The 449,564-nt window shown below is 68.0% G+C and carries 413 protein-coding genes, 5 tRNA genes, 1 other RNA gene and 4 pseudogenes (2 of these 423 running past the window's edge); 196 read left to right on the plus strand and 227 right to left on the minus strand.

Annotated elements, in window-relative coordinates; genetic code table 11:
• The 5 genes in view from E3U26_RS20180 to E3U26_RS20200 are tightly spaced (at most 60 nt apart) and all read left to right on the plus strand, a layout consistent with a single transcriptional unit that may run on beyond the window.
• On the plus strand, positions 1-1,042 hold the 3' portion of the coding sequence (locus E3U26_RS20180) for an SPOR domain-containing protein (RefSeq protein WP_499107432.1). The gene continues 125 nt to the left of window position 1, outside the view; the window shows 1,042 of its 1,167 coding nt (coding positions 126-1,167); its start codon lies beyond the left edge, outside the window; its stop codon occupies positions 1,040-1,042.
• 9 nt (positions 1,043-1,051) lie between these two features.
• On the plus strand, positions 1,052-2,038 hold the full coding sequence (gene nagZ, locus E3U26_RS20185) for a beta-N-acetylhexosaminidase (RefSeq protein ID WP_243784027.1): 987 nt from the start codon (positions 1,052-1,054) through the stop codon (positions 2,036-2,038).
• A 60-nt stretch (positions 2,039-2,098) separates the two neighbouring features.
• Positions 2,099-2,920 (plus strand): segregation and condensation protein A, encoded by an 822-nt coding sequence (locus E3U26_RS20190; protein ID WP_499107433.1) that lies wholly within the window; start codon positions 2,099-2,101, stop codon positions 2,918-2,920.
• On the plus strand, positions 2,917-3,579 hold the full coding sequence (gene scpB / locus E3U26_RS20195; protein WP_499107435.1) for an SMC-Scp complex subunit ScpB: 663 nt from the start codon (positions 2,917-2,919) through the stop codon (positions 3,577-3,579). Before E3U26_RS20190 ends, scpB begins: the two co-directional genes overlap by 4 nt.
• Positions 3,580-3,597: 18 nt before the next feature.
• Positions 3,598-3,789: a hypothetical protein gene (locus E3U26_RS20200; RefSeq protein ID WP_499107436.1), complete on the plus strand. Its 192-nt coding sequence runs from the start codon at positions 3,598-3,600 to the stop codon at positions 3,787-3,789.
• Between the two features lie 81 nt (positions 3,790-3,870).
• Here E3U26_RS20200 and E3U26_RS20205 read toward each other — a convergent pair whose 3' ends face one another.
• The 4 genes from E3U26_RS20205 to ihfA form a co-directional block, all read right to left on the minus strand.
• A complete protein-coding gene (locus E3U26_RS20205; RefSeq protein ID WP_499107438.1) occupies positions 3,871-4,938 on the minus strand; it encodes a 2'-deoxycytidine 5'-triphosphate deaminase in 1,068 nt (355 codons plus the stop codon).
• 60 nt (positions 4,939-4,998) lie between these two features.
• Positions 4,999-5,076 (minus strand) — tRNA-Pro (locus E3U26_RS20210).
• 124 nt (positions 5,077-5,200) lie between these two features.
• Positions 5,201-5,785 (minus strand): MerR family transcriptional regulator, encoded by a 585-nt coding sequence (locus E3U26_RS20215; protein ID WP_072460762.1) that lies wholly within the window; start codon positions 5,783-5,785, stop codon positions 5,201-5,203.
• Positions 5,785-6,093 carry an integration host factor subunit alpha gene (gene ihfA / locus E3U26_RS20220; RefSeq protein ID WP_011748157.1) on the minus strand — a complete coding sequence of 103 codons (309 nt, stop codon included), beginning with the start codon at positions 6,091-6,093 and terminating at the stop codon, positions 5,785-5,787. The genes E3U26_RS20215 and ihfA overlap by 1 nt, the downstream gene beginning before the upstream one ends.
• A gap of 212 nt (positions 6,094-6,305) precedes the next feature.
• Here ihfA and E3U26_RS20225 point away from each other — a divergent pair, with 212 nt between their 5' ends.
• Positions 6,306-6,581 (plus strand): DksA/TraR family C4-type zinc finger protein, encoded by a 276-nt coding sequence (locus E3U26_RS20225; protein ID WP_072460761.1) that lies wholly within the window; start codon positions 6,306-6,308, stop codon positions 6,579-6,581.
• A 4-nt stretch (positions 6,582-6,585) separates the two neighbouring features.
• On the opposite strand, the gene E3U26_RS20230 is transcribed toward E3U26_RS20225, so the two are convergent.
• From E3U26_RS20230 to E3U26_RS20245, 4 genes are all read right to left on the minus strand, one after another.
• Positions 6,586-7,557 carry a beta-ketoacyl-ACP synthase III gene (locus E3U26_RS20230; protein WP_072460760.1) on the minus strand — a complete coding sequence of 324 codons (972 nt, stop codon included), beginning with the start codon at positions 7,555-7,557 and terminating at the stop codon, positions 6,586-6,588.
• Positions 7,557-8,669 (minus strand): phosphate acyltransferase, encoded by a 1,113-nt coding sequence (gene plsX / locus E3U26_RS20235; RefSeq protein WP_499107441.1) that lies wholly within the window; start codon positions 8,667-8,669, stop codon positions 7,557-7,559. Before plsX ends, E3U26_RS20230 begins: the two co-directional genes overlap by 1 nt.
• A 17-nt stretch (positions 8,670-8,686) precedes the next feature.
• Complete coding sequence (gene rpmF / locus E3U26_RS20240; protein ID WP_010392407.1) at positions 8,687-8,893, minus strand: 50S ribosomal protein L32; 207 nt, start codon at positions 8,891-8,893, stop codon at positions 8,687-8,689.
• Positions 8,894-9,184: 291 nt separating this feature from the next.
• Positions 9,185-10,003: a sulfotransferase family protein gene (locus tag E3U26_RS20245; RefSeq protein WP_499107444.1), complete on the minus strand. Its 819-nt coding sequence runs from the start codon at positions 10,001-10,003 to the stop codon at positions 9,185-9,187.
• A 157-nt stretch (positions 10,004-10,160) separates the two neighbouring features.
• Here E3U26_RS20245 and E3U26_RS20250 point away from each other — a divergent pair.
• Positions 10,161-10,898 (plus strand): annotated as a pseudogene (locus E3U26_RS20250) (beta-1,6-N-acetylglucosaminyltransferase); the annotation flags it as partial.
• 4 nt (positions 10,899-10,902) lie between these two features.
• Here the strand turns inward: E3U26_RS20250 and E3U26_RS20255 are convergent.
• Positions 10,903-11,690, minus strand: a protein-coding gene (locus tag E3U26_RS20255) for an IS5-like element ISPme2 family transposase (RefSeq protein ID WP_088238952.1) whose coding sequence is annotated in 2 segments (ribosomal slippage) — positions 10,903-11,354 and positions 11,354-11,690 — 789 coding nt in all. Because the reading frame shifts where the segments join, the coding sequence is not laid out codon by codon here.
• A 73-nt stretch (positions 11,691-11,763) separates the two neighbouring features.
• Here E3U26_RS20255 and E3U26_RS20260 point away from each other — a divergent pair.
• Positions 11,764-12,591, plus strand: a complete 828-nt coding sequence (locus E3U26_RS20260; protein WP_499107445.1) for a DUF5928 domain-containing protein — start codon at positions 11,764-11,766, stop codon at positions 12,589-12,591.
• Between the two features lie 10 nt (positions 12,592-12,601).
• Positions 12,602-12,976 carry an HIT domain-containing protein gene (locus E3U26_RS20265; protein ID WP_072460758.1) on the plus strand — a complete coding sequence of 125 codons (375 nt, stop codon included), beginning with the start codon at positions 12,602-12,604 and terminating at the stop codon, positions 12,974-12,976.
• On the opposite strand, the gene E3U26_RS20270 is transcribed toward E3U26_RS20265, so the two are convergent.
• Entirely contained in the window at positions 12,964-13,923 is a 960-nt protein-coding gene (locus E3U26_RS20270; RefSeq protein WP_499107447.1) for an ABC transporter ATP-binding protein, read from the minus strand. The two genes, E3U26_RS20265 and E3U26_RS20270, sit on opposite strands and share 13 nt — an antisense overlap.
• 69 nt (positions 13,924-13,992) lie before the next feature.
• Here E3U26_RS20270 and E3U26_RS20275 point away from each other — a divergent pair, with 69 nt between their 5' ends.
• From E3U26_RS20275 to E3U26_RS20285, 3 genes are all read left to right on the plus strand, one after another.
• Positions 13,993-14,181 carry a zinc-finger domain-containing protein gene (locus E3U26_RS20275; RefSeq protein ID WP_036749567.1) on the plus strand — a complete coding sequence of 63 codons (189 nt, stop codon included), beginning with the start codon at positions 13,993-13,995 and terminating at the stop codon, positions 14,179-14,181.
• A gap of 209 nt (positions 14,182-14,390) precedes the next feature.
• A complete protein-coding gene (polA, locus tag E3U26_RS20280; RefSeq protein WP_499107448.1) occupies positions 14,391-17,222 on the plus strand; it encodes a DNA polymerase I in 2,832 nt (943 codons plus the stop codon).
• Between the two features lie 73 nt (positions 17,223-17,295).
• Complete coding sequence (locus tag E3U26_RS20285; protein ID WP_243784019.1) at positions 17,296-18,231, plus strand: cation diffusion facilitator family transporter; 936 nt, start codon at positions 17,296-17,298, stop codon at positions 18,229-18,231.
• Here the strand turns inward: E3U26_RS20285 and hemN are convergent.
• Entirely contained in the window at positions 18,228-19,583 is a 1,356-nt protein-coding gene (hemN, locus tag E3U26_RS20290; protein ID WP_499107449.1) for an oxygen-independent coproporphyrinogen III oxidase, read from the minus strand. The two genes, E3U26_RS20285 and hemN, sit on opposite strands and share 4 nt — an antisense overlap.
• A 49-nt stretch (positions 19,584-19,632) precedes the next feature.
• On the opposite strand from hemN, the gene fnrL reads away from it, so the two are divergent.
• Positions 19,633-20,382: a transcriptional regulator FnrL gene (fnrL, locus tag E3U26_RS20295; RefSeq protein WP_036749576.1), complete on the plus strand. Its 750-nt coding sequence runs from the start codon at positions 19,633-19,635 to the stop codon at positions 20,380-20,382.
• A 72-nt stretch (positions 20,383-20,454) separates the two neighbouring features.
• Here the strand turns inward: fnrL and E3U26_RS20300 are convergent, their stop codons facing one another.
• Positions 20,455-21,288 carry a universal stress protein gene (locus tag E3U26_RS20300; RefSeq protein ID WP_072460754.1) on the minus strand — a complete coding sequence of 278 codons (834 nt, stop codon included), beginning with the start codon at positions 21,286-21,288 and terminating at the stop codon, positions 20,455-20,457.
• Between the two features lie 250 nt (positions 21,289-21,538).
• Between E3U26_RS20300 and ccoN the strand changes: the two genes are divergently transcribed.
• The 12 genes from ccoN to E3U26_RS20360 all read left to right on the plus strand — a co-directional run bounded on the left by ccoN (position 21,539) and on the right by E3U26_RS20360 (position 32,889).
• Positions 21,539-23,158: a cbb3-type cytochrome c oxidase subunit I gene (gene ccoN / locus E3U26_RS20305; RefSeq protein WP_499107450.1), complete on the plus strand. Its 1,620-nt coding sequence runs from the start codon at positions 21,539-21,541 to the stop codon at positions 23,156-23,158.
• A 9-nt stretch (positions 23,159-23,167) separates the two neighbouring features.
• Positions 23,168-23,893: a cytochrome-c oxidase, cbb3-type subunit II gene (gene ccoO / locus E3U26_RS20310; protein WP_072460753.1), complete on the plus strand. Its 726-nt coding sequence runs from the start codon at positions 23,168-23,170 to the stop codon at positions 23,891-23,893.
• Positions 23,894-23,901: 8 nt separating this feature from the next.
• Positions 23,902-24,090 (plus strand): CcoQ/FixQ family Cbb3-type cytochrome c oxidase assembly chaperone, encoded by a 189-nt coding sequence (locus tag E3U26_RS20315; protein ID WP_036749587.1) that lies wholly within the window; start codon positions 23,902-23,904, stop codon positions 24,088-24,090.
• Positions 24,090-25,136: a cytochrome-c oxidase, cbb3-type subunit III gene (gene ccoP / locus E3U26_RS20320; RefSeq protein WP_175562291.1), complete on the plus strand. Its 1,047-nt coding sequence runs from the start codon at positions 24,090-24,092 to the stop codon at positions 25,134-25,136. The genes E3U26_RS20315 and ccoP overlap by 1 nt, the downstream gene beginning before the upstream one ends.
• A gap of 273 nt (positions 25,137-25,409) precedes the next feature.
• A complete protein-coding gene (ccoG, locus tag E3U26_RS20325; RefSeq protein ID WP_036749590.1) occupies positions 25,410-26,867 on the plus strand; it encodes a cytochrome c oxidase accessory protein CcoG in 1,458 nt (485 codons plus the stop codon).
• Complete coding sequence (locus E3U26_RS20330) at positions 26,868-27,332, plus strand: FixH family protein (protein WP_036749592.1); 465 nt, start codon at positions 26,868-26,870, stop codon at positions 27,330-27,332.
• A gap of 1 nt (position 27,333) precedes the next feature.
• Positions 27,334-29,544 carry a heavy metal translocating P-type ATPase gene (locus E3U26_RS20335; RefSeq protein WP_499107454.1) on the plus strand — a complete coding sequence of 737 codons (2,211 nt, stop codon included), beginning with the start codon at positions 27,334-27,336 and terminating at the stop codon, positions 29,542-29,544.
• 9 nt (positions 29,545-29,553) lie between these two features.
• A complete protein-coding gene (gene ccoS, locus E3U26_RS20340) occupies positions 29,554-29,712 on the plus strand; it encodes a cbb3-type cytochrome oxidase assembly protein CcoS (protein ID WP_036749596.1) in 159 nt (52 codons plus the stop codon).
• Positions 29,713-29,797: 85 nt separating this feature from the next.
• On the plus strand, positions 29,798-31,099 hold the full coding sequence (locus E3U26_RS20345) for a lipoprotein-releasing ABC transporter permease subunit (protein ID WP_214273930.1): 1,302 nt from the start codon (positions 29,798-29,800) through the stop codon (positions 31,097-31,099).
• Positions 31,092-31,766, plus strand: coding sequence for an ABC transporter ATP-binding protein (locus E3U26_RS20350; protein ID WP_072460749.1), 675 nt, complete (start codon positions 31,092-31,094; stop codon positions 31,764-31,766). Before E3U26_RS20345 ends, E3U26_RS20350 begins: the two co-directional genes overlap by 8 nt.
• Positions 31,763-32,386, plus strand: a complete 624-nt coding sequence (locus tag E3U26_RS20355; RefSeq protein WP_499107457.1) for a phosphatase PAP2 family protein — start codon at positions 31,763-31,765, stop codon at positions 32,384-32,386. Before E3U26_RS20350 ends, E3U26_RS20355 begins: the two co-directional genes overlap by 4 nt.
• 101 nt (positions 32,387-32,487) lie before the next feature.
• Positions 32,488-32,889: a hypothetical protein gene (locus tag E3U26_RS20360; RefSeq protein ID WP_116171010.1), complete on the plus strand. Its 402-nt coding sequence runs from the start codon at positions 32,488-32,490 to the stop codon at positions 32,887-32,889.
• 31 nt (positions 32,890-32,920) lie between these two features.
• Here the strand turns inward: E3U26_RS20360 and E3U26_RS20365 are convergent, their stop codons facing one another.
• Positions 32,921-33,256 (minus strand): YnfA family protein, encoded by a 336-nt coding sequence (locus tag E3U26_RS20365; RefSeq protein WP_114534968.1) that lies wholly within the window; start codon positions 33,254-33,256, stop codon positions 32,921-32,923.
• Entirely contained in the window at positions 33,253-35,223 is a 1,971-nt protein-coding gene (gene parE, locus E3U26_RS20370) for a DNA gyrase/topoisomerase IV subunit B (protein WP_499107460.1), read from the minus strand. Before parE ends, E3U26_RS20365 begins: the two co-directional genes overlap by 4 nt.
• 265 nt (positions 35,224-35,488) lie before the next feature.
• Here parE and ppk2 point away from each other — a divergent pair, with 265 nt between their 5' ends.
• The gene (gene ppk2, locus E3U26_RS20375) at positions 35,489-36,484 is read left to right on the plus strand and encodes a polyphosphate kinase 2 (protein ID WP_244294952.1); all 996 of its coding nucleotides are present in this window, start codon (positions 35,489-35,491) and stop codon (positions 36,482-36,484) included.
• 584 nt (positions 36,485-37,068) lie between these two features.
• On the opposite strand, the gene E3U26_RS20380 is transcribed toward ppk2, so the two are convergent.
• From E3U26_RS20380 to E3U26_RS20400, 5 genes are all read right to left on the minus strand, one after another.
• The gene (locus E3U26_RS20380; RefSeq protein ID WP_036749614.1) at positions 37,069-37,728 is read right to left on the minus strand and encodes a glutathione S-transferase family protein; all 660 of its coding nucleotides are present in this window, start codon (positions 37,726-37,728) and stop codon (positions 37,069-37,071) included.
• A 36-nt stretch (positions 37,729-37,764) separates the two neighbouring features.
• Positions 37,765-38,946 carry a dipeptidase gene (locus tag E3U26_RS20385; RefSeq protein ID WP_499107461.1) on the minus strand — a complete coding sequence of 394 codons (1,182 nt, stop codon included), beginning with the start codon at positions 38,944-38,946 and terminating at the stop codon, positions 37,765-37,767.
• A gap of 226 nt (positions 38,947-39,172) precedes the next feature.
• Complete coding sequence (locus E3U26_RS20390; RefSeq protein WP_499107462.1) at positions 39,173-41,029, minus strand: M3 family oligoendopeptidase; 1,857 nt, start codon at positions 41,027-41,029, stop codon at positions 39,173-39,175.
• Positions 41,030-41,118: 89 nt separating this feature from the next.
• Positions 41,119-42,063 carry an alpha/beta fold hydrolase gene (locus E3U26_RS20395; RefSeq protein ID WP_036749618.1) on the minus strand — a complete coding sequence of 315 codons (945 nt, stop codon included), beginning with the start codon at positions 42,061-42,063 and terminating at the stop codon, positions 41,119-41,121.
• A gap of 4 nt (positions 42,064-42,067) precedes the next feature.
• Positions 42,068-42,352 carry an SCP2 sterol-binding domain-containing protein gene (locus tag E3U26_RS20400; protein ID WP_036749621.1) on the minus strand — a complete coding sequence of 95 codons (285 nt, stop codon included), beginning with the start codon at positions 42,350-42,352 and terminating at the stop codon, positions 42,068-42,070.
• A gap of 50 nt (positions 42,353-42,402) precedes the next feature.
• On the opposite strand from E3U26_RS20400, the gene E3U26_RS20405 reads away from it, so the two are divergent.
• From E3U26_RS20405 to E3U26_RS20425, 5 genes are all read left to right on the plus strand, one after another.
• Positions 42,403-43,149 carry a tetratricopeptide repeat protein gene (locus E3U26_RS20405; protein ID WP_499107464.1) on the plus strand — a complete coding sequence of 249 codons (747 nt, stop codon included), beginning with the start codon at positions 42,403-42,405 and terminating at the stop codon, positions 43,147-43,149.
• A complete protein-coding gene (locus E3U26_RS20410) occupies positions 43,149-46,076 on the plus strand; it encodes a DEAD/DEAH box-containing ATP-dependent helicase (RefSeq protein WP_499107466.1) in 2,928 nt (975 codons plus the stop codon). The genes E3U26_RS20405 and E3U26_RS20410 overlap by 1 nt, the downstream gene beginning before the upstream one ends.
• The gene (locus E3U26_RS20415) at positions 46,073-46,342 is read left to right on the plus strand and encodes an RNA-binding S4 domain-containing protein (protein WP_036749632.1); all 270 of its coding nucleotides are present in this window, start codon (positions 46,073-46,075) and stop codon (positions 46,340-46,342) included. Before E3U26_RS20410 ends, E3U26_RS20415 begins: the two co-directional genes overlap by 4 nt.
• A 180-nt stretch (positions 46,343-46,522) precedes the next feature.
• Positions 46,523-46,861, plus strand: coding sequence for a ferredoxin FdxA (gene fdxA / locus E3U26_RS20420; RefSeq protein WP_024845187.1), 339 nt, complete (start codon positions 46,523-46,525; stop codon positions 46,859-46,861).
• Between the two features lie 452 nt (positions 46,862-47,313).
• Positions 47,314-47,823, plus strand: coding sequence for a CarD family transcriptional regulator (locus E3U26_RS20425; RefSeq protein ID WP_036749634.1), 510 nt, complete (start codon positions 47,314-47,316; stop codon positions 47,821-47,823).
• A gap of 150 nt (positions 47,824-47,973) precedes the next feature.
• Here E3U26_RS20425 and E3U26_RS20430 read toward each other — a convergent pair whose 3' ends face one another.
• A complete protein-coding gene (locus E3U26_RS20430) occupies positions 47,974-48,549 on the minus strand; it encodes a LysE family translocator (RefSeq protein WP_072460741.1) in 576 nt (191 codons plus the stop codon).
• A gap of 163 nt (positions 48,550-48,712) precedes the next feature.
• The gene (locus tag E3U26_RS20435) at positions 48,713-50,098 is read right to left on the minus strand and encodes a dipeptidase (RefSeq protein WP_072460740.1); all 1,386 of its coding nucleotides are present in this window, start codon (positions 50,096-50,098) and stop codon (positions 48,713-48,715) included.
• A 169-nt stretch (positions 50,099-50,267) separates the two neighbouring features.
• On the opposite strand from E3U26_RS20435, the gene hemA reads away from it, so the two are divergent.
• The 3 genes from hemA to ispG all read left to right on the plus strand — a co-directional run bounded on the left by hemA (position 50,268) and on the right by ispG (position 54,075).
• Positions 50,268-51,497 carry a 5-aminolevulinate synthase gene (gene hemA, locus E3U26_RS20440; protein ID WP_036749768.1) on the plus strand — a complete coding sequence of 410 codons (1,230 nt, stop codon included), beginning with the start codon at positions 50,268-50,270 and terminating at the stop codon, positions 51,495-51,497.
• 108 nt (positions 51,498-51,605) lie between these two features.
• A complete protein-coding gene (locus E3U26_RS20445; RefSeq protein ID WP_499107468.1) occupies positions 51,606-52,826 on the plus strand; it encodes a helix-turn-helix domain-containing protein in 1,221 nt (406 codons plus the stop codon).
• Positions 52,827-52,950: 124 nt separating this feature from the next.
• Positions 52,951-54,075, plus strand: coding sequence for a flavodoxin-dependent (E)-4-hydroxy-3-methylbut-2-enyl-diphosphate synthase (gene ispG, locus E3U26_RS20450; RefSeq protein ID WP_036749646.1), 1,125 nt, complete (start codon positions 52,951-52,953; stop codon positions 54,073-54,075).
• Positions 54,076-54,336: 261 nt separating this feature from the next.
• On the opposite strand, the gene E3U26_RS20455 is transcribed toward ispG, so the two are convergent.
• Positions 54,337-55,089, minus strand: coding sequence for a DsbA family protein (locus E3U26_RS20455; RefSeq protein WP_072460739.1), 753 nt, complete (start codon positions 55,087-55,089; stop codon positions 54,337-54,339).
• 135 nt (positions 55,090-55,224) lie between these two features.
• On the opposite strand from E3U26_RS20455, the gene E3U26_RS20460 reads away from it, so the two are divergent.
• From E3U26_RS20460 to E3U26_RS20480, 5 genes are all read left to right on the plus strand, one after another.
• Positions 55,225-56,361, plus strand: coding sequence for a pyridoxal phosphate-dependent aminotransferase (locus E3U26_RS20460; protein WP_499107471.1), 1,137 nt, complete (start codon positions 55,225-55,227; stop codon positions 56,359-56,361).
• A complete protein-coding gene (locus tag E3U26_RS20465) occupies positions 56,358-57,593 on the plus strand; it encodes an N-acetylmuramoyl-L-alanine amidase (RefSeq protein ID WP_499107472.1) in 1,236 nt (411 codons plus the stop codon). Before E3U26_RS20460 ends, E3U26_RS20465 begins: the two co-directional genes overlap by 4 nt.
• A 70-nt stretch (positions 57,594-57,663) precedes the next feature.
• Positions 57,664-60,201 (plus strand): penicillin-binding protein 1A, encoded by a 2,538-nt coding sequence (locus E3U26_RS20470; protein WP_499107474.1) that lies wholly within the window; start codon positions 57,664-57,666, stop codon positions 60,199-60,201.
• Positions 60,202-60,277: 76 nt separating this feature from the next.
• Positions 60,278-61,405: a peptide chain release factor 2 gene (gene prfB / locus E3U26_RS20475; protein ID WP_036749659.1), complete on the plus strand. Its 1,128-nt coding sequence runs from the start codon at positions 60,278-60,280 to the stop codon at positions 61,403-61,405.
• A 244-nt stretch (positions 61,406-61,649) separates the two neighbouring features.
• Positions 61,650-62,705, plus strand: coding sequence for a patatin-like phospholipase family protein (locus E3U26_RS20480; protein ID WP_036749771.1), 1,056 nt, complete (start codon positions 61,650-61,652; stop codon positions 62,703-62,705).
• A gap of 59 nt (positions 62,706-62,764) precedes the next feature.
• On the opposite strand, the gene ffs is transcribed toward E3U26_RS20480, so the two are convergent.
• Together ffs and E3U26_RS20490 are read right to left on the minus strand one after the other, a co-directional pair.
• Positions 62,765-62,861, minus strand: an RNA gene (gene ffs / locus E3U26_RS20485) — signal recognition particle sRNA small type.
• Between the two features lie 48 nt (positions 62,862-62,909).
• Positions 62,910-64,721 (minus strand): bifunctional 2',3'-cyclic-nucleotide 2'-phosphodiesterase/3'-nucleotidase, encoded by a 1,812-nt coding sequence (locus E3U26_RS20490; RefSeq protein WP_499107475.1) that lies wholly within the window; start codon positions 64,719-64,721, stop codon positions 62,910-62,912.
• A gap of 204 nt (positions 64,722-64,925) precedes the next feature.
• Here E3U26_RS20490 and E3U26_RS20495 point away from each other — a divergent pair, with 204 nt between their 5' ends.
• Entirely contained in the window at positions 64,926-65,390 is a 465-nt protein-coding gene (locus E3U26_RS20495) for a hypothetical protein (protein ID WP_114534955.1), read from the plus strand.
• A 12-nt stretch (positions 65,391-65,402) separates the two neighbouring features.
• Here the strand turns inward: E3U26_RS20495 and E3U26_RS20500 are convergent, their stop codons facing one another.
• Positions 65,403-66,293 (minus strand): prephenate dehydratase, encoded by an 891-nt coding sequence (locus tag E3U26_RS20500; RefSeq protein ID WP_036749667.1) that lies wholly within the window; start codon positions 66,291-66,293, stop codon positions 65,403-65,405.
• 163 nt (positions 66,294-66,456) lie between these two features.
• Here E3U26_RS20500 and E3U26_RS20505 point away from each other — a divergent pair, with 163 nt between their 5' ends.
• From E3U26_RS20505 to E3U26_RS20530, 6 genes are all read left to right on the plus strand, one after another.
• Positions 66,457-66,987, plus strand: a complete 531-nt coding sequence (locus E3U26_RS20505; RefSeq protein ID WP_499107476.1) for a c-type cytochrome — start codon at positions 66,457-66,459, stop codon at positions 66,985-66,987.
• Positions 66,988-67,170: 183 nt separating this feature from the next.
• Positions 67,171-69,033, plus strand: a complete 1,863-nt coding sequence (locus E3U26_RS20510) for an extracellular solute-binding protein (protein WP_036749673.1) — start codon at positions 67,171-67,173, stop codon at positions 69,031-69,033.
• A 43-nt stretch (positions 69,034-69,076) separates the two neighbouring features.
• A complete protein-coding gene (locus tag E3U26_RS20515) occupies positions 69,077-70,216 on the plus strand; it encodes a microcin C ABC transporter permease YejB (RefSeq protein ID WP_036749676.1) in 1,140 nt (379 codons plus the stop codon).
• Complete coding sequence (locus E3U26_RS20520; RefSeq protein WP_499107477.1) at positions 70,216-71,322, plus strand: ABC transporter permease; 1,107 nt, start codon at positions 70,216-70,218, stop codon at positions 71,320-71,322. The genes E3U26_RS20515 and E3U26_RS20520 overlap by 1 nt, the downstream gene beginning before the upstream one ends.
• Positions 71,319-72,935 (plus strand): ABC transporter ATP-binding protein, encoded by a 1,617-nt coding sequence (locus E3U26_RS20525; RefSeq protein ID WP_072460731.1) that lies wholly within the window; start codon positions 71,319-71,321, stop codon positions 72,933-72,935. The genes E3U26_RS20520 and E3U26_RS20525 overlap by 4 nt, the downstream gene beginning before the upstream one ends.
• A complete protein-coding gene (locus E3U26_RS20530) occupies positions 72,932-74,149 on the plus strand; it encodes a glycosyltransferase (protein WP_114534951.1) in 1,218 nt (405 codons plus the stop codon). The genes E3U26_RS20525 and E3U26_RS20530 overlap by 4 nt, the downstream gene beginning before the upstream one ends.
• Here E3U26_RS20530 and E3U26_RS20535 read toward each other — a convergent pair.
• From E3U26_RS20535 to E3U26_RS20550, 4 genes are all read right to left on the minus strand, one after another.
• Entirely contained in the window at positions 74,146-74,631 is a 486-nt protein-coding gene (locus E3U26_RS20535; RefSeq protein WP_114534950.1) for a hypothetical protein, read from the minus strand. The two genes, E3U26_RS20530 and E3U26_RS20535, sit on opposite strands and share 4 nt — an antisense overlap.
• 78 nt (positions 74,632-74,709) lie before the next feature.
• Complete coding sequence (locus E3U26_RS20540) at positions 74,710-75,765, minus strand: lysine-2,3-aminomutase-like protein (RefSeq protein ID WP_449043404.1); 1,056 nt, start codon at positions 75,763-75,765, stop codon at positions 74,710-74,712.
• Between the two features lie 64 nt (positions 75,766-75,829).
• Entirely contained in the window at positions 75,830-76,300 is a 471-nt protein-coding gene (locus E3U26_RS20545; protein WP_449043405.1) for a VOC family protein, read from the minus strand.
• A 17-nt stretch (positions 76,301-76,317) separates the two neighbouring features.
• Complete coding sequence (locus tag E3U26_RS20550) at positions 76,318-76,788, minus strand: Lrp/AsnC family transcriptional regulator (protein WP_036749696.1); 471 nt, start codon at positions 76,786-76,788, stop codon at positions 76,318-76,320.
• Between the two features lie 122 nt (positions 76,789-76,910).
• Here E3U26_RS20550 and hppD point away from each other — a divergent pair, with 122 nt between their 5' ends.
• A complete protein-coding gene (gene hppD, locus E3U26_RS20555; RefSeq protein ID WP_499107480.1) occupies positions 76,911-78,023 on the plus strand; it encodes a 4-hydroxyphenylpyruvate dioxygenase family protein in 1,113 nt (370 codons plus the stop codon).
• A gap of 156 nt (positions 78,024-78,179) precedes the next feature.
• Here the strand turns inward: hppD and E3U26_RS20560 are convergent, their stop codons facing one another.
• Complete coding sequence (locus tag E3U26_RS20560) at positions 78,180-78,896, minus strand: calcium-binding protein (protein WP_449043407.1); 717 nt, start codon at positions 78,894-78,896, stop codon at positions 78,180-78,182.
• A 238-nt stretch (positions 78,897-79,134) separates the two neighbouring features.
• Between E3U26_RS20560 and E3U26_RS20565 the strand changes: the two genes are divergently transcribed.
• Genes E3U26_RS20565 through E3U26_RS20575 form a run of 3 tightly spaced genes read left to right on the plus strand, consistent with a single transcriptional unit; the run spans position 79,135 to position 81,517 of the window.
• Entirely contained in the window at positions 79,135-79,449 is a 315-nt protein-coding gene (locus E3U26_RS20565) for a PepSY domain-containing protein (RefSeq protein ID WP_116221043.1), read from the plus strand.
• The gene (locus E3U26_RS20570) at positions 79,449-80,138 is read left to right on the plus strand and encodes a response regulator transcription factor (RefSeq protein WP_036749703.1); all 690 of its coding nucleotides are present in this window, start codon (positions 79,449-79,451) and stop codon (positions 80,136-80,138) included. The genes E3U26_RS20565 and E3U26_RS20570 overlap by 1 nt, the downstream gene beginning before the upstream one ends.
• Positions 80,135-81,517: a sensor histidine kinase gene (locus tag E3U26_RS20575; protein ID WP_499107482.1), complete on the plus strand. Its 1,383-nt coding sequence runs from the start codon at positions 80,135-80,137 to the stop codon at positions 81,515-81,517. The genes E3U26_RS20570 and E3U26_RS20575 overlap by 4 nt, the downstream gene beginning before the upstream one ends.
• A 42-nt stretch (positions 81,518-81,559) precedes the next feature.
• Here the strand turns inward: E3U26_RS20575 and panC are convergent, their stop codons facing one another.
• Positions 81,560-82,408 (minus strand): pantoate--beta-alanine ligase, encoded by an 849-nt coding sequence (gene panC / locus E3U26_RS20580; protein WP_036749709.1) that lies wholly within the window; start codon positions 82,406-82,408, stop codon positions 81,560-81,562.
• On the minus strand, positions 82,405-83,235 hold the full coding sequence (gene panB / locus E3U26_RS20585) for a 3-methyl-2-oxobutanoate hydroxymethyltransferase (RefSeq protein WP_499107483.1): 831 nt from the start codon (positions 83,233-83,235) through the stop codon (positions 82,405-82,407). The genes panC and panB overlap by 4 nt, the downstream gene beginning before the upstream one ends.
• Positions 83,236-83,786: 551 nt before the next feature.
• On the opposite strand from panB, the gene argC reads away from it, so the two are divergent.
• Entirely contained in the window at positions 83,787-84,815 is a 1,029-nt protein-coding gene (gene argC, locus E3U26_RS20590; protein ID WP_499107485.1) for an N-acetyl-gamma-glutamyl-phosphate reductase, read from the plus strand.
• A gap of 77 nt (positions 84,816-84,892) precedes the next feature.
• On the plus strand, positions 84,893-85,060 hold the full coding sequence (locus tag E3U26_RS20595; RefSeq protein WP_166435403.1) for a hypothetical protein: 168 nt from the start codon (positions 84,893-84,895) through the stop codon (positions 85,058-85,060).
• Positions 85,061-85,153: 93 nt separating this feature from the next.
• Here E3U26_RS20595 and efp read toward each other — a convergent pair whose 3' ends face one another.
• Positions 85,154-85,720: an elongation factor P gene (efp, locus tag E3U26_RS20600; protein WP_036753836.1), complete on the minus strand. Its 567-nt coding sequence runs from the start codon at positions 85,718-85,720 to the stop codon at positions 85,154-85,156.
• A 132-nt stretch (positions 85,721-85,852) separates the two neighbouring features.
• Between efp and epmA the strand changes: the two genes are divergently transcribed.
• Positions 85,853-86,902: an EF-P lysine aminoacylase GenX gene (gene epmA / locus E3U26_RS20605; RefSeq protein ID WP_499107488.1), complete on the plus strand. Its 1,050-nt coding sequence runs from the start codon at positions 85,853-85,855 to the stop codon at positions 86,900-86,902.
• 119 nt (positions 86,903-87,021) lie between these two features.
• A complete protein-coding gene (locus E3U26_RS20610) occupies positions 87,022-88,296 on the plus strand; it encodes a lytic murein transglycosylase (protein ID WP_114534940.1) in 1,275 nt (424 codons plus the stop codon).
• 427 nt (positions 88,297-88,723) lie between these two features.
• Here E3U26_RS20610 and E3U26_RS20615 read toward each other — a convergent pair.
• The 14 genes from E3U26_RS20615 to E3U26_RS20680 all read right to left on the minus strand — a co-directional run bounded on the left by E3U26_RS20615 (position 88,724) and on the right by E3U26_RS20680 (position 104,152).
• Positions 88,724-88,799, minus strand: a tRNA-Phe gene (locus E3U26_RS20615).
• Positions 88,800-88,874: 75 nt separating this feature from the next.
• Positions 88,875-89,024, minus strand: coding sequence for a DNA gyrase inhibitor YacG (locus tag E3U26_RS20620; RefSeq protein ID WP_036753846.1), 150 nt, complete (start codon positions 89,022-89,024; stop codon positions 88,875-88,877).
• Positions 89,021-90,082, minus strand: a complete 1,062-nt coding sequence (locus E3U26_RS20625; RefSeq protein WP_499107489.1) for a ribonuclease E/G — start codon at positions 90,080-90,082, stop codon at positions 89,021-89,023. The genes E3U26_RS20620 and E3U26_RS20625 overlap by 4 nt, the downstream gene beginning before the upstream one ends.
• A complete protein-coding gene (locus tag E3U26_RS20630) occupies positions 90,079-90,711 on the minus strand; it encodes a Maf family protein (protein ID WP_499107491.1) in 633 nt (210 codons plus the stop codon). Before E3U26_RS20630 ends, E3U26_RS20625 begins: the two co-directional genes overlap by 4 nt.
• A gap of 26 nt (positions 90,712-90,737) precedes the next feature.
• Positions 90,738-90,956, minus strand: coding sequence for a translation initiation factor IF-1 (gene infA, locus E3U26_RS20635; RefSeq protein ID WP_010397442.1), 219 nt, complete (start codon positions 90,954-90,956; stop codon positions 90,738-90,740).
• 584 nt (positions 90,957-91,540) lie between these two features.
• Entirely contained in the window at positions 91,541-92,713 is a 1,173-nt protein-coding gene (locus tag E3U26_RS20640) for a FliM/FliN family flagellar motor C-terminal domain-containing protein (RefSeq protein ID WP_499107496.1), read from the minus strand.
• A 59-nt stretch (positions 92,714-92,772) separates the two neighbouring features.
• On the minus strand, positions 92,773-95,430 hold the full coding sequence (locus tag E3U26_RS20645) for an ATP-binding protein (RefSeq protein ID WP_499107498.1): 2,658 nt from the start codon (positions 95,428-95,430) through the stop codon (positions 92,773-92,775).
• A complete protein-coding gene (locus E3U26_RS20650; protein ID WP_036753854.1) occupies positions 95,420-95,662 on the minus strand; it encodes a hypothetical protein in 243 nt (80 codons plus the stop codon). Before E3U26_RS20650 ends, E3U26_RS20645 begins: the two co-directional genes overlap by 11 nt.
• Before the next feature lie 8 nt (positions 95,663-95,670).
• Positions 95,671-96,033: a response regulator transcription factor gene (locus E3U26_RS20655; RefSeq protein ID WP_036753857.1), complete on the minus strand. Its 363-nt coding sequence runs from the start codon at positions 96,031-96,033 to the stop codon at positions 95,671-95,673.
• 75 nt (positions 96,034-96,108) lie between these two features.
• Positions 96,109-97,395: a helix-turn-helix transcriptional regulator gene (locus E3U26_RS20660; protein ID WP_499107500.1), complete on the minus strand. Its 1,287-nt coding sequence runs from the start codon at positions 97,393-97,395 to the stop codon at positions 96,109-96,111.
• A 6-nt stretch (positions 97,396-97,401) separates the two neighbouring features.
• Positions 97,402-98,076 carry a response regulator transcription factor gene (locus E3U26_RS20665; protein WP_036753863.1) on the minus strand — a complete coding sequence of 225 codons (675 nt, stop codon included), beginning with the start codon at positions 98,074-98,076 and terminating at the stop codon, positions 97,402-97,404.
• Positions 98,073-99,491, minus strand: coding sequence for a LapD/MoxY N-terminal periplasmic domain-containing protein (locus tag E3U26_RS20670; protein WP_499107502.1), 1,419 nt, complete (start codon positions 99,489-99,491; stop codon positions 98,073-98,075). The genes E3U26_RS20665 and E3U26_RS20670 overlap by 4 nt, the downstream gene beginning before the upstream one ends.
• Before the next feature lie 146 nt (positions 99,492-99,637).
• Positions 99,638-102,760 carry an efflux RND transporter permease subunit gene (locus tag E3U26_RS20675; protein ID WP_243784217.1) on the minus strand — a complete coding sequence of 1,041 codons (3,123 nt, stop codon included), beginning with the start codon at positions 102,758-102,760 and terminating at the stop codon, positions 99,638-99,640.
• Positions 102,761-102,796: 36 nt separating this feature from the next.
• Positions 102,797-104,152: an efflux RND transporter periplasmic adaptor subunit gene (locus E3U26_RS20680; protein WP_114535448.1), complete on the minus strand. Its 1,356-nt coding sequence runs from the start codon at positions 104,150-104,152 to the stop codon at positions 102,797-102,799.
• A 243-nt stretch (positions 104,153-104,395) separates the two neighbouring features.
• Here E3U26_RS20680 and E3U26_RS20685 point away from each other — a divergent pair.
• The 8 genes from E3U26_RS20685 (at position 104,396) to istB (ending at position 112,059) form a co-directional block, all read left to right on the plus strand.
• Positions 104,396-104,469: transfer RNA gene (locus E3U26_RS20685), tRNA-Gly, on the plus strand.
• Between the two features lie 89 nt (positions 104,470-104,558).
• Positions 104,559-106,235 (plus strand): tyrosine-type recombinase/integrase, encoded by a 1,677-nt coding sequence (locus E3U26_RS20690; RefSeq protein WP_499107504.1) that lies wholly within the window; start codon positions 104,559-104,561, stop codon positions 106,233-106,235.
• A gap of 80 nt (positions 106,236-106,315) precedes the next feature.
• Positions 106,316-107,527 carry a phage portal protein gene (locus E3U26_RS20695; protein WP_499106377.1) on the plus strand — a complete coding sequence of 404 codons (1,212 nt, stop codon included), beginning with the start codon at positions 106,316-106,318 and terminating at the stop codon, positions 107,525-107,527.
• Positions 107,520-107,660 carry a hypothetical protein gene (locus tag E3U26_RS20700; protein WP_499106378.1) on the plus strand — a complete coding sequence of 47 codons (141 nt, stop codon included), beginning with the start codon at positions 107,520-107,522 and terminating at the stop codon, positions 107,658-107,660. Before E3U26_RS20695 ends, E3U26_RS20700 begins: the two co-directional genes overlap by 8 nt.
• The gene (locus E3U26_RS20705) at positions 107,657-107,977 is read left to right on the plus strand and encodes a gene transfer agent family protein (protein ID WP_499106379.1); all 321 of its coding nucleotides are present in this window, start codon (positions 107,657-107,659) and stop codon (positions 107,975-107,977) included. Before E3U26_RS20700 ends, E3U26_RS20705 begins: the two co-directional genes overlap by 4 nt.
• On the plus strand, positions 107,970-109,517 hold the full coding sequence (locus E3U26_RS20710) for a phage major capsid protein (RefSeq protein WP_499106380.1): 1,548 nt from the start codon (positions 107,970-107,972) through the stop codon (positions 109,515-109,517). Before E3U26_RS20705 ends, E3U26_RS20710 begins: the two co-directional genes overlap by 8 nt.
• Before the next feature lie 315 nt (positions 109,518-109,832).
• Positions 109,833-111,401, plus strand: coding sequence for an IS21 family transposase (gene istA / locus E3U26_RS20715; protein ID WP_028717560.1), 1,569 nt, complete (start codon positions 109,833-109,835; stop codon positions 111,399-111,401).
• Positions 111,331-112,059, plus strand: a complete 729-nt coding sequence (gene istB, locus E3U26_RS20720) for an IS21-like element ISPkr1 family helper ATPase IstB (RefSeq protein WP_024843951.1) — start codon at positions 111,331-111,333, stop codon at positions 112,057-112,059. The genes istA and istB overlap by 71 nt, the downstream gene beginning before the upstream one ends.
• A gap of 425 nt (positions 112,060-112,484) precedes the next feature.
• On the opposite strand, the gene E3U26_RS20725 is transcribed toward istB, so the two are convergent.
• From E3U26_RS20725 to E3U26_RS20755, 7 genes are all read right to left on the minus strand, one after another.
• The gene (locus tag E3U26_RS20725) at positions 112,485-113,825 is read right to left on the minus strand and encodes a DUF7986 domain-containing protein (RefSeq protein ID WP_499106382.1); all 1,341 of its coding nucleotides are present in this window, start codon (positions 113,823-113,825) and stop codon (positions 112,485-112,487) included.
• Positions 113,826-114,082: 257 nt separating this feature from the next.
• Entirely contained in the window at positions 114,083-114,448 is a 366-nt protein-coding gene (locus E3U26_RS20730; protein ID WP_499106383.1) for a hypothetical protein, read from the minus strand.
• Between the two features lie 14 nt (positions 114,449-114,462).
• The gene (locus tag E3U26_RS20735) at positions 114,463-115,215 is read right to left on the minus strand and encodes a M48 family metallopeptidase (protein ID WP_499106384.1); all 753 of its coding nucleotides are present in this window, start codon (positions 115,213-115,215) and stop codon (positions 114,463-114,465) included.
• A complete protein-coding gene (locus tag E3U26_RS20740) occupies positions 115,205-116,911 on the minus strand; it encodes a type I restriction enzyme subunit R domain-containing protein (protein WP_499106385.1) in 1,707 nt (568 codons plus the stop codon). Before E3U26_RS20740 ends, E3U26_RS20735 begins: the two co-directional genes overlap by 11 nt.
• Before the next feature lie 45 nt (positions 116,912-116,956).
• Positions 116,957-118,276: an HsdR family type I site-specific deoxyribonuclease gene (locus E3U26_RS20745; protein WP_499106387.1), complete on the minus strand. Its 1,320-nt coding sequence runs from the start codon at positions 118,274-118,276 to the stop codon at positions 116,957-116,959.
• 39 nt (positions 118,277-118,315) lie between these two features.
• Positions 118,316-119,530, minus strand: coding sequence for a restriction endonuclease subunit S (locus tag E3U26_RS20750; protein WP_499106389.1), 1,215 nt, complete (start codon positions 119,528-119,530; stop codon positions 118,316-118,318).
• Positions 119,448-120,601, minus strand: a protein-coding gene (locus E3U26_RS20755; RefSeq protein WP_114537220.1) for an IS3-like element ISPfe1 family transposase whose coding sequence is annotated in 2 segments (ribosomal slippage) — positions 119,448-120,355 and positions 120,355-120,601 — 1,155 coding nt in all. Because the reading frame shifts where the segments join, the coding sequence is not laid out codon by codon here. The genes E3U26_RS20750 and E3U26_RS20755 overlap by 83 nt, the downstream gene beginning before the upstream one ends.
• 74 nt (positions 120,602-120,675) lie before the next feature.
• On the opposite strand from E3U26_RS20755, the gene E3U26_RS20760 reads away from it, so the two are divergent.
• Positions 120,676-121,608, plus strand: a complete 933-nt coding sequence (locus E3U26_RS20760; protein ID WP_179921185.1) for an IS5 family transposase — start codon at positions 120,676-120,678, stop codon at positions 121,606-121,608.
• Positions 121,609-122,113: 505 nt separating this feature from the next.
• Here the strand turns inward: E3U26_RS20760 and E3U26_RS20765 are convergent.
• The 7 genes from E3U26_RS20765 to E3U26_RS20795 all read right to left on the minus strand — a co-directional run bounded on the left by E3U26_RS20765 (position 122,114) and on the right by E3U26_RS20795 (position 129,569).
• Complete coding sequence (locus tag E3U26_RS20765; RefSeq protein WP_499106390.1) at positions 122,114-123,163, minus strand: phosphoesterase; 1,050 nt, start codon at positions 123,161-123,163, stop codon at positions 122,114-122,116.
• On the minus strand, positions 123,164-123,637 hold the full coding sequence (locus E3U26_RS20770) for a DUF6634 family protein (RefSeq protein WP_499106391.1): 474 nt from the start codon (positions 123,635-123,637) through the stop codon (positions 123,164-123,166).
• A 38-nt stretch (positions 123,638-123,675) separates the two neighbouring features.
• Positions 123,676-124,764 (minus strand): P-loop NTPase family protein, encoded by a 1,089-nt coding sequence (locus E3U26_RS20775; protein ID WP_499106393.1) that lies wholly within the window; start codon positions 124,762-124,764, stop codon positions 123,676-123,678.
• Positions 124,765-124,880: 116 nt separating this feature from the next.
• Positions 124,881-125,291 (minus strand): DUF6634 family protein, encoded by a 411-nt coding sequence (locus tag E3U26_RS20780; RefSeq protein ID WP_499106395.1) that lies wholly within the window; start codon positions 125,289-125,291, stop codon positions 124,881-124,883.
• Between the two features lie 407 nt (positions 125,292-125,698).
• Entirely contained in the window at positions 125,699-126,679 is a 981-nt protein-coding gene (locus E3U26_RS20785) for an ATP-binding protein (protein WP_499106396.1), read from the minus strand.
• A complete protein-coding gene (locus E3U26_RS20790) occupies positions 126,676-128,859 on the minus strand; it encodes a TnsB C-terminal domain-containing protein (RefSeq protein WP_499106398.1) in 2,184 nt (727 codons plus the stop codon). Before E3U26_RS20790 ends, E3U26_RS20785 begins: the two co-directional genes overlap by 4 nt.
• A complete protein-coding gene (locus E3U26_RS20795) occupies positions 128,832-129,569 on the minus strand; it encodes a hypothetical protein (protein WP_499106400.1) in 738 nt (245 codons plus the stop codon). The genes E3U26_RS20790 and E3U26_RS20795 overlap by 28 nt, the downstream gene beginning before the upstream one ends.
• Before the next feature lie 356 nt (positions 129,570-129,925).
• Between E3U26_RS20795 and E3U26_RS20800 the strand changes: the two genes are divergently transcribed.
• Positions 129,926-131,797, plus strand: coding sequence for a TniQ family protein (locus E3U26_RS20800; protein ID WP_499106401.1), 1,872 nt, complete (start codon positions 129,926-129,928; stop codon positions 131,795-131,797).
• Between the two features lie 134 nt (positions 131,798-131,931).
• Here the strand turns inward: E3U26_RS20800 and E3U26_RS20805 are convergent, their stop codons facing one another.
• Complete coding sequence (locus E3U26_RS20805) at positions 131,932-133,398, minus strand: P-loop ATPase, Sll1717 family (protein WP_499106403.1); 1,467 nt, start codon at positions 133,396-133,398, stop codon at positions 131,932-131,934.
• A 257-nt stretch (positions 133,399-133,655) separates the two neighbouring features.
• Here E3U26_RS20805 and E3U26_RS20810 point away from each other — a divergent pair, with 257 nt between their 5' ends.
• Entirely contained in the window at positions 133,656-135,362 is a 1,707-nt protein-coding gene (locus E3U26_RS20810; protein ID WP_499106405.1) for a TniQ family protein, read from the plus strand.
• Positions 135,363-135,460: 98 nt separating this feature from the next.
• On the opposite strand, the gene guaD is transcribed toward E3U26_RS20810, so the two are convergent.
• The 4 genes from guaD to xdhA are packed head-to-tail and all read right to left on the minus strand — an operon-like array spanning position 135,461 to position 141,220.
• Positions 135,461-136,738 (minus strand): guanine deaminase, encoded by a 1,278-nt coding sequence (gene guaD, locus E3U26_RS20815; RefSeq protein ID WP_072460715.1) that lies wholly within the window; start codon positions 136,736-136,738, stop codon positions 135,461-135,463.
• Positions 136,726-137,469, minus strand: a complete 744-nt coding sequence (gene xdhC / locus E3U26_RS20820) for a xanthine dehydrogenase accessory protein XdhC (RefSeq protein WP_499106407.1) — start codon at positions 137,467-137,469, stop codon at positions 136,726-136,728. Before xdhC ends, guaD begins: the two co-directional genes overlap by 13 nt.
• A complete protein-coding gene (xdhB, locus tag E3U26_RS20825) occupies positions 137,466-139,778 on the minus strand; it encodes a xanthine dehydrogenase molybdopterin binding subunit (RefSeq protein ID WP_499106409.1) in 2,313 nt (770 codons plus the stop codon). Before xdhB ends, xdhC begins: the two co-directional genes overlap by 4 nt.
• Positions 139,775-141,220, minus strand: a complete 1,446-nt coding sequence (gene xdhA, locus E3U26_RS20830; RefSeq protein WP_499106410.1) for a xanthine dehydrogenase small subunit — start codon at positions 141,218-141,220, stop codon at positions 139,775-139,777. The genes xdhB and xdhA overlap by 4 nt, the downstream gene beginning before the upstream one ends.
• A gap of 117 nt (positions 141,221-141,337) precedes the next feature.
• Between xdhA and E3U26_RS20835 the strand changes: the two genes are divergently transcribed.
• Entirely contained in the window at positions 141,338-142,234 is an 897-nt protein-coding gene (locus E3U26_RS20835) for a LysR family transcriptional regulator (protein ID WP_072460712.1), read from the plus strand.
• A gap of 3 nt (positions 142,235-142,237) precedes the next feature.
• Here E3U26_RS20835 and E3U26_RS20840 read toward each other — a convergent pair whose 3' ends face one another.
• The 9 genes from E3U26_RS20840 to bhcA form a co-directional block, all read right to left on the minus strand.
• Positions 142,238-142,936 carry a class I SAM-dependent methyltransferase gene (locus tag E3U26_RS20840; protein WP_499106411.1) on the minus strand — a complete coding sequence of 233 codons (699 nt, stop codon included), beginning with the start codon at positions 142,934-142,936 and terminating at the stop codon, positions 142,238-142,240.
• A 64-nt stretch (positions 142,937-143,000) separates the two neighbouring features.
• Positions 143,001-144,248: a urate hydroxylase PuuD gene (locus E3U26_RS20845; RefSeq protein ID WP_036753889.1), complete on the minus strand. Its 1,248-nt coding sequence runs from the start codon at positions 144,246-144,248 to the stop codon at positions 143,001-143,003.
• A gap of 204 nt (positions 144,249-144,452) precedes the next feature.
• The gene (gene uraH, locus E3U26_RS20850) at positions 144,453-144,803 is read right to left on the minus strand and encodes a hydroxyisourate hydrolase (protein WP_036753894.1); all 351 of its coding nucleotides are present in this window, start codon (positions 144,801-144,803) and stop codon (positions 144,453-144,455) included.
• A 17-nt stretch (positions 144,804-144,820) separates the two neighbouring features.
• Positions 144,821-146,164, minus strand: coding sequence for an amidohydrolase family protein (locus E3U26_RS20855; RefSeq protein ID WP_499106413.1), 1,344 nt, complete (start codon positions 146,162-146,164; stop codon positions 144,821-144,823).
• Complete coding sequence (locus E3U26_RS20860; RefSeq protein WP_036753900.1) at positions 146,164-147,645, minus strand: nucleobase:cation symporter-2 family protein; 1,482 nt, start codon at positions 147,643-147,645, stop codon at positions 146,164-146,166. Before E3U26_RS20860 ends, E3U26_RS20855 begins: the two co-directional genes overlap by 1 nt.
• A gap of 39 nt (positions 147,646-147,684) precedes the next feature.
• Positions 147,685-148,647, minus strand: a complete 963-nt coding sequence (gene bhcD / locus E3U26_RS20865) for an ornithine cyclodeaminase family protein (protein WP_499106415.1) — start codon at positions 148,645-148,647, stop codon at positions 147,685-147,687.
• Positions 148,647-149,810: a 3-hydroxy-D-aspartate aldolase BhcC gene (bhcC, locus tag E3U26_RS20870; protein WP_036753904.1), complete on the minus strand. Its 1,164-nt coding sequence runs from the start codon at positions 149,808-149,810 to the stop codon at positions 148,647-148,649. The genes bhcD and bhcC overlap by 1 nt, the downstream gene beginning before the upstream one ends.
• Positions 149,811-149,831: 21 nt before the next feature.
• Positions 149,832-150,794, minus strand: coding sequence for a PALP domain-containing protein (gene bhcB / locus E3U26_RS20875; protein ID WP_499107517.1), 963 nt, complete (start codon positions 150,792-150,794; stop codon positions 149,832-149,834).
• Positions 150,794-151,984, minus strand: coding sequence for an L-aspartate--glyoxylate aminotransferase BhcA (bhcA, locus tag E3U26_RS20880; RefSeq protein ID WP_036753911.1), 1,191 nt, complete (start codon positions 151,982-151,984; stop codon positions 150,794-150,796). The genes bhcB and bhcA overlap by 1 nt, the downstream gene beginning before the upstream one ends.
• 184 nt (positions 151,985-152,168) lie before the next feature.
• Between bhcA and bhcR the strand changes: the two genes are divergently transcribed.
• From bhcR to E3U26_RS20895, 3 genes are all read left to right on the plus strand, one after another.
• Positions 152,169-153,008 (plus strand): HTH-type transcriptional regulator BhcR, encoded by an 840-nt coding sequence (gene bhcR / locus E3U26_RS20885; RefSeq protein ID WP_036753914.1) that lies wholly within the window; start codon positions 152,169-152,171, stop codon positions 153,006-153,008.
• A gap of 298 nt (positions 153,009-153,306) precedes the next feature.
• Complete coding sequence (locus E3U26_RS20890; protein ID WP_499106418.1) at positions 153,307-154,872, plus strand: DUF6345 domain-containing protein; 1,566 nt, start codon at positions 153,307-153,309, stop codon at positions 154,870-154,872.
• 88 nt (positions 154,873-154,960) lie between these two features.
• A complete protein-coding gene (locus E3U26_RS20895; RefSeq protein WP_036753920.1) occupies positions 154,961-155,677 on the plus strand; it encodes a pentapeptide repeat-containing protein in 717 nt (238 codons plus the stop codon).
• A gap of 11 nt (positions 155,678-155,688) precedes the next feature.
• On the opposite strand, the gene E3U26_RS20900 is transcribed toward E3U26_RS20895, so the two are convergent.
• Positions 155,689-157,260, minus strand: a complete 1,572-nt coding sequence (locus E3U26_RS20900) for an SARP family transcriptional regulator (RefSeq protein ID WP_240540446.1) — start codon at positions 157,258-157,260, stop codon at positions 155,689-155,691.
• Between the two features lie 210 nt (positions 157,261-157,470).
• On the opposite strand from E3U26_RS20900, the gene purM reads away from it, so the two are divergent.
• Both purM and purN read left to right on the plus strand, forming a co-directional pair.
• Positions 157,471-158,520, plus strand: coding sequence for a phosphoribosylformylglycinamidine cyclo-ligase (gene purM / locus E3U26_RS20905; protein WP_499106420.1), 1,050 nt, complete (start codon positions 157,471-157,473; stop codon positions 158,518-158,520).
• Complete coding sequence (gene purN / locus E3U26_RS20910) at positions 158,517-159,113, plus strand: phosphoribosylglycinamide formyltransferase (protein WP_072460704.1); 597 nt, start codon at positions 158,517-158,519, stop codon at positions 159,111-159,113. Before purM ends, purN begins: the two co-directional genes overlap by 4 nt.
• A gap of 81 nt (positions 159,114-159,194) precedes the next feature.
• On the opposite strand, the gene E3U26_RS20915 is transcribed toward purN, so the two are convergent.
• The 6 genes from E3U26_RS20915 to E3U26_RS20940 all read right to left on the minus strand — a co-directional run bounded on the left by E3U26_RS20915 (position 159,195) and on the right by E3U26_RS20940 (position 165,557).
• Positions 159,195-160,535 carry a branched-chain amino acid ABC transporter permease gene (locus E3U26_RS20915; RefSeq protein WP_499106422.1) on the minus strand — a complete coding sequence of 447 codons (1,341 nt, stop codon included), beginning with the start codon at positions 160,533-160,535 and terminating at the stop codon, positions 159,195-159,197.
• A 15-nt stretch (positions 160,536-160,550) separates the two neighbouring features.
• Positions 160,551-161,552 carry a branched-chain amino acid ABC transporter permease gene (locus E3U26_RS20920; protein WP_036753934.1) on the minus strand — a complete coding sequence of 334 codons (1,002 nt, stop codon included), beginning with the start codon at positions 161,550-161,552 and terminating at the stop codon, positions 160,551-160,553.
• 2 nt (positions 161,553-161,554) lie between these two features.
• Complete coding sequence (locus tag E3U26_RS20925) at positions 161,555-162,265, minus strand: ABC transporter ATP-binding protein (protein ID WP_036753937.1); 711 nt, start codon at positions 162,263-162,265, stop codon at positions 161,555-161,557.
• A complete protein-coding gene (locus tag E3U26_RS20930) occupies positions 162,265-163,143 on the minus strand; it encodes an ABC transporter ATP-binding protein (RefSeq protein WP_036753939.1) in 879 nt (292 codons plus the stop codon). Before E3U26_RS20930 ends, E3U26_RS20925 begins: the two co-directional genes overlap by 1 nt.
• Positions 163,144-163,247: 104 nt before the next feature.
• Positions 163,248-164,432 carry an ABC transporter substrate-binding protein gene (locus E3U26_RS20935; RefSeq protein ID WP_449043428.1) on the minus strand — a complete coding sequence of 395 codons (1,185 nt, stop codon included), beginning with the start codon at positions 164,430-164,432 and terminating at the stop codon, positions 163,248-163,250.
• A gap of 123 nt (positions 164,433-164,555) precedes the next feature.
• Positions 164,556-165,557: a GlxA family transcriptional regulator gene (locus tag E3U26_RS20940; RefSeq protein WP_072460702.1), complete on the minus strand. Its 1,002-nt coding sequence runs from the start codon at positions 165,555-165,557 to the stop codon at positions 164,556-164,558.
• A 118-nt stretch (positions 165,558-165,675) separates the two neighbouring features.
• Between E3U26_RS20940 and E3U26_RS20945 the strand changes: the two genes are divergently transcribed.
• Positions 165,676-167,085, plus strand: a complete 1,410-nt coding sequence (locus E3U26_RS20945; RefSeq protein WP_036754062.1) for a class II 3-deoxy-7-phosphoheptulonate synthase — start codon at positions 165,676-165,678, stop codon at positions 167,083-167,085.
• Positions 167,086-167,498: 413 nt separating this feature from the next.
• On the opposite strand, the gene E3U26_RS20950 is transcribed toward E3U26_RS20945, so the two are convergent.
• Positions 167,499-168,275, minus strand: coding sequence for a PAS domain-containing protein (locus E3U26_RS20950; RefSeq protein WP_499106425.1), 777 nt, complete (start codon positions 168,273-168,275; stop codon positions 167,499-167,501).
• Between the two features lie 185 nt (positions 168,276-168,460).
• Between E3U26_RS20950 and gmk the strand changes: the two genes are divergently transcribed.
• The 3 genes from gmk to E3U26_RS20965 are packed head-to-tail and all read left to right on the plus strand — an operon-like array spanning position 168,461 to position 170,666.
• Positions 168,461-169,093, plus strand: a complete 633-nt coding sequence (gmk, locus tag E3U26_RS20955) for a guanylate kinase (RefSeq protein WP_499106426.1) — start codon at positions 168,461-168,463, stop codon at positions 169,091-169,093.
• Complete coding sequence (locus tag E3U26_RS20960) at positions 169,090-169,617, plus strand: gamma carbonic anhydrase family protein (protein ID WP_499106427.1); 528 nt, start codon at positions 169,090-169,092, stop codon at positions 169,615-169,617. The genes gmk and E3U26_RS20960 overlap by 4 nt, the downstream gene beginning before the upstream one ends.
• Positions 169,614-170,666, plus strand: a complete 1,053-nt coding sequence (locus E3U26_RS20965; RefSeq protein WP_036753955.1) for an ATP-binding protein — start codon at positions 169,614-169,616, stop codon at positions 170,664-170,666. Before E3U26_RS20960 ends, E3U26_RS20965 begins: the two co-directional genes overlap by 4 nt.
• 39 nt (positions 170,667-170,705) lie before the next feature.
• On the opposite strand, the gene E3U26_RS20970 is transcribed toward E3U26_RS20965, so the two are convergent.
• From E3U26_RS20970 to E3U26_RS20980, 3 genes are all read right to left on the minus strand, one after another.
• A complete protein-coding gene (locus E3U26_RS20970) occupies positions 170,706-170,975 on the minus strand; it encodes a hypothetical protein (protein WP_036753958.1) in 270 nt (89 codons plus the stop codon).
• Between the two features lie 149 nt (positions 170,976-171,124).
• Positions 171,125-171,355, minus strand: a complete 231-nt coding sequence (locus E3U26_RS20975) for a hypothetical protein (protein WP_499106428.1) — start codon at positions 171,353-171,355, stop codon at positions 171,125-171,127.
• A 250-nt stretch (positions 171,356-171,605) separates the two neighbouring features.
• The gene (locus tag E3U26_RS20980; protein WP_072460892.1) at positions 171,606-172,115 is read right to left on the minus strand and encodes a L,D-transpeptidase family protein; all 510 of its coding nucleotides are present in this window, start codon (positions 172,113-172,115) and stop codon (positions 171,606-171,608) included.
• Between the two features lie 181 nt (positions 172,116-172,296).
• On the opposite strand from E3U26_RS20980, the gene E3U26_RS20985 reads away from it, so the two are divergent.
• Together E3U26_RS20985 and E3U26_RS20990 are read left to right on the plus strand one after the other, a co-directional pair.
• Complete coding sequence (locus E3U26_RS20985; protein ID WP_072460698.1) at positions 172,297-173,592, plus strand: DUF3422 family protein; 1,296 nt, start codon at positions 172,297-172,299, stop codon at positions 173,590-173,592.
• A gap of 83 nt (positions 173,593-173,675) precedes the next feature.
• Positions 173,676-174,020 (plus strand): arsenate reductase family protein, encoded by a 345-nt coding sequence (locus E3U26_RS20990; RefSeq protein ID WP_499106430.1) that lies wholly within the window; start codon positions 173,676-173,678, stop codon positions 174,018-174,020.
• Between the two features lie 171 nt (positions 174,021-174,191).
• Here the strand turns inward: E3U26_RS20990 and E3U26_RS20995 are convergent, their stop codons facing one another.
• The 9 genes from E3U26_RS20995 to E3U26_RS21035 all read right to left on the minus strand — a co-directional run bounded on the left by E3U26_RS20995 (position 174,192) and on the right by E3U26_RS21035 (position 184,019).
• A complete protein-coding gene (locus E3U26_RS20995) occupies positions 174,192-174,800 on the minus strand; it encodes a YitT family protein (RefSeq protein WP_036753965.1) in 609 nt (202 codons plus the stop codon).
• A gap of 49 nt (positions 174,801-174,849) precedes the next feature.
• Complete coding sequence (locus tag E3U26_RS21000) at positions 174,850-175,866, minus strand: ABC transporter substrate-binding protein (protein ID WP_240540444.1); 1,017 nt, start codon at positions 175,864-175,866, stop codon at positions 174,850-174,852.
• Between the two features lie 78 nt (positions 175,867-175,944).
• Positions 175,945-177,366 (minus strand): glycosyltransferase family protein, encoded by a 1,422-nt coding sequence (locus tag E3U26_RS21005; RefSeq protein WP_499106433.1) that lies wholly within the window; start codon positions 177,364-177,366, stop codon positions 175,945-175,947.
• A 122-nt stretch (positions 177,367-177,488) separates the two neighbouring features.
• Positions 177,489-178,433 (minus strand): 2-hydroxyacid dehydrogenase, encoded by a 945-nt coding sequence (locus E3U26_RS21010; protein ID WP_499106435.1) that lies wholly within the window; start codon positions 178,431-178,433, stop codon positions 177,489-177,491.
• The gene (gene rodA, locus E3U26_RS21015; protein WP_036753972.1) at positions 178,411-179,553 is read right to left on the minus strand and encodes a rod shape-determining protein RodA; all 1,143 of its coding nucleotides are present in this window, start codon (positions 179,551-179,553) and stop codon (positions 178,411-178,413) included. Before rodA ends, E3U26_RS21010 begins: the two co-directional genes overlap by 23 nt.
• Positions 179,554-179,556: 3 nt before the next feature.
• Entirely contained in the window at positions 179,557-181,500 is a 1,944-nt protein-coding gene (gene mrdA, locus E3U26_RS21020) for a penicillin-binding protein 2 (protein ID WP_036753974.1), read from the minus strand.
• 3 nt (positions 181,501-181,503) lie between these two features.
• On the minus strand, positions 181,504-182,034 hold the full coding sequence (locus tag E3U26_RS21025; RefSeq protein ID WP_114535424.1) for a rod shape-determining protein MreD: 531 nt from the start codon (positions 182,032-182,034) through the stop codon (positions 181,504-181,506).
• Positions 182,027-182,971: a rod shape-determining protein MreC gene (mreC, locus tag E3U26_RS21030; protein WP_036753980.1), complete on the minus strand. Its 945-nt coding sequence runs from the start codon at positions 182,969-182,971 to the stop codon at positions 182,027-182,029. Before mreC ends, E3U26_RS21025 begins: the two co-directional genes overlap by 8 nt.
• A 13-nt stretch (positions 182,972-182,984) precedes the next feature.
• A complete protein-coding gene (locus tag E3U26_RS21035; protein WP_036753983.1) occupies positions 182,985-184,019 on the minus strand; it encodes a rod shape-determining protein in 1,035 nt (344 codons plus the stop codon).
• 272 nt (positions 184,020-184,291) lie between these two features.
• Between E3U26_RS21035 and E3U26_RS21040 the strand changes: the two genes are divergently transcribed.
• Positions 184,292-185,116 carry a putative rhamnosyl transferase gene (locus tag E3U26_RS21040; RefSeq protein ID WP_258551847.1) on the plus strand — a complete coding sequence of 275 codons (825 nt, stop codon included), beginning with the start codon at positions 184,292-184,294 and terminating at the stop codon, positions 185,114-185,116.
• A 24-nt stretch (positions 185,117-185,140) separates the two neighbouring features.
• Here the strand turns inward: E3U26_RS21040 and E3U26_RS21045 are convergent, their stop codons facing one another.
• Together E3U26_RS21045 and purD are read right to left on the minus strand one after the other, a co-directional pair.
• A complete protein-coding gene (locus E3U26_RS21045; protein ID WP_499106439.1) occupies positions 185,141-186,703 on the minus strand; it encodes a 2-isopropylmalate synthase in 1,563 nt (520 codons plus the stop codon).
• 337 nt (positions 186,704-187,040) lie between these two features.
• Complete coding sequence (gene purD, locus E3U26_RS21050) at positions 187,041-188,303, minus strand: phosphoribosylamine--glycine ligase (RefSeq protein ID WP_499106441.1); 1,263 nt, start codon at positions 188,301-188,303, stop codon at positions 187,041-187,043.
• Positions 188,304-188,413: 110 nt separating this feature from the next.
• On the opposite strand from purD, the gene xseA reads away from it, so the two are divergent.
• Positions 188,414-189,973 carry an exodeoxyribonuclease VII large subunit gene (gene xseA / locus E3U26_RS21055; RefSeq protein WP_499106443.1) on the plus strand — a complete coding sequence of 520 codons (1,560 nt, stop codon included), beginning with the start codon at positions 188,414-188,416 and terminating at the stop codon, positions 189,971-189,973.
• 123 nt (positions 189,974-190,096) lie between these two features.
• Entirely contained in the window at positions 190,097-190,420 is a 324-nt protein-coding gene (locus tag E3U26_RS21060) for a 2Fe-2S iron-sulfur cluster-binding protein (RefSeq protein WP_024844753.1), read from the plus strand.
• Between the two features lie 17 nt (positions 190,421-190,437).
• Here E3U26_RS21060 and E3U26_RS21065 read toward each other — a convergent pair whose 3' ends face one another.
• The 6 genes from E3U26_RS21065 to E3U26_RS21090 all read right to left on the minus strand — a co-directional run bounded on the left by E3U26_RS21065 (position 190,438) and on the right by E3U26_RS21090 (position 195,021).
• Complete coding sequence (locus tag E3U26_RS21065) at positions 190,438-191,085, minus strand: TetR/AcrR family transcriptional regulator (RefSeq protein ID WP_036754071.1); 648 nt, start codon at positions 191,083-191,085, stop codon at positions 190,438-190,440.
• Between the two features lie 84 nt (positions 191,086-191,169).
• Positions 191,170-192,990 carry a translational GTPase TypA gene (typA, locus tag E3U26_RS21070; RefSeq protein WP_036753998.1) on the minus strand — a complete coding sequence of 607 codons (1,821 nt, stop codon included), beginning with the start codon at positions 192,988-192,990 and terminating at the stop codon, positions 191,170-191,172.
• 77 nt (positions 192,991-193,067) lie between these two features.
• Positions 193,068-193,202 (minus strand): hypothetical protein, encoded by a 135-nt coding sequence (locus E3U26_RS21075; RefSeq protein ID WP_499106446.1) that lies wholly within the window; start codon positions 193,200-193,202, stop codon positions 193,068-193,070.
• 42 nt (positions 193,203-193,244) lie between these two features.
• Positions 193,245-193,673, minus strand: a complete 429-nt coding sequence (locus E3U26_RS21080; protein ID WP_036754001.1) for a protein tyrosine phosphatase family protein — start codon at positions 193,671-193,673, stop codon at positions 193,245-193,247.
• Positions 193,674-193,785: 112 nt separating this feature from the next.
• Positions 193,786-194,469, minus strand: coding sequence for a phosphoglycolate phosphatase (gene gph, locus E3U26_RS21085; RefSeq protein ID WP_036754003.1), 684 nt, complete (start codon positions 194,467-194,469; stop codon positions 193,786-193,788).
• Entirely contained in the window at positions 194,470-195,021 is a 552-nt protein-coding gene (locus E3U26_RS21090; protein ID WP_036754006.1) for a thioredoxin family protein, read from the minus strand. It abuts the gene before it with no gap.
• 870 nt (positions 195,022-195,891) lie between these two features.
• Between E3U26_RS21090 and E3U26_RS21095 the strand changes: the two genes are divergently transcribed.
• The 3 genes from E3U26_RS21095 to E3U26_RS21105 are packed head-to-tail and all read left to right on the plus strand — an operon-like array spanning position 195,892 to position 197,491.
• Positions 195,892-196,389, plus strand: coding sequence for a hypothetical protein (locus E3U26_RS21095; protein ID WP_499106450.1), 498 nt, complete (start codon positions 195,892-195,894; stop codon positions 196,387-196,389).
• Entirely contained in the window at positions 196,386-196,931 is a 546-nt protein-coding gene (locus E3U26_RS21100) for a hypothetical protein (protein WP_072464197.1), read from the plus strand. Before E3U26_RS21095 ends, E3U26_RS21100 begins: the two co-directional genes overlap by 4 nt.
• 8 nt (positions 196,932-196,939) lie before the next feature.
• On the plus strand, positions 196,940-197,491 hold the full coding sequence (locus E3U26_RS21105) for a hypothetical protein (RefSeq protein WP_499106452.1): 552 nt from the start codon (positions 196,940-196,942) through the stop codon (positions 197,489-197,491).
• Here the strand turns inward: E3U26_RS21105 and E3U26_RS21110 are convergent.
• The 9 genes from E3U26_RS21110 to iolD all read right to left on the minus strand — a co-directional run bounded on the left by E3U26_RS21110 (position 197,463) and on the right by iolD (position 207,698).
• The gene (locus E3U26_RS21110) at positions 197,463-198,785 is read right to left on the minus strand and encodes a hypothetical protein (protein ID WP_499106454.1); all 1,323 of its coding nucleotides are present in this window, start codon (positions 198,783-198,785) and stop codon (positions 197,463-197,465) included. The two genes, E3U26_RS21105 and E3U26_RS21110, sit on opposite strands and share 29 nt — an antisense overlap.
• 145 nt (positions 198,786-198,930) lie before the next feature.
• A complete protein-coding gene (gene iolB, locus E3U26_RS21115; protein ID WP_499106458.1) occupies positions 198,931-199,725 on the minus strand; it encodes a 5-deoxy-glucuronate isomerase in 795 nt (264 codons plus the stop codon).
• Positions 199,722-199,913, minus strand: coding sequence for a DUF3329 domain-containing protein (locus E3U26_RS21120; protein ID WP_499106460.1), 192 nt, complete (start codon positions 199,911-199,913; stop codon positions 199,722-199,724). The genes iolB and E3U26_RS21120 overlap by 4 nt, the downstream gene beginning before the upstream one ends.
• Before the next feature lie 26 nt (positions 199,914-199,939).
• Entirely contained in the window at positions 199,940-201,850 is a 1,911-nt protein-coding gene (locus E3U26_RS21125) for a 5-dehydro-2-deoxygluconokinase (RefSeq protein ID WP_499106462.1), read from the minus strand.
• A 61-nt stretch (positions 201,851-201,911) separates the two neighbouring features.
• Positions 201,912-203,045, minus strand: coding sequence for a Gfo/Idh/MocA family protein (locus E3U26_RS21130; protein WP_499107519.1), 1,134 nt, complete (start codon positions 203,043-203,045; stop codon positions 201,912-201,914).
• Positions 203,046-203,062: 17 nt separating this feature from the next.
• Positions 203,063-204,121: a sugar phosphate isomerase/epimerase family protein gene (locus tag E3U26_RS21135; RefSeq protein ID WP_499106466.1), complete on the minus strand. Its 1,059-nt coding sequence runs from the start codon at positions 204,119-204,121 to the stop codon at positions 203,063-203,065.
• Between the two features lie 2 nt (positions 204,122-204,123).
• On the minus strand, positions 204,124-204,936 hold the full coding sequence (locus E3U26_RS21140) for an SDR family oxidoreductase (RefSeq protein ID WP_499106468.1): 813 nt from the start codon (positions 204,934-204,936) through the stop codon (positions 204,124-204,126).
• Positions 204,933-205,826 (minus strand): IolE/MocC family protein, encoded by an 894-nt coding sequence (gene iolE / locus E3U26_RS21145; RefSeq protein ID WP_499106470.1) that lies wholly within the window; start codon positions 205,824-205,826, stop codon positions 204,933-204,935. The genes E3U26_RS21140 and iolE overlap by 4 nt, the downstream gene beginning before the upstream one ends.
• Complete coding sequence (gene iolD, locus E3U26_RS21150; protein WP_499106473.1) at positions 205,827-207,698, minus strand: 3D-(3,5/4)-trihydroxycyclohexane-1,2-dione acylhydrolase (decyclizing); 1,872 nt, start codon at positions 207,696-207,698, stop codon at positions 205,827-205,829.
• A gap of 104 nt (positions 207,699-207,802) precedes the next feature.
• On the opposite strand from iolD, the gene iolG reads away from it, so the two are divergent.
• The 7 genes from iolG to E3U26_RS21185 all read left to right on the plus strand — a co-directional run bounded on the left by iolG (position 207,803) and on the right by E3U26_RS21185 (position 217,880).
• Complete coding sequence (iolG, locus tag E3U26_RS21155; protein WP_499106475.1) at positions 207,803-208,810, plus strand: inositol 2-dehydrogenase; 1,008 nt, start codon at positions 207,803-207,805, stop codon at positions 208,808-208,810.
• A 3-nt stretch (positions 208,811-208,813) separates the two neighbouring features.
• Positions 208,814-210,244 carry an NAD-dependent succinate-semialdehyde dehydrogenase gene (locus tag E3U26_RS21160; RefSeq protein ID WP_499106478.1) on the plus strand — a complete coding sequence of 477 codons (1,431 nt, stop codon included), beginning with the start codon at positions 208,814-208,816 and terminating at the stop codon, positions 210,242-210,244.
• Positions 210,245-210,258: 14 nt separating this feature from the next.
• On the plus strand, positions 210,259-211,065 hold the full coding sequence (locus E3U26_RS21165; protein WP_418025390.1) for an HpcH/HpaI aldolase family protein: 807 nt from the start codon (positions 210,259-210,261) through the stop codon (positions 211,063-211,065).
• Entirely contained in the window at positions 211,065-212,033 is a 969-nt protein-coding gene (locus E3U26_RS21170; RefSeq protein WP_499106483.1) for a hydroxyacid dehydrogenase, read from the plus strand. Before E3U26_RS21165 ends, E3U26_RS21170 begins: the two co-directional genes overlap by 1 nt.
• Positions 212,034-212,269: 236 nt before the next feature.
• Positions 212,270-213,394: a Gfo/Idh/MocA family protein gene (locus tag E3U26_RS21175; protein WP_418025386.1), complete on the plus strand. Its 1,125-nt coding sequence runs from the start codon at positions 212,270-212,272 to the stop codon at positions 213,392-213,394.
• A gap of 106 nt (positions 213,395-213,500) precedes the next feature.
• Positions 213,501-216,947 (plus strand): pyruvate carboxylase, encoded by a 3,447-nt coding sequence (locus E3U26_RS21180; protein ID WP_499106485.1) that lies wholly within the window; start codon positions 213,501-213,503, stop codon positions 216,945-216,947.
• Between the two features lie 60 nt (positions 216,948-217,007).
• On the plus strand, positions 217,008-217,880 hold the full coding sequence (locus E3U26_RS21185; protein WP_499106487.1) for a MurR/RpiR family transcriptional regulator: 873 nt from the start codon (positions 217,008-217,010) through the stop codon (positions 217,878-217,880).
• Here E3U26_RS21185 and E3U26_RS21190 read toward each other — a convergent pair.
• The 7 genes from E3U26_RS21190 to E3U26_RS21220 all read right to left on the minus strand — a co-directional run bounded on the left by E3U26_RS21190 (position 217,877) and on the right by E3U26_RS21220 (position 225,755).
• Positions 217,877-218,638, minus strand: coding sequence for a sulfite exporter TauE/SafE family protein (locus tag E3U26_RS21190; protein ID WP_499106490.1), 762 nt, complete (start codon positions 218,636-218,638; stop codon positions 217,877-217,879). The two genes, E3U26_RS21185 and E3U26_RS21190, sit on opposite strands and share 4 nt — an antisense overlap.
• Positions 218,639-218,698: 60 nt before the next feature.
• A complete protein-coding gene (locus E3U26_RS21195) occupies positions 218,699-219,712 on the minus strand; it encodes an ABC transporter permease (RefSeq protein ID WP_062563351.1) in 1,014 nt (337 codons plus the stop codon).
• A gap of 39 nt (positions 219,713-219,751) precedes the next feature.
• On the minus strand, positions 219,752-221,287 hold the full coding sequence (locus E3U26_RS21200) for a sugar ABC transporter ATP-binding protein (RefSeq protein WP_499106492.1): 1,536 nt from the start codon (positions 221,285-221,287) through the stop codon (positions 219,752-219,754).
• Between the two features lie 82 nt (positions 221,288-221,369).
• The gene (locus E3U26_RS21205) at positions 221,370-222,296 is read right to left on the minus strand and encodes a sugar ABC transporter substrate-binding protein (protein ID WP_036757959.1); all 927 of its coding nucleotides are present in this window, start codon (positions 222,294-222,296) and stop codon (positions 221,370-221,372) included.
• Between the two features lie 306 nt (positions 222,297-222,602).
• A complete protein-coding gene (locus E3U26_RS21210) occupies positions 222,603-223,559 on the minus strand; it encodes a Gfo/Idh/MocA family protein (RefSeq protein ID WP_499106494.1) in 957 nt (318 codons plus the stop codon).
• Positions 223,560-223,592: 33 nt separating this feature from the next.
• Complete coding sequence (locus tag E3U26_RS21215; RefSeq protein ID WP_499106495.1) at positions 223,593-224,531, minus strand: sugar ABC transporter substrate-binding protein; 939 nt, start codon at positions 224,529-224,531, stop codon at positions 223,593-223,595.
• A gap of 27 nt (positions 224,532-224,558) precedes the next feature.
• Complete coding sequence (locus tag E3U26_RS21220) at positions 224,559-225,755, minus strand: Gfo/Idh/MocA family protein (RefSeq protein WP_499106498.1); 1,197 nt, start codon at positions 225,753-225,755, stop codon at positions 224,559-224,561.
• 123 nt (positions 225,756-225,878) lie between these two features.
• Between E3U26_RS21220 and E3U26_RS21225 the strand changes: the two genes are divergently transcribed.
• A complete protein-coding gene (locus E3U26_RS21225; RefSeq protein WP_499106501.1) occupies positions 225,879-226,295 on the plus strand; it encodes a substrate-binding domain-containing protein in 417 nt (138 codons plus the stop codon).
• A gap of 23 nt (positions 226,296-226,318) precedes the next feature.
• Positions 226,319-226,552, plus strand: coding sequence for a type 1 periplasmic-binding domain-containing protein (locus E3U26_RS21230; protein ID WP_499106503.1), 234 nt, complete (start codon positions 226,319-226,321; stop codon positions 226,550-226,552).
• 70 nt (positions 226,553-226,622) lie between these two features.
• On the opposite strand, the gene E3U26_RS21235 is transcribed toward E3U26_RS21230, so the two are convergent.
• On the minus strand, positions 226,623-228,107 hold the full coding sequence (locus E3U26_RS21235; RefSeq protein ID WP_499106505.1) for a TonB-dependent siderophore receptor: 1,485 nt from the start codon (positions 228,105-228,107) through the stop codon (positions 226,623-226,625).
• A gap of 287 nt (positions 228,108-228,394) precedes the next feature.
• Positions 228,395-228,967 carry a TonB-dependent receptor domain-containing protein gene (locus tag E3U26_RS21240; protein ID WP_499106506.1) on the minus strand — a complete coding sequence of 191 codons (573 nt, stop codon included), beginning with the start codon at positions 228,965-228,967 and terminating at the stop codon, positions 228,395-228,397.
• A gap of 115 nt (positions 228,968-229,082) precedes the next feature.
• On the opposite strand from E3U26_RS21240, the gene E3U26_RS21245 reads away from it, so the two are divergent.
• Entirely contained in the window at positions 229,083-230,246 is a 1,164-nt protein-coding gene (locus E3U26_RS21245) for an NnrS family protein (protein ID WP_499106508.1), read from the plus strand.
• 26 nt (positions 230,247-230,272) lie between these two features.
• On the opposite strand, the gene E3U26_RS21250 is transcribed toward E3U26_RS21245, so the two are convergent.
• Positions 230,273-230,584 (minus strand): ETC complex I subunit, encoded by a 312-nt coding sequence (locus tag E3U26_RS21250; protein WP_072462415.1) that lies wholly within the window; start codon positions 230,582-230,584, stop codon positions 230,273-230,275.
• A gap of 187 nt (positions 230,585-230,771) precedes the next feature.
• On the opposite strand from E3U26_RS21250, the gene uvrB reads away from it, so the two are divergent.
• Positions 230,772-232,958: an excinuclease ABC subunit UvrB gene (uvrB, locus tag E3U26_RS21255; protein ID WP_072462416.1), complete on the plus strand. Its 2,187-nt coding sequence runs from the start codon at positions 230,772-230,774 to the stop codon at positions 232,956-232,958.
• A gap of 48 nt (positions 232,959-233,006) precedes the next feature.
• Here the strand turns inward: uvrB and E3U26_RS21260 are convergent, their stop codons facing one another.
• The 4 genes from E3U26_RS21260 to E3U26_RS21275 form a co-directional block, all read right to left on the minus strand.
• Positions 233,007-233,294, minus strand: coding sequence for a hypothetical protein (locus tag E3U26_RS21260; protein WP_036757909.1), 288 nt, complete (start codon positions 233,292-233,294; stop codon positions 233,007-233,009).
• Positions 233,295-233,537: 243 nt separating this feature from the next.
• A complete protein-coding gene (parA, locus tag E3U26_RS21265) occupies positions 233,538-234,173 on the minus strand; it encodes a ParA family partition ATPase (protein WP_243784534.1) in 636 nt (211 codons plus the stop codon).
• A 102-nt stretch (positions 234,174-234,275) separates the two neighbouring features.
• Complete coding sequence (locus E3U26_RS21270; protein WP_036757913.1) at positions 234,276-234,599, minus strand: antibiotic biosynthesis monooxygenase family protein; 324 nt, start codon at positions 234,597-234,599, stop codon at positions 234,276-234,278.
• A 34-nt stretch (positions 234,600-234,633) separates the two neighbouring features.
• Positions 234,634-235,389, minus strand: coding sequence for a hypothetical protein (locus tag E3U26_RS21275; RefSeq protein ID WP_499106512.1), 756 nt, complete (start codon positions 235,387-235,389; stop codon positions 234,634-234,636).
• A gap of 300 nt (positions 235,390-235,689) precedes the next feature.
• Here E3U26_RS21275 and E3U26_RS21280 point away from each other — a divergent pair, with 300 nt between their 5' ends.
• Positions 235,690-236,739, plus strand: coding sequence for a dipeptidase (locus E3U26_RS21280; RefSeq protein WP_499107521.1), 1,050 nt, complete (start codon positions 235,690-235,692; stop codon positions 236,737-236,739).
• A gap of 163 nt (positions 236,740-236,902) precedes the next feature.
• Here the strand turns inward: E3U26_RS21280 and E3U26_RS21285 are convergent, their stop codons facing one another.
• From E3U26_RS21285 to E3U26_RS21300, 4 genes are all read right to left on the minus strand, one after another.
• Positions 236,903-238,444, minus strand: coding sequence for a Ppx/GppA family phosphatase (locus E3U26_RS21285; RefSeq protein WP_036757915.1), 1,542 nt, complete (start codon positions 238,442-238,444; stop codon positions 236,903-236,905).
• A gap of 66 nt (positions 238,445-238,510) precedes the next feature.
• Positions 238,511-240,676, minus strand: coding sequence for an RNA degradosome polyphosphate kinase (locus tag E3U26_RS21290; protein WP_036757916.1), 2,166 nt, complete (start codon positions 240,674-240,676; stop codon positions 238,511-238,513).
• A 31-nt stretch (positions 240,677-240,707) separates the two neighbouring features.
• Positions 240,708-241,397, minus strand: a complete 690-nt coding sequence (locus E3U26_RS21295; RefSeq protein WP_083539127.1) for a P-loop NTPase family protein — start codon at positions 241,395-241,397, stop codon at positions 240,708-240,710.
• Positions 241,398-241,400: 3 nt separating this feature from the next.
• On the minus strand, positions 241,401-242,693 hold the full coding sequence (locus tag E3U26_RS21300) for an AI-2E family transporter (RefSeq protein WP_499106517.1): 1,293 nt from the start codon (positions 242,691-242,693) through the stop codon (positions 241,401-241,403).
• A gap of 140 nt (positions 242,694-242,833) precedes the next feature.
• Between E3U26_RS21300 and proS the strand changes: the two genes are divergently transcribed.
• From proS to mnhG, 16 genes are all read left to right on the plus strand, one after another.
• Positions 242,834-244,186: a proline--tRNA ligase gene (proS, locus tag E3U26_RS21305; protein WP_499106521.1), complete on the plus strand. Its 1,353-nt coding sequence runs from the start codon at positions 242,834-242,836 to the stop codon at positions 244,184-244,186.
• Positions 244,187-244,412: 226 nt separating this feature from the next.
• Positions 244,413-245,537 (plus strand): GDP-mannose 4,6-dehydratase, encoded by a 1,125-nt coding sequence (gene gmd, locus E3U26_RS21310; RefSeq protein ID WP_499106523.1) that lies wholly within the window; start codon positions 244,413-244,415, stop codon positions 245,535-245,537.
• Positions 245,538-246,461, plus strand: a complete 924-nt coding sequence (locus E3U26_RS21315) for a GDP-L-fucose synthase family protein (RefSeq protein WP_499106525.1) — start codon at positions 245,538-245,540, stop codon at positions 246,459-246,461.
• The gene (locus tag E3U26_RS21320) at positions 246,458-247,627 is read left to right on the plus strand and encodes a DegT/DnrJ/EryC1/StrS family aminotransferase (protein WP_499106527.1); all 1,170 of its coding nucleotides are present in this window, start codon (positions 246,458-246,460) and stop codon (positions 247,625-247,627) included. The genes E3U26_RS21315 and E3U26_RS21320 overlap by 4 nt, the downstream gene beginning before the upstream one ends.
• A 68-nt stretch (positions 247,628-247,695) precedes the next feature.
• Complete coding sequence (locus E3U26_RS21325; RefSeq protein WP_499106529.1) at positions 247,696-248,862, plus strand: SGNH/GDSL hydrolase family protein; 1,167 nt, start codon at positions 247,696-247,698, stop codon at positions 248,860-248,862.
• A gap of 73 nt (positions 248,863-248,935) precedes the next feature.
• Entirely contained in the window at positions 248,936-249,988 is a 1,053-nt protein-coding gene (locus E3U26_RS21330; protein WP_499106531.1) for a glycosyltransferase family 61 protein, read from the plus strand.
• Between the two features lie 94 nt (positions 249,989-250,082).
• A complete protein-coding gene (locus E3U26_RS21335; protein WP_036757928.1) occupies positions 250,083-250,625 on the plus strand; it encodes a serine O-acetyltransferase in 543 nt (180 codons plus the stop codon).
• Positions 250,618-252,189: an AMP-binding protein gene (locus E3U26_RS21340; protein ID WP_499106534.1), complete on the plus strand. Its 1,572-nt coding sequence runs from the start codon at positions 250,618-250,620 to the stop codon at positions 252,187-252,189. The genes E3U26_RS21335 and E3U26_RS21340 overlap by 8 nt, the downstream gene beginning before the upstream one ends.
• 19 nt (positions 252,190-252,208) lie before the next feature.
• On the plus strand, positions 252,209-252,445 hold the full coding sequence (locus E3U26_RS21345) for an acyl carrier protein (protein WP_036757930.1): 237 nt from the start codon (positions 252,209-252,211) through the stop codon (positions 252,443-252,445).
• On the plus strand, positions 252,426-253,664 hold the full coding sequence (locus tag E3U26_RS21350) for a type III PLP-dependent enzyme (protein ID WP_499106539.1): 1,239 nt from the start codon (positions 252,426-252,428) through the stop codon (positions 253,662-253,664). The genes E3U26_RS21345 and E3U26_RS21350 overlap by 20 nt, the downstream gene beginning before the upstream one ends.
• 146 nt (positions 253,665-253,810) lie before the next feature.
• Positions 253,811-256,690 carry a monovalent cation/H+ antiporter subunit A gene (locus tag E3U26_RS21355; RefSeq protein ID WP_116220952.1) on the plus strand — a complete coding sequence of 960 codons (2,880 nt, stop codon included), beginning with the start codon at positions 253,811-253,813 and terminating at the stop codon, positions 256,688-256,690.
• Positions 256,690-257,034, plus strand: coding sequence for a Na+/H+ antiporter subunit C (locus E3U26_RS21360; protein WP_036757935.1), 345 nt, complete (start codon positions 256,690-256,692; stop codon positions 257,032-257,034). The genes E3U26_RS21355 and E3U26_RS21360 overlap by 1 nt, the downstream gene beginning before the upstream one ends.
• The gene (locus E3U26_RS21365; RefSeq protein ID WP_052096111.1) at positions 257,034-258,779 is read left to right on the plus strand and encodes a monovalent cation/H+ antiporter subunit D; all 1,746 of its coding nucleotides are present in this window, start codon (positions 257,034-257,036) and stop codon (positions 258,777-258,779) included. Before E3U26_RS21360 ends, E3U26_RS21365 begins: the two co-directional genes overlap by 1 nt.
• Positions 258,776-259,264 carry a Na+/H+ antiporter subunit E gene (locus E3U26_RS21370; RefSeq protein ID WP_036757937.1) on the plus strand — a complete coding sequence of 163 codons (489 nt, stop codon included), beginning with the start codon at positions 258,776-258,778 and terminating at the stop codon, positions 259,262-259,264. The genes E3U26_RS21365 and E3U26_RS21370 overlap by 4 nt, the downstream gene beginning before the upstream one ends.
• On the plus strand, positions 259,261-259,542 hold the full coding sequence (locus tag E3U26_RS21375) for a K+/H+ antiporter subunit F (protein WP_036757939.1): 282 nt from the start codon (positions 259,261-259,263) through the stop codon (positions 259,540-259,542). The genes E3U26_RS21370 and E3U26_RS21375 overlap by 4 nt, the downstream gene beginning before the upstream one ends.
• A complete protein-coding gene (gene mnhG, locus E3U26_RS21380) occupies positions 259,539-259,952 on the plus strand; it encodes a monovalent cation/H(+) antiporter subunit G (RefSeq protein ID WP_036757941.1) in 414 nt (137 codons plus the stop codon). Before E3U26_RS21375 ends, mnhG begins: the two co-directional genes overlap by 4 nt.
• Here the strand turns inward: mnhG and aroB are convergent.
• A complete protein-coding gene (gene aroB / locus E3U26_RS21385; protein WP_499106543.1) occupies positions 259,949-261,052 on the minus strand; it encodes a 3-dehydroquinate synthase family protein in 1,104 nt (367 codons plus the stop codon). The genes mnhG and aroB overlap by 4 nt on opposite strands.
• Positions 261,049-261,585, minus strand: coding sequence for a shikimate kinase (locus E3U26_RS21390; protein ID WP_036757944.1), 537 nt, complete (start codon positions 261,583-261,585; stop codon positions 261,049-261,051). The genes aroB and E3U26_RS21390 overlap by 4 nt, the downstream gene beginning before the upstream one ends.
• Positions 261,586-261,710: 125 nt before the next feature.
• On the opposite strand from E3U26_RS21390, the gene E3U26_RS21395 reads away from it, so the two are divergent.
• From E3U26_RS21395 to E3U26_RS21410, 4 genes and pseudogenes are all read left to right on the plus strand, one after another.
• Positions 261,711-261,998, plus strand: a complete 288-nt coding sequence (locus E3U26_RS21395) for a hypothetical protein (RefSeq protein ID WP_499106546.1) — start codon at positions 261,711-261,713, stop codon at positions 261,996-261,998.
• Positions 261,985-263,607, plus strand: a complete 1,623-nt coding sequence (locus E3U26_RS21400) for an amino acid adenylation domain-containing protein (RefSeq protein ID WP_036757948.1) — start codon at positions 261,985-261,987, stop codon at positions 263,605-263,607. Before E3U26_RS21395 ends, E3U26_RS21400 begins: the two co-directional genes overlap by 14 nt.
• Positions 263,604-264,575 (plus strand): site-specific integrase, encoded by a 972-nt coding sequence (locus E3U26_RS21405; protein ID WP_499106550.1) that lies wholly within the window; start codon positions 263,604-263,606, stop codon positions 264,573-264,575. Before E3U26_RS21400 ends, E3U26_RS21405 begins: the two co-directional genes overlap by 4 nt.
• A pseudogene (locus tag E3U26_RS21410) lies at positions 264,572-265,926 on the plus strand (HlyC/CorC family transporter). Before E3U26_RS21405 ends, E3U26_RS21410 begins: the two are co-directional and overlap by 4 nt.
• Here E3U26_RS21410 and E3U26_RS21415 read toward each other — a convergent pair.
• Together E3U26_RS21415 and E3U26_RS21420 are read right to left on the minus strand one after the other, a co-directional pair.
• On the minus strand, positions 265,920-267,410 hold the full coding sequence (locus E3U26_RS21415) for a nucleobase:cation symporter-2 family protein (RefSeq protein ID WP_499106553.1): 1,491 nt from the start codon (positions 267,408-267,410) through the stop codon (positions 265,920-265,922). The pseudogene E3U26_RS21410 and the gene E3U26_RS21415 sit on opposite strands and share 7 nt — an antisense overlap.
• Positions 267,411-267,501: 91 nt before the next feature.
• Positions 267,502-269,466, minus strand: coding sequence for a hypothetical protein (locus E3U26_RS21420; RefSeq protein ID WP_499106554.1), 1,965 nt, complete (start codon positions 269,464-269,466; stop codon positions 267,502-267,504).
• Positions 269,467-269,559: 93 nt separating this feature from the next.
• On the opposite strand from E3U26_RS21420, the gene tkt reads away from it, so the two are divergent.
• The 6 genes from tkt (at position 269,560) to aat (ending at position 276,262) form a co-directional block, all read left to right on the plus strand.
• Positions 269,560-271,581 (plus strand): transketolase, encoded by a 2,022-nt coding sequence (tkt, locus tag E3U26_RS21425; RefSeq protein ID WP_114535964.1) that lies wholly within the window; start codon positions 269,560-269,562, stop codon positions 271,579-271,581.
• A gap of 187 nt (positions 271,582-271,768) precedes the next feature.
• On the plus strand, positions 271,769-272,710 hold the full coding sequence (locus E3U26_RS21430; protein ID WP_499106556.1) for a DMT family transporter: 942 nt from the start codon (positions 271,769-271,771) through the stop codon (positions 272,708-272,710).
• Entirely contained in the window at positions 272,707-273,603 is an 897-nt protein-coding gene (locus E3U26_RS21435; protein ID WP_072462437.1) for a lysophospholipid acyltransferase family protein, read from the plus strand. Before E3U26_RS21430 ends, E3U26_RS21435 begins: the two co-directional genes overlap by 4 nt.
• Positions 273,604-273,706: 103 nt before the next feature.
• Complete coding sequence (gene accB, locus E3U26_RS21440) at positions 273,707-274,225, plus strand: acetyl-CoA carboxylase biotin carboxyl carrier protein (RefSeq protein ID WP_499106557.1); 519 nt, start codon at positions 273,707-273,709, stop codon at positions 274,223-274,225.
• Between the two features lie 7 nt (positions 274,226-274,232).
• Positions 274,233-275,585, plus strand: a complete 1,353-nt coding sequence (gene accC / locus E3U26_RS21445; protein ID WP_072462439.1) for an acetyl-CoA carboxylase biotin carboxylase subunit — start codon at positions 274,233-274,235, stop codon at positions 275,583-275,585.
• A gap of 35 nt (positions 275,586-275,620) precedes the next feature.
• The gene (gene aat / locus E3U26_RS21450) at positions 275,621-276,262 is read left to right on the plus strand and encodes a leucyl/phenylalanyl-tRNA--protein transferase (RefSeq protein WP_072462440.1); all 642 of its coding nucleotides are present in this window, start codon (positions 275,621-275,623) and stop codon (positions 276,260-276,262) included.
• Here the strand turns inward: aat and E3U26_RS21455 are convergent.
• The 3 genes from E3U26_RS21455 to E3U26_RS21465 are packed head-to-tail and all read right to left on the minus strand — an operon-like array spanning position 276,226 to position 277,563.
• Positions 276,226-276,720, minus strand: a complete 495-nt coding sequence (locus tag E3U26_RS21455) for a DUF2155 domain-containing protein (protein WP_083539128.1) — start codon at positions 276,718-276,720, stop codon at positions 276,226-276,228. The two genes, aat and E3U26_RS21455, sit on opposite strands and share 37 nt — an antisense overlap.
• Positions 276,717-277,184, minus strand: coding sequence for an outer membrane lipid asymmetry maintenance protein MlaD (gene mlaD, locus E3U26_RS21460; protein ID WP_072462441.1), 468 nt, complete (start codon positions 277,182-277,184; stop codon positions 276,717-276,719). The genes E3U26_RS21455 and mlaD overlap by 4 nt, the downstream gene beginning before the upstream one ends.
• 4 nt (positions 277,185-277,188) lie before the next feature.
• Positions 277,189-277,563 carry an NADH:ubiquinone oxidoreductase subunit NDUFA12 gene (locus E3U26_RS21465; protein WP_058096017.1) on the minus strand — a complete coding sequence of 125 codons (375 nt, stop codon included), beginning with the start codon at positions 277,561-277,563 and terminating at the stop codon, positions 277,189-277,191.
• Between E3U26_RS21465 and E3U26_RS21470 the strand changes: the two genes are divergently transcribed.
• Positions 277,562-277,861, plus strand: a complete 300-nt coding sequence (locus E3U26_RS21470; protein ID WP_449044295.1) for a hypothetical protein — start codon at positions 277,562-277,564, stop codon at positions 277,859-277,861. The two genes, E3U26_RS21465 and E3U26_RS21470, sit on opposite strands and share 2 nt — an antisense overlap.
• A 545-nt stretch (positions 277,862-278,406) precedes the next feature.
• On the opposite strand, the gene clpX is transcribed toward E3U26_RS21470, so the two are convergent.
• Positions 278,407-279,672 carry an ATP-dependent Clp protease ATP-binding subunit ClpX gene (gene clpX / locus E3U26_RS21475; protein ID WP_036759847.1) on the minus strand — a complete coding sequence of 422 codons (1,266 nt, stop codon included), beginning with the start codon at positions 279,670-279,672 and terminating at the stop codon, positions 278,407-278,409.
• A gap of 162 nt (positions 279,673-279,834) precedes the next feature.
• Positions 279,835-280,464 carry an ATP-dependent Clp protease proteolytic subunit gene (locus tag E3U26_RS21480; RefSeq protein ID WP_036759845.1) on the minus strand — a complete coding sequence of 210 codons (630 nt, stop codon included), beginning with the start codon at positions 280,462-280,464 and terminating at the stop codon, positions 279,835-279,837.
• 196 nt (positions 280,465-280,660) lie between these two features.
• On the opposite strand from E3U26_RS21480, the gene pth reads away from it, so the two are divergent.
• The 3 genes from pth to E3U26_RS21495 are packed head-to-tail and all read left to right on the plus strand — an operon-like array spanning position 280,661 to position 282,787.
• On the plus strand, positions 280,661-281,368 hold the full coding sequence (pth, locus tag E3U26_RS21485; protein ID WP_499106559.1) for an aminoacyl-tRNA hydrolase: 708 nt from the start codon (positions 280,661-280,663) through the stop codon (positions 281,366-281,368).
• Entirely contained in the window at positions 281,365-282,411 is a 1,047-nt protein-coding gene (locus E3U26_RS21490; protein WP_499106560.1) for a DUF2332 domain-containing protein, read from the plus strand. The genes pth and E3U26_RS21490 overlap by 4 nt, the downstream gene beginning before the upstream one ends.
• Position 282,412: 1 nt before the next feature.
• The gene (locus E3U26_RS21495; protein ID WP_072462444.1) at positions 282,413-282,787 is read left to right on the plus strand and encodes a DUF2237 family protein; all 375 of its coding nucleotides are present in this window, start codon (positions 282,413-282,415) and stop codon (positions 282,785-282,787) included.
• Here the strand turns inward: E3U26_RS21495 and E3U26_RS21500 are convergent.
• Positions 282,784-283,143, minus strand: a complete 360-nt coding sequence (locus E3U26_RS21500; protein ID WP_499106563.1) for a YigZ family protein — start codon at positions 283,141-283,143, stop codon at positions 282,784-282,786. The genes E3U26_RS21495 and E3U26_RS21500 overlap by 4 nt on opposite strands.
• Positions 283,140-283,562 (minus strand): Fur family transcriptional regulator, encoded by a 423-nt coding sequence (locus E3U26_RS21505; RefSeq protein WP_072462445.1) that lies wholly within the window; start codon positions 283,560-283,562, stop codon positions 283,140-283,142. Before E3U26_RS21505 ends, E3U26_RS21500 begins: the two co-directional genes overlap by 4 nt.
• Positions 283,563-283,669: 107 nt before the next feature.
• Here E3U26_RS21505 and E3U26_RS21510 point away from each other — a divergent pair, with 107 nt between their 5' ends.
• The 4 genes from E3U26_RS21510 to E3U26_RS21525 are packed head-to-tail and all read left to right on the plus strand — an operon-like array spanning position 283,670 to position 287,124.
• Positions 283,670-284,575 carry a metal ABC transporter substrate-binding protein gene (locus E3U26_RS21510; protein ID WP_499106566.1) on the plus strand — a complete coding sequence of 302 codons (906 nt, stop codon included), beginning with the start codon at positions 283,670-283,672 and terminating at the stop codon, positions 284,573-284,575.
• Complete coding sequence (locus E3U26_RS21515) at positions 284,568-285,434, plus strand: ATP-binding cassette domain-containing protein (RefSeq protein WP_499106567.1); 867 nt, start codon at positions 284,568-284,570, stop codon at positions 285,432-285,434. The genes E3U26_RS21510 and E3U26_RS21515 overlap by 8 nt, the downstream gene beginning before the upstream one ends.
• Entirely contained in the window at positions 285,431-286,291 is an 861-nt protein-coding gene (locus E3U26_RS21520; RefSeq protein WP_036759834.1) for a metal ABC transporter permease, read from the plus strand. The genes E3U26_RS21515 and E3U26_RS21520 overlap by 4 nt, the downstream gene beginning before the upstream one ends.
• The gene (locus E3U26_RS21525; RefSeq protein WP_499106569.1) at positions 286,291-287,124 is read left to right on the plus strand and encodes a metal ABC transporter permease; all 834 of its coding nucleotides are present in this window, start codon (positions 286,291-286,293) and stop codon (positions 287,122-287,124) included. Before E3U26_RS21520 ends, E3U26_RS21525 begins: the two co-directional genes overlap by 1 nt.
• Here the strand turns inward: E3U26_RS21525 and E3U26_RS21530 are convergent.
• Entirely contained in the window at positions 287,121-287,864 is a 744-nt protein-coding gene (locus E3U26_RS21530; protein ID WP_499106571.1) for an SDR family oxidoreductase, read from the minus strand. The genes E3U26_RS21525 and E3U26_RS21530 overlap by 4 nt on opposite strands.
• A 15-nt stretch (positions 287,865-287,879) precedes the next feature.
• Positions 287,880-289,325, minus strand: coding sequence for an aldehyde dehydrogenase family protein (locus tag E3U26_RS21535; protein ID WP_499106573.1), 1,446 nt, complete (start codon positions 289,323-289,325; stop codon positions 287,880-287,882).
• Positions 289,326-289,446: 121 nt separating this feature from the next.
• Here E3U26_RS21535 and E3U26_RS21540 point away from each other — a divergent pair, with 121 nt between their 5' ends.
• Together E3U26_RS21540 and E3U26_RS21545 are read left to right on the plus strand one after the other, a co-directional pair.
• On the plus strand, positions 289,447-290,154 hold the full coding sequence (locus E3U26_RS21540; protein WP_499106575.1) for a VIT1/CCC1 transporter family protein: 708 nt from the start codon (positions 289,447-289,449) through the stop codon (positions 290,152-290,154).
• Between the two features lie 84 nt (positions 290,155-290,238).
• Positions 290,239-291,535 (plus strand): annotated as a pseudogene (locus E3U26_RS21545) (IS701 family transposase).
• 42 nt (positions 291,536-291,577) lie between these two features.
• Here the strand turns inward: E3U26_RS21545 and E3U26_RS21550 are convergent.
• From E3U26_RS21550 to E3U26_RS21570, 5 genes are all read right to left on the minus strand, one after another.
• Positions 291,578-292,333 (minus strand): ABC transporter ATP-binding protein, encoded by a 756-nt coding sequence (locus tag E3U26_RS21550; RefSeq protein WP_499106577.1) that lies wholly within the window; start codon positions 292,331-292,333, stop codon positions 291,578-291,580.
• Positions 292,334-292,379: 46 nt separating this feature from the next.
• Positions 292,380-293,234 carry an ABC transporter ATP-binding protein gene (locus E3U26_RS21555; RefSeq protein WP_499106578.1) on the minus strand — a complete coding sequence of 285 codons (855 nt, stop codon included), beginning with the start codon at positions 293,232-293,234 and terminating at the stop codon, positions 292,380-292,382.
• A complete protein-coding gene (gene nikC, locus E3U26_RS21560; protein WP_116220934.1) occupies positions 293,231-294,136 on the minus strand; it encodes a nickel transporter permease in 906 nt (301 codons plus the stop codon). Before nikC ends, E3U26_RS21555 begins: the two co-directional genes overlap by 4 nt.
• Positions 294,133-295,143, minus strand: coding sequence for an ABC transporter permease (locus E3U26_RS21565; protein ID WP_072462472.1), 1,011 nt, complete (start codon positions 295,141-295,143; stop codon positions 294,133-294,135). The genes nikC and E3U26_RS21565 overlap by 4 nt, the downstream gene beginning before the upstream one ends.
• A gap of 81 nt (positions 295,144-295,224) precedes the next feature.
• A complete protein-coding gene (locus E3U26_RS21570) occupies positions 295,225-296,823 on the minus strand; it encodes an ABC transporter substrate-binding protein (RefSeq protein ID WP_114535976.1) in 1,599 nt (532 codons plus the stop codon).
• 212 nt (positions 296,824-297,035) lie between these two features.
• On the opposite strand from E3U26_RS21570, the gene E3U26_RS21575 reads away from it, so the two are divergent.
• The 4 genes from E3U26_RS21575 to E3U26_RS21590 all read left to right on the plus strand — a co-directional run bounded on the left by E3U26_RS21575 (position 297,036) and on the right by E3U26_RS21590 (position 300,948).
• Positions 297,036-298,259 (plus strand): glutathionylspermidine synthase family protein, encoded by a 1,224-nt coding sequence (locus E3U26_RS21575; RefSeq protein ID WP_499106580.1) that lies wholly within the window; start codon positions 297,036-297,038, stop codon positions 298,257-298,259.
• A 2-nt stretch (positions 298,260-298,261) separates the two neighbouring features.
• Entirely contained in the window at positions 298,262-298,882 is a 621-nt protein-coding gene (locus E3U26_RS21580; RefSeq protein ID WP_116220932.1) for a DUF1190 domain-containing protein, read from the plus strand.
• Positions 298,883-299,075: 193 nt separating this feature from the next.
• Positions 299,076-299,714: a bifunctional 4-hydroxy-2-oxoglutarate aldolase/2-dehydro-3-deoxy-phosphogluconate aldolase gene (gene eda, locus E3U26_RS21585; RefSeq protein WP_114535978.1), complete on the plus strand. Its 639-nt coding sequence runs from the start codon at positions 299,076-299,078 to the stop codon at positions 299,712-299,714.
• Between the two features lie 13 nt (positions 299,715-299,727).
• Positions 299,728-300,948: an MFS transporter gene (locus tag E3U26_RS21590; RefSeq protein WP_499107522.1), complete on the plus strand. Its 1,221-nt coding sequence runs from the start codon at positions 299,728-299,730 to the stop codon at positions 300,946-300,948.
• Between the two features lie 46 nt (positions 300,949-300,994).
• Here the strand turns inward: E3U26_RS21590 and E3U26_RS21595 are convergent, their stop codons facing one another.
• The 4 genes from E3U26_RS21595 to E3U26_RS21610 form a co-directional block, all read right to left on the minus strand.
• Complete coding sequence (locus E3U26_RS21595; protein WP_449044327.1) at positions 300,995-302,203, minus strand: beta-ketoacyl-[acyl-carrier-protein] synthase family protein; 1,209 nt, start codon at positions 302,201-302,203, stop codon at positions 300,995-300,997.
• A 137-nt stretch (positions 302,204-302,340) separates the two neighbouring features.
• Positions 302,341-302,601 (minus strand): acyl carrier protein, encoded by a 261-nt coding sequence (locus tag E3U26_RS21600; protein WP_036760635.1) that lies wholly within the window; start codon positions 302,599-302,601, stop codon positions 302,341-302,343.
• A gap of 47 nt (positions 302,602-302,648) precedes the next feature.
• Complete coding sequence (locus E3U26_RS21605) at positions 302,649-303,743, minus strand: UDP-3-O-(3-hydroxymyristoyl)glucosamine N-acyltransferase (protein WP_214273801.1); 1,095 nt, start codon at positions 303,741-303,743, stop codon at positions 302,649-302,651.
• A gap of 26 nt (positions 303,744-303,769) precedes the next feature.
• On the minus strand, positions 303,770-305,374 hold the full coding sequence (locus E3U26_RS21610) for a L,D-transpeptidase family protein (RefSeq protein WP_499107524.1): 1,605 nt from the start codon (positions 305,372-305,374) through the stop codon (positions 303,770-303,772).
• A 333-nt stretch (positions 305,375-305,707) separates the two neighbouring features.
• Between E3U26_RS21610 and mepK the strand changes: the two genes are divergently transcribed.
• A complete protein-coding gene (mepK, locus tag E3U26_RS21615) occupies positions 305,708-306,268 on the plus strand; it encodes a peptidoglycan L,D-endopeptidase MepK (RefSeq protein WP_036760631.1) in 561 nt (186 codons plus the stop codon).
• 68 nt (positions 306,269-306,336) lie between these two features.
• On the opposite strand, the gene E3U26_RS21620 is transcribed toward mepK, so the two are convergent.
• Entirely contained in the window at positions 306,337-307,089 is a 753-nt protein-coding gene (locus E3U26_RS21620; RefSeq protein ID WP_499106582.1) for an SseB family protein, read from the minus strand.
• Positions 307,073-307,681, minus strand: a complete 609-nt coding sequence (locus tag E3U26_RS21625; RefSeq protein WP_036760628.1) for a uracil-DNA glycosylase family protein — start codon at positions 307,679-307,681, stop codon at positions 307,073-307,075. The genes E3U26_RS21620 and E3U26_RS21625 overlap by 17 nt, the downstream gene beginning before the upstream one ends.
• A 203-nt stretch (positions 307,682-307,884) precedes the next feature.
• Between E3U26_RS21625 and E3U26_RS21630 the strand changes: the two genes are divergently transcribed.
• From E3U26_RS21630 to kdsA, 3 genes are all read left to right on the plus strand, one after another.
• Positions 307,885-308,538, plus strand: a complete 654-nt coding sequence (locus E3U26_RS21630; RefSeq protein WP_072462460.1) for an ABC transporter ATP-binding protein — start codon at positions 307,885-307,887, stop codon at positions 308,536-308,538.
• A 650-nt stretch (positions 308,539-309,188) separates the two neighbouring features.
• Complete coding sequence (locus E3U26_RS21635; protein WP_499106584.1) at positions 309,189-310,271, plus strand: KpsE/RkpR family capsule polysaccharide export protein; 1,083 nt, start codon at positions 309,189-309,191, stop codon at positions 310,269-310,271.
• Positions 310,268-311,101: a 3-deoxy-8-phosphooctulonate synthase gene (gene kdsA, locus E3U26_RS21640; protein ID WP_499106585.1), complete on the plus strand. Its 834-nt coding sequence runs from the start codon at positions 310,268-310,270 to the stop codon at positions 311,099-311,101. The genes E3U26_RS21635 and kdsA overlap by 4 nt, the downstream gene beginning before the upstream one ends.
• Here kdsA and E3U26_RS21645 read toward each other — a convergent pair whose 3' ends face one another.
• Entirely contained in the window at positions 311,102-312,310 is a 1,209-nt protein-coding gene (locus E3U26_RS21645; RefSeq protein WP_499107525.1) for a BaiN/RdsA family NAD(P)/FAD-dependent oxidoreductase, read from the minus strand.
• Positions 312,311-312,406: 96 nt separating this feature from the next.
• Here E3U26_RS21645 and E3U26_RS21650 point away from each other — a divergent pair.
• The 3 genes and pseudogenes from E3U26_RS21650 (at position 312,407) to E3U26_RS21660 (ending at position 315,284) form a co-directional block, all read left to right on the plus strand.
• Positions 312,407-312,481, plus strand: a tRNA-Gln gene (locus E3U26_RS21650).
• Positions 312,482-312,686: 205 nt separating this feature from the next.
• A pseudogene (locus E3U26_RS21655) lies at positions 312,687-313,949 on the plus strand (IS3 family transposase).
• Positions 313,950-314,351: 402 nt separating this feature from the next.
• Positions 314,352-315,284, plus strand: coding sequence for an IS5 family transposase (locus E3U26_RS21660; protein ID WP_179921185.1), 933 nt, complete (start codon positions 314,352-314,354; stop codon positions 315,282-315,284).
• 207 nt (positions 315,285-315,491) lie between these two features.
• On the opposite strand, the gene E3U26_RS21665 is transcribed toward E3U26_RS21660, so the two are convergent.
• Together E3U26_RS21665 and rsmI are read right to left on the minus strand one after the other, a co-directional pair.
• A complete protein-coding gene (locus tag E3U26_RS21665; RefSeq protein ID WP_499106587.1) occupies positions 315,492-315,905 on the minus strand; it encodes a PDDEXK family nuclease in 414 nt (137 codons plus the stop codon).
• Positions 315,902-316,810 carry a 16S rRNA (cytidine(1402)-2'-O)-methyltransferase gene (gene rsmI, locus E3U26_RS21670; protein ID WP_499106588.1) on the minus strand — a complete coding sequence of 303 codons (909 nt, stop codon included), beginning with the start codon at positions 316,808-316,810 and terminating at the stop codon, positions 315,902-315,904. The genes E3U26_RS21665 and rsmI overlap by 4 nt, the downstream gene beginning before the upstream one ends.
• 102 nt (positions 316,811-316,912) lie before the next feature.
• Here rsmI and E3U26_RS21675 point away from each other — a divergent pair, with 102 nt between their 5' ends.
• Genes E3U26_RS21675 through murJ form a run of 3 tightly spaced genes read left to right on the plus strand, consistent with a single transcriptional unit; the run spans position 316,913 to position 322,483 of the window.
• A complete protein-coding gene (locus tag E3U26_RS21675) occupies positions 316,913-318,115 on the plus strand; it encodes a penicillin-binding protein activator (protein ID WP_499106589.1) in 1,203 nt (400 codons plus the stop codon).
• A 2-nt stretch (positions 318,116-318,117) separates the two neighbouring features.
• Positions 318,118-320,928, plus strand: coding sequence for a [protein-PII] uridylyltransferase (locus tag E3U26_RS21680; protein ID WP_036759657.1), 2,811 nt, complete (start codon positions 318,118-318,120; stop codon positions 320,926-320,928).
• A gap of 10 nt (positions 320,929-320,938) precedes the next feature.
• On the plus strand, positions 320,939-322,483 hold the full coding sequence (gene murJ, locus E3U26_RS21685; RefSeq protein ID WP_276243018.1) for a murein biosynthesis integral membrane protein MurJ: 1,545 nt from the start codon (positions 320,939-320,941) through the stop codon (positions 322,481-322,483).
• Here the strand turns inward: murJ and E3U26_RS21690 are convergent.
• Positions 322,474-323,190 carry a rhomboid family intramembrane serine protease gene (locus E3U26_RS21690; RefSeq protein ID WP_243700307.1) on the minus strand — a complete coding sequence of 239 codons (717 nt, stop codon included), beginning with the start codon at positions 323,188-323,190 and terminating at the stop codon, positions 322,474-322,476. The two genes, murJ and E3U26_RS21690, sit on opposite strands and share 10 nt — an antisense overlap.
• A gap of 80 nt (positions 323,191-323,270) precedes the next feature.
• Between E3U26_RS21690 and trpS the strand changes: the two genes are divergently transcribed.
• Together trpS and bmt are read left to right on the plus strand one after the other, a co-directional pair.
• Positions 323,271-324,290, plus strand: a complete 1,020-nt coding sequence (gene trpS, locus E3U26_RS21695) for a tryptophan--tRNA ligase (protein ID WP_114536423.1) — start codon at positions 323,271-323,273, stop codon at positions 324,288-324,290.
• A gap of 86 nt (positions 324,291-324,376) precedes the next feature.
• Positions 324,377-325,336 carry a betaine--homocysteine S-methyltransferase gene (gene bmt, locus E3U26_RS21700; protein WP_072464084.1) on the plus strand — a complete coding sequence of 320 codons (960 nt, stop codon included), beginning with the start codon at positions 324,377-324,379 and terminating at the stop codon, positions 325,334-325,336.
• On the opposite strand, the gene E3U26_RS21705 is transcribed toward bmt, so the two are convergent.
• A complete protein-coding gene (locus E3U26_RS21705; RefSeq protein ID WP_036759661.1) occupies positions 325,337-326,419 on the minus strand; it encodes a PA0069 family radical SAM protein in 1,083 nt (360 codons plus the stop codon).
• Positions 326,420-326,563: 144 nt separating this feature from the next.
• On the opposite strand from E3U26_RS21705, the gene E3U26_RS21710 reads away from it, so the two are divergent.
• Complete coding sequence (locus E3U26_RS21710; RefSeq protein ID WP_166435398.1) at positions 326,564-326,728, plus strand: hypothetical protein; 165 nt, start codon at positions 326,564-326,566, stop codon at positions 326,726-326,728.
• Between the two features lie 73 nt (positions 326,729-326,801).
• On the opposite strand, the gene E3U26_RS21715 is transcribed toward E3U26_RS21710, so the two are convergent.
• The 4 genes from E3U26_RS21715 to E3U26_RS21730 form a co-directional block, all read right to left on the minus strand.
• Positions 326,802-327,077 (minus strand): hypothetical protein, encoded by a 276-nt coding sequence (locus tag E3U26_RS21715; protein WP_240540434.1) that lies wholly within the window; start codon positions 327,075-327,077, stop codon positions 326,802-326,804.
• A gap of 177 nt (positions 327,078-327,254) precedes the next feature.
• Positions 327,255-328,012 (minus strand): IS5 family transposase gene (locus E3U26_RS21720; RefSeq protein ID WP_089852160.1). Its coding sequence is split into 2 segments (ribosomal slippage): positions 327,255-327,676 and positions 327,676-328,012, totalling 759 coding nucleotides; the frame shifts between segments, so codons are not numbered across the junction.
• A gap of 63 nt (positions 328,013-328,075) precedes the next feature.
• The gene (locus tag E3U26_RS21725) at positions 328,076-328,672 is read right to left on the minus strand and encodes an HNH endonuclease (RefSeq protein WP_114536421.1); all 597 of its coding nucleotides are present in this window, start codon (positions 328,670-328,672) and stop codon (positions 328,076-328,078) included.
• 164 nt (positions 328,673-328,836) lie between these two features.
• A complete protein-coding gene (locus E3U26_RS21730) occupies positions 328,837-329,157 on the minus strand; it encodes a DMT family transporter (protein WP_072464083.1) in 321 nt (106 codons plus the stop codon).
• Positions 329,158-329,254: 97 nt separating this feature from the next.
• On the opposite strand from E3U26_RS21730, the gene E3U26_RS21735 reads away from it, so the two are divergent.
• Positions 329,255-329,686: a VOC family protein gene (locus tag E3U26_RS21735; protein WP_499106591.1), complete on the plus strand. Its 432-nt coding sequence runs from the start codon at positions 329,255-329,257 to the stop codon at positions 329,684-329,686.
• Between the two features lie 204 nt (positions 329,687-329,890).
• On the opposite strand, the gene E3U26_RS21740 is transcribed toward E3U26_RS21735, so the two are convergent.
• Genes E3U26_RS21740 through E3U26_RS21750 form a run of 3 tightly spaced genes read right to left on the minus strand, consistent with a single transcriptional unit; the run spans position 329,891 to position 331,820 of the window.
• Entirely contained in the window at positions 329,891-330,550 is a 660-nt protein-coding gene (locus E3U26_RS21740) for an alpha/beta hydrolase (RefSeq protein WP_072464081.1), read from the minus strand.
• A gap of 11 nt (positions 330,551-330,561) precedes the next feature.
• On the minus strand, positions 330,562-331,185 hold the full coding sequence (locus E3U26_RS21745; protein WP_499106592.1) for a DNA-3-methyladenine glycosylase family protein: 624 nt from the start codon (positions 331,183-331,185) through the stop codon (positions 330,562-330,564).
• Positions 331,185-331,820, minus strand: coding sequence for a GntR family transcriptional regulator (locus tag E3U26_RS21750; protein WP_036759669.1), 636 nt, complete (start codon positions 331,818-331,820; stop codon positions 331,185-331,187). The genes E3U26_RS21745 and E3U26_RS21750 overlap by 1 nt, the downstream gene beginning before the upstream one ends.
• 65 nt (positions 331,821-331,885) lie before the next feature.
• Here E3U26_RS21750 and E3U26_RS21755 point away from each other — a divergent pair, with 65 nt between their 5' ends.
• The 6 genes from E3U26_RS21755 to purF all read left to right on the plus strand — a co-directional run bounded on the left by E3U26_RS21755 (position 331,886) and on the right by purF (position 337,845).
• Positions 331,886-332,572, plus strand: coding sequence for a pyrimidine 5'-nucleotidase (locus E3U26_RS21755; RefSeq protein ID WP_499106593.1), 687 nt, complete (start codon positions 331,886-331,888; stop codon positions 332,570-332,572).
• A gap of 41 nt (positions 332,573-332,613) precedes the next feature.
• Positions 332,614-332,811: a hypothetical protein gene (locus E3U26_RS21760; RefSeq protein ID WP_499106594.1), complete on the plus strand. Its 198-nt coding sequence runs from the start codon at positions 332,614-332,616 to the stop codon at positions 332,809-332,811.
• Positions 332,812-332,853: 42 nt separating this feature from the next.
• The gene (locus E3U26_RS21765) at positions 332,854-334,044 is read left to right on the plus strand and encodes a UbiH/UbiF family hydroxylase (RefSeq protein WP_116220912.1); all 1,191 of its coding nucleotides are present in this window, start codon (positions 332,854-332,856) and stop codon (positions 334,042-334,044) included.
• Between the two features lie 149 nt (positions 334,045-334,193).
• Positions 334,194-335,558 (plus strand): DNA repair protein RadA, encoded by a 1,365-nt coding sequence (gene radA, locus E3U26_RS21770; protein ID WP_036759673.1) that lies wholly within the window; start codon positions 334,194-334,196, stop codon positions 335,556-335,558.
• 43 nt (positions 335,559-335,601) lie between these two features.
• Positions 335,602-336,213, plus strand: a complete 612-nt coding sequence (locus E3U26_RS21775; protein WP_036759674.1) for a CvpA family protein — start codon at positions 335,602-335,604, stop codon at positions 336,211-336,213.
• A gap of 135 nt (positions 336,214-336,348) precedes the next feature.
• Positions 336,349-337,845 carry an amidophosphoribosyltransferase gene (gene purF, locus E3U26_RS21780; protein ID WP_116171294.1) on the plus strand — a complete coding sequence of 499 codons (1,497 nt, stop codon included), beginning with the start codon at positions 336,349-336,351 and terminating at the stop codon, positions 337,843-337,845.
• 983 nt (positions 337,846-338,828) lie between these two features.
• Here the strand turns inward: purF and E3U26_RS21785 are convergent.
• The 6 genes from E3U26_RS21785 to E3U26_RS21810 all read right to left on the minus strand — a co-directional run bounded on the left by E3U26_RS21785 (position 338,829) and on the right by E3U26_RS21810 (position 346,098).
• Positions 338,829-340,268: an NAD(P)(+) transhydrogenase (Re/Si-specific) subunit beta gene (locus tag E3U26_RS21785; RefSeq protein WP_116220911.1), complete on the minus strand. Its 1,440-nt coding sequence runs from the start codon at positions 340,266-340,268 to the stop codon at positions 338,829-338,831.
• A gap of 13 nt (positions 340,269-340,281) precedes the next feature.
• Positions 340,282-341,856 (minus strand): NAD(P) transhydrogenase subunit alpha, encoded by a 1,575-nt coding sequence (locus E3U26_RS21790; protein ID WP_499106314.1) that lies wholly within the window; start codon positions 341,854-341,856, stop codon positions 340,282-340,284.
• A 126-nt stretch (positions 341,857-341,982) separates the two neighbouring features.
• A complete protein-coding gene (locus tag E3U26_RS21795) occupies positions 341,983-342,648 on the minus strand; it encodes a D-lyxose/D-mannose family sugar isomerase (RefSeq protein WP_499106595.1) in 666 nt (221 codons plus the stop codon).
• Positions 342,649-342,658: 10 nt separating this feature from the next.
• Positions 342,659-343,105 carry a methyltransferase family protein gene (locus tag E3U26_RS21800; protein WP_036754563.1) on the minus strand — a complete coding sequence of 149 codons (447 nt, stop codon included), beginning with the start codon at positions 343,103-343,105 and terminating at the stop codon, positions 342,659-342,661.
• Positions 343,102-345,249 (minus strand): malate synthase G, encoded by a 2,148-nt coding sequence (locus E3U26_RS21805; protein ID WP_499106596.1) that lies wholly within the window; start codon positions 345,247-345,249, stop codon positions 343,102-343,104. The genes E3U26_RS21800 and E3U26_RS21805 overlap by 4 nt, the downstream gene beginning before the upstream one ends.
• 171 nt (positions 345,250-345,420) lie before the next feature.
• Positions 345,421-346,098 carry a hypothetical protein gene (locus E3U26_RS21810; protein ID WP_499106597.1) on the minus strand — a complete coding sequence of 226 codons (678 nt, stop codon included), beginning with the start codon at positions 346,096-346,098 and terminating at the stop codon, positions 345,421-345,423.
• Between the two features lie 149 nt (positions 346,099-346,247).
• Between E3U26_RS21810 and pepN the strand changes: the two genes are divergently transcribed.
• Both pepN and E3U26_RS21820 read left to right on the plus strand, forming a co-directional pair.
• Complete coding sequence (gene pepN, locus E3U26_RS21815; RefSeq protein ID WP_499106599.1) at positions 346,248-348,791, plus strand: M1 family metallopeptidase; 2,544 nt, start codon at positions 346,248-346,250, stop codon at positions 348,789-348,791.
• Positions 348,792-348,862: 71 nt separating this feature from the next.
• A complete protein-coding gene (locus E3U26_RS21820; protein WP_499106600.1) occupies positions 348,863-349,750 on the plus strand; it encodes a 1-acyl-sn-glycerol-3-phosphate acyltransferase in 888 nt (295 codons plus the stop codon).
• 152 nt (positions 349,751-349,902) lie between these two features.
• Here the strand turns inward: E3U26_RS21820 and proB are convergent, their stop codons facing one another.
• Complete coding sequence (gene proB, locus E3U26_RS21825; protein ID WP_036754570.1) at positions 349,903-351,015, minus strand: glutamate 5-kinase; 1,113 nt, start codon at positions 351,013-351,015, stop codon at positions 349,903-349,905.
• Positions 351,003-352,034, minus strand: coding sequence for a GTPase ObgE (gene obgE / locus E3U26_RS21830; RefSeq protein WP_072463523.1), 1,032 nt, complete (start codon positions 352,032-352,034; stop codon positions 351,003-351,005). Before obgE ends, proB begins: the two co-directional genes overlap by 13 nt.
• Positions 352,035-352,157: 123 nt before the next feature.
• Between obgE and E3U26_RS21835 the strand changes: the two genes are divergently transcribed.
• The 4 genes from E3U26_RS21835 to eno all read left to right on the plus strand — a co-directional run bounded on the left by E3U26_RS21835 (position 352,158) and on the right by eno (position 356,135).
• A complete protein-coding gene (locus E3U26_RS21835; RefSeq protein ID WP_072463524.1) occupies positions 352,158-352,496 on the plus strand; it encodes a DMT family transporter in 339 nt (112 codons plus the stop codon).
• A 63-nt stretch (positions 352,497-352,559) separates the two neighbouring features.
• Positions 352,560-353,975 (plus strand): protein adenylyltransferase SelO, encoded by a 1,416-nt coding sequence (locus E3U26_RS21840; RefSeq protein ID WP_499106604.1) that lies wholly within the window; start codon positions 352,560-352,562, stop codon positions 353,973-353,975.
• An 18-nt stretch (positions 353,976-353,993) separates the two neighbouring features.
• Positions 353,994-354,791, plus strand: a complete 798-nt coding sequence (locus tag E3U26_RS21845) for an endonuclease/exonuclease/phosphatase family protein (protein WP_036754585.1) — start codon at positions 353,994-353,996, stop codon at positions 354,789-354,791.
• A 66-nt stretch (positions 354,792-354,857) separates the two neighbouring features.
• Positions 354,858-356,135: a phosphopyruvate hydratase gene (gene eno, locus E3U26_RS21850; protein ID WP_036754596.1), complete on the plus strand. Its 1,278-nt coding sequence runs from the start codon at positions 354,858-354,860 to the stop codon at positions 356,133-356,135.
• Between the two features lie 50 nt (positions 356,136-356,185).
• On the opposite strand, the gene E3U26_RS21855 is transcribed toward eno, so the two are convergent.
• From E3U26_RS21855 to cysS, 3 genes are read right to left on the minus strand one after another with little or no spacing between them, the layout of a single operon-like run.
• A complete protein-coding gene (locus E3U26_RS21855; protein WP_499106607.1) occupies positions 356,186-357,004 on the minus strand; it encodes a squalene/phytoene synthase family protein in 819 nt (272 codons plus the stop codon).
• Positions 357,001-358,623 (minus strand): (R)-citramalate synthase, encoded by a 1,623-nt coding sequence (cimA, locus tag E3U26_RS21860; RefSeq protein ID WP_499106609.1) that lies wholly within the window; start codon positions 358,621-358,623, stop codon positions 357,001-357,003. The genes E3U26_RS21855 and cimA overlap by 4 nt, the downstream gene beginning before the upstream one ends.
• 32 nt (positions 358,624-358,655) lie before the next feature.
• A complete protein-coding gene (gene cysS, locus E3U26_RS21865; RefSeq protein WP_499106611.1) occupies positions 358,656-360,044 on the minus strand; it encodes a cysteine--tRNA ligase in 1,389 nt (462 codons plus the stop codon).
• A 155-nt stretch (positions 360,045-360,199) separates the two neighbouring features.
• On the opposite strand from cysS, the gene E3U26_RS21870 reads away from it, so the two are divergent.
• On the plus strand, positions 360,200-360,541 hold the full coding sequence (locus tag E3U26_RS21870; RefSeq protein ID WP_036754610.1) for an MmcQ/YjbR family DNA-binding protein: 342 nt from the start codon (positions 360,200-360,202) through the stop codon (positions 360,539-360,541).
• Between the two features lie 97 nt (positions 360,542-360,638).
• Here the strand turns inward: E3U26_RS21870 and E3U26_RS21875 are convergent, their stop codons facing one another.
• The 7 genes from E3U26_RS21875 to E3U26_RS21905 form a co-directional block, all read right to left on the minus strand.
• Positions 360,639-361,085 (minus strand): pore-forming ESAT-6 family protein, encoded by a 447-nt coding sequence (locus E3U26_RS21875; protein WP_036754774.1) that lies wholly within the window; start codon positions 361,083-361,085, stop codon positions 360,639-360,641.
• A gap of 96 nt (positions 361,086-361,181) precedes the next feature.
• A complete protein-coding gene (locus tag E3U26_RS21880) occupies positions 361,182-362,279 on the minus strand; it encodes an ABC transporter ATP-binding protein (protein WP_114535344.1) in 1,098 nt (365 codons plus the stop codon).
• Between the two features lie 65 nt (positions 362,280-362,344).
• The gene (locus E3U26_RS21885; RefSeq protein ID WP_036754613.1) at positions 362,345-363,151 is read right to left on the minus strand and encodes an ABC transporter permease; all 807 of its coding nucleotides are present in this window, start codon (positions 363,149-363,151) and stop codon (positions 362,345-362,347) included.
• A complete protein-coding gene (locus E3U26_RS21890; protein ID WP_499106613.1) occupies positions 363,148-364,017 on the minus strand; it encodes an ABC transporter permease in 870 nt (289 codons plus the stop codon). Before E3U26_RS21890 ends, E3U26_RS21885 begins: the two co-directional genes overlap by 4 nt.
• Before the next feature lie 93 nt (positions 364,018-364,110).
• Complete coding sequence (locus tag E3U26_RS21895) at positions 364,111-364,533, minus strand: YjbQ family protein (RefSeq protein ID WP_499106615.1); 423 nt, start codon at positions 364,531-364,533, stop codon at positions 364,111-364,113.
• A complete protein-coding gene (locus tag E3U26_RS21900; RefSeq protein ID WP_243785767.1) occupies positions 364,530-364,832 on the minus strand; it encodes a hypothetical protein in 303 nt (100 codons plus the stop codon). The genes E3U26_RS21895 and E3U26_RS21900 overlap by 4 nt, the downstream gene beginning before the upstream one ends.
• 160 nt (positions 364,833-364,992) lie before the next feature.
• Positions 364,993-366,432, minus strand: coding sequence for a DNA recombination protein RmuC (locus tag E3U26_RS21905; RefSeq protein ID WP_499106616.1), 1,440 nt, complete (start codon positions 366,430-366,432; stop codon positions 364,993-364,995).
• A gap of 167 nt (positions 366,433-366,599) precedes the next feature.
• Here E3U26_RS21905 and E3U26_RS21910 point away from each other — a divergent pair, with 167 nt between their 5' ends.
• Positions 366,600-367,148 carry an NADPH-dependent FMN reductase gene (locus E3U26_RS21910; RefSeq protein WP_036754628.1) on the plus strand — a complete coding sequence of 183 codons (549 nt, stop codon included), beginning with the start codon at positions 366,600-366,602 and terminating at the stop codon, positions 367,146-367,148.
• A 57-nt stretch (positions 367,149-367,205) separates the two neighbouring features.
• On the opposite strand, the gene rpoD is transcribed toward E3U26_RS21910, so the two are convergent.
• From rpoD to E3U26_RS21925, 3 genes are all read right to left on the minus strand, one after another.
• Positions 367,206-369,188, minus strand: coding sequence for an RNA polymerase sigma factor RpoD (gene rpoD / locus E3U26_RS21915; protein WP_499106617.1), 1,983 nt, complete (start codon positions 369,186-369,188; stop codon positions 367,206-367,208).
• A gap of 141 nt (positions 369,189-369,329) precedes the next feature.
• Positions 369,330-371,273, minus strand: coding sequence for a DNA primase (gene dnaG, locus E3U26_RS21920; protein WP_499106618.1), 1,944 nt, complete (start codon positions 371,271-371,273; stop codon positions 369,330-369,332).
• A gap of 39 nt (positions 371,274-371,312) precedes the next feature.
• Complete coding sequence (locus tag E3U26_RS21925) at positions 371,313-371,897, minus strand: TetR/AcrR family transcriptional regulator (protein WP_036754636.1); 585 nt, start codon at positions 371,895-371,897, stop codon at positions 371,313-371,315.
• Between the two features lie 101 nt (positions 371,898-371,998).
• Between E3U26_RS21925 and E3U26_RS21930 the strand changes: the two genes are divergently transcribed.
• Positions 371,999-372,328: a hypothetical protein gene (locus tag E3U26_RS21930; protein WP_499106620.1), complete on the plus strand. Its 330-nt coding sequence runs from the start codon at positions 371,999-372,001 to the stop codon at positions 372,326-372,328.
• 10 nt (positions 372,329-372,338) lie between these two features.
• The gene (locus tag E3U26_RS21935; protein ID WP_499106621.1) at positions 372,339-373,502 is read left to right on the plus strand and encodes an alpha-hydroxy acid oxidase; all 1,164 of its coding nucleotides are present in this window, start codon (positions 372,339-372,341) and stop codon (positions 373,500-373,502) included.
• Between the two features lie 35 nt (positions 373,503-373,537).
• On the opposite strand, the gene E3U26_RS21940 is transcribed toward E3U26_RS21935, so the two are convergent.
• The gene (locus E3U26_RS21940; RefSeq protein ID WP_499106622.1) at positions 373,538-374,539 is read right to left on the minus strand and encodes an acyltransferase family protein; all 1,002 of its coding nucleotides are present in this window, start codon (positions 374,537-374,539) and stop codon (positions 373,538-373,540) included.
• 183 nt (positions 374,540-374,722) lie between these two features.
• Here E3U26_RS21940 and E3U26_RS21945 point away from each other — a divergent pair, with 183 nt between their 5' ends.
• From E3U26_RS21945 to gluQRS, 3 genes are all read left to right on the plus strand, one after another.
• A complete protein-coding gene (locus E3U26_RS21945) occupies positions 374,723-375,352 on the plus strand; it encodes a 50S ribosomal protein L25/general stress protein Ctc (protein WP_036754782.1) in 630 nt (209 codons plus the stop codon).
• Between the two features lie 117 nt (positions 375,353-375,469).
• Positions 375,470-376,810, plus strand: a complete 1,341-nt coding sequence (gene trmFO, locus E3U26_RS21950) for a methylenetetrahydrofolate--tRNA-(uracil(54)-C(5))-methyltransferase (FADH(2)-oxidizing) TrmFO (RefSeq protein WP_499106624.1) — start codon at positions 375,470-375,472, stop codon at positions 376,808-376,810.
• The gene (gene gluQRS / locus E3U26_RS21955; protein ID WP_036754647.1) at positions 376,789-377,652 is read left to right on the plus strand and encodes a tRNA glutamyl-Q(34) synthetase GluQRS; all 864 of its coding nucleotides are present in this window, start codon (positions 376,789-376,791) and stop codon (positions 377,650-377,652) included. The genes trmFO and gluQRS overlap by 22 nt, the downstream gene beginning before the upstream one ends.
• Here the strand turns inward: gluQRS and hisI are convergent.
• Positions 377,641-378,000, minus strand: a complete 360-nt coding sequence (gene hisI / locus E3U26_RS21960) for a phosphoribosyl-AMP cyclohydrolase (protein WP_072463542.1) — start codon at positions 377,998-378,000, stop codon at positions 377,641-377,643. The genes gluQRS and hisI overlap by 12 nt on opposite strands.
• A gap of 60 nt (positions 378,001-378,060) precedes the next feature.
• On the opposite strand from hisI, the gene E3U26_RS21965 reads away from it, so the two are divergent.
• The gene (locus tag E3U26_RS21965) at positions 378,061-378,495 is read left to right on the plus strand and encodes an iron-sulfur cluster assembly scaffold protein (protein ID WP_116220890.1); all 435 of its coding nucleotides are present in this window, start codon (positions 378,061-378,063) and stop codon (positions 378,493-378,495) included.
• 372 nt (positions 378,496-378,867) lie between these two features.
• On the opposite strand, the gene recG is transcribed toward E3U26_RS21965, so the two are convergent.
• The 4 genes from recG to sciP all read right to left on the minus strand — a co-directional run bounded on the left by recG (position 378,868) and on the right by sciP (position 384,460).
• Entirely contained in the window at positions 378,868-380,979 is a 2,112-nt protein-coding gene (gene recG, locus E3U26_RS21970; RefSeq protein ID WP_449045405.1) for an ATP-dependent DNA helicase RecG, read from the minus strand.
• Positions 380,955-383,252 carry an NAD-dependent DNA ligase LigA gene (gene ligA, locus E3U26_RS21975; RefSeq protein ID WP_499106625.1) on the minus strand — a complete coding sequence of 766 codons (2,298 nt, stop codon included), beginning with the start codon at positions 383,250-383,252 and terminating at the stop codon, positions 380,955-380,957. Before ligA ends, recG begins: the two co-directional genes overlap by 25 nt.
• 123 nt (positions 383,253-383,375) lie before the next feature.
• Entirely contained in the window at positions 383,376-384,092 is a 717-nt protein-coding gene (ctrA, locus tag E3U26_RS21980) for a response regulator transcription factor (protein ID WP_499106627.1), read from the minus strand.
• A 92-nt stretch (positions 384,093-384,184) separates the two neighbouring features.
• Positions 384,185-384,460: a CtrA inhibitor SciP gene (gene sciP, locus E3U26_RS21985; protein ID WP_036754658.1), complete on the minus strand. Its 276-nt coding sequence runs from the start codon at positions 384,458-384,460 to the stop codon at positions 384,185-384,187.
• Positions 384,461-384,623: 163 nt separating this feature from the next.
• Here sciP and mnmA point away from each other — a divergent pair, with 163 nt between their 5' ends.
• Positions 384,624-385,793, plus strand: a complete 1,170-nt coding sequence (gene mnmA / locus E3U26_RS21990; RefSeq protein WP_036754660.1) for a tRNA 2-thiouridine(34) synthase MnmA — start codon at positions 384,624-384,626, stop codon at positions 385,791-385,793.
• 2 nt (positions 385,794-385,795) lie between these two features.
• Here the strand turns inward: mnmA and E3U26_RS21995 are convergent, their stop codons facing one another.
• A complete protein-coding gene (locus E3U26_RS21995) occupies positions 385,796-386,203 on the minus strand; it encodes a SufE family protein (protein ID WP_072463547.1) in 408 nt (135 codons plus the stop codon).
• A gap of 128 nt (positions 386,204-386,331) precedes the next feature.
• Here E3U26_RS21995 and E3U26_RS22000 point away from each other — a divergent pair, with 128 nt between their 5' ends.
• Complete coding sequence (locus tag E3U26_RS22000; RefSeq protein ID WP_116220833.1) at positions 386,332-386,847, plus strand: hypothetical protein; 516 nt, start codon at positions 386,332-386,334, stop codon at positions 386,845-386,847.
• Between the two features lie 301 nt (positions 386,848-387,148).
• On the opposite strand, the gene E3U26_RS22005 is transcribed toward E3U26_RS22000, so the two are convergent.
• From E3U26_RS22005 to E3U26_RS22030, 6 genes are all read right to left on the minus strand, one after another.
• Positions 387,149-387,694 (minus strand): GNAT family N-acetyltransferase, encoded by a 546-nt coding sequence (locus tag E3U26_RS22005; RefSeq protein ID WP_036754676.1) that lies wholly within the window; start codon positions 387,692-387,694, stop codon positions 387,149-387,151.
• 110 nt (positions 387,695-387,804) lie between these two features.
• Positions 387,805-388,077 carry a 50S ribosomal protein L27 gene (gene rpmA / locus E3U26_RS22010; RefSeq protein ID WP_114535471.1) on the minus strand — a complete coding sequence of 91 codons (273 nt, stop codon included), beginning with the start codon at positions 388,075-388,077 and terminating at the stop codon, positions 387,805-387,807.
• 19 nt (positions 388,078-388,096) lie between these two features.
• Complete coding sequence (gene rplU, locus E3U26_RS22015) at positions 388,097-388,519, minus strand: 50S ribosomal protein L21 (RefSeq protein WP_114535472.1); 423 nt, start codon at positions 388,517-388,519, stop codon at positions 388,097-388,099.
• 191 nt (positions 388,520-388,710) lie between these two features.
• Entirely contained in the window at positions 388,711-389,772 is a 1,062-nt protein-coding gene (locus E3U26_RS22020; protein WP_449045403.1) for a CaiB/BaiF CoA transferase family protein, read from the minus strand.
• A gap of 18 nt (positions 389,773-389,790) precedes the next feature.
• Positions 389,791-389,866 (minus strand) — tRNA-Val (locus tag E3U26_RS22025).
• Positions 389,867-389,914: 48 nt separating this feature from the next.
• Positions 389,915-390,781: an NAD(P)-dependent oxidoreductase gene (locus E3U26_RS22030; RefSeq protein ID WP_449045401.1), complete on the minus strand. Its 867-nt coding sequence runs from the start codon at positions 390,779-390,781 to the stop codon at positions 389,915-389,917.
• Between the two features lie 129 nt (positions 390,782-390,910).
• Between E3U26_RS22030 and E3U26_RS22035 the strand changes: the two genes are divergently transcribed.
• The gene (locus tag E3U26_RS22035; protein ID WP_499106629.1) at positions 390,911-393,367 is read left to right on the plus strand and encodes a penicillin acylase family protein; all 2,457 of its coding nucleotides are present in this window, start codon (positions 390,911-390,913) and stop codon (positions 393,365-393,367) included.
• A gap of 63 nt (positions 393,368-393,430) precedes the next feature.
• The gene (locus tag E3U26_RS22040) at positions 393,431-394,378 is read left to right on the plus strand and encodes a nucleoside hydrolase (RefSeq protein WP_449045400.1); all 948 of its coding nucleotides are present in this window, start codon (positions 393,431-393,433) and stop codon (positions 394,376-394,378) included.
• Positions 394,379-394,408: 30 nt separating this feature from the next.
• On the opposite strand, the gene E3U26_RS22045 is transcribed toward E3U26_RS22040, so the two are convergent.
• The 8 genes from E3U26_RS22045 to pyrH form a co-directional block, all read right to left on the minus strand.
• Positions 394,409-395,386 carry an OmpH/Skp family outer membrane protein gene (locus tag E3U26_RS22045; RefSeq protein ID WP_499106631.1) on the minus strand — a complete coding sequence of 326 codons (978 nt, stop codon included), beginning with the start codon at positions 395,384-395,386 and terminating at the stop codon, positions 394,409-394,411.
• On the minus strand, positions 395,386-397,719 hold the full coding sequence (gene bamA / locus E3U26_RS22050; RefSeq protein ID WP_499106632.1) for an outer membrane protein assembly factor BamA: 2,334 nt from the start codon (positions 397,717-397,719) through the stop codon (positions 395,386-395,388). The genes E3U26_RS22045 and bamA overlap by 1 nt, the downstream gene beginning before the upstream one ends.
• 103 nt (positions 397,720-397,822) lie before the next feature.
• Entirely contained in the window at positions 397,823-399,148 is a 1,326-nt protein-coding gene (gene rseP / locus E3U26_RS22055; RefSeq protein WP_499106634.1) for an RIP metalloprotease, read from the minus strand.
• The gene (gene dxr, locus E3U26_RS22060; RefSeq protein WP_499106636.1) at positions 399,145-400,317 is read right to left on the minus strand and encodes a 1-deoxy-D-xylulose-5-phosphate reductoisomerase; all 1,173 of its coding nucleotides are present in this window, start codon (positions 400,315-400,317) and stop codon (positions 399,145-399,147) included. Before dxr ends, rseP begins: the two co-directional genes overlap by 4 nt.
• Positions 400,318-400,321: 4 nt before the next feature.
• Positions 400,322-401,176 carry a phosphatidate cytidylyltransferase gene (locus E3U26_RS22065; RefSeq protein ID WP_116220780.1) on the minus strand — a complete coding sequence of 285 codons (855 nt, stop codon included), beginning with the start codon at positions 401,174-401,176 and terminating at the stop codon, positions 400,322-400,324.
• Positions 401,173-401,907: a polyprenyl diphosphate synthase gene (uppS, locus tag E3U26_RS22070; RefSeq protein WP_072462786.1), complete on the minus strand. Its 735-nt coding sequence runs from the start codon at positions 401,905-401,907 to the stop codon at positions 401,173-401,175. Before uppS ends, E3U26_RS22065 begins: the two co-directional genes overlap by 4 nt.
• Positions 401,908-401,910: 3 nt before the next feature.
• On the minus strand, positions 401,911-402,474 hold the full coding sequence (gene frr, locus E3U26_RS22075) for a ribosome recycling factor (RefSeq protein WP_072462785.1): 564 nt from the start codon (positions 402,472-402,474) through the stop codon (positions 401,911-401,913).
• Positions 402,475-402,554: 80 nt separating this feature from the next.
• Positions 402,555-403,289 (minus strand): UMP kinase, encoded by a 735-nt coding sequence (gene pyrH, locus E3U26_RS22080; RefSeq protein ID WP_024844453.1) that lies wholly within the window; start codon positions 403,287-403,289, stop codon positions 402,555-402,557.
• Between the two features lie 85 nt (positions 403,290-403,374).
• Here pyrH and miaA point away from each other — a divergent pair, with 85 nt between their 5' ends.
• Positions 403,375-404,265, plus strand: coding sequence for a tRNA (adenosine(37)-N6)-dimethylallyltransferase (gene miaA, locus E3U26_RS22085; protein WP_499106639.1), 891 nt, complete (start codon positions 403,375-403,377; stop codon positions 404,263-404,265).
• A 186-nt stretch (positions 404,266-404,451) separates the two neighbouring features.
• Entirely contained in the window at positions 404,452-405,528 is a 1,077-nt protein-coding gene (locus tag E3U26_RS22090; RefSeq protein ID WP_499106640.1) for a helix-turn-helix transcriptional regulator, read from the plus strand.
• Between the two features lie 321 nt (positions 405,529-405,849).
• On the opposite strand, the gene hflX is transcribed toward E3U26_RS22090, so the two are convergent.
• The 9 genes from hflX to dusB all read right to left on the minus strand — a co-directional run bounded on the left by hflX (position 405,850) and on the right by dusB (position 418,199).
• Positions 405,850-407,157 carry a GTPase HflX gene (gene hflX, locus E3U26_RS22095; protein WP_116220777.1) on the minus strand — a complete coding sequence of 436 codons (1,308 nt, stop codon included), beginning with the start codon at positions 407,155-407,157 and terminating at the stop codon, positions 405,850-405,852.
• Complete coding sequence (gene hfq, locus E3U26_RS22100; protein WP_010394165.1) at positions 407,158-407,391, minus strand: RNA chaperone Hfq; 234 nt, start codon at positions 407,389-407,391, stop codon at positions 407,158-407,160.
• 76 nt (positions 407,392-407,467) lie between these two features.
• A complete protein-coding gene (locus E3U26_RS22105; RefSeq protein ID WP_036754716.1) occupies positions 407,468-409,087 on the minus strand; it encodes a potassium transporter TrkG in 1,620 nt (539 codons plus the stop codon).
• Between the two features lie 8 nt (positions 409,088-409,095).
• A complete protein-coding gene (gene trkA, locus E3U26_RS22110) occupies positions 409,096-410,472 on the minus strand; it encodes a Trk system potassium transport protein TrkA (protein ID WP_499106642.1) in 1,377 nt (458 codons plus the stop codon).
• Positions 410,473-410,814: 342 nt separating this feature from the next.
• A complete protein-coding gene (gene ntrX / locus E3U26_RS22115; protein WP_499106643.1) occupies positions 410,815-412,203 on the minus strand; it encodes a sigma-54-dependent transcriptional regulator in 1,389 nt (462 codons plus the stop codon).
• Positions 412,200-414,458 (minus strand): sensor histidine kinase NtrY-like, encoded by a 2,259-nt coding sequence (locus E3U26_RS22120; RefSeq protein WP_114535482.1) that lies wholly within the window; start codon positions 414,456-414,458, stop codon positions 412,200-412,202. Before E3U26_RS22120 ends, ntrX begins: the two co-directional genes overlap by 4 nt.
• Positions 414,459-414,543: 85 nt before the next feature.
• Positions 414,544-415,992, minus strand: a complete 1,449-nt coding sequence (locus tag E3U26_RS22125) for a nitrogen regulation protein NR(I) (RefSeq protein WP_499106644.1) — start codon at positions 415,990-415,992, stop codon at positions 414,544-414,546.
• Positions 415,993-416,001: 9 nt separating this feature from the next.
• Positions 416,002-417,159 carry a two-component system sensor histidine kinase NtrB gene (locus E3U26_RS22130; RefSeq protein WP_036754731.1) on the minus strand — a complete coding sequence of 386 codons (1,158 nt, stop codon included), beginning with the start codon at positions 417,157-417,159 and terminating at the stop codon, positions 416,002-416,004.
• The gene (dusB, locus tag E3U26_RS22135; RefSeq protein ID WP_499106645.1) at positions 417,156-418,199 is read right to left on the minus strand and encodes a tRNA dihydrouridine synthase; all 1,044 of its coding nucleotides are present in this window, start codon (positions 418,197-418,199) and stop codon (positions 417,156-417,158) included. The genes E3U26_RS22130 and dusB overlap by 4 nt, the downstream gene beginning before the upstream one ends.
• Before the next feature lie 227 nt (positions 418,200-418,426).
• Here dusB and E3U26_RS22140 point away from each other — a divergent pair, with 227 nt between their 5' ends.
• The 4 genes from E3U26_RS22140 to E3U26_RS22155 all read left to right on the plus strand — a co-directional run bounded on the left by E3U26_RS22140 (position 418,427) and on the right by E3U26_RS22155 (position 423,812).
• Positions 418,427-419,809: an L-serine ammonia-lyase gene (locus tag E3U26_RS22140; protein WP_072462779.1), complete on the plus strand. Its 1,383-nt coding sequence runs from the start codon at positions 418,427-418,429 to the stop codon at positions 419,807-419,809.
• 127 nt (positions 419,810-419,936) lie between these two features.
• Positions 419,937-420,848, plus strand: coding sequence for a hypothetical protein (locus E3U26_RS22145; RefSeq protein WP_499106646.1), 912 nt, complete (start codon positions 419,937-419,939; stop codon positions 420,846-420,848).
• 88 nt (positions 420,849-420,936) lie between these two features.
• Positions 420,937-423,150: a YjbH domain-containing protein gene (locus tag E3U26_RS22150; RefSeq protein WP_036754741.1), complete on the plus strand. Its 2,214-nt coding sequence runs from the start codon at positions 420,937-420,939 to the stop codon at positions 423,148-423,150.
• Complete coding sequence (locus E3U26_RS22155; protein WP_499106647.1) at positions 423,147-423,812, plus strand: YjbF family lipoprotein; 666 nt, start codon at positions 423,147-423,149, stop codon at positions 423,810-423,812. The genes E3U26_RS22150 and E3U26_RS22155 overlap by 4 nt, the downstream gene beginning before the upstream one ends.
• Positions 423,813-423,961: 149 nt before the next feature.
• On the opposite strand, the gene E3U26_RS22160 is transcribed toward E3U26_RS22155, so the two are convergent.
• From E3U26_RS22160 to E3U26_RS22175, 4 genes are all read right to left on the minus strand, one after another.
• Positions 423,962-424,165 (minus strand): hypothetical protein, encoded by a 204-nt coding sequence (locus E3U26_RS22160; RefSeq protein ID WP_370362691.1) that lies wholly within the window; start codon positions 424,163-424,165, stop codon positions 423,962-423,964.
• A 214-nt stretch (positions 424,166-424,379) separates the two neighbouring features.
• Positions 424,380-425,162, minus strand: a complete 783-nt coding sequence (locus E3U26_RS22165) for a metal ABC transporter permease (RefSeq protein ID WP_036754754.1) — start codon at positions 425,160-425,162, stop codon at positions 424,380-424,382.
• Positions 425,163-425,168: 6 nt separating this feature from the next.
• Complete coding sequence (locus E3U26_RS22170; protein ID WP_499106649.1) at positions 425,169-425,933, minus strand: metal ABC transporter ATP-binding protein; 765 nt, start codon at positions 425,931-425,933, stop codon at positions 425,169-425,171.
• Positions 425,930-426,424, minus strand: coding sequence for a Fur family transcriptional regulator (locus E3U26_RS22175; protein WP_036754760.1), 495 nt, complete (start codon positions 426,422-426,424; stop codon positions 425,930-425,932). The genes E3U26_RS22170 and E3U26_RS22175 overlap by 4 nt, the downstream gene beginning before the upstream one ends.
• An 80-nt stretch (positions 426,425-426,504) precedes the next feature.
• Here E3U26_RS22175 and E3U26_RS22180 point away from each other — a divergent pair, with 80 nt between their 5' ends.
• Together E3U26_RS22180 and hemP are read left to right on the plus strand one after the other, a co-directional pair.
• Positions 426,505-427,461, plus strand: coding sequence for a zinc ABC transporter substrate-binding protein (locus E3U26_RS22180; RefSeq protein ID WP_499106651.1), 957 nt, complete (start codon positions 426,505-426,507; stop codon positions 427,459-427,461).
• A gap of 168 nt (positions 427,462-427,629) precedes the next feature.
• Positions 427,630-427,806, plus strand: a complete 177-nt coding sequence (gene hemP, locus E3U26_RS22185; RefSeq protein ID WP_010394206.1) for a hemin uptake protein HemP — start codon at positions 427,630-427,632, stop codon at positions 427,804-427,806.
• A gap of 147 nt (positions 427,807-427,953) precedes the next feature.
• On the opposite strand, the gene E3U26_RS22190 is transcribed toward hemP, so the two are convergent.
• Positions 427,954-429,531, minus strand: a complete 1,578-nt coding sequence (locus E3U26_RS22190) for a pseudouridine synthase (RefSeq protein WP_499106653.1) — start codon at positions 429,529-429,531, stop codon at positions 427,954-427,956.
• A 108-nt stretch (positions 429,532-429,639) separates the two neighbouring features.
• Between E3U26_RS22190 and E3U26_RS22195 the strand changes: the two genes are divergently transcribed.
• Complete coding sequence (locus E3U26_RS22195) at positions 429,640-430,089, plus strand: nucleoside deaminase (RefSeq protein ID WP_114535491.1); 450 nt, start codon at positions 429,640-429,642, stop codon at positions 430,087-430,089.
• A 95-nt stretch (positions 430,090-430,184) separates the two neighbouring features.
• Entirely contained in the window at positions 430,185-433,631 is a 3,447-nt protein-coding gene (locus tag E3U26_RS22200; RefSeq protein ID WP_499106485.1) for a pyruvate carboxylase, read from the plus strand.
• A 428-nt stretch (positions 433,632-434,059) separates the two neighbouring features.
• Here the strand turns inward: E3U26_RS22200 and E3U26_RS22205 are convergent, their stop codons facing one another.
• The 3 genes from E3U26_RS22205 to E3U26_RS22215 all read right to left on the minus strand — a co-directional run bounded on the left by E3U26_RS22205 (position 434,060) and on the right by E3U26_RS22215 (position 435,985).
• The gene (locus E3U26_RS22205; RefSeq protein ID WP_499106655.1) at positions 434,060-435,109 is read right to left on the minus strand and encodes a YeeE/YedE family protein; all 1,050 of its coding nucleotides are present in this window, start codon (positions 435,107-435,109) and stop codon (positions 434,060-434,062) included.
• Positions 435,110-435,179: 70 nt separating this feature from the next.
• Positions 435,180-435,503, minus strand: a complete 324-nt coding sequence (locus E3U26_RS22210) for an ArsR/SmtB family transcription factor (protein WP_243700249.1) — start codon at positions 435,501-435,503, stop codon at positions 435,180-435,182.
• Between the two features lie 98 nt (positions 435,504-435,601).
• Positions 435,602-435,985, minus strand: a complete 384-nt coding sequence (locus E3U26_RS22215) for a thioredoxin family protein (RefSeq protein WP_243700248.1) — start codon at positions 435,983-435,985, stop codon at positions 435,602-435,604.
• Positions 435,986-436,087: 102 nt separating this feature from the next.
• On the opposite strand from E3U26_RS22215, the gene E3U26_RS22220 reads away from it, so the two are divergent.
• From E3U26_RS22220 to E3U26_RS22280, 13 genes are all read left to right on the plus strand, one after another.
• The gene (locus E3U26_RS22220; RefSeq protein WP_499106656.1) at positions 436,088-436,825 is read left to right on the plus strand and encodes a cytochrome c biogenesis CcdA family protein; all 738 of its coding nucleotides are present in this window, start codon (positions 436,088-436,090) and stop codon (positions 436,823-436,825) included.
• A 13-nt stretch (positions 436,826-436,838) separates the two neighbouring features.
• A complete protein-coding gene (locus tag E3U26_RS22225; protein ID WP_072464283.1) occupies positions 436,839-437,399 on the plus strand; it encodes a SoxW family protein in 561 nt (186 codons plus the stop codon).
• A 114-nt stretch (positions 437,400-437,513) separates the two neighbouring features.
• Positions 437,514-437,987 (plus strand): sulfur oxidation c-type cytochrome SoxX, encoded by a 474-nt coding sequence (gene soxX / locus E3U26_RS22230; protein WP_036757787.1) that lies wholly within the window; start codon positions 437,514-437,516, stop codon positions 437,985-437,987.
• Between the two features lie 39 nt (positions 437,988-438,026).
• Positions 438,027-438,449, plus strand: coding sequence for a thiosulfate oxidation carrier protein SoxY (gene soxY, locus E3U26_RS22235; protein WP_036757785.1), 423 nt, complete (start codon positions 438,027-438,029; stop codon positions 438,447-438,449).
• 22 nt (positions 438,450-438,471) lie between these two features.
• A complete protein-coding gene (soxZ, locus tag E3U26_RS22240; protein ID WP_036757783.1) occupies positions 438,472-438,801 on the plus strand; it encodes a thiosulfate oxidation carrier complex protein SoxZ in 330 nt (109 codons plus the stop codon).
• Positions 438,802-438,836: 35 nt separating this feature from the next.
• The gene (gene soxA / locus E3U26_RS22245; RefSeq protein ID WP_499106657.1) at positions 438,837-439,709 is read left to right on the plus strand and encodes a sulfur oxidation c-type cytochrome SoxA; all 873 of its coding nucleotides are present in this window, start codon (positions 438,837-438,839) and stop codon (positions 439,707-439,709) included.
• A 120-nt stretch (positions 439,710-439,829) separates the two neighbouring features.
• A complete protein-coding gene (soxB, locus tag E3U26_RS22250) occupies positions 439,830-441,524 on the plus strand; it encodes a thiosulfohydrolase SoxB (protein WP_072464279.1) in 1,695 nt (564 codons plus the stop codon).
• Between the two features lie 23 nt (positions 441,525-441,547).
• Positions 441,548-442,840, plus strand: coding sequence for a sulfite dehydrogenase (gene soxC, locus E3U26_RS22255; protein WP_036757778.1), 1,293 nt, complete (start codon positions 441,548-441,550; stop codon positions 442,838-442,840).
• Positions 442,824-443,975, plus strand: coding sequence for a c-type cytochrome (locus tag E3U26_RS22260; RefSeq protein WP_499106659.1), 1,152 nt, complete (start codon positions 442,824-442,826; stop codon positions 443,973-443,975). Before soxC ends, E3U26_RS22260 begins: the two co-directional genes overlap by 17 nt.
• A 3-nt stretch (positions 443,976-443,978) precedes the next feature.
• The gene (locus tag E3U26_RS22265) at positions 443,979-444,689 is read left to right on the plus strand and encodes a c-type cytochrome (protein WP_036757774.1); all 711 of its coding nucleotides are present in this window, start codon (positions 443,979-443,981) and stop codon (positions 444,687-444,689) included.
• A 54-nt stretch (positions 444,690-444,743) separates the two neighbouring features.
• Complete coding sequence (locus E3U26_RS22270) at positions 444,744-446,006, plus strand: NAD(P)/FAD-dependent oxidoreductase (protein WP_072464276.1); 1,263 nt, start codon at positions 444,744-444,746, stop codon at positions 446,004-446,006.
• Between the two features lie 17 nt (positions 446,007-446,023).
• Positions 446,024-446,935 (plus strand): MBL fold metallo-hydrolase, encoded by a 912-nt coding sequence (locus tag E3U26_RS22275; protein ID WP_499106661.1) that lies wholly within the window; start codon positions 446,024-446,026, stop codon positions 446,933-446,935.
• Positions 446,935-447,873, plus strand: a complete 939-nt coding sequence (locus E3U26_RS22280) for an MBL fold metallo-hydrolase (protein ID WP_036757768.1) — start codon at positions 446,935-446,937, stop codon at positions 447,871-447,873. Before E3U26_RS22275 ends, E3U26_RS22280 begins: the two co-directional genes overlap by 1 nt.
• A gap of 51 nt (positions 447,874-447,924) precedes the next feature.
• On the opposite strand, the gene E3U26_RS22285 is transcribed toward E3U26_RS22280, so the two are convergent.
• Together E3U26_RS22285 and E3U26_RS22290 are read right to left on the minus strand one after the other, a co-directional pair.
• Complete coding sequence (locus tag E3U26_RS22285) at positions 447,925-448,509, minus strand: rhodanese-like domain-containing protein (RefSeq protein ID WP_072464274.1); 585 nt, start codon at positions 448,507-448,509, stop codon at positions 447,925-447,927.
• A gap of 121 nt (positions 448,510-448,630) precedes the next feature.
• A protein-coding gene (locus E3U26_RS22290) for a YeeE/YedE family protein (protein WP_114535903.1) crosses the window boundary here: on the minus strand, positions 448,631-449,564 show its 3' portion. 128 nt of this gene lie beyond the right edge of the window; 934 of the gene's 1,062 nt are visible here — the last part of the coding sequence; its start codon lies beyond the right edge, outside the window; it ends in the stop codon at positions 448,631-448,633.

Genomic DNA, 449,564 nt, shown 5'->3' on the forward strand with positions numbered 1-449,564 from the left:
GCAGGACGGCGGCTGGGACGAACAGCACCCCTACGCCCATGCCGAATCGCTGGCCGAATCGCCTTCGCTCCTGGGGCGGATCACGCGGCTGACGCATTACCTTGGGGCGCTGGTCTCGGTCGGGCTGATCGTGATCCTGGCGGTCTGGGGCTACAAGCTGGTGGTGCGCGACGTCTCGGGCGTGCCGGTGATCCGCGCCATCGAGGGTGAGGCCCGCACCGCGCCCGACAATCCGGGCGGCGAGCTGACCCAGCGCACCGGCTTGGCGGTGAACACGGTCGCTGCCGGCGCCGAAACCGCGGCGGTGGACCGCGTGGCCATCGCGCCCGCCGCGACGCCGCTTGACAGCCAGGACGTGCCCATGGGCGAGCTGGGCGCGACGGCGCAAGAGCCCTCGCACCCGATCGAGGCGCCGCTGATCGACGAAACCGCCCGCGTCATCGCCCGCCCCGACGGCGAGACCCTGGCCCAGCCCGATGCGGCCGCGGAAAGCGTCGCCAGCGCAGTGATCTCGGACGCGCCCGCCGCCGATGCGCCGGTGAACGAGGCCGTGACCGACCTGGCCGGCAACGAGACGCGCGACATGGCCATCACCACAGCGCTGGCCGAGGCCGGGGCCCAGCCGGTGCCGGGTGCCATCGCGCAATCGCCGCGTCCCGCGCCCCGTCCGCGCCGCGTGGCCGCCGCCGCCCCGGCGGTCGCCAGCGATGCTGCGCCCGCGCGTGCCGCGGCCGAAAGCCGCCCCGCCGCCGCGCCCGAAACCCCGGCACCGGCACCGGCGCAGGTCGCCTCGGGTGCGCCGCTGGTGCAGATCGGCGCCTTCGACAGCGATGCGCTGGCACGGGGCGAATGGAACCGCGTCTCGGGCAAGTTCGGCGCGCTTTTCGCCGGCAAGGGCATGGTGGTCCAGGAGCACAAGGCCAATGGCCGCAGCTTCTGGCGCCTGCGCGCTGCCGGCTTCGAATCGCGCGACGAGGCGCGGCGCTTCTGCGCGGCGCTGATCGCCGAGGGCGTGGACTGCATCCCCGCCATGGCGAAATGAGCCTCTGAGATGGCCGGCGCCACCATCCTCGGCGGCATCGCCGGCCCGGAGCTGAGCCGGGCCGAGCGCGACTTCTTTCGCGCCGCCGATCCCTGGGGCTTCATCCTGTTTGCGCGCAACGTCGATACGCCGGACCGCCTGCGCCGGCTGACGGCCGAGCTGCGCGAGGCGGTGGGCCGCGACGCCCCGGTGCTGGTGGACCAGGAGGGCGGGCGGGTCCAGCGCATGCGCGCGCCGCATTGGACCGACTGGCCGGCGCCCCTGGACCAGGCGGGTCGGGGCGAGCGCGCCGTCTGGCTGCACCATCACCTGCTGGCGCAGGAATTGCGCGCCGTCGGCATCGACGCCGATTGCGCCCCGGTCCTGGACATGGCCCGCGACGAGACCCATCCCTTCCTGAAGAATCGCTGCCTCGGCTCGGATGCCGAAACGGTGATCCGCCTGGGCCGGGCCGCGGCGCAGGCCATGCTGGCCGCCGGGGTGCTGCCGGTCGTCAAGCACATGCCGGGCCATGGCCGGGCGCGGGTGGACAGCCACAAGGACCTGCCGGTGGTCGAGGCTTCGCTGGACGAGCTGCGCGCCACCGATTTCGCCCCGTTCCGCGCGCTTGCCGACCTGCCCATGGCGATGACCGCGCATATCCGCTTTGCCGCCATCGACGATGCGCCCGCCACCGCCTCGGCCGCCGTGATCGACCTGATCCGGCGCGAGATCGGCTTCGACGGGCTGCTCATGTCCGACGACATCGGCATGCAGGCGCTGTCCGGCAGCCCGGCCGAGCGCGCCGCCGCCACCATCGCCGCCGGCTGCGACCTGGTGCTGTCCTGCAACGAGACCCCGGCGCAGATGGAAGAGATCGTCGCCGCCGCCGGCGCCATGGCGCCCCGCGCCGTCGCGCGGGCCGAGGCGGCGCTGGCGCTGCGCCGCGCGCCGGTGCAGCAGGATATTGCTTCGTTGCGGGCGGAACTGGCGGCGCTTGGCGGGCTGGCGGCCTGATCGGTTGACTAGCCCCGGTCTATCGCGGATTCTGCGCAGGTTCCCTAGCCTGGACGCGACATGACCAAGGTGCCCTACCTGACCCCCGTGCCCGACCCCGCGCCGCATCTGCCGGGGCTCGGGCCGCAGGCCGTGGCCGAGCGCCGCGCCGAGGAGGTGCTGGTCGTCGATGTCTCGGGCTTCGAGGGGCCGCTGGACCTGCTGCTCACGCTGTCGCGCACGCAGAAGGTCGACCTGATGCAGGTCTCGGTGCTGGAGCTTGCCGACCAGTATCTGGCCTTCGTCGACGAGGCCCGCGCGCTGCGCATCGAGCTTGCCGCCGATTACCTGGTCATGGCCGCCTGGCTGGCCTATCTGAAATCCCGCCTGCTTCTGCCACCCGACCCCGAGGCCGAGGGCCCGTCGGCCGAGGAGATGGCGGCGCATCTGGCCTTCCAGCTGGAACGGCTGAACGCCATGCGCGAGGCGGCGGCGCGGCTGATGGCGCGCGACCGGCTGGGGCAGGACCGTTTCGCCCGCGGAGCGCCCGAAACCGTCGCCCGTCAGCGCCAGGTCGCCTGGCAGGCCGGGCTGATCGACCTGATGCGCGCCTATGCCAGGCTGCGCACCCGCGACGAGTTCCGGCCCTATGCCTTCGACCGCCGCGACGTGCTGACCATGGAGCAGGCGCTGGACCGGGTGCGCGGTCTGATCGGCTATGCCGGCGACTGGACCGCGCTTTCCGCCTTCCTGCCCGAGGGCTGGGAGGCCGACCCGCAGCGCCGCCGCTCGGCCACCGCGGCGACCTTTGCCGCGACGCTGGAACTGGCCCGGCAGGGCGCGGTCGAAATCAGCCAGGCCGGCACCTTCGCCCCGATCACCATCCGCAGGCGCCCAGAATGAGCCAGGACGACACCGCCCCCGACCCGCAGCACTTTCCGCCGCCGCCCCTGCCCGAGCAGGAGCGCATGGTCGAGGCGATCCTGTTCGCCTCGGCCGAGCCGATGAGCCAGCGCGAGATCGCCGCCCGCCTGCCGGTCGGCTGCGACCCGGCCGAGGCGCTGCGCGCCTTGCGCGCCCGCTACGAGGGGCGGGGGGTGCAGCTGGCGCGGGTGGGCGATGCCTGGGCCTTTCGCTCCGCCGCCGACCTGGGCTTCCTGATGCAGGAAAGCGTGGTCGAAAGCCGCCGCCTGTCGCGCGCCGCGACCGAGACCCTGGCGATCATCGCCTATCACCAGCCCGTCACCCGCGCCGAGATCGAGGAGATCCGCGGCGTCGCCGTCAGCCGCGGCACGCTGGACCAGCTGATCGAGCTGGACTGGGTCCGCATCGGCCGCCGCCGCCAGACCCCCGGCCGGCCGGTGACGTTCGTCGTGACCGAGGCCTTCCTGGATCATTTCGGCCTGGAGAGCGCCCGCGACCTGCCGGGATTGGCCGAGCTGCGTGCGGCGGGCCTGCTGGAATCGCGCCCGCCGGGCGAGGGGCTGGCGCCCGGCCTGTTCGGCGAGGCGGACGGCGAGGACGCCGGGGCCATGGCTGAGGATCTGTTCGAAGATGAATGAAGAATTGGCTGTAACGCCATGAATGTTAATCGGTTAATTTCCGTTCTGACGCGTAAGGTCGCGAACCGGCTGCTGAACTGGGGCATCCGGCGGATGAATGCGCCCAAGCCGGGCGCACGTCGGACCCCTCAGCAGCGAAGCCGCGAAAAGGCCATGCGCGAGGCGGTCAAGCACGCCCGTCAGGCGGCGCGCATCACCCGGCGGATGTGATAGGGGGCTCTGCCCCCGTCGCGCTGGCGCGCGACTCCCCCGGGATATTGGGACACGGAAGAATGCAGGGCGGGCGGCTGTTCAGGCGAATTGCTTGGCGAGCTTGAGGCCCTGGCCCTGGTAGTTCGAGGCGATGCCGCTGCCGTAGAGCCGTTCGGGGCGCGCGGCCATGCGCTCGTAGACCAGGCGGCCGACGACCTGGCCGTGTTCCAGCGCGAAGGGGGCCTCGTGGCAGCGCACCTCGAGCACGCCGCGCGCGCCCCGGCCGGCGGCGCCATGGCCGAAGCCCGGATCGAAGAAGCCGGCGTAATGCACGCGGAACTCGCCCACCATCGCCAGGTAGGGTGCCATTTCCGCGGCGTAGTCGGGCGGGATCGCCACCGCCTCGCGGCTGACCAGGATATAGAAGGCGCCGGGGTCGAGGATCAGCTGGCCGTCGGTGCTGCGCAGCTCGTCCCAGAAGTCGCGGGCCCGGTAGGCGCCGATCCGGTCGAGGTCGATGACCCCGCTATGCGGCCGGGCGCGGTAGCCGACCAGGTCGCCCGCCTCGGGGCGCAGGTCGACCGAGAAGCCCAGGCCGTCGTCGATCAGCGCCTCGCCCGTCACCAGCGGCTCCTGCGCGTGCAGCTTGTGCAGCTCGGCATCCGACAGCACCGCCTGGCCCTGGCGCAGCCGCAGCTGGTTCAGCCGCATGCCGGGCCGCACCAGGACCGAGAAGCTGCGCGGGCAGATCTCGGCATAGATCGGGCCGTCGTAGCCCTGGGGCAGGCGGTCGAACTCGGTGCCCTCGTCGGTGACGAGCCGCGTCAGCAGGTCGAGCCGCCCGGTCGAGCTTTTGGCATTGGCGACCGCGTCGAGGCCCTGGGGCAGGGACAGCCGCTCCATCAGCGGCACCAGGTAGACGCAGCCCTTTTCCAGCACGGCGCCGCCGGCAAGGTCCATGCGGTGCATCTCGAAATCCTTGAGCCGGTCGCCGACCCGGCGCCCGCGTCCGGCCAGGAACGAGGCGCGCAGCCGCCATGCCGTCGCGCCCAGGCGCAGGTCGAGGCTGGCGGGCTGGACCTGTTCGGGCAGGATCGGCTGGTCGGCCGAGATCGCACCGCTTGCGATCAGCTGGCGCAGGGACGTATCGGGAAGCACACCGTTCACGCGAAACCCTTTCGGCAAAAGGAAACGCCCACCCCCGGACGGGGATGGGCGTTTTCGGAATGGTCGGGCCGGCGAGATTCGAACTCGCGGCCTTCCGCCCCCCAGACGGACGCGCTAACCAGGCTGCGCCACGGCCCGACGAGGGGCATATAGAGCGAAGCGGGCCGCCAGCACAAGGGGCCTGGGGCGGAAATTTCGGCAAGAATCTCGATTGCTGTGGATAGTCCGCCGGCGCGGGCCGGAAAGCGGGCGGCCATGCGCGTCAGCGCGCGCCGGCCAGCGCGTCGCGCAGGGTTTTCGCCTGCGCGGGCAGGGGCTTGCCCTGCAATTCGTGCTGGCGCAGCGCCAGGGCGGTGGCCACCAGCCGGCCGAGCCAGTCGGCTGCGGGTTCCCGGCCCGGATCGAGCGCGGCGAAGAGCGGCAGCGATTCGGCCTGCCGGGCCGGAGGGTTCGGCCGGGCCGGCCGGGGTGCGGCCTTTGCCGCCGTCGGCGCGGCCTCCCGCTCGGGCAGGGCCAGGCGCACGGCGGGGCCGGGGTGGTCCGCCGCGCCGGCCTCGCCCAGGGTCTCGCCCAGGCGGGCGGCGCCGATCTCGCGCAGGGCGGCGCCGCGGTCGGCGGCGATCAGCCGCTTGGCGCCGCGGATGCTGAGCCCTTCCTCGCGCATGACCTGGCAGAGGCCGGCGGCCAGCCGCACGTCCTCGGGCCGGTAATAGCGGCGGCCGTCGGCGCGTTTCACCGGCGCAAGCTGCGTGAATTGCGATTCCCAGTAGCGCAGCACATGCGGCGCGACGCCCACGAGGCGCGAGACCTCGCCGATGGATCTGAAGGCGTCGGGGGACTTGCTCATCAGCCCTTGCGCCTGTTCCCCGCCGCCACCCGATCCTTCATCAGATGCGACGGCCGGAAGGACAGCACCCGGCGCGGCGTGATCGGCACCTCTTCCCCGGTCTTGGGGTTGCGGCCGATGCGTTCGTTCTTGTCGCGGACCGAAAACGTGCCGAAGGACGAGATCTTGACCTGCTCGCCGCGCACCAGCGCATCGGAGATATGGCCAAGCACGCTTTCGACAAGCTGGGCCGATTCGTGGCGGGACAGACCCACCTCACGGAACACGGCCTCGGCCAGGTCCATGCGGGTCAGGGTAGAGTCGCTCATCTCGGAAACCTCTTGAATGGTGCGAAGGATGATTTCTTTACGGCGCCGAGTCAACAACCCCGGCCCGATTCCGTTCCCTCATCGGCCGATTTTGTTCCGCATTATTCGCGCCTTACCCGCAAGACCCCGCGCATGGCCGCCTGCGGGCTGCTTGGAATGGCGGCAATCCGCGCCTATCTTGGAAGGGAAAGGGCAAGCGGGACGGAGCTGACATGGCCGGCGGTTGGGCGCGCGACGATGCGGTGAACGAGCAGATCGAGGTTTCCACGCAGGAGGCGATCGAGCGGATGCGGCTGCGCAATGCGCAGCGCGTGGCGCAGGAAAGCGCCCTCATCTGCGAGGAATGCGACGAGCCGATCCCAGAGGCGCGGCGGCAGGCGATTCCGGGCGTCCGGCTGTGCGTGGACTGTCAATCCGGCCGCGACAAGGCCTGGCGGCCGGCGGCCGGCATCAACCGGCGCGGATCGAAGGATTCGCAGCTGAAATAGCGGCTTACCAGCGCAGCACGACCGAGCCCCAGGCGAGACCGCCGCCGATGGCCTCGGCCACCAGCACGTCGCCGGGCTTGAAGCGGCCCTCGGCATTGGCCACCGACAGCGCCAGCGGGATCGAGGCGGCCGAGGTATTGCCGTGGTCGGCCACCGTCAGCACCACTTTTTCCATCGGCAGGCGCATGCGCTTGGCCGTGGCCTCGATGATGCGCAGGTTGGCCTGATGCGGCACCAGCCAGTCCACCTGCTCGGGCGTCAGCCCGGCGCGGTCCAGCGCGCGATGGGCGGTGTCGGCCAGCTTTTCGACGGCGTGGCGGAAGACCAGGTTGCCCTGCATGCGCAGATGCCCGGCGGTGCCGGTGCTGGCCACGCCGCCGTCCACATAAAGCAGGTCGCGATATTGCCCGTCGCTGTTCAGGTCGGTCGCGAGGATTCCGCGGTCGGCGGAGGTGCCCTGGCCCTCGGCCGCCTCCAGCACCACGGCGCCGGCGCCGTCGCCGAACAGCACGCAAGTGCCGCGGTCGGTCCAGTCCATGATTCGGCTGAAGGTTTCGGCCCCGATCAGCAGCACGCGATCGGCAAGCCCGGCGCGGATCATCGCATCGGCATTGGCCAGCGCATAGACGAAGCCGGCGCAGACCGCCTGCAGGTCATAGGCGAAGCCCCGGCGCATGCCCAGCCCGGCCTGCACCATGGTCGCGACCGAGGGAAAGGTCAGGTCGGGGGTCGAGGTGGCCACGATCACCGCGTCGATCTGTCCGGCCTCGAGCCCGGCATCGGCCAGCGCCGCCTGCGCGGCCAGGATGCCCAGGTCGCTGGTGCGCTGGTCCTCGGCGGCGAAATGGCGCCGCTCGATGCCGGTGCGGGCGCGGATCCATTCGTCGCTGGTGTCCAGCTTGTCCTCGAACCAGCTGTTCTCGACCACGCGCTCGGGCAGGTAATGGCCGGTTCCCCGGACGATCGCACGCCGCATCAGGACGCCTCGCTTTCCTTGCTGCCGTTGATTTGGCCGGCCGCCGCGACGGATTGCGCCACGCGCGCCGCCAGCCGGTCCTGAAAGCCGGATTGCGCCAGCCGGAAGGCCAGCTTGATCGCCGCCGAGACGCCGGTGGCATCGGCCGAGCCGTGCGATTTCACCACCGTCCCGTTCAGGCCCAGGAAGACGCCGCCGTTGACGCGGCGCGGGTCGATGCGCTTTTGCAGCCGCCGGAGCGAGCCCATGGCCAGCAGCGCCGCGAATTTCGACAGCACGGACTTGCCGAAGGCTTCCTTGAGCAGCTCGCCCACCAGCTTCGCCGTGCCCTCGCCGGTCTTCAGGGCGACATTGCCGGTGAAGCCGTCGGTCACGATCACGTCGACGCGGGCCGAGGGCAGGTCGCCGCCCTCGACGAAACCGACATAGTCGAAATTCGCCGCCTGCGCCGTGGTGGGGATCAACTCATGCGCCTGTTTCAGCTCGGGCCGGCCCTTGTGGTCCTCGGTCCCGACGTTCAGCAGGCCGACGCGCGGCCGCTCGAGCCCGAAGCCGTTGCGGGCATAGGAGGCGCCCATCAGCGCATAGGTCAGCAAGTCCTGCGCATCGGCGCGGATGTCGGCGCCGACGTCGAGCATGACGTTGAAGCCCTGCGGGTTGCGCGAGGGCCAGAGGCAGGCGATGGCGGGGCGGTTCACGCCGGGCAGCTTGCGCAGCCGCAGCATCGAAAGCGCCATCAGCGCGCCGGTATTGCCGCAGGAGACGGCGGCCGTCGCCTCGCCCCGGCGCACCGATTCGAGGGCGGACCACATCGAGGTGCCCTCGCCCTTGCGCAGCACCTGGCTGGGCTTGTCGCCCATGGTGACGACGCCGGCGGCTTCGCGGATGTCGCAACGCCGGGCCAGATCGCCGCGGCGGGCGATCAGCCGTTCCAGCTCGGCCCGCGGGCCGTGGACGATGAAGCGGATGTCGGGGTTCTTGCTGGCGCTTTCGGCCATGCCGGCGACCACCGTCGCCGGGCCGCGGTCGCCGCCCATCGCGTCAACGGAGATCACCACGCCGCCCTCGTCGCCAGGGACGCGAGGCAGAGTGCTGGAATCTGCCGAAGCCATATCCGCGGTCGGTCCGCTCAGGCCGCGTCTTCGTCCAGGTCGACCTCATTGGCCTGCGCCACGACCTCGCGGTCGGCATAATGGCCGCAGGAGGGGCAGACGTGATGCGGGCGCTTCAGCTCGCCGCAGTTGGGGCATTCGTTCGGGTTGCCGGCGACGAGCGCATCATGCGAACGGCGCATGTTGCGGCGGGAGCGGGTAACTCGGTTCTGAGGGACGGCCATGTCTCAACCTCAAGGGGTTCGGGGGGCAACCAGCCTGGGCGGCCCCGGATTTGGTGTTCTTGTCTGGGGCGGGCATAGGCCACTGGAGCGTTGGCCGCAAGTCACGAAAACTGCTCGCAAAGCGGGGGCCGCGGTCCGGGATTCCCCCGCCGGTCGAATGAAGGCGGCAAAATAGCGGGATTTTCGCATTGCGCAAGGGAAAACTGCAAGGGAAGCGGCGCATGCGCGCCGCTGCCTCCGGCGGGGATATTTAAGCAGGAAGAAGCCGGGCGCCCGTGGGGCGGGCCGGGTTCAGCGGCCGAGCTTGGCGTGGACTTCCTCGAGGTCGATCTCGTTTCTGGGCAGCTTGTTGTCCGGGTCGTCGAAGTCGTATTTGAAGAGTTGGAAGTCCTTCTTGTAGATTTCCCAGACCAGGTGGCGCGACAGGTCGTCGAAATAGGCGCTGACCTTGTGGGCGCGCTTGGGGCCGTGGCCTTCGGATTCGTTGAACCTGGGCACGTCCTTCACCTTCAGCCGCACCGGGGTCGGCGCGGCGTCCAGCACCTTCTGCATGCCCTCGTCGAATTTCTCGGTGAAGAGGATCTGGTCGTAGCGCCCGCCGTTGACGATGAAGGTGGCGACATGGCCCGAGACGGCCGACCAGTGGATGTCCGGCTCCATCGGCCGGCGCCAGCGGATGGTGTCGCGCGCAAACAGCAGGAAGCGGCGGAAGCTGGCGACCTGGTCGAATTCGAAGCCGTTCTCGGGGCTGCCGACGTCGACGCCGTAGCGTTGCATCAGTTCCGGCACCAGGTTGCCGCGGTAGCGCTTGCCGTTCCGCTGGATGCCCGCGATCTTGTCGAAGAACGAGGACAGGATGCGCGCATAGGGGTTGCGCACGCAGGTGAAGGTCAGCGCCTTGTGCGTCGCCACGTTCGCCTCGATCAGCGGCTGGCTTTCGGGCTGGTTCCACTTGTGCAACCCGCTGGTGGCGTCGTGGATGTCGCCGTCGAAATAGCGGCCGTGGTCGGAATAGAACATGATCTGCCCGATCGAGGAGCAGGCGCATTTCGGGACGACGCGATAGACCATGCTTTCGCTTTCCGTCATCCACGTTCCTGGAAAACCCATAACTCTCATTCCCTTTACAAAGACTGCGCCGGCCGCGGCGGATGTGCCGGCGGGTTGCCCCTTCGGCCAAAATCGGTAAGGACACAATGCAAATCACCGGCAGAGTTTCAACCAGTGTGAGCATTGCCCGCGTGAAGCGGACAAGATGGGTAACGAGATGGCGCGTATTGCCTTTATTCTGCTGTGCCACAAGGATCCCGAGGGCGTGGTGGCGCAGGCCCGCAGGCTGACCGCCTCGGGCGATTACGTGGCGATCCATTTCGACGGCCGCGCCAATCCGCGCGACTACGAGCTGATCCGGGCGGCGCTGGCCGACAACGCCTCGGTGGTCTTTGCGCAGCGGCGCTGGAAATGCGGCTGGGGCGAATGGTCGCTGGTCGGCGCCACGCTGGAGGCGGTGCGCGCCGCCGTCGCCGCCTTTCCGCGGGCCACGCATTTCTACATGCTCTCGGGCGATTGCATGCCGATCAAGTCGGCCGAATATGCCCATGGCCTGCTGGACGGCGAGGATTGCGACTATATCGAGAGCTTCGATTTCTTCGAATCGGACTGGATCAAGACCGGCTTCAAGGAAGAGCGGCTGGTCTACCGGCACTGGTTCAACGAGCGCACGCAGAAATGGCTGTTCTATGCCAGCTACGATTTGCAGAAGCGATTCGGCCTGCGGCGCCGGGTGCCGGCCGACATCCAGGTCATGATCGGGTCGCAATGGTGGTGCCTGCGCCGCCTGACCGTCGAGAAGGTGCTGGATTTCTGCGCCAGCCGGCCGGACGTGATGCGCTTCTTCTCGACCACCTGGATCCCGGACGAGACCTTCTTCCAGACCGTCGTACCCCATGTCGTGCCGTGGCGCGAGATCCGCACCCGCACGCTGACCTATCTGATCTTCACCGACTAGGTCATGTTGACAAATGGCGGAGCCAGAGGCGGATCGACGTGATGTCGATGAAGCCCAGGAAGCTTTCGGCGGTCTTGTCGTAGCGGGTGGCGACGCGACGGGCATTCTTGAGCTTGTTGAAGCACCGCTCAACGAGATTGCGCAGGCGGTAGAGCCTGCGGTCAACGGCGACCCGTAGCTTCCGGGTTTTGCGCATGGGGATGACCGGCACCACGTCGCGCACCTCCATGGTCTTGCGGATGTTGTCGGAGTCGTAGCCGCGGTCTGCGAGCAGAACGCTTGGCTCGGGCAGGTTGTCAGCCATGACCAGATCGAAGCCGAGGTAGTCCGATGTCTGCCCGGCCGTGATCTCGGTTCTCATGGGCAGGCCTGCCGCATTGACCCGCAGATGGATCTTGGTCGTGAAGCCACCTCGCGAGCGGCCGAAACCTTGGCGCGGAGTCCCCCTTTTGCGCCCGCTGCCTGATGATGAGCGCGAACCACGGTGCTGTCGATCATCTGCAGCGCATCCGGCACGATCCGGCTCTCGTTCAGCGCCTCCAGGATCTGTTCCCACAGCCCCGCCAACGTCCAGCGCCGGAACTGCCGATAGACAGACGACCATTTGCCGAACTCTTCCGGCAGGTCGCGCCAGGGCGACCCCGTTCGGGCGATCCAGAAAATCCCATCCAGAACAAGCCGATGGTTCGTGGGCTTGCGGCCGTTCGGAGAACGGACAGCCAGGATGAAGCGTTCAAAGAACGCCCACTCGTCGTTCGACATCAGGTTTCGTGCCACGCTGGTCTCCATTGCAGATACCAGCTTGAATCACGATCACCGCGCCCGGTGAATCCCTTTTGTCAACACACCCTACGGCATGCCGGTGACTTTCTACAACGATCATTACGACCTGCTGATGGGGCAGAACTCCCTGTTCGCCCGCAAGATCAGCCCCGAGGCGATCCGGCTGCGCGAGCGGCTGGGCGCGCTTTGGGCGGCCAGCGGCGTGCATTTCCCGATCTCGAACGAGGCGACGGGGCTGCTTCGCTTCCTGACCGGGCGGGGCCGGGTCGGGCGGCGCTTCGGCCAGCGGTTCTGGGAGGCCGAGGGCAGCCTGGGCCGCGACAACACGCTGCTGCTGGTGGTGGCCAAGAAATGGCATGTCGCCAAGCGGCTGACCGCGGCGATCCGGGCGCATACGCCGATTCCGGCGGTGGACTACCTGTTCAACGAGCCCGAGGCGCATCTGCCCGACCTGGGCGGGGTCGAGACCACGGTCGAGAAGCGCGACCGGCACCGGCGCGCGCTGATCCGGCTGCTGTTCCAGCATTTCGAATCGAACCGGCTGGTCTTGTGCCTGGACCCCTCGGCGCTGTATCTGATCCAGGATCTGACCTCGGACAAGGCCGATACCCGCATCCTGCTGGTGGATTCCGAATTCGACGACGATTACCTGCGCGGCCATATCGCCCGCGTGGGGCTGGCCGGGAGCGAGACCGCCCCCGAGGTGATCGAACGGCTGCTGCCCATGGTGCGCGCCGACCTGGAACACGAGGCCGAGCGGCTGCGCGACATGGATTTCCCCGGCTTCCATTCCATCGCGCCCTGGCGGCCGGTCGCCGAGAATACCGCGCAACTGGCGCGTTTCCTGGATCTGCCGGCCGAGACCGCGCTGGCGCTTGCCCGGACCGACCACCTGTTCAGCGACTGAGGAGAGAGCCATGCCCGCCTATGACGACAGCAATATCTTCGCCCGCATCCTGCGCGGCGAGATCCCCAACGACACCGTGCTGGAGACCGAGCATACGCTGGTCTTCCGCGACATCCGGCCGCAGGCGCCGGTGCATGTGCTGGCGATCCCCAAGGGGGCCTATGTCAGCTACGACGATTTCGCCGCCAATGCCTCGGATGCCGAGATCGTGGATTTCCACCGCGCCCTGGCCAGGGTGGCGCGCGAGCTGGGCGTGGCGCTGGATGGCGGGCTGGGCTTCCGCGCCATCACCAATGCCGGCGAGCATGGCGTGCAGGAGGTGCCGCATTTCCACATGCACATCCTGGGCGGCCGGCCGATGGGCCGCATGGTTCAGCCGGGCTGAGGCGCCGGGCGCGAGGTCAGCTGGACGAAGACGTCCTCGAGGTCCGGCGCCTCGACCGCGAGGTCGCGGATCGGCAGGCCCGCGGCGCGCAGCGCGTCGATCAGCCCGTCCGTCGGGATGCGCGAGGGCGCATAGCTGAGCGCGAGCCGGCCGTCCCCGCGCCGTTCGGCCCGCACGCCCTCGGGCAGGGCGGGCAGGGCGCGGGCCTCGCCGGTATCGACGACCAGCGTCTTGGAATCGGCGCGGCCGAGCAGGGCGGCGGTATCCTCGCACAGGATCAGCTCGCCATGGTCGATGATGGCGATGCGGTCGCACATCTCCTCGGCCTCTTCCAGGTAATGCGTGGTCAGGATGATGGTCATGCCCTGGTCGTTCAGCCGGCGCACGTTGCGCCACAGCATCTCGCGCAGCTGGATGTCGACGCCGGCGGTGGGTTCGTCGAGGACCAGGATCTGCGGCCGATGCACCAGCGCCTTGGCCAGGAGCAGCCGCCGCTTCATGCCGCCCGAGAGATGGCGCGAATAGCTTTCCGCCTGTTCGGTCAGCCCGACGAGTTCGAGCAGTTCGTCGGTCCAGCGCTCGCGCTTGGGGACGCCGTAGAGGCCGGCCTGCACCTCGAGGCTGGCGCGGGGGGTCAGGAAGGGGTCGATGTTGAGTTCCTGCGGCATGACGCCGATGGCGGCGCGGGACTGGCGCGGGTTCACGTCCTGGTCGAAGCCCCAGATCATCACCTTGCCGGCGGACTTGCGCACCAGCCCGGCCAGGATGTTGATCGTGGTCGACTTGCCGGCGCCGTTGGGCCCGAGCAGGCCGAAGATCGAGCCGGCGGGGATCGCGAGGTCCAGCCCCTTGACCGCCTGTTTCGCCGGCGCCTGGCCGGCGGCGGCATAGGTCTTGGTCAGGCCGCTGATTTCGATGGCCTTCGGGCTTTGCTGGGGGGCTGGCATCGGCTCTTCGTGTTCATTATGATCGCCGCCGGTTTAACCCCGTTTGTCGTCAGAGCTCAAGGAACCGCCATGACCATTCCGGCCCCCGAGATCCAGACCGTCACCTCCTGGAAGGTCGCCTGCGACGGCGACGAGAAGCGGGGCCTCGGTCATCCGCGCGTCTGGCTGGCCATTCCGCGCGATACCGGCTGGGTCGAATGCGGCTATTGCGACAAGCGCTTCGTCATCGACCGCGAACACGCGCACGACGACCACTGAAGCGCAGCTGCTGCCTGGGCCTGCCCGCCGCGGCGGCTTTCCCAGGTGGCCCCAGGCGGCCCCAGGCGGCAACGCCCCGCCGGCCGGGGCGTTGCGACGCCTCCGGCGGGGGTATTTTCAAACGGAGAAAGCCGGGCCGCGCGGCCTTGGCCCCAGGGCCGCTTCGTGGCATCAAGGCGGGCGAATGCAAGAGCAGGGGGCGCGCACATATGACGGACGGATTCGGCAAGGGCCATCACCTCCACCTGATCGACGGCTCGGCCTTCATCTTTCGCGCCTATCACGCGCTGCCGCCGCTGACCCGGCGCTCGGACGGGCTTCCCATCGGGGCGGTGGCGGGTTTTTGCAACATGGTCTGGAAATACCTGCAGGACGGCAAGGGCTCGGACCAGCCGACCCATGCCGCGGTGATCTTCGACCATTCGGCGCGCACCTTCCGCAACGACATCTATCCGCTCTACAAGGCCAACCGGCCCGAGCCGCCCGAAGACCTGCGGCCGCAGTTCCCGCTGACCCGCGAGGCGACGCGGGCCTTCAACATCGCCTGCATCGAGACCGAGGGTTTCGAGGCCGACGACATCATCGCGAGCCTTGCCTGCCAGGCGCGGGACGCGGGCGGTCGGGTGACGATCATCAGCAGCGACAAGGACCTGATGCAGCTGGTCGGCGGCGGGGTCGAGATGATGGACCCGATCAAGGGCAAGCCCATCGGCCCCGACGAGGTGCGCGAGAAATTCGGCGTCGGCCCCGAGCGGGTGGTGGATGTGCAGGCCCTGGCCGGCGATTCCATCGACAACGTGCCGGGCGCGCCGGGAATCGGCATCAAGACCGCCGCGCAACTGATTGACGAATACGGCGACCTGGAGAGCCTGCTGGCGCGGGCGGAGGAGATCAGGCAGCCCAAGCGGCGCCAGACGCTGATCGACCATGCCGAGCAGATCCGCATCTCGAAGCGGCTGGTCGAGCTGGATTGCCGCATGGCGCTGGACTTCACCCTGGAGAGCCTGGAGATCCGCGAGCCCGATCCCGAGGTGCTGCTGGATTTCCTGGTTCGGATGGAGCTGCGCACCCTGACCAAGCGCGTGGCCGAGCGGTTCGGCGCCGAGCCGCCGAGCATGGCCGAGGCAGCGCCGGTGCCGGCCGCCGTGGCCGGGAGCGGGGCCGGGACGGGGGCCGCGCCGGCGGCCGAACTGCCGGCGATCGACCGCAGCCTTTATGTCACCATCCGCGACGAGGCGGTGCTGGCCGAATGGCTGGCCGAGATCGCCGAAAAGGGCGTGGTCGCCATCGACACCGAGACCACCGGGCTCGACGAGATGCAGGCCGATCTGGTCGGGGTCTCGCTGTGCACCGGGCCGGGGCGGGCGGCCTATCTGCCGCTGGGCCATGTCGACGGCGCGGCGGACCTGTTCGGCTCGGGCGCGCGGGTCGAGGGGCAGATGGACCGGGAGCGGGCGCTGGCCATGCTCAAGCCGGTGCTTGAGGATCCCTCGGTGCTGAAGATCGGCCAGAACGTCAAGTATGACTGGAAGCTTCTGGCCCGCCACGGCATCCGCATGGCGCCGCTGGACGACACCATGCTGCTGTCCTATGCGCTGAATGCCGGGGCGCACAACCACGGCATGGACGAGCTGGCGGACCTGTACCTGGGCCATCGCTGCCTGCCGATCAAGGATCTGATCGGCTCGGGCAAGGCGCAGATCAATTTCTCGCAGGTGACGATCGACAAGGCCAGCGAATATGCCGCCGAGGATGCCGAAGTGACCTGGCGGCTCTGGCATCACCTGCGCCCGAAGCTGGCGCCGAACCATGTCACCACCGCCTATGAGCGGCTGGAGCGGCCGATGATCGCGGTGCTGGCCGATATGGAGATGGCGGGCATCCGCATCGATTCCGAGCATCTCAAGCGCATGTCCAACGCCTTTGCCCAGAAGATGGCGGGGCTGGAGGCCGAGATCCACGAGCTGGCCGGCGGGCCCTTCAACGTGGGCAGCCCCAAGCAGCTGGGCGAGATCCTGTTCCAGCGCATGGGCCTGGCCGGGGGCAAGCAGGGCAAGACCGGCGCCTTTTCCACCGGGGCCGAGGTGCTGGAGGACCTGGCCGCCGAGGGGCACGAGTTGCCGGCGCGGGTGCTGGACTGGCGGGCGATCTCGAAGCTGAAATCGACCTATACCGATGCGCTGCCCCTGCATGTGAACCCCGAGACCGGGCGGGTCCATACCTGCTATTCCATCGCCGGGGCGCAGACCGGCCGGCTGGCCTCGACCGATCCGAACCTGCAGAACATCCCGGTCAGGACCGACGAGGGGCGGCGCATCCGCGAAGCCTTCGTCGCCGGGCCGGGGATGCGGATCGTCAGCCTGGACTACAGCCAGATCGAGCTGCGGATTCTTGCGCATGTGGCGCAGATCCCGGCGTTGAAGCAGGCGTTCCGTGACGGCATCGACATCCATGCCATGACCGCGAGCCAGATGTTTGGCGTGCCGGTCGAGGGCATGGACCCGATGATCCGCCGCCGCGCCAAGGCGATCAACTTCGGGGTGATCTATGGCATCTCGGGCTTTGGCCTGGCGCGCAACCTGCGCATTCCGCGGGCCGAGGCGCAGGCCTTCATCGACACCTATTTCGAGCGCTTCCCCGAGATCCGCGCCTATATGGACCGCACCGTCGCCGGGGCCAAGCAGGACGGTTTCGTGCGCACCCTGTTCGGGCGGCGGATCATGACGCCGGGCATCAACCAGTCCGGGCCGGCGGCCGGCGGGGCGCGGCGGGCGGCGATCAACGCGCCGATCCAGGGCGCGGCCGCCGACATCATCCGCCGCGCCATGATCCGCATGCCGGAGGCGATCGGCCACCTGCCGGCGCGGATGCTGCTGCAGGTGCATGACGAACTGGTCTTCGAGGTCGAGGAATCTGCCGTGCCCGAGCTGGTCGCGGCGGCGCGCGGCGTCATGCAGGGCGCGGCCGATCCCGCGGTCCGGCTGGACGTGCCGCTGATCGTCGATGCCGGGCAGGGGGCGAACTGGGCCGAGGCGCATTGAGCGGCGGCGGTCGCGTGGGTGGCGCGGCCGCAGGGGTATTTGGGGAACGAAGAAGCCGGCGAAGGAGGGCGGGATGGGCCATTCGCATTCGCATGACGGCGGGCACGGGCATTCGCACCTGCCGGGCGGGGTGGGCGACGGCGCCATCCTGATTGCGGTGGTGGTCAATCTGGCGCTGACGGGGGCACAGATCCTGGGCGGCTATGTCGCCGATTCCACGGCGCTGATCGCGGATGGGGTGCATAATCTCTCGGATGCGCTGGCGCTGGTGCTGGCCTTTGGCGCCCGGCGGCTGGCGCGGCGGCCCGCCAGCCCCGAGATGAGCTATGGCTGGGGCCGGGCCGAGATCGTCGCGGCCTTCGTCAATTACATCGCGCTGATCGCCATCTCGGTCTGGCTGGGGATCGAGGCGCTGGGGCGGCTCGCCCATCCGCCGCAGGTCGCGGGCGGGCTGGTCATGGCGCTGGCGGGTTTCGCGCTGGTGGTGGATGCGCTGACCGCGGCGCTGGTCTGGCGGGCGTCGCGCGAGAGCGTGAACATCCGCGCGGCCTTCCTGCACAACCTGGCCGATGCGGCGGTCTCGGTCGCGGTGCTCCTGGGCGGGGCGCTGATCTGGGCTTTCGGCTGGCAGATCGCCGATCCGATCCTGACGCTGCTGATCTCGGCGGTGATCCTGTGGCATATCGGGCGGGAGATCGGGCCGGTGATGCGCATGCTGATGCTGGCCGCGCCCGCCGGGGTCGATCATGCGGCGCTGGCCCGCGCCATGGCCGCGGTCGAGGGCGTGGCGGGCGCCCATCACCTGCACCTGTGGCAGATCGACGAGCGGCGCAACGCGCTATCGGCGCATCTGGTGCTGCGCGCGGGGGCCGATCCGGCGCAGGCGGTGCGCCGGGTCAAGGCCTTGCTGCGGCGCGACTTCGGCATCGGCCATGCCACCATCGAGACCGAGCGCGAGGGCGAGCCCTGCGGCGACCGGGATGACGGCCACGGCCATCATCCGCATTAGATCGCGGCGGAATGGCCCGATGCCGCCATGTCGTAGCCGTCGAACATGCGGGCGATCATCCGGGTCAGCGGCCGCCCCTTGGGCGTGATGCGCAGGCCCGCGGCATCGGCCTCGACCATCTCGCCGAAATGCGCGGCGACGGGGGCGAAGACCTGGGCCAGGCGGTCGGCGTCGAAGCCGTGGTCGCGGATGAATTCCTCGGCCCGGATCTCGAAATCGCACATCAGCGCCTCGATCATGCGCGAGCGCCAGCGGTCCTCGGCGGTGAAGGCATGGCCGCGCGTGGTCGAGAAGCGCCCGTCGCGGATCCTGGCCAGATGGGCGCCGGTGGCCGGGGCGTTCTGCGCATAGCCCTGCGGGAAGCGCGAGATCGACGAGGCGCCCAGCCCCACCAGCACCTCGGCCCGGTCGTCGGTATAGCCCTGGAAGTTGCGCCGCAGGAGCCCGGCCTTTTGCGCGCGGGCCAGCCCGTCGCCGGGGCGGGCGAAATGGTCGATGCCGATCTCGTCATAGCCGTCGGCCAGGAACAGCTCGCGCGCGGTTTCGAACAGCCGCAGCCGGCCATAGGGGTCGGGCAGGGCCTCGGAGGGGATCATCACCTGCCGCTTGGCCATCCAGGGCACATGGGCATAGCCGTAAAGCGCCACCCGGTCGGGCGAGAGCGCCAGGAGCTTCTGCACCGATTCGGCGATCTTGCGCGGGTTCTGGTTGGGCAGGCCATAGAGGATGTCCGCGTTCAGGCTGGCGATGCCGCGGTCGCGGATCATGTCCACGGCGCGTTTCGTCACCTCGAAGCTTTGTTCGCGGCCGATGATCTTCTGGATCTCGGGGTCGAAATCCTGCACCCCGATCGAGGCGCGGGTCAGCCCGGCCTCGGCCAGCGCGTCCATGCGGGCCTCGTCGATCTCGTTCGGGTCGATCTCGACCGAGAACTCGGCGCCCTCGGCCAGCGGGAAGGCACCGAGGACCGCGCCGGCGACCAGCCGCATTATCTCGGCCGGCATCAGCGTGGGGGTGCCGCCGCCCCAATGCAGGCGCGACAGCCTGACGCCGGGGGCGAGCGCGGATTTCAGCATGTCCAGTTCCGCCAGCAGCGCCTTGGCATAGGCGCGCACCGGCTCGTCGGATTGCGTGCCCTGGGTGCGGCAGGCGCAGAACCAGCACAGCCGCCGGCAGAACGGCACATGCATGTAGAGCGAGATCGCCGCGCCGGCGGGGATTGCCGCGACCCAGTCGCGGAAGACCGGCTCGCCCACGGCGGGGGTGAAATGCGGCGCGGTGGGGTAGCTGGTATAGCGCGGCACGCGCGCGTCAAACAGTCCGAGCCGCTCAAGTTGCGATTGTTGTTCCATGTTGCTATATCTAGCGTTGAACACGCGCCGGAACCTTGACCCAAATCAAATGCCACATGACGCCGCCCTCTGCGCGACGCAGCAGCCCTGCGAAATCTGCCCCATTCGGTATCGGGCCGTCTGCGCGCATTGCGAAGGCGACGAACTGGCCGAACTGGAGGGCATGAAGTTCTATCGCCGCTACGAGGCGGGACAGGTCGTGGTCTGGGCCGGCGACCGGATGGACTTCGTCGCCTCGGTGGTCGCCGGCATGGCCGGGCTGACCCAGCAGCTCGAGGACGGGCGCACGCAGATGGTCGGCCTGCTTCTGCCCAGCGACTTCCTGGGCCGGCCGGGGCGCGAGATGGCGACCTATACCGTCACCGCGACCAGCAACCTGGTGCTGTGCTGTTTCCGCCGCAAACCCTTTGAAAAGCTGTTGATCGACAATCCCCGCATCGCCAGCCGGCTTCTGGAGATGACGCTGGACGAGCTGGACGCCGCCCGCGACTGGCTGCTGCTCTTGGGCCGCAAATCCGCGCGCGAGAAGATCGCCTCGCTTCTGGTGATCCTGGCCCGGCGCGAGGCGGCGCTGATCAAGCGCCGGCCCGAAGGCCGCATCGCCATCGAACTGCCGCTGACGCGCGAGGCGATGGCGGATTACCTGGGCCTGACGCTGGAGACGGTGAGCCGGCAGATGAGCGCGCTGAAGCGCGAAGGGGTGATCGAGCTGGACGGCAAGCGGCGGGTGATCGTGCCCTCCTTCGTCCGGCTGGTCACGGAAAGCGGCGATGATTCGGACGGCGGGCCGCTGAGCTAGCGCGCCGCCCGCCAAGGTGCCCCGGACGGCGTGTCCGGGGCGTTGGGCCGCCAGTTGGCGGGGACTGGCCGGTCAGCGCGCCATCAGCACCGGCACCTGCGCCTTTTCCAGCATGTTGCGCGTCGCGCCGCCCAGGATCGCCTCGCGGAAGCGGGAATGGCCATAGGCGCCCATCACCAGCATGTCGGCGCCGATCTCGGTCGCGCGGCGGTTCAGGATGTCGCTGACCAGCGGCTGGGTGCGGGCCAGAACCGCGATCTCGGCCCGGACGCCGTGGCGCGTCAGCATCTGGCACAGCGCCCCGCCGGGATCCGAGCGTTCGGGACCGCTGGGCGAGGGGTCGATCACCGTGATCTCGACGCTGTCGGCGGCGATCAGCAACGGCAGGGCGCGGCGCACGGCGGCCAGCGCCTCGTTCGACTGGTTCCAGGCGATCATGACCTTCCTGCCGAAGGGCTCCTTCAGCGCGCCGGGCACGATCAGCACCGGGGCCGAGCCCTCGAACAGCGCCGCCTCGGTCACGGCCTCGGCATCGGTGGGCGCGCCCTCGCCATAGGGGCGGCTCAGCACCACGAGGTCGGAATAGCGCGCGCGCATGCCCACCAGCGTCGAAAGTCCGCCCACCTGCGCCACCGCGGAATCGACGGACCAGCGGATGTCCTCGGGGTCGAGCCGGTCGCGGACCCGCTCCTCCAGCTCGCCTGCCGCCGCCACGGCCTTGTCGATGGATTCCTGGAACACATAGGCCGAGGCGCCTGCATAGTAGTAGCCGCTTTGGGTGTGATCCACGCCCATGCAGAACACGTCGAGATGCGCATCCTCGCGCCGGGTCATGGCAATGGCCGAATCCAGCTGCTTTTGCTGGTCGGCATCGGTCAGAACGGTCAGGATGGTCTTGTAGCCCATGGGCCCTCTCCTTTCGGGGTTCAGAGGCGAGTTTCACCTGCATCCGGCAGGATCGCAATCGCCGTTGGCGGCCGGCTGCGACATCCTGTCCGGATATTTGGGAATTTTACGCCTATCCAGAACGGACGGATTGACGCAGATCAAAGTCTCACGAAACCGTGTGACGTTAGAAGAAGCTGTCGAAGCCGCGAACCCGCCGCATCCAATGCGAATCGGCCGCCTTCGGCGCAGGATGAAGGACAGGAACTTAATGTTGGATACCATCAAGCTGATCGCGCTTGGCACGATTGCGGTCCTGGCCGCGATCGCCGCCAATTACGCGCGACCCGATGATCCCGCCTATCTCGTGAATGCCCTGATCGTCATGCTGGCGGCGGGCGTCATGTTTCTGCGGGTGCTGCGCCAGATGGGCAACGAGCAACCTTCGCTCGAGCCGCATCCCGAGACGCAATACATGGACGACGTGGTCCGGGCCGGCGTGATCGCCACCGCCCTGTGGGGCGTGGTCGGCTTCCTGGTCGGGGTGATCATCGCCTTTCAGCTGGCCTTCCCGGCGCTGAACCTCAGCGACGTCACCATGGGCTATACCAACTTCGGCAAGCTCAGGCCGCTGCACACCTCGGCGGTGATCTTCGCCTTCGGCGGCAACGCGCTGATCGCGACCTCGTTCTACGTGGTGCAGCGCACCTCGGCGGCGCGGCTCTGGGGCGGCAACGCGGCCTGGTTCGTGTTCTGGGGCTACCAGCTCTTCATCCTGCTGGCGGCGACCGGCTATATCCTGGGCGCCACCCAGTCCAAGGAATATGCCGAGCCCGAATGGTATGCCGACTGGTGGCTGACCGTGGTCTGGGTCGTCTACCTGGCGGTGTTCCTGGGCACGATCCTGAAGCGGAAAGAGCCGCATATCTACGTGGCGAACTGGTTCTACCTGTCCTTCATCGTCACCATCGCCATGCTGCATATCGTCAACAACCTGACGATCCCGGTCAGCCCCTTCGGCTCGAAGTCGGTGCAGCTCTTCTCGGGCGTGCAGGACGCGATGACGCAATGGTGGTATGGCCACAATGCGGTGGGCTTCTTCCTGACGGCGGGCTTCCTGGGCATGATGTATTACTTCATCCCCAAGCAGGCCGAGCGCCCGGTCTACAGCTACAAGCTGTCGATCATCCACTTCTGGGCGCTGATCTTCCTGTATATCTGGGCCGGTCCGCACCACCTGCACTATACCGCGCTGCCCGACTGGGCCTCGACGCTGGGCATGGTGTTCTCGATCATCCTGTGGATGCCCAGCTGGGGCGGCATGATCAACGGCCTGATGACGCTTTCGGGCGCCTGGGACAAGCTGCGCACCGATCCGGTGATCCGCATGATGGTGGTGGCCGTCGGCTTCTACGGCATGGCGACCTTCGAGGGGCCGATGATGTCGATCAAGGCGGTGAACTCGCTGAGCCACTACACCGACTGGACCATCGGCCACGTGCATTCCGGCGCGCTCGGCTGGAACGGCATGATCACCTTTGGCGCGCTCTACTACCTGGTGCCGCGTCTTTGGGGGCGTGAGCGGCTTTACTCGACGGGCCTGGTCAGCTGGCACTTCTGGCTCGCCACCATCGGGCTGGTGCTCTACGCGGCCTCGATGTGGGTCTCGGGCATCATGGAGGGGCTGATGTGGCGCGAGGTCGACGCCCAGGGCTTCCTGGTCAACGCATTCGCCGACACGGTGGCCGCGAAATTCCCGATGAACGTGGTGCGGGGAACGGGCGGCGTGCTTTACCTGACCGGCGCGCTGATCATGTGCTACAACCTGTGGGCCACCGTCGCCAAGCAACCCAAGACCCATGCGACCACGGTCGCGGTCCCGGCAGAATGAGGACGGATCATGGCCATTCTTGAAAAGCACAAGGTCCTGGAAAAGAACGCCACGCTGCTGCTGGTCTTTTCCTTCCTCGTCGTGACCATCGGCGGCATCGTCGAGATCGCGCCGCTGTTCTACCTGCAGAACACCATCGAGAAGGTGCAGGGCATGCGACCCTATACGCCGCTGGAGCTGAAGGGCCGCGACATCTACGTCCGCGAGGGCTGCTATGTCTGCCACAGCCAGATGATCCGCCCGATGCGCGACGAGGTCGAGCGCTATGGCCATTACAGCCTGGCGGCCGAGTCGATGTACGACCATCCGTTCCAGTGGGGCTCCAAGCGGACCGGGCCGGACCTGGCCCGCGTGGGCGGCCGCTATTCGGACGAATGGCATATCGACCATCTGGTCAATCCCCAGGCGGTGGTGCCGGAATCGATCATGCCCAAATACGGCTTCCTGCTGGACCGCCCCATCGACTCCTCGAACATGGCGCAACGGCTGCGGACCGATGCGATGGTCGGCGTGCCCTATGACGACCAGATGATCGCCGCGGCGGTCAGCGACTTTGCCGCCCAGGCCGATCCCGATGCCGATGCCTCGGGGCTGGAGGAACGCTATCCGGGTGCGCAGCAGCGCAATTTCGACCGCCGTCCCGGCGTGTCCGAGATGGACGCCCTGATCGCCTATCTCCAGGTCCTGGGCACGATGGTCGATTTCTCGACCTTCGAACCCGATCCGAACCGCTGAGGCCCGCCATGGACAGGTATTCCTTCCTGCGCGAACTGGCCGACAGCTGGGTGCTGCTGCTGCTGGTGCTGTTCTTCCTGGGAGCGATCGTCTTCGCCCTCAGGCCGGGCTCGCGGCCGCTGCATCGCGACGCGGCCGAAAGCATCTTCCGCAACGAGACGAAACCCGCACCGGCGGGCGAGAAGGAGGTCGAGTGATGGCCGATAGCGACGACGAGCACACCAGCCCGCAAAATCCCGACAACCGGATCGAGCTGGAACGCCAGGCCGCCGACGAGGCCCACAAGGCCAAGATCCTGGCCCATCCGCCCGAGGGGCCCGAGGGACCGCTGCATCCCCCGGTCACGCCGCGGCCGGGTGCCACCCGCGTCGTGCGCGACCGCAAGGGCGGGCGCAGGGTGGTCGAGGTGCCCTCGACCGGGCACAGCTGGGACGGGATCGAGGAATATGACAACCCGCTGCCGCGCTGGTGGCTGTGGACCTTCTATGCCACCATCGTCTGGGGGGTGTTTTACTTCATCGCCTATCCGGCCATCCCGCTGGTGAACGGGGCGACGCGCGGCCTTCTGGGCCAAAGCTACCGCTCCGACGTGGCGGCCGAGATCCAGCGCTTCAACGACGCCAACGCCCCGATCCAGGCCAAGCTGGTCGAGACCCCGCTGGAAGAGATCGCCGCCGACCCGGAACTGGCGAACTATACCGCCAATGCCGGCGCCGCGATCTTCCGCACCTGGTGCGCGCAGTGCCACGGCTCGGGCGCGGGCGGGGCCACGGGCTATCCCTCGCTGCTGGACAACGACTGGCTCTGGGGCGGCACGCTGGAAGAGATCCACACCACGGTCATGCATGGCATCCGCGATCCCAAGGACGGCGACACCCGCTATTCCGAGATGCCGCGCTTCGGCACCGACGAATTGCTGGACAACACCCAGATCCGCCAGGTCGTGAACCATGTGCTGGAACTGGGCGGCCTGCCGCATGACGCGGCGCTGGCGGCCGAGGGCGTGGAGTTGTTCGCCGACAACTGCTCGTCCTGCCATGCCGAGGACGGCACCGGCGACCGTGCCCAGGGTGCGCCGGACTTGACCGATGCCGTGTGGCTTTACGGTTCGGACCCGGAAACGATCACCCGCATCGTGCGCGACGGTCCCTTCGGCGTCATGCCGGCCTGGACCGGGCGCCTGTCCGACGCCGACATCGTCGCCGTCGCCGCCTATGTCCACAGCCTTGGCGGCGGCGAATAACTGATCCCAGATCCGTGGCCGGGAAACCGGCCACGGTGGCACCGGCCCCCCGTCCTGTTCGCGCGTTTCCAAGGGGGGCCGGTGTTCTTATCAAACGCAGGGCCTGGTCCTGGCGCAAGCCGGCCGGGCCGGTTTCTTATGCGGATGCGACAATTCGGCCTATGTTCCCCGCATCCCCTCTCGCTATGCTCGGCCAGCCCGCGCTTGACGCAGATCAATGCGTCACCGCTGCCAGGCTCTATATATCCGAGCCACGCGCTACAGGAGCCAATCATGTCGAATTCCGACATCGACCCGCCACGCCTTTATGCTGCCCGAGAGCCGATCTTTCCCCGCCGGGTCCATGGCTGGTTTCGCAACCTGAAATGGATCATCATGGCGGTGACGCTGGCGATCTATTACGTCACCCCCTGGATCCGCTGGGACCGCGGTCCCGCCATGCCCGACCAGGCGGTGCTGATCGACCTGGCCAACCGCCGCTTCTATTTCTTCTGGATCGAGATCTGGCCGCATGAATTCTATTTCGTCGCCGGGCTGCTGGTCATGGCGGGCTTGGGGCTTTTCCTCTTCACCTCGGCCCTGGGGCGGGTCTGGTGCGGCTATGCTTGCCCGCAGACGGTCTGGACCGATCTTTTCCTGCTGACCGAACGCTGGGTCGAGGGCGACCGCAACGCCCGGCTGCGGCTGTGGAACGCCTCCTGGGACTTGCGCAAGCTGCGGCTGCGGCTGACGAAATGGACGATCTGGCTGCTCATCGCGCTGGCGACCGGCGGCGCCTGGATCTTCTATTTCACCGATGCGCCGACGCTGCTGGGCAATCTGCTGATAGGCCAGGCCCATCCCGTCGCCTATATCACCATGGGCATCCTGACCGCGACCACCTTCGTCTTCGGCGGCTTCGCGCGCGAGCAGATCTGCGTCTATGCCTGCCCCTGGCCGCGCATCCAGGCCGCGATGATGGACGAGGACACGCTGACCGTCGCCTATCGCGAATGGCGCGGCGAGCCGCGCGGCAAGCTGCACAAGGGCGAGCCCACGAAATCCGACGGCGGCGCCAAGGGCGATTGCATCGACTGCATGGCCTGCGTCAACGTCTGCCCCATGGGCATCGACATCCGCGACGGCCAGCAGCTGGAATGCATCACCTGCGCGCTGTGCATCGACGCCTGCGACGAGGTGATGGACAAGATCGGCAAGCCGCGCGGGCTGATCGACTACATGGCGCTGAAGGACGAGGCCGCCGAGCGCGCGGGCGAGACGCCGAAGCCGGTGCTCAAGCATATCCTGCGCCCGCGCACGATGCTGTATTTCACGCTCTGGGCGGGGATCGGCGTTGCGCTGGTGGTGGCGCTGTTCCTGCGCTCGCCCTTCGACCTGAACGTGACGCCGGTCAGGAACCCGCTTTACGTCACCATGGCCGATGGCGCGATCCGCAACACCTATGCGCTGCGGCTGCGCAACAAGCAGGGATCCGAGCGCGACTTCACCGTCTCGGTCGCCGGGCCCGACGGCACCGCGCCGGCCGGCGTCGGCCTGACGCTGGAGGGGCTGCCGGCCGCCGATCTTCACGTCGCGGCGGACAGCACCCATACCCAGCGCGTCTATATCACCGCCGAAAAGGGCTCGGCGCTGGCCGAGGGGGCACAGAGCGAGTTGACGCTTTGGGTCGAGGATGCCACCGATGGGAGGAAGTCCCGTATCGACACCGTCTTCCACGGAAGGAGCGAATAGATGCCCCGCGAACTGACCGGCCGCCATGTGCTGATCATCACCCTGGGCGCCTTTGGCACCATCATCGCCGTCAACCTGTTCATGGCCTTCAAGGCCGTGGGCACCTTCCCAGGGCTCGAGGTCAAGAACAGCTATGTCGCCTCGCAGAGCTTCGACCGCGACCGCGACGCGCAGGCGGCGCTGAACTGGACGGTGACGCCGGAGTATGACGGCCGTGAGCTGGTGCTGGCGATCCGGGACGGGCAGGGCCTTCCGGCGCCGGTGCAGGGGCTCGAGGTGACGGTCGGCCGGCCGACCCATGTGCGCGACGACCAGCGCCCCGAGTTCACCTATTCCGGCGGGCTGTTCCGCGCGCCCCTGGTGCTGGCGCCGGGGACGTGGAACATCCACCTGGCCGCGACCGCCCCCGACGGCACGGTGTTCCGCCAGCGCATCGACCATTACCACGGCAACCGGGTGAACTGAGATGTCCGACGCCACGCTGCACGACCACGACGCCCGGCTCTCGGCCTGTCCGGCCTGCGACGCGGCGCCGCTGGCGCAGCGTATCGCCGCGGGCGGGGGCGGGCAGGAGGACATCGTCCTGTCCCTGCCGACGATCCATTGCGCGACCTGCATCACCGATGTCGAGCGGGTGCTGAACCGCCATCCCGGCGTCAGGGACGCGCGGGTCAACCTGACGCTGCGCCGCGTCACCGTGGACGCGCCCGGCATGAGTGCCGAGGAACTGATCCCGGTGGTCGAGGGCATCGGCTACGAGGCGCATGAGCTTGACCCGGCCGCGCTCTCCGCCAGCGCCGCCGACCGGCAGGGCCGCGACATCCTGATGCGCATCGGCGTCGCGGGCTTCGCGATGATGAACATCATGATCCTGTCGGTCGCGGTCTGGTCGGGGGCCGAGGACGCGACGCGCGACATGTTCCACTGGATTTCCGGCGCCATCGCCCTGCCGACGGTCGCCTTTGCCGGCCAGCCCTTCTTCGCCAGCGCCTGGCGGGCGCTCAGGCACGGGCGGCTCGGCATGGACGTGCCGATCTCGCTGGCGCTGGTCCTGGCCAGCGCGATTTCGGTCTATGAGACGGTGCAATCCGGCCATCACGCCTATTTCGACGCGGCGGTGATGCTGTGCTTCTTCCTGCTGATCGGGCGCTACCTGGACTATCGCACCCGCGCCGTCGCCCGCTCGGCCGCCGAGGAACTGACCGCGCTGGAGGTGCCGCGCGCCTTCCGCGTCACCACCGCGGGCGACGAGCCGGTGCCGGTGGTCGAGCTGGTTCCGGGCGACCTGATCCGCATCCGCCCCGGCGCCCGCATCCCCGCCGATGGCGAGATCGCCGAGGGCAGCAGCGAGATCGACCGCTCGCTGCTGACCGGCGAAAGCATCCCGGTTCCCGCCCGTCCGGGCGTCGCGCTTTCGGCGGGCGAGGTGAACCTGACCGGCCCGCTGGTCATGCGGGTGACGGCAGCCGGGCGCGACAGCTCGCTGGCGCGGCTGACGGCGCTGGTCGCGGCGGCGGAATCGGCGCGCGGCCATTACACCGGGCTCGCCGACCGCGCCTCGCGGCTTTATTCGCCGCTGGTGCATCTTCTGGCCTTCTGCAGCTTCCTCGGCTGGTATTTCGCGACGCATGACCTGCGGCTGGCGGTGAACGTGGCCGCTGCGGTGCTGATCATCACCTGCCCCTGCGCCCTGGGCCTGGCGGTGCCGGCGGTGGTGACGGCCGCCTCGGGGCGGCTGTTCCGGCGCGGCATGCTGATCAAGGACGGCACCGCGCTGGAGCGCCTGGCCGAGGTCGATGCCGTGGTCTTCGACAAGACCGGCACCCTGACCATGGGCGTGCCGCAGTTGGTCTCGCTGGACCCCATCCCGGCCGAGGCGCGGCCGGTGGCGCTGGCCCTGTCGCAGGGATCGGGCCATCCGCTGTCGCAGGCACTCGCCCAGGCGCTGCGCGAGGCCGGCACCGAACCCGCCCGGCTCAGCGATCTGCGCGAGGTACCGGGCTATGGCATCGCCGGGATCTGGCAGGGGCGCGAGGTGCGGCTGGGCCGCGCCGACTGGCTGGGCGCCCGGCATGGCGAGGCGACGCTTTCGGCAAGCTGGCTGTCGCTGGGTGATGAGGGGGGGCAGGACGCACCGATCCGGCTGGAGTTCTCGGACCGGCTGCGGCCGGGGGCCGAGGCCTGCGTGGCGCGCATCCTTGGCTCGGGCCGGCGGGTGATGCTGCTGTCGGGCGATGCGGCGCCGGTGGTCCAGGATCTGGCGCAGCGGCTGGGCATCGCGGAATGGCGCGCCGGCGTCACCCCGGTCGAAAAGGCCGAGGCCCTGCGCGATCTGCGCCAGCAGGGGCTGCATCCGCTGATGGTCGGCGACGGGCTGAATGACACCGCCGCCCTGACCGAGGCGCATGTCTCGATCTCGCCCGCCTCGGCGCTGGATGCGGCGCGCACCGCCTCGGACATGGTGCTGATGGGCAGCGACCTTGCCCCGGTGGCCGAGGGGCTGGAGCTGGCGCGCAGCGCCCGCGCCCGGATCAAGGAGAATTTCGCCATCTCGCTGGTCTACAACATCGTCGCGGTGCCCATCGCCATCGCCGGATTCGCGACGCCGCTGATGGCGGCGCTGGCCATGTCGCTGAGTTCGATCAGCGTGACGCTGAACGCGCTGCGGCTGCGGTAAGGAGGAAGCATGGAAATCCTGGGCCTTCTGATTCCGGTTTCCCTGGGCCTTGGCGGGCTTGGCCTGGTGGCCTTCATCTGGTCGCTGCGCGGCCGGCAATACGAGGATCCGAAAGGCGATGCCGAGCGGATCCTCAGCTCGGAATGGGACGACCGCCCCAAGCCGTGACGGCCGCGCCGCGGTTACGGCCTTGTTGGCTTGCATTGCCGGCGGCGAAAGGCCAATCAGGCGCCACCCAACAGACAGGTGAGCGATGGCCAGCCCCGCCCCGTTTTCGCGTTTCGAATTCATGATCGCCTGGCGCTACCTGCGCGCCCGCCGGGCCGAGGGCGGGGTCAGCGTGATGACCTGGATCAGCCTGCTTGGCATCACCCTGGGGGTGATGGCGCTGATCGCCACCCTGGCGGTGCGCGCGGGCTTCCGGGCCGAGTTCGTCGATACGATCCTGGGCGCCAACGCCCATAGCACGGTCTATTACGCCCCCACCCAGATCTATAACGAGCTGACCGAGGAAACCTATGTCACCCCCGGCCGGGTCGAGGATTACGATGCGGTCGCTGCCCGGATCGCGCAGATCCCCGGCGTGATCCGCACCGTTCCGGCCGTGCGCGCGCAGGTCATGGCGCGGCAGGGCGACGCCGCATCGCTGGGCGATGTCCATGGCATCACGCTCGACGCGCTCAAGGAAATGTCGGGCATCGCGGATCCACAGAGCGCGCTGGGGAATCTCGACGATTTCGACCGCGGCATCGCCATCGGCATCGGCATGGCGCGCGACCTGGGCCTGGGCGTGGGCGACCGGCTGCAACTGGTCGCGCCCGAGGGCGCCAAGACCCCCTTCGGCACCACGCCCAGGGTCGAATCCTTCGAGGTGGTCTATATCTTCTCGGCCGGGCGCTACGACGTGGACAAGGCGCGCATCTACATGCCCATGGCCGAGGCGCAGAGCTTCTTCAACCGCGAGGGGCAGGTCGACGAGATCGGGGTCTATGTCGCCGACCCCGAGCGGATCGACGACTGGACCATGCCGCTCTTGCAGGCGGCGGGCGAGCGGGCGCAGGTCTGGACCTGGCGCGACGCCTCGGGTTCGTTCCTCGCCGCGCTCGACATGGAGGACGACGTGATGTTCATCATCCTGTCGATCCTGGTGCTGATCGCCTCGATGAACATCACCTCGGGGCTGATCATGCTGGTCAAGAACAAGGGCCGCGACATCGGCATCCTGCGCACCATGGGCCTGACCGAGGGCTCGGTCCTGCGGGTCTTCTTCCTCTGCGGCGCCTTTACCGGGGTGATCGGCACCATCGCCGGCGTGGCTCTGGGGGTGGCGCTGTCGCTGAACGTCGATCACATCATGGCGGCGCTGAACGCGCTGACCGGCGGCAATGCCTGGCAGCCCGAGGTGCGCGGCATCTATCACCTGACGGCGGAGCTGCGGGCCTGGGACATCTTCCGCGCGGCGGCGCTGTCGCTGGCGCTGTCCTTCGTCGTCACCATCTTTCCCGCGCGCCGCGCCGCGCGCATGAACCCGGTCGAGGCGCTGCGCTATGAATGACATCCTGGTTCTGGAAGGGATTTCCAAGACTTACGGCATCGGCGGACCCGCCCCGGTGCCGGTTCTGGACGGGCTGTCCCTGCGCATCGCCCGCGGCGAGGTGGTGGCGCTGGTTGCCCCCTCGGGCGCCGGGAAATCGACGCTGCTGCATATCGCCGGGCTTCTCGACAGCGCCGATTCGGGGCGGGTGCTGCTGAACGGGCGCGACATGGCCGGGCAAAGCGACCGGGCCCGGACCGAGGCGCGGCGCGAGGAGCTGGGCTTCGTCTATCAATTCCACCACCTGCTGCCCGAGTTCTCGGCGGCCGAGAACATCGTCCTGCCGCAGCTTGCCAATGGGGTTTCGCAGGCGGCGGCGCGGGCGCGGGCGCTGGACCTGCTGGGCCGCGTGGGGCTGTCGCACCGCGCCGACCACCGCCCGGCGCAACTGTCGGGGGGCGAGCAGCAGCGCGTCGCCTTCTGCCGGGCGCTGGCGAACCAGCCCTCGCTGCTGCTGGCGGACGAGCCGACGGGGAACCTGGACCCGGCGACTTCGGACAAGGTCTTCGACGTGCTGATGGCGCTGGTGCGCGAGACCGGGCTCGCGGCGCTGATCGCCACCCATAACATGGATCTGGCGGCACGGATGGACCGGGTGATCCGGCTGGGCGAGGGCGGTGCGGCATGAGCGCGGATGCCGGCCGGCGGTGCATGGCCGGTGGATGCGCGGTGCATGGCCGCAGCACGGCGACCACGGCGCCAGGCCCGGCTGGGCCTGCGAGCCCCAAGTCCTCGCGCCGCGCGCGCAGGCGTAGCGCAGCCCTGCTCGGGCTGCTCTGCCTGCTGCCCGCCCAGGCTTATGCCGACCCGTTCGAGCAATTCGGCACGGCGATGAAATACGGCCTGCCGCTGGCGGCGGCGGTCTGCGCCGCCGACCAGGACCGGCTGGAGGATTTCGCGGTGCGCGGCGTTTTGCAGGCGGCGCTGGCCTGGGGAATGAAGGAGTTCTTCGACGGCGCCCCGATCTCGCGCCGCCCCTCGGGCGGGGGCAAGGGCTTCCCCTCGGGCCATACGGCGGCGGCCTTCTTCGGCGCCTCGGACCTGGCCGGAAAATGCTTCGACGACCGCCCCGAGGCCGGCGCCCTGGCCTATGGCGCGGCCGGGCTGACGGGCTGGAGCCGGGTCCATGCCGGCGAACACACCCCGGCGCAGGTGTTCAGCGGCGCGCTGCTGGGGGTTTCGTTCGGCGCCGCGAGCTTCGGCATTGGCAGCGAGGGGGTAAGCTTTTCGCTGGGGATGCGGTTTTGATTAACCAATTGTGAAAGCTTGTATTTTAGGAACATCGCGATTGATGTTCGGGAAATGTTCTGCATACTCCGAACGACGGTTCATCCAAGCGAGGTTCCCGGATGCGTATTCCTGCCCTGCCAGCGGCGCTGGCGCTTTTGCCGGTCCTTGCGGCCTGCGCCCAGACCCAGATCCAGCCCATGACCAGGGACACGTTCAAGGTCGCGACCCATGCGGCACCGGCCTGCGGCCCGTCGGGCGCCCGCAACGTGGCCTTCAAATCGGCGGCGATCGAGGTGATCCGCAAGGGCGGCGACCGATTCGTGATCCTGGGCGATCACAGCGACAGCGGGCTGCAGGGCGATTTCCTTCGCGGCTTCCAGCAGAACTACTCGCAGGGCATGGTGGTGAAGATGGTTCCCGAAGGCTCGCCGGAGGCGAGGAATGCGCTGTCGGCGCGCGAAACGCTGGGCGCCGACTGGCACGCGATCGTCGCGAAGGGCACACCCACGACCTGCGGCTAGGAAGGTCGCGACGCCGCGTGCGCGGCGGGGGCTATCCCGTGCGCGACCCGGCCAGGATCACCATCGCCCCCAGCACGCAAAGCCCGCCGCCGAGCAGATCCCAGCGCGTCGGCACCTGGCCTTCGGTCAGCCAAAGCCAGCCCAGCGAGGCCGTGACATAGATCCCGCCATAGGCCGCATAGGCGCGGCCGGCGAAATCGGCATCCACCCGCGTCAGGAGCCAGGCGAAAACCGCCAGGGACAGCATCCCCGGAACCAGCCAGAGCGGCGATTTGCCAAGCCGCAGCCAGGCCCAGAAGGCAAAGCAGCCGGCAATCTCGGCCAGCGCCGCCAGGACATAGATCGCAAGCGGAGCGGCCAGGATCACACGTCCAGTTCCTCGGCATCGGCGAACTGGGCATTCTCCTGGATGAACTGGAAGCGCAGTTCGGGCTTCTTGCCCATCAGCCGCTCGACCAGGTCTCCGGTCTCGCCGCCCTCTTCCTCGTCGATCGAGACGCGGATCAGCTTGCGCGTCCGGGGGTTCATCGTGGTGTCCTTCAGGTCCTTGGCGTCCATCTCGCCCAGGCCCTTGAAGCGCTGCACGTCGATCTTGCCCTTGCCGCCCAGGCCCTTGGCCAGCCACGCCTCTTTCTCGGCGTCGTCGGCGACATAGATGCGATGCGGCCCTTGCGTCAGCCGGTAAAGCGGCGGGCAGGCCAGGTAGAGATGCCCCTTGTCGATCAGCGGCCGCATCTGGGTGAAGAAGAAGGTCATCAGCAGGCTGGCGATATGGGCGCCGTCCACATCGGCATCCGTCATGATGATGACCTTGTCATAGCGCAGGTCGTCGACGTTGAAGCGCGAGCCCATGCCGACCCCCAGCGCCTGGCAGAGATCGGCGATCTCCTGGTTCGAGCCCAGCTTGGACGAGGCCGCGCCCAGCACGTTCAGGATCTTGCCGCGCAAGGGCAGCAGCGCCTGGGTGGTGCGTTCGCGCGCCATCTTGGCGCTGCCGCCCGCCGAATCGCCCTCGACGATGAAAAGCTCGGTGCCCTCGCGGTTGGTGGCCGAGCAATCGACCAGCTTGCCGGGCAGGCGCAGCTTTTTCGTGGCCGACTTGCGGGCGGTTTCCTTTTCCTGCCGGCGCCGCAGCCGCTCCTCGGCGCGCAGCACCAGGAAGTCCAGGATGGCGCCGGCCGATTTGGTATCCGCCGCCAGCCAGTTGTCGAAATGGTCGCGCACCGCGCCCTCGACCAGGCGCTGCGCCTCGGTGGTGGCCAGCCGGTCCTTGGTCTGGCCGACGAATTCCGGCTCGCGGATGAAGCAGGAAACCAGCGCGCAGCCGCCCGCCAGCAGGTCGTCGCGGGTGATCTGCGCCGCCTTCTTGTTGCTCACCCGCTCGCCATAGGCGCGGATGCCGCGCAGGATCGCCGACCAGAAGCCGGCCTCATGGGTGCCGCCCTCGGGCGTGGGCACGGTGTTGCAATAGGACTGGATGAAGCCGTCGCGCGACGGCGTCCAGTTGATCGCCCAGTCCACCTTGCCCGGCGTGTTGAACTTTTCCTTGAAATCGACGCTGCCGGCAAAGGGGCGGTCGGCATAGGTCGAGGCATTGCCCAGCACCTCGCCCAGGTAATCGGCAAGCCCGCCCGGAAAGTGGAACGTGGCCTCCAGCGGCGTTTCGCCGTCGTCGATCTCGGACTTCCAGCGGATCTCGACGCCCGAGAACAGATAGGCCTTGGACTTGACCATGCGCAGCAGCCGCGCCGGCTTGAAGCGGTGATGGCCGAAGATCTGGTCGTCGGCGTGGAAGGTGACGGTGGTGCCGCGCCGGTTCGGGGCGGCGCCGACCTTCTCGACCGGGCCCAGCGGCAGGCCGCGCGAGAAGCGCTGCTCGTAAAGCTCGCGGTTGCGGGCGACCTGCACCACCATGCTGTCGGAAAGCGCGTTGACCACCGAGGCGCCGACGCCGTGCAGCCCGCCCGAGGTCTGATAGGCGTCGCCCGAGAATTTGCCGCCGGCGTGCAGCGTGCAGAGGATCACCTCCAGCGCCGACTTGCCGGGGAATTTCGGATGCGGGTCGATGGGGATGCCGCGGCCGTTGTCGCGGATCACCACGCTGAAATCGGCCAGCAGCTCGACCTCGATGCGGCTGGCATGGCCCGCCACCGCCTCGTCCATCGAGTTGTCGAGGATCTCGGCGACCAGGTGATGCAGCGCGCGCTCGTCGGTGCCGCCGATATACATGCCGGGTCGCTTGCGCACCGGCTCCAGCCCCTCCAGCACCTCGATCGAGGATGCCGAATAGCTGTCGGAAGCCTTATCCGCGGCGGGGAAGAGATCGTCGGCCATGGCACCTGCTCGTCTTGTTCTTCTGGGGCGGGGTTATCTCATGCCCGGCGGGCCGGGGGCAAGGGAAAGTGGATCGCCCGCCGCCGACCGCAAGGGATGGGAGGGGGATCATGACGAATTTGCGTCGCTTTCACGACTCGGACCGGGTTTTGTTGACCAGGATCAAAGTGTGCCGCCGCGCGCCGTGCCATATCCTGCGCAGTATCGAGTTGCAGTATGGTCAGGGCATATGGAAGGTCATCCGGTTTCGAGTGAGTCCCTGGTCATGCCGCCGGTTAGCGAGTGCGCCGGGACCGGGGCGGGGACGGCAGAGCCATCGGCCACCCCCGCCATCGTGCCTTCGGCCGATGCGGAGCCCAGGGGGCCGAAAAGCTTTCCCAGCCTCGACCCGGATGCGATCCGGCTGGCCTTCGAAACCGGACGCTATCCCTATCCGCGCCGCATGGGGCGCGTCGCCTATGAGCGGGAAAAGGCCCGGCTGCAGGCAGAGTTGCTGAAGGCGCAGATCTGGGCGCAGGAGACGGGGCAGAAATTCGTCATCCTGTTCGAGGGCCGCGACGCCGCCGGCAAGGGCGGCACGATCAAGCGCTTCATGGAACACCTGAACCCGCGTTTTGCGCGGGTGGTGGCGCTGAACAAGCCCTCCGAGATCGAGCGCGGGCAATGGTTCTTCCAACGCTACATCCGCCACCTGCCGACCGCGGGCGAGATGGTGTTCTACGACCGCAGCTGGTACAACCGCGCCGGGGTCGAGCGGGTCATGGGCTTCTGCTCGCCGGTGGAATACCTGGAATTCATGCGCCAGGCCCCGGAATTCGAGCGCATGCTGGTCCGCTCGGGCATTCGGCTTTACAAATACTGGTTCTCGGTCACCCGCGACGAGCAGCGGGCGCGTTTCGAGGCGCGCGAGACCGATCCGCTGAAGCGCTGGAAGCTTTCGCCCATCGACCTGGCCAGCCTCGACAAATGGGAGGATTACACCGAGGCGAAGGAGGCGATGTTCTTCTATACCGACACCGCCGACGCGCCCTGGACCATCGTCAAGTCGAACGACAAGAAGCGGGCGCGGCTGAACTGCATGCGGCATTTCCTGTCGACGCTGGACTATCCCGACAAGGATGCGGCCATCGCGGCGCCGCCCGATCCGCTGATCGTCGGCCATGCCAGCCATGTGATCCATTCGGCCGAGCATATCCTGGGCGCATCGCTGCACCCCGACCAACGGCGGACGCCGCCGGTGGCGGGCCCGCCCCTGGGGTGATCGCCCGCGCGGCCGTGCCGGCCGCGGGCATTTCCTGAAACCGGCATGGCCGCGAACGGGCGAGATCCTCTGCTTCGCCGGCCCTCGTGTTGAACAGGCAGGCGAGGGAACCCGGCGGGCGGTCCTCTTGCGAGAATCAAGCGCCGGAACCCGACCAGTTCCGGCCTTCTGGCTGTCAGGGACCCAGGCCGCAGGCCGGGAAAACCCCGGCGGCTGGTGCGGTGTCGCAGCGCGCCTGCAGCAAGCTGGAGCGGACGAGACGGCCGTTCCGCCTAACAGGCCGCTGAAAAAGGATTTTGAGAGGGCGACGCAGCGGAAATCGTTCTGGATCCAGCTAATATCGGCCCGAAAATGGGGTGTTTTCGGCAAATTTGAAGCGGATTTTCCGGTGCCCTGCCCGCGCTGTCCTGTCGCAAGGACTTTTTCAGCAGCCTGCTAAAGGCCAAGGAGCGCAAGGGCTTGCGATGCCCAAGGGGGCCGTTCTTTGCCAGACGGGACAGGCGCGGGGCCGAGGTCAGAACAGGTCCGCCGGCTTTGTCCCAAGGTAGTCGCCGAAAGCCCGCGCCTGCCGGATCGCGCCCCGTCTACTCTGGTTCCGCCAGCCGTTCCTGCCACATCTTGCGAAAGGCAGGACGGGCCTGGCAATCGTCAAGCCAGGCGGTGACGGCCGGGAATTGCTCCATCAGCTCGCCATAGCCCTGGGCATAGCGCAGGATCTCGGCCAGGTTCAGGTCGGCCACGGTGAAGCGGCCGCCGACCAGGTGGCCATGCCGGGCAAGGTGATCCTCCAGCACGCGCAGGGGGCGGACCAGCCGCTCGGCGGCATGCGCCACGGTGGCCTGGGCCGCGCCGGGCTGGGCCTGGCCCTTGCCGTGGTTGAACAGGATGACCAGCGCGTCCTGTTCGATGGCGGTGGCGGCGTAGAAGCTCCATTGCAGCATCAGCGCATCCTCGATGGCGTCGGCGGGACCGAAGGGCTGGCCGTATTTGCGCGCCAGGTGCAGGGTGCAGGCCAGCGATTCCGACAGCACCAGGTCGCCGTCCTGGATCACCGGGATGGCGCCTGCGGGCGAGAGCTTCAGGAAATCCGGCGAATGCGTGTTCAGCGGCGCGTCGGATGCATCGGGATCGGGCAGGCGATAGGCCTGGATCACCGGCACCTGCTTGAAGGGCAGGCCCAATTCATGACACAGCCAGATGATGCGCGATGCGCGCGAGCGGGTGACGCCATAGACGGTCAGCATGGGCCTCTCCTTGATGCGGTGGCAGCTTAGGCGGGTTCAGAGCATCTGGGCAAGATAGCGCATCATGTTGCCGCCCATGACCTTGGCGATCTGCTGGTCGCTCAGCCCGGCATCCAGCAATGCCTGGGTCAGCGCGGCCAGATGCGAGGCATCGAAGGGTGCATCGACCGAACCGTCGTAATCCGAGCCGAGCGAGACGTGATCCTCGCCCACCAGCGCGATGGCGGCCTGGATGCCGGCGGCGATGTCGGCCGGGGTCTTGCCGCAGACGACATCGGCCCAATAGCCGATGCCGATCAGCCCGCCCTTGCCGGCGATGGCCTGCAGCAGCGCGTCGTCGAGGTTGCGCGGACTGGGGCAATGGCCGTGGATGCCGGTATGGGACAGGATCGGCCGGGTGCCGGGAATGGCCAGAACGTCGCGCACCATCTGCGGGCTGGCATGGGCCAGGTCGATGATCATGCGCTTGGCCATCATCTCCTCGACCACCTGCCGGCCGAAGGGGCTGAGCTCGGCGCCGCTGCCGCCTTCGCCATGCAGGCTGCCGCCAAGCTCGTTGTCGAAGAAATGCGTCAGGCCCAGCAGGCGGAAACCGGCGCCGTAAAGCACCTGGAGGTTGCCGATCTGCCCCTCCAGCGGATGCGCCCCTTCCGAGCCCAGGATGGCGCCGACCGTCTTCGCGCCGTTCTGCCGCGCCTCCAGCAGGGTCTGCAGATCCTCGGCCGAGCGGATCAGCATGAGCTGGTCGGGCGCGCGCTCGGCGGCGCGGCGCAGGGCGGCGGCCTGGACCAGCGCGCGCTCCTTGAGGCTGAACCAGCTCGGCAGCGGGCGCAGCTGGCCGATGAAGAGCGGGGTGATGTTGTCCGGCGCCTCGGCCGAGTTGCGACCATAGTTCTGGCCGCGCGGGCTCTTGGTGACGGTGGTGAAGACCTGCACCGCGACATTGCCCTCGGCCAGCCGCGGAATGTCGGTATGGCCGCGCTCGGCGCGTCCCAGCAGGTCGCGGTCCCAGAGCAGCGCATCCGAATGCCAGTCGCCGATCACCAGCCGTTGGTGCAGCGCCTCGGCCTGGGGCGAGACCGGCCAGCCCTCGGCGGGCCCGGAAACCGGGTTCAGGCGGCGCTCGACGAATCCCGGCCCCCAGATCGCCACCACGACGGCGGCCAGGGCCGCCAGGCCCAGAAGCCAAAGGATGGTGCGTCGGATCATGCGGATCATGCCGTCCCCTTTTTCGGTTTCCCGGCAGCATAGGACGGGCCCATGCCGCAGGCGACGAAAAACTGCCCCGGCAACGGCTGGGGGAAGAGGGGGCTCTGCCCCCATCCCTTCGGGATTCCCCCGGGATATTTCGACACGGAAGAACGGCGGAAGAGGCCCTGCCGTTCTTTCGTGTCCAAATATCCTCTGGGGGTCCGGGGGGCGAAGCGCCCCCGGCGGCGTGGGTTCAGTCCTCCATGGCCTCGAGTTCCTCGATGAAGCCCTCGATCATCGACAGGCCCTTGTCCCAGAAGGCCGGGTCTGAGGCGTCGAGGCCGAAAGGCGCCAGCAATTCCTTGTGATGGCGCGAGCCGCCCGCCGCCAGCATGTCGAAATATTTCGCCTGGAACTCGGGCAGCCCGTCCTCGTAGGCGGCGTAAAGCGCGTTCACCAGCCCGTCGCCGAAGGCATAGGCATAGACGTAGAAGGGCGAATGCACGAAATGCGGCACATAGGTCCAGAAGGTCTCGTAGCCCGGCATGAATTCGAAGGCATCGCCCAGGCTTTCCGCCTGCACCGACATCCACAGCGCGTTGATGTCGTCCGGCGTCAGCTCGCCCCGCGCGCGGGCGGCGTGCAGCTTGCATTCGAAGTCGTAGAAGGCGATCTGGCGCACCACCGTGTTGATCATGTCCTCGACCTTGCCGGCCAGCAGCGCCTTGCGCTGCGCCTTGTCCGCAGTCCGGGCCAGGAGCGCGCGGAAGGTCAGCATTTCGCCGAAGACGCTGGCCGTTTCGGCCAGGGTCAGCGGGGTCGCGGCCAGCAGTTCCCCCTGCGCTGCCGCCAGCCGCTGGTGGACGCCGTGGCCCAGTTCATGCGCCAGGGTCATCACGTCGCGCGGCTTGCCCAGATAGTTCAGCAGCACATAGGGATGGACGGTGGTCACGGTCGGATGGGCGAAGGCGCCCGGCGCCTTGCCGGGTTTCACCGCCGCGTCGATCCAGCCCTGCTCGAAGAAGGGCTGCGCCAGTTCCGCCAGCCTCGGCGAGAAGCCGGCATAGGCGTCCAGCACCGTCGCCTGCGCCTCGGCCCAGGGGATCAGGCGCGGGCTTTCGCTGGGCAGCGGCGCGTTGCGGTCCCAGACCTGGAGCTTGTCGAGCCCCAGCCAGCGCGCCTTGAGCCGGTAGTAGCGATGCGACAGGCGCGGATAGGCGGCGGTGACGGCGTTCTTCAGCGCCTCGACCACCTCGGGCTCGACATGGTTCGACAGGTGCCGCGCCGTCTGCGGCGTCGGCATCTTGCGCCACTTGTCCTCGATGGCCTTTTCCTTGGCGAGCGTGTTGTGGATGCGGGCGATGAGCTTGACGTTCCTGCCGAAGACCTCGGCCAGGGCGCGGGCGCCGGCCTCGCGCCGGGCGCGGTCGTGGTCGGTCAGCAGGTTCAGCGTCGCCTCCAGCCCCAGTTCCTCGTCCTCGCCCTCGACGGCGAAGGTCAGGCCGGCCGTGGTCTCGTCGAAGAGCCGGTTCCAGGCGGCGGCGCCGACCACGGAATTGTCGTGCAGGAAGCGTTCCAGCTCGTTCGAGAGCTGATAGGGGCGCATCGCGCGCATGCGGTCGAAGACCGGCTTGTAGCGGGCGGGACCGTTCGGCGCGGCGAAGATTTCCTCGTAGCGCGCATCGGGGATGCGGTTGAACTCCAGGCTGAAGAACACGAGCTTGGTCGTTGCCGCGGTGATGCGGTCCTGAAGGTCGCCCATCTGCTTGGCGCGGGCCGAATCGGTGGTGTTCTGGTAATAGCGCAGCCCGGCATAGGACATGACCCGCCCGGCCAGGATGTCGATCTCCTGGTAGCGCTCGATGCATTCCAGCATCTTGCCGGCGTCGAGCGAGACCAGCTTGCCGTCGTAGTCGCGGGCGAAGATGCAGCAGGCCCGCTCGACCGCCTCGACGTCGCGGGCCAGTTCCGGCGAATCGGGCGCGGGATAGAGATCGCCCAGGTCCCATTCCGGCAGCGCGCCCAGATCGGGGGTTTTGGCCGGGACAGGCAAGGCATTCTCGTCTCGCGGCAGGACGCGGTCCAGGGGGCTGCGGGCAGAAATCGTCATGATCGCTCCTTTCGTATGGTCAACATGTGACCTCTGAACCGCCGGGCTGCAAGCCATGCGATGTGCAGGGCGGGGGCGCGGGATGCGGTTCAGGATGCGGCGGCGGCGCCGAAATGGGCGATGGCGGCGTCCAGGAAGCGGCTGCGGACGGGGTCGCGTTCCATCATCGGCTCGTGCCGGCAATCGGCCAGGTCCAGCAGCCGGGCGCCGGGCCAGGCGGCGGCGCGGCTGCGGATGGCCTGGGGCGAGACGACCCGCTCGCGATCCCCCAGCGCGATCAGCGCCGGCAGCGCGGGCGGGGGCAGGGCGGCCAGGCGCCGGCATTCCAGAAGCGCCGCGCGCAGCCAGTCGTTGCTGGCGCCGCCGACCGAGATGTCGGGCCAGGCCGCGGCCTCGGCCACCAGCCGGCCCCAGCGCCGGCCGTCATGGGTCAGCAGGTTGTCGTGGAACGGGTCCATCAGCACGAAGCTGTTCTCGCCCCCCGTGCGCGGCGCGGGGTGGCCGCCGCGGCCCAGCCGGCCCAGCGTGGTGGCAAACGCCAGCGCCAGCGCCTCGGGCACGCCGCGCAGGTTGATGCCCCACATCGGCGCCGAGAACGCCGCGCCTTGCACCGGCAGGCCCGAGTCGAGCGCGGCAAGGCCGATGGTGCCGCCCATGGAATGCGCCAGCAGGTGCCAGGGCCGCGGCAGGTCCAGTTCCTGCGCCGCGACCACCAGTTCGACCACGTCGCGCTGGTAATCGGCGAAATCGCCGATATGGCCGGGCCGGACATTGTCCTGCAGGCGGTCGGACATGCCCTGTCCGCGCCAGTCCAGCGCCAGCACGTCCAGCCCGGCGGCGTTCAGGTCGGCCGCGACCTCGGCGTATTTCTCCAGGTATTCGGTGCGGCCCGGAAACAGCAGCACCGTGCCCGAGGCGCCGCCCGCGGCCCAATGCGCCGCCCGCAGGCGCACCCCGTCCTCGGCCCGCAGCCAGAAGGCGCGGGCCAGGGGCAGGGGGTCGCCGGGCAGCGTGTTGAAGGGCGCGGGCTTCATCGCTTCAGGACAGCAGCGCGCCCAGCTTCATCGCCGTGCCCATCGAGCCGTCGACCCGCAGCTTGCCGGTCATGAAGGCAGTGGTCGGGTTCACGTCGCCCGACAGCAGGCCCTCGAAGGTCTCGCGGCTGGCGGTCAGCGTCACCTCGGCCTCGTCGTCGGCGGCACGGGCACCGTCGGCGTCGATATAGACCGCCCCCTCGCCCTCGATGACGAATTTGGCGGTGCCGTCGAAGCCCTTGGCCTTTTCGTCCAGCGCGGCCACGGCTGCCTCGATGACTTTGCTCATTCTGGGATCTCCTGTTCTCGTGTCTGGAATTAGACGATGGGGAAAGTTACATGGGGAATATGCTTTTGCCAGTCCCCCATTTCCATCTTGCCGTTGCGGCAGCGCTTTTCCTGGGGCTGGCGGCGGCCGGCCCCGGCCATGCGCGGCAGGACGGGGGCCCCTTGCCCCATGCGATGCCGGTGCAGGACGCACCGCCGCAGGACGATATTCCCGAGGACGAGGAGGGTCCGCCCGAAGACGAAGGCGAGGCGCTGCCCGAAAGCCCGCTTTCCGAACCCGCGGCCCCCTCCGAGCCGACCGCCGAGGCGCGGCTGCGCGAGCGCGAGGACCTGGACCTGCTGTTTGCCGAACTGGCCCAGCCGGGCGGCGAGACCTGGGCGCGGGCCGAGACCGACATCCTGCGCATCTGGTCGCGCTCCGGCTCGGCGGCGATGGACCTGCTCTACAAGCGGGGCGAGGCGGCGCTGGACACGGGCGACACCGTCACCGCCATCGGCCACCTGACCGCGCTGACCGACCATGCGCCGGATTTCGCGGCGGGCTGGTATCTGCGCTCGGTCGCCTTCTATCTGGAGGGGGATTTCGGCCCGGCCATCGCCGATCTGGGGCAGGTGCTGCGGCTCGAGCCGCGCCATTTCGGCGCCCTGACCCAGCTGGGCACCATCCTCGAGGAACTGGGCGACGACCGGGACGCGCTGGAGGCCTTTCGCCAGAGCCTGAAGATCCACCCCCATCAACAGGAGGCGCAGGATGCCGTCCAGCGCCTCGAACGCAAATTGCAGGGCACCGACGCCTGATGAGTGACAGATCGCGGGTCACGGCCGTCCTTGGCCCGACCAATACCGGCAAGACGCATTATGCCATCGACCGGATGCTGGCGCATCACACCGGGGTCATCGGCCTGCCGCTGCGCCTGCTGGCGCGCGAGGTCTATGACCGCATCGTCAAGGCGCGCGGCCCCTCGGTCGTGGCGCTGGTCACGGGCGAGGAGCGGATCGTGCCCGAGCGCGTGCAATACTGGGTCGCCACCACCGAGGCCATGCCCGAGGTCGGCGCCGATTTCGTCGCCATCGACGAGATCCAGCTTTGCGCCGACCCCGAGCGCGGCCATGTCTTCACCGACCGGCTGCTCAACATGCGCGGGCTGCATGAAACCCTGCTGCTGGGCAGCGACACCATGCGCCCGGCCATCGCCGCGCTGGTGCCGCAGGCGCAGTTCATGCGGCGCGAGCGGTTCTCGGCCCTGTCATGGGCCGGCTCGAAAAAGATCAGCCGGATGCCGGCGCGCTCGGCCATCGTCTGCTTCTCGGTCGAGGAGGTCTATGCCACGGCCGAGCTGATCCGCCGCCAGAAGGGCGGCTGCGCCGTGGTCATGGGGGCGCTGAGCCCGCGCACCCGCAACGCGCAGGTCGCCATGTATCAGGCGGGCGAGGTCGATTACCTGGTCGCCACCGATGCCATCGGCATGGGGCTGAACCTCGACATCCGCCACATCGCCTTTTCCGCCACCGAGAAATTCGACGGCCGCCGCTATCGCCCGCTGTTCCCGCATGAGCTGGGCCAGATCGCCGGCCGGGCGGGGCGGCATACCGAGCCGGGCAGCTTCGGCGTCACCGGCGATGCCGCGCCGCTGGACGAGGGGCTGATCGAGGCGATCGAGAACCACCGCTTCCAGCCGATCGGCCGGCTGATGTGGCGCAATGCCGCGCTGGAATTCGGCACGGTCGAGCGGCTCTTGCAAAGCCTCGAGACGCAGCCGCAATCGGAATGGCTGGTGCGCGGGCGCGAGGCGGACGACATCCGCGCGCTCAAGGCGCTGTCGGCGATGCCCGAGATCCGCGACCAGGTGACGCATCCGCGCGAGGTGCGGCTGCTCTGGGACGTCTGCCGGATCCCGGATTTCCGCTCGATCTCGGCGGCCGAGCATTCGACGCTGCTGGCGCGGATCTTCGGCTTTCTGCGCGAGGGCAAGGTGCCCGGCGACTGGCTGGAGGGGCAGATCCGCCGCATTGACCGGATTCAGGGCGACATCGACACATTGTCGAAACGATTGGCATATATACGCACCTGGACCTATGTTGCCCAACGATCCGGCTGGGTGTCGGACGAAAGTCATTGGCGTGCCGAGACGCGCGCGGTAGAAGATCGGTTGTCGGACGCGTTGCACGCGGCTCTGACGCAAAGATTCGTGGACCGGCGCACTTCCGTGCTGCTGCGCCGGCTCAAACAGAAGGAGAGCCTTTTGGCCGAGGTGAATGACAAGGGCGAAGTGACGGTCGAGGGCGAATTCGCCGGCCGTCTGGAAGGCTTCCGCTTCCACGCCGATCCGAGCGCAACCGGGGACGAGGCGCGGATGCTGCAACGCGCCGCCTATGAGGCGCTGCGCCCCGAGTTCCATCTGCGCGCCGACCGCTTCTACAACGCGCCGGATACCGAGTTGGACTTCACCGAGCAGGGCGGCCTGATGTGGGGCAGCTCGGCGGTGGGCAAGCTGGTCAAGGGCGCCGAGGCGCTGAAACCCGGCGTCGAGGCCTTCGTCGACGAGGAGGCGGGCCCCGAGATCGCCGAGAAGGTGCGCCGCCGCCTGCAGCATTTCATCGACCGCAAGATCGCCACCCTGTTCGAGCCGCTGCTGGCGCTCAGGAACGACGAGACGCTGGCCGGGCTGGCCCGCGGCTTCGCCTTCCGCCTGGTCGAGGCGCTGGGTGTGCTGCCGCGCGAGGGCGTGGCGACCGAGGTCAAGGAACTTGACCAGGACGCGCGCGGCCTTCTGCGCAAGCATGGCGTGCGCTTCGGCCAGTTCACCATCTTCCAGCCGGCGCTGCTGAAGCCGGCGCCGACCCGGCTCCGGCTGGTGCTTTGGGGGCTGGACCAGGGCCTGTCGGAATTCCCCGAAAGCCCGCCGCCCGGCCTGGTGACGATCCCCAACCTGCCCGACGTGCCCAAGGGCTATTACACGCTGTCGGGCTATCACCCGGCGGGCGAGCGGGCGATTCGCATCGACATGCTCGAGCGGCTGGCCGACATGCTGCGCGGCCAGGACAGCCGCGGCGGCTTCGAGGCGACGCCCGACATGCTGTCGATCACCGGCATGACGCTGGAGCAGTTCGCCGGGCTGATGCAGGGCCTGGGCTATCGCGCCGAGCGGGGCGAGCGCCCCAAGGCCCGCGCCGAGGCGGCGCCCGCCGCCGAGCCCGCGCCGCAAGAGGCCGACCACGAGCATCCGCTGACCGAGGAGGAAAGCGTGCTTGCCGCCGAGACCCGCGCCAAATGGGAGGCCGAGCAGGCCGCCCGCAAGGCCGCCGAGGCGGAGGCCGAGGTCGTTGCGGCCGGAGCCGGCGCCGAACCTGGCGAAGCGGCGCCCGAGACCGAGGTGTTCTACAGCTTCACCTGGGCTCCGCGTCCCCGCGGCGGCCATCGCCGGCCCGAGCGCCAAGGTCAGGGCCAAGGCCAAGGGCAGGGTCAGGGCCGCCCGCAGGGCGAGCGCGGCCCGCGCCGCGAACGCGAGGCGGGGCAGGAGAATCGGCGCGACGGCAAGCCCTTCGAAGGCAAGCCGCGCGGCGAACGCGGCGACCGGCCCGACCGCGGCCCGAAGGGCAAGCCCAAGGGCAAGCCGCGCCATGACGGTCCCAAGAGCTTCGAGGCCCGCCCGCCGCGCGCCGAGAAACAGGCCGACCCGGACAGCCCCTTCGCCGTTCTCGCCGCGCTCAAGAACAAGACGTGAGAGGGGAAGGCGGCGAAAGCATCAGGCTCGACCGCTGGCTGCATCACGCGCGGCTGTTCAAGACCCGCACCCTGGCCGCCGATGCGATCGGCGCCGGGGGCATCCGGCTGAACGGCCAGCCCTGCAGCAAGCCGGCGCAGGCGGTGCGGGGCGGCGATACCGTCACCGTTTCGGCCCATGGCCGGGTCAGGGTGCTGCGGATCGTGCTTCTGGGCGAACGCCGCGGCCCGGCCACCGAGGCGGCCACGCTTTACGAGGAACTCTAGGCTGGCGAAGGACTCCGGTCAGCCGGACAAGGAACCGGGTTCCTGCCCGCGCCCCTGCGACAGAACGCCATCCCATCCCGGCCGGGGCTCGGCCCTATCCTCGTCTTTTCGCCGGCGGTGGCCTTGATTGATGGCTGCGGCGGGCGTAACTAGCCGATCAGGAAACAGGAATATCTCGCCATGACCTATGTCGTCACCGAAAACTGCATCATGTGCAAATACACCGACTGCGTCGAGGTGTGCCCCGTGGACTGTTTTTATGAAGGCGAGAACACGCTGGTCATCCATCCCGACGAATGCATCGACTGCGGCGTCTGCGAACCGGAATGCCCGGCCGATGCGATTCGCCCCGATACCGAGCCCGACATGGAAACATGGGTCGAGTTCAACCGCAAATATGCCGAATCCTGGCCAGTGATCACCCGCAAGAAGGATCCGATGCCCGGCTATCAGGAGATGGACGGCATGCCCGGCAAGCTGGAGAAATATTTCTCGGAAGCGCCCGGCGAGGGGGATTGAGACCTCCGGTCCCGTTCGTGGGGCCGATTTCGTTTGAAATGCTAACGACTGTGCCGATCCTGCATCATATGTCGGATTTGACTGTCGTATCGCTTGGCGGGACGGGGCCGCAACCGCTAGATCGCATCCGTGGCGAGGGCGTCGATTCGCCCTGGCCATGCATCGGCTCTGTTCGGTGAAGCGTTCCCTGGTATTGAGTCTGAACGATTTTCTTTCGTCAAACGGGGCCGGTGCCGCTTTTCAGGGAACCTTTGAACCGGCGCGATTTTTGTGCTATGGTGCAGCCATCTCGCGCCGGTCGGGCTGCTTTTGTGGCCTGGCCGGCGCTGCTGCCTGTCCTGATCGACTGCCCGGTCAGAAGTGCAAGAACAACAATGTTGGCCCGTAAGGGGGGATTGTCCCGCCTTGGGGGTTTTTGTGCCGCGTGGCGGTGCAACTGCGAAGGATGCCCAATGTCGAAAGCCAAGAAGACCGAATTCCGCCCCGATGACTTTGTCGTCTATCCCACCCATGGCGTGGGTCGCATCGTTTCGATCGAAGAGCAGGAGGTGGCGGGACTGCGCCTCGAAATGTTCGTGATCTCGTTCGAAAAGGACAAGATGACCCTGCGCGTGCCCACCGCCCGCGCGACCGAGATCGGCATGCGCGGCCTCTCGACCCCGGACCTGGTCGAGCGGGCGCTGGACACGCTGAAGGGCAAGGCCCGCGTCAAGCGCGCGATGTGGTCGCGCCGCGCCCAGGAATATGAGCAAAAGATCAACTCGGGCGACCTGATGTCGATCGCCGAGGTGGTGCGCGACCTGCATCGCAACGACGACCAGCGCGAGCAGTCCTATTCCGAGCGCCAGCTCTACGAGGCCGCGCTGGACCGCCTGACCCGCGAGGTCGCCGCCGTGTCCGGCATGGACGAAGCCGGCGCGCAGAAGAAGGTCGAAACCGTGCTGACCGCCCGCGCCGCCTGAGGGCAGGCCGTCGGGATGATCGGGGCGCCCGCAGGGGCGCCCTTTTTCATGCCGAGAGGCGGGAAAGCCGCGCCCGAGGCGGCAAAACCCCGTTGGGAAAAGTTGCCCGCGTCGGGCGCGCATCAGGCCAGTCGGGTAAAGTTGCCGGCGTCAGGCGCGCATCAGGCCGAAGACCAGCGAGATCGAAACCAGTGCCAGCCAGACCGAGGCGAGCCGCTGGACGCCTTGCAGCCGCTTTCCGCCGCCGTTTCCCGCCTGCGTCAAGGCCCCGGCGCAGCCCCAGGCCAGGGCCGCGCCCATCACCATCAGGCAGAACATCCCCAGCCGTGTCGCGAAGGCCGGATCCTGCGGCGCGGGAAGCAGGACCAGGCCGAAGATCAGCGCCTTGGGGTTCAGGACGGTGGTCACGTAGATCCGCCGCGCGCCGACCCCGCGGCTTTCGCCCTCATCGCCGGGCGCACGCCACAGCGCCGTCGCCAGGACCATGATCCAGGCGGCCGCCGCCAGTTTCAGCCCGACGGCCAGGGCCGGCACCTGTTCCAGCAGCCCCGCGCCCAGGAAGGCCAGCGGCAGGACGGTCGTCAGATAGCCCGCCAGTTCCGCGGGCAGCAGGCGCGCGACGCTGGCCAGCCCGCGCCGCGCCCCGGCGATCCCCATCAGCGTATTCGTCGGCCCCGGCGCCAGCAGCAGCGCCAGAACCGCCGAAACGAATGCCGTCATGGTCATCGGTCGCGTCCCTTCTCAATCCTGCCTGCGCGCTATCATGGCCTTCCCCTGGATGAATTGATCTGGGTCAGGGGCGCAAGGCAAGGGCCCGGTCACGGCCGCTTTTCGCCGCTGCCGCTACGTGCGAAAGGGGGCGACCCGGCCGGGCCGCCCCCCGCGGCTTTCAGCCCAGGGCGGCCAGGATGCGCGCCCAGCTGCGCGCGCCCCTGGCAAAGCTGTCGAGATCGTATTTCTCGTTCGGGGAATGGATGCGGTCGTCGTCGCGGGCAAAGCCGATCAGCATGGAATCCATGCCCAGGATCTCCTTGAAATCCCCGGCGATGGGGATCGAGCCGCCGGCGCCGATATAGGCCGCCTCGCGCCCCCATTCCTGCGTCAGCGCCGCCTTGGCCGCGGCGAAGGCCGGGTCCGAGATGTCCATGCGGCTGGCCGGGCTGGCGCCATGGCCGTGGAACTCGACCGTGCAATCCTCGGGGACATGGGCGCGGACATGGGCGCGGAAGGTCTCGCGGATGCGGTCGGGATCCTGGGTGCCGGTCAGGCGGAAGCTGACCTTGGCGCGGGCCTCGGCCGGCAGGACGGTCTTGAAGCCCTCGCCGGTATAGCCGCCGGTGATGCCGTTGATCTCGAAGGTGGGGCGGTTCCAGACCATTTCCAGCCCGGTGCGGCCCGTCTCGCCCACCGGATGCTTCAGCCCGACGCGCCCCAGGAACTCGGCTGGGTCGAAGCCGAGCGCGGCCCAGTCGGCGCGCAGTTCCGGGGACAGCTCCTCGACGCCGTCATAGAAGCCGGGCAGGGCGACGCGGCCGCCGGCGTCCTTGACCGTCGCCAGCGCGTTGACGAGGATCTGGACCGGGTTCGCCGCCAGCCCGCCGAAGCTGCCCGAATGCAGGTCGCGGTCGGCGGCGCGGATCACGATCTCCTCGCCGCAAAGCCCGCGCAGCTGGGTGGTGATGGCCGGGCGGCCGTCGGCATAAAGCCCGGTGTCGCAGATCATGGCGATGCCGGCGCGCAATTCCTCGGCATTCTCGCGCAGGAAGGGGCGCAGGCTGGGCGAGCCGGATTCCTCCTCGCCCTCGAACAGCAGCACCAGGTCCGAGGGCAGGCTGCCATGCACCGCCTTCCAGGCGCGGAACGCCTCGACGAAGGTCATCAACTGGCCCTTGTCGTCCGAGGCGCCGCGGCCGCGGATCACCTTGCCCTGCGGCGTGTCCTCGATATGCGGCTCGAAGGGCGGGCGCTCCCACAGTTCCAGCGGATCGACGGGCTGCACGTCGTAATGGCCATAGAACAGCAGCGGCCGCCGCGTCCCCTTCGGCGAATGCGCGACCACCATCGGATGGCCGGGCGTGTCGCGCAGCTCGGCCCGGAAGCCCAGCGAGACCAGTTCGGCGCAAAGCCATTCCGCGGCACGCCGCACCTCGGCCGCATAGGCCGGGTCGGTCGAGACCGAGGGAATGCGAAGAAATTCCATCAGCCGGTCGAGCGCCTGGGGCAGCCCCGCGTCCAGCGTTGAAAGTACTTCGCCGATTCTGGAATTGTCCGTCATCCTTCGCCTTTCCTGATTGATTTTATCAGAGAAAATGCCTGTCCCCTTGGTATGGGTGCGACATTTTAACGCTGTATTTCCTCTGGCTTGATGCGTATCAAGGTATGACCCGCGGGATCGCAGCATGATCCCCCAAGCAAGCAAGTTCAAGCAAGGCAAGGGATCCGTGATGGACTATTCAGCCGCCCTCGATCAGGCCATCGGCAAGCTGCACGAAGAGGGTCGTTACCGCACCTTCATCGACATCGAGCGTCGCAAGGGGGCCTATCCGCAGGCGGTCTGGACCCGTCCCGACGGGACCGAGACCGAGATCACCGTATGGTGCGGCAACGACTACTTGGGCATGGGCCAGCACCCGGTGGTGCTGGCGGCGATGCACGAGGCGCTGGATGCCACCGGGGCGGGCTCCGGCGGCACGCGCAACATCTCGGGCACCACGGTCTATCACAAGCGGCTCGAGGCGGAACTGGCCGACCTGCACGGGAAAGAGGCCGCGCTGGTCTTTTCCAGCGCCTACACCGCCAATGACGCCACGCTCTCGACCCTGCGCAAGCTGTTTCCCGGCCTCATCATCTATTCCGACGAGCTGAACCATGCCTCGATGATCGAGGGGATCAAGCGGTTCGACGGCGCCAAGCGGATCTTCCGCCACAACGACGTCGCGCATCTGCGCGAGTTGCTGGAGGCCGACGATCCCGAAGCGCCCAAGCTGATCGCCTTCGAATCGATCTATTCCATGGATGGCGATTTCGGCCCCCTCGCGGCGCTCTGCGACCTGGCCGAGGAATTCAACGCCCTGACCTATCTGGACGAGGTCCATGCCGTCGGCATGTATGGCCCCCGCGGCGGCGGCGTGGCCGAGCGCGACGGGCTCAGCCACCGCATCGACATCTTCAACGGCACGCTGGGCAAGGCGTTCGGCGTCTTCGGCGGCTATATCGCCGCCTCGGCCAAGATGGTGGACGCGATCCGCTCCTATGCGCCGGGCTTCATCTTCACCACCTCGCTGCCGCCGGCGGTGGCGGCCGGGGCCGCGGCCTCGATCGCCTTCCTCAAGACGGCCGAGGGGCAGTTGCTGCGCGACCAGCAACAACTGAACGCCCGCATCCTGAAGATGCGGCTGCGCGGGCTCGGCATGCCGATCATGGACCATGGCAGCCATATCGTGCCGGTGCATGTCGGCAACCCGGTGCATTGCAAGGCGCTGTCGGACATGCTGCTGGCCGATTTCGGCATCTATGTGCAGCCGATCAACTTCCCGACCGTGCCACGCGGCACCGAACGGCTGCGCTTCACGCCCTCGCCGGTGCATGATCCCAAGCAGATCGACCAGCTGGTGAAGGCCATGGACAACCTCTGGTCGCAGTGCAAACTGAACCGTTCAACTTCAGCTGCCTGAGACGGTTTCGGGGTGAAGACCTCTCGCGCCCGTGATAACCTTGCTTTAATCAAGTTGTGAGAGTCTTCCGATTCGCGGGGACGAGCAGCAAAGAATGGGGCAGGCGCAATGATCGGGCTAAGGGGTAATCCCCCGTCCAATGGCCATGAGGAGCCGGCGGCCTTGCCGCCCGGTTTCGACGATCCTGACATTCGTCTCGGTGATCTGATGCGGGGCGAACGGGCCACGCTGGGCAAGTCGCTGCTGGATGTCCAGCGCGAATTGCGCATTCGCGCCTCCTATGTCGCCGCCATCGAGAATTGCGACATTTCCGCCTTCGACACGCCCAGCTTCATCGCGGGCTATGTCCGCTCCTATGCCCGCTATCTCGGCATGGACGCCGACTGGACCTTCCGCCGCTTCTGCCAGGAATCGGGCTTCCAGCCGACGCATGGCATGGCCCCTGCCGCCGCCGGGCCAAAGCCGCAGCGCCGGCCCTCGGACCCGGCCGAGGCGCTGGCCAATCCGCATCCGATCTTCCTGCCTCGGCAGGAAAGCATCTGGAGCTCGATCGAGCCGCGGGCCATCGGCTCGCTGCTGGTCATGGTCGTGCTGGCCTGCGGGCTGGGCTATGGCGGCTGGGCCGTGCTGCAAGAGGTGCAGAAGGTCAACCTGACCCCCGGCGAGCAGGCCCCCGGCGTCATCGCCGCGCTGGACCCGGTGCAGGAGGCGGCCGAGCCCGAGACCGTGGAATCGGCCCAGGTCAATTTGCCGCGCCCCGAGGGGCTGGACCGCACCTATCGCCCGCAGGCGCTGGAGCTGCCGGTGCTGGTCGCCCGCGACGGGCCCATCGCCGCCATCGACCCGCGGCTGGACGTGCCGGCGGCCAAGCCGGAAGGCGCCGCGCCCGCAACCCGCACCGCCGCGGTCCAGGACCGGGTCTATGGCCCGCAGATGCCGCCCGAACAGGCGGCGGTGCGCACCGTCGCCCCCGATGCGCCCGAGATCGAGATCCTGACCGCCCGTCCCGCCTGGGTGCGCGTCACCTCGGCCGACGGCACGGTGCTGCTGGAAAAGACCATGGACGCGGGCGAGCGTTTTGCCCTGCCTAAGCTGGAAGCGCCGCCGGTGCTGCGCGCGGGCAATTCCGGCGCGGTCTATTTCGCGGTCAACGGCCGCACCTATGGCCCGGCGGCGCCAGGCGCCAGGGTGGTCAAGAATGTCGAGCTGTCGCCCACGGCGCTGACGGCGCAATATGCCTTTGCCGATCTCAGCAAGGATCCGCAGCTGGCCGAGATGGTCGCGCTGGCATCGGCCGAGCAGCCGGACCAGGCCCCCGGGCAGGATTGACCGGCCGCGGGGTCACGGATGCGGCATCGCGCGCCCGACCGGGGTCGGATGGCTTGCCCGTCCCGCCGCATCGGCCTATTTCTGACGGGTGAATCCGCTTCCGGCGCAGGAAAAGGCCCCAGCCATGTCGCATAATCCGATCCGCCCCTGGCGCAATATCGACCGGCGCAAGTCGCGCCGGATCATGGTCGGCAACGTGCCGGTCGGGGGCGACGCGCCGATCAGCGTGCAGACCATGACCAATACCGACACCTCGGACGTGCGCGCGACGCTGGACCAGATCATCCGCGCCGCCGACGTGGGCGCCGACATCGTCCGCGTCTCGACCCCCGACGAGGCATCGACCCGCGCCCTGCGCGAGATCTGTCGCGAAAGCCCGGTGCCGATCGTGGCCGACATCCATTTCCACTACCGCCGCGCCATCGAGGCCGCCGAGGCCGGCGCCGCCTGCCTGCGCATCAACCCCGGCAATATCGGCGACGCCGCCCGCGTGCGCGAGGTGATCAAGGCCGCCCGCGACCACGGCTGCTCGATCCGCATCGGCGTGAATGCCGGCAGCCTGGAAAAGCACCTGCTGGAGAAATACGGCGAGCCATGCCCGGATGCGATGGTGGAATCCGGCCTCGACCATATCCGCATCCTGCAGGACAATGATTTCCACGAATTCAAGATCAGCGTGAAGGCATCGGACGTCTTCCTTGCCGCTGCCGCCTATCAGCAGCTGGCCGAGGCGACGGATGCGCCGATCCACCTGGGCATCACCGAGGCCGGCGGGCTGGTCTCCGGCACGGTGAAATCCGCCATCGGCCTGGGCAACCTGTTGTGGATGGGCATCGGCGACACGATCCGGGTCAGCCTGTCCGCCGATCCGGTCGAGGAGGTCAAGGTCGGCTTCGAGGTCCTGAAATCGCTTGGCCTGCGCACCCGCGGCGTGCAGATCATCTCCTGCCCCAGCTGCGCGCGCCAGGGCTTCGACGTCATCAAGACGGTCGAGACCCTGGAAAAGCGCCTCGAACATATCAAGACCCCGATGAGCCTGTCGATCATCGGCTGCGTGGTGAACGGGCCGGGCGAGGCGCTGATGACCGACATCGGCTTCACCGGCGGCGGCGCCGGCTCGGGCATGGTCTATCTGGCCGGCAAGCAGAACCACAAGATGACCAACGCCCAGATGGTCGATCATATCGTCGAGCTGGTCGAGAAACGCGCCGCCGAGATCGAGGCCGCGCAATCCGCCGCCGCCGAATAGCGAAAGGGCGGCCCCATGCGCCGCCCCATGCTTCTTCGTTCCAGAAATACCCATGCCGCCCGCGCAACCCGCCCAGGCGGCGCAGCCTCAGCCCTCGGCCTTGGCCTCGCGCGCACGGGCAATCGCGCCCTCCAGCCCCTCGGTGGGCATGCTGTGCAATCCGCTGCCGAATAGCGAAAGGGCGGCCCCATGCGCCGCCCCATGCTTCTTCGTTCCAGAAATACCCATGCCGCCCGCGCAACCCGCCCAGGCGGCGCAGCCTCAGCCCTCGGCCTTGGCCTCGCGCGCACGGGCAATCGCGCCCTCCAGCCCTTCGGTGGGCATGCCGCGCAGCATCTCGCCGCCGATGATGAAGGTGGGGGTGCCCATGATCCGCATCTGCTCGGCCAGCTGGTGGTTCTTGCGCAGCACGGCCGAGACCTCTTCGGTGTTCATCCGGTTCAGCACCGCCTGGCTGTCCAGCTCCAGGTCTCCGGCCAGCTTGGCCAGGCTTTCCAGGTTCACCGGCCCGCGCGATTCCATCAGCGCGTCATGCGCCTTCTTGTAGGCGTCGGGCCCGGCTTCCTGCTGCACCGCGACGGCAAAGCGCGCGGCCATGTCGCTTTCCTGGGTCAGGATCGGGAATTCCTTGACGATCCAGCGGATATTGCCATCGGCCGAGATCAGCTTCTCCACGTCCGGGCTGACCCGCTTGCAGACGCCGCAGCGGTAGTCGACGAACTCGACCAGGGTCACGTCGCCCTCGGGATTGCCGCCGACCCAGCTGTGGCCGTCCTGGAAGATCGCCTCGCGGTTGTTCTCGACCAGCAGCTCGTCGTTGCGGGCCTCGTCGGCAAGCCGGCGTTCCTCCAGCACGTTGATCGATTCGATCAGCACGTCGGGATTGGCCATCAGGTAGTCGCGCACCGCCTCGCCGAAGGCGGCCTTCTCGGCCTCGGTCATGTTCGCGGGGTCGAAGGCCGCGGCGGGCAGGGCGGTGGCAGCCAGCAGCGCTGCGGTCACAAGGGCTTTCATCGGGCAATCCTCTCCAGTTCCCGGCAACTTGACCGCTTGCGCGGGGCGTTGCAAGCGCCCGGCCGGGGCATCACGCGGGCTTGACCGGGCCGGCCGCAGGGCGGATACCCGGCCAAAACCATGAGGCTGGCTGACATGAGACAATCCCGCCGCGGGCAGGTCGATCCCTTCATCGTCATGGATGTGATGGAGGCCGCCCGCAAGGCCGAGGCCCAGGGCCGCCGCATCATCCACATGGAGGTCGGCCAGCCCTCGACCCCGGCGCCCCAAGGCGCGCGCCGGGCGCTGGCGGCGGCGCTGGACCGGCCCTTGGGCTATACGGTCGCGCTTGGCCTGCCGGAACTGCGCCAGGGCATCGCCGGGCTTTACAAGCGCTGGTATGGGCTCGACCTCGACCCGGCGCGGGTGGTGGTGACGCCGGGTTCCTCGGGCGCCTTCATCCTGGCCTTCTCGGCGCTTTTCGACGCGGGCGCGCGGGTGGCGCTTGGCGAGCCGGGCTATCCCAGCTATCGCCAGATCCTGCGCGCCATGTCGCTGGAGCCGGTGGGCATCCCGACGCGGGCCGAGGATCGCTATCAGCCGCGCCCGGGCGACCTGCCGGCGGATGCGCAGGGGCTGATCCTGGCCTCGCCCGGCAACCCGTCGGGCACGGTGCTGCGGCGCGAGGAGCTGGCGGGGCTGACCGCGCGCGCGGCAGAGCTGGGCATGAACGTGATCTCGGACGAGATCTATCACGGGCTGGACTATGGCGCGGGCTTCCATTCCGCGCTGGAGGTGACGGACGAGGTCTTCGTCATCAACAGCTTCTCGAAATATTTCAGCATGACCGGCTGGCGCGTGGGCTGGATGGTGGTGCCCGACGGCATGATCCGCACCGTCGAGCGGATCGCGCAGAACATGTTCATCTGCCCGCCCCATGCCAGCCAGGTCGCGGCGTTGGCGGCGCTGGATTGCGTCGATGAGGCCGAGGCGAACCTGGCCGTCTATGCCGAGAACCGCCGGCTGATGCTGGAGCGGCTGCCCAAGATCGGATTTTCGCGCATCGCGCCGCCCGAAGGCGCCTTCTACATCTATGCCGACGTGTCGGAGCTGACGACGGACAGCCTGGCCTTCGCCGCGGAAATCCTGGAAAGGGCCGGGGTGGCGGTGACGCCGGGCCTGGACTTCGACCCCCATCGCGGCGCACAGACCCTGCGCTTCAGCTATGCGGCGGGGGCAGCCGAGATCGCCGAGGGGCTCGACCGTCTGGCGGCCTTCATGGCGGCACGATGAGATGGCTTTGCGCCATCCTGCTGGTCTGGCTTGCCTGGCCTGCGCTGGCCGATGACGGCGCGCGCCCGGCCGTGGCGAGGGTCGATCTGGCGCAATCCTCGCTGGTGGCCGAGGGGCGCGACCGCGGCAAGCCGCGGCCGATGGAGCTGCGGCTGACGATCAGCCGGCCGGTGCCCTATCGGGTCTATTTCCTGGACGGGCCGCCGCGGCTGGTGGTGGATTTCCGCGAGATCGACTTTTCCGGCGCCGATGCCGAGGCGCTACCGGGGCGCGAACTGGTGCCGGCGCTGCGCTGGGGGCGCTTTCGCCCCGGCTGGTCGCGACTGGTGATGGAACTGCCCGGCCCCTATGCGCTGCGGCTGGCGGTGCAAAGCCCGGCCGCGGGCGGCGCCCAGGGGGCGCTGGTCAAGCTGCGCATGGAGCCGGTGAAGCCCGAGGATTTCGTCACCCGCGGCAATGCGCTTTCGGCGCTGTGGGACTTGCCGCAGCCGGCGGCCGTGGCGCCGCTGCCGCCGCGCCGCGCCGGCACCCGGCCCCTGCGCGTGGCGCTGGACCCCGGCCATGGCGGCCACGACCCCGGCGCCCAGGTCGGCGCGATCAGCGAGGCGGCGCTGATGCTGGGCTTTGCCCGCGAACTGACCGAGATCCTGAACCGCGCCGGTTTCGAGGTCATCGCCACCCGCAAGGACGACAGCTTCATCCCGCTGGAGCGGCGCATGACCATTGCCCGCGCCGAGCAGGCGGACCTGTTCATCTCGCTCCATGCCGATGCGCTGCCGGCGGGCGAGGCGGCGGGGCTGTCGATCTATGTCTGGAACCCGCAGGCCGACGACCGCGCCACGCGCGAACTGGCCATGCGCCACGACCGCGCCGACCTGCTGGCCGGGCTGGACCTGTCGGGGACCGACGACCACCTGGCCGACGTGCTGATGGACCTGGCGCGGACCGAGACGCATCCGCGCTCGGAAGCCTTCGCCAAGTTCGCGGTGTCCGAGCTGAACCGGGCGGGCATCGCCATGCACCGCAGGCCGGTGCGCGGCGCGGCGTTTTCGGTGCTGAAATCGCCCGACATCCCCTCGGTCCTGGTCGAGCTGGGCTTCCTGACCGATCCGGGCGACCGCGCCAACCTGTTCGACCCCGAGTGGCGCGCGCAGACCGCGCAGGCGCTGGCCCAGGCCATCGGGCTTTGGGCGCAGGACGATGCCGCCCGCGCCGCCCTGCTGCGCAAGTAGCGCAAGGTTGCTTTGACGGGCGCGGCCTCGCTGTCTATAGAGGCGCAGGTTATCCCCAGAGGCTTGCCCATTGCTGCGCTTCCTGCTGTCCTTCATCGGTGCGATCTTTTCCTGGCTCGTGACCGCGGTCTTCTTCATCGCCCTGACCGTGGGCGCGGTGTTCTGGATGTATTCGCGCGACCTGCCCAGCCATGAGCAGCTGGCGCAATACGCGCCCAAGACCATCAGCCGGATCTATTCCGCAGAAGGGCGGCTGATCGACGAATTCGCCGAGGAACGCCGCATCTTCGTGCCCATCGACGAGATCCCGCCGCTGGTGAAGCAGGCCTTCATCAGCGCCGAGGACAAGCATTTCTACAGCCATCACGGCTTCGACCCGATGGGCATGGGCAAGGCGGCGCTGGATGCGATCAGCTCGGGCGGGCGCAACCTGCGCGGCGCCTCGACCATCACCCAGCAGGTGATGAAGAACTTCCTGCTGTCCAGCGACCGCAGCGTCGAGCGCAAGATCAAGGAGCTGATCCTGGCCACCCGGCTGGAATCGACCCTCAGCAAGGACCAGATCCTCGAGCTTTACCTGAACGAGATCTTCCTGGGACAGAACAGCTTCGGCGTGGCCGCGGCGGCGCAAAGCTATTTCAACAAGCCGCTGACCGAGCTTGCGCCGCATGAGGCGGCGACGCTGGCCGCCATGCCCAAGGCGCCGGGCCGCTATCACCCCGTCCGCGCCCGCGAGGCGCTGACCGAACGGCGCGACTATGTCCTGCGCGAGATGTGGCAGAACGGCTATATCGACCAGGCCACCTACGAGGCCGAGGCCAGGCAGCCGCTGCGCTCGGTCCAGAACGGCGATTTCCCCGCCTTCCAGCAGCAATTGCCGCCGCGCGACTATTTCACCGACGAGATCCGCCGCCAGCTTTCGGCGCAATTCGGCGCCGAGGAGTTCTTCGGCGGCGGGCTGGCGATCCGGGCGACCATCGACCCCAAGCTGCAACAGGTCGCCGCCCATGCGCTGCAGCAGGCGCTCGAGAAATACGACCGCGGCCGCGGCGTCTGGCGCGGCACCCGCGTCAAGATCCCGGCCGAGCAGCTGGGCGACGAGCAGGCATGGCGCGCGGCGCTGTCCGATGCCGATGTGCCCCGCGACATCGAGGGCTGGTTTCCGGCCGTGGTGCTGGCGCTGGGGGACAGCGAGGCCACCATCGGCATCGAGGGGATCGAGGGCACCGCCCAGATCCCGGCCAAGGACGTGCAATGGGCAAGGAAGCGGCTGGCCGACGGCACGCTGGCGCCCAAGGCCAAGGTGGCTTCGGACCTGCTGGATGTGGGCGACGTGGTGCTGGTGCGGCGCATGACCAGCGACAGCGACGGCAGCTTCATCCGCTGGACCCTGCGCCAGGTGCCCGAGGTGCAGGGCGGCTTCATGGCCATGGACGTGAACACCGGCCGCGTCATCGCCATGCAGGGCGGCTTTTCCTATCAAAGCTCGGTCTTCAACCGCGCCACCCAGGCGCAGCGCCAGCCGGGCTCCAGCTTCAAGCCCTTCGTCTATGCGGCGGCGCTGGATTCGGGCTTCAACCCCGCGACCATCGTCGTGGACGAGCCGATCACCGTGAACACGCCGCAGGGGCTGTGGACGCCCAAGAACGCCAGCGGCAAGTTCTATGGCCCGACGCCGATGCGCACCGGGATCGAGCAGTCCAGGAACCTGATGACCATCCGCATCGCCCAGGGCATCGGCATGGACACGGTGGCGAAATATGCCGAGAAATTCGGGGTCTACGACCATCTCGGCCATTTCCTCGCCAATTCGCTGGGCGCGCAGGAAACGACGCTGTTCAAGATGGTCGCCGCCTATGCCATGTTCGCCAATGGCGGCGAGCGGGTGGAACCCACGCTGGTCGACCGCGTGCAGGACCGCCGCGGCCGCACCATCTATCGCCACGACCGCCGCGACTGCGTGACCTGCGGCCAGCCGACCCTGCCCGCCGGCGCCGCGCCCGAGATCCGCTCGAACCGCGAACGGGTGATGGACGCGATCACCGCCTACCAGCTGACCTCGATGCTCGAGGGCGTGGTCAAGCGCGGCTCGGGGCGCGGGGTCAGCCTGCCGGTGCCCGTGGCCGGCAAGACCGGCACCACCAACGATGCCAAGGACGTGTGGTTCATCGGCTTCACCTCGAACATCGTCGCCGGCTGCTATCTGGGCTACGACCAGCCGCGCACGCTGGGCGCCAACGCCTATGGCGGGACGCTTTGCGTGCCGGTCTTCAACGAATTCATGCAAGAGGCGGTCAAGGAATTCGGCGGCACCGCCTTCAAGGTTCCGCCGGGCGGGCATTTCGTCAACATCGACCGCTTCAGCGGCGCGATCCTCGGCCCGGATGCCAAGGGCGACAACGTCATCGCCGAATATTTCCGCGACGGCCAGGATCTGACCGGGCTGATGCTGGTCGACGGCGGCTTCGGCCGTGCCGATCCGGGCACCTTGCCCTTGTTCACCGAGGCGCGCGACGGCGGGCAGGCGGTGACGACCTCGACCGGCAAGAAGAAGGTGATCCCGAAGAAGGCCGATTTCGGCACCCTGTCCTCGGGCGGGCTGTATTGAGGGCTGGCGCTTGCCGCCGCCCGCCGCCCGCGTTATTTGTCCTGCCCTGACCGAAATCCGAACCCAGAGAGTGCCCATGCGCGCCGAAACCCAAGCCACCATCGAGGCGATTCGCAAATCGCTGAAACTGCTCGGCCAGCGCATGGACTGGGAAACCGCGCCGCACCGGCTGGAAGAGCTGAACGCCATGATCGAGGCCGGCGACATCTGGTCCGACCCGGCCCGTGCCCAGAAGCTGATGCGCGACCGGCAGATGCTCTCGGATGCGGTCGAGACCTATCGCCGCATCGACACCGAGCTCAAGGACAATGCCGAGCTGATCGAGCTTGGCGAGGCCGAGGGCGATGCCGAGATCGTCGCCGATGCCGAGGGCGCGCTGAAATCCCTGGCGGAACTGGCCGCGCAGAAGGAGCTGGAGGCGCTTCTGAACGGCGAGGCCGACGGCAACGACACCTTCCTCGAGATCAATGCCGGCGCCGGCGGCACGGAAAGCGCCGACTGGGCCAGCATGCTCGCGCGGATGTATGTCCGCTGGGCCGAGAAGAAAGGCTACAATGTCGAGCTTCTGTCCGAGACGCCGGGCGAAGAGGCGGGGATCCGTTCCGCCGCCTACAAGATTTCCGGGCCGAACGCCTATGGCTGGCTGAAGTCGGAATCGGGCGTGCATCGGCTGGTGCGCATCTCGCCCTATGATTCGGCGGCGCGGCGGCATACCTCGTTTTCCTCGGTCTGGGTCTATCCGGTGGTGGATGACAATATCGAGATCACCATCCCCGACAACGAGATCAGGATCGACACCTACCGCTCGTCGGGCGCGGGCGGGCAGCATGTCAACACCACCGATTCGGCGGTGCGCATCACCCACCTGCCGACGGGCATCGTTGTGACCAGCTCGGAAAAGTCGCAGCACCAGAACCGCGCCAACGCCATGGCGGCACTGAAGGCGCGGCTTTATCAGCTGGAGCTGGACAAGCGCAACGCCGCGATCAACGCCCAGCACGAGGCCAAGGGCGATGCCGGCTGGGGCAACCAGATCCGCTCATACGTGCTGCATCCCTACCAGATGGTGAAGGATCTGCGCACCGGGCACGAGACCTCGGATACGCAAGGGGTGCTGGACGGGGCGCTCGATGCATTCATGGCCGCAACGCTGGCACTGGACGTGGCCGGCAAGTCGCGGGCCGAGGCGCAGGCCGAGGACTGATCCGCCGCGCCCGTGGCGCGGTCGCGTGGGTATTCGGGAAACGGTGAAGCAGGCGCGGCGCGGGCGCGGGGCATTGCGCGAGTGTTTTCTCTGTTCCTCAAATACCCATGCATGGGCGACGTTGGCACGGCGGCATGGGTATTTGAGGAACGAAGAAGCGTGCAGGCCGGGCGTGGGTTCCGGGGTTTTGTGTCGCGCGGCACTGGGTTAGCCTGCGACGCGGATGGCAGCGGACGGGGGCGGCATGGCGGTCAAGCGGATCAACCTGGCCTTGCAGGGCGGCGGCGCGCATGGCGCCTTTGCCTGGGGGGTGCTGGACCGGCTGCTGGACGAGCCGGACATCGAGATTCGCGGCATCAGCGGCACCTCGGCCGGGGCGCTCAACGGGGCGGCGCTGGCGGCCGGCCTGTCCTGCGGGCCGGGCCGGCGCGGGCGCGAGGCGGCGCGGCAGAACCTGGCGCATATCTGGTCGCAGGTCGGGCAGGTCAGCGACAATTCCGTGGTGCGCTGGCTGCATTCCATGTTCCCGGTGCCGCGCGCCTGGCAGCGGCTGACCGAGCTGTTTTCCCCCGTGGCCTGGCTGGGATCGCTGACGCGGGTGTTCAGCCCCTATGATTCGGGTCCGTTCTATACCAACCCGCTGGCCGCCATCCTGCGCGAGATGCCGCATCCCCGGCTGGGCCGCGAAGAGGGGCCGGTGCTTTTCGTCACCGCGACCAATGTGCGCACCGGGCTGGTGCGGATCTTTGGCGGGGCCGAGGTGACGGTCGATACGGTGCTGGCCTCGGCCTGCCTGCCCGAGCTGTTCCGCGCCGTCGAGATCGACGATCCGCTGACCGGCCGGCGCGAGGCCTATTGGGACGGCGGCTATTCCGGCAATCCGGCGCTGTTCCCGCTGTATCGCCCGGACCTGCCCCGCGACATCGTCATCGTCAACATCAACCCGATGCTGCGCGAGGCGATCCCCAAGACCCCGGCCGCGATCCAGGACCGGGTGAACGAGATCAGCTTCAACGCGGCGCTCTTGGCCGAACTGCGCGCGATCAATTTCGTCAAGCGGCTGCATGCCGAGGAGCGGCTGACCGGCCGGCCGATGAAGAACGTGCTGCTGCATGCGATCATGGACGAGGATCTGATGAATTCGCTGAGCGCGCGGACCAAGCTGCTGCCGAATCCCGGCCTGTTGCAGCGCATGCATGATGCCGGGGTCGAGGCGGCCGAGCGATTCCTGGAGAAGGATGCCGGCAATATCGGCGAGCGCGATTCCTACGACCTGTCCCAGCTTTTCGGCCGCAGATAGCTTGGGCCCTGTTCGGCCGCATCCCGGCAGGAGCCTTGGCGATCCGGGGGGAGGAGCTGGGTGAGAGGCTGGACAGCGACCCAAGCGGGGCTCGTTACGGCTGCTTCCTTCCGGACCTGACCGGGTTGGCGAGGCGCCTGCCCGCGCCAACCTCTCGCCGCCTAGATAGGCGCGCGCGCGGCGGGATGCAAGCGGCTTGGCCGCTTACAGATGCAGGCGCAGGCGCAGGAAGCCGTCGGGGGCGATTCCGGCCGGCTCGACCGGCGTGGAAAGCCCGTCCAGGTGCCCCGCGGCGGCCGGCCCGGTCTTGAACAGGACCGAGGTGCCGGGCAGGGGGCGAAAGCTCCAGCCCGCGCGGGGATTGGGGGCCAGCACCCGGCGCTGCGCCACATAGCGGCGCAGCACCTCGCGGGTGGGGGAGGAGCCGTCCAGCAGCACCGGTCGCCCCGCCGCCACCGAGGCGAAGAGCCCGCTGTCCGACAGCCGGTAGCTGTTCGTCACCAGGATGAAGGGCTGGTCCGGCGCGACCGGGCGCATGCGGTGGCTCAGCGCGCAGATGCGGTGCGAATCGGGATGGGCCAGCCGTCCGTCGGGCGCGTAGCGCGGCGGGCGGCTCAGGTCGATCTGCCAGCCCAGCCCGTCGATGATGTCGAAATTGTAGCTGGGAAACTCGGGGTCGATCAGCGGCTGGTCCGGCTTGCCCGGCTCGATGCGCAGGAACATGCTGGCCGAGCGCTCCAGCCATTCGCGCAGCTCGGCCCCGGTCAGGCGGATGGCGCAGATCCGGTTCGGGAACAGGTAGAGATCGGCGATGTTGCGCAGCGTCAGCCGCCCGGCCGGGACGTCGGTGTAATGCTGCGGCCCGCCGCGGCCGCCGGCGCGGAACGGCGCGACCGCCGACAGGATCGGCAGGTCCTGCCAGCGCGTGCCGCGCAGGGCGCGCCGCACGTGCCAGCGCTGCGCCATGGCCACCAGCCGCAGGCCGGGATCCTCGCCGATCAGCGAGAAATAGCTGCTCAGCGGCCGTTCGGTGCGGCCGATGCGGCGGCTGAAATGCCGCAGGGTCTGGCGATGGGCGGAAAGGGCGGGGCCGGTGACGGCGGGATGGTCCTCTTCGGCGCCGACCGGCTCGGCGCGGCAGGTGAAGTCGGCGATGCGCCAGCCCTGGGCCAGGGGTTCCAGCCGCAGGTCGATCACCCCCAGGTGCGAGCCCCAGAAGCCAGGCATGACCGCGGGCTTGCCGGCCAGCGTGCCGCGGCGGGCGTCGATTCCCGGCCCCTGCGGATGGTCGCCCGAGGGGAACACCCGATGCGTATGGCCCGCGATCACCACGTCGATGCCGGGCAGGGCGGCCAGCGCGGTGGCCGCGTTCTCCATCATCGGCGCCGGGGCGAGCGCGCCGATGCCGCTATGGGCCAGCGCCACGATCAGGTCCGCGCCCTGTTCGCGCAGGGTCGCGATGCCGGTGCGGGCGGCCAGCAGGATGTCCTGGACCGCGATCTCGGCTTTCAGCCCGCGTTCCCATTCCACGGTCTGCGGCGGCAGAAAGCCCAGCACGCCGATGCGCAGCGCATGCGGCCGGCCCTGGTCGTCGCGGAACTGCCGCGTCAGCAGGACATGGGTCTGCACCGGCAGCGGGCGCAGCGGGCGCAGGTTGGTCGAGACCACGGGAAACTCGGCGCCCTCGAGCGTGCGGCGCAGAAAGCCCAGGCCAAAGCTGAAGTCATGGTTGCCGATGGTCGCCGCGTCATAGCCAAGCGCGTTCATCGCCGCGATGGCCGGATGCGGCTGGCGGGTGCCGATGTCGTCCATCTCGGCCAGGTAGTCGCCCATCGGGCTGCCCTGCAGCCCGTCGCCATTGTCGAACAGCAGGCAATTGCGCGCCGTCCGGCGTGCGCGGGCGATCAGCGCCGCCGCCCGCGACAGCCCCAGCCGACCCGAGGGGCGGTCGGCGAAATAGTCATAACCCAGCATATGCATGTGCAGGTCGGTCGTCGCCAAGACGCGAACTGCCATGGACTTGGCGCCAAAATGCGGCTTGGTGATGGGGCCTATGCGAGTCATGCCGCATGAATGCAGACTATTCGCGCATAATGCAACTGCAGATTGCATTTCACGCCTGCGGCTGATCAGCGCTCGCAGGCTGCGGCTTGCATGCCCCGGCGCAACATGGGATGAACCGCGGCGGCGCGTTGTTTCTTTGATTTGACTGGATCAGCCATGAAGTTTTCGACCCGAAGGGACGTCGATCTGGCCGCGGAGGCCTTGTTCCGTGCAGCCAGCAATTTTCACGCCATCGAGCGGATGCTGGTGCGGCGCGGCGCCACGGTGCGCCGTCTGGACGACCTGGCCGCCCCTGGGGTCGGGATGCGCTGGCTGATCGGCTTCGACTGGCGCGGGCGCCATCGCGAAGTGACGGCCGAGGTGGCGCGGCTGGACGCGCCCGAGGCGATGGTCATCAACGCCACCTCCGACCAGCTTGACCTGGTCATCCGCATGACCGTGGTCGCGCTGACCCGGACGAAATCGCGGCTGATCTTCGAGACCGAGGCGCGCCCGCGCAGCATGAAGGCGCGGCTGATGCTGCAGACCGCCAAGCTGGGCAAGGCGCAGCTGGACCGCAAGTTCGCCCGACGGATCGGCGAGTTCATCGCCGACCTGGCCGCGGGCGCGCAGGCTGCCTGACGGCCGGCCCGCCTATCGGGCGGCGGCCGCCGCCTGCGATTGCGCGGCGCGCAGCGGATCGGCGGGATAGACGCCCAGGATGTTCAGGCTGGAGGTGAAATAATCCAGCTCTTCCAGCGCGCGGGCGACATGCGGATCCTCGGGGTGGCCCTCGATGTCTGCATAGAATTGCGTGGCGGTGAAGACGCCGTCCACCATGTAGCTTTCCAGCTTGGTCATGTTGACGCCGTTGGTGGCAAAGCCGCCAAGCGCCTTGTAGAGCGCGGCCGGGATGTTGCGCACCCGGAACACGAAGCTGGTCATCATCGTCGTGCCGCCCTGGGCATTGGTGCGGCGGCTGAAATCGGGCTGGCGCGCCATGACCAGGAACCGGGTGGTGTTGTTCTGCCGGTCCTCGATCCCCGAGGCGAGCTCCTCGAGCCCGTAGATCTCGCCCGCCAGGGGCGCGGCCAGCGCGGCAAGCGACGGCTCGCCCCGGCGCGCGACCTCGAGCGCCGAGCCGGCGGTGTCGGCGCCGACCATGCCGCGGATGGCGTGGCGGCGCAGGAAGCCGCGGCACTGGCCCAGCAGCACCGGGTGGCTCATCGCGTCGCTGACCTGCGACAGCTTGGTGCCGGGCACGGCCAGCAGGCTGATGCGCACCCGCACGAAGCCCTCGTCGATGATGTGCAGCCCGGTTTCGGGCAGCAGGTGGTGGATGTCGGCGACCCGGCCATAGGTCGAGTTCTCGACCGGCAGCATCGCCAGTTCGGCCTTGCCGCCGCGCACCGCCTCGATCGTGTCCTCGAAGGTGCGGCAGGGCAGCGCCTCCATCTGCGGGCGATAGAAGCGGCAGGCCTGATGGCTGTAGGCGCCGGGCTCGCCCTGGAATGCGATCACGTTCTGGGTGGGGGCGTCGGTCATGGATCACACCTTGGCTTGGGGTGGCGGCCTGGGCCATGCCCCCGTGGCGGGCCGGCCTCGTGGTCGGTTTTGTGCTTTGCCAGCGACAACTACACCTTGAACCGGTGGAACAAAAGCGGGTAGATACGGCCAAATCCACGGACAGCCCAGGGGATCCGCAGACATGTTCGATACCATGACCGTCACCAAGGCAGCCGGTGCGCTGATCGGCTCGCTTCTGTTCCTGCTGTTGATGAGCTGGGCGGCATCGGGCGTCTTTCATGTCGGCGTCTCGGGCCATGGCGCCGAGGGCGAGGAACATGCCCAGGCCTATACCATCCCGGTCGAGGATGCCGGCGGCGCCGATGACGAGGCCGCCGAGGAGGGGCCTGATTTCGCCACCGTGCTGGCCTCGGCCGATGCCGCCGCGGGCGAAAAAGTGTTTGGCAAGTGCAAGGCCTGCCACAAGCTGGACGGCAACGACGGCGTCGGCCCGCATCTGAACGGCGTCATGGGCCGCGCGGTGGCCAGCGTCGGCGGCTTCAACTATTCCGAGCCGATGAAGGCGCATGGCGGCGACTGGACGCCCGAGGCGCTGGAAGAATTCCTCGCCAACCCCAAGGCCGTGGTCAAGGGCACCAAGATGACCTTCGCCGGCCTGCCCAAGGTCGAGGATCGCGCCAACCTGATCGCCTATCTGCAAGGCCAGCAGTAAGCGGCCCGGCCCGCGCGGCAGGCATGGGGCGTCCCTTGGGGCGCCCTTTTTCGTTGCCGCGGCAAGGCCCCCGCGCGGCGGATCACGCATTTGCATGTTGAACCGGGCCCGCGGGCTGCTAGCCTTGCCGCCGGCGGCCCGCCGCCGCCCGAGCAAGACCAGAACAAGGATCGACAAGACCCGATGACGATGCGTTTCCTGCGACATGCCCCGATGGTTGCATTCATGGCGCTTCTGCCCGGCTGGGCCCTGGCGCAGGAGCAGCAGGAACCCCGGACCATCGTGTCCCATGGCATCTCGGTCTTCGGCGAGCCCGAGCTGCCCGCGGATTTCCCGCATCTGCGCTATGTGAACCCCGATGCGCCCAAGGGTGGCGAGATTTCGGAATGGTTCAGCGGCGGGTTCGACAGCTACAACCCCTATACCCACCGCGGCCGCGCGGCCCTGCTTTCCAACGCCATGCTGGAGCCGCTGATGGAAAGCGTCGCCGACGAGATCGGCACCGCCTATTGCCTGCTCTGCGAGACCATCGAATATCCCGAAAGCCGCGACTGGGTGATCTTCCACCTGCGCCCCGAGGCGAAATTTTCGGACGGCACGCCGCTGACCGCGCATGACGTGCTGTTTTCCTTTGAACTCCTGCGCGACAAGGGCCTGTCCTCATACCGTACGATCATTTCCAAGATCGTTGCCAAGGCCGAGGTGATCGACGACCGCACCATCAAGTTCATCTTCCGGCCGGACTATCCGCGCCGCGACGTGATCCAGTCGGTGGGCGGCCAGATCGTCTTCTCGCGCGAGGATTTCCGCAAGAACAAGCGCGACATCGAGCAGTCGAGCAACATCCCCTTCGTCGGCTCGGGGCCTTACATGTTCGATCGGGCCGATGCGGGCCGCTCGATCACCCTGCGGCGCAATCCCGACTATTGGGGCAAGGATCTGCCGATCAACATCGGCCGGCACAATTTCGACCGCATCCGTGTCGAGTATTTCGGCGATTACGACAGCGCCTTCGAGGCGTTCAAGGCCGGCGTCTATACCTTCCGCAACGAGGCCAGCTCGATCCACTGGGCGACGCGCTATGATTTCCCCGCCGTGCAATCCGGCGCGGTGAAAAAGGAGGCGCTGCCCGACGGCAGCATCGCCTCGGGGCAGGGCTGGGTCTTCAACCTGCGCCGGCCCAAGTTCCAGGACATCCGCGTGCGCGAGGCCATCGGGCTGATGTTCAACTTCGAATGGTCGAACGAGACGCTGTTCTATGGGCTTTACGCGCGGGTGAACTCGCCCTGGGAAAACAGCCCGCTGATGGCCGAGGGCAAGCCCACGCCGGCCGAGCTGGCGCTGCTCGAGCCCCTGGCCAAGGATCTGCCGCCGGGCGTGCTGACCGAGGATGCGGTGCTGCAGCCCGTCTCGGGCAAGACCCAGCTCGACCGGCGCAACATGCGCCGCGCGGCGCAGCTTCTGGACGAGGCGGGCTGGAAGCCGGGCGCCGACGGCATGCGCCGCAACGCCAAGGGCGAGGTGCTGCGGGTCGAGTTCCTGAACGACAGCGCCACCTTCGACCGCGTCATCAACCCCTTCGTGCAGAACCTGCGCGCGGTGGGCATCGACGCGGTGAACCTGCGGGTGGACGATGCGCAGCTGACCGCGCGGACCCGCAGCCACGACTTCGACATCGTGACCGATCAGCTGCTCCAGGGCTATTTCCTGACCGGCGATACCGAGCAGACCTTCGGCTCGGAAAACGTGGGCGACGTGTTCAACGCCATGGGCATGGCCAATCCGGCCGTGGACCGGCTGATCCAGCTGGGCATCGAGGCCAGGAGCGAGGATGAGATGATCACCGTGGCCCATGCGCTGGACCGCAGCCTGCGCGCGCAGCACTTCTGGGTGCCGCAATGGTTCAAGGCCGAGCATACCGTCGCCTATTACGACATCTTCGCCCATCCCGAGACCTTGCCGCCCTATGCGCTGGGTGAGCTTGATTTCTGGTGGTATGACGCGGATAAGGCGGCAAAGCTGAAACAATCCGGCGCGCTGCGCTAGGGCCCAGGGGGCCGGCGCGGATCAAGGCGGAGCAAGGGGACGGATGGCAGCCTATATCCTGCGGCGCTTGCTGCTGATCATACCCACGCTGATCGGCATCATGCTGGTCAACTTCACGCTGACGCAATTCGTCCCCGGCGGCCCGATCGAGCAGATCATCGCCCGCGTCCAGGGCGAGGGCGATGCGCTGCGCAACATCACCGGCGGGGCGGGCGAGTCGCCGCAGAACACCGAATATGCCGGCGCCCGCGGCATCCCGCCCGAGCTGCTGGACCAGCTCGAGGTGCAGATGGGCTTTGCCCGCATCGCCTGCACGCCCGACCACCAGGGCGAGCCGGACCTGAAATCCCCCGATTGCAGCAAGGAAAAGATCGGCGCGGCCGAGCGTTTCCTGGTCATGCTGGGCAATTACGTCCGCTTCGATTTCGGCACCAGCTTCTTCCGCTCGATCTCGGTCATCGACCTGGTGCTGGAAAAGATGCCGGTCTCGATCACGCTGGGGCTGTGGTCGACGCTGATCGCCTATCTGATCTCGATCCCGCTGGGCATCCGCAAGGCGGTCAGGAACGGCACGCCCTTCGACACCTGGACCTCGGGCGCGATCATCGTGGGCTATGCCATCCCCGCCTTCCTGTTCGCGGTCCTGCTGATGGTGCTGTTCGCGGGCGGCAGCTATTGGCAGATCTTTCCCTTGCGCGGGCTGACCTCGGACAATTGGGCCGACCTGAGCCTTTGGGGCAAGGTCAAGGACTACCTGTGGCACATCACCCTGCCGGTCCTGGCCACCACCATCTCCAGCTTCGCCACGCTGACGCTGCTGACCAAGAACAGTTTCCTGGACGAGATCAACAAGCAATATGTCATCACCGCCCGCGCCAAGGGCCTGACCGAGCGCCGGGTGCTTTACGCCCATGTCTTTCGTAATGCCATGCTGATCGTGATCGCCGGGTTCCCATCGATGTTCCTGGGCGTGTTCTTCGGCTCGTCGATCCTGATCGAGACCATCTTCTCGCTCGACGGGCTGGGCCGGCTGGGCTTCGAGGCGGCGGTGCAGCGCGACTATCCGGTGATCTTCGGCACGCTTTACGTCTTTGGCCTGCTGGGCCTGCTGGTCGGCATCCTGTCGGACCTGATGTATGTGCTGGTCGATCCCCGCATCGACTTCGAGCGGAGGGCTGGCTGATGGCGATGACCGAGCTGAACCGCCGCCGGCTGCGCAATTTCCGCCGCAACAAGCGCGCCTTCTGGTCACTGGTGGTCTTTACCATCCTGTTCGTGGCCTCGCTGTTTGCGGAACTGATCGCCAATGACAAGCCGATCCTGGTCAGCTATCGGGGCGAGCTGCATTTCCCGGTCTATCGCTTCTACCCCGAGACCGCCTTCGGCGGCGATTTCGGCACCGAGGCGATCTATACCGATCCCGGCGTGCAATGCCTGATCCGCACCGGCGGGCGGCCCGAATGCTGGGACGACCCCGAGGCGACCGAGCGCGCGGCGCGAGAGACCGGCCAGGTCGCGGGCGAGGCGGTCGAGCGCGGCTGGATGCTGTGGCCGCCGATCCCCTATCACTACCGCAGCATCAACAATGTCGGCACCGCCCCCAGCCCGCCCGATGCGGCGCATTGGCTGGGCACCGACGACACCGCGCGCGACGTGCTGGCGCGGGTGATCTACGGCTTTCGCCTGTCGATCCTGTTCACGCTGATCGTGACCGTGGTCGCCTCGGTTCTGGGCATCGCGGCGGGGGCGGTGCAGGGCTATTTCGGCGGCCGCACCGACCTGGTGTTCCAGAGATTGCTTGAGATATGGGGATCAACCCCTTCGCTTTACGTGATTATCATTCTGTTCGCGATCCTGGGGCGAAGTTTCTGGCTGCTGGTTTTCGTCTCGATCCTGTTCGGCTGGCCGGCGCTGGTCGGCGTGGTGCGGGCCGAGTTCCTGCGCGCGCGCAACTTCGAATATGTCCGCGCCGCCCGCGCGCTTGGGGTCAGTGACCGCATTATCATGTTCCGCCATATCCTGCCCAACGCCATGGTGGCGACGCTGACCATGCTGCCCTTTGTCGTGACCGGCACCATCTCGTCGCTGGCCGCGCTGGATTATCTGGGCTACGGCCTGCCCAGTTCGGCCCCCTCGCTGGGCGAGCTGGCCTTGCAGGCCAAGCAGAACCTGCAGGCGCCCTGGCTGGGCTTCACCGCCTTCTTCAGCTTCGCCATCATGCTGTCCTTGCTGGTGTTCATCTTCGAGGGCGTGCGCGACGCCTTCGACCCAAGAAAGACCTTCCGATGACCCCGGTTCTGGAAGTCAGCGACCTGCGGGTGGGGTTCCGGCAGGACGGGCGACTGGTGCCCGCCGTCAAGGGCGTCAGCTTCACCGTGGGCAAGGGCGAGACGGTGGCGCTGGTCGGCGAATCCGGCTCGGGCAAGTCGGTCACGGCGCTGTCGACCGTGCGGCTTCTGGGCGAGGCGGCCGAGGTCGCGGGCTCGGTCCGCTACGGCGGGCGCGAATTGCTGGGCGCCTCCGAGGCGGAGTTGCGCCGGGTGCGCGGCAACGACATCAGCTTCATCTTCCAGGAGCCGATGACCTCGCTGAACCCCCTGCACACGCTGGAGCGGCAGCTTGCCGAAAGCCTGGCGCTGCACCAGGGGCTGCGCGGCGCGGCGGCGCGGGCGCGGATCATCGAGCTTTTGACCCGCGTCGGCATCCGCGACCCGGAAACGCGGCTGGCCGATTACCCGCACCAGCTGTCGGGCGGCCAGCGCCAGCGGGTGATGATCGCCATGGCGCTGGCGAACGGGCCGGAGCTGCTGATCGCCGACGAGCCGACGACGGCGCTGGACGTGACCATCCAGGCGCAGATCATGGAGCTGCTGGCGGAGCTGAAGGCGGCCGAGGGGCTGTCGATGCTGTTCATCAGCCACGACCTGGGCCTGGTGCGCCGCATCGCCGACCGGGTCTGCGTGATGAAGGGCGGCGAGATCGTCGAGCAGGGGCCAGTCGAGCAGATCTTCGCCCATCCGCAGCACGAATATACCCGGATGCTGCTGGCGGCCGAGCCCAAGGGCAGGGCCGATCCCATCCCCGCCGATGCGCCGCAGGTCGTGGCGACGCAGGATCTGCGGGTCTGGTTCCCGATCCAGCGCGGCTTCCTGCGCCGCACCGTCGGCCATGTGAAGGCGGTGAACGGCGCCACCATCTCGGTCCGCGCCGGCGAGACGCTGGGCATCGTCGGCGAATCCGGTTCCGGCAAGACCACGCTGGCGCTGGCGATCATGCGGCTGATCGACAGCGACGGGCCGATCCTCTACATGGGCCGCGACATCTCCCGCGTGCCGGGCCGGGCGCTGCGCGGCTTGCGCCGCGACATGCAGATCGTGTTCCAGGACCCCTATGGCAGCCTGTCCCCGCGCATGACGGTCGAGCAGATCATCGCCGAGGGCCTGGGCGTGCATGGCATCGAGCCGGGCCGCAACCGCCGCGAGATGGTCGATGCGATCATGCGCGAGGTCGGGCTGGACCCCGCCACCATGCACCGTTACCCGCACGAGTTCAGCGGCGGCCAGCGCCAGCGCATCGCCATCGCCCGCGCCATGATCCTGAACCCCAAGCTGGTGGTGCTGGACGAGCCGACCAGCGCGCTGGACATGACCGTTCAGGTGCAGATCGTCGAGCTTTTGCGGCGCTTGCAGCGCAAGCACGGCCTGGCCTTCCTGTTCATCAGCCACGACCTGCGCGTCGTGCGCGCCATGTCGCACCAGATCATGGTCATGCGCGCCGGCGAGGTGGTCGAGCAGGGCTCGACCGACGCGGTTTTCGAACGGCCTGAAAGCGATTATACCCGCCAGCTGATCGCGGCGGCATTTCTTGCGGTAACAAGTGAAGACCTTAAGGTAACAAGTTGAAGATCCTGTTCGTTCACCAGAATTTTCCCGGCCAGTTCCTGCATCTGGCGCCGGCCCTGGCCGCGCGCGGCCATCACGTGACGGCGCTGACGGATGAAAAGAACCAGCGTGCCTCGCCGGTCCGCGTGCTGCGCTACAAGACGCCGGACGAGCTGAAGCTGCCGCCCTCGCTGGGCCGGACCTACAGCGAGATGGCCGAGCGGGGCTGGGTCGCGGCCCGCGGCTGCCGCGCCCTGCGCGACCGGCACGGCTATGCGCCCGACCTGATCTTCGGCCATAGCGGCTGGGGCGAGACGCTGTTTCTGCGCGAAATCTGGCCCGAAGCGAAGCTGCTGGTCTATGCCGAGCTGATGTATCGCACCCGCGGCCATGACGTCGGCTTCGACCCCGAGATCACCCCCGGCAGCGACGAGGGGCGGATCGGCACCGTCGCGCGCTCGGCGCATCTGATCCAGGGGCTGGTGCAGGCCGATGCCGGGCTGTCGCCGACGCAATACCAGGCGAACTCCTTTTCGCCGGAATTGCGCCGGAAGCTGACGGTGATCCACGACGGCATCGACACGCAGAAGGTCCGTCCCGACCCGGCGGCCGAGCTTGCGCTGCCCGACGGCCGCACGCTGCGGGCGGGGGACGAGGTGCTAACCTATGTCTCGCGCTCGCTGGAGCCCTATCGCGGCTTTCACCGCTTCATGCGCGCGCTGCCCGAGGTGCTGCGGGCGCGGCCCGAGGCGCAGGTGGTGCTGGTGGGCGCCGACGGGGCCAGCTATGGCGGCCTGCCCAAGGACGCGCCGAACTGGCGGGAAAAGCTGCTGGCCGAACTCGACGGCCGGCTGGACCTTGGGCGCATCCATTTCCTGGGCCGGGTGCCCTATCCGCAATATCTGGCGCTGTTGCAGGTCAGCCGGGTGCATTGCTACCTGACCTATCCCTTCGTCCTCAGCTGGTCGCTGACCGAGGCGATGGCGGCCGGCTGCTATGTCGTCGGTTCCGACACCGAGCCGGTGCGCGAACTGGTCCGCGACGGCGAGAACGGACGGCTGGTGCCCTTTTTCGACCAGCCCGCGCTGGAATCGGCGCTGATCCGCGGCCTTGCCGGCGACCCCGAGGCGCCGCGCCTGCAGGCGGCGGCGCGCCAGACCATCCTGCAGGGCTATGACCTGCACGGGCATTGCCTGCCGCGGCTGATCGACTGGGTGGAAAGCTTCGCGCCCTAAAGCTCGATCTCGCTTTCGGGGTCGCGTTCGGGCAGCGGCGGCGTCGCTTCCGGCGGCGGGGCTAGGCGGGGGTCGTCCTCGGGCGCAGGGCGCAGCATGTCGCGCAGCGCATCGCCCACCGGCGGGGGCGGCGGCGCGTCCGCGCGGCGGCGGATCAGGATGTCGCCGTTCTCCAGCCGCTCGGGCGCCTGGTAGTTGCGCACGTCGTCCATCAGCTTGCCGATGTCCTGCAGCACCGGCGCGACCGCGCCCAGCGTATCGCCCAGGTCGCGGCCCAGCCGGTCCAGATGCGGCTCGGCCTGTTGCAGCAGGTTGCGCATGAAGTTTTCCAGCCCGCGTTCCAGCGGGTCGGGCTCTTCCGGCGGGGGCAGGCCCTCCGAGGGCGGCGGCTCGTCGGCCAGCGGGGGCTCGTAATCCTGGGCCATGGCTGCGGGGGGCATCAGCGCGGCGCAGAGGATCAGGGAAAGAAGCGGGTTGCGCATGGGCCGGTCCTTCGGCTGTTCGCAGGGGAAACATGCGCGAGGCCGGCCGGGTTCCCTTGCGCCGCGGCCGCCCCGCGGTCAATCGGCAGGGCCGGCACCTTCCGGGTCGCGATATTCGTGCAGCCGCCCCCGCCAGTCGCGGATCGCATAGCGGCCGGGCGCGGTCGGCTGGACATGGTCCGGCCCCAGCGGCACCTTGCCGTGCCCGCCCGGCAGGTCCAGCACATAGGTCGGAAGGCATGTCCCCGACAGCCGCCCGCGCAGGGCCGCCATGATCGCCTGCCCCTCGGCGATGGAGGTGCGGAAATGGCCGGTGCCGCGCGCCAGGTCGCAATGATGCAGGTAATAGGGCTTGACCCGGTTGCGGATCAGCGCCCGGAACAGCTCGGCCAGGATGTCGGGATCGGCATTCACCCCCCGGAGCAGCACGGTCTGCGACAACAGCGGAACGCCCGCATCGGCCAGCCGCGCCAGCGCGGCGCGGGCGGCCTCGGTCAGTTCCTGCGCGTGATTGGTATGGATCACCACCCAGACCGCCAGCCGCGCCGGCCGCAGCGCCGCCAGCATTGCCGCGTCGATGCGGCCGGGGGCGACCACCGGCACGCGGGTATGGAAGCGGACGACGTCGACATGGGCGATCGCCTCCAGCCGCGCCATCAGCGCCGAGATGCGGCGCGCCGACAGCACCATCGGGTCGCCGCCGGTCAGGATCACCTCGCGGATCGCGGGGGTGCGGGCGACATAGTCCAGCGCGGCGGCCAGGTCGGGCTCGGGCAGGCTGCCTTCCTCGCCCACCACCTCGCGGCGAAAGCAGAAGCGGCAATAGACCTCGCAGGTCTTGGTGACATGCAGGATCACCCGGTCGGGATAGCGATGGGTCAGGCCGGGGGTCGGGCTGAAGCAGGCGTCGCCGATGGGGTCGGCCAGCTCTTCGGGGCGGATCTGCAATTCGCGCGCATCGGGCAGGAATTGCGCGGCGACGCCGTCGCCGGGCGCGCGCATGGCCTGGCGCATGGCGGCGGGGATGCGGATGCGGAACTCGGCCGCGACCGCGTCCAGCGCCTCGGCCAGCGCGGCATCGGCCAGGCCGGCCTCGACCAGGGCGGGAACGGTGGTGATCGGGCGCTGGGACAAGGCGGCCTCTTGCGGCGAAAGGGAAGGGCGGTTTATCGACCCGCCGGCCGGTCTTGGCAAGGGCTCAGCCCCGTGCCGCCGCCTCCAGCGCGGCGATGTCGAGCTTGACCATCGTCAGCATGGCCGCGGTGACGCGGCGGCCGACCTGGGGGTCGGGGTCCGCCATCAACTCGCCCAGCCGTTTCGGGACGACCTGCCAGCACAGGCCCCAGCGGTCGCGCAGCCAGCCGCATTGCTCGGCCGTGCCGCCTTCCAGCAGCGCGTCCCACAGCCGGTCGATCCCAGCCTGGTCGTCGCATTCGACCATGACCGAGAAGCTGTGGTTGAACGGGTCGAGCGGCCCGGCCTCGATCGCCATGTAGCGCTGGTCGCCCAGGGTAAAGCCCGCCAGCCCGACGCTGCCCTCGGGCCCCGAGGGCGTGTCGCCCGGAACGGTCGAGAGCCAGTCCAGCGACGAGCCGGGGATCAGCGCACAGTAAAAGCGCACCGCCGCCTCCATGTCGCGTTCGAACCAGAGATGCTGGGTGACTTTCATCGCGGTTCCCCCTTATTTCAGGGCAGCACCAAGCTGCGGTCGTCCTTGAGCGTCTTCAGCACGATCTCGGAACGCACCTGGGCCACCTGCGGTTGCGGCAGCAGGTGGCGGTGGATGAAATCCGAGAATGCCTCCAGATCGCGCAGCCGCACGTCCAGGATGTAATCGGCATCGCCCGAGACCGAAAAGGCCGAGCGGATCTGCGGATGCGCGGCGACGAAACGGGCGAAATCGTCCTCCTTCCCCTGGCCGTGGCTGCGCAGGTTCACGCGGATGATGGCGCGCAGCCCGAAGCCCAGCTTCTGCGGGTTCAGCCGGGCGGCATAGCCCTCGATCACCCCGGCCTCTTCCAGCGCCGCACGCCTGCGCGAGCATTGCGAGGGCGACAGGTTCACCAGCTCGGCCAGCGCCGCATTGGTCATCGCCCCGTCGCGCTGCAGGGCGTCGAGAATGGCGATGTCGAATCCATCCATGCGCATTTCTTGCATCGATCCGCCCCATCATGCGCGCTTCATGCCTTTGCGCCCCGATCATGGCACAGTTTGCGCCCGGCTTGCATTGCATTCGCGCGATCATGGTTTCAGGACACGCGAACAGAGGAGGAGACGCCATGGGACCGTTCCCGCATGACGCCCCGAAAGCCACCATCAGCGCCGAAAACCCCGCCGGCACCGACGGGTTCGAGTTCGTCGAATTCGCCCATCCGCAGCCCGAGACCCTGGACCGCATCTTTCGCCAGATGGGCTTCGTCCCGGTGGCGCGGCACAGGCGCAAGGACATCACGCTGTATCGCCAGGGCGACATCAACTACCTGCTGAACGCCGAGCCCGACAGCCATGCCGCGGGCTTCGTGCGCCAGCACGGCCCCTGCGCCCCGGCCATGGCCTGGCGCGTGGTCGATGCGCAGCACGCGCTGCGGCGCGCGCTGGAGCTGGGCGCCAGGGAATATGCCGGTGGCGGCAAATCCATCGACGCGCCGGCGGTCCATGGCATCGGCGGCTCGCTGCTGTATTTCATCGACCGCTACGGCGATGCCGGCAGCGCCTATGCCGCCGAATACGACTGGCTGGCCGAACCCGATCCGCGCCCGGAGGGCTTCGGCTTCTATTACCTCGACCACCTGACGCATAACGTGGTGCGCGGGAACATGGACAGCTGGTACAAGTTCTATCACGACACGTTCAATTTTCGCGAAATCCGGTTCTTCGACATCAAGGGCAAGCAGACCGGGCTGGTCAGCCGGGCGCTGACCTCGCCCGACGGCAAGATCCGCATCCCGATCAACGAATCGACCGACGATCACAGCCAGATCGAGGAATACCTGCGCGCCTACAAGGGCGAGGGCATCCAGCACATCGCCATCGCCACCGAGGACATCTATGCCGCCACCGACCGCATCGCCGAGGCCGGGATGAAGTTCATGCCCGGCCCGCCCGACACCTATTACGAAATGTCGCACAACCGGGTGAAGGGCCACCAGGAGCCGGTCGAGCGCATGAAGCGGCACGGCATCCTGATCGACGGCGAAGGCGTCGTCGGCGGCGGCATGACGCGGGTGCTGCTGCAGGTCTTCTCGAGAACCGTGATCGGGCCGATCTTCTTCGAGTTCATTCAGCGCAAGGGCGATGACGGCTTCGGCGAGGGCAATTTCCGCGCCCTGTTCGAATCGATCGAAGAGGATCAGATCCGCCGCGGCGTGCTGAAGATCGACGCGGCCGAGTGACGGGCCGGCGCGCCGCCCTGCATGGCGGGGTTGTCGCCGGCGCCGCAGATTGCTGGTGCGGGACCAGGACGCCGCCGCCAGCGGATGCGGCGGCGTCCTGCCGGATTGCGCCCCGGCCGATCGGGAAGTGCTGGCCGACCGGAAGGGGCTGGCCGATCAGAAGGTGAAGTCACCCAGGTCGAGCTGCGCCTTCTGCATGTCCTGGATGGTGACGATGGTATCGGCGGACAGCCGCAGCACCAGGTCGTCGCCGACCTGCTGGGCGTTGCTGATGACCGCCTGCACCTGCGCCCGGCTGAAATCGTCGAAGTCGAGCCGGTCCATGCCGTTCTGGAAATCGGTGATGGTGTCGCGGCCGTCGCCGCGCTCGAACTCGAAGACATCGGCGCCGGCGCCGCCGGTCAGGATGTCGTTGCCGCGCCCGCCCTCCAGCCGGTCGCGGCCCTCGCCGCCGTCCAGCCGGTCGTTGCCCGAACCGCCGTCCAACTCGTCATTGCCCAGCCCGCCGAACAGCAGGTCGTTGCCGGCCCCGCCCTCGACCTCGTCATGGCCTGAGCCGGCATAAAGCGTATCGGCACCGGCGCCGCCTTCCAGCTCGTCGTTGCCGCTGCCGCCATGCAGGACGTCGTTGCCGTTGCCGCCCTCCAACTCGTCGTTGCCGTTGCCGCCGTGCAGGACGTCATTGCCATTGCCGCCCTCCAGCTCGTCATGGCCCTCGCCGCCGTTCAGCGTGTCGTTGCCGTCGCCGCCGTGCAGCTTGTCGTTGCCGCCAAAGCCGAACAGCCGGTCATGGCCGCCCATTCCCGACAGCCAGTCTCCGAATGGCGTGCCGTTCAGCGTTTCGGCGAAGCTCGTCCCGTTCTTGCGCAGCATCTCTTGGTCCTTTCATGGTAAGGCGGCGGTTGCCCGTCCGCGGGATAACGCGCCCGCAATGCCACAGGCTTGCTGACAGCCCTCTGATCCCGCCTGTCAGGCTGTTGTCAGAAAACCCCCGCCTGGGCGGAAAGCCGCCGGGCCGGGCTGTTGCCGTTTCGGCACGCCGCGCACGGCGGCAGGGCCCGCGCCGATTTTGTCAGCCGCCTGTCAGTTCCCGGACGCTAATAGGGGCGGCATGAGACTGCTTGCCCTTCTTGTCCTTCTGTCGCTGCTGCCGCCGTTGCTCGCCGCGGGACAGGACATCGCCGAGCCGGATTTCGAACAGGCGCGCGAGGCCGTCGAACGCGGCCGGATCCTGCCCCTTGCCGAGGTGCTGGCGCGGCTGCACGAATCCCAGCCCGGACGGGTGATCGAGGTGGACCTGGACGAGGAGGACGGCATGATGATCTATGAGGTCGAGCTGGCAACCCCGGACGGCCGCCTGATCGAGGTCGAGATCGACGCGGCCTCGGGACGGATCCTGGCCCTGGACGAGGATGACGAGGACTGATGCGCGCCCTGATCGTCGAGGATGAGCCCCGGATCGCCGCCGATCTGGAACGGGCGCTGAAGGCGGCGGGCTTTCTGGTCGAGACGGTCGGCGACGGCGAGACCGCCTGGTTCCGCGGCGGCACCGAGCAATACGACCTGATCGTGCTGGACCTGAACCTGCCGCGGCTGGACGGGCTGACCGTGCTGAAGCGCTGGCGCGCCGAGGGCTGCGAAAGCCCGGTGCTGATCCTGACCGCGCGCGGCGCCTGGACCGAGCGGGTCGAGGGCATCGACGCCGGCGCCGACGACTACCTGCCCAAGCCCTTTCGCATGGAGGAATTGATCGCCCGCGCCCGCGCGCTGGTGCGCCGTGCCGGCGGGCGGGGCAATGCGACGCAGCAGGTCGGGCGGCTGACCGTGGACCTCAATCGCATGACCGCCGCCATCGACGGCATCCCGATGCCGCTCACGCCGCTGGAGTTCCGCCTGGTCGCCTATCTGGCGCTGAACCGCGACCGCATCGTGGCGCCGACCGAATTGCTGGAGCATCTTTATGGCGACGACGATTCGCGCGAGCTGAACGCCGTCGAGGCCATCGTCACCCGCCTGCGCCGCAAGCTGGGGCCGGGCGTGATCGGCACCCGCCGCGGCTTCGGCTATCACCTGGAGGCCGGCCCCCCGGCCGGCCCGGCCCAGGTCGGGGCGTGATCCGCTCGATCCGCTGGCGGCTGGTGCTGGCCGGGGGGCTGGCCATCGCGCTGGCGCTGGCGCTGTCGGGCATGGGGCTGGCGGTGCTGTTCGAACGCCATGTCGAGCGCGTCGCCGTGGCCGATCTGCAGGCCCGCGCCCTGGCGCTGGCCGCCATGGTGCAGCCCGAGGCCGAGACCGGCGCCCGCCTGCGCGCGCCCCCCGACGACCCGCTTTATGACCAGCCCTTTTCCGGCCATTACTGGCAGGTGATGCTGGGCAGCGAGCTGCGCCGCTCGCGCTCGCTCTGGGACTACACCCTGCCCAGCGACCAGCCGGCGCCGGCGCCGGGCGAAACCGCGGTGCGCACGCTTCCAGGCCCGCGCGGCGAGCCGCTGCTGGCGGTCGAGCAAAGCCTGGTGGCCGGCCGGGAAGCGGTGCCGCTGCGCATCATCCTGGCCTCGGATCGCGACGAGCTGGCCCTGGCGCGGCGCGGCTTCCTGGGTGATCTCTTGCCCTATCTCGGCCTGCTGGGCGCCATGCTGCTGCTGGCCAGCTGGGTGCAGATCACCGTCGGCCTGCGTCCGCTGCGCCAGGTGGGCGCCAGGGTGGCGGCGCTGGTCTCGGGCGGCAGGCCGCGCATCGGCCAGGATCTGCCGACCGAGGTGATCCCGCTGGCCACCCAGATCGACGAGCTGCTGGACGCGCGCGACCGGGAACTCGGCCGGGCCCGCCATCGCGCGGCCAACCTGGCGCATGGGCTCAAGACCCCGCTCCAGGCGCTGCTGGGCGATGCCGCCGAGCTTGAAGCCAGGGGCGAGGTCGAGATCGCCCGCAATATCGAAACCGTCGCCCAGCAGATGCGCCGCCATGTCGATCGCGAACTGGCCCGCGCCCGCCTGCAGTCCGGCCGCGATGCGCAAAGCGCCGAGCCCGGCCGGATCGCCACCCGGCTGATCGGCGTGCTGCGTCGCACGCCGCTGGGCGCCGGCATCGACTGGCGGCTTTCGGCGCCCCCCGGCCTCGCGGCCCGCATCGATCCCGACGAACTGACCGAGGCCCTCGGCGCGCTGCTGGAAAACGCCATGCGCCATGCGCGGGGCATGGTCCGCATCTCGGCTCGCCGCAAGGACGGCCGCATCCTCATCGCCATCCTGGACGACGGTCCCGGCGTTCCCGAGGCCGAACTGGAGCGGCTTACCCAGCGCGGCCTCAGCCTCGATCCCAGCGGCGAGGGGCAGGGTATCGGCCTGGCCGTGGTCGCCGACATCGTCGATGCGGCGCAGGGGGAATTGCGGCTGCGCAACGCCCATCCCGGTTTCCTGGCCGAATTGCATCTCGAGGCAGCGCCGCCCGCTTTCCAGGGCGCGGCGCCTTCACCGTTTCCCAAATCCCCATGAGGCAAGCGCGCCCGCGGCGCTGATCTTGCCGGGTGGATGCGTTCAGGGCAGCGTGACCGCCAGGTTGTCGATCAGCCGCACCCCGTCGAGCCAGGCCGCGACCAGCAGCCGCGCCGGCCGGCCCGGCTGCGGTTCGCCCAGGGTTTCGCCGTCGCGCAGCGCCAGATATTCCACGGGCGCGAAACCCGCCGCCTCCAGCCCGGCCTGCGCCGCGGCCAGCGTGGCCTCCGCAGGCTCGCCGGCCTCGATCCGGGCGACCGCCTCGAACAGCGCCTGCGGCAGGGTCGCGGCACGCGCCCGGCCTTCGGCCGTCAGGCGCTGGTTGCGCGAGGACAGCGCCAGCCCGTCCCCGGCCCGCACGCAGGGGCAGGGCACGATCTCGACCGGCAGTTTCAGGTCCTGCACCAGCCGGCGCACCAGCTGCAGCTGCTGCCAGTCCTTTTCCCCGAAAAACGCCCGGTCGGCCTGGGTCATGTTGAGCAGAAGCGTCACCACCGTGGCCACGCCGTCGAAATGGCCCGGACGATGCGCTCCTTCCAGCGGCGCCGTCACCCCCGAGACCGAGATCACCGTGGCATGGTCCGGCGGATAGACCTCGTCGCCATCGGGCACGAAAAGCGCATCCACCCCCAGGGGGCCCAGCAGCTCGGCATCGGCATGTTCGGTGCGGGGATAGCGGGCGAAATCCTCGGCATTGTTGAACTGGCGCGGGTTGACGAACAGGGTCACGATCACCCGGTCGCAACTGGCCTTGGCGGCGCGGACCAGGCTCAGGTGCCCCTCGTGCAGCGCGCCCATGGTCGGTACCACGCCGATGCTTTCGCCGCGGGATTTCCAGCCGCGCACCAGCGCGCGCAATTCGGCCAGCGGCCGGACGATGGGCGCGCTCATGCGGGCTTGCCCTCGGCAAAGCCATGTTCGGGGCCGGGAAAGCGGCGGGCGCGGACCTCGGCGGCATAGGCGGCGATGGCGGCATCGGCATCCTGGCCCAGCTCGGCATAGCGCTTGACGAATTTCGGCCGGAAATCGGAAAACAGCCCCAGCATGTCGTCGACCACCAGCACCTGCCCGTCGCAATCCAGGCCCGCGCCGATGCCGATGGTGGGCACGGCGATTTCTTGCGTGATGCGCGCCCCCAGCGCCGCGGGCAGCTTTTCCAGCACCACGGCAAAGGCGCCGGCGTCCGTCAGCGCCGCGGCATCCAGGGCGATGCGGTCGGCCTCGTCCCGGCCGCGGCCCTGCACCTTGTAGCCGCCCAGCACATTAACCGATTGCGGCGTCAGCCCGACATGGCCCATCACCGGGATGCCGCGCGCGACCAGGAAGGCCACCGTCTCGGCCATGTGGCGCCCGCCTTCCAGCTTGACCGCCTGGCAGCCGGTCTCGGCCATCAGCCGCGCGGCGTTGCGGAAGGCTTGCTCGGGCCCTTCCTCATAGCTGCCGAAGGGCATGTCCACCACCAGGCAGGCGCGCGAGCAACCCCGCGCCACCGCCTTGCCGTGCAGGATCATCATCTCCATGCTGACGCCGATGGTCGAGGGCAGGCCGTGCAGCACCATGCCCAGGCTGTCGCCGACCAGGGCGATGTCGCAATGCGCATCGACCAGCCGGGCCATCGGCGTGGTATAGGCGGTCAGGCAGACCACCGGCTCGCCGCCCTTGCGGGCGCGGATGTCTCCGGGGCCAAGCTGGCTCTTGCGATCGGGGGTCGCGCTCATCTCTCTCTCCCTTGTCCAGGGCCTTGGCGGCCGCTGCCCGAATATTGGATTCGCGCCGCCATGTCTCGCAATAAAATGATGCAGATGCAGCATTCCCGCGCAGGAAAAGAAGCCGGCCGGTGGCGGCGACAGACCGCCCCTGGAATTTCAAAAGCAAATACAACATGTTGAAATTCACCCCGCCCCAAGGGCCGCCCCGCGGCCGACAAGGCCGTGGCCGCCCCCTGCGCGCGTCCGGCGCCTTCCAGGCCCTGCCTGACTGATGCCGGGCGGCTGCCGCTCCCGCGCGCGCGGGCTTCCCGTCGCGCTCGAGCATGAAATGCACCGGCACCCTGCACCCCGCGCGCGCCCCCCGGCTTCTTCGTTCCCCAAATACTCATGCGGCCGCGCCATTCTCGGCAAGGCCTGCCCGCATGGGCCCGGCCGGCCCGATCCGCCCCGGCCTGCGGCTTGACATGCCGGGGGCCGGGGCCTAGTGCCGGACTTGGCTCCCTGCGGGGCCTGACCAACCAGCGCCGCGCCGAATGCGGCCGTTTCCTCGGGATCGAGACATGACGCTGAACGCTGCCATCCTTGGGGCCTCGGGCTATACGGGTGCCGAACTCGTCCGCATCCTCGCCACCCATCCCCGGATCGAGGTCGCCGCGCTGTCTGCCGACCGCAAGGCGGGGCAGGGCTATGACGAGGTCTTCCCGCATCTGCGCCACCTGAAGCTGCCGGCGCTGGTCAGGATGGAAGAGATCGACTTCTCGGCCATCGACCTGGTGTTCTGCGCGCTGCCGCACGGCCTCAGCCAGCCGCTGGTCGCAACATTGCCGCAGAACGTGAAGATCGTCGACCTGGGCGCCGATTTCCGGCTGCGCGACCCGGAGGATTACAAGAAATGGTATGGGCTCGACCATGCCGCGCCCGAGATCCAGCCCGAGGCGGTCTATGGGCTGACCGAGTTCTATCGCGACCAGATCCGCGACGCGCGGCTGGTCGCCGGCACCGGCTGCAACGCCGCCACCGTGCAATTCTCGCTGCGGCCGCTGATCGGCTCGGGGCTGATCGACCTCGACGATATCATCTGCGACCTCAAGAACGGGATTTCCGGGGCGGGCCGCTCGCTCAAGGAAAACATGCTCTTCGCCGAACGCTCCGAGGATGTGGCGGGCTATTCCCAGGGCGGCAAGCACCGCCACCTGGGCGAGTTCGACCAGGAGTTCTCGGCCCTGGCCGGGCGTCCGGTGCGCATCCAGTTCACCCCGCACCTGGTGCCGGTGAACCGCGGCATCCTGGCCTCCTGCTATCTCAAGGGCGAGCCGCAGGCGGTCCATGCCGCGCTGGCCGAGGCCTATGCCGACGAGCCCTTCATCGTCGTGCTGCCCTATGGGCAACTGCCGGCGATGGCGCATGTGCAGGGCTCGAACTTCTGCCATATCGGGGTGACGGGCGACCGGATTTCGGGGCGGACGCTGGTCGTCTCGACGCTGGACAACCTGTGCAAGGGCTCCTCTGGGCAGGCGGTGCAGAACGCCAACCTGATGCTGGGCCTGCCGGAAACCGAAGGGCTGATGCTGGCGCCGATCTTCCCCTGACCGGAACCGCAAGGCGGGGCTGCGCGTCTTGTCTGGGATAGGGGCGGCGTTTCGCCGCCCTGAAGGAGGAAAGCAAGATGCGTAGCCTGATTGCGACCGCCGTTTCCGCCATGCTGCTTGCGCTGGCCGGCTGCGGCGACAATCCCACCGAACGCGCCGCCACGGGCGGTCTGGGCGGGGCGGTCATCGCCGGTCCCGCGGGGGCGGTGGTGGGCGGAACCATCGGGGCCGCGACTGCCGATTGACTCGCGGCAGCGCCCGGTGAAATGCCTTTTGAAAGGCCCTGTGAAAGGCAAGGTGCGGGGCGGCGGAGCGCGCGCCCCGCACCGGATCAGGAATCAGCTCTTGGCGCGCTCGACATAGGTCAGGTCGGCGGTGTTGATGACGACCTTGGTGCCCACGCCGATATGCGGCGGCACCATGATGCGCACGCCGTTATGCGCCATCGCCGGCTTGTAGCTGGACGAGGCGGTCTGGCCCTTGACCACCGGCTCGGTCTCGACCACCTCGACCGTCACCTTCTGCGGCAGCTCGATGGCGATGGCGACGCCGTTATGGACCTGCAGGAAGACGCTGATGCCGTCTTCCAGGAACACCTTGTCGTCGCCGACCACGTCGGGCGAGACCACGACCTGCTCATAGCTTTCCGGCTCCATGAAGTGGAAGCCCTCGCCGTCCTCGTAGAGGAAATTATAGGCGCGTTCGTCGACATGGGCGCGCTCGACCTGTTCGGTGGTCTTCCAGCGCTCCGAGACCTTGTTGCCGTCCGAGATGCGGCGCAGCTCGACCTGGGTCGTTGGCGTGCCCTTGCCGGGGTGGAAGTTGGTCGCGGTCAGGACGACATGGAGCTTGCCGTCGATCTCGACGACATTGCCTTTGCGAAGGCTGGAGGCGATGACTTTCAAGGCGGTTCCCTTGCCTGCTTTTCAAATTCCGGGATGCCGGATACCAAGTCCGGCAGATGACATCCCATAGCGTTTTTCCCAGCTTTGCGCCAGCCGCAAGCGGAAAACGACACAGATGCAAGAGGTGCGCGCATGAAACCCGCCGACGAAAGCCCCTGGTGGGACCAGGGCCGCCATGCCGGGCGCCGGCCGCTGCTGCTGGCGCGAAACCGCATCCAGGCCGCGATCCGCGACTGGCTGGGCGCGCAGGATTTCGTCGAGGTCGATCCGCTGGCCCTGGCCGTCAGTCCGGGTAACGAGGCGCATCTGCATGCCTTCGCCACCGACCAGATCGGCAACGACGGCGTGCCGCGGCGGATGTATCTGCATACCAGCCCGGAATTCGCGATGAAAAAGCTGCTGGCCGCGGGCGAGGCGCGCATCTTCGCTTTCAGCCATGTCTGGCGCAACCGCGAGCGCGGGCCGCTGCACAGCCCCGAGTTCTGCATGCTGGAATGGTATCGCGCGGGCGAGGATTATCGCGTGCTTTTCGACGATTGCGCGCAATACCTGCGCCATGCCGCCGAGGTTGCGGGCGCCGAGATGCTGCGTTTTCGCGGCGCCGAATGCGATCCCTATGCCACGCCCGAGGTGATGACGGTGGCGCAGGCCTTCCGCGAATTTGCCGGCATCGACCTGCTGGCGACCTGCGACGGGGCCGAGACCGACGTGGCCGCCCTGCGCGCCCAGGCCGAGGTGCAGGGGGTGCACCTGGCTGCGGACGACGGCTGGTCCGACATCCTGTCGCGCGTGCTGGTGGAACGGGTCGAGCCGCATCTGGGCCATGGCCGGCCGCTGATCCTCGACCGCTACCCGGCGGCCGAGGCGGCGCTGGCGCGACCTGCCGCGGACGAGCCGCGCGAGGCCGAGCGGTTCGAGCTTTACGCCTGCGGCGTCGAGCTGGCCAACGGCTTCGGCGAGTTGACTGACCCCGCCGAACAGCGCCGCCGCTTCCAGTTGGAGATGGCGGAGAAGGCCCGCATCTATGGCGAGCGTTACCCGCTGGACGAGGATTTCCTGGCCGCGCTGGCCTTCATGCCGCCGGCCGCGGGCTGCGCGCTGGGGTTCGACCGGCTGGTGATGCTGGCCACCGGCGCGCCGCGGATCGACGAGGTGATCTGGACCCCGCTGCGGGCCGAATAAGGCCCTGGTGCCGCCCGAGCCTGCCGAAAGGCGGCCTCTTGCCGCCGCGGGTTTTCCGGCTTTCGGCGCGGGAAAACGGACGCTAGGCTAGGACAAAAGGCTCGACCAAGGGGACAGGAATGCGGCTTTCATTGCGACTTTCGGCAACGCTCACGGCCATGGCTCTGCTGCTTGGCGGCTGCGCCGGCCAATATCCCGGCGCGGGCGTTCCCCAGCAAAGCCAGGAGATCAAATGGGGCCGCTACCAGAACCCGCCGGCCGAAAAGGTCGCCGGGCTGCGCAACTGGGTCGAAGGCTTCAAGGCCAGCGCCCGCGGCCAGGGCATCAGCGACAGCACGCTGGAGTTCGCCTTCCGCGACGTGACCTACAACCCCGAGGCGCTGCGCCGTTCGCAGAACCAGGCCGAGTTCAAGAAATCCCTGTGGGAATACCTGGAGAACGCGGTTTCGGAAAAGCGCCAGACCAACGGCCGGGCGGCGCTGGCGCAATATGGCGGCGTGCTGAGCCGGATCGAGGCGACCTATGGCGTCGACAAGGAGGTCGTCGCGGCGGTCTGGGGCATGGAATCGACCTATGGCGAGCGGCGCGGCGACCTGCCCCTGATCGAAAGCCTGGCCACCCTGGGCTATGAGGGCTATCGCGGCGCCTTCTTCCGCAGCCAGCTGATGGCGGCGCTGAAGATCCTGCAATCGGGCGACATCGACCCCGGCCACATGACCGGCAGCTGGGCCGGCGCCATGGGCCACACCCAGTTCATCCCGACCACCTATCTCAGCTTCGCGGTCGATTTCACCGGCGATGGCCGGCGCGACATCTGGTCGAACGACCCGTCCGACGCGCTGGCCTCGGCCGCGAACTACCTGGCGAAATCGGGCTGGCAGCGCGGCCTGCCGGCGGCGGTCGAGGTCACTCTGCCGCCCGGCTTCAACACCGCGCTGGCCGGCAAGGGCAAGCGGCGCAGCGTCGCGGAATGGCAGTCTCTGGGCGTGCGCCAGGCCAACCAGCGGCCGCTGCCGCCCGCAGGCACCTCGACCGAGCTGATCGTTCCCGGCGGTGCCTCGGGCGCGGCCTTCCTGATCACCCGCAACTTCCACGCCATCCTGCGCTACAACAATGCCGACAGCTATGCGCTGGCGGTGTCGCATCTGGCGGACCGGCTCAAGGGCTATCCGGGGTTGGCCAATCCCTGGCCGGCCGACCATCCCGGCCTGCGCATCGAGCAGCGCAAGGAGATGCAGCGCCTGCTGACGGCCCGCGGCTTCGACACGCAGGGGGTGGACGGCAACGTCGGCTCGAACACGACCAGCGCCATCCGGGCCTATCAGGCCTCGCGCGGGCTGCCGGTGACGGGCGAGCCCTCGGCCGCATTGCTCGAGCAGTTGCGCCGCGGCTGACGAATGCCGGAAACGGCCGGGCCGGCGCCACCCTGCGCTTGCCCGGATCGGCTTCCGCTTGCCGCCGAGCTCCTAGGAAAGCGGTCGGCGCCCCTGTTCGCAGGTCTCGGCCGGGACTTCCCCCTTCCGCCGGCGTGGTCCCCGAGGTCGGGGTCTGCGATGTCAGGTTGGGGGCCGGCGCCAGGCTCGTGCGGCCTCGGGCCAGCGTCGGATCGCCGAGTTTATCGGCCGTCCCGATTACCTTGCATGACTCGCTGCACGGCCGTTCAGGACGGCTTCTGCTGGTGTCACGCGGCCTTGTTGGGTCTATCCGCCGTCTTCCGCGTCCTGCAGATCTTCGTGTCAAACGACAGCAGATGAGGGGCTTTGTGTCACTCTTGCGCCAAGAAACGCCTTGAAACTATCATTATGCTTTCAAGGAGTTAAATGGTGCCCGGAGGCGGATTCGAACCACCGACACGCGGATTTTCAATCCGCTGCTCTACCAACTGAGCTATCCGGGCGCCGAGCGTCTTGCTTCGGACTGGCGCGTTGTTATGGCAGGGCCGCTCCGCTGTCCAGAGCCAAAAACAAAATTTTCACTCTTCCCTGTCATTATCCGGCACCCGCTCGCCGGGAATGCGGTAGTCGCCGCGCAGCCAATGCGCCAGGTCCACATCCGCGCAACGGCGCGAGCAGAAGGGGCGATAACGCTCGGCGGCGGGCTTGCCGCAGATCGGGCATTTCATGCCATGTCCTCCGGCCGGGCAAGGCGCGCCAGCGGCACGCGGTCGCGCTTGCGGCTGATCTCGTAAAGCCCCATCGCGGTCCAGCCGATCAGCACCGTCTCGGCCGGGTCGGGGCGGAAGGCGGCGCGCAGCACCTGGTCCAGCGTGCCGCGATCGCGCTTGGGCATGGGCGCGAAATCCACGACGATCTGGCCGCCAAGACCGCGCAGCCGCAATTGCCGCGACAGGTCGCGCGCCAGGGCAATATTCGCCTTGAGCCCCGCCGCCGGCGAATGGTCGCTGCCGGTGTTGACGTCGATGGCGACCAGCGCGCGCAGCGCCTCGATCTCGGCCCAGGCGCCGCCGCCCAGGTCCAGCCGCGGGTGCAGCAGTTGGAGCGCCGCCGCCTCGGCCCCGGTCGCCTCGAAGGCATCGGGCCCGTCCTCGACGGCGTCGGGCGCCGGGTCGGCCCAATCCTGCCAGGCCTGTTGGGCGGGCTCGGGCGCGTCGAGCAGCAGCTCGGGTGCCCCTTCGCAATCGGCCGTGACGGCTTGCGCCAGCTCAAGCAGTTGCCCAAGCTCGGCCGCGATCTCGTCCTCCTGGGCCGTGGCCGCGACGGAGCGAAAGACGATGCCGGGCGCATCCTCATGGCCGTCCAGGGCGGACGAGCCAAGGCGCACCAGCCCCTCGCGCAGCGCGGCGTCGCGAATCCGGCGCGAGACGTTCACGCCCGGCGCGCCGGGCGTCACGATGACGTGCCGGCCGCGGAAATTCAGCCGGGCCGAGACCGGGACCGCCTTGCCGTCCTCGGCGCAGCCGCTGACCTGGACCAGCAGCGACTGGCCCTCGCGCAGCCCCGAGCGGTCGCGCAGGAAGCCGCGGGCGCCGTTCGGCAGGCGCAGGAAGACGCCGCCCTGGCCCTTGACCAGCCGGTCCACCCTGGCGCGGCAGATCGCGCCGGGGGCAAGCGGGGTCGCGCCCGCCGGATCGACGATCAGATCCTCCAGCCGGCCGTCCTGCATCAGCGCCGCCGCATCGCGGCCGAAGATCCGTCCCAGGACGATCTGGCGTCCCTTCATGTCGTTTTTCCTTGGATTCCGATGGCGGCCAGAAGGGCCGCGGTTTCGGCCAGCGGCAGCCCGACGACGCCGCTGTAGGAGCCCTGCATCCAGATGGCAAAGGCCGAGGCATGGCCCTGGATGGCATAGGCGCCGGCCTTGCCCTGCCATTCGCCGGTGGCGAGATAGGCTTCGATCTGCGTGGCGGTAAGGGGGCGGAAGCGGATCGCGGTGTCCACCAGCCGTTCGCGCAGCCGGCCGCCATGGGTCAGCGCGACCGAGGTCAGCACCCGGTGCCGGCGACCCGAGAGCAGCTGCAGGAAGCGCCGCGCCTCGGCGGCATCGGCGGGCTTGCCCAGGATCCGGCGCCCCGCCACGACGGCGGTGTCGGCGCAAAGGACGGCGTCCTCGGCCAGGCCGGCAAGCGCCGCGGCCTTTTCGCGCGCCATGCGCCGGACATAGTCGCGCGGGTTTTCGCCGCGATGCGGGGATTCGTCGATTTCCGCCGGCAGGATCCTGTCCGGCACAATGCCGATCTGGGCCAGCAGTTCCAGCCGGCGCGGACTGGCCGAGCCGAGGATCAGCGCCGGCGCGGCGGCGCTTTGCGGCGGGGACTGGGCAGCGCCCCGCAGGTCTTGCGGCGCCGTCATCCTAGGCTCCCGGACGGTCGGCGGGCTTACTTGAAGCGGTAATTGATCCGCCCCTTGGTCAGGTCGTAGGTGTTCATTTCCACCTGGACCTTGTCGCCGGCGAGGACGCGGATGCGGTTCTTGCGCATCTTTCCTGCCATATGCGCGATGATCTCATGGCCGTTCTCTAGCTCGACCCGGAATGTCGCGTTGGGCAGGAGTTCCTTCACGACACCGGGAAATTCGAGCATTTCTTCCTTGGCCATGTTCTCTCCTGTAGGATGACCCGCGCCTTGGGCGGGCGCAAGCTACATGCGTCCAGACGGGCGGTTTTTCAAGGGGAATCTGGACCTGGGCGGGCTTTCCTGGGCCGGATGGCCTGTCAGCGCGGCTATTTCGCGGAAAAGTTGCGTGATTGCGGCTATAGGGGCGAGGCTGCGTCGGATGGGTCGACCGGCCTTGATCATGGCCGACATCGGCTTGGCGGTGCGAAGGGGGATCGGGTGGCCGGGATTCACGAGCAGTAGTCGGGCGGAGCTGCGCGCCAGGATTATCCCCCTGACCAACGGCGGCTGCGGCTCGGCAGCGCGGAATGCGCCGGGCGGCCAAGATCCGCGAGCGGCCATGGGGCAGGGCTGTGCGACGACAGGTCATCCAGGCTTGACCATGGTGGGCAGCGGCTGGGCGGTGCGGGGGTTATCATGTGGTCAAGATCCGCGAGTGGCAATCGGCCGGGGTCGTGCGCCAGGATCATCTCCCTGACCAATGGCGGTTCTGGCTCGGGGGTGTGGAATGCGCCGGATGGCCAAGATCCCTGAACGGCAATTGAGCAGGGTTATGTGTCGGTGGTTCATCCGGTGCTGACCATGGGCGGCAGCGGCTCGGCGGGGCGGAAGGCATCGGGGTGGTCGAGATCCGCGAGCGGCAATTCGGCCTGGTCGGCGGGCGTCATCCCCTCGGGCGGCGGTCCGAAGCCTTCCGCCCGCCAGCCGTCCTGCGCGGGCGAAGGGGTGGCGGGCGCCGCGTCCTGGCTGATGTCGCGCAGGCGGATGGCGTGGAACCCGTCCTTTTCGCCCAGCCGTCCGCGGGCCAGCAGCTGGCCGCGCGCGGTTTCCACCCTGGCTTCGTCCAGCACGTTCTGCGGCAGGGGCAACAGCGATCCGGGTGTCAGGCCGCGCAGTTGGTGCAGGCTCAGACTGCGGCGGCAGAGAATGCCGGCCAGCCGCACCGGCGCCTGCTGCACCGGCCCGGCCAGCGTTGCCGGCACGGGCGGGGCCCCGGCCGGGGCGGGCAGTTGCGCCCGGTTCCCGGCGCCGGGCGAAGGCGGATCGGCCAGCGTCCCCGGCTCGACCGGCAGGGCGATCATCAGCCGGCCGTCGCGCTGCCCGCCGCTGCCCAGGCGGAAGCGGAAGTCCAGCCGCGCCATCTCGCCCTCTTCCAGCATCAGCAACAGCGGGCGGGGATCGTCCAGATAGGTCGCATAGCGGAAGGCGCCGAAATCCGGGCAGCCCGGCTGCGCCGCGCATTCCCGGCCCAGTTCGGCCAGAAGCGCATTCACGAAATCCGCCGAGATCGCGGCATCCGTTCGCGTCGGCTTGCGCGGCGGCGCGGGGCGCGAGGTCACGCGGCCGATCGCCTGCATCTCGATCAGCGCGGCCAGCAGGTCGGGGCAGACTGCGACCACGCCAAGCGCGTCGCGCCGCCCCCCGATCACGGCCAGCAAGGCGCGCTCGGGCAGGAGTTCGGGCAGTTCGGCCGGCACCATGCCCGAGCGTTCCACCTTTTCGACAAAGACCGGCAGGCGCAGCTGCTTCTCGGCCGCGCGGGCCAGGGCGGTGGCGGCGGCACGCTCCAGCCGGAATTCGGCGACCTGCCGGGCCGAGGGGCCGGCCGCCGCGCGGGCCCGGTCGCGTTCGGCGATCAGGCGGCGCAGCACCTGGCCGGGGGCCGGGGCGGCGGACCCGTCCCGATCCGCCCCGGCCTGTCCGGGGTCGTCCGACTGTTGCCTTGCTACGCTTTCCATTGCGGCCCGAATCGATGCTGCCTTTGGCGCAAGATGGCACGGACTGGTTGCCGAAAGGTTTAACCCGTCGCATTTTCGCCATTTTCCGCCCGGCGCGGCGGGCGGGGCGGCAGCGCGATGCGAAAGCAGGCGCCGCCCTGGCCCGGCAGATAGCTGATCGAGCCGCCAAGGAACCCCATGATTTCCTTGCAGATCGCCAGCCCCAGCCCGGCGCCGCCTGCGCGCGAGGGATCGTCCAGCCGGGCGAATTTCTCGAAGATCAGCGCGCGGTTCTCGGGGCCGATGCCCGAGCCGTTGTCGTGGATGTCGATCTCGGTCCCGCCCTGGGGGCTGCGGCGGGTGTCGATGCGGATCGCCGGATCGCCGGCGTCGCAATATTTCCGCGCGTTCGAGATCACGTTGATCAGCACCTGCAACAGCCGGTCGGGGTCGGTGATGACCGGCAGATGCTCGGCCAGGGGGTTGCGGCGGATGGCGAAGTCGCGCCCCGCGGCGCTTGCCCCGCCCGCGGCCAGCGCGCGCTCGATCAGGTCGTGCAGGTTGACGACGCCGGGCTTCAGCTGCGCCCGGCCCGATTCCAGCACCGAGATGTCCAGCAGGTCGTCCAGCAGCCGGGTCATGCGGGCGGCCTCGTCCTGGATGATCCCGGCAAAGCGGCTGCGGTCGGCGGCGGGCAGGTCCGGCTCCATCAGGATCTCGGAAAAGGCGCGGATCGAGGTCATGGGCGTGCGCAATTCATGGCTGATCTGGCCCAGGAAGGCGTCCTTCTGCGCCGAAAGCACGGTCAGTTTCTCGTTGCTTTCCCGCAGCATGGCGGCAGTCCTGGCCAGTTCGGCCGAGGTCAGCTCCAGCCGGCGGTTGTCCTCGCGCGCGCGGCTGGCCTCGCCCGCGACCTCCATCAGCTCGGCCACGGTGACGGAGCCGCGCCCGCCGACCCGCGCCATCAGCGCCGAGGCGGTGGCCGCGCCCACCGTCCCGGCCAGATGGCGTTCGAAATCCGCCAGGAAGCGCGGGGTCAGGTCGGGAAGATAGCCGGATTTTCCCTGGCCCTCGGCGGCCTTGCGGAACACCTCGAGCGCGTGGTCGTTGCCCCAGATCCGCCCGGCCAGCGTCAGCAGCGCCTCGGCCTGCACCGCGGGGGCGGTTTCGCTGGCGGCGGCATCGGGGGCGATGGCATGGACGAAGGACAGCGCCTGCAGCCGCTCGGTCGGGTCGGGGAAATCCACCAGCGAGATCAGCACCAGAAGCAGCAGGTTCACCGCCAGCGCCAGCAGCACCGCGCCGGCGAAGGCGTCGATCCCTGCCGGAAAGGCCGGCGGCGCAGCGAGGCCCAGCGAGGGCAGGAAGATCGCCCCGCCCCAGATCAGCGCGCCGGCGACGATGCCGGCGATGGCCCCGCGCCGGGTCGCGCCGCGCCAGACCAGCCCGGCGACCATGGCCGGCAGCACCTGCGCCATGCCGGAAAAGGCGACCGTGCCCATGGCGGCCAGCGCCGTGGTGCCGCCGGTGGTGCGGTGGTAAAGCCAGCCCGCGCCGATCACCGCGACGATGGCCAGCCGCCGCGCATTCAGCATCAGCGTGCCCAGATCCTCGCGCGCCTGCGCCGGTTCGGACAGCGCGGTCTGGCGCAGCCAGAGCCACAAGGGCACCAGCCAATGGTTCGCCATCATCGTCGACAGCGCGATGGCGCTGACCACCACCATCGACATGGCCGAGGAAAAGCCGCCCAGGAACACCAGCGCCGCCAGCGTGTCGCGGCCCTGCGACAAGGGCAGCGCCAGGACGTAGAGGTCGGGGTTCGAGCCCCTGGGCAGCAGGTCCATGCCGACCACGGCGATGGGCAGGACCAGGAAGGACATGGCGGCCAGATAGGCGGGAAAGGCCCAGCCTGCCTGGCGCAGGCGGTTCTCGTCGCTGGCCTCGACCACCAGGACGTGGAACATGCGCGGCAGCACCATGACCGCGGCGCCCGACAGCGCGATCAGCGTGAACCAGCGCTCGGGCCGGATCTGCCAGCCCTCGCCCCCGGCCGAGACGGCCATGCGGTCGATGCGCGCCAGCACGTCGGCCGGCCCGTCGGCGATGCCCCACAGCACGAAGGCGCCGACGGCGAGAAAGGCGGCGAGCTTGACCACCGCCTCGACCGCGATGGCGATGACGACGCCGTGGTGGCGCTCGTTCGCGGCCAGGTTGCGGGTGCCGAACAGGATGGCAAAGGCGGCCAGCCCGACCGCCACCCACAGCGCGATATTGCCGGGCAGCGGATGGCCGCTGGTGGCGAAGGCCGACAGCGCCATCGAGACCGATTGCAATTGCAGCGCGATATAGGGGGTCGAGGCCAGCACGCCGATCAGCGTCACCAGCGCGGCCAGGGCGGCGGATTTGCCGAATCGGCTGGAGATCAGGTCGGCGATCGAGGTCACGCGATGCAGCCGCGCCACCCGCACCAGCCGCCTGAGCCCCCACCAGGCGCCGGCAAAGACGATGCCGGGGCCAAGATAGATGGTCAGGAACTCCAGCCCCGAGCGGGTGGCGTAGCCGACGGCGCCGTAGAAGGTCCAGGCCGAGCAATAGACCGACAGCGACAGGGTATAGATCACCGGCCGGTCCATCCAGCGCCAGCGGCCGGCCGCGGCGGCGCGGTCGGCGGCATGGGCCAGCAGGAACATCAGCGCGACATAGACCACCGAGGCGGCGCCCAGGGTTTCAGGCGTCATCCTCGTCCTCCGGCTTTGCGCGGCCGATGGCGCGATGCAGGACGGCGGTGGCGGCGATGGTCAGCGCCCAGCTTGCTGCCAGCCAGACCGCGCCGCGCGCATAGCTGAAATATTGCGGCAGCCAGACCGGCGGCAGCACCGCCAGCACCGCAAACAGCACCGGCAGGACGCGGATCGCGTCGCCCAGCCGGCGCTGGCGATAGGCGTCGCGGCCAAGGAACAGGCGGCGCATGCGCGACCTCAGCCCGCGTCCAGAAGCTCGCGCACCATGGCGCGCAGGTCGGCATTGGCAAAGGGCTTGGCCAGCGTCCGGTCGGCGCCCTGCGGCAGGTTGGCCATGCCGCGGGCGCTGAGCAGCAGCACCGGCAGCGCCTGCAGATCGGGATCGGCGCGCAGGTCGGCCAGCACCTCGGCGCCGCTGCGGCCGGGCAGCATCACGTCGAGGATGACCAGCCGCGGCGCCAGCGCGCGGATGCGCTGAAGCGCGTCGCTGCCCTCGGGCCATTGCTCGCATTGCCAGCCCTCGCGCGACAGGATGAAGCGCACCGCCTCGGCGATGCTCGGCTCGTCCTCGATCAGCAGCACATCGACACCTGTGGTCACGGGCGGCCCTCCTGGGGTTTTGCGGCGATCATGCGGGCGGGCGGGGGCGTTGTCAAAATCACGGGGCGCCCCAGATCACACGGGGCCCAGGATCGAGGGCTCGTGCCGCGCGGTGCAGGCGGGGCGCGGGCAGATGCGGCAGGCCGGTCCCACCCCCAGCACCGGCCGGGCGTCGCGGCCGGCGGCGGGGTGGATCAGCATCTGCGCCCGGCTGAGCGCGGGGCCGTCGAAGCCCATGGGCAGCAGCCGCTCGGCCACGGCCCAGGCGGCGAAGCGGTTGCCGTTCGCGGTCTCGATCAGCCGCGCCACCGGCAGCTGCGGCTGGGCCAGCGCCTCGAACAGCGGCCAGAGCGCGCAGCCCTCGCCGGGGCGCGGCAGCTCGAAGCCGGGCGCGGCCAGGCGGAACAGCGTCGCGCCCGAGCCGTCGCAGACCACCAGCCCGGCCTGCGCCCAGGGGCCGGGGCGCAGCATGCCCAGCCGGCGCAGCACCAGGTCCAGCGGCCGTCCCAGCCGCGCGGCGATCAGCGCCGGGTCGTCGGCTGCCTCGCCCGCCCCGTCTACCGCCGCCGCCAGCGCCGCGTCGGGCAGGGCGGCGCGGTCGCGCGCCTGCGCCGCCAGCAGATCCTGCGCCATGGCCCGCGCCGCGTCCGAGGCGAGTTCCGCCGCCTCGGAGGGCTCGGGCTGGCCGGCGGCGATCCAGGCCTCGACCTCTTCCTGCGGCGACATCGGCACCGCCTCGTCCTCGAAACTGTCCAGATAGGCCACCAGCGACTGCGCCGTGCGCGACAGGCGCTGGCTGTCGCTGTCCAGGTTGGCATGGAAGCGGTCGCGCCATTCCGGCTCGATCTCGGGCGTTTCGGCCAGGATCGAGGCGGTCGAGCGCAATGCCGTCACGGCCGACTGCACCTCGTGCAGCGTGGCCAGCAGATAGGGGTCGCGGGTCATGCGGTCCGACAGCGCGACCAGCCGCCGCTCCAGCGCATCGGCGCGGCGCGCCGTCCCGGCCAGCGCCGAGGCCCAGCCGGGAAAGCGGGCGGCGAATTCGGCGATCTGGTCCAGCTCGACCGGGGCGCCGGGCTGGTCGGCGGCGCGGGCCGCCGCCTCGCGCAGGGCGCCGACCAGCGCCTCCTCGCGGTCCGAGGCCAGTTCGGTCGCGTCGATCTCCAGCGCCTGGGCCAGTCGCGACAGCAGCTCCTCGCCCACCGGGCGGCGGTTATGCTCGATCAGGTTCAGATAGGCGGCCGAGATCTCGGCCCGCCGCGCCACCTCGGTCTGGCGCCGGCCAAGCGACAGGCGGCGCTCGCGGATGCGGGTGCCGATCAGGGGGCGGGCGACGGGATGGCGGGGCAAGGAACGTGGCATGATGGCTCAGATCCCGTCGCGGGTCTCCTCCAGGTGGCGGATCGCCTTGACGACCAGGTCGGCAAAGCTTTGCGCCGACAGCTTGTCCTTGAGCGTCTGGCTGACGTTCGAGACGGTCTTGTAGCTGATGTTGGCCCGCTCGGCGATCTCGCGGTAGCTCAGCCCCTCGGCGATGGCGCGCAGGATGTCCAGCTCGCGCGGGGTCAGGCGCGGGCGGGGCGGGGTGGCGCCGGGCCGTTCCAGCAGGGCGATGCGGCGCGCCAGGTCGGCCGGGACGTAATCGCCGCCGCCCGCCACCGCGCGCAGCGCCTCGCAGATCTCGTCCGAGGGCGAATCCTTCATGATGATGCCGTTGCAGCCGGCCTGCAGCGCGCGCCGGGCGACCAGCGGGCTGCGATGCATGGTGAAGACCAGGATCGGCTGGGTTGCGCCCGCGGCGCGCAGCCGCTCGATCAGCCGGGCGCCGGCCAGCTTGGCCTCGCCCATGGTCAGGTCCACGACGATCACGTCCGGCGCCTGCCGACGCCAGGCCCGCCAGCCCTGCGAGGGGGTGGCGGCGGCGATCACCTGGCAATCCAGGCGGCCGCGGGTGATCCATTCCCAGCCCTCGGCCACGACCGGGTGGTCGTCCACGATCAGCACGCGCAGGGGCTTGGGCGGGGCAAGGGCGGTTGCGTTCATCGGGCTGGTCCTTGGTCGGTCGGGCAGGGCAGGTGGCATTCGGTCAGGGTCCAGCCGCCCTCGCGCCGGGGCGGCCGGTAGCGCCCGCCAAGCGCGCCGGCGCGGTCGCGCATCCCGGTCTGGCCCAGCCCTGCCTGGCCCAGCCGGGCGCGGTCCTGCGCCGGCGGGCCGCCGCCGTCGTCGGCGACCTGGGCGGTGATCCCCTGGCCCTCGCGCGCCAGCCGGACCCGCACCCTGGCCGGCGCGGCATGGCGCAGCGCGTTCAGCACGCTTTCGCGCACGAAGCGGTAAAGCGCGATCCGCCCGGCCTCGCCCGGTTCGGGCAGGTCCGGCGGGCAGTCGAGCGTGATGGCGGTATCGGGCGCGATCTCGGAAAATTCGATCAGCAGCTCTTGCAGCATCTCGGCCAGGCTCGCGCCCTCGGCCGGGGCCAGGCGCAGGTCGTCGATGGCGGCGCGGGCACTTTGCCGGATCGCCTGGGCGTGGCGCGAGACGGCGGCCAGCGCCTCGGCCAGCGCCGGGTCGCGGGCGGTTTCGGCGGCGCGGCCGGCCTGGCCCACGGCCGCCTGCAGCGCGAAGAGCTGCGGGCCGATGCCGTCGTGCAGGTCGCTGGCGATGCGGGCGCGCTCGGCCTCGGCCAGGGTCAGCATCCGGCCTTGCAGGCGGCGGTTCTCGGCCCGCTCGGCGGCCAGGTGGGCGGCCAGCGCGTTGACCCCCTCGGTCAGCGTCGCCAGTTCCGCCAGCCCGGTCTGCGGCGCGGGATGGTCCAGGTCGCCCGCCCGCATCCGGTCGAGCGCCGCACCCAGCAGCCCCAGCCGCCGCAGCACCAGCCCGGTGATCGCCATGGTCACGCCGATCGCCGCCAGCGCCATGGCGGCCAGCAGCGGCAGGATCAGCCGGAAATCGGCCCAGGCCTCGGCGATCTCGTCGCGGGGATCGCTGCGGATCTCCAGCACGCCGAGCACATTGGGATATTGCGCGATGGCGATCAGCTCGCGCTGCGGCTCGGGGCGGATCAGCGCGGCGAACCATTCCGGCACCCGCTCGGGCGGCAGGCGCGGCGGCAAGGCCAGCGCGACCGGCTGGCCGGACGCATCGCGCAGCTCGGCCGACAGGTGGCGCTGCGCCTCGATCTCGGCGGCGATGCGGGCAGCCTGCTCCATCATGTCGCGCCGCTCGAACGAGGTGGGCAGGTGCAGCGTGGCAAAGGCATTGGCGAGGCGAAAGGCCGAGCCGGTCTCGTCGCTGACCGAGCCGCGGGCATTGAGGATCAGCACCGAGGCGACGATGGCGCACATCGCGAGCCAAGCCAAGGCCGAGCCGCCAAGCGCCAGAAGCCGCAACGCCACGCCATGCGGCCGCCCGCGCCGGGCAGGCGCGTCATCGGCAGCCGCGATGTGGCTGGTTGCGTCCATCTTTCTCCCTGCCGCCGGCGGCGGCTCCTCGGGGAAAGACTAGGATGCGGATCGGGGCGGGGCAAGCGGGCTGCGGGGGCAAAGCGAAAGGGCCGGGGCGCACGCGTGCTGGCCCCGGCCCCCCTGGCGTTTCCCGCGGCCCCGGCTCAGGCGCGCGAGCCGGCGGGCTCGGTCGGTTCGGGGCGGCCGAGCGCGCGGCGCACCAGCACGAAGAACAGCGGCACGAACAGCACCCCCAGCACCGTGGCCGAGACGGTGCCGCCCAGCACCGTGGCGCCGATGGTGTTGCGGCCGTTCGCGCCGGCGCCGGCGGAGAGCACCAGCGGCAGCACGCCCAGCGAGAAGGCGACCGAGGTCATGATGATCGGCCGGAAGCGCTGGCGCGCCGCCTCGACCACTGCCTCATAGAGCGGCTTGCCCTGCTCGGCCTGCTCGCGGGCGAACTCGACGATCAGGATGGCGTTCTTGCCGGTCAGGCCGATCACCGTCAGCAGGCCGACCTGGAAGAACACGCCGTTGTCGAAGCCGCCCAGCCAGGCCCCGACCAGCGCGCCCAACACGCCGATGGGCATGGCCAGCATCACCGCGAAGGGGATCGACCAGCTTTCGTAAAGCGCGGCCAGGCACAGGAACACCACCGCCAGCGACAGGCCGTAAAGCAGCATGGTCTGGTTGCCGGCCTGCTGCTCTTCCAGCGAAAGCCCGGTCCAGGCCACGTCGAATCCGGCCGGAAGCTGCCCGGCCAGTTCCTCGATCGCGGCCATGGCCTGGCCGCTGGATACGCCCGGCGCCGGGCTGCCCTGGATCTGCATGGACGGCACGCCGTTATAGCGGTCCAGGCCCTGCGGCCCATAGCTCCAGCGCCCCTCGGCGAAGTTGGAAAACGGCACCAGCCCGCCCGAGTTGTTCCTGACCCGCCACTTGTCGATGTCGGTCGGCAGCGCGCGCGATTCGGATTCGCCCTGCACATAGACCCGCTTGATGCGGCCGCGGTCGATGAAGTCGTTCACATAGCGCCCCGCCCAGGCCACCGAGAGCAGGCTGCCCACGTCGGTCGCCGTGACCCCCATGGCGCCCGCCTTGCGCCAGTCGATGTCGAGGTTGTATTGCGCCGCGTCCTCCAGCCCGTTCGGCCGGGCCGAGGCGATGCGCCCGTCCTGGGCCGACATGCCCAGCAGCTGGTTGCGCGCGTCCAGCAATTGCTCATGCGCCTGTCCGGCGCGGGCCTGCAGGTAGAAGTCGAAGCCCGAGACGTTGCCAAGCTCGATCACCGAGGGCGGCACGATGGGAAAGACCATGGCGTCGCGGATGCCCATCAGCGCCGGGAAGGCGCGCCCGGCGATGGCCTGCACCGATTGCCCGGCGCCCGGCCGCTCGTCCCAGTCCTTCAGCCGCAGGAAGGCGATGCCCATGTTCTGCCCCGAGCCGGCGAAGCTGAAGCCCGAGACGCCGAAGAAGGATTCGACATTGTCGGATTCGTTTTCCGCGAAATAGCGCTGGATCTGGTCGATCACCGCATCGGTGCGCTCGGAGGTGGCGCCGGTCGGGCCCTGGACCAGGACGAACATGATGCCCTGGTCCTCGTCGGGCAGAAAGCCGGTGGGGGTGCGCAGGAACAGGAACACCATGGCCGCGCCGATGCACAGATAGATCAGCATCATCCGCAGCGGCCGGCGGACCAGCCAGTTCACCGAATTGCCATAGCCCTGCATGGTGCGGTCGAAGCCGCGGTTGAACAGGCCGAAGAAGCCGCGGGTCTTGTGGCCGTGTTCATTGCGCAGCAGCGTGGCGCAAAGCGCCGGGGTCAGCGTCAGTGCCACCAGCACCGACAGGCCCATGGCCGAGGCGATGGTGATGGCGAACTGCTTGTAGATCACCCCGGTCGAGCCGCCGAAGAAGGCCATGGGCACGAAGACCGCCGACAGAACCAGCGCGATGCCGATCAGCGCCCCGGTGATCTGGCCCATGGACTTGCGGGTGGCCTCGCGCGGCTCGAGCCCTTCCTCCTCCATGATGCGCTCGACGTTCTCGACCACGACGATGGCGTCGTCCACCAGAAGGCCGATGGCCAGCACCATGGCCAGCATGGTCAGCGTGTTGATGGTAAAGCCAAGCGCCGCCAGCACGCCGAAGGTGCCCAAGAGCACCACCGGCACCGCCAGCGTCGGGATCAGCGTCGCGCGCCAGTTCTGCAGGAACAGCAGCATGACGAAGAACACCAGCACGATGGCCTCGACCAGCGTCTTGACCACCTCTTCGATCGAGATCAGCACGAAGGGCGTGGTGTCGAAGGGGATCACGTAATCCATGCCCTCGGGGAAGAAGCGGGCGAATTCCTCCATCCGCGCCTTGACCCGCTCGGCCGTGTCCAGCGCGTTCGCGCCCGAGGCCAGGCTGATCGCCATGCCCGAGGCCGGCTGGCCGTTGTAGCGGGCATTGGTCATGTAGTCCTGGGCGCCGATCTCGACGCGGGCCACGTCCTTCAGCAGGATCAGGCCGCCGTCCTGTTCCGCGCGCAGCACGATCTGCTCGAAATCCCCGGGGGTGGAGAGCAGCGATTGCGCGGTGATGGTGGCGTTCAGCATCTGCCCCTGGGGCGCCGGCTGGCTGCCGAAGGAGCCGGCCGAGATCTGCGCGTTTTCCGACGAGACCGCCGCCACCACGTCCGAGGGCGTCAGCTCATAGGCGGCCAGCTTGGACGGATCCAACCAGATCCGCATGGCATATTGCGCGCCGAAGACCTGGACCGAGCCCACGCCCTCGACCCGGCTGAGGTCGTTGACCAGGTTCGAGATCAGGTAGTCGGCCAGGTCCACCTGTTCATAGCGGTCGTCCGACGAGGTCAGGCCGACGACCATCAGGAAGCCCGAGGCGGATTTCTCGACCGTGATGCCCTGGCGCTGCACCGGCTCGGGCAGGAGCGCGGTGGCCTGCGCCAGCTTGTTCTGCACCTGCACCTGGGCGATGTCGGGATCGGTGCCGGTCTCGAAGGTCAGCGTCGTCGTCGAGGTTCCGGCCGAGGTCGAGCTGGACGAGAAATAGCGCAGCCCGTCCAGCCCGGTCATCTGCTGCTCGATGATCTGGGTGACGGTATTGGCGACCGTATCGGCCGAAGCGCCGGGATAGGTGGCGCGGATCGTCACCGAGGGCGGCGCGATCTGCGGATATTGCGCCACCGGCAGCGAGACGATCGACAAGAGCCCCAGACCCATGATCAGGATCGAGATCACCCAGGCGAAGACCGGACGGTCGATGAAAAAGCGGGCCATGTGCGGTTCCTGTGCTGTTCCCTCGCGGCGTCCGGGTCAGTTCGCCGGCTGTCCGGCGCCGGTCTCGGTTGCGGTCTCTGCACCCGCGCCTTCGGCGGCGGGCTGGTCTGCGGGTTGCTCTGCGGATTCCTCTGCGGGCTGTTCCGCGTTCCCGGCTTCGGGCGCAGGCTGTTCGCCGGCGCTTGCCGGGGCATCGGCGCCCGTCCCGGCTTCGGGCGCAGCGCCCTCGGCGGCCCCGTCTTGCGCGGCTTCGGCTGCGGCGGCCTGGCGTTCCTCGGGGGTCACGGTCATGCCGGGGCCGATCTTCTGCAGGCCCTCGACCACGATGCGGTCGCCGTCATGCAGCCCCTCGCTGACGATCCAGCTGTTGCCCATGTCCTGCAGGATGGTCAGCTGGCGCTGCTCGACGGCGTTGTCGGCATTGACCACCAGCGCGATGGGCTGGCCGCGGCGGTCGCGGCTGACGCCTTCCTGCGGGGCAAGGATCACGTTCTGCGCCGTGGCCTGCTGCACGACTGCCTGGACATACATGCCGGGCAGCAGGGTGCGGTCGGGATTGGCGAAGGCCAGGCGCAGCGTCACCACGCCCGTCGTCTCGTTCACATAGGGCTCGGCGGCGGTCAGCCGGCCTTCCTGGTCGTATTCGGTGCCGTCGGCCAGGCGCAGCGTCACCTTGCGGTCCGACTGGCTCTCGGCGGATTGCGCCGCCATCTCGCGGCGGAAGCGGATCAGCTCGGCCGCCGATTGCGTCACGTCCACATGCACCGGGTCGAGCTTGCGGATCACGGCCAGCGGCGTCGGCTGGCTGGCCGTCACCAGCACGCCCTGGCTGGTCTGGGCCAGGCCGATCTCGCCGTCCAGCTCGGCGCGGATGGTGGTGCGCTCCAGCTCGATCCGGGCGGTCTGCAGTTGCGCCTCGGCGACCTTGACCGCGGCCTCGGCGGAATCGCGGGCGGCGATGGCATTGTCGGTCGTGCTTTCGCTGGCGACGCGGCGGTCGCGCAGGGCGCCCACGCGCTCGGCCTCGCGGCGCGCCGCCTCGGCCTGGGCGCGGGCCTGGGCCACGGCGGCTTCGGCCTGGGCGACGGCGGCCTGGTAGGTGGTGGCGTCGATGCGAAACAGCGGATCGCCGACCTTCACATGGCTGCCCTCGTCGAACAGCCGTTCGGTGACGATGCCGTTGACCTGCGGCCGCACCTCGGCCTCGGCCGAGGCGGTGACGCGGCCGGGCAGCGTGGTGGTCAGGGCCACGTCCTGGGCGTGAAGCGTCACCACGGTGACGGGCGGCGGCGGCATCTGCGAGGGATCCTGCGCCAGGGCGGCCATGGGGGCAAGCCCCGCCGCAAGCGGAAGGATCACGGAAATCGCCATGCGGCGCGATAGCGCGAACATCGTTTTGCTCCGGCTATTTGCTGACGGTTGCATAACGAACAGTTTCGCACGGGATGATCAATCCCAAAACCGTTTCGGACCGCGACGTTGCGCCACCGGCGAAACCCGGCCGCAGGCTTGGGGGGCAGGGGGCCTGCCCGCCGCCCGGCTGCGCTGCCGATGGAGTATGTGGGGAACGAAGAAGCGCCGGGCGCAGATTGGTCTTGCGGCGGCCAGCGCGAGACAGTAAGCAATCCGGGCCTCGCGGGTGTAGCTCAATGGTAGAGCCGCAGCTTCCCAAGCTGAAGACGAGGGTTCGATTCCCTTCACCCGCTCCACGGCTTCCCCAGCAATTGCTAGAAATCCGTTGTTTTGCTGGGGTTGGGACGTTCTACTGTCACAAATTCTGTTACAAAATGGGTCTGTGATGGCTGGCGCGCAACGATACCTTTTGAACCGTGACGGCAGATTCTTCGCTCGGCTGGTGGTGCCCAAAGAACTGCGCACCATCGTCGGCAAGACTGAACTGCGGGCACCCCTCGGGCCGGATCGCAGGGCCGCTATGAAGCTGCTGCCGACCGCTGTTGCGGCGATGCAGGCCGAGATTGCCAAGGCCAAGCGGCTGGCGCACCCTGACCGGATCGACCATAGAGACCCGATTACAACGCAAGACTTTGGGCGGGCGGTCTGGCAACGCTACACGGCTGCGCTGGCCGAGGATGATGCCGCCCGCGCCGCTTATCCGCTGCAAGAGGTAATCGACGCCGAGCGGGCAAAGCTGATGGCGCGTCTAAACAGCGGTGCGGTGCCGGCCGATCCGCTGGCCGTGCTTGATGCATCGCTTGACCTCATGCACCTGCGGGAAGCCGCCGCGCTGGCTCAGTCCGCGCGGCGGGCTAGGCTGGATGCCCTGCGCGCCGACCTGACCGGGAACCGGACGCATCTGGTTGAGCATGAAATAGATGCTTACCTTGACCAGCATAGCCTAACTGCCCGGCCCGGATCAGGTGAGCGCATCGCTCTGGCAAAGCAGATCATGCGGGCCGAGATAGAGGCGCTACAGCGCACCCTAGAGCGTGACCAAGGCGACTATGGCGGCAAGCCTGCCGACCCCATCGTGAAGCCGCCAGCGGGCGGCGCAGAGGCGCTAAAGCCCGTCAAAATCACTGCGCTCTGGTCTGATTACGTCAAGAGCCGCGTTTCCGCCGGCTTCATGAAGGATGGCGGTATCAGGCAACGCCCGGTGATTGAGAACCTGCGGAAGTTTCTCGGGCACAATGACGCGCGGCAGATCACCCGCCGCAATCTGCTGGACTGGCGCGACGAACTTATTAAGACGTTGAGCGCCAAGACAACAAACGATGTTTATCTTTCAACTGTTCGATCCATGCTGAAATGGGCGCATGACGAGGAACGGTTGCCCGAGAACGTCGCGGCGACCGTTCGTCAGCCGAAACCGAAAAAGCAACGTGCCCGCGATCCCGGCTATTCCGACAAGGAAGCGCTGGCGATCTTGAAGGCGTCCCGAGCCTATGAGGCAAAGCCCGATGCTTTCGGGGTGGTCCGCGAGAAAGAGCAATCCGTGGCGGCGAAAAGATGGGTTCCGCTCTTGTGCGCGTTCACGGGCGCGCGTGTTGGTGAGATGCTGCAACTTCGTAAGCAGGACGTTCTACAAGAGGATGGGCGCTGGTTTGTCAGGGTTTCCCCCGAGGCTGGCACGATGAAGGCCGGGCATTTCCGCGATGTTCCGCTGCACCGGCAGGTGATCGAGATGGGCTTTCTTGACTATGTGCGATCTGCCAAGGCTGGTCCGCTGTTTCATGGTTCCGCCGACCCGGCAAAGGCTGTTTCTGCGGCGCGGGCGCAGTCGAACAAAATCGCGGCTTGGTTGCATGAGGTGGAACTGGTCCCGGATGGGCTGCAACCCAGTCACGCATGGCGGCATCGTCTCAAAGGCCAAGCCCGCAACCTTGGGCTTGATATGCGGATAATCGACGCGATCCAAGGTCATGCCGGAAAGTCCGCAGCCGACGATTACGGCGATGTTTCCCTGATCGCCAAGGCCCGCGTGATCGACGCCTTGCCCAGCTACAAACTTGAATGAAATTCATAACAACATGAGCACTTGTAATAACTGATCTTTGCGTTACATTGTAACACATAGGAAGTTTTGCGAGTGTCACGTTGTCGAGTATCACCCAGCGCCTTGCCCGGTTGTTCGGGCAAGGCGTCACCGAACAAAAAGCCTTCACCCTGACCAGCCCCGAGGCGTTCGGCCTATTCGGTGGCCTACCTGTCCGGTCTGGCGTTACCGTCACCAGCGCCACCGCCCTGCGCGTCCCTGCCGTTGCTGCTGCTGTCGGCCTTATCTCGGAAGCCTGCGGCAACTTGCCGTTCAAGTTGCACGCCCGCGACACCCGCGAGGCGCAGAAGGATCATCCGGCCTATGAACTGATCCATGGCGAGGCAAGTCCTTGGACCAGCGCCGAGGAACTGCGCGAACACCTGACCCGCGATGCGCTTCTAACCGGCCATGGCTTTGCGCAGGTGGTGCGCAACGGCATCGGCCAGCCCCTCGAACTGCACCGGATCGAACCCGGCGCGGTATCGGTCGAAACCGACGATTACGGCGAACCGTCCTATCGTATCCGCCTGAAAGGTGGCGGTGATATTGTGCTGCCCTATACTGAGGTGCTGCATATCTCGACGCTGGACGGCGTTTCCCCGATCACCCATGCCAAGGAAGCCATTGGCCTTGCGTTGGCAGCGGAACAGCATCTTGCAAATTGGTTTGGTCGTGATGGCCGACCTTCCGGTTATCTTTCAAACGAAGATAATATCGACGCGAAAGAGTTAGAAAAGATCACAACCGGATGGGCCAAAGTTAAATCTGGCGGCACCGCCCTACTTGACAAGGGGACGAAATACAACAGTATTTCAACCAGCAACACGGATGCGGAATTTTACAATAACCGGATTGAGCAAATCCGCGAGATCGCCCGCGCCTTCCGCATCCCGCCGACGATGCTTTTTGAACTGTCGCGCGGAACTTGGTCCAATACGGAACAGATGGGCCGGCAATTCCTGACCCTGACCCTTCGCCCGTGGCTGAAACGCTGGCAGGCCGCTTATGCGCGGGTCTTGCTTTCGCCCGAGGATCGCAAAGCCTTCTATATCGAGGCGGAAACCAAAGACCTGATGGCGCTAGACTTCGCTGTTCAGGCCACCGCGTTTAGCCAATTCGTCGCCATGCGCGCCATGACCCCGAACGAGGTCCGGGCCGCGCTGAATAAACCGCCGCTGCCCGGTGGCGACGAGCTTGCGAATCCCTTCACCACCTCGGGCGGCACGACCGCACCGGCATCGAAACCCCAAGAGGAAAACCCCGATGAATGACACCACGCAAAGCCCGCTGGAAATGCTGGCGGCGCTGGAAATCGCCCTGGCACTCGTCAATGCCGGTATCCTGACCGCCGACGAACTGCGCGCCATGATCGGCCTGCCCGTCCCCGTCCGGGTTTACGCATGATCGGCATCAACGCCTTTTTCGGGGATCGCGAGCGCCCTTTCACCCTGTCCGACGACATGGTGACGGAACTGGAAGCCAAGACCGAAACCGGCATTGGCACCCTGTTTCAGCGCCTGACCGCCCATGCCTTCAAGCTGGCCGATCTGGCCGAGGTTATCCGCCTTGGCCTGATCGGCGGCGGCACCAGCCCCGAGGAAGCCGACCGGCTGGTCAACAGCTACGCCCGCAATCGCCCCATTGCCGAGGTGCTGCCGCTGGCAACTGCGATCCTTGCCGCCCGTTGGCTGGGCGCGGATGAGGTGCAGGCCGATGGATGATCTTGAAACCCTCGACCGGATCGAAACCAAGGCACAGCTTACCGTTTCAGAAGCTGGTGAAATCACAGGGTTGGCATGGCTTTTCTCTGGCCCGGATGTTGAGGGCGATCTGATCGAACCGGGCGCGTTCATTATCCCGTCGCAACTGCCGATTTGCCTTGAGCATGACAAGTCCAAGGCTATCGGTGTTTGGGAAACCATCGCTGAAACCGATAAAGGTCTGGAAGTTAAAGGCCGACTATTCCTTGAAGGGATCACCGCTGCTAAATCTGCACACCGCTATCTTAAAAACGGCGTCATTAAGGGGCTATCTATCAGCTTCAACAATGGCAGGTTTGAGAAAATGCAGAATGGTAAGCGGCTGTTTACATCGGTTTCGCTTACAGAAATTTCCCTTTGCCGGGAACCCACCCATCCCGAGGCGCGGATTAGCGCCGTAAAATCGCAATCCACGAACACGGAGTTTAATGTGGAAAACAAAGAACTGACCAAGGAAGAAAACAAGTCGCAACCCAATCCCGATGTGGCGGCGCTACTGTCGCGCATTGATGCGCTGGAAGCGAAAGAGCAGCGCCTGAAGGTGCAAGTGGACAAATCCACTTCCGCCGAAAACAAAGCTTATTTTGAGGCTCTGAATCAAGCTGGCTTCAGCGTGGGTATGATTGACAAAGCCCTGACCATTGCGGGCGATGCGCCCGGCTATGTCATGGTGCCGGAACAGATCACGCGTGAGTTTCTGCATAACCTGCTGGACTATTCGCCGGTTCGCGCCATTGCCGATGTGCGGCAGGCCGCTTCCCATACCGTGAAAATTCCGATCCGCACTGGCGTTACCAATGCGCAATGGGTTGGTGAAACCGCAGCCCGCACTGGCAGCGAGCCGACCTTTGATCAGATGGATATTTCCATCAAGGAAATCGCCACTCATGTCGATATTTCGCTGCAAGCGATGCAGGATTCCGACATTGCCGCCACCGAGATCGCCCAGGCACTTGCGGAAGATTTTGGCGAGAAAGAAGCCCGTGCCTTTGTCATTGGCGGCGCTGGTGCCGCCGCTGCGATTGAGCCGCAAGGCGTTCTGACCAATGCCGACATTGCGGCTTTCAACAACGGCCACGCCTCGAACCTGTCGGCGGATGCGCTGATTTACATGACGCATACCCTGCGCGGGCGCTACCGTAACAAGGGCGTCTGGCTGATGAACAGCACCACGCTGGGTATTCTGCGCACCCTGAAAGACGGCGACGGCCGCTATCTGTGGCAGCCGAGCTATCAGGCCGGCCAGCCCGAAACCATCCTCGGGCGGCCGGTGGTTGAGGCCGATCACATGCCGGACGTTGCTGCGAATGCCACGCCGATTATCTTTGGCGACTTCAAGGCCGGGTATCGCATCTATGACCGCCTCGACCTTGATACGCTGGGCGATCCCTACACCCAGCGCACCTCGGGTATGTATCGCATCCACGCCCGCCGCCGCGTGGGCGCTGGCGTAGTCCGCTCCGACGCCTTTGTGAAACTACGCATGGCAACCGGCGCATAACGCCATGGCCTTGCAGCCCGCATATGAAACGACCCTGCGCCACGGCACCCATGCCGTGACGCTGCGGGCGTCCCTGCGGGCTGCTGTCGCCTTGGACAACCTGCCGGGCGGCATCCCCGGCGCATGGGATTCGGTCATGCGCCAAACCTATACCGGAATCCGTGCGGTGATACTCGCCACCGCCACGGATAGGGCCGCAGCCTGTGAACCGGCGTGCAAAATTGACCCCGTAACGGGGTAATCGGCTTCCAAAAATGACCCCCCTTACGCTGATGGTCATGATGCCTCCGAGGCTATCGGGGGGCACAGTGTGGGATGCTGGTTGTGGAGACGATTGCGAAGATCCGCCGGGCGTATTTCCAGGACAAGAAGTCGATCAAGCATATCTGCCGAGAGCTGCGGGTATCGCGGAACACGGTTCGGAAGGTGATCCGGTCCGGCGCAACGGAGATGACTTACGAGCGAACCGTCCAACCGCAGCCGAAGATCGGTCCCTGGAAAGGCAAGCTCGACGAGATGCTGGCGGCGAATGCGCGCAAGCCGAAGCGCGAGCGGCTGACCCGCATCCGGATTTTCGAAGAGCTCAGGGCCCTCGGATATGACGGCGGCTACGACGCGGTCCGACGCTATGCGGCTTCGTGGTCGCAGGCGGAGCAGGAAGCGTCAGCCGCCGCCTATGTGCCACTGAGCTTCGATCCGGGTGAAGCCTACCAGTTCGACTGGAGTCACGAGGTCGTTCTGATCGACGGCGTGACCACCACGGTGAAGGTGGCTCACGTCCGGCTTTGTCATAGCCGGATGCTGTTCGTCCGGGCCTACCCGCGAGAGACGCAGGAAATGGTGTTCGATGCCCATGACAAGGCCTTTGCCTTCTTCGGCGGCGCCTGTGCGCGTGGGATCTACGACAACATGAAGACGGCGGTGGACACGATCTTCGTCGGCCGCGACCGCGCGTATAATCGCCGGTTCCAGCAGATGTGCGGACACTACCTTGTCGATCCCGTCGCCTGCACCCCCGCGTCCGGCTGGGAGAAGGGACAAGTAGAGAACCAGGTTGGCGTTGTCCGGCGGCGGTTCTTCGTGCCGCGGCCGCGCTTCAAGAGCTACGCGGAACTCAACGCCTGGCTTCAGGATCGCTGTATTGCCTGGGCCAAGGCCCATCCGCACCAGGAATTGCGTGATCGGACAATCTGGGACGTGTTCCAGGATGAGCGGGCGAGCCTGGTGCCCTACGTCGGCCCTTTCGACGGATTCCATGCCGTGCCGGCCTCGGTGTCCAAGACCTGCCTCGTTAGGTTCGACAAGAACCGCTACTCGGTCGATGGTCGCGCCGTCGGCCGTCCGGTCGAGATCCGCGCCTATGCCGAGCGGGTCGAGGTCTGGCAGGACGGCAAGATCGTCGGCCGGCACGACCGCGCCTTCGGGCGCGACAAGGCCATCTATGACCCGCTGCACTACATCCCGGTGCTGGCCCGCAAGCCCGGCGCCCTTCGAAACGGCGCTCCCTTCAAGGAATGGGAACTGCCGCCGGCGATACGACGCGTCCAGCGTAAGCTGGGGCGCGTGCCGAACGGTGACCGTCAGATGGTCCAGATCCTGAGCATGATCCCAACGGATGGACTGGAAGCCGTCGAGGCTGCCTGCGTCGAGGCCCTGACCGAAGGCGCCCCGGCGGCATCGGTCGTTCTGAACATCCTGGCCCGACATCGCGAGCCACCACCTCCGTTGACCATCGCCACGCCGGACGCGTTGCGCCTGACCTGCGAGCCCGTGGCCGACTGCAAACGCTACGACAGCCTCAGGAGACCCCGCCATGGAAAGATCACAGGTGCTGGACGCGATGGGCCAGTTGAAGCTCTACGGCATGAAGGCCGCCTACGATGAGATCATCGCCACGGCGGTGAAGCGACAGCACGAACCGCAGCAAATCGTGGGCGACCTGCTGAACGCCGAGATCAGCGAGAAACAAGCTCGCTCGATCAAATACCAGATGACCATCGCCAAGCTGCCCTTGGCCAAGGAAGTCGACGAGTTCAGCTTCGAAGACACGCCCGTAAACGAAACGCTGGTGCGCGATCTGGCCTCCGGAGAGTTCCTCGAGCATCAGCGTAACGTCGTCCTCATCGGCGGCACCGGGACCGGCAAATCCCACCTTGCCGTCAGCATCGCCCGGGCCTGCATCCGCCGTGGCAAGCGCGGCCGCTTCTTCAACGTCGTGGACCTGGTGAACAAGCTGGACGCCGAAGCCCGCGCCGACCGACAGGGACGCACTGCGGATCTCCTGTGCCGCCTCGACTTCCTGATCCTCGACGAGTTGGGATATCTGCCGTTCGCCCAGACGGGTGGCCAGCTCCTGTTCCACCTCATCAGTCGCCTTTACGAACGCACCTCGATCATCGTGACGACGAACCTCGACTTCGGCGAATGGCCGACCGTCTTCGGAGACGCGAAGATGACAACGGCGCTCCTCGACCGACTGACCCATCACTGTGACATCGTCGAGACCGGCAACGAGAGCTGGCGCTTCAAGACGCGGGAATGACCGAGACGCCGCTGGCCCGATCCGGTTGCGCTGTATGGAGGCTACACCGCATCGGGCCAGCTACCCGTGCTGACCAAGCGGGGTCATTATTGGGCGCCGAAAGGGGGTCAAAGTTGCGTGCCGATTGACATTCGGCGGTCGAATCGGCAAAAAGTGCCAAGGAAAGGAAAAGCATGCGCAAAAGGCGTTTGAACCCCGATTCGCCGAATCGAAAAACTATTTCGATTCAAGCCTTTCTCCTGTGCGTCGTTCGCCGATGAAAGCAAAAGGGTGCGCAAGAAACCAAAAGCCTGCGCAGACTTAACCACATGATCTATATGCGAGAAAGGGCGTCTCTTCGCGCTGAGGGTGCCCTCCGGGCATGGATTGTCGTAGGGTGACGAAAAAAGCCCGAAATGCACGGCGCAGATCCCGGCTACCGGGTATCATTTCCGATGATCCTGAAGCCCAAGCTCGACCCACATCCAGCCAAAATCATATTCGGCAATCGAGCCCTCGCCATTCGCGGCGCTGCGGTTCTCCAGCATCTTCAGCCAGTCGATCACCTTCTCGCGGCCCGCGGCCGTGCGCGCCGCCTGCCGCGGCGACTTGCCTCCCAGTGCCGGGATGGGCGCGTCCAGCGTTTCACGGTAGTGCTTGTCTAGGTGATCCTGCATCAGCTGGCGTGCAATGTCGGGGGGGATTTTATCAGTGCCTTCGCGCGGCTCGTCACTCCGTTGGTCGGCCCGCATCTGATCCACCGTCCGGATCGTGGTCAGCGGCGATTTCAACAGATCGCCAACGGCCGAGCGGATCAACGCCTCGACCTTGGCCGCGCGCTTGGCCGAATTGACGGTCACGTGCAGCGTCTTCCCCTTCAGATCCAAAGAGCCCAGGACGGTGGCCCCCTCCATCTGCGAGTCCAGCATGATGCCGCCACTCGCTTTGCTGCCCTGTTTCTTCCTCGCTGCCAGCCAGTTCCAGAACTTCGGTCCCTCGGGCAGGAAACTCCTCACCCGGTCCAGCTGCTCCGCCACCGCCTTCTGCGTTACGCCGTTGGCGAGCGGGAAACGCATGTCGTGGAACAAGACATCGTCGCCGTCCGAATTGATGAACTGTGGCTCGATTGGGGTAAGGGCGCGGTCGATCTCGACGAACAGCCACGCGGCGGTGAAGATGGGCGCGCAGCCCATCAGCTGCTCGCGATTGAGCCGCAGCGCATCGCGCTTCTTCAGTTTCAGGGCATCGCGCAATCCTGTGAACAGGAACTCCACTGCCTCGGCACGGAAGGGCAACAGTGCCCCGGATATGATGTGATGATCGCGTTCGGGGACCACTCGCACGGCTATGCGGTCCCATTGCTTCAGCGTGCGCGTAGCGGATTTCTCTCGCACCGTGACTGGCGGGGCATCAGTCAGCAGATCGCGCAACACCATGGAGGTGCCTGGCCGGACATCACTGACCTCATAGAGGCTGACCGGGGCATCCCGCAGCGCGGCGAAATATTCCCGATTGAGGGCGGTCTCCTTCCAGCCGCGCCGCTTCAGGTAAAGATCTACGATGTTGCCGTCATCATAGCGCTGGCCAAGAAAGTCCTCGAACCCGCATCCCCACAGGACGCCCGACCACTGCTCGCCCAGCAAGTCGGAGAGTGCATCGTGGTCGATCTCGAATTCCTCGAGCGCAGGCAGCAGGTGTTCTGCGACTACATCCTGCAGCCGTTCCCGCCAGTCGCCTTCGCGGCCAATGAAGGCCAGAAGGTCCGATATGTCGTTACGTTCGGTCACAATCGTTCCCCGTCTTCTATGCAAGTTTTCTAGCTGCGGAGCTTCGGTTTCGACAAGGGTCCTGCGGCCAAGCTTGGCGCTTACACACGATGGCTCTGGAGTGGAGGGAACCGAGCGGCGGAGTGGGCTTGGTCTGTCCCATGAAAACACTGCCGAAAAATCATCCTGCCATAAACGGCATATATTTTTGATCGAACCATATACGAATATTAATGCGTTCTGGTTAGACGCGGTTCAAAGAGCTGGCCGCGCATGTATCATGCCGACTGCTCGTTGGCGCTGTTAACCAGGGCCATATAGTAATCATGGAGTTCTGCGGATAGCGCTTCAGCGACCGGGATTTCGCGCTTCCCAATATGGACATCAAATAAAGAAATATTATCTCCACCCCTAAGAGAAGTGTGCTTTTCTACTATAGTGGAAACGGCGTTCAATATCTCTTTGGATCTTGCTTCGTAGGGGCTTAGACTGAAGCTGTCCGATAGATCAAACATCACATCGACGTCAGCATATTTGGTGTATCGCTTGCAGACTACGCTCGGATACCCTGATTTGGTGCAGGAAAAAATATAATCATTCAAACGATTGGAAGCATCGCTATTTTTGATGGAAAGGTGGGGCATTGGCGTCCTTTTAATTATTTGGATTTGAGACATGTCTGTGTTGGCGACTGTGTGTCCCAGGCCGCCAGAGGGAACAGGTTTAAGTCGGTCCGAATGGTTCGCCATTGCGGCATATGTTGATCGAGAAGCGCAACAAACTGGTCATCGTGACGGTCCGAGATCAAATGCGCAAGTTCATGCAGGATAACATAATCGATGGCGATTACAGGCTTGGCTGAAAGCTCGACGTTGAGCCAGATGATACCCTTGGCGGCGTTGCAACTGCCCCATTTTGTGCGCATGTCGCGGATGCCCCAGTTTGACGGCTTCACGTCAAGGACCGCGGACCATTTCTGGACCTTGGGGGCAGAAATCATCCGTAATTCGGCCCGTCGCCAGGCGGCCATCCATCTGGCCCGCTGATCGCTGCTACTGTTCGAAGGGATGCTCATCGACAGGCGATCATTCCCTAGAACCGCGATCTTATGGTTCCGCCTGTCCCATTCGACGATTTCCAAGCGCAGCGGGCGCCCCCAGACATAGTGAGTTTCGCCGGACTGATAGAGGCGCGGTGATTGCCTCTCTTGGGCCAAGAACCGCGCTTGCTGCCGCCGCACCCATGCCATCCGCAGCAGCACTGCACGCCTGATAGCGTCCAGGCTTACGGCCGTCGGGGCTGCAACGCGCACGCGGCCATCAGGTGGGTAGACGCCAACATGAAGGTTCTTGATGCTTTTCCAATGCACCTCAACATCAATGCCGCCAAACGTATGGTGCTCAGTATTCACTATGGTTCTTCAAAATTGCCATGATGTTGTCGACGAGGGTTTCGTCTCCTGGCAGTTCAGCCTCCACCGCACGCCGGACTTTCTTTTCCTTCATCATGTGGCCGCGCCAGCCATCCGGTGCGACATCGCGCACCGCCTGATCGACGCGCAGTGCAAGTTCCTCATCGTTATTCAGGTTGTCGAACAGCGCTTTCTGGCCCGCGGACTTGATGCTCGCGGGGTAGTCCAACCCATGGCCAGATTTGGCCTGCTTTACGAGCTCGGCGATGCGCTTCAGGTATTCGGCGTATTCGATAGCATCGTTGCGGCGCTGCGTGACAAGGTCCGTTAACAGCTGAGACATTTGCTCGTAGAAGCGCGGGTTAACCGGGCTTTCGTCAATAATGAGGCGGCGGACGTTGTTCTCGATGGCCTCTGCGACGTTGTTACGATTTCGGTTGGCACCGGCAGGCAGCCCGTTGACGGCATCCACGCCCTTGCTCAGGACCAAGTCGATCAGGCTGATATCGTCCAGGTGAGAGATTGTCGTGGAATCGTCTGCACGGATATAGGTATCGATGAGGTGCCGCATCGCAGGTTCATAAAGCTTCAGATCAACGGCATCGCCACTATGCAGACGCACCTCGTTTCGAATGTTGATTGCGCGCTCCACCTCTTTGCGCATTTCAGCCATTTCCAATTCGTTGAAGCCGGAGGCATCAGGCTCGGATGCGACGTTGGCATAGGTGCGGGCATATTGTCCGGCTAGGCGATAAAGGGTCTGGCGCCGGCGGCCCTTCTCTTCGGCATCGGGATCGTTCTCGATCCCTTGGGGGCTAGAAAAATAGGTGAATATTTCGTCATCACCTTTGGGCTGTTCGACTGCGTCCAGGAGGCCAAGCCACGCCTCGCGGGCAGTCCGCAGGTCATCGTCCGCCTGTTCTGCCCGATCAGTGATCAGGCCCTCAACATCTTCCTTATCGAACTGATCGAAGGCTTCCGACGTATAGTCTTCGACGGCATTCTCGATGTTCCGGAACAAATCCTTGTAGTCGACGATATAGCCGAAATCCTTGTCTTCGCCATCCAGCCGGTTCACCCGGCAGATCGCCTGGAAGAGGCCGTGGTCTCGCATCTGCTTGTCGATATAGATGTAGGTCGCAGTTGGCGCGTCGAATCCCGTCAAAAGACGGCTCACCACGATCAGCAGCTTCATCTGACCCGGCTGGTTCTTGAAGAGGCGCAGCGCCTCTTCCTCGTAATCCTCTTCGCTCTTGTCCCCCAGCAGGTCGTCATAAACCCGATGCACATACTGCTTTTCGGTTTCGCCCATCCCGGTTTCTTCGCCGGTCAGTTCCGGCGCGGCACGCTTATAGGACGTCACGATGGCGCATTTGCTGGCGAGGGTGGAGCCGGACCTGCTGAAGATCTCGAAGAACCTGCATGCTTCGGGGATTGACCCGGCGACCAGCATGGCGTTGCCCCGACCGGCCTTCAGGCGAGGTTTCAACTCCATATCCATGATAATGTCGCTTGCGATCTGCTCGAGGCGATCCTTGCTCGACAGGACGCGCTGCAGCGTGCCCCAGCGTTGCTTAAGGGTCGCCTTCGCGATTGGCGTCAGGTTCTTGGTCTTTGCCTCGAACCAGGCGTCGATCTTGTCGGGCGAGGTAATACGCTGATCAATGTCCCTCGCCTCATAACGCAGGTCCAGCACGACGCCGTCCTCAACGGCTTCGTCGAACCGGTAGGGCTTGCCGATTTAGGGCCCAAAGGTCTCAAGCGAGGTCCCTTTGTCCGACCGGAGCAACGGCGTGCCGGTGAAGCCGACGAACATGGCATCCGGCATGATCTGGCGCATGGCTTTCGCCAGCTTGCCGGACTGGGTGCGATGGGCCTCATCGATGAAGACGAAGAACTCGCCGACGGGCGCGCCGATATTGGCGTTCTGGATGTCGGCCACCAGCCCCTCCATCTCGCCTTGCTCACGCTTGCCGAATTTATGGACCAGCGAGCAGATGATGCGATCGGTGGGGTCTGCCAGCGCGGCCATCAAATCGTTGCCGGTGCGGGCACGGCGCACCTTGTCGCCGGTATTGCCAAAGACATCCTCGATCTGCCGGTCCAGTTCCTTGCGGTCCGTGACGATCAGGATGCGGCCATCTGGATAGTTCTCGCGAATCCAGCGCGCCAGCATCACCATGATCAGGCTTTTGCCGGAGCCTTGGGTCTGCCAGATGATGCCGCCTTCCTTTGCGCGCACCCGGTCCTGGGCGGCCTTCACAGCAAAATACTGGTTCGGGCGGGCCAGCTTCTTATATCCGCCATCGAACAGCGTGAAATCGTGGATCAATTCCAGAAACCGCGCCGGCGCCATCATCTGGGTCACGTCACGATCAAGGCGGGCCGTGATGTCGCTTTCTTCCTTCCATGCCAACCAATAGGGCTCGGGCGTCTGGATGGGCGCATAGCGCAGGCCTTCGCTGCCGTTGCCTGCGAAGGTGATCTGCACCGTGGTGAAGAAATGCCTGATGAACTCCGGGCGCTGGTTGTCCAAGGTCTGGCGAATGCCTTCGCCGACGCTGATGGCTGATTTCTTCAGCTCGATGACGCCAAGAGCGATGCCGTTGACATAAAGCACCAGGTCGGGCCGCTTGTTATACGCCTTAGCGTCCTTACCTTTGATCGCGACCTCTTCGGCCACACCAAGGTCATTTGCGGCGGGGTTTTCCCAGTCGATGAAGCGGACGGTAACCGGGGCCTCGCCCGGGCCGGGGGTAACGGCAATTCCGAAGCGCAGCGCGTCATAAAACGCACGGTTGGCGTCGAAGAGTTTCGCCCCCTCCATCCGTGCTGCGCGTTTCAGGTGGGTGATGGCCTGGTCGGCCACCTCGGGCGTATAGCCGCGAGACAGCAGCCACGGGCGCAGATATTCGGGTTCGATATTGGCGTTGTCCGGGCGTTTCTTCCAGTCGCCAAGGTAACGCCAGCCAAGGCCACCGGCTGCCTCCGAGCGGCGGGCGGTCAGCAAGTCGATGATCCTGTTCTGCGCTTTGCGCTCCGCTTCGCCGATCATGCTCATGCCGCTGTTCCCGCCTTTCACATCACTTACTAAGAATTGTCAGACCAGTCGTATCCGGCCCGTCAAAAGGTTTTGCATCATACCCTCCTTCACCTGCCGCGCCTTGTCGAGGCGGGTTGCGAGAGCTTGGATTTCGGTGTCCATGTCCCGCAGGAGACTGGAAATCGCGGCCTGTTCATCGAGCGGCGGAACCAAAATCTGAAGCTTCCGACCCTCTCTGTTACTAATCGCCGGATAGTTCGAACCAGCAATCAGTTCTTCGATTTGTCTGCCTATGAAGTTGCTCATGATTAGCTCGAAAAGATATCGCGACGAGCACACGTCTGGGCGCACTCTAAGGACAGCAAAGCCTGTCGATCCGATCCAGTCATCTCCTGATTGCTTAAAGAGATAGTGTGATTGCAAATTCGGCCTGACAGTTCCGAGTAATACGTCACCTTCACGCAAGACACGCCTTGCTCGCGAAGGCGCGTTACCGAACGTCGTTTCGGTCCATCCAGTTAGTGCCCCTCGGTTTACGTCCTCCAATGAGATATATCTGATCGCACGGTCTTTAGATGTGCTGGCCCCGAGCGCCTCCGGGTCGACAATCGCAGCGTCTTGAATAGTGCTCTCCGCCCACTCCCCTGAGAACCCCGGAAGGCGGCGCTTGGCGGTCAGGAGGTCCTGCATCGCGCCCTGCTTGATGAGCCGCTTCTTCGCGATCAGCCGCTCCAGCCCCTCGATCAACGCATCCGCATCCGAAAGCGCCTCGGCGATGGCTTCCTGCTCCTTGACGGTTGGCGGGCAAGGGACTTCGAGCTTGTTCAGGTCTTTTAGGTTTACGACCATTTGCGCTGAGCCGGCACCAGGACGAAGGAATTCCGAGCGGCCCATAGACGAATTCAGAAAGTGGACGAGGTAGTCCGGTCTCAATCCGCCTGAAAGGCGCAAAAGGCCAACCGCCCGCGAAATATTGGCGCTCGCGAGCCGTGGTGGGACTATAGCACTCTCGCCAGGATAGCCGACCAATGCGACCACCACGTCGTCTGCCTCTAGGCGTGTCCGCGCATACTCGGCATCTTTCTCATGGGTAATCAGGGGCACATCAGTAGAGATGCGACCGGCCTTTATGTCGCCGCCACGCAACATCGGCACACCAGAGGTGACCTGCCCCCCGGTCGTCCCTCGTTCATAACGAGAGTCCTTGGGGTTGATATTGGTTGGTTTCGGGTGTGGCAAGCGCGCCGGGCGCGGAGCCCTCAGATTGCTCAAGCGCTCGGCGCGCGTCGGACGGGGTCTTGTTGCCCAGCGAGGAATGGGGCCTGACGTTGTTGTAGTCGTAGCGCCAGAGGGCCAGTTTGCGGCGGGCATCAGCCAGGCTGTCGAAGATTTCCTCGTTCAGGCATTCGTCGCGCAGGCTGCCGTTGAAGCTTTCGATGTAGCCATTCTGCTGCGGCTTGCCCGGGTCGATGTAGTGCCATTCGACGCCGTTCGCGTTGGCCCATTTCAGGATGGCCTTGCTGGTGAACTCGGTTCCGTTGTCGCTGACGATGCAAGCGGGCTTGCCGTAAATCCTGACCAGCGCATCCAGTTCCCGTGCCACCCGAGCCCCAGAGATGCTCGTGTCAGCGATCAACGCCAGGTTCTCGCGGCAGCAATCGTCGTTCACAGCCAGAATGCGGAACTTGCGGCAGGCCCCGAACGTGTCGGACAGGAAGTCTAACGACCACCGCTGGTTTGGCCTCAACGGCGCTGGTATTGGCGTCCGGCTACCTCGTGCCCTCTTGCGGCCACGCCTGCGGCGCACCGACAGGCCCTCTTCCCGGTAGATGCGATAGAGCTTCTTCTCGTTCATGATCATGCCCTTGCGCTCCAGCAGGATGCCCACGCGCCGGTAGCCGAACCGCCGGCGCTTCTCGGCAATCTTGTGCATCTCCTCACGGATTTCCGGGTTGTCGGGTGGCCTGTCACGCCGCACCGTCTTCGGATCGACACCGATCAGGACACAGGCCCGACGCTGAGAGATCGGATGATCCTTCATCGCCCGCAGCACCGCGTCCCGCCGTTGCACCGGTGTCGTCAGGGCTTTCCCAAGAGATCCTTCAGAACCACGTTGTCCAGCATGGCATCGGCCAGAAGGCGCTTCAGCTTCGCGTTCTCGTCCTCGAGCTGCTTCAGCCGCTTGGCGTCCGACAGGTCCATCCCGCCATACTTCGCCTTGAGCTTGTAGAACGTCGCGGGGCTCAACCCGTGCTTCCGGCAAAGCTCGGAAGTCGGCAAACCCGCCTCCTGCTCCTTGATCATCCCGATAATCTGCGCCTCGGTGAACCGGCTTTTCCTCATGTCGTCTGCTCCTTCTCAGGTTGGGCAGACTCTACATCACAGCGAGGGAACTTCCGGGGGGCAGGTCATGATGTATGAGCAGACCCACACCGCCAACCTACAGGACCAGAAACTGGCCAGCCTACAATGAAGCGCTCAAGCGCCGGGGCTCGCTGACGATCTGGTTCGACCCCGAGATGAGCTGGGATGCCGTGCCGACGGGGAGGCGTGGCCGCCAGCAGACCTACAGCGATACTGCCATTCAGAGCTGCCTGACGATGAAGGTGCTATTCGGCATGGCGCTCCGGCAGACGACCGGGTTCGTCGAGAGCCTGCTGCGTCTGGTTGGCCTCGACTGGACGGTGCCTGACTTCAGCACACTGTCCCGCCGCCAGAAGACCTTGGCTGTGAACATCCCGTATCGCGGCTCCAAAGGGCCGCTGCACCTGCTGATCGACAGCACAGGAATCAAGGTCGAGGGCGAAGGCGAGTGGCACGCTCGCAAGCATGGTGGCCCCAAACGGCGGGTCTGGCGCAAGATCCACCTTGGGATCGACGAGGAAACGCTAGAGATCCGGGCTGTCGAGATCACCGGGAGCAACGTCGGCGATGCGCCGATCCTACCTGACCTTCTCGACCAGATCCCGGAGGACCAGGAAATCGGTAGCGTCACGGCAGATGGCGCCTACGACACGCGCAAGTGCCACGATGCGATTGCAGATCGCGGAGCCCATGCCGTCATCCCACCGCGCAGGAACGCGAAGACCTGGAAGACCATCACCGCTGGAGCCGTCGCGCGCAACGAGGCCCTCCGGGCGTCCAGGTATCTCGGCCGCACCCTGTGGCGACGATGGAGTGGATACCACCGCCGGAGCCGCATCGAGACGAAGATGCATTGTGTCAAACTGCTGGGCCAGCGGCTCATGGCAAGGGACTTCGACCGTCAGGTCGCCGAGTTCCAGATCCGCATCGCCGTCCTGAACGGCTACACCGCGCTCGGCATCCCGGTCACGGAAGCTGTAGGATAAGTCTGTCCGGGGAGGGGGTAACCGCGCCCATCACCTGAGTTATGCAACAGAGCCGTGAGGATGTAATCCTTGTAAAGCGAGGCGTCCATGCCGCCGCGAAGCTGGTCGCAGCTGTCCCACAGGGATCGGTAGATGTCGCTTTTCTTGATTGCCATGCTGCCCTCGTCATCTGGGCAATCGAAGAATGTCGCCCTTGTTGTCGTGCTTACCACAACCCTGTGTGCGAGGAAAATTCAAGGCGATACCGGCGCACCTTGCCGGGACTGACGGCCCCCATGCCGGACGGTTCCGCACCGGGCGATGCCGTCGTTCTTCGGCAAAAGGTGATCATCCGTGATAATGCGGCTCGATGTATCGCCTGAACGCGGCCAGAATTGCTATGTCATCACGACCAAACCGATGCACCGGCGCGCAGCCGAAATCCACATGGGCCCGGGTCAGCCAGTAGCAGAGCCTCAGGTTGCTGACACGGGCTGGCCTAAAGCACAGGATCTCGCGGACGACATCAAAGACAAGGCCGTTTGCCGCATCGAACTGGAACAGCGGCAACATTGTTTTGCCGTTTTGCACCAGGGTGATGACCGCACCATCGCGAGCTATAGCGTGCATGATGCTTCCCGGATCGTGCGTTTCTATGCGTAGTAGCGCACAGGCCCGCGAGGCGTCGATCAGATTGATGGTGGCGAGCAGGCGTTCCTCGGGACTCGGTTTGTTCGTAGGGATTTCCGCTGGCATCATATTCCTCCTTCGGAACCGCCCGGTTCGCCATCTCATCGAAGGTGAAACCGGCGGGCGGCGCGGCTCCCATGATGGACAGGTAACCGCCGATACATTCGGGACAGACATGCCGCCCCTCAGGCAATCGTTTGCACAAAGCGTCGTTCATAACGACGATTGTCTCGTTCGCATCGGCCACGACGATTTGCCCGTTGCGCACCACTGCGTGCCCGGCGACCAAGGCTGGATCGAGGATACGGCCGCAGCTCGCGCACAGCACCGTGGGATTGGCGCGGCCCGGTTCGACCTGATCCCAATGTGCGTTGGCTGGTAGGCCCGCGGCCCGGGCTTCGATCTCGCCTAAGTTGACCGGTCGAAAATTCCAGACATCAACGCCAACATTGACCGAGTTCCGCCTGCCCCACCAATTGTTGTGAACATGCCCGAACAGCTGCAACCCCCGATGCCGTGCCCCGGGCCAGGTGATCATCGGATAATGGCAGAGGACCAGTCGCCGCTTGTCCACGACGATGTCGGCCGTTTCCGCAACGCTGTCCCAAGGCAGGGCGCAAACCCAGTCAGGATCGTAATTGCCCCAGATCAGGTGCTTGCGCCCGGGCAAGGCGAGGAAGATGTGCTGCACCTCATCCCTTTGCGCGGAGGTCGCCTTTCCTGCCGTAAGGTCCCCCAGAATCAAAAGGTCATCATCAGGCCCGACGCTAGCGCGGCATTCGGCCAGCAGGTAGGCATTCATCGCGTCTGTGTCCGGAAAGGGGCGGTCACAGAAACGGATGACCTTGCCATGTGAGTAGTGCGGATTGGCCGTGAACCAAAGCATTCAGACCTCCCGTCTGGAAGCTGAGCGGTCTGCCGCATCAAATTCACGCACCCAGGCGATGTAGCTGGCCAGAAGCTCAGGCAGCTGATCCGGCCTTTCGAGCGGAAGATACCCGGGCAGCGAAAACTGGATGAAGTCGACCGCTGGCCATTCGACGCCTATGCTTTCGGCAAGCTCGGCTTCCAGCGCCGCAAAGGGTCGACCGAGATTATACCATCGCGACTTCGTCCTTGCCCATCCCGCCTCCACGTCGATCGCCAGGAGCGGGCTTGTCGTCGTGGTGTCGCGACCGAGCAGCGGGTGCCCCGAGACATAGCCCCAGAGCACGATTGTGCGGGAACCTGATCGCAGGGGACGCCAATGATCGATGACCGGGGCGTCGGTCAGATCCGCTTCTGTCGGACCTGCTTCGGCCTCGGCGATGGCTTTGAGCGCCCTATCCAAGCCGGCGCGATGTTGAGGAGAAAGTGCCATGATATGATCCGTTCTGTTGGCATCGCAGGGGCGCTGGCTCAGTGTAGCGTTGGGCGGTTTTCGAGGTCCTCTGCGAGATCGAGCATGCGCAGCACCACGCGGAGATCGGGCTGGTAGCCCTGTTTCATGGCCCGGGTCAGCGCCTCGCCGATGGCCTCGATCGACGTATCTGACAGATCGCGGCGCTGCCCTTCACGACCGGCGAACCGGACGAGGTGATCTCGGGTAGGATACGGGACATGGATAGGGGGGCACCGGCTCAGAAGCGGCGCGGACAATGATCTATGGTCATTGACGGTGATGATCCAGTTGATCCAGCTCAGGTTGAACGGCAACTTGAAATACGGGCAAGTCCACCGGGCCGCGCTCATCGGTTCGAGAAGGGGCAGCAGCGAGGCCGCGAGGTCGAACACCTGGCCTTTGCTGGACATGACCGAGCCGGCCTTTTCCAGTTCGTCGACGACCACAACCAGATTAGCCACCCGCTCCGTCAGCAACATGTCGATCAACTGGCCCGGTTCTGCGTTGGACCAGCCTTTTTGGGATCCGACCAAGCCAAACGAAGCGCCTTGGCTGGTGGATTCATAAATCAGGCTGGGCACCCCGATCTTTTCTCCGAGCGTGGCACCTAAATGCGTTTTTGCGATCCCGGGCGGGCCGGAGAGCACCATGGGCGGCATCCGGAACGCGGGATCGCCGCGCCGCACAGATCGCCGCATGGCATGCAAGATTTTGTCATTCACCGCACCCATCCAAGGATATTCGTCCTGAAGAGCGGCTGCGATCTCATCAGCCCGATGTTCACTGGGTATACTAACACCCTCGATCCCCGCTTTGATCGGAGTGAGGCGTTGCTGGTCTTCGGATCGCAGCCTGGAAAAAGGTGACCGATTGGCATAGCAGGCAGCAATATCCGCAGCGCGTTGACGAATGCGGCGTGTTTTGGCCAGAGGCAAATCGAGTTCAGACCATTCCTTGGGTGGCTGACCAGATGGGTTGAACCGATAGTCGTCTTTCTCTTTTGCCATGAGGATCTGAAGCAGATGTTGGCGCAGTCGTTCCTCAATGGGCCCAGCTTTGAAGGCCGGGTTGGGGAAGGAAAAGCGGGCAAAGGGAATGAGCGGCATGACGTATCCTCAATGAATGGGGGATCAGTTGCAGGCCGCAGCGACCTTGCAGTCGCGTTGGCCTGGTATTTGCCGGAGGGATCGAACGGCGGGCGGCCCGGCCAAAACACCGCGTGTCATTGCCTTCGAATGCGAGCCAGGAGGTCGCGAAGCATGCCATTCTCCGCAGCCAGAACGGCGCGGATTTCATCCGGGCCGGATAGCGTGTGGAGTGTCGGGAGCTTGAATGCGTCGTTTCCGCGCCCTGGATAGGGTGTGCCCAGCGAATACCATCGATTATAGGTGCGTGCCCATTTCCCAGTGGCATCAAGACCGAAGACTTGGGAGGTGTGGATGTCGCGGTTACCAAGGCGCGGGTGATCGGTGACGCGTCCAAAGAGCATTACACGACCGATGCGGTCTTGCATCGCGACCCAGCGATCGAGCATGGGCGCCTGCGCAAGATCGGCAGCGGTGGGCCCGGCCTCGACAAGATCGTAGAGTGCGGCCTGAGCAAAAAGGTCCTCAAGTCGAAGATCTGGTGGCATTGCGGTTACTCCGTTCTGGCAAGCAGCGTTCGACAGGGCCGGGGCAGCACAAGCCCCGGCGGACTGGATGGAAGACAAGGGATCGACTACCGGCTTCAGGTCAGCCGGAGGTGCTCGATGACATCTGGGTGAAGCTGAGCAACGGCAACCAGCTCAATATGGATCCTGCCACACTGAGTGGGGTCGTCAACGATTCTTTTCAATTATAACATATACTTACGTTGACTTTTCGCATTCGACCCAGGAATTGATTCACACGAATTCATCCAATGAAAAGCCGTTATGGGAGCGCTCGGAGGCACATTTCCGTTTGATGAGGCGTCGGAAGCGGTCCTGACGCCCCCCTTTTCAGGTCGGGCCCTATGCGAAAAACGATCGCCGGGTTGACGGCCGCCCCACTTGGTGTCTCAGGCCGTCTCCTCACCAATGCGCTGCTTCCAGAACAGCCGGTCATTAGGGAATGCCGAAACGTAGTGCTTATTGAGAAACGGCGATGCCACGGGGGTCATTCCGGTCTTGCTCGACCAGCCCTGCACGAAATGATCGACCGAAAGGACATCTCCGCCGGCAAGGTGGCACGCCTCGATGGCGCGGCTGGTGATCATGATCGCGAGGCCCCAACGGAACCCAGCGCCGGTGGCCAGACGGTGGTAGAAATCCTCCGTCGCAAGCGCCGGCGCAGGGTTGAGCCCGGCGTCCAGCGCCATATTCGAAACAAGCTCGTGCAGGATGTCGAAGTCTTCCGGAAGCTCGATGTCTTTCAGTTCCACCTCGGTCAAAAGGCGGAACAGCTGCTCTTCCTGGTAAAGGTAGCCATGGAGTTCAGGAACGCCGGAAAAAATCAGGATGAGGGGCCATTCCTCCGATTTCATCAGGGTTTTCAGCGAATCCAGAATGGCGAGTTGTTCACGTTCGGACTTGCCGCGGAAAATATGCTGCGCTTCGTCGTAGTAGATACCGACGACGCCTTGCGCCTTCGCCTGCTGGATGACCTTGCGCCAGATCTGGATCTGGGTGTTTCGGGCGCTGTCGGCTAAGCGATAGCCCAAGGCCGCGAGCGTCATGCTGCCGAGACCTTTCCAGCCGCCCTTTGCATCCAGCATGCACGAGACGATCCGGGCGGCTTTCCCATCGGGAAGCGCGGGGGCGCTTGCGTTAAAGCCGCTGATCACGTGATGGACTTCGCGCGTTTTTCCGGCCCCGGAGTTGCCGGTGACCAAAAGACCCTCGGTTTCGAACCTGCTGCCGCTGCGCAGACCGCCCAGATGGCGACTGAAAATCTGTGCCACCGATTGCTGGATCTTGGCACCGCGTTCAAAAGGATAGTGCCACACGGCATGTTTGCTGGCGGTTTCGGCAATTTCTTCGATGACGAAGGGATTGGTCACGACGGGTTTCTTTCGATTTTGCGGAACACCCGGCCTCTGGGCGTTTCCTGGGGGGCGGATTTGGGTTCGGCAGACGGTGCCGACAGCGACGAAGGAGCGACGGGGATCGCGATGCTCGACGGGCCACGCTCCATCAGGTTCGGTCTGGGCGAAAGGGGACCCGGCGGGACAATTTCGACAGAAAGCAGCTGCTCGGCCTGGCGCTCGAGGCGTTCGAGCAGGGTCCAGCTTTCAGGAAGATTGGCCGGTGTGAAGAAGCCTGATTCCATGGTCCTGCGTGCCCGGGCGTCTTTCAGGTGCTGGTTCTCGATCCGGCGCTGGTCCGGCCGACGTTGAATGGCATCCGTGATCACTTCGAGCATTTCGTTCAGCGTCAGATCGGCCAGGGCCGTCATCGTCAGATGGGCATCGATGACCTCGGAGCTGCCTTCGACCGTGATGCTAACTTGGCGCGGGAAATCCGGGTCGATATGAACATTGACCTTTTTGTCAGGTGATTTGTCGGCCCAACGCTGAAGCGCAGTCGAATTGTAGGGAATGCCATATGGCTTGACCCCTTCGGACGTGACGGTGAGTTGTTTCTTCAGCCCCAGATGCAGGCGGCGTTCTGACGGGCTGGGCGGAGTCAGCGTCGGATAGTCGCGCAAAACCTCCTCGAGCTTTTGCTTGGGCGTGACCCCGAACATTCCAGTGCCCCTATGCGGCTGGAACGGATATTCGTCGATCAGGTATCTAGTGATAATACCGTAGACCATGTCGGGCGTGAGTGAGGCCGCCCTCTTCGGATCGTAGCCCGGCAATTCTCCGGGGCGGCTCCCGACATATCCAGGAAGGAAGTTCAGGACCTCCCACTGCAGCCGGCCGAAAAACCGCTCGACATATGGCTTGTCAGTCGCGTGGTAGGTTCTGGTATCGATGACGGTGGAGCCGGTGCCAAGTTGCGCCGCGCGGACGGTGCCGTTCCGCAATGCCATACCGTTGTCTGCGATCGCTGTCATGATGCGCACGGCTGGCGCCGGCATGTGCTTACAGCCATATCGAGCAGCCTCACGGGTTTTGTCCCGCATCGCCATGCGCAGCAGCGCGAGCGTATGGTCGGCGTTCGGCGTCTCGCACATCACCCAGGCCAGCGGCATGTGGCTGGCGACATCAAGCATCAGCGGAACCCAGCAGCGGAAGATTTCGTTGTCATCCGGTTTATTATTTGCTTCCTTTTTGGGGATCATTTTGACGGTCAACCCGCCCTTGGCGTTGCTCATAATCGACAACAGCACCTCGTCGCCCTCGACACGTTCGCCGAATATGAAGGCGCGAATGTCCGTCGCTCCGGTCCCCATCAGATTGGTCGCCTGTCGGATGCCATCGCGACCAATGCATTTCTGCGTCGCAGACATCGCCTTGATGCGGGTGCGGATGGTCGTGATCGATGGGTAGCAGCTGAGTTGCTGCCAACCTTCCGCAGTCTGCTCGTATGCCTCCTTGGCCATGCGTAGGAGGGAAGCGACCTTGACTTTGACGGGTTTCAAGAAGTGCTCGAGGACATACCGAATGAAGCGCTCTTGGAAGGCGTCCAGCTTTTTTCGTGCCTCTCCCTGGGGACCCTTCATATGATGGCGGTCCATCAACGCAACCGGATTGCCATCAAAGCGCTGATAAAGCCGGAAGTCTTCCTGCAAGGTGCGACCGCGCATGACCTTCAGATCCGCCACACGCCGCCGCGCCCGCTCAGGGCTATAGCCGTGTTCATCTTCCAAAATGCGGCGAGCGAGGCGGCGGATTTCGGCGACCGTATCCCGGTGATCGAGATAGCGTTGCGTCAACTTCCGACCGCTTTCCTCGAGATGGGTCAGGGCGCGCATCACCAATTGGCGGTCGCGCACAAGCGCCTGCTGATCCGTGGTCAGTTGATCAAGCCTATCGAAACCGCCGGTATAATCCAGCAGCGCCTTGCGCTTTTCGGCATCGGCGGGCGTCACCACCTCACAGCGCGCGGCAAGGATTGCCTCCTCGATACGGTCACGGGTCAGACTGCTCTGCGTGCCGTCTTCGGCTTCCACGTCGATATCATCACGCGCGACGCCCACCACTTTCCAGCGATGGCCGTCGAGGATCAGCTCGGATCCGCGCGGAATGTTATAGACGGGTCGGGTTGTCATTTTGTCGGCCAGACCCGCGAGCATTGATTGATGGTCGCATCCCAGTTGGCGGTAAGAAGATTCTTACCAATCAGGCGATAGATGGAATGCATGGCGTCATATCTGGGAAGGTCATGGCACGCGCTCACCAGATCCTTTGCCAAGCTGTAGGTGTGGGACTGTGCCACCTCGAGGACATACAGGTCCGCGTCGAGATCAATATCCTGGCTCAGATCCCAGATCCTGCGGAGGTTATCCCGGCGGGCACGACTGTAGTGCTCACCGCTCGCCACCACAAAGCTGTCGCCTAAATGCGCCGGAATAGCGGGGTAGATGGCGGCGATTTCGTCCGCAGTGGTCTGGTGCCGCAAGCTCTCTGCGTTACGGACGAAAAACAGGCGCCGATGGCCGTCTCTGAAAGTTACACGAAGATCGAAGTAATGTCGCGGGGGCCGCTTTAGATGCGTGTTGTAAAAGAACGGAGGAAGCTGAACCTCAAGGTGATAAAAGCCAGGCGACAGCATTGCCTCGAGCGCGACGACGCTTTCGAGCTCGCTTTCGAACAGGAAGACCTGCTGCACCCCATTCAGATGCGGCGTGGAAAACGTCATCGAGACACGGCGGGCGGTGTTGCTGCGAGTCAAAGGATTGCGGCTGCCCGTGAAGGGCAGCACGCTGTGGATCGGGTGGATTTCCAGCGGCGGCTGCTCCGGCAGCTTGTGCGGCGTCGGATCCCAGTGTTCGCGATTGAACATAACTTCTCCTGTCCCGGACAGGCAGATGCCGACCGGGTGTAATTTCGATTTCAGGATCGAAAGCCGTTCTTGCCAGAGCCGTTTTCGGCTTCTACGGTGGCAATACACATCGGGCGGCTTTCGCCCCAACTCTGGGCGCACCTTCGGGTGCGCTTCCTCTTTTCGGGTGTGGATCCTCTGCTGGTTCTCTTCTGAGGAGGAGACTCCGCTGAACCCGTGAAAATCCAAAGCAGAAAATGATCCCTCATCTTTGATGCAGCGACCGATTCGAGTCAACCACCTGACAACAAACATGAATTTGCGAAAAATGAAGTTGCAGATGCAGGTCAAAAACCTGTTTGAGCCGGCGAGTTCTTATGGTTATCGAAGGACAGCAGCAGAAATTCTGGACCGGGATGACCGCCTTACCCTTAACCGTTGAGCATCGCCCGGGCGAACCCGCCTTCAGTCTTGTGTCGAGGCTGGCCGAGCGCAACTTTTGCGCGACCGAAGAATTCTGCAACGATATGGGCATCGACTGGGCCGCGGTTCTGGCAGGTGAGCCAGAGAGCGTTGCACAGGTTGCGGATCTTTCCGGAACATATACCGAGATCCTGATGGCAACCACGCCATGTCATCTCGACGCGCGCAGAACGATGCTGCACGGGATGGTCATGAACCGTGCGCGCCTGTCCGAGCATGAAATGCGTTGCTGCTTGGCCTGCCTCGCTGAAGATGTCGCCGATCAAGGTGGCCAAGCAACGAACCTTCCATCAATCCGCGCAGAATGGTTGCACGACCTGAACTTTGTCTGCCCGCGACATGGGACATGGCTAACCACCTTATGGACGGAGGGCGATTCTCGTCGCCGATTGGATACCGCCGCCCGGTTCTCTGACGCTGACTGGCGCCGTGCGACGGAAATAGAGTATCGCACTGCGCCCTTCGATCTGTGGATCGCCGCTCGATTGCGGGGGCAGCTGGGGTCGACCTGGCTGGATCGGTTCGATTTTCAGGCCGCAACCGATGTGTGCGATCTGCTGGGACGTAGCCTTTTGCGCGATAGGTTTCCGCAGCTGCGCGATATGACCGACGTTGATCGGCACGCGGCCATCTGCGCTGCCTTCGACATATTGTCCAAAGGAGAAGATGCCTTCCGTGCGGTTCTATCCGAGATGCAGCGCGGCGGTGGTTCCCCAAATGACGGTCCGTCGCGTCGTTTCGGCGTCCTTTACGCCAATCTGGACCGTTATCTCACAGGCTCGGCCTACGAGCCGTTTCGTGCAATCCTGCGCGACCATATCTTCCAGACGTGGCCGATTGCGTCGGGGCAAGCCGTCCTTGGAGAAATCCTACCGGCGCGGCGCCTGCATTCTGTGGTGACTGCATCCAAGGAAACGGGAGTCCCTCGCGACAGGCTGCGCGCGATGCTGGCTGCGAACGGCTACGTGACACCGCGTGGTCAGGGCACCTTTGCGGCCTGGGAGCTGTTCGACGCCAATAAGGCCAATGACTTTCTGGCACGCGCAGCAAAGGCGGTCACGCTGAAGGATATTCTGACGCTCTTGAACATGTCCAAGTCGCAAGTCGACACCCTGCGCGCGGCGGGATTCCTGCAGCCCAGTTTCGAGGGCGAGGGCCTGGCGCCGCTCTGGGATCCGGACGAGGCAAAGGCGTTTTTATCCGGCTTTTTGGATGATGCGGTTCAGGTATCGGACGGCGACCCGGAATGGGAGCAGGTAAGCGCCGCGGGATTGCGGCTCCGTGTGCCTCCTGGTGAAATCCTTCAGATGCGCCTCGATGGACGTCTTTCGCGCCTCGGCCGGCTACAGGGCGCTACCGGATATCGAAGCCTCATGGTGAATACAAACGAGCTGATTGCCGCGCGCAGTAGCACCGAAGACCTTTTGAATATGGAAACTTTCGCGAAAGCCATTGGACTGCGCTGGCCAGCAGCCCGTCGGCTGGTCATGCTGGGACTGACACCATCGACGGAGTTCCGTAACCCGGCCTCGGGGGCAATGCAGCGATACGTCACGCCGGCGGACCTTTGTATTTTCCACCAGCGATATGCGACACTGCTGACCCTCTCCGCCGAACTGGGCCAAGCATGGCAGGGGGTTAGCCATCTGTTGAAAGTCAAGCGGGTGCCCCGGGTCCAAGTCGACGGGAGGGACTTCGGCCAGCTGTATGCCCGCGAGGACTTGGGGGATGTGTTGCAGGCGGCAACGCTGTCCCCGCCGCCATAGACGCGAAAGCCCCATAGCCGTCGTTCGGGTATCTAGGAAAGGCACTCTCAGCAACCTTCAGAAAGCCCTCTGGAGACGCTCACTAGGCGTTCCTGCATTAAAAAAAGAAGAATGTCGAATAATAGAGCCTATTCCTACTGAAGGTCTAGCTCAGCAATGATATCCTGCAACTTCCGAGGATTCAAAGCCCACCTGTAAGCAGGGTGCACTTCCCATTGCATCCCAAAGTCGGCTTTTGCAGATTGTAATTTTGAATGATCGTCATAGAAAAATCGTTCTATTTTTCCATCAAGGTCCCTGCGCGCAATAACGAAGTCCACTTTGAAAAGAAACTCCGCTAGACTTACTCCAGTTGCACGCCGGCCGTTCTTGAAGTGAATAGAAGATCGCGATGCAATTTTATTCAGAATCCCAACTAACTCATCGTTTTTCAGAAGATAATCTTTTGATCGGCTTCTTGCAGTTTTTGCTGAAGGTTTTAGAGCGTATACGACCATTTCGATTTCTGGGAGTTCACTTCGGAATTCAGAAACTATATCAGATATCCTACCTTTGGAATATTCAGGAAAACTGTCGGTGAGGTCACGCGTAGATATCACCGACCGTCCATGCTTATCGGCGTTTTGCGCGGCTCCAGATAAGAGCTTTATTAGGTCGCGGGGGCGTCGACGTGTCAAAGACAAAAGGACCTTATGGATTGGTGCGTTATTCCAGTGGCCGCTGCCCTCAAAATGAGCGGTAATGATAGGATGCAAAAATCGAGAGATTTCTCTCTGACCACCAGATTCGCGGCTCAGGTAGAAGTTTTCATCGAAATCCACTTCAAAGTATCTTGAAATTCGCTTCGCCATCATCACCAGAATTTCATGGTTCGACCATGTCAAAGGGATGCGGTAGGGTTCGAATTTATCTCCAGACTCATCATGTTCGCGAACAAGATTATATGCATCAGTTCTAATTCCAATTTTGAATTGCAGCGCACTATCAGTGTCTTGATTTGTGATATCTCGAGTTGCATTTATGAGAGCCGAGATACTTTCAATATCGCTGCGGGTAGCGGCCCATCCGCGGTCAATGTCGTCGATATAAACTTTAATCTGCGACTTCTTTCTGAACTCGCTAATAACTTGTGCTTCTATTGAAGCGCCTTCCGGATTCCTAATTTCTTTGGTCAATATCCTCAGAAGTGCCCGCGCGGAATTCATGCCTGGAATACTCGAAACTGGCTTGCCGTAAATTTCCAGCTCTTCGAAAGATTTTTCTGCTATGATTGTTAATATATTCTTTTTGATGCCCTCGACTTTTTCTACGAAATTACCATCAACAGTCCAAGCTCGTGAAATATCATTAGGTTGCAGCCATATTGAAAGGATGCCTTTCGACACGTCCTCCAAATGAAGCATTTTTAAAAGGGCGCTTTTACCCACACCTTTATGGCCAACAACTATCCTAAGGGGAATATTAGCAGACGCCCGTTCATAGGCTTTGTTCCTGATGAAATATGATCGCAATTGCTCAGGGCGATCATCCTCTGCTGCTTGCGCACCAAAAAGCTTTAGAATTGTTTCATCATCAAAGCTTTTTATGGAGATATCCGACATGAGGAATGTTCCGTTAATTGAGGGAGGTCACAGCACATCAAAGGTTAGTTCTGGTCGCTGAGCGACCAGAAGAATCGCACTTTGATCATGTTATGTCGACGTAGCGGATCATGCTAGCTTGTTACGCACCAGTGTCGGCTTCGTCCCATCAGCGCTCGTCTTGCGATGCCTGCGGTCCATCGTGTGGTGCAGGGTAGACCCAGCTTGCAACATGATGAGAGGTGGCGGGCGGGCGTAGGAATGGCTATCCGGGATGGATGGCCCGACTTCCTCTTTCTGTTCATCTCATACCTGGCGAAACTGCGACTTCCTTGGCTTCCCGCTTGGCGCAGGTAAACCACGTTCCCTTGCGCGAGTTCCTGCGCGACATGGGTATCGGGATACGCGGCCTGATTGCTGGTGAAGGAGCAGTCCTCACACGATTGGCGGAGCTTTCCGGTGTGCCGGTCGCCGCGCTTCGTCAGGGCACTCCCAGGACCAGCGATGGGGAAACATGGTTCGCGGGTCATCGCTTTCCGTCTGCCGGCCTCGGCGGCAGGGAGGTGCGCGGTTGTCCCGACTGCCTGGAGGCCCAGCCGGGACTGAGAGGAATATGGTTGCTGCCGTTCGTGACGATCTGCGCCGAGCATAATCGCCCGCTGATGACGTTGTGGACGGTGCAGGACAAGCTTGATCGACATGACGTAACCAGCCGATTGCCGGAACTTGATCTGGCCCCCGAGGCACGCCCTGATCAGCGCGATCCTTCCCAGTTCGAGATATGGTTGCTCGATAGGCTTGAGGGCAACACAGCCCCGGACTATTGGCTTGACCAATTCGATCTTTATGCATCTTCGCAATTCTGTTTCGAGTTGGGCCGAGCGGCAATTGCGACCAAGCTGCCGAAGTGGCGCTCGCTTCGCGACGACCAGCAATGGTGGCCGACGGATGTCGGATTCCGGCTTTGTTCAGGCGGCGAGGAGCCGTTTCGCGCTGCGCTGATCGATCTGCAGCATCTGTTGGGCAAGCCCGAGGAAGGGCCGCGCAAGATTTTCGGCGGTCTTCATGACCTGCTTGCCATGGATTCATGCCCTGAGGAATTGCAGCCGTTCAGGGACATCTTGCAGCGGCATATTCTCGAAACCTGGCCACTTGGGCCCGGCGACGAGGTGCTGGGCGAGCCGGTGCTGCGATGCGGGCGCATGTCGCTGCGGGCAGTGACGCGACTGACGCAGATGCCGGAGGTCGATGTTCAGGCAGCGACCAAGGCCGATGAGCGCTGTCCTCCGGAGTGGACACTGATCGATCGCGCCGAGGCGCGGGCAGTGTTCCCGGAGGGGCTGACCGAACCTGACTTCCTGCAGGCCATGTCGTTAACGCTGCACCAGTTTGCACAGGCGCGGGATGCCGGGATGTTCGAGCGCACTGATGATCTTCGTTGGAGCGCCTGGGCTGCGCAGGACCTGATCGACGACCTACTGCTCGGTGCCGAGCCGATCTATGTGGCCATGCATGATTGGTGCAGTCTGGGCGAAGCGTCGGTCAGATTGCGAATGACTTTGCCCGAGACCATCGAAAGCATTCGCTCAGGGCGGTTGGCGCGGGTGGGCAAGTATTTGCAGCGGTCGGGCTTTGCTTCGGTTCTGGTGAATCTCGGGCATGTGGGACAGAACGGTGAGGCGATTTCGCTGGATGCCTTTGCCTATTCACAAGGGCTGAGGCCCAGCGAGCTCCTGACCTTTGTTCGCCGGAATGGCCTGTCGTGCCAGCGGGTGCGTGGGCCGCGAGGCGGGGCGCAGCTGCGGATGACCTCTACCGACCGTGAGGCATTCCACGAACGGTTCATCAGCTTTCGCACTCTGGGCGTTGCGGCCAGTCTGGGGTGGAGCGAGCTTCAAGCGCGGCTTGATGCCAGCGGGATACGGCCGACAGGCGGCAGCACGAGGGTCTATTCCCGCGCTGAGGTCGGCCATCTGCTTACCTAAATCAACGATCTGCGTAGATTTCGCTTGACGCCCTTGCGCACGCTATTGCTTTCGTTTGCGCATGCTTCCCCTTTTTTTGGCAAAAAGTTGCGCCGGGGTCAGCCGAGCATGGGTTTTCCCGCGACATAGGTCTGGGCGATGGCGCGGTCGTCGCCGAGAATCTGCAGGATGAACAGCTCTTCGGCCAGGGTCTCGGCCCGCTCCATGCGCAGCGCCATCGCCGGCGTCGCGCGGCTGTCCAGCACCACCAGGTCGGCGTCAGAGCCAGGCTCCAGCGTGCCGATGCGGTCGGCCATGCCGAGCGCCAGCGCATTGCCGCGGGTAATCCAGTGGAAGGCGGCGAGGGGATGCAGCTTCTGGCCGCGCAGTTGGAGGATCTTGTAGCCCTCGGCCAGGGTTTGCAGCATGGAATAGCTGGTGCCGCCGCCGACATCGGTGGCGATGCCGCTGGTCACGCCCGCGGCGCGCAGGCCCGCCTCGTCGAAGAGGCCCGAGCCGAGGAACAGGTTCGAGGTCGGGCAGAACACCGCCCGGCTGCCGGTCTCGGCCATGCGGGCGATCTCGCGCGGCTCGAGATGGATGGAATGGCCGAGCAGCAGCTTGTCCGAGAGCAGCCCGTAGCTTTCGTAGATGTCGAGATAGTCGCGCGCCTGGGGATAGAGCTCCAGGGTGAAGGCGATCTCGTCGCGGTTTTCCGACAGATGCGTCTGGATGTGGCAGTCGGGATGTTCGCGCACCAGCTGCCCGGCCATCGCCATCTGCTCGGGCGTCGAGGTGATGGCGAAGCGCGGGGTGATGGCATAGCGCTGGCGGCCGCGGCCGTGCCATTTCTCGATCAGCCGCTTGCTGTCGTCATAGCCCTGCTGCGGCGTGTCGAGCACCGCCTCGGGGGCGTTGCGGTCCATCATCACCTTGCCGGCGATCATCGCCATGTCGCGCGCCTCGGCGGCCGCGAACAGCGCCTCGGCCGATTGCGGATGCACCGAGCAGAAGGCGACGGCGGTGGTGGTGCCGTGCGAAAGCAGCAGGTCGAGGAACTTCCCGGCCATGAGCGGGGCGTGGCCTTGCTGGGCAAAGCGCGATTCCTCGGGGAAGGTATAGGTGTTGAGCCAGTCGAGCAGCTGCGCCCCCCAGCTGGCGATCACCTGCACCTGCGGGAAATGGATATGCGGGTCGATGAAGCCCGGCAGGATCAGGTTCGGGCGGTGGTCGATTTCCGGCAGGCCGGGTTCGCGCAGGGCGGCGTAATCGCCCATGGCGACGATCTTGCCGGCTTCGGTGACGATGGCGCCGTCCTCGTGATAGGCGAAGGCGTCCTCGGTTTCGGCGGGGTCGGCGTGGAAGGAGAGCGTGCGCCCCCGGATCAGCTGTCGCATGGGTATTTTTTCAACGAAGAAGCGGTTTCGATGAGGCGGCCGATGAGCTCGGCGGCGGTGAAGGCGGCGATGATCTCGGGGCGCTTGTCGCGCGAATAGCCCGCGCCGATGGGGCAGGTCAGGCGGTCGGTGTCCAGCCCCTGGGCACGGGCGAAGCGGCGGAACTGCGCCAGTTTCGTCCGGCTGCCGATCATGCCGATATAGGGCGCGTCCATGCGGCGCAGCGCCTCGGCCGCCAGCAGGAAGTCCAGCGCGTGGTCATGGGTGACGATGATGTGGCTGGTGCCGAAGGGGGCGTTGCGGATCTCGGCCTCGGGCAGGGGGGTCAGGCGGGTTTCGCCCGTGGCCTGCCCGAGTTCCCCCATGCGCTGGTCGATCAGGATCGGGCGCAGCGGCAGCAGCGCCAGGGCCTTGGCGAGCGCGCGGCCGACATGGCCGGCGCCGAAGATCAGCACCTGCGGATATTCGGGCCCGGCCGGGGCCTCGGCCACGCGGGTCAGCGAGAGTTCGACCCGGCCGCCGCAGCATTGGCCGATCTCGGGGCCCAGCGGCACGTCCATCACGGCCTGCGCCTCGTCGCGCGCCAGCATTTGCCGGGCGCGGTCGATGGCCATGTATTCCAGCTGGCCGCCGCCGATGGTGCCGCTGAGGCCCTGGGGGGTGACGAACATCGCCGCCCCCTTCTCGCGCGGGGACGAGCCGCGGGTGCGGGTGATCTCGACCCGGATCATGGCCGCAGCCGCTCGATGGCCATCAGCACGCGCTCGGGGGTGGCGGGCGCGTCGATGCGCGGGTTCTCGGCATAGCCGTTGAACGAGGCCACCGCCATGTTCAGCGCCTGAAAGACCGAGATGCCCAGCATGAACGGCGGCTCGCCCACCGCCTTCGAGCGCTTGATCGTCGCCTCGCGGTTCACCGACCAGTCGGCCAGCTGCACGTTGAAGACCTTGGGCCGGTCCGAGGCCAGCGGGATCTTGTAGGTCGAGGGCGCATGGGTGCGCAGCCGGCCCTTCTGGTCCCACCACAGCTCTTCGCTGGTCAGCCAGCCGGTGCCCTGCACGAAGGCGCCTTCGACCTGGCCCTTGTCGAGCGCCGGGTTCAGGCTGCGGCCCACGTCATGGAGCACATCGGCACGCTCGATCACGTATTCGCCGGTCAGCGTGTCGACCGAGACCTCGGAGCAGGCGGCGCCATAGGCGAAGTAGTAGAACGGGCGGCCCTGCCCGGTGTCGCGGTTCCAGTGGATCTTGGGCGTCTTGTAGAAGCCCGCGGCCGACAGCTGGACCCGCGCCAGATAGGCGGTGTTGACGAAATCCTGGAAGGGCATTTCCTCGGTGCCGATCTGCACCGTCTCGCCGATGCTGACCAGTTCCGGCGGCACGCCCTTGGCCTCTGCGGCGAAGGCGGTCAGCCGCTCGATTAGCTGGCGGCAGGCGTCCAGCGCCGCCATGCCGTTCAGGTCCGAGCCCGAGGACGCCGCGGTGGCCGAGGTGTTCGGCACCTTCTCGGTCGTGGTCTTGGTGATGCGGATGCGGTCGATGCTGACCCCCAGCGCCTCGGCCACCACCTGCGCGACCTTGGTGTTCAGGCCCTGGCCCATCTCGGTGCCGCCGTGGTTCAGGTGGATCGAGCCGTCCGAGTAGATGTGGATCAGCGCGCCGGCCTGGTTGTACCAGGTCGCGGTGAAGCTGATGCCGAACTTGACCGGGGTCAGGGCGATGCCCTTGCGGATCGCGCCGCCCTGTTCCTGGGCGCGGGCGTTCCAGTCCAGCACCGCCTGGCGGCGGGCATGGTAGTCGCTGCTGGCCTCGAGTTCCTCGAAGATGCGCGGCAGGATCTGGTCCTCGACCTCCTGGTGATAGGGGGTGAGCTGGCCGTTCTCGTAGAGGTTCAGCTTGCGGATCTCCAGGGGGTCGCGGCCGAGGGCATAGGCGATGTCCTCGACGATGCGTTCGGCCATGACCACGCCCTGCGGGCCGCCGAAGCCGCGAAAGGCGGTGTTCGAGCAGGTGTTGGTCTTCATCGGATGGCTGCGCAGTTCCACCGCCGGGTAGTAATAGGCGTTGTCGGCGTGGAACAGCGCCCGGTCCGTCACGGGGCCCGACAGGTCCGAGGACCAGCCGCAGCGGGCGTAGAAATCGGCGTCCACGGCGTGGATCCTGCCGGTCTCGTCATAGCCCACCTGATAGTCGATGACGAAATCGTGCCGCTTGCCGGTGATCGAGAAATCGTCGTCGCGGTCGGGGCGCAGCTTGACCGCGCGCCCGAGCTTCTTGGCCGCCAGCGCCGAGATGCAGGCAAAGGGGTTCATCTGCGATTCCTTGCCGCCGAAGCCGCCGCCCATGCGGCGCACGTTCACCACCACGGCGTTCGAGGGCACGCCCAGCACATGGGCGACCATGTGCTGCACCTCGCTGGGATGCTGGGTCGAGACGTTGACCACGACCTCGTCGTCCTCGCCGGGGATCGAGAAGGCGATCTGGCTTTCCAGGTAGAAATGCTCCTGCCCGCCGACGGTCAGCCGGCCTTCGATGCGCCGGGGCGCGCGGTCCATTTCGGCCATGTCGCCGCGCTTGAGCTTCAGGGGCTTGGTCACATAGCCCAGCCCGGCGTCGCGGGCGCTGATCGCGTCGATGGCAAAGGGCAGTTCCTCGTATTCCACGCGGGCCAGCTGGCAGGCGCGGCGGGCCTGGTCGCGGGTCTCGGCCACCACGGCGAAGATCGGCTGGCCGTGGAACTGCACCTCGTCCCCGGCCAGCAGCGGCTCGTCGTGCAGGCCGGTGGGCGAGATGTCGTTATGGCCGGGAATGTCCGCGGCGGTCAGCACCAGATGCACGCCGGGGGCCTTGCGCACCGCATCGAGGTCCATCGAGACGATGCGGCCATGCGCCACGGTCGAAAGCCCCAGATAGGCGTGCAGCGTGCCCACCGGCTCCATCAGGTCGTCGGTATAGTCGGCCCGGCCGGTGACGTGCTTTGCGGCGGAATCGTGGATGATGGGCGTATGGGCGGCGCCCTTGACGAAGACGTCCTGTTTCATTCGACCCTCCTCAGGCGGTGGTCTGCGCCCTGCTGTTCAAGCCAGAAGCGGCGGAAGAAGTTGGCGGCGAGTTGCTGGCGATATTCCTTGCTGGCCCGCCAGTCGCTGAGCGGCTGGAAGTCATTGGCGACCGCGCGCGCGGCGGCCTCGAAGGTCTCGGCGGTGAAGGGCTGGCCCTTCAGCGCCGCCTCGGCCTGGGTGGCGCGCTTGGGCGTGCCGGCCATGCCGCCGAAGGCCACGCGCGCGTCGATGATCGTCGCCCCGTCGGTTTCCACCCGGAAGGCGGCGGCCGAGGCGGTGATGTCGGCGTGGTGGCGCTTGGAGACCTTGTAGGCGGCGATCCTGGCCTCGCCCTTCAGGGGCACGGTGATCGCCTCGACGAATTCGCCGGGGCGGCGGTCCTGCTTGCCGTATTCGATGAAGTAATCCTCGACGGGCAATTCGCGGGTGCCCTCGGCGCTGCGCAGCCGCAGGGTCGCGCCAAGCGCGATCAGCAAGGGCGGTGTCTCGCCAATGGGCGAGCCGTTGGCGACATTGCCGCCGATGGTGCCGGCATTGCGGACCTGCCAGCCGCCGATGCGCAGCCAGTAATCCACCGCCTCGGGGAAATGCTGGCGCAGGAAGGGCTCGAACTCGGAATAGGTCACGCCGGCGCCGATGGTGACATGGCCGGGGGCGATCTCGATCCGCTTGAGATCCTGAAGATGGCCGATGAACACCGCCGGAGAGATGTCGCGCAGGAATTTCGTCACCCACAGGCCCACGTCGGTGGCGCCGGCGACGATGGTGGCCTTGGGGTTCTGGGCCAGAACCTGCGCCAGGTCGGCGGCGTCGGCCGGCAGGATGGCGCGATCCTCGCCGCGCGCCACCTCGACGCGGCCGCGGGGGATCGCGGCCAGCGCGGCGGTGATGCGGTCGCGGTCGACATTCAGCGCGTCCATGTGCTGCCCGCCGGCCTCGGAAGCCGCGAAGGCCGCCTTCACGATCGGCTCGTAGCCGGTGCAGCGGCACAGGTTGCCTTGCAGCGCGGTTTCTATCGCCAGCATGTCGGGGCGCGGCTTGGACATCCACAGCCCGTAAAGCGCCATGACGAAGCCCGGCGTGCAAAAGCCGCATTGGCTGCCGTGATGCTCGACCATGGCGGCCTGGACCGGGTGCAAGCCCCCGTCCGCGCCGCGCAGATGCTCGACGGTGACGACATGGCAGCCGTGGCACGAGGCCAGGAAGCGGATGCAGGCATTGATCGGTTCGTAATGCAGCCGGCCTTCGTGCAGCCGGCCGACCAGGACGGTGCAGGCGCCGCAATCGCCTTCGGCGCAGCCCTCCTTGGTGCCGGTCAGGCGGCGGTTGAGCCGCAGGAAGTCCAGAAGTGTGTCGCGCGATCCAGCCTCGGTCAGGCGGATCTCGGCGTCGTTCAGAAGAAAGCGCAATTCGTGGCCCATTCGGTCCTCGCTCGCATGGCTGGGTATGGGAAAAGCCTAGATGCGAATTGCTCTTTGCGAAATCTCGGATTGAGCATAAGACTTTCAGCGATTCCTTGAAAGAGGCGGGTTGAGACCATGCCATATCTTGAAAGTCTGCGGGTCTTCGTCCGCGTGGTCGAACTGGGCTCGATCACCGCGGGCGGGCGCGACCTGCGCATGTCGCCGGCCGTCGCCTCGAACCGGATCAAGGATCTGGAAACGCGCTACGGGGTGCGGCTTCTGAACCGCACAACCCGCAAGCTGGTGCCGACCGAGGTGGGGCGGGCCTTCTACGACAATGCCCGCCGGGTGATCGAGACGCTGGACGAGGCCGAGGCGGTGGTCTCGGGCTTTTCCGGCATGCCGCATGGCGCCTTGCGGGTGACGGCGCCCCTGGGCCTGGGGCGGCGGCTGATCGCGCCCCTGGTGCCGAAATTCTGCGACGAATATCCCGGCGTCGAGGTGCGGCTGCGGCTGTCGGACCGCAACGTCGACATCATCGCCGACGGGATCGACCTGGCCTTCTTCCTGGGCGAGCCGCAGGATTCGGCGCTGAAATGGCGGCGGATCGCGGAATGCCGGCGCGCGCTGGTGGCGACCCCCGACTATCTGGAGCAGCATGGCCATCCCCAGCGCCCCGAGGATCTGGCCGCGCATAATTGCCTGCTGCTGCGCTATCCGAGGAGCCCGGAATACTACTGGGTGCTGGAAAGCCCCGAGGGGCCGCAGAAGCTGCTGGTGAACGGCAAGTTCGACGCCGACGATGGCGATGTGCTGAGCGGCTGGGCGTTGGCGGGCAGGGGCATCGTCAACCGTCCCCGCTACGAGGTGGCCGAGCATCTGGCCGCCGGCCGGCTGGTCGAGGTGCTGCCGGACCATCCGCCGATCCCCTCGCAATTCGGCGTGCTGACGCCGCATCGCCGCCTGCAGGATCCCAAGGTGCGGCTGTTCGCCGATTTCATCGCGCGCGAGGTGCGGGGGGTGTTTGCCTGAGCCCTAGTCCCGCACCCATTCCATGAGGTGCAGATAGGGTGCGCGGCGATAGCGCGCGACGCGCTCGGGATCGCCGCCCTGCGGGGCGGGCTCGTCGAAATGCACCAGCCGCAGCCCCTGCGCCAGCAGCGCCTGCATGTAGGCATGGAAGGGGCGATGCCAGTTGCGGATCAGGATGCCGCGCCAGCTGACCCATTCCGCGCGCTCGTCCAGGTAGTTGTCGATCAGGTAGCCGGTGCCGGGATCGCCGTTCCAGCCGCCCGCCGTGCTGAATGAGTTCAGGTTGGCGACAAGCAGGCTGCCGCCGGGACGCAGGACGCGCCCCATCTCGGCGATGGCGGCGCGGATGTCGTCGATGTCGATGAGCGTCAGGTAGCTGACCACCAGGTCGAAGCCGGCATCGGGCAGGGGCAGGGCCTCGGCGCGGGCCTGCACGTAGCGGCCCTTGTCGTCGCGGCTGCGCGCGGCCTCGATCAGCTTCGGCGTGGGATCGATGCCGGTCGCGGCGATGCCTTCGGCGGCAAGCATCCGGCAGAAACGCCCCTCGCCGCAGCCGACATCCAGGGCGTTGCGAAAGCCGCGGCCGCGGATGCGGGCCAGCATCGGGGCGTCGAGCACGTGGCGGCGCGAGAAATCGCCTTCCTCGCCCATGTCGGCGATCCAGGCCTCGGCGGAATCGTCCCAGCCATTCCCGCGCTCCATGCCTGCCTCCCTCGATGCTGCCGAACGGTGCAGCTAGCCGATCCGGCGGGCAGAGGCAAACAGGTCAGTTCCAGGCGAAGGTCTTGGGCAGGCCGCGATACCAGTCGATGATCGCCTGGCGTTCCTGCGGCTCCATGAAGCTGACATTGGCGGGCGGCATGGCATCGGTCACGCCGGCCTGGATGAAGATCTCGCGCGCGGCGCGGGTGATGTCGTCGGGGGTTTCCAGCAGCACGCCCTTGGGCGCGGTGTGGATGCCCTCGTAGGAGGGCTCCCTGGCATGGCACATCGAGCAGCGGCCCATGACCGCGTTATAGGCGTCGTCCCAACCCGGCGCGTCGAGCATCGCCTGTTGCGAGGGGGTCAGGACGCGGGCCTCGGCCTCCTCGAGCGTCTGGCGGAACATGGGCGCGGTCGAGAGCCACATGACGATGATGAACAGGATCGTGGTCGCGGCCCAGGTCCACCACTTCATGCCGCCGCCGGCGTGCATGGTGTTGAAGAAATGCCGGATGGTCACGCCCATCAGGAAGATCAGCCCGGCGATCACCCAGTTGTATTCGGTGGCGAAGGCCAGCGGATAGTGGTTCGACAGCATCAGGAAGACGACCGGCAGCGTCAGGTAGTTGTTATGAGTCGAGCGCAGCTTGGCGATCTTGCCGTATTTCGGATCGGCGGGACGCCCGGCCTTGAGGTCGGCGACGACGATGCGCTGGTTCGGCATGATGATGAAGAACACGTTCGCCGTCATGATCGTGGCGGTGAAGGCGCCCAGGTGCAGCATGACCGCGCGGCCGGTGAAGACCTGGTTGTAGGCCCAGCCCATGACCATCAGCAGCGCGAAGAGGATCAGCATCAGCAGGGTCGGGGTCTCGCCCAGCCTGGACTTGCACAGGTTGGTATAGATCAGCCAGCCGATCGAGAGCGAGCCGGCCGAGATCAGGATCGCCTGCCAGGGCGCCAGCTCCATCTTGGCGGGGTCGATCAGGAACAGCTCGGAGCCGACCCAATAGGTGACCATCAGGAGCGCCGCCCCCGAGATCCAGGTCATGTAGCTTTCCCATTTGAACCAGATCAGATGCTCGGGCATGCGCTCGGGCGCGACCAGGTATTTCTGGATGTGGTAGAAGCCGCCGCCATGGACCTGCCATTCCTCGCCATGCGCGCCGGGGGGCAGGCCCGGCACCTTGCGCAGCCCGAGGTCGAGGGCGACGAAATAGAAGGACGAGCCGATCCAGCAGATGGCGGTGACGACATGCGTCCAGCGGATGGCAAAGGCGAGCCAATCCCAGATGACGGCGAAATCGGACATACTTTGTCTCCTGTCTAGCTGGGGAAAGACTAGCCGCTTCGCGGGGTTGCGAGTATTCACGCATTTCCCCTTGCTGTCTTAACGATGCGTTGAAAATCTTTCGCGGGGTGCTGCGGAAATGAAAAAGAGGGGGCTTTGCCCCCTCAGGCCCGTGCCGGGCCTTTCACCCCCAGGGTATTTGGAAAACGGAGAAAGCCTGGGGGCTCAGCTGCCGCGATAGGTCGAAAAGCCGTAGGGCGAGATCAGCAGCGGCACGTGGTAATGGTCCTGTTCGGACATGCCGAAGCGCAGGGGCACCTGGTCGAGGAAGCGGGGCTTGGCCGCCTGGTGTCCCTGGGCGTCGAGCCAGGCGCCGACATGGAAGACCAGTTCGTATTCGCCGGTCTGGAACTCCGCCTCGGGCAGGATGTGCTTGTCGGTGCGGCCGTCGTGGTTGGTGACGGTCTGCGCGATCAGCCGGCGCTCGGGGTCGAGGCGGTAAAGCTCGATCCGCATGCCTTGCGCGGGCGTGCCGTTGGCGGTGTCGAGCACATGGGTGGTCAGATAGCCGGGCATTGTCTTCCTTTCCTTAGTCAATCGGCGAGCCGGGCGATGGCGGCGCGGGCCTGTTCGTTCAGGCGATTCGTGTCTGCGGTCAGCAGGTGGTGATCCTGCACCACGGCGCGGCCTTCCACATAGACCGCGCGCGGGCGGATCGGCGCGCAAAAGACCAGCGCCGCCACCGGATCCCATTGGCCGGCGGCGGGCAGTTCCGAGACGTCCCAGAGCACCAGGTCGGCGCGCTTGCCGGGTTCCAGCGCGCCGATGTCGCTGCGGCCCAGCACGCGGGCGCCGTCGAGCGTGGCGATCTCCAGCGCCTCGCGCGCGCCCATGGCGGCCGAGCCGTCCTTGAGGCGGGCGACCAGCATGGCCTGGCGCGCCTCGAGGCCCAGATGGCTGCAATCGTTGCTGGCCGATCCGTCGACGCCCAGGCCCACCGGCACGCCCGCGTCGCGCATCCGCCGCACCGGGGCGATGCCCGAGGCGAGGCGCGCGTTCGAGCAGGGGCAATGCGCGACCCCGGTGCCGCTGCGGGCGAAGAGGTCGATTTCCTTGTCCGACAGTTTCACGCAATGCGCGTGCCAGACATCCTCGCCGGTCCAGCCCAGGCTTTCGGCGTAATCGCCGGGCAGCATGCCGAAGTTTTGCAGCGAATAGGCGATATCCTCGTCGTTTTCGGCCAGGTGGGTATGCAGCCGCACGCCCTTGTCGCGGGCGAGGATCGCCGCGTCGCGCATCAGTTCCCGGCTGACCGAGAAGGGCGAGCAGGGGGCGAGGCCGACCTGCACCATGGCGCCGGGCCTGGGGTCGTGGAAGGCGGCGACCAGGCGTTCGCTGTCCTTGAGGATCGCGGCCTCGTCCTCGACCAGGGCGTCGGGGGGCAGGCCGCCCTTGGACTCGCCGATCGACATGGCGCCGCGGGTGGCGGTGAAGCGGATGCCGATCTCGGCCGCCGCCTCGATGCTGTCGTCGAGCCGGGCGCCGTTCGGGAACAGGTAGAGATGGTCCGAGGAACAGGTGCAGCCCGAGAGCGCCAGTTCGGCAAGGCCGATCCGGGTCGACAGGCGGATGTCCTCGGGGCCCATGCGGCCCCAGATCGGATAAAGCGTCCTGAGCCAGCCGAACAGCGCCGCGTCCTGGGCCGCGGGCACGGCGCGGGTCAGGGTCTGGAACAGGTGGTGATGGGTGTTGACGAGGCCGGGGGTGACGACGCAGCCCCGCGCCTCGACCACCTCGGCGCCTTCGGCCGAGAGGCCGGGGCCGACGGCGGAGATCACCCCGCCCTCGACCAGCACGTCCCCGCCGGCGATCTCGCGCCGGGCGCCGTCCATGGTCACGACCACTTCGGCGCCCCTGATGAGCAGGCGTTTCGTCATCAATGCGCCTCGGCTGCGTGGGCGGCGGCGGCGATTTCCTCGTCGCTGGTGTGCGGCGCGCCGTTGAAGAACCAGTTCAGCAGCACCGCGGCCACGGCGGCCAGAAGGATGCCGGAATGGATCAGCGTGTGCATGGAATGCGGCAGCCACTGGTTGAAGTCGGGCGCGATCATCGGCACCATGCCCAGCCCCAGCGAGACGGCGACGATGAACAGGTTGTGCTTGTTGCCCTTGAAATCCACCGTCGAGAGGATGCGGATGCCGGTCGCGGCGACCATGCCGAACATCACCAGCCCCGCGCCGCCCAGCACCGTGGTCGGCAGCGATTCGACCAGCGCGCCCATCTTGGGGATCAGGCCCAGCACGATCATGATCGCGCCGCCCGCCACGCAGACGAAGCGCGAGCGCACGCCGGTCACGCCCACCAGCCCGACGTTCTGGCTGAAGGAGGTATAGGGGAAGGTGTTGAAGAGCCCGCCGATCGCGGTGCCCAGGCCGTCGACGCGCAGCCCGGCCGAAAGCGCCTTGGGCGTCATGCGGCGGCCGCAGATGTCGGAAAGCGCCAGGAACATGCCGGTCGATTCGATCATGGTCACGAACATGACCAGCAGCATGGTCAGGATCATCACCGGGTCGAAGATCGGCATGCCGAAATGCAGGGGCTTGATCGGGGCGAACCAGGCGGCCTCGGCGATGCCCTCGAAATGCATCATGCCGAGCGCGGCGGCCAGCAGCCCGCCGATGACGATCCCCAGGAGCACCGCGATATTGGCGACGAAGCCGCGGGCGTAGCGGGCGATCAGCAGGATCGCGGCCAGCACGGTGATGCCGATCAGGATGCGCGGCAGCGAGGCATATTCGGGATTGGCGACGGTCGGCATCAGCTTGACGCTGTCGGGGACGTCGCCGGCGGCGCGGGCGGCCTCCAGCCAGGCCTGGGCGGCGGGATCGACCAGTTGCGGCGCGGTCGGGCCGACCGGCAGGCCGAAGATCCAGTTGATGCCCACCGGCATCAGGCTGACGCCGATCACCAGGATCACCGTGCCGGTGACGACGCTGGGGAAAAAGCGCAACAGCCGGCTGACCAGCGGCGCGAAGAAGATCGAGATGAGCCCGGCGGCCATGATGGCGCCGAACATCATCCGCGCCCCCTCCTGCCCCGGATTGGACGAGGCGATGGCGACCATCGGCCCGACGGCGGCGAAGGTCACGCCCATCATCACCGGCAGGCGGATGCCGAACCATTGCGTGGCGCCGAAGGACTGGATGATGGTGACGATGCCGCAGACGAAGAGGTCGGCGGAAATCAGGAAGGCCACGTCCTGCGGCGAAAGCTGCAGGGCGCGGCCGACGATCAGCGGCACCGCGATGGCGCCGGCATACATGACCAGAACATGCTGGAAGCCCAGGGCGAGCAGCCGAGGCGCGACGATGCGCTCCTCGACCGGATCAAAGCCGGGGCTGGTATCGATTGCTTGCATTCGTCCTATACCTCCCTAGTTTCAGGACGTTATGTCTCTTTAGATCTCGACTTCTTGCGCCAGTCCCTTTTCCTTTGCGATTTCAAGGACTTTCTGCGCAACCGCCAGATCCTGCAGCCCGACGCCGGTGCCGTCGAACAGCGTCACCTCGGCGTCGGTGCGTCCCGGATGGTCGCCCGCGACCACGGCGCCGAGTTCGCTGATCTGATCCTCGCGGATCAGGCCCGATGCGATGGCGTGCTGGCATTCGCCGATGCTGACCGACTGCGCGACCTCGTCGGTGAAGATCCGGGCGCGCGCGACCAGCGCCGGATCCAGCTCCTGCTTGCCTTTCGTATCGGTGCCCATGGCGGCGATATGCGTCGGGCCCTTTACATGCTGGTCCATCAGCAGGGGCGAGAAGGACGAGGTGATCGAGATGATCACGTCGGCCTCGGTGCCCAGCCGGTCCAGCTCGACCGCCTCGAAGGGCAGGCCCAGTTCCGCCGCGGTATCGGCAAGGCGCGACAGCATCTCGGGATGCGGGTTCCAGCCGATGACCTTCTCGAACGGATGCACATTGACCGCCGCCCGCATCTGGAAGGCGGACTGGTGGCCGGCGCCGACCATGCCCAGCACCTTGGCCCCCTTGGGCGCCAGATACTTGATCGACACCGCCGAGGCTGCCGCGGTGCGCAGCGCCGTCAGCAGGTTGCCGCCCACCGCGGCAGTCGCCCGGCCGGTGTCCGGGTCGAACAGGAAGACGGTGGACTGGTGGTTGATCAGGTTGTGCTTCTGGTTCAACGGCCAGTAGCCGCCGGCCTTCAGCCCCAGCACCAGCGCCGAGGCGTCGAAGCCGCCCTTGAAGCCGTAAAGCGCGTCCTCGTGGCCGATGGCCTCGCGCACCACCGGGAAGTTATAGGCCTTGCGACGGGCCATCGAGGCGAAGATCGCCTCGATGGCCTCGAAGGCCGCCTCGGGGGTCATCAGACCCGCGATTTCCTTTTCGGCGACGACGAGCATCAGTAGCCCTTTCCGCGCGCCGAAACCGGCCAGACCGTCTCGACCTTGCCGTTCCGAACGCCGACATACCAGTCGTGGACGTTGCAGGTCGGATCGCAATGGCCGGGCACCAGCCGCAGCTTGTCGTTGACTTTCAGCACGCCGTCCTTGTCCTCGACCACGCCATGCTCGTCGCTGCACTTGATGTATTTCACGTCGTCGCGGCCATAGACGAAGGGCAGGCCGCTATCGACCGACTGCGCCTTGAGGCCGGCATCGACCACCGCCAGGTGCGGCTTGGCATGGCTCATGACCGAGGTCAGGATGAACAGCGCGTTCTCCCATTCGCCCTGGTCGATGCGCTTGCCCTCGGCATCGTGGATGCGGCCGTAATCGGCATCCATGAAGGCGTAGCTGCCGCATTGCAATTCGTTGTAAACGCCCGAATTGCTTTCGAAGTAATACGACCCCGTGCCGCCGCCCGAGACGAATTCGGGGGGCAAGCCCTCGGCTTCCAGCGCCGCGACGGCTTCCTTGACCTGGGCGATGGCGGCGTCCAGCTTGGCCTTGCGGTCCTCGTAGCTGTCCATGTGCTGCATGGCGCCCTGATAGGCCTGGATGCCCCTGAAGACCAGGTTCGGGGCGGCGTCGGCCGCCTTGGCGATCTCGACCACGGCTTCCTTGGTGGTCACGCCGCAGCGCCCGGCGCCGCAGTCGATTTCCACGAAGATGCCCAGTTCGGTGCCGTGCTTTTGCGCCGCCGCCGACAGGTCGGCGATGTTGGACACGTCGTCGACGCAGACCGTGACCGTCGCGCCGGTCTTGGGCAGCCGGGCCAGCCGGTCGATCTTGGCCGGCTCGCGCACCTCGTTCGTGACCAGCACGTCCCCGATGCCGCCGCGGGCAAAGACCTCGGCCTCGCTGACCTTCTGGCAGCAGACGCCGACCGAGCCGCCCAGCGACTCCTGCAGCTTCTGCACGTCCACCGACTTGTGCATCTTGCCGTGGCTGCGGTGGCGCATGCCATGCGCCTTGGCATAGTCGCCCATCTTCCTGATGTTGCGCTCCAGCGCGTCCAGGTCGAGGATCAGGCAGGGCGTCTGGATCTCGGCCTCGTCCATGCCCGGCAGGGCGGGGATGTCATAGCCGACCTCGTAGCCGGCGAAATCCGTTTTCGCGTTCATGGGGCTCTCCTCAATTCGGGTTCAGTTCCAGGGCAGCTTGTCGAGATCGACATTGCCGCCGGTGACGATGACGCCGACGCGCTTGCCGGCAAAGGCATCCGGGTTCTTCAGGATGGTGGCCAGCGGCACGGCGCTGGAGGGCTCCATCACGATGCGCAGGTGCTTCCAGATCAGCTTCATCGCATCCACGATCTCGGCGTCCGAGGCGGTATAGATCTCGCTGACGTGGTTCTTGACGAAATGCCAGGTCAGATCCTTGAGCGGCACCAGCAGGCCGTCGGCGACGGTCTTGGGCGCGTCGTCGGCGATGATGTAGCCGGCCTTGAAGCTGCGATAGGCGTCGTCGGCCTGCTCGGGCTCGGCCGCGATCACCTTCACCTCGGGCGCCAGCGTCGACAGCGTCAGGCAGGTGCCCGAGATCATGCCGCCGCCGCCGATGGGGGCCACCACGGCGTCGAGCCCGTCGGTCTGCTCCATGAATTCCTTGGCGCAGGTGCCCTGGCCCGCGATCACCCGCGGGTCGTTGTAGGGGTGGACGAAATCGCCGCCGGTCTCGGCCTGCACCTTGGCGAAGGTCTCTTCCCGCGACGAGGTCGAGGGCTCGCATTCGGTGATCTTGCCGCCATAGCGGCGCACCGTGTCCTTCTTGGCCTGCGGCGCGGTGCGCGGCATGACCACGTTGCAGGGGATGCCCCGCAGCATCGCGGCGTAGCTCAGGCACGAGGCATGGTTGCCCGAGCTATGCGTGGCGACGCCCCTGGCCGCCTGCGCCTCGTCAAGGCCGAAGACCGCATTGGTGGCGCCGCGGACCTTGAAGGCCCCCGGCTCCTGGAAGTTTTCGCATTTGAAGAACAGCTGCGCGCCGGCAAGCTCGTTCAGATAGTCCGACGTGCGGATCGGCGTGCGGCGGATATGCGGCTTGATCCGCTCATGCGCGGCCAGCATGTCCTCGTAGGTCGGGATATACATCTCGCTGTCCTTCATCACGCGGCTTTCTTCTGCGCGGCGGCGGTGGTCTGGCGGTAATGTTCCTGCGCGGCAGCGACGCCCGAGCCCAGCTTGATCGGCAGGCCCAGATCGGCCATCACCATCTCGGCCGTGGCGATGCCGGACAGCGCCATGGCATCGGTCAGGCTGCCCAGGTGGCCGATGCGGAACACCTTGCCCGCGACCTGGCCCAGGCCGGTGCCGAAGGCCATGTCATAGGTCTCCAGCGCATGGCTGACGATCAGGTTGGCGTCGAAGCCCTCGGGGACGCGGATGGCGCTGACGCTGTCGGAATAAAGCTCGGGGCGGGCGGCGCAGAGCTTCAGCCCCCAGGCCTCGACCGCGGCGCGCACGCCGCCGGCGATGCGGTGGTGGCGGGCAAAGACGTTCTCCAGCCCCTCGGCCAGGATGCGCTCGCAGCTGGCGTTCAGCCCGTTGATCAGGCCGACCGGCGGCGTATAGGGATAGCCGTTGCGGGCATAGCCGGTCGCCATGTCGCGGATGTCGAAGAAGGTGCGCGGCAGGCGCGCGCTTTCGACCGCCGCCATGGCCTTGGGCGAGAAGCCGACGATGGCCAGCCCCGGCGGCAGCATGAAGCCTTTTTGCGAGCCGGTGACGGCGATGTCGACGCCCCATTCGTCCATGCGGAAATCCATCGAGCCGATCGAGGAAACGCCGTCGACGAACAGCATGGCCGGGTGCTTGGCGGCGTCCAGCGCGCGGCGGACGGCGGCGATGTCGGATTTCACCCCGGTCGCGGTCTCGTTATGCGTGGCCAGCACGACGCGGATCTCGTGGCCCTTGTCGGCGGCCAGGATCTCTTCGAAACGGTCGGCGGGGATGCCCTCGCCCCAGGGGGTCTCGACGAAGGTCACGTCCAGCCCGTGGCGCTGGCACATGTCGATCCAGCGGTGGCTGAACATGCCGTTGCGGGCCGCCAGCACCTTGTCGCCGGGCGACAGCGTGTTGGTGATCGCGGTTTCCCAGCCGCCGGTGCCGGTCGAGGGGAACAGGAACACCTGCGCCTGCGTGGTCTTGAGGACTTTCTTCACCCCCTCCAGCGCCGGATGCAGCATCCGGCCGAACACCGGCGAGCGGTGGTCGATGGTGGGCATGTCCACGGCCTTGCGCATCTCCTCGGGGATGTTGGTGGGGCCGGGGATGAAGATCGGGTTCTGACTGGTCATGGCAATTCCTCCTGCGCTTGTGGACCAAGCTACGTTTTGCTGTCCATTGATGCAATTTTTCTGAAAAATATTTCGCAATCGCGGAAAAATGGCCTAAAGTGACGTGGAATCAGCCGGTTGGTCTTTTCCAAAGCCAAGCCGTGATTTTCAAGAAAATGAAAAAGTTGTCGAAAGGAAAAATTGAATGTCGGTTCAGATCCGCAAAAGGGGCCGTCCCAGGGGCCGCGCCGGCGGCCTTGGCGCCGAGGATTCGGGCGGCATCCGGGCGCTGGACCGGGCGCTCGACATCCTCGACCTGATCGCGGTCTCCAGCGGGCTGACGCTGACCGAGATCGCGCAGCGCCTGGAGATGGCGCCCTCGACCGTGCATCGGGTGCTGGTGACGCTGGCGGCGCGCGGCGTGGCGGAAAGCGACAGCCAGACCCAGGCCTGGCATGTCGGGCCGACGGCCTTTCGCCACGGCTCGGCCTTCATGCGCCGCTCGGGCCTGGTCGAGCGGGCGCGGCCGCTGCTGCGCCGGCTGATGGAGGTGACGGGCGAGACGGCGAACCTGGGCATCCTGAACGGCGATGCCGTGCTGTTCCTGAGCCAGGCCGAGACGCATGAGACGATCCGCGCCTTCTTTCCGCCCGGCACGCGCTCGGCGCTGCATGCCTCGGGGATCGGCAAGGCGCTTCTGGCCCATGCCCGGCCGGCGGACCTGAAGCGGATGATCCGCGAGATGCGGCTGGAGCGGTTCACCGAGATGACGCTGACCGACCCCCAGGCGCTCCTGGACGATCTGGCCCGCATCCGCGCCCGCGGCTATGCCCTGGACAACGAAGAGCGCACGCCCGGCATGCGTTGCATCGCCGCGCCGATCTTCGACCTGGCGGGCGAGGCGGCGGCGGGGATCTCGGTCTCGGGGCCGAGCCTGCGCATGTCGGACGCGCGGCTCGAGGCCATGTCCGAGGCGGTGATCGAGGCCGCGCGCGAGCTTTCCCTGGGCATGGCGCCGCATGCAGGGGCGGGCGAGGAGCGCTGATTCGTCTAATTGCGCCCGGACCGGACCTTTGCTTTCCGGGCTGATGCGGGGATTTCCCGGCCATTTGTGCATTAACCGTCGATTCACGTTCAGTTCACGCCGCCCGGCCTAGCTTCGACGCAACCTGTGACCGCGTCCGCCTGCCGGGTCCGAAGGATCCGGCGCGTGTCCTGCAAGGAGCTTCGGCATGGAAGACTTCGTTTCCCGATCCGGTCCCGGATTCGATGGGATGCAGCAATTGCACCCCCGGCCGGGTTGGGAAACGGAGGCGGCGGCGGATCCTGCGGAAGCCGCGGACATGCCCGGCCCCGCCAGCCGGCTTTACGGCGCCTGCAGCGTCGAGACCTATCGCGCCGCCGGTGCGCTGCATGCCGCCCATCGCGATGCGGGCGGGTTTCTGGATGCGGTGGACCGCTTCGCCACGCCGGATTTCTGGCGCCGGGACGCGGCGGTGAAGTCCTGGATCTACGACCGGCAGGCGATGGAACATGCGCCGGGCCGGGACATGGATTCGGTGCGGGTGTTCTATCACGCCGGCCATGGCCGAATGGGCGACGACGGGGTGTTCCACCTGCCGATGGGGGCGCTCTGGACCGGGACGGACGCCTGCCTGACCGCCGAACGGATGCGGCTTGGCACCGACGGCCTGCGCTATCTGTTCTGGTCCACCAGCCAGTCGCTGCGCGTCGGGCGGGGCTTCAGCCCGCTTTACAGCTGGGCGCGGGCCAATGCCGGTCTGCGGATGCTGTTCGGCTTCGATTCGATCTGCTGGGATTCCGGCCGCTATGGCGCGAATTTCTGGCGCCACTGGCAGATGGGCAAGCCCTTTGCCCAGGCCTGGCTGGACGGGGCCTGGGACGTGGCCCCCGACCAAAGCCCGGTCGCCTGCGCCTGCGCGCCCGACCGCGATGCGGCGCTGGCCATGCTGTTCGGCGAGCGGCGCTTTGCGGCGCAGCGCGGCGCGGCGCAATGCTGGGCCTGGCGCTGGCACGCGCCCCAGGCGCTTTACCAGCGCGAGGCGGCACTGACCGAGCCCCCGGCCGAGTTCGGCGCCGTGCGGCTGGTCCCGGTGTCCGAGGATCGCGCCCTGGCCCGCTCGGTGCTGTCGCGGCTGGGGCTGGACCCGGCCCTGGCCGCCCTCGATGCGCAGGGCGCGCTTTCGGTGGGCCAGGGGGCGCTGCGCTTCCAGCGCCGGCCGGACGGGCACATCCTGCTGGAGTTGGAGCCCGCCGCACCGGGGCGCGGCCTGCGCGAGATGCCGCCGCGCCGCGCCCTGGTCAGCCGCGCCCGGTCCGTGCTGCGGTCATACGGCTTTCTGCCGGCGGGGATCGAACTGGTCTTCGACCGCGTCTCGCTGGCGCTTTCGGCGACGGCCAGCCTGCGCCGGCTGGACGAGCCCCCGGCGGAAAGCCTGGACGAGATCATCGTGCAATTCCGCCAGGCGATCGACGGCATCCCGGTGCTGACCCCGGATGCCGGCACGCTGCGGCTGGCGATGCGGCCGGACGGCACCGTGCTGCGCATCGAATCGACCCTGCGCCGGGTGGCCGAGCGGATGCCGGTGCGCGCCCATCGCCACGGCCTGCCCGACGACCCGCCGCCGCGCGTGCGGCCCGAGGGCCTGCCCGAGCCCGAGCCGCAGTCGATCACCCGCATCCTGGCGCAGCATTCGGCGCGGCTGATGCGCGACCTGGCCGCGCGCGGCGCGGCGCCGCTGAGCCTGCGCACCCTGCCGGGCACCACGGAAATCGGATACGGAATCCGCAGCAACACCGCCCGTCTCGTCGCCCGCCAGGGCATCGAGATCGAATGCGTGCGCGGCTTTCGCAAGCGTTACTGGATCCAGTCTGACCTGGGTGACTGACGATCCGGTAGCCCGGAGGCGGAGGCAGCCGCCTCCGGGCACTTGACTGGCCGCACACTCTTGGCGAGGACTGTCCGAGAGAGGGAGCATGGCGGAATACACCCGCGCCGAGATCGTCCGGCGCATCGCGACGATGGGCCGTCTGCACCTGGCCGGGTCCGACCTGGCCGGGCTGGACCTGTCGGGCATGACGCTGGTGGGTGCCGACCTGTCCTATGCGGATCTGACCGAGGCCGACCTGACAGACGCGCAGCTGTCGGATGCAAGCCTGTGGTCGGCCCGCGCGCCGCGGGCGCGGTTTCGCAACGCCAACCTGTCGCGGGCCAGCCTGGGGCTGGCGGACCTGTCCGATGCCGACCTGCGCGGCGCGGTGCTGGAGCGCGCCGACCTGACCGGCGCGCGGCTGGACCGGGCGGACCTGACGGCTGCGCGGCTGCGCGGCGCCTGGCTCGACAGCATGCAGCGGGCGATGGCGACGGGCGCGCCGCCGCTGCGCTATCCGCCGCGGCACCGGCCCATGACCTGCGTGCTGCACGAGGACCACATCTCGGGCCCCGTGGCCCTGCGCTGCGGCGACCGGCTGGAGGTGCATCTGAACAGCCTGTCCGAGGCCGCGGCCCGCGACCCCCGCCTGGCCCGGCTGCAGGGCGCACCGATCCTTGCCGGCCCCGAACTGCCCCGGCTGGATGCCGGCCCGCCCCTTGTCCTGGCCTTTGTCGCCGTCGCCCCCGGCCGCGCCCGGCTGGTGCTGGAGCCGGGCCGGGGCGGGGCGCCCATCGTGCTGGAGGTGCTGGTCTCGCCCTGACCGCCGCGGCCTCAAAGCCCCGAGCGGGTGATCCCCATCAGCCGGGCCATGCGCAGCGGCGCGACCGGATAATCCGGCTCGGCCATCAGCTCGAGCGAGAAATCCGGCTCGATCCGGCGCAGGTGGCGCAGGGCGTCGGCGGCGCCGGCCACGTCGCCGCGATGATAGCGCAGCGCCGCCAGGAAACGCAGCGAGGGCCGGTTGTCCGGGGCAAAGGCAAAGGCGGCCGCGGCCGAGTTCTCGGCATCGCCCAGCCGGCCCAGCCGCAGCTGCACCACGGCGCGGCGCATCAGCCACGAGGCCGGGCCCAGCTCGGCCAGGGCGCCGCGGGCGCCGCGCTCGGTCGCCTCCAGCGCCTCGAGGTCGCGGCCGACATCGGTCAGCGCCTGGGACAGCGCATGGCAGGCCAGCTCGTTGTCGGGATCGTTGCGGCAGGCGGCCTGCGCCAGCTCCAGCGCCCCTACCGCATCCCGCCGCCACGAGGCGGAAAGCGAGGCCACCGCCAGCACCGAGGGGTTGGCGGGCGCCAGGTCGCGCGCCTGCCGCGCAAAGGCCTCGGCCTCGTCCGAGCAGCGCGCCGGATCCTCGGTCAGCCGCTCGCTGATCAGCGTGTTGCGCAGATAGGAGCGCAGCGCCAGCGCCACGCCGCTCTGCCGTTCCCGCGGCATCGCGGCAAGGATGCGGTCGGCCGATTCCAGCCGGTCGCGGGAATAGCTGAACACGTCCCAGACCGGGAAGGTCAGCCCCTGCGCCGGCGGGGCGGTCCGCCGCGCCCGGTCAAGCAGCGCCACCGCGATCTGCGCCACCGCATGGCGCATGGTCGCGGTCTCGTCGGCGGCGCGGATGGTGAAGCGCCGCGTCCAGCCGCGCGCGCCGGTGGCCAGGTCGCGCATCACCACCATCAGCGAGCAGTCGGTCCCCGCCGCATAGCAGATGGCGCCGATCTGGATGCCGGCCTGCGGCGCCCCGGCCGAGTGCCGGTCGGCCAGCACCGCCGGGATCATCTCGCAGGCGCGGGCGGCGGCCTCGTTCAGGATCATCTCGCCGATGACATGGGCGCGGGCGTCGTTGCTTTCGACCGGCTGCAAGGCCACGACGTAATCGCCGGGGGCGGGCTCGCCCGCGCACCAGGGCTCGGGCAGGGGCGGGGGCGGCAGGGGCCGTTGCAGGATGCTGGGACCGTCGCAATCCGGCGTCAGCCGCAGGCGCATGTCGCGCAACCAGGTCTCGAACTCGGGGTCGGGCACGTCGATGTCGGCGGCGAACTCGATCGGCGCGCCGCCGGCGTCATAGACCGGGGTCAGGTCGATGCGCAGCCGCTCGGCGTCCAGCCCCACCCAGCCCACGCCGGTCAGCAGGATGCCCTTTTCGGCACCCAGCGCGGCGCGCAGCTCGCGCAGCATCTGCCGCAGGCTGTCGGAACCGCGCTGCCGGCCCCGCTCGCTCCACAGCAGGTCTTGCAGCCGGGCGCGGCTGAGCCGCAGGTCCGGCGCCGTGCCCAGCAATGCCAGCGCGCCACGAGCCTTCTGGCTGCGGGGGGTGAGATCCGCCCCGCCGGCGCCGCGCAGGCGCACGGATCCCATCAGACTCAGCGTGGCAGGCATTTGATTCGCCGCATGGCTTCGTTATGGTCGCATATTGATCTTAATGCCCGGCGGCGGGGGCCGACAACAGCCGCCGCGCCGGATCGCGGCAGGGGCGCCGGGGCCAAATCCGCGCCCGGCCGCAGCGGGCACATTGCCTGCGCGGCCCGCCTGCGCTATCGGGGCGTCAAAGCAAAGGGGATCCCGAAGATGACCGAGCAGCGCAAGAGCGGCCTGTCCTATGCCGAGGCCGGAGTGGATATCGACGCGGGCAATGCGCTGGTCGAGCGGATCAAGCCCGCCGCCGCCGCCACCCGCCGCCCCGGCGTGATGGAAGGGCTGGGCGGCTTCGGCGCGCTCTTCGACCCGCGCGCGGCCGGCTATGACGACCCGGTTCTGGTGGCCGCGACCGACGGGGTCGGCACCAAGCTACGCATCGGCATCGACACGGGCGAGCTTGACGGGCTGGGCATCGACCTGGTGGCGATGTGCGTGAACGACCTGGTCTGCCAGGGTGCCGAGCCGCTGTTCTTCCTGGATTATTTCGCCACCGGCAAGTTGTCGGTCGATGAGGCGGCGCGGGTCATCAACGGCATCGCCGAGGGCTGCCGCCGGTCCGGCTGCGCGCTGATCGGCGGCGAGACGGCCGAGATGCCGGGCATGTATGCGCGCGGCGATTTCGACCTCGCGGGCTTCGCCGTCGGCGCGATGGAGCGGGGCACGGCCCTGCCGGCGGGCGTCACGGATGGCGACGTGCTGCTGGGCCTTGCCTCGGACGGGGTGCATTCCAACGGCTTCTCGCTGGTGCGCCGGGTGGCCGACCACGCCGGGCTCGACTGGTCGGCGCCCGCGCCCTTTGCCGCGGGCACGCTGGGCCAGGCGCTGCTGGTGCCGACGCGGCTCTACGTGCGCCCGCTCCTGGCGGCGATCCGCGCCGGTGGCGTGCATGCGGCGGCCCATATCACCGGCGGCGGCATCACCGAGAACCTGCCGCGCGTCCTGCCCCAGGGCCTCGGGGCCGAGGTGGACCTCGACAGCTTCAGCCTGCCGCCGGTCTTCGACTGGCTGGCCGGGGCCGGCGACATCGCTGATGCCGAGATGCTCAAGACCTTCAATTGCGGCATCGGCATGATCCTGGCCGTGGCCGCCGAGCGTGCCGCCGAACTCGAGGCGCTGCTGAAGGCGCAGGGCGAAACGGTGGTCCGCCTGGGCCATGTCCGCCCCGGCGCGGGCGTGCGCTACTCCGGCCGGCTGCGGTGAAACGCGTCGCCATCCTGATCTCGGGCGGCGGCTCGAACATGGTCAAGCTGGTCGAATCGATGACCGGCAGCCACCCGGCCCGCCCGGTGATCGTCGGCTCGAACGACCCGCAGGCGGCGGGGCTGGCCAGGGCGCAGGCCCTGGGCGTGCCGAGCTTCGCGGTGGACCACCGCGCCTATCCCGGCGACCGCGCCGGTTTCGAGGCGGCGCTGCTGGAACCGCTGCTGGCGGCGGAACCGGACATCCTCTGCCTGGCCGGCTTCATGCGCATCCTGACCCCGGATTTCGTGCAGCGCTTCCAGGGCCGGATGCTGAACATCCACCCCTCGCTCCTGCCGAAATATCCCGGCCTGCACACCCATGGCCGCGCCATCGAGGCCGGCGATGCCGAGGCCGGGGCCACCGTCCACCTGGTCACGCCCGAACTCGACGCCGGCCCGATCCTCGGCCAGGCGCGGGTGCCGGTCCTGCCCGGCGACACGGCCGAGACGCTGGCCGCCCGCGTCCTGGTCCAGGAACACCGGCTCTATCCCGCGGTGCTGCGCCGCTTCGCCCAGGGCGACCGGACGCCGATCACCCTCACCGCAGCGTGAGAAAAGGCGCGGGTCTGCGCCTTTCTCCGTTTTCCAAATACCCTGGGGGTGCGGGGGCAAAGCCCCCGCGACGTCCTCCCATCACTTCTCCGGCACCAGCCCCCGTGGCGCAAAGCGCAGCACCAGCAGCAGCACCACCCCCAGCGCGATGAAGCGCATATGCGGCGCGCTGCCCAGCAGGTGATCGCGCAATGCGCCCGCGGGCAGCGGCCCGGTGACCAGCCGCATCAGCTCGGGGCCCCAGACCTCGGCCTTGATCCACAGGAACCAGACCAGGATCGCCCCCAGCGCCGCGCCCCAGTTGTTGCCCGAGCCGCCGACGATCACCATCACCCAGATCAGGAAGGTATAGCGCAGCGGGTTGAAGCTGTTGGGCGACAAAAGCCCGTCCAGCGTGACCATCATCGCGCCGGCCAGGCCGATCACCGCGCTGCCGATGACGAAGATCTGCAGATGCCGGCGGGTCACGTCCTTGCCCATGGCCTCGGCGGCGGTCTCGTTGTCGCGGATCGCGCGCATCATCCGGCCCCAGGGCGATTTCAGCGCCAGTTCCGCCAGCAGGATCAGCGCCAGCAGCACCGCCCCGAACAGGCCCGCGTAAAGCAGCTTGACCCAGACGCCCGAGGCGACGGCCGGGCTCATCCCCCATTCGGCGGCGCGGGCCACGAAATCGGCATTGCCCTGCAGGTCCAGCTCATAGGGCACCGGGCGCGGGATGCCCGAGACGTTCTTGACCCCGCGCGACAGCCATTCCTCGTTGCGCATCACCGCGACGATGATCTCGCCGATGCCCAGCGTGGCGATGGCCAGGTAGTCCGAGCGCAGCCCCAGCGCCACCTTGCCGACGCCCCAGGCGGCCGCGGCGGCGAACAGCGCGCCCACCGGCCAGGACAACAGCACCGGCCAGCCCAGCCCGCCGATATTGCCGGCGCGGGCGGAATTGTTCGCCTCGATCGCCATTACCGCCGGATCGAACAGCCAGCGATAGGCCACGAAGCCCGCCACCAGCACCGCGACCAGCGCCGGGACGCGCCAGGCCCCGGAGATGCGCCGCCAGACCTGCGCCGCCAGCACCAGCGTGCCGAGCCCCACCAGAAGCGCCAGGATCAGCCGCGGCCCGCCGGCGGCCCAGGCGCCCTGCACCGGCGCGGTCGAGACCAGCACCGGCGCCAGCCCGCCAAGCGCCAAAAAGCCCACGACGCCGGCGTTGAACAGCCCGGCATAGCCCCATTGCATGTTGACGCCCAGGGCCATGACGGCCGAGATCAGCCCCATGTTTAGGATGGCCAACGCCGTGTTCCAGCTGCCCGAGAACAGCGCGTTGCGAAAGCTGCCCTCGGCCAGGAACAGCGCGGCTAGGATCAGGAACAGCACCGGCGCGCGCCAGAGGCTGACCGCTTCGGCTTGACGTGTATTCGACATGGATAAACGCCCTCCTCAGACGGATTTGCCGCGGAACAGGCCGGTCGGCCGGAACAGCAGGACCACGATCAGGATCACGAAGCTGACCGCGAACTTGTATTCGGTGGACAGAAGCTGCAGCAGCCCCTGGGGCTCGAATCCCAGGTAGGTCGCGATCTTGCGCCAGGGATAGGTCACGGCCACCTCGGAGAAGGCGACGATGAAGCCGCCCGCCACCGCGCCCAGCGGATTGCCGAGGCCGCCGACGATGGCGGCGGCAAAGATCGGCAGCAGGATCTGGAAATAGTTGAAGACCTTGAAGGACTTGTCCAGCCCGTAAAGCGTGCCCGCCGTCACCGCCAGCGCGGTGGCGATCAGCCAGGTCAGGCGCACCACCCGCTCGGGGTCGATGCCCGACAGCAGCGCCAGGTCCTCGTTGTCGGAATAGGCCCGCATCGCCTTGCCGGCGCGCGAGCGGTTCAGGAAGCGGAACAGCGCCCAGCAGGCCAGCGCCGTCACCACCAGCGTCAGCGCCTGGCTGACGCGCAGCGACAGCCCCTCGGACAGCCCGGTCCAGGCGCGGAACTGCTGCACGCTGACCAGGAAGCGCGCGCCGTCGTCGAAGCGGATCTCGTCGACGCCGATGATCAGCCGCGTCAGCCCGTTCATGATGAACATGACCCCGACCGAGGCCATGACCAGGATGATCGGCGCCGAGCGCTTGCTGCGATAGAAGCGATAGACCACGCGGTCGGTGCCCAGGATGAAGACCGCGGTCAGCGCGATGCCGAAGGGCAGGGCCAGCAGCGCCGTGGGCAGCGGGCCCAGGCCGATGCCGATGGCCTGCAGCCCCCAGGTGATCAGGATCACCAGCGCGGCGCCGAAGGCCATGGTGTCGCCATGGGCGAAGTTGGAAAAGCGCAGGATGCCGTAGATCAGCGTCACCCCCAGCGCCCCAAGCGCCAGCTGCGCGCCATAGGAGGCGGCGGGGATCACCACGAAGTTCAGGATGGCCACGAGGGCGTTCAGCATGTCCATCTTCAGCCCCCCAGGAAGGTGCGGCGGACCTCGGGATCGGCCAGCAACGCCTGCCCGCTGTCGGTGTAACGGTTGGCGCCCTGCACCAGCACATAGCCGATGTCGGCGATCTCCAGCGCCTGGCGGGCGTTCTGTTCCACCATCAGGATCGAGATGCCGGTGCGGGCGACCTCGATGATGCGGTCGAACAGCTCGTCCATGACGATGGGGCTGACGCCAGCGGTCGGCTCGTCCAGCATCAGCAGGCTGGGCCGGGTCATCAGCGCCCGGCCGACGGCGACCTGCTGGCGCTGGCCGCCCGACAATTCGCCGGCATTCTGCCTGCGCTTGTCGGCCACGGCCGGGAACAGCTCATAGACCTGGGCCATGGTGTCGCGGTAATCGTCCTCGCGGATGAAGGCGCCCATTTCCAGGTTTTCCTCGACCGTCATGGTCGGGAAGATGTTGTGGGTCTGCGGCACGAAGCCCATGCCCTTGCGCACCCGCTCCTGCGGGGTCAGCCGGGTGATGTCCTCGCCGGCCAGCGCGACCTTGCCCTCGCGCAGGGCCAGCATGCCGAAGACGGCCTTCATCGCCGTCGACTTGCCGGCGCCGTTCGGGCCGACGATCACGGCGATCTGGCCACGTTCGACCGTCAGGGTGCAGCCGTTCAGGATGTCGGCCTTGCCATAGCCGCCGCGCATGTCGGTGGCGGAAAGATAGGGCTCTGCCATCACAGCTCTCCCGCTGGCTTGCCGTCGCCGCCACGGCCGGCCTCGGCCCCCAGGCCGGGCTGGGCGCCGTGGCTTTCGCCGAAGGCGGCCTCCTCGGCCACCTCGGCCGCGACCTTGTTCTTCAGGCCGGTGCCCAGATAGGCCTCGATCACCGCCTCGTTCTTCATGATGCTGTCGGCAGAGCCCTGGGCCAGAACCTTTCCCGCCGCCATGACGATCACCGGGTCGCAAAGCCGGCCGATGAAATCCATGTCATGCTCGATCACGCAGAAGGTATAGCCGCGCTCCTTGTTCAGCCGCACGATGGCATCGCCGATGGTGCCCAGCAGCGTGCGGTTCACCCCGGCGCCGACCTCGTCCAGAAAGACGATCTTCGCATCCACCATCATGGTGCGGCCCAGTTCCAGCAGCTTCTTCTGCCCGCCGGACAGGTTGCCGGCCTTTTCGTCGGCGACATGAGAAATTGTCAGGAATTCAAGCACTTCGTCGGCCTTCTTGCGAAGCGCGCGCTCCTCCTCGCGGATGCGGCCGCGGCGGAGCCAGGTGTTCAGCAGCGTCTCGCCGCATTGGCCGCCGGGCACCATCATCAGGTTCTCGCGCACCGTCATCGAGGAAAACTCGTGCGCCAGCTGGAAGGTGCGCAACAGCCCCTTGTGGAACAGCTCGTGCGGCGGCAGGCCGGTGATGTCCTCGCCGGCCATGGTCACGCGGCCGGCCGTCGGTTTCAGAACGCCGGCGATGACGTTGAAAAGCGTGGATTTCCCGGCGCCGTTCGGGCCGATCAATCCGGTGATCGAGCCCGTCTCGATCGTCAGGCTGGCACCATCGACGGCGCGGAAGCCTCCGAAATGCTTGTGCAGGTCGTGGACCTGGATCATAGTGCTCCCCAGCTTCATGCGTTGCATGAAGAATTTCCCTTACGGGATTGTTCTTGATTGTGAAAAGGGCCCGGAGACCGGACCCTCTCCGCGACCTGCGGGCCTTAGCGGTAGCCTATGACGTTCAGCTTGCCGCCCTTGAAATCGACCTCGCGATAGACGCCGGCGCTTTCGCCCGGCTCGATCAGCTCGACCGAGGTGGCGCCGACATAGTCGATGTCCTGGCCCGCCGCGAGCAGCTCCAGCCCCTTGGCCAGCTCGCCCGGATAGATCTTTTCGCCGGGCTCGTTGGCGACTTCCATCACCTTGTCCTTGTAGACCGTGGGGTCCGAGGACTTGGCGGCCTGCATGGCCAGCAGCATCAGCGCGGCGGCGTCGTAGGATTCGCCGGCATAGGCCGAGGTGCCGTCGAAGCCGGCGTCCTTGGCGAGCGCGTCGAACTTGTCATGCCCCTCGCCCTCGGCCGAGGGGTTCTGGCCGAACGAGTTCTCCAGCTGGGTGCCGAACTTCTCGACCAGCACGTTGTTGACCATGCCGTCGGGCAGCACGAAGACCTCGAAGGCGCCGGTGTCGAGCGAGCCCTGGATGACGCCCGAGCCGCCCTGGTCGGCATAGCCCGCCACGACCAGCGCATCGCCGCCCGCGGCCGCAAGCGCCGCGACCTCGGCCGAATAGTCGGCCTTGCCGTCGTCATGGGCCGAAACCACGGTGACGGTGCCGCCCTTGGCCTTGTAGGCGTCGGCGAAGCTGTCGGCCAGGCCCTTGCCGTAGTCGTTGTTGGTATAGGTCACCGCGACGCTGTTGATGCCGCGTTCCAGCACGATGTCGGCCATGACTTCGCCCTGGCGCGCGTCCGAGGGCGAGGTGCGGAAGAAGAAGCCCTTGTCGTCGATGGTCGAAAGCGCGGGCGAGGTCGCCGAGGGCGAGATCATCACCACGCCCTGCGGCACGCCGACCTGTTCGAGCGAGGCGATGGTTTCGCCCGAACACATGCCGCCCATGACGCCCTTGACGCCTTCGGCGGTCACCAGCCGGGTGACGGCGGCAACCGAGGCGGCCGCGTCGATGCAGGTGTTGTCCGCGACCACCGGGGTCACGGTCGAGCCGTCCAGCAGCTTGCCGCTGTCCGAGACCTCCTTCATCGCCAGTTCCGCGCCTTTCTGCATTGCCGGCGAGATCGATTCCAAGGGGCCGGTCAGGCCCAGCGAAATGCCCATCTTGATTTCCTCGGCGCCGGCGGCACCGGCAAGCAAGGCTCCGGCGGCGCTGGCCAGAAGAAGCTTTTTCATCAGTCGTCTCCCTGAGTGGAACATTGTCCTGTCTGACAGGTTATAAGCGCGCGAATGAAAAGAAAAGCGTGTTGGCGACCGCGGAAGGCGCGCGATCGGGCACTTGCCGCAGCGGAAGTTCCGCTAATGCGCCCCGGCCGCGCCGCGTTCGCGATAGGGCGTGCAACCATAGGTCGCGCGATAGCATTTCGAGAAATGCACGGCCGAGGCGAAGCCGCAGGCCAGGGCGATCTCCATCACGCTCATCGGGGTCTGCAGCAGCAGGTGGCGCGCCCGTTCCAGCCGCAGCTCCATGTAATAGCGCTTGGGCGAGCGGCCCAGGTGGCGGGCGAACAGCCGTTCCAGCTGGCGCGGCGACAGGCCCGCCTCGGCGGCCAGCCGCGCGGGGCTGACCGGATCCTCGATATTGGCCTCCATCCGGGCCAGAACCTGCGCCAGCCGGGGATGGTGCGCGCCGATCCGGCCGGGGCTGGACAGGCGCTGCTGGTCCTCTTCCGAGCGGATGGCGGTGTGGATCATCTGGTCGGCCACGCGGCTCGCCAGTTCCGCGCCGTGGTCGCGGGCGATCTGGCGCAGCATCAGGTCGATGGCGGCGGTCCCGCCGGCGGCGGTCAGCCGGTTGCCGTCCTCGACGAATACGGTGCGGATCAGGGTGACATCGGGGAATTTCTCGGCAAAGCCGTCCTGGTTTTCCCAGTGGATGGTGGCGCGGCGGCCGTCCAGCAGCCCGGCCTCGGCCAGCACCCAGGCGCCGGTGCAAAGCGCGCCGATGCGGGTGCCGCGCCGGGCCTCGCGCCGCAGCCAGGCCAGCACCGGCCGCGTGGCCGCCCGCGCCACGTCCAGCCCGCCGCAGACCAGCACCGTGTCGCCGCGCCGGGTCTCGGCCAGCGGGCCGTCCAGCAGGATGCGCGCCCCGTTCGAGCAAAGCGCGGTCTCGCCCTGTTCGCCGATCAGCCGCCATTCGTAAAGCTCGCGCCCGGAAAGCCGGTTGGCCAGCCGCAGGGGCTCGATCGCGGCGGCGAAGGAGACCATGGTGAAGCGGTCCAGCAACAAAAACACATAGCGCAGCGCGGGGGCCGGATTCGGCCCCGGAGCGGGGAGGACTGCTGGATCGTGGTCTGGCATGTCGGTCGCGCGTCAGGAATTCGCGGCAGATCAGCAGGCAATCGCGGCGCGTGCAAGGCTTTTCCTTTGGTCCTGCACCCTCTATATGGCAGGCACCGCTTGCATGAAGGATAGGATCATGGCACCGACGAATTCCAGTTCCGCGACCCCGGCACAGGCATGGGACAAGCGTGGCTGGCGCGCCTATCCGCGCGTCCAGATGCCCGACTATCCCGACCAGGACGCCGTCGCCGCCGTCGAGGCGCTGCTGGCCAAATACCCGCCGCTGGTCTTTGCCGGCGAGGCGCGCCGGCTGAGAGCCTCGCTGGGCGAGGTCGCGGCGGGCCGCGCCTTCCTGCTGCAGGGCGGCGACTGCGCCGAAAGCTTTGCCGAATTCTCGGCCGACAACATCCGCGACACCTTCAAGGTCATGCTGCAGATGGCCGTCGTGCTGACCTGGGGCGCGCAGCTGCCGGTGGTCAAGGTCGGCCGGATGGCGGGCCAGTTCGCCAAGCCGCGCTCGGCCCCGATGGAGAAGATCGGCGAGCAGGAGCTGCCCAGCTATCGCGGCGACATCATCAACGGTTTCGACTTCACCGCCGAGGCGCGCATCCCCGACCCGCAGCGCATGCTGGCGGCCTATACCCAGGCCGCAGCCTCGCTGAACCTGCTGCGCGCCTTCTCGACCGGCGGCTATGCCGACATCCACCGGGTGCAAAGCTGGATCAGCGACTTCACCGGCGGAGAGGAGGCGGCGCGCTATCGCGACATCGCCGACCGGATCAGCGACGCCATGGCCTTCATGGCGGCGGCGGGCGTGACCTCGGAAACCGCGCATGGGCTGGGGACGGTGGATTTCTACACCAGCCACGAGGCCCTGCTGCTGGAATACGAAGAGGCGCTGGCGCGGATCGATTCGACCACCGGCCTGCCCGTCGCGGGTTCGGGGCACATGATCTGGATCGGCGACCGCACCCGCCAGGTCGACGGCGCCCATGTCGAGTTCTGCCGCGGCGTGCAGAACCCGATCGGGCTGAAATGCGGCCCCTCGATCAGCGAGGGCGACCTCAAGGCGCTGATCGCTCGGCTGAACCCGGAAAACGAGCCGGGCCGGCTGACGCTGATCGCCCGCTTCGGCGCCGGCTCGGTCGGCGACCACCTGCCGCGGCTGATCAAGGCGGTGCGCGAAGAGGGGGCGAATGTCGTCTGGTCCTGCGACCCGATGCACGGCAACACCATCAAGTCGGCCTCGGGCTACAAGACCCGTCCCTTCGATTCGGTGCTGCGCGAGGTGCGCGAGTTCTTTGCCGTCCATCGCGCCGAAGGCACCATCCCCGGCGGCGTGCATTTCGAGATGACCGGGCAGGACGTGACCGAATGCATCGGCGGCGTGCGCGCGGTCACGGACGAGGATCTGTCGAACCGCTATCACACCGCCTGCGATCCGCGGCTGAACGCCAGCCAGTCGCTGGAACTGGCCTTCCTGGTGGCCGAGGAACTGCGCAGCCGCCGCGTCAACGGCGCAAGCCGGCAGGCCAAGGCCGGCTGAACCCGGCGCGACGGGAAATGACAGGGGCGGCGGGCCTTGGCCCTGCCGCCCTTTTTCATGCGCGCCAGTCCATGCGCGCCGGCAGAGGCCGGTTCCGAGATCAGGGGCGAGTGCCGGGCGGCTTTGGCGACCTGTCGTTGCGGGCCAGGCGGAACCGCGCCCGGCGTTCCTCGGGCCTGGCATCGCGGGCAGGATGCGGCGGCATTATCAGGCTGCGCGCCGGTTCATGCGCGCCGGCCGAGAGGCTCGTTCCAGGATCAGGGACGGGTGCCAGGCGGCTTTGGCGACCTGTCGTTGCGGATCAGGTGGAAACGCACGCGGTGCCCGTCGGGGCTGGCATCGCGGGGCAGGGCGCGGCGGCATTGTCAGGCGGCGCACCGGTCCATGGGCGCCGACAGAGGCCCGTTCCGCGATCAGGGACGGGAGCCGGGCGGTTTTGGCGGCTTGTCGTTGCGGACCAGGCGGAAATGTGCGCGGCGCTCCTCGGGGTTGGCGTCGCGGGGCAGGGGCGCGGCGGCGTCGGCCGGCGGCGCGCCCTTCCAGCGCTGCGGTGGCTCGGCAAAGCCCTGCCGCGAGGGCGAGGGCTCCAGCACCCTGGCGCCGGGAATGACCGGCGAGACAATGTCCGAAAGCAGGTCGAAGCGGCGCGGCGCCTCGCCGATCCGGCCCTCGGCGACCAGGCAGCCAAGCGCCCGCGTCACGTCCCCCAGGTCCGAGCGCAGCGGCAGGAGCAGCATCCGCCCCTCCAGCGCCGGACGGCCGTAGCCGGCGGGAGAGGCCAGCGCGATCTCGGCGATCTGGGGCGCGCGGAACACGCTTTCCAGCACGTCCGACAGCCGGCCGCGCGAACTGGTGTTCAGAAGGGCGCAAAGCGGCATGCCCCGCACCTCCATCCCCATCAGGTCGATGAGATGGCGCCCGGCCAGGCGAAACCGGGCTGCACCCGGCGCGATGCGTTCCAGGATGAAGGCATAGTCCAGCGACCGGCGGATGCCGCGCGGCTCGACATCGGCGCGGTCGGGAATGGCGCGGCCATGGCGCAGCCCTTCCCAATAGCCGCGCAATTCGCCCAGGGTGCGCTCGACCTGGACGGGTTCATAATCGGCCAGGTGCAGCAGCTTGCCGGGCCGGCCCCGAGGCGAATCGGCCCCGTGCGGGGAATCCCCGTCCTGTCCGTGGTCGTTCGACATTCGTCCGGCCTTACCCTGCCACCCGTGAAACCAGCCCCTGCCGCAAATCTAGCCCCTTCGCCCCCGGCTGCCGAGCGATTTCTTTGCCGGTGGTTAAAAACCTGCGCCCCCGCGCGGGGCTTGACCCCGCTGGCGGGCGGGGTCATTCAGGCGGCGCTGGAACGCGGGGAACAAGGCAGAGAAGCATGGAGCGCAGCGGACTTCTGGTGATCCTGTCGTCGCCCTCGGGGGCGGGGAAATCGACGCTGGCGCGGCGGCTGATGGACTGGGATCCGGGCCTGAGCTTTTCGGTCTCGGCCACGACCCGCAAGCCGCGCCCCGGCGAGGTCGAGGGCGAGCACTACTATTTCCGCAGCCCCGAGCAGTTCCGCGCCATGGTCGGCGCCGGCGAGATGCTGGAACATGCCGAGGTCTTCGGCAATTTCTACGGCACCCCCCGCGGCCCGGTCGAAGAGGCGATGCGCGCCGGGCGCGACACGCTGTTCGACGTGGACTGGCAGGGCGGCCAGCAGATCCGCGCCTCGTCGCTGGGCGGGCATGTCATCTCGATCTTCGTGCTGCCGCCTAGCCTGCGCGAACTGGAGCGGCGGCTGGTCGGGCGCCAGCAGGACGCGCCCGAGGTCATCGCCGCCCGCATGCGCAAGAGCCGCGACGAGATCAGCCATTGGGCGGAATACGACTATGTCATCGTCAACGACGACCTGGACCGCAGCGCCGAGGCGCTGAAGACCATCCTGCGGGCCGAACGGATGCGCCGCGCCCGGCAGGTGGGGCTGGGCCCCTTCGTCCGCGCGCTCATGGAGGAGGAAAGCGCATGATCTGGGAACTGGACGGCATCGCGCCGCAAATCGCCGACGACGCCTGGGTGGCGCCGGATGCGCAGCTGATGGGCCGGATCGTGCTGGAGCCGGGCGCCAGCGTCTGGTTCGGCGCCGTGCTGCGCGGCGACAACGAAGAGATCTGCGTCGGCCGCAACTCGAACGTGCAGGACCTGACGGTCTGCCATACCGACATCGGCTATCCGCTGAGCATCGGTGCGAATTGCACCATCGGCCACCGCGCCATCCTGCACGGCTGCACCATCGAGGACGGGGCGCTGATCGGCATGGGCGCGATCATCCTGAACGGGGCGCGGATCGGCGCCGGTTCGCTGATCGGCGCCGGGGCGCTGGTCGCCGAGAACAAGGTGATCCCGCCCGGCTCTCTGGTCATGGGCGCGCCGGGCAAGGTGGTGCGCGAGCTGGACGAGGCGGCGCGCGAGCGGCTGCTGAAATCGGCCGAGGGCTATCACCGCAACGCCGCCCGCTTCCGCCAGGGGCTGGCGCAGGTCGCCCGCGGATGATCGAAGAGCGGCTGCACGCGCTGCTGCGCGGCGTGCCGGTGGCCATGCTGGCGGTGGACGGCCATGCGCGCATCATCGGCGCGAACGAGGCGGCCGAGGCGCTTTTGGGCGCGGTGCCGGGCGGGCGGCCCTTTGTCACCGTGCTGCGCCACCCCGAGGTGAATGCCGCGCTGGACGCCGTGCTGGCCGGGCAGGAGCGGGCGCGGCTGGCCGTCACCCTGGGCGCGGCCGACCGGCGGGTGTTCTGCGAGGTGACGGTCACGGCCCTGCGGGCGCCGGGGCTGGTCGGCGCGGCGGTGGCGATCGAGGACCGCTCGCGCGACGAGGAGACCGAGCAGATGCGCCGCGATTTCGTCGCCAATGTCAGCCACGAGCTGCGCACGCCCCTGACGGCGCTGATGGGCTTCATCGAGACCTTGCGCGGCCCGGCCCGCAACGATCCGGCCGCGCGCGACCGTTTCCTCGACATCATGGAGCGCGAGGCGGGGCGGATGAACCGGCTGGTCGCCGACCTTCTGTCGCTGAGCCGGGTCGAGCAGGACGAGCGCCGCCGCCCGGCGCAGAACCTGGACCTGGCCGGGCTCTTGCGCAGCGTGGTGGCGACGCTGGCGCCCGCGGCCACGGCTGCCGGGGTGCGGCTGGAGTTGCAGGCGCCGGCCGGCAAGGTGCCGGTGCCGGGCGACGCCGACCAGCTGGTGCAGGTGTTTCACAACCTGATCGAGAATGCGGTGAAATACGGCGGCGCCGGCGGGGTGGCCACGGTGACGCTGGAGCGGCTGGCGCATGAGCCGGTGCTGCGCGGCCCGGCCTGGTCGGTCTGCGTCGCCGACCAGGGCGAGGGGATCGACCCCCAGCACCTGCCGCGCCTGACCGAGCGCTTCTATCGCGTCGATACCCATCGCTCGCGCGAGCAGGGCGGCACCGGGCTGGGCCTGGCCATCGTCAAGCATATCGTGAACCGGCATCGCGGCCGGCTGCGCATCGAAAGCGAACGCGGGCAGGGCAGCCGCTTCACCGTCATCCTGCCCGAGCAGATCGGCCGCATCTGAAGCCGGCGCGGCCCTGCCGGCTGCCGGATCAGATCGCGTTCAGATCGCGTTCAGCATCGACTTTATCACATCGGCCGGCAGCGAGGGATGCACCGCCAGCTTGAGCGTGCGCTTGCCCTTGCGCGGGATCAGCAGCGCGCAGCGCGTGGCCAGGGCCTGCGAGCGCTTGGTCGAACAGGCGGCGATCACCCCCGCACACCAGCGGGAATGCGGGCCGAAGCGCATGACGCTTTCGATGGCGCCGGGCACATAGCCCTCGGTCTCGGCTGAATCGATCAGCGCGTCATGGATGATGGGAGGCAGGTACATGAAGGGATGGAACTTGGAGTTAACATTTTAATGTAAATTGTTAATCCTTGGCGCCGCCGATGAGTATATGCCCTTTTGAACAGGTCTGCCATACAAGCTCTGCGCGTATGGCGGCCACCCCGCTCGACCCCCGGCCGAAAGAGGCCGGATTACGCGGCGAAACGCCCATCCCGAGAAACCGGCTCAACCGTCCCGATAGGCAGAATCGCCCCCTGCAGCGGCCGGTCAGGGCGCAGCCAGGATCTGCGTTCCGTCACGTCATGATAGACGTCCTCGACCTTGGCATCGGTGACGGCGATGCAGCGGGCGGTCCGGTCCAGCTTTTGCCGGGAAAGAGGGCAACCCTCGGGGCCCTGGCCGAGATCAAGCAGCGAGGCCACGGTCTCCAGGAATCGGCACGGCCGCCCCGTAGCGGCCGGTCAGGGCGCAGCTAGGATCGGCGTTGCGTCGCGTCATGATAGACGTCCTCGACCTTGGCATCGGTGACGGCAATGGAGCGGGCAGGCCAGTCCAGCTTTGCCTGTAAAGGGGACAACCTTCGGGCCCTGGCCGAGATCAGGCAGCGATGCCACGGTCCCCAGGAACCGGCACCGCCGCCCCGATGGGGCGAATCGCCCCCGCGGCGGCCGGTCAGGGCGTGATCAGGATCGGCGTGCCGTCGCGGACCATGGCATAGACGTCCTCGACCTCGGCATCGGTGACGGCGATGCAGCCGGCGGTCCAGTCCAGTTTCTGCCGGGAAAGAACGCGGCCCTCGGGGCCCTGGCCGTGGATGAAGATGTCGCTGCCCGCGCTGCGGCCCAGTTCGGCCGCCTGCACCGAGTCATGCGGGTTGGGATAGGAGATGCCGATGGACAGGTGATAGCGGCTGTCGGGGTTGCGGCGGTCGATGTAGTAAAGCCCCTCGGGCGTGCGGCCGTCGCCCTCGAACTGCTTGTGGCCAAGGGGCTCGTTGCCCAGCCCGATGCGATAGGCCTTCAGCACCCTGTTGCCGTTCAAAAGCAGCATCTGCCGCGCGCCCTTGTTGACCACGACCTGGGTCACGGGCGGGCCGGAATAGGTCTTGAACTTGCTGGGGCCGCAGGCCGCCAGCCCAAGCACAAGCACCAATGCGACGATACGTCCCAGCCAGCCCGTCATCATGTCCCGCCCCCGGATCCGGTGTTTTGTCCCATTTTGCCCCGCTGCGGCCTGCCCGGCAATGCGGCGGGGCTTCACGAAATCCTGATGCGGCGCGGCTTGCCGTGGCAGATTTGCCAGCGCCGCGGAATCGCTGGGTTTTCCTGTTGCGGGAAATGCGCCTGCGGCTAATCATGCGGCCATGAACGACGAAGACGAACACCCCCAGCGCTATGCCCTGGTGAACGAATTGCACGCCCGGCCCTCGCCGCGGCTCAAGGCGCCCTGCACGGCGGTCTATCTGGCGATCAAGGAGCCGCGCGACGCCGCCAACCGCGACCGGGGCAGGGATGTCGCGCATCTGGCGCAGCTTTGTGCCCGCCACGGCGCGCCGCGCCCCGACACCAGCGCGGGCCATTACACGGCGCAGCTTGGCCGCCACCAGCTGCGCTGGGAAAGCCATACCGAGTTCGTCACCTATGCCGCCTTTGCGCCGGGGCTGCCGCCGCGGCCCTTCGACCCTTCGGCCGGGGCGATCTTTCCCGAGGACTGGCAGCACCAGGCGCCGGGCAAGCGAATCGCCGCAGCGATGATCCAGGTCGATTTCCTGCCCGACGACCCGGCCGAGATCCTGCCGCGGCTGTCGGAATGGTTCGCGGCCGACAGCATGGCCTCGGTCTGGGTGCTGGAGGAGGCGGCGGTGGTCGCCGGCGATTTCCGCATCGACCCGGCCGGCTGGATGCGCTTTGCGCTTTTCGTCCGGCCCGACACCCAGCCCGGCCGGATCGGCCGCATCGTCCAGCGGCTTCTGGACCTCGAGACCTATCGCGCCATGTCCATGCTGGGCCTGGGCCGCGCCCGCGACCTGACCCGGCAGCTGAATGCGCTGGACCCGCAGCTCAGCGACATCGTCCAGGGCATGAGCGACGATGCCCGCCCCGCCGATGCGGTGCTGCAGGATCTGCTGTCGGTCTCGACCCGGCTGGAAAGCGCCGCGACCCAGCATGCCTTCCGCTTCGGCGCCAATGCGGCCTATGAGGCCATCGTCATGGACCGCGTCGCCTCGCTGCGCGAGACCCGCTTCATGGGCGGGCAGATGCTGACCGAGTTCATGGCCCGCCGCTATCTGCCCGCCATGCGCACCGCGAAATCGGCCGAGAAGCGGCTTTCGGCGATGCTGGATCGCAGCGAACGCGCCGGCGAATTGCTGCGCACCCGCGTCGATGTCCAGCGCAGCGCCCAGAACCAGGAGCTGATGCAACGCATGGACCGGCGCGCCGACCTGCAATTGCGGCTGCAACACACGGTCGAGGGGCTGTCGGTGGTGGCGATCAGCTATTACGCGGTGGGCCTTTTGGGCTATGCGCTTTACCCGCTGGCCCAGGCGCTGCATATCGACAAGGCGGTGCTGGTCGCGGCCCTGACCCCCGTTGCCGTGCTGGGCGTCTGGCTGGGGATGCGGCGCATCCGCGCCCGGCTGCATGACGCCGGCCACTAGCCCGTCCACCCCCCAAGAAGGAGCGAAGAACGCATGACCCAGGCACCTTTCCTTTCCCACCCGCTTGCCCAGGGCCGTTCGTGATGGCGGGGCGGCTTCAGATGTATGGCCTCGCCCATTGCTCGACCTGCCAGAAGGCGCAGGCCGAGTTGCAGGCGGCGGGCTGGCAGGTGGAGTTCCGCGACGTCTCCAAGACGCCGCTGGATGGCGACGAATGGCAGCGCATGATCGCCGATTTCGGCGAGAAGCTGGTCAACCGGGCCAGCCTGACCTGGCGTGGCATGTCCGATGAGGAACGCGCGGGCACCCCCCTGCAGATGCTTTCGGCCAAGCCCTCGCTGATGAAGCGGCCGGCGATCGTCGAGGGCGACCAGCGGTTGCTGGGCTGGACCGCGAATGTCAAGCGCGCGCTGGGGGTGGCGGCCTGAGCCGCCCCCTAGCAGGCTGCTGAAAAAGGATCTTGAGAGGGCGACGCAGCGGAAATCGTTCTGGAGCCAGCTGATATCGGCCCGAAAATGGAGTGTTTTTGGCAAATTTGAGGCGGATTTCCCGGTTCGCCGCCCGCGCCGTCCTGTCGCAAGGACTTTTTCAGCAGCCTGCTAGACGACATAGCGGTCGCGGCGGTGGTTGATCGCGATCACCAGGTTCAGCACCAGCGCGCCCAGGAATGACCAGGCGACCAGCTGCCAGTCGCGCAGCATCAGCGCGCAGGCAAAGAGGCAGGCGTCGAAGATCAGCTGCGTCCAGCCGGCGCGAAAGCCGGTGGCATCCTGCAGATACAGCGCGACGATGCCCACCCCGCCCAGCGAGGCGCCGTGCCGGAACAGCGCCAGCAGCGCCGAGCCGGTCAGGAACCCCACCAGCAGCGCCCCGACCGCCGGGTGGACATGGCCGAATTGCAGCCCCGCTGGCAGGATGGCGACCAGCGTCGACATCGCCGCCACGGCGATGAAGGATTTCAGCATGAAGCCCAGCCCCAGCCGGCGATAACCCAGCCAGTAGAACGGCAGGTTCACCACGAAGAAGACCGGCGCGAAACCCCAGCCCGTCGCATAGGAGATCAGGATCGCCAGCCCCGCCGTCTGGCCGGTGACGAAGCCCAGATGCGTCAGCAGCAGCACGCCGACCGCGGCCATGAAACTGCCATAGGCCAGGCCCTGGGCATCTTCGATGGGGCTGTGGCGTGGGGAAGGGGTGTCGTCGCTCATGCGCCCCCTCTTGCCCGCGCCCGGCGGGACCGGCAAGGGGGCATCGCGATCAGCGCAGCGGCGCGGCGTCGCGGTCTGGGGCGGCGGCTGCGGGTGGCGCGGCGCGGTCGCTGACGGCGGCGGTGAAGGCGCCCTGCGGGTCGCGGCGCAGCACCGCGCGGTCGCCGCCGCTGCGCAGGGTCTGGACCGTGCGGCGATAGTCGGCCTCGTCCAGCGCGCCGGTGGCTGACAGCAGCCCGGCGATGCCGCGCAGCATTCCCGCCTGCCGCTGCAAGGCGCCCGGATCGGGGTCGGGGCCAAGGATCAGCCGGGCGCTGTCCTCGGGTGCGGCGACCGCCTCGCGCCAGCCTTTCATGCTGGCGCGCAGGAACCGGGCCAGCCGCGCCTCGGCCTCGGGCCCGGCGAGGGTGCCGGGCAGGACATAGAGCCCGTCCTCCAGCACCGCGGCGCCTTGCTCCTGCGGGTCGAGTTCGACCAGCCCCTCGCCCGTCGCCGGGTCGTGGCTGAGCGTGCTGATGCAGGCGGCCTGTTTCTGGCGCAGCATCTCGGCCCCCGGCCATTGCGCCAGCAGGGTGACGCCGGACAGGCTGCCATCGGCCACCAGCCCCAGCCGGTTCAGCCAGGCTTGCAGCGGATATTCCGTGCCGCCGAACCAGCTGCCGATGGTCTTGCCGCGCAGATCGGCGGCACCCGTCACCCCCGTCTCGCGCAGGCAGGTCAGGCGCAGCGCCGGGCGGGCAAAGACCTGGGCGATATTGACCACGGGCAGGCCGTTTTCGCGGGCGACCAGCGCAATGGGCATCCAGGCCACCGCCAGGTCGGCCTCGCCCCGCGCCAGCGTCTCGAAGGGCGGGGCCGCCTCGTCCGCGGGCAGCAGCCGCACGGTCAGCCCTTCCTCGGCGTAATAGCCGCGCGCCTGGGCGACCAGGAAGCCGGCGGATTCGGCCGGGGTCCGGCCGCGCAACTGCACCGCCAGTTCCTCGGCCCGCGCGGTCGGCGCGGCAAGGACCAGGGCCGAGATCAAGGCCAGGACCAGGGCCAGGGCCGGAAACAGGGGTTTCGTCATCCGTCTCATCGCCGGCCATGGTTAGACGGCCGGCCCCGGCCCTGCAAGCCGGCGCGCCCCACGATGCCGCGAGCGGGGTCAGCCGCGGGAATAGACATCCTCGTAGCGCACGATGTCGTCCTCGCCCAGATAGGCGCCGGTCTGCACCTCGATCAGCACCATCGCCACCTTGCCGGGGTTTTCCAGGCGGTGGACGGCGCCCAGCGGCACATAGATCGACTGGTTTTCCGTCAGCAGCGTCACGGTTTCGTCCACCGTCACCCGCGCGGTGCCGGAAACCACGATCCAATGTTCCGAGCGGTGGAAATGCGATTGCAGCGACAGCGCCGCGCCGGGATTGACCACGATGCGCTTGACCTGGAAGCGGTCGGCCAGCGCCAGCGTCTCGAACCAGCCCCAGGGGCGGTGGTCGCGCAGGAAATGCTCGGCCTGGCGCGCGCCCTTGGCCTTGAGCGCGCCGACCGCCTCGCGCACCTCTTGCGCGCGGTCCATGCCGGCGACCAGAACGGCATCGTCGGTGGCCACGACCATCACGTCGCGCAACCCGATGCCCACCACCTCGATCCCCTCGTCCTGCGAGCGCAGCAGCACGTTGTCGCAGTCGATCGCGGTCGAGCGGGTGTCGGTGACGGCGCCGCGCTCGGCCGGCTCGCCGTCCTGGATCTCGCGCCAGACCGCGTCCCAGCCGCCAAGGTCCGACCAATGGCCGGAATAGCGCACCACCGACAGGTTCCGGGCCTTTTCCAGCACCGCATAATCCACCGACAGGTCGGGCAGCCGGTCCCAGGGCTCGGGCGCAAGCCGCAGGAAGCCCAGGTCCAGCCGCGCCTCGGTCAGCGCCGCCTGGACGGGGACAAGATAGTCGGGCGCATGGGTCTTGAAAGCCTCGATCATGGTGCGGGCGGCGAAAAGGAAGATGCCGGCGTTCCACAGGAAATTGCCCTGCGCGATCATGCGCGCCGCGTTCTCCGCGTCGGGCTTTTCGACGAAGCGCTTCAGCACCAGCGGGCCTTCGCCCTCGCCCTCGGCCTCCATGTAGCCATAGCCGGTCTCGGGCCGGCTGGGGGTGATGCCGAAGGTGACGATGCGGCCGGCCTGCGCAGCCGCGAGGCCCAGGTCCACGGCGCGGCCGAAAGCCTCGGTATCGGGGACGACGTGATCCGAGGGCGCGACCAGCAGCAGCGCATCGGCATTCTTTTCGGCGGCGGCCAGCGCGGCGGCCAGGATCGCCGGGGCGGTGTTGCGGCCGGCGGGCTCGATCAGGATGGCCGCGGGGGCAATGCCGATCTGGTCCAGCTGTTCGGCGACGATGAAGCGGAAATCCGCGTTCGTCATCACCAGCGGCGCGGCGTAGCGCGGTCCCGACAGGCGGCGGGCCGAGGCCTGGAACAGGCTTTCCTCGCCCACCAGCGGGGCGAATTGCTTGGGGAAGCTCTTGCGCGAGACGGGCCAGAGACGGGTGCCGGAGCCGCCGGCCAGCAGAACAGGGGTGATCGTCATGAAAATCGCTCCATCGGCCTGGGGCCGTTACCATCCGTCCCGTTATCCGCCGGGTTCCTTTCGCGTGCAAGTTGCGCAAAACGGCAGGATTCCGGGGGGGGGGGATGCCCGGAAACGGCCGGTCAATAGCCGCGCGCCCGGTCCACCAGATGCAAAAGCGGCGCACCCCGCATGGCGCGGCGCAGGTTCTCGGCCACGACATGGGCGGCGCTCTCGGGCCGGGTCTCGGCCGAGACATGCGGCGTCACCGTCACCTGCGGATGCGTCCAGAACGGGTGCTCGGGCGGCAGCGGCTCCTGCCGGAACACGTCCAGCACCGCATGGCCCAGGCCCTGATCCAGCGCCGCCAGCAAGGCCGCCTCGTCGATCAGGCTGCCGCGGCCGGCGTTGATGATCGTGGCGCCCGGCGGCAGCAGGGACAGCCGCGCGGCGTCCAGCAGATTGCGCGTCCCGGCCGTGTCGGGCAGCAGGCAGACCAGGATCTCGGCCCGGTTCAGGGCCTGGGGCAGGGCGTCGCCCGCCAGCACCTCGATCCCCGGCACCGGGCGGCCCGATTGCGACCAGCCGGCGACGCGAAAGCCCAGGCCCGCCAGCGCCAAGGCCACCGCCCGACCCAGCTCGCCCATGCCCAGCACGGTCACGCCGCGCCGCTGCGCCAGGGGTGGGGTCAGCTGGTTGCGCCAGACGCCGTCCTGGGCAAAGCGGTCCATGCCCAGATGCGCCCGCAGCGCCCAGCCGGTGCAATATTCCACCATGCCCTGCGCCAGTCCCGGATCGACCATGCGGCAGAGCGGCTGGGTCAGCGTGGGGTTGGTCACGATGCGCTCGACCCCGGCCCAGAGGCTTTGCACCACGCGGGCGCGGGTGAAGGGGGTGAAGTCCAGCACCCTGCCGTCCTCGGGGTAGCCGGGCGCATAGATCAGCGCGTCGAAGCACGCGGGATCGCCCTGCCGGCACAGCTCCATCTCGGGGCAGGCCGCGCGCAGGGCGGGGGACCAGGCATCCCACAGCCGCGCGGGGGCGGCGAACAGCACCCGCATCCCGTCAGCCCCTAGGCCGATGGACATGGGCCGATTGCACGATGCCGAAGGCCATCAGCAGGATCATCAGCGAGGTTCCTCCGTAACTGACCAGCGGCAGGGGCGAGCCCTTGGCCGGCAACATGCCCATCACCGTCGCCATGTTGATGGAAAAGTAAAGGAAGAACGTCCCGGCGATGCCGATGGTCAGCAGGCTGGCGAAGCGGTCGCGGTTGGTCAGCGCCGAATACATGCAAAACCCCAGGATCAGCACATAGAGGATCAGCAGCGAGCCCGCGCCGACGAAGCCGAATTCCTCGGCCAGCGAGGTGAAGATGAAGTCGGTGTGCTTCTCGGGCAGGAAGTTCAGCCGCGACTGCGTGCCCTGCATGAAGCCGCGCCCCGACCAGCCGCCCGATCCCAGCGCGATCTGCGCCTGCGCGATGTTGTAGCCCGCGCCCAAGGGGTCCGAGCCGGGGTCGAGGAAGGTGTCGATGCGGCGGAACTGGTAGTCGTGCAGCAATTGCCAGTCGGTGCCGCGGCTTTCCATGACCGCGGTGATGCCGGCGACGACGATGGCGATGACGGCGGCGAAATACCACAGGCTGACGCCGGCCGCGAACATCACGATGCCGCCCCCCGCGATCAGCATGATCGAGGTGCCCAGGTCGGGCTGCATCAGCACCAGCGCCGTCGGCAGCAGGATCAGCACCACCGGCACCAGCACCCAGAACGGGCGCGAGACCTTTTCCACCGGCAGCCAGTCGTAATAGGCCGCCAGCGTCAGCACGAAGGCGACCTTGGTCAGCTCGGACGGCTGGATGCGGATCGGTCCCAGCACCAGCCAGCGCTGCGCGCCCATGCCGACATGGCCCATCACCTCGACCAGCACCAGAAGGCCGACGCAGATCACGTAGGATGCGACCGAGATCGAGCGCCAGAACCAGATCGGCACGAAGGCCAGCGCGAACATCAGCACCATGCCGACGGCGAAGCGCTCCATCTGCGGGCCGGCCCATTTGTCGATGTCGCCGCCCGAGACGGAATAGAGCATCAGGAAGCCGATGCAGCTGACCGCCGTGACCAGGAAGACCAGCGGCCAGTTCAGATACAGGATCTTGCGCCAGCCCGTCGGCACCTGCGCGACGTGATAGTCGAGATAGCTCATGGCTCAGGCCCTTGCGCGGCCCTCGCCCTTGCGGGCCGAGGGGGTCAGGTTCATGCGCGACCACATCTCCTGCACCTTGGCGCGCTCGGCCTCGGGATAGGCCGAAAGCGGCGGCAGGCCGTCCGCCAGCGCATAAAGCAGGATGTCGCGGGCGATGGGGGCCGCGACCGCGCCGCCGCCGCCGCCATGCTCGACCACGACCGAGACCGCATAGCGCGGCATGTCATAGGGCGCGAAGCAGACGAACAGCGCATGGTCGCGCCGGTTCCAGGGCAACTGCTCGTTCGAGATCACGCCGCGGGCGCGTTCGGCGGCGGTGATGTTGCGCACCTGGCTGGTGCCGGTCTTGCCGGCCATCTGCCATTCCGGCGCCAGGATGCGCGAGCGGCGCGCGGTGCCGCGGGGCGCGTTCATCACCGCGTCCATCCCCGCCCGCGCCGTGCGCAGGTTCAGCGGGTTGATGTCCAGTTCCGGCCATTCCGGCACCGGCTCGGCCTGGCCGTCGATGGCGCGCACCAGGCGCGGCGCGACCGCGCGCCCCGTCGCCACCCGCGCCGTCATTACCGCCAGCTGCAGCGGCGAGGCCAGCACATAGCCCTGGCCAATCGAGGCGTTGAGCGAATCGCCCACCTGCCATTCCTGGTCGTAGCGCGCCTTCTTCCAGGCGCGATCCGGGGCGATGCCCTCGGCGATGGCGGACATCGGCAGCTCGTGGCGAACGCCGATGCCCAGCTTGCGCGCCATGGCGGCGATGCGGTCGATGCCGACGCGCTGCGCCAGCTCGTAGTAATAGACGTCGCAGGAGTGCTCGAGGCTGCGCAGCGCATCGACCATGCCGTGGCCGCCCCGGCTCCAGCAATGGAAGCGGCGCCCGGCGACCTGGGTATAGCCGGGGCAATAGAAGCGCGAGCCGGCGTTGATGACCCCAGCCTCGAGCCCGGCCAGCAGCGTCACCATCTTGAAGGTCGAGCCGGGCGGATAGACGCCCTGCACCGTCTTGTCGGCCAGCGGGCGGTGGTCGTGTTCCATCAGCGCGCGGTAATCCGGCCCCGAGATGCCGCGCACGAACTTGTTCGGGTCGAACACCGGCGAGGAGGAGATCGCCAGGATGTCGCCGTTGGTCACGTCGATCACCACCGCGGCGGCGCTCTCGCTGCCCAGCCGCTGGGTGGAGAAATTCTGCAATCCCGCGTCTAGCGTGGTCTGCACCGTGGCGCCCTGCTGCCCCTCTTGCCGCGACAGCTCGCGCATCTCGCGCCCGGCGCTGTTCACCTCGACCCGGCGCGAGCCGGCCTTGCCACGCAGCGCCTCTTCCAGCTTGGATTCCATGCCGACCTTGCCCAGCTGGAACTCGGGCAGGCGCAGCACCGGGTCGGGATCCTCGATCTTGGACAGGTCGTAGTCCGAGACCGGGCCGACATAGCCCAGCACATGCGCGAAATCGCCCGCCCGCGGATAGCTGCGCGACAGCCCCGCCTCGGGCGTCACGCCGGGCAGGGCGGGGGCGTTGAGCGCGATCGAGGAAAACTCGTCCCAGGTCAGCCGGTCGGCGACCAGCACCGGGGTCACGGCGCTGCGCTTGTGGATCTCTGCCAGGATCTCGGCGGCCTGGCGGTCGCTCATCGGGATGATGTGGCGCAGCCGCGCGATCACGGCCGAGACGTCGCCCGCCTCCTCGCGGGTCAGGGTGACGCGGTAGTTCTGTTCGTTGCCGGCGATGATGGTGCCGTTGCGGTCCAGGATCAGCCCGCGCGCCGGCGGCAGCAGGCGGATCTTGATCGAGTTGCCGTCCGACAGCATGCGGTATTCGTCGGCATGTTCGACCTGCATCGAGCGCAGCTTCAGCCCCAAGACCGACACCACCGCCGCCTGGATCACCCCCAGCATCAGCACCCGGCGGGTGATGAGCCGGCTGCTTTCGACGATTTCGCGTTCCGACTTGCGCATGGCTCAGCGATGCCTCGTGTCTCGTTCGGCGCGGCCGCGCGGCAGGCCGAGCGCCCAGCCGGCAAGGCCCGCGACCAGCGGATAGGCGGCGACCGTGGCGATGAATTGCAAGATCACCTGCCCGAACGGAGGAAGGGGCAGGAAGAACACCGCCAGCAATATGCGGTTCGCCACCATCATCAGCGCCAGAAGCGTCGCGACCCGCAGCCATTCAACCATGAAAGGCAGTTCGCGCCAATGCGGCTCGCGCTTTCTTGCAGCCTCGGTCACGATGACGGCCAGGGCGGCGCCCAGGCCGATGGGGCGCATCAGCAGGATGTCCTCGATCAGGAACAGGGCGGCGATGGTCGCGACCGGCACCTGTTCGGGGCGGCGCAGCACCCAGACCAGCACCAGGCACAGCGCCAGGTCCGGCCCCGGCCAGCCGATGCGGCCCGGCGCCAGCGGCAGAAGCCGCCAGAACAGGATCGCCAGGAACAGCGCCACGAACAGCGCCTGCCCCAGGAACCGGCGCCGGCGGGCGGGATCAATCATCCCCGGCCCCGGCTTGGGCCCCTGAATCCTCGCCGGCCGCCTGCATGTCGGCCAGCGGCGGCAGGGGCGGGCCGATGAAATCCGCCGCCGGCGGCGGGATCAGCAGCCCGGTATCGGAAAGCTGCTCGGCCGGGTGGCTGCGCAGCACGCGCAGGAACTCCAGCCGGCCGTAATCCGCGGCCAACCGCACCCGCAGCCGGCCGTCGCTGGCCAGCGCCACCTGGCCCACCGGCAGGCCCGGCGGGAACACGCCCCCATCGCCCGAGCTGACCACCCGGTCGCCGGGGCGCAGGTTTTCCGGGCTTTCGATGAAATCCAGCGCCGGCAGGGCGGTATTGTCCCCGGTCAGCAGCGCGTGCTGGCCCGAGGGCAGGATCGTCACCGGGATGCGGCTGGAGGGATCGGTCAGCAGCATGACCCGGCTGGTGGTCTGCCCCACGCCCGAGATGCGCCCGACCAGCCCCAGCCCGTCCATCGTCGCCCAGCCGTCCAGGATGCCGTCGCGCGCGCCCACGTTCAGCAGCACCGACTGGCGAAAGGCCGTGCCGCTGTCGGTCAGCACCACGCCCGAGACCGAGGTCAGGGCCGGGTCGATCCTGACGTTGTTCTGCGCCAGCAGCTTGGCGTTTTCCTGTTCCAGCTGCACCGCCGCCTCTTTCCAGGCCGCCATCTTCTGCAATTCGCGGCGCAATTCCTGGTTCTGCTCGTAGAGCCGGGCATAGGACTGGAAACCCGAGACCATGCGCGACAGCTTCGTCACCGGCGCCATCACCCAGTCGAAGCTGGGCACGAAGCGGTCGATGAAGGCCGCCCGCATCCGCTCGGCGCGCGGGCTGTCGATCTGCCAGAACAGGAACACCGCCAGCAGCACCAGCACCAGCAGCGAAACCAGGATGCGGCGGACCGGAGCCGCGTAATCAGGGCCCTTGCGCGCCATGGGCCGAACCCGCTCAGCTGTCGTAGTCGATCACGTGGCGCAGTTGCTTTTCGAACTCCAGCGCCTTGCCGGTGCCCAGCGCCACGCAGCTCATCGGCTGATCGGCCAGGCTGATCATCAGCCCGGTCTGCTCGCGCAGCGCCAGGTCCAGCTCGCCCAGCATGGCGCCGCCGCCGGTCAGCATGACGCCGCGGTCCACGATATCGGCGGCCAGGTCCGGCGGCGTCGCCTCCAGCGCCACCATCACCGATTCGCAGATCTGCTGCACCGGCTCGGACAGCGCCTCGGCGACCATGGCCTGGGTGATCTCCATCTCTTTCGGGATGCCGTTCAGCAGGTCGCGGCCGCGCACCATGATCGCGGCGCCGCGCCCGTCGTCGGGCATGCGCGCGGTGCCGATTTGGGTCTTGATGCGCTCGGCCGTCGATTCGCCGATCAGCAGGTTGTGGTTGCGGCGCAGATAGTTGATCAGCGCATCGTCCATCCGGTCGCCGCCGATGCGGACCGAGCGCGCATAGACCACGTCGCCCAGGGACAGAACCGCGACCTCGGTGGTGCCGCCGCCGATGTCGACGACCATGCTGCCGGTCGGCTCGGTGATGGGCATGCCGGCGCCGATGGCGGCCGCGATCGGCTCGGCGATCAGCCCGGCGCGGCGTGCGCCGGCCGAAAGCACCGACTGGCGGATGGCGCGTTTCTCGACCGGGGTGGCGCCATGGGGCACGCAGATGATGACCTTGGGCTTCGAGAAGGTGGTGCGCCGGAACACCTTCTTGATGAAATGCTTGATCATTTCCTCGGCGCTGTCGAAATCGGCGATGACGCCCTCGCGCATCGGCCGGATCGCCTCGATGCTGCCCGGCGTGCGGCCCAGCATCAGCTTGGCGTCCTCGCCCACCGCCAGCACCTGCTTCTTGCCGTCCTTGACGTGATAGGCGACGACCGAAGGCTCGTTCAGGATGATGCCCTTGCCCTTGACGTAGATCAGCGTATTCGCGGTCCCCAGGTCGATCGCGATATCGGTGGAAAACAACCCGCCAAAGGCCATGTGAACTACCCCTTCCGCCGTCCCTGCCAAGACGGCATTCCTGCCGCCCTTTTTCGCGCGGCCATTGCCCGATTGCCCCGGCGAGTCGCCCCGCCGAAGGTGCTGGACATATAGGCCGAGCCTCGGCTCGGGGAAACCGGAAAATGATGCGCCGCCCGGTCGCGCCGATGTTTCGCGGGCAGGCGCCGCGCACGCTTGACCGGGCGGCGCGGGCTGCTAGGCTGCCGCCGGTTCGGGTCACGAGGAAAGGGCAGGGTTTGCAGGATGTTATCGTGGGGATCTGCCGCTTTTCCTTCCTGGGCCGGTGCGACTGGGCCGGGACCGCGGGGCAGGGGGCCGGCGCGCCCGAGCTTCTGGCGCAGCGCGGCGCCCTGCTTTATGCGCCCGAGCGCCTGGAGCGCCGCTTCGCCGCCTTCGAGACGCTGTGCCTGCCCTCGGTCAAGGCCCAGACCGACGGGGATTTCCGCTTCTGGCTGCTGACCTCGCCCGAGATGCCGCGCCCCTGGCTGGAGCGGCTGCGCGACCTGTGCGCCGGCGTGCCGCAGATCCGGCTGATCGTCTCGGACAAACGCGAGACGGTGAACGCGCTGCGCGAGCCCCTGCGCGAGGCGGCCGAGGCGGCGGGCCGGCCGGTGATCCAGTTCCGCGTCGATGACGACGACGCCTTCAGCCGCCATCACGTCGCCCGCATCCGCCGCCACGCCCGGCGCTTTGCCGACCTGCCGGCCTTTGCCATCAGCTATCCGCAGGGGCTGGTCATGGGCAGCTACCAGGGCGAGCCGATCAGCTACTGGCGGGCGCACCAGCCCTTCCTGGGCGCGGGGGCGGCGGTGCGCATGCGCGGGCCGGGGCGCTGCATCTATGCCTACAACCATTTCCAGCTGCCCAAGCATTTCCCGGCCTTCACCGACGTCGGGGGCCTGGGCTACGTCCAGACCCGCTGGGACGAGGGCGATTCCGTCGCCACCATCGTCGCCAGGTTCCCGAAATGGTTCCAGCAGCTCGACCCGGCCGAGTTCCAGCGCGAACTGGCCGAGGATTTTCCCTTCCTGCAAGGCATCGACCTGGGTTTCGTCGAACGCAAGGGGGCGGCCTGACCGCCCCCCGCCTTGCCGCGGCGGTCAGTGCGAATACATGCTGACCTGCTTGGCGTCGGCGCCTTCGCCGACCATGTCGCGGCGCACCTTCAGCCGGTTCAGCGCGCCCACATAGGCCTTGACGCTGGCCAGGATGGTGTCGGTGTCCGAGGCCTGGCCGGTGGCGATGCGCCCCTCTTCCTCCATGCGCACGCTGACGGTGGCCTGGGCATCGGTGCCTTCGGTCACGGCATGGACCTGGTAGAGCTGCAGATGCGCCCGGTGCGGCCAGATCGACTTGACGGCGTTGAAGCAGGCATCGACCGGGCCGTCGCCGGTGGCATGGACGGCCTTTTCCTCGCCGCCGACCAGCAGGACCAGGTCGGCCGATTGCCCGTCGCTGCCGCAGACCACGCGCAGGTGCTTGACTTGCAGGTGGTCGTCCTCGGTATTGGCCGCCGCATCCTGGACCAGCGCGACCAGGTCGTCGTCGTAGACCTCCTTCTTGCGGTCGGCCAGGGCCTTGAAGCGGACGAAGACGTCCTTCAACTGGTTGTCGCCCAGCTCATAGCCCAGGTCCTTCAGCTTGGCGCGCAGCGCGGCGCGGCCGGAATGCTTGCCCATGGCAATATTGGCCTCGTTCAGGCCGATGTCGGCGGGCTTCATGATCTCGAAGGTCTCGACGTTCTTCAGCACCCCGTCCTGGTGGATGCCGGATTCGTGCAGGAAGGCGTTCTTGCCCACCACCGCCTTGTTGGGCTGCACCAGAAAGCCGGAAGCCTGCGACACCCGCCGCGACAGCGCCATGATCCTGGTGGTGTCGATGCCGGTGGCATAGGGCATGATGTCGTGGCGCACCTTCAAGGCCATCACCACCTCTTCCAGCGCAGTATTGCCGGCGCGTTCGCCCAAACCGTTGATGGTGCATTCGACCTGGCGCGCCCCCGCCTCGACCGCGGCCAGGCTGTTTGCGGTCGCCATGCCCAGGTCGTTGTGGCAATGCGTGGCGAAGACCACCGTATCGGCCCCCGGCACCCGCTCCAGCAGCATGCGGATCAGCGCGGCGGATTCGCGCGGCGCGGTATAGCCGACGGTATCGGGGATGTTGATGGTGGTGGCGCCGCATCTGATCGCGATCTCGACCACCCGGCACAGGTAGTCGTGCTCGGTCCGGGTCGCGTCCATGGCCGACCATTGCACGTTGTCGCACAGGTTGCGGGCATGGGTCACGGTGTCGTGGATGCGCTCGGCCATCTGGTCCATGTTCAGGTTCGGGATGGCGCGATGCAGGGGCGAGGTGCCGATGAAGGTGTGGATGCGCGGGTGCCTGGCGTGCTTCACCGCCTCCCAGCAGCGGTCGATGTCGGGGATCTGCGCCCGCGCCAGGCCGCAGATCACCGCGTTCTTCGCGCGCTTGGCGATTTCGGAAACGGCGGCGAAATCGCCCTCCGAGGCGATGGGGAAACCGGCCTCGATGATGTCGACGCCCATCTCGTCCAGCATCTCGGCGATGTCCAGCTTTTCGGTATGGCTCATGGTGGCGCCGGGCGATTGCTCGCCGTCGCGCAGGGTGGTGTCAAAGATCAATACGCGGTTCGGATCGGTCATTTCGGGAATCCTTCTTCATGTGCTCACGGGAGACCGGGCACGAACCTGACTGAGCGGCGGCCCGGAAGACCCGCTCAGCGCAGCGTAAGAAGAAGGAGACCGCGGCGGTTCACGGCGATGCGCGCGCGGTCATGCGCGTGCGGGGCCGTGGCAATGATCTGCTGCATCCGAGTCATGGCGCGGACTATAAGACCCGCCCCGCCGGCTTGAAAAGGCAAAAAACACGCCCCCGGCATTTTCCCGACCCGAAACCCTCGGGGGCGCCGCCGCCCCGTACCGCCCCTGGACTTCTTCGTTCTTCAAATACTCATGCGCCCCGTGCCGCTGGCGCGGCGGCTCAAAGCGCGCGCCAGCCGATGTCGCGGCGGCAAAAGCCCTCTGGCCAGTCGATGCCGTCGACCAGCGCATAGGCGCGGGCGTGCGCCTCGGCCAGCGTCGCGCCGCGCCCGGTCGCGGCCAGCACCCGGCCGCCGGTGGCGACGATCTGCCCGTCACTCCGCGCGGTCCCGGCATGGAAGACCATGCGGAAACTGTCCTCGGCCAGCGCATCCAGCCCGCGGATCACGCTGCCCTTCTCATAGCTGCCGGGATAGCCCCTGGCGGCCAGCACCACGGTCAGGGCGTGGTCGTCGGCCCAGCTGACCGCCATGGTGCCCAGCCGGCCCTCGGCGCAGGCCAGGATCAGGTCCAGCGCCTGCGCGCCCAGCCGCATCATCAGCACCTGGCACTCCGGGTCGCCGAAGCGGACATTGTATTCCACCAGTCGCGCCCGGCCGTCCTCGATCATCAGCCCGGCATAAAGCACGCCCTGGAAGGGCGTGCCGCGCCGCGCCATCTCGGCCACGGTCGGGCGCACGATCTCGGCCATCACCTGGTCCTGGATGTCTTGGGTCAGCACCGGGGCGGGGGAATAGGCGCCCATGCCGCCGGTGTTCGGCCCGGCATCGCCATCAAAGGCGCGCTTGTGGTCCTGGGCGGTGCCGATGGGCAGGCAGTCCGTCCCGTCGCAGAGGACGAAGAAGCTCGCCTCCTCGCCTGCCATGAATTCCTCGATCACCACCTCGGCCCCGGCCGCGCCGAAGGCTCCGCCGAAGGCGTCGTCGACGGCGGCGACGGCTTCGTCCTCGGTCATGGCCACGGTCACGCCCTTGCCGGCGGCCAGCCCGTCGGCCTTGACGACGATGGGCGCGCCTTTCCCGCGGATATAGGCGCGCGCCGGCTCGGCCGCGTCGAAGCGCGCCCAGGCGGCGGTCGGTGCGCCGCAGGCGTCGCAGACCTCCTTGGTGAAGCTTTTCGAGGCCTCCAGCATCGCCGCCGCCCTGGACGGGCCAAAGACCAGGATGCCGGCCGCGCGCAATTCGTCGGCGACCCCGGCCGCCAGCGGCGCCTCGGGGCCGATCACCACCAGGTCGATGGCGTTTTCCTCGCAAAAGCCGATCACGGCGGGGCCGGACAGGATGTCCAGCTCGGCCAGCCGCGCCAGCGGCTCCATCCCGGCATTGCCCGGCGCCACGAACAGCCGGTCGCATTTCGGATTCTGCCGGATCGCCCAGGCCAGCGCATGTTCGCGCCCGCCGCTGCCGAGGATCAGGATGTTCATGCGGAAAGGCCCCTTTGCGAATGGTCCCGCGCCTTCTAGGAACTGGCCCGCGCCGGATCAATACCCCAAGCCCCTTGATCCTGCCCGCGGCCCGCGCCACAACCGGGGACATGGAACTCTTCGAAGACGCAGCCCCCAGCAATATCCACGAGTTCACCGTCTCCGAGATCTCGGGCGCGGTGAAGCGCGTGCTCGAGGGCGAGTTCGGCCGCGTCCGCGTGCGCGGCGAGATCGGCCGCGTCTCGCGCCCCTCGTCGGGGCATGTCTATTTCGACCTCAAGGACGACCGTGCGGTGATCGCCGCCGTGACCTGGAAGGGGCAGGCCGCGCGGCTCTCCACCCGCCCCGAGGAGGGGATCGAGGTCATCGCCACCGGCCGGCTGACGACGTTCCCCGGCCAGTCGAAATACCAGCTCATCGTCGAGGAGATCGAGCCTGCCGGCGCCGGCGCGCTGATGATGATGCTGGAGAAGCGCCGCAAGGCGCTGGCGGCCGAGGGGCTGTTCGACGAATCGCGCAAGCGCCCGCTGCCCTATCTGCCGCGGGTGATCGGCGTCGTCACCTCGCCCTCGGGCGCAGTGATCCGCGACATCCTGCACCGGCTCCGCGACCGCTTCCCGACGCGGGTGCTGATCTGGCCGGTGGCGGTGCAGGGCGAGGGCTGCGCACCGCAGGTCACGGCCGCGATCCAGGGCTTCAACGCGCTGCCCCAGGGCGGGGCGATCCCGCGCCCCGACCTGATCATCGTCGCGCGCGGCGGCGGCAGCCTGGAAGACCTGTGGGGCTTCAACGAGGAGGCGGTGGTCCGTGCCGCCGCCGCCAGCGAGATCCCGCTGATCTCGGCCGTGGGGCACGAGACCGACACCACGCTGATCGACTTCGCCTCGGACCGCCGGGCGCCGACGCCCACCGCCGCGGCCGAGATGGCGGTGCCGGTGCGCGCCGAACTGGCTGCCCGGCTGGCCGAGATCCGGGCCCGGATGATGCGCGCGGCCCAAGCCCGCAACCAGCGCCAGCGCCAGCGGCTGACCGACCTGGGCCGCGCGCTTGGCCGGCCGCAGGCGCTGACCGATCCGGCCCGGCAACGCTTCGACCTGTTCGCCGAGCGGCTGGAGCCGGCGCTGCGCGGTTTCGTGCGTGCCCGCCGCGACCGGCTGAACGCCCTGCCGCTGTCGCTGTCGGCGCTGCGCACCATGCTGCGCAGCCGGCGCGAGGCGTTGCAGGCGCAGGGGCAGCGGCTGCCGCTTTGCCTTGCGCGGCTTGGCCGGAGCCGGGCCGAGCGCCTGGCCGAGCTGGGCAGCCGGCTGGAGCGTGCCCGCGCGCGGATGCTGGCCGATGCCGCGCGCCAGACCCGGCGCGACCGCGACATGCTGGACCGGCTGGCCACAAGGCTTGCCGCCGCCGCCGCGCGCATGCTGCCGCCCCGCCGCGAGGCGCTGGAGCGGCTGGATCGCCTGCGCCAGACGCTGGGCTATCGCGAGACCCTGCGCCGGGGATTCGCCGTCGTGCATGGCCCCTCGGGCCTGTTGACCCAGGCGGCCGAGGCGGCACAGACCCCGCGCTTCGAGATCGAGTTCCTGGACGGCCGGCTGGCGGCGCGCCCCGACGCGCCCCCGGCAAAGCCCGCCCGCAAGCCGCCCGAACCCAAGGGGCAGAAATCGCTTTTCTAGGCGGCCCGGTCCGAGGGCAGGTGCGGGCAGGCGCTGGCGGGTGCGGGAAACCGCCGCGCGGGCGGGGCTTTTCTCTGGCGGCGCGATGACCTATCTGCGGCATGAAGCGCAAGGAAGGCACCCATGGCCAAGATCACTTACATCGAGCACAACGGCACCGTCCACGAAATCGACGTCAAACCCGGCATGACCGTGATGGAGGGCGCGCGCGACAACGGCGTGCCCGGCATCGACGCGGATTGCGGCGGCGCCTGCGCCTGTTCGACCTGCCATGTCTATGTGGCGCCGGAATGGGTGGACCGGCTGCCGCCCAGGGATCCGATGGAAGAGGACATGCTGGACTTCGCCTGGCAGCCCGATCCGGTACGCTCGCGCCTGACCTGCCAGATCAAGGTGACGCCGGAACTGGACGGTCTGGTGGTGAACCTGCCCGAACGCCAGATCTGAGCGGACCGGCCCGCCGCTCAGGCCTTTTCGCTGGCGGCGGGTGCGGATGCGGGCGCATTGGCCCGGACCAGGTTGCCCATGAACTCGGTGAAGATCCGTTCGGCAAGTTCGCGCGTCGAGCGGCCGTCGCCGTCGAACCAGGGATCGGTGCTGCGGGTCACGAACATCATGTTGCCGCCCTTGACCAGGCAATGCAGCATCATGGTCGAGATCTCGATGTCGGTATCGGGGGACAGGATGCCCAGCCGCTGCGCCTCGGACAGCTTGCGGTGATAGAGGTCGCGCATCGAGCTGGTGTAGCGATGCAAGGCGCTGTCGGGCTTGATCGGGCCGCAAAGCCCATCGACCAGAAGCCGGAACAGCGTCGGATTGGCCTCGGCCCAGCCCAGATAGCTGTGGGCGATCGAATGCATCTGTTCGATCGGGTCGCTGGTATTGGCCTGGATCACGCCCTCGCGCAGCGCATCGTTGAGCAGGGTGACGGCGTGATAGATCAGCCCCTCATGCAGTTCCTCGGTCGAACTGAACATGCTGCGGATCTCGTCCTCGCTCGCCTCGGTGCGCGGGGCAAGCTCGGCGAGATCCACGGGAAGCTGACCGGTTTCCTCCAGATGCTGCTGGGCGGCGAAGATCAAGCTTTGATAGATATTGCCCCGGCCTTCCATCAGCCGCTCCTGAAACAATTCGTCTCAAATCTAGCAGAGTTTTTCCGCCGCGAAAGCCTGTAATCCCAAGCGGCGGAAAGAAGCTCAACCCTCGGCGCGGGACTGGCGCTTGCGTTCGTGCGGGTCCAGGTGACGCTTGCGCAGGCGGATGCTTTTCGGCGTGACCTCGACCAGTTCGTCGTTGTCGATATAGGCGATGGCCTCTTCCAGCGACATGCGCACCGGGGGCGTCAGCCGCACCGCCTCGTCCGTGCCCGAGGCGCGCACGTTGGTCAGCTTCTTGCCCTTGAGCGGGTTCACTTCCAGGTCGTTGTCGCGCGAATGCTCGCCGATGATCATGCCCTGGTAGACCTGTTCCTGCGCGCCGATGAACATCTTGCCGCGCTCTTCCAGGTTCCACAGCGCATAGGCGACGGAAACCCCGTCCTCCATGGAAATCAGCACGCCCTGCCGGCGACCCTGGATCGGGCCCTTGTAGGGCGCCCAGCTGTGGAAGATGCGGTTCAGCACGCCGTTGCCGCGGGTGTCGGTCATGAACTCGCCCTGATAGCCGATCAGCCCGCGCGAGGGCACATGGGCGACGATGCGGGTCTTGCCATGGCCTGCGGGCTTCATCTCGACCAGGTCGCCCTTGCGGGCGCCGGTCAGCTTGTCGATCACCGCGCCGGTGTATTCGTCGTCGACGTCGATGATGGCTTCCTCGATCGGTTCCAGCCGGACGCCGTCCTCGTCGCGGAAGATCACGCGCGGGCGCGAGATCGACAGTTCGAACCCCTCGCGGCGCATGTTCTCGATCAGCACGCCCATCTGCAATTCGCCGCGGCCCGAGACGACGAAGGCGTCGCCGCCCGGCGTGTCCTCGACCTTGATGGCGACATTGGTCTCGGCCTCTTTCATCAGCCGTTCGCGAATCACCCGCGACTGCACCTTGTTGCCGTCGCGGCCTGCTAGCGGGCTGTCGTTGATGCCGAAGGTGACGCTGATCGTCGGCGGGTCGATGGGCTGAGCGGGCAGGGGGGTCTCCACCTCGGGCGCGCAGAGCGTATCGGCCACGGTCGCCTTGGACATGCCGGCGATGGTGACGATGTCGCCCGCCACCGCCTCGTCGATGGGCTGCTGGTTCAGGCCGCGGAAGGCCAGCACCTTCGAGATGCGGAACTGCTCGATGCGCTCGCCGTCGCGCGACAGCGCCTTGATCGTGTCGCCGGCCTTGGCGCGGCCGGCCTCGACCCGGCCGGTCAGGATGCGGCCGATGAACGGGTCGGCGCCCAGCGTGGTCGCCAGCATCTGGAAGGGCTCGTCCTGGCGCGCGATCTGCTTGGGCGCCTCGACATGGCGCAGCACCAGGTCGAACAGCGCCGACATGTCCTTGCGCGGCCCTTCCAGCGTCTCGTCGGCCCAGCCGCCGATGCCCGAGGCGTAAAGATGGGGGAAATCAAGCTGTTCGTCGCTTGCGCCCAGGTTCGCGAACAGGTCGAACACCTCGTCCAGCGCCTTGTCCGGGTCGGCGGCGGGCTTGTCCACCTTGTTCAGCACCACGATGGGCCGCAGCCCCAGGGCCAGCGCCTTGGAGGTCACGAACTTGGTCTGCGGCATCGGGCCCTCGGCGGCATCGACCAGCAGGCAGACGCCATCGACCATCGACAGGATGCGCTCGACCTCGCCGCCGAAATCGGCGTGGCCGGGCGTGTCCACGATATTGATGCGGGTGCCCTTCCACTCGACCGAGGTCGCCTTGGCCAGGATGGTGATGCCGCGCTCGCGCTCGATGTCGTTGCTGTCCATCACGCGCTCGGCCACGGCCTGGTTTTCGCGGAAACTGCCCGATTGCTTCAGAAGCTGATCGACCAGGGTCGTCTTGCCATGGTCGACATGGGCGATGATCGCGATATTGCGGATGTCCATAGGGGGCCTTTTTCAGAATTTGCGCCCCCGGTAACGCAGAGGGGCGCGAAAGGCCAGCGCCAATCGCAGGCCCGATGTCAGCGCAGGCCCAGGAGCCCGAGGATGAACAGCACCACGACGACAAGGCCGACGAGATAGATGATCGAGTTCATGACGGATTCCTCCCCTAGGCCGGCCGGGCGGGAGATCCGCCCGATCGCTGGCTGTCGCATGGGAAACCCGCCGCGGCGGCCAAGGTTCCAGCCCGACGGCAATCACGCATCCGGCGGGGCCAGTGATTCGATCAGCGGCCGGATGCCCGAAAGGTCGTAGCCGGCCCGAGCGGCGGTATCGAGCAGGTCGGCAACCGGCTCCTGCCCGGCGCGGGCCAGCGCCCAGAGCACGGTCGAGCGGTTGCCGGACCGGCAATAGGCCAGCTTGGGTCCGGGCGTGGCCAGGGCCTCGGCCTGGGCCGAGATCATCTGCGGCGTGATCTGGCCGGGGGTGAAGGGGTTGAAGTGATACTCCATCCCCGCCGCCTCGGCCGCCGCGCGCATCGCCTCGTGATCCTCGTCCGGGCCGACCTCTTCGTCGGGGCGGTTGTTGATCAGCACGCGAAAGCCGGCCTCGGCCAGGGCCGGCAGATCCTCGGGGCGGATCTGGGCCGCGACGGCCAGGTCGGGGGTCAGTTGTCGAAGGTCCATGCAGGGTTCCCTTGGCTGCGGTCGGGCCGCGACGGCGGCATGTGGCGACGGTTCCTTGCGTTTTGCCGTTCTGTCAAGCGCCATGGCGCCGGACGGGCCTAGCCGACCGCCCCTAGCCGACCGCGGACGTCTCTTCGACCAGCAGCGGCAGGTGGGCGAAATCGTCGAAGGTGCCGTGATGCGTCATCTGCTCGACCGGGGTCTTGCGATAGCCGCGGGTGAACAGCAGGAAGGGCACGCCGGTGTTGCTGGCGCATTCCTCGTCGAATTCGCTGTCGCCGACATAGACCCCGCGCAGCCTGTCGGGGTCGGCGCCCAGCCCGGCGAAGGCCGCGCGCAGGGGCGCCGGATCGGGCTTGCGCTGGGGCAGGGAATCGCCGCCCACCACGGCGCCGAACAGCTGCGCGATGCCGAAATGGTCCAGGATCGCCCGCGTCGGCCCCAGCGGCTTGTTGGTGCAAAGCCCCAGGGGATAGCCGCGATCGGCCAGGATCCCCAGCGCCTCGGCGACATTGGGATAAAGCCGGGTCAGGCCGGTCGCGTCGTGATAGCGGGTCATGAACGAGGCGACGAGGTCGCGATGCGCCTCGACCGGCAGCGCGGTGGTGCCGATGACGCGCCGCCACAGCAGGTCGACGCCGCCGCCGACGAAGCCGCGCACCTGGTCCAGCGTCAGGGGCGCCACGCCATGCAGGCGCAAGACGGCGTTCACGCAGGCATGGATGTCGGGCACGCTGTCGATCAGCGTGCCGTCAAGGTCGAAAACCACGGGGCAGGGGGCAAAGCAGATGTTCATTCAAGCCTTCCATTTGATCGAGCAACCCATCGAGGCCACCTGTTCGCGCGGGCCCTGCCCGGTTTCGGCGATCTGCGCCATGGCCGCGAACAGTTCGCGCGGGGCGTCCGGCGGTGCCGGATTGCGGCCCGAGGCGTCCAGCCTGCCGCGATACTGCAATTCGCCCGCGGCATTGTAGCCGAAGAAATCCGGCGTGCATTCGGCGCCATAGGCGCGCGCGACATCCTGGCTTTCGTCATAGAGATAAGGAAAGGTGAAGCCGTGTTTCCGGGCCTCGGCCTTCATCTGCTCGGGCCCGTCCTGGGGATATTCGCCGACGTCGTTGGCCGAGATCGCCACGACGCCCACGCCCAGCTGCTGCAATTCGGCGGCGTCGCGCCGGATGCGGTCGATAACGGCCTGCACATAGGGGCAATGGTTGCAGATGAACATGACCAGCGTGCCGCGCGGCCCGGCGATGTCGCCGAACGAGAACATGCGCCCATCGGGATCAGGCAGGGTGAAGTCCGGCGCCCTGGCACCGAAATCGCAAACCGGAGGACGAACGGCCATGGGCTCTCCTTGCTCGTGACCGCCGCTGGGTCTTGCGGGCGGTGGCTGTGGAAATTTGCGGTGGATTCGTCTGGCAGACTATGATGCGGAAAAGCGGAAAGGAAGTGCCTGCGCCGGACCTGGCCAATAGGTCGCAGGTCGCATGGGCTTGTGCGGTTGGGTTTTGGGCTGAGTTTATTTACATAAGACGGATTATCTGTGAAACTCATGTAGAAGGGGTGGATTCTATTTTGAATCGCGACCAGCCATGGTTTTCAGGCAGTTGCAACTCAAGGAGAAGCCCTCTTGGCCTCGCATCTCAGCTTCGATGAACGGGCACAGGTTGGCCGGACCCCCGTGGTCAATGTCTCGCTTGGCTATCCAGAGGACATCCGGTGGGGTGTCCATGGAAGCAGACCTACCGTGCACCAGGTTCGCGTCTAGTCGGTTCTTTTCGTCGCATTGGGAAGCACAGGCGCGGTCGTGGTTCTCGCTGGGATCAGTCTCGACGCATCCTGGCGGCTAATATGGCGGTCAGGTGCAGGGCTTCGAGCAGGTCTTCCAGCGTCCGGAGCACATTGTGTAGGCTGACCGACATGTCCTGGGCGGTACCTACGGTCACAACCAGGTAGAGGCCTGTTACAAGCCCTTTGTCGCAAAGACCGGCATCACCACCGCCTCGCTGGACAGCGACGACCCGGCGACCCGACGCCGTCCCCCTGCCTCGTGTTGACGATGCCGGAAGGCCGGATTCCGCCGACCGTCTGCCGATGAATCTTGTGTTGGCACGGGGGCCTGGGCCTTAATCCCTGCATGACGGAAACGCGGCGGACCTCTCTGTTTCGGCGTCTGAGGCTACGACTGGCCGCCTCGATCGGGGTTGCGGCTGCGGTGCTCGTCGGTCTCTGGCTCCAGGTCGAAGAGGCAAGGGCGCCACGGGATCCGCCCGAGGTCGCGGCCGGCCAGCCGGTCGATCTGGGCCGGGTCGAGATCACGCCGCTGGCCTTGACGCTGGCACCGCCCAGGCGCGAGGGCGAGCCCGAGCAGCTGCTGCTGCGCGCCCGGCTGCTGAACCTGACCGGAGAGAGCCAGGTCGCCGTCTTCGGCTTTCCGCCGCACCCGCCCGAGCTTGCCGCCGGCGGCGTCGCCTGGCCCGAGCCGGAGATCACGCTGGACCGCGATGGCGAGTTGCTGGTGCAGCTGCATCCGCGCCTGGCCGAGCGGGTGACGCTGGCCTGGCAGGTGCCGCCGGACTGGCAGCCCGGCCCGGTCTCGCTGACCTTCCACCGGCAGACCTTCAAGCTCAGGGACAATCTCTATGGCAAGGCGAACTGGCTGCTGTTCCAGCCTGTCGCCCGCATGTCCATGGTCCCGGAGGGGGCGCCATGATCCGCGCCGGCAGCATTGCCCTCGTGCTGGCCGGGGCCGCGTTGCTGGGCGCGATGATGCAGACCGCGCCCGACTACAACAGCGTCGTGCAGCCGTTCCCCAGTGCCGTCGCGGCGGGCGCGACGGGCGAGGCGCGCAGCTTCCGCGCCCGCTTCACCGGCCTGCGCCTGGCCGATCGCATCGCCTTTCGCCGCTATGGCCGCGACCTGGTCCGCGACAGCGACGGCGTGTTCCTGATCGCCGAGATCGAGGCCGAGGCCATTGGGACCTCGCAGCGCCTCGACGCCGTCTGGCAGGGCGCGAGCGGGCGGCGCTACGCGCTGTCCCGCCGCGCCGAGGACATTCCGCGCGGGCTGGAAAGCCGCTGGTTCCAGCCCGGCCTGGGCAACCACGCCGTCGCGGTATTCGAGTTGCCCGAGGACGAGGTGGCGGGGGGCGCGCTGGTGTTGACGGGCAGTTTCACCGCGGTTTTCGACAGCGCCCTGCACCTGGCCCCGCCGGCCCTGCCCGAGCGCCAGCCGATCATCCGGTTCGAGCCATGAGACCTCTCATGAGACATCTGCTGTGGATCCTCCTTGCCGCGGTCCTGCTGCTCGCCAACGTGGTGGTCGGGGGCTGGACCGAGATCACCGACCTGCGCCGCGCCCGCGAATGGCGGGTGGTGCAGGCCGGCGAGGCGGGGGCCGAGCTGCGGGGCGTGCATGTCCGGGTCGATCAGGTCTGGGCGGGAAGCGCGCCCAACCTGTCCGAGCGGGCGCTGGTGCTGGTCCGTCTGGCGCTGCGCGGTCCCGAGGCGGCGCGGCAGGGCTGGGCCGGTTGCGACATCAGCCTGCGCGACGCGGCGGATCGGGTCTGGCTGCCGCTGATCAGCGCCGATTCCGAGGGTGCCGTCCGGGTACTTTCCCCCGATGGCGAGAACAAGGGGCGCTGCAACCCCATTCCCTATGACGCGCCGCCGGATGGACAGGAGTTCCTGTCGGACCAGCTTTTCCTGGTGCCCTCCGAATTGCTGAAGGGTGCGCGGCTGCGCGTCTCGGCCTGGGGGACGCGGCCCGAGGCGCTGGAATTCGCGGTCACGCCGGTTCTGCGCGATCTGCAATAGCTGCCTTTTCCGCTTGGGCGCGCCCGGCCAGCTCCAACCCAGCGGCAAGGATGCAGAACTGCAGGACGCAGACCACCACGCCCTGCTGCGGCTGGCCGGGCGCGCCGAAAAGCAGGCCCAGCGGATATTGCGCCACCTGCCAGACCGACAGGTCCTGCGGCCCGATCAGCTCGGCCAGCCCGACCCAGGCCCAGCGGCCCGCCCAATCGGCCAGCCGCCACAGCACCAGCACCGAGACGGTCAGCGCGAAGCCCGCCGACCCGGCCAGCAGCACGCCGTTCGCCACCGCATGCCAGCGCTTGACCAGCCCGGCCCAGAAATGCCCGAGGAAGTCGGTCAGCGGCTTTGGCAGCCCCTGCCAGCGGTCCAGCACCTTGCCAGCCGAGCGCCGCGTTTCCTCGGCCATCATGTTCAGGTCGTGGCCATAGACGATGGCGCCGAGGTTGAACCAGATCAGCGGCAGCAGCGCATACCAGAACAGCCGCTCCAGCCAGGGCCACGGCTGGAAGACGGGCGGCCAGTCCACCGGGCGGCGCGCGGCATCGACCACCTCGGCCGCGGCCGGCGGAAACAGGTTCTGCCAGAATTCGCCCGGCGAGGGCAGCTGGGCCAGCCATGCGACGAAGCCCTCCTGCCAGCCCGAGATGACGTAAAGGCCCAGCACCGCCCAGCTCGCCTCGCAGGCGACGACCAGCAGCGGCCAGATCCCGGCCTCGCTGCGCTTGTGCATGGCCTTGGCGCCACGCCGGACCGCCCAGATCAGCAGCACGGCCACCACCACCCAGAGCGTGCTCTGCACCTCGAGCGCGGTGGGCGCCCGCTCGGGCGAGACGTCCGAGAAGTCGATGCGCTCCATCGAGGTGGAAAGGAACGCCTTGGAATAGTCGCGCAGCGTGTTCCCGAGCAGGCCCCAGCCGGCATAATAGCCGTAGAACGGGATCAGCACCGCCAGAAGCGCCCCGGCCAGCATGCCGATGCCCGGAGCCTCGGCAGCGCCTTCCCCGGCGGGCGGCGCCTCGCGGCGGCGCCTTGCGCGAAAGCGCAGCACCGGCAGCCCGTCGCGCATGATGACGAACATGGCGACGAACAGCACCAGCTGCAGCAGGATCACCGGCACCAGCGCGATCAGCCCGGCCAGCCGGTCGGCGAAGCCGATCTCGACCGCCAGCATCATCAGCACGGTGCCCAGCAGCCCGCCCGCCAGCCAGGTGGCGGCCAGCACCGCGCCGTAGTTCCGAAACAGCCGCGCCGCCAGCAGGACATGCTGGCGCAGGATATGCAGATCCCCGGTCATGGCCGCAGGATTGCAGGATCGCCCGCGCATCGCAAGCCGGGTTCAGGACTCGGCGTCGTCGGTGTGGCGGCCAAGGCCACTCGGCTCCGTCTCCCACATTCATCAGGATCGCGACCAGGATCATTGCAGGCATCCATCACCCAGCCTAAAATAGATGGGCGACCTCTGGCGCGGGGAGGAAGCGCCAGTTCCTGCGCGGCCCCGCCATGACGTTGAGGTAGTAGAGCTCGAAGCCGTATGGGGCGCCGCAAGGGTGGTGGCCGCGGGGGACCAGGGTGACGTCGCCGTCGCGCACCACCATAACCTCGTCGAGGCTGCCGTCGTCGGTATAGACCCGCTGCACCGCCCAACCGGTGGCCGGGTTCAGGCGGTGGTAATAGGTCTCCTCCAGATAGGTGATACGGGGGAAGTCGTCCTCGTCATGGCGATGGCTGGGATAGCTCGACCAGTGGCCGGCGGGGGTGAAGACCTCGGTGACCAGCAGGCTGTCGCAATAGTCCTCGGCCTCCATCGCGATGTTGTTGATGAAGCGGGTATTGCTGCCTTCGCCGCGCTGGGTCAGGACGATTCCCCCGGGGCCGATGCGGCGCGCCGCGTGCCCGCCTTTCCCCGGTGCCGAGCAGACGGCGATGGTGCAGTCGGTCTCGGCCTCGGCCGCCCAGTCCTGGCCGTTCGGGACATAGAGGCAATGCGGTGGCGTCTTCTCGAAGACATCCATCCGGTCTCCCAGCACGCCCCAGTCCTGCCCGGCGGCCCGAAACCTGGCCTTGCCCTCGACCATGACCAGGATGACCTCGTTGCCGCCGGTATCCTCGGTCGCGGTCTCGCCGGGACCCAGCCGGTAAAGGCCGAAGCTGACATATTTCCAGCCGGCGGATTGCGGCGTGACGTCGTAGATCTTGCCTTTCGTGGCAGGCGGTCTCAGCAGCAGGTCGCTCATCTGTCTCCTCCGGGTGGGTTGAATGTCACGAAGAAGCGCCAGCCCGCGTAAAGCCCGATGGCGACAAAGCTCGCGCCGAAGAAGGGCGCGCCCGAAAGAAATTCGAACAGCCCCCAGCCCAGGGCCAACGAGACCAGCAGCAGCCGGATCCAGAACGGGCGATAGAACATGTCGTCAAGATCGAACATTGTCAGACCTTTGGGTTCAGATCAGGTCAGCGCGCCTTTTCGCGCGCCTCGTCCCAGATCTTGCACAGGTTTTGATAGCGTTCGGCCATCTCCTCGACCGCCGCTGCGTCGTCCATATCACCCTTCAGCCAGTCTCGCGCGACCTCGCCGAAGATCGTCCGGCCGACCGCGAAGCCCTTGACCAGCGGAAAGCCGGCCGCGACCTGGAAGCTGGCGCGCAGTTCCGCCTCGGGGGCGTCGAGGCCCAGGACGACGATGCCGCGGGTGTGGCGGTCGTGGGCTTCGATGGCGGCGATGGCGTTGGCCCAGGCCGCGCGGCTCTGCATCGGCTCGAGCTTCCACCAGTCGGGATAGACGCCGATGGCATAGAACTGCCGGATCAGCGTGGCGGTGGTCTGCTCGTCCACCGGCCCGACCTTGGAGGGGATGATCTCCAGCAGGAACTCCAGCCCGTTGCGCCGTGCGGCCGTGAACAGCCGCTTGACCGTGGCCTCCTGGTCGGCGCGCGTCTCGGCATCGTCCTCGGGATGGCAGAAGCACAGCACCTTGACCACCTGCTCGCGCGCCCAGGCGCCCAGCCCGCCGCAATCGGGGCCCAGGTCCGGCTCCAGGTCCAGCGGCCGCGAGCCGGGCCACTCGCAGGGCCGCCCGATCCACAGCCCCGTCCCCGAGGCCCGATGCAGCGCCCGCCGCCCGATGCGGTCGTCGCAGAGGATGCCATGGCCGGGCCGGCCGTCGGCAACCTTCAGGGCGGCTTGCAGGCACAGCTCCTTGAAGGCGCCGGCCTTTTCCAGCGTATAGCCCGGCATCTCCTCCAACTGGACACGATGGTCGAAGGCAAAGACCCGCATGGTGGACCAGTCGCCGCCCATCCGGCCCTGGCGGTTGGTTGACCAGTGGATCTGCTCCAGCTCGGCATCGTTGCGCAGATCCGGCCGCAGCACGCCGCGCCTGAGGAAGAATTCCAGTTCCGCCAGCGACGGATAGGCCGGCGTGCAGCCGTGGCGCGAGACCGCGAAGGCGCCGCAGGCATTGGCATATTCCAGCGTGCGCGGCCAGTCCTCGCCGTCCAGCCAGCCCTTCATCAGCCCCGAGAAGAAGCCGTCGCCCGCCCCCAGCACGTTGAAGACCTCGATGGGGAAGCCGGGGCCGGCCTGGCCTTCGTCGAGGCTGTCCGGGATCGCGCCCTCGAAGGCCACCGCGCCCGCCGCGCCGCGCTTGCAGACCAGCGTGGCGGTGCTGACCGCGCGGATCGCGCGCAGCGCCGCGATGGTGTCGGTGCTGCCGCCGGCGATGTGGAATTCCTCCTCGGTGCCGACGATCAGGTCGAAGAGATGCAGCACCGATTGCAGCTTCGCGGTCACCGAGACGCTTTCCACGAAGCGGCTCTCGCCCGCGCCATGCCCGGCGACGCCCCAGAGGTTCGGGCGATAGTCGATGTCCAGCGCCGTCCGCGCGCCGTGCTTCCTTGCCAGCGCCAGCGCCTTCAGCACCGCCGCCTCGGTGCGCGGATGCGACAGATGCGTGCCGGTCGCCAGCACCGAGCGGGCCTCGGCGATGAAGCCCTCGTCGATGTCGTCCTCGCTCAGCGCCATGTCGGCGCAGTTCTCGCGGTAAAAGATCAGCGGGAACTGGTCCTCGTCGCGGATCCCCAGGATCACCAGCGCCGTCAGCCGCTCCGGGTCGGTGGCGACGCCGCGGGTGTCGACGCCTTCGCGCGAAAGCTGCTCGCGGATGAACCGGCCCATGTGCTCGTCGCCGACCCGCGTGATCACCGCCGAGCGCAGCCCCAGCCGCGCCGTCCCGCAGGCGATGTTGGTCGGAGACCCGCCGATATACTTCGCAAACGACCCCATGTCCTCCAAACGACCGCCAACCTGCTGGCCATAGAGATCGACCGAACTCCGGCCGAGCGTGATTAAGTCTAGCGTCTTCATGGTTCCCCCTCCCCCGACCGTTTTGGCGCGATGTGCGGCCCCCAAACAGGGGCCGCTGCCGTCAGACCGCCACGGGCGTCAGCCAGGGCTGGCCCTCGGCCTCATGGCTGTCCACGACCGCCTCGACGAAGGCCACGCCTTTCAGCCCGTCATAGACCAGCGGCAGGTTCTGCCCCAGCAGGTTGGGCTCGCGCCCTTCTTGCCGGGCGCGGATCGCCTCGGCGAAACCGGCATAAAGGTTGGCAAAGGCCTCCAGATAGCCCTCGGGATGGCCGGGGGGCGTGCGGATGCGCAGCCTGGCGTCCTCGGACAGGTCGTCCGCGCCGCGCTTGATGATCTGCACCCGGCCGTCCAGCGGCGTGAAGACCAGCTCGTTCGGCTGCTCCTGGAACCATTGCAGCGAGCCTTTTTCGCCGAACACCCGCAGCCGCACGCCGTTGGAATTGCCGATGGCCACCTGCGAGGACCACAAAAGGCCCCGCGCCCCGCCCTGATAGCGCATCATCACATGGGCGTTGTCGTCCAGCGCCCGGCCGCCGACGAAGGTCGCCAGGTCGGCGGTCAGGCTTTCCAGCGTCAGGCCGGTGACGAAGCCCGCCAGGTGATAGGCATGGGTGCCGATATCGCCGATGGAGCCGCCGCGGCCGTTCTTTTTGGGATCGGTGCGCCAGGCGGCCTGGGCATTGCCCGACTGCTCGATGGCGGTCGCCATCCATTCCAGCGGATATTCGACCTGCACCGTGCGGATCGCGCCCAACTCGCCGCGGGCGACGCGGACGCGGGCCTCATGGACCATCGGATAGCCGGAATAGGTATAGGTCACGCCGACGAAGCGGCCGCTCTCGCGCGCCAGCTTTTCCAGCGCCACGGCATCCTCCAGCGTCGCGGTCAGGGGCTTTTCGCAGATCACGTCGAAACCCGCCTCGATCAGCGCCTTGGCGATCGGGTAATGGGTGAAGTTCGGCGTGCAGATCGCCACGGCATCGACGCGATCCTCGCGCCCGGCCTCGCCCGCGATCAGTTCCGCATAGGTGCCATAGCTGCGTGCGGGGTCGAGCCCCTGCGAGATCGCGAAGACGCGGCCACGCTCGGGATCGACGTCAAAGGCCCCGGCCAGCAGCTGCCATTGCCCGTCCAGCCGCGAGGCGAGGCGATGGATATTGCCGATATAGGCGCCCTGCCCGCCGCCCACCATTCCAAGACGCAACATGGTCATTCCTCCAGTCCGAGCATCGCCCGATTGGCGCTGCGATTGGCGCCGGATTTCACGAAATCGTCGAAGGCGCGGTCCGACACCCGGATGATGTGATCCGCGATGAACTGCGCGCCTTCGCGGGCGCCGTCCTCGGGGTTCTTGACGAAGCATTCCCATTCCAGCACCGCCCAGCCGTCGAAGCCATGGGTCGTCAGCTTGGTGAAGATCGCCCCGAAATCGACCTGCCCGTCGCCGGGCGAACGGAAGCGGCCCGCGCGCCTGCTCCACGGCTGATAGCCGCCATAGGCGCCGGACTTGCCGTCCGGGCGGAACTCGGCATCCTTGACGTGAAAGGTCTTGATACGCTCGTGGTAGTGGTCGATGAAGGCCAGGTAATCCAGCGCCTGCAGCACGAAATGGCTGGGGTCATACATCAGGTTGGCGCGGGGATGGTTCCCGACCTTCTCCAGGAAATATTCCCAGCTATGGCCGTCATGCAGATCCTCGCAGGGGTGGATCTCGTAGCAGACATCCACGCCATGCGCGTCGAAATCATCGAGGATCGGCATCCAACGCCTTGCTAGTTCGTCGAAACCTTCCTCGACCAACCCCTCGGGCCATTGCGGATAGGGGTAAAGGTAGGGCCACAGCAGCGCGCCCGAGAAGGTGACATGCCGGTCGATCCCCAGCCGCTGCGAGGCGCGGGCGGCGAAACGCAGCTGCTCCTCGGCCCAGGCGCGGCGCGCGGTCGGGTTGCCGCGCACATGTTCAGGCGCGAAGCTGTCCATGATGACATCATGCGCCGGATGCACCGCCACCAGCTGGCCGGTGATATGCGAGGCGAATTCGGTGATCTGGAGCCCGTTATCGGCCAGCATCCCCTTGATCTCGTCGCAATAGGCATCGCTTTCGGCGGCCTTCGCCATGTCGATCAGGCGCGTGTCCCAGGTCGGGATCTGGACGCCCTTGAAGCCCTTGTCGGCCGCCCATGTCGCCAGGCTGGGCAGCGAGTTGTAGGGCGCGTCATCGGCCGCGAACTGGGCCAGGAAGACGCCCGGCCCCTTGATGGTCTGCATCGTCATGCCTCCAGTTTGGCCGCCGGGACCGGCGCGTCCTCATAGCCGCCATGGACGGACTGGTCGAAGGGGATCACCGCCCCGGTCATCATGCCGCTGTCGTCGGACGCCATCCACAGGACGGCGCGCGCGACTTCTTTCGGGTCGAGGATGCGGCCAAAGGGCTTCTGCGCCGCCGCCCGGTCGATGAAATCGGGATCGCCGGTTTCCGACAGCACCAGCGCGCGTTCGTGGTCCGAGTTCATCCAGCCGATGTCCAGCTGGTTGACGTGGATGCGATGGCGCATCAGCGCGAAACCGGCATGGCGGGTCAGCGTCGCCAAGGCCCCCTTGGAACCCGCATAGGGTGCGAGAAAGGGTTGCCCGACAAGCGCGGACATCGAACCGATATTGATGATGCGACCCTCGATCCCCTCGCGGGTCATCACCTTGGCCGCGTCCTGCATCAGGAAGAACGGCGCGCGGGTGTTGACCGCGAACATGCGGTCGAAGAGTTCCGGCGTGGTGTTCAGCAGGTTGCCGCGGTCGGTCAGGCCGGCGGCGTTGACCAGAATGTCCACGCGGCCGAAGCGTCGGTCGGCGGCGGGGATGATGGCCTGCACGTCCTCGATCCTGCCCAGGTCGGCGGCGACCATCTCGACCGGAACGCCGGTGGCCGCCGTGATTTCGGTCGCGACCGCCTGCCCTTTCTCGACGCCTCGGCCGACGATCACGATGCCCGCCGCACCGGCTTCGGCAAAGAGCCGCGCGATGGCCGCGCCAAGCCCCTGCGTGCCGCCGGTGACGACGGCGATCTTTCCATCGATGCGGTTCATTTCACCACCTCATAGCCTGCCGCCGCCATCACGCGCAGCAGCTCCTTGTGCCCCTTTTTCGCCATCTCCAGCGGGGGATTGGCGACGGGATCCTGCTCGGCCTCGACCACGAACCAGCCCTCGTAGCCCTTGGCCGCCAATGCCTTGACGATGGCCTCGAAATCCAGCGAGCCATCGCCCGGAACGGTGAAGGCGCCCTTGATGACGGCATCGAGGAAGCTTTCGCGCGTCCGGTCCAGCCCGTCCACGACCGCACGGCGGATGTCCTTGGTATGGACATGGGTGATGCGGGCATGGTGGTTCTCGATCACCCGCATCACGTCGCCGCCGGCAAAGGCCATGTGGCCCGCATCGAACAGCAGGGGCACCGAGGAATGCTTCATCAGCAGGTCGAGCTCTGCCTCGGTCTCGACCGCTGCCGCCATGTGGTGGTGGTAGGAAATCGGCATCCCCTGCCCCGCGCACCAGTCGGCGAAATCGCTGATCTTGCGACCATAGGCGGCCATCTCGGCCTCGGTCAGATTCGGCTTGGTGGCCAGCGGCGCGGAACGCACGCCCTGGATGGAGCGCGCGGTTTCGCCATAGACGATGCAGGGCGCGCCGGCGGCGATGAAGAACGCCATCTGCTGCGCGATTCGGTCCTTTTCCACCTCGATATCGCCGTCCAGCAGCAGGCCCGAGAACCAGCCGCCGCAGACCGAGATGCCGAAACGGTCGAGGATCGGCCCCAGTTCGGCCATGTCCATCGGAAAGCGCCGGCCGGTCTCCATGCCGGTAAAGCCGGCCTCGGACGCCTGCCGCAGGCATTCCTCCAGGCTGACGTCATCGGACAGTTCGGCCAGGTCGTCGTTCCACCACGCGATCGGCGCGATGCCAAGTTTCGCTTTCATTTACACACCCAGGCGCTGCGCTTCGCGGATCTTTTCCTGCGCCGCACGGGCGGCGCGGACGGTTTCGAAATTCGAGATCTCGGGCACGCCGACGTCCCAATCCGCATCCCCCGGCACCCATTTCCAGGCATCCGAGACGATCGAGACCACCGTCACCCCGTCATGCGCCAGCGCATCCTGCATCGCGCCCTCCAGATCGGCCAGGCTTTCGGCCTTGACGGCGCGGGCGCCCATCGCCTCGGCATGTTTCACGAAATCGACATGCAGCGGGTTGTCGCGGTTCCGGATCCGGCAATCGGCCAGCAGGTTGTTGAAACCGGGCACGCCCTTGGCCTGCTGCAGCCGGTTGATGACCGCGAAGCCGCCGTTGTCGCAGACCACCACGACCATCTTGTGCCCGGTCAGCGCCGCCGAATAGATGTCCGAGTTCATCATCATGTAGGTGCCATCGCCCAACATGACGATGGGCGTGCCGCCCGTCGCGCCCGGCCCCTCCTGCGCCATGGCGCAGCCCCAGCCGGCCGCGATCTCGTAGCCCATGCAGGAAAAGCCGAATTCGCAGTCGAAGGTGTTCGGGTTCTTGACCCGCCAGCCCTTGGTCACTTCGCCCGGCGTGCCGCCCGCCGCGGCGATCAGCGTGTCGTTCGGCCCGGCGACCTTGTTCAGCACGCCCACGACCTGCGCATAGGACGGCACCAGCTCGTTGGTCGGCGCCTGATGGTCGTCCAGCAGCTTGTTCCATTCGGCGAACAGGGTCTTGGCGCGTTTCATCAACCCGGCATCGGCCGCGTAATCGCCAAGCGCCGCGTCCAGATCGCCGATGGTTTCCAGCGCATCGCCGACCACCGCCAGCGACCGATGCTTGACGGCATCGAAGCGCGCCGCGTTGACCGAGATGAACCGCGCATCCTCGGCGAAGGCCGTCCAGGAGCCGGTGGTGAAATCCTGCAGCCGGGTGCCGATGGCCAGGATCACGTCGGCCTCTTTCGCCAGCGCATTGGCCGAGGTCGAGCCGACGATGCCGATGGGTCCGGCATGGACCGGATCGTCATGGGTCAGCGCGCCCTTGCCGGCGATGGTCTCGACCACCGGGATGCCGCGCTTGGCGGCGAAATCCGCCAAGGCGCCCTCGGCCAGCGAATAGCGCACGCCGCCGCCCGAGATGATCAGCGGCTTCCTGGCCGTTTTCAGCAGTTCGGCCGCCGCCGCGACCGCGTCGCGGTCGGGACGCGGGCGCGGGATCAACCAGACGCGCGGTTCGAAGAAAACCTCGGGGTAATCATAGGCCAGTTCCTGCGTGTCCTGCGCCAGCCCGATGAAGGCCGGGCCGCAATCGGCGGGGTCCAGCATGGTGGCGACGGCCTGCGGCAGCGACTGGATCAGCTGTTCGGGCAGCGTGATGCGGTCCCAGTAGCGCACGACCGATTTGAAGGCATCGTTCGCGGTGATGGTCGGGTCGCCGAAATGCTCGACCTGCTGCAGCACAGGATCGGGCAGGCGATTCGCGAAGGTGTCGCCGGCGATCAGCAGCACCGGCAGCCGGTTCGCCATGGCGACGCCCGCCGCCGTCACCATGTTCAGCGCCCCCGGCCCGATCGAGGTCGCGGCGACCATCAGTTGCCGGCGACGCTTGGCCTTGGCGAAGCCGATGGCGGCCAGCGCCATGGACTGTTCGTTCTGGCCGCGCCAGGTCGGCAGCTGGTCCTGGACCTGCTCCAGCGCCTCGGAAAGGCAGGTCACGTTGCCATGGCCGAAGATGCCGAAGACGCCCGCGAACAGCGGGACACGCGCGCCCTCGATCTCGGTGAACTGGTTGCAAAGGTAACGAACAAGGGCCTGGGCCATGGTCAGGCGCACGGTCTTGCGTGGCATCTCGCCTCCTCCTGCGGATGGTGTTTTTCAGACGATACGGAATGATGATTGACAATGCAATAGTTCTGCAATGATTATTGCGAAACGAATTTCGGGAGGAACCCATGACAGGAATCGCCGTCCTCGGCACTGGCCGCATCGGCCGCATGCATGCCGAAAACATCGCCGCCCATCCGCGCGCCCGGCTGGCAGGCGTCTATGACATCCATGCCCCCGCAGCCGCCGAAGTCGCAGCCCAACTGGGCGTGTTGCAATTCGATTCGGTCGAGGCGGCGCTGGCCTCGGCCGAGGTGGATGCGGTGCTGATCGCCAGCTCGACCGCCACCCATGCCGATCTGATCGAGCAGTCGGTCGCGGCGGGCAAGGCGATCCTGTGCGAAAAGCCCATCGACCTGTCGCTGGGCCGGGTAAACGCCTGCGCAACGAAAATTGCCGGCACCGGCCTGCCGATCATGCTGGGCTTCGTGCGCCGCTTCGACAGCGGCCATGCCGGGGTCCGGCACGCCATCGAATCGGGCCGGATCGGCGAGTTGCACCAGGTCACGATCACCTCGCGCGATCCGGGCATGGCGCCCGACGCCTATATCGCGGCCTCGGGCGGCATCTTCCGCGACATGACCATCCATGATTTCGACATGGCCCGCTTCATCCTGGGCGAGGAAGTGACCGAGGTCAGCGCCACCGGCTCGCGCCTGGTCGACCCGGCCCTGATGCAGCGCTGCGACGATTACGACACCGTCACCGTTGTCCTGAAGACCGAATCGGGCAAGCAGGCAATCATCACCAACTCGCGCCGTGCCGTCTATGGCTACGACCAGCGCGTCGAGGCCTTCGGCAGCGCCGGCATGGCGATTTCGGAAAACCGGACGCTGGATCATGTCCGGCTCTATGGCGCGGAATTCACCGACCGGGCCGCACCGCTGAAGAATTTCTTCATCGACCGTTACGCCGATGCCTTCGCGGCCGAGATCGGCGCCTTCGTCGATGCCATCGAACAAGGCAAGCCGGTGCCGGTCGGGTTCGAGGACGGCAGGCAGGCGCTGCTGCTGGCCGAGGCCGCGATCCGTTCCGCCGCCGAGGGCCGCACGGTCGCAACCAGGGAAATCGCATAAGCCATGTATTCGCAATTCGGACTGTTCATCGACGGTCGCTGGACCCCCGGCACCGTCAGCGGAGAGGTCATGTCTCCGGTCACGGAAAAACCGCTGGGTCGGGTGGCCCTTGCCACCGCCGAGGACACGCAGGCGGCACTGGATGCTGCCGCACGCGCCCTGCCCAAGCTGCGCGAGATGGGTGGCTTCGGCCGCGCGGGAGCCCTGCACAAGGCCGCGGACGAGATGATCCGCCGCGCGGATGAGGCCGCGCGGATGATCTCGGCCGAGACCGGCAAGCCCATCGCGCAGGCCGGCCGGGAATGGACCCTTGCCTGCGACCAGTTCCGCTGGTTCGCCGAGGAGGCGCGCCGCATCTATGGCCGCATCGTCGACAGCCGCGTCCCCGGCGGCCGTTTCGAGGTGACGCGCGAGCCGGTGGGGATCGTCGGCGCCTTCACCGCCTGGAACTTCCCCGCCGCCCTGCCCGCCCGCAAGCTGGCTCCGGCGCTGGCCGCCGGCTGCCCGGTGGTGCTGCGCCCGTCCTCGCAGACGCCGGGCGTGGCGATGGTGATGGTCGACTGCCTGCGTGCGGCGGGACTGCCCGATGGGGCGGTGAACCTTGTCGTCGGCTCGACCGGCGCAACCTATGCGCCGATCATGGCGGACAGCCGGGTGCGCAAGGTCAGCCTGACCGGCTCAACCCGTGTCGGCCAGCAGATGATCCGTGATGCCGCCGATACGGTGAAGAAGGTTTCGATGGAGCTTGGCGGCAACGCGCCGCTGATCATCCATGACGATGCGGACCTGGAAGCCGCGCTGGACCTGACCGTGCCGACCAAGTTCGCCAATTGCGGGCAGGTCTGCGTGACCCCGGACCGGATCTTCGTGCATGACAGCCTGCACGACGCCTTCGTGGACGGATTTGTTTCGCGGACGGCGCAGATCAAGCTGGGCGACGGGATGGACCCCGACACCGGCATGGGCCCGCTGATCAATGGCGGACGACTGGCGGAAATCGAGGAAATCGTCGCCGATGCCGTCCGCGCCGGGGCCAAGCTCGCGCATGGCGGCAAGCGTCCGGCGCATCTGAACAGCGGCTTCTTCTTCGAGCCGACGGTGCTGACCAATGTTACCGACGACATGAGGGTCTTTGCCGAGGAGAACTTCGGTCCGATCGCCGCCATCACCCGCTTCTCGACCGAGGACGAGGCGCTGGCGCGCGCCAATGCATCCGACATGGGGCTGTCTGCCTATGCCTTCACCCGCTCGCCCGACCGGGCGCGGCGCATGTCGGCGGGGCTGAAGGCCGGCATGGTCGGCATCAACAGCTTCGCGCTGGCCGCATCCGAGGCGCCCTTCGGCGGCACCAACCATTCCGGCATGGGCCGCGAGGGCGGCATCGAGGGGATCGAGGATTACCTCGACACCAAGCTCGCGCAGATCGTGTTCTGAGGGGAGGAAACGCGATGTTCACCAACAAGCTCAAACAGCAATGGGCCGAGGGGCGCGCCGCAATCAACGGCTGGCTGTCCATCGGCAACCCGCTGACTGCCGAGATCATGGCGGCGCAGGGCTATGACAGCATCACCATCGACGCCCAGCACGGCGCGCTGGACTACAGTGCCGTGCTGCCCATGCTGCAGGCGATGCGGGCCTCGGGCGTCACGCCGATGGTCCGCGTGCCCTGGCGCGAGCCGGGCGCGATCATGAAGGCGCTGGACGCCGGCGCACAGGGCATCATCTGCCCGATGGTCAACTCGGCCGAGGAGGCGGCGGAATTCGTCAGCTACATGCGCTATCCGCCGCATGGCCAGCGCAGCTTCGGTCCGACCCGCGCCACCTTCGCCTATGGCGGCTATGGCGTGGCGGCGAACGATCAGGTGCTCGCGCTGGCAATGGTCGAGACCCAGCAGGGCATGGACAACCTGGACGCCATCGCGGCGACCCCCGGTCTCGACGGCATCTATGTCGGCCCGGCGGACCTGACGCTGGGCACGCAGGAAGGCCGCCTGCCCCCCGCCTTCGACCGCGAAGAGCCCGAGATGATCGCGCTGCTGCAGCGCATCAAGGATGCCTGCCAGGCGAACGGCATCCGTGCCTGCCTGCATTGCGGCACGCCGGAATATGCCGCGAAAGCCATCGGCTGGGGGTTCGACCTGACCACGGTCGGCGGCGACACCCGCCTGCTGGCCGGCGCGGCCAGCGCCTCGGTCGCGACCTGGCGCGACCTGACCGGCTCCGCCCCCGCCTCCGCAACGAAAGGAGCCTATTGATGCCGCATCTTCTTGTTGCCGGAAAGCTGCATCCCGCGGGAGAGGCGCTGCTGCGCGAACTCCCCGCCCGCGGCATCACCGTGGATTATGTCGAGGAAATCTCGGAACCCTCCTACGCGCCGCTGATCCAAAAGGCCGATGCGCTGGTGATCCGAACCCAGCCGCTGTCAGCTGCCACCGTCGCACTGGCCGAGAGGCTGAAGGTCGTCTCGCGCCACGGCGTCGGCTACGATGCCGTCGATCTCGCCGCGCTGAACGAACGCGGCATTGCCCTGACCATCGTCGGCGACGTGAATTCGATCTCGGTCGCCGAACATGCGATGATGCAGTTGCTGGCCGGGGCCAAACGCGTGCTGCTGGCCGACCGCGCGGTCCGCGAGCCCGGCCAATGGGGCTGGCGCAACCGGCTAGAACAGCAGGAAATCTCGGGCAAGAACCTGCTGATCATCGGCTATGGCCGCACCGGGCAGCGCCTTGCCCGCATGGCCGCCGGTTTCGAGATGAACGTCCGCGCCTTCGACCCCTATCTTTCGCGCAAGGGCTGGCCCGAAGGTCCGGTGGCAGAGGTCACCGACCTGGACGAGGGGTTGGCCTGGGCCGACTGCATCTCGATCCATGTGCCCAAGGCCGACAAGCCGGTGCTGGGGGCAAGGGAGATCGCCCTGATGAAGCCGGGCGTCGTCCTTGCCAATACGGCGCGCGGCGGCGTGGTGGACGAGGCGGCGCTGGCCGAGGCGCTGGCCTCGGGCCAGGTCGGCGCTGCCGGGGTCGATGTCTTCGACGAAGAGCCGCCCAGCGGTTCGCCCTTGTTCGACCAGCCGACCGCAGTGCTGTCGCCCCATATCGCCGGGCTGACCGCCGAATGCGGCAAACGCATGGCCATCGCATCCATCCGGAACGCGATCGACTATCTGGACGGCACGGTTGACCATGCTCTCATCGTCAATCCGACTTTCGCCCATGCTTGAGACGATGCACCGCCGACTTGCGGCTTTCGGAGCCGTCGTCGGACAGGCGACGGTTCTTCGTTACGGCGGTGCCGCATTCATATCGGACCTGCCACGGCGCCTGGAGCAGGATCTTCCAGCACCGCCGCACAACGGCCCACCACCGCGCAGCCGTGCCGAAACCCCGTCAATCGGCCGTCTCGTCCGCCATCTGGATGGCGGCTGAGTGCAACGTCACTTCAAACCGGATACTGCCCATGTCTGACAAACCCGTCCTGCGTATCGGCCTGATCGGCACCGGCTTCATGGGCAAGGCCCATGTCTTCGGTTTCGCCAGCGCGCAGAAGGTCTTCGACCTGCCCTACCAGCTGGAACTGCATACGGTCGCCGACGTCACCGAGGCAGCAGCCGCCCGTGCCGCCGCCGATTTCGGCTTTGCCCATGCCACCGCCGACTGGCGCAGCATGGTCGCGGACCCCGAGATCGACGTGATCGACATCACCGCCCCGAATGCGCTGCACAAGGAGATGGCCCTGGCCGCCATTTCCGCCGGCAAGCACGTCTATTGCGAAAAACCGCTGGCGCCGCTGGCCTCGGATGCGCGCCAGATGGCGGATGCGGCGGCGGCCAAGGGCGTCAAGACCCAGGTCGGTTTCAACTATCTCTGCAACCCGATGCTGCGGCTTGCGCGCGAGATGATCGCGGCGGGCGAACTAGGCGAGATCCGCGGCTATCGCGGGCTGCATGCCGAGGATTACATGGCCGATGCCGACGGCCCCTGGACCTTCCGCCACGATCCGGCGGGTGGCGGCGCGCTGGCCGATATCGGCAGCCATGCGCTGGCCACGGCCGAATTCCTGCTCGGTCCGATCACCGAGGTGATGGGCGATTGCGTCACGATGATCGGCCGGCGCCCCGACGGCCAGGGCGGCACGCGTGCCGTGACCGTGGACGATGTCGGCCGCGCCTTCCTGCGCTTCGCCAATGGCGCGCAGGGCTCCATCGAGGGCAACTGGATCGCCACCGGCCGCAAGATGCAGCATGATTTCGAAGTCTATGGCACCAGGGGCGCGCTGACCTTCAGCCAGGAACGCTTCAACGAGCTGCATTTCTACTCGACCGCCGACGCGCCCGGCCGGCACGGCTTCCGCCGCATCGAGGCCAGCCCCGACCACCCGCCCTATGGCCGCTTCTGCGTCGCCCCCGGCCATCAGATCGGCTTCAACGACCTGAAGGCCATCGAGATCGAGGGTTATCTGCGCGCCATTTCCGGCGAGATCCCCGAGCCCTTCGGCTTCGCGGCCGGTCTGCGCATCCAGCGGCTGGTCGAGACGATCCAGCGCTCCTCCGCCGCGCGGCAGTGGATGTCGGTTACGGCCTGAGAATCCGCTGCCGCCTCCCTCCCGCGGCATCGGCTGGGGCGCTCTTCGCCCCTTCCCCCAGGTGCCCGGCTGCGCGCCGGGCACCCACCTTTCGAAAGGGCTCTGCATGTTCCGAAAGATTCTTATTGCGAACCGTGGCGAGATTGCGATCCGCGTGATGCGGGCGGCGAACGAGCTGGGCAAGAAGACGGTCGCGGTCTATGCCGAGGAAGACAAGCTGAGCCTGCACCGCTTCAAGGCGGACGAGGCCTACCGCATCGGCGGCGGCCTGGGGCCGGTGGCGGCCTATCTGTCGATCCCCGAGATCATTCGCGTCGCGAAGGAAAGCGGCGCCGATGCCATCCATCCGGGCTATGGGCTTCTGTCCGAAAACCCCGATTTCGTCGACGCCTGCACCGCCGCCGGCATCACCTTCATCGGGCCGAGCGCCGACACCATGCGGGCGCTCGGCGACAAGGCCTCGGCGCGGCGCGTGGCGATCCAGGCCGGCGTGCCGGTCATCCCCGCGACCGAGGTGCTGGGCGAGGACATGGAGGCGATCAAGCGTGAGGCCGCGCAGATCGGCTATCCGCTGATGTTGAAAGCCTCCTGGGGCGGCGGCGGGCGCGGCATGCGGCCGATCATGGGCCCCGAGGAACTGCCCGAGAAGGTGCGCGAGGGCCGGCGCGAGGCCGAGGCCGCCTTCGGCAACGGCGAGGGCTATCTGGAAAAGATGATCCTGCGCGCCCGGCACGTCGAGGTGCAGCTCTTGGGTGATGGGCATGGCGGGCTCTATCACCTCTACGAGCGCGACTGCACCGTGCAGCGCCGCAACCAGAAGGTGGTCGAGCGCGCCCCGGCGCCCTACCTGACCCCCGAACAGCGCGCCGAGGTCTGCGAGCTGGCGCTGAGGATCGGCCGCGCCGTCGGCTACCGCAACGCCGGCACCGTCGAGTTCCTGATGGATATGGACAGCCAGCAGTTCTACTTCATCGAGGTGAACCCGCGCGTCCAGGTCGAGCATACCGTGACCGAGGAGGTCACCGGCATCGACATCGTGCAAAGCCAGATCCTGATCGCCGAGGGCGCGACGCTGGCCGAGGCCACCGGCGTCGCCCGGCAGGAGGACGTGCATCTGAACGGCCACGCCCTGCAATGCCGGGTCACGACCGAGGACCCGCTGAACAACTTCATTCCGGATTACGGCCGCATCACCGCCTATCGCAGCGCCACCGGCAACGGCATTCGCCTCGACGGCGGCACCGCCTATTCCGGCGGCGTCATCACCCGCTATTACGACAGCCTGCTGGTCAAGGTCACGGCCCATGCCCAGACCCCGGAAAAGGCCATCGCGCGCATGGACCGGGCCCTGCGCGAGTTCCGGGTGCGCGGCGTGGCGACGAATATCGAATTCGTCATCAACCTCTTGAAGCACCCGACCTTCCTCGACGACACCTATACCACCAAGTTCATCGACACCACGCCGGACCTGTTCGCGTTCCGCAAGCGCCGCGACCGGGCGACGAAGCTCTTGGTCTACCTGGCCGACATCACCGTGAACGGCCATCCCGAGACCGCCGGCCGCCCCCGCCCGCCGGCCGAGGCCCGCATCCCGGTGCCGCCCCGGCCGCAGGCCGATCCGGCGGCCGAGCCCGCCCCCGGCACCCGCCAGCTGCTGGAGCAAAAGGGCGCCAAGGCCGTCGCCGACTGGATGCTGGGCGAGAGGCGGCTCTTGATCACCGACACCTCGATGCGCGACGGGCACCAGAGCTTGCTGGCCACGCGCATGCGCTCGATCGACATGATCCGGGTGGCGCCCTCTTACGCCGCGAACCTGCCCGGCCTGTTCTCGGTCGAATGCTGGGGCGGGGCGACCTTCGACGTCGCCTATCGCTTCCTGCAGGAATGCCCCTGGCAGCGGCTGCGCGACATCCGCGCCCGCATGCCCAACCTGATGACGCAGATGCTGCTGCGGGCCAGCAACGGCGTCGGCTACACCAACTATCCCGACAACGTGGTGCAAAGCTTCGTCGCCCAGGCGGCCAGGACCGGGGTCGACGTGTTCCGGGTCTTCGACAGCCTGAACTGGACCCCGAACATGCGCGTCGCCATGGATGCGGTGATCGAGAGCGGCAAGATCTGCGAGGGCACGATCTGCTATACCGGCGACCTGCTCGATCCCGCGCGCGCGAAATACGACCTGCAATATTACCTCAGGATGGCGCGCGAGCTCAGCGATGCCGGCGCGCATATCCTTGGCCTCAAGGACATGGCCGGCCTCTTGAAGCCCGCCTCGGCCGCCATCCTGATCCGCGCGCTGAAGCAAGAGATCGGCCTGCCGGTGCATTTCCACACCCATGACACCGGCGGGCTCAGCGGCGCCTCGATCCTGGCCGCGGCCGAGGCCGGGGTGGATGCGGTGGATTGCGCCATGGATGCGCTCTCGGGCAATACCTCGCAGCCCTGCCTGGGCTCGGTGGTCGAGGCGCTGCGCCACACCGACCGCGACACCGGGCTGGACATCGAGGCGATCCGCCGGATCTCCAACTACTGGGAGGCGGTGCGCGAGCATTACGCCGCCTTCGAGAGCGGCTTGCAGGCCCCGGCCTCGGAGGTCTGGCTGCACGAGATGCCCGGCGGCCAGTTTACCAATCTCAAGGCGCAGGCGCGCTCGCTCGGGCTCGAGGAGCGCTGGCACGAGGTCGCCCAGGCCTATGCCGAGGTGAACCGGATGTTCGGCGACATCGTCAAGGTCACGCCCAGTTCCAAGGTGGTGGGCGACATGGCGCTGGTGATGGTGGCGCAGGGGCTTTCGCGGGCGCAGGTCGAGGACCCGGCGGTCGAGGTCGCCTTCCCCGATTCGGTCGTCGACATGATGCGCGGCAACCTGGGCCAGCCCCCCGGCGGCTGGCCCGAGGCCTTGCAAAGGAAGGTGCTGAAGGGCGAGGCGCCGCTGACCGCCCGCCCCGGCGCGGCGATGCCGCCGGTCGACATCGCGGCCGCCCGCGCCGAGTTGGTCCGCCAGCTGGAAGGCAAGGCGGTCGACGACGAGGACCTGAACGGCTACCTGATGTATCCCAAGGTGTTTTTGGACTACATGGGCCGGCACCGGCAATACGGCCCGGTGCGGGTTCTGCCGACGCGGGCCTTCTTCTACGGCATGGAGCCGGGCGAGGAGATCGAGGCCGAGATCGACCCCGGCAAGACGCTGGAGATCCGGCTGCAGACCGTGGGCGAGACCGACGAGAAGGGCGAGGTCAAGGTCTTCTTCGAGCTGAACGGCCAGCCGCGGGTGATCCGGGTGCCGAACCGGCTGGTGAAGGCGCAGACCGCCGCCCGTCCCAAGGCCGATCCGACGAACGAGGGCCATCTCGGCGCCCCCATGCCCGGCGTCGTCGCCTCGGTCGCCGTCGCCCAGGGGCAGAAGGTCAACCCCGGCGACCTGCTGCTGACCATCGAGGCCATGAAGATGGAAACCGCCATCCACGCCGACAGAGCCGGCCTGATCAAGACCCTCCACGTCAGACCGGGCGAACAGATCGACGCAAAAGACCTCATGATAGAGATGGAATAGAAAGAAAGAGGGCTTGGCACCCTGCAATAATTATTGCAGACTTGGCGGCAGAGGAACGCCATGCCAACAAGCCACCCGCCGCAGGATTACGAAGAGCTGATCCGCATCATCCATGATCGCCACGATCAGATGAGCAAGACCTATCAGCGCATCGCCGTCTACCTGACCCAGAACCCCAACGAGGTCGCCGTCCATTCGGTGAATGCCATCGCCGAGCGGTGCGGCATTCACGCCTCGAGCTTCGTGCGCTTCGCGCAATCCCTGGGCTACAAGGGCTTCAAGGAATTGCAGGCGCTGTTCCAGAAGCGCCTGGCCACCGCCGCTCCGGGTTTCGAGGCCCGCGTCAAGGCGCTGGAAACCGAGCTGAAGGGTGCGGGCGACCCGACCGAGATCGGCTTCCTGCGCGACCTGGTGGTGCGCGACATCGCCTCGCTTCAGCAATTGCTGGACGAGGTCAATCCCGAGGACCTGGCGCTGGCCGCCAACCTGCTGGACCGTGCGGACATCATCTACCTGATCGGCCAGCTGCGCTCGTCGCCGGTGGTGGAGCTTTTGCGCTATGTGCTGACCATGCTGGGCAAGCGCTGCGTGCTGCTGGACCCCGGTGGCGGGCTGGCCACGCATATCGGCCGCACCATTCGCAAGACCGACGTTCTGCTGGCGGTCTCGTTCCGCTTTTATGCCAACGAGGTGGTGAACGTGGTCGAGGAAGCGGGCCAGAAAGGCATCGATATCATCGCCATCTCGGACAGCACGCTGTCGCCCCTGGCGCGGTGGGCGCGGGTGCTGTTCCCGGTTCCCGAGCACGATTACACCTTCTCGCGCTCGCTGGCCGCGCCGATGTGCCTGGCGCAGGCGCTGGTGGTGGCCGTCGCTGCCCGCGTGCAGCACAATGACGAGGATCCGCGCATCCCGACCGTGACCGGGACCTAGAGCCCGGCCAGCCCGTCCCAGACCAGCTTGACCCCGACCAGCGCCACCGAGGCATAGGTGAAGGGATAGAAGATGCTGGCGCGCATGTGGCGAACCACCCAGCCCCCGAGCCAGGTTGCCCCTATCGCCAGCGGCAGCATGGCGGCGGCGCGGGCCAGGTTATCGGAACCGAACTCCCCCAGCGCGGCATAGGGGACCAGCTTCAGCGCATTGGTCACGGCAAAGAACATCACGGTGGTGCCGGTGAAGAGTTTCGGATCCAGCCGCAGCGGCATCATGTAGATCTGAAGGGGTGGCGCTCCGGCATGGGCGACGAAGCTGGTATAGCCGGCCAGCCCGCCCCAGAAGCGGGCGGCAGCCGGACGCGCGCCGGCCAGCGCGGCGCCCTGCCCCGTTCCGACAAGCGCACGTGCCACGAAGGCCAGCGAAACCAGTCCCACGACCAGGCGAACCGCCGAGTCCGAGACCAGTTCGGCGCTGGCCCAGCCGATCCCGATGCCTGCGACCGCTCCGGGCATGATCCGACGCATGATCTGCCAATCGACCCAAGCCCGCCAGCTTGCCACGCTGACCACATCCATCACCACCAGCACCGGCAGCAGGATCGCCGCTGCCGTGACCGGGGGCATGACCAGGGCCATGAGCGGCACGCCGAGCAGGCTCATGCCGCCAAGGCCGCCCTTGGAAAGACCGACCAGGACGACGGCCAGCGCGGTCACGGCCAGTTCGGTCGGCGATGCGAAGATGGTCCAATGCATGGCGGTATCCATGAAAAAGGCCCGGAGCGAGGCGCTCCGGGCCCAAAGCCTGGGGGAAGGTCAGGCTTTCTTGCTGCGGGCGTTCTGGCGGAAGGTATCGGCCACGACGGCGGCGACGATGATCACGCCCTTGACGATTTCCTGGTAGAAGGCATCGACCCGCAGGAAGGTGAAGCCCGACATCATCAGCCCCAGGATCAGCGTGCCGATCACCGTGCCGAAGATCCGCCCGCGCCCGCCGCTGAGCGAGGTGCCCCCGATCACGGCCGCGGCGATGGCGTCAAGCTCATACATCATGCCCATGCCGGCCTGCGCGGTCTCGGCGCGGGCGGCGGTGACGATGCCGGCCAGCCCCGCCAGCAGCCCGGCGATGGCATAGACCTTGATCAGGTGGCGCTGCACGTTGATGCCCGAGACGCGCGCCGCCTGCGGGTTGGCGCCGATGGCATAGGTGAACTTGCCATAGCGCGTATAGCGCAGGGCGATATGGAAGATCAGCGCCACCGCCAGGAAGATGAAGACCGGCCAGGCGCCCGATCCGATCGCGGCGAAACCGTCGGTGGGGAAGCTGATCGGCTGGCCCTTGGTATACCATTTGGCGATGCCGCGCGCCGTCACCATCATGCCCAGCGTGGCGATGAAGGGCGGAATCCCGGTCAGCGCGATCAGCGCGCCGTTGATCATCCCTGCGATCAGCCCAAGCCCAAGCCCGACGGCCAGCGGCACGATGACCGGCAGGTCCGTCAGCGCCGGATACATGGCCCGCGCGTAATCGCCCGACTGCGCCACGCTCATGGTGATCATCGCCGTCATGGCGACGACCGAGCCGGACGACAGGTCGATGCCGCCGGTGATGATGACCTGCGTGACGCCGATGGCGATGATGCCCACGACCGAAACCTGCAGGATCATGATCGTCAGGCGACGGGTGTTCATCAGGAAGCTCTGGCCCTGGAAAATCCAGCCCAGGATCTCGAAGACCAGCGCGACGGCGACCAGCACCAGCAGGATGTTCAGCTCCTGCGGCAGCCCTCGGCGCTGTCGCTTGACGGGTTCGATCTGCACATTGTCCATGATAATGTTCCTCCTCGGGCGCCGTGCGCCGCGCGGGCCTCAGCGGGCCGCCAGTTCCATGATTTTCACCTGGGTCGCCTCGGCCCGGTCCAGGATGCCGGTCATATGGCCCTCGTGCATGACCATGATCCGGTCGGACATGCCCAGAACCTCGGGCAATTCGGACGAGATCATGATGACCGCGACCCCCTGCTGCGCCAGGCCAGAGATCAGCCGGTGGATCTCGGCCTTGGCGCCGACGTCGATGCCGCGGGTCGGCTCGTCCAGGATCAGGATCTGCGGCTTGGTCAGCAGCCAGCGCGCGATCAGGACCTTCTGCTGGTTGCCGCCCGACAGGTTCTCGATCCGCTCATCGAGGTTCGGGGTCTTGATCCGCAGCTTGTCCTTCATCCCGAGGCAGAGATTGGTCATCCCCCGCTCGTCGACACAGCCCAGCTTGACATGGCCTTCATGCAAGGCTGCGATCTGCATGTTCTCGAGGATCGTCAGCGGCAGGAAGCAGCCGGTCGCCTTGCGGTCCTCGGTCAGCAGCGCCATTCCCTCGCGCATGGCGTCGGCGGGCGATGCGATGGGGACATCGCGGCCGGCGATGCGGATCCTGCCCTCGGTGGCCGGCGTCACGCCGAACAGCGCCTCTGCCACGTTCGAGCGGCCCGAGCCCACCAGGCCGGCCAGCCCGAGGATCTCGCCGCGGCGCAGATCGAAGGTGATGCCGTGGAAGGTGCCCGGCAGCGAGAGGTTCTCGACCGACAGGATCACCTCGCCGATTTCAGCCTCTTCCTTGGGGAACATGTCGGTGATCTCGCGGCCGACCATCATGCGGATGATGTCGTCGCGGGTCACGTCGGTGCTGGCATGGGTGCCGACATACTTGCCGTCGCGAAAAACCGAAAACTCGTCGGCGATCTCGAACAGCTCGTTCATCTTGTGGGTGATGTAGACGATGGCCACGCCGCGCGCCTTCAGGTCGCGGATGATCTCGAACAGGTGGTCGACCTCGGTTTCGGTGATCGCCGAGGTCGGTTCGTCCATGATCAGCACCTGCGAACGATGGCTGACCGCCTTGGCGATCTCGACCATCTGCCGCTGCGCGACGGTCAGGGTGCTGATCTGCGCGGTCGGATCGATCTTGAGCCGAAGCTGCGCGAACAATTCCTGGGTCATCTCGGTCATCTTGCGGTGGTCGATCAGGCCGAGCGCATTTTTCGGCTCGCGCCGGATCCAGATGTTTTCGGCGACCGTCATCCAGTCCATCAGCGCCAGTTCCTGATGGATCATCGCGATGCCCTGTTCCAGTGCATCGAGCGGGCTGGCCAGAACGACCTCCTCGCCGCGCAGGCGGATGGTGCCGCGGTCGGGCGTATAGATGCCGGCGATGATCTTCATCAGCGTGGACTTGCCTGCGCCGTTCTCGCCCATCAGCGCGTGAACCGAGCCCGGCCGCAGCCGGAACTGCACGTCATCCAGCGCCACCACGCCGGGAAACTCCTTCCGAATACCCTCGATTTCAAGGATATAGGGCAGGCTCTTTTCCTTGTAGCGTTCGATCGCCTCCAGTGTGGTCTTCGAAACCATCTTCCCCCCGAAAGACTGTCAGGGGACGCGGCCCCCGGATTGAGGTCCGGGCATCCGGTGCGCGACCGAATGCCCGCCCGGATTAGTTCTGGGTCTTGTATTCCGCGACGTTCTCGGGCGTGACCAGCTCGAAGGGAACGGCCACGCGCGGCTCGAACGCCTCGCCGCGGGCGATCTTCAGGACGGTGTCCAGCGCACCCTCGCCCTGGCCCTTGGCGGATTGATAGACGGTGACGTCCAGATCCCCCGCCTCCAGCGCCGCCAGCGCGTCCTGCGTGGCATCGACGCCGCCGACGATCACATCGTCCATCGAGATCCCCGATGCCTTGAGCGCCTGAACCGCACCAAGCGCCATCTCGTCATTGTTCGAGAACACGGCGTGGGGCTGCATCCCCGAGGTCAGCCAGTTGGTCATCAGGTCCAGCGCCGGGGTTCGCATCCAGTTCGCGGATTGCGAGTCGAGCACGTTGATGCCCTTGCATTCATCCGACTGCAGCACGCGTTCGACCGCCGCGGTGCGCCCGCGCTGCCCGGTGGTGCCAAGCTGGCCCATCAGGATGACGGCATCCCCCTCGCCGCCCATAAGCTTGCACATCTCGGTCGCCTGCAACTCGCCCGCCTGCTCTTCGTCCGAGCCGACCCAGGCCTGCTTTTCCGGGAACTCGTCCATGTTGGCCGGCAGCATGTTGACGAAGACCAGCGGCACGCCCGCCCGGTCGGCGATGCGCGACATGGCCTGGCCGGAATCGGCGTCAACCAGCATCACGATGATGCCGTCCACGCCCGAGGCGACAAAATTCTCGATCTGGGACTGCTGGCGGGCGATGTCGCCCTGGGCATCCTCCATCTGCACGGTGACGCCCAGATCGCCGGCGTGGCGCTGGATGTTCTGACGCAGCACGGTCAGGTAGTTGTCGTCGAAGAGCGACATCGCAACGCCGATGGTCTCGGCCTGAACCGTGCCTGCCATCAGCGCACAGAATGCGGTGGCCGTCGCGAGTTTCTTGATCATGTGGGTCTTTCCTCCTCCTGTTACCTCCGTCCGATCTTCTCGCGTCGGACGAAGCCAAAACCTCGATGCGACAAGGCAATATCAAGCCGTTGGCAGAACCGCTGTTCCGCCGCATCCATTCCGACTTGATGACGACCTCCCGCCATGTCCCAAAGCCGTGAGCGATGCGCATCCCGCATCTTGCCCCTGGCCTCCGCGAGGCAGGGATTCCCTGCCTCGACATTGACCATAGCCGCTCTGCAACGCGATTGCAATAAAAATTGCAGATATGGAATACGGCAACAAACGCTCTCTTGCACATGTTTACATGCGAGGCGCCAGCGGCCCCCCGCCTGCTGGCAGATGCTCGACCAACTGCTGGCAATAGCCGGTCGCCAGAAGACCGTCGCGGGCCGTCGCCATGTCCTCGCAGGGCCGGCCGGAACGGCATGCCCGCACCCAGGCCTGATCCTGCAAGCGATAGCTGTCGGCAAAGCGCCCGATCCAGTCGGGCGAATATCCGGCCTGCATCGCACCGCCGCGCCGCAATCGCACCTGCGCCGGTTCGGCCATGGCCACCGTCCCCTCGCGGCCGACGATCTCGGCATGGACGTGGTAGCCATAGGCGGCGTTCATGAACATCTCGACCGAGACGACCGCCCCGCGATCCGTGTGCAATTCGGCCAGCAGCATGTCACCGGCATCGCCAACCTGCGTCAGGCTTGCCGAGGTGTATTCGGTGTCCAGCAACCAGCGGCAGATGTCGATCTCATGCACCATGGCATTGGTAACGATCATCGAGCCGTCGAACCAACGCGGCGCCTCGCGATTGCGATGTAGGCAATATATCAGCAAGGGCGCGCCGATCCGGCCCACGTCCAAGGCGGCTTTCATTTCGCGATAGGCGGGATCGAAGCGGCGCATGAAGCCGACGCTGACCAGGTTGCGGCCCGCATCGGCTTCGACGATCTCGCGGCATTGCGCGACCGTCGAGGCCAGAGGCTTCTCGCACAGCACCGGCTTGCCCAAACGTATCGCCGCCATGACCAGGTCATGGTGGGCGGCATCCGGGGCGGCGACCAGAACCGCCTCGACCACGTCGCTTTCGATCAGCGGCAGTCCTTCGGCAAAGACCTGCGCGCCATATGCAGATGCGCCTGCCCGGCCCGGATCGGGGTCGGAAACCGCAACCAGCCGCGCCCCCGAAATCTCATCGGCGAAAAGGCGGGCATGAAACCCGCCCATGACACCGGCGCCGATCACGCCAACGGCCAGGCTCATCTGCAATCCCTCCGCATGGCGAGATGGCCGGTTTCAGCGCGCCAGATAGTCATCGACATTCTCGGGAGTCACGAGTTCGAACGGGATATAGACGGCGCGCTCTGCCAGTTCCTCACCCCGCGCCATGGCGGCGGCGACCTCCAGCCCCTTGCGCCCCTGCCCCGCCGCGTCCTGGAATACGGTCAGGTCGATGTCGCCAGCCTTCAGCGCCATCAGCGCGTCCGGCGTCGCGTCGATGCCGGCCACGACGACATCCTCGGGGTCGACCATAGCGGCCTTCAACGCCTGCGCAGCACCGATGGCCATTTCGTCGTTGTTGGCAAAGATCACATCCGGCGTCAGCCCGGCGGTCAGCCAATTCGAGACCAGATCCGACGCCTTGCTGCGCGACCAGTCTGCGACCTGCATGTCCTCGATCTTCACGAAATCGCAGTCGGGCGTCTTGACGAAGTCCTGCACCGTCTCGGTCCGTACGCGGCCGGCCTGGATGAACAGGTCGCCCGCCAGGATGACGCCGTTTGCCGCGCCGTCCCTGATCTTTTCCTTGACGAGGCGGCAAGCCTCGGTCGCCTGGATCGTGCCTGCATCGACCTCGCGCGAGCCGACGAAGGCTTCCAGCGGCCCAAGGCTCTCTACATTCGGCGGCTCGCGATTGATATTGACGATGGGAATGCCGGCATCGTTCGCCATCTTGTCCATCTGCGTGATCGCATCGGAATCCACCGCGACCACGATGATCGCATCGACCCCGGACGAGATGAAATTCTGGATCTGGCTCAACTGCCGGGGCACGTCGTTTTGCGCATCCTCGAATTGCAGGGTAACGCCCTCGGCGCGGCCCGCTTCTTCGATGCCCTGACGCAGGATGGTCAGGAAATTGTTGTCGAATTGCGCCATCGCGACGCCGATTTCCTGCGCCTGCGCACCGAATGCGGTGATCGCGAAAGCGGTGGTGATCATCAGTCGTTTCATGTGGTTCCTCCTGCTTGTGTTCTTCCGTCAGGCGTCGAAGGCGCAGGATACCCACGCCCCGCCTTCGGCATTCGAGCGGATCGCGGCCTGGATGAAGGCAACGCCCGCAGCGCCCTCCTCCAGCCCCGGATAGGCCAGCAGCCCGTCCGGCAGATCGCGCCCTTCGCGGCGGGCCTCGATGGCGATGGCGAATTCCTCGTAGAGATTGCCCCAGGCGTCCGAGAGCGCTTCGGGATGGCCGCGCGGCATGTGGACGAAGCGCGCGGCATCCGACAGCATCCCTGCGCCATGCCCGCGCGAAATGCGGATATGCGGTGCATTGAAGGGGCGGTGCTGCAGGTATTCCGGGTTCTCCTGATCCCATTCCAGCGTGCCCTCGGTCCCCGAGATGCGGATGCGCAGCCCGCAACTGGCCCCCGCCGCCGCCTGCGAGACCAGCAGGGTGCCGGGCACGCCGCCCTGGAAGCGGCAGGTCATGAAGGCGGTATCCTCCAGCGGCTGATCGGCCCCCAGCCGGTGAAACTCGGCCCGCAGATCGGTCATGCGCAGGCCGGATACGAACTCGGCCAGATGATGGGCGTGGGTGCCGATGTCCGCCGTAGTCGCGGCACCCCCCACCTTGGCGGGATCCTGCCGCCAGGGCGTGCCGGACCAGGCGGCATCGGCGGGCAGCAGCGCCATTTCCTGGAAATACTCGGCATGGATCTGCGTGACCCTGCCGATGGCACCTTCCTGCACCATTTGCCGGGCCTGCCGCACCATCGCATGGGCCGCGAAGGAATAGGTCACGCCGAAGACCAACCCGGTTTCGCGCTGCCTGTCGATCAGCGCGCGCGCCTCGTCCAGCGTATTGACCAGCGGCTTGTCGCAGATCACGTCGATGCCCGCATCCATGAAGGCCATGGCGACCGGGAAATGCAGATGGTTCGGGACGGTGATCGCCACAGCGTCGATGCCGTCCGGCCGCGCCGCCTCGGCCCGCGCCATCTCGCGCCAGTCAGTATAGCTTCGATCTGGATCGAGCCCCCAGTCGCGGCCCGATGCCAGCGCGACCTCGGGGCGCGAGGACAGCGCCCCGGCGACGATCTGCCAGCGATCCGACAGCCGCGCACCCCGCGCATGGACCTGCCCGATGAACGCACCCGCGCCACCACCCACGACCCCAAGGCGCAGCTTCCGGCCCATGGCGGGGAAGGCCCCCGCAAGGTTGGCATTCTTTGACATCGACTTCCTCCTCGAGGTGATTCCCTGCCCTCTGCGGCAATAGAAAGCGCGGATCGACCTTGATCGCAACAACTATTGCAATATTTCATGGATCGGCGTTTCTGTTGCGGTGGAGGATTTCACATGCAGCCGAACCCGCTTCGGCTGGATGGAATTGCACATGCCTATGGCCCGAACAGGGTGCTGAAAGGCATCAACCTGACGCTCGGCGCGGACGAAGGCGTCGAAGACCTTTATGTCGGCGGCAACAACCCGCAATCCGGCGTGGTCGCCGCGGAATATTTCAAGTCGAAACTCGCTGACGGCGGCAAGATCGTGGTGATGCGCGGCATCCCGACCGCCATCGACACTATCCGCATCGAAGCCTTCCAGAAGACGCTGGAGAGTTCGGGGATCGAGATCCTCGACATGCAATATGCCAACTGGAACCCCGACAAGGCCTTCGAGGTCATGCGGGACTACCTGACCCGCTTTGCCGCAAATCGACGGCGTCTGGGCCGGCGACGACGATGCAGCACTCGGGGGCCCGTGCAGCGATAGAACAGGCCGGGCGCGAGGAGGGCATGGTGCTGCTGGGCGGTTCGGGCATGAACCGGGTGATCAAGATGATCATGGACGGCGACAAGCTGATCGACGCCAACATCTTCTATCCGCCGACCCTGATCGCCCCGGCCATCGAGATCACCGCGATGCGCTATGCCACGCAGTCGCCGATCCGCGGCCGCCATGTCCTGGACAGCCCGCTGATCACCAAAGCCAATGCCGAGGGGTTCTATTTCCCCGACAGCCCCTGTTGAGCGCAATGGGCGGGCGCGAACGCACCCGCCCAGGGTCTTGCCCGACGCCGGCCCGGCCCAGCAGCCTTGCTCAGAACCGGCAATCCAGGCTCAGCGTGGCATTGCGCGGGGCGCCGTAATTGCCGGTCGCATAGGTCTCGTCGATCGAGGCGAGGTATTTGCGGTCGAAGAGGTTCTCGATATTCAGGCTGAGGCTCATGCCGTTCTGGAAATCATAGCGCCCCATCAGTCCGACGACCGCATAGGAGCCCTGCCGCGCGGTGCCGGTGACGGGCCAGACCCAGGTATTCTCGATCCCGCTTTGCCAGCGCAGGCTGGCGCTGAGCGTCAGCGGCAGGGTTTCGAAGGCATAGATCCCCGACAGCTTGACCGAATGGCGCGGCGTGACGGTCGAGATGCGCAGCCCGTCGCCGTCCTTGGCGGTCGTATAGGCATAGCTGGTGGTCAGCTGGATATTCGGCCGGACCTCGCCCGCCAGTTCCATCTCGAAGCCCTTGCTGCGGGTGCCGTCGATGGACTTGTAGGGGTTCGAGCCGTCAGGCAACTGATAGGTCACGCTGCGGTCGCGGACCGGCAGGTTGTCCTGCTCCAGCAGATAGACCGCCGCCGCGAAGTTCAGCCGGTCGCCGGCAAGGCTGGCCTTCGTGCCCAGCTCGTAATTCGAGCCGGTGGTCGGTTCGACGATCCTGTTGTCCTTGTCGCGATAGCTGGCCTGCTTGAATACCCGGGTATAGCTGGCATAGACCGACCAGTCCTCGTTCAGGTCATAGGTCAGCCCGGCATAGGGGATCCATTCGCCGTTGCGGCTGATCTGCTGATGCGTAGTCGTGCCGCTGCTGCGGCTGTCGGTGGTATAGTCGTAGTCGTACCAGACCACGCGCGCGCCGGCGATCAGGTTCAGCCGGTCGGTCAGGCCGAAGCGGCCCGAGCCATAGGCCGCGACCTGGTCGATCTTGGTATTGCTGACATAACTGACATAGCCGGCCTGCTGGACCAGGTTCGGCACATACCCATCCCAGTCGAAAATCGAGCCGGTGATCGGCTGATAGTCGATATCGGTCCCGTCGAAGGCCGAATAGGCCTTGTGATTGTCCTTGCCCCAGCTGCCGGTGATGCCGAAGCGCAGGTCGTGGCTGCGCCCCCACAGCTCGACCGGGCCCGAGGCGGTCAGCGACAGCGCGGCCTGCTCGGTATCGGTATCGGCATAGCCGCCGACGGTCTGCACGCCATAGCCCTGCGGATCGGGCGAGCCCCAGCTGGCCGAGGCCAGGTAGCCCTCGCGCTCGGCCCTGTAGAAGGACAACTCGCCCACCGCCTGCCAGCCGGTGCCGAAGTCCTGGGCATAGCGCAGGAACAGGGTCTGCGTGGTCTGGGTCAGGGGCAGGTTGCCGCCGCCGGCATTCGTGCTGGTATCGTAATCCAGCTGCGAGCCGTCATTGGCGATCAGGGGCAGCCCGCCGAACTGGTGGTTGCGGGTGCGGTTGCGCTGGAAGTCGTAACCGGCGCTCAGCGTGCCGGCATCGCCCACGTCGGCCTCGACCACGCCGTAAAGCACGGTCTTGCGCCGCTCGTAGCGGTCGAGCCAGGAATCGCCCTGCTCATGACCGATCAGCCGCCATTACCAGGCCAACAGCCACGCCCTGCAAAGCCATATCCGCAGACAGGGGCGTTGCGGGTTCCCATGCGTCCGCTCGGCCGGACCCGGAAACGATCCCGGCCACCATGGTCCGGGCCGGGCTGTCGCCCCTGGCCTTCTGTTCGGGGCCGCAAGGGACGACGGTTCGGAAAAGCCTGGCGGAGGCGGCCGGCAAGGGCCGCATCCGCCGCCGGCCGGATCAGGGGTCAGAAGGTGATCTTCCCCGTCAGCAGCACATTGCGTGGCTCGCCGACGAAATTCCCGCCCGAGAAACTGTCCACCACCTCGTAATAGCGCCGGTCGAAGACGTTGTTCACGTTCAGCTGGATGTCGAAATTCTCGTTCAGGCGATAGCCCGCGACCAGATCGACCAGCCCCAGGCCGCCCTGCCGGACCGGGGTCTCGGCCAGGCGCGGGTCATAGACGGCGTTGGATTCCGAGGTGATCTCGCTTTGCAACCGGAACGCGCCGCCCAGGCGCCACCTGTCGCCCCGCAGATGATACATGGTGGCGATCTTCAGCAGGTGCTTGGGCAGGAAGGTGTTGTAGGGGCTGCCCGCCACGCCGTCGACGGTGGCGCTGATGATCTCGGCCTCGTTCCAGGTATAGCCCGGCATCAGATTCCTGCGCGGCAGCACCTCGCCCGAGATCTCGAAGTCCAGGCCCTTGCTTTCCACCTCGCCCACGGCGCGATAGCAGTCGTAAAGCCCCGGCATGCAATCCGCGACCGGCAGCGGCGTCGGCCGGTTCTTGTGATCCCCTGGCAAGGCGGATGTCATGGCCAGCCGCTCCGGGCAAGGGCGCCGCGGCCATGGGTCGCCCTGCCCGGTCGGCATATTGACAACGGCCGCCCTGCTGGCGCTATGGGGCATCCGCGGCAGCAGCCGGAAAACGATGCTTCGCTTCTTGACCCATGGGCTATGGCTGGCGCCGCATCGCCCGCTGTTCTTCCTGGCCGGCCTGTGGGCCATCCTCGTGCCCTCGGCCTGGCTGCTCCCCTTGGGGATGGGCGTCGATGCGCTGTCTTGGCACCGGCATGAGCTGCTGTTCGGCATGGGCGGCGCGGCGGTGGGCGGCTATCTGCTGACCGCGCTGCCGGCATGGACGGGGCGGGTCCGGGTCGCGCCGGCCACGACCGGGATCATGGTGGCGCTGTGGCTGGCCGGCCGGCTGGGCTTTGCCCTGGGCCTGCCCGCGCCCTTCGCCCTTCCCGCTGCCACGGCCTATTTCCTCGTGCTGGGCGGCCTGCTGTCGTGGCAGGTCGCCGGCGCCGGGGCCTGGCGCAAGATGCCGCTGGCGCTGGCGCCCCTGGCCCTTGGCGGCATCGAGGCGCTGGCGATCGCCGGGCCGGGGCCCGCCGCCGAAAGCCTTGCGCAGGACATGGCGCCGCTGTTCTTTGCGCTGCTCATCAGCCTGGTCGGCGGCCGCGCCCTTGCCGCATTCACCCGGCATTGGGCCGCGGCATCCGGCCAGCCGCCGCCGACCGAGCCGCGCTGGCTGCCGGGCGCCGGCGTGCTGGCATTGCTTCTGGCCATCGCGGCGCTGCTGCTGGATCGCTCGGGGCTAGCCGGGCCGCTCCTGATCGTCTCGGGCATCCTGCACCTGGCCCGCATGGGCCTGTGGCGCAGCTGGCGCGCCGGCCGCTATCCGGCGCTGCTGCTGTTGCACCTGGCCTGGCTCTGGCTGCCGCTGGCCCTGATCCTGGCGGGGCTGGCGCAGGCGCCCTGGGCCGGGCTCGACATGGCGACGGCCCTGCATGCGGTCACGATGGGCGCCATGGGCACGATGATGCTGGCGATCATGGGCCGGGCGGCCATGCCGCGCAGGGGCGGCAGGCTGGCCGTGTCACGCCCGCTGGCCCTTGCCTTCTGCCTGGTCAGCCTTGCCACGCTCCTGCGGCTGCTGATGGGCTGCGTGTCGATGGCCGGGCCGGCGACGCTGCTGCATCTTGCCGCATCAGGCTGGATGGCCGGATGGGCGCTTTTCCTGTGGGACTTTCGCCATGCGCTGCAAGGGCCGGTCCCCCGCCCCGTGCTAAGCGCGTCCAGCCGGGCGTGACGGGCGGGCCAGGGGGCCGCTGCGGATCAATGCGTCCAGGGCGCGCGGCGGTCGGGGGCGAAATTCTCGCCATAGCCGCGGGGGCGGATGTTCGGGGCGCGGGTGTGCGGCTCGATCACCTCGTAATCCAGCCCACGCTCGCGCGCGTAATCCTCGGCCTGCTTGCGGGTCTCGAAGCGCAGGCGCACCTGGCTCTGGGTGTCGTCGCTGCTGGTCCAGCCCATCAGCGGGTCGATCTCGCGCGGATCGGCGGGCGGAAAGTCCAGCACCCAGTTCTTGGTGCGGGCGGTGCCGGATTGCATGGCGTTGCGGGCGGGCTTGTAGATGCGGACGCGCATGGCGGGAACCCTCTGTTCTTGCTTCCCGCCTTATCCCCGAAGCCGGCCGGGCGATCAAGATGCACCTCGCGCGATTTCCCGCCATCGCGGCCGGATTGCCGCCCCGGCATGGCGCATATTCCCCGGCCGGGCTTGTATTGGGGCGCGAATGCGCCAGATTGACCCAGGCAGGAACAAAGGTGAAACCATGGGCCACAACAACACCAACGCCCCCGTCGCGCGCTTTCCCGAGGTCAGCCGGCCCAAGCTGGAAGGCGGCAAGCGTTTCGTCATGCGGTCCGAGTTCCAGCCGGCGGGCGACCAGCCCACCGCCATCGCCGAACTGGCCCAGGGCGTCATGGCGGGCGAACGCGACCAGGTCCTGCTGGGCGCCACCGGCACCGGCAAGACCTTCACCATGGCCAAGGTGATCGAGGCGACGCAGCGCCCGGCGATCATCCTGGCCCCGAACAAGACGCTGGCGGCCCAGCTTTACGGCGAGTTCAAGGGCTTCTTCCCGGAAAACGCCGTGGAATATTTCGTCAGCTATTACGACTACTACCAGCCCGAAGCCTATGTCCCGCGCAGCGATACCTATATCGAGAAGGAATCGCAGATCAACGAGGCCATCGACCGGATGCGCCACTCGGCCACCCGCGCGCTCTTGGAGCGCGACGACGTGATCATCGTCGCCTCGGTTTCCTGCATCTACGGCATCGGTTCGGTCGAGACCTATTCGGCGATGACCCAGGACATGGTGGTCGGCGAAAGCTACGACCAGCGCGAATTCCTGGCCGAGCTGGTGGCGCAGCAATATCGCCGGCTCGACGCCGCCTTCCAGCGCGGCGGCTTTCGCGTGCGCGGCGACGTGATCGAGGTCTGGCCGGCGCACCTCGAGGATCGGGCCTGGCGCTTCGACTTCTTCGGCAACGAGCTTGAATCGATTACCGAATTCGACCCGCTGACCGGGGCCAAGACCGACAGCTTCAAGCAGATCCGCATCTATGCCAACAGCCACTACGTCACCCCGCGCCCGACTTTGCAGCAGGCAATCAAGGGGATACGCGCGGAACTTCAGACACGGTTGAAGCAACTGGCCGACGAGGGCAAGCTGCTGGAGGCCCAGCGGCTTGAGCAGCGCACGAACTTCGACCTGGAAATGCTTGAAGCGACTGGCGTTTGCAACGGGATCGAGAACTATTCCCGCTACCTGACCGGCCGCGCGCCGGGCGAGCCGCCGCCGACGCTCTTCGAGTTCATCCCGGACAACGCCATCGTCTTCGCCGACGAATCCCACGTCTCGGTGCCGCAGATCGGCGGCATGTATCGCGGCGACTTCCGGCGCAAGTTCACCTTGGCCGAGCATGGCTTCCGCCTGCCCAGCTGCATGGACAACCGGCCGCTGAAATTCGAGGAATGGGACGCGATGCGCCCGCAATCGGTCTTTGTCAGCGCCACCCCGGCACAATGGGAGCTGGACCAGACCGGCGGCGTCTTTACCGAGCAGGTCATCCGCCCCACCGGCCTTCTGGACCCGCAGGTCGAGATCCGCCCGGTCGAGATGCAGGTGGACGACCTGCTCGACGAGGTGCGCAAGGTCTCGGCCGCCGGGATGCGCACCCTGGTCACGACGCTGACCAAGCGCATGGCCGAAGACCTGACCGAATACCTGCACGAACAGGGCATCCGCGTGCGCTACATGCACAGCGACATCGACACCATCGAGCGAATCGAGATCCTGCGCGACCTGCGGCTGGGGGCCTTCGACGTGCTGGTGGGCATCAACCTGCTGCGCGAGGGGCTGGACATCCCGGAATGCGGGCTGGTGGCGATCCTGGACGCCGACAAGGAAGGCTTCCTGCGCTCGGAAACCTCGCTGATCCAGACCATCGGCCGGGCGGCGCGCAACGCCGACGGCCGGGTCATCATGTATGCCGACCGCATCACCGGCAGCATGGAACGCGCCATGGCCGAGACAGAGCGCCGGCGCCAGAAACAGGTCGCCTATAACGAGGAACACGGCATCACGCCCCAGACCGTGCGCAAGAATGTCGAGGACGTGCTGGCCGGGCTGTGGCAGGGCGATACCGACCAGGCGCGCATCACGACCAGGGTGGACAAGCCCCTGGTCGGCGCCAACCTGGCGGCGCATCTGGACGCGCTGCGCGCGCAGATGCGCAAGGCGGCCGAGAACCTGGAGTTCGAGGAGGCCGCGCGGCTGCGCGACGAGGTCAAGCGGCTGGAGGCGGTGGAACTGGCGGTGGCCGACGACCCGCTGGCCCGGCAATCCGCCATCGAAGAGGCGGCCGAGGCGGCGGTCAAGTCCTCGGGACGCTCGACCGCGGGGCGGGCGGGGCAGCGCGGCGGCAACAAGCGGTCGCGGCGGCGCAGCTGACGCGCGGGAACGGGGCCTGGGAGGGATGCCCCGTTCCCGGCGTTCGGATCAGCTGCAACTGACCGAAAGCAGCTTGCCGCGGCTGTCCACGATGAAGGTCAGGCGCTCCTGGATCATCTCCATCGTCATCGGCCGGTCTTCGCGGGCGATGCGATACATCTGGCCCTCGGGGACCGAGATGGTGGGCGAGGTCTGCCCGATCAGATAGGTATAGCGCGCCGCGCCGCAGGGATCGACGGCGACGGTTTCCGGCTCGGGCGGGGGCGGGGCTTCCGGGGTGCAGGCGGCCAGCGCAAGGGGGGTTGCCAGAACGGCAAGGGAAAGCGGGAGTTTCATCTTGACCTCATGAGTCTGGACTTGCTGCCCACTCAACCCATGGAACGGCGGCCGGTTTCCAAAGCCCCGGCGGATCGGCGGATTTCCGCGGATGCGCCAAGGCGGCGCCGCCGTGCGGGCGGCGCGGTAGCAGGGGTATTTGGGCAACGAAGAAGCGCGGGGGGCCATCATTCCCACGGATCGCCACATTGCAGGGCCGGTGCCTGCGAGGCGCCCGTCATGGGCAAAGGTCGGCGCCCGAGCCTAGCGCAGCGCGGCAAGCACCTCTTCGGCCAGGGCATCGACCTCGGCGCGGGCGGTGGCGTGGCGCGCGGTCTCGCCCGCGCCCAGCCCCTGCCCCAGCGCCTCGGCATAGGCGACGCGGTTGGCAAGCTGTGACGCCGCCACCTCGGCCCCCAGCGCGGCGGCACCCTCGGCCACCTCGCCGGTCAGGCGCGCATGCGAGCGGGTGCGGTTCAGCACGATCAGCGTGTCGCATTTCTCGCGCCGGGCCAGGTCCAGCACGCCCTCGGTCGCCCACAGGTCGACATGGCTGGTCGCCACCGGCACCAGCACCAGGTCGGCCACGCGCAGCGCCGGGCGCAGGTCGCTGTCGATCTTGGGCGGCGTGTCGATGATGACGAAATCGAAGCGCTTCTTCAGCTTGTCGGATTCGTAGCTGGCGCCCCAGGCCGAGGAGGTGGTGAATTCCAGCGCCTCGTCCTCGCCCCGCCGCTCCAGCCGTTCCAGGAACCAGCGCCCCATGCTGCCCTGCGGGTCGGTGTCCAGCAGCGCGACCGAATGGCCGCGCCCGCGCAGGGCCACCGCCAAGTTGACCGCGATGGTGGTCTTGCCCGAGCCGCCCTTCTGCTGGGCAATCGTGATGATGCGTCCTGCCATGAGCCCCTCCGTTCCGGCGATCGCCTGCCTGTTTCCTGCCAGACTAGGGGCTAAGCTTGCGCAATGCACGGCTTTTCGCAGCCGCAGCATCGGCATTCCGCATCAGGTCTTCCAGGTATCGACCACCTCGTACATCACCGGCTCGAAATGGCGGCACATGCCATGGATGGCGCGGTTGCGGGTGCGCATCTCGGGGCTGCGCAGCATGGCCTGGTAGTCGCGCCGGTCGCGCCATTGCGAATAGGTGCAGATGCGGGTCTGGGCATCGTTCAGGTGGATTGCGCCCGAGACATAGCCGGGCTGGTGCCGGATGACCTGGTCATAGGCGTCGTTCAGCGCGTCCAGCACGTCATGCGCGGTTCCAGGCGTCACCTCGAAGGTGCAGATCACGGTCTGGCCGGTGAATTCCTTGTCGATGCGGGTCATGGCTGGGCTCTCCTCCCTCGCTGCTGACCCAAGCTTAGCGCAGCGGCGGCGCGGGGGAAGAGGGTTTTCGATCCCGAGCCGGGCGCAGAAAGCCCAAGGCCGGATAAAGCCGGTCCGTCACCGCCAGGCGCATCTGCCGGGCCAGGGGGTCGTGAAAGACCTCCAGCGCCCGTTCGGCCTCGGCCCCCGACAGCCAGCCGCCGTCGAGCCGCCAGCGCCGGAAAAAGATCCGGTCCAGATCCTGCGCCGCGCGGAACTCCAGACCGCGGCGCGCCTGTTCGGCGTCGCGCGCGGGCGCGATCCGGGCATCGGGGCCGGATGTCCGCCGCGCTTCGGCGATCCTGGCCTGCTGCGCGGCCATGGCCTGGGCCACATCCTCGTCGGTAATCGTGACCAGCCGGTCCATCTCGGCCCGGACCCCGGCCGGCAGCGTCGCGACTGCCGCCTCGACCGCCCGGCGGAAACGCGGGTCGGCTTCGATCCTCATGCCCCAGGCACCGGGCTGGACGCGCCACAGCACGGGTTCGGCCGCCGGGGTCCAGGCGCCGTCCGCGACCAGCCCCAGGCGATCCAGCAGCGCCAGCAGTTCGGACCGGGCCAGCGCCGGGCCCAGCCCATGCGCCGCCGCGATGTTCGGCGGCGGCGGGGACGGCGCGCCGATGCGGCGGATGATGAAATCCCCGGCCCGTTCCGGCTGCGGGCTGCCATCGGGCAGGCGATAGGCCAGCTGCCCCTGCTGGCGCGCCAGCCCCAGCACCGCGACGCAAAGATCGTCCCAGCGCGGCGGCATCGCCGGCCGCCGGGGCGCGGCGCGGCGGCTTGCGCCCAGCCCGTCGCATCGGCGCGGCCCAGGGCCACCAGGGCCTCGCAGCCTATCTGGCAGGCGGTCACGGCCATGTCCTGCCAGCCGCTTCCGTCGTCCAGCGCCGGCAGGTTCCGTTCCAGGAAATCCGCGACCGCCCCCGGCCAATCCCCCGTCGCATGCATCCCGGATCCCTTTCCCGCTTTGGCCGGCCGCACCCCGTCGGCACGCTTGCGACCTGCGCATAACGGGCGCATGTTGCGCCGCGCAATGCGAAAGGACATGAGCATGATTCCGGTCTTCGACGGTCACAACGATTTCTTGCAGCGCATGGTGGCTGCGGGGCCCGGCCGCGACCGGCTTTGGCTGGAGGGCGACGGCAGCGGGCATCTGGACCTGCCGCGGATCAAGGCGGGCGGGTTTGCCGGCGGCTTCTTCGCGATCTGGACGCCCTCGCCGCCCGGCCCCGACGATGCGCTGGCGGCGATGCTCAAGAAGAACCCGCCCTTCGCCCTGCCCCTGCCGCCCGAGGTGGAGCCGGCCCAGGCCCTGCCCCATGCGCTGGCCCAGGCCGGGCAGCTGATGGCGATGGAGCGGACCGGCACGCTGGCGATCTGCCGGACCGCGGCCGAGATCCGCGCGGCCATGGCCCAGGGCCGCATCGCCGCCATCCTGCACATCGAGGGCGCCGAGCCGATCCCGGACCTGGATGCGCTGCATGTCTGGCACGCGATGGGGCTGCGCTCGCTGGGGCCGGTCTGGTCGCGGCCGACGCGCTATGCCCATGGCGTGCCCTTCGCCTTTCCCGCCTCGCCCGACACCGGGCCGGGGCTGACGGATGCGGGCAAGGATCTGGTGCGCGCATGCAACCGGCTGCGCATCATGCTGGACCTGTCGCATCTGAACGAAAAGGGCTTCGACGACGTGGCCCAACTGTCGGATGCGCCGCTGGTCGCCAGCCACAGCTGCGCCCATGCCGTCGCGCCCAGCTCGCGCAACCTGACCGACCGGCAATTGCGGGTGATCGCCGAATCGCGCGGCCTCGTCGGGCTGAACTTTGCCGTGGGCTTCCTGCATCCCGAAGGGCGGCGCGACCCGATGCAGGGGTTCGCGGTCATGCTGCGCCACCTGGACCACCTGCTGGAATTGCTGGGCGAGGACGGCGTGGCGCTGGGTTCCGATTTCGACGGCGCCGACATGCCCGAGGATCTGGCCGATGCCGCCGCCCTGCCGAAGCTGGTGCAGGCGATGCTGGCGCATGGCTATGGCCGCGAGCTGGTCGAAAAGATCGCCTGGCGCAACTGGCTGGACCTGCTGGAGCGGAGCTGGGGCGGCTGAACGCGCGCGCCAGCCTGGCGGGACGCGGGGGCGCCGATCCGAAACCGGACACTCGGCAAAGGCACACAAGGATCGTCGCCCCCATGCGCGGGGAAATGCCACAGCCGGATTGCACGGTAAAGTTGTCCATTCGGACAGGATTCCCGGTACGCGGGAATCCCCCTCAGCCTCCGGTGACGACCGGCGTGACCTCCAGCGCATCGGCAAGCGAGCGGAAGCGGGCCTCGGCCACCTCGCCCATCAGCGCGCGCCCGGTCCGGGTCAGCTTCAGCTCCAGAAGCTTCTTCTTGCGCTGCAGCTTCAGCGTGCCCGCCTCGGCCGGATCCTTGACCGAGAACATGGCGCCGAAGCGCAGCGCCTTGCCCAGAACCTCGGCCTCGCGGATCTCCTTTTCCGAGAGCAGCGCGAACAGCGGCGCCATGGGCGAATTGGCGCGGCTGTTCTTGTAGCGGTGCAGCAGCGACAGGCCCAGGAACACCCGTTCGGGATGCGACAGCGCCGCCATGTTGGCCCGCGTGACATTGTCGAAACAGGCATCGGCGCGATAATCGGGATGGGTGCGCCAGGTGGTGTCGTGCAAAAGGCAGGCCGCCCGGACCAGCCGGTCGCGCTCGGGCGGCAGGTCGCCGAACAGCGGCTCCAGGAACTGGTAGAGCTTCTTGCCGAAACCCGGCATCCGCGCCATCTGCCGCTCGGCAAAGCGCGCCGCCTCGATCAGCGGATCGCGCGAGCGCAGCCCGGCCGGCATCTGTTCGTAAAGCAGCCCCTCGCGGATGCCGTAGGAAGAGACGGCCAGCGATTTCGGCTTAAGGCTTTGCACCAGTTGGCGCAGCACCTGGCTGGCCAGCGGCACCAGCTCCATCCGGCTTTGCGAGATGCCGGTCATCGCCCGCATCTCGGCCACGCTGCGCTCGCCGATCCATTTCACCGTGTCGGCGACGGCCTGCGGCGACATGCGATATTCGTGCAGCACGGTCATCGGGTATTTCGCCCGCTCCATGTCCAGCCGCGCGATGGCCCGCCACGAGCCGCCGACCAGGTAGATCTGTTCGTGCCCGCGGCCCAGCCGCTCGGCCGCCCGCTCGATCGCATCGCGGATATGGTCGCGCAGGCCCGCGGCGCCGCCCTTGACCTGTTGCAGCCGGAACGGGCCCAGGGGCGTCGAGATGCGGCCGCCGACCTTGCCGTTCGCCACCTCGGCCAGTTCCATCGAGTTGCCGCCGATGTCGCAGACCAGCCCCTTGGCATCCGGCCAGCCCAGCAGCACGCCCTGCGCGGAAAGCCGCGCCTCTTCCTCGCCGTCGATGACCCAGAGCTTCAGCCCGGTCTCCTTCTCGACCGCCTTGTGGAAGGCGGGGCCGTCCTCGGCCTCGCGCACGGCGGCGGTGGCGACGCAGGTCAGCGGCTTGATGCCCATGCTGTCGGCCAGCACCGCAAAGCGGCGCAGGGCGGCCATGCCGCGGCGCACGCCTTCGGGGTTCAGCCGGCCGGTGGTGGCCAGGCCCGAGCCCAGCCCGGCCATGACCTTTTCGTTGTAGAAATAGGCCGGCGAGCGCGCCGCCCCGTCGAACACCACCATGCGGATCGAGTTCGAGCCCACGTCGACCACGCCGACCCGGCTGAGCGCGCGTTCCGAGGCGCGTTCGAACAGCGAGCGCCCGAAGGGTTCGATGGTTTCTCCGCTTGCGGTCACGATGCCGTTCATCGGGTTCCTCTCGATTCCGTTACCAAGCCGGTCGCGCGCTTTGGATGGGGCAATTGCCTCCTTGCGTCAATCCGTCGAGTGCATCAGCGCCGGAACGTCACGCGCGCCCGCGCTGCCGCGCCCCGACAATGAGGGGTTTTCCATGAAGAACTTGTGACAGGAAAACAGGTCGTCGCGCCCGGCCGGCAGATAGCGCAGATAGCGCCCGTCGGGTTGCAGAAGCCAGCTTTGCGCCTCGTCGGCCATGTTGGCGGCCATGACCTGGCTGGTGATCTGCGCCTTCACCGTCTCGTTGAAGCATTCCACCAGCGCCTCGACCCGGCGGTTCAGGTTGCGCCCCATCCAGTCGGCCGAGCTGATGAAGACCCGCGCGCGCTTGGAGGGCAGGCCGAAGCCGTTGCCGAAGCAGACGATGCGGGAATGTTCCAGGAAGCGGCCGACGATGGATTTCACCCGGATGTTGTCGGACAGGCCCGCGATGCCCGGCCGCAGCCCGCAGATGCCGCGGATCACCAGGTTGATCCTGACCCCCGCCTGGCTTGCGGCGTAAAGCGCCTCGATCACGTCCTTGTCGATCAGGCTGTTCATCTTGGCCCAGATCTCGGCCGGGCGGCCGCGGCTGGCGAAATCGGCCTCGCGCGCGATCAGCTCCAGCAGTCGCTCCTTGAGGTCGATGGGCGAGATGGCGATGTTCTCCAGCCCCTCGGGCTGGACATAGCCGGACAGGAAGTTGAACACCTTGGAGGCATCTCGCCCCAGCGCCGGGTCGCAGGTGAACAGGGACAGGTCGGTATAGATGCGCGCGGTGATCGGGTGATAGTTGCCGGTGCCGAAATGGGTATAGGTCACAAGCTGGTCGCCCTCGCGCCGCACCACGGCGCTGATCTTGGCATGGGTCTTGTATTGCATGAAGCCATAGACGACATGCGCGCCCGAGCGTTCCAGCCGCCGCGACTGGCGGATGTTCGCGGCCTCGTCGAAGCGGGCCTTCAGCTCGACCAGCGCCGTCACCGACTTGCCCGATTCGGCCGCCTCGCAGAGCGCGTCCACGATGGGGCTGTCGCGCGAGGTGCGGTAAAGCGTCTGCTTGATCGCCAGCACGTCCGGGTCGCGCGCCGCCTGCGCCAGGAAGCGCACCACCATGTCGAAGGTCTCGTAGGGGTGGTGCAGCAGCATGTCCTTTTGCCGGATCGCGGCGAACATGTCGCCGTCGTGGTCCTGCACCCGTTCCGGCACCCGCGGGGTGAAGCCCGGCCATTGCAGGTCGCGCCGCCCGTCCAGCACCAGTTCGCGCAGGTCGGCCATGCCCAGAAGGCCCTCGACCTCGACCACCTCCTCGGGATCGACCTCCAGCTCCTGCATGATGACCCGGCGCAGCCGGTCGGGCGCGCCGGCGGTGATCTTCAGCCGGATGACCGAGCCGCGGCGGCGGCGCTTCAGCGCCGTCTCGAACTCGCGCACCAGGTCTTCGGCCTCTTCCTCGACCTCCAGGTCGCTGTCGCGCAGCACGCGGAAGGCGCAATGGCCGATGTCGCGATAGCCGGGGAACAGGCTGGGCAGATGCATCAGCAGCAGGTCTTCCAGCCGCAGGAAGCGCTTGCCGCCCGGCAGCGGGATGAAGCGGGCGATCTGCTGGGGGATGGGCACCAGCGCCTGCATCTGCCGCCCGTCGCTTTCCCGCGCCAGTTCCAGCGCCAGCGAAAAGCCGGTGTTGGGGATGAAGGGAAAGGGATGCGCCGGGTCTATGGCCAGGGGCGAGACCACCGGGAACACCTGCTCCATGAAATGCCGGCGCAGGAATTCTTCCTCGGCGCGGGTCACGCGGCCGCGCGACAGGATGGCGATGTCGGCCTGTTCCATCTCGCGGCGCAGGCCGTTCCAGACCGCCTGCTGCGCGCCCATCAGCCGGCGCGCATCGGCATTGACCAGCGCCAGCTGCTCGGCCGCGGTCAGCCCGTCGTCGGACAGGGTGGTGTTGCCTTCGCGGACCAGCTCGCGCAGGCCGGCCACGCGCACGGTGTAGAACTCGTCGAGATTGGTGGCCGAGATCGACAGGAAGCGCAGCCGCTCGAGCAGCGGCACGCGCGGGTTGCGCGCCTCGTCCAGCACGCGCCAGTTGAAGGCGAGCCAGCTGATCTCGCGGTTGAAGAAGCGCGCGGCGCCCTCGGGCGGGCCGTCGGGCAGGTCGCGCGGGGCGGGAAAGGGGGATTTCAGGAAATCGGCCTGGGTCATGTCACGGGACTTCGGGGAAAATGCGGGGCGATCATGCGTCGGCGGGGGCCAGCTTGTCCAGAAGCTCGGCCGCCAGCCGCCGGGTGATGGCGCGGCGGTCGGCCAGCGATTCGCGGTCGATGGCGGCGACCAGGCGGCGGGCCAGGTCCAGGTCGCGCTCCATGCGCAGCGAAAGCCAGTCCACCACCTCGGGCGCCACCTGGATCTGGCGGTCGGCGAACAGCTTGACCAGCACCGCCGGCAGCAGCGCGTCGTCGGGCGGGCCCAGGATCGCCTGCGCCGCCGTCTCCAGCCGCGAGCGCAGGTCGGGCAGCGCCACGCCCCAGTCGCGCGGCGGCGCCTGCGCGGTGATGAGAAGCAGCGCCCCCCGCGCGCCGGCCAGGTTCCACAGGTGGAACAGGCCCTGTTCGGCCGTGGCGTTGCCGCCGATCTCATGCGCGTCCTCGATGACCAGCGCGGCGCCGGGGCGAACCAGATCGTCCACGCTTTCGGGGGTCAGCGTCCAGCCGTGGCTGACATGGGCGCCATGATCGGCCGCCCAGAAGCCGACCAGATGCGTCTTGCCCGATCCCGGACCGCCGATCAGCAGCAGCCGGCCCTGCGGCCAGCGGCCCGGCGCGTCCAGCATCGCAAGCGCGTCGCGATTGGCCGCGGTGATCAGGAAATCGTCGCGCGACGAGGCCGGCGGCATCGTCAGGTCCAGGGTCAATTGTCTGGCCACCGTTCAGCGGTCCTTGCCGCGCAGGTGGTCGCGCGTCTCGGCCCACAGATCGGAGGGCGAAGGCGGGCCCTCGGCATCGGGAACCTCGCCGGCCTGCTGGCGATGCTGGTGTTCCTCCAGCAGATGCGCCAGATGCTCGTCGCGCTGGATCTGCGCCACGGCCACGTCGCGCGACATCTGCGCCAGCTGGCGCGCGCGCTCGGTCGTGCCGCGCGGCACCAGCTCGACCATGGTCGGCGGCGCGGGGGGCGAGGGCACCTCGCGCCCGGTATAGAGCGCGCTTTCCTTGTAGCGGGCGACGGCAAAGCGGACCAGCACCCCCAGCGCCGCCGCCGCCGGCACGGCGATGAGCAGGCCGACGAAGCCGAAGAGCGTGCCGAAGACGGTCAGGGCCAGCATCAGCCAGACCGGATGCAGCCCGACATGGCCGCCGACGATCTTGGGTTGCAGGTAGTTGCCCTCGACGATCTGGCCCAGGACGAAGACCGCGATCACCGCGCCGATCCAGACCGGCTCGCCCCAGAAGGAGAACAGCGCGACGCCGATGGCGGTGGCGCCGCCGACCAGCACGCCGACATAGGGGATGAAGGACAACGAGGCGGCGATCACCCCGATCGCGATGCCGAAGGGCAGGCCGATCAGCGCCAGGCAGACCGAATAGAAGGTGCCCAGGATCAGGATCACCATGCCCTGCCCGCGCACGAATCCCGACAGCGCCGCGTCGATCTCGTGTCCCAGCCGGCGGATGGTGCCGGCATGCTGGCGCGGCAGAAGCTCGTCCAGCCGGTCGACCATGTTGTCCCAGTCGAGCAGCAGGTAGAAGGCGACGACCGGCACGATCACGATCAGCATGACCATGCTGACCACGCCCATGACCGAGCCCAGCACGGTGCTGACCAGCTGCCCGCCCCGCTCGCTGATCTGCTGGCCCATGTTGGCAAGCGCGCTGTTGACCGGGCTGCCCTCGGTGAAGATCTCGGGGAACCGGGTCATCAGGAACTGCTGGAGGCGCTGGAACATCTCGGGCGCGGTCTCGATCAGCGCGGTGGTCTGGCGCACCAGCACCGGCACCAGCAGCAGAAACATCGCCACCACCAGCAAGAGCCCGCAAAGCGTGATGATGACCACCGAGGCGGTGCGCGACAGGCCCAGCCGCTCGAGCCGGTCGGCCAGGGGATCGAAGAGATAGGCCACGGCCGCGCCCATGATGAAGGGCGTGACGGCATTGCCCACCCCCCAAAGCGCCAACAGCAGCACGGCCAGCGCGCCGCCCCAATACAGGATCTGTTTCTGCACCGGCAATTGCATGGGTCTCGTCGCTCCCGTCCCCGCGTTCGGCTTCCTATGTGGACGGTCGCGGCGCGGCTTGCAAGGAAGGGCGTTGCCCCGCTATCCGCGATCCGCTAACCCGTGCCGGCCATCATGAGGATTTCGCCATGCGTCTGTCGCGCTATTTCATGCCCGTCCTGAAGGAAGACCCCAAAGAGGCCCAGATCGTCAGCCACCGGCTGATGCTGCGCGCCGGCATGATCAAGCAGCAAGCGGCCGGCATCTATTCCTGGCTGCCGCTGGGCTTCAAGGTGCTGCGCCGCATCGAGCAGATCGTGCATGAGGAACAGGCCCGCGCCGGCCATATCGCCATGCTGATGCCGACGCTGCAGCCCGCCGACCTGTGGCGCGAAAGCGGCCGCTACGACGATTACGGCGAAGAGATGCTGCGCATCCGCGACCGCCACAAGCGCGACCTGCTTTACGGGCCCACGAACGAGGAGATGATCACCGACATCTTCCGCAGCCATGTGAACAGCTACAAGGACCTGCCGCTGACGCTGTATCACATCCAGTGGAAGTTCCGCGACGAGATCCGCCCCCGCTTCGGCGTCATGCGCGGGCGCGAGTTCCTGATGAAGGACGGCTACAATTTCGACCTGACCAAGGAAGACGCGCTGCATGCCTATAACCGGCACCTGGTCAGCTATCTGCGCAGCTACGAGCGCATGGGCCTGCAGGCGATCCCGATGCGCGCCGACGGCGGGCCGATCGGCGGGGATTATACGCATGAGTTCCTGGTGCTGGCCGAGACCGGCGAGTCGGAGGTGTTCTACGACAGCGAGATCACCGACCTGAAATTCGGCGACCGCGCCATCGACTACGACGATGTCGCGCAATGCCAGGCCGTGCTGGAGGAATTCACCAGCCGCTATGCCCGCACCGACGAGACCCATGACGCGGCGCTGTTCGAGCAGGTCCCCGAGGCGCGGCGGCGCCAGGCCCGCGGCATCGAGGTCGGGCAGATCTTCTATTTCGGCACCAAGTATTCCGAGCCGATGGGTGCCACCGTGGTCGGCCCCGACGGCGCCCGCGTGCCGGTTCACATGGGCTCGCACGGGATCGGCGTCAGCCGCCTTCTGGGCGCGATCATCGAGGCCAGCCATGACGACAAGGGCATCATCTGGCCCGAGGGGGTGACGCCCTTCCATGCCGGGATCGTCAACCTCAAACAGGGCGACGCCTCGACCGACGGCGCCTGCGAGGCGCTTTACGCCGAGCTGAAGGCGCAGGGGCTGGACCCGCTCTACGACGACCGCGACGAGCGGGCGGGGGCGAAATTCGCCACCATGGACCTGATCGGCCTGCCCTGGCGCATCACCGTCGGGCCGCGCGGGCTGGCGGCGAACAAGGTCGAGCTGACCTCGCGCCGCAGCAGCGAATCGATCGAGGTCTCGCCGCAGGAGGCGGTGGCGCGGCTGAAGGAGATCTACCAGCCGGTCTTCGACGCCGCGAAATAGGGCCGCGAAATAGGCGCGGCCGCGCCCGGCGGGACGGTTGCCTGGGTATTTGGGCAACGGAGAAACATGGCGGGGGGCGCCCAGGCGGCGCCCTTCGCCCAGGCGGCTTGGCCGCATGTGTGTCTGGTGAACGGAACGCCCCCTGCCCTGCGCGCGGTGCCGGCGGGGCCGGGCGGCGCGGGTCTTGTCGTGGTTGTTGTTGTCGTGGTTCAAGAGTGGGCGGTTCATGGTGAAGAAGGCGCTGATTACCGGGGTCACGGGTCAGGACGGATCCTACCTGGCCGAGTTCCTGCTGGAAAAGGGCTATGAGGTGCATGGCATCAAGCGCCGCGCCTCGAGCTTCAACACCCGGCGCGTCGATCACATCTTCCAGGATCCGCACGAGGTCGCGCCGCGCTTCCTGCTGCATTACGGCGACCTGGGCGATGCCTCGAACCTGACCCGGATCATGGCCGAGGTGCGGCCGGACGAGGTCTACAACCTGGGCGCGCAATCCCATGTCGCGGTCAGCTTCGAGGCGCCGGAATATACCGCCGATGTCGATGCGCTGGGGACGCTGCGGCTGCTGGAGGCGATCCGCTTCCTGGGGCTGGAGCGGGCGACGCGGTTCTACCAGGCGTCGAGTTCCGAGCTTTACGGGCTGGTGCGCGAGACGCCGCAGACCGAACGCACGCCCTTTCACCCGCGCAGCCCCTATGCCGTGGCCAAGCTCTATGCCTATTGGATCACGGTGAACTATCGCGAGGCCTATGGGCTTTTCGCCTGCAACGGCATCCTGTTCAACCACGAGAGCCCGCGCCGCGGCGAGACCTTCGTCACCCGCAAGATCACCCGCGGGCTGGCCAACCTGGCCCAGGGGATCGGCGGCTGCCTTTATCTGGGCAACCTGGACGCGCTGCGCGACTGGGGCCATGCCCGCGACTACGTGCGCATGAAATGGCTGATGCTGCAAAGCGATGCGCCCGACGACTACGTCATCGCCACCGGCGAGCAGCATTCCGTGCGCCAGTTCCTGACCTGGGCCGCCGCGGAGCTGGGCATCGCGCTGGAATTTCGCGGCTCGGGCGTCGAGGAATTCGCCCTGGTCGCCTCGGTCGCGGGCGAGCGGGCGCCGGCCTTGCGTCCCGGCGACGTGGTGATGCGGGTCGATCCGCGGTATTTCCGCCCGGCCGAGGTGGCCAGCCTGCTGGGCGATGCCGGCAAGGCGCATCGCCGGCTGGGCTGGCGCCCCCGGACCGGGCTGCGCGAGATGATCGCCGAGATGGTCGCCGCCGACCTGCGGGCGGCGCGGCAGCATGCGCTGCTCCGGCGGCATGGGCTGGGTCCGGCCGTCGCGGGAGAGGTGGGATAGATGGCGCGGCTCTTCGTCACCGGCGGCCATGGCATGGTGGGGTCGAACCTGCGCGCCCATCCCGGCATCGCCGCCTGGCAGGTGCTGGCGCCTGCCCGCGCCGAGCTGGACCTGTGCGACGCGGTCGCGCTGCGGGACTGGCTGGCGCGGCATCGTCCCGACGCCGTGGTCCATGCCGCGGGCGTCGTCGGCGGCATCCAGGCCAACATGGCCGAGCCGTTGCGGTATCTGGCCGAGAACGCCCGCATCGGGCTGAACCTGATCACCGCCTGCCGCGAGATCGGCGTTCCGGTGCTGCTGAACCTGAGTTCGAGCTGCGTCTATCCGCGCGACCTGCACCGCGACCTGGCCGAGGAACAGATCCTGACCGGCCCGCTCGAGCCCAGCAACGAAGGCTATGCCCTGGCCAAGATCATGGCGATGCGGCTGGTGGACCATGCCTGCCGCGAGAACCCCACCCTGCAATGGCGCACGCTGATCCCCTGCAACCTCTACGGCCCCTTCGACACGTTCGACCCAGGGCGGTCGCATCTGCTGCCGGCGATCATCCACAAGATCCACCGCGCCAGGATCGAGGGCCGCGACCGGGTCGAGATCTGGGGCGACGGCCAGGCCCGGCGCGAGTTCATGCATGCGGGCGACCTGGCGGATGCGATCCTGCGCGCGCTGGCCGATCCCTCGGCCGTGCCGGCGGTGATGAACGTCGGGCCGGGGGTGGATCACGCGATCGAGGATTATTACCGCCTCGTGGCCGGGGTGGTGGGCTGGCAGGGCCGCTTTGTCCACGACCTCGGCAAGCCCGTGGGCATGCGGCGCAAGCTTCTGTCCGTGGCGCGGCAGGCGGCCTGGGGCTGGGCGCCGCGGATCGGCCTGGCCGAGGGCGTCGCCGCCACCTATGCCTGGTATCTGGAGCAGCAGCCATGAACCGCTTTCCCCTGGCAAGCTCCAGCTGGGACGAGGCCGAGCGGGACGCCCTGCAGCGGGTGATCGCCTCGGACCGCTTTACCATGGGCCCCGAGGTCGCGGCCTTCGAGGCCGAGTTCGCCCGCTTCGCCGGCAGCCGCCATGCGGTGATGGTCAATTCGGGCTCGTCGGCCAATCTCGCCATGGTGGCGGCGCTGCGCTACCGGCAAGACCCGGCATCGCGGCTGATGCCGGGCGACCAGGTGATCGTGCCGGCGGTGTCCTGGTCCACCAGCTTCTTTCCGCTGCACCAATACGGGCTGCACCTGAAATTCGTGGACATCGACCGCGAGACGCTGAACTACGACCTTGCCGCGCTGGCCGCGGCCATCGACGACCGGAGCCGCGCCGTCATGGCGGTGAACCTGCTGGGCAATCCCAACGATTTCGACGCGATCCGTTCGCTGATCGGCACCCGCCGCATCCTGCTGATCGAGGATAATTGCGAATCCATGGGCGCGACCTTCGCCGGGCGCCGGGCCGGTACCTTCGGGGTGATGGGGACGTTCTCGACCTTCTTCTCGCATCACATCTCGACCATGGAGGGCGGGCTGGTCGTCACCGACGACGAAGAGCTTTACCACATCCTGCTGGCGCTGCGGGCGCATGGCTGGACGCGCGACCTGCCCAGGCGGAACCGCGTGACCGGCGAGAAGGGCGAGGATCCCTTCGAGGAAAGCTTTCGCTTCGTCCTGCCCGGCTACAACCTGCGCCCGCTGGAGATGTCGGGCGCCCTGGGCCGGGCGCAGCTGGAAAAGCTGCCGCGGCTGGTCGCGGCGCGGCGCGAGAACGGCGCGCGCTGGGTCGAGGCGATGGCCGATCACCCGCTGTTCCGCATCCAGCGCGAGATCGGCGAAAGCAGCTGGTTCGGCTTTGCGCTGGTGCTGCGCCCCGAATGCGGGCTTGGCCGGCGCGAGGTCCTGGCAGGGCTCGGCGCGCTGGGATTCGAGACCCGGCCCATCGTCAGCGGCAATTTCACCGGCAATCCCGTGCTGCGGCTGATGGACCACAGCCTGCACGGGCCGATGACCCATGCGGACGAGATCGACCGCAACGGCTTTTTCATCGGCAACCACCCCCATGACATGCGGGACGCGATCCGAATCCTGGCCCGATTCCGCGGCTGAGCGGCTGGCCGCTGGACTTGCCGGCCCGGCTTGGTCAGGATCGGCGCCGGGGTTTCGGGTGGGCGGTCATGGGTGCAGTCTGGACAAGGCGGATCGGCGCGGCGGTCCTGGTCGTCGCCCTGGGCGCGGGGGCCGCTTTCCTGGCCTGGCTCGAACCGCCGCGCCCGGCGACGCCGGTGCCGGCGCTGAGCTTGGCCGGGGACGCGGGATTCCAGGCGGAACTCGGCCCACCGCTGCCCGGATGGACCGCCCTGCCCGCCCAGGCGACGGCGCGCGCGGCCGCTGATCCCTCGGGCCTGGGCTATCGCCATGAATGGCCGGGCTTTCACGCCTCGGCGCGGTTTCAGGGCACCGGGATCGTCCTGCGATTCGACGATGCGCTCAATCGCTGGCGCGTGACGCTGGACGGCAAGGCGGTCGAGGTCTCGCGCCCCGGCCGGCAGGATCTGCATATCCGCGGCCTTGCGCCCGGCCCGCATCAGATCCGCGCCGAGAAGATCAGCGAATCGAGCGGCCCGGCGCTTTTCGGCGGCTTCTTCCTGGACGATTCGGCCCAGGCGCTGCCGCCGCCCGATCCGGCGCCGCGGCTGATCGAGTTCATCGGCGATTCCGACACCGTCGGCTTTGCCAATACCGCCAGCCGCCGCGATTGCGAGGCTGAGGAGATCTATGCCGCGACCGACACCAGCCGCAGCTTCGGCCCGCAGGTCGCGGCGGCGCTGGGCGCGGATTACCGCATCCTCGCCCGCTCGGGCATCGGGCTTTTGCGCAACTACGGCGGCGCCGAGCCCGACCGCACCATGGACCGGCTTTATCCCCTGGCCCTGCCGGGACAGCCGGATGCGCCGGCCCTGCCGGAGCGCAAGGCGGACATCGTCGTCATCGGGCTGGGCTCGAACGTGTTCGGCTCGGAACTCGCCCCCGGCGAACGCTGGAGCGACAAGGGCCAGCTGCGCCACGAGTTCGGCCCGGCGCTGGCCGATTTCGCCACCGCCCGCGCGCAGGAAAACCCCGGCGCGACCCTGGTGCTGCTGGCCTTCGGCGAATACGGGGCCGAACTGGTCGAGGCGCATCGGACCGCCTCGGCTCTGCTGGACGGCCGGGGCCTGGCCAACCGCCTGGTCGTCCTGGGCGATCCGCAGCGCAACGCCTGCCTGTGGCACCCCTCGGCCGAGGATCACGCGATGATCGCGCAGGCGCTGGTCGCGGCGCTGAAAGGGCCGGGTCCGAACTGAACGGCGCATTCTGTCTCTTGCGCCCGCCGCCGCGCGACCGCACACTCCACCCGACCCTGCCAGCCGAGCCGCCATGCATTCCCTCAGACCGACCCATAACCGCCTGCGCCGCCTTGCCGGCCTGGGCCCCGCGGATTTCTTTGCCACCGCCGTCGAGCGATGGGAGATCTGCCCGGCCGAGGTGGGCGAGGTCATGCCGGGCATCTGGCTGCCCGACCAGGTCGAGCATATCTCGCGCACCGAGTTCGGTTCCCTGCCCAACATCCTTGAACAGATGCAGGGCAATCCGGCCGAGCAGATTCCGCCCACCCTGGGCTATCGCTTCCGCGACGTGGATTTCGTCGATGGCGTGCTGCATGCGCGCGGGGCCGAACGCCACCTGCGCCAGCACAAGCGCTCGGGCCTGGGCTATGCCCGGCCGCGCGAAAACCTGACGGGCGCGCTTTACGAAAGCTGGATCGGCAACCGCTGGTTCGGCAACTGGTTGCTGAACGACTGCCTTGCCTATCGCCTGGCCGAAGAGGCGGGGGCGCCGGTGACGTCCGCCCCGCTGCGCGGCGGCCATATCGCGCGCTACGAGGAATTGCTGGGCATGGCGCCCCGGCGCATCGGCGACGTGCATTTCGACGAGTTGGTCCTGTTCGACGACCTGCAAAGCAACAGCCACCGCCGCGGCCGCGCGCAGCGCAACCGCGCGCTGGTCCTTCAGGGGCGGGCGCTGGAGCCCCTGCCCGGCGTCTTCATCTTTCGCGGCGCCAGCGGCGATGCCCGCATCCTGGAGAACGAGGCCGAGATCGCCGAGCGGCTTGAGGTCGAATACGGCTTTCGCACGCTCTACATCGACCGCCACGACGCCGACGAACTGGCCCAGGCTGCCGGCGCGGCGCGGATCGTGGCGGGGGTCGAGGGCAGCCAGCTTGCCCATGGCGTCATCGCCATGGCGCCGGGCGGCACGGTGCTGACCCTGCAGCCGGCGGACCGGGTGACGACCTCGCTCAAGCTGCTGACGGATTGCTGGCAGCAGCATTACGCCATGGTGGTGGGGTCGGGCACCGCCCGCGGCTACCGGGTGGAATGGGACCAGATCCGGCGCACGCTCGACCTGATCGCGGCGCAAACCGCCTGAAACCCGTCCTAACAGTCAGGTTGAGTTTGCCGCGAGACATCGGAATATGGGGGCGGGCGAGCTTTATTTCCCGCCGAAGTGATTAAGCAAGTGCATGGTGATGTTCGAAACTCTCCGGGATGACTACAAAAGACACGGCCGTTCGCTGACCGAGCCCGCCTTCGTCTCGCTAGCCGTCTATCGCTATGGCCGCTGGGCCATCGGGCTGAAGAACCCGCTGCTGCGCTGGCTGGCCGGCAAGCCCTATGCGCTGATGCGGATCCTGATCCTCAACGTGACCAAGGTCTGGATCCCGCCGCAGGTGCGGCTGGGGCGCGACTTCCACATCATCCATGCCGAGGGCTCGCTGTCGATCCATCCCGACGTGGTGATCGGCGACCGCTGCGGGGTGATGCACAACGTCACCATCGGCACCAACATGGGCCCCGGCGCGCCGGTGATCGGCGATGATGTGTTCATCGGGGTGAATTCCTGCGTGCTGGGGCCGATCACCATCGGCGACCGGGTGCGGATCGGCGCCAATACCGCGGTGACGACCAACGTGCCGCCGGATTCGGTGGTCATCGGCTCGCCCGCCAAGATCTATCCCAGCCTGCCGATCTTTGCCGCCAAGAAGAAGGCCCCCGAGCATGAGTGACGATTTCGACCGCAGCATGTGGCGCCTTCTGGCCGACAACCTGCCCGCCCGCGCCGACAAGATCGCCGCGGTGGACCAGGGCCGCTCGGTCAGCTACGGCGAACTCGCGGCCGAGGCGGGGCGCGTGGCCGACTGGCTGGTCGGGCGCGGCATCCGCCCTGGCGACCGGGTGATCGTGCATCTGCGCAAGGGCATCGACGAGGTCGCGGCCATGTTCGGCGCCTGGAAGATGGGCGCCGTGGTCATCAACGTGAACATCCGCTGGACGCCCGCGCAGCTGGCCTATGTCGCCCACGACAGCCGGGCGCGCGCAGCGATCCTGCCCCGCAACGCGCTGGAGGCGCTGGTGGGCGAACATGCCTTGCCCGAGGGCACGGCCTATCTTGTTCAGGGCAAGGCCGAGGGCCTTGTCCAGGGCGCGGACCCCTGGGGGGCGCTTGGCGCCGACCGGGCTTCCGCGCCCGACGAATCCGACCCGCGCGGGTTGGCGATGATCATCTACACCTCGGGCTCGACCGGCACGCCCAAGGGGGTGATGCTCAGCCATCGCAACATCCGCGTGGGCGCCATCTCGGTCGCGGACTACCTGGGGCTGGACGAAAGCGACCGGCTGCTTTCGGTGCTGCCCTACAGCTTCGACGCCGGGCTGAACCAGCTGACCACCATGCTGCTGACCGGCGGGACGGTGGTGCATCAGCCGCTGACCATGCCGGCCGAGATCATCCGCATGGCCAAGGCCGAATCGGTGACGGGGATCGCCGGGGTGCCGCCCTTGTGGAACCAGATCGTGCGGCTGCTGGTGGACCGGCCGACCGAACTGCCGGCGCTGCGGCGCATCACCAACACCGGCGGCAAGATCCCCCCGAACATCCTGGAACTGCTGCCGCAGGTGTTTCCGGGCGTCGACATCTACCTGATGTATGGGCTGACCGAGGCGTTCCGCTCGACCTATCTGCCGCCGGCGAAATTCGCGGCCAAGATGGGCTCGATCGGCCGGCAGATCCCGAACGCGCAGGTCTTTGCCATCAAGCATGGCGAGGGGATCGCCGGCCCCGGCGAACAGGGCGAGCTGGTCCATGCCGGGCCGCTGGTCAGCATGGGCTATTGGGAAAAGCCCGAGGTGACGGCGCAGAAGATCCGCCCCTGCCCCGAGCTTGCGCACCTGCTGGGCGACGAGCCGGTGGTCTGGTCGGGCGACCTGGTGCGCGTGGACGAGGACGGCGACCTGTGGTTCGTCAGCCGCATGGACGAGATGATCAAGACCCTGGGCTTCCGCCTGTCGCCGACCGAGGTCGAGGATGCGATCTCGCAAAGCGGGCTTGTCACCGACGTGGTGGCCTTCGGGGTCGAGGATGCCGACCTGGGCCAGGCGGTTCACGCGGTCGTGACCTATCTGCCGCAGGGCGACGAGGCCGCGCTGGCCGCGCATTGCGCCCGCGCCATGCCCCATTACATGCGTCCCCAGCGCTATCATTCCTGGCAAGGCGCCATGCCGCGGACCGCCAGCGGCAAGCTGGACCGCCCCGCCATCATCTCGGCCGCCAGGGCCGCATCGCAGAACTGACCAGAAAGGCATTGAATCCATGAGCCTGAGCAAGGACGAACTGTTCCGCTATATCCGCGCCGAACTGAACATCGACACGCCGCTGGACGGCGATACCGAGCTTTTCTCGACCGGGATGCTGGATTCGGTGGCGATGGTCGGGCTGATCTCCTTCGTCGAGCAGCATGCCGGGGTGCGGGTGCAGCCGGGCGACGTGACGCTGGAGAATTTCGACACGGTGGACGCCATCCTGGCCTATGTGCAGACCCTTGACTGACCTCGACCGCCACCTGTCCGAGGCCGCGGCGCGCTTCGGCACGCCCTGCTATGTCTATGCCACCGACCTGGTCGAGGAGCGGCTGGCGCATCTGCGCGCGCATCTGGGGCGCTGGTTCGCCGTCAGCTTCGCGGTCAAGAGCAATCCGAACCCCGCGCTGCTGGGCTGGATGCGGGATCGGCTGGACTGCCTCGACATCTCCTCGGGGGGCGAGCTGGCGCTGGCGCGCGAGGCGGGCTGGGATGCGGGCCGGATCAGCTTCACCGGCCCGGCCAAGCGCGAGGCGGAGCTGCGCGCCGCCACCCAGGCGGGCCTGGGCGAGCTGGTGCTGGAAAGCCTGCGCGAGGCGCGGCTGGCCGATGCCGTCGCGGCCGAGCTGGGCCTCGTCCAGCCGGTGCTGGTCCGCCTGGCGCCCTCGCGCGTGCCCAAGGGTTTCGGCGACCAGATGGCCGGCCGGCCCAGCCCCTTCGGCGTCGATGTCGAGGACGCGGCCGAGATCCTGCCGCAGATCGCCGCCCTGCCGAACCTGCGCGTCATCGGGCTGCACATCTATTCCGGCACGCAATGCCTCAAGCCCGAGGCGATCTGCGAGAACTGGCGCATCTTCATGCAGGTCTTTTCCGAGACCTGCGCCGCGTTGGACCTGTGCCCGGAAAAGCTGATCTTCGGCGCCGGGCTCGGCATCCCCTATCACCCCGGCGACAGCGCGCTGGACCTTGCCGCCATCGCCGCCGAGATCGGCCCCGAACTGGACGCCTTCGCCGCGCGCTTTCCCGCGACGCGGCTGGTGCTGGAGCTGGGCCGCTACCTGGTCGGGCCGGCGGGCTGGTTCGTGACCCGCGTCGTCTCGGTCAAGCAGTCGCGCGGCAGCCGAATCGCCATCTGCGACGGCGGGCTGAACGCCAACCTGGCGGCCTCGGGCAATTTCGGCATGGTGCTGCGGCGCAATTACGTCATGCACCGCGTCGGCGGCGACGAGGGCGGCACCCGCCCCGAGGAAAGGCAGGACATATCCGGCCCGCTCTGCACCTCGATCGACAAGCTGGGCGGCGGCGTCGCCCTGCCCAGGCTGGAGGAAGGCGACCTGATCGCCATCCATGCCTGCGGCGCCTATGGGCCGACTGCCAGCCCGCTGCATTTCATCAGCCATCCCATGCCGGCCGAGGTGCTGCTGACCGGCGGGCAGATGCGCGACGCGACCCGGATCCGCGGCGGCTGAGGCCCGGCCGCCGCCCCATTTCCGGGCAAGCGATAAAATATTCCTGATCTTGGATTTTTGCGTCGTTTTTATCGACCGGGTCGGTTGTGTTTTCCGCGGCTGCGCGTCTATTATCTGCGCACAGCCCGAACCGGAAAAGGAACACGATGGTCGAACAGAACCTGTTGCTCTTGCTTGTTCTGACGCCATTCGTGTCGGCCGCCCTGGCGGCCACACTTCCCATCCGGGCGCGCAACGCCGAAGCCTGGCTCGCCGGGCTGACGATGATCGTCGCGCTGGTGATCCTGGGCGTGCTCTACCCCGCCGTGACCGAGGGGCGAAGCATCACCGGCACCTTCCGCTGGGTCAGCTCCATCGGGCTTGACCTGACCTTCCGCATCGACGGGTTTTCCTGGCTGTTCATGGTGCTGGTGGCGGGAATCGGCTTCCTCGTCATCCTTTATGCGCGCTACTACATGTCGCCCGACGACCCGGTGCCGCGGCTCTATTCCAGCCTGCTGGCCTTTTGCGGCGCCATGTCGGGGCTGCTGCTGTCGGGCAACATCATCATGCTGGTGGTGTTCTGGGAACTGACCAGCATCGTGTCGTTCCTGCTGATCGGCTATTGGTTCCAACGGCAGGACGCACGCGACGGCGCGCGGATGTCGCTGATCGTGACCGCCTCGGGCGGGCTGTGCCTGATGGTGGCGATGATCATCCTGGGCCAGATCGCCGGCAGCTACGAGCTGGACGCCGTGCTCAAGGCCGGGCCGCAGATCACCAGCCACCGGCTTTATCCGGTGGTGCTGATCCTGTTCGTGCTGGGCGCCTTTACCAAATCGGCGCAATTCCCGTTCCATTTCTGGCTGCCCAATGCCATGGCGGCGCCGACGCCGGTCTCGGCCTATCTGCATTCGGCGACCATGGTGAAGGCCGGGGTCTTCGTGCTGCTGCGCTTCCACCCGGCGCTGGGGGGCACGGACGCCTGGTTCCAGATCGTGACCGGCATCGGCATGACCACGCTGCTGCTGGGGGCGGTGGTGGCGCTGTTCCGCCACGACCTCAAGGGGCTCTTGGCCTATTCCACCATCAGCCACCTGGGGCTGATCACGGCGCTGGCCGGGATCGGCAGCCCCTTTGCGCTGATCGCCGCCGTGTTCCACATCGTCAACCATGCCGTCTTCAAGGCCTCGCTGTTCATGGCCGCCGGCATCATCGACCACGAGACCGGCACCCGCGACATGCGCCGCCTGTCGGGCCTGGCGCGGGTCATGCCGGTGACGGCGATGCTGGCGATCATCGCCTCGGGGGCGATGGCGGGGGTGCCGCTGCTGAACGGGTTCCTGTCCAAGGAGATGTTCTTCGAGGCGACCTATGTCTGGAACAACGGCGGCTCGCTGGACAATTTCGCGCCCTATGTCGCGGTGCTGGCCGGGGCGTTCAGCGCCGCCTATTCGCTGCGCTTCATCGTCACCGTGTTCTTCGGCCCGCCCGCCACCGACCTGCCGCAGGAACCGCATGAGCCGCCCTTGCTGATGCGCCTGCCGGTGGCGATCCTGGTGGCGATCTGCCTGGCGGTCGGCATGTTCCCGCAGCAGGTGCTGGGCACCTGGCTGCAGACTGCCAGCATGGCCGTGGTCGGCCCGGAACTGCCGCATTTCAGCCTCAAGATCTGGCACGGCGTCAACCCGCCCCTGATCATGAGCCTGATCGCCATGTCGCTGGGCGCGCTGATCTACCTGCTGCCGCGCCGGCTGATCGATTCGGGCGAGGACGGCACGCGGCTGATGCGGCGGCTGGACTTTGCCCGCGGCTTCGACTGGCTGCTGCAAGTCTTTACCATCCGGCTGCCGCGCTTTGCGCTGCGGGTGCTGTCGGCGAACGGGCTTCAGTCGCAATTGCGCGCCATGGTGCTTTTGTCGCTGGCCGGGGCCTGGTTCGTGCTGCGCCGGCTGGACTGGAACGTGCCCATGCCGGAACTGGGCGCAAGCGAGCTGGTCTTTGCCCTGCTGTGGTTGGTCGGCGGCACCTGCGCCGTCGGCGCCGCCTGGCAGGCCAAGTATCACCGTTTCGCGGCGCTGGTGCTGATGGGCGGGGCGGGGCTGGTGACTTGCGCCACCTTCGTCTGGCTGTCGGCGCCCGACCTGGCCGTGACCCAGCTGCTGGTCGAGATCGCCACCACCGCGCTGCTGCTCCTGGGCCTGCGCTGGCTGCCCAAGCGCGACCAGGAGATCCCCGGCGACAACAACCTGACCGCCCGTTCGCGCCGGGCGCGCGACCTGCTGATCGCACTCGCCTGCGGCACGGGCATGACCGCGCTGGCGCTGGCGGTGCTGCTGACCCCGCCCGGCACCTCGCTGGGCGACTGGTTCCTGCGCAATGCCTATGTCGAGGGCGGCGGCACCAATGTCGTCAACGTCATCCTGGTGGATTTCCGCGCCTTCGACACCTTCGGCGAGATCACCGTCCTCGCCGTCGTCGGGCTGACCGTCTATGCGCTGCTGCGCCGCTTCCGCCCCGCGCCCGAAAGCGTCGAGCGCCCGCGCCCGCAGCTCGATGCCGAGGAGCAGGCGCTGGAGGCCTATCTCTTCGTGCCCTCGGTGCTGATGCAATGGATGTTCGCGCCGATCATCGCGCTGGCGGCCTATCTGTTCTTCCGCGGCCACGACCTGCCGGGCGGGGGCTTCGCCGCCGGCGTCACCCTGGCCGTGGGCCTGCTCTTGCAATATGTCGCCGCCAATGTGCGCTGGGTCGAGGCGCGGATCACCGTGCTGCCGATGCGCTGGATGGCGGCGGGGCTGACCACCTCGGCGGCGGTCGGGGCGGGATCGTGGATCTTCGGCTATCCCTTCCTCAGCGCGCATGCGCAATATCTCGAGTTCCCGGTCATCGGCAAGGTGCCCTTCTCGACCGCGATGCTGTTCGATTTCGGCGTGTTCTCGACCGTGCTGGGCGCCATCGTGCTGATGCTGATCGCCATAGCCCACCAGTCGCTGCGCGTCGCCCCGCGCGCCCGCGCGCCCGAAACCGACGAGGAGACGCGCTGATGGAACTGATCCTTGCCCTGGCCATCGGCATCCTGGTCGGCTCTGGCGTCTGGCTGCTGCTGCGGCCGCGGTCCTACCAGGTCATCATCGGCCTTTGCCTGCTGGCCTATGGCGTCAACCTGTTCATCTTTGCCATGGGCCGGCTTTACGTCGGCGCCGCGCCGATCATGCCCAAGGGCGGCTTCGTCGATCCGACCGCCTATGCCGACCCGGTGCCGCAGGCGCTGGTGCTGACCGCCATCGTCATCAGCTTCGCCACCACGGCGCTGTTCCTGGTGCTGATGATCGCCTCGCGCGGGGCCACCGGCACCGACCACGTGGACGGCAGGGAGCGTCATCCATGATGAATGATGCGGCCATGCCCGACCATTTGATGATCGCGCCGATCCTGATCCCGCTGGTGGCCGGCGCGCTCATGCTGTTTTACAGCGACCGCAACCGGCAGACCAAGCTGATCATGGGGCTGGTGGCGGTGGGGCTGACCTTCCTGGCCTCGGTCGAGCTGATGGCCGACGTCAAATCCGCGACCGAACAGGGCGGCACCGTGGTCGGGCTTTACCGGCTGGGCGACTGGCCGGTGCCGATCGGCATCGTGCTGGTGCTGGACCGGCTTTCGGCGATGATGGTGATGCTGACGGCGCTTCTGGCCGCGCCCTCGCTGATCTATGCCGCCGCCGGCTGGCACGGCAAGGGCCAGCATTACCACAGCATGTTCCAGTTCCTGCTGGCGGGGGTGAACGGCTCGTTCCTGACCGGCGACCTGTTCAACCTGTTCGTGTTCTTCGAGGTGATGCTCGCGGCCTCATACGGGCTGATGCTGCACGGCTCGGGGCCCGAGCGGATCAAGGCCGGGCTGCATTACCTGGCGGTGAACCTGGCGGCCTCGCTCTTCTTCCTGATCGGGGTGGCGCTGGTCTATGGCACCACCGGCACGCTGAACATGGCCGACATCGGCCGCGCGCTCTATTGGCTGGACGATGCCGAGCGGCTGCTGTTCCACGCCGCGGCGACCTTCCTGGGGCTGGCCTTCCTGATCAAGGCGGCGGCCTGGCCCCTGTGCTTCTGGCTGCCGCCGACCTATGGCGCCGCCTCGCCGCCCGCCGCCGCGATCATGGCGATCATGACCAAGGTCGGCATCTATGTCATCCTGCGGCTGTCGCTTCTGGTGCTGGGACCGGATGCCGGGCCCTCGGCGGGCTTCGGTGCCTCGGTGCTGATGATCGGCGGGGTGGTGACGATGGCATTCGGCATGATCGGCATCCTCGGCACGCCGGAACTGGTGCGCAAGGGCGGCTATCTGGCGATCATCTCGTCGGGGACGGTGCTGGCCGCGATCGGCTTTGCCCAGGCGGGGGGCGGCAGCTCCATGCTGGGCGGCGCGCTTTACTACATGGTGGGCTCGACCGCGGCCATCTCGGCCTTCTTCCTGATCGCCGAGCCGGTCAGCCGCAACGACGAGGGCGACGACGACGCCCCGGCCGAGGACGACGGCTTCGACCCGCTGTCGGAACGCTGGGCGCCGATGGGGCTGGGCACGGTCGAGGACACCACCGCCCCCGCCAGCCAGCGCACCGTCAGCTGGCTGACCATGGCGATCTGCTTCGGCCTGGTCGCGGCGATGATCGCCGGCCTGCCGCCGATGCCCGGCTTCATCGGCAAGTTCGCCATCCTGCGCGGCGCGGTGCAGGACAACCTGCCCGCCTCGGGCCATCTGCCGGTCATCCTGTGGGCCTATGCCGCCATGCTGATCCTGTCGGGGCTGGGGGCGCTGATCGCGCTGATGCGCTTCGGCATCCGCCGCTTCTGGGCCGAGGAAGGCCCGACCCCGCGCATCCTGGCGCTTGAGGTGGTGCCGGTGGTCATGCTGCTGGGCATGATCGGCCTGCAGACCGTGCGCTCGGACGCGCTTCTGGGCTATACCAGCGCCACGGCCGACGCGCTGCTGGAGCCGCGCGTCTATCGCAGCGCGGTGCTGGCCGAGGCGCAGGACGTGCGCGCCGCGCCGGTGCAGAGCCTGAGCCCCGATCCGCTGCCCGAGCCTGAGGCCGAAGCCGAGCCCGAAAACGGGCCAGAGGAGGGCGCGCAATGAGCCGCTTCGTCCCCCATCCCGTGCTTTCGGCCGTGCTGGTGCTGATGTGGCTGTTCCTGACCGCCTTCACCCCCGGCCACCTGCTGCTCGGCACGCTGATCGCGCTGGGGGCGGGCTGGTCGGTCGAGCATCTGCATCCGCCCAAGCCGGTCTTCCGGCGCTGGCTGGCGATCCCCAAGCTGATGGCGGTGGTGGCGCTGGACATCCTGCGCTCCAACATCGCCGTGGCGCGGGTGCTGATCCTGGGCCCCGACCATCCGAAATACCATTCGGGCTTCGTCGAGCTGACGCTGCGCTTGCGCGATCCCAATGCGCTGGCGGTGCTGGCGATCATCCTGACCGGCACCCCCGGCACCGCCTGGATCGAATTCGACCAGGAGGAAGGCCGGCTGCTGCTGCATGTCCTCGACCTGCGCAGCGACGACGACTGGCAAAGCCTGATCCGCGACCGCTACGAGGCGCTGCTCATGGAGATATTCGAATGACGGCCGAGATCCTGCGATTCGCCCTGGGCTATGCCCAGATCGCCCTGATCCTGGCCCTGGGGCTGGCCTGCTGGAGGATGCTGCGCGGGCCGCGGGCGCAGGACCGCGTTCTGGCGCTCGACACGATGTACAGCATCGCCATGCTGCTGTTTCTGGTCATCGGCATGGGCAACGGCAATGTCTTCTTCTTCGAGGGCGCGCTGGTCATCGCCGTGCTGGGCTTTGTCACCACGGTCTGCGCCGCCAAGTTCCTGATGCGGGGCGAGGTGATCGAATGATGCATCTGGAGCAACTGCCGCCCTGGGCCGCCGTCATCATCGCGCTGTTCGTGGTGGTCGGCGCCTCGCTGACGCTGCTGGGCGGGGTGGGCCTGGTGCGGCTGAAAAGCTTCTACCAGCGGCTGCACGCGCCGACGCTGGGCTACAGCTATGGCACGCTGCTGATTATCCTGGCCTCAATGCTGATGTTCTCGCTGGCCGAGGGGCGCGTGGTGGTGCATGAGCTGATGATCGGCATCTTCATCATGGTCACGACGCCGATCACGCTGTTGATGCTGGGCCGGGCGGCGCTGCGCCGCGACCGCGACCGCAAGCTGGGCCATGACGAGGTGGTGCCGCCCCGCATCCGCAGCACCGAGCCCCCCGCCGAGACCGAGACCGAATCCGAAACCGGCGATCCGCAGCCCTAGCGCGATTGCGCCAGCACCTGCCGCAGCAGGGCGGGGTCGACCGCATCGGTGACGAAGGCCTGGCCGATGCCGCGCGCCAGGACGAAGCGCAGCTTGCCGTCCTGCACCTTCTTGTCCTGCGCCATCAGCCCGATCAGCGCCTCGTCGTCGGGCAGCTCGCCCGGAATGTCGGCGATGCGCGCCGGCATGCCCATGGCGGCGAAATGCGCCGCCACCCGCGACGGCGCCTCCTGGCTGCACAGGCCCAGCTTGGCCGAAAGCTCGAAGGCCAGCGCGCAGCCGATCGCCACCCCCTCGCCATGCAGCAGCCGGTCGGAATAGCCGGTGGCCGATTCCAGCGCATGGCCGAAGGTATGGCCCAGGTTCAGCAGCGCGCGCTCGCCCTGCTCGGTCTCGTCGCGCTGCACGATGCCGGCCTTCATCGCCACCGAATGGCGCACGGCGTGCAGCCGCCGCGCCGGGTCGGCCGCCAGCCCGCCGGCATTGGCTTCCAGCCATTCGAAGAAGCCCTCGTCGCCCAGCAGCCCGTATTTCGCCACCTCGCCATAGCCGGCGCGAAAATCGCGCGGCGTCAGGGTGGTCAGCACGTCGATGTCGGCCAGCACCAGCGCCGGCTGGTGGAAGGCGCCGATCAGGTTCTTGCCCTGCGGGCTGTTGATCCCGGTCTTGCCGCCGACCGAACTGTCCACCTGCGCCAGCAGCGTCGTCGGGATCTGCACGAAGCGCACGCCGCGGCGCAGGATCGCGGCGGCAAAGCCCGCCAGGTCGCCGATCACCCCGCCGCCAAGGGCGATCACCAGGTCGTTGCGCTCGATCCGCTGGGCCAGCAGCCATTCCACGGCGCGGCCCAGCTCGGCCCAGCATTTCGTCGCCTCGCCGGCGGGCAGGGCCAGCGCCGGAGCCTCGATCCCCTGCCGGGCCAGCGCCTCGCGCAGCGCCGGCAGGTGCAGCGCCGCCACCGTCTCGTCGGTCAGGACGGCGACGCGGCGGCGGCCGGCCAGCGCGACGATCTCTTCGCCCGCGCGTGCCAGCAGGCCCTGGCCGATGCGCACGTCATAGGAACGCGCGCCCAGGTCGACATGGACGGTTTCGATGCTCATTTGCCCTCCAGGATCGCCGGATCATGCGCGCGGATCGCGTCCAGCACGCGGTCCGCCGTCTGTTCGATGCTGTCGCCGCGCTGCGCGGGGACGCGGATGTCGGCCTGCGCATAGACCGGGCTGCGCTCGGCCAGCAGCCGCTCCAGCGTGCCGCGCGGGTCGGGGGTCTGCAGCAGCGGCCGCGTCGGCCGGTGCCGGACCCGGTGCCAGAGCGTCTCCAGGTCGCAGTCGAGCCAGACCGAGACCCCCTCTTCGCCGATGCGGGCGCGGTTCTCGGGGCGCAGCCAGGCGCCGCCGCCGGTCGAGACCACGCCCGGCCCCGAGGCCAGCACCCGGCCCAGCACCTCTGATTCGCGGGCGCGAAAGAAGTCCTCGCCGTCGCGGGCAAAGATTTCCGGGATGGTCATGGCGGCCGCGCGCTCGATCTCGGCATCGGTATCCGAGAACGGCCTGCGCAACCGGCGCGCAAGTTCGCCCCCGATCGCGGTCTTGCCCGCCCCCATCATTCCGATCAGCACGATGTTACGCCGCATCACCACCCGGATCCCGCCTCTTGCAACCGGACAGACTGATGGCGTGATCTTTCGGGAAATGCCATATATATTTCGCAAGAACCGGCGACAGACCGGCAAGCATATCGAGGCGGAAGGGGCAATTCATGCGGCTTTTGAAGGTGGTGGTGGTTCTGGTCATCCTGATTCTGGCGGGCCTGGCCGGCTATGCCTATTTCGGCGACATGAGTTCCGACCCGCGCGAGATGCGGATGCCGGTCGAACTGGACCTGGGGGCGCAAAGGGCCGCCGTCCCGGCATCGACCCCGGCATCGACCCCGACCACGACCCAAACGCCGGCCCCTTCGACGGCCACGGCCCCCGAGGACGGCGATGCCGCCCAGTCCGCCCCGGCGGCCGAGGATGCGGGGGCGGGGCAGAATGACCTCGACTGACGGCCTTGGCCTGGCCTGCGCCCTGGTGGCCGGGCTGGCGCTTGCCCTGCCCGCCGGGGCCAAGCCGCCGCTTTCGGCCAGCGACTGGCTGTCGGGCAGCGTGCGCGAGCCCGACAACATCTCGTCCTGGCGGCCCGGCGACGCGCGCCCGCCCGAGCTGAGGCAGCGCGCCCGGCGCGAGCTTGCCCCCACCGGCGCGGTCGAGCCGGTCGGCGTGACCCGGCTGGGCGAGGGCAATCCCGACGGCAAGGGCACCGTCTCGCCGCGGGCGGCGGGGCTTCCGGCCGATCTTTGGGGCGACAGCGAGGCGGCGGTGCTGGTGCGGCTGATCCGCAGCCCGAACCCGCGCCTGCCGGCGCTGCGGCGGCTGGAGCGGCGGCTGCTGGCCGCGCAACTGCGCCCGGCCCGGACCGAGGCCGGGCAGGAAGGCACCCTCTTCCTGGCCCGCGTCGACAAGCTGCTGGACATGGGTGCCACCGGCGCCGCCAAGGAGCTGCTGAAGGCCGCCGGCCCCGGCGACCCGCAGCGGTTCCGGCGGCTGTTCGACATCGCGCTTCTGTCCGGCGACGAGGCCCAGGCCTGCGAGACCATGGACCGCACCCCCGGCGTCGCCCCCAGCTTTCCGGCGCGCATCTTCTGCCTGGCCTTCGGCGGCGACTGGGCGGCGGCGGCGCTGGTGTTTCACGGCGCGCAGGCCATGGGGCGGATCGACCCGCAGATGGCGACGCTCCTGGCGCATTACCTGGACGACGGCTATTCCGACAGCGCCGAGGAGCTGGTGCCGCCCGCCGTGGTCACGCCGCTGGAGCTGCGCCTGCACGAGGCCATCGGCCAGCCCCTGCCCTCGTCCAGCCTGCCGCTGGCCTTCGCCCTGGCGGACCTGGACCAGAACGAGGGCTGGAAGGCGCGGCTGGACGCGGCCGAGCGGCTGGCGCGGGCGGGGGCGATCCCGGCCTCGCAGCTGCGCATGATCTATCTGGAGCAGAAGCCCGCCGCCTCGGGCGGGGTCTGGGACCGCGCGGGCGCGGTGCAGGCGCTGGCCGATGCGCTGCTGATGCGCGACGTGGCGGGCGTGGGCCACGCCCTGCCCCGCGCCTTCGACGCCATGGTCGCGGCGGGGCTTGGCCCGGCACTGGCCGACATGGTCGGGGCCGAGGTCGGCGCGCTGGGGCTGGACGGCCGCGCCGGCCGCATCGCGCTGTGGCTGGCGCTGCAGGCCGCACAGCCGCAGGTGGTGCAGGCCCCGCCCGCCGATGCCGCGCCTTTCGAGCTGTGGCTTTTGCGCTTTGCCGAGGGCGAGCCGCAATCCGCCCCGCCGCAGGGCGAGGGCGAGCCGCGGGCGGCCGCGCTTTTCCCCGCCTTCCTTGGCCCGTCGGAGCAGAACCTGCCGGACAGCGCCGCGCAGCTGATCCTGGCCAACCGGCGGGGCGAGGCGCTGCTGGCCGCCATCGCCGATGTCGATGCCGGGCTCGACGGCGACCTGCCGCGGGCGGCGCAGGGCCTGCGCGTGCTGCGCGTGCTGGGCCAGCAGGAAATCGCGCGCCAGGCGGCGATCGAGCTGATCCTGGCCCCGGTGATGGCGCCCCCGCCGGGCGCCGGCGCACCGTGAGCGGCGGCGGCCTGAACGACCGGGGCCGGATCTCGGCCTTTCTCGACGCGCAGGCGGCCGAGGCGGGGGCGGCGCGCAACACCCTGCTGGCCTATGGCCGCGACCTGCGGGATTTCGCCGACTGGCTGGCGGCGCGCGACGAGACCCTGCTGGCCGTCCCGCGCGAGGGGATCGAGGATTACCTGTCCCATTGCGACGCCCAAGGCTTGTCGCGGGCGACACGAGCGCGGCGACTGTCGGCGATCCGCCAGCTCATGCGCTTCGCGCTGGACGAAGGCTGGCGCGAGGACGACCCGGCCTGCCGCATCAGCGGGCCGGGCCGGATGCAGCGCCTGCCCAAGGTGCTGGACCGGGCCGAGGTGCAAGCCATGCTGGACGCCCTGCCCCGCATCGGCCGCAACGAGGCCGAGCGCGCCCGCAACCTGGCGCTGGTCGAGCTGATCTACGCCACCGGCATGCGGGTGAGCGAGCTGGTCTCGCTGCCGGTGGGCGCCTGCCGCGGCGATCCGGCGCTGCTGCTGATCCGCGGCAAGGGCGGTAAGGAGCGCATGGTGCCGCTGAGCGATCCCGCCCGCCGGGCACTGGCCGCCTGGCTGAAGCGGCGCGACGATGCCCCCGCCGAAAGCCCGCTGGGCCGGCTGGTCGCGGGCAAGGGCGCGCGCTGGCTGTTCCCCGCCGCCAGCCGCGAGGGGCACATGACGCGCCAGGCGATGAACGCCCTGCTGGGCCAGCTGGCGCTGGCGGCCGGCATCGACCCGGCCCGCGTCTCGCCGCATGTGATCCGCCACGCCTTCGCCACGCATCTGCTGGAGGGCGGCGCCGACCTGCGCGCGATCCAGACGCTGCTGGGCCATGCCGACCTGGGCACGACCGAGATCTATACCCATGTCCTGGACACGCGGATGCGCGACCTGGTGCTGAACCACCATCCGCTGGCCCATGCCCATCGCGACGACCAGGAACCATGATCCCGCCGGCCCTTACCGACCCCGCGCTCGCCGCCCATGACCCGCTGCCCTGGCTGGTCGGCGCGGCGATCCTGCTGCTTCTGGGGCTTTCCGCCTTTCTTTCGGGCGCCGAGACGGCGCTGGCCGCGGCAAGCCGCAGCAAGCTGCGCGCCCGCGCCGACAAGGGCGACCCTCGGGCCGCCGCGGCGCTGGAGGCCAGCGAGGACGACGAGAAGCTGAACGGCGCCATCCTGGTCGGCAATACCCTGGTCAGGATCCTGGCCGCCGGCCTTGCCGCGGCGCTTGGCCTGCGGCTCTGGGGCTGGGGCGGGGCGGCGCTGGCGGTGCTGGTCCTTGCCGCGCTGCTGCTGGTGCTGGCCGAGGTGCTGCCCCGCACCCTGGCCCGCCTGCCCCCGAAGACATGGCCGGCCGCGCCGCCCGCCCCCTGGCCCTGCTGGCCCGCATCCTTGCGCCCGTGGTCTGGACGGTGCGGCTGGTCGCGCGCGGCCTTCTGGCGCCCTTCGGCATCCGCGCGGACGAGGCCGGCCCGGTGTTTTCCGTGCAGGACGAGATCGCCGATGCCTTGGCCGTCGCCGAATCCAGCGGCGCCGTGCAGAAGGCCGAGCGCGACCTGCTGCTGGGCGCGCTGGACCTTGGCGAGCGCTCGGTCGAGGAGGTGATGCTGCACCGCTCGAACATCGCCATGATCGACGCCGGCCTGACCGCCGAGGAGGTGCTGGACCTGGTGCTGAAAAGCCCCCACACCCGCCTGCCCGTCTATCGCGGCGAGCGCGAGAACGTCATCGGCGTGATCCATGCCAAGGACCTGCTGCGCGGCGTGCGCCGGGCGCTTCAGGACAGCGGCCCCGAGGCGCTGCGCAACTTCGACGTGCTCAGCACCGCCATGCCGCCCTATTTCGTGCCCGAGACCACGCCGCTGGACGAGCAGATGCGCGAATTCCTCAGGCGGCGGACGCATTTCGCGCTGGTGGTGGACGAATACGGCAGCCTGCGCGGGCTGATCACGCTCGAGGACATCCTGGAAGAGATCGTCGGCGAGATCACCGACGAACATGACATGGACGCCGCGCAAACGCTGCTGCCCGGACCGCAGGGCGACTACATGGTCGACGGCGCGATGACCATCCGCGACCTGAACCGGGCGCTGGACTGGTCCCTGCCCGACGACGAGGCCAATACCGTTGCCGGGCTGGTGATCCACATGGCCCAGTCGATCCCCGCGGCGGGCCAGGTGTTTTCCTTTCAGGGCTACCGCTTCGAGGTGCTGGCGCGGCGGGAAAACCGCATCACCCGGCTGCGCATCCGCCCGCTGGAGACGCCGCCGCCGGGCGAGGCCGCCGCCGATCAGTGATCGGCCATGCCGGCGGCGCGCTTGGCCTCCTCGACGCTGCCGCCGGTGCCGTTGAAGAAGGCGTTCAGCGCCACCGCCGCGATGGTCGCCAGCAGGATGCCCGATTCGACCAGCGGGTGGATGGCATGCGGCATCCATTGCTTGAAGTCGGGCGCGATCAGCGGGATCATCCCGAAGCCGAGCGCCACCGCCACCACGAACAGGTTGTTGCGGTTGCCGGCGAAATCCACCGTCGAGAGGATGCGGATGCCGGTCGCGGCGACCATGCCGAACATGACGAGGCCCGCGCCGCCCAGCACCGGGGTCGGCAGCGATTCCACCGCGGCGCCCATCTTGGGCACCAGCCCGAACAGGATCAGGATCAGCCCGCCGGCGACGCAGATGAAGCGGCTCTTGATGCCGGTGACGCCGACAAGGCCGACGTTCTGGCTGAAAGAGGTATAGGGGAAGGTGTTGAAGATGCCGCCGATCAGCGTGCCCAGGCCATCGGTGCGCAGCCCGGCGGTCAGCCGCTGCGGGGTGATCTCGCGCCCGGTCATCTCACCCAGCGCCAGGAACATGCCGGTCGATTCGATCATCACCACGATCATCACCAGCACCATGGTCACGATCAGCACCGGGTCAAAGATCGGCATGCCGAAATGGAAGGGCGCGACGATGCCGAACCAATGCGCCTCGGCCACCTTGTCGAAGGCCATCTGGCCCAGCACGATGGTCAGCCCCGCGCCGATCAGCATGCCCAGCAGCACCGCGATATTGGCGACGAAGCCGCGGCCGAAGCGGGCGATCAGCAGGATCGCGACCAGCACCACGCCGGAAATGGCGATGTTGACCGGCTGGGCGTAAAGCGGGTTCTGCACGCTGGGCGCGGGGGCAAAGCCCTCGGGCAGGGCGGGCACGGCGCCGGTCCCGGCCAGGTCGCGCAGCTGGTTCAGCCAGCCCGCCGCGACCGGGTCCACCACCTTGGGCGCGGTCGGCCCGACCGGGTTGCCGAAAATCCAGTTGATCCCCACCCGCATCAGCGTGACGCCGATCACCAGGATGATGGTGCCGGTCACGAGCGGCGGAAAGAACTTCAGCATCCGCCCGACGAAGGGCGCGATCAGCATGGCGACGATCCCCGCGCCGATGATGGCGCCAAAGATCATCCGCGCGCCCTCGGGACCCGGATAGGCATTGGCCATGGCCACCATCGGCCCGACCGAGGCGAAGGTCACGCCCATCATCACCGGCAGCTGGATGCCGAACCAGCGCGTCACGCCCAGCGACTGGATGATCGTGGCCACGCCGCAGCAGAACAGGTCGGCCGAGATCAGGAAGGCCACGTCCTCGGGCGAGAGCTTCAGCGCGCGGCCGACGATCAGCGGCACCGCCACCGCGCCGGCATACATGACCAGCACATGCTGCAAGCCCAGGGTCGTCATGCGCAGCGGCGGCAGGATCTCGTCGACCGGATCGACTGCGGATGTCGCGGCTCTTGCCATGAGGCCCCCCATTGTTGCCCGTTATCCTTGCGTTTTCGCAAGACTGCGCTGGCGGCCGGGCTTTGGCAAATGCTTTATGACGATCGCGTGATCAGCCGGCCTGCGCCGCGCAGGATGCGGCATCCGCAAGCGCGCCGGCCTGCATCTGCCGGCGCATTGTGCGGCGCAGGGTCTGGGTCAGGCCCAGTTCCGGCCAAGCCGCCTGGGCGGCGCGCAGATGCGCCTCGGCCCGCGGGGCGTCCTGGGCCTCGGCGGCGCGCAGCGCGGCCGATAGGCGCAGCAGCGGCTGGTCCGGCGCCAGCGCCAGCGCCGCATCCAGCCAGCGCTGCCCGGCCTTGCGATTGCCGGCGGCAAAGCAGACATCGGCCAGCCGCTTGCAGGTCAGCATCCGGCCCGGCCGCGCCGCATCCAGCCAGTGCAGCAGCGCCAGCGCCCGGTTCAGCCGGCCATGCAGCCGCAGCACCGAGGCGCAAAAGCCCAGCCAGGCCGCGTCCCCCTCGGCAAGCGGCGGCTGCTCGCCCCTGGCCAGCGCCGCCTCGACCGGGGCCAGCGCCTCGGCGCCGGGGCCCAGCTTGCGCCACAGGTCGGGCCAGACCAGCAGCTCGCGCTGCGGGCCCGGATCGCGGATGAACTCCGACCAGTCGATTCGCAACAGCCAAAGCGGCAGGATCCGGCCCTTGCCGCGTTCCGGGCCGGGCTGGGCATAGGTCGCCAGCAGCTCGGGGGCGAAGCCGAGCGCCCGGCTGGCCGCGCCGCCCTCGCGCATCAGCCGATGCGCCAGGGCGGGCATGATCGGCCCCTCGGCCGAGCGCCCGGCAAGGATCATGTCCACGAAGGCCGCGTCCGGTGCGGGCGCGGCGCCATCGGCATTCCTGCCCTGCCCGCCCGTGACCAGCAGCACCTGCCGGCATTGCGGCTTGTCGCGGTTGCGCATCAGCGGCGCCTCCAGCCCCTGCAAGGCCAGCCGCCGCGCCTTCTGCGCCCGGCCCGCCGACCAGGCCGCCACCGCAAGCTCGCGATAAAGAAAGGGGAAACGCTCCAGCAGCGCGCGGTTCCCGGCCAAGGCATCGACCAGCTCCGCGCCTCGGCCGCGGCGCCGGGCATGGCCGGCGGCATAGCTAATGCTTTGCGCCAGATCGCCCGGCGCAAGGAAACTCTCCGGCCGCGACAGCACCCGCTCCAGCAGCGCATCATGGGCCGAAGCCTGCAGATCGGCGGGAAGCGCCCCCGGCAGGGTCACGATCCGGCATTCTCCCACCATCGCCGCGGCGCGCGAAAAGGCGCTGTGGCTGGGCGCGCCCACCTGGGCGCAACCGGCCATCAGCAGCAGTTCCAGCAGGTCGCGCTCGGCCGGGGTCAGCGCGCCGGGGTCCAGCAACTCCTGCACCGAGAGGATGCGCGGATCGCCCTGCCGCAGATGCTCGACCGCGGCCGGCGTGTCGGAAAAGGCGATGACCGGCCCCTCCACCGCGGCGACAAAGGCGCGGAAGAACTCGTCAGGCACATATTTCGACGCCCAGGAGGAATAGGACCAGGGATCGCCGTCCAGGATGTCGCCGCGCCGGACATGGATCGCCAGCGGCCGACCGCCGCCCGCCCGCTCCAGGATGCGCCGCGCATCCGCCAGCGCCCGCGCCAGCCGCGGGGACAGGGCCAGATCGGCGGCCACGGCGCGCAGGCCGGCGGCCGCCTCGGCCTCGGGTTCGTCCATGAAGCGCAGGATCTCGGCCATGCTGTCGCACTCATAGCGCCGCCCCTCGGCCAGGGTCCGGGCAAAGCCGGCGCGGCTCATGCCTGGCGCAACCGCGGGCAGGTTGCGCAGGCCCGCGCGGTCGGGCGCGTGCCCGACCACGTCGATATGCGCGGCCACGAAGCCGGGGTCCAGGAAATCGCGCGGATCGGCCAGCTCGGGATAGGGGCCGTCGGGCTGGGACAGCCACAGATAGCGCCCCGAGACCCCGAACTTGCGCGCGATCCGCATGACGTTGAGCAGGCAGATCAGCCGCGCGCCGATCCGGTCCTGCCGGAAACCGATGATGGCGTGATGCTTTGTCATGCGAAACCGCCCCTCCGTCCCCCTTGCGGCTTGCAACCGCGCGCCCTCCTGCCTATCAGGACGTGCCGCCATACAACAGCACGGAATCCCGATATGGACATCGCCGCCCGCCGCAAGGCCGATCCCGCCCACTGGCGCCTCGCCACCGCGATCCGCGCCCTTTCCATGGACGCCGTCGAGGCGGCGAACTCGGGCCACCCCGGCATGCCGATGGGCATGGCCGACGTCGCCACGGTCCTGTTCCGCGACCACCTGAAATTCGACGCCGCCGCGCCGAACTGGTTCGACCGCGACCGCTTCGTGCTGTCGGCGGGCCATGGCTCGATGCTGATCTATTCGCTGCTCCACCTGACCGGCTACGAGCAGATGTCGATCGACCAGATCCGCAACTTCCGCCAATGGGGCGCGATCACCGCCGGCCATCCCGAATACGGCCATGCCGAGGGGATCGAGACGACGACCGGCCCGCTGGGCCAGGGCATCGCCACCGCCGTCGGCTTCGCCATCGCTGAAGAGGCGATGCGCGCCCAGTTCGGCGAGGGCCTGTGCAACCACAAGACCTGGGTCATCGCCGGCGACGGCTGCCTGATGGAGGGCATCAGCCAGGAGGCGATCGGCCTGGCCGGCCACCAGAAGCTGAAGAACCTGATCGTCCTTTGGGACAACAACGACATCACCATCGACGGCCGCGTGTCGCTGTCGGATTCGACCGACCAGCTGAAGCGCTTCGAGGCCTCGGGCTGGCGCACGCTCAGCTGCGACGGCCACGACCCGGCCGACATCGCCCGCGCCCTGGCCGATGCGGCCAGCGGCAAGGACGACCGCCCGGTGCTGGTCGCCTGCAAGACCATCATCGGCTTCGGTGCGCCCAACAAGCAGGACAGCTCGGGCGTGCATGGCTCGGCGCTCGGCGCGGCCGAGATCGCCGCCGCGCGCGAGGCGCTCGGCTGGGATGCCGCCGCCTTCACCGTGCCCGATGACATCCTGGCCGACTGGCGCGCCATCGGCGCCAAGGGCCGGGCGGAACGCGAAGCCTGGGCCGCCCGCGTCGATGCGGCGGAAAACCGCGACGAATTCGCCCGCCGCATCTCGGGCGGCACCAGCGAGCGGCTTGCGCCCACCATCGCCGCGCTCAAGCAGCAGGCGCTGGCCAGCAAGCCCAAGGTCGCGACCCGCAAGGCCAGCGAGATGGTGCTGGAGGTGCTGAACCCCGAACTGCCCGAGACGCTGGGCGGCTCGGCCGACCTGACCGGCTCGAACAACACCAAGACCAAGGATCTGGGCATCTTCACGCCGGAAAACCGCCAGGGCCGCTATATCCACTACGGCATCCGCGAACATGGCATGGCGGCGGCGATGAACGGCATCTGGCTGCACGGCGGCTTCCGCCCCTACGGCGGCACCTTCATGTGCTTCACCGATTACGCGCGCGGGGCCATGCGGCTTTCGGCGCTGATGGGCCTGCCGGTGACCTATGTCATGACCCATGACAGCATCGGCCTGGGCGAGGACGGCCCGACCCACCAGCCGGTCGAGCACCTGGCGATCTGCCGCGCCACGCCCAACACGCTGACCCTGCGCCCCTGCGACCTGATCGAGACCGCCGAGGCCTGGGAAATCGCGCTGTCGAGCGAATCGACGCCCACGGTCATGGCGCTGTCGCGCCAGAACCTGCCGCTGCTGCGCGAGGATGCGGGGTCCGAGAACCTCTCGGCCAGGGGCGCCTATGTCCTGCGCGAGGCCAGCGCCGAGCCCAGGGTGATCCTGATGGCCTCGGGCTCCGAGGTGGAAATCGCCGTTGCCGCCCGCGACGCGCTCGAGGCCGAGGGCGTGCCGACCCGCGTGGTCTCGGTCCCGTCGATGGAGCTTTTCCGCGACCAGGACGCCGAATACCGCCGGCAGGTCCTGCCCGCCGGCACCGTGCGCATCGCCATCGAGGCCGCGGTGCGCCAGCCCTGGGACTGGCTGCTCTTGGGCGAGCGCGGGCGCGAGGAAACCTCGGGCTTCATCGGCATGACCGGCTTCGGCGCCTCGGCCCCGGCGCCGACGCTCTACAAGGAATTCGGCATCACCGCCGAGGCGACCATCGCCGAGGCCCGCCGCCTGCTCGGCTGACCCATCCGGGCCGCGCCCTTTCCGGCGCGGCCTGCCCAATCCCGGCCCCGAAGCCTGGTCCCCTCGAATCCCCGCCCGGCTTCTTCGTTCCCCAAATACCCATGCGACGGCGCGGGCAGGCACCCGCTCCGCCCCCATGGACCCCGCCGCCGCCCACGGGCATAAGCGGGAACAAGAGGGACATGCCATGACACCGCCCGAACCCAGCCCCGGCGCCTTGCCGCCGATCCTCGCGCCCGCGGGCGATCCGGCGCGCTCGGCGCAATTGCGCGGCATTCTGCTCCTGCTGCTGGCGATCTTCCTCTTCACGCTGATGGATGCCACCGGCAAGCATCTCTCGACGCTCTACCATCCGGTGCAGGTGGTCTGGGTGCGCTTCGTCACCAACCTGGCCATCGTCGCGGTCATCTTCGCGCCGCGGCTGCGCCATGCCCTCGCCACCCGGCGCCCGGCGGTGCAGTTCTTCCGCGGCGTGACGCAATTCAGCTCGGGCCTGCTGTTCTTCAGCGCGCTGCAATTCATCGGCCTGGCCGAGGCAACCGCGATCATGGACCTCAACCCGGTGCTGATCACGCTGGGCGCGGCCGTCTTTTTGGGCGAATCCATCGGCATCCGCCGCATCCTCGGCATCCTCGCCGCCTTCTGCGGCGCCATGCTCATCATCCGCCCCGGCGCCGGCGTCTTCCATCCCGCGGCGCTGCTGGCGCTCACCGCGGCCTTCACCTATGCCGCCGGCGCCATCCTGACCCGCGTGGCGAGAAGCGATTCCACCACGACCTCGATTCTGTGGTCGGCGCTGGTCGGCACGGTCCTCTCCTCGCTCGCCGTGCCCTTCGTCTGGCAGCCCATCGCGGCCGGCGACCTCTGGGCCTTCCTGCTGCTCGGCGGGCTCGGCACGGCGGCGCAGGCGCTGCTGATCCGCGCCTTCTCGCTGGCCGAGGCGGCGGCCATCGCCCCCTTCGGCTATACCGGGCTGGTCTGGGCCGGGCTCTGGGGCTGGCTGTTCTGGGGCACCCTGCCCGACCTCTGGACCCTCATCGGCGCGTTGATCATCGTGGCCGCGGGCCTATATGTCTGGATGCGCGAGGCCCGCGCGATGAACCGGGCCGCCGGAACGGGGCCGCAATGACCGAGACCGACACCGAGACCCAGGAGCCCGCCCCGCTGCGCGACCGCATCGCCAATGGCGCCTTCCTGGCCGTCATGGGGCTGGCGCGCATCCTGCCCTATCGGCGGCGCGTGCCCGCGATGGGCTGGTTCTTTGCCCATCTGCTTGGCCCGCTGGCGGGCTGGCGCCGGCGCATCCGCGCCAACCTGGCCATGGCGCGTCCCGACCTTTCCGCGGCCGAGGTCCGCCGCCTGACCCGCGCGGTGCCCGACAACGCCGGCCGCTCGCTGGCCGAGATCTATTCCGGCACCGAGTTCACCGACCGCATCCATGCCGCCGACCCGCTGGCCGGCCCCGGCCTGCCGGCGCTGGAACAGGCCGCGCAGGCGGGCCGGCCGGTGATCCTGGCCGTGGCGCATTTCGGCAATTACGACGCCATGCGCGCGGCGCTTGCCGGGCGCGGCTGGCCGGTCGGCGCGCTTTACCGGCCGATGAACAACGAGGCGTTCAACCGCCATTACATCCCCGCCATGCGCGCCATCGCCGAGCCGATGTTCCCGCGCGGCCGCGCCGGGCTTGCGGCGATGCTGCGCTTTCTCAAGGGTGGGGGCTGGCTGTCGCTGGGCTTCGACCAGTTCGACGTCCACGGCGCCGAGCTGCGCTTTTTCGGCCTGCCGACCAGGACGGTGCTGACCCCGGCGGAACTGGCGCTGCGCTATGATGCGCTGATCCTGCCCATCGCCGGGGTGCGCCAGCCCGACGGGCTGAGCTTTCGCGTCGAGGTCGGCGCGCCCATCCCCCACAGCGACGCCCCGACCATGATGCAGGCGCTGAACGACGATCTGGAGCGGCTGGTCCGCGACCATATGGAGCAGTGGTTCTGGGTCCATCGGCGCTGGAAACGCAGGGGCTAGGCGGCGAATCCCTTTCCCTTGGGTTGCCCGACGGTCTATAAGGACGCCCAAATCCGCCGCGCAATCAGAACGCGGGCCCCGACAACGACATCCAGAGGACGGCATGAGCGACGATTCCAAACACGCTGGTCAAGACAAGCGCCATCACGAGGGCGATGTCGCCTTCATCCAGGCGCTGGCCGAACTGCTCGATCGCAACGAATTGACCGAACTGACCGTCAAGCGCGAATATGACGAAAACGACCGGCTGACCGTCAGCCTGTCCAAGCACCAGAAACAGGCCGCGCCGCAAGCCATGCCGGCCACCTTCGCCGCCCCCGCGGCGATGGCCCCCGCCGCCGCCCCGGCCGCGGCCGCAGCCCCCGCCAGCGAGGATCCGGCCAGCCTGCCCGGCGTCGTGACCTCGCCCATGGTCGGCACCGCCTACCTGGCGCCCGAGCCCGGCGCCACGCCCTTCGTCGCCATCGGCCAGCAGGTCAAGGAAGGCGAGACGCTGATGATCGTCGAGGCGATGAAGACGATGAACCACATCCCCTCGCCCCGCTCGGGCACGGTCAAGCGCATCCTCGTCGACGACGGCAGCCCGGTCGAGTTCGGCGCGCCCCTGATGGTCGTCGAGTGAGGCGCGGATGTTCGACAAGATCCTGATCGCCAACCGCGGCGAGATCGCGCTGCGCGTGATCCGCGCCTGCCGCGAAATGGGCATCGCCTCGGTCGCCGTGCATTCCACCGCCGATACCGATGCGATGCATGTGCGCATGGCCGACGAATCCGTCTGCATCGGCCCGCCGCCCTCGACCGACAGCTACCTGTCGCAGCCCGCCATCATCTCGGCCTGCGAGATCACCGGCGCGCAGGCGGTGCATCCCGGCTATGGCTTCCTGTCGGAAAACGCCGCCTTCGTGCAGATGGTCGAGGATCACGGCATCACCTTCATCGGCCCCTCGGCCGAGCATATCCGCATCATGGGCGACAAGATCACCGCCAAGGAGACGGCGAAGTCGCTGGGCATCCCGGTGGTGCCCGGCTCGGACGGCGGTGTGGCGGACGTGGCCGCGGCCAAGCAGGTGGCGGCGCAGATCGGCTATCCGGTCATCATCAAGGCCACCGCCGGTGGCGGCGGGCGCGGCATGAAGGTCGCCAATGACGAAGCCGGGCTGGAGACCGCCTTCCGCACCGCCCGCGCCGAGGCCAAGGCCGCCTTCGGCAACGACGAGGTCTATATCGAGAAGTACCTGCAGCGCCCGCGCCATATCGAGGTGCAGGTCTTTGGCGACGGCCGCGGCCGCGCCGTGCATCTGGGCGAGCGCGACTGTTCGCTGCAGCGCCGCCACCAGAAGGTCTTCGAGGAAGCGCCCGGCCCGGTCATCACCGCCGAGCAGCGCGCCCGCATCGGCGGCATCTGCGCCAATGCCATGGCCAAGATCGGCTATCGCGGCGCAGGCACCATCGAGTTCCTGTTCGAGGACGGCGAGTTCTACTTCATCGAGATGAACACCCGCCTGCAGGTCGAGCATCCTGTGACCGAGGCGATCTTCGGCGTCGACCTGGTGCGCCAGCAGATCCTGGTCGCCGCCGGCGAAGAGATGGAGTTCCACCAGGAAGACCTGCAGATCCGCGGCCATGCCATCGAGGTGCGGATCAATGCCGAGAAGCTGCCGAACTTCACCCCCTCGCCCGGCACCATCTCGCAATATCACGCGCCGGGGGGGCTGGGCGTGCGGATGGATTCGGCGATCTATGACGGCTACCGCATCCCGCCCTATTACGACAGCCTGATCGGCAAGCTGATCGTGCATGGCCGCGACCGCCCCGAGGCGCTGGCACGGCTGAATCGCGCCCTGGGCGAGCTGATCGTGGACGGGATCGACACCACCGTGCCGCTGTTCCGGGCGCTGATCGAGAATCCCGACATCCAGCGCGGCGATTACTCGATCCACTGGCTGGAACGCTGGCTGGCCGAGATGGCCGTCAGCGCCTGAGCGATGCGACAGGCGGCACGACCGGCGGTCCCTGCATGAGCAGCAGGGGCCTGACTGCCGAACGGATGCTGGCCGCCTATGCCCAGGGGGTGTTTCCGATGGCGCAATCCGCCTCGGATCCCCAGCTTTACTGGTTCGAGCCGGGGCTGCGCGGCATCCTGCCGGTGGGCGGGGTGCATGTCTCGCGCTCGATGCGGCGCGTGCTGCGCCATTGCGGCTGGCATGCGACCCTCGACTGCGATTTCGTCGGCGTGGTCCAGGGCTGCGCCGATCGCGCGGAAACCTGGATCAACGCCCCCCTGATGGCGCTTTACCGCGATCTGTTCCGCATGGGCCACGCCCATTCGCTGGAGATCCGGGCCGGCGACGCGCTGATCGGCGGCATGTTCGGCCTGACGCTGGGCGGGGCCTTCTTTGCCGAAAGCATGTTCTCGCGCCGGCCCAATGCCTCCAAGGCGGCGCTGATCTGGATGTCCTCGCATCTGGCGCGCTGCGGCTTCACGCTGTGGGACACGCAATATCCGAACCCGCATCTCGCCTCGATGGGCGGCCAGGCCATCCCGCGCCTGGAATATCGCCGGCGGCTGGCGGTCGCGCTAAAGGTCCGGGCCGACCTGACCGCCCATGCCCTGCCCGGCGTTCAGGCCCTGTTGCAGGAAATCACCCAGACGTCATAGCGCGGATCGTCCAGCGCCGAGAGCGCCGGGGACGAGGCGATCATCCAGCCCGCAAACAGCCGGGCATTGGCCTGATGGTCGGTGATCGTCAGCTCGGCATAGGCGTCCGAGGTCGGGTCCGCCGCCGGATAGCGGCATTCCGCCAGGCTCAGCTGAAGCCGGCCAAAGGCGATCGACTCGCCCACGGCCAGGGTAAAATCCTGCGTCCGGCCGGTGATCTTGTCGAGGCCGCGCAGCTGCGCGCCGGTGCCGCGCGCCGTCTCGGGGCCGCGGGCGGCTTCGGCGGCGCGCTGCCGCTCCGCCGCCGAGGGCTCGACGGGGACCACCGCATCGGGATCGTCGCTGAAGGCCGGGTCGATCATCAGCTGCTGGTCCTCGGCCGGCTCCTCGTCCTGGGCGAGGACGGGACTGGCTGCCAGCAGCAGGCACAGGCAGGCGCGGGTCAGAAGATCGGTCATGGGCTGTCGTCCGTGCTTTGCGCATCCACGAATTTCATCATCAGCGAGATCAGGCTGACCGCGCCCTGCACATCCTCGATCTCGTCGCCCGGCGCCAGGTTGTCGGGCGCGCCGCCCGGCTGCAATTCGATATAGGCGCCGCCCAGCAGCCCGTCCGACTGGATCAGCGCCGCGCTGTCGCTGGGCAGGCGGATGCCGTCGGGCAGGCGCAGCCGCGCCTCGGCGAAATAGGTCTGCGGGTTCAGGTCGACCGCCGAGACCCGCCCCACCCTGACGCCGGCAACGCGGACATCGGTGCCGACCTCGATGCCGTCCACGTTGGGAAAGGCCGCGCGCAACTCATAGCCGCCCGCCAGCTGCGCCCCCAGCCTGCCGCCGGCGGTGGACCAGGCCAGGAAGCCGGCCGCCACGGCCAGGACCGCCGCGCCAACCCAAAGCTCGGCCCGTTCGGCGGCGGTGTTCATGCGCCTACTCGGGCTGCCAGGCGTCGTAGTCGCGCCGCTCGACCGGCTGTGCGCGATAGAGCGAGCCCGCCGGGTGATAGGCGGCCGGCGTCCCGGTCAGGTTCGGCTCATGCGGCTTTTCCCAGGGCTTGTGCGGCAGCGGGGCCGCGGTCGGCGGCTCCTTGTAGGTGTGATGCAGCCAGCCGTGCCATTCGGGCGAGATGCGGCTTGCCTCGGCCTCGCCGTTATAGATCACCCAGCGCCGCTTGCCGCCGCCGGACTGGTAATAGACATTGCCCTGATCGTCCTCGCCGACCTTTTCGCCGTAAAGCTTGGTCCAGACCTGGGTGTTCAGGGTCTGGCTGTTCCACCAGGTCAGAAAGCGCAGCAGAAACGACATGGGTGCGAACCTCATCAATCGGGTGTGGCCGAGATATGCCGCAAGTTGCGGCGAAGGTCCAGAGACGCTTGGCCGCAGCCGTGCCCGGACAAGGCAAATCGACGCGGCCGGGGGGCCGGCTCATCGCGGCGGGATCAAGGCTCTGAAGGAGGCCAATGCCCGGCTCTCCATCGCTCCCCTGCTGAATGCTGGCGAGTTCTCGACCATTTCCGAGAACCTGACCGAGGCCGATGTGGCGATCCGGGAAACCCCCTACGGACAGCGCACCCCAGTTTTCCCAAGATCCAGGATGCGATGAGATCCCCCTCCCGAGTTGCTCTCGGGAGGGTTTCTCATTGCTCCTGGTCGGGGGGCTTATATGGAGAGTCTCGGCTCTTGACTGGGGCCTGGAGAGCAAGCCCAGAAGCGTCAGTCGGCCCAGATTGACGATCTGCTGCACCAATAGAACTGCCATCCCCAGGATGACTGAAAGCATTCCCAGGAACAGCAGCCCGAAGGCGATCAGGCGGATGATGCGCAGCAGCCGCGCGATAGCGTTGGGCCGGAAACCCGGCGGAGCCCGCGCAGGGACAAGCCGTAGTCGCAGGCCAGCAGCTGGATGCGGTTCACCCCGGCGGAGCCCGCACGGGGACAAGCCGATCCGAGCGCGGCCGGGAACCTTACGCGCCGACAAACCATTGCGGCCCGCCGGACGGAGACGTTCTCCGTGCAGATGGACGCGCGCGGAGGGGTAAACGAAAAAGGCGGCGCCCATGGCCCCGCCTGCACCACGTCGACCGACCCGCCGCGGCGCGGGATCGGCAGCCGCCAAGGCGGCCGGCCGAGCCCCTATGCGATGCGAGCCTAGCCCGCGGTCGCGGTTTCCTTTTTCGAATCGGTGTGGATCAGCAAAGGCTTGGCTGCGGGATTGTCCACCGCCTCCTCGTTGACCACCACCTCCTCGACGCTGCTCATGCCGGGCAGGTCGAACATCGTGTCCAGCAGGATGTCCTCCATGATCGAGCGCAGGCCCCGCGCGCCGGTCTTGCGCTTGATGGCGCGGCGGGCGATGGCGACCAGCGCGTCCTCGGTGAAGGTCAGCTTCACGCCCTCGAGGTCGAAGAGCCGCTGATACTGCTTGACCAGCGCGTTCTTGGGCTGGGTCAGGATGGTGATCAGCGCCTGTTCGTCCAGGTCGCCCAGCGTGGCGATGACCGGCAGGCGGCCGACGAATTCCGGGATCAGGCCGAATTTCAGCAGATCCTCGGGCTCGAGCTGCTTGAACAACTCGCCCACGCCCTTGTCGTCGTCCTCCTTGACGTTGGCGCCGAAGCCCATCGCCGTGCCCTTGTTGCGCTGCGCGATGATCCGGTCCAGCCCGGCAAAGGCACCGCCGCAGATGAAGAGGATATTGGTCGTGTCCACCTGCAGGAATTCCTGCTGCGGATGCTTGCGCCCGCCTTGCGGCGGCACCGAGGCGACCGTGCCCTCCATGATCTTCAGCAGCGCCTGCTGCACCCCCTCGCCCGAGACGTCGCGGGTGATCGAGGGATTGTCGGACTTGCGGGTGATCTTGTCGACCTCGTCGATATAGACGATGCCGCGCTGCGCCCGCTCGACGTTGTATTCGCTGGCCTGCAGGAGCTTGAGGATGATGTTCTCGACATCCTCGCCGACATAGCCGGCCTCGGTCAGCGTGGTGGCGTCGGCCATGGTGAAGGGCACGTCCAGGATGCGCGCCAGCGTCTGCGCCAGCAGCGTCTTGCCGCAGCCGGTCGGGCCGATCAGCAGGATGTTCGACTTGGCCAGCTCGATGTCGGTCTTGGAGCTGTGGTTCAGCCGCTTGTAGTGGTTGTGGACGGCCACCGACAGCACGCGCTTGGCATGTTCCTGGCCGATCACGTAATCGTCCAGCACGTTGCAGATCTCGCGCGGGGTGGGCACGCCGTCGCCGGATTTCAGCGCCGAGGACTTGGTCTCCTCGCGGATGATGTCCATGCAGAGTTCGACGCATTCATCGCAGATGAACACGGTCGGACCGGCAATCAGCTTGCGCACCTCATGCTGGCTCTTGCCGCAGAAGCTGCAATAGAGCGTGTTCTTGCTGTCGCCGCCGGTCGGATTGGCCATCAGTTCATCCTCGTATAGCACCGGAGGCCCGGCAAAAGCGCCGGACGACCGCCTGTTCCGGACGTGGCCAGGCCACGCCATGCGTTGCCCATCATGTTACGAGCCCCCCCGGCCCGTCACAATCCCCAAAACGCCTGCCCCGCCAGCTTCCCGCAGCCGTGATCACTGGCCCGGCTCGGCCTTGCCGCGCGCCGTCAGGATCTCGTCGATGAGGCCCCAATCCTTCGCCTCCTGCGGCGACATGAAGCGGTCGCGCTCCAGCGCCTCCTCGACCTCTTCCAGCGTGCGGCCGGTGTGCTGGACATAGATCTCGTTCAGGCGCCGCTTGAGCTTTTCGGTCTCGCGCGCATGGATCAGAATGTCGGTCGCCTGGCCCTGGAAGCCGCCCGAGGGCTGGTGGACCATGATGCGGCTGTTCGGCAGCGAGAAGCGCTGCCCCGGCTGGCCTGCGCACAGCAGCAGCGAGCCCATCGAGGCCGCCTGCCCCACCACCAGCGTCGAGACGCGCGGCTTGATGTATTGCATCGTGTCATAGATCGACAGGCCCGCCGTCACCAGCCCGCCGGGGCTGTTGATATACATGCTGATGTCCTTGGTCGGGTTTTCCGCCTCGAGAAACAGCAGCTGCGCCGAGATCAGCGTCGCCATGCCGTCATGCACCGGGCCGGACAGGAAGATGATCCTTTCCTTCAGCAGGCGCGAGAAGATGTCATAGGCACGTTCGCCCCGGCTGGTCTGTTCGACGACCATGGGGACGAGGGTGTTCATGTAGAATTCTGCCGGATCGTGCATGTCTGTCCTTGCTTTTGTCCCTGCCTGGCCTGTCCGTTTCGCGATTCGTCCCAAGGCCCCTGTCCCGTTCGACCGCTCTTAGACGCGAAAGGTTGACAGAGTCTTAGTAACGCCGGGCCCCGAGGACAAGAGAGCGATAAAATTTGCTCCTGCCCGGCCGGGCCGGTAATCTGGCGCCCGAGCGACGGAGAAACGCATGAAACTGATCGTCGGCCTGGGCAATCCGGGCGCGAAATACGCCACGAACCGGCACAATGTGGGCTTCATGGCGGTCGATCGCATCGCCGCCGACCACGGCTTTGCCCCCTGGCGCGCGCGTTTCCAGGGCGAGATCGCCGAAGGGCGGCTGGGGGGCATGCGCGTCACCCTGCTCAAGCCCGGAACCTTCATGAACCTGTCGGGCCAGTCGGTCGGCGAGGCGATGCGCTACCTGAAGCTCGGGCCCGAGGACGTGACCGTGCTGCATGACGAGCTGGACCTCGCCCCCGGCAAGCTGCGGCTGAAGACCGGCGGCGGCCATGCCGGGCACAACGGGCTGCGCTCGCTGCACCAACATATCGGCGAGGGCTATCGCCGGCTGCGCATCGGCATCGGCCATCCCGGCGACAAGAATCGCGTGTCGGGCTATGTGCTGTCGGATTTCGCCAAGGCCGAAGAGGCCGGGCTGGACGATCTGCTGCGCGGCATCTCGGAGGGGGCGGAGGCGCTGGCGGCGGGGGAGGATGCGCGGTTCATGAACGCGGTCGCGGCGCGGGTGGCGCCGGCGCGCAACAGCGGCACCCGCCCCGAGAACCCCGGCAAGGGATCGCCGGAAAGGCCCGCGGCGAAACCCGCCAACGACCTCGCCGCCGAGCCGCCCAGCCTCTCCGACCGGCTCAGGGCGCTGACCGAGCGGTTCCGGTGACGGCCTGGCGCGAGGCCTTCGCCTTGCAGGCGGGGGCCTGCCGCGCGCTCGGCTCGCCGCTCACGGCCCGTATCTGCGAACAGCTGGCGCTGGTCCTGGCCGAGGGCGACGGCGCGCTGGCGCGGCGGGTGCGAACCTGGCCCGGCGATCCCAGCCACCGCGGCGATTCGCTGCCGCTGCGGCTTTGCGGGGCGCTGCATGCGCTGGTGCTGAGCGGGCGCGACCCGGAACTGGCGCGGGCCTATGCCGGGGGCGATGATGCATGGCTTCGTCAGAAGATTTCCAAAGCAATTCATCAGCATCAGCCGCATATGCTGGAATGGCTCGAGCTTGCGCCGCAGACCAATGAGGTCGCCCGCGCCGCGGTGCTGATCGCTGCGGGCCGGCACTTGGCCGGCGAGCTTCCCGGATGCCGCTTTGACTTACTGGAGCTGGGGGCGAGTGCTGGACTGAACCTGAACTTTCCCCTCTATCATCTTGATATAGCCGATGAAGACCAGACTGCCGGAGACGATGCGACGCTTGTCCGGCTTGCCCCGGAATGGCGCGGCGCGATCCCGGCCCATGCCCTGCTGGCGACCGGCGCGGCGCGGGGGGTGGACCTGAACCCGCTCGATCCGGTGCGCGACGGGCTGCGGCTTCTGTCCTATATCTGGGCGGACCAGCACGCGCGGCTGGAGCGGATGCAGGCGGCGCTGGCCCTGGCCCGGAACCATCCGCCGCGGGTGGATCGCGGCGATGCGGGCGACTGGCTGCCGGCCCGGCTGGCCGAACCTTGCAACCATGGCAGGCTTGTCTATCACACCGTTGCGGCGCAATATTTTCCCGCCGCCACGCGCGCGCGGATCGAGGCCGCGCTGCAGGCCGCCGGCGCGCAGGCCAGCCCCGAGCGCCCCCTGGCGCATCTGTCCATGGAGGCCGACGGCGGCGAGGGCGCGGCGCTGGCCCTGCGGCTCTGGGCCGGCGGCGGGATGCGGCAATGGAGCCTCGGCCGAGCGGATTTCCATGCCCGCTGGATCGACTGGCAGCCGAAGGAGACCTGACATGGACCCCGCGCTCAACGTCCTTGGCGGCAAGCTTGCGCCCTGCTCGACCGCGCCGCTGACCGGATTTTTCCGCGACGGCTGCTGCAATACCGGCCCCGAGGATCGCGGCCGGCATACGGTCTGCGTCGTGGTGACGGCCGAGTTCCTGGCGCTGTCGAAATACCTGGGCAACGACCTCAGCACGCCGCGGCCCGAGTTCCGCTTTCCGGGGCTGAAGCCGGGCGACCGCTGGTGCCTTTGCGCCGCGCGCTTCCTGCAGGCCGCGCAGGAATTCGCCGCGCCCGAAGTGGTGCTGGAGGCCACCCATGCCCGCACGCTGGAGATCGTGCCGCTGGAACTGCTGCAAGCCCATGCCGTGAAGGGCGAGGACTAGCGCCCCACCTGCGCCAGATAGTGCCGCACTGCATCGACGACATGGCGAAAGCGGTCGCCCCCCAGGTGCTTGCCGCCATACCAGCGCGTCACGATCACCACATGGTCGGTCAGCCCGGCCCGCTCCAGCATCTGCAGGATGATCTGGCCGGCACCGGTTTCGCCGTCGTCGTCGCGCACCGCCTCGCCCGACAGGATCGCGGCCCAGCTGTTGTGCGTCGCCTTGGCGAAACGCTTGTTGCGGCGCAGCTCGGCCAGCAGCGCCTCGGCCTCGGCGCGCGTCCGTGCCGGCCCGCCCGACACCGCATAGCGCGAGCCGCGGTCCGAGATGATCTTGTCGAAGACCGCCAGGCTCATCTCCGCCGCCGGACATAAAGCTCCAGCCGGTGGCGGACGATCTCATAGCCCATCTCGGCGGCGATCTCGGCCTGCAGGCGCTCGATGCGCTCGTTGACGAATTCCATGACCTCGCCGGTCTCGACGTCGATCATGTGGTCGTGGTGGCTGCCGTCGGCGGGCTCGAACCGCGCCGGTTCGCCCTCGAACTCCAGCTTCTGGATCACGCCCTGCGCCTCGAGCGCCGAGAGCGTGCGGTAGACCGTCGCCAGCGACACCCCCGCCCCCGCCGCCATGGCGCGCTGGTGCAGCTGCGTCGCGTCGGGGTGGTCCTCGGCCCCGGCCAGCACGCGCAACAGCGCCGCCCGCTGGCGGGTGATGCGCACGCCGGCACGGCGCAGCGCGGCCTCGAAGGCTTCGGCGCGGGTTTCGATCTCCATGCGGTTTTCTGGCCCAGATGCGAAGAAATTGCAACTGGCTTGACAGTTGAGAATCGTTCGCAGATAAACGGCAACAGAATCAGGCCCACGGGAACAAGAATCGGACCATGAAGCGCAGAACATTCCTGACCACGGCCCTTGCCGGGCTGGCCGCCCCCGCCATCCTTTCCGCCCCGGCGCTGACGCAGGGCGGCAAGTTCAAGGTGGCGACCACCTTCACCATCATCGCCGACATGGCGCGCAACGTGGCCGGGGACCGCGCCGAGGTGGTCTCGATCACCAAGCCGGGGGCCGAGATCCACGGTTACGAACCGACCCCCAGCGACCTGATCGGCGCCCGCGACGCCAGCCTGGTCCTGCGCAACGGGATGAACCTGGAACTGTGGTTCGAACAGTTCCTGCGCAACCTGGGCGACCTGCCCTCGGCCACGCTGACCGAGGGGATCGAGCCGATGCCGATCTCGGGCGGGCATTACGACGGCAAGCCCAACCCGCATGCCTGGATGGCGCTGGACACGGCGCTGGTCTATGTCGACAACATCGCCGCCGCCCTGTCCCAGGTCGACTCCGAGGGCGAGGGCAGCTATCGCGCCAATGCCGGCCGCTACAAGGGCGAGATCGCCCGCACCATCGGCCCGCTGCGCGACGCCGCCCGCGCCCTGCCCGAGGAGCGGCGCTGGCTGGTCACGTCGGAGGGTGCGTTTTCCTATCTGGCGCGGGATTTCGGCCTGCGCGAGCTGTTCCTGTGGCCGATCAACGCCGATGCGCAGGGCACGCCCCAGCAGGTGCGCCGCGTGGTCGATGCGATCAGGCAGCACAAGATCCCGGTGGTGTTTTCGGAAAGCACCGTCTCGGACCGCCCGGCCAGGCAGATCGCGGCCGAGACCGGGGCGCGCTATGGCGGCGTGCTTTACGTCGACAGCCTGTCCGAGGCCGGCGGGCCGGTGCCGACCTACCTGGACCTGCTGCGCGTGACCTCGGAAACCATCGTTGAGGCGCTGAGCGATGCGTGACGCCCTGGGCATCGAGGTATCCGGCCTGACCGTGGCCTATCGCAACGGCTTCACCGCCCTGCGCGACGCGAATTTCACCGTGCCGCAGGGCTCGGTCACGGCGCTGGTGGGGGTGAACGGCTCGGGCAAGTCCACGCTGTTCAAGGCACTGATGGGCTTTGTTCCGGCCGCCGCCGGCAAGGTGCGGGTGCTGGGCCTGACCGTGCCGCAGGCGCTGCGCCGCAACCTGATCGCCTATGTGCCCCAGGCCGAGGAGGTGGACTGGTCCTTTCCGGTGCTGGTCGAGGACGTGGTGATGATGGGCCGCTACGGCCATATGGGCTTTCTGCGCCGGCCGCGGCCCGAGGATCGCCGCGCCGTGGACGAGGCGCTGGCGCGGGTGAACATGCAGGACTTCCGCCACCGCCAGATCGGCGAGCTTTCGGGCGGCCAGAAGAAGCGCGTCTTCCTGGCCCGCGCCCTGGCGCAGGGCGCCTGGGTGATCCTGCTCGACGAGCCCTTTACCGGCGTGGACGTCAAGACCGAATCCGCCATCATCGCGCTGTTGCAGGAAATGCGGGACGAGGGGCGGGTCATGCTGGTCTCGACCCACGACCTCGGCTCGGTGCCGGAATATTGCGACCGGGTGGTGCTGATGAAGAACACGGTGCTGGCCCATGGCCCCACGGCCGAGGTCTTCACCCCCGACAACCTGCGGCTGGCCTTCGGCGGCGTGCTGCGCCATTTCGTGCTGGGGCCGCGGCACCTGCACGACGACGACGACCCGCGCGGCCTGACCGTGCTGTCGGACGACGAGCGCCCGCTGGTGTTTTACGACGACAAGCAGCGCAGCGCCCGCGAAGAGGCGGCGCCGAAATGATCCGCACGCTGCTGGTGCCCTTCGAATACAGCTACATGACCGACGCGATCTGGGTCTCGGCCCTGGTCGGCGGGGTCTGCGCCTTCCTGTCGGCCTATCTGATGCTCAAGGGCTGGTCGCTGATCGGCGACGCGCTGTCCCATTCCATCGTGCCGGGCGTCGCCGGGGCCTACATGCTGGGCCTGCCCTTCGCGCTGGGGGCGTTCCTGTCGGGCGGGCTCGCGGCGCTGACCATGCTGTTTCTGAACAAGCGCACGGGCCTGCGCGAGGATGCGATCATCGGCCTGATCTTCACCGGCTTCTTCGGGCTGGGGCTGTTCATGGTCTCGCTCAACCCGATGGCGGTTTCCGTGCAGACCATCACCATGGGCAACATCCTGGCGATCACGCCCGGCGACACGCTGCAACTGGCGCTGATCGGCGGCATCTCGGCGCTGGTGCTGGCAGCGAAATGGCGCGACCTGATGGTGGTGTTCTTCGACGAGAGCCACGCCCGCACCATCGGGCTGAACCCGCAAGCGCTGAAGGTGCTGTTCTTCACGCTGCTCTCGGCCTCGACCGTGGCGGCGATGCAGACCGTCGGCGCCTTCCTGGTCGTGGCGCTGGTGGTGACGCCCGGCGCCACCGCCTATCTGCTGACCGACCGCTTTCCGCGGCTGATCCTGCTGTCGGTGGCGATCGGCTCGCTCACCTCGGCCATTGGCGCCTATGTCTCGTTCTTCCTCGACGGCGCGACCGGGGGGGTGATCGTCTGCCTGCAGACGCTGATCTTCCTGGCCGCCTTCCTGCTGGCGCCGAAGCACGGGCTTCTGGCCGCCCGCCGCCGCGCCCGCGACGCACTGAAGGAGGCCGCGTGATGGACTGGCTGCTGATGCCCTTTTCCTTCCCCTTTATGCGCGATGCGGCGCTGATCGGGCTGATAATCGCGCTTCCGGCGGGGCTTTTGTCCTGCTTTCTGGTGCTCAAGGGCTGGTCGCTGATGGGCGATGCGGTCAGCCATGCCGTGCTGCCCGGCGTGGTGCTGGCCTATGTCGCGGGCCTGCCGCTGATCCTTGGCGCCTTCCTGGCGGGCCTGGGCTGCGCGGCCCTGACCGGCTGGATCCAGGACAACAGCCGCGTCAAGGCCGACACCGTGCTGGGCGTGGTCATGTCGGGCATGTTCGGGCTGGGGGTGGTGCTTTACACCGCGATCCAGACCGACCTGCACCTGGACCATATCCTGTTTGGCAACATGCTGGGCGTCGGCCCCGAGGATCTGCGCCTTGCCGGCGGCATCTCGGCCATGGTCGGGCTGGTGCTGGTGCTGAAATGGCGCGATTTCGCGCTCCTGGCCTTCGACCCGGTGCAGGCGCGGGTGTCGGGGCTGGCGTTCAACCTGCTGAACTACGGGCTGCTCGCCATGATCTCGGCCACGGTGGTCGCCATGCTCAGCTCGGTCGGCATCATCCTGGCCGTCGCGCTGCTGATCGCGCCGGGGGCGGTGGCCTTCCTGCTGACGCGCCGGCTGTCCGCCATGCTGGCCACCTCGGTCGGCGTCGCGGCATTCGGGGCGGCCAGCGGGGTCTGGGCCAGCTTCTGGCTGAACAGCGCGCCGGCACCGACCATCGTGCTGGTGCTGACGGCGCTGTTCGTGCTGGCCTTCCTGTGGCGCAGCATCGCCACGCGGCGGGCGCAGGGCGTGACGGGCTAGACCGTCCGCCCGCCATCGACCTCGAGGATGACGCCGGTGATGAAATCGGCCTCGTCCGAGGCCAGGTAGAGCGCCGCATTGGCGATGTCGCGCGGCTTCGACAGCCGGCCCAGCGGGATGGTCGAAAGGAAGCGGGCGCGGTTCTCGGGCGTGTCCTCGCAGCCCATGAACCGCTCCAGCATCCCGGTCTCGCCCATGACCGGGGCAATGGCGTTCACGCGGATGCCCTCGGGCGCCAGTTCCGCCGCCAGGCTGCGGGTCAGGGTGTTCACCGCGCCCTTCGAGGAATTGTACCAGCTCAGCCCCGGCCGCGGCCGGATGCCGGCGGTCGAACTGACGTTGATCATCACCCCCTGCCCGCGCGTCCGCCAATGCGGCAGCACTGCATGGGTCATGTGAAAGATCGACAGCACGTTGATGTCGTAGATCTTGCGGAACGCCGCCTCGTCGGTGTCCAGAAGCGGGCCGTTCGGCGTGGTCCAGCCGGCGTTGTTCACCACGATGTCGAGGGCGCCGAAGGCTTCGCGCGCCTTGTCCACCGCCGCGCGGACCTGGTCGCCCCGGCCCACGTCGCAGGCCAGCGCAAGCCCGTCGATCCCCTCGGCCACCGCCGCCGCGCCTTCGCCGTCGATGTCCAGCACCGCCACCCGCGCCCCCTCGCGCGCGAAGGTTTCGGCGATGCCGCGCCCGAAGCCCGAGGCGCCGCCCGTCACCAATGCCGTCTTGCCTTGCAGCCGCATGATCTTTCCCTCCCTTTATGCGAAACGATGAACCACGGTCTTCAGCCGCGAGAATTCGTAAAGCGCGGCGAAGCCCTTTTCGCGCCCGTGGCCGGATCTGCGCAGCCCGCCGAAGGGCAGCTCGATCCCGCCCCCGGCGCCATAGGCATTGATGAAGACCTGTCCGCAGCGCATGGCGCGGGCCATGCGCGCCTGGCGGTCGCCGTCGCGGGTCCAGATGCCGGCGACCAGCCCGTATTCGGTGCCGTTGGCGATGGCCACGGCCTCGGCCTCGGTGTCGAAGGGGATGGCGGCCAGCACCGGGCCGAAGATTTCCTCCTGCGCCAGCGGGCTTGCCGGATCGACCGGGCCGAAGAGCGCCGGCGCGACGTAGAAGCCCGCCGCCGGCGCGTCCCCGGCAATGGCGCCGCGGGCGATCAGCGGCGCCGCGGCCCCGGCGATGTAGCCTTCGACCCGCGCCTTCTGCCGGGCCGAGATCAGCGGGCCCAGCAGCGCGCCTTCTGCCGGGCCCGCCTCGACCGCGCGGAAGCGTTCGGCCAGCATGGCGGTCAGCCGGTCCCAGATGCCGCGCTGGATCAGCACGCGCGATCCGGCCGAGCAGGTCTGGCCGCCGTTCTGCACGATGGCACCCACGATCACCGGCGCGGCGGCCTCGAGGTCGGCGTCGTCGAAGACGATCTGCGGCGACTTGCCGCCCAGTTCCAGCGTGCAGGGAATGTGATTGCGCGCCGCGGCGATCCCGATGGCCTGGCCGACCTGGGGCGAGCCGGTGAAGCTGATGAAATCGACGCCGGGATGTTCGGACAGCGCCCGCCCGGCCACCGCGCCGCGCCCGGTGACGATATTGATCGCACCGGGTGGAAAGCCGCTCTCGGCCGCAAGCGCGCCCAGGCGCAGGATGGTCAGGCAGGCATCCTCGGCCGGCTTGGTCACGGTGGCATTGCCCATGGCCAGCGCCGCGCCGACCGAGCGGCCGAAGATCTGCACCGGATAGTTCCAGGGGATGATATGGCCGGTGACGCCATGCGGCTCGCGCAGGCTGATGGCGTCATGGCCGTTCAGGAAGGGGATCACCTCGCCATGCAGCTTGTCGGCCGCGCCGCCGTAATATTCGAAATAGCGCGCCAGCGCCGCCATGTCGGCGCGGGACTGGGCGATGGGCTTGCCGTTGTCGCGGGTTTCCAGCTGCGCCAGCGTCTCTGCCTCGGCCTCGATGCGCAGGGCAAGGCGCAGCATCAGCCGGCCGCGCTCGGCGGCGGTCAGGCGGCCCCAGTCGCCCTCGAAGGCGGTGCGGGCAGCGCGGATCGCGGCATCCACGTCCTCGGGGCCGGAATCGGCGATGGCGGCGAAGGGCCGGCCGTCGAGGGGCGAGATCATCGGCATCTCGCGCCCCGAGGCGGCCGGGCGCCAGGCGCCGCCGATCAGGTTGCGCGGCGGCGGCAGGATCGGGTCGTGGAGCATGTCACCTCCGTCCGGCGGGATTCGCCTGGGCGCAGCGTGACGGCGCCGGGCGCGGGACGCAAGGCTGGCAAATCCGGCGGGGCCGGTTAATCTGCCCGCGATGCAGCAGCCGAGGCCAGCCATGAGCAAGCAACCCAGCGCCCATCCCGACGATCCGCATTACGTCAGCCGCCTGGGCTGGCTGCGCGCCTCGGTGCTGGGGGCGAACGACGGCATCGTCTCGACCGGCGCGCTGATCACCGGGGTCGCCGCGGCCGATCCGGGACGCGAGGCGATCCTGATCGCCGGGCTTGCCGGGCTGGTCGCGGGGGCGATGTCCATGGCCATGGGCGAATATGTCTCGGTCAGTTCGCAATCGGATACCGAGCGCGCCGACATCGCCCGCGAACGCACGGCCCTGCGCGAGATGCCCGAGGCGGAGCTGCACGAGCTGGCCGCCATCTACGAAACGCGCGGCATGAGCCCCGGCACCGCCCTGCAGGCCGCGCGCGAAGTGACCGAGCATGATGCGCTGGCCGCCCATGTCCGCGACGAGCTGGGGCTCAGCGAGGCGTCGAACGCGAACCCGCTGCAAGCGGCGGTGGCCTCGGCCGCGACCTTCAGCACCGCGGCGTCGGTGCCGCTCTTGGCGGCGGTGTTCGCGCCCGGCGACCAGGTCGTCGCCAGCGTGCTGGTCGCGGTGCTGGTCGCACTGGGGACGCTGGGGGCGCTGGGGGCCTGGGCCGGCGGCGCCCCGCCCGGCCGGGCGGTGCTGCGGGTGACGGCGGGCGGAACCCTGGCGCTGGCGGCCACCGCCGGCATCGGCAAGATCTTCGGCGTGGCGGTCTAGCACTACTTTGGCAGAAGTGCATTTTCAGGATTCCCAAGAGTCACTTGCGGTGATTCATAGAGTGCCAGCTTGTGGAGGCTGGCGATGGCGGATGATCGACGGGACGATCTGACGGAGTGGCTTCGTCCCTTTGTGGCAACATTGGGCGACCGGCGCCGGGCGCGGATGTGTCCGGCTTGCGTTGAGGGGCTGATTGGTCCTGGCGATCGCAAGAGCGTGCAGCCCATGGCGATGCGTTCGCCCGGGATTGGTTATGACCAACTTCATCATTTTATTGGTGCCGCGCTGTGGGCCAGCGCGCCGCTGGAGAAGGAACTGTGCCGGCAGGCAGACGCCTTGGTTGGTGGCAGCGATGCTTGGTTGATTATTGATGATACCGCGTTGCCCAAGAAGGGGCGTGCCTCAGTTGGGGTAGCACCGCAGTACCCGTCGGCGCTCGGCAAGAACGCCAACTGCCAGACCCTTGTGTCGGTGACGCTGGCATCAGGCGAAGTGCCCGTGATGATCGGGCTTCGGCTGTTTCTGCCCGAGAGCTGGACCAGTGATAGGGCGCGCATGGATCGGGCAAAGGTTCCTGACGAGGCGCGCACCTACCGTACCAAGCCGGAGATCGCATTGGCCGAGATCGACCGTGTGCGCAGCGCAGGTGCGCGCTTTGGCGGCATCCTGGCCGACGCCGGCTATGGCCTGTCTGGCCCGTTCCGGCAGGCGCTCACCGAGCGTGGACTGATCTGGGCCGTGGGCATCGCTCACAAGCAGAAGGTCTACTCGGCCAACCTTACCCTGATCTTCCCGGTCGCCGGGCGCGGGCGACCGCGTAAGAACCATGTCCCCGATGTCCCATCTCGTCCGGCGCAGGATACTTGAGAATGCGAAGTGGCAGGCCGTGAGTTGGCGGCGCGGCACGAAAGGCAAGCTCTCAGCCCGGTTCGCTGCCATGCGCGTCCGCGTTGGCCTGCGGACCGCCGCAGCGCATTGGCAATCTTGGCCAGCAGCATCTGCCCGGCGAGGAGGTCTGGCTGGTCGGCGAGCACCGTTCCACCGGCGAGCGCAAATACTACCTCAGCAACCTGCCGGCCGACACACCGCTCAAGAAACTGGCCGGGGCCATCAAGGCCCGTTGGGTCTGTGAGCAAGCCCATCAGCAGCTCAAGGAAGAGTTGGGCCTTGACCACTTCGAGGGCCGATCATGGCAGGGCCTGCACCGACATGCGCTCATGCCATGATCGCGTTCGCCTTCCTGCAAGCCCGACGCCTGAAGGCAGCGGGTCGGAAAAAAAAGGGCCCCAGCTGCCCCGCCGCAACCGAGCCTACCAGCTATCAGACAGACGATCTTGATCCAGCTCAGTCAGCCGCCGCCCAACTGTCCCCACTGCCGTAGGAAGTGGCGAAAAATGCTCAACAGACTTCTGCCAAAGTAGTGCTAGGATTCGCGGACATAGCTGGCGCTGGCGGCGATCAGCGCGCGGGCGTAATCGCCCTGCGCCGCGCCCGCGCGCAGGCTGGCGGCGTCCATTTCCTCGACGATCCGGCCCGCGCGCATCACCGCCAGCCGGTCGCACATATGCGCCACCACCGCCAGGTCGTGGCTGACCAGGACATAGCTCAGCCGCCGCTCGGCCCGGATGTCGGCAAGCAGGTTCAGGATCTCGGCCTGCACGCTGACATCGAGCGCCGAGGTCGGCTCGTCGAGCAAGAGGAGCCTGGGCTCGGCCGCGAGCGCGCGGGCGATGGCGACGCGCTGGCGCTGGCCGCCCGACAGCTGGTGCGGATAGCGGAAGCGGAAGCCCTGCCCCAGCCCGACCTGGTCCAGAAGCCGGGCGATGCGGGCGTCGATCCGGTCCATGCCCTGCAGGCGCAGGGTTTCCGACAGCACCCGGTCCACGGAATGGCGCGGATGCAGGCTGGCATAGGGATCCTGGAACACCATCTGCACGGTCTTGTGGAAGCCGCGCGAGCGGCGGCGGCCGGCGACGGCTTCGCCCGCGACCTCGATGCGGCCCGACCAGCTGTCGACGAGCCCGGCGATGGCGCGCAGGATCGTGGACTTGCCCGAGCCGCTTTCGCCGACGAGGCCGAAGCTTTCGCCCGGCCGGACGGCGAAGCTGGCGGATTTCACCGCATCGACGCGCTCGGGCGGATGGCCGAACCAGACATCCAGATCCTCGACCGTCAGCATGGGTTGCACCGGGGCGGATGGGTATTTGGGGAACGAAGAAGCCGCATCATGCCGCGCCCTCGGGCGGGGCGTCGCGCCAGCCCGCCTGCCTTTGCAGGACCGCGAGCCGTTCCACCGGGCGGTCGAGGCGCGGCAGGCTGTTCAGCAGGCCCTGGGTATAGGGGTGGCGGGCGGCGTGCAGATCGCGCGCGGCCAGTTCCTCGACCACGCGGCCGGCATACATGATCAGGACGCGGTCGCAGAATTGCGCCACCAGGTTCAGGTCGTGGCTGATGAAGATCAGCCCCATGCCGCGGGTGCGCACCAGCCGGTCGAGGATGCGCAGCACCTCGTTCCTGACCGAGACGTCCAGCGCCGAGGTGGGTTCGTCCGCGATCAGGATCTCGGGGTCGGGGGCCAGCATCATCGCGATCATGATGCGCTGGCCCATGCCGCCCGAGACCTCGTGCGGATAGGCATCGAAGACCCGCTCGGGGTCGCGGATCTGCACGGCTGCGAGCATTTCCAGCGCCTTGTCGCGGGCCTGGGCGCGGCTGACGCCCGTGTGCAGCCGGTAGCCCTCGACGATCTGGCGGCCGACGGTCATCACCGGGTTCAGGCTGAACTTAGGATCCTGCATCACCATGCTGATGCGCGCGCCGCGCAGGCGGCGCATCCGCCGCTCGGGCAGGTTCAGGATCGATTCGCCGCCAAGCGCCATGCGGTCGGCATCGACCCGCCCCGGCGGACGCACCAGGCCGAGGATGGCGCGGCCGGTCATGGTCTTGCCCGAGCCGCTTTCGCCGACCACGCCCAGCCGCTCGCGGCCCAGCTCGAAGCTGACGCCGCGCACCGCCTCGAACAGGCCCGAGCGGGTCGGGAAGGCGACGCGCAGGTTCCGGACCGAAAGCAGCGGCGTCATTCCCGGCCTCCCCTGGGGTCCAGCACGTCGCGCAGCCCGTCGCCGAGCAGGTTGAAGGCCAGGGACACGACGAAGATCGCCAGGCCGGGCATGGCCGCGACCCACCAGAAGTCCAGGATATAGCTGCGCCCGTCCGAGATCATCGCCCCCCATTCCGGCATCGGAGGCTGCGCGCCGAGGCCCAGGAAGCCCAGGCCCGCGGCCGAGAGGATGATCCCCGCCATGTCGAGCGCCACCCGCACGATCAGCGAGCTGACGCAGAGCGGCCAGACATGGCCGATCAGCAGCCGCAAGGGCCCCGCGCCCTGCAGCCGGGCGGCGGCGATATAGTCGGCGCGGCGGATGGTCAGCGTCTCGGCCCGCGCGAGCCGCGCATAGGGCGGCCATGAGGTGATGGCCAGCGCCAGCACTGCATTGCCGATGCCGGGGCCGAGGGCGGCGACGAAGGCCAGGGCCAGGATCAGCTTGGGGAAGGCCAGGAAGATGTCGGTGACGCGCATCAGCACCTGGTCGACCCAGCCGCCGGCGAAGCCCGCCACCGTGCCGACGAAGAGCCCGATCACCGGCGCGATCAGCGCCACGGTGCCGACGATGAACAGCGTGACCCGCGAGCCGAAGATCAGTCGCGACAGGATGTCCCGCCCCAGCGCATCGGTGCCCAGCCAATGCTGCGCGGAGGGCGGCTGCAACCGCTGGGCCAGGTTCTGCGCATAGGGGTTTTGCGGCGCGATCCAGGGCGCGAAACCCGCGACCAGCACCAGCAGGACCAGGATCGCGAGCCCGACCATCGCCAGCCGGTTGGCGCGAAAGGTCAGCCAGCCCTGGTAGAGCGCCCCGAGCCGGGCCTGCCGCCTTGTCTGCGGCGCGTCCGAAAGCAGCCATGCGCGGGTGGTCCGGGTCATGTCGCCCTCGGGTCCAGCAGGCGGTAGAGGATGTCGGAAAGCAGGTTCAGCGCCACGAAGCAGGTGCCGACCACCACGGTCCCGCCCAGCACCGCGTTCATGTCGCCGGCCAGCAGCGCCTTGGTGATATACTGGCCGATGCCGGGCCATGAGAACACGATCTCGGTCAGCACCGAGCCTTCCAGCAGCGAGCCGAAGCTCAGCGCGATCACCGTGACCAGCGGCACCAGGATGTTGCGGAAGGCATGGCCCCAGATCACCCGGCGCTCGGACAGGCCCTTGACGCGGGCGGTGACGACATATTCCGCCGAAAGCTGCTCCAGCATGAAGCTGCGGGTCATGCGGCTGATATAGGCAAGGCTGAAATAGCCCAGAAGGCCGGCCGGCAGCACGATATGGCTGAAGGCGTCGCGGAAGGCGGCCCAGTCGCCGGCGACCAGGCTGTCGACCAGGATCAGCCCGGTGACGGTGGGCACCATGCCGTCGTAGACGATGCCCTGCCGTCCCGGCCCGCCGACCCAGCCGAGGATGCCGTAGAACAGCAGAAGGCCCATCAGCCCCAGCCAGAAGATCGGCATCGAATAGCCAACCAGCGCCACCACGCGGGCGACCTGGTCGATCCAGCCGCCCCGGCGCGCGGCGGCGACCACGCCCAGCGGCACACCGACCAGCACGCCGATCAGCGTGCCCAGCGTCGCCAGCTCCAGCGTGGCCGGGAACACCCGCCGCAAGTCCTGCGCCACCGCATGGCCGGTCGAGATCGAGCGGCCGAAATCGCCGCGCAGCACCTCGGCCATGTAGCGCAGGAACTGCTGCCAGATCGGCTTGTCCAGCCCCATGGCCTGGTAGGCCGCGTCATATTGCGCCTGGGTCGCGCGCTCGCCCACCACCTTCAGCACCGGATCGATCGGCATGATGCGGCCGATGACGAAGGTGACGAGCAAAAGGCCCAGCAGCGTCAGCACCAGCGACAGGGCCACGCCGGCGAAGCGACGGCCCAGCCGCATGGCGCGCCCCGACGGCGCGCCGGCGGCGGGGGGCGGCCCGTCCCGCCCCGGCTGGTCCAGCATGTCGGGCTGGACCACGCCCTATTCCTTTGTCACCTGGCGATAGAGGACCGAGCTGACCGAGCCGCCCGAGGTCCAGTTCTGGACGTTCTGCTGCATCGCCACCTGCTCGATCTTCTGGAACATCGGGATGATCGGCGCGATCTCGCGATATTGGCTCTGGATGTCCAGATACATCTGCACCCGCTTGTCGGTGTCGCCCTCCAGCGTGGCGGCCTCGACGGCGCGGTTCATCTCGTCGGGCACCGCCCAGCTGTTGCGCCATGCCAGCTGCGACAGGCCGGCATCGTCGGCATTGTTCGGGTTATGGGCGAAGGTCGAGGCATTGGTATGCGGATCGGCGTAATCCGGCCCCCATTCGCCGATGAAGATCGGCACCTGGCGCGCGCGATAGGCGTCCAGCACCTGCGCCCCGGTCATCTGCTGGATCTCCAGCGTCAGCCCGACCTGCGCCATGGCGGCCTGCAGGGTCTGGGCGGCGTCGACATATTCGCGGATGTCGCGCACGATGGTCCTGACCGTGCCCGAGGTGATGCCGGCATCGGTCAGGATCTGGCGGGCCTTCTCGATGTCATGGGTCCAGGGGTTCTCGTCCGAGGCGCCCAGGTAGCCCTCGGGCAGGAAGTTCTGATGCACCTTCCACTGGCCCTTGAGGAAGCTCGATTCCATGCCCGCATAGTCGATCAGGTATTTCATCGCCTCGACCATCTCGGGGCGGGACAGCAGGGGATCCTTCTGGCTCAGCCCCATGTAGAGGATGCGGCCGCGCAGCTCGTCCATCACCTTCAGCCTGTCGTTGCCGGCGATGCCCTCGACATCGGTCGGCGTCAGGTTGCGGGCCACGTCCACGTCGCCCTGCTCCAGCAGCAGCCGCTGCGCGCTGCTTTCCTGGACATGGCGCACGATCACCCGCGCCAATGCCGGGGCGCCCTGCCAGTAGTCGGGATTGGCGGTCAGCTGCACCGCCTCGTTCGGCCGCCATGTGGCCAGGGTGAAGGGCCCCGAGCCCGCATCGTTGGTGGACAGCCAGGCATTGCCGAAATCCTCGCCCTCGGCATGGGCCATCACGGTTTCCTTGTCCACGACCGAGCCGACCTCCGAGGCCAGGCAGTTCAGCACGTAGCTTTGCGCATAGGGCTGGTCGAGTTGCAGCACCAGCCTGTTGCCGTCGAAGGTCACGCGCTCGTCCACGTTCTCGGCGGTGAAGCCGAACTGGTTCAGGATGAAGGCGGGCGACTTGTTCAGCTTGACGGCGCGTTGCAGCGACCATGCGGCATCCTCGGCCCGGACCGGGTTGCCGGAATGGAACTTCACCCCCTCGCGCATTGTCAGCGTGATGGTCTTGCCGTCCTCGCTGACCTCCCAGCTTTCGGCCAGGCTGGGCTTGATGCCCGCCGCCAGGTCCAGCGGGTCGATATCGACCAGCCGGTCGTAAAGGTTCCTGACCACGTCCTGGCCCGAGAACTCGAAGCTCTGGCCGGGGTCCAGGCTGATGATGTCGTCGATCTGATGGGCGATCACCAGCGTATCGGCGGGGGTCTCGGCCCAGGCGGCACCGGCCGGCGCCAAGGCCACGGCCGAGGCCAGCATGAGCGCGCGAAGCGGGAAACGGTTCTGCATGACGGATCATCCCTGTTGTCGCGCCCCGTCGCTCGCGGGGCTGGAATGGTAGCAGCTTGGCGCGAAGCCGGCCCTGCCGCAAGCCCCGCGTGAAACCCGGCCTGCCGGGGGGGCGAAGGGCGGCTGATGCACCGACCCGCCCGGCCAGAAAATCGCGGCGCAGGCTTGCGCCGGGGCGCCGCCCCGTCCTATCTCGGGCGGAAGGAGAGACCATGGAAAAACGCACCCTTCCCGAGCGACCCGGCTGGCGCGACGAGGCCGAGAAGCTGGGCTTCAGCTTCGCCGACATGGGCGGCGAGCCCTATTGGGACGAAACCAGCGCCTATCGCTTCACCCTGCGCCAAGTCGAAGAGGACATCGAGGCCCCCGCGACGGAACTGCACGCGCTCTGCCGCGAGGCGGTGGATCGCGCCGTCCGCGACGAATCCTGGCTGACCCGGCTCGACATCCCGCGCGAGCATTGGGATCTGGTCGCCGCCAGCTGGGCGCGGGGCGAGCCCGAGCTTTACGGCCGCATGGACCTGGCCTATGACGGCCATGGCCCGGCGAAGCTGCTGGAATACAACGCCGACACCCCGACATCGCTCTACGAATCCGCCAGCTTCCAATGGCTCTGGTTCGAACAGCAGCGGGCGGCGGGGGTGCTGGATGCCGATGCCGACCAGTTCAACAGCATCCACGAGGCGATCGTGGCGCGCTGGACGCAGATCTGCACCGACGGCGAAGAGGTGCATTTCACCGCCGATCCCGACAACCCCGAGGATTACGCCACCGTCGAGACCCTGGCCTGGGCCGCGCGCGAGGCGGGCCTGGGCGCGCATTTCACCGCGCTTTCCCAGATCGGCCTGACCGAGGAGGGGCAATTCGCCGACGACCAGTCCCGCGTCATCGGCACGCTCTTCAAGCTCTACCCCTGGGAGGACATGCTGCGCGACGACTTCGCCCGGCACCTGCAAGGCTCGGGCACCCGCTTCATCGAGCCGCCCTGGAAGGCGGTGCTGTCGAACAAGGGCATCCTGCCGCTTCTGTGGCAGATGTTCCCCGGCCACCCGAACCTGCTGCCCGCCTTCTTCCTGGCCGACGTCGAGGAGGCGATGGCGGGCGGCAGCCCCGCCCCCGAGCTGGCCCCGGCCTTCGAGGCCGCGCGCGAAACCCTGGCCCAGGGCCATGTGACCAAGCCGATCTTCTCGCGCGAGGGCGCGGGCGTGGTGATCCGCGAGGCGGGCTGCGAGGTGGCGCGCACCGGCGACGACAGCTATTCGCATCACCCGATGATCGTGCAGGGCCTGGCCCGGCTGCCGGATTTCGGCGGCTTCCACCCGGTGCTGGGCGCCTGGATCGTGGGCGAGACCTGCTGCGGGCTCGGCCTGCGCGAGGACCGCTCGCCCATCACCCACAACCTGTCGCGCTTCAAGCCGCATTTCATCGAGGGCTGACCATGACCGACCGCCTCCCCCGCAAACGCTCGCGCCATGTCGCGCTGGTGCTGGCCGGAACCGCGACCCTGGCGCTGGCCGCCTGCGAGGACGACCGCATGGACGCGCAAAGCTTTCCCGACCTGGAAAGCTGCATCGCCGCCAGCAAGCAGGAAACCCTGTGGTTCACCGAGGAGGACTGCCGCCAGAACTTCGCCGCCGCCCAGCAGGAATTCCTGGAAACCGCGCCGCGCTACGAATCCAAGGAGCTGTGCGAACAGGAACATGGCGTGGGCAATTGCGGCGGCGACCCGGCCCAGGAACAGCAGGCGCAGGGCTCGGGCGGCGGGTTTTCCTTCATGCCGCTGCTGGTGGGCTACATGATGGGCTCGATGCTGTCGCGCGGCGGCGGCATCTTCTCGCAGCCGATGGTGAACACGGCCGACGGGCGCTATTCCACGCCCAAGGGCGACCAGAGCTTCGCCAGCAACCGCGGCGCGGGCAAGGTGCCGGCGGCAGCCTTCCAGCGTGCGCCCTCGACCATCGGCAAGCCGCCGATGAGCGCGGCCCAGGTCAGCCAGCGCGGCGGCTTCGGCGCCTCGGCCACCGCCCGCTCGGGCGGGCGCAGCAGTTTCGGCGGCTGAAGCCTTTCTCCGTTGCCGAAATACCCTCGGGGGTGAATTGCGGCCTTGGGCCGCAAGAGGGGGCGGACAGCCCCCTGTCCTGCCCCGGCCCGCCCCACCCCGCCCGCGGCAAGTTAACGCTAACACGAACCCTTGCGCAGCGGCGCGGAAAAGCGCAACCTGCCGCGAGATTTCCGCAAGAACGAGGCCCGCCATGACCCCCGAACAGCAATCCCGGAACACCCGCGCGCTTTGCGAACTCGCCCCGGTGATCCCTGTCCTGGTCGTCGGCGATGCGACCCGCGCCGAGGGGCTGGCGACGGCGCTGGTCGCCGGCGGCCTGCCGGTGCTCGAGGTGACGCTGCGCACCCCCGCCGCGCTCGATGTGATCCGCGCGATGGCCAAGGTGCCCGGCGGCCATGTCGGCGCCGGCACCGTGCTGACCCCGGACGATGCGAAACGGGCCAGGGATGCCGGCGCGAGCTTCGCCGTCTCGCCCGGCCTGACCGAGCGGCTGGCGCGGGCCTGCGAGGAGATCGGCCTGCCGCTCCTGCCCGGCGCCGTCACCGCCTCCGAGGTGATGCGGGCGATGGAACTGGGCTATTCCATGCTGAAGTTCTTCCCGGCCGAGGCGGCGGGCGGGGCGAAATCGCTGAAATCCCTGGCCGGTCCGCTGCCGCAGGTCAGCTTCTGCCCGACCGGCGGCGTGACCTTGCAGAACGCCCCCGACTACCTGGCCCTGCCGAACGTGGTCTGCGTCGGCGGCAGCTGGATCGCGCCCGACGCCGATGTCGCCGCCAGCGACTGGGCGGCGATCGAGACCCGCGCCCGCGACGCGCGCACGCTGCGCTAGACCCGCCATGGCGATGACCCTGGCCGAGGCTGACCCGATGCGCCGCGCCTGGCGCAATGTCCTCGTGCTGTTGCTGGCGCAGGCGCTGCTCGGGGCGCAGATGTCGATGATCTTCATCGTCGGCGGGCTGGCCGGCCAGATGCTGAGCCCGAACCCCTGCATCGCCACCCTGCCGCTGTCGATGATGATCCTGGGCTCGGCGCTATCGGCCCGGCCGCTTTCGGGCTTCATGCGCCGGCACGGGCGGCGGGCGGGGTTCCTTCTGTCCTGCGGCTCGGCGGCGCTTGGCGCGGCCATCGCCGCCTATGCCCTGGCCAGCGGCAATTTCTGGCTGTTCACCGCCAGCGCGCTCTTTACCGGGGTCTACATGGCGGCGCAGGGATTCTTCCGCTTCGCCGCCACCGATTGCGCCCCGCCCGAGTTTCAGTCGCGCGCCATCTCCTGGGTGCTGGCGGGCGGGCTGGCCGCCGCCTTCACCGGCCCGCTGCTGGTGCGCTGGACGGCGGAAGTGACCGCCATCCCCTTCCTGGCCACCTATGCCGCGATCATCGGGCTGAACCTGCTGGGCCCGGTGCTTTTCGCCTTTCTCGACATTCCGCGCCCGCCCGCCCCTGCCCAGGGCCATTCCCAGGGCCGGCCGCTGGGCGAGCTTCTGCGCGTGCCGCAGATCGCCGTGGCGATGATCTGCGGCATGGTCTCCTATGCGCTGATGAACCTGGTGATGACCTCGGCGCCGCTGGCGGTGGTGGGCTGCGGCTTTGCCACCGCGGATGCGGCCAACATCGTCTCGGGCCATGTGCTGGCGATGTTCGCGCCCTCGTTCTTCACCGGCCACCTGATCGCCCGCTTCGGCGCCACCCGCATCGTCATGGTCGGCCTGGCGATCCTGGCGGGCGCCGGGGCGGTGGCGCTGTCGGGGGTGGACCTGGCGCATTTCTACATCGCCATGATCCTGCTCGGGCTCGGCTGGAACTTCGGCTATATCGGCGCCACCGCCATGCTGACCCGCGCCTATCGCCCCGAGGAGCGCGAGCGGGTGCAGGGCCTGAACGACGCCATCGTCTTCGGCGGGGTGTTCCTGGCCTCGCTGTCCTCGGGCGGGCTGATGAACTGCATGGGCGGCTCGGCCCAGGCGGGGTGGAGCGCGGTCAACCTGGCCATGCTGCCCTTCCTGGTGCTGGCGGGCGGTGCGCTCTTGTGGCTGATGCTGCGCCCGCGCGAAGTGGCACGCTAGGGCGGCCTGACCCGCCCGCCCCACCTGCGGCGGGCGGCACCCGACCCTAGGCCTTGCGCAGCGCGATCACCGCGTTCAGCCCGCCGAAGGCGAAGGCGTTGGACAGCACCGCCTCGACCCTGGCCTCGCGCGCCTCGTTCGGCACCACGTCCAGCGCGCATTCCGGGTCCGGCTCCTCATAGCCGATGGTGGGCGCGATGACGCCGTCGCGCAGCGCCATGATGCAGGCCAGCAGTTCGACCGCGCCGGTGCCGCCGATCAGGTGGCCGTGCATGGACTTGGTGGACGAGATCATCAGCCGGTCGGCGTGATGGCCGAAGGCATGGGCCACAGCGGCGCATTCCGTCTTGTCGTTCGCCGCCGTGCCGGTGCCATGGGCGTTGATATAGCCGATCTCCTCGGGGCGCATATGAGCGTCCAGCATGGCGCCGGTGATGGTCCGCTCGGCGCCGATGGCCGAGGGCATGACGATGTCCTGCGCATCGGCCGACATGGAAAAGCCCACCACTTCGGCCAGGATGTCAGCGCCGCGGGCAATCGCGTGTTCCCAATCCTCGAAGACGAAGACGCCGGCCCCCTCGCCCTGCACCATGCCGTTGCGGGTGGCCGAGAACGGGCGGCAGGCGTCCTTGGACATGACGCGCAGCCCTTCCCAGGCCTTGACGCCGCCGAAGCACAGCATCGCCTCGGACCCGCCGGTCAGCATGACGGTCGCGGCGCCCGAGCGCACCATGTTGAAGGCCAGGCCCATGGCGTGGTTGGAACTGGCGCAGGCGGTGGCCACGGTGAAGCTGGGGCCCAGCAGCCCGTATTCCATGCTCAGATGCGAACAGGCCGCGTTGTTCATCAGCCGGGGCACGACGAAGGGATGGACGCGGTTCTTCCCCTCTTCATAGACGGTGCGGTAATTCTCGTCCCAGGTGTTCATGCCGCCGGCGGCGGTGCCCAGCACCACGCCCGAGCGCAGGCCCAGCTCGCCCTCGAAGACCAGCCCGGATTGCGCCACCGCCTCGCGCGCGGCCAGCAGGGTGAACTGGGTGAACTTGTCATAGAGGACGATCTGCTGGCGGTTGAAATAGGTCTCGGCCTCCCAGTCGCGGACCTGGCCGCCGATGCGGATCGCCAGCCGCTCGACGTCGCGGAACTCCAGCGGGCCGATGCCGCAGCGCCCCTCGCGCATGGCCTCCAGCGTCGAGGGCACGTCGCGGCCAAGCGCGTTGACCGTGCCCATGCCGGTGATGGCGACGCGGCGCATGCCGTTGGCATGCCGCCCCATGATGACGCGGCCCAGCATGGTGCGGGCGATCTTGGTCGCGTTCTTGACCTTGCCCTTGACCTTGCCGGGCTTGCGTTCGGATTTGGGCGTTTTCTCGCCCTTGGTCCTCTTGGCGTTCATGCCTTTTCAGCGACCAGCTTTTCCACGGCGGCGACGATGGCGCCGAGGGTCGAGATGTCGAAGTCGGATTTCTCGGGCTCGTTGGCATTGAAGGGCACCGAGATGTCGAAGGCTTCCTCGATGGCAAAGATGGATTCGACCAGGCCCAGGCTGTCGATGCCGATGTCTTGCGGCGACATCTCGAGCTTCAGTTCGGACGGGTCCAGCATCGCCTGTTCTGCGACGATCTGGATGATGCGATCGCGGATTTCTGTCATCTCGGCCTCCGTTCTGTCCCGGTCAGGGGCGATTACATGCGGGAATGCTATTCCACGCCGCCCTTGTCGAGCAGTTTCTTAACAGTTTCGCGAAGCTCGGCCACTTGCGCGTAAAGCCGTGGCAGGCGGCGGATGTTCTTCTGCGCCTCGACATGGGCCTCCATCTTGACCGCCGGGCTGCCCAGCAGCACCCGGCCGGCGGGGGCGTTGGTGAAGATCTTGGTCGCGCCGCCGGCGATCACGTCGTCGCCGACGAAGATATTGTCCGAGACGCCGACCTGCCCGCCCAGCACCACGCGGTTGCCGATCCGGGCCGAGCCGGCGATGCCGACCAGGCCGCAAAGCAGGCAATCCTCGCCCACCAGGCAATTATGGCCGACCTGCACCAGGTTGTCGATCTTGGTGCCGCGGCCGATGCGGGTGGCGCGGATGGTGCCGCGGTCCACGGTGGAATTGGCGCCGATCTCGACATCGTCGCCGATCTCGACCCCGCCCAGCGAATGGATGCGGGTCCAGTGCTGCTGGCGGATCTCGGCCCGCTCGCCCAGGGACTGCCGGATCTCCTCGACCCCCGATTTCTCGGGGGTGACGAAGGAAAACCCGTCCGCGCCCAGCGAGACGCCGGGGTTCAGGATCACCCGGTCGCCGATGGTCACGCCATGGGCGATGCGCACGCCGGGATGGATCAGCGCGTCGCGGCCGATCACCGTATCCGCACCGATCGAGACATGCGAGGCGATGCGCGCCCCCGCCCCGATCCGCACCCGCGGCCCGATGACCACGAAGGGGCCGATGGCGGCATCCTCGGGCAATTCGGCCGTCGGGTCGATCACCGCGCTGGGATGGATGCCGGGGGCGATGCCGGGGCCGGGATCGAAGGCGCGGGTCAGCCCGGCCATGGCCAGCCGCGGCCGGCCGACCAGGATGGCGGCGCGCAGCCCCAGCGCCTCGGGGTCGGCCCCCTCGGCCAGCAGCGCCATGCCGCCCGGCGCCAGCTTCTCGGCATAGGCGGGCGAGGTGGCGAGCGCGATCTGGTCCTCGCGCGCCTGGCCGGCCTCGGCCGCACCGTTGACGAGCAGGCTGCCGTCGCCCCAGAGGCGGGCATCGAGTGCGCGGGCCAGTTCAGCGATGGTCAATGTCATGCGACTCCCCTTTGCTTGGGATTCATCTATTCATCCGGGCCGGCGGAATCCAGCCCGGCCTTGGCCAGGGCGGCATGGACCAGCGCGTCGCGGCCATAGATGTCGGGAAAGCGGCGGATCTGGCCGGTCTCGTCGGGGAAGGCGGTGAAATAGACCAGATGCACCGGCACCGGCGGGCGCAGGTTCAGATAGGTCTCGCGCCCGGATTTCAGCGCCTTGGCGAACACCGCCTCGGGGCTTTCGACCTGGCCCTTCAGCAGCTCATGCGCCAGGTCGACGGGGCGGCCGACGCGGATGCAGCCATGCGAATAGGCGCGGCTCGACTGGTTGAACAGGTGCTTGGTCGGGGTATCGTGCAGATAGATGTTCCAGGGGTTCGGGAACATGAACTTGACCTGCCCCAGCGCATTGTCGTCGCTGGGTTTCTGCCGCATGCGATAGGGAAAGGTCTTGGCGCTGTATTTGCGAAAGTCGATGCGGTCGCGCGGGATGACGTTGCCGGCCCCGTCCACCACGTCCAGATGGGAAACCGCGTGGCGGTTGGCCTGCAGCCGCGGCAGGTATTCCTTGACGGTGATCGAGCGCGGCACGTTCCAGCGCGGGTTGACCACCATGTATTTCATCGTCTCGCTGAACTCGGGCGTCTCGAATTCCTGGTTGGCCTTGCCGATGACGACGCGGGTCTCGAAGACCTCGCGGCCGTTCTCGTAGATGCGGGCGTTGAACTCGGGCAGGTTCACCCAGACGTGGCGGGCGTTCAGGTCGTGGCCGGCCATCCAGCGCATCCGCTCCAGCGCGACCAGGATCGCCTCGGCCTCGGGGCCGGTGCCGCGGTTGAGCCGCGCGACCGTGCGCGGCCCGGCCACCCCGTCGGCCGGCAGCGCCGCCGCCTGCTGATAGGCGGCGACCGCCTGCGCCAGCGCGCCGTCATAGGTCAGCGGGCTGCCCATGGGCGCCGCGGCAAAGCCGACCGAGGCCAGGCGCACGCGCAAGGCCGCGACGGCGGCGTCGCTGGTCCCCTCGCGCCACAGCCCCTCGGGCACCGGCGGCGCATCGGCGGGCGCCACCAGCCGCGACTGCCGGGCAAGCGCCTGGCGCAGCGCCTCGTAGCGCGGATCCTGCGGCGGCAGGGCGGCCAGCATCGCCGCCGGATCGTCGGCGGCGGCAAAGGCGCGCAGCAGGTCGCCGGTGCGCGGGCGTTGCACCTCGCGCTTGATCCCCGGCTCGACCTTGCGCGGATCGAGGATCCCGCCCGACACGTCCCGGCTCCAGTCGGCAAAGGCGCGGGCAAAGCGGATCTCGTCCTCGACCGTATCGGCGCCGGCGCCGTCAAGCCTGCGCAGCGCGGCCTGGCGATAGCGCGCGGGCGGCAAGCCGTGCGAGGCCGCCTGCCCCAGCGCCTCAATCAGCGCGGCCCGGCGCAGGGCGCCCCCGGCACCGGCGAAGATCGGCTTCAGCCCGTTCGTGCCATAGAAATCCGCAAGGCCCGGATGGTCGGCGACCTGCTCGGCCAGCCGCATTTCCCTTTCGGAAAAGCTCAGCCGCGGCGCCGGAAGCGCGGCCACGGGCGCGGCATCCAGCGCCTGGGCTGCGGCAGCCCCCGGCATGGCCAGAACGGCCGCAACAACCATCACGCGAATCAGCCCGAAAGAGCGCACCTGACATTCCCTTCAACACCTGCGGCAAATCTTCGCATCCGGGCGGATTCCGGTCCAGCGAGGCGGGTTTTTTGTTGCATCACTGATGCAGCGTGAACACGGCCGCGCAGAAACATTGGATTTGGTTCCGAATCGCGCGGATTTCGGCGGATTCTCGCCGAGAATGGCAGAACTTCGCCGCCCCTGGAACGAAAAGCTTCCCACCGCTCGCGCGCTGGTGACATAGTCTTAACCGGTTCCGGCTAAACCGGACCGCGCCGTTTCAACGGACGGCAAGAACAACGAAAGCAGGACAGGCGATCTGACATGACGTTCGAAACTCTCTCGCGTCGGGGCATCCTTGGCGTCTTCGCGGCGACCACGGTGGCAGCAGCGCCGGTTATGGCCAATGCCTTCGGTCTGCTGCGGGGTGCCGGCGACATCCGCCGCATTCGCATGTATTCGGGGCGCACGGGCGAAAGCATCGACACGGTTTACTGGGTCGAAGGCAAGTATATCCGGGATGCCTTGAATGAAATCAACATCTTCATGCGCGACTGGCGGACGGGCCAGGCCATCGGAATCGATCCGCGCACGGTTGACATCGCCGCAGCCTCGCACAGGCTGCTGCAAACCAACGAACCCTACATGATGCTGTCGGGCTATCGCTCGCCCAAGACCAATGCGATGCTGCGCTCGCAATCCTCGGGCGTGGCGCGCAACTCGCTGCACATGGTGGGCAAGGCTGCGGACCTGCGCCTCAAGTCGCGCTCGGTCTCGCAGATGTACAAGGCCGCGGCCGCCTGCAATGCGGGCGGGGTCGGCAAATATTCGCGCTCGAACTTCGTCCATATGGACTGCGGCCCGATCCGCCACTGGGGCGCCTGACTCGCGACCGATCAACTTCCGGTGATCACGCAAAGACCCGCCCGCTTGGGCGGGTTTTCGTTTGCCTGCTAGCGCAGCCGCGGCGGGGCCGAGGGATCGCGCCGCACCGGTTCGGGCGCCGGCGCGGGAGGCGGCGGCTCCAGGATCAGCGCGCCGGCGGGCAGGTCCGGCTCGGCAAAGCCGATGTCCACGCCGCCGGGCAGTTCGGGCAGGAAGGCCAGCAACTCCGCCAGGGCCTTGGCCACCGCGGCCTGATGCGCCGGCTCGACGCCCGACAGGATCAGCGCATGGCCCTGCCGCCCGTCGCGCCATTCGGCGGCGACCAGGGCCAGGCGGCCGACCAGCCCGGCCATGTCGCCCAGCCGCTGCGCCAGGGGCTCGGCCAAGAACGCCACCGCCTGGGGCGAGGGCGCGCCCAGGCGCCGCGCGGCCTCGTCCGGCGCCATGCTGGGCCGCGCCTCGAGCGCCCGCACCAGCCAGGCCAGCACCCCGGCATCCAGCATCAGCTGCGAGCCATGGCCGGGATTGACCAGCAGGCCCCGCCCCTCCTCGGCCAGGGCGGCGGCAAGCACCCGCCCCGGCAGGGCAAAATAGGCGACGGGACCGCCGACGAAACCGGCCAGCCGCTCCTCGCGGTCGCAGGCCAGGGCAAAGCGGCCCTCGGGCAGGTCGAACAGCCGCAATTCGGCGCGGTCGTCGGCCGGCTCGGCCAGCAGCGCGACGAAAAGCTCGGTATCGGCCAGGCGCGACAGGATGCGCGACCGGGCGGGCGCATCGGCCTCGTGAAAGGGAACCTGGCAAAGCTCATCCAGCGGGGTCATCGGCTTCTCTCAACAGGGCGGCAACGGCGGCGCGCAATTCCGGCAGCAGCTCGGCCTGGAACCAGGGATTGCGCCGCAGCCAGCCGGTATTGCGCCAGGACGGATGAGGCAAGGGGAAGATGTGCGGCGCATGATCGCGCCAACCGGCGACGGTCGCCGTCACCCCGCCGCGCGCCGCGGCCCCCAGGTGCCAGCGCTGCGCATGGCCGCCGACCAGCAGCGTCAGGTCGGGCCGCAGCTCGGCCATGACGCGCGCGCGCCAGGTCTGCGCACAGATCGGCGGCGGCGGCAGGTCGGCACCCTTGGCGTCATAGCCGGGAAAGCAGAAGGCCATCGGCACGATGGCGATGCGCGCGCGGTCATAGAACTCGGCCTCGGACACGCCCATCCAGTCGCGCAGCCGGTCGCCCGAACGGTCGGCAAAGGGCCGCCCGGCCAGATGCACGCGCATGCCCGGCGCCTGGCCGACGACCAGGATGCGCGCGCCGGGCCGGAACCAGGCCACGGGGCGCGGGCTGTGCCGGGTCGCCGTCGCGGCAAAGCGCGGCGCACAGAGACGGCAGTCGGAAATCTCGCGAAGAAGGCTGGGCATGCCTGGCAGATAGGCACCCCGCCCACGGCAGAAAAGGGCCGGCATTCACGATATATCAAGCATTGATCGCCATGGTGGACAGCGCGACCCGCCCGGCATATGGTCCGGCCTGCCACGGCCGGGGGTGTTTACGGTCGGCGGCGGGAACTGTGTATGTCGTAACCATTACCATTCCGCGCCCGCGCGCGGACCAGGACGGCCAGATGATCGAATTCGACAACGTCTCCAAATCGTTCTGGACCGGCACGCAACGCAAGGTGATCCTCGACCGCGCCTCGTTCCGGATCGAGCTGGGGCGGTCGATGGGCATCCTGGCCCCCAACGGCACCGGCAAGACCACGATCATCAACATGATGTGCGGGCTGGAAAAGCCCGACGAGGGCACGATCCGCACCGAATGCCGGGTGTCCTTTCCGCTGGGCTTCATGGGCGGCATCACCTCGTCGCTCAGCGCCAACGAGAATGCGCGCTTCATCGCCCGCATCTACGGGCTGGACCCGGATTACGTCGAGGCGTTCTGCCGCTGGCTGACCGACATCGACGAATATTTCGACATGCCGGTCGGCACCTACAGCGCCGGGATGCGGTCGCGCTTCACCTTTTCGCTGATGCTGGCGCTGGAGTTCGACGTCTACCTGATCGACGAGGGCATGCCCAGCACCACCGACCCGGAATTCAACCGCAAGGCCGGGACGGTGCTTTACGAACGCCTCAGGTCGGCGACGGTGGTCGTCGTGTCGCACCAGGCGCAAACCATTGAAAAATTCTGCAATTCCGCTGCCGTCCTGCGCGACGGCAAGCTATACCAGTTTGAAACCCTCGAAGAGGCGAAACAATATTATGACTACACCGCCTAAGGCGCGCGCCTATCGCACCCGCCGCGAGGAATCGGTGCTGGCCGTCGGCCAGGAACCCACGGAGACCGCAAAGAAGCCCAAGGTGAAGGTCGAGGTCAGGAAAGGCGCCGAGACCCCGGCCCAGGATGCGGAACAGCTTTTCGCCACGGCCGACGACGGTTTCGGCGACATGCGCTTTCCCGGCGCGGCGCCGCGGCCGGCCGATCCGCCCCAGGACGCGGCAGCCCCGGACCAGCCCCCGATGGCCGAGCGCATCGCCGCGGTGCGGGCGGAAAACCTGACCGATCGCCAGCTGCGCATGGCGCGCCGCATCGCCGCCATGCACGAGATCGAAGCCGCCTCGGATCACGAGGCGGTGGTCCTGCTGCGCGACCGCGGCATCGATCCGTTCCACCGCGCCTCCGTCAGCAGGATCCTGTCGGAAGAGGGCGCGCGGGCGCAGGCGGCGGCCGAGGCAGCCGGCACCACCATGCCGGTGCCGATGCGCGGGGATCGCACGCCCCCCCCGCCGGCGCGGGACCGAGATCGCGCCGCTGCCCCCCGGCACGACCAACCTGCCCTCGCGCGAGGAACTGACCGAGGACCGCCGCGCCGCCGAGATCATCCGCATCCAGCAGGACATCGCCCGCCGCCGCCGCCGCAAGCTCCTGATGCTGTTCGCGCGCCTGGCGGCCTTTGTCGGGCTGCCGACGCTGGTCGCCGGCTGGTATTACTTCTTCGTCGCGACGCCGCTTTACGCCACCGTCTCGCAATTCCAGATCCAGCAGGCCGATCAGTCAAGCTCGAGCGGGCTGGGGGGCCTGTTCGGCGGCACGCAGCTGGCGACCAATACCGATTCGGTGTCGGTGCAAAGCTACCTGACCTCGCGCGATGCGATGCTGCGGCTCGACCGGGATCTGGGCTTCAAGCGCGCCTTCCAGGATCCGGCCATGGACCCGATCCTGCGCCTGGCGCCGGATACGACGAACGAACAGGCCTACAAGCTCTATCGGAACTCGGTCAAGATCGGCTACGATCCGACCGAGGGCGTCATCAACATGGAGGTGATCGCCCCCGATCCCGAGCTCAGCCAGGAATTCTCGCTGGCGCTGATCAAATATGCCGAGGGCCAGGTGGACCAGATGACCGCGCGGCTGCGCGAGGACCAGATGAAGGGCTCGGTCGAGAGCTACCAGGAGGCCGAGGAAAAGGTGCTGCTGGCGCAGCGCCGCGTCCAGGAGCTGCAGCAAAGGCTGGGCGTGCTGGACCCCGCGGCCGAGGGCGGCGTGATCATGAGCCATATCGCCGAACTCGAGCGCCAGCTGGCGGAAAAGAAGCTGGAACTGGGCCAGTTGCTCTCCAACCAGAGCCCCAATGCCAGCCGCGTCGCCGGGGTCAAGGGCGACATCGGCCGGCTGGAGGAGATGCTGGCCGAGACCCGCAGCCAGCTGACCGAGGGCAGCACCGCCCGCGGCTCGCTGGCCACCATCTCGGGCGAGATCCGCATCGCCGAATCCGACCTGCTGACCCGGCAGGAACTGCTGGCCGCCGCCGCCGCGCAGATGGAAACCGCGCGGATCGAGGCCAACAAGCAGGTGCGCTATCTCTCGCTCTCGGTCGCGCCGGTCCCGCCGGACGAGGCGACCTATCCCAAGGCTTTCCAGAACACGATCGTGGCTTTCCTGGTGTTTTCCGGCATCTACCTGATGCTTTCGCTGACCGCCTCGATCCTGCGCGAACAGGTATCCTCATGAATCATGTCCGGATCGGCAACGTCACCTTCGGCAACGACCGCCCCCTTGCGGTGATCGCGGGCCCCTGCCAGCTTGAAACCCTCGATCATGCGCTGATGATCGCCGAGACCGTGGCCGAGGCCTGCGCCAAGGCCGGCGCGGGCTTCGTCTTCAAGGCCAGCTACGACAAGGCCAACCGCACCTCGCTGACGGGCCGGCGCGGCATCGGCATCGACGAGGGGCTGCGCATGCTCGACGAGGTGCGCCGCCGCATCGGCTGCCCGGTGCTGACCGACGTGCATGACATCGAGCAGGCGCGCCTGGCCGGTTCGGTGGTCGACGTGATCCAGATCCCCGCCTTCCTGTCGCGCCAGACCGACCTGCTGCTGGCGGCGGGCGAAACCCCGGCGGCGGTGAACATCAAGAAGGGCCAGTTCCTTGCCCCCTGGGACATGCCCAATGTCGCCGAAAAGGTCGCCTCGACCGGCAACAAGCGCATCCTGCTGACCGAACGCGGCGTCAGCTTCGGCTACAACACGCTGGTCGCCGACATGCGCAGCCTGCCGATCATGGCGCGGACCGGCTGGCCGGTGATCATGGATGCGACCCATTCCGTGCAGCAGCCGGGCGGACAGGGCGGCTCATCCGGCGGGCAGCGCGAATTCGCGCCGGTCATGGCGCGGGCGGCGGTGGCGCTGGGCGTGGCCGGCGTCTTCATCGAGACGCATCAGGATCCCGACAACGCCCCCTCCGACGGGCCGAACATGATCCATCTGGAGCGGATGCCGGCGCTGATCGCCTCGCTGATGCGCTTCGACGCGCTGGCCAAATCCGACCCGGTGATGGGCTGATCAGCCGGCCGCAATGGCCCTGGCCGCGGCATGGGCCGAGGCCCAGGCCCATTGGAAATTATAGCCGCCAAGCCAGCCGGTGACATCCACCACCTCGCCGATGAAATAGAGGCCGGGCACGGATTTCACCTGCATGCTCCGCGAATCGAGCGCCCGCGTATCGACCCCGCCCACCGTGACCTCGGCCGTGCGCCAGCCTTCGGTGCCGACCGGGCGCAGGGCCCAGCGATTCACCCGCGCCCCCAGCCGGTCGAGCGTCGCGTTGCCCTGATCGGCCAGCCGCGCACCGGCCAGCCCCGCCTCGGCGGCGATGGCCTCGGCCAGCCGGGCAGGCAGCCAGCGCGTCAAGGCCGAGGCCACGGCCATGCGCCCGCCCTGCCCGCGGATCTCGCGCAGCGCCGCGGCGACATCCGCATCGGGGGCCAGGTCGACGGCGATCTCCTCTCCCGGCCGCCAGAAGCTCGAGATCTGCAGGATCGCCGGTCCCGACAGGCCGCGATGGGTAAAGAGCAGCCCGTCGCGAAAGCTGGTGCGCCGCCGCCCGGCGCCATGGCTGACCTCGGCCGCGACCGACAGCCCGGCCAGCGGCCGGCAAAGATCCAGGTCCTGCTGGGCGAAGGTCAGCGGCACCAGCCCGGCCCTTGGCTCGGCCAGCGCCAGTCCGAAGCGGGCGGCGATGTCATAGCCGATCCCCGTGGCACCCATCTTGGGGATCGACTTGCCGCCCGTCGCCACGACCACCCGCCGCGCCGCCAGCGGCCCTCCTGGGGTGGCGACCACGAAGCCGTCGCCTGCCCGCTCCACCCCCGCGACGGCGGTCCCGAGCCGCAATTCGGCGCCGCGCATCCGGTGCAGCAGCATGTCGATGACCTGCCGGGCGCTGCCGTCGCAGAACAGCTGCCCCAGCGTCTTTTCATGCCAGGCGATGCCCGCCCGATCCACCAGGGCGACGAAATCCCCCGGCGTGAAGCCCGCCAGGGCCGAGGCGGCAAAACGCGGGTTGCCCGAAACGAAGCGATCGAGCCCGGTCGCCAGGTTGGTGAAGTTGCAGCGCCCGCCGCCCGAGATGCGGATCTTTTCGCCCGGCGCGCGGGCGTGATCCAGCACGACGATCCGCCCCGCCCGCTCGCCTGCCTGCCGCAGGATCGAGCCGGCGCAGAAAAGTCCGGCGGCGCCGGCACCAAGAATGATTGTATCGACCTGTTCCATGCCGGGCGCATAGAACTCCGGCGCGGAAGCCACAAGATTTTTCCGTTTTGCCTCTTGCACCCCCCCGTCGGCTTGGCTAGATACGCCTCCACAAGTTGGGGCGTGGCCAAGTGGTAAGGCAACGGTTTTTGGTACCGTGTACCGTAGGTTCGAATCCTACCGCCCCAGCCAAATCATCACAGTGATTGTTGACAGACCAAGAGAGTTCGCGGACCAGGATTTCTTCTAGCGCGATCATCAGCCTAACGGGTCGCAAGGTCGCTGAAGGCAGTCACCGACCGGTGAGGCTGACCTGCCCCCCGGAAGTTCCCTCGCCGTGATGTAGCGTCTGCCCAATCTGAAGGAGCAGACGAGATGAGGAAGAGCCGTTTTACCGATGAAGAGGGGACCGTGGCCCCAGTGGGGCCGCGTAAGCCCCGATGAACAGATTATCGGGATGATCAAGGAACAGGCGGCTGGTTTGCCCACGTCCGAGCTTTGTCGGAAGCATGGGCTGAGCCCCGCGACATTCTACAAGCTGAAGGCGAAATATGGCGGCATGGACCTGTCCGACGCCAAGCGGCTGAAGCAGCTTGAGGACGAGAATGCGAAGCTCAAGCGCCTGCTGGCCGATGCCATGCTTGACAACGTGGTGCTGAAGGATCTGCTGGGAAAGCCTTGACGACGCTGGTGCAACGGCGGGACGCGGTGCTGCGGGCGCTGAGGGATCATCCGATCTCTCAACGTCGCGCCTGCGTTCTGATCGGTGTCGATCCGAAGACGGTGCGGCGCAAGCGACCGCCCGACAACCCGGAGATCCGTGAGGAGATGCACAAGATCGCCGAGCAGCGCCGCCGCTTCGGCTATCGGCGCGTGGGCATCATGCTGGAGCGCAAGGGCATGGTCATGAACGAGATCGGAGCCCGTAAAGCAAACGATCCGGGGGATCGTTTGTAGGGCGAAGGGCTCTACCGGATTTACCGGGAGGAAGGTCTGTCGGTGCGGCGCAGGCGCGGTCGCAAGCGGGCGCGTGGCAGTCGGACCCCCATGCCAGTGCCGTTGCTGCCGAACCAGCGGTGGTCGCTGGACTTCCTGGCCGACACGTTCGGGGCCTGCCGCAGGTTCCGCATTCTGGCCGTGAACGACGATTGCTGCCGCGAAAACCTCGCCCTGATCGCCGACACCAGCATCTCGGGGGCCAGGGTGGCGCGGGAACTGGATGCGCTGGTCAGGATCTACGGCAAGCCGGCCTGTGTCGTCAGTGATCGACGAGGATCAGAAAACGATCCGGGGGATCGTTTTCCCGAGGAGGGGCACCGAGTTCACCAGCAAGGCGATCCTGAAGTGGGCCAACGAGGCCGGCGTCGAATGGCATTATATCGATCCGGGCAAGCCCCGGCAAAATGGCTACATCGAGTCATTCAAAGGCAGCCTGCGCGACGAATGCCTCAACGAGGAGATCTTCGAAAGCCTGGCCGATGCCCGCCGAAAGCTGGCCCTCTGGCGCTACGACTACAACCACGTCAGGCCGCATTCCTCGCTCGGCAACCAGACCCCGGCAGAAGCGCGCAGGGCGCTTGAGCAAACTGGGGGCTCCGCGCCCGACCCGCTTGCCCAACCCGAAACCAACCAATATCAACCCAAAGGACTCTCGTTATGAACGAGGGACGACCGGGGGGCAGGTCAAGGTCGATGAAGGTTCGTGTCAGAAGATCGTTATAGGCCGTGACCTTCCAACCTCATGCGACGAGTGTCATCGGTGTCCTCGTACTCGATAGCCTTGCTGCTTTTCCCGATATCGTTTTCAGGATGATGCATTCTGCTGGGACTGTGCAGATCGCTTTCTGATTGACGATCAGCTCCTCGAATCGCTTTTGCAGTACCGTGCTGGCCTGGATTCTGCTCGTCCTGTTTCCCTTGGCTCCGGGGGCGGCATAGCTTCCAGTCGATACTCGTACCAATCCAGCAGCATTCAACCGCTTCACCAGCACCACCACATGGCTCTGTTGCACAAATCCCGTCAGGGATTCAGATCGTGAATCCAGGGTGGTAGCTGTGATGTATGAGCAGACCCACACCGCCAACCTACAGGACCAGAAACTGGCCAGCCTACAATGAAGCGCTCAAGCGCCGGGGCTCGCTGACGATCTGGTTCGACCCCGAGATGAGCTGGGATGCCGTGCCGACGGGGAGGCGTGGCCGCCAGCAGACCTACAGCGATACTGCCATTCAGAGCTGCCTGACGATGAAGGTGCTATTCGGCATGGCGCTCCGGCAGACGACCGGGTTCGTCGAGAGCCTGCTGCGTCTGGTTGGCCTCGACTGGACGGTGCCTGACTTCAGCACACTGTCCCGCCGCCAGAAGACCTTGGCTGTGAACATCCCGTATCGCGGCTCCAAAGGGCCGCTGCACCTGCTGATCGACAGCACAGGAATCAAGGTCGAGGGCGAAGGCGAGTGGCACGCTCGCAAGCATGGTGGCCCCAAACGGCGGGTCTGGCGCAAGATCCACCTTGGGATCGACGAGGAAACGCTAGAGATCCGGGCTGTCGAGATCACCGGGAGCAACGTCGGCGATGCGCCGATCCTACCTGACCTTCTCGACCAGATCCCGGAGGACCAGGAAATCGGTAGCGTCACGGCAGATGGCGCCTACGACACGCGCAAGTGCCACGATGCGATTGCAGATCGCGGAGCCCATGCCGTCATCCCACCGCGCAGGAACGCGAAGACCTGGAAGACCATCACCGCTGGAGCCGTCGCGCGCAACGAGGCCCTCCGGGCGTCCAGGTATCTCGGCCGCACCCTGTGGCGACGATGGAGTGGATACCACCGCCGGAGCCGCATCGAGACGAAGATGCATTGTGTCAAACTGCTGGGCCAGCGGCTCATGGCAAGGGACTTCGACCGTCAGGTCGCCGAGTTCCAGATCCGCATCGCCGTCCTGAACGGCTACACCGCGCTCGGCATCCCGGTCACGGAAGCTGTAGGATAAGTCTGTCCGGGGAGGGGGTAACCGCGCCCATCACCTGAGTTATGCAACAGAGCCCCTCTCCACCGCATGTGAGCCCTGTCCCTCGCCGCCGCGCGACGCAGGCACCGCGGTCCTTCATCGTACCATGAGGCCAGCTTGCCGCTGCGATCCGGGTCGGACAGATGCGACGGGAAGCGATCCTTGGGGGTCGGAAAACCTCATCGACCTTCAATTCGAGCCAAAGGCGTTCTCGATGATCTCGACGCGCCCGAACTGATCGACAAGGGCGGCATCGAAACGCATCGCGGTCAGCAACCCGGAAGGCAAGCGGCCGCAATATTCCAGCGCCGCATTGCAGATCCGCGCGATCTGCCGCGCACCGATCCGCTCCGCCGCCCCGGCGTGAAAGCGCGACTTCTTGACCTCGACGAAGGCATATTCGTCATCCTTGCGCAAAATCAGGTCGATTTCGCCGCCCCGCCCGCGCCAGCGTTCCGCCATGACCTCGTAACCGCGCCGGCGATATTCCCGCGTCACCGATTCCTCGGCGAAACGGCCGGCGGAATGGGCAACGGCACCTTGCCGGGCCTTCATGCCCAGGGCCGGAACCGGCGTCCCGCCGGAAATCCTTTCGAACCTCATTCCTGCTCCTTCTTCATCTCGAGCGCCAGCGCGTAGATTTCACGCCGGGGACGTCCGAACCGCGCCGCCACGTCCGCCGCCGCCTCCTTCACCGGCAGCCTGTCCAGCAGGCCCGCCAGGGCCTCGCGCAAGCTGTTCTCGTCGGCGGCGACCGGCTCGGGGTGCCCGAACAGCACCACGATTTCGCCGCGCAACCCCTCGGGCGGGATCCGTTCCAGCAGTTCCGCCGCCGTGCCGCGCATCACCTCTTCGAATTTCTTCGTCAGTTCCCTGCAGATCACCGTAAGCCGATTCGCCTCAGCTTCGCACAAATTTTCCAACAGTTGCTTAACACGCCTGGGGCTTTCGAAGACGATCACCGTCGCATCGACCTTGCGCCAGCTTTCGATCCAGCTGCGCCGCGCCCCGCCGGCGGCCGGGGGAAAGCCCACGAACAGGAACCGGTCGCTGGGCAGGCCCGAGACCGACAGCGCCGCCAGGGCCGCCGACGGGCCGGGCAGCGCCCGGACTGCAAAGCCCGCCTCGGCGGCATCCCGCGCAAGCCGGTAGCCGGGATCGGCGACCAGCGGCGTGCCCGCGTCCGAGGCATAGGCCACCGACCGCCCCTCGGCCAGGGCGGCAAGGATCGCCGGGCGCTGCCGGTCGGCGTTGTGGTCGTGATAGGCGAGGATGCGGCGGCCGCGCACCGGGATGCCGTGAATATCCATAAGATGCCGCAGGTTGCGGGTATCCTCGGCGGCCAGGACATCGGCGGTGTTGAGCACGTCGAGCGCGCGCAGCGTGATGTCCCTGGCCGAGCCGATCGGGGTCGCGACCAGGTAGAGCCCCGGTTCGGGCGACGCGGCCGAGACGGTCAGGGAAAGCGGCCGCGCGCCCGTCCCGGTTGTGCTGGCGCCATCCTCCATCGCGGTCCCTTTCGTTCTGCCGGGGCAAGTTGCCATGTCCCGAATATGCCAATAACCTGCCCCCATCAAACCCCCAGCCTCGATCCAACAGGGAATCACGCCATGACCGTCCTGAAAACGATCCGCGGCGCCTTCGACCTGCGCCGCCCGCTTGCGCGCGTCGGAGCTGTCCTTTCCGCCCTGGCGCTTGCCGCCTGCCAGCCGATCGAGATGGGGGCCTCGGGCCCGCAGACCGGCCAGAGCATCGACCCCTCGCAGCCGGTGCAGGTGGCGCTGCTGGTGCCGGGCGGCACGGGAAGCGCGGACCTGGACTGGCTGGCGCGCTCGCTCGGCAATTCCGCGAAGATGGCGGCGGCCGATGCGCGCGGCGCCACCATCGACCTGCGCATCTATGATGCGGGCTCCGAGCCGGGCACCGCGGTCGCCATGGCCAACCGCGCCGTGGCCGAGGGCGCCAAGATCATCCTGGGCCCGCTTTTCGCCGACAGCGCCAATGCGGTCGGCAATGCCATGGCGCCCCAGGGCGTGAACGTGCTGTCCTTCTCGAACAATACCGACATCGCCGGCGGCAATGTCTTCGTGCTGGGCAATACCTTCGACAACGTCGCCGACCGGCTGGTGAAATACGGCGTCAGGAACGGCAAGCGCCGCATCCTGATGGTGGCCGAGGACGACACCGCCGGCCAGGTCGGCGCCCGCGCCATCGAGCGGGCGATCCGCAGCAACGGCGCCACCCTGGTCGGGACGGCGGTGCATCCGCTGTCCCAGTCCGGCATCGACGCCATCGTGCCGAACGTCACCCAGGCGGCGCTGTCGGGCAATGTCGATGCGGTCTTCCTGACCGCGAACCAGGGCGCGGTGCTGCCCTATCTGACCGACAGGCTGGCCGATGCCGGCGTCACCTCGGCCACGGTGCAGATGATGGGGCTGACGCGCTGGGACCAGCCCTCGGCCCGGTTGCAGCTGCGCGGCGTGCAGGGCGGCTGGTTCGCCATTCCCGACACCACGATGAAGGCGCAGTTCGACCAGCGCTATCGCGCCGCCTATGGCGAGACGCCGCATGAGCTGGGCTCGCTGGCCTATGACGGCGTGGCCGCGATCGCGGCGCTGGTGCGGGCGGGCAACCGCAATGCGCTGACCACCTCGGGGCTGACGCAGAGCGCGGGCTTCGCCGGGGTCTCGGGCGCCTTCCGGCTGAAGCGCGACGGCACCAACGAGCGCGCGCTGTCGGTCGCCACCGTGCGCGGCGGCCAGGTGGTGGTGCTGGATCCCGCACCGCGCAGCTTCGGCGGCTTCGGGTTCTGATCTTGAGCGCCAAGGACACCGACAGCCTGCCGCAAAGCGCCCCGGCCCTGCCTGGGGCGCATTCCCTGTTCAGCCCCGAAAGCTTCCTGCCCGCGCTGACCGAGGCGCTGAGCGGCATCGCCGAGCCGCGCGAAATCCGCGCGCGCACCGTCGCCATCCTCGCCCAGGCCCGCAGCGCCGCCATGGGCGACATCGCGGCGGGCTTCATGTCCCATCCCCGCGCCGCGCGCGAGACGGTGCGCGCCATCGCCAGCCTTACCGACGCCACCGTCGCGGCGATCCACCATGTCGCCACCACGATCCTGCATCCCCTGCTCAACCCGACCGATGCCGAGCGGCTGGCGGTGCTGGCCATCGGCGGCTACGGCCGGGCCGAGATGGCGCCGCAATCCGACGTGGACCTGCTGTTCCTGACGCCGTGGAAGGTCAGCGGCTGGGCCGAGAGCGTCGTGGAATCGATGCTCTACATGCTTTGGGATCTGAAGCTGAAGATCGGCCAGTCCACCCGCTCGATCGACGATTGCCTGCGGCTGGGCGCCGGCGACATCACCATCCGCACCAGCCTGCTGGAGCATCGGCTGATCTGCGGCCATGCCGCCGCCGCCGAAATCCTGCGCGACCGGCTGTGGTCCGAGCTTTTCGACAAGACCGTGCCCGAGTTCATCGAGGCCAAGCTGGCCGAGCGCGCCGAACGCCACCGCCGCCAGGGCGGCCAGCGCTACGTGCTGGAGCCGAACGTCAAGGAGGGCAAGGGCGGGCTGCGCGACCTGCAGACCCTCTACTGGATCGCGAAATACATCCACCGGGTCGACCGCGCCGTCGAACTGGTCGACCTGGGCTTCTTCACCCGCGAGGAGCACCTGACCTTCTGGCAGGCCGAGGACTTCCTCTGGGCCGTGCGCTGCCACCTGCACCTGATCGCCGGGCGGCCGCAGGACCAGCTAACCTTCGACATGCAGGTCGAGGTCGCCCGCCGCATGGGCTATCGCGACCTGGGCGGCCGGCGCGCGGTCGAGATCTTCATGCAGGACTATTTCCTGCACGCCACCCGCGTGGGCGAGCTGACGCGGGTCTTCCTGGTCGCGCTGGAGGCCCGCCACCTCTATCGCGCGCCGATCATGAACATCCTGTTCCAGCGCCGGCGCCGCGTCCGCGCCGGTTTCCGGATGGACCGGGGGCGGCTGACCTATGCCGACGAGCGGCAGTTCCTGTCCGACCCGCTGAACATCCTGCGGCTTTTCGAAGAGGCGCTCAGGACCGGCATCCTGATCCATCCCGACGCCATGCGCGCCGTCGCGGCCAACCTGGACAGCATCGACGACCGCATGCGCTCGGACCCCGAGGCGGTCAGGATCTTCCTCGACCTGCTGCTCAAGCACGGCAACCCCGAACGCTCGCTGCGGCGGATGAACGAACTGGGGGTGCTGGCCGCCTTCATCCCCGAATTCGCGCCGGTGGTGGCGATGATGCAGTTCAACGTCTATCACCACTACACGGTGGACGAGCACCTGATCCAATGCGTCGCCGCCCTGGCCGCCATCGAGCGTGGCGAGGACGCCGAGGATCTGCCCGTGGTCAGCAAGATCATGAAGGGCAAGGTGAACCGGCGGGTGATCTACCTGGCGGTGCTGCTCCATGACATCGGCAAGGGCCGGGCCGAGGATCACTCGATCCTGGGCGCGCGGCTGGCGCGGCGCATCTGCACCCGCTTCGGCCTGCCGGCGGACGAGATCGAGACCATCGAATGGCTGATCCGCAACCACCTGCTGATGTCGGACGTGGCGCAGAAGCGCGACATCGCCGATCCGCGCACGCTGCGCGACTTCGCCAAGGCGGTCAAGACCACCAAGCGGCTGGACATGCTGCTGGTGCTGACCGTCTGCGACATCCGCGGCGTCGGCCCCGGCACCTGGAACAACTGGAAGGCGATGCTGCTGCGCAAGCTGCACCAGGAAACCAAGCTGGCGCTGGAAAACGGCCTCGAGGAGCTGAACCGCGACAAGCGCATCGGCGAGGCCAAGCGGTCGCTGCGCCACCTGCTGACCGCCAAGGGCTGGGAGCCCAGGGCGATCAAGGCCGAGCTGGGCCGGCATTACGACAACTATTGGCCGGGCCTGCCGACCGAGACGCAATATGTCTTTGCCGAGATGCTCAAGGATCTGGGCGAGGACGAGATCCGCACCGACCTGCATCCCGACACCGACCGCGACGCGACGCGGGCGGCCTTCGTGCTGGCCGACCATCCCGGCATCTTCTCGCGCATGGCGGGGGCGCTGGCGCTGGTGGGCGCCAATATCGTCGATGCGCGCACCTATACCACCAAGGACGGTTTCGCGACCGCGGTGTTCTGGTTGCAGGACGCGGACGGCCATCCCTATGCCGCCGACCGGCTGCCGCGGCTGCGCACCATGATCCAGCGCACCCTGGGCGGCGAGATCGTCGCGCGCGAGGCCCTGGCCGGCCGCGACAAGCCCAAGAAGCGCGAGGCCGCCTTCCGCTTCCCGACCCATGTCACCTTCGACAACGAGGCCTCCGACGTCTATACGGTGATCGAGGTCGATACCCGCGACCGGCCCGGCCTGCTCTACGACCTGACCCGGACCCTGGCGGACAACCACATCCAGATCGCCAGCGCCGTGATCGCCACCTTCGGCGCGCAGGTGGTCGACACCTTCTATGTCAAGGACATGTTCGGGCTGAAGCTGCACCAGCCGGGCCGCCGCGAGGCGCTGGAAAAGAAGCTGCGCCAGGCGATCAAGGACGGGGCCGAGCGCGCCGAACGCGCCGAGCGCCCGCTGGGCGGATCGTTCTGAGGGACAGGGGATGCAACCGATCAGACTAATCCGGGGCTTTCTCTCGGTGGGGGCATGGACTCTGGCCAGCCGCGTCGTGGGCTTCGTGCGCGACGTGATGATCGCGGCCTACCTGGGCACCGGCCCGGTGGCGCAGGCCTATATCGTCGCCTTCACCCTGCCCAACATGTTCCGCCGCTTCTTTGCCGAGGGCGCCTTCAACACCGCCTTCGTGCCGATGTTCGCCAAGCGGCTGGAAAGCGGTGAGAACCCGCGCGGCTTTGCCGAGGAAGCCTTCGCCGGGCTGGCCACGGTAGTCCTGGCGGTCTCGCTAATCGCGCATATCGCCATGCCCTGGCTGGTGCTGATGCAGGCGGCGGGCTTTCAGGGCGACGAGCGTTTCGACCTGGCGGTGATCTATGGCCGGATCTGCTTTCCCTATATCCTGTTCATCTCGCTGACGGCGCTGCTCTCGGGGCTGCTGAACGCGGGCGGGCGCTTCATGGCAGCGGCGGCCGCGCCGGTGCTGATGAACTTCATCCTGATCGCGGCCATGCTGCTGGCGGACCGCCATGGCTGGGACATGGGGCTGGCCATGGCTTGGTCCACGCCGATATCCGGGCTGGCGCAGCTTTTCACCGTCTGGTGGGCGGCCAAGCGCATGGGCTTTGCGCTGCGCCTGCGCCGGCCGCGGCTGTCGCCGGACATGCGCCGGCTGCTGGCCGTGGCGGCGCCCGCGGTGCTGGCGGGCGGCGTGGTGCAGGTCAACCTGCTGGTCGGCCGCCAGGTCGGCTCGTTCTTCGACCGCGGCATCGCCTGGCTGACCAATGCCGACCGGCTGTATCAGCTGCCGCTGGGCGTCGTCGGCATCGCCATCGGCATCGTGCTGCTGCCCGACATCTCGCGCCGGCTGAAGAACGGCGACACCGGCGGCGGCCGCCATGCCTATAACCGCGCCGCGGAATTTGCGCTGTTCCTGACCGTTCCGGCGGCCGTGGCGCTGGTCATCGCGGCCTATCCTCTGATCTCGGTGCTGTTCCGGCGCGGCGCCTTCCTGACCGCCGATGTCGGCCCGACCGCGCTGGCGCTGGCGATCTATGGCCTGGGCCTGCCGGCCTTTGTCCTGCAAAAGGTGCTGCAACCCTTGTATTTCGCGCGCGAGGACACCCGCACCCCGTTCCGCTTTGCGGTCTGGTCCATGGTGGTCAATGCGGTGGTGGCGCTGGGGCTTGCGCCCTTCATCGGCTTTTCCGCCGCCGCCTGGGGCACCACCATCGCCGGCTGGACCATGGCGGCGCAGCTGTGGCGCGGCACCCGCGCCTTTGGCGAGGCGGCCGCGCTTGACGACCGCTTCCGCCACCGCCTGCCCCGCATCTGCGCCGCCTCCGCCGTCATGGGCGCGGTGATCTGGGGGCTGATGCTGGCCTTGGGCGATGCGCTGGAGCAGCCCGGCACCCGCTATCTGGCGCTGTCCGCGCTGGTCTTCGGCGGGCTGGCCGCCTATGGCGCGGCGGCGCTGGTCCTTGGCGCCTTCCGCCCCTCGGACCTGCGCGCGGGCCTGCGCCGTCAGCGCTGACGGATCTGGCGCATCACCCGCGCGATCCCGCCCGGCACCAGCACGAAGGACAAAAGGAAGCCGCAGCAGAAACCGGCGATCTCGGCGATCCAGGTCAGGCTGCCGTCCTGGAACAGGATGGCGAAGACCAGCTGGAAGGCCAGCAGCATGCCGATCAACACGAAGGCCCGCAACCGGTTCGCGTTCTCCTGCCCCAGCCGGGTCCAGAGCAGGAAGGTAAAGGCGCCGACGAAACCATAGACCGCCGGATAGCCGCCGATCAGCGCCTGGAAACGGAATTGCGGCAAAAGCCCCGCGGCCAGCGTATAGACCAGCGCGCCGCCGATGGCCGAGCCGAAGAACAGCGCCACGACCGCCCAGGCGCGGAACTGATGCGCGATCAGGTTGCCCAGGGCCAGGGTAAAGACGATGACGAACAGCGCATGCGTCAGCGACAGATGCACGAAGGAATAGGTCAGGATGCGCCAGCTCTGGTCCAGCACCACCATGCGCATCTGCCACAGCCGCAGCACCAGTTCGGGGATATAGGCGGTGCGCTCGACCGCGATCTGGCGCATGGCAAGGCCGGCGCCCGGCCCGCCGCCGCCAAGAAAGCCCATCTGGGCCAGGCCGAACACCGCCTCGCAGGCGATCATCGGCAGGGCGATCATCCACACCACGGCGGGCACGGGGTTCAGGGGCGATTCGTCGTAACCGGGTCGCATCATGGCTCCTTTCCAGTGGGCTGTTGCGCCCGGACGGGGCAAGGGGTAAGCCAGCCACCGGGATTTTCCAAGCAGGTAGTGCCATGACCACGAGCTTCGCCAAGCGCATCTTTTCCGGCATCCAGCCCTCGGGCGGGCTGACGCTGGGCAATTACCTGGGCGCGCTGAAACGCTTTGCGGACTATCAGGGCAAGGGGGCCGAGACGATCTATTGCGTCGTGGACCTGCATGCGATCACCGTCTGGCAGGATCCCGAAAAGCTGCGCCGCAACACCCGCGAGGTCGCGGCGGCCTTCATGGCCTCGGGCGTGGACCCCGAGGTCTCGATCCTGTTCAACCAGAGCCAGGTCAGCCAGCACGCCGAACTTGCCTGGCTTTTCAATACCGTGGCGCGGGTGGGCTGGATGTATCGCATGACCCAGTTCAAGGACAAGGCCGGCAAGAACAGCGAAAATTCCAGCCTGGGCCTGCTGGCCTATCCGTCGCTGATGGCCGCCGACATCCTGGCCTATCACGCCACAGCCGTCCCGGTGGGCGAGGACCAGAAGCAGCACCTTGAACTGACCCGCGACATCGCCGCCAAGTTCAACCACGACTACGGCGTCGATTTCTTCCCGATCACCGAGCCGCTGATCGAGGGCACGGCGACCCGCGTCATGTCCCTGCGCGACGGCAGCAAGAAGATGTCGAAATCCGATCCTTCGGACGCCAGCCGCATCAACCTGACCGACGATGCCGACGCCATCGCGCAGAAGATCCGCAAGGCGCGCACCGATGCCGACCCGCTGCCGGGGTCGATGGAGGGGCTGAAGGACCGGCCCGAGGCGAAGAACCTGGTCAACATCTATGCCGCGCTGACCGGCGAGAGCGGCGACCAGGTGCTGGCGCGGTTCGAGGGCCAGGGCTTCGGCGCCTTCAAGCCGGCCTTGGCCGAGGTCGCGGTCGAGGCGCTGGCGCCGATCACCAGGCGCATGACCGATTTCATGGCCGACCCGGCCGAGATCGACCGCATCCTGGGCCGCGGCGCCGGCCAGGCCGAGGCGATCGCCCACCCGATCGTCGAGCGCACCAAGGACATCATGGGCATGATCCGCTCGCGCTGAGCGCCGGGCAGTCCCACCGAATGTTTCAATGACTTCCCCGCAGGATGGGCTATGATTCCCCATCCTGCCGCAAAACGGGAAAAACCATGCCTGATCAATTGTCGAGGATGCTCGGCGAACGCCCATGGTTGCTGGCCGATGGGGCGACCGGGACCAATCTTTACAACATGGGGCTGGCATCGGGCCAGGCGCCGGACCTGTGGTGCGAGACCCATCCCGACAAGGTGCGCGCGCTGCACCGGCAGATGATCGCCTCGGGCGCGGATATCATCCTGACCAACAGCTTCGGCGCCAATGCCAGCCGGCTGCGGCTGGCCAAGGCGCAGGACCGCGTAGCCGCGCTGAACCGCGCCGCCGCCCGCCTGGCGCGCGAGGCCGCGGCCGAGGTCGGCCGCGCCGTCGTCGTCGCCGGCTCGGTCGGCCCCATCGGCGAGATCATGGCCCCCATGGGCCGGCTGACCGAGGCCGATGCCACCGCCATGTTCACCCAGCAGGCGCAGGCGCTGAAAGAGGGCGGCGCCGACGTGCTGTGGATCGAGACGATCAGCGCCGCCGAGGAAATGCGCGCCGCCGCCAAGGCCGCGCAAAGCGTCGGCATGCCCTGGTGCGGCATGATGAGCTTTGAGCCGGGCGGGCGCAGCATGATGGGGGTGACGCCGCCGCAGCTTGCCTCGCTGATCGACCGGCTGCCGCATCCGCCCCTGGCCTATGGCGCGAATTGCGGCACCGGCCCGGCCGAGCTGCTGCTGGCCGTGGCCGGGTTCGCCGCCTCGGGCAACGAGCGCCCCCTGATCGCCAAGCCCAATGCCGGGGTGCCGCGCTATCAGGACGGCGGGCTGATCTATGACGCGACGCCCGAGGTCATGGCCGAATTCGCCGTGCTGGCGCGCGACATGGGCGTGCGCATCATCGGCGGCTGCTGCGGCACCACGCCCGCGCATCTGGCCGCCATGCGCGATGCGCTGGTCGCCGCGCCGCGCGGCCCGCGCCCCTCGCCCGAACGCATCTCGGCCCGCATCGCCCAGGCCATGGGGCCGGGCGAATAGTCAAAACAGCGACAGCTGGTCCCCCGCCCTGGGCGGCGGGCCGAAGCGGCTGCAATCCAGCACTTCGGATTCGCGCTGCAATCCCAGCCGCTTGCGGGCCAGGCGGAAACGCTGCAGCAGCAGGCCGGCCTCGGGCCCCTCGCCGCGCATGCGGCTGCCGAAACGCGGGTCGTTGTCGCGCCCGCCGCGCATCGCCTGCACCCGCGCCATGACATGCGCGGCCTTGCCGGGATGATGGCGCTCCAGCCAGTCGCGGAACAGGGGCGCCACCTCCAGCGGCAGGCGGATCGGGATCATGCTGGCCGCGGTCGCCCCGGCGTCGCGGGCGGCCTGCATGATGCGCTCGACCTCATGCTCGGTCAGCACCGGGATCACCGGCGCCACCATGACGCGGACCGGAACCCCTGCCCCGGCCAGCGCTCGGATCATGCGCAGCCGGGTCGCCGGCGCCGGCGCGCGCGGCTCCATCTGCCGCGCCAGTTCCGCGTCCAGCGTGGTGATCGAGACCCCGGCCAGCACCTGCCCCCTGGCCGCCATCGCCCCCAGCAGGTCCACGTCGCGCATGACAGTCGCACCCCGCGTCACCAGGCTCAGCGGGTGGTTCCAATCGTGCAGAACCTGCAGGCAGCCCCGCATGATGCCCAGCTTGGCCTCGATGGGCTGGTAGGGGTCGGTATTGGTGCCGAAGGCGATGGGCGCGACGGCATAGCCGCGACGGCCGATCTCGGCCTCCAGCAATTCGGGGGCATTGGGCTTGGCGACGATCCGCGTCTCGAAATCCAGCCCCGGCGACAGGCCCAGATAGGCATGGCTCGGCCGGGCGAAGCAATAGATGCAGCCATGCTCGCAGCCGCGATAGGGGTTGATCGAGCGGTCGAAGGAAATGTCGGGCGACGTGTTGCGGGCGATGATCGAGCGCGCCCGCTCCTGCGTGACCTCGGTGCGCAGCAGGTCCTGCTCTTCGGGGATGTCCCAGCCGTCGTGCTCGCGCTCGGTCCGGTAGGGCTCGAACCGGGCGGCGGGGCGCGAGTCGGCGCCGCGGGCGCGCAGGATCTCGTCGGGATTGCGGGGTGGCAGGCTCATGCCGCCAGACTAGAACATTACGTGAACATTTTCCAGATCGCGCCGCGAAAGCGCAGCTGGAATCGGCAGCGGAACGCGCAAAGCCGGATCGGGGGCTTTTCGGCGCGCCCCGGCGGGGCCATATTGAAGGCAACGGAGGATGCCATGCCGCTGCCGCATTTCCTGATCCTGATCCTTGCCGTGATCCTGGCCGCCGGGCTGACGATCTGGGCTGCAAGCGCCATCGGCATTCCGCTGTTCGCGCTGGGGTTCCTGGCGCTGCTGGCGGCGGCGATCGCGCATCTGACGACGCGCGATCACCGAAGCTAGTCACCCCGCCACAACAGGCGGACGGGTTGGAGAAAGGGCGCTGCTGGCGCCGTTTTCCGTTTTTTCTGCGGCGTCACGCCGCGGCATTGCCCGGCTTCTCGGCGCTTTCCTTGACGGCCGAAAGCGCCGCCTCTTCCGTCCAAGCCCGCCCATTCGCATTCGGATCGTTCAGGACCGTCCAGGCCCAGGCGGCGACGCCCGGCTGTTTCGGATCGTGACAGATGCGCCCGACCGGCTCCTCATTGCGGCAAATGGTCCAGTCGCCCGAAACGGGTTTGCCGTCCACCACGGTCTGAATACGTGTCCACATACGAGATCCTTTCTTGTCTTTTCGTTGATCGCCCTGCATGGCCGCAACTTGCGGGCAGCCATGCGCGCGGACGATGGTCGCAGCGCCGGACGAATCCGAATCGGCGCGTCATCAGGCTTGATGTCATCACGCAAACCTGACGGTTTCTTTAACCGGCATTGCGCGGCGCTGCAATAAATCCGCTGCGTCCGGCGCGGCCGTGCCTAGGGTCAGGATTCATAACCAGTAGATGACGACCGCGGCGAGGGCGATGGCTGAGAGGAACACCTTGGGACAGCGATCATAGCGTGTCGCGACACGCCGCCAGTCCTTGAGCCTGCCGAACATGATCTCGATGCGGTTGCGCCGTTTGTATCGGCGCTTGTCGTATTTGACGGCCTTCTTGCGCTGCTTTCTACCAGGGATGCAGGCGCGTATCCCCTTGTCTTTCAACGCCTCTCGGAACCAGTCGGCGTCATAGCCGCGATCTCCGAGAAGCCAGTCGACCTTGGGCAGACTGCTCAGTAACGCCCGCGCACCGATGTAGTCGCTGACCTGTCCAGCGGTGACGAACAGGCTGAGCGGTCGCCCTTGGCTGTCGCAGATGGCGTGCAGCTTGGTGTTCATGCCGCCCTTGGTTCGACCGATCAGGCGACCACGCCCCCTTTTTTCGCGGCCAGGCTGGTCGCAGTGCGGTGGGCTTTCAGATACGTCGCGTCGATCATCACGGTCTTTTCCTCGCCGTGTTCCGCAGCCAGACCGACCATCATCCGGGCGAAGATGCCTTTCTCGCTCCAACGCTTCCACCGGCTGTACAGCGTCTTGTGCGGTCCGTAGGCTTCAGGGGCGTCGCGCCAGCGCAAGCCATTGCGATTGATGAAAATAATTCCGCTCAAGACCCGTCTGTCATCGACCCGAGGCTTGCCGTGGGACCTGGGGAAAAAAGGGGCAAGCTTGGCCATCTGCTCGTTGGTCAGCCAGTACAGGTCGCTCATGTCACCGCTCCGTTTTCCGAGCCGTGAATCACGCAGCGCGTCGAAAATCAATGCATCCTGACCCTAGTCCGACAGCAGTTCCGTATCCCAGTAGAGGAAATCCATCCAGCTTTCATGCAGGTGATTCGGCGGGAAGCGCCGGCCTATGGCATGCATCTCGTCGGGGGTGGGCCGGCGCGGCGGACGGCGCAGCCGCAGCCCCGAATTCTTCAGCGATTTGTTGGCCTTCCTCAGGTTGCAGGGCGAACAGGCGGCGACGACATTCTCCCAGCTGGTCACGCCGCCGCGCGATCGCGGCACGACGTGGTCGAAGGTCAGCTCGCCCTTGGCGCCGCAGTACTGGCAGCAGAATTCGTCCCGCAGAAAAAGATTGAAGCGCGTGAAGGCCACGCGCTTCTGGGGTTTGACGTAATCTTTCAGCACGACGACCGAGGGGATGCGTATCGCGTGATGCTGGCTTCGCACCACCTCGTCATATTCGGCGATGATCTGGACCCGGTCCAGGAACACCGCCTTCACCGCCTCCTGCCAAGGCCAGAGCGACAGCGGATAGTAGCTGAGCGGTCTGAAATCGGCGTTTAGAACCAGTGCGGGATGGTGGCGCGAGAAGGATGGCTCGCGCACGAATTGGGTTCGAAATTCGCCATGGTCGTCCAGCATCGGCCCTCGCTTCGCCTTGTCCGGGACGGGTCAGAACATGGCACCGACTATATATCGCGGCTCCGGGCTGACAAGTCCCTGAATATATGCCTGGCGCACAAATAGCCGGGGGGCGTGACAGGCGCGTGACAAGGACTGACTGCGGTTTGTGGGGCCTGCGCGCCTTATTGCGACGAGGCGATCTTCATCAGCACCAGCCCCGCCACGATCAGCACGGCGGCGACAAGGCGCAGCGCGTCGGCCGATTCGCCCAGCAGCAGCACGCCCAGGACGAAGGTGCCGACCGCGCCGATGCCGGTCCAGATGACATAGGCGGTCCCCAGCGGCAGCACCTTCATCGACAGCGACAGGAACCAGACGCTGGCCACCATGGCGACCAGGGTGATCGCGGTGGGCCAGGGCCGGGTGAAGCCCTCGGACTGTTTCATGGCAAAGGCCCAGATCACCTCGAGCAATCCCGCCACGCCCAGATAGATCCATGCCATGCCGCGCCTCCCGTCCTTTCGGGCAAGCTGTCGCGCGCGGCGCGGCCAAGGTCAAGCCGGGCTGGCCTGCCCGGCGGATTGCTGGCAAGATCGGGCCATGACCAAGCCCCCGACAACGCCGCCCCGGCTGACCGGCACGCTGGAATCCGCGCTTTACGCCGAGGATCTGGACGAGGCCGCCCGTTTCTGGACCAAGATCATCGGCCTGCCCGAGATCGCCCGCGTGCCCGGCCGGCACGTGTTCTTTCGCTGCGGGGCGCAGGTGCTGCTGGTGTTCCGCGCCAGTGCGACGCGCGTGCCGCCCAAGCCCGACGCCCGCCTGCCCGTGCCGCCGCATGGCAGCGAGGGGCCGGGGCATTTCTGCATGGGCGCCGAGCCGGGCATGTTGGACGCCTGGCGCGCGCATCTGGAAGCGTCGGGGGTAGAGATCGAGGCCGATTTCATCTGGCCCCAAGGCGGCCGGTCGCTGTATTTCCGCGACCCGGCCGGAAACTCCATCGAGATCGCCGATCCCGCCATCTGGGCGTGACCCGGCGGCTCGGCCGCAGGGATCAGCGTCGGGCGCGCACCGCCACGGACTGCGGCACCAGAAGACGCAGGGAAACCATGCCGGCCGGAATCAGGGCGATTGCGGTCATCCAGATCAGGGTCATGTGCGTTCTCCTCGTCTCATCCTCTTATCAGGAAGGTAGGGACTGCTGTGCCTTTCGCAAGTGCGAAATCGCTCAAAGCGTCACGACCTCGCGGCAAACCGCTCTTTCAGGAAGGCCAGCGCCACCGACAGCCCGTCGGGCGAGATGCCGTGGCCCGTGCCCTTCATCACATGGCCGTAGACGGTGAAGCCGGCCTTTTGCAGCGCCTCGCCGGCGATGCCCATGCTTTCGAAGGGCACGACCGGATCCTGGTCGCCATGGATCAGCAGGACCGGCGGCTTGACCCGCGCCTGCCCCGCGCCCTCGGGGTCCAGCAACCGGCCCGAGAAGCCAACCACCCCGGCGATCTCTTCGTCGCGCTGCGGCGCCACGGCCAGGGCCATCATCGTGCCCTGCGAAAAGCCGACCAGCGCCAGCCGGTCCGCCGCCAGCCCCTCATCCGCCAGGATCTTGTCCAGGAAGGCGTTGATGTCCTCGAAGGATTGCGCGGCCGAGGCCTGGGCCTGCGCCTCGGACGAGCCGTCCATCCAGGGGATCGGGAACCACTGATAGCCCATCGGATTGTTGAGGCAGGGCTCGGGCGCGTTCGGGGCATGGAAGGCAGTGCCGGGCAGATGCGGCGCCAGCGGATCGGCCAGGCCCAGCAGGTCGGCCCCGTCGGCGCCATAGCCGTGCAGGAAGACCACCACCGAATCGGCCTTGCGCGGGCCCTTGCGTTCGGATTTCAACTCGCGCGGCATCTCGTCCCCCTTCAGCGGACGCCCTCGCGCCCTTTCGCGACCCGGTAATAGGCCCAGAGCGCCCGGCCCGCAACCGCCCGCCAGGGCCGCCAGGGCTCGGCCAGTTCGGCCAGCGCCGCCGGGCGGGGCCGCTCGGCCAGGCCGTAGAGCAGCCGCGCCGCCTCGGCCAGCGCCAGGTCGCCCGAGGCGAAGGCATCGGCGCGGCCAAGCGCGAATTTCAGATAGATGTCGGCCGTCCAGCGCCCGATGCCGGGCAGCGCGGTCAGCCGGGCGATCACCTCGTCGTCGGGCAAGGCGCGCAGCCCCGCCCAATCAAGCTGCGCCGTGGCGATGCCGCGCAGATAGCGGATCTTCGGCCGCGACAGGCCGGCGGCGCGCAGCGCCTCGTCATCGGCGGCGGCGATCCCCGCCTCGTCGGCCAGGCCGGCCGCAGCCATGCGCGCGCCGATGGCATTCGCCGCCTGGACCGAGATCTGCTGCGAGACGACGGCATCGCGAATCGCCGGAAAGCCCTCGGGCCAGCGCCGCAGCGGCAGGGGCAGCAGCGCCGGCAATTCGCGCGCCCAGACCGGGCAGACCCGCATCAGATGCGCCGCGCCTTCCTCTAGGTCGGCGACGGCGCGGATCTCGCGCATCAGCCCTCGTCCTCGTCGGCCAGCCGCGCCTCTTCCTTCAGCCGGGTCTCGAAGGCCATCGAGATGTGGTGGCGCAGCGCCTGTTCGGCAGCCGGCCCATCATGGGCGGCGATGGCCTCGACGATGGCCTGATGCTCGTCCAGCGTGACCACGTCGCGGCCCTGCGCCGCCAGGCTGGTGCGTGCCATCAAGGCCATGCTGCGATGCACCAGGTCCAGCTGCTGGACCAGGTAGCGGTTGTGCGAGGCCAGGTGGATCTGATGGTGAAAGCGGCGATTGGCCCGTGCCAGCGCCTGCGGATCGCCCAGGATGGCGCGGTCGTCCTCGACCATGCCGGCCAGGACGCGCACCTCTTCGGGCGTGGCGTGGCGCGCGGCCAGCCGCGCCGCCAGCGCCTCCAGTTCGGCGCGCACGGTGTAAAGCTCGGCCAGCTGGTTGTGGTCCAGCGTGGCGACGATCAGGCTGCGCCCGTCGCGCTTGAGCATGGACTGGGTCTCCAGCCGCTGCAAAGCCTCGCGGACCGGGGTGCGCGAGACGCCGAAGCGTTCGGCCAGCTCGGATTCGACCAGCCGGTCGCCGGGGCGGTAAATGCCATTGTCGATGGCCGAGAGGATCAGGGAATAGGCGTCTTTCATGGGACGCACGATCCGCGCTTGCAACGGCGATTGCAAGCGCCATGCCGCAGGTTTAGGCAGGGATCATGGATTTTCGGCATGTCACCACCTGGATCTTCGATCTGGACAACACCCTTTATGCGCCCGAGGTCAGGCTTTTCGCCCAGATCGAGCGGCGCATGACCGCCTTTGTCATGCGCGAACTGCGCGTGACCGAGGCCGAGGCCAACCGGCTGCGCAACCATTACTGGCGCCAGCACGGCACCACGCTGGCGGGGCTGATGGCCGAGCATGGCGTCGATCCCCTGCCCTATCTGCGCGAGGTCCATGACATCGACTTCACCGTGCTGACGCCCGACCCGGCGCTGGCCGGGCTGATCTCGGCCCTGCCCGGCCGCAAGATCGTGCATACCAACGGCGACAGCGCCTATGCGGCGCGGGTGCTGGAACATCGCGGGCTGATGGTCTTCGACGCCATCCACGGCGTCGAGGAGGCGGATTTCCACCCCAAGCCCGACCCGCGCGCTTATGCCGCAGTCCAGGCCGCCGAGGGGTTCGACCCCGCCCAGGCCGCCATGTTCGAGGACGACCCCAGGAACCTCGCCATCCCGCATTCGCTTGGAATGCGGACGATTCTGGTCGGTGCGGGCCGCCACGGCCCGGACGAGCTGGCCCAGGATCACGACCACGGCCCGCATGTGCATTACCGCACCGGGGATCTGGGCGCCTTCCTGCACGGGCTTGCCGCAAGCCTAAGCTTGGGTAATATCTGAAATTCGCCGACAGGAAACCGAAAAAAGAACAGGGAACGCGCATGTCCGAACCGCTTACTCCCGCCGAGGCCCAGGCCGAGGCGCGCACCGCCACCGCCCTTTACATCTTCGCGCTGCTGGTCGTCGTGCTGGCGGTTGTCGGCGTTCTGATCTGGGGCCTGCCGGCGCTCGGCATACTCGGCCTTGCGGCGACGCTGCTGATGTTCCTCATGCTCGGCGCCTATGCGGCCGGGCTCTAGGCCGACCCGCACCGACCCCCTCACCAGACCCGGCGCCAGACCATGCAGATCGACGATACCGAGATCCTCGTTTCCGGCGGCGGCATCGCCGGGCTGATCGCCGCGGCCGCCTTCGGCAGCGCCGGGCATTCCGTGACCTGCGTGGACCCCGCCCCGCCCGTGACCGAGGAAGGCGCCCAGGGCTCGGACCTGCGCAGCACCGCCTTCCTGCACCCCTCGATCGCGGTGCTGCAGGCGGCCGGGCTCTGGGACCGGCTCGCGCCGCATGCCACCGCGCTCCAGGTCATGCGCATCATCGACGCCGGCGGGAAACTGTCGCAGGCGCGGCTGACGCGCGATTTCGACGCATCCGAGATCTCGGACCAGCCCTTCGGCTGGAACCTGCCGAACTGGCTCCTGAAGCGGGAAATCTCGGCCCGGCTCGCCAGCCTGCAGAACGTCCGCTTCCTGCCCGGCACCGGCACCGCGGGCCTGCTGGTCCGCGACAGCGAGGCGCTGGCCACCTTGACCGACGGCAGCCGCATCCGGGCCCGGCTGGTGATCGGCGCCGACGGGCGCAACTCGCCCACCCGCGAGGCGCTCGGCATCGGCACCCGCACGCTGCGCTATGGGCAAAAGGCGCTGGCCTTCGCCGTGACCCATGAACGCCCGCACGACAACGTCTCGACCGAGATCCACCGCTCGGGCGGCCCCTTCACCCTGGTCCCCCTGCCCGACCGCGACGGCAAGCCCTCCTCGGCCGTGGTCTGGATGGAGCGCGGCCCGGAAACCGCCCGGCTGCGCGCCCTGCCGCGCGAGGCATTCGAGGCGGAACTGAACCGCCGCTCGGCCGGCGTGCTGGGCCAGCTGACCCAGGCGACGCGGCTGACGGAATGGCCGATCATCAGCCAGATCGCCGACCGCTTCACCGGCCCACGCACGGCACTGATCGCCGAGGCCGCGCATGTCGTCCCGCCCATCGGCGCGCAGGGGCTGAACATGAGCCTCGCCGATCTCGCCTCGCTCATCGACCTCTCTGCCGGCGATCCCGGCAGCGCCGCATCGCTTGCCGCCTACGAACGCCGCCGCCGCCCCGAGGCGCTGGCCCGGCTGATCGGCATCGACGCGCTGAACCGCGCCAGCATGATCTCGGCCCGCCCGCTGCGCGACCTGCGCGCCGCCGCCCTGGGCGGGCTCTATGCCGTCGCCCCGGTGCGCCGCATCATGATGCGCGCCGGCCTGGGCGTGACCTGAGCCCCTTCCACCGTTTCCCAAATACTCATCCGGCCGGCCCAGCCAGCACCGCCCCGGACTTCTTCGTTCCCCAAATACCCAAGGGACCGCACCCCCGGGCGCGCCCTTCCCGGCTGGCGCGCGCCGGCGCAATCTGCCAGATAACGGCCATGGCCAAACCGATCACCGCCTTCACCTGCACCGCCTGCGGCGCCAGCCATCGCAAATGGGCCGGCCGCTGCGACGCCTGCGGCGCCTGGAACACCATCATCGAGGAAGCGCCGCTTTCCCAGGGCCCCGGCCGCGGCCTGGGCACGCTCAAGGGCAAGCCGATCCCGCTCTCGGGCCTTGCCACGCAGGACGCGCCGCCCCGGCGCGCCACCTCCGGCATCGCCGAGCTCGACCGGGTGCTGGGCGGCGGGCTGGTCCCCGGCTCGGCCATCCTCGTCGGCGGCGATCCGGGCATCGGCAAGTCCACCCTGCTGCTGCAGGCCGCCGCCGCCTTCGCCCGCGCCGGCCAGCAGGCGATCTATGTCTCGGGCGAGGAAGCCAGCGCCCAGGTCCGGCTGCGCGCGCAGCGCCTGGGCCTCGGCGACGCGCCCGTCCGCCTGGGCGCCGAGACCGCGTTGCGCGACATCCTGACCACGCTCGACGCCGAGCGGCCCGATGTCGCGGTGATCGACTCGATCCAGACGCTCTGGTCCGACCGGATCGAGGCCGCGCCCGGCTCGGTGGCGCAGGTCCGCGCCAGCGCCCATGAGCTTGTCACCTTCGCCAAGCGGCGCGGCACCTCGGTCATCCTCGTCGGCCATGTCACCAAGGAGGGCCAGATCGCCGGCCCGCGCGTGGTCGAGCACATGGTCGACACCGTGCTTTATTTCGAGGGCGAGCGCGGCCACCAGTTCCGCATCCTGCGCGCCCACAAGAACCGCTTCGGCCCGGCGGACGAGATCGGCGTCTTCGAGATGACCGGCGGCGGGCTGGCCGAGGTCGCCAACCCCTCGGCGCTGTTTTTGTCCGAACGCGGCGAGGCCAGCGCCGGCTCGGCAGTCTTTGCCGGGATCGAGGGCACCCGCCCGGTGCTGACCGAGGTGCAGGCGCTGGTCGCCCCCTCGACATTGGCAAGTCCCCGCCGAACCGTGGTCGGCCTCGACTCCGGCCGGGTCTCGACCATCCTCGCCGTGCTCGAGGCGCGCTGCGCCGTCCCCTTCGCCGGCCTCGACGTTTTCCTCAATGTTGCCGGGGGGATGCGGGTCAGCGAACCCGCCGCCGACCTGGCCATCGCCGCCGCGCTCCTCAGCGCGCGCGAGGACGTGGCGCTGCCGCCCGAGGCGGTGCTTTTCGGCGAAATCAGCCTGTCGGGCGCCCTGCGCCCCGTCGCCCAGGCGGAAAACAGGTTGAAAGAGGCGCAGAAACTTGGTTTTTCACGGGCGATCCTGCCTTCGGCGACCAAGGTCGAGGGCGTGGCCGGGATGCGGATCGACCGCATCGCGGATCTGACAAGTTTCGTGGGCGAGACATTCGGCGCCGGATGAACTCGTCCCAAAGACGCGGGCAATCCCGCGAAAGGGCGTGAAAATGGACGGATTCACCATCATCGACGGCATCGTCGCAGCCGTGATCATCCTCTCGGCGATCCTGGCCTATGCGCGGGGATTCGTGCGCGAATCGCTGGCGATCCTGGGCTGGATCGGCGCGGCCGTGCTGGCCTTCATCTTCGCGCCGACGGTGCGGCCGATGGTGGCGCAGGTGCCGGGGCTCAACAAGTTCCTGGCCGACAGCTGCGAGCTTGCCACCATCGCCGGCTTCGCCGCGGTCTTCGCGCTGGCGCTGGTGCTGTTTTCCATCATCACGCCGCTGTTCTCCTCGGTCGTGCAGCGCTCGGCGCTTGGCGGCGTGGACCAGGGCATGGGGTTCCTCTTCGGCGTGGCGCGCGGCATCCTGCTCGTCGCCATCGCCTTCATCGTCTATGACCGGGTGATGGCCAGCCAGCCCGTGGCGGTGGTGGACAACTCCCGCTCGGCCCAGGTGTTCGAGCGCATGCGCGGCCAGATGGACCAGCAGATCCCGCAGGACGCGCCGGGCTGGGTGGTCAGCCGCTATGAACAGCTGGTGCGCAGCTGCGCCCCCACGGGCCAGCCGGTCGATGCGCAGACGCCGGCCCCCACCCCCGCCGCACCGGCGAATTGAGCCGATACGGCCAATTTGTGACATAAAATGCGCCCCGCGACGGCCGTGGGGCGTGACTTCGCCCGCATGACACCCTAGATTGGCGTCAAGCGTCCCCTTACCCAGCCCCCGGAATAGCCCCAAGAGTCGGTGATGATGCAGCCATTCCTTGCCCATCCCTTCGATTCCGACCGCCTGCACGAAGAATGCGGCGTGTTCGGCGTGATCGGAGTGACGGATGCCGCCAATTTCGTCGCCCTGGGGCTGCACGCCTTGCAGCACCGCGGGCAGGAGGCCGGCGGCATCGTCAGCCACGATGCCGAGCAGGGCTTCAACAGCGCCCATCGCTTCGGCTATGTGCGCGACAACTTCACCAAGCAAAGCCTGATGGAAACGCTGCCCGGCTCGCTCGCCATCGGCCATGTGCGCTATTCCACCGCCGGCACCAAGGCGGCGACGGCGATCCGCGACGTGCAGCCCTTCTTCGGCGAATTCGCCATGGGCGGCTGCGCCGTGGCGCATAACGGCAACATCACCAATGCCATGGCCCTGCGCCGCGAGCTGATCGAGCGCGGCTCGATCTTCCAGTCCTCCTCGGATACCGAATGCATCATCCACCTGATGGCGCGCTCCATCCAGCGCAACATCCCCGAGCGGATGAAGGACGCGCTGCGCCGGGTCGAGGGCGCCTTCGCGGTGATCGCCATGACCCGCACCAAGCTGATCGGCGTGCGCGACCCCCTGGGCGTGCGGCCGCTGGTGCTGGGCCGCATCGGCGACGACGGCTTCGTGCTGGCCTCGGAAACCTGCGCGCTCGACATCATCGGCGCCGAATTCCTGCGCGAGATCGAGCCGGGCGAGATGGTGGTGATCTCCAAGGGCGAGGTCGAAAGCTCTCGCCCCTTCGGCCCTTCGACGGGGCGCTTCTGCATCTTCGAGCATGTCTATTTCTCGCGCCCCGATTCGATCATCGGCGGCCGTTCCGTCTATGAGACCCGGCGCCAGATCGGCGTGGAACTGGCCCGCGAGGCCCCGGTCGAGGCCGACCTGGTCTGCCCGGTGCCCGACAGCGGCACCCCGGCCGCCATCGGCTATGCCCATGAAAGCGGCATTCCCTTCGGCATGGGCATCATCCGCAACCAGTACATGGGCCGGACCTTCATCGAGCCGACCGAGCAGATCCGCAACATGGGCGTGCGGCTCAAGCTCAACGTCAACCGCGCGCTGGTCAAGGGCAAGCGGGTGGTGCTGGTGGACGATTCGGTGGTGCGCGGCACCACCTCGCGCAAGATCAAGGACATGATCCTGGACGCGGGCGCGGCCGAGGTGCATTTCCGCATCGCCTCTCCGCCCACCGCCTGGCCCTGCTTCTACGGCGTGGACACGCCCGACCGCGAAAAGCTGCTGGCCGCGCAGATGTCCGAGGAAGAGATGCGCGAATGGATCGGCGTCGATTCGCTGGCCTTCGTGTCGCTGGACGGGCTCTATCGCGCCGTGGGCGAGGCCAAGGGCCGCAACAATGCCTGCCCGCAGTATTGCGACGCCTGTTTCTCGGGCGAATATCCCGTGGCGCCCTTCGACCAGCTCGAGCGCGGCTTTCGCATGAAATCCTCCGGCGTCCCCAGCCCCGTCACCGGCCACGCCGCGGAATGACGGCCCCGGCGATGCCGGGCTCCTGCCGAGAGCTGAGGGCCGGTATCGCCACGGGCACTCCCTCTTTCTGAGCGATGGTTGCCCACGCGGGCGAATGCCTCCGCCCTCGCAGGCGCCGGCTTTCCAGCCGCCAGGCTAGGCGCTTTCGGACAGATGTGCAGGCGCCCGCCATGTGCCGGTCAGGCCCGACAGCCGCAGGGACAGCAAGGCCCCCACGATACCGGACCATGCCGAGCGGAGGCCGCATCGCGACGGCCCTCCATCCTTCTTGAACGATTGGTTTGCCGGGGCGAGCGAGGCGAATGCCTCCGCCCTCGCAGGCGCCGGCTTTCCAGCCGCCAGGCTAGGCGCTTTCGGACAGATGTGCAGGCGCCCGCCATGTGCCGGTCAGGCCCGACAGCCGCAGGGACAGCAAGGCCCCCACGATACCGGACCATGCCGAGCGGAGGCCGCATCGCGACGGCCCTCCATCCTTCTTGAACGATTGGTTTGCCGGGGCGAGCGAGGCGAATGCTTCCGCCCTCGCAGACGCCGGCTTTCCAGCCGCCGGACTGGACGCTTTTGGACAGATGCGCATAGGCCGGCCATACGCCCGGCCTTCGGCAGGTCAGGCCAGACAACTGCAGGGGTGACAAGGCCGCAACGATGCCGAGCCATGCCGAACTAAGGGCCGATATCGCCACGGGCACTCTTTCATTCTGAACGCTTGTTCGCCCGCGCGGGCGAATGCCTCCTCCTTCGCAGGCGCCGGCTTTCCGGTTGCCGGCACGGGGCGCTTTGGGACAGATGCGCAGGGGCTCTGGCCTTCGGCAGTTCGAGCCCGGCAACTGCGCAGGCGGCAAGGCGGCGCATCGCATCTCCTTGCCGGCATCGGATATGGGCGATGCCGCTTACCCATTCCCGAAAAATGAAAAGAGCCGCATTGCGCGGCTCTTCCCGATATATCGCGGGGGCGGACCAGGGGGGTCGCCTTTCGCGGCCGCTCACTCGATCATGGGGAGGAGCTGGTCGATGGACTTCTTGGCGTCGCCATAGAACATGCGGGTGTTTTCCTTGTAGAACAGCGGGTTCTCGATGCCCGAATAGCCGGTGCCCTGGCCGCGCTTGGAGACGAACACCTGCTTGGCCTTCCACACCTCCAGCACCGGCATGCCCGCGATCGGCGAGTTCGGGTCCTCCTGCGCCGCCGGGTTCACGATGTCGTTCGAGCCGATCACGATCGCCACGTCGGTCGAGGGGAAATCCTCGTTGATCTCGTCCATCTCCAGCACGATGTCGTAGGGCACCTTGGCCTCGGCCAGAAGCACGTTCATGTGCCCCGGCAGACGCCCCGCCACCGGGTGGATGGCAAAGCGCACATTCTTGCCGCGCGCCCGCAGCTTGCGCGTCAGCTCGCTGACCGATTGCTGCGCCTGCGCCACCGCCATGCCGTAGCCCGGCACGATGACGATCTCGTCCGCCTCGTTCAGCGCCGCCGCCACGCCGTCGGCGTCGATCGCCACCTGCTCGCCCTCGATCTCCATCGCCGGGCCCGCCTCGCCGCCGAAGCCGCCCAGGATCACGCTGACGAAGTTGCGGTTCATCGCCTTGCACATGATGTAGCTCAGGATCGCACCGGACGAGCCGACCAGCGCGCCCACCACGATCAGGAGGTCGTTGCCCAGGGTGAAGCCGATCGCCGCCGCCGCCCAGCCGGAATAGCTGTTCAGCATCGACACCACCACCGGCATGTCGGCGCCGCCGATGCCCATGATCAGGTGATAGCCGATGAAGAAGGCCAGCAGCGTGATCAGCACCAGCCACAGCACCGGCGCCCCGGCGGTGCAGTAAAGGATCACCGACAAGAGCGACAGCGCCGCCGCCCCCGCGTTCAGCATGTGCCCGCCCGGCAGCTTCCTGGGCTTGCCGTCGATCTTGCCGGCGAGCTTGCCGAAGGCCACGATCGAGCCGGTGAAGGTCACCGCGCCGATGAAGATCCCCAGCGCCACCTCGACCTTGAGCATGGCGATCTCGGCCGGGGTCTTGTGCGCCAGCACCGCGGCGAAGCCGTGGAACTCGGCCGCCGCGTCGGCGGCGCGGGCGCGCAGCACCCGCGAGAGCTCGAACTGGGCGTTGAAGCCGATCAGCACCGCCGCCAGGCCGACCAGGCTGTGCATGGCCGCGACCAGCTGCGGCATCTCGGTCATCTGCACCCGCTTGGCCACGACCCAGCCGATGGCGCCGCCGATGGCCAGCATGACCAGCGTCAGCCCCCAGTTGCCGTAGCCCGGCCCGATCAGCGTCGCGACCACCGCCAGCGCCATGGCCGCGATGCCGTACCAGACCGCGCGCTTGGCGCTTTCCTGGCCCGAAAGCCCGCCCAGGGACAGGATGAACAGCACGGCCGCGACCACATAGGCGGCGGTGGTGAATCCGTATTCCATGCGCCCTCTCCCCTTACGACTTCTGGAACATGGCGAGCATCCGGCGCGTGACCAGGAAGCCGCCGAAGATGTTGACGCCCGCCATCAGCACCGACAGCGCCGCCAGCACCACCACCAGCCAGCCGCCCGAGCCGATCTGCAGAAGCGCGCCGACGATGATGATCGACGAGATCGCGTTGGTGATCGCCATCAGGGGCGTGTGCAGCGAATGGCTGACGTTCCAGATCACCTGGAAGCCGACGAAGACCGCCAGCACGAAGACGATGAAATGCGACAGGAAGCTCGCGGGCGCGAACAGCCCCACCAGCAGCATCGCCGCCGCGCCCGCGCCGAGCAGCGTGACCTGGCTGCGGGTCTGGGCGCGGAAGGCGGCGATCTCCTGCGCGCGCCGTTCCTCGGGGGTCGGCTCCCTGGGCTTCTCGCGCGGCTTCTGGGCGGCGATGGCCGCGACCCTGGGCGGCGGCGGCGGCCAGGTCACGTCGCCGTCATGGGCGACGGTGGCGCCGCGGATCACGTCGTCCTCCATGTTCTGCACGATGACGCCGTCCTTGCCCGGCGTCAGGTCCGAGAGCATGTGGCGGATGTTGTTGCCATAAAGCTCCGAGGCTTGCGCGCCCATCCTCGACGGGAAGTCGGTATAGCCGATGATGACCACGCCGTTTTCCGTGACGATGCGCTCGTCCGGCACGGTCAGCTCGCAATTGCCGCCGCGCTCGGCCGCCAGGTCGACGATGACCGAGCCGGTCTTCATCGCCGCGACCATGTCGCGGGTCCAGAGCTTGGGCGCATCGCGGCCGGGGATCAGCGCCGTGGTGATGACGATGTCCATCCCGGGCGCCAGTTCGCGGAACTTCTCGAGCTGCTTTTCCCGGAACTCGGGGCTCGAGGGCGCGGCATAGCCGCCGGTCGCGGCCCCGTCCTGCACCTGGTCCTGGAAGTCCAGGTAGACGAATTCCGCGCCCATCGATTCGATCTGCTCGGCCACCTCGGGGCGCACGTCGAAGGCATGGACCTGCGCGCCCAGGCTGACCGCCGCGCCGATGGCGGCAAGCCCGGCGACGCCGGCGCCCACCACCAGCACCTTGGCCGGCGGCACCTTGCCCGCCGCCGTCACCTGGCCGGTGAAGAAGCGGCCGAAGTTGTTCGCCGCCTCGATCACCGCCCGGTAGCCGGCGATATTGGCCATCGAGGACAGCGCGTCCATCTTCTGCGCGCGGCTGATGCGCGGCACCATGTCCATGGCGATGGCGGTGACGCCCTGTTCGCGCGCCAGCTCCAGGAGGTCCGGGTTCTGCGCCGGGTAGAAATGCGAGATCAGGGTCTGCCCGCGCCGCATCTGCCGCAGCTCGGCCTCGCTCGGCGGCCGGACCTTGACCACCACCTCCACCGCCCCGACCAGCGCCGCGGCATTGGGATGCACGGTGACGCCCGCCGCCTCGTAGGCCGCATCCGAAAACCCCGCACGAACCCCCGCGCCCGTCTCGACATGCACGTCATGCCCCAGCTTGCGCAGATGCCCCGCAGAGGACGGAGTGATGGCGACCCGAGCCTCCCCCTCAAAAATCTCCTTCAATCCGCCGATCTTCACCAGGCCACCTCCCCTGTTAGCGACTTTCAGCGTCCCCCATAGCAGAGCGCAACAATCTTTCACAAGAGAGTGAGGCGCCGCACATTCCACGAATGTGACCCTGCGTCAGAAACACCATCGCGGAGTTCAGTAGTCGCTGACCAGCAGGTGAACCGGGGGCTCGTCCTCGTGGACGGTGGCGAAACGCCCGATGGGCGCGGCGAAGATATTGTCGGTCAGGTCGTCGTTCACGGTCGAGACCTCGCCGATCAGCACCGGCCCGCCCTCGGCCCAGAACTCGTGCCAGTCGCCCGGACGCAGCGTCACGGATTCGCCCGGCGCCAGCCGCAGCACGCCGCCCGGCGCGATCTCGCGCGCGATGCCGTCGCAATCGACCCGGCAGGGCGCATTGCGGTCCATGCGGCCCTGCGCGTCCGACCCGCAAAGCCGGATGGCCAGCGTCGCGCCCCAGCGGTTGATGATATCCTCGGTCTTGATGGCATGGGTATGCATCGGGCTGATCTGGTTTTCCTGCGAGATCAGCAGCTTTTCGGCATAGACCATGCCCCTGCCCGCCTGCAGGTCGGCAAGCCGGCCGTTCCTGAGCGTGAACAGGAACAGGCCCAGCCGATCGAAATCGCCCTGGCCGTAATCGGTGATGTCCCAGCCCAGCCGGCCGTCGCGAATCGCCGGCGTGGCGCGGACGCGAAACTCCTCGGGGCTCCAATGGGCGAATGGCGGCAGGTGGAAGCCTGCCTTGCCGATCAGCTCGGCCGCCTCGGCCATGATGCGGTTGATGCGCGAGCGTTCCACGATGCCCTCCCTAGATCCAGCGCCTGACCTGCATCCTATAGCGGTCATAGGCGGGACCGAAAGCGGCGGCGATGACGGCTTCCTCGCGCAGGATGAAGCGGCGCTGCAGGAACAGGGCGAAGGCCGGCACCGTGACCAGCCCCGCCGGCGCGGCCAGCGCCAGCATCAGCCCGGCCAGCAGAATCAGGTCGGCCAGATAGATCGGATTGCGCGAAAAGCGGAACGGGCCGCCCGTCACCAGCGCCTCGGGCCGGCGGCCGGGCATGACGGTGGTGCGCGCCCGCCACATGGTCAGCGCCGCCCAGAGCATCAGCCCCAGCCCCGCCGCCACCAGCACCAGGCCCAGCCCGCGCAGCGCCGGCGGCAGGCCCAGCGGCACCAGCCGACCCAGCGCCGCCCCGGCCGATGCGAACAGCACCAGCCAGACCGGCGGCAGGCCGGCCAGCCGCGCGATCATGCCGCGCGGCTCGTCTGTTCGGCCTTGGCCTGCAGGCGGCGGGCGTGCAGCACCGGCTCGGTATAGCCCGAGGGCTGCATGCGGCCCAAAAAGACCAGGTCGCAGGCCGCCTGGAAGGCCACGCCGTCAAAGCCCGGCGCCATCGGCGCATAGGCCGGGTCGTCCGCGTTCTGGCGGTCCACCACCGCGGCCATCTTGCGGAAGGCGTCCATGACCTGCCGGTCGGTGACGATGCCGTGATGCAGCCAGTTCGCCAGCGACTGGGCCGAGATGCGCAGCGTGGCGCGGTCCTCCATCAGGCCGACGTCGTTGATGTCGGGCACCTTCGAGCAGCCGACGCCCTGGTCGATCCAGCGCACGACATAGCCCAGGATGCCCTGGCAGTTGTTCTCCAGCTCGCGGGCGATCTCGGCCTCGCTGTAGTTGCGGCCGCCGGCCAGCGGGATGGTCAGCAGGTCGTCGAGCCGCAGGGGCCGGCGCGCCGCGGCGATCTGGGCCTGGCGGGCAAAGACGTCGACCTTGTGGTAATGCGTCGCATGCAGGGTCGCGGCGGTCGGGCTGGGCACCCAGGCGGTGTTGGCGCCGGCCATGGGATGGGCGATCTTCTGCTCCAGCATCTCGGCCATGCGGTCGGGGATCGCCCACATGCCCTTGCCGATCTGCGCCTTGCCGGCCAGCCCGCAGGCCAGGCCGATGTCGACGTTGCGATCCTCATAGGCCGATATCCAGGGCTGCGCCTTCATCTCGCCCTTGGCCAGCATCGCGCCCGCCTCCATCGAGGTGTGGATCTCGTCGCCGGTGCGGTCGAGGAAGCCGGTATTGATGAAGGCCACGCGATGCTTCGCGGCGCGGATGCATTCCTTGAGGTTGGCCGAGGTGCGGCGCTCCTCGTCCATGATGCCCAGCTTGACGGTATGGCGTGGCAGGCCCAGCACATCCTCGACGAAATCGAAGATCTCGCAGGCGAAGGCGACCTCCTCGGGGCCGTGCATCTTGGGCTTGACCACATAGATGGACTGCGTGACCGAGTTCTTCGGCCCCTCGCGGTCCAGGTCGCGCTTGGCGCAAAGCGTCGTGACCATGGCGTCCAGCAGGCCCTCGTAGACCTCGCCGCCGTCGCGGTCCAGCACGGCCGGGGTGGTCATCAGGTGGCCGACATTCCTGACCAGCATCAGGGCGCGGCCCTTGGCGGTGACTTCCGAGCCGTCGGGCGCGGTGAAGGTCACGTCGGGATTGAGGCGCCGGGTAAAGGTCTTGCCGCCCTTCTCGACCTCTTCGGCCAGGGTGCCGTCCATCAGGCCCAGCCAGTTGGCATAGGCCAGCGCCTTGTCCTCGCCATCGACGCAGGCGACGGAATCCTCGCAATCCATGATCGCCGACAGCGCCGATTCGATCACGATGTCCGAGATGCCCGCCTTGTCCTGCGCGCCGACCGGGGTCGAGGCGTCGATGACGATGCGGATCAAGAGCCCGTGGTTCTTCAGGAAGATGTCGGTCGGGTTGGCGCCGTCGCCGCGATGGCCGGCGAACTTGGCCGGCTCGCGCAGCGCCGGGACCAGCGCGCCGTCCGTGACCGACAGCGCCTCGATCCCCGCCCAGGAGCCCTCGGCCAAGGGCGCGGCAGTGTCGAGGAAATCGCGGCCCCAGGCGATGACGCGGGCGCCGCGGGCGGCGTCATAGCCCTTGCCCTGCGGCAGGTCGCCCAGGGCATCGGTGCCGTAAAGCGCATCATAGAGGCTGCCCCAGCGGGCATTGGCGGCGTTCAGCGCATAGCGCGCATTGGTGATCGGCACCACCAGCTGCGGCCCGGCCACGCTGGAGAATTCCGGGTCGGTCTCGGGCGTCTCGATCTGGAAATCCTCGCCCTCGGGGACCAGGTAGCCGATCTCGGCCAGGAAATCGCGATAGGCGCCGGCGTCCTTGGGTTGGGCGCGATGGGCGATATGCCAGGCGTCGATGGCCGATTGCAGCTCCTCGCGCCGCTCCAGCAGCGCCCGGTTGCGCGGCCCGAAATCGTGGAGCAGGGCCGAAAGCCCCTCCCAGAACCGGCGCGGCTCGACGCCGCTGCCGGGCAGCGCACGCTCGTTGATGAAGGCGGCAAGCGTCTCGTCCACCCGCAATCCTGCCTTTTCCACGCGACCCATCGCACTTCCCCTTGCTTCAATTGTCCGGCTGGCTTTGGTGTGCCGTGGTATGCCAAACGGCGCAGGGTTTCAACCGGCCCGACCTTCAATGATCCCGCAATTCTGCCTTGCGTAAAAATTGAAAGCCGCCGTCCGAGTGACCGGACGGCGGCACGCACCCGCATGGGACGATCAGTTCGCCGGCGGCGTGGTAGTGGTTTCGCCGGCCGGCGGCGTCACCGGGGCCGCCGGCTCTTCCACGGTGATGGCGTCGTCCAGCGCCTCGCCGGCATCCTGCATCGCCTCGCCCGCAGCCTCGGCGGCATTGTCGGCGGCTTCCTGCGCGGCGGTCGCGGCCTCGCCCGCGGCTTCCGCGGCGTCCTGGGCGGCGTCGCCGGCGGCGGCAGCGGCATCATCGGCCGCCTCGCCCATCGCCTCGCCCGCGGCTTCGGCGCCGCTTTCGACGGCGGTGGCAGCGTCGCTCGCGGCCTCACCGGCGGCATCGGCGGCGTCCTCGGCAGCGGTCGCGGCGTCGTCAGCCGCATCCGAAGCGGCTTCGGCCGGGGTTTCGGTCGTGGTGGCATCCGTCGCGGCCGGCGCGGTCGTGGTTCCCGGCACGTCCGCGGTGGTGTCCGCGGGCTCGGTCGTGGTCACGGCGGCATCCTCGCCGGTGGTCGCGCCTTCGTCGCGGCCCATGAAATACTGCAGCACGAAATAGGCGATGGCCAGGGCCAGCAGGATGCCGATGATCAGCGGCAGCGGCGAGGCGCGCCGCTCGACCGGCTCGACATAGGTCTCGGGCGCCGCGGCCGGGCGCTGGGGATCGGTGCCCTCGGTCCGCTTCGGATCGTTCGGGTCGTAATGGGCCATTCTTGTTCCTCGCTCTTCTGGTTGGCGCTTGCGGCTGGTCGGCCGGGGACGGACCCCGGCTTGCGACCCGGCTATCCTGCGTCTAACACTTGGGTTTCGCACAAGTTCCGCCGTGCCGCCGATTTTTTTCGCCTGCCATGAGGTGCCCCATGACCGTCACGCAATATCTCGCCGATTGGCGCCCCTATCCCTTCGAGATCGCCGAGACGCGGCTGGAATTCGACCTCGCCCCGCGCGCGACGCGGGTGCGCTCGCAGATCGACTTCCGCCGCAAGGGCGCGGGCGACCTGGTGCTGGACGGCGCGGGGCTGAAAACGCTGTCTTTGGCGATCGACGGCAAGCCGCTCGACCCCGCGGGCGCAACGGGCGGGAGGCTGGTGATCCCCGCCGCCGACCTGCCCGACGCCTTCACCTTCGCCGCCGAAGTCGAGATCGAGCCCGAGGCCAATACCGCGCTGGAGGGGCTGTATCTGTCCGGCGGCATGTTCTGCACCCAATGCGAGGCCGAAGGCTTTCGCCATATCACCTGGTATCCCGACCGCCCCGACGTGATGGCGCCTTTCCGCGTCACCATCCGCTCGGACAAGCCGGTGCTGCTGTCGAACGGCAACCCGGTCTCGCAGGGGGCGGGTCAGGCCGTCTGGCACGACCCCTGGCCGAAGCCCGCCTATCTCTTCGCGCTGGTCGCGGGCGATCTGGTGGCGGTGCCCGACAGCTTCACCACCATGTCGGGCCGCCAGGTGGCGCTGAACGTCTGGGTGCGGCCGGGCGACCAGGACCGCGCCGGCTATGCCATGGAATCGCTGATCCGCTCGATGAAATGGGACGAAGAGGCTTACGGCCGCGAATACGACCTCGACGTGTTCAACATCGTCGCCGTGGATGATTTCAACATGGGCGCGATGGAGAACAAGGGGTTGAACATCTTCAACTCCAAGCTGGTGCTGGCCAGCGCCGAGACCGCAACCGACGGCGATTACGAGCGCATCGAGGGCGTGATCGGCCATGAATATTTCCACAACTGGACCGGCAACCGCATCACCTGCCGCGACTGGTTCCAGCTGTGCCTGAAAGAGGGGCTGACGGTGTTCCGCGACCAGCAGTTCACCTCGGACATGCGCTCGGCCGCGGTCAAGCGCATCCATGACGTCCAGACCCTGCGCGCGCGCCAGTTCCGCGAGGATGCCGGGCCGCTGGCGCATCCGCCGCGCCCGGACCACTATCAGGAGATCAACAATTTCTACACCGCCACGGTCTATGAAAAGGGCGCCGAGGTCATCGGCATGCTCAAGCGGCTGGTGGGCGATCAGGGCTATCGCCGCGCGCTCGACCTCTATTTCGACCGCCACGACGGCCAGGCCTGCACCATCGAGGACTGGATCAAGGTCTTTCAGGACGCCACCGGCCGCGACCTGACCCAGTTCAAGCGCTGGTATACCGATGCCGGCACGCCGCGGCTGACGCTTTCCGAGGATTGGCGCGACGGCACGCTCACGCTGGATTTCCGCCAGGAAACCGCGCCGACCCCCGGCCAGCCGGACAAGCCGCCGCGGGTGATTCCCATCGCGCTCGGCCTGATCGGCCCGAATGGCGACGAGGTGCTGCCGACCACGGTGCTGGAGATGACCGAGGCCCGGCAGAGCTTCCGCTTCGGGGACCTGGGCGCGCGGCCGGTTGTTTCGCTCCTGCGCGGCTTTTCGGCGCCGGTGACGGTCTCGCGCGAGATCGCGGCCGACGAACAGGCGCTGCTGCTGGCGCATGACACCGACCCCTATGCCCGCTGGCAGGCCGGCCACGACCTGGCGCTGGACGCGCTGATCGCGCGGTCCACCGGGGCCGAGGGCGGCGCGGAATTCAGCCGCGCCATCGGCGGGCTGCTCGACGATGCCGAGGCCGACCCGGCCTTTGCCGCGCTCTGCCTGTCCCTGCCCGGCGAGGAAGAGATCGCGACCACCATCGCCGCCCGCGGCGAGATCCCGGACCCGGACGCGATCCATGCCGCGCGCGAGGCGCTGGCCCGCGACATCGCCTCGGCGCATGAACCGGCGCTGGCCCGGCTCTACAAGGCGATGGCGACCCCCGGCCCCTATCGCCCCGATGCCGAGGGCGCGGGGCGGCGCAGCCTGCGGCTCGCCTGCCTGGGCCTTCTGTCGCGCATCGACGGGGCCGCGCGGGCCGAGGCGCTGTTTGCTGCCGCCTCGAACATGACCGAGCGACAGGGCGCGCTGGAATGGCTGATCGCGGCCGGCAGGGACGCCGAGGCGCTGGCGGCCTTTGCGCGGGAATTCGCCGGGAACCGCCTGGTCATGGACAAATGGTTCATGGTCCAGCCGCTGCGCGCCGCGCCCGGCCTGGCGGTGGCCCGCGCCCGCGACCTTGCGGCGCGGCCGGATTTCGACTGGAAGAACCCCAACCGCTTCCGCGCCCTGATCGGCGGGCTCGGCGCGAACCACGCCGCCTTCCACGCCGCCGACGGCTCGGGCTACGATTTCACCGTGGACTGGCTGATGCGGCTCGACCCGGTGAACCCGCAGACCACGGCGCGCATGTGTTCGGCCTTCGAGACCTGGACCCGCTACGACGCCACCCGCCAGGCCCATGCCCGCGCCGCGCTTGGCCGGCTGGTGGCGATGCCGGGCCTGTCGCGCAACACCTCCGAGATGGTTACGCGCATCCTTGCCGGTGGCGCCTGACCATGATCGAACCACTCTTGCGGGCATCTTGCGGGCACGGCAATACTGCCCCCATGGATGCCCGCGAGGACATGAAACGCCGTCTCGATCCGCTGATTGCCGAGCGGGCGCCCTGGCTTTTTTCGGGCCGCCGGCACCATGCGCTGGCGCGGCAGCTGCTGATGCACCTCCTGCGCTATCCGCGCACCTTGGAGCTGGCGGCGGAATATCGCGACCTGCCCACGGACGAGGTCATGCGCCGCATCGCCGGGCTGATCCTGCGCGACCTGCGGGTCGAGGGGATCGAGCATATCCCGGCCACCGGCCCGGCGCTGATCGTGTCGAACCACCCGACCGGGATCGCCGACGGGATCGTGCTGAACGCGGTGATCGCTGCGGTGCGGGACGATCTTTTCGTCTATGCCAATCACGACATCCTGCGCATCCTGCCGCAATTCGACAGCCTGATCGCCCCGGTGGAATGGCGCGCCGAAAAGCGCAGCCATGCCAAGACCCGCGCCACGATGGACTATACGCGCGAGGCGCTGGGGCGCGGGCGGATCGGGCTGATCTTCCCCTCGGGCCGGCTGGCCAAGCGCCGGGGCCTGAGCCTGCACGAACGGCCCTGGATGGCCAGCGCGGCGATGATCGCACGCAAGTTCGATGCGCCCATCATCCCGCTGCGGATCCGGGCGCGCAATTCGGCGCTGTTCTACCTGCTTGACGCGATCCACCCGACGCTGCGCGACGTGACGCTGTTCAACGAGGTGCTGAACAAGGCGGGCCAGCCCTTCCGCGTGACCATCGGCGCCCCGATCCCGGCCGCGTCGCTGCCCGGCCGCAGCGAGGACGGCATCGCGCTCTTGCGCGATACGGTGCTGGGACTGCCCGCGCCGGGCCAGAACGCGGTGCGCATGTCGCAGATCCGCGGGCTGTTCCAGCGCCGCCACGCGCTTGCCAAGCCGCGCCCGATCGAGTGAACTGCGACGCCGGCCTCATGATCGGTGTCGCAGATGGGTATTTATGGAACGAAGAAGCCCGGTGCCGCTTTCCGAAATTCAGCGCGGCACCGGGCTTCTTCGTTCTTCAAATACCCATGCGACCGCGACGCAGAAGCTACGGCCCAAGAAGATCACACCACCATGTCGTCGCGATGGACCAGCGCGGCCCGGCCGGGATAGCCGAGGATGCCCTCGATCTCGTCGCTGCGATGGCCGGCGATGGCGCGCGCCTCGGTCGAGGAATAGCGCACGAGGCCGCAGGCCAGCCGTGCGCCCTTGCCGTCCTGCACCACCACCGGATCGCCCCGGCCGAAGCGGCCCGAGACGGCGGTGACGCCGGCCGGCAGCAGCGACTTGCCCTGCCCCAGCGCCAGCGCCGCGCCGGCATCGACGGTGATCTCGCCCTTGGGCTTCATCGCCGCGATCCAGCGCTTGCGCGCGGCCTGCGGGTCGGTGTCGGGCAGGAACCATGTCACCCGCGCGCCACTCGCCACGGCGGAAAGCGGGTTCAGCACCGAGCCCTCGGCGATGGCCATGGCGCAGCCGCCCGCCACCGCCGTGCGCGCCGCCATCAGCTTGGTCTTCATGCCGCCCTTGCTGACGCCCGAGATCGGGTCGCCGCCCATGGCCTCGATCTCGGGGGTGATCTGCTGGACCACCGGCAGGTGACGCGCAGCGGGGTCGGTCTTGGGATTGGCGGTATAGAGCCCGTCGACATCGGACAGCAGCAGGAGTTGGTCGGCCCCGCAGGTCACGGCGATCTGCGCCGCCAGCCGGTCGTTGTCCCCGAAGCGGATCTCGTCGGTCGCCACGGTGTCGTTCTCGTTCACGATCGGCACCACGCCGAGGCCCAGGAGCGTCTGCATGGTCGCGCGGCTGTTGAGATAGCGGCGCCGGTCGGTGGTGTCGTCCAGCGTCACCAGCAGCTGCGCGGTCTTGACGCCATGCGGCGCCAGCGCCTCTTCATAGGCGCGGGCGAGCTTGATCTGGCCCACCGCCGCCGCCGCCTGCGACTGCTCGACCCGCAGGGGACCGGCGGGCAGGCCCAGCACCTGCCGCCCCAGCGCGATGGCGCCCGAAGAAACCAGCACCACGTCCGTCCCCCGCCCCCGCGCCCGCGCCACGTCGTCGCAAAGCGCGCGCAGCCATTCGGCGCGCAGCCCCGCGCCGTTCACCAGCAGCGCCGAGCCGATCTTGACCACCAGCCGCTGCGCGCGGCCCAGTTCCGGCGTCACGGCTGCCACGGCTTGTCTTCCTTGTCGGCGGCGGGCTTGCGCGAGGGCGCGATCCGCGACCAGAGTGCGCGCAAGACCTCGGTCACGCCTTCGCGCGAGACGCCGGACATCAAGAGCACCGGGCCGCCGATCTCGGCCTCGAGCGCCGCCTTGCGCTCGGCCAGCGTCTCGGGGTCGAGCGCGTCGATCTTGTTCAGCGCCGTCACCCGCGGCTTTTCCGCCAGTGCCGGGGAATAGGCCTGAAGCTCGGTCAGGATTGTGCGGGCGTCCTGCGCCACGTCCTCGGCCGTGCCGTCGACCAGGTGCAGAAGCACGCGCGAGCGCTCGACATGGCCCAGGAACTGGTCGCCCAGGCCCCGGCCCTCGGAAGCGCCCTCGATCAGGCCGGGGATGTCGGCCATGACGAATTCATGCCCGTCTACCCCCACGACGCCCAGGTTCGGGTGCAGCGTGGTAAAGGGATAGTCCGCGATCTTGGGCCGCGCGTTCGACACCGCCGCAAGGAAGGTCGATTTCCCGGCATTCGGCAGGCCCACCAGCCCGGCATCGGCGATCAGCTTCAGCCGCAGCCACAGCGTGCGCTCGACCCCCGGCTGGCCGGGGTTGGCGTGGCGCGGCGCGCGGTTGGTCGAGCTTTTGAAATGCAGGTTGCCGAAGCCGCCGTTGCCGCCCCTGGCCAGCAGCACCCGCTGGCCCGGCTCGGTCAGGTCGGCGACCACGGTTTCCTGGTCTTCTTCCAGGATCTCGGTGCCGACCGGCACGCGCAACACGATGTCGTCTCCCGAGGCGCCGGTGCGCTGCGCGCCCATGCCATGCCCGCCCGACTTGGCGAAGAAATGCTGCTGGAAGCGAAAGTCGATCAGCGTGTTCAGCCCCTCGACCGCCTCGGCCCAGACATCGCCGCCATTGCCGCCGTCGCCGCCGTCCGGCCCGCCATATTCGATGAACTTCTCGCGGCGGAAGGATACGCAGCCCGCGCCCCCGCCGCCCGAGCGGACATAGACCTTGGCGAGATCGAGGAATTTCACGGGCGCAATCCTGTCAGCTATGGCAAAGCCGTGGGATACGCGCTTGGCCGTTTTCGTGCAAGTGGCGTGACTTTCCCCCGTCCCGCGAATTAGATGGGCCGGCGACGAACGAGTGGAGACGCCATGCCGGTCCTGACCTATGCCACGCTTTTCACCGCCATCACGCTTGAAGTGGTCGGCACCACCTTCCTGCAGCGCAGCGAGCAGTTCACCCGGCTTGTCCCCACCCTGCTGATGGGCCTGTGCTATGCGGGCTCGTTCTATTTCCTGTCGCTGGCCTTGCGGGCCATGCCGCTGGGCATCGCCTATGCAATCTGGAGCGGGCTGGGGATCGTGCTGGTCTCGCTGATCGGGCTTGTCGTCTTTGGCCAGAGGCTGGATTTCGCGGCGGTGGTCGGGCTTTCCATGATCGTCGCGGGTGTCGTCATCGTGAACCTGTTCTCGGGCAGCGTGACGCATTGAATCGCCTCCACCCTTAACATTCCGGCAATCGGGTCTAGATTAATGTCCGAAGGGAGGGCCGCGATGATCCACTTCGACAACAGCTATGCCCGACTGCCGGAAGGTTTCTTCACCCGCACCCGCCCGACCCCGGTGCGCGACCCGCAGCTTGTGGCGCTGAACCGGCCCCTGGCCGAGCGGCTGGGCTTCGACGCCGACTGGCTTGCCAGCCCCGAGGGCGTGGCCATGCTGGCCGGCAACGCCCTGCCCGAGGGGGCCGAACCCATCGCCCAGGCCTATGCCGGCCACCAGTTCGGCGGCTTCGTGCCGCAGCTGGGCGACGGGCGCGCGGTCCTGCTGGGCGAGGTGGTGGCGCCGGACGGGGCGCGCTTCGACATCCAGCTGAAGGGTGCGGGACCCACCCCCTTCTCGCGCCGGGGCGACGGCCGGGCCTGGCTGGGCCCGGTGCTGCGCGAATACCTGGTCAGCGAATTCATGGCCGCATTCGGCATCCCGACCACGCGCGCCCTTGCGGCCGTCACCACCGGCGAGACGGTGATCCGCGAGACGCTGCTGCCCGGCGCGGTGCTGACCCGCGTCGCCGCCAGCCATATCCGCGTCGGCACCTTCGAATTCTACGCCGCCCGCGGCGACCGGCAGCGGTTGCAACTGCTGGCCGACCACGTCATCGCCCGGCACTATCCCGATGCCTCGGGCGCGGCCGACCTGCTGCAGCGCGTGGTCGAGCGGCAGGCCGCGACCATCGCCGGCTGGATGGCGCTCGGCTTCATCCACGGGGTGATGAACACCGACAACATGTCGGTCTCGGGCGAGACCATCGACTACGGCCCCTGCGCCTTCATGGACGGCTACCGCCCCGACAAGGTGTTCAGCTCGATCGACGCCCAGGGCCGCTATGCCTGGAACGAACAGCCCAACATCGCGGTCTGGAACCTGGCGCAATTCGCCAGCTGCCTGGTGCCCCTGATGGGCAACGACGACGCGGCGGTGGCCGAGGCGACGCGCATCGTCCACAGCTTCCCTGGGCTCTACCAGGCGGAATGGCTGAAGCGCTTTGCCGCCAAGCTGGGCATCGCCGACCCTCGCCCCGAGGACCGGGCGCTGATCGAGCGGCTCTTGACGCTGATGGCGGCCGATGAGGCGGATTTCACCCGCACCTTCGCCGGGCTGGCCGACGGCCGCGCCCGCGACGAATTCGCGGCGCCCCAGCAGTTCGACGCCTGGGCCGAGGGCTGGCAAGCGCGCATCCGCGACCTTGCCGACGCAAGCCAGGTCATGGCGCGCGCCAATCCGCGCCGCATCCCGCGCAACCACCGCATCGAGGAGGTCATCGCCGCCGGGCGCGAGGGCGATTACGCGCCCTTCCACGCGCTCGACGCGGCGCTGCGCGCGCCCTTCCAGGACCGGCCGGAATGGGGCGGCTTCGCGCAGGCCCCTGCCCCCGATGAGATCGTCCGTCGCACCTTCTGCGGCACCTGAGCAGCAGCGAAAGGCCCAATGCCGAAAAGCCCCGACCATCCGAGCCCCGACCACCTTCGCCTGGCCAGCTACAACCTGCACAAGTGCCGCGGCATGACCGGCCCGCACGCGCCCGAGCGCAACCTGCGCGTCATCGCCGAGCTGGATGCCGACGTGATCGCCCTGCAAGAGGTCGATTTCCGCTTCGGCGCCCGCCCCGAGGCGCTGCCGCGCGCGCTGATCGAAAAGACCACCGGCATGGTCCCCGCCCCCTTCCTGGGCACCGGCGAGAATTCGCTGGGCTGGCACGGCCAGACCATCCTGCTGCGCCCCGAACTGCGCGAGAGGGCCGAGATCCGCCGCCTGCCCCTGCCGGGGATCGAGCCCAGGGGCGCGCTGGTGCTGCGCCTGCCGGGGCTGACGGTGGTGGCGGTGCATCTGGGGCTGATGCGCTCGTCGCGCCGCGCCCAGCTGTCGCGCATCATCGCCCAGGCGCGGCGCATCGGCCACGACCGCATGGCGCTGACCGGCGATTTCAACGAATGGCACGATTCGCGCGGGCTTGAGGCGCTTGAGGCGCTGCGCGTCGTCACCCCCGGCCCCAGCTGGCCCGCGCCCTTCCCGCGCCTGCGCTACGACCGCTTCGCCGTCTCGCGCAGCATCGAGGTGCTGGATTGCGGCGTGCTGGACAACGAGATGGCACGGGCGGCCTCGGACCACCTGCCGATCTGGGCCGACCTCGCCGTCGATGCGCATGAAGAGGTGCCGCGCGGCTACCAGCCGGCGCGCGTCACCTCGCGCATTCCCGGCGAGGATGGGGTGGCCGGGGCGGATTGACGCTTTTCTGCAATTGCGAAGGCGGTTAAACAGCGCCAAAGCTCGTCAGCCAAGGGGGACGCAGACATGACCGCCATCATCGACATATTCGCGCGCGAGATTCTGGACAGCCGGGGCAACCCGACGGTCGAGGTCGATGTGACGCTGGAAGACGGCACCATGGGCCGGGCGGCGGTGCCCTCGGGCGCCTCGACCGGCGCGCATGAGGCGGTCGAGAAGCGCGACGGCGACAAGGCCCGCTACATGGGCAAGGGCGTGCTGGAAGCCGTCGCCGCCGTCAACGGCGAGATCGCCGAGAACCTGATCGGCGAGGACGCGACCGAACAGGTCGCCATCGACCGCATGATGATCGAGCTGGACGGCACCCCGAACAAGGGCCGCCTGGGCGCCAATGCCATCCTGGGCGTCTCGCTGGCGGTGGCCAAGGCCGCGGCCGAGGCCTGCACCCAGCCGCTCTACCGCTATGTCGGCGGCGCCGGCGCCCGCGTGCTGCCGGTGCCGATGATGAACATCATCAACGGCGGCGAACATGCCGACAACCCCATCGACATCCAGGAATTCATGATCATGCCGGTTTCGGCGGAGAACATCCGCGAAGCCGTGCGCATGGGCTCGGAAGTCTTCCACACGCTGAAGAAGGAACTCTCGGCGGCGGGCCTCGCCACCGGCGTCGGCGACGAGGGCGGCTTCGCGCCGAACCTCAGCAGCACCCGCGACGCGCTGGACTTCATCCTCAAGGCCATCGAGAAGGCCGGCTACACCCCCGGCGACGACATCATGCTGGCGCTGGACTGCGCCTCGACCGAGTATTTCAAGGGCGGCAAGTATGAAATGGCCGGCGAGGGCAAGTCGCTGACCCCGGCCGAGAACGTCGCCTATCTCGAGGCGCTGTGCAACGACTACCCGATCCTGTCGATCGAGGACGGCTGTTCCGAGGACGACTGGGAAGGCTGGAAGCTCCTGACCGACACGCTGGGCGGCCGGGTGCAGCTGGTCGGCGACGACCTCTTCGTGACCAACCCGGCGCGCCTGGCCGAGGGCATCGCGCGGGGCTGCGGCAACTCGCTGCTGGTCAAGGTGAACCAGATCGGCACGCTGACCGAGACGCTCGACGCCGTGCGCATGGCGGATCGCGCGCGCTACACCTCGGTCATGTCGCACCGCTCGGGCGAGACCGAGGACGCGACCATCGCCGACCTGGCGGTGGCGACGAACTGCGGCCAGATCAAGACCGGCAGCCTCGCGCGCTCGGACCGGCTGGCGAAATACAACCAGCTAATCCGCATCGAGGAAATGCTGGGCGCCGCGGCGGAATATGCCGGCAAGTCCATCCTGCGCGGCTGATCCGCAGGGCATCGCAACGAAGCAGGGCGGCCCGGCGAGGCCGCCCTTTTTCATATCCACCAGCGATGCGTCAGCGCAAAGGCGCCAAGCGCAAGGCGGCGGCGGAACTCCGAGGGCGTGGCGCCGGCCAGCGCCTCGATCCCCCGCGGCGCCGCCTGCAATGCGGCCGGCACCCCCGCGCCGGCAAACAGCACCGGCGCCAGCCGGCGCGGCACAAGCCGGCGCTGCGCCCTGGCCTCGGCAAGCTGCGCGCGGGCCCTGTCCGCGATCCCGGCCAGCGCCTCGGGCGAGGCGTCCCAAAGGCCCAGCCCCAGCCCCTGCAAGGCCGGCAGCGCGGCCAGCCAATGCGCCAACCCCGCCCCCTCGGCCTGGGCGTCGACGATCTCGGCAACCTCCGGCTTTCTCCGTTTTCCAAATACCCCGCGGGGGTCCGGGGGCGCGAAGCCCCCGGCAGCCTCCCAGCCCAGGGTCTCGGCGGCGAAGCGCGCCAGCGGCACCGCCGTATCCCGCACATAGGCCGCGACGGCTTCGGGCCCGTCCAGCGGCTCGCGCGCCGCATCGCGGCGCCGCGCCTCGGCCAGCACCGCGAAACCGGCGGCGCGCGGCCCCCAGGCCTCGGCCAGCGGCGTCAGCAGCTCATGCGACTGCGCCTTGCCGGCGCCGATGTCCTCCAGCCGCTCGATCCACCATTGCAGCCGCATCTCGGCGATCAGCGGCTCGGTCGAGGCCAAGGGCGCACGCGCCAGTTCCAGGTTCAGCGCATAAAGCGTCAGCAGCCGCGGCCGCGCTTCGGCGGGAACCAGCAGGCAGATGCCGAAGCGATCGGGATCGTGCTCGCGCAGCGCCTCGGCGCAATCGTCCAGGCTCATGCCGGCACCACCCGGTCGCGGACCAGCTTCCAGCGGATCGCATCGACCAGCGCCTCGAAACTGGCATCGACGATATTGGGCGAGACGCCCACGGTGGACCAGCGATGGCCCTGCCCGTCGGCGCTGTCGATGATGACCCGCGTCGCCGCCTCGGTGCCGCCGCCGGTGATGCGGACGCGGAAATCGACCAGGTGCATGTCGTCGATGGCCGCCTGATAGGGGCCCAGGTCCTTGGCCAGCGCCCGCCACAGCGCGTTGACCGGGCCGCGGTCATGCCCCTCGGCATCCATGCTTTCGCTGACCGACAGCATGCGCTCGCCGCCGATCTGCACCACCACCACGGCTTCCGAGACGGAAATCCGCTTCCCCAGCGCATTCTTGCGCCGCTCGACGGTGACGCGGTAGCGCTCGACGGTGAAGTAATGCTGCATGCGGCCCAGTTCGGCGAGCGCCAGCAGCTCGAAGCTGGCCTGCGCGCCGTCATAGGCATAACCGGCATCCTCGCGCGCCTTGACCAGGTCCAGGATGCGCGCCAGCGCCGGATCGTCGCGGCCGACCTTGATCCCCGCCTCGGCAAGGCGCGCGCGCAGGTTCGACTGCCCGGCCTGGTTCGACATCGGGATGATGCGCTCGTTGCCGACCGTGGCGGGGTCCACATGCTCGTAGGTCGCCGGGTTCTTCAGGATGGCGCTCGCATGCAACCCGGCCTTGTGGGCAAAGGCCGAAGCGCCGACATAGGGCGCGGGCCGGGCGGGCGGGCGGTTCAGGATCTCGTCCAGCCGGCGCGAGATGCGCGTGAGCCCGGCCAGCCCCTCGGCGGTGACGCCGGTTTCCAGCGCCGAGCGATAGGGCTCCTTCAGCAGCAGGGTCGGGATCAGGCTGGTCAGGCTCGCGTTGCCGCAACGCTCGCCCAGCCCGTTCAGCGTGCCCTGCACCTGCCGCGCCCCGGCATCGACCGCAGCAAGCGTGCAGGCCACGGCATTGCCGGTATCGTCATGGCAATGAATGCCCAGCCGGTCGCCGGGGATGCCGGCCGCGATCACCGCGCGCGTGACCTGCCCCACCCGTTCGGGCAGGGTGCCGCCGTTGGTGTCGCACAGCACGATCCAGCGCGCGCCCGCCTCCAGCGCCGCGCGCAGGCAGGCCAGGGCATAATCCGCGTCCTCGTCATGGCCGTCGAAGAAATGCTCGGCATCGAACAGCGCCTCGCGCCCCTGGGCCACCAGATGCGCGACCGAGGCGCGGATATTGTCGAGGTTCTCCTCGAGCGGGATCCCCAGCGCCTCGCGGACATGGAAGGGATGGGTCTTGCCGACCAGGCAGACGGCCGGGGTGCCGGCATTCATCACCGCCGCCAGCACGTCGTCGTTGTCGGCCGAGCGGCCGGCGCGCTTGGTCATGCCAAAGGCGGTCATGGTGGCGCGGGTCGCCGGGGCCTGGGCGAAGAAATCGCTGTCGGTCGGGTTGGCGCCCGGCCAGCCGCCCTCGATGTAATCGACGCCCAGCCGGTCCAGCATCTGCGCGATCTCGGCCTTTTCGGCGGCAGAGAACTGCACGCCCTGGGTCTGCTGCCCGTCGCGCAGCGTGGTGTCGTAAAGGTAAAGGCGCTGGCGCGTCATCGGGGCGGCCCCTTCGGCTGGCTGGTGTGCGGTTATTCGGGCAGTCTGGCGGCGTCGAAATCCGGGCCGGGCAGAAGCTCGACCCCGGCCGGGCCCATGCGCACCTCGACCCCGGCGGCCAGCAGGCGCTGCTTGAAGCCGTCCACCGCCGAGAAATCCTTACTGGCCTTGGCCTCGGCACGCAGCGCCGCCATGCGCTCGGCCCAGGGCGACAGGTCGGGGCCCTCGGCGATCCAGCCGCCCAGATCCTCGGTCAGCAGGCCAAGCATGCGGGCGCCGGCCAGCAGGCCCGCGCCGTCGCCCTGCCCCGCCATCTCGTGCAAGGCCGCGATCGCACCCGCGGTATTGAGGTCGTCGGCAAGCGCGGCCAAGACGGCGGGTGCCGGGCTTGGCGCGGGGTCGATCCCCGCGACAAGGCCGCGCCAGCGGCGCAGCACGGCCTCGGCCTCGCGCGCCTTCTCGGCCGTCCAGTCCATCGGCTTGCGGTAATGCGTCGACAGCAGCACGAAGCGGATCACCTCGCCCGGAATGCCCTGGTCCAAGAGGTCGCGGACGGTGAAGAAATTGCCCAGGCTCTTGGACATCTTGCGCCCCTCGACCTGCAGCATCTCGTTATGCAGCCAGACGCGGGCGAAATCGCCATGCGGATGGGCGCAGCAGCTTTGCGCGATCTCGTTCTCGTGATGGGGGAATTGCAGGTCGATGCCGCCGGCATGGATGTCGAAGCTTTCGCCAAGCAATTCGTAGGACATGGCCGAGCATTCGATATGCCAGCCCGGACGGCCGCGGCCCCAGGGGCTGTCCCAGCCCGGCAGTTCCGCATCCGAGGGCTTCCACAGCACGAAATCCATCGGGTCTTCCTTGAAGGGCGCGACCTCGACGCGGGCGCCGGCGATCATGTCGTCGACCGAGCGGCCAGAAAGCTTGCCGTAACCGGCAAAGCTGCGCACGCGGAACAGCACATGCCCGTCCTTGGCATAGGCATGGCCGCCCTGGACCAGCGTCTCGATCATGGCGATCATCTCGCCGATGTAATCGGTGGCGCGCGGCTCGTAATCGGGCCGCGCCGCCCCCAGCGCATCCATGTCGGCGTGATACCAGCCGATGGTCTCATGCGTGCGCTCGCGGATCAGCTCCTCGAGGCTGCCTTCGGCACCGGCCTCCTTGCGGGCCAGGGCGGCGGCGTTGATCTTGTCGTCCACGTCGGTGAAGTTGCGCACATAGGTGACATGGTCCGCGCCATGGACGTGGCGCAGCAGCCGCACCAGCACGTCGATCACCACCACCGGGCGGGCATTGCCCAGATGCGCCCGGTCATAGACCGTCGGCCCGCAGAGATAGAGCCGCACGTTCTGCGGGTCGATGGGCCGGAAAACCTCTTTCCGGCGCGTCCTGGTATTCGTCAGCCTGATCTCGACCATGACTTCCCCTTTGCGGGCGTCGTCAGGTCACCATGAACCGCCCGCCTGAATTTTCAGCCGGTAATGATGCAGCGGGTGGTGGCGGTTCCTGCCTTCATGCGCCCGCCTTAACGCATTGTCTTGCCTATGCCAAGAGAGGCTGCAAAACTTGGGCCATGAGCCGCGAACTGGTCAATGAAATCTGCGCCGCGCAGCCTGGGGCCGAGTGGTCGGATCCCTGGGGCGGCGGCCATGATTGCTGGAAGATCGGCGGCAAGACCTTTGCCGTTACCGGCGCCATCGGCACCCATGTCTCGGTCAAGACCGACAGCGCCGAGACGGCCGAATTCCTGATCGAGACCGGCGTGGCCGAGCGCGCGGCCTATCTGCACCGCAGCTGGGTCGCGCTGCCGCTCGATTCGGCGCCCGACGAGCTGGCGCATCGCATCCGCCATTCCTATCGCCTGGTGCGCGGCGCCCTGCCCAGGAAGGTGCAGGCGGCCCTGCCGCCCCTGTAACCCGCCCCTGCGATGAAAATGGCCGGCCCCGAGAGGGAGCCGGCCAGAGGCGAAGGGCCGAGCGACTGGCCCCGCGCCAAGAACGATCGACAAGGCGTCAGGCCGGAACCTGCGAGGCGAGCTGTTGCAGCAAGCCTTCCATCTGCTTGCAGAGCGCCTCTTCGGTGGTGTTCTGCTCGGTCGCGGCATCGGCCAGCGTCCGCTCGACGCCCATGGCCGAGACGGTGCCTTCCTTGCCCTTGGCCTCGGCGGCATCGCCCTTGGCGCTGTCGCCCGCCGGGATCATCGCCAGCAGCTTGGTCTGGATCTCGACCGCCTTGCCGTCGATATGGCCCTGCTCCTGGCAATAGGCCAGGACGCCCAGCTGGTTGCGCGCGCTTTCATAGGCGGCGGCGCTGTCCTGGGCGGGCACGGCGGCAGGCGCCTCGGTCGTGGCCGGGGCCTCGGGGGCGGCGGGCGCGGCCGGGGCCGTCTCTTGCGCCAGGGTCACGCCTGCGGTCAGGCCAAGGGCCAGGGCGGGCAGGATTGCGAAACGTGCGATCATCTCGATCTCCGTCTGTTGCGTGTGGGCGGACTGTGGCATGGGGTGGCCGGGGCCGCAAACCGGCTCGGCGGAATGCCGCGGCCGCTTACGCGCCGATCAGCGGAAAAGCACCAGCGAGCCCGGCGACCAGCTCACATTCGCGCGCGTGCCGACATCCTGCACCTCGCGGCCGAAGACGTTGCGCATGGCGATGCGCACCGGCCGCGCCTGGCCGTCGAAACCGGCCGAGCCGTCCAGCCGCACGTCGTAATAGGTCATGTCGCCGTAATAGACGACCTCGTCGATCACCCCCTCGGCCACCCGGTTCGCCCCCTGCGCGCCGGGCGCGACCAGCGACACCGCCTCGGGCCGGAAGCCGATCGAGGGGCCGTCGTCGCCCGGGTCGGCCTGGCTGACATTGGCCAGCGGAATGTCGACGCGGCCCAGCCCCGGCGCCTCGATCTGCACCGCATCGGCGGTCTCGCCCAGCACGCGGGCGGGGAGGAAGTTCATCACCCCGATGAAGTTCGCCACCCGGCGGCTGGTCGGGCGGGCATAAAGCGCCTCGGGCCCGTCGAGCTGGGCGATCTGGCCCTCGAACATCACCGCGATGCGGTCGGACATGACCAGCGCCTCTTCCTGGTCGTGGGTGACAAGGACGAAGGTGATGCCGACCTGGCGTTGCAGCTTGATCAGCTCGACCTGCATCTGCTCGCGCATCTTGCGGTCCAGCGCCGAAAGCGGCTCGTCCAGCAGCAGCACCTTGGGCTTCAGGATCAGCGCGCGGGCCAGCGCCACCCGCTGCCGCTGCCCGCCCGACAGCGCATGGCTGGCGCGGCTGCCATAGCCTTTCAGCCCTACCATCTCCAGCGCCTGTTCGACCGCCGCCGCCTTTTCGGCGCGCGAGCGCGGGTCGCGGCGCAGGCCGAAGCCCACGTTCTCGGCCACGGTCAGGTGCGGGAAGATGGCATAGGACTGGAACACCATGTTGGTCGGCCGCCGGTTCGCCGGCACGTCCTGCATGTCCTGCCCGTCGATCAGCACCACGCCCGAGGAAATATCCTCGAACCCGGCGATGGTGCGCAGAAGCGTGGTCTTGCCGCAGCCCGAGGGCCCCAGCAGCGAAAAGAACTCGCCCGAGCGGATGGTCAGGTCGATGCCGCGCAGCGCGTGATAATCGCCGTAATGCTTCTGCACCTGCCGGATCTCGATCATCGGGCGCGCGCCGGCCATGGCGGCGCGATGGGCGGCGGTGCTTTTCGGGCCGGGGTTTTGGGTCGTCACAGGAAGCCTCCGGTATCCTTGGCGCCGGTCTTGGCGATGCCGCGGCGGCGGAAATATTCGGCGATGGTCAAAAGGGCGATCGACAGCAGCACCAGCACCGTCCCCAGCGCCATGATCATCGGGATCTGCTTGGGGAAACGCAGCTGGCTGAAGATATAGGTGGGCAGCGTCGGCTCGTTCCCGGCCAGGAAGAAGGCGATGATGAATTCGTCCAGGCTGATGGTGAAGCTCATCAGCAGGGACGAGATGATGCCCGGCATGACCAGCGGCAGGATCACCAGCCGGAAGGCGCTGATCCGCGTCTCGCCCAGGTCATAGGCCGCCTCCTCCAGCGAACGGTCGAGCGAGTTGAAGGCGGTGGACAGGATCACCGTGGCATAGGGCATGCAGATCAGCGTATGGCCCAGGATCACCGTCAAGATGCTCAGCTGCACGCCCAGCGACAAGAGCACCACCAGAAGCGAGATCGAGACGATGATCTCGGGCAGCACCAGCGGCAGCATGATCAGCCCCATGATCGGCCCCTTGCCCGGAAAGGCGAAGCGGGTCGAGGCGCGGGCGGCGAAGACGCCAAGGCAGGTCGCCAGGATCGAGGAACTGACGGCGATGGTCAGCGAATTGGTCAGCGCCCGGCGCAGCGAGGCATTGCCCCACATCTGCGCGAACCATTCCGTGGTGAAGCCCCGCAGCGGAAAGGCGATGATCGTGCCCGAATTGAAGGCGAAGATCGGCAGAAGCAGGATCGGCGCGTAAAGGAACAGCAGGTAGATCAGCGCATAGGCGCGCAGGCCCCCGCCCTTCATTGCCGCACCCTGAGGAAGCGGCGGTTCACGGCGATGAAGGCCAGGCTGATGACCGCGACGATCAGCATCGCCGTCACCGCCAGCGCCGAGCCCATCGGCCGGTTGTCGAGGTCCAGCATCTGCGCCTGGATCATGTTGGCGATCATCGGGATCTTGCCGCCGCCGATCAGCGCCGGGGTGACGTAGTCGCCGATGGTCGGGATGAAGACGATCAGCGCCGCCGCCACCACCCCTGGCATGGCCAAGGGCAGGGTGACGCGCCAGAAGGTCATGGCGCGGCTTTCGCCCAGGTCGCGCCCGGCCTCCAGAAGCGAGCGGTCGATCTTTTCCAGCGCGATGAAGATCGGCAGGATGGCGAAGGGCGCATAGGCATGGGCCAGCGTGATGACCATGGCGTTGACGTTGTAGAGGATGAAGGTCAGCGGCTGCTCGATCAGCCCCAGCGTCTTCAGCCCCGAGTTGATGACGCCGTTATAGCCCAGGATCACCTTCCACAGGAAAACCCGGATCAGGTAGCTGGTCCAGAACGGGATGGTGATCAGGAACAGCCACATGGCCTTTTTCTGCGACGAGACGGCGAAGGACAGGAAATAGGCCACCGGAAAGGCCAGCACCACGGTGGCCAGCGTCACCAGCGCCGCCACCCCCAGCGAACGCAGCATGATGCGGTGAAAGATCGGGTCGGCCCAGACGGTGCGATAGTTCTCCAGCGTGAATTCGCGGATCACCGTCAGGTAGCCGTCCTTGAAGAAGGAATAGGCCAGGATGGTCAGCAGGGGCGCCGCCAGCACCAGCACGGCATAGCCCAGCGGCGGCGCGATCAGGGTCAGCCCCTGAGCCGTCTGAGATCGGTTTCCTGACGCCATGCCCTGCCCTGTGAATCCCTGTCGCTTGGGGTGGCAGGTTTCCATATCCGTGCCGCGAGGAAAAGGGTTTTCCTGCGCTGCGGCAGGCCGGCTTCACGAGCCCTGGAAATGCGCCGCCACCTCGCGCCGATGCGGCTGGGCGCGATGCTCGACCAGGTAGATGCCCTGCCAGGTGCCCAGTTCCATCCGGCCGCGCGCGACGGGGATCTGCAGGCTGACGGGCAGGATCGCGGCCTTGAGATGCGCGGGCATGTCGTCCGGCCCCTCGGCGCGATGCGTCAGGTAGCGCATCGACGGATGATCGGCCGACGGCACGATGCGGTCGAGCCAGGCCAGCAGGTCGCGCTGCACGTCCGGGTCGGCGTTCTCCTGCACCAGGAGCGAGCAGGAGGTATGGCGCACGAACAGCGTCACCACGCCCTCCTGCGCGCCGATGCCGCGCAGCCAGGCCGCCACCTCGGCGGTGAAATCATGACAGGCCGGCCCGCGGGTCGGGATGGTGAAGCTGGTGTTCAAAACAGGCGCTCCAGGGCCGACATGCCCAGAACCACAACCCCGCTGAAGGCCAGCACGACCAAAACCTGCCCGGCAAAGCGGCTCAGCAGGTGCCACCGCCACCAAGCTGCCGAATGCAGGCTGCAATCAGCGCGTTTCAGCCCGTGGTTGAACCCGCTCGCCTCAACGAGAAAAACGAGGCAGGCGGCCAAGAAAACGCTGGTGCCGATCCACATGCAGGCCTCGACCTGCGCGCGATCTGCGCTGCCCGCGGGCATGGCCAGCGACCTTGCATGCAAGGCAATCGCCAGGGTCGCCAAGACCTACATGACCTTGCCGACAGGCGCTTTGACCAGCAATCGCCAGAACTCGCGATTGTTCAGGTCGACGCGCTCAACCCTGCAGAGCCTCGGCGGCTTGCGCCAAGGCGCCCAATCACTCCCCGCCATGGGTTTCTCCGTTGCACAAATACCCAATGAGCTACTCCGCCGCCTCGCCCGGCGCTTCCAGCGACTCGACGCCGTCATGGTCCAGTACGATCCGCTTTTGTGTGCGCGCGCCCAGGTCGCGCAGCATCTCGGCCTGGCGGATGACGTTGCCCGGCCCGCGGGTCAGCCGGTCCATGGCGGTGGCGTGGCTTTTCTGCGCCCGCTCCAGCGCGCTGCCCACATCTTCGACCGCCGAGACGAAGCCGTGCAGCTTGTCGTAAAGCTGGCCGGCGCGGGCGGCGATGGCCATGGCGTTCGACTCGCGCCGCTCGACCGTCCAGATGTGATCCACCGTGCGCAGGGTCAGCATCAGCGTGGTCGGCGTCGCCAGCCCCACCCGGCTCTCCATCGCGTGCCGCGCCAGGTCGGGATCGACGCGCAGCGCCTCGGAAAAGGCGCCCTCGACGGGGATGAACATCAGCACGTAATCGACCGAGCCCTCGTCCAGCGCCTGGTAGCCCTTGGCGGCAAGCCCGGCGACATGGGCGCGAACCGAGGCGACATGCCGGCGCAGCGCGGCGTCGCGGGTCGGCATGTCCTCGGCATTCACCGCCTCTTCATAGGCGTTCAGCGAGACCTTGCTGTCGATCACCAGCAGCTTCTTCTGCGGCATCTTCACGATCACGTCCGGCCGCCACAGCTTGCCGTCGGTGTCGCGATGGCTCGACTGCGTGTCGTAATGCGTGCCGGCGATCAGGCCGGAATCCTCGAGGATGCGCTCCAGGATCATCTCGCCCCAGGCGCCGCGCTTCTGGCTGTCGCCTTTCAGCGCGCGGGTCAGCGCCACCGCCTCGCGCGAGATGTCCTCGGAGCGCTTGTGCAGGTATTCGATCTGCTCGCGCAGCCTTGCGCGTTCCTCGTCCGTGGCCTTGTTGCGGGCCTGAAGCTCGGTCTGGAAGCGGTGGACCTGGTCGCGAAACGGGGTCAGCAGGGCCGAAAGCTGCTCGCCATGCGCCTTTTGCATCTCGCTGCCCTGGGATTTCAGCGTCTCGTTGGCCAGCAGGCGGAACTGGCCGGTCATCTCCTCGCGCAATTCGCGCAGGGTGGCGATGTCGCGCTCGGCCGCCTCGCGGTCCTTCTGCGCCGCCAGCCGGGTTTCCGCCAGGTCACGCTCCAGCCGCGAGACCGCCTGCCTTTCGCGATGCAGCGCATCGCTCAGCCCGTCGCGCTCCTCGACCAGCTCCTGCAGGCGCTGGGTCAGCGATTCCGCCCGCGTCTCCAGCCGGCTGACGGCCAGAAGCTGGTCGCGCAGCCCGGCCGATTCGGCATCGCAGCGCGCCTGCAACTCGGCCTCGCGCCGCCGGGCCAGCACGGCATCCGCCGCTGCCGAACGCCGCGTTCGCCACAGCGCAACAAGGCAAAGCGCCAGCGCCGCCAGCGCCGCGATCAACAGCAGCCGCAGGTTGCCCGCATCCGCCAGCCATGCCTGCATTTTTTCCGCCTCGCCCATCGGCCCCTGCGCCTTGTCCCAACCGCGGTTTCGCGTCGCTTGCCGGGAACTGTTCACCTTTTTCCCCCAGAATGCAAGCGCAAGGCCCCCTTCCCTCGCGCCGGTTGCATCCCTAGCTTGCCCCTGAAAACCGCAAGAGGAGATCAGGCATGGTCAAGTCCGTCGCCGTCATGGTGGGGTCGCTGCGCAAGGATTCGCTCAACCACAAGCTGATGAAGGCATTGCAGAAACTGGCCGAGGGCCGGTTGCAGTTCCACCTGCTGCATATCGGCGATCTGCCGCATTACAACGACGACCTTTGGGCCGATCCGCCCGAATCGGTGCTGCGGCTCAAGGACCGGATCGAGCATTCCGACGCGGTGCTGGCGATCACGCCGGAATACAACCGCAGCTATCCCGGCGTCATCAAGAACGCGATCGACTGGGCGACGCGCCCCTATGGCCAGAACTCGTGGAAGGGCAAGCCCGCGGCCGTCACCGGCACCTCGCCCGGCGTGATCGGCGCGGCGCTGGCGCAGGCGCGGCTGAAAAACGACCTGGTCCATGTCGGCACGGTGATGATGAGCATGCCCGAGGCCTATATCCAGTGGCACGCCGAGGCCTATGCCGCCGACGGCAGCGTCACCGACGAAAAGACCGCGAAGTTCCTGCAAGCCTATGTCGATGCCTTCGTGGACTGGATCGAAAAGCACGGCTGAGCCCGGAACGACGAAGGCCGCGCCCTGGGGCGCGGCCTTTTTCATTGATCCGGGCGGTTACTGGTCCAGGAAGGACCGCAGCTTGCGCGACCGGCTGGGGTGTTTCAGCTTGCGCAGCGCCTTGGCCTCGATCTGGCGGATGCGTTCGCGGGTGACGCTGAACTGCTGGCCGACCTCTTCCAGCGTGTGGTCGGTGTTCATGCCGATGCCGAAGCGCATGCGCAAAACCCGCTCCTCGCGCGGGGTCAGGCTGGCCAGCACCCGCGTCGTCGTCTCCTTCAGGTTTTCCTGAATGGCCGAGTCGAGCGGCAGGACGGCGTTCTTGTCCTCGATGAAATCGCCAAGCTGGCTGTCCTCCTCGTCCCCGATCGGGGTTTCGAGGCTGATCGGCTCCTTGGCGATCTTCATCACCTTGCGGACCTTTTCCAGCGGCATCTGCAGCTTTTCGGCCAGTTCCTCGGGCGTGGGCTCGCGGCCGATCTCGTGCAGCATCTGCCGCCCCGTGCGCACCAGCTTGTTGATCGTCTCGATCATGTGGACCGGGATGCGGATGGTCCGGGCCTGGTCGGCGATGCTTCGCGTGATCGCCTGGCGGATCCACCAGGTCGCATAGGTCGAGAACTTGTAGCCGCGGCGATACTCGAACTTGTCCACGGCCTTCATCAGGCCGATATTGCCTTCCTGAATAAGATCAAGGAATTGCAGGCCCCTGTTCGTGTATTTCTTGGCGATCGAGATCACCAGCCGCAGGTTCGCCTCGACCATTTCCTTCTTGGCCTGGCGCGATTCCTTTTCGCCGCGCTGGACTTGGCTGACGATGCGGCGGAACTCCTCGATGTCCACGCCGACATGCTGGCCGACCATGGCCATCTCGGCGCGCAGGCTTTCCACCTGGGTGCGGGATTTCTCGAACAGCGCCTGCCAGCCGCGGCCCTTGTGCTGCATCATGCGCTCGACCCAGGTCGGGTCCAGCTCGCTGCCGCGATAGGCGTCGATGAATTCGCGCCGGTTGATGCGCGCGGCATCGGCCAGCTTCACCACGTTGGAATCGATGGTGACGATGCGGCGGTTGATGCCATAGATCTGGTCGACCAGCGCCTCGATGCGGTTGTTGTGCAGGTGCAGCTCGTTCACCAGCGCGACGATGCGCGAACGCAGCTCCTGATAGGCGCTTTCCTGCGCGGCCGAGAAGGTGCCGTCCTCGTTCAGCGTTGCCGACATGCGGTTGTCCTGCATGTGCGACAGCTCTTCGTAGCCGCGGGCGATGGCCTCCAGCGTCTCCAGCACCTTGGGCTTCAGCGAGGCTTCCATCGCGGCCAGCGACAGGTTCTGGCCGTCGTCCTCGTCCTCGTCCTCCTCGCGGCCCATGGGGTTGCCGTCGGCGTCGAACTCTTCCTCCTCGCGCGCGGCACCGTTGCCTGCGGCGGGGCGGGTCTCGGTCGGCAGAACCTCTTCTTCCTCGCCGTCCTCGTCCATCGAGCGGCCGAAGGTGGTCTCGAGGTCGATCACGTCGCGCAGCAGGATGTCCTCGTCCAGAAGCTCCTGGCGCCACATGGTGATGGCCTTGAAGGTCAGCGGGCTTTCGCAAAGCCCGGCGATCATGGTGTTGCGGCCGGCCTCGATGCGCTTGGCGATGGCGATCTCGCCCTCGCGCGACAGCAGCTCGACCGAGCCCATCTCGCGCAGATACATGCGCACCGGGTCGTCGGTGCGGTCCAGCTTTTCCGTCTCGGCGGTGGCGACGGTCAGCTCGCGCGAGGCCGAGCCGGTGGTGGTCAGCTCGCCGCCCGGTTCGGCCTCCTCGGCCTCCTCGTCGTTCTCGACCACGCGGATGTCCATTTCCGACAGCATGGACATGACATCCTCGATCTGGTCGGAACTGACCTGTTCGGGCGGCAGGACGGCATTGAGCTGGTCATAGGTGATGAAGCCGCGCTCGCGCCCTTCGGCGATCATGCGCTTGACCGCGGCCTGCGACATGTCCAGCGAAGGATCGTCGTCCTTGGCCTCGGGCTTCTGGTCTTCGTCGTTGGCTGCCATGCTGGCTCCCTTGAAGCGGTGATTCGCGAATCGGCGAATCGGGATCGGCTATCGGCCGGTTCTAGCGCGAATCGCCGGCGATTCAAAGCCTGCGACCCGGCGCCGGCCGGGGTGATTCGGCGCAGGCGATTCGCGCGCCTTTCAGCGGCGCGGCTTGCGCCAGATCTCGTTCTTCAGCGCCGCATCGAGGATGGCCCGATAGGCGTCGCTGTCCTCGCCCAGGTCCGACAGGTCGGCCAGCGAGGGGTGGTCGGCCTGCTGGCGGGCACGGGCGGATTGCGCCATGCGCCAGGTCAGGCCCTCGTCGGCCAGGCCCTCGATCTCGGCCTCGGCGCGGGCGATTTCCTCGCGCGCGGCGCGGCGGGCCTCGATCCGGTCCAGGGCATTGGCAAGGATGCCGGCGGCGGCATCGCCGTCATGCGGACGCAGGATCGCCGGGGCCGCCCTCACATGGGGGTCGGCCATGATGCTTTCAAGGGCGCGCTGCCCGGCCTGGGATTGCGTGCCCGACAGCAGGTCGTGGATCAGCGCGGCGCGGTCCGCATCCTGCGGCTCCAGCCGCTCCAGCCGCGATTCGACCGGGGCGATCAGGCCCGGATGGGTGGCGCAGATCGCCAGCACCATGGCCTCGACCAGCGCCTCGGCCTGCTGCCCGTCCATGTCGGGCGAGGACAGCCGCGAGGCGCGCGTGGGCGCCGCCGGCGCGACCGGCTGGAAGCGGGCATTGCGCCCCTGCCCCTGCCAGTCGCGGGGCCAGTCGCGGGCCGGGCGCGCGGCCGCGGGCGCATCGGCGCGGCGGCGGTTGCCGAACAGTTCCCATTTCAGGTTGCGCAGCACGGCGTGGTAATGGTCGCGGGTGTCCTTGTCGGGGATCTTGGCCACCGCCTCGGCAAGCGCCTTGTCCAGCGCCGCGCGGCGCTCGGGGCTGTCGAAGACCCGCCCCTCGGTCTCGCGCCGCCACAGCAGGTCGACCAGCGGCCGCGCCTCGTCCAGCACGGCGCCCATCGCCCCTGCCCCGCGGGCGCGGATCAGGTCGTCCGGGTCCAGCCCCTGCGGCAGGAAGGCAAAGCGCAGCGCCTGCCCCGGCCCGGTCATCGGCAGGGCCAGGTCGATCAGCCGCATCGCCGCGCGCAGCCCCGCCTGGTCGCCGTCGAGCGCGATCACCGGCTCGGGCGAGATGCGCCACATCAGCCGCAGCTGGTCCTCGGTGATCGCGGTGCCCAGCGGGGCCACCGCGCCCTCGAAACCCGCCCGGACCAGGGCGATCACGTCCATGTAGCCCTCGGCCACCACCAGCGGCCGGCCCTTGGCCACCGCCGCCCGCGCCGGGCCGATATTGTAGAGGTTGCGCCCCTTGTCGAAGAGCGGCGTCTCGGGACTGTTGAGGTATTTCGCCCGCGCGTTCGGGTCCATCGCCCGGCCGCCGAAGGCGACGCAGCGCCCGCGCCCGTCGCGGATCGGAAAGATGATGCGGCCGCGGAAGCGGTCGAAGGGGGCGCCGCCATCCTCGGGCTTGGCCGCCAGCCCGGCCTCGACGATCAGCGCCTCGGCGATGCCCTTGGCGCGCAGGGCGTTGTAGAGGCCCTGCCGCTGGTCGGGGGCGAAACCGATGCCGAAGGCTTCGCAGGCGGCCTCGTCCAACCCGCGCCGGGCCAGATAGGCCCGCGCCGCCTCGGCCGGGCCCATGCCCAGCTGCATGCGAAACCAGCGCACCGCCTGTTCCATGACCTCGACCAGCTCGGTGCGGCGGTCGGCGCGCTGCACCTGGCGGGGGTCGCGCTCGGGCATCGGCAGGCCGGCCTCGGCGGCCAGCAGCTCGACCGCCTCGATGAAACCCAGCCCCTCGGCCTCGCGCAGGAAGGTCAGCGCATCGCCCTTGGCGTGGCAGCCGAAGCAGTAATAGAAACCCTTCTGGTCGTCGACATGGAAGGAGGCGGTCTTTTCGCCGTGGAAGGGACAGGGCGCCCACCAATCGCCCTTGGCCTGATTCGAGCGGCGCAGATCCCAGACCACCTTGCGCCCGATCACGCGCGACAAAGGCACGCGGGCGCGGATCTCGTCAAGGAATTGCGGCGGCAGGCTCATGCCGTCTTATATCGGATCACGCCGGCCGGTTGCAAAGGGTCATGCACCCACCGCCCCGCGCACCAATTCGCGATAGACCGCGACCACCCGTTCCTGGTCCAGCCGGCCGCCCTCGCGATACCAGTTGGTGACGCCGGTCAGCATGGCGATCAGCGCCATGGTGGCCAGCCGCGTGTCGGGCACCGCCATCGCGCCCTCGGCTTCGCCGGCGATCAGGATCGCCTCCAGCGCATCCTCGTAGCGGCGGCGCAGGGCGGCGATCTCGGCGCGGTTCTCGGGCGTCAGGTTGCGCAGCTCCATATAGGACAGGAACACCGCCTCGGGGCGCTCCAGGCTGGTCTGGATGTGAAAGCGCAGGAACGCCTCGAGCCGGTCGAGCGCGGGCCGGGCCGGATCGTCGCGCCAGGCGGCCAGCAGCTCTTCCATATGCACCCGCAGCAGGTCGGCCAGCAGCGCCTGCTTGTCGGCGGTATAGCTGTAGAGCGTGCCGACCTGCACGCCGACCTCGGCCGCGATCTGGCGCATCGAGACCGCGGCATAGCCGTGGCGCGCAAACAGCCTGCGCGCGGCGTCGCGGACCAGCGGTCCGGTAATCTCTGCCTTCGAGCCCTGGGTTCTTGCCATGCCGCCTTCTAGGCGGCCAGCCGCGCCAAGAAAAGAGCACATCTTGCCCTCGCCGCCCCGGCAGGCCTATGGTCCGGCACATGAATTTTCAGGGGAACGGCATGGGGCGGATCTGGGGCGCGCTGGCGCTGGCAAGCCTTGCCGCATGCGGCGACATGGTGGGCGACTATCCCGAGCTGATGCCGACCGACCGGCTGCTGGCCGAGCCGGCCCTGCCCGGCCATGCCACCGATGCCGGCCGCGACCCCGCGGCGGCGGGCAACGCGCTGGATGCGCGCGGCCGCTCCCTTGCCGCCGGCGCCGCGCCCGCCGCGGGCGACGCCGCATTGCAGCGCCGCGCCGAGGCCCTGCGCGCCCGCGCCAAGGCGCTGTCGCAGCAATCCCCGGCCGAGGACTGCCCCGAGGGCAGCGCCGATTGCCCGCCGAACTGAGGAGAAGCCCATGCCGGTCATCACCTGCATCGACGACCTGAAGGCGATCTATCGCCGACGCGTGCCGCGCATGTTCTACGACTATTGCGAAAGCGGCAGCTATACCGAGGGCACCTTCCGCGACAATTGCAGCGATTTCCAGCGCATCAAGCTGCGCCAGCGCGTCGCGGTGGACATGACCGGGCGCACCACCGAAAGCACCATGGCCGGGCAAAGGGTCGCCATGCCGGTGGCGCTGGCCCCGGTCGGCATGACCGGCATGCAATGCGCCGATGGCGAGATCAAGGCGGCGCGGGCGGCGAAAGCCTTTGGCGTGCCCTTCACGCTTTCGACCATGTCGATCTGCTCGATCGAGGACGTGGCCCAGGCGACCCAGGCGCCGTTCTGGTTCCAGCTTTACGTCATGCGCGACCAGGAGTTCCTGGAGGCGATCATCGAGCGGGCCCGGCGTGCCCATTGCTCGGCGCTGGTGCTGACGCTGGACCTGCAGATCCTGGGCCAGCGCCACAAGGATCTGAAGAACGGGCTGTCCGCCCCGCCGCGGCTGACCCTGCCGGTGCTGCTGGACCTGGCGACGAAATGGCGCTGGGGCATCGAAATGCTGCAGACCAAGCGCCGCTTCTTCGGCAATATCGTCGGCCATGCCAAGGGGGTGGGCGATCCCTCGTCGCTGGTCGCCTGGACGGCCGAGCAGTTCGACCCGCAGCTCGACTGGGGCAAGATCGCCCGCATCCGCGACCTCTGGGGCGGCAAGCTGATCCTCAAGGGCATCAACGACCCCGAGGACGCCCGCATCGCCGCGGATTTCGGCGCCGATGCGATCATCGTCAGCAACCACGGCGGCCGGCAGCTGGACGGCGCGGTCAGTTCCATCCGCATGCTGCCCGAGATCGTCAAGGCGGTGGGCGACCGGGTCGAGATCCATCTCGACAGCGGCATCCGCTCGGGCCAGGACGTGCTGAAGGCGCTGGCCATGGGGGCGCATGCCACCCATATCGGCCGCGCCTTCATCTATGGGCTGGGCGCCATGGGCGAGGCCGGCGTGACCCGCGCGCTGGAGGTGATCCAGAAGGAGCTGGACATCACCATGGCGCTCTGCGGCGAGCGGGACGTCAAGAATCTCGGCCGCCACAACCTGCTGGTGCCGCAGGACTTCCTGCAGCCCTGGAGCTAGGGTGCCGGGCTAGAATGTCGGGCTAGAATGTCAGGCTAGGGCGCGGGATCGGGCCGGGGCCGTTCGCCCCGCCCACGCTTCCTGTCCTTGCCGAAGCCGGGGATCGGCAGCCGGCCCAGCAGCAGCGCGGCCAGCGTCGGCAGGCCGAGCGCGAACAGCATCAGCTCGCCCAGATGCTCGAAACCCAGCGAGCGGGCCAGATGCAGCGCCATCACATGCATGAAATAGATCATGGCCGAGATCGGATCGAGCCGGATCGGCGGCTGCGGCATGGCCGTGCCCAGCACCGCCACGAACAGGGCCGGCGCCGCGACGTAAGAGCTGATCGGGATGTCCAGCATCACCTGGTCGCTGCGCCAGGCCTGCACCAGCCAGGACTCGGCCATCAGCAGCCCGGCCCCGGCGGCGGTGGCGGCCAGCACCAGCCAGCGCGGCGGCAGCCCCGCCATCCCCAGCCGCGCCATGCGCCGGCCGCAGAGATAGCCGATGGCCACGAAGGGAAAGCACATGAAGAGGCCGTTCGAGAATTTCTTGACGCCGATAGGCGCGATCCCCGAAAGGGCGACATATTGCAGCACCAGCCCGGTCGCGGCGCAGACCGCCGCGGCCGCCAGCAGGATGCGGTATTCATAGGCCGGCGCCAGCGCGCGGGCGATACCGCGCAGCAGCAGGATCACCGCCCCGGCGACCAGGATGCCGGCCATGAACCACAGGTGGAAATAGCCCCAGGCCAGGGTCTTGAGCAGCGAGACCAGCCCATGCACCTCGTTCAGCCAGAAGGGCAGATAGACCGCCATCCAGAACAGGTAGAGCGCCGCCACGCGGGCCAGCCATTTGTTGCCCTTGTCGCGCGCCACCGCAGAATAGAGGAAATAGCCCGCCACGATGCAGAAGGCCGGCACCATGACCCGCATCAAACCGTTGCCGATCATGAACAGCCTGGGCGTCATGTGCGACTGCAACCAGTAGGTATGGGCAAAGGCAACCAGGACCGCCAATCCCACCTTGAGATAGTCCAGCGAATGAATACGATGCAACGCGAAAACCCCGGCCCCGTGTGCTGCAATGCTCTGCAACCGCGAGGGCCATCTGACAAGCTTTTTTCCCCTCGCATGCAAGTGTTTTTTCGCTTCACATCCATCTGACGTCGCGCTATAGGCCCGCATTCGGCCATGCACCCTTGGAGGATGGCCGCGAACCGTCAACAAAGGAATACCATCATGGCCAAAGAGATCCCGGATCTGGTGGCCGAGGCACGCGCGGGGACAGGCAAGGGGGCCGCCCGCCAAGCTCGCCGCGAAGGCAAGGTGCCCGGCATCGTTTATGGCGACGGCAAGGAGCCGCAGCCGATCCAAATCGAGTTCAACTCGCTGCTGACCAAGCTGCGCGCCGGTCGCTTCATGTCCACGCTGTGGAACCTGAAGATCGACGGCCAGGACGACGTGCGCGTCGTTTGCCGCGGCGTCCAGCGCGACGTGGTCAAGGACCTGCCGACGCATATCGACTTCATGCGCCTGCACCGCAACACCCGCGTGAACCTGTTCATCCACGTGAACTTCGAAAACCAGGAAGCCGCCCCCGGCCTCAAGCGCGGCGGCACGCTGGTCGTGGTGCGCCCCGAGGTCGAGCTGGTCGTGACCGCCTCGGACATCCCCGAGCAGATCACCGTGGACCTGACCGGCAAGCAGATCGGCGACACCATCCACATCAACGACGTGGTGCTGCCCGCCGGCGTGAAGCCGACCATCGACCGCAACTTCGTCATCGCCAACATCGCGGCGCCCTCGGGCCTGCGTTCGGCCGACAACGAGGAAGCCGCCGCTGCCGAAGGCGAGGCCACCGAGGCCTGATCGCAGGCCCAGGCAAGGCGAATCACATCGGGCGGCACCCCTGCGGGCGCCGCCCTTTCTCTTGCCGTCATGGCCCGCGGTTGCTAGGAGATCGCGCCTGACGCGAAGGGGAAAACCATGGAACCGATCCATATCATCGGCGCCGGCCTTGCCGGGTCCGAGGCCGCCTGGCAGATCGCCCGCGCCGGCGTGCCGGTGGTGGTGCACGAGATGCGGCCCCAGGTCGCGACCTTCGCCCACCGCACCGGCGATTGCGCCGAGATGGTCTGCTCGAACAGCTTCCGCTCGGACGACGACCGCATGAACGCCGTGGGCCAGCTGCATTGGGAGATGCGGGCGGCGGGTGGGCTGATCATGGCCATGGCCGACCGCCACCGCCTGCCGGCCGGCGGCGCGCTGGCCGTGGACCGCGACGCCTTCTCGCAGGCGGTGACGCAGGCGCTGCAGGCCGAGCCGCTGGTCAGCTTCCAGCCCGGCGAGATCCGCAGCCTGCCCTCCGAGGGGCGCTGGATCGTCGCCACCGGCCCGCTGACCTCGGACGCGCTCGGCCAGTCGATCCGCGACCTGACCGGCGAGGGCTCGCTGGCCTTCTTCGACGCCATCGCCCCCATCGTCCATGCCGAGAGCATCGACATGTCGATCTGCTGGCGCCAAAGCCGCTACGACAAGGGCGAGACCGAGGAAGAGCGCACCGCCTATATCAACTGCCCGATGACGCGCGCGGATTACGAGGGTTTCATCGACGCCCTGCTGGCGGCCGACAAGACCGAGTTCCACGAGGGGGAAACGGCCGGCTATTTCGACGGCTGCCTGCCGATCGAGGTGATGGCCGAGCGCGGCCGCGAGACCCTGCGCCACGGCCCGATGAAGCCGGTCGGCCTGACCAATGCGCATAACCCGGCGGAAAAGCCCCATGCCGTGGTGCAGCTGCGCCGCGACAATGCGCTGGGGACGCTCTACAATATCGTCGGCTTCCAGACCAAGATGAAATATGGCTCGCAAGTGGATGTTTTCCGGCGTATTCCCGGATTGCAGGACGCGAGTTTCGCCCGTCTGGGCGGCATCCATCGCAACAGTTTCCTGAATTCGCCGCGGCTGATCGACGACCGGCTGCGGCTGCGCGCGCGTCCGAACCTGCGCTTTGCCGGCCAGGTGACGGGGGTCGAGGGCTATGTCGAAAGCGCCGCCATGGGCCTGCTCGCCGGGCGCATGGCCGCGGCCGAGGCGCTGGGGCGCGACCTGCCGCCGCCGCCCGCGACCAGTTCCATGGGCGCGCTGGTCAACCACATCACCGGCGGCGCGGATGCCAGAACCTTCCAGCCGATGAACGTGAATTTCGGCCTCTACCCGCCGCTGGACGCCATGCGCGGCGGCCGCAAGGGGCGCAAGGACCGCTACCCGGCCTATACCGACCGGGCAAAAGCCGATTTCAATGAATGGCTTGCGGGGCAGAGTTGAACCGGACGCGGTTCGCCCCCTCGCCGACCGGCCCCCTGCATCTGGGCCATGCCTTCGCGGCGCTGACCGCCGCGCGGCTGGCCGATCCCGGCCAGTTCCTGCTGCGGATCGAGGACATCGACCAATCCCGCTGCCGCCCGGAATACGAGGCGCTGATCGCGCAGGATCTGCACTGGCTGGGCCTCGACTGGCCGCAGCCGGTCATGCGCCAGTCCGAACGCCTGCCCGCCTATCAGGCGGCGCTCGACCGGCTGGCGGCGCTTGGCCTGACCTATCCCTGCCGCTGCCGCCGCGCCGACATCCGCGCGGCGCTTTCCGCCCCGCAAGAGGGCGCGGCGCAGGCCATCGGCCCGGACGGCCCGGTCTATCCCGGCACCTGCCGCCACCGCCCCATGGCGGATGCCGGGCCGGACGACGCCATCCGCCTGGACGCCGCCCGCGCGTTCCGGCACCTCGGCCTCGACGAGATCGCCTTCCTGGACGAGAATGTCGCCCCCGGCCTGCCGCACCGGCTGTCGGCGCAGGATTTCATCGCCGGCATCGGCGATGTGGTTCTGGCGCGGCGCGGCATGGGCACCAGTTATCACCTTTCGGTGGTGGTGGACGATGCCGCCCAAGGCATCACCCTGGTCACGCGCGGAAAAGATCTTCTGGATTCAACATGGATCCATGTGCTTCTTCAGAATCTGCTGGAACTTCCGACGCCGCGCTATCACCACCACCGGCTGATCCGCGACGACCAGGGCAAGCGGCTGGCCAAGCGCGACGACGCCCGCGCGCTGAAGCTGTTCCGCGACGAAGGCACAAGCGCCGACGAGATCCGCCGCCGGCTAGGCTTCTGACGGCTCCATGATGACGACCTCCGCCCCCTCGCGGATGGCGGTGTAAAAGCAGCTGCGCCGGTTGGTGTGGCAGGCCGGCCCATGCTGGTCCACCAGCAGCAGCAGGCAGTCGCGGTCGCAATCCACCCGCAACTCCACCAGCTTCTGCACATGGCCCGAACTCTCGCCCTTGACCCAGAAGCCCTGGCGCGAGCGCGACCAATAGGTGACGCGTCCCGTCTCCAGCGTCCGCTGCACGGCCTCGGCATTCATCCAGGCCATCATCAGCACCTCGCCGCTCCGATGATCCTGCGCGATGGCGGGAATCAGGCCCTTCGCGTCATATTTCAGGCTGGCGGGGTCGAACATCGGCTTTCCTTTCGGCTGCACCGTCCCTATCTAGACCGGGCGGCAGCAAGGGAAAAGACCATGTCCGACAGCGACCTGATGCAGCTCTATTCCCGGCGCATCCTGGCGCTGGCCTCGGACATCCCGCATCTGGGCAAGCTTGACCATGCGACAGGCAGCGCCCATCGCCGCTCGCCGCAATGCGGCTCATCGGTGACGGCACATGTGGCGATGCAGGACGGCCGCATCGCCGATTTCGCGCAAGAGGTGCGGGCCTGCGCCCTGGGCCAGGCCTCGGCCGGGGTGCTGGGCCGCACCGCGCTCGGCCGCACGCGGGCCGAGATCGCGCAGGCCCGCGACGAATTGCAGGCCATGCTGAAATCCGGCGGCCCCGCCCCCGCCGCCCCCTTCGAGGAACTCGAGGCGCTGCTGCCCGCCCGCGAATTCCCGAACCGCCACGCCTCGATCCTGCTGGCCTGGGAGGCGCTCCTGGGCGCCATCGACGCCTCGGCCTGACCGGCTTCTTCGTTCCCCAAATACCCCCGCCGGAGGCGCGCCCCGCCCGGCTTCTTCGTTCCCCAAATACTCCCGCCGGAGGCGATAAAAAAGAAAGCCGGCCCGCAGGGGACCGGCAGTTGCGCGCAGGATCGTCCGGGGAAAGGGACCGGCCCCAGGCGAAGGGCCGTCGATTGCGCGGGGCAGTAGGGATCAGGCTGCCAGGATCGAAGGCAGCGAAAACAGGATGATCGCCGTCACCGAGATCGCGACAGTGCCGAGCAGGTCAGAGAGGGATTCGCGGGTCATGAGGTCTCTCCACGGTTCGTTTACGGTTTGTTCTCATGAGTCGGGAACAAAGTAAAGAACTTTTTAAGAACATCCTGCGAACATCTATCCGGCAGTGATCAGGCGGATGGCGCGGTCCTGTTCCATCAGCCACAGAAGCAGCCGCACCGCCTGGCCGCGCTCGCTCTCCATCGCAGGGTCGCGCTCCAGGAAGCTCTGCGCATCCTTGCGCGCCAGGGCCATCAGCCCGGCCTGGCGTTCCAGGTCGGCGATGCGGAATCGCGGCAGGCCGGATTGCGCCGTGCCGATCACGTCGCCGGCGCCGCGCATGGCCAGGTCTTCCTCGGCGATGCGGAAACCGTCCTCGGTCTCGCGCAGGATCGTCAGCCGCCGCCGCCCGGTTTCCGACAGCGGCTCGTGATACATCAGCAGGCAGCTCGACGCGCCCGAACCGCGCCCGACCCGGCCGCGCAGCTGGTGCAATTGCGCCAGGCCGAAGCTTTCGGCGCGCTCGATCACCATGATCGTCGCCTCGGGCACGTCCACGCCGACCTCGATCACCGTGGTCGCGACCAGGATGCGCGCCCGCCCGGCGGCGAAATCGGCCATGGCGGCATCGCGTTCCTCGGCCGGCATCTGGCCATGCACCATCCGCACCTGCGCGCCGAATCGCGCCCGCAGCTCCTGGAAGCGCGCCTCGGCCGCGGTCAGGTCCACCGCCTCGCTTTCCTCGACCAGCGGGCAGACCCAATAGGCCCGCGCCCCGCCATCCAGCGCACGGGCCAGATGCGCCACCACCTCTGCCATGCGCGCGTCCGAGATCACCGTGGTGCGGATCGGCTGCCGCCCCGCGGGCTTTTCGTCCAGCACCGACAGGTCCATGTCGCCGAATTGCGCCAGCGCCAGCGAACGCGGGATCGGCGTCGCCGTCATCACCAGCATGTCGGGCGGCTGGTGCCCGCCCTTGGCGCCCAGTTCCATGCGCTGGTTGACGCCGAAGCGGTGCTGCTCGTCGACGATGGCCAGCCGCAGGTCGTGGAACTCGACCGATTTCTGGATCACCGCATGGGTGCCGACCAGGATGTCGATGCGGCCCTCGGCCAGGTCGGTCAGGATATTGGCGCGCGCATCGCCCTTGTCGCGGCCGGTCAGCGCCTCGAGCCGGATGCCGGCCAGCCGCGCGAGCGGCTCCAGCGCGCGGAAATGCTGGCGCGCCAGGATCTCGGTCGGGGCCATCAGCACGCCCTGCCCGCCCGCCTCGACCGCGACCAGCAGCGCCAGGAAGGCGACCAGCGTCTTGCCGGCGCCGACATCGCCTTGCAACAGCCGGTTCATCCGCCGCGGCGCGGCCATGTCGCCGGCGATCTCCTCGACCGCGCGGGCCTGCGCCCCGGTCGGCGGCCAGGGCAGCCCGGCCAGCACCTTGGCGCGCAGATGGCCGTCGCCCTGCGTGGACAGCCCCGCCTGCCGCCGCCGGTCGCGCCGCAACAGCGCCAGCGTCATCTGATGCGCGAACAGCTCGTCATAGGCCAGCCGCGCGCGCGCCGGATCGGTCGGCGACAGGCCCGCCGGCCCCTGGGGCGCATGGGCGCGGGCCAGCGCCTCGGCCCAGGCCGGCCAGCCCTCGCGCGCCAGGACCGAGGCGTCGATCCACTCGCCCGCCTGCGGCAGCCGCGCCATCGCGGCCCCCACCGCCTTTTGCACCACCCCCTGGGTCAACCGGCCCGAGAGCGGATAGACCGGCTCGAATTCCGGCGGCGGGGCCACACCCTCGGCGCCGATATGGTCGGGATGCACCATCTGCGCCACGCCGTCGAACAGCTCGACCTTGCCGGACACCAGCCGCCGCGCGCCCAAGGGCAGCTGGCTTTCGATCCAGTCCTTGCGCGGATGGAAGAAGACCAGCAGCAGGTCGGCGCTGCCGTCCGAGCAAAGCACCCGCCAGGGCCGGCCCTTGGCCGTGGGCGGGCTGTGGCGCTGCACGGTGACGGCCACGGTGACGATCTCGGGCGGGCGGGCCTCGACCAGCCGGGCGATCGGGCGGCGGCGGATGCCGGAATGCGGCAAGGTCAGGACCAGGTCGCGCAGCCGGGTCACGCCCATCTGGGCAAAGGATTCGGCCGCGCGCGGGCCGACGCCGGGCAGGGTCTCGACGCCCGCGAACAGCGGGAACAGCACCGGCGGCCGGCCCGTCACCCCTGGGCGATCGCCAGCCATTCGTCCTCGTCGATGACCTTGATGCCAAGCTCGGCCGCCTTCTTCGCCTTCGACCCCGCGCCCGGCCCGGCGATCAGCAGGTCGGTCTTGGCCGAGACCGAGCCCGCGACATGGGCGCCAAGCGCCTCGGCCCGCGCCTTGGCCTCGGCCCGCGTCATCTTTTCCAGCGTGCCGGTAAAGACCAGCGTCTTGCCGGTGATGGCGCTGTCGGTGGCGCGCGCCTCGGGCGGCAGCACGGTCAGATGCGCGACCAGCCGGTCGATCGCCGCCCGCTCGCGCTCATTGGCAAAGGCGTCCGAAAGCGACATGGCCAGCACCGGGCCGATGCCGTCGGCGGCGATCAGCCCGGCCCAGGCATTCGCCGCATCGGCCGGCAGGTCGGCCTGCGCCAAGGCGGCGGCGCGCGCCTCCGCAGGGCGGGCGCGACGGCCCTCGGCCTGCGCGGCCTCGCGTTCGGCCTGGACCGCCTCCTCGGCGGCGCGATGGGCGATGGCGGCCGGGCGCGCGGTGTCGAGCGCCGCCTCCAGCGCCTGCCAGCTGCCGTAATGGCGGGCCAGATCCTGCGCCGCGACCTCGCCGACATGGCGGATGCCGAGCGCGAACAAGAGCCGCGCCAGCGGGATCTCGCGGCGCTTCTGGATGGCCTGGAACAGGCTCGCGGCGCTTTTCTCGCCCCAGCCCTCGCGATTCTTCAGCTGCCGGGGCTGGCCGGGGCCATAGCGATCCTCCAGGGTGAAGATGTCGGCCGGCTCGGCGATCCAGCCGTCGCGGAACAGCTCCTCGACCAGCTTGGCGCCCAGCCCCTCGATGTCGAAGGCGGCACGCGAGACGAAATGGCGCAGCTTCTCGACCGCCTGGGCCGGGCAGATCAGCCCGCCGGTGCAGCGGCGGATCGAATCGCCCTCTTCCCGGATCGCGGGCGAGCCGCATTCCGGGCAGGTGGCCGGAAAGGCATAGGGCGCGGCCTCGGGCGGGCGCTTGGCCAGGTCCACGTCCGCGACCTTGGGGATCACGTCGCCGGCGCGATAGACCTCGACCCAGTCGCCGATGCGGATGTCCTTGCCGCCGCGGATCTCGCTGCCGTCGGCGCCGCGGCCGGCGATGTAATCCTCGTTATGCAGGGTGGCGTTCGAGACGACGACACCGCCCACCGTCACCGGATGCAGCCGCGCCACCGGGCTCAGCGCGCCGGTGCGGCCGACTTGGATGTCGATGGCTTCCAGCCGGGTCCAGGCGCGCTCGGCCGGGAACTTGTGCGCGAGCGCCCATCGCGGCGTGGTCGAGCGCATGCCCAGCCGCGCCTGATAGCCAAGCTCGTTCACCTTGTAGACCACGCCGTCGATGTCATAGCCCAAGGTCGCGCGCATCTGCTCGATCTCGGCCCAGGCGGCCAGCATGTCCTGGACCGAGGCGCAGATCCGGGTCAGCGGATTGGTCTGGAAGCCGAAATCCTGCATCCGCCGCACCGCCTCCATCTGCGTGCGGGCAAAGGGCGCGCTGACCTCGCCCCAGGCATAGGCAAAGAAGCGCAGGGGCCGCGATGCCGTCACCGCAGGGTCGAGCTGGCGCAGCGAGCCCGCCGCCGCATTGCGCGGGTTGGCAAAGACTCGGCCGCTGTCGGACTGGTTCAGCTTTTCGAAATCGACATGCGACATGTAGACCTCGCCGCGGATCTCCAGCACGTCGGGCCAGTCGTCGCCGGCAAGCTGGCCGGGAATGTCGGCGATGGTGCGGGCGTTGGCGGTCACGTTCTCGCCCACCGCCCCGTCGCCGCGGGTCGCGGCCTGGACCAGCCGCCCGCCTTCGTAGCGCAGCGACAGCGACAACCCGTCGATCTTGGGCTCGGCGGTGATCTCCAGCGCCGCGCCGGGGGCGAGGTTCAGGAATGAGCGCACCCGCTGCACGAAGGCTTCGACATCGCCCTGGGTAAAGCCGTTTTCCAGCGACAGCATCGGCAGGCGATGCGGGATCTTGGCAAAGCGCGTATCGGGCGTGGCGCCGACCTGCTCGGTCGGGCTGCCGGGATGGGCCAGATGGGGAAAGCGCGCCTCGATCTCTTCCAGCCGGCGCTTGCAGGCGTCGTATTCGGCATCGCTGATGAAGGGCGCATCTTCCTGGTAATAGGCCAGGTTCGCCCGCGCCACCTCGTCGCTCAGCCGGGCGTGCTCGGCCTCGGCGGCCTCGGCGTCCAGGCTGGAGACGGGCGGCAGGGCCGCAGCCGGCGCTGCCGGCTCCCCCGCCGGAACCGCCCGATCCTCGTCATCTCCGGCCATCTGCCCTCCGCCTTCTGTCGGCCTTGCGGGCCGTGATCTGCGCAGCAGGTGATACCGGGGCGAAGGCCGGATTGTCCAGCGCCCGGCCCCGCGGTCTTCCGCGACCCCGAAGCCCCGCCGGGCTCAGGCGCGCAGGGCCATGCGTTCGGGGTTCCGCGTCTCGGAGGCCGGGTCGCGCAGGACATAGCCCCTGCCCCAGACCGTCTCGATATGGCTTTCGCCGTTCATCGCCGCCGCCAGCTTCTTGCGCAGCTTGCAGACGAAGACGTCGATGATCTTCAGCTCGGGCTCGTCCATGCCGCCGTAAAGATGGTTCAGGAACATCTCCTTGGTCAGCGTCGTGCCCTTGCGCAGGCTCAGAAGCTCCAGGATCTGGTATTCCTTGCCGGTCAGATTGACCGCGCGCCCGCCCACCTCGACCGAGCGTGCGTCCAGGTTCACCACCATCTCGCCGGTGCGGATCACCGACTGGCTATGGCCCTTGGAACGGCGGATGATGGCCTGGATGCGGGCGACCAGCTCCTCGCGGTTGAAGGGCTTGGTCATGTAGTCGTCGGCACCGAAGCCAAAGCCGCGCAGCTTGCTTTCGGTGTCGTCCGAGCCGGTCAGGATCAGGATCGGCGTGTCGATGCGGGACATGCGGATCTGGCGCAGGACCTCCATGCCGTGCATGTCCGGCAGGTCCAGGTCCAGCAGGATCAGGTCGTAGTCATAGAGCTTGGCAAGGTCGATTCCCTCCTCGCCCATGTCGGTGCGATAAACATTATAACTCGCGTTCGTCAGCATCAGCTCGATGCTGCGCGCCGTGGTCGGATCATCCTCGACCAGAAGGATTCGCATGTCATTTCCCCTTGCTAACCAGGCTACTGGCAAAACCTCTCAGCAAAAGGTTAATATCACGTTACCGGCTTATTTATCAAATTTGTCTCAACTTACGGTTGCCGAAATTTCTGCAGATGCGTGATTTTCAGCGCATTGCGGCCATGCTGGCGAAAGGCGCTGGCCCAGGCGTCGAACTCTTCCTCGGTCAGGCCATAGCGGCGAATCGCCTCGTCCCGCGACAAGAGGCCGTAATGCACCGCATCGACCACCGCCGCCTTGCGGCTGGCCACCCAGCGGGTCTGCGGCTGGGGCAGATCGGCCTGGGTCAGGATGCTGCCATCAGGCAGGATCACGGTGCGCAGACCGGGAGTTTTCTTCAAAAACATCGGCAAGTCCCTGTTCTCTCTGCCTCCTTGTGTCGCAAACTTCTTAAGCCCCGGTGAAGTGGCGCAGGGTTTTTCCAGGCCCGGCCCTTGAGAATTGCCGGTTTTTACCTATAAATGTCATGAACTGCGGGCCAGAGCAGCGCGCCCGCGCAAAGGACGATCCATGACAGCGCCAAGCCCCTCTCTGCGCCATGACGCGCCAGATTCGACCGTGAATTCGCTGGGCTTTGCCAAGCCGCCGGCGCAGACGCGCGTGGTCGTGGCCATGTCGGGCGGCGTCGACAGTTCGGTCGTGGCCGCGATGCTGGCCGCGCAGGGCTATGACGTGATCGGCGTGACCCTGCAGCTTTACGACCATGGCGCGGCGCTGGCGAAAAAGGGCGCCTGCTGCGCCGGGCAGGACATCCACGACGCCCGCCGCGTGGCCGAGCGCATCGGTTTTCCGCATTACGTGCTGGATTACGAGAACAGGTTCCGCGAATCGGTGATCGAGGAATTCGCCGATGCCTACCTGGCCGGTGCGACGCCGGTGCCCTGCATCCGCTGCAACGAGCGGGTGAAGTTCCGCGACCTGCTGGAGACCGCGCGCGAGCTTGATGCCGATTGCATGGCGACCGGGCATTACATCCGCCGCTTCGACGGCCCGCGCGGGGCCGAGCTGCACATGGCGGCCGACCCGGCCCGCGACCAGAGCTATTTCCTGTTCTCGACCACGCAGGAGCAGCTGGATTTCCTGCGCTTCCCGCTGGGCGGGCTGGCCAGCAAGGCCGAGACGCGGGCGCTGGCGGCGCAATACGGGCTTTCGGTCGCCGACAAGCCCGACAGCCAGGACATCTGCTTCGTGCCCGATGGCGACTATGCCGGCGTGATCGAAAAGCTGCGCCCCGGCGCCGCCGATCCGGGCGAGATCGTGGACATGGACGGCAACATCCTGGGCACGCATCGCGGCGTGATCCATTACACCATCGGCCAGCGCCGCGGCCTGGGCATCGGCGGCCTGGGCGATCCGCTTTACGTGGTGCGGCTGGAGCCCGAGACGCGGCGCGTCGTCGTCGGCCCCAAGCAGGCGCTGGCGACCCGGATCGTGCCGGTGACCGAGGTGAACTGGCTGGGCGACGAGCCCTTCGCCGGCGAGATCCCGATCACCGCCCGCATCCGCTCGACCCGGCCGCCGCGGCCGGCCATCCTGCGCGCGACGGGCGAGCGGCGCGCCGAGATCGAACTGCTGGCCCCGGAAGAGGGCGTCAGCCCCGGCCAGGCCTGCGTCTTTTACGCGACCGAAGGGACGCGCGTGCTGGGCGGCGGCTGGATCTCGCACCGCCGCGGCGGCTGAGTTCAGGCCGCCGCAGCCAGCAGGCGGATGCGCTCGACCATGGCGCGCAGCCCGTTCGAGCGCTGCGCCGAAAGATGCTCCTCCAGCCCCAGCCGGCCAAGCTCGGCGCTGGCGTTGATCGCCGCCACCTCGCCGACCGGCACGCCGGAGTAAAGCGCATGCAGGATGGCGATCAGCCCGCGCACGATCAGCGCATCGCTGTCGCCCTGGAAGTCGAAGCGGCCAGCCTCGATCCGGGGCATGATCCAGACCTGGCTGGCGCAACCCTCGACCTTGGTGGCGGGCACCTGCAACGAGGCATCCATCGGCGCCATCGCCTTGCCCAGTTCGATGACATGGCGGTAGCGCTCTTCCCAATCCTCCAGGAAATCGAAGGTCTCGGCGATTTCTTCAAAGGCGGGCGTGGCCATCGGGGCATCCTCTCGCATCGGGCGGCACTGGCATAGCGCGACGGGGCGGCAAGGTCAAAGAGGCTTTCGCGCCCGCCCGACTTGGCCTATCACTGCGCCAAAGACTTGGGAAAACGGGGGCAGCCTTCATGCGGTCGGGAACCTTGGGCATTCTTGCCTGTGCGATGCTGGTGCTGGGCGGTTGCGGCCGCATGGGGGACAGCAGCCTGAACCCGTTTCGCTGGTTCGGCGGCGGCAGCGGCGCGCCCCGCCAGCAGACGCTGGAGCCCGAAGGCGGCTATCCGACCGCGATCGAGGACGGCCGCCTGCCGCTGGCGCAGATCACCAGCGCGAAATGGGAGCCGCTCTACGAAGGGCGGATGCTGGTCGTGACCGGGCTTGCCGCCAGCAAGGGCTGGTGGGATGTGGCGCTGGTCACCGAGGTGCCGATGCCCAGGGGACGCATCCGCCCCGATCAGGACGGCGTGCTGCGCCTGCGGCTGGTGGGCAAGCCGCCCCTGCCCGACACCTTCGCCGCCGCCAACCCGCCGCAGCCTGCCAGCGATACGGTGACGGTGGCGCTGACGCTTCCCAACGCCGCCTTGGCGGACCTGCGCGAGGTGGTGATCACCGGCGCCGGCAACGCCATCACGCTGCGCCGCTGACGCCGGGCCCAGGCCCGGTTCGGCAGCGCGAAAGGCTGCAGGCAAACCGCGACCGGCACGGTGGCGCCATGGGTATTTGAGGAACGGAGAAGACGTGGGCGGCGTCAGGATCTTCTTCGTTCCTCAAATACCCATGGGCGACATTGCCGCATCGCCCTGTCCGTCATCTTGATCGCCAGGCCGGAGTAGCGGGGACGAGGCGCAGATTCGGCCGAATGCAGGCAGGACGGCCGCCGTGGCAGGAAAAAGGCCCGCATGCGTCATGCGGGCCTTTTCGCGGAATGCCGGCGGGTGCGGCCGATCAGGCCATCTTGCGCAGATAGGTCCAGGTCGGCACGCGGGCGGCGCGCGCCACGGACCAGCTTTCCGCATCGCCGAGATATTCGAAGCCGCAATTGGTCAGCACCCGCGCCGAGCCGGGATTGTCCTGGAACGCCTCGGCAAACAGCGTGCGCGAGCCGTGCGGATTGGCCTCGACCAGGGCCGAGACCGCCTCGGTCGCGAAGCCGGTGTTCCAGAACCCCGCCCCGATCCAGAAGCCGAGTTCGGACTGTTCCTTGTCGATCCGCGTCAGCGAGACCACGCCCAGCACCTCGGCCAGCTTGTTGGCCGAGCCGTCGATGGCCCAGACATCCTCGTCCCGGTCAGCCGCCATCGCCCGGCGGACATAGGCTTCGGAGGCGCCGGGCGGCAAGGGATGCGGGATCGAACGGGTTCCCTCGGCCACGCGCCGATCGGCGGTGTAATGCGCGATGAGCCCGGCATCCGATGCCCGCAGCGGGCGCAGGACGAAGCGCTCGGTCACGATCTCGATCTGCCGCGCATCCGAGGAAATCAATTCGTTCATGTCACTATTCTCCCCCAATTACTCGCAATCATATGGGTGCGGCCCCTGAAAACGCGAAGGGGACCGGCCCTGCCGATCCCCCTATTTAGCACCCGAGTGTTGAAATCGGCTTACTCGGCGGCCTCGAGATTGGCGGGAAGCACGGAAATATAGGTGCGGCCCTTGAGGCCCTTCTTGAAGGTCACGTGGCCGTCGGTCAGGGCGAACAGGGTGTGGTCGCGGCCCATGCCGACGTTCTGGCCCGGCCACCAGGTGGTGCCGCGCTGACGCACGATGATGTTGCCGGCGACGGCCTGCTGGCCGCCGAAGAGTTTCACGCCGAGACGACGACCGGCCGAGTCGCGGCCGTTGCGGGACGAACCGCCTGCTTTCTTATGTGCCATGGCTCAGTCTCCTTCTGCCTCAGTTGGCGTCTTCGGCCGAGGCTTCGGCTTCCGACTTCTTGGCTTTTGCCGGCTTGGCGGCCGGCTCGAGTTTGGTGCGCGCGCCGACGGCGGCTTTCACATCGGTCTTGTCGCCGCCTTTTTCAAGCAGCTCGGTGATGCGGACCAGCGTCAGCTGCTGGCGGTGGCCGCGGGTGCGCTGCGACGAATGCTTGCGGCGGCGCTTGACATAGGTGATGACCTTGTCGGCCTTGATGGTGTCGATCACCTCGGCCTGCACGGCGGCGCCGGCAACCAGCGGCGCGCCCACGGTCGCGCCGATCATCAGCACGTCGTTGAACTGGACCTTGTCGCCGGCTTCGGCGTTCAGCTTTTCGACGCGCAGCACGTCACCGGCCTGAACCCGGTATTGCTTGCCGCCCGTCTTGAGAACTGCGAACATTCCGTCTTTCCTTGCTCTGCCGCGTCCTTCGGCCCCTGCCTTGCAGGTGTTGCCGGGGCCAGGCCCCGCCTTCGGACAGCGCACCCATGGTCTCGGGTGAGGTTCAAAATATGATGCCGGCAACGGACATGCGCCCGGCCGGTCGCGGGTATATCGCGGATTCGGCCGGGCAAGTCAACCGAAATGGCGGCTCAGCGCCACAGGTCGCGCGCCTCCTCCACCGCAAGCCGCCGCCCCTCGCGCAGCGCGCCCAGACCGGCCGACATGAGCGGCGCCGGGCGCGGATCGGTGCCGCTATAGGCGCCGCGGGCGCGGTTGTGCGGGTGGCGCGGCGCCTCGTCCAATGACAGCACCGGGGCCGCGCAGGCATCGGTCCCCTCCAGCGCGGCCGCCCAGTCGTCGCGGCTGCGGGTGGCGATGCGCGCGGCCAGGATCGCGCGCAGCGCGGCCCAGTTCGCCGGGTCGGCGCGGTCGGGCAGGTCGGCCTCGGACAGGCCCAGTCGCCGGACCAGTTCCGCCCAGAACTGCGGCTCGATGGCGGCGATGGCCAGGAAGCCGCCGCAGGCGCAGGGATAGCAGCTGTAATAGGGCGCGCCGCCGTCCAGCAGATTGGCCTGCCGCTGGTCCCGCCACAGCCCGTTGGCGCGCAGCCCCGAGATCATCGCCATCAGATGCGCCACCCCGTCGGTGATCGCGGCATCGACCACCTGGCCCCGGCCGGTCTCGCGCGCAGCAAGGATCGCCGCCAGCATGCCCGAGACCAGATACATCGAGCCGGCGGCGAAATCGCCGACCAGGTTCAACGGCGGCACCGGATGATCCGCGGGGCCGATGGCGGAAAGCGCGCCGGTGATCGCCAGATAGGTCAGGTCGTGGCCGGCGGAATGGGCCAGCGGGCCCGTCTGGCCCCAGCCGGTCATGCGGCCATAGACCAGGCGCGGGTTTTCCGCGAAATCCTCGGGGCCGAGGCCCAGCCGCTCCATCACGCCGGGGCGCATGCCCTCGATCAGCGCATCGGCGCGCAGGATCAGGTCGCGGGCGATCCCGAGGCCCTCGGGCGATTTCAGGTCCAGTTCCAGCCAATCGCGGCCGCGGTCGAGCACGTCGCGGTCGAGCGGAAAGATCTGCGGCGCGCCGGGCCGGGCGATGCGCACCACCTGCGCGCCGTGGTCGGCAAGCCACATGGCGGCGAATGGCGTGGGGCCGATCCCGGCAATCTCGACGATGCGCAGGCTGGACAGGGCGCCGGTCATTTGCGGCCTCCGGGGGAATGGTGGGCGGTGAGGGACTCGAACCCCCGACATTCTCGGTGTAAACGAGACGCTCTACCAACTGAGCTAACCGCCCCCCTGCCGGCTGATAGCGCGATCCCGGCGTCCTTGGCAAGCACGGGCGTCACCGGCGCAGCCGCGCGATCAGCGACGAGGTGTCCCAGCGCCCGCCGCCCATGGCCTGCACCTCCTTGTAGAACTGGTCGACCAGCGCCGTCACCGGCAGGCTCGCCCCGGTCTCGTCGGCGGTGGCCAGGCAGATGCCCAGATCCTTGCGCATCCAGTCCACCGCAAAGCCGAAGTCGAAGCGGTTCTCGGCCATGGTCTGGTGGCGATTCGCCATCTGCCAGCTGCCGGCGGCGCCCTGGCTGATCACCTCGACGACCTCGGGGATCGACAGCCCCGCCTTTTCGGCGAAATGCAGCGATTCCGACAGGCCCTGCACCAGCCCGGCAATGGCGATCTGGTTGCACATCTTGGTCAGCTGCCCCGCGCCCGAGGGGCCCATGAGCTTGCAGATCTTGGCATAGGCGGCGATCACCGGCTCGGCGCGATCGTAATCGGCCTGCGCGCCGCCGCACATCACCGAAAGCTGGCCGCCCTCGGCCCCCGCCTGCCCGCCCGAGACCGGCGCATCGACGAAGCCCAGCCCGGCCTCGGCAGCGACCGCGAACAGCTCGCGCGTGACCGCGGCCGAGACCGTGGTGTGATCGACGAAGACCGCGCCCCGGCCCATGCCGGCAAAGGCGCCCGCCTCGCCCAGGCAGACCTGGCGCAGGTCGTCGTCATTGCCGACGCAGGCCATGACGAAGTCGGCGCCCCCGGCCGCCTCGCGTGCGGTGGCGGCCAGGCGGCCCTTGTGGCGCGCGGCCCAGGCCTCGGCCTTGGCGGGGCTGCGGTTCCAGACCGTCACCTCATGCCCGGCCGCAGCCAGGTGGCCCGCCATCGGAAAGCCCATCACCCCAAGTCCCAGAAATGCCACCCGCGCCATCAGATTCTCCCTTTCGTGTCGAAAAGGCGCGTTGATCCGGCCCGCGCCCTGCCCTATTCACCCCGATGAATTTCATCACCCGGCGCGGGGGTCAACCTCTCGTGCCCAAGCTCGGGACCGTGCCTTTTCATGGTGACACTTTTCCGCTGGCTTGTGCGCCTGACGGTCGGGCTGATCCTGCTGACCCTGGCGCTGGTGACGCTGGCCTGGTATTTCGCCATCCGCTCCTTGCCCGATTACGACGGCAGCTATGCGGTCCAGGGCATCTCGGCCCCGGTCGAGATCGTGCGCACGACCGAGGACGTGCCGCATATCTTCGGCCAAAGCGACCGCGACGTGTTCTTCGCGCTCGGGCTTGCCCATGCCCAGGACCGGCTGTTCCAGATGACCGTGCTGCGCCGTGCGGCCCAGGGCCGGCTGGCCGAGATCTATGGCATGGGCGCGCTGCCCGCCGACGACCTGGCGCGCCGGCTGGGGCTTTACCGCAATGCCCGCGCCTCGCTCGAGGCCCAGGACCCCGAGGTGCTGGACGCGCTGCAAGCCTATGCCGCGGGCATCAACGCCTGGATCGAGCAGGTCAACCTGGGCGCGCGCGGGCGCGGGGCGCCGGAGTTCTTCCTTTATCCCGACGACATCGCCTATTGGGAGCCGGCGGATTCGCTGGCGATCCTGAAGCTGCTGGCGGCCTCGTCCAGCGTGCAGCTGCGCCGCGAGGTGCTGCGCGCGCAGCTGTCTCTGGCCGCGCCCGAACGCGGGCAGGATCTGGTCGCCATGCCGGGCGAGCCGCCGCTACCCGGCTATGCCGCGCTTTTTCCGGGCGCCCGCTTTGCCGCCCCGGAACGCGGCGCCGGGCCGCGGGACTGGACGGCGACGCTGGCCGGCTATCTGGCGCCGGCGGCGGGGGCCTCGGCCAACGGCTTTGCCGCCGCGGCCGGCCGCACGGCGGCGGGAGGGGCGCTGCTGGCCAATGACCCGCAATTCGCCCTGACCGCGCCGGGCCTGTGGTATCTGGCACGGATCGAGCTTGGCTCGGGCGGGGTGATCGGCGGCACCATCCCCGGCATTCCCGCGGTGCTGTCGGGTCGCAATACCGGCCTGGCCTGGGGCATCACCCCGGCCTGGATCGACGACCAGGACCTGTATATCGAGGAGGTCCAACCCGGCGATCCCAACCGCTATCGCGGCGCACAGGGCTGGACCGAGTTCGCGACCCGGCGCGAGACCCTGCGCATCCGCGGCGCCGAGCCGCAGACCATCACCCTGCGCGAGACCGAGAACGGCCCGGTCATCCCCGCCGCGCATCTGGACCTTGCCAGCATCCTGCCGGCCGGCCATGTCGCGGCGCTGTCCTGGACCGGCGGCCATGGCGAGGACCGCAGCATGTCGGCGCTGATCGGCCTGATGCGGGCGCAGGACCGCCAGGCGGCGACACAGGCGCTGCGCGGCATGGTCGCGCCGGCCCTGACGGTGACGCTGGCCGATGCGCGGGGCGTGGGCCAGGTACTGGCCGGCGCCCTGCCGCAGCGCCCCGCCGGGCACCAGACGGCGGGACGCATGCCCGCGCCAGGCTGGGTCGTGCAGAACCGCTGGCAGGGGCTCGACCCCGCACCGTCCGAGCTGGCCGAGCTGAGCCCCGAAAGCGGCATCGTCGCCGCGACCGGCGCGGCCGAGCCGGGCTGGGCCGGGCTGGGCCACGACCGGGCCGACGGCTACCGGCTGGGCCGGCTGCGCCACCTGATCGAATCGCGCGAGGTGCATTCGCGCGACAGCTTCATCGCCGCGCAGACCGACATCGTCAGCCCGGTGGCCCGCGGCCTGCTGCCGCTGGTCGGAGCAGAGCTGTGGTTCACCGGCGAACCCGCGGCCCAGGGCACGCCCGAGCGGCTGCGCCAGGACGCGCTGGCGCTGCTGGCCAATTGGGACGGCGCGATGAGCGAGCATCTGCCCGAGCCGCTGATCTATGCCGCCTGGATGCGGGCCTTGCAGGATCGGCTGGTGCGCGACGACCTCGGCCCGCTGGCGCAGGACCTGACCGAGCTGTTCCCCGTTTTCATCGACCGGGTGTTTCGCGACGCCGGCGGCGCCTCGGAATGGTGCGACATCCGCCAGTCCGCCCCGGTCGAGACCTGCACCCAGATCGCCCGGCAGGCGCTGGACGCGGCGCTGCTGGACCTGGTGGCGCGCTTCGGCCCCGACCTTGCCAGCTGGCGCTGGGGCGACCTGCACCGCGCCCGCCATGTCCACCCGGCGCTGGGGGACATGCGGGGCATCTCCTATATCGTGAACCTGATCCAGCCGACCTCGGGCGGCGAGGCGACGATCGCCCATGCCGGCTTCCTGGGCCGGGGCCGCAATCCCTGGCTGAACGTGACCGGGGCCGCCTATCGCGGCGTCTATGACCTGGCCGACCCCGACAGCTCGGTCTTCGTCATCTCGACCGGGCAATCGGGCCATCCCTTCTCGCGCCATTACGACGACATGGCCGAGCTGTGGCGGCGCGGCGAATACGTGGTCATGTCGCTGGACCCGGCGCTGGCGCGGGCGGCGGCGGCGGGCATCACCCACCTGCAACCGGCCGGCGACTAGGGGGCTTGCATCCCGCGCCCGGCCGGGCTTCCCTGCGGGCCGGGACGCAGCGAAGGACAGCCCATGGCGCGCAAGATCATCATCGACACCGACCCCGGCCAGGACGATGCCGTGGCGATCCTGCTGGCCCTGGCCAGCCCCGAGATCGAGGTGCTGGGCCTCGGCGTGGTCGCCGGCAACGTGCCGCTGCACCATACCCAGCGCAATGCCCGGATGGTCTGCGAACTGGCCGGCCGACCCGACCTGCCGGTCCATGCCGGCTGCGACGCGCCGCTGCACCGCAAGCTGATCACGGCCGAGCATGTGCATGGCAAGACCGGGCTCGACGGCGTCACCCTGCCCAAGCCGACCATGCCGCTCGCCCCCGGCCATGCCGTCGATTTCCTGATCGAGACCCTGCGCCGCGAAAAGCCGGGCAGCGTGACGCTGGTGCCGATCGGCCCCCTGACCAATATCGCCACCGCCTTCCTGCGCGCGCCCGACATCATCCCGCGGGTGCAGGAAATCGTGCTGATGGGCGGCGCCTATTTCGAGGTGGGCAACATCACCCCCACCGCCGAGTTCAACATCCATGTCGATCCCGAGGCGGCGAAGATCGTCTTTGCCAGCGGCGCACCGCTGACGGTGATGCCGCTCGACGTGACGCATCGCGCCCTGACCAGCCGCGCCTGGGTCGAGGGCATGCGCGCCATGGGTCGCGTCGGCCAGGCCGTCGCCAGCTGGACCGATTTCTTCGAACGCTATGACCGCGAGAAATACGGCAGCCAGGGCGCGCCGCTGCACGACCCCTGCACCATCGCCTGGCTGCTGAAGCCCGAGCTGTTCACCGGCCGCTATATCAATGTCGAGATCGAGACCCAGGGCGAATACACCCTGGGCATGACCGTCGCCGACTGGTGGCGGGTCAGCGGCCGGACGCCCAACGCCACCTTCATCCGCGAGGTCGAGGCCGATGCCTTCTTCGCGCTGCTGACGGAACGGATCGGCGATCTGGACCGCAGGGTCGGATAGCAGCCACACCTGCCGCGGGCGGGTGGGGGTTTATTCCTCCGCCCCGCCGGGCCTGGGGTCGGGTGCCGCGGGGGGCTCGGAGGCCGCATCGTCCCGCGCCGCATCGTCTCCCGGCACCGACAGATCCTGTCCCGAGCCATCCTGCGCCGCATCGTTCCCCGTCTGCAGCGGCGCATCCGCCTTGGGCGGGTCGGCCAGCGGGCCCGCGCCGTCCCCCGGCTGGGGGTCGGGTTCGGGTGCCGCCGGGGATTCGGGGGCCGCATCATCCCGCGCCGCATCGTCACCCGGCGCCCGCGCGTCCTGCCCGTCCTGCCCGTCCTGTCCCGAGCCATCCTGCGGCGCGCCGTTCCCCCTCTGCACCGGCGCATCGGCCTTGGGCGGATCGGCCAGCGGGCCCGCGCCGATCTCGCGGTCGATGCGCTCGATCAGCACCTCGGTGACGTCGATGGATTGCGAGGCGACGAAGATCGCGCGCTGGTCCAGCACCACCACCGCGCCCCGCTCGCGCATCACCGCCGCCAGGACCGGCAGCACGGCGCGGAAGAAGGCCTGGCGCTCTTCCTCGGCCTCGGCCTGCAAGGCGCGGGGGGCGGCGTCGCGGGCGCGGCGCACCTCGACCACGCGCTTGTCGAACTCGTCGGCCCGCTTGCGGAACTCGTCGGGCGGCAGGGTCTGGCGCAGCGCCGTCAGCTCCTGCTCCTCGGCGGCGAACTGCTCGACCAGCCGCTCGTTCTCGGCCGCGATCTCGCTTCCGCGCCGCTCCAGCTCGGCCTGCACGCGCTGGCCCCAGCGCGAATGCAGATACAGCGCATCCTGGTCCAGCGTCAGGACCGGCAGCACCGCCTGGCCGTTCGGGGGCGGCGTCTCGACCACGATGGGCGCCGCCTCGGGCGTGGGCGTCCCGGCCTGTCCGGAAGGCTGCTCGGGCACGGGCTGGGCGGGCGCGCGCCCAGGCACCGCCAGCAGCGCGGCCAGGACCAGCGCCGCGATGCCGCGTCCCCCGGCCATCAGAACCGGGTCGAAATCGTCAGGTCGAAGGACTGCTCTTCGTCGTAATCCTCTTTCTTGAGGGCCTTGGCGAAGTTGAATCGCAGCGGCCCGATCGGCGTGGTCCAGAAGATCGAGGCGCCGACCGCGGCGCGAACCTTCATGCCGTCGTCGACCTCGACCCCGTTGGTGCCGCTGGTCCGGTCCAGCCCCCAGACCGAGCCGGCATCGGCGAAAAGCCCGCCGGTGATGCCGTATTCCTCGGGCAGGCCCAGAGGGAATTGCAGCTCGGTGCGCAGCGCCCAGAAATAATTGCCGCCAAGCGCATCCTCGTTCGGCGCCGCCAGGTCACGCGGACCCAGGCCGTTCGGCTCGAAGCCGCGGATCTTGCCGTTGCCGGTAAAGCGGTTCAGGAAACGGCTGTCCTCGTCGTCCAGCATATGCACGGCGCCGGTCTCGAACTCGGCCAGCATGGTCACGTTCTCGCGCCAGGCGCGGCTTTCGACGCCGGCGTAAAGCGTGCTGGTGACGGATTTCACGTCGCCGCCCAGGCCGGCGAAATCCTGGCCGGCGCGCAGCCGGTAGCTGGTCACCGGGTCCAGCCCGGCGATGCGGCTGTCATAGCTGTAGGTATAGCCAAGCGCCGAGGTGAAATAGCCACCCTGCTCGTCATACAGGATCTGCGACGAACCGACGAAGTTGCCTTCGGAATCCTCATGAGGCTCTTCGACGTCGAACAGCGTATCCTTGCTGAGCTTGTAGCGCAGTTCCAGCCGGCCGTTCTCGGAAACCGGGAATTCGATTCCGGTCAAGAAACCCACGGTGCGGGTGTTGTAGTCGGAGTTCAGCCGGTCGGTTGTGTTGTACCAGGCCTGCACCCGCGCCCGCAGGTCGCGGCCGAGGAAATAGGGCTCGACGAAGGTCAGGCCCGAGCTTTGCGTATCCGTGCCGGTCGAAAAGGCCAGGTCCACCTGTTGCCCGCGGCCCAGGAAGTTCTTTTCCGACAGCGAGATATTGAAGCCGACGCCGGTCGAGACGCCATAGCTGACGCCGAAGTTCAGGCTGCCGGTCGGCTGCTCCTCGACGTTCACGTCGACGATCACCTGCTCGGGCGTCGAGCCCTGGCGGCTTTCGGCCTGCACATCGGCGAAATAACCCAGCGCGCGCAGCCGCTCGGCCGAGTTGCGGATCTCGCGCGGGTTGAAGGGGTCGCCCTCGACGGTGGCGAACTGGCGCCGGATCACCTCGTCCAGGGTGGTGGTGTTGCCCTCGATGTCGATGCGCTCGACGAAGACGCGCGGGCCGCGGGTCAGGGCAAAGGTCAGGTCCAGGGTCTGGCTGCGCTCGTTGCGGGTGACGCGGGGCTCGATATTGACGAAGTCCAGCCCCTTGCGCAGCGCCAGCGCCTCCATCCGGCGGATGGTGGTGTCGATGTCGGTCGGGTTGTAGACCGCGCCGCGCTTGACCCGGTTCTGGGCGGCGAATTCCGCCGCATCGACGCCGGGGATCTCGCTGACGGTGTTGATGGTACCGAAGGTATAGCGCGGGCCTTCGTGGATCTGGAAGGTGATGTAGAAGGCGTCGCGTTCCCGCGCCAGTTCCGGCGCCACCGCCTGCACGCGGAAATCGGCATAGCCGCGCGAGCGGTAGAAATCGGTCAGCAGCTTTTCGTCCAACGGCACCCGCTCGGGGGCGAAGGTGTCGCGGCGGATGAAGGTGCGCAGGATGCCGGCCTGCTTGGTTTGCAGCACGTTGCGCAGCCGGCGGTCGGAAAAGGCGCGGTTGCCGACGAAGCCGATGCGCTCGATCTCGGTCACGTCGCCTTCGCGGATCTCGAAGACCAGGTCGACCTGGTTGCTGCCGCGGCGGATGATGCGCGGATCGACGCGGGCGGCCAGGCGCCCCTGCGAGGCATAGACCTGGCTGATCGCGGCGGCATCGGCCTCGGCCTGGGCGGGCGAATAGACCCGGCGCGACTGCGACTTGACGATCTCGGCCAGGTTTTCGTCCTTGAGCCGCTTGTTGCCTTCGAAGGCGACGGTGTTGATGGTGGGATATTCCGCCACCCGGACCACCAGCGTCCCGCCCGAGGGCACCAGCTCGACCGTCTCGAACAGCCCGGAATTCTGCAGCCGCTGCATGGCGTCGTTCAGCGCCCCGGCCGAGACGTCCTGGCCGCGCGGCAGGTCCAGATAGGAGAGGATGGTTGCCGGCTCGATGCGCTGGTTGCCTTCGATCCGCACGTTGCTGAAGACAAGGGCCGAGGCGGGGGTCGCCACCATCGCGACCTGCGCGGCCACCGCCAGCGCCGAGATCAGCGCCAGCGCGCCCTTGCCGAGTTTCCTGTCCGTCATCGCCGCCCCTCGCGAATAATGCATTGCCCGGCGGGTTTGCCCCGCCATATTTGCCCCGATGGATACCGCGAAGCGGGCCATGCTGTCAAAAGCCTAGCGCCGCTCAGGGGCAGAAAAGATCGTTGGTGAGGCCCAGAACCATCAGCGACAGAACCGCCGCCAGCCCCAGCGCCGACAGGATGTCCATCACCCGGTCCGAGGGGCGCCGCCCCGCCGCGGCCTCGTAGAGATAGAACATCAGGTGCCCGCCATCCAGCACCGGCACCGGCAAGAGGTTCAGGAAACCGATGGCCGCCGACAGCACCGCGATCCACCAGATGAAGTTGCTGCCCCCCGCCGAGGCCGCCTGCCCCGTGGTCTCGGCGATCGAGATCGCGCCGCCCAGGTTGCAGCTGCCGATCTGGCCGGTGATCATCGCCCAGAGCCCCGAGACGGAGGAGGCGATGATGTCCCAGGTGCGCGCGGCGCCGATCCCCAGCGCCTCGGCGGCGCCGGCGGGCCGGGTCGCCGGCTCGAAATAGGTGCCGCCGCCGGTCACGCCGATCAGCCAGCGCCGGGTATAGCCGTCGTCGGTGGGCAGATCCTGCTCGCGCGCGGCCAGGGTATAGTCGGCCTCGCCCTCGCCCTCGCGCCAGACCTTCAGCAGCACCGGCCGGCCCTCGGCCTTGGCCACATGCTCGCGCAGCTCGTCGAAGCGCGAGACGGGGGCGCCGTCCACGGCCAGGATCACGTCGCCCGGCTTCAGCCCCGCCGTGGCCGCCGGGCTGCGCGGCGCGATGCCGATGACCAGCGGCGGCATCGGATGCGGGCCGGGCACGGTGATCCGCGCGCCGTCGCGCAGCACGGTCCAGTCGTGGCTGGCCCGCGCGGGCAGGTCGGCCGCGGCCGTGCCGAGGTCGCGCCAGCTTTCGACCGGCCGGCCGTCCAGCGCCAGGACGCGGTCGCCGGTCTGCAGCTGCATCTCGATGCCGGGCGGCGTCGGGTGCAGCCGGCCCACCTCGACCTCATCGACCGGCAGCCCTTGCCAGATCGCCATGCCGGCAAAGACCAGGATCGACAGCGCGAAGTTGAAGACCGGACCCGCCGCCACCGTGGCGAAGCGCGCCCAGAGCGGCGCGCCGGTCAGGCTTTGGCGCGCACGGGCCGGCTCGACCGGCACCGAGCCGGCGCTGGCCGCATCCGCATCGCCCAGGAAGCGCACATAGCCGCCCAGCGGGACCGCCGCCACCTGCCACAGCGTGCCATGCCGGTCGCGGCGCGAGACCAGCCGCGGCCCGAAGCCCAGCGAAAAGCACTCGGCCTTGATGCCGCAAAGCCGGCCGACGATGTAATGGCCATATTCATGCACGGTGACGATGACCGACAGCGCGACGACAAAGGCCGCCGCGGTCCAGAGGAATCCGCCCATCGCGTCCAGAACCAGGCTCATGCCGCCCCCTGCCATTGCGCCGCCGCACGCCGGGCGAAGCCGTCCCAATGCAGCACCTCGGCAAGGTCGCGCGGGCTTTGCCCGAAACCCGCCTCGCGCGCGGCCAGCGCCAACGCATGCTCGACCGCCGGGGCCATGTCGGTAAAGCGGATGCGCCCGGCGATGAAATCGTCCAGCGCCTGTTCCTTGGCGGCGTTCAGCACCGCGCCGGCGGCGCCGCCCGCCTGGATCGCCTCGCGCGCCAGGCGCAGGGCGGGCCAGCGCGCCTCGTCCGGCTGGGCAAAGGTCAGGCTGCCAAGCGCCGCCAGGTCCAGCGCCGGCACCGGCAGCGGCGCGCGCGCCGGCCAGTTCAGCGCATAGCCGATGGCATGGCGCATGTCCGGCGCCCCCAGATGCGCGATGCTGCCGCCGTCGCGATGCGTGACCATGGCGTGGATGATCGACTGCGGATGCACCAGCACCCGCAACCGCTCGACACCAAGGCCAAAGAACTCATGCGCTTCAATGACTTCCAGCGCCTTGTTGAACATGCTGGCGCTGTCGATGGTGATGCGCTGGCCCATGTCCCAGTTCGGATGCCGGCTGGCCTCGGCCACGCTTGCCTGCGCCAGCCGCTCCAGCGGCCAGTCGCGGAAGGCGCCGCCCGAGGCGGTGATGGTCACATGCTCGACGCTTTCGAGGTCTTCTCCCTGAAGCGCCTGGAATATCGCGGAATGTTCGGAATCGACCGGCAGGATGCGGGCGCCGGTCTCGCGGGCGCGGGACATGACCAGCGGCCCGGCGGCGACCAGGGTTTCCTTGTTGGCAAGCGCCAGCGTGCCGCCGCGGTTCAGCACCTCCAGCCCCGGCGGCAAGCCGGCGGCGCCGACGATGGCGGAAAGCGTCCAGTCGGCGGGACGCGCGGCGGCCTCGGCCACGGCCCGCGGCCCCGCGGCGGCCTCGATGCCGCTGCCGGCCAGCGCCGCGCGCAGCTCGGCCAGGCATTGCGGCCAGGCGGTGACGGCGATCTCGGCCCGAAGCGCGCGGGCCATCTGGGCCAGGCGCGCGACATTGGCGCCGCCGGTCAGGGCAATGGTGCGGAACCGCTCGGGCCCGCCGGCCCGCATCACCAGATCGAACGCGCTTTCGCCGACCGACCCGGTCGCGCCCAGCACCGATATGCTGCGCATGCTATCAGCCTCCGATCACGGGTAAAAGATTGCCGATCAACAACACAAGCGCCACCAGCAGCGCCCCGGCCATGGCGTCGAACCGATCCATCGCCCCGCCGTGGCCGGGGATCAGGTCGGAACTGTCCTTGACCCCGACCCGGCGCTTGAGCCAGCTTTCCGCGATGTCGCCGAACTGCCCGGCCAGCGCCAGCAGCGGGCCCAGCACCAGCACCGGCCAGGGCGCCTGCCCGGCCAGCAGCAGGACCAGCGCCAGCACCAGCGCGCCCACCCAGCCGGCGATGGTGCCGCTCCAGGTCTTCTTGGGGCTGATGGCGGGCCAGAAGCGCGGACCGCCAAAGCGGCGGCCGATGAAATAGCCCAGCACGTCCGACAGCACCACGGTGCCGACGATCCAGGCCAGCGTCGGCAGGCCCATCACCTCGCGGATCACCACCAGCGCATAGCCCGCGCCCAGGATCGCCAGGGTGAACAGCAGATAGGCCGGGCGTTCGTGTTCATGCGTGCCGTGCCAGCCGGCGATCATCGGCACCAGCGCCAGCGCCATCGGCCAGTCGCCCGGCAGCACCAGCATGGCCAGCATCACCAGCCCCGACAGGATGCCGATCAGCACCGGATGGCGCGGGCTGCGGAACTCGGGGTGGCGCCAGCCGGTCAGCCGCGCCAGTTCCCACATCATCGCCCCGATCACGACCGAAACGCCCAGCCGGATCCACAGCCCCGAGGACAGCAGGAGCAGCAGCCCCAGCATCGCCAGCACCACGCCCGACAGCAGGCGCGGCCAGAGATCGGCCCATTTGTCGCGCCCGCGCTGCAAGGCGCCGCGCAGCCGGCCCGGCCGTGGCCCGCCCCCGCTCATGCGCCGCCGAAGCGCCGTTCGCGCAGCCCGTAGCGGTCGAGGATCTCGGCCAGATGCTCGGGCGTGAAATCCGGCCAGAGCGTCTTGGTGAACTCATATTCCGAATAGGCCGCCTGGAAGGGCAGGAAATTCGAGGTCCGCGTCTCGCCCGAGGTGCGGATCACCAGGTCCGGGTCGGGATGGCCGGCGGTGTCCAGGCAATCGGCCAGGTCGGCCTCGGTCGGCTCGGCCACCTCGCCCCGCGCGATGCGGCCGGCCAGCCGCGCCGCGGCGCGGGTCAGCTCGTCGCGGCCGCCGTAATTGATCGCCACGGTCAGGTTCAGCCGGGTGTTGCCGGCGGTGCGCGCCTCGATCCCGGCCATCAGCCGCTGCAGCTTGGGCTCCAGCCGCTCGCGCCCGCCGATGAAGCGCATGCGCACGCCCTCGGCGGAAAGCCCGTCGGCCTCGCGCTCGATATAGCGGGCGAAGATGCCCATCAGGCCCAGCACCTCCTCGGTCGAGCGCTTCCAGTTCTCGGTCGAGAAGGCATAGACCGTCAGCCAGTTCACCCCCAGGTCGGGACAGGCGCGGACGATCTGCTTCACGCGCTCGGCGCCGCGCCGATGCCCGACCAGTCGCGGCCAGCCCCGGTTCTTGGCCCAGCGGCCGTTGCCATCCATGATGATGGCGACATGACGGGGCCGCTGGTCCCCTCCGCCGGGCTTGGACAGGCTGGCTGCGATCTCGGCCATGCGTCAGACCTGCATGATTTCGGCTTGCTTGGCCTCGAGCGCCTGGTCCACCGAGGCGATCATCTTGTCGGTCAGTTCCTGCACGGCGCCCTCCCAGAATTTCTGGTCATCCTCGGACATGCCCGAGGACTTGGCCTTCTTGATCTGGTCCATGCCGTCGCGGCGCACGTTGCGGATGGCGACGCGGGCGTGTTCGGCATATTGCGCGGCGACGCGGGTCAGTTCGCGCCGGCGCTCCTCGTTCAGTTCGGGGATCGGCAGCATGATGATGGTGCCGTTCAGCTGCGGGTTGATGCCCAGGCCCGATTCGCGGATCGCCTTCTCGGCCTTGCCGACCAGCGCCTTGTCCCAGATGTTGATCGTGACCATGCGCGGCTCGGGCACGTTCACCGTGCCGATCTGGTTGATCGGCGTGGGCGAGCCATAGGCATCGACCATGATCGGCTCGACCATGCTGGCCGAGGCGCGGCCGGTGCGCAGCGAGGCGAATTCATGGCGCAGGGATTCCATCGCGCCCTTCATGCGGCGTTCCAGGTCGTCGGTGTCGATCTCGATCTCGTCGGACATGCTCGGTCATGGCCTCTGTGCTGTGATTTTCGCCGCTTTTAGCCGAGCCGCGCCGGCATGGCAAAGCCTATACGGGTTTTTCAGCCATGCACGCGCGTATATGTGCCGGTGCCGGCCAGAATCCCGCGGAAACCGCCCGGTTCGTCCAGCGAGAAGACGATGATGGGCAGGTCGTTGTCGCGCGCCAGCGCGATGGCCGAGGCATCCATGACCCCAAGATGCTTTTGCAGCACCTCGTCATAGGTCACGTCGTCATAGCGCCGCGCGTCGGGGAATTTGTTCGGATCCTTGTCATAGACGCCATCGACCTTGGTGCCCTTGAAGATCGCCTCGCAATTCATCTCGTTGGCGCGCAGGGTGGCGGCGGTGTCGGTGGTGAAATAGGGGTTGCCGGTGCCGGCGGCGAAGATGCAGACGCGCTTCTTCTCCAGATGCCGGACGGCGCGGCGGCGGATATAGGGCTCGGCCACCTCGTCCATGCGGATGGCCGAGATCACGCGGGTATGGATCTTCAGCGCCTCCAGCGCCGCCTGCATGGCCAGCGCGTTCATCACCGTCGCCAGCATGCCCATGTAGTCGGCGGTCGCCCGCTCCATGCCCTGCGCGCTGCCCTGGAGGCCGCGGAAGATATTGCCGCCGCCGATGACCATGCAGATCTCGACGCCCATGTCGTGGACGGATTTGACCTCCTGCGCGATGCGGGCGACGGTCGGCGGGTGCAGGCCGTAACCCTGGTCCCCCATCAGCGCCTCGCCCGAAATCTTCAGCATCACGCGCGAATAGCTTCCGCGGGTCTTGGACGCGCTTTCCGACATGGTTCACCTTTTTTGCGGCAGTTTCATTGCCGGGCAAAATGTCGCAAACAGGCCCCATGTTCAACCACTGCCGACCCGACCCGAAATGACCCTGCGTCACCCGATCCTGGCCGGGCTGGACCCGGCGCGCCATGTCCTGATCGCCGGGCCCACCGCCAGCGGCAAATCCGCCCTGGCGCTGGAGATCGCCGAGCGGCAGGGCGGCACCATCGTCAATGCCGACGCCTTGCAGGTCTGGTCCTGCTGGCGCGTGCTGACCGCCCGGCCCACGGCCAAGGACGAGGCGCGCGCGCCGCATGCGCTTTACGGCCATGTCGCGCCGGGCCGCGACTATTCCGTCGGCGCCTGGCTGGCCGAGGTGGCGGCGCTGCTGGACCGCGGCCGGCTGATCGTGACCGGCGGGACCGGGCTTTACCTGAACGCGCTCAGCCGCGGGCTGGCGGCGATTCCCGCCACCCCGCCCGAAATCCGCGCCTGGGCCGGCCAGCTGCTGCGCGAGCCCGGCGGATTGGCGCGCATGGTCGCGGATCTGGACACCCCGACCCGCGCCCGCATCGACCTGAGAAACCCGGTGCGCGTCCAGCGCGCCTGGGAGGTGCTGACCACCACCGGCCGCGGCATCGCCGCCTGGCAGGCCGAGACGCCGCCGCCGCTGATCGACCCCGCCGCCGCGCATCTCTTGGTGCTGGACCCCGACCGCGACTGGCTGGCCGGGCGCATCGACCGCCGCTTCCGGCTGATGCTGGACCAGGGCGCGCTGGACGAGGTGCGCGCCCTGCTGCCGCGTTGGAGCCCCGATGCGCTTTGGGCCAAGGCCATCGGCGCGCCGGAACTGGTCGCGCAGCTACGAGGCGAGATCGACCTGGACGAGGCGATCCGCCGCGCGGTCATCGCCACCCGGCAATATGCCAAGGCGCAGCGCAGCTTCTTTCGCGGGCGGCTGGGGGATTGGCCCCGCATCGGCATCGGCCCCTGACCGGCGCGCCCGCGCAAGCAGGAGGGCGCGCGGAGGCTCTATCTCAGCATTGATCCCCTGACCGACGCACCGCGCAAGCAGGGCAAGACATATTAATCTTTTGGCAACCTTGAGATGATTATATCCTTCATCGACTCGCGTCATGAGGATAGCCTTTGGTCATGGATTCGCTGAAAGCCGCGGCTGATGGATGAAGCCCGCCGCCACATCGTCCCGCCCGATCCCGTTCTGGCGCGGCTGGCCGCGGCGGGCGTCAATATCGGCACGATCCTCGAGCCGGCGGATACCGATCCCCGGCTGCCGGCGCCTGCCGCCCCCGCGGGCCGCCCGTCGGTCCTGTCGCCCACCGTGGTCGGGCTGGCCGAGGCGGGCGGGCCCCGGCCCCGTTCCCTGCTGCCGCAGGGCCGGGCGGGCGACGGGCTGCGGCTGATCCCGCTCGCCGGCCTTCACTGGGGCGGGCCGGTGCGAAGCCCGGCTGCGCCGCGCAGCCCGCGGGTCCGCGGCGACCATGTGCTGCTTCGCCCGACCGGCGGCATGGTCGCGATCATGTTCCCGCGCCACCACCATGCGCTGCCGGCCGGCCGCGTCGCCTTCATCCCCGCGGGCACCGCCTTTTCGCTGAAGCCGCCGCCCGAGGTGCGGGGGCTGGCGCTGCTGATCCCGCCCGCCCTGTGCCGCGGCCTGGCGCTGCCCGCGCAGATGCGCCACGGCCTGCCGGCGGGCGCGGATGCAGATGCGGATCTGCTGGATCGGGCCATGGCCGCGCTGGGATCAAGGGCGCCGCACGACAAGGCGCAGGATGCCGCCACCGCGCGCGAACTGGCGCAGATCGCCACGGTGCTGTCACGGCTGGACGAGGGGCCGGGCGGGGGCCGATCCGCCCCCTCGCCCGCCAGCCTGGCCGAGGCGCGGGCGCTGTCCGGGCATTTCCTGCAACTGGCGCGGGCCGAGCTGCAATCCGGCCAGACCATCGCCGAACTGGCGCGGCGGCTGGGCTGCTCGCTGGCGCAGCTCGACCGCGCCTGCCGGCTGAGCCGGGGACGCAGCGTGCTGGAGCTGCTCTACGACCTGCGGCTGCAATGCGCGACCGAGGCGCTGCGCGACGGCACCCAGCCGGTGGCCGAGATCGCGGACCGGCTGGGTTACAGCGGGCTTGGCCATTTCATGCGCACCTTCCTGGCCGCTACCGGCCGCACGCCCCAGGCCTATCGGGCGCTGATGCAAGAAGGCCGCAGCCGCCCCGGCGAGCGCCCGGCTGGCTGAACCCCGCGCATTCGGCTGGCGTGAACGCCCCCGCGCGGTTCCGGCATGGGAACCCGGCCCGCCAGACCGACGACGGGAAACGGCGTCGCGCCCCGTCGGAAAAGGCCGAGGGTGAACGGAAAAAAGCCGCCGGCTCGCGCAGTTGCGCCACCATCGCGGGCTTCGACAAGAGGCCGCTTTGCGGACCGCGGCAATGGGATCACGGAAATCGGGACGCAGATGAAAGACCCGATGGCGCAAAGGCTCGCCGGGGGGGGGTGCCGCCGCCGCGCGGGCTTCGGCAAGCCAAGGCCCCATGCTCGCCGCGGCCGAGAGAGGCTGTCAAAGCGCCTCGAAGGCCGCCCTTTGCCGGTCCGTCCAGCGCAGCCGCAGCCGCACGCCCTCTTCGGCCACCTCCTCGGCGACGATCACGCCCTGCTCATGCAGCCAGGCCCGGCGCCGGCCGTCCGAATGCGGCAGCACCAGTTCGGCCTCGCGGCGCGGCTCGTCCAGGGCCTCGGCCAGCCGCGCCTCGATGGCGGCCAGCAAATCGTCCAGCCCCTCGCCCGAGAGGGCCGAGATCGCCTGCACGCCCTGGGTCCGCGCATCGGTGCGCCGCAGGGCGGCGCGGGTCTCGGGCGACAGCGCGTCGATCTTGTTCCAGACCTCGATCAGCGGCACGTCCTCCTCGACGCCCAGCGAATCGAGGATCTCGCCCACGTCGCCGGCCTGCTCCTCGGTCTCGGGATGGCTGATGTCGCGCACATGCAGGATCAGGTCGGCGGCCAGCACCTCTTCCAGCGTGGCGCGGAAGGCGGCAACCAGCTCATGCGGCAGGTCGCTGATGAAGCCCACCGTATCCGACAGGATCACCCGCCGGCCGCCGGGCAGCACCATCTGCCGCATGGTCGGGTCCAGCGTGGCGAAAAGCTGGTCCTGGGCCAGAACCTCGGCCCCGGTCAAGCGGTTGAACAGCGTGGATTTTCCCGCGTTCGTGTAGCCGACCAGCGCCACGATGGGATAGGGCACCTTGGCGCGGGCCTTGCGGTGCAGCTCGCGGGTCTTGACCACGCGCTCCAGCTGCCGGCGCAGGCGCACCACCTGCTCGTCGATGGCGCGGCGGTCGGCCTCGATCTGCGTCTCGCCGGGGCCGCCCACGAAGCCCAGTCCGCCGCGCTGGCGTTCCAGGTGGGTCCAGGCCCGGACCAGCCGCGTGCGCTGATAGGCCAGCGCCGCCAGTTCCACCTGCAACACGCCCTCGCGCGTCTGCGCCCGGTCGGCGAAGATCTCGAGGATCAGCCCGGTGCGATCCAGGATCTTGACGCCCCATTCCTTTTCCAGGTTGCGCTGCTGGACCGGCGTCACCGGCCCGTCGATCAGCACCAGCTCGGCCCCCTCGCCCTCGGCGGCAGCCTTCAGGTGCTGGCCGATCTCTTCGCGCTTGCCCTTGGAGAACAGCATGCCCGGATCGGGGCTGCGCAGCCGCGTCACCTCGGCCCCAGCCACCTCGATGGCGGGCAGCGCATGGGCCAGGGCCACGGCTTCCTCAAGCGCCAGTTCGGGCGAGCGGCGGGTGCGCGAATTGCCCAGATCGGGATGGATCACATAGGCGCGTGTCGGGCGCTCGCGGGTTTCCGTCGGTTCGCCCAATCAGTCCTCGCCCTCATAGAGGCTGATCGGCTGCCCCGGCATGATGGTCGAGATGGCGTGCTTGTAGACCAGTTGCGACTGCCCGTCGCGGCGCAGAAGCACGCAGAAATTGTCGAACCAGGTAATGACGCCCTGCAATTTCACACCATTGATAAGAAAAATCGTCACCGGAACCTTGCCCTTGCGGACATGGTTCAGAAAAGCGTCCTGGAGGTTCTGTTTGTCGCCGGCCATTCGATGCACCTTGTTCTTATCGCTGGTTTTCAAGACTTAGGCGAGCGGGCGGCGGCTTGCAAGCATGTGATCCCGCCTAGCGCCGCCAATATTCGGGCGAAACCAGCGCCAGGATCGCCAGCGTCTCGACCCGGCCGACGACCATGGCGCCGGCCAGCACCGCCTTGGTCAGCGCCGGCAGCCCGGCCCAGCCCGCCCATGGCGCCCCCGCCATGCCGGCCGAGCCCTGGAAGGTCGGGGTCAGCGGAATCGCCCCGGCCAGCGGGCCGGTATTGGTCAGCGCCGCGATGGACAGGATGGTGGCCGAATCGAACTCGATCCGCTGCAGCGAGATCAGCATCACCGTCACCGCGATGGAACTGGCGAACAGCATGAAGAAGATGAAGGCCAGATAGGCCCCCTCGCGCCGCAGCCGCCGCGCCATCAGCCCGCCGCCGCCGACCGAGGCGGGATGCACGATCCGCTCCAGCTCGCGCTCGGAATGGCGGGCCAGCGCATAGACCCGGAGCAGCTTGACGCCGCCCGCGGTGGTGGCGACGCCGCCGCCCATCATCGCCAGCCCGGCCAGCATCAGGCCGGGGGAACTCAGCCCCGACCAGTTGCGCGCGCCCTGCCATTCGACCGAGTTCCAGCCGGTCGTGGTCAGATAGCTCAGCCCGTTGAAGATCCCTCCCCAGGCGGCCGAGGCGGCGCTGTCGAGCGTGTCCAGCACCCCCTTGGCCCCGGTCGGGGAAACGCCGATGGCCCCGGCGAAATGCCGCGCGAACAGCAGGGCCGAGACCAGCAGCACCACGCCCGCGGCCATGCGCAGCTCGGGATCCTCGATCCAGCTCTCGCTGGCCTTCAGCTCGCCCCCGCCGGGCCAGAAGCGGCGCGACAGCGCGGGGATCAGGAACAGGAAGATCACCACCTCGCCGGCCATGCCGCTGCCCTGCCCGGCGGGGCCGGCGACGGGGCTGATGCCGCTGGTCGACAGCGTGCCCATGGCGCGGGTCAGCGCCACCAGCCCGGTCTCGCCCAGCATCAGAAGCAGCGTCCACATCAGCAGCGTCAGCCCGGCATAGACCGGCAGCACCACCCTGCCCGCCCGCATCACCCGATGCACCGGGTCGGCCAGTTCGGTCTGGAAGGCGGGATGCGACCGCTGGCCCAGGATCGAGGGCTCGGCCGAACGCGGCAGTCGCTCGAACCTTTCGCTGCGGCCATAGGGCGAGGACATGATCTCGAAGCCGCCCACCCGCAGCGGCGCCAGCAGCGCGATGGCCGCGACCAGCATGAACAGCCCGCCCAGCCAGCCGACGATGGCACGCCACAGGTGCAGCGGCGCCGGCAGCAGGTCGGCCGAGTAGAGCGAGGCGCCGGTGGTGGTCAGGCAGGAGATCATCTCCCACCAGGCATTGAAAAAGCCGGTGTCGGGCAGGGCCATGGCAAAGGGCACGGCCAGCATGGCGGGCAGCAGGACCATGGTGCCCAGCATGGTCAGAAGCACGCTGCGCGCCCGCGGCCCTTCGGGCCGGTCGGCGGTGGCCAAGCCCAGGATCGCGGCCAGGATCACGAAGATCCCCGCCGCACCCAGGAAGATCGAGCCGGTCTTGTGCTCGTCCAGCGCATGGGCGTAGAGCCCCGGCAGCACCATGGCCAGTGCGCCGATCCCCCCCAGGATCACGATCAGCGGCAGGCGCAGCAGCAGTCTCATCCCGGCACTCAGAAGAAGTCGATCGAGACCTGAAGCAGGCGCTCGACCTCGGGGATGTCGGAGACGAGGGCAAAGATCACCACGATGTCGCCCTCCTCGATGCGCAGGTCGCCCGTGGGCTTGACCACGCGGTAGCCCTTGCGCACCGCGCCCATCAGCGCGCCTTCGGGAAAGTCGATGTCGCGCACGGCCCGCCCGGCGATGGGCGAGGTCGACAGCACCTGCGCCTCGATCACCTCGGCCTCGGCATCGCCGATGGAATAGATGTCGCGCACCCGCCCGTGCCGGATATGGCGCAGGATGGTCGAGACGGTGCTGGCACGCGGGTTGATGAAGGCGTCGATGTCCAGGGGCTCCATCAGCGACATCAGCGTGGGGTCGTTGACCAGCGAGATCGCGAGCTTCGCCCCTGCCTGCTTGGCGCGCACCGCGGCCAGGATATTGGTCTTGTCGTCGTCGGTGATGGCCAGGACCGCATCGGCGCGCGGCACGGCCGCCTCCTCCAACAATTCGGCCGACAGCCCGTCGCCGTTCAGCACGATGGTGCGGTTCAGCGCATCGGCGGCATCCTCGGCACGCGCGCGGCTGCGCTCGATCAGCTTGACGCGGATGCGCTCGGGGCGCGCCTCGAGCGATTGGGCGACGGCAAGGCCCACGTTGCCCGCGCCGATGATGACCACGCTTTCCTGCTTGGCCATGGGCTTGCCGAAGATCTCGAGCGTGCGCGGCACGTCCTCGGCCAGGGTGAAGACATAGACCTGGTCGCCCTCGAAAAGCTGGTCGCCCGGCTCGGGCGCGAACAGCTTGCCGCCGCGCCGCACCCCCGCCACGATGGCGCTGAGGCTGATGAACATGTCGTTGAGCTGGCGCAGGGGCGTGTTCAGCACCGGGCTGTCGGGCTCGAGCGAGATCCCCAGCAGATGCAGCCGCCCCTCGAGGAAGGTCTCGGCATCGAAGGTCGAGGGCGCCGAAAGCCGCTGCATCGCCGCGCGCGCCACCTCGCGCTCGGGGCTGATGACGACGTCGATGGGCAGGTGGTCGGTGCGGTAGAGATCGGAATAGATCGCATCCAGATAGGCCGAGCTGCGCAGCCGCGCGATCTTGCGCGGCACCTGGAAGACGGAATGGGCGACCTGGCAGGTGACCATGTTGACCTCGTCCGAATGGGTCGCGGCGATGATCAGGTCTGCGTCCCGCGCCCCCGCCCGGTCCAGCACGTCGGGGTGGCTGGCAAAGCCGGTCACGCCCTGCACGTCCAGCGCATCGGTGGCGCGCCGGATCAGCTCGGCATTGGTGTCGATGATGGTGACATCGTTGCGCTCGCCCGCAAGATGGCGTGCGATGTGCCAGCCGACCTGCCCCGCCCCGCAGATGATGATCTTCATTCCGGCCCCGGTTCATGCCCTTCGTGAGGCGCGATCCTAGCGCGCGGCGCGGGCGACGGATACAGGGAAAGCGTCAGGACCACCCGTGCGCCTTTGATGCGTGCTGGACGGTCGCATGGGTATTTGCAGAACGAAGAAGTCGTTAAGGGTTTTTCAATCTTTTGCGCCTAGCCTGGTTGCGCGGTACAGGCTGGGGAGCCGATGACCGCGAACGGAGAAGTCGCCCCGGTCATTTGGCCAAAACCTGTCCCGCCTGAACCGTGGGGGTGGCCGGGGCGCAGTTTCCGGCCTTCTCTGTTCCATAAATACCCATGCGACCGCGCCACCGGCATGGCACCGCCATCATTTCCCCATCAGCTCCTCCTCGACGCGCATGCCGCCGACGACGCCGAGCGACTTGAGCTTGCGATGCAGCGCCGAGCGCTCCATGCCGACGAATTGCGCCGTGCGGCTGATATTGCCGCCGAAGCGGTTGATCTGCGCCAGCAGGTATTCCCGCTCGAAGAGTTCGCGCGCCTCGCGCAGCGCCAGGCTGGTGATCTGCGGGCCGAGCGCCAGGGCCTCGCTGGTGCTGGTGCTGCCGTTCTGGCCTTCCAGTTCCGAGGGCTGGATCGGCCCGGTGCCGTCGCCCAGGATCAGCACCCGCTCGATCACGTTGCGCAACTGGCGGATATTGCCCGGCCAGTTCATCGCCTGCAGCGCGGCGCAGGTCTCCTCGGGCAGCGCGCGCGCCGGCAGGCCCTGGGCCGCATGGAACTGCTCGATGAAATGCGTGGCCAGCAGCGGGATGTCGTCGCGCCGCTCGGCCAGCGAGGGCACCGCCACCGGCACCACGTTCAGCCGGTCGTAAAGCTCCTGACGGAAGCGGCCGGCGGCGATCTCGGCCGAAAGGTCGCGGTTGGTCGAGGAGATCACCCGCAGGTCCACCCGCACCTTGTCGGTGCCGCCGGCGCGCTGGAACTGCTGCTCGGTCAGCACGCGCAGGATCTTGGGCTGGGTGCCCAGCGGCATGTCCGCCACCTCGTCGAAATAGATCACGCCGCCATGCGCCTGTTCCAGCAGGCCCGCCTCGACGCCGCGCTCGGGGGTTTCGCGGCCGAAGAGCACCTCTTCCATGTGCTCGGGCTCGATGGTGGCGCAGGGCACGGTGACGAAGGGCTCGCGGGCGCGCGGGCTTTGGGCGTGGACATAGCGCGCGGCGATTTCCTTGCCCGCTCCCGGCTCGCCGGTCAGCATGACCCGGCCGTTCGATTTCGCCACCTTGTCGAGCTGTTCGCGCAGCCTGCGGAAGGGCGCCGAATTGCCCAGCATCTCGGCCGCCCGCGCCTCGCCGCGCTTCAGCGTCGAGTTCTCGCGGCGCAGGCGCGCCGTCTCCATGGCGCGGCGGATCACCACCAGCAGCTGGTCGATGTTGAAGGGCTTCTCGATGAAGTCGTAGGCGCCCTGCTTGATCGCCGCCACCGCGATCTCGATATTGCCATGGCCCGAGATGATGACCACCGGCACCTCGGGATTGTTGCGCTTGACCTGCTTGAGGATGTCGATCCCGTCCATCTTGCTGTCCTTGAGCCAGATGTCGAGGATCATCAGCGCCGGTTCGGCCGCGTTCAGCTCGGCCACCGCCTGGTCGGAATTGGCGGCGAGGCGGGTCGAGAAGCCCTCGTCGCGCAGGATGTCGGAAATCAGTTCCCGGATGTCCCGCTCGTCGTCGACAATCAGAATATCGCTCATTTCATTGCTTCCTGCTCGTTTTTCTGGCGGCGCGCGGAAAGCCGCACCGGCTGGCGTTCGCGCGGCAGGCGGATTTCGGCCATGGCGCCGCGTCCTTCGGGAGTGTCGGTCAGCATCAGGCTGCCGCCGTGTTCCTCGACGATCTTCTTGACGATCGGCAGGCCGAGGCCGGTGCCGCCGGGCTTCATCGTCACATAGGGCTCGAACAGCCGGGTGCGGTCCTGCGGCAGGCCGGGCCCGTTGTCGGCGATGCGGATCGTCACCGCATCGGGGGCCGAGCGCAGCGAGACGCGGACCTGCGGCACCCAGCCCTGGGGCGGGTTCGCGCGCAGCTCGTCCAGCGCCTCGCCCGCGTTCTTCAGCAGGTTGGTGAAGACCTGCCGCATCATGCCGGCATCGGCATCGACGATCACCGGCTCGTCGGGGATGTCCGAGACCAGCGCGCCTTGCAGCGCGTCGCGCTGCATCAGCTCGGCATCGCGCAAGAGCTTGGCGATGTCGGTTTCCTTGCGGTCGGGTTCGGGCATGCGGGCGAAGCGGCTGAATTCGTCCACGATCCGGCGCAGGTCGTTGGTCTGGCGGATAATGACCTCGGTGTATTGCTCCAGCGCCTCGCGTTCCTCGCCGGCGATGGGGCCGAACTTGCGCTTGAGCCGCTCGGCCGAAAGCTGGATCGGGGTCAGCGGGTTCTTGATCTCATGCGCGACGCGGCGCGCCACGTCGCCCCAGGCCGCCATGCGCTGCGCCGAGACCAGGTCGGTCACGTCGTCCAGCGCCACCACATAGCCTTCCAGGCCGCCGGCCGCGCCGCGCCGGATCGCCATGCGCACCAGCAGGCTTTCCACCCGGCCCTCGCGGGTCAGGCGGATCTCGTCCTGCACCGATTCGTTGACCGATTGCGCCAGCCGCTCGAACAGCGGCGCGAATTCCGGCACCGCCTCGGAGAGCAGCCGGTCATGCGCCGTCGCCGGGTCGAGGCCCAGCAGCCGGGTGGCCGAGCGGTTCAGGAAGTCGATCTCGCCCGCCGCATCGAGCCCGATCACCCCGGCCGTGACCGAGGACAGCACCGAATCAAACAGCCGGCGCTGGTCGTCGGCGGCGCGGTAGCTTTCGACCAGTTCCTGGCGCTGCTGCTTCAACTGCCGGGTCATGCGGTTGAAGCTTTCGCCCAGGGTCTGGATCTCGTCGCCGGTATCGGGGGCGGGGATCTGGAAGTCCAGGTTGCCCTCGCCCACCTGCTCGGAGGCCTCGGCCAGCCGGCCGATGGGCCGCGACAGCCGGTCGGCGAACCACAGGCCCAGCCACATCGCCGCCGCCACGAGAAGCAGCGCAAAGCCCAGGTAGAGCAGCGAGAATTCGAACAGCACCCGGCCGCGTTCCTGTTCCAGCCGCTGGTATTCGCCCACCGTCTGCCGGGTGTCGTCCAGCAGGCCCAGCAGGCTGCCGTCCACGTCGCGGGTGACGTAGAGATAGCGGTCGGCCAGCGGCACCAGCGGCACCAGGGCGCGGAATTCGTTGTTCTGCCAATCCTCGATCAGCACCAGGCCCCGCATCGCCGCCTCGTCGAACTGGGCGGGCGAGGGTTCCTCGTACCAGAACTGATAGCTGCGCTCGCCCCGCGCGCGGATGGTGCCGCGGCCATCGACGATATAGGCCTCGCGCAGCCCGCGCTGGATCTGGCTTTGATAGTCCGACAGCAGCAGCCGCAGGTCGCCGTCGTCCAGCATCGGGTTCTGCCGCGCGGCCTGGGTCAGCGCCCCGGCCAGCAGCTTGGCGTCGTTGGTCAGGTCGCGGCGATGCTCGTCCTGATAGGCCTCGGCGGCCGAGAGCGAGGTCGAGACCACCTGCTGCACCCGGTTCGAGAACCAGCCCTCGAGCCCGATGTTCACCGTCAGCCCGGCGAACAGCGCCACCAGCACCGTCGGCACCAGCGCGATGGTGGCAAAGACCCCGACCAGCCGCATGTGCAGCCGCGAGCCCGCCGCCGACTTGCGCCGCGCCGCGACGATCCGCGCCATGCGCGCCACGACCAGGCCGGTCAGCACGATCAGGTAGAGCAGGTCCGCCAGCAGCACCAGCCGCAGCACAGACCCGCCCGAGGTGGCGCCGGCGAAAGGCCCCATCACGGCAAAGGTCAGGCCCGCCAGCGCCGGCCCCAGCAGCGCGAGTCCAAGCGTCGCGGTATTGCGATAGAGCCGCAGGCGCCGCAGCCTTGCGACGCGCTCCCATGTGTCCCTGGACAGCGTTCCCGCCACCTTTGCCCGTCCTCACGGTTTCGCCGCTGTGCCGCAGCCTTTCTGTGGCCGTTAAGCGACTCTCGCAAGGCCATCTGTGGCTGTTTTACATCAGTTTGCGGCGCCGTGTCACCTCGATATTCAGGTCGGTCAGTTTCTTGCGCAGGGTATTGCGATTGATGCCCAGAAGATCGGCACAACGCAGCTGATTGCCGCCGGTCGCGTCCAGCGCGATCTCGAGCAGCGGCTTTTCGATCTCGCGCAGGATGCGGTCGTAAAGGCCGGGCGGCGGCAGGTCGTCGCCGTGCAGGTCGAAATAGCGTTGCAGATGCATCTCGACCGATTGCGCCAGGCGCATGTTCGCAGGCTCGCCCAGCGGCGGGACCGGCGCCGCGGCGGGACCGGCCGGGGCCGCGGCGGGGCCGGCGGCCGGGGCGGGCGGCACGATGGGGCTGGATTCCGCCAGGGCGGTGCGGGCCTCGGCCTCGGTGATCTCGGCGGCGGCGGCGGTCAGCGCCAGCCGGCGCATCAGGTTTTCCAGCTCGCGCACGTTGCCGGGAAAGGGATAGGCGCGGATCAGCGCCGCCGCGCCCTCGGACAGCGTGCGTTGCGGCAGGCCCTGCGCGGAGGCCCGCGCCAGCAGGTGGCGCGCCAGCGGCGGGATGTCGTCCAGCCGGGCGCGCAGCGGCGGCACGGTGATCGTCACTCCCGCCAGCCGGTAATACAGGTCCGCCCGCAGCCGCCCGGAGCCCACGTCCGCCTGCGGATCGGGCCCGGTGGTGGAAATCAGGCGCGGCATCAGGTTGCGGCCCGGACCGACCTCCCATGCCTCGATCATGCCAATCAGCCGGGCCTGGGCGGCGGCGTCGAAGCCGGCCGGATCCTCGATCAGCAGCGTGCCGCCCTGGGCGCGGTCGGCGGTGCCGTGGATGGTCTCTTCGGAGAGGTCGGCCGAGGTCAGCACGACGAATCCCGCCTCGCGCCGGTCCGACAAGTCGTGGAACGAGCGCGCGACCACGGTCTTGCCCACCCCCGCCTCGCCCGCGATCATCACCGGCAGGTCGGCGTTCAGCACCCGCGCGACCATGCGGAACAGGTTCTGCATCGAGGGCGCATGGCCGATCAGCGGCAGGGCCGGATCGGCGCCGGTCTCGGGCGCCGCCGGGGCCGGGGCCGGGTCGGACTTGCGCAGCCGCCGCGACAGCGCCTGGCCCGCCCGCGCCATCAGGTCCGGCAGGTCGAAGGGCTTGGGCAGGTAGTCGAAGGCGGCGGCCTCGGTGGCGCGGATGGCGGTTACGATGGTGTTCTGGGCCGAGATCACGATCACCGGCAGGTCGGGCCGCGCCTTGCGGATCGCCGGGATCATGTCGATGCCGTTGCCGTCGGGCATCATCACGTCGGTGATGACCAGGTCGCCCCGCCCCTCCTCGACCCAGCGCAAGAGTTGCGCCAGCGAGCCGGTGGCATGGACCCGGCAGCCCGCGCGGGTCAGGGCCTGGGTCAGGACCGTGCGGATGGTGCGGTCGTCGTCAGCGATCAGAACGGTGCCGTCCATGGGAAAACCTCAGGCTTTGGGCAGGGAGATGCGGAAAACGGTGCGACCGGGGCGCGAATCGAGCGCGATCCAGGCGCCATGGTCGGTGATGATCTTGGAAACCAGCGCCAGCCCCAGGCCGGTGCCGTTCTCGCGCCCCGAGACGAAGGGCTCGAAGACCTCGGCGATCAGCGATTCGGGGATGCCGGGGCCGTCGTCCTCGATCTCGATCTGCAGGGGCAGGCTGCGGCCCTGCGGCTCGGCCTCGGTCGGAGCCAGGCGCAGGGTGCCGTCGTAGAAGCTGCGGATGCGGATGGTGCCGCCCCGCCGCGCCCGCCCGATCGCCTCGGCCGCGTTCTTGACCAGGTTCAGGCAGACCTGCACCAGCTGGTCGGGATCGGCCAGCGCCGGCGGCAGCGAGGGGTCGTAGTCGGGCACGATGCGCAGCCCCTTGCCGAAACCCACCGCGGCCGAGCGGCGCACCCGCTCCAGCACGTCATGGACGTTCACGGCCGAAAGCCGTGGCGCCGAGGTGTCGCCGAAGCGTTCCACCTGGTCCAGCAATTCGACGATGCGGCGCGATTCCGCGACGATCAGGTCGGCCAGGTCGCGGTCCTCGGCCTTGAGGTTCATGCCGATCAGCTGCGCCGCGCCGCGGATGCCGGCCAGCGGGTTCTTGATCTCATGCGCCAGCATCTCGGCCATGCCGATGGCCGAGCGCGCGGCCGAGCGCGCCGCCTGCCCCTGCCCCAGCCGCCCGGCCCCGTCGAGCGGCGAGATCAGGATCACCGTGCCCCCCGCCGGGCTGGGCGCAGGCCCGGCATGGATGGTGCCGATGCGGTCGGAATGCCCGCCGGAGCGGTCGCCGATCTCGAAACGTACGCCGGCGCGGTTCAGCGCGTCATGGCCCTCGCGCATCCGCTCCAGGATCGAGCCCAGCGTGGGCACGATGCGCAGCCGCTTGAGCATCTCGGCCCCCTCCAGCGCCTGCCCCAGCGAAGAGCGGCAGGAGATGTTCAGGAAGGCCTCGGCCAGGTCGTTCATCGCCGCGATGCGGCCCTGCGCGTCCAGGATGATCGCCGGCAGCGGAAGCGCCGACCAGTTCGGCCCCACCTCTGCCGGGACAAAGCCGCCGCCGGCCTCCATCTCGGGATCGGGCAGCATGTCGGACGCGGCACGGCTGGTCATGAAGGCGCCTCGGTGGCCGGGGAGTTCTGTTCGGGGACATCGGCAGCGGGCGCATCGCCGAAGCCGGCGCGGATCGCGGCCAGCGCCGCCTCGGGCGTGGGCGCGCGCAGCAGTTCGGCGCGGTTCGGGGCGCCGTTCGCCTCGGCATACCAGCCCAGGTGCTTGCGGGCGACGCGCAGGCCCAGTTCGCGGCCGTAAAGCGACAGGATGTCGTCGTAATGCTCGGCCACCGCCTCGGCCAGCCGGGCGCCCTGCGGCACCTCGGGCCGGGGCGTACCCCAAAGCGCATGCGCGATCTGCGCCAGCCGCCAGGGCGCGCCCTGCGCGCCGCGCCCGACCATGACCGCATCGGCGCCCGATTGCCGCAGCGCCGCGCGGGCCGAGGCCGCGTCCACCACGTCGCCGTTGGCGACCAGCGGCGGCCGGCCGGGCAGGTTCGCGACCTGGCGGATGGCGGCCCAATCGGCGCTGCCGGTATAGAACTGCGCCCGCGTGCGGCCATGCACGGTCAGCATCCGCACCCCCGCCCCGGCCGCGCGGCGCGCCAGTTCCGGCGCGTTCAGGCAATCCGCGTCCCAGCCCAGCCGCATCTTCAGCGTCACCGGCAGGTCGGGCACGGCGGCGACCACCGCGTCGATCAGCCCCAGCGCATGGTCGAGGTCGCGCATCAAGGCCGCGCCCGACAGCCCCCCCGTCACCTTCTTGGCCGGGCAGCCCATGTTGATGTCGACGATGCGCGCGCCCATGCCGGCAACGATCCGCGCCGTCTCGGCCATGGCGCCCGCCTCGCGCCCGGCGATCTGGACGCTGACCGGCAATGCGCCCTCGGTCAGCGCCTTGGCGCGCACGGCGGCGCGGGTGGACGGCCGCGGCGTCACCATCTCGGTCGAGGCGACCATCTCGCTGACCATCAGCCCCGCCCCGCCATGGCGCGCGACGGCGCGGCGAAAGGCCAGGTCGGTGATCCCGGCCATGGGCGCCAGGAAGACCGGCGGGCCAAGCCGCGTGGTGCCAAGGGTGATGGGTTCGGGCAGTGTCATGGGAAAACTCGTATGCCAGTCGGCGGGAATGCGAAAGAAAACGGCTTGTGCCTGATCGGCAGGCTTTTGCGCCATGCCCGAATTTGCCGCTTTTTCATGCTTGATGCCTAAATAGTCGGCAGGCCCGGTTTCGTCAAATGTCGCGGAGCTTCAAGTCGCCTGTCGCAACCGCGCTGGCTTGGACGGGCCGCGGCGGCTAGGCTTTCCACGCCAGCTAGGAGTGCGCGATGTTTCTTTCCGTCTTCGACATCTTCAAGATCGGAGTCGGCCCTTCCTCGTCCCATACGATGGGGCCGATGGTGGCCGGAGGCCGCTTTCTGGACGCGCTGCGCCAGCAGCCGTTCCGCGCGCATGGGTTGCGCGCCAGCCTGCACGGCAGCCTGGCCTTTACCGGCAAGGGCCATGCGACCGACCGCGCCACCATCCTGGGCCTGGCCGGTTTCCTGCCCGAGACCATGGATGCCGAGGCGGCCGAGGCGGCGCTGGCCCGCAACCGCGAGACGAAGATCCTGTCGCCCGAGGGCCTGGGCGAGCTGGCCTTCGATCCGGCGCGCGACCTGATCTTCGACTACGACCGCGCCCTGCCCGGCCATGCCAACGGCATGGTGCTGATGGCGACCGACCAGCAGGGCGACGTGATCTTCCGCGAGGTCTATTATTCCATCGGCGGCGGCTTCGTGATGACCGAGGGCGAGCTGGAGGCGCGCGGCGACGACACCCGCACGGATGCCTCGCCCAGGGTGCCCTTTCCCTTTGCCTCGGCCGCCGAGATGCTGGAGATGGCCGAAAGATCGGGCAAGTCCATCGCCCAGATGAAGCGCGAGAACGAGCGGGTGTATCGCAGCGACGCCGAGATTTCCGCCGGCATCCGCCGCATCTGGCAGGTGATGCGCGACTGCATGGACCGCGGGCTGGCGACGGGCGGCATCCTGCCCGGCGGCTTGTCGATCCGCCGCCGCGCCGCCGCCATCCACGAAGCGCTGAAGGCCGAATCCGGCATGAACCTGACCGCGCCGCATGTCATCAACGACTGGATGTCGATCTATGCCATGGCGGTGAACGAGGAAAACGCCGCCGGCGGCCAGGTCGTGACCGCGCCGACGAACGGCGCGGCGGGCGTGGTGCCGGCGGTGGTGCGCTATTGGCTCGACCATGTGCCCGGCGCCTCGGAGCGCCAGCTCGACGAGTTCCTGCTGACGGCGGCGGCCATCGGCGGGCTGATCAAGCACAACGCCTCGATCTCGGGCGCGGAATGCGGCTGCCAGGCCGAGGTCGGCTCGGCCTCGGCCATGGCGGCGGCGGGGATCTGCGCCGTGATGGGCGGCACGGTCACCCAGGTCGAGAACGCCGCCGAAATCGCGCTGGAGCATCACCTGGGCATGACCTGCGACCCGGTGAAGGGGCTGGTGCAGGTACCCTGCATCGAAAGGAACGGCCTGGGCGCCATCAAGGCGGTCTCGGCGGCCAGCCTGGCCCTGCGCGGCGACGGCCAGCATTTCGTGCCGCTGGACGCCGCCATCGAGACCATGCGCCAGACCGGCCGCGACATGAGCGACAAATACAAGGAAACCTCGCTCGGCGGTCTGGCCGTCAATGTGCCCAACTGCTGAACCGCGTGCAAAGAATCGCGCAAACCGGGGGTTTGGCGCAAGCCGGGCCCTGTCGGCGCTTGCCCCAGCCCTGCCCTTCCTGTAGCCAATCAGCATAAGCAAAACCCACGGAACCGGGACAGAGCAGATGAAATTCCGTTCGGCATTCGCCGTTCTTTCGATGACTGTAGCCCTTGCCGCCTGCGGCGAACTGCCCTTCCAGTCCTCCGAACCCGAGGCCCCCGCCCATTCCGGCCCGCCCGGCGTCTCGCCGCTGGAAGCGCCGATCGAGACCGGGACCGAAGGCAAGCCCGTCGCCACCGCCGAGGCCAGCACGCTGGGAACGGCCATGTTCCGCGCCGCCGGCCCCGGCTGGACCGTGACCGCCGCCGACAAGACCGCCGTCTACGAACGGCCCGGCGCGAAATCGGTCGGCGTCACCGTGCGGCGCATGGCCTATGGCCGGGGGGTCGAGTTCATCGGCTCGATGAACGGTTCGGTCTTTGCGCTGAACATCCAGGCGGCGGAATGCGAGGCGGGCGGGCAGAAGACGCCCTTCACCGCGCGGCTGCGCGTCGGCAGCCAGCGCCTGAGCGGCTGCGCCGTGCCGACCGACACCATGCCCAAGGCGCAGGTCCGCGCCTCGTCGGCCGCCCCCAAGCCCAAGGCCCAGCCGAAACCGGCAGCGCCCGCGGCCAAGCCCGAAACCACGCCCGCGACCGCAACGCCCGAGACGGAAGCCCCCACGACGGCCCCGGCAACGGCACCGGCGGAGACCACCACCGGCACGACGCCGACCACCAGCACGACGCCCGCGGCCGGCATGACGCCCGAGACGCCGGCGACCGGCAGCGCGCCGACGACCGCCCCTGCGGCGGGCAGCACGGCCGAGACGCCGGCGTCCGGCGCCGCGACGACCGGCGCGCCGGATGCCGAAACGCCCGCGACCGACGGTTCGGCGGCGCCCGCGACCCCTCCGGCTTCCGGCGGGTCGGATACGACAAGCGGTGTCCCGGCCCCGACCCTGATCCTGCCCGAGCCGCCCGCCCCGAGCGAATAAGCCAAGATCCGGGCGCCGTGCGGCAAGGCCCGCGCGGCGCCGGCCCACCCGCCGCCTCGCTGCGGGCCACGACCTGAGAGGAGCCGCGATGCGCGCCCATTCGATGCTTACCCGTCGCCTGCTGGCCTCCACCGTGCCAGTTGCGCTGCTTCTGGGTCTCGGCACCAGCCCGGCCCGCACCGACCCGCTGATCGGCAATGTGCTGAACAGCTACGGCCTGCCGGGCGGGGTCGAAACGCCCACGGCCGAAATGCTGCCCGACGGCACCCTGGGCGGCACCGTGTCCTATAACGAATTGGGGCGGCGTCATAACGTCGTCTTCCAGCTGCACCCGCGCATCACCACCGCCCTGCGCTATTCGCGGGTCGAGGGGATGACCGACCACAACGAACTGGACCATATCTGGGACCGATCCTTCGACATCCGCTTCCAGGTTCTGGACGAGGCCGGGTGGCGGCCCGCCGTCGCGGTCGGGCTTCAGGACTTCATGGGCACAGGAGTCTATTCCGGCGAATATATCGTCGCCAGCAAGTCCATCACACCGCGGCTGCGCGCCAGCCTTGGCATCGGCTGGGGCCGTCTGGCGGGCGAATATCGCCGCCCCGACGCTGGTGACCAGGGCGGCAAGCCCAATGTCGATGAATGGTTCTCGGGCAGCCCCAAGCCCTTCGGCTCGATCGCCTGGCAGGTCAACGACAAGCTGAGCCTGGTCGCCGAATATTCCAGCGACGAATACGTGCCCGAGACCCGCAGGGGAACCGAAGAGGCGCCGGGTAGCCAATTCAACCTGGGCGCCTACTACACCTTCAACCCGCAATATCAGCTTGGGCTTTACACGCTGGGCGGCGATACCTTTGGCGCACAGTTCAGCTTTGCGCTGAACCCGCGCAATGCGCCCTTCCCCTCGGGGCTGGAAAAGGCGCCGGCGCCGGTCAAGCCGCGCCCTGCGCCTGCCGCCGACCCCGAGGGCTGGTCGGGCGCCTGGTCGGCCGATCCGACCGCGCAGCCGGCAATCCAGACCGCGCTGGCCGATGCGCTGGCCGACGAGGGGCAGATCCTCGAATCCATGGCGCTGTCGTCGAACCGGGCCGAGCTGCGCATCCGCAACACCCGCTATATCCAGCAATCCGAGGCCATCGGCCGCACCGCGCGGCTGATGACCCGCGCCCTGCCGCCCTCGGTCGAGACGCTCGTCATCACCTCGAACACCGAGGGCATGGCGACCTCGTCCGTGGTGCTGAAACGCTCGGATGTCGAGCGACTGGAGAATACCGAGGCCGGCCGGATCGCCGCTGCCTCGACCCTGGTCGATGCCGAGCCGCGACCGGGCGATCTGGTGACGACGCCTGGCCTGTTCCCGCGCTTCCGCTGGAACCTGGGGCCCTATCTGGAACTGGGGCTGTTCGACCCGCAGGATCCGCTGCGTTATGAGGTTGGCGCGCAGTTGAAGGCCAGCTACGAGATCATGCCGGGCCTGATCCTGTCGGGCACCCTGCGCCAGCGCGCTTTCGGCAGCATGGAGCAGCGCGGGCCGGGGATTCCCTGCGGCTCCGGCAACACACCCCCGCCGGGCATGGACCGCTGCGGCCGCGGCGAGCATTACACGCCCGAGGAATATGTCTCGAACCCGGCCTATGAATCCTTCAAGGGCGTGCCTCGGGTCCGCTCGGATACGCGCATGTATACCGGCAACGACAGCCCGACGATCCCCGAGCTGACCCTGGCCTGGTATGCCCAGCCGACCGAGCAGGTCTATACGCGGGTGACGGTCGGCCTGCTGGAACGCGCCTATGGCGGCGTCTCGGGCGAGGTGCTGTGGAAGCCCGCGAATTCGCCCCTGGCCTTCGGAGCCGAGATCAACCGGGTGAAGAAGCGCGATTTCGACGATGTGTTCGGCTTCCGCGACTACGAGGTCACGACCGGGCACCTGTCGGCCTATTACGAATTCGCCAACGGCTTCACGGCGCAGCTGGATGTGGGCAAATACCTGGCCGGCGACAAGGGCGCGACCATCACCCTGACGCGGGAATTCGCCAATGGCTGGCGCGTGGGCGCCTTTGCCACCAAGACCGACATGAGCGAAGATCAGTTCGGCGAGGGCTCGTTCGACAAGGGCATCACCGTCTCGCTGCCGATTTCCTGGGCCGCGGGCACGCCGACGCGGGATCGCGCAAGCAGCACGCTGCGGTCGCTGTCGCGCGACGGCGGGGCGCGGGTGAACGTGGACGGGCGGCTCTACGACAAGGTCCGGGACGCGCAATCCGTCAAACTTTACCAAGGCTGGGGGAGGTTCTGGCGATGATCGCGACCCGTATCCACAAGGCCGCCCTTTCGGCGCTGCTGATCGCCGGCCTGGCCGCCTGCGGCAACGACGATACCGGCCGGGAGGCCAACCCGCTGCTGATTGCCGCCAAGACGGCCGGCGGCACGCTGGCCGGAATGCGTGGCGGCGAGGCCCAGGAGGCCCCGGCCCCGCGCACGCCCGAGCAGATGGCGGCTGAGGCGCTGCGGGTCAACCCGGCGCCGCTGATCCTGGTGGGCTTCGAATCGCTGGGCCGCACGCAGGTCATGGCGATGACCGGCCAGAACGGCGCCATGCGCACCTATATGGCGCCCTCGAAAGAGGCGCTGATCCTGCGCGACGGCATGGTGATCGGCACGCGGGGGCTGGGCAACGACCTGTCGGTCGCCGAACCGCAGACCGAGGCGCTGATCCGCGCCGGCCGCTCGGGCTCGGCCCCGCGCGTCATGCGCTATTACAGCGGCGACGGGCTGGAACGGCCGCTGAGCTTCGACTGCACCACCGGGCCGGGACCGGCGGCGGGGGTGATCCTGGAAAGCTGCGAAGGCCACGGCGCGCACTTCCAGAACAGCTTCATGCCGCAGGGCGGGCATCTGCCGGTGTCGCGGCAATGGCTTGGGCCGAGACTGGGCTATATCACCATCCAGACGCTGCGCCCCTGACAGGCCGCAAGTGGCGATAGGAAAACCGGCCCGCGCGGCCGGTTTTTTTATGCCAGCAGCCGAGCGGGCGACGAATGGCCGGACATGAAAAAAGGGCTGGCCAAGGGCCAGCCCCTTCAACTTTGCGGAACCGAAGTTCCGTTCGGCGATCAGCTGTCGTCGTCGTCCGAAGCGACGGCGGCGATGACGCCCAGCAGCAGCAGAGCCGGAACGACGAGGCCAGCGTTGGTCGAAGCGGGCTTCTCGTCAACGACAACCGGCTCGACTTCAACGACCGGGGCAACATAGCCACCGGCGAGAGCGGTCGAAGCCGACAGGCCCAGGGCCAGGGCGAAGGTAGCGAATTTGGTCATGATCATGCTCCGTTCAGTACTTTGACGGCTGCCGTTGCCGGCAACATCGCTGAGACAGTCGCATAATCCCAAGGACTTGGAAAGCGGTCTTGATCGGGAAATCACGCGCGCCTCAGGCGACTGTTGCATAATAGCCAACACCCGCCGCGCTCGGCGAGATGCCGCCGCCGGATCGGCGAAAACCCGCGGGTTCCCGCCTGCCGGCCGTGGCCGGTCATCTCCTGCAAACCACTAATGTGGCTGCATAAATCATCGCCGCACAGGCCACGATCGACGGGCCCGCGGGCGTGTCGAACCAAAGGCTGGCCCAAAGTCCGCCAAAGACCGAAACCGCGCCGATCAGGGTGGCGGAACCCGCCATCCGCTCGGGCGTTGCCGAGAATCCCCGCGCCGCCGCCGCCGGCACGATCAGCATGGCCGAGATCAGCAGCGCCCCCACGATCCGAATCGCGATGGCCACCACCAGGGCCAGCGCCAGGGACAGGATCAGCCGCTCGCGCGCCGGATCGATTCCCGCCGCCATGGCCAGTTCCTCGTTGACCGAGGCCGTCACCAGCCGCTGCCAGCGCCAGATGAGCAGCCCCAGGACCGCCGCCGCGCCGGCCCAGATCCAGGCCAGGTCGGTCCGCGTCACCGCCAGGATGTCGCCGAACAGGAACGCGTCCAGCCCCACCCGCAGCGAGGGCACGAAGCTGACCCCCACCAGCCCCAGCGCCAGCGCGCTATGCGCGAGCACGCCCAGCACCGTGTCCATGGACTGGCCCCGCGCCGTAAGATGGGCCACGATCAGCGCCATGGCGACGGCCACGGCCAGCGTGCCCAGATAGATCGGCAGCGAGAAGACGAAGCTCAGCGCCACGCCCAGGATCGCCGCATGGGCGGTCGAATCGCCGAAATAGGCCATGCGGCGCCAGACCACGAAGGAACCCAGCGCCCCCGTCGCCAGCACAAGGCCAAGCCCCGCCAGGGCGGCTCGGGTCAGGAAGTCGTCAAGCATGGGGCCTCAATGCGTATGGGCGCAGGCCGGGCCGTGGCGATGGCCCTCTGCGACATGGTCGTGGTCGTGATCATGGTGATGCTGGTAAAGCGCCAGCGTGCCCTGCGATTCGGCGCCGAACATGGCGCGATAGGCGGGCGCGGCGCTGACCGCCTGCGGCGTGCCCTCGCAGCAGACATGGCCGTTCAGGCACACCACCCGGTCCGAGGCGCGCATGACCACCAGGAGATCGTGGCTGACCATCAGCACGGCGGCGCCGGTCTCGGCCCTGACCTCCTCGATCAGCTTGTAGAAGGCGACGATGCCGGGCTGGTCCAGGCCCTGCGTCGGCTCGTCCAGCACCAGAAGCTGCGGGTCGCCAAGCAGGGCGCGGGCCAGCAGCACGCGCTGGAACTGCCCGCCCGACAGCGCGATGATCTGCCGCGCCTCCAGCCCCGGAACGCCGGTCCGCTCCAGCGCCGCGGCGGCCTGCGCGTCGCCCACGCGGCGCGGCAGCGACAGGAAGCGGCGCACGGTCATTGGCATGGCCCGCTCGATATGCACGCGCTGCGGCACATAGCCGATGCGCAGCCCCGGCGCCCGCTCGACCCGGCCCGAGGCCAGCGCGACATGGCCCAGAAGCGCCCGCACCAGCGTCGACTTGCCCGAGCCGTTCGGACCGACCACGGTGACGATCTCGCCGGGGCGGATCAGGAAATCGACATGGTTCAGCACCGGCAGGTCGCCGCCATGGCTGACCGACAGGTCGGTGGCGCGGATCAGCGCCGTCACAGCCCGGCCTCGGAGCAGCGCGCGCAAAGGCCCAGCAGCTCGACGGTGCTGCGCTCGACGTGAAAGCCGGTGGCCCCGGCAAGCCGGTCCAGCGCCGCCCGCAGCTCGGGCGCATCGGCCTCGGCCACCTGCTCGCAGCCGCGGCAGATCAGGAAGGCCGGCGAGTGGTCGCGCTCGGTCGAAAGGCAGGCGGCATAGGCGTTCAGCCGCTGGACGCGATGGGCCAGCCCCTGCTCGACCAGGAAATCCAGCGCCCGGTAGGCGACGGGGGGCTGCTTGCCGAAGCCCTCGGCCGACAGCCGCTCCAGCACCTCATAGGCGCCCATGGCGCGATGCGATTCCAGCAAGATCTCCAGCGCGCGGCGGCGCACCGGGGTCAGGCGCACACCCTCGACCCTCGCCTGTTCCTCGGCGCGGCGCAGCACGGCGGCCGCGCAATGGGCATGGTCGTGTTCGTGAAACGGATCGGGGGGGGATTCCGGGGCGGTCATGATGTTATATCGTTACATTTCTGCTTGACGAGTTACGATATAACATAAATAACCTTGGCGTTTCTGCAAGTGAGTCCGCCATGATCCGATATTCTTCCCTTCTTCTTGCCGCCGCGTTGGGCAGCACCGCCCTGCCCGCCTGGGCCGAGGTTCCGCGGGTCGTGACCGACATCCCGGTCGTCGGCGCCCTGGTGCAGCAGGTCATGGGCGAGCTGGGCCAGCCCGAGATCCTGCTGCAAGCCGGCGGCGATCCGCACGACTACCAGCTGCGCCCCAGCCAGGCGCGCAGCGTGCAGGATGCCGGCCTGCTGATCTGGGTCGGCCCGGAACTGACCCCCTGGCTCGAGCGCGCGGCCACGAGCCTTTCCCCGCAGGCCGAGATGCTGACCCTGCTGCACCTGCCCGCCACGCATCGCCGGGACTATGCCGGCGATGAGCATGAGCATGAGCATGAGCATGAGGATCATGACCACGGCCATGCCGGGGAACAGGGGCATGAAGGCCACGACCACAGCGGCACCGACCCCCATGCCTGGCTGGACCCGGCGAACGGCCGGGCCTGGCTCGCCGCCATCGCCGAGACCCTGTCCCGGCGCGACCCCGAGAACGCCACCACCTATGCCGCCAATGCCGCCAGGGCCGCAGAGGAAATCGCCGCGCTGGACGCCGAGTTGCAGGCCACGCTGTCCCCCGCCCAGGGCAAGCGCTTCGTCGTCTTCCACGACGCCTATGGCTATTTCACCGAGCATTACCGGCTGGAGCCGGCGATCGCGGTCAGCCTGGGCGATGCCTCGACGCCCTCGGCCGCGCGGCTCCAGGCGATTCGCGCCGAGATCGCCGAGAATGGCGCCATCTGCGCCTTCCCCGAGGCGAATCACGACCCGAAACTGATCGCCGCGGTGATCGAAGGCAGCGAGATTCGCCAGGGCACCGCACTCGACCCCGAGGGCACCGGCGCCACCCCCGGCGCCGGGCTTTACGCCGAAACCCTGCGCGGCATGGCCTCGGCCCTGGCCGATTGTCTGGGCACGGACTGAAATCTGCCGGAAAATAAGGGACAAGGAACAGGCGGGCCTGGAAAGGGCCCGCCTTTTCCGTTGTAAATCGGCAGGTTATGGGAAACACAATTCCCGACTATTTTCCTTTGACATCCCTTAGGAAATTTGTCAGGTTACGATCACCGCGACAGAAACGAGGAACTGGACATGACCGCGACCCGCCCCGCCGAATTCACGCGTCCCGGCGTGACCGCCCTGCAACGACTTCCCGAATATGACGCCGAATTGCTGACCGCCGGCGGCAATCAGGCGCTGATCGTGCTGGGCGACCAGGTGTACAACCTGCGCATCACCCGCGCCGGCAAGCTGATCCTGACCAAGTAAGCCGCACCCGAGGGACCGGCCCCTGCAGGCGGGCCCTTCCTCCGCATTCCGCGATGCAGCGGGGCCGCGATCGACCCGGCGTGCCGCGACGCTGCATGATGCAAGCCGGCGCGACCAGCCGCACCGGCCATTCCCAAGACGGCGCGATCAGCCGCGCCGCGGGCCTTTTCCCTCTGGTCGCGCTCCCTTTCCGGGGGCGCGACTGGTTTTGGGGGCACCGGGTTTCGCGCCAGGTTTCGCGCCGGGCTTGCCGGTCTGGAACGCGCGGGCGGGCTTGCCCTGGCCCTTGGGCTTGAAGCCCGCCTCGCCGTGCTGCTTGAAGCTGCGCTCGCCCTCGGCGGCTTTCGCGCCGCCCTTGAAGCCGGGCTGACCGCCGCGCGGACCCTTGCTGAAGGGCTTGGCATCGCGCGCGGGCTTGCCTTCGCCCTCCGGGCGGTGGGCAAAGGGCTTGCGCTCGCCATCCTCGCGCTTGGCGAAGGGCTTGCGGCCTCCGTCCTCGCGCTTGGCAAAGGGCCGGGCCCCATCCTCGCGGCGGGCGAAAGGCTTACGCTCCCCATCCTCACGGCGGACAAAGGGCTTACGCTCACCATCCTCGCGTGGCTTGCGCGGACGGGCGTCGCCCTCGGCGCGCTTGGCGAAAGGCTTGCGCTCACCGTCTTCACGGCGCGCAAAGGGCTTGCGTTCACCATCCTCGCGCGGATTGCGCGGACGGGCGTCACCCTCGGCGCGCTTGGCGAAAGGCTTGCGCTCACCGTCTTCACGGCGCGCAAAGGGCTTGCGCTCGCCATCCTCGCGCGGATTGCGCGGACGGGCGTCGCCCTCGGCGCGCTTGGCGAAAGGCTTGCGCTCGCCATCCTCGCGACGGGCAAAGGGCCTGCGCTCGCCATCCTCGCGCGGCTTGCGCGGGCGGTCATCGCCCTCGGCCGCGCCGCGTTCGCGGAAGCTGCGCGGCTTTTCCTCGGCCTCGCCGGTCAAGAGCCCGCCCAGCTGGTCGCGCAGCACCTTGCGCTTGACCTCGCGCACCTCGTTTTCCTCCAGCCCGGTCAGCTTGAACGGGCCATAGCCGATGCGGATCAGCCGGTTCACGATCAGCCCGACATGGGCCATGGCGCGGCGGATCTCGCGGTTGCGGCCCTCGCGGATGCCGACGGTCAGCCAGGCATTGGCGCCCTGCTGGCTGTCCAGGCTGATCTCCATCGGCGCGAATTCCTCGCCGTCGATGGTGACGCCGCGGCGCAGCGGCGCAAAGGTCAGGTCGTTCGGCTGGCCGTTCACCCGCACGCGATAGCGGCGCAGCCAGCCGGTGGTCGGCAGCTCCAGCCGGCGCTTCAGCTCGCCGTCATTGGTCAGCAGCAGCAACCCTTCGGAATTCAGGTCCAGCCGCCCCACGGTCATCACCCGCGGCAGGTCGCGCGGCAGGGCGTCGAACACCGTCTGCCGCCCCTTTTCGTCCGAGGCCGAGGTCACCAGGCCGATGGGCTTGTAGTAAAGCCACAGCCGCGTCTCCTGCGGCTCTTCCAGCGGCTTGCCGTCGACGCGGATCCTGTCCGAGGGCATCACGTCCAGCGCCGGGCTGTCGATCTTTTGCCCGTTCACCGTCACGCGGCCTTCCAGGATCATCCGCTCGGCCTCGCGGCGAGAGGCGGCGCCGGCGCGCGCCATCACCTTGGCGATGCGCTCTGCCTTGGCGGCGGGTTTCGGTGCGGATTCGGGCGTGTCGGTCATGGCGATCTCCTGCGCATCTCTGCGGTGGCAAAGCGGTGCTTCTACGCTTAATGCCGCAGGATGGAAAGCAGTTCTTGCGCAAGCGACAGGCGCGGGCGAAAAGCGCGCATGGATTTTGCCTCGCACATGCCCGCAGCCCTGGACCAAGCCCGCGCCGCCGCAAGGCGCGGCGAGGTGCCGGTGGGCGCGGTCCTGACCGGCGCCGACGGCCAGGTGCTGGCCCAGGCCGGCAACCGCACGCGCGAGCTGCGCGACCCCACCGCCCATGCCGAGATCCTGGCGATCCGCGCCGCCTGCGCCGCCCTGGGTTCGGAACGCCTGCCCGGCGCGCGGCTCTGGGTCACGCTCGAGCCCTGCCCGATGTGCGCCGCCGCCATCTCGGCCGCGCGGATCGCGGTGCTCTATTACGGCGCCGAGGATCCGCGCATGGGCGGCGTGCGCCATGGCGCGCGGGTCTTCGACCATCCGCAATGCCATCACCGGCCAGAGATCATCGACGGCATTTCGGCAGAAGAATCGCGGCGGCTGCTGCAAGACTTCTTTCGCGAACGTCGGTGAGATGAGAAAAGCCGCGTCATGAAACCGTCGCGAAGGGTGCTTGCGCTGCACCGCAGCATGGATAGGATGCCCACCGGGCGAACATGGGGGGACTGATGTTCCGAAAGATTCTTATTGCGAACCGTGGCGAGATTGCGATCCGCGTGATGCGGGCGGCGAACGAGCTGGGCAAGAAGACGGTCGCGGTCTATGCCGAGGAAGACAAGCTGAGCCTGCACCGCTTCAAGGCGGACGAGGCCTACCGCATCGGCGGCGGCCTGGGGCCGGTGGCGGCCTATCTGTCGATCCCCGAGATCATTCGCGTCGCGAAGGAAAGCGGCGCCGATGCCATCCATCCGGGCTATGGGCTTCTGTCCGAAAACCCCGATTTCGTCGACGCCTGCACCGCCGCCGGCATCACCTTCATCGGGCCGAGCGCCGACACCATGCGGGCGCTCGGCGACAAGGCCTCGGCGCGGCGCGTGGCGATCCAGGCCGGCGTGCCGGTCATCCCCGCGACCGAGGTGCTGGGCGAGGACATGGAGGCGATCAAGCGTGAGGCCGCGCAGATCGGCTATCCGCTGATGTTGAAAGCCTCCTGGGGCGGCGGCGGGCGCGGCATGCGGCCGATCATGGGCCCCGAGGAACTGCCCGAGAAGGTGCGCGAGGGCCGGCGCGAGGCCGAGGCCGCCTTCGGCAACGGCGAGGGCTATCTGGAAAAGATGATCCTGCGCGCCCGGCACGTCGAGGTGCAGCTCTTGGGTGATGGGCATGGCGGGCTCTATCACCTCTACGAGCGCGACTGCACCGTGCAGCGCCGCAACCAGAAGGTGGTCGAGCGCGCCCCGGCGCCCTACCTGACCCCCGAACAGCGCGCCGAGGTCTGCGAGCTGGCGCTGAGGATCGGCCGCGCCGTCGGCTACCGCAACGCCGGCACCGTCGAGTTCCTGATGGATATGGACAGCCAGCAGTTCTACTTCATCGAGGTGAACCCGCGCGTCCAGGTCGAGCATACCGTGACCGAGGAGGTCACCGGCATCGACATCGTGCAAAGCCAGATCCTGATCGCCGAGGGCGCGACGCTGGCCGAGGCCACCGGCGTCGCCCGGCAGGAGGACGTGCATCTGAACGGCCACGCCCTGCAATGCCGGGTCACGACCGAGGACCCGCTGAACAACTTCATTCCGGATTACGGCCGCATCACCGCCTATCGCAGCGCCACCGGCAACGGCATTCGCCTCGACGGCGGCACCGCCTATTCCGGCGGCGTCATCACCCGCTATTACGACAGCCTGCTGGTCAAGGTCACGGCCCATGCCCAGACCCCGGAAAAGGCCATCGCGCGCATGGACCGGGCCCTGCGCGAGTTCCGGGTGCGCGGCGTGGCGACGAATATCGAATTCGTCATCAACCTCTTGAAGCACCCGACCTTCCTCGACGACACCTATACCACCAAGTTCATCGACACCACGCCGGACCTGTTCGCGTTCCGCAAGCGCCGCGACCGGGCGACGAAGCTCTTGGTCTACCTGGCCGACATCACCGTGAACGGCCATCCCGAGACCGCCGGCCGCCCCCGCCCGCCGGCCGAGGCCCGCATCCCGGTGCCGCCCCGGCCGCAGGCCGATCCGGCGGCCGAGCCCGCCCCCGGCACCCGCCAGCTGCTGGAGCAAAAGGGCGCCAAGGCCGTCGCCGACTGGATGCTGGGCGAGAGGCGGCTCTTGATCACCGACACCTCGATGCGCGACGGGCACCAGAGCTTGCTGGCCACGCGCATGCGCTCGATCGACATGATCCGGGTGGCGCCCTCTTACGCCGCGAACCTGCCCGGCCTGTTCTCGGTCGAATGCTGGGGCGGGGCGACCTTCGACGTCGCCTATCGCTTCCTGCAGGAATGCCCCTGGCAGCGGCTGCGCGACATCCGCGCCCGCATGCCCAACCTGATGACGCAGATGCTGCTGCGGGCCAGCAACGGCGTCGGCTACACCAACTATCCCGACAACGTGGTGCAAAGCTTCGTCGCCCAGGCGGCCAGGACCGGGGTCGACGTGTTCCGGGTCTTCGACAGCCTGAACTGGACCCCGAACATGCGCGTCGCCATGGATGCGGTGATCGAGAGCGGCAAGATCTGCGAGGGCACGATCTGCTATACCGGCGACCTGCTCGATCCCGCGCGCGCGAAATACGACCTGCAATATTACCTCAGGATGGCGCGCGAGCTCAGCGATGCCGGCGCGCATATCCTTGGCCTCAAGGACATGGCCGGCCTCTTGAAGCCCGCCTCGGCCGCCATCCTGATCCGCGCGCTGAAGCAAGAGATCGGCCTGCCGGTGCATTTCCACACCCATGACACCGGCGGGCTCAGCGGCGCCTCGATCCTGGCCGCGGCCGAGGCCGGGGTGGATGCGGTGGATTGCGCCATGGATGCGCTCTCGGGCAATACCTCGCAGCCCTGCCTGGGCTCGGTGGTCGAGGCGCTGCGCCACACCGACCGCGACACCGGGCTGGACATCGAGGCGATCCGCCGGATCTCCAACTACTGGGAGGCGGTGCGCGAGCATTACGCCGCCTTCGAGAGCGGCTTGCAGGCCCCGGCCTCGGAGGTCTGGCTGCACGAGATGCCCGGCGGCCAGTTTACCAATCTCAAGGCGCAGGCGCGCTCGCTCGGGCTCGAGGAGCGCTGGCACGAGGTCGCCCAGGCCTATGCCGAGGTGAACCGGATGTTCGGCGACATCGTCAAGGTCACGCCCAGTTCCAAGGTGGTGGGCGACATGGCGCTGGTGATGGTGGCGCAGGGGCTTTCGCGGGCGCAGGTCGAGGACCCGGCGGTCGAGGTCGCCTTCCCCGATTCGGTCGTCGACATGATGCGCGGCAACCTGGGCCAGCCCCCCGGCGGCTGGCCCGAGGCCTTGCAAAGGAAGGTGCTGAAGGGCGAGGCGCCGCTGACCGCCCGCCCCGGCGCGGCGATGCCGCCGGTCGACATCGCGGCCGCCCGCGCCGAGTTGGTCCGCCAGCTGGAAGGCAAGGCGGTCGACGACGAGGACCTGAACGGCTACCTGATGTATCCCAAGGTGTTTTTGGACTACATGGGCCGGCACCGGCAATACGGCCCGGTGCGGGTTCTGCCGACGCGGGCCTTCTTCTACGGCATGGAGCCGGGCGAGGAGATCGAGGCCGAGATCGACCCCGGCAAGACGCTGGAGATCCGGCTGCAGACCGTGGGCGAGACCGACGAGAAGGGCGAGGTCAAGGTCTTCTTCGAGCTGAACGGCCAGCCGCGGGTGATCCGGGTGCCGAACCGGCTGGTGAAGGCGCAGACCGCCGCCCGTCCCAAGGCCGATCCGACGAACGAGGGCCATCTCGGCGCCCCCATGCCCGGCGTCGTCGCCTCGGTCGCCGTCGCCCAGGGGCAGAAGGTCAACCCCGGCGACCTGCTGCTGACCATCGAGGCCATGAAGATGGAAACCGCCATCCACGCCGACAGAGCCGGCCTGATCAAGACCCTCCACGTCAGACCAGGTGAACAGATCGACGCAAAAGACCTCATGATAGAGATGGAGTGACGAAAGGGAACGGCCCGGCGCGCAGATGCGCAGGGGCCGTTCCGGCGAAGGAAGCGATGCAGGCGGCCCGCGGCCGGATCGCGTGCCGTCGCCCTGCCGCGCCTTCAATCGCGGCCCGGAAAAGGCGATGCCGTCCCCTGCCAAGCACTTGCCGAACCGGGGGCGGCCTCGTTTTTCCGGTGATTGCTTTCGGGGGTAGCGAGGCCGACCCCTGGCGCAGCGCGGCAGGCTGGCGATCCGCACGACGCAGGCGGGGCAGGCCGGCACCAGGCTTCAGTCCACGGCGTTCTGGAAGCCACCGATCAGGCGGAGCGATCCGAATGCAGCACCGGCCGCGAGGACGATCAGGGTGGTGGGACCGGCCCCCTGCGCAGCCGCGGCAGGCTGGCGATCCGCGCGACGCAGGCAGGGTCGGCCAGCGCCAGGTTTCAGTCCACGGCGTTCTGGAAGCCGCCGATCAGGCGGCGCAGCCCGAATGCAGCACCGGCGGCGATGGCGATCAGGGTGACGGGGCCGGACCAGGCCAGGGCCGCGAAGGCCGAGACCCCCTGCCCGACCGAACAGCCCATCGCCACCACGCCGCCCGCGCCCATCAGCGCCGCGCCGCCGACCTGCCGGCCCAGTTCGCGGGGATCCTCGCAGGCCTCCCATTTGAACAGGCCGCGGATCATCGAGCCGATCAGCGCCCCGGCCATGACGCCCACGACCGAGCCCACGGAAAAGGTGATCCCGCCCGCGGTCGAGGTCATCAGGTAGATCAGCGTCCGGCCCACCGGCGCGGTGAACGAGGGCCCCTCGATCTGGACCGCGCCCAGGCTGTGGTCGTAAAGCCAGCTGGTGCCGAAGAAGCACCAGCTGACCGCCAGGCCCGCAGCTGTGCCCCAGGCGATCATCTGCGGCCTTGCCCGCAGCGGCGCATATCCCAGCCCCCAGGCCAGTGCCCCGGCACCGAACAGCGCCACCGTCAGCGGCGCCGGCAGGCCGAGCAGGCCCAGGTCGTGGACGATGCCCTGCGGGCCGCTTGCCTCGGGCTGGGGGAACAGCAGCACGCGCAGCGGCGCCAGCGGCCCGGACAGGACGATGAAGCCGATGATCGCCATCACCACCACCACCACCAGCGAGCGCAGGTCGCCGCTGCCGAAGCGCACCAGCGCGCCGAAGCCGCAATTCCCGGCCATGGCCATGCCATAGCCGAACACCAGCCCGCCGACGATCGAGGCCAGCGGGTTCCAGCGGATGGTGTGGTAGAAGCTGTTCTCCAGCTCGATCCAGCCCACCAGGGCCAGCGCCTGCGTCGTCAGGATGGCCACCCCCAGCACCACGCCCCAAAGCCGCAGCCGCCGGGCGTCCTTGCCATAGACCGCCGATTCCAGCGCGCCGAGCGTGCAGAAGTCCCCAAGCCGTGCGGCAAGTCCCAGCACGATCCCGCCTGCCAGCCCGACCAGGGCGGCGAGCAATCCATAGGGCAGCTCATCCATCGCATCTCTCCCATTCCCGCGGAAATCCGGTTCCGCGGCCTCCCGGCACCGCCCCCGCCTCCCCGCGGGATCAGCAATCCGTCCCGAACAGCTTTTTCAGAACGACAAGCAAGTCAACGACCTTGGGATCGAGGATCGAATAAAAGATCGTCTGCCCGTCGCGCCGCGCGCTGACCAGTCCTTCGTGGCGCAGCCGCGCCAGTTGCTGGCTGACCACGGCCTGGCGCGAGGACAGCAGATTCTCCAGCTCGGTCACGCTTTTCGGGCCGCTCATCAGATAGCACAGGATCATCAGGCGGCCGTCATGGCCAAGCGCTTTCAGAAAGGTCGAGGCATCGTTCGCAGCCTTGATCAGCGCGTCGAAATCGGCTTCCTGTTCCGGTTCCTGCCGGATGTTCTCGATACCGCCCAAGGGCTCATCCCCATTCCCTTCGGTCCCTAAATGCCGGGTAAGCCGGCGCGCGGCAACCCAAACCGGAGGGCTGGGCCAATTTATCGCGGATCGGTGGTGGAATCAGGCTCGGCCTGGCCGATCAGCCGGGCGAGCATGGGCCAGAAGAAGTCCTCGCCCGGATAGCCTTCCAGGCGGCCGAACTCGACCTCGCCGGCCATCAGCACGAAGGTGGGGGTGAAGGTCACGGGCCGCGCCAGCTCGACGCCCGAGGGCAGGGGGTCGCGCATCTGCAGCCGCTGCACCGGCGCGGCCCTGCCCTCGTCGGTCAGCGGATATTGCGGCGCGATCTCGGCGTCCCAGCGCGCGCAATAAAGGCAGCCGGGCTGTTCGAACATCAAGAGCCGCAGCTCTGCCGCCCATGCCGCCCCGGCCGGCCATGCCGCAGCAAGCAGCGCCAGCAGCATGGGCTTGGACAGGGGCATTCCAGAACAGGATTGACGCCATAATTTGAACATAGGAATATTCTAATATAACGCCGGCCGCCGGGCAAGCATCGGCAGCACGGCAAGTTGCGGGGGGTAACGATGCTGGATGTCACCTATGGCGGGGCCGCGCTGGCGGGGCTGCTTTCCTTTCTTTCGCCCTGCATCCTGCCGATGGTGCCGTTCTACCTGTCCTATATTGCGGGGGCGTCGGTGCGCGAATTGCGCGACGGCGGCACGGTGGCGCCGGGCGCGCGCCGGCGGATGGTGCTGCGCGCGCTGGCCTTTGCCCTGGGCGTGACGACGATCTTCCTGCTGCTGGGGCTGGGGGCCACGGCATTGGGCAAGGCCTTCGCGCAATGGAAGGAAACCCTGTCCTGGGTCGCCGCCGGGGTGCTGATCCTGTTCGGCCTGCATTTCCTGGGCGTGCTGCGGATCGGCCTGCTTTACCGCGAGGCGCGGGTGCAGACCGAGGCCAAGCCCTCGACCCTGATCGGCGCCTATGTGATGGGGCTGGCCTTCGGCTTCGGCTGGACGCCCTGCGTGGGGCCGGCACTGGCGGCGATCCTGATGGTGGCCTCGGGCATGGGCGAGTTGTGGCGGGGCGGGCTGCTGCTGGTGGTCTACGGCCTGGCGATGACCCTGCCCTTCGTGCTGGCGGCCTTTTTCGCGGCGCCGTTCCTGTCCTGGGTCGCGCGGCACCGCGCGCTGATGGGGCATGTGGAAAAGGCGATGGGGGTCATGCTGATCGTCTTCGGCATCCTGATCGCCACCAATTCCGTCAATGCCATCGCCGACTGGATGATTCGCAACTTCGACTGGACAGCCACGCTTACCTGAGAGGAGCCCGACCATGAAACCGATCCGCGCCCTGGCCGCCTGCCTGCTGCTGGCGGCAGCACCCGCAGCCGCCGCCGAAATCGGCGACGACGGCCTGCACAAGCCCACCTGGCTGCGCGAGACCTTCAAGGATCTGCGCGAGGATCTGGCCGAGGCCAATGCGCAGGACAAGCGCCTGCTGATCCTGGTCGAGCAGCGCGGCTGCATCTATTGCGCCGAGATGCACGAGAAGGTCTTTCCCGACCCCGAGATCGACGCGCTGATCCGCGACGGCTATTTCGTCGTCCAGATGAACCTGTTCGGCGATGTCGAGGTCACGGATTTCGACGGCACCGCCCTTTCGGAAAAGGACATGGCCGTGCGCTGGGGCGTCATGTTCACGCCGACGATGATCTTCCTTCCCGAGGAAGTGCCGGCCGACAAGACCGCCGCCCAGGCCGCCGTGGCGATGATGCCGGGGGCGTTCGGCAAGGGCACGACCAGCGCCCTGCTGACCTGGGTCCGCGCGCATGGCTATGAAAATGGCGAGCATTTCCAGAAGTTTCTGGCCCGCGAACTGGAACGCAAGGACTGATCCGGCCCCTTCGGACCGGCATACATATAAATATTCAAAAATTGCTATATTTATGTTGTAAGGACCGGCGTCCATTCGCTATCATCAACCCAGGGAGAGCACAGGGAGGACAGCATGAGCAGCCATCTATGGTATGCGTCGGTGGTGGCCATGGCCATCGCGACGCCTGCCATCTGTGAAACGGCACCTAAGGAAGTGGTCTATGTCGAAGGCGCGGTCGAGGCTTCCCTGACCGGCGCCCCAGGCAACCCCGAGGAAGGGGTTCGGGTCATGACCACCAACGCGCTTGGCAACTGCGTGGCCTGCCACCAGATCGGGGCGCTGCCGGACGTCGAGTTTCCGGGCACCATCGCCCCGCCGCTGGACGGCGCCGGCGATCGCTGGACCGAGGCCCAGCTGCGCGGCATCGTCGCCAATGCGAAGATGACCTTCGAGGGCACCTTCATGCCGGCCTTCTACAAGGTGGACGGCTTCGTCCGGCCCGGCGACGGCTTCACCGGCAAGGCCGGGGCCGAGCCGCTGGCCCCGATCCTGAACGCACAGCAGATCGAGGATGTCGTGGCCTTCCTCGTGACGCTGAAGGAATGACGCCTGATCTCTACAGGCCCGACAATCAAGGAGAAAGACATGATCCTTTCAAGACGTGAGGCGCTCTGGATCGGCTTTGGCGGGCTTGCCGCCGCCGCCCTGCCGGGCAAGGCCGTGATGGCGAGCACCGTTGACGAGTTGACTGCGGCCTTCACCGGCGGCGCGGCCGCGGGCGAAGGCGGGATTACCCTGACCGCCCCCGAGATCGCCGAGAACGGCAATACCGTGCCGATCGAGGTCAGCGCCCCCGGCGCGGTGTCGGTCATGCTGCTGGCGGCGGGCAACCCCGAGCCGGCGGTCGCCACCTTCAACTTCGGTCCCGCCGCCGCCGACCAGCGCGCCGCGACCCGCATCCGCCTGGCCCAGACCCAGGACGTGATCGCGCTGGCGAAGATGGGCGACGGTTCGATCGTGAAGGCCCAGACCACCGTCAAAGTCACCATCGGCGGCTGCGGCGGCTGAGTCCAGGAACAGGAGAATTACGATGGCAGATGATGCAAAGCCCCGCGTGAAGGTTCCGAGTTCGGCCAAGGCGGGCGAGAGCGTGACGATCAAGGCGCTGATCTCGCACAAGATGGAATCGGGCCAGCGCAAGGATGCCGAGGGCAAGCTGATCCCGCGCTCGATCATCAACCGCTTCACGTGCGACCTGAACGGGGTGAACGTGGTGGACGTGGCGATCGACCCGGCGGTCTCGACCAACCCCTATTTCGAATTCGACGCCAAGGTCGATGCGGCCGGGGAATTCAAGTTCACCTGGTATGACGACGACGGCTCTGTCTACGAAGACGTGAAGCCGATCTCGGTCGCCTGAGCGCCGCAAACATCCAGATCCAGGGAGGAGACGCGATGCTGCGCTTTACCAAGACAAAAGGCACCTTGGCCGCCACGGCCCTTGGCCTCGCCCTTGCGGGCGCGGCTTTCGCGGACCCGGTCGAGGACGAACTGGTCATCGAAGCCGAGGAGGGCCAGGTCGAGATCGTGACCAAGACCGCACCGCCCGCCTTTCTGGCCGATACGTTCGATGCGATCTATTCCGGCTGGCATTTTCGCGACGACACCACGCGGGATCTGGAGCGGGACGATTTCGACAACCCCTCCATGGTCTTCGTGGACCGCGGCCTTGACAAGTGGAACGCGGCCATGGGCACGGGCGGCGAAAGCTGCGCCAGTTGCCACCAGGGACCGGAATCCATGGCCGGGCTGCGCGCCGTCATGCCTCGGGTCGACGAAAAGACCGGCAAGCTGATGATCATGGAGGATTACGTCAACGCCTGCGTGACCGAGCGCATGGGCCTGGAGAAATGGGGCGTGACCTCGGAGAACATGAAGGACATGCTGTCGCTGATCTCGCTTCAGTCGCGCGGCATGGCGGTCAACATCAAGATCGACGGGCCCGCTGCCCCCTATTGGGAGCATGGCAAGGAGATCTACTATACCCGCTATGGCCAGCTGGAGATGTCCTGCGCGAACTGCCACGAGGACAACAACGGCCTGATGATCCGGGCCGACCACCTGAGCCAGGGCCAGGTGAACGGCTTCCCGACCTACCGGCTCAAGGACTCGGGCATGGTCACGGCACAGCAGCGTTTCGTGGGCTGCGTCCGCGACACCCGCGCCGAGACCTTCAAGGCCGGCTCGGACGACTTCAAGGCGCTGGAGCTTTACGTCGCCTCGCGCGGCAACGGCCTTTCGGTCGAAGGCGTGTCGGTCCGGCACTGAAGCCTTGCGACCGCCGGCCCTGCCGGCGGTCCCCTTCCCTACCAATCGAAAGGGCAATGCTTCGGCGCGCCTTGGCGCGGCGGAAGAGTCTTGTCCGAAACGCATAGGAGTAACCGGGGGATGATTACCCGACGTGAGTTCATTCAGGTCGCCATGGCCACCTCGGCCCTGGTCGGGGCCTCGGGTTTCGGGACATGGTCGCGGGTGTCGGCGCAGCAGGCGCTGACCCAGGACCAGCTGCTGCAGTTCGACGATTTCGGCAATGTGACGTTGATCCATGTCACCGACATCCATGCCCAGTTGAAACCACTCTATTTCCGCGAGCCCGAGATCAACATCGGCGTGGGCGACGCCAAGGGCAAGGTGCCCCATGTCACCGGCGCCGAGTTCCAGAAGATGTTCGGCATCGCGCCCGGCTCGGCCGATGCCTATGCGCTCAGCTACCCGGATTTCGAGGCCTTGGCGCGCGGCTACGGCCGGATGGGCGGCATGGACCGCGTCGCGACCGTGGTCAAGGCGATCCGCGCCGCCCGGCCCGACTCGATCCTGCTCGATGGCGGCGACACCTGGCATGGCTCGATGACCTCGTTCCTGACCAAGGGCCAGGACATGGTGAACGTGATGAACGCGCTTGGCGTCGATGCCATGACCAGCCATTGGGAATGGACCTATGGCACCGAGCGGGTCAAGGAGATCGTCGAGACCCAACTGAAGTTCCCCTTCCTCGGCGCGAACATCTTCGACGTGGAATGGGACGAGCCGGCCTTCGAGCCCTACAAGATCTTCGAGCGCGGCGGCCAGCGCATCGGCGTCATCGGCCAGGCCTTCCCCTACATGCCCATCGCCAACCCGAAATGGATGTTCCCCGAATACAGCTTCGGCATCCGCGAGGAACGGATGCAGCAGGTCGTGGACGAGCTGCGTGCCGAGGGCGTCGACCTGGTCGTGGTCCTGTCGCACAACGGCTTCGACGTCGACAAGAAGATGGGCGGCCGGGTCAAGGGCATCGACGTGATCCTGTCGGGCCATACCCATGACGCCGTCCCCGAGCCGGTCCTGATCGGCGAGACGATCCTGATCGCCACCGGCTCGAACGGGAAATTCGTCAGCCGCGTCGACCTGGACGTGCGCGACGGCAAGATGATGGGCTTCCGCCACAAGCTGATCCCGATCTTCTCGGACGTCATCACGCCCGATGCCGACATGGCCGCCCTGATCGACGCCGAGCGCGCGCCCTTCAAGGCGCAACTCGAGGAAAAGATCGGCACCACCGAAAGCCTGCTCTACCGCCGCGGCAACTTCAACGGCTCGTGGGACGACCTGATCTGCGACGCCATCCGCACGGAACGCGACGTGCAGATCGCGCTGTCGCCGGGCGTGCGCTGGGGCACCACGCTGCTGCCCGGCGATGCGATCACCCGCGAGGACGTCCACAACGTCACCTCGATGACCTATGGCGCGGTCTACCGCACCGAGATGACCGGCGAGACGCTCAGGACCGTCCTGGAGGACGTCGCCGACAACATCTTCAACACGGACCCCTATTACCAGCAGGGCGGGGACATGGTGCGCGTGGGCGGGCTGGCCTATGCGATCGACGTGTCCAAGCCGATGGGGCAACGGATCGGCGCCATGGCGCTGGCCGACACGGGCGAGGCCATAGAGCCCGCCAAATCCTACACAGTCGCCGGCTGGGCATCGGTCAACGAAGGCACCGAGGGCCCGCAAATCTGGGACGTGGTCGAATCGCATATCCGCAAGATCGGCACCGTCCGTCTGCAACCCAACACCTCGGTCACCGTGACCGGGGTCTGACAATCACGAAGGAGCGTTCGCCCATGAAAGACGAACTCACCAAGGACGGCAAGGACGCCGTCGGCACCTCGCGCCGCGCCTTTCTGCGCGGGGGCGCGGTGGCCGGGGCCAGCCTTGTCACCGGCACGGGCCTGGCCCGCGCGGCCGAAACCCCCGACCCGCTGATTACCGAAATCCAGCCCTGGGCCTCGGAATTCGGCGAGGCGGTCGATGCCAATCCCTACGGCCTGCCGATCCATTTCGAATCGCATGTGAAGCGGCAATATGTCGAATGGCTGACCGAAAGCCCGGTCTCTTCGATCAACTTCACGCCGATCCATGCGCTGGAAGGCACGATCACGCCCCAGGGTTGCGCCTTCGAGCGGCACCATTCCGGCTCCATCGAACTGAGCAAGCAGGACTACCGGCTGATGATCAACGGGCTGGTGGAAAAGCCGCTGGTCTTCACCTTCGAGGATCTGCTGCGCTTTCCCCGCACCACCACCACCGCCTTCTGCGAATGCGCGGCAAACGGCGGCATGGAATGGGGCGGCGCGCAGCTGGAGGGCTGCCAGTATACCCAGGGCATGATCCACAACATGGAATATGTGGGCGTGCCGCTGTCGGTGCTGCTGGCCGAGGCCGGGGTCAAGCCCGAGGGCAAATGGCTTTACGCCGAGGGCGCGGATGCCTCGTCCAACGGTCGCTCCTTCCCGATGGAAAAGGTGATGGACGACATGATGCTGGCCTTCTTCGCCAATGGCGAGGCGCTGCGCAAGGAACACGGCTATCCCGCGCGCCTGGTCGTGCCGGGCTGGGAAGGCAACATGTGGGTGAAATGGGTCCGCCGCCTGGGGATCTATGACAAGGCGGTGGAAAGCCGCGAGGAGACCTCGAAATACACCGACCTGATGCCGGACGGCCGGGCGCGGAAATGGACCTGGGTGATGGATGCGAAATCGGTCATCACCTCGCCCAGCCCGCAGGTGCCGATCCGCCACGGCAAGGGGCCGCTGGTGATCTCCGGCCTGGCCTGGAGCGGCAACGGCCGCGTCACCCGCGTCGATGTCTCGCTGGACGGCGGCAAGAACTGGACCACGGCGCGGATCACCGGCCAGGCCCTGCCCAAGGCGCTGACCCGCTTCCACCTGGACATCGAATGGGACGGGTCGGAAATGCTGCTGCAATCGCGCGCCGTGGACGAGACCGGCTATGTCCAGCCAACCAAGGATGCCCTGCGCGCCATCCGCGGCCGCAACAACGTCTATCACAACAACGGCATCCAGACCTGGTGGGTCAAGGCCGACGGGGAGGTCGAGAATGTCGAAATCGCTTGAGCTGTTTTTGGGCTCGGTGCTGGCGGCCTCGGTGCTTGCCGGTCCGGCCATGGCGGAAAAGCTGGGACTGGGCCGCGCGGCCCTGCCCGAAGAGATCAGCGCCTGGGACACGGCGGTCCTGCCCGACGGCCAAGGGCTGCGCCCCGGCTCGGGCGATGTCGCCACGGGGGATGCGCTTTTCGCCGACAACTGCGCCTCGTGCCACGGCGACTTCGCCGAGGGGCTGGACAGCTGGCCGGTGCTGGCGGGCGGCGACGGCAGCCTGACCGATCCGCGCCCGGTCAAGACCATCGGCAGCTACTGGCCCTATCTGTCGACGGTCTACGACTATGTCCATCGCTCGATGCCCTTCGGCTCGGCGCAGACCCTGTCGGTGGACGACACCTATGCCATCACCGCCTTCCTGCTTTATTCCAACGGGCTGGTTGAGGACGATTTCGTCCTGACCCACGAGAACTTCACCAAGGTCGTGCTGCCCAATGCCGAGGGCTTCTATCCCGACGACCGCGACCAGAGCGAATATCCGCTGTTCTCGAAAGAGCCCTGCATGACGGATTGCACGGTCGGGGTCGAGATCACCAAGCGCGCGGTCGATCTGAACGTGACGCCCGAGGATCCCGACGGCCGCCCGGCCGGCAGCATGCCCAACCTGGGCGCAGCCGCCGACCCGGCCGAACCCGCCGCGCCGGTCGAGAAGAAGGCCGAGGCCGCGCCGGCCGAAGCACCGGCGCAAGCCGCGCCCGAGGTCGTGGTCAAGACCGCCGCCGCGGCGCCGGAAACCCCGGCCCCGGCGGAAGCCGCGGCCGCCGCGGACCCGGCGCTGCTGGCCCAGGGCGAAAAGGTGTTCAAGAAATGCGCCGCCTGCCACAAGGTCGGCGACGGCGCCAAGAACAGCACCGGCCCGACGCTGAACGGCATCGTCGGCAGCCCGGCGGGCAAGGTCGAGGGCTTCAAATACTCCAAGCCCCTGCTCGCCATGGCCGCGGATGGGCTGGTCTGGGACGATGCTTCCCTGCACACCTATCTGGAAAACCCCAAGGGGATGATCAAGGGCGGCAAGATGTCCTTTGCCGGGCTGAAGAAAGAGGACGAGCGCGCCGCCGTCATCGCCTATCTCGCCACCTTCGCCAAGTAACCCATGAGACAGCGCAAGCTTCTGCCCGCGCTGTTCCTGGCCGCTGCGACCGGCACCACGCCGGCCGCAGCGGCCGAAATCGGAGACGCGGTCCACGGGGCAGAGCTGTTCGGCAAGGAATGCTCGGTCTGCCACCGGATCGGCAAGGGCGCGCGCCATTCCGTCGGCCCGCGGCTGAACGGCGTCTTCGGCCGCCGCGCCGCCAGCCTGGCCGATTTCAGCTATTCCAAGGCCATGAAGCGCAAGGGCAATGACGGGCTGACCTGGACCCTGGAAACGCTCGACGCCTATATCGAGAACCCCAAGGCGCTGGTGACCGGCACGCGCATGTCCTATCGCGGGCTGGCCGATCCCCAGGCGCGGGCCGATCTGATGGCCTATATGCGCGACTATTCCGACCGGCCCCAGGACATTCCCGAGGCCGAGCCCACCGCCCGCCGCAACGCGCCGGTGCTGTCCGAAGAGGTGCTGGCCCTGCGCGGGGATCCCGAGTTCGGCGCCTATCTGTCGGCGGAATGCACCACTTGCCACCAGCGCGACGGTTCCGACCAGGGCATCCCCTCGATCGCCGGCTGGCCGCAGGAGGATTTCGTGGTCGCCATGCACGCCTACAAGCAGAAATTGCGGCCGCATCCGGTGATGCAGATGATGGCCGGCAGGCTCAGCGAGGAAGAGATCGCGGCGCTGGCCGCCTTCTTCGCCACGCTCGAATGACCGAAAAGCGGCCGGTTGCCACGCACCGGACCGTTCATCAGGGAGGAGAGAAAGATGATCCTGACGAGACGATCGCTGATCGCGGGCGCCACTGCCGCCACCGGGCTGCTTTATGCGCCCGTCGTCCTGGGACAGGGCAAGCCGAAGGTCGTCGTCATCGGCGGCGGCGCCGGCGGCGGCACGGCGGCCCATTACATGGCCAGGGATTCCCAGGGCGCGCTGGACGTGACCCTGGTCGAGGCCAATCCGGTCTATACGACCTGCTTCTTCTCGAATCTCTATATCGGCGGGTTCCGCGATTTCGAAAGCCTTCAGCACGGCTATGACAAGCTGTCCGCCGCCGGGGTCGCCGTCGTCAACGACACGGCCGTCGGGGTGGATCGCGCGGCGCGGACGGTCACGCTGGCGGGCGGGCAGGTGCTGCCCTATGACCGGCTGGTGCTGTCGCCCGGCATCGAGTTCAAGGAGGATTCGGTCCCCGGCTGGTCGCTCGAGGCGGCCGAAATCATGCCCCATGCCTACAAGGCCGGGCCGCAGACCCAGCTGCTCAGGCGCATGATCGAGGCGATGCCCCAGGGCGGCGTCTTCGCCATGGTCGCGCCCCCCAACCCCTATCGCTGCCCGCCCGGCCCCTATGAGCGGATCAGCATGGTCGCGCATCTGCTCAAGCAGGGCAATCCGACCGCCAAGATCATCATCCTGGACCCCAAGGAAAAATTCTCCAAGCAGACGCTGTTCGAGGAGGGCTGGGGGAAATATTACAACGGCATGGTCGAATGGATCAGCCCCGAATTCGGCGGCGCCAGCGTCGAGGTGCGCCCCGACAGCATGGAGGTGCTGGTCGAGGGCACGGCGCAAAAGGTCGATTGCTGCAACGTGATCCCGGCCCAGAGCGCCGGCCGGATCGCCGCCATCGCCGGGCTGACCGACGAGAGCGGCTGGGCCCCGGTGCATCCCGACAGCATGAAGTCGCGGATGGACGAGAATGTCTGGGTCCTGGGTGATTCCAGCGCCCAGGGCGACATGCCGAAATCCGCCTTCTCGGCCAACAGCCAGGCCAAGGTCGCCGCCATGGCGATCCGCGGCGAGCTGACCGGCTCGCGGGTGTTCCCGGCCAAGTATTCCAACACCTGCTGGTCGCTGCTGGCCCCCGATGACGGCATAAAGCTGGGCGCGTCCTACCAGCCGAACGGCGACCGGATCGCCAGCGTCGAGAACTTCATCAGCAACACCGGCGAGGATGCCGCGCTGCGCAAGCTGACCTATGAGGAAAGCCTCGGCTGGTATGCGGGCATCACCGCCGACATCTTCGGCTGAACCGGAAGGACGAACCCATGCAACTGAGCCGCCGCCATTTCCTTGCGGCCTCGGCCGCCGCCCTGGCCCTGCCCTACAGGCGGGCCTGGGCCGCCACCACCCTGACCATGGGTCCGGTGCGCATCGACAGCCTGTCGGACGGGCATTTGGAACTGCCGCTGGATTTCACCTTCGCCGGCCTGCCCGAGGCCGAGGTCTCGGCCCTCATGGCCCGGCACGGGCTGGCGGCGGGCGCGCTGACGCCGCCCTGCAACCTGACGCTGCTGCGCGACGGCACCAACACGGTGCTGTTCGACCTGGGATCGGGCCCGGACTTCATGCCGACCGCCGGCAAGGTGGTCGAGGCGCTGGAGGCGCTGGGGCTGGCGCCCGAGGACGTGACCCATGTGCTGATCACCCATGGCCATCCCGATCACCTCTGGGGCCTGCTGGACGAATTCGACGAGCCGGTCTTTGCCCAGGCCGAATACATGATCGGCCAGGCCGAGTTCGACTATTGGATGGACCCCGCCACCGTCGACAGCATCGGCGAGGAGCGCGCCAGCTTTGCCATCGGCGCCTCGCGCCGGCTGGAGGTGGTGGCCGACAGCATCCGCAAGCTGGCGGACGGCGAACAGGCCCTGCCCGGCATCACCGCGCGTCTGACCCCCGGCCATACCCCCGGCCACCTGGCCTATGAGATCGCGACGCCCGAGGGCGCGCTGATGGTCGTGGGCGATGCGATCGGCAACCACCACATCGCCTTCGAGCGCCCCGACTGGCCCTCGCCCTCGGACCAGGATCCGCCGCTGGCCGCCGCCACCCGCATTGCGCTGCTGGAACGGCTGGCGGCGGATGCCATGCCCTTCATCGGCTACCACCTGCCGCAAGGCGGGCTCGGCCGGGTCGAGAAGGCGGAAACCGGCTATCGCTTCACGGGAGAGATCTGATGCGCAGACTGATGCTTTGCCTGGTCGCCGCGCCCGCCTTCGCCTCCGAGGACATCCCCGACCAATACCCGCAATCGGTCCTGTATTCGAAGCCGGTCGAGGTGATCCCGAACGTCTTTTCGGCCATCGGCGCCACCGCGCCGCCGACCTATGACAATGCCGGGCACAACAACAACCTCAGCTTCATCGTGACCGACGAAGGCGTGGTGGTGGTGAACTCGGGCGCCTCGTGGCAGCTGGCCGAGGCGCTGCACGCGGAAATCCGCGCCGTCACCGACCAGCCGGTCAAGCTGGTCATCAACGAAAACGGCCAGGGCCACGCCATGCTGGGCAACGGCTACTGGGCGGCGCAGGGCGTGCCGATCCTGGCGCATGAAGAGGCCGCCGCCGAATTCGCCGACGGCGCGCCGCAGGATCTGGCCGGCCTGCAGAACTATGCCCGCGAAAGGGCCGAGGGCACGGTCATCGCCCATCCGACCGAGACTTTCACCGACCGCAAGGACATCACCATGGGCGGCGTCGCCATCGAGGTGCTGCACCTGGGGCCCGCGCATTCGCCCGGCGACACTCAGGTCTGGATCCCGCAATGGTCGATGATGATCGCCGGCGACATCGCCTTTCACGAGCGCATGCCGCCGATCTTCGAGGGCACCTGCACCTCGTGCTGGATCGAGACATGGGAGACGAAATTCGCGCCGCTGGCCCCGGCCCATGTCATTCCCGGCCATGGCCATCCGACCAACCTGGCGCAGGTGACGCGCTATACCCGCGACTACCTGGCCGATCTGCGCGAAAAGATCGGCGCGCATATCGAAGAGGGCGGCGACCTGGGCGGCGCCTATTACGTCGACCAGTCGCGCTGGTCGCGGCTCGATACGTTCGAGGAACTGGCGACCAAGAATGCCGGCGTGGTCTTTGCCGAGATGGAGTTCGAATAAGGCTGCGGCCGGGCGGGCACCTGCCCTGCCCGGCCGCTCCGGCCCGCCGGGTTACATCCCGTGCATCTTGGCCTTGTCCAGCTTGTAGCTCCAGGGCAGGCCCGCGTTCTTCCAGCCGTTGACGCTGCGGGTTCCGGCCAGCGGCCCGTCCTTGGCAAGGTCGCCCTCGAACCCGTCCGTCACCGACCAGACATTGCCGAAGCCCGCCTTGGCCAGTTCGTTGGCCGCCTTGGCGCTACGGTCGCCCGACCGGCAGATCAGGACGATGGCCGCATCCTGGCCAAGGCCCTTGGCCCCCAGGCGGGCCCGGACCTCGTCGATGAAGCCGGGATTGCTTTCCATCTTGAAGGTCGAGCGCTTGTCGTCCCAGGCGGGCGATGCGGGCTGGATCATGTGGGGCACGTTGGCATCCGCGACGGTCGCCATGCCGACAAAGGCCACCTCGCCGGGCGAGCGCACATCCAGAAACAGCACCTCCTGCGGGGACTGCACGACCTTTTCATAGGCCTCGGCCGCGGTCAGATACAGCTTCTGCACCGTCTGCTTGTTTTCGGGCAAGGCTGCCGCATCGCTCGCCCAGGCTGGAGCCAGGGGCGACAGCGCTGACAATGCCAGGCCAAAAAGAATGGCACGCATGTGAAATCCTCTCCTGCTTATATAGCAAGATACGAATATACGACTTGAGCGATATGACGAAGCGATTTCATGCGTCCCGGCCGGCATTTTCCGGCCCCTGCCTTTTCCCGCCCCCGGCCGGTCAGGCCGTCGCCCGATGCGCGGATTGGTCCACCAGCCAGTCGGTGATGACGGCGCCGATCCACATGCACAACAGCGCAAGCCAGGCCGTCGCCACGAAGATCGAGCCGCCCGAGACGCCGGCGCCGATGGCGCAGCCCCCGGCCAGCATGGCGCCGAAGCCCATCAGCGCCGCCCCCAGCATCGAGCGCCGCATCTGCCCCTCGCCCTCGAAGCCCTGGAACTTCAGCCGCCGCTTCAGCGCTGCCGACAGGAAGGCGCCGACAAAGACGCCCGGCACCAGGCCGATGTCGAAATCCAGGATCGGGCTTTCAGTCAGAAAGAACATCAGCGTGCTGGCGGAAGGCCCGGAAAAGGTGGCCGAGGTCACGCTGACCGGATCGAAAGCCTGCTGCGACAGCGAAAAGGTCAGCACCCAGCCAAGCGCCACCGCAAAGCCCACGCCCGAGGCAAAGACCAGCACCGGCAGGCCGATCCGGTTCGCCCGCGCCAGCCAAAGCGCCAGCACGGCACAGCCGATGCCGACCAGGATGGCGCCGGATTCGCGCAGCGGCAGCGCCGTCAGCAGGCTGACATTGCGCCCGCCCGGCGTGGTCCACAGCCCCGCCAGCTCCTGCCGCAAGGGGGCCAGCCAGCCATGCAGCGCCATCTGCGCCACCACCGCGAAGATCAGCCCCGACACGACCGAGCGCAGGTTCCCCGTCGCCGCCAGCACCAGAAGCCGCCCCGAACAGCCGCGCGCCAGCACCATGCCGGCGCCGAACATCAGCCCGCCGATCACCGCGCCCGACCAGCTGCCGGTGACGGCCATCATCCGCGCCTCCTCGGCGCGGAACAGGCCCAGAAGCCCTGCCCCCTGGACCCAGATCACCGCGGTCGAAAAGGTCAGCAGCCAGACCGCGACCTTGGGCCCCAGGCTGCCACGGGCGAATTCC

It is taken from the genome of Paracoccus ferrooxidans (assembly GCF_029909815.1).
Taxonomy (GTDB): Bacteria; Pseudomonadota; Alphaproteobacteria; order Rhodobacterales; family Rhodobacteraceae; genus Paracoccus; species Paracoccus versutus.

Excerpts from the sequence above, each read along its gene's own strand:
- E3U26_RS21495 (WP_072462444.1), top strand. The coding sequence starts at position 282,413 with ATGGACCCCGCGCTCAACGTCCTTGGCGGCAAGCTTGCGCCCTGCTCG.
- rplU (WP_114535472.1), bottom strand. The coding sequence starts at position 388,519 with ATGTTCGCAGTTCTCAAGACGGGCGGCAAGCAATACCGGGTTCAGGCC.
- E3U26_RS21890 (WP_499106613.1), bottom strand. The coding sequence starts at position 364,017 with ATGGCGTCAGGAAACCGATCTCAGACGGCTCAGGGGCTGACCCTGATC.
- E3U26_RS21505 (WP_072462445.1), bottom strand. The coding sequence starts at position 283,562 with ATGGAGATCGAAACCCGCGCCGAAGCCTTCGAGGCCGCGCTGCGCCGT.
- E3U26_RS22275 (WP_499106661.1), top strand. The coding sequence starts at position 446,024 with ATGCAACTGAGCCGCCGCCATTTCCTTGCGGCCTCGGCCGCCGCCCTG.
- E3U26_RS20710 (WP_499106380.1), top strand. The coding sequence starts at position 107,970 with ATGGATGATCTTGAAACCCTCGACCGGATCGAAACCAAGGCACAGCTT.
- E3U26_RS21745 (WP_499106592.1), bottom strand. The coding sequence starts at position 331,185 with ATGCGCGAGATCCGCGCCGTCGCCGACCTAGAGGAAGGCGCGGCGCAT.
- E3U26_RS21750 (WP_036759669.1), bottom strand. The coding sequence starts at position 331,820 with ATGAAAGACGCCTATTCCCTGATCCTCTCGGCCATCGACAATGGCATT.
- E3U26_RS21395 (WP_499106546.1), top strand. The coding sequence starts at position 261,711 with ATGCGGCTTTTGAAGGTGGTGGTGGTTCTGGTCATCCTGATTCTGGCG.
- E3U26_RS21185 (WP_499106487.1), top strand. The coding sequence starts at position 217,008 with ATGCCAACAAGCCACCCGCCGCAGGATTACGAAGAGCTGATCCGCATC.
- E3U26_RS20455 (WP_072460739.1), bottom strand. The coding sequence starts at position 55,089 with ATGAAAGCCCTTGTGACCGCAGCGCTGCTGGCTGCCACCGCCCTGCCC.
- iolG (WP_499106475.1), top strand. The coding sequence starts at position 207,803 with ATGACAGGAATCGCCGTCCTCGGCACTGGCCGCATCGGCCGCATGCAT.
- E3U26_RS20430 (WP_072460741.1), bottom strand. The coding sequence starts at position 48,549 with ATGACCATGACGGCATTCGTTTCGGCGGTTCTGGCGCTGCTGCTGGCG.
- E3U26_RS21810 (WP_499106597.1), bottom strand. The coding sequence starts at position 346,098 with ATGGCCCATTACGACCCGAACGATCCGAAGCGGACCGAGGGCACCGAT.
- E3U26_RS20745 (WP_499106387.1), bottom strand. The coding sequence starts at position 118,276 with ATGAGCATGATCGGCGAAGCGGAGCGCAAAGCGCAGAACAGGATCATC.
- E3U26_RS21420 (WP_499106554.1), bottom strand. The coding sequence starts at position 269,466 with ATGACAAAGCATCACGCCATCATCGGTTTCCGGCAGGACCGGATCGGC.
- E3U26_RS20510 (WP_036749673.1), top strand. The coding sequence starts at position 67,171 with ATGACGATGCGTTTCCTGCGACATGCCCCGATGGTTGCATTCATGGCG.
- E3U26_RS22270 (WP_072464276.1), top strand. The coding sequence starts at position 444,744 with ATGATCCTGACGAGACGATCGCTGATCGCGGGCGCCACTGCCGCCACC.
- E3U26_RS21600 (WP_036760635.1), bottom strand. The coding sequence starts at position 302,601 with ATGACAGAAATCCGCGATCGCATCATCCAGATCGTCGCAGAACAGGCG.
- scpB (WP_499107435.1), top strand. The coding sequence starts at position 2,917 with ATGAGCCAGGACGACACCGCCCCCGACCCGCAGCACTTTCCGCCGCCG.
- hemP (WP_010394206.1), top strand. The coding sequence starts at position 427,630 with ATGACCGCGACCCGCCCCGCCGAATTCACGCGTCCCGGCGTGACCGCC.
- polA (WP_499107448.1), top strand. The coding sequence starts at position 14,391 with ATGACGGACGGATTCGGCAAGGGCCATCACCTCCACCTGATCGACGGC.
- E3U26_RS21275 (WP_499106512.1), bottom strand. The coding sequence starts at position 235,389 with ATGCCGCCGCGCTGGGACGATCTTTGCGTCGCGGTGCTGGGGCTGGCG.
- E3U26_RS21645 (WP_499107525.1), bottom strand. The coding sequence starts at position 312,310 with ATGGAACAGGTCGATACAATCATTCTTGGTGCCGGCGCCGCCGGACTT.
- E3U26_RS20925 (WP_036753937.1), bottom strand. The coding sequence starts at position 162,265 with ATGGCAGAGCCCTATCTTTCCGCCACCGACATGCGCGGCGGCTATGGC.
- typA (WP_036753998.1), bottom strand. The coding sequence starts at position 192,990 with ATGGACATCCGCAATATCGCGATCATCGCCCATGTCGACCATGGCAAG.
- E3U26_RS21125 (WP_499106462.1), bottom strand. The coding sequence starts at position 201,850 with ATGAAGACGCTAGACTTAATCACGCTCGGCCGGAGTTCGGTCGATCTC.
- clpX (WP_036759847.1), bottom strand. The coding sequence starts at position 279,672 with ATGGCCAATCCGACCGGCGGCGACAGCAAGAACACGCTCTATTGCAGC.
- E3U26_RS20360 (WP_116171010.1), top strand. The coding sequence starts at position 32,488 with ATGCGTATTCCTGCCCTGCCAGCGGCGCTGGCGCTTTTGCCGGTCCTT.
- E3U26_RS20900 (WP_240540446.1), bottom strand. The coding sequence starts at position 157,260 with ATGGGATCCGTGCGCCTGCGCGGCGCCGGCGGGGCGGATCTCACCCCC.
- rsmI (WP_499106588.1), bottom strand. The coding sequence starts at position 316,810 with ATGGAGGATGGCGCCAGCACAACCGGGACGGGCGCGCGGCCGCTTTCC.
- E3U26_RS21665 (WP_499106587.1), bottom strand. The coding sequence starts at position 315,905 with ATGAGGTTCGAAAGGATTTCCGGCGGGACGCCGGTTCCGGCCCTGGGC.
- accC (WP_072462439.1), top strand. The coding sequence starts at position 274,233 with ATGTTCGACAAGATCCTGATCGCCAACCGCGGCGAGATCGCGCTGCGC.
- trkA (WP_499106642.1), bottom strand. The coding sequence starts at position 410,472 with ATGAAGATCATCATCTGCGGGGCGGGGCAGGTCGGCTGGCACATCGCA.
- E3U26_RS21335 (WP_036757928.1), top strand. The coding sequence starts at position 250,083 with ATGGTGATGTTCGAAACTCTCCGGGATGACTACAAAAGACACGGCCGT.
- hemN (WP_499107449.1), bottom strand. The coding sequence starts at position 19,583 with ATGGAACAACAATCGCAACTTGAGCGGCTCGGACTGTTTGACGCGCGC.
- E3U26_RS20245 (WP_499107444.1), bottom strand. The coding sequence starts at position 10,003 with ATGGGTTTTCCAGGAACGTGGATGACGGAAAGCGAAAGCATGGTCTAT.
- E3U26_RS20215 (WP_072460762.1), bottom strand. The coding sequence starts at position 5,785 with ATGAGCAAGTCCCCCGACGCCTTCAGATCCATCGGCGAGGTCTCGCGC.
- E3U26_RS21075 (WP_499106446.1), bottom strand. The coding sequence starts at position 193,202 with ATGCGACAGCCAGCGATCGGGCGGATCTCCCGCCCGGCCGGCCTAGGG.
- E3U26_RS20920 (WP_036753934.1), bottom strand. The coding sequence starts at position 161,552 with ATGGACATGCTGAACGCCCTCGTGGCCATCCTGAACTTCGTGGTGATC.
- E3U26_RS21845 (WP_036754585.1), top strand. The coding sequence starts at position 353,994 with ATGCCGAAAAGCCCCGACCATCCGAGCCCCGACCACCTTCGCCTGGCC.
- E3U26_RS21765 (WP_116220912.1), top strand. The coding sequence starts at position 332,854 with ATGCAGATCGACGATACCGAGATCCTCGTTTCCGGCGGCGGCATCGCC.
- E3U26_RS21755 (WP_499106593.1), top strand. The coding sequence starts at position 331,886 with ATGGATTTTCGGCATGTCACCACCTGGATCTTCGATCTGGACAACACC.
- E3U26_RS22200 (WP_499106485.1), top strand. The coding sequence starts at position 430,185 with ATGTTCCGAAAGATTCTTATTGCGAACCGTGGCGAGATTGCGATCCGC.
- E3U26_RS21250 (WP_072462415.1), bottom strand. The coding sequence starts at position 230,584 with ATGCGCGTCCGCATCTACAAGCCCGCCCGCAACGCCATGCAATCCGGC.
- E3U26_RS20550 (WP_036749696.1), bottom strand. The coding sequence starts at position 76,788 with ATGCAAGAAATGCGCATGGATGGATTCGACATCGCCATTCTCGACGCC.
- E3U26_RS21470 (WP_449044295.1), top strand. The coding sequence starts at position 277,562 with ATGGGTGCGAACCTCATCAATCGGGTGTGGCCGAGATATGCCGCAAGT.
- E3U26_RS20700 (WP_499106378.1), top strand. The coding sequence starts at position 107,520 with ATGAATGACACCACGCAAAGCCCGCTGGAAATGCTGGCGGCGCTGGAA.
- hisI (WP_072463542.1), bottom strand. The coding sequence starts at position 378,000 with ATGTTCGACCCCGCCAGCCTGAAATATGACGCGAAGGGCCTGATTCCC.
- E3U26_RS22130 (WP_036754731.1), bottom strand. The coding sequence starts at position 417,159 with ATGACCAGCCGTGCCGCGTCCGACATGCTGCCCGATCCCGAGATGGAG.
- accB (WP_499106557.1), top strand. The coding sequence starts at position 273,707 with ATGAGCGACGATTCCAAACACGCTGGTCAAGACAAGCGCCATCACGAG.
- E3U26_RS21635 (WP_499106584.1), top strand. The coding sequence starts at position 309,189 with ATGCTGTTCGCGCGCCTGGCGGCCTTTGTCGGGCTGCCGACGCTGGTC.
- E3U26_RS20855 (WP_499106413.1), bottom strand. The coding sequence starts at position 146,164 with ATGACGAAACGCCTGCTCATCAGGGGCGCCGAAGTGGTCGTGACCATG.
- E3U26_RS20935 (WP_449043428.1), bottom strand. The coding sequence starts at position 164,432 with ATGAAAAAGCTTCTTCTGGCCAGCGCCGCCGGAGCCTTGCTTGCCGGT.
- E3U26_RS20595 (WP_166435403.1), top strand. The coding sequence starts at position 84,893 with ATGCGTAGCCTGATTGCGACCGCCGTTTCCGCCATGCTGCTTGCGCTG.
- mepK (WP_036760631.1), top strand. The coding sequence starts at position 305,708 with ATGACGTTCGAAACTCTCTCGCGTCGGGGCATCCTTGGCGTCTTCGCG.
- E3U26_RS20335 (WP_499107454.1), top strand. The coding sequence starts at position 27,334 with ATGTCCGACGCCACGCTGCACGACCACGACGCCCGGCTCTCGGCCTGT.
- E3U26_RS20480 (WP_036749771.1), top strand. The coding sequence starts at position 61,650 with ATGGCGGTCAAGCGGATCAACCTGGCCTTGCAGGGCGGCGGCGCGCAT.
- E3U26_RS20775 (WP_499106393.1), bottom strand. The coding sequence starts at position 124,764 with ATGCCGCTCATTCCCTTTGCCCGCTTTTCCTTCCCCAACCCGGCCTTC.
- E3U26_RS21760 (WP_499106594.1), top strand. The coding sequence starts at position 332,614 with ATGTCCGAACCGCTTACTCCCGCCGAGGCCCAGGCCGAGGCGCGCACC.
- E3U26_RS21375 (WP_036757939.1), top strand. The coding sequence starts at position 259,261 with ATGACGGCCGAGATCCTGCGATTCGCCCTGGGCTATGCCCAGATCGCC.
- mnhG (WP_036757941.1), top strand. The coding sequence starts at position 259,539 with ATGATGCATCTGGAGCAACTGCCGCCCTGGGCCGCCGTCATCATCGCG.
- E3U26_RS21035 (WP_036753983.1), bottom strand. The coding sequence starts at position 184,019 with ATGGCCTTTGGCGGGTTGTTTTCCACCGATATCGCGATCGACCTGGGG.
- E3U26_RS20350 (WP_072460749.1), top strand. The coding sequence starts at position 31,092 with ATGAATGACATCCTGGTTCTGGAAGGGATTTCCAAGACTTACGGCATC.
- xdhA (WP_499106410.1), bottom strand. The coding sequence starts at position 141,220 with ATGGGCCACGAATTGCGCTTTCTTCTGAACGACGCCGAGATCCGCCTG.
- E3U26_RS20300 (WP_072460754.1), bottom strand. The coding sequence starts at position 21,288 with ATGGGCTACAAGACCATCCTGACCGTTCTGACCGATGCCGACCAGCAA.
- ispG (WP_036749646.1), top strand. The coding sequence starts at position 52,951 with ATGTCGCATAATCCGATCCGCCCCTGGCGCAATATCGACCGGCGCAAG.
- E3U26_RS20675 (WP_243784217.1), bottom strand. The coding sequence starts at position 102,760 with ATGGCCCGCTTTTTCATCGACCGTCCGGTCTTCGCCTGGGTGATCTCG.
- E3U26_RS22045 (WP_499106631.1), bottom strand. The coding sequence starts at position 395,386 with ATGGCCGGGGGACGCGGCATCGCGGCGCTGGTCCTGGCCGCGCTGCTG.
- E3U26_RS20680 (WP_114535448.1), bottom strand. The coding sequence starts at position 104,152 with ATGTTCGCGCTATCGCGCCGCATGGCGATTTCCGTGATCCTTCCGCTT.
- E3U26_RS21200 (WP_499106492.1), bottom strand. The coding sequence starts at position 221,287 with ATGGTTTCGAAGACCACACTGGAGGCGATCGAACGCTACAAGGAAAAG.
- E3U26_RS20345 (WP_214273930.1), top strand. The coding sequence starts at position 29,798 with ATGGCCAGCCCCGCCCCGTTTTCGCGTTTCGAATTCATGATCGCCTGG.
- argC (WP_499107485.1), top strand. The coding sequence starts at position 83,787 with ATGACGCTGAACGCTGCCATCCTTGGGGCCTCGGGCTATACGGGTGCC.
- mnmA (WP_036754660.1), top strand. The coding sequence starts at position 384,624 with ATGACAGCGCCAAGCCCCTCTCTGCGCCATGACGCGCCAGATTCGACC.
- E3U26_RS21230 (WP_499106503.1), top strand. The coding sequence starts at position 226,319 with ATGGTGCTGCTGGGCGGTTCGGGCATGAACCGGGTGATCAAGATGATC.
- bamA (WP_499106632.1), bottom strand. The coding sequence starts at position 397,719 with ATGACGGACAGGAAACTCGGCAAGGGCGCGCTGGCGCTGATCTCGGCG.
- E3U26_RS21225 (WP_499106501.1), top strand. The coding sequence starts at position 225,879 with ATGCAGCCGAACCCGCTTCGGCTGGATGGAATTGCACATGCCTATGGC.
- ligA (WP_499106625.1), bottom strand. The coding sequence starts at position 383,252 with ATGGCCGGAGATGACGAGGATCGGGCGGTTCCGGCGGGGGAGCCGGCA.
- E3U26_RS21060 (WP_024844753.1), top strand. The coding sequence starts at position 190,097 with ATGGCCAAGATCACTTACATCGAGCACAACGGCACCGTCCACGAAATC.
- E3U26_RS20645 (WP_499107498.1), bottom strand. The coding sequence starts at position 95,430 with ATGACGCCTGAAACCCTGGGCGCCGCCTCGGTGGTCTATGTCGCGCTG.
- E3U26_RS20500 (WP_036749667.1), bottom strand. The coding sequence starts at position 66,293 with ATGACCGACGCCCCCACCCAGAACGTGATCGCATTCCAGGGCGAGCCC.
- E3U26_RS20760 (WP_179921185.1), top strand. The coding sequence starts at position 120,676 with ATGAGCAGACCCACACCGCCAACCTACAGGACCAGAAACTGGCCAGCC.
- E3U26_RS20230 (WP_072460760.1), bottom strand. The coding sequence starts at position 7,557 with ATGCGGCGTGCGATCGTCCGGGGAACCGGCCATTACCTGCCCGAGCGC.
- E3U26_RS21215 (WP_499106495.1), bottom strand. The coding sequence starts at position 224,531 with ATGAAACGACTGATGATCACCACCGCTTTCGCGATCACCGCATTCGGT.
- E3U26_RS21190 (WP_499106490.1), bottom strand. The coding sequence starts at position 218,638 with ATGCATTGGACCATCTTCGCATCGCCGACCGAACTGGCCGTGACCGCG.
- E3U26_RS21290 (WP_036757916.1), bottom strand. The coding sequence starts at position 240,676 with ATGACCCAGGCCGATTTCCTGAAATCCCCCTTTCCCGCCCCGCGCGAC.
- E3U26_RS22125 (WP_499106644.1), bottom strand. The coding sequence starts at position 415,992 with ATGGACGGCACCGTTCTGATCGCTGACGACGACCGCACCATCCGCACG.
- fdxA (WP_024845187.1), top strand. The coding sequence starts at position 46,523 with ATGACCTATGTCGTCACCGAAAACTGCATCATGTGCAAATACACCGAC.
- E3U26_RS21525 (WP_499106569.1), top strand. The coding sequence starts at position 286,291 with ATGGACTGGCTGCTGATGCCCTTTTCCTTCCCCTTTATGCGCGATGCG.
- E3U26_RS21345 (WP_036757930.1), top strand. The coding sequence starts at position 252,209 with ATGAGCCTGAGCAAGGACGAACTGTTCCGCTATATCCGCGCCGAACTG.
- E3U26_RS21995 (WP_072463547.1), bottom strand. The coding sequence starts at position 386,203 with ATGGCCACGCCCGCCTTTGAAGAAATCGCCGAGACCTTCGATTTCCTG.
- E3U26_RS22150 (WP_036754741.1), top strand. The coding sequence starts at position 420,937 with ATGCGCGCCCATTCGATGCTTACCCGTCGCCTGCTGGCCTCCACCGTG.
- miaA (WP_499106639.1), top strand. The coding sequence starts at position 403,375 with ATGACCCTGCGTCACCCGATCCTGGCCGGGCTGGACCCGGCGCGCCAT.
- E3U26_RS20660 (WP_499107500.1), bottom strand. The coding sequence starts at position 97,395 with ATGCCACGTTCCTTGCCCCGCCATCCCGTCGCCCGCCCCCTGATCGGC.
- E3U26_RS21735 (WP_499106591.1), top strand. The coding sequence starts at position 329,255 with ATGACCAAGCCCCCGACAACGCCGCCCCGGCTGACCGGCACGCTGGAA.
- E3U26_RS21130 (WP_499107519.1), bottom strand. The coding sequence starts at position 203,045 with ATGGTGGGCGGCGGGCAGGGCGCCTATATCGGCAATATCCATCGCCTC.
- ccoG (WP_036749590.1), top strand. The coding sequence starts at position 25,410 with ATGTCGAATTCCGACATCGACCCGCCACGCCTTTATGCTGCCCGAGAG.
- E3U26_RS20915 (WP_499106422.1), bottom strand. The coding sequence starts at position 160,535 with ATGTCGAATACACGTCAAGCCGAAGCGGTCAGCCTCTGGCGCGCGCCG.
- E3U26_RS21725 (WP_114536421.1), bottom strand. The coding sequence starts at position 328,672 with ATGCTGGACGACCATGGCGAATTTCGAACCCAATTCGTGCGCGAGCCA.
- E3U26_RS21025 (WP_114535424.1), bottom strand. The coding sequence starts at position 182,034 with ATGATTGATCCCGCCCGCCGGCGCCGGTTCCTGGGGCAGGCGCTGTTC.
- rpmF (WP_010392407.1), bottom strand. The coding sequence starts at position 8,893 with ATGGCCGTCCCTCAGAACCGAGTTACCCGCTCCCGCCGCAACATGCGC.
- E3U26_RS22145 (WP_499106646.1), top strand. The coding sequence starts at position 419,937 with ATGAAATTCCGTTCGGCATTCGCCGTTCTTTCGATGACTGTAGCCCTT.
- E3U26_RS20400 (WP_036749621.1), bottom strand. The coding sequence starts at position 42,352 with ATGAGCAAAGTCATCGAGGCAGCCGTGGCCGCGCTGGACGAAAAGGCC.
- dxr (WP_499106636.1), bottom strand. The coding sequence starts at position 400,317 with ATGCGCAGCATATCGGTGCTGGGCGCGACCGGGTCGGTCGGCGAAAGC.
- E3U26_RS21880 (WP_114535344.1), bottom strand. The coding sequence starts at position 362,279 with ATGATCGAGATCCGGCAGGTGCAGAAGCATTACGGCGATTATCACGCG.
- E3U26_RS21100 (WP_072464197.1), top strand. The coding sequence starts at position 196,386 with ATGATCCGCGCCGGCAGCATTGCCCTCGTGCTGGCCGGGGCCGCGTTG.
- proS (WP_499106521.1), top strand. The coding sequence starts at position 242,834 with ATGCGTCTGTCGCGCTATTTCATGCCCGTCCTGAAGGAAGACCCCAAA.
- E3U26_RS21280 (WP_499107521.1), top strand. The coding sequence starts at position 235,690 with ATGATTCCGGTCTTCGACGGTCACAACGATTTCTTGCAGCGCATGGTG.
- E3U26_RS21350 (WP_499106539.1), top strand. The coding sequence starts at position 252,426 with ATGTGCAGACCCTTGACTGACCTCGACCGCCACCTGTCCGAGGCCGCG.
- epmA (WP_499107488.1), top strand. The coding sequence starts at position 85,853 with ATGAAACCCGCCGACGAAAGCCCCTGGTGGGACCAGGGCCGCCATGCC.
- sciP (WP_036754658.1), bottom strand. The coding sequence starts at position 384,460 with ATGTTTTTGAAGAAAACTCCCGGTCTGCGCACCGTGATCCTGCCTGAT.
- ccoP (WP_175562291.1), top strand. The coding sequence starts at position 24,090 with ATGGCCGATAGCGACGACGAGCACACCAGCCCGCAAAATCCCGACAAC.
- E3U26_RS21220 (WP_499106498.1), bottom strand. The coding sequence starts at position 225,755 with ATGTCAAAGAATGCCAACCTTGCGGGGGCCTTCCCCGCCATGGGCCGG.
- ppk2 (WP_244294952.1), top strand. The coding sequence starts at position 35,489 with ATGCCGCCGGTTAGCGAGTGCGCCGGGACCGGGGCGGGGACGGCAGAG.
- E3U26_RS21690 (WP_243700307.1), bottom strand. The coding sequence starts at position 323,190 with ATGATGCGACCCGGTTACGACGAATCGCCCCTGAACCCCGTGCCCGCC.
- infA (WP_010397442.1), bottom strand. The coding sequence starts at position 90,956 with ATGGCCAAGGAAGAAATGCTCGAATTTCCCGGTGTCGTGAAGGAACTC.
- nikC (WP_116220934.1), bottom strand. The coding sequence starts at position 294,136 with ATGACCCGGACCACCCGCGCATGGCTGCTTTCGGACGCGCCGCAGACA.
- E3U26_RS21320 (WP_499106527.1), top strand. The coding sequence starts at position 246,458 with ATGAACCGCTTTCCCCTGGCAAGCTCCAGCTGGGACGAGGCCGAGCGG.
- E3U26_RS20265 (WP_072460758.1), top strand. The coding sequence starts at position 12,602 with ATGCCCGCCTATGACGACAGCAATATCTTCGCCCGCATCCTGCGCGGC.
- parA (WP_243784534.1), bottom strand. The coding sequence starts at position 234,173 with ATGGCAGGACGCATCATCACGATTGCCCAGCAGAAGGGCGGCTCGGGC.
- uppS (WP_072462786.1), bottom strand. The coding sequence starts at position 401,907 with ATGGCCGAGATCGCAGCCAGCCTGTCCAAGCCCGGCGGAGGGGACCAG.
- bhcB (WP_499107517.1), bottom strand. The coding sequence starts at position 150,794 with ATGAAGGACAGCGAGATGTATATCCCGACCTACGAGGACATGCTGGCC.
- E3U26_RS22090 (WP_499106640.1), top strand. The coding sequence starts at position 404,452 with ATGGATGAAGCCCGCCGCCACATCGTCCCGCCCGATCCCGTTCTGGCG.
- E3U26_RS20800 (WP_499106401.1), top strand. The coding sequence starts at position 129,926 with ATGGTTATCGAAGGACAGCAGCAGAAATTCTGGACCGGGATGACCGCC.
- E3U26_RS21565 (WP_072462472.1), bottom strand. The coding sequence starts at position 295,143 with ATGCGGCTGGGCCGTCGCTTCGCCGGCGTGGCCCTGTCGCTGGTGCTG.
- E3U26_RS22225 (WP_072464283.1), top strand. The coding sequence starts at position 436,839 with ATGAAACCGATCCGCGCCCTGGCCGCCTGCCTGCTGCTGGCGGCAGCA.
- E3U26_RS21840 (WP_499106604.1), top strand. The coding sequence starts at position 352,560 with ATGATCCACTTCGACAACAGCTATGCCCGACTGCCGGAAGGTTTCTTC.
- ntrX (WP_499106643.1), bottom strand. The coding sequence starts at position 412,203 with ATGAGCGATATTCTGATTGTCGACGACGAGCGGGACATCCGGGAACTG.
- E3U26_RS20730 (WP_499106383.1), bottom strand. The coding sequence starts at position 114,448 with ATGCCCCACCTTTCCATCAAAAATAGCGATGCTTCCAATCGTTTGAAT.
- E3U26_RS21775 (WP_036759674.1), top strand. The coding sequence starts at position 335,602 with ATGGACGGATTCACCATCATCGACGGCATCGTCGCAGCCGTGATCATC.
- ihfA (WP_011748157.1), bottom strand. The coding sequence starts at position 6,093 with ATGAGCGACTCTACCCTGACCCGCATGGACCTGGCCGAGGCCGTGTTC.
- E3U26_RS22105 (WP_036754716.1), bottom strand. The coding sequence starts at position 409,087 with ATGAGACTGCTGCTGCGCCTGCCGCTGATCGTGATCCTGGGGGGGATC.
- E3U26_RS20315 (WP_036749587.1), top strand. The coding sequence starts at position 23,902 with ATGGACAGGTATTCCTTCCTGCGCGAACTGGCCGACAGCTGGGTGCTG.
- E3U26_RS21270 (WP_036757913.1), bottom strand. The coding sequence starts at position 234,599 with ATGACCCGCATCGACAAGGAATTCACCGGCCAGACCGTGATCTGCACC.
- cysS (WP_499106611.1), bottom strand. The coding sequence starts at position 360,044 with ATGGTCGAGATCAGGCTGACGAATACCAGGACGCGCCGGAAAGAGGTT.
- fnrL (WP_036749576.1), top strand. The coding sequence starts at position 19,633 with ATGCCACATGACGCCGCCCTCTGCGCGACGCAGCAGCCCTGCGAAATC.
- E3U26_RS21705 (WP_036759661.1), bottom strand. The coding sequence starts at position 326,419 with ATGAGCCTGCCACCCCGCAATCCCGACGAGATCCTGCGCGCCCGCGGC.
- E3U26_RS21910 (WP_036754628.1), top strand. The coding sequence starts at position 366,600 with ATGGTCAAGTCCGTCGCCGTCATGGTGGGGTCGCTGCGCAAGGATTCG.
- E3U26_RS20465 (WP_499107472.1), top strand. The coding sequence starts at position 56,358 with ATGAGATGGCTTTGCGCCATCCTGCTGGTCTGGCTTGCCTGGCCTGCG.
- E3U26_RS21835 (WP_072463524.1), top strand. The coding sequence starts at position 352,158 with ATGCCGGTCCTGACCTATGCCACGCTTTTCACCGCCATCACGCTTGAA.
- E3U26_RS21160 (WP_499106478.1), top strand. The coding sequence starts at position 208,814 with ATGTATTCGCAATTCGGACTGTTCATCGACGGTCGCTGGACCCCCGGC.
- dusB (WP_499106645.1), bottom strand. The coding sequence starts at position 418,199 with ATGACACTGCCCGAACCCATCACCCTTGGCACCACGCGGCTTGGCCCG.
- E3U26_RS21430 (WP_499106556.1), top strand. The coding sequence starts at position 271,769 with ATGACACCGCCCGAACCCAGCCCCGGCGCCTTGCCGCCGATCCTCGCG.
- E3U26_RS20895 (WP_036753920.1), top strand. The coding sequence starts at position 154,961 with ATGGCGGAATACACCCGCGCCGAGATCGTCCGGCGCATCGCGACGATG.
- E3U26_RS22260 (WP_499106659.1), top strand. The coding sequence starts at position 442,824 with ATGTCGAAATCGCTTGAGCTGTTTTTGGGCTCGGTGCTGGCGGCCTCG.
- ccoS (WP_036749596.1), top strand. The coding sequence starts at position 29,554 with ATGGAAATCCTGGGCCTTCTGATTCCGGTTTCCCTGGGCCTTGGCGGG.
- prfB (WP_036749659.1), top strand. The coding sequence starts at position 60,278 with ATGCGCGCCGAAACCCAAGCCACCATCGAGGCGATTCGCAAATCGCTG.
- E3U26_RS21805 (WP_499106596.1), bottom strand. The coding sequence starts at position 345,249 with ATGGGTCGCGTGGAAAAGGCAGGATTGCGGGTGGACGAGACGCTTGCC.
- E3U26_RS20665 (WP_036753863.1), bottom strand. The coding sequence starts at position 98,076 with ATGAACGCAACCGCCCTTGCCCCGCCCAAGCCCCTGCGCGTGCTGATC.
- E3U26_RS22175 (WP_036754760.1), bottom strand. The coding sequence starts at position 426,424 with ATGACCGCCCCGGAATCCCCCCCCGATCCGTTTCACGAACACGACCAT.
- rodA (WP_036753972.1), bottom strand. The coding sequence starts at position 179,553 with ATGAGCTATCTCGACTATCACGTCGCGCAGGTGCCGACGGGCTGGCGC.
- purD (WP_499106441.1), bottom strand. The coding sequence starts at position 188,303 with ATGAACATCCTGATCCTCGGCAGCGGCGGGCGCGAACATGCGCTGGCC.
- bhcR (WP_036753914.1), top strand. The coding sequence starts at position 152,169 with ATGTCGGTTCAGATCCGCAAAAGGGGCCGTCCCAGGGGCCGCGCCGGC.
- E3U26_RS20845 (WP_036753889.1), bottom strand. The coding sequence starts at position 144,248 with ATGTCCGATTTCGCCGTCATCTGGGATTGGCTCGCCTTTGCCATCCGC.
- rseP (WP_499106634.1), bottom strand. The coding sequence starts at position 399,148 with ATGAGCCTGGTTCTGGACGCGATGGGCGGATTCCTCTGGACCGCGGCG.
- E3U26_RS21520 (WP_036759834.1), top strand. The coding sequence starts at position 285,431 with ATGATCCGCACGCTGCTGGTGCCCTTCGAATACAGCTACATGACCGAC.
- E3U26_RS21370 (WP_036757937.1), top strand. The coding sequence starts at position 258,776 with ATGAGCCGCTTCGTCCCCCATCCCGTGCTTTCGGCCGTGCTGGTGCTG.
- E3U26_RS20535 (WP_114534950.1), bottom strand. The coding sequence starts at position 74,631 with ATGCGCAACCCGCTTCTTTCCCTGATCCTCTGCGCCGCGCTGATGCCC.
- parE (WP_499107460.1), bottom strand. The coding sequence starts at position 35,223 with ATGGCCGACGATCTCTTCCCCGCCGCGGATAAGGCTTCCGACAGCTAT.
- E3U26_RS21365 (WP_052096111.1), top strand. The coding sequence starts at position 257,034 with ATGAATGATGCGGCCATGCCCGACCATTTGATGATCGCGCCGATCCTG.
- E3U26_RS20630 (WP_499107491.1), bottom strand. The coding sequence starts at position 90,711 with ATGACGGCGCCGCAAGACCTGCGGGGCGCTGCCCAGTCCCCGCCGCAA.
- E3U26_RS21340 (WP_499106534.1), top strand. The coding sequence starts at position 250,618 with ATGAGTGACGATTTCGACCGCAGCATGTGGCGCCTTCTGGCCGACAAC.
- tkt (WP_114535964.1), top strand. The coding sequence starts at position 269,560 with ATGGACATCGCCGCCCGCCGCAAGGCCGATCCCGCCCACTGGCGCCTC.
- E3U26_RS20995 (WP_036753965.1), bottom strand. The coding sequence starts at position 174,800 with ATGAGCGACGACACCCCTTCCCCACGCCACAGCCCCATCGAAGATGCC.
- E3U26_RS21170 (WP_499106483.1), top strand. The coding sequence starts at position 211,065 with ATGCCGCATCTTCTTGTTGCCGGAAAGCTGCATCCCGCGGGAGAGGCG.
- panC (WP_036749709.1), bottom strand. The coding sequence starts at position 82,408 with ATGAGCGCGCCCATCGTCCGGCCGCTGGCCGAATTGCGCGCGCTGGTG.
- E3U26_RS20765 (WP_499106390.1), bottom strand. The coding sequence starts at position 123,163 with ATGCTTTGGTTCACGGCCAATCCGCACTACTCACATGGCAAGGTCATC.
- E3U26_RS21245 (WP_499106508.1), top strand. The coding sequence starts at position 229,083 with ATGCTTCGCTTCTTGACCCATGGGCTATGGCTGGCGCCGCATCGCCCG.
- E3U26_RS21630 (WP_072462460.1), top strand. The coding sequence starts at position 307,885 with ATGATCGAATTCGACAACGTCTCCAAATCGTTCTGGACCGGCACGCAA.
- E3U26_RS21885 (WP_036754613.1), bottom strand. The coding sequence starts at position 363,151 with ATGAAGGGCGGGGGCCTGCGCGCCTATGCGCTGATCTACCTGCTGTTC.
- guaD (WP_072460715.1), bottom strand. The coding sequence starts at position 136,738 with ATGCGACAGCTGATCCGGGGGCGCACGCTCTCCTTCCACGCCGACCCC.
- E3U26_RS21110 (WP_499106454.1), bottom strand. The coding sequence starts at position 198,785 with ATGACCGGGGATCTGCATATCCTGCGCCAGCATGTCCTGCTGGCGGCG.
- E3U26_RS20670 (WP_499107502.1), bottom strand. The coding sequence starts at position 99,491 with ATGGACGCAACCAGCCACATCGCGGCTGCCGATGACGCGCCTGCCCGG.
- bhcC (WP_036753904.1), bottom strand. The coding sequence starts at position 149,810 with ATGAACGCGAAAACGGATTTCGCCGGCTACGAGGTCGGCTATGACATC.
- trpS (WP_114536423.1), top strand. The coding sequence starts at position 323,271 with ATGACCACGAGCTTCGCCAAGCGCATCTTTTCCGGCATCCAGCCCTCG.
- E3U26_RS20640 (WP_499107496.1), bottom strand. The coding sequence starts at position 92,713 with ATGGAAAGCGTAGCAAGGCAACAGTCGGACGACCCCGGACAGGCCGGG.
- E3U26_RS21535 (WP_499106573.1), bottom strand. The coding sequence starts at position 289,325 with ATGCTCCACGACCCGATCCTGCCGCCGCCGCGCAACCTGATCGGCGGC.
- ctrA (WP_499106627.1), bottom strand. The coding sequence starts at position 384,092 with ATGCGAATCCTTCTGGTCGAGGATGATCCGACCACGGCGCGCAGCATC.
- murJ (WP_276243018.1), top strand. The coding sequence starts at position 320,939 with ATGCAACCGATCAGACTAATCCGGGGCTTTCTCTCGGTGGGGGCATGG.
- soxX (WP_036757787.1), top strand. The coding sequence starts at position 437,514 with ATGAGCAGCCATCTATGGTATGCGTCGGTGGTGGCCATGGCCATCGCG.
- E3U26_RS21210 (WP_499106494.1), bottom strand. The coding sequence starts at position 223,559 with ATGAGCCTGGCCGTTGGCGTGATCGGCGCCGGTGTCATGGGCGGGTTT.
- E3U26_RS20810 (WP_499106405.1), top strand. The coding sequence starts at position 133,656 with ATGGCCCGACTTCCTCTTTCTGTTCATCTCATACCTGGCGAAACTGCG.
- E3U26_RS21905 (WP_499106616.1), bottom strand. The coding sequence starts at position 366,432 with ATGCAGGCATGGCTGGCGGATGCGGGCAACCTGCGGCTGCTGTTGATC.
- E3U26_RS21620 (WP_499106582.1), bottom strand. The coding sequence starts at position 307,089 with ATGACCCCGCTGGATGAGCTTTGCCAGGTTCCCTTTCACGAGGCCGAT.
- pth (WP_499106559.1), top strand. The coding sequence starts at position 280,661 with ATGAAACTGATCGTCGGCCTGGGCAATCCGGGCGCGAAATACGCCACG.
- E3U26_RS21175 (WP_418025386.1), top strand. The coding sequence starts at position 212,270 with ATGTCTGACAAACCCGTCCTGCGTATCGGCCTGATCGGCACCGGCTTC.
- E3U26_RS20945 (WP_036754062.1), top strand. The coding sequence starts at position 165,676 with ATGGCACCGACGAATTCCAGTTCCGCGACCCCGGCACAGGCATGGGAC.
- E3U26_RS21625 (WP_036760628.1), bottom strand. The coding sequence starts at position 307,681 with ATGCCCAGCCTTCTTCGCGAGATTTCCGACTGCCGTCTCTGTGCGCCG.
- istB (WP_024843951.1), top strand. The coding sequence starts at position 111,331 with ATGGAAAGATCACAGGTGCTGGACGCGATGGGCCAGTTGAAGCTCTAC.
- E3U26_RS21710 (WP_166435398.1), top strand. The coding sequence starts at position 326,564 with ATGCCGCTGCCGCATTTCCTGATCCTGATCCTTGCCGTGATCCTGGCC.
- E3U26_RS20190 (WP_499107433.1), top strand. The coding sequence starts at position 2,099 with ATGACCAAGGTGCCCTACCTGACCCCCGTGCCCGACCCCGCGCCGCAT.
- E3U26_RS21065 (WP_036754071.1), bottom strand. The coding sequence starts at position 191,085 with ATGGAAGGCCGGGGCAATATCTATCAAAGCTTGATCTTCGCCGCCCAG.
- E3U26_RS21540 (WP_499106575.1), top strand. The coding sequence starts at position 289,447 with ATGAGCAAGCAACCCAGCGCCCATCCCGACGATCCGCATTACGTCAGC.
- E3U26_RS21580 (WP_116220932.1), top strand. The coding sequence starts at position 298,262 with ATGACCGACCGCCTCCCCCGCAAACGCTCGCGCCATGTCGCGCTGGTG.
- E3U26_RS21285 (WP_036757915.1), bottom strand. The coding sequence starts at position 238,444 with ATGAACGGCATCGTGACCGCAAGCGGAGAAACCATCGAACCCTTCGGG.
- E3U26_RS22000 (WP_116220833.1), top strand. The coding sequence starts at position 386,332 with ATGCGGTCGGGAACCTTGGGCATTCTTGCCTGTGCGATGCTGGTGCTG.
- xseA (WP_499106443.1), top strand. The coding sequence starts at position 188,414 with ATGGAACTCTTCGAAGACGCAGCCCCCAGCAATATCCACGAGTTCACC.
- soxC (WP_036757778.1), top strand. The coding sequence starts at position 441,548 with ATGAAAGACGAACTCACCAAGGACGGCAAGGACGCCGTCGGCACCTCG.
- E3U26_RS20835 (WP_072460712.1), top strand. The coding sequence starts at position 141,338 with ATGCCATATCTTGAAAGTCTGCGGGTCTTCGTCCGCGTGGTCGAACTG.
- E3U26_RS21465 (WP_058096017.1), bottom strand. The coding sequence starts at position 277,563 with ATGTCGTTTCTGCTGCGCTTTCTGACCTGGTGGAACAGCCAGACCCTG.
- E3U26_RS20650 (WP_036753854.1), bottom strand. The coding sequence starts at position 95,662 with ATGCGCCGCCTGTTCCTTGGCCGCGACGCCTATCGCCAGCGCCGGCTG.
- uraH (WP_036753894.1), bottom strand. The coding sequence starts at position 144,803 with ATGCCCGGCTATCTGACCACCCATGTGCTCGACACCGCCAACGGCACG.
- E3U26_RS21045 (WP_499106439.1), bottom strand. The coding sequence starts at position 186,703 with ATGACCGATCCGAACCGCGTATTGATCTTTGACACCACCCTGCGCGAC.
- E3U26_RS20970 (WP_036753958.1), bottom strand. The coding sequence starts at position 170,975 with ATGTACCTGCCTCCCATCATCCATGACGCGCTGATCGATTCAGCCGAG.
- E3U26_RS20495 (WP_114534955.1), top strand. The coding sequence starts at position 64,926 with ATGAAGTTTTCGACCCGAAGGGACGTCGATCTGGCCGCGGAGGCCTTG.
- E3U26_RS20950 (WP_499106425.1), bottom strand. The coding sequence starts at position 168,275 with ATGTCGAACGACCACGGACAGGACGGGGATTCCCCGCACGGGGCCGAT.
- E3U26_RS21390 (WP_036757944.1), bottom strand. The coding sequence starts at position 261,585 with ATGCGGCGTAACATCGTGCTGATCGGAATGATGGGGGCGGGCAAGACC.
- E3U26_RS22285 (WP_072464274.1), bottom strand. The coding sequence starts at position 448,509 with ATGCGTGCCATTCTTTTTGGCCTGGCATTGTCAGCGCTGTCGCCCCTG.
- E3U26_RS20385 (WP_499107461.1), bottom strand. The coding sequence starts at position 38,946 with ATGATCCGCATGATCCGACGCACCATCCTTTGGCTTCTGGGCCTGGCG.
- trmFO (WP_499106624.1), top strand. The coding sequence starts at position 375,470 with ATGGAACCGATCCATATCATCGGCGCCGGCCTTGCCGGGTCCGAGGCC.
- E3U26_RS21715 (WP_240540434.1), bottom strand. The coding sequence starts at position 327,077 with ATGCAGGGCGATCAACGAAAAGACAAGAAAGGATCTCGTATGTGGACA.
- hemA (WP_036749768.1), top strand. The coding sequence starts at position 50,268 with ATGGACTATTCAGCCGCCCTCGATCAGGCCATCGGCAAGCTGCACGAA.
- recG (WP_449045405.1), bottom strand. The coding sequence starts at position 380,979 with ATGGCTGGCGATCGCCCAGGGGTGACGGGCCGGCCGCCGGTGCTGTTC.
- E3U26_RS21500 (WP_499106563.1), bottom strand. The coding sequence starts at position 283,143 with ATGAGCCTGGCGGTCTTCGACAAGATCATCTCGGACCGCGGCTCGCGC.
- eda (WP_114535978.1), top strand. The coding sequence starts at position 299,076 with ATGACCCCCGAACAGCAATCCCGGAACACCCGCGCGCTTTGCGAACTC.
- E3U26_RS21530 (WP_499106571.1), bottom strand. The coding sequence starts at position 287,864 with ATGCGGCTGCAAGGCAAGACGGCATTGGTGACGGGCGGCGCCTCGGGC.
- E3U26_RS21610 (WP_499107524.1), bottom strand. The coding sequence starts at position 305,374 with ATGGTTGTTGCGGCCGTTCTGGCCATGCCGGGGGCTGCCGCAGCCCAG.
- E3U26_RS21555 (WP_499106578.1), bottom strand. The coding sequence starts at position 293,234 with ATGACGCCGCTGCTTTCGGTCCGGAACCTGCGCGTCGCCTTCCCGACC.
- E3U26_RS21660 (WP_179921185.1), top strand. The coding sequence starts at position 314,352 with ATGAGCAGACCCACACCGCCAACCTACAGGACCAGAAACTGGCCAGCC.
- E3U26_RS20505 (WP_499107476.1), top strand. The coding sequence starts at position 66,457 with ATGTTCGATACCATGACCGTCACCAAGGCAGCCGGTGCGCTGATCGGC.
- E3U26_RS21140 (WP_499106468.1), bottom strand. The coding sequence starts at position 204,936 with ATGAACCGCATCGATGGAAAGATCGCCGTCGTCACCGGCGGCACGCAG.
- E3U26_RS20410 (WP_499107466.1), top strand. The coding sequence starts at position 43,149 with ATGAGTGACAGATCGCGGGTCACGGCCGTCCTTGGCCCGACCAATACC.
- E3U26_RS21120 (WP_499106460.1), bottom strand. The coding sequence starts at position 199,913 with ATGTTCGATCTTGACGACATGTTCTATCGCCCGTTCTGGATCCGGCTG.
- E3U26_RS20380 (WP_036749614.1), bottom strand. The coding sequence starts at position 37,728 with ATGCTGACCGTCTATGGCGTCACCCGCTCGCGCGCATCGCGCATCATC.
- E3U26_RS22005 (WP_036754676.1), bottom strand. The coding sequence starts at position 387,694 with ATGAACGAATTGATTTCCTCGGATGCGCGGCAGATCGAGATCGTGACC.
- E3U26_RS21325 (WP_499106529.1), top strand. The coding sequence starts at position 247,696 with ATGGGTGCAGTCTGGACAAGGCGGATCGGCGCGGCGGTCCTGGTCGTC.
- nagZ (WP_243784027.1), top strand. The coding sequence starts at position 1,052 with ATGGCCGGCGCCACCATCCTCGGCGGCATCGCCGGCCCGGAGCTGAGC.
- E3U26_RS21870 (WP_036754610.1), top strand. The coding sequence starts at position 360,200 with ATGAGCCGCGAACTGGTCAATGAAATCTGCGCCGCGCAGCCTGGGGCC.
- E3U26_RS21330 (WP_499106531.1), top strand. The coding sequence starts at position 248,936 with ATGCATTCCCTCAGACCGACCCATAACCGCCTGCGCCGCCTTGCCGGC.
- E3U26_RS20405 (WP_499107464.1), top strand. The coding sequence starts at position 42,403 with ATGGGGAATATGCTTTTGCCAGTCCCCCATTTCCATCTTGCCGTTGCG.
- E3U26_RS21260 (WP_036757909.1), bottom strand. The coding sequence starts at position 233,294 with ATGAAACTCCCGCTTTCCCTTGCCGTTCTGGCAACCCCCCTTGCGCTG.
- soxA (WP_499106657.1), top strand. The coding sequence starts at position 438,837 with ATGCTGCGCTTTACCAAGACAAAAGGCACCTTGGCCGCCACGGCCCTT.
- E3U26_RS21965 (WP_116220890.1), top strand. The coding sequence starts at position 378,061 with ATGTCCGACAGCGACCTGATGCAGCTCTATTCCCGGCGCATCCTGGCG.
- E3U26_RS20330 (WP_036749592.1), top strand. The coding sequence starts at position 26,868 with ATGCCCCGCGAACTGACCGGCCGCCATGTGCTGATCATCACCCTGGGC.
- E3U26_RS22040 (WP_449045400.1), top strand. The coding sequence starts at position 393,431 with ATGGCGCGCAAGATCATCATCGACACCGACCCCGGCCAGGACGATGCC.
- E3U26_RS20515 (WP_036749676.1), top strand. The coding sequence starts at position 69,077 with ATGGCAGCCTATATCCTGCGGCGCTTGCTGCTGATCATACCCACGCTG.
- ccoO (WP_072460753.1), top strand. The coding sequence starts at position 23,168 with ATGGCCATTCTTGAAAAGCACAAGGTCCTGGAAAAGAACGCCACGCTG.
- E3U26_RS20790 (WP_499106398.1), bottom strand. The coding sequence starts at position 128,859 with ATGCTCGCGGGTCTGGCCGACAAAATGACAACCCGACCCGTCTATAAC.
- E3U26_RS20805 (WP_499106403.1), bottom strand. The coding sequence starts at position 133,398 with ATGTCGGATATCTCCATAAAAAGCTTTGATGATGAAACAATTCTAAAG.
- E3U26_RS21480 (WP_036759845.1), bottom strand. The coding sequence starts at position 280,464 with ATGCACGATCCGGCAGAATTCTACATGAACACCCTCGTCCCCATGGTC.
- cimA (WP_499106609.1), bottom strand. The coding sequence starts at position 358,623 with ATGACGCGCCAGCGCCTTTACCTTTACGACACCACGCTGCGCGACGGG.
- purM (WP_499106420.1), top strand. The coding sequence starts at position 157,471 with ATGACCGAGCAGCGCAAGAGCGGCCTGTCCTATGCCGAGGCCGGAGTG.
- E3U26_RS22195 (WP_114535491.1), top strand. The coding sequence starts at position 429,640 with ATGGATTTTGCCTCGCACATGCCCGCAGCCCTGGACCAAGCCCGCGCC.
- E3U26_RS22280 (WP_036757768.1), top strand. The coding sequence starts at position 446,935 with ATGCGCAGACTGATGCTTTGCCTGGTCGCCGCGCCCGCCTTCGCCTCC.
- iolB (WP_499106458.1), bottom strand. The coding sequence starts at position 199,725 with ATGAGCGACCTGCTGCTGAGACCGCCTGCCACGAAAGGCAAGATCTAC.
- E3U26_RS21925 (WP_036754636.1), bottom strand. The coding sequence starts at position 371,897 with ATGGCAAGAACCCAGGGCTCGAAGGCAGAGATTACCGGACCGCTGGTC.
- E3U26_RS21515 (WP_499106567.1), top strand. The coding sequence starts at position 284,568 with ATGCGTGACGCCCTGGGCATCGAGGTATCCGGCCTGACCGTGGCCTAT.
- E3U26_RS22220 (WP_499106656.1), top strand. The coding sequence starts at position 436,088 with ATGCTGGATGTCACCTATGGCGGGGCCGCGCTGGCGGGGCTGCTTTCC.
- E3U26_RS22190 (WP_499106653.1), bottom strand. The coding sequence starts at position 429,531 with ATGACCGACACGCCCGAATCCGCACCGAAACCCGCCGCCAAGGCAGAG.
- E3U26_RS20940 (WP_072460702.1), bottom strand. The coding sequence starts at position 165,557 with ATGCCAGACCACGATCCAGCAGTCCTCCCCGCTCCGGGGCCGAATCCG.
- E3U26_RS22165 (WP_036754754.1), bottom strand. The coding sequence starts at position 425,162 with ATGCTTGACGACTTCCTGACCCGAGCCGCCCTGGCGGGGCTTGGCCTT.
- E3U26_RS21605 (WP_214273801.1), bottom strand. The coding sequence starts at position 303,743 with ATGACATTGACCATCGCTGAACTGGCCCGCGCACTCGATGCCCGCCTC.
- E3U26_RS20570 (WP_036749703.1), top strand. The coding sequence starts at position 79,449 with ATGCGCGCCCTGATCGTCGAGGATGAGCCCCGGATCGCCGCCGATCTG.
- rpmA (WP_114535471.1), bottom strand. The coding sequence starts at position 388,077 with ATGGCACATAAGAAAGCAGGCGGTTCGTCCCGCAACGGCCGCGACTCG.
- E3U26_RS20690 (WP_499107504.1), top strand. The coding sequence starts at position 104,559 with ATGGCTGGCGCGCAACGATACCTTTTGAACCGTGACGGCAGATTCTTC.
- E3U26_RS21090 (WP_036754006.1), bottom strand. The coding sequence starts at position 195,021 with ATGGCCGTTCGTCCTCCGGTTTGCGATTTCGGTGCCAGGGCGCCGGAC.
- E3U26_RS20560 (WP_449043407.1), bottom strand. The coding sequence starts at position 78,896 with ATGCTGCGCAAGAACGGGACGAGCTTCGCCGAAACGCTGAACGGCACG.
- E3U26_RS22030 (WP_449045401.1), bottom strand. The coding sequence starts at position 390,781 with ATGGCGCGGGTGGCATTTCTGGGACTTGGGGTGATGGGCTTTCCGATG.
- soxB (WP_072464279.1), top strand. The coding sequence starts at position 439,830 with ATGATTACCCGACGTGAGTTCATTCAGGTCGCCATGGCCACCTCGGCC.
- E3U26_RS21945 (WP_036754782.1), top strand. The coding sequence starts at position 374,723 with ATGGCCAAAGAGATCCCGGATCTGGTGGCCGAGGCACGCGCGGGGACA.
- E3U26_RS21510 (WP_499106566.1), top strand. The coding sequence starts at position 283,670 with ATGAAGCGCAGAACATTCCTGACCACGGCCCTTGCCGGGCTGGCCGCC.
- E3U26_RS21105 (WP_499106452.1), top strand. The coding sequence starts at position 196,940 with ATGAGACATCTGCTGTGGATCCTCCTTGCCGCGGTCCTGCTGCTCGCC.
- iolE (WP_499106470.1), bottom strand. The coding sequence starts at position 205,826 with ATGAAAGCGAAACTTGGCATCGCGCCGATCGCGTGGTGGAACGACGAC.
- E3U26_RS20625 (WP_499107489.1), bottom strand. The coding sequence starts at position 90,082 with ATGAAGGGACGCCAGATCGTCCTGGGACGGATCTTCGGCCGCGATGCG.
- E3U26_RS20840 (WP_499106411.1), bottom strand. The coding sequence starts at position 142,936 with ATGGAGCGCGGGAATGGCTGGGACGATTCCGCCGAGGCCTGGATCGCC.
- E3U26_RS20620 (WP_036753846.1), bottom strand. The coding sequence starts at position 89,024 with ATGAAATGCCCGATCTGCGGCAAGCCCGCCGCCGAGCGTTATCGCCCC.
- bhcA (WP_036753911.1), bottom strand. The coding sequence starts at position 151,984 with ATGACCAGTCAGAACCCGATCTTCATCCCCGGCCCCACCAACATCCCC.
- E3U26_RS20525 (WP_072460731.1), top strand. The coding sequence starts at position 71,319 with ATGACCCCGGTTCTGGAAGTCAGCGACCTGCGGGTGGGGTTCCGGCAG.
- E3U26_RS21800 (WP_036754563.1), bottom strand. The coding sequence starts at position 343,105 with ATGATCGCGCGGCTGGCCGGCCTGCCGCCGGTCTGGCTGGTGCTGTTC.
- E3U26_RS22205 (WP_499106655.1), bottom strand. The coding sequence starts at position 435,109 with ATGGATGAGCTGCCCTATGGATTGCTCGCCGCCCTGGTCGGGCTGGCA.
- E3U26_RS20980 (WP_072460892.1), bottom strand. The coding sequence starts at position 172,115 with ATGACGGGCTGGCTGGGACGTATCGTCGCATTGGTGCTTGTGCTTGGG.
- E3U26_RS21000 (WP_240540444.1), bottom strand. The coding sequence starts at position 175,866 with ATGACGAAACCCCTGTTTCCGGCCCTGGCCCTGGTCCTGGCCTTGATC.
- E3U26_RS21730 (WP_072464083.1), bottom strand. The coding sequence starts at position 329,157 with ATGGCATGGATCTATCTGGGCGTGGCGGGATTGCTCGAGGTGATCTGG.
- E3U26_RS20445 (WP_499107468.1), top strand. The coding sequence starts at position 51,606 with ATGATCGGGCTAAGGGGTAATCCCCCGTCCAATGGCCATGAGGAGCCG.
- E3U26_RS20985 (WP_072460698.1), top strand. The coding sequence starts at position 172,297 with ATGAACGACGAAGACGAACACCCCCAGCGCTATGCCCTGGTGAACGAA.
- E3U26_RS21570 (WP_114535976.1), bottom strand. The coding sequence starts at position 296,823 with ATGCAGAACCGTTTCCCGCTTCGCGCGCTCATGCTGGCCTCGGCCGTG.
- E3U26_RS20425 (WP_036749634.1), top strand. The coding sequence starts at position 47,314 with ATGTCGAAAGCCAAGAAGACCGAATTCCGCCCCGATGACTTTGTCGTC.
- E3U26_RS20545 (WP_449043405.1), bottom strand. The coding sequence starts at position 76,300 with ATGAAAGTCACCCAGCATCTCTGGTTCGAACGCGACATGGAGGCGGCG.
- radA (WP_036759673.1), top strand. The coding sequence starts at position 334,194 with ATGGCCAAACCGATCACCGCCTTCACCTGCACCGCCTGCGGCGCCAGC.
- E3U26_RS20200 (WP_499107436.1), top strand. The coding sequence starts at position 3,598 with ATGAATGTTAATCGGTTAATTTCCGTTCTGACGCGTAAGGTCGCGAAC.
- E3U26_RS22160 (WP_370362691.1), bottom strand. The coding sequence starts at position 424,165 with ATGACCAAATTCGCTACCTTCGCCCTGGCCCTGGGCCTGTCGGCTTCG.
- E3U26_RS21550 (WP_499106577.1), bottom strand. The coding sequence starts at position 292,333 with ATGCTGACGGTCGAGGATCTGGATGTCTGGTTCGGCCATCCGCCCGAG.
- E3U26_RS22020 (WP_449045403.1), bottom strand. The coding sequence starts at position 389,772 with ATGACCGGCGCCCTGTCCAGCCTGCGCATCGTCGAGATTGCCGGGATC.
- E3U26_RS20990 (WP_499106430.1), top strand. The coding sequence starts at position 173,676 with ATGGCGGGGCGGCTTCAGATGTATGGCCTCGCCCATTGCTCGACCTGC.
- hppD (WP_499107480.1), top strand. The coding sequence starts at position 76,911 with ATGGGACCGTTCCCGCATGACGCCCCGAAAGCCACCATCAGCGCCGAA.
- E3U26_RS20795 (WP_499106400.1), bottom strand. The coding sequence starts at position 129,569 with ATGTTCAATCGCGAACACTGGGATCCGACGCCGCACAAGCTGCCGGAG.
- E3U26_RS20705 (WP_499106379.1), top strand. The coding sequence starts at position 107,657 with ATGATCGGCATCAACGCCTTTTTCGGGGATCGCGAGCGCCCTTTCACC.
- bmt (WP_072464084.1), top strand. The coding sequence starts at position 324,377 with ATGCCTGATCAATTGTCGAGGATGCTCGGCGAACGCCCATGGTTGCTG.
- plsX (WP_499107441.1), bottom strand. The coding sequence starts at position 8,669 with ATGGCTTCGGCAGATTCCAGCACTCTGCCTCGCGTCCCTGGCGACGAG.
- mrdA (WP_036753974.1), bottom strand. The coding sequence starts at position 181,500 with ATGCGCAAGTCGGAACGCGAAATCGTCGAAAGCAGCCGGCTCATCACC.
- E3U26_RS22155 (WP_499106647.1), top strand. The coding sequence starts at position 423,147 with ATGATCGCGACCCGTATCCACAAGGCCGCCCTTTCGGCGCTGCTGATC.
- E3U26_RS20930 (WP_036753939.1), bottom strand. The coding sequence starts at position 163,143 with ATGATCCAGGTCCACGACCTGCACAAGCATTTCGGAGGCTTCCGCGCC.
- E3U26_RS20390 (WP_499107462.1), bottom strand. The coding sequence starts at position 41,029 with ATGACGATTTCTGCCCGCAGCCCCCTGGACCGCGTCCTGCCGCGAGAC.
- mlaD (WP_072462441.1), bottom strand. The coding sequence starts at position 277,184 with ATGAACACCGCCGCCGAACGGGCCGAGCTTTGGGTTGGCGCGGCGGTC.
- E3U26_RS21435 (WP_072462437.1), top strand. The coding sequence starts at position 272,707 with ATGACCGAGACCGACACCGAGACCCAGGAGCCCGCCCCGCTGCGCGAC.
- E3U26_RS20355 (WP_499107457.1), top strand. The coding sequence starts at position 31,763 with ATGAGCGCGGATGCCGGCCGGCGGTGCATGGCCGGTGGATGCGCGGTG.
- E3U26_RS20860 (WP_036753900.1), bottom strand. The coding sequence starts at position 147,645 with ATGCAAGCAATCGATACCAGCCCCGGCTTTGATCCGGTCGAGGAGCGC.
- E3U26_RS21675 (WP_499106589.1), top strand. The coding sequence starts at position 316,913 with ATGACCGTCCTGAAAACGATCCGCGGCGCCTTCGACCTGCGCCGCCCG.
- dnaG (WP_499106618.1), bottom strand. The coding sequence starts at position 371,273 with ATGAGCCTGCCGCCGCAATTCCTTGACGAGATCCGCGCCCGCGTGCCT.
- E3U26_RS20275 (WP_036749567.1), top strand. The coding sequence starts at position 13,993 with ATGACCATTCCGGCCCCCGAGATCCAGACCGTCACCTCCTGGAAGGTC.
- E3U26_RS21785 (WP_116220911.1), bottom strand. The coding sequence starts at position 340,268 with ATGGAATACGGATTCACCACCGCCGCCTATGTGGTCGCGGCCGTGCTG.
- istA (WP_028717560.1), top strand. The coding sequence starts at position 109,833 with ATGCTGGTTGTGGAGACGATTGCGAAGATCCGCCGGGCGTATTTCCAG.
- gph (WP_036754003.1), bottom strand. The coding sequence starts at position 194,469 with ATGAACATCTGCTTTGCCCCCTGCCCCGTGGTTTTCGACCTTGACGGC.
- iolD (WP_499106473.1), bottom strand. The coding sequence starts at position 207,698 with ATGCCACGCAAGACCGTGCGCCTGACCATGGCCCAGGCCCTTGTTCGT.
- ccoN (WP_499107450.1), top strand. The coding sequence starts at position 21,539 with ATGTTGGATACCATCAAGCTGATCGCGCTTGGCACGATTGCGGTCCTG.
- E3U26_RS21415 (WP_499106553.1), bottom strand. The coding sequence starts at position 267,410 with ATGGCAAGAGCCGCGACATCCGCAGTCGATCCGGTCGACGAGATCCTG.
- E3U26_RS20270 (WP_499107447.1), bottom strand. The coding sequence starts at position 13,923 with ATGCCAGCCCCCCAGCAAAGCCCGAAGGCCATCGAAATCAGCGGCCTG.
- E3U26_RS21935 (WP_499106621.1), top strand. The coding sequence starts at position 372,339 with ATGCCGGTCATCACCTGCATCGACGACCTGAAGGCGATCTATCGCCGA.
- E3U26_RS21400 (WP_036757948.1), top strand. The coding sequence starts at position 261,985 with ATGACCTCGACTGACGGCCTTGGCCTGGCCTGCGCCCTGGTGGCCGGG.
- E3U26_RS20460 (WP_499107471.1), top strand. The coding sequence starts at position 55,225 with ATGAGACAATCCCGCCGCGGGCAGGTCGATCCCTTCATCGTCATGGAT.
- panB (WP_499107483.1), bottom strand. The coding sequence starts at position 83,235 with ATGAGCGCGACCCCCGATCGCAAGAGCCAGCTTGGCCCCGGAGACATC.
- E3U26_RS21875 (WP_036754774.1), bottom strand. The coding sequence starts at position 361,085 with ATGATCGCACGTTTCGCAATCCTGCCCGCCCTGGCCCTTGGCCTGACC.
- E3U26_RS22215 (WP_243700248.1), bottom strand. The coding sequence starts at position 435,985 with ATGCCCCTGTCCAAGCCCATGCTGCTGGCGCTGCTTGCTGCGGCATGG.
- E3U26_RS21180 (WP_499106485.1), top strand. The coding sequence starts at position 213,501 with ATGTTCCGAAAGATTCTTATTGCGAACCGTGGCGAGATTGCGATCCGC.
- purF (WP_116171294.1), top strand. The coding sequence starts at position 336,349 with ATGCAGCCATTCCTTGCCCATCCCTTCGATTCCGACCGCCTGCACGAA.
- soxZ (WP_036757783.1), top strand. The coding sequence starts at position 438,472 with ATGGCAGATGATGCAAAGCCCCGCGTGAAGGTTCCGAGTTCGGCCAAG.
- mreC (WP_036753980.1), bottom strand. The coding sequence starts at position 182,971 with ATGGCGCGCAAGGGCCCTGATTACGCGGCTCCGGTCCGCCGCATCCTG.
- E3U26_RS22180 (WP_499106651.1), top strand. The coding sequence starts at position 426,505 with ATGATCCGATATTCTTCCCTTCTTCTTGCCGCCGCGTTGGGCAGCACC.
- E3U26_RS21595 (WP_449044327.1), bottom strand. The coding sequence starts at position 302,203 with ATGCGCCGCGTCGCCATCACCGGCATGGGCACGGTCAACGCGCTTGGC.
- gluQRS (WP_036754647.1), top strand. The coding sequence starts at position 376,789 with ATGGCTTGCGGGGCAGAGTTGAACCGGACGCGGTTCGCCCCCTCGCCG.
- E3U26_RS22035 (WP_499106629.1), top strand. The coding sequence starts at position 390,911 with ATGGTGACACTTTTCCGCTGGCTTGTGCGCCTGACGGTCGGGCTGATC.
- E3U26_RS21080 (WP_036754001.1), bottom strand. The coding sequence starts at position 193,673 with ATGGACCTTCGACAACTGACCCCCGACCTGGCCGTCGCGGCCCAGATC.
- E3U26_RS21195 (WP_062563351.1), bottom strand. The coding sequence starts at position 219,712 with ATGGACAATGTGCAGATCGAACCCGTCAAGCGACAGCGCCGAGGGCTG.
- E3U26_RS20780 (WP_499106395.1), bottom strand. The coding sequence starts at position 125,291 with ATGCCACCAGATCTTCGACTTGAGGACCTTTTTGCTCAGGCCGCACTC.
- E3U26_RS22140 (WP_072462779.1), top strand. The coding sequence starts at position 418,427 with ATGTTTCTTTCCGTCTTCGACATCTTCAAGATCGGAGTCGGCCCTTCC.
- E3U26_RS20565 (WP_116221043.1), top strand. The coding sequence starts at position 79,135 with ATGAGACTGCTTGCCCTTCTTGTCCTTCTGTCGCTGCTGCCGCCGTTG.
- E3U26_RS22265 (WP_036757774.1), top strand. The coding sequence starts at position 443,979 with ATGAGACAGCGCAAGCTTCTGCCCGCGCTGTTCCTGGCCGCTGCGACC.
- E3U26_RS20610 (WP_114534940.1), top strand. The coding sequence starts at position 87,022 with ATGCGGCTTTCATTGCGACTTTCGGCAACGCTCACGGCCATGGCTCTG.
- E3U26_RS20225 (WP_072460761.1), top strand. The coding sequence starts at position 6,306 with ATGGCCGGCGGTTGGGCGCGCGACGATGCGGTGAACGAGCAGATCGAG.
- E3U26_RS21355 (WP_116220952.1), top strand. The coding sequence starts at position 253,811 with ATGGTCGAACAGAACCTGTTGCTCTTGCTTGTTCTGACGCCATTCGTG.
- E3U26_RS20435 (WP_072460740.1), bottom strand. The coding sequence starts at position 50,098 with ATGACGGACAATTCCAGAATCGGCGAAGTACTTTCAACGCTGGACGCG.
- gmd (WP_499106523.1), top strand. The coding sequence starts at position 244,413 with ATGGTGAAGAAGGCGCTGATTACCGGGGTCACGGGTCAGGACGGATCC.
- E3U26_RS20520 (WP_499107477.1), top strand. The coding sequence starts at position 70,216 with ATGGCGATGACCGAGCTGAACCGCCGCCGGCTGCGCAATTTCCGCCGC.
- E3U26_RS21930 (WP_499106620.1), top strand. The coding sequence starts at position 371,999 with ATGGGGCGGATCTGGGGCGCGCTGGCGCTGGCAAGCCTTGCCGCATGC.
- bhcD (WP_499106415.1), bottom strand. The coding sequence starts at position 148,647 with ATGCTCGTCGTCGCCGAAAAGGAAATCGCGGGTCTGATGACCCCCGAG.
- hfq (WP_010394165.1), bottom strand. The coding sequence starts at position 407,391 with ATGGCCGGCGACAAACAGAACCTCCAGGACGCTTTTCTGAACCATGTC.
- aat (WP_072462440.1), top strand. The coding sequence starts at position 275,621 with ATGAGCAGCAGGGGCCTGACTGCCGAACGGATGCTGGCCGCCTATGCC.
- E3U26_RS21005 (WP_499106433.1), bottom strand. The coding sequence starts at position 177,366 with ATGACGATCACCCCTGTTCTGCTGGCCGGCGGCTCCGGCACCCGTCTC.
- E3U26_RS21315 (WP_499106525.1), top strand. The coding sequence starts at position 245,538 with ATGGCGCGGCTCTTCGTCACCGGCGGCCATGGCATGGTGGGGTCGAAC.
- E3U26_RS21590 (WP_499107522.1), top strand. The coding sequence starts at position 299,728 with ATGACCCTGGCCGAGGCTGACCCGATGCGCCGCGCCTGGCGCAATGTC.
- E3U26_RS20490 (WP_499107475.1), bottom strand. The coding sequence starts at position 64,721 with ATGGCAGTTCGCGTCTTGGCGACGACCGACCTGCACATGCATATGCTG.
- E3U26_RS20770 (WP_499106391.1), bottom strand. The coding sequence starts at position 123,637 with ATGGCACTTTCTCCTCAACATCGCGCCGGCTTGGATAGGGCGCTCAAA.
- rpoD (WP_499106617.1), bottom strand. The coding sequence starts at position 369,188 with ATGGCAGCCAACGACGAAGACCAGAAGCCCGAGGCCAAGGACGACGAT.
- E3U26_RS21740 (WP_072464081.1), bottom strand. The coding sequence starts at position 330,550 with ATGCCGCGCGAGTTGAAATCCGAACGCAAGGGCCCGCGCAAGGCCGAT.
- E3U26_RS20395 (WP_036749618.1), bottom strand. The coding sequence starts at position 42,063 with ATGAAGCCCGCGCCCTTCAACACGCTGCCCGGCGACCCCCTGCCCCTG.
- E3U26_RS20960 (WP_499106427.1), top strand. The coding sequence starts at position 169,090 with ATGATCTGGGAACTGGACGGCATCGCGCCGCAAATCGCCGACGACGCC.
- E3U26_RS21135 (WP_499106466.1), bottom strand. The coding sequence starts at position 204,121 with ATGCAGACCATCAAGGGGCCGGGCGTCTTCCTGGCCCAGTTCGCGGCC.
- E3U26_RS21855 (WP_499106607.1), bottom strand. The coding sequence starts at position 357,004 with ATGAGCCTGGACGATTGCGCCGAGGCGCTGCGCGAGCACGATCCCGAT.
- E3U26_RS20965 (WP_036753955.1), top strand. The coding sequence starts at position 169,614 with ATGATCGAAGAGCGGCTGCACGCGCTGCTGCGCGGCGTGCCGGTGGCC.
- xdhC (WP_499106407.1), bottom strand. The coding sequence starts at position 137,469 with ATGATCCGGGTCGAGATCACCCGCACCCGCGGCTCGTCCCCGCGCGAG.
- E3U26_RS21575 (WP_499106580.1), top strand. The coding sequence starts at position 297,036 with ATGGAAAAACGCACCCTTCCCGAGCGACCCGGCTGGCGCGACGAGGCC.
- E3U26_RS21165 (WP_418025390.1), top strand. The coding sequence starts at position 210,259 with ATGTTCACCAACAAGCTCAAACAGCAATGGGCCGAGGGGCGCGCCGCA.
- E3U26_RS20285 (WP_243784019.1), top strand. The coding sequence starts at position 17,296 with ATGGGCCATTCGCATTCGCATGACGGCGGGCACGGGCATTCGCACCTG.
- uvrB (WP_072462416.1), top strand. The coding sequence starts at position 230,772 with ATGGGCCACAACAACACCAACGCCCCCGTCGCGCGCTTTCCCGAGGTC.
- E3U26_RS21240 (WP_499106506.1), bottom strand. The coding sequence starts at position 228,967 with ATGACATCCGCCTTGCCAGGGGATCACAAGAACCGGCCGACGCCGCTG.
- E3U26_RS21010 (WP_499106435.1), bottom strand. The coding sequence starts at position 178,433 with ATGTCCATCGGCCTAGGGGCTGACGGGATGCGGGTGCTGTTCGCCGCC.
- aroB (WP_499106543.1), bottom strand. The coding sequence starts at position 261,052 with ATGAGCATCGAAACCGTCCATGTCGACCTGGGCGCGCGTTCCTATGAC.
- gmk (WP_499106426.1), top strand. The coding sequence starts at position 168,461 with ATGGAGCGCAGCGGACTTCTGGTGATCCTGTCGTCGCCCTCGGGGGCG.
- E3U26_RS21360 (WP_036757935.1), top strand. The coding sequence starts at position 256,690 with ATGGAACTGATCCTTGCCCTGGCCATCGGCATCCTGGTCGGCTCTGGC.
- pyrH (WP_024844453.1), bottom strand. The coding sequence starts at position 403,289 with ATGTCGGAAAGCGCGTCCAAGACCCGCGGAAGCTATTCGCGCGTGATG.
- E3U26_RS22065 (WP_116220780.1), bottom strand. The coding sequence starts at position 401,176 with ATGAGCGGGGGCGGGCCACGGCCGGGCCGGCTGCGCGGCGCCTTGCAG.
- E3U26_RS20890 (WP_499106418.1), top strand. The coding sequence starts at position 153,307 with ATGCCCGGCCCCGCCAGCCGGCTTTACGGCGCCTGCAGCGTCGAGACC.
- frr (WP_072462785.1), bottom strand. The coding sequence starts at position 402,474 with ATGTCCGACGAGATCGAGATCGACACCGACGACCTGGAACGCCGCATG.
- soxY (WP_036757785.1), top strand. The coding sequence starts at position 438,027 with ATGATCCTTTCAAGACGTGAGGCGCTCTGGATCGGCTTTGGCGGGCTT.
- eno (WP_036754596.1), top strand. The coding sequence starts at position 354,858 with ATGACCGCCATCATCGACATATTCGCGCGCGAGATTCTGGACAGCCGG.
- E3U26_RS21820 (WP_499106600.1), top strand. The coding sequence starts at position 348,863 with ATGAAACGCCGTCTCGATCCGCTGATTGCCGAGCGGGCGCCCTGGCTT.
- kdsA (WP_499106585.1), top strand. The coding sequence starts at position 310,268 with ATGAATCATGTCCGGATCGGCAACGTCACCTTCGGCAACGACCGCCCC.
- pepN (WP_499106599.1), top strand. The coding sequence starts at position 346,248 with ATGACCGTCACGCAATATCTCGCCGATTGGCGCCCCTATCCCTTCGAG.
- E3U26_RS21455 (WP_083539128.1), bottom strand. The coding sequence starts at position 276,720 with ATGACCGATCTTCTGACCCGCGCCTGCCTGTGCCTGCTGCTGGCAGCC.
- xdhB (WP_499106409.1), bottom strand. The coding sequence starts at position 139,778 with ATGAAACAGGACGTCTTCGTCAAGGGCGCCGCCCATACGCCCATCATC.